This window comes from Opitutaceae bacterium, from assembly GCA_015075305.1.
GTDB lineage: Bacteria > Verrucomicrobiota > Verrucomicrobiia > Opitutales > Opitutaceae > UBA6669.
Genome location: JABTUS010000001.1, coordinates 1 through 461,373 on the forward strand (window position 1 = coordinate 1; position 461,373 = coordinate 461,373).

General features: G+C 60.4%; 363 protein-coding genes, 3 tRNA genes, 1 other RNA gene and 2 pseudogenes. 152 read left to right on the top strand and 217 right to left on the bottom strand.

The features are described from left to right. Window positions 1-845, bottom strand: an 845-nt coding sequence (aroC, locus tag HS122_00005; protein MBE7536778.1) for a chorismate synthase, incomplete at its 3' end; no start/stop codon positions are given. A 184-nt stretch (window positions 846-1,029) separates the two neighbouring features. Between aroC and HS122_00010 the strand changes: the two genes are divergently transcribed. From HS122_00010 to HS122_00020, 3 genes are all read left to right on the top strand, one after another. After that, window positions 1,030-3,147 carry a type II secretory pathway, component PulD gene (locus tag HS122_00010; GenBank protein ID MBE7536779.1) on the top strand — a complete coding sequence of 706 codons (2,118 nt, stop codon included), beginning with the start codon at window positions 1,030-1,032 and terminating at the stop codon, window positions 3,145-3,147. Window positions 3,148-3,208: 61 nt separating this feature from the next. Then, the gene (locus tag HS122_00015) at window positions 3,209-4,945 is read left to right on the top strand and encodes a type II/IV secretion system protein (protein ID MBE7536780.1); all 1,737 of its coding nucleotides are present in this window, start codon (window positions 3,209-3,211) and stop codon (window positions 4,943-4,945) included. Window positions 4,946-4,954: 9 nt separating this feature from the next. Then, window positions 4,955-6,241: a type II secretion system F family protein gene (locus HS122_00020; protein ID MBE7536781.1), complete on the top strand. Its 1,287-nt coding sequence runs from the start codon at window positions 4,955-4,957 to the stop codon at window positions 6,239-6,241. A 65-nt stretch (window positions 6,242-6,306) separates the two neighbouring features. Here the strand turns inward: HS122_00020 and HS122_00025 are convergent, their stop codons facing one another. Beyond that, on the bottom strand, window positions 6,307-7,653 hold the full coding sequence (locus tag HS122_00025; GenBank protein ID MBE7536782.1) for a peptidylprolyl isomerase: 1,347 nt from the start codon (window positions 7,651-7,653) through the stop codon (window positions 6,307-6,309). Between the two features lie 230 nt (window positions 7,654-7,883). Between HS122_00025 and HS122_00030 the strand changes: the two genes are divergently transcribed. The 3 genes from HS122_00030 to xylB all read left to right on the top strand — a co-directional run bounded on the left by HS122_00030 (window position 7,884) and on the right by xylB (window position 12,306). Next, complete coding sequence (locus HS122_00030) at window positions 7,884-8,990, top strand: DegT/DnrJ/EryC1/StrS family aminotransferase (GenBank protein ID MBE7536783.1); 1,107 nt, start codon at window positions 7,884-7,886, stop codon at window positions 8,988-8,990. Window positions 8,991-9,158: 168 nt separating this feature from the next. Further along, window positions 9,159-10,730 carry a citramalate synthase gene (locus HS122_00035; protein MBE7536784.1) on the top strand — a complete coding sequence of 524 codons (1,572 nt, stop codon included), beginning with the start codon at window positions 9,159-9,161 and terminating at the stop codon, window positions 10,728-10,730. A gap of 43 nt (window positions 10,731-10,773) precedes the next feature. Continuing rightward, window positions 10,774-12,306, top strand: coding sequence for a xylulokinase (xylB, locus tag HS122_00040; protein MBE7536785.1), 1,533 nt, complete (start codon window positions 10,774-10,776; stop codon window positions 12,304-12,306). A gap of 26 nt (window positions 12,307-12,332) precedes the next feature. Here the strand turns inward: xylB and priA are convergent, their stop codons facing one another. Then, window positions 12,333-14,570 carry a primosomal protein N' gene (priA, locus tag HS122_00045; protein ID MBE7536786.1) on the bottom strand — a complete coding sequence of 746 codons (2,238 nt, stop codon included), beginning with the start codon at window positions 14,568-14,570 and terminating at the stop codon, window positions 12,333-12,335. A gap of 140 nt (window positions 14,571-14,710) precedes the next feature. On the opposite strand from priA, the gene HS122_00050 reads away from it, so the two are divergent. The 3 genes from HS122_00050 to nadA all read left to right on the top strand — a co-directional run bounded on the left by HS122_00050 (window position 14,711) and on the right by nadA (window position 16,628). Next, entirely contained in the window at window positions 14,711-15,184 is a 474-nt protein-coding gene (locus HS122_00050; GenBank protein MBE7536787.1) for a transcriptional repressor, read from the top strand. Window positions 15,185-15,187: 3 nt separating this feature from the next. Continuing rightward, complete coding sequence (locus HS122_00055) at window positions 15,188-15,562, top strand: hypothetical protein (GenBank protein MBE7536788.1); 375 nt, start codon at window positions 15,188-15,190, stop codon at window positions 15,560-15,562. Between the two features lie 85 nt (window positions 15,563-15,647). Continuing rightward, on the top strand, window positions 15,648-16,628 hold the full coding sequence (nadA, locus tag HS122_00060; protein MBE7536789.1) for a quinolinate synthase NadA: 981 nt from the start codon (window positions 15,648-15,650) through the stop codon (window positions 16,626-16,628). A 27-nt stretch (window positions 16,629-16,655) separates the two neighbouring features. Here the strand turns inward: nadA and HS122_00065 are convergent, their stop codons facing one another. From HS122_00065 to HS122_00075, 3 genes are all read right to left on the bottom strand, one after another. Continuing rightward, window positions 16,656-17,345, bottom strand: coding sequence for a hypothetical protein (locus HS122_00065; protein MBE7536790.1), 690 nt, complete (start codon window positions 17,343-17,345; stop codon window positions 16,656-16,658). Window positions 17,346-17,351: 6 nt separating this feature from the next. Further along, window positions 17,352-18,182: a hypothetical protein gene (locus tag HS122_00070; GenBank protein ID MBE7536791.1), complete on the bottom strand. Its 831-nt coding sequence runs from the start codon at window positions 18,180-18,182 to the stop codon at window positions 17,352-17,354. Between the two features lie 103 nt (window positions 18,183-18,285). After that, window positions 18,286-19,176, bottom strand: coding sequence for an AAA family ATPase (locus tag HS122_00075; protein MBE7536792.1), 891 nt, complete (start codon window positions 19,174-19,176; stop codon window positions 18,286-18,288). A 277-nt stretch (window positions 19,177-19,453) separates the two neighbouring features. Between HS122_00075 and HS122_00080 the strand changes: the two genes are divergently transcribed. Continuing rightward, a complete protein-coding gene (locus HS122_00080) occupies window positions 19,454-19,936 on the top strand; it encodes a GreA/GreB family elongation factor (protein ID MBE7536793.1) in 483 nt (160 codons plus the stop codon). A gap of 159 nt (window positions 19,937-20,095) precedes the next feature. Then, complete coding sequence (locus HS122_00085) at window positions 20,096-21,658, top strand: creatininase family protein (GenBank protein ID MBE7536794.1); 1,563 nt, start codon at window positions 20,096-20,098, stop codon at window positions 21,656-21,658. Window positions 21,659-21,660: 2 nt separating this feature from the next. Here HS122_00085 and glgB read toward each other — a convergent pair whose 3' ends face one another. Beyond that, window positions 21,661-23,802 (bottom strand): 1,4-alpha-glucan branching protein GlgB, encoded by a 2,142-nt coding sequence (glgB, locus tag HS122_00090; protein ID MBE7536795.1) that lies wholly within the window; start codon window positions 23,800-23,802, stop codon window positions 21,661-21,663. A 323-nt stretch (window positions 23,803-24,125) separates the two neighbouring features. Here glgB and HS122_00095 point away from each other — a divergent pair, with 323 nt between their 5' ends. From HS122_00095 to trxA, 5 genes are all read left to right on the top strand, one after another. Next, on the top strand, window positions 24,126-26,204 hold the full coding sequence (locus HS122_00095; protein MBE7536796.1) for an LPS-assembly protein LptD: 2,079 nt from the start codon (window positions 24,126-24,128) through the stop codon (window positions 26,202-26,204). 11 nt (window positions 26,205-26,215) lie between these two features. Then, window positions 26,216-27,484 carry an RsmB/NOP family class I SAM-dependent RNA methyltransferase gene (locus tag HS122_00100; GenBank protein ID MBE7536797.1) on the top strand — a complete coding sequence of 423 codons (1,269 nt, stop codon included), beginning with the start codon at window positions 26,216-26,218 and terminating at the stop codon, window positions 27,482-27,484. Between the two features lie 55 nt (window positions 27,485-27,539). After that, complete coding sequence (locus HS122_00105; GenBank protein ID MBE7536798.1) at window positions 27,540-28,349, top strand: segregation/condensation protein A; 810 nt, start codon at window positions 27,540-27,542, stop codon at window positions 28,347-28,349. After that, the gene (locus tag HS122_00110; protein MBE7536799.1) at window positions 28,346-28,621 is read left to right on the top strand and encodes a hypothetical protein; all 276 of its coding nucleotides are present in this window, start codon (window positions 28,346-28,348) and stop codon (window positions 28,619-28,621) included. The genes HS122_00105 and HS122_00110 overlap by 4 nt, the downstream gene beginning before the upstream one ends. Window positions 28,622-28,685: 64 nt before the next feature. After that, complete coding sequence (gene trxA, locus HS122_00115; protein MBE7536800.1) at window positions 28,686-29,009, top strand: thioredoxin; 324 nt, start codon at window positions 28,686-28,688, stop codon at window positions 29,007-29,009. A gap of 39 nt (window positions 29,010-29,048) precedes the next feature. Here trxA and HS122_00120 read toward each other — a convergent pair whose 3' ends face one another. The 3 genes from HS122_00120 to HS122_00130 form a co-directional block, all read right to left on the bottom strand. After that, complete coding sequence (locus HS122_00120) at window positions 29,049-29,939, bottom strand: 1,4-dihydroxy-2-naphthoate polyprenyltransferase (GenBank protein ID MBE7536801.1); 891 nt, start codon at window positions 29,937-29,939, stop codon at window positions 29,049-29,051. A 61-nt stretch (window positions 29,940-30,000) separates the two neighbouring features. Next, window positions 30,001-31,188: a pyridoxal phosphate-dependent aminotransferase gene (locus tag HS122_00125; protein ID MBE7536802.1), complete on the bottom strand. Its 1,188-nt coding sequence runs from the start codon at window positions 31,186-31,188 to the stop codon at window positions 30,001-30,003. A 72-nt stretch (window positions 31,189-31,260) separates the two neighbouring features. Further along, complete coding sequence (locus HS122_00130; protein MBE7536803.1) at window positions 31,261-31,581, bottom strand: ribbon-helix-helix protein, CopG family; 321 nt, start codon at window positions 31,579-31,581, stop codon at window positions 31,261-31,263. A gap of 152 nt (window positions 31,582-31,733) precedes the next feature. On the opposite strand from HS122_00130, the gene ugpC reads away from it, so the two are divergent. Then, window positions 31,734-32,861: a sn-glycerol-3-phosphate ABC transporter ATP-binding protein UgpC gene (gene ugpC / locus HS122_00135; protein MBE7536804.1), complete on the top strand. Its 1,128-nt coding sequence runs from the start codon at window positions 31,734-31,736 to the stop codon at window positions 32,859-32,861. Between the two features lie 42 nt (window positions 32,862-32,903). Here the strand turns inward: ugpC and HS122_00140 are convergent, their stop codons facing one another. Beyond that, the gene (locus tag HS122_00140; protein ID MBE7536805.1) at window positions 32,904-33,809 is read right to left on the bottom strand and encodes an outer membrane lipoprotein-sorting protein; all 906 of its coding nucleotides are present in this window, start codon (window positions 33,807-33,809) and stop codon (window positions 32,904-32,906) included. A gap of 20 nt (window positions 33,810-33,829) precedes the next feature. Further along, window positions 33,830-34,246, bottom strand: coding sequence for a preprotein translocase subunit SecG (gene secG / locus HS122_00145; GenBank protein ID MBE7536806.1), 417 nt, complete (start codon window positions 34,244-34,246; stop codon window positions 33,830-33,832). 228 nt (window positions 34,247-34,474) lie between these two features. Here secG and HS122_00150 point away from each other — a divergent pair, with 228 nt between their 5' ends. After that, a complete protein-coding gene (locus HS122_00150; protein MBE7536807.1) occupies window positions 34,475-36,808 on the top strand; it encodes a hypothetical protein in 2,334 nt (777 codons plus the stop codon). 491 nt (window positions 36,809-37,299) lie between these two features. Here the strand turns inward: HS122_00150 and HS122_00155 are convergent, their stop codons facing one another. Then, window positions 37,300-37,446 (bottom strand): hypothetical protein, encoded by a 147-nt coding sequence (locus HS122_00155; GenBank protein ID MBE7536808.1) that lies wholly within the window; start codon window positions 37,444-37,446, stop codon window positions 37,300-37,302. A gap of 64 nt (window positions 37,447-37,510) precedes the next feature. On the opposite strand from HS122_00155, the gene HS122_00160 reads away from it, so the two are divergent. The 4 genes from HS122_00160 (at window position 37,511) to HS122_00175 (ending at window position 42,954) form a co-directional block, all read left to right on the top strand. Further along, a complete protein-coding gene (locus HS122_00160; GenBank protein MBE7536809.1) occupies window positions 37,511-38,455 on the top strand; it encodes an SAM-dependent methyltransferase in 945 nt (314 codons plus the stop codon). Next, window positions 38,452-39,444 carry a hypothetical protein gene (locus tag HS122_00165; protein ID MBE7536810.1) on the top strand — a complete coding sequence of 331 codons (993 nt, stop codon included), beginning with the start codon at window positions 38,452-38,454 and terminating at the stop codon, window positions 39,442-39,444. Before HS122_00160 ends, HS122_00165 begins: the two co-directional genes overlap by 4 nt. A 560-nt stretch (window positions 39,445-40,004) precedes the next feature. Further along, a complete protein-coding gene (locus HS122_00170) occupies window positions 40,005-41,816 on the top strand; it encodes a chloride channel protein (protein ID MBE7536811.1) in 1,812 nt (603 codons plus the stop codon). A gap of 214 nt (window positions 41,817-42,030) precedes the next feature. After that, the gene (locus tag HS122_00175) at window positions 42,031-42,954 is read left to right on the top strand and encodes an amidohydrolase family protein (protein ID MBE7536812.1); all 924 of its coding nucleotides are present in this window, start codon (window positions 42,031-42,033) and stop codon (window positions 42,952-42,954) included. A 73-nt stretch (window positions 42,955-43,027) separates the two neighbouring features. Here HS122_00175 and HS122_00180 read toward each other — a convergent pair whose 3' ends face one another. Further along, window positions 43,028-43,420, bottom strand: a complete 393-nt coding sequence (locus HS122_00180; protein ID MBE7536813.1) for a hypothetical protein — start codon at window positions 43,418-43,420, stop codon at window positions 43,028-43,030. Between the two features lie 617 nt (window positions 43,421-44,037). On the opposite strand from HS122_00180, the gene ltrA reads away from it, so the two are divergent. Beyond that, entirely contained in the window at window positions 44,038-45,357 is a 1,320-nt protein-coding gene (ltrA, locus tag HS122_00185) for a group II intron reverse transcriptase/maturase (protein ID MBE7536814.1), read from the top strand. 403 nt (window positions 45,358-45,760) lie between these two features. Here the strand turns inward: ltrA and HS122_00190 are convergent, their stop codons facing one another. Continuing rightward, window positions 45,761-49,228 (bottom strand): TonB-dependent receptor plug domain-containing protein, encoded by a 3,468-nt coding sequence (locus tag HS122_00190; protein ID MBE7536815.1) that lies wholly within the window; start codon window positions 49,226-49,228, stop codon window positions 45,761-45,763. Between the two features lie 459 nt (window positions 49,229-49,687). On the opposite strand from HS122_00190, the gene HS122_00195 reads away from it, so the two are divergent. After that, window positions 49,688-50,911: a transposase gene (locus HS122_00195; GenBank protein ID MBE7536816.1), complete on the top strand. Its 1,224-nt coding sequence runs from the start codon at window positions 49,688-49,690 to the stop codon at window positions 50,909-50,911. An 840-nt stretch (window positions 50,912-51,751) separates the two neighbouring features. Here HS122_00195 and HS122_00200 read toward each other — a convergent pair. The 6 genes from HS122_00200 to HS122_00225 all read right to left on the bottom strand — a co-directional run bounded on the left by HS122_00200 (window position 51,752) and on the right by HS122_00225 (window position 57,741). After that, complete coding sequence (locus HS122_00200; protein ID MBE7536817.1) at window positions 51,752-52,702, bottom strand: ParB/RepB/Spo0J family partition protein; 951 nt, start codon at window positions 52,700-52,702, stop codon at window positions 51,752-51,754. A 5-nt stretch (window positions 52,703-52,707) separates the two neighbouring features. Continuing rightward, on the bottom strand, window positions 52,708-53,265 hold the full coding sequence (locus HS122_00205) for a LysM peptidoglycan-binding domain-containing protein (GenBank protein MBE7536818.1): 558 nt from the start codon (window positions 53,263-53,265) through the stop codon (window positions 52,708-52,710). A 51-nt stretch (window positions 53,266-53,316) separates the two neighbouring features. Beyond that, the gene (locus HS122_00210) at window positions 53,317-54,324 is read right to left on the bottom strand and encodes a methionyl-tRNA formyltransferase (protein MBE7536819.1); all 1,008 of its coding nucleotides are present in this window, start codon (window positions 54,322-54,324) and stop codon (window positions 53,317-53,319) included. Between the two features lie 110 nt (window positions 54,325-54,434). After that, window positions 54,435-55,937 carry a ribosome biogenesis GTPase Der gene (der, locus tag HS122_00215; GenBank protein MBE7536820.1) on the bottom strand — a complete coding sequence of 501 codons (1,503 nt, stop codon included), beginning with the start codon at window positions 55,935-55,937 and terminating at the stop codon, window positions 54,435-54,437. Window positions 55,938-56,047: 110 nt separating this feature from the next. Further along, entirely contained in the window at window positions 56,048-57,238 is a 1,191-nt protein-coding gene (locus tag HS122_00220; protein MBE7536821.1) for an aminotransferase class I/II-fold pyridoxal phosphate-dependent enzyme, read from the bottom strand. Between the two features lie 14 nt (window positions 57,239-57,252). Continuing rightward, window positions 57,253-57,741, bottom strand: coding sequence for an Lrp/AsnC family transcriptional regulator (locus tag HS122_00225; protein MBE7536822.1), 489 nt, complete (start codon window positions 57,739-57,741; stop codon window positions 57,253-57,255). 164 nt (window positions 57,742-57,905) lie between these two features. On the opposite strand from HS122_00225, the gene argA reads away from it, so the two are divergent. Beyond that, a complete protein-coding gene (gene argA / locus HS122_00230) occupies window positions 57,906-59,258 on the top strand; it encodes an amino-acid N-acetyltransferase (GenBank protein MBE7536823.1) in 1,353 nt (450 codons plus the stop codon). A 33-nt stretch (window positions 59,259-59,291) separates the two neighbouring features. Here argA and HS122_00235 read toward each other — a convergent pair whose 3' ends face one another. Beyond that, entirely contained in the window at window positions 59,292-59,753 is a 462-nt protein-coding gene (locus HS122_00235) for a RidA family protein (GenBank protein MBE7536824.1), read from the bottom strand. A 98-nt stretch (window positions 59,754-59,851) separates the two neighbouring features. Here HS122_00235 and HS122_00240 point away from each other — a divergent pair, with 98 nt between their 5' ends. From HS122_00240 to HS122_00250, 3 genes are all read left to right on the top strand, one after another. Beyond that, window positions 59,852-61,114, top strand: a complete 1,263-nt coding sequence (locus HS122_00240) for an amidase (GenBank protein MBE7536825.1) — start codon at window positions 59,852-59,854, stop codon at window positions 61,112-61,114. 63 nt (window positions 61,115-61,177) lie between these two features. Further along, window positions 61,178-62,755, top strand: a complete 1,578-nt coding sequence (locus tag HS122_00245) for a GTP cyclohydrolase (GenBank protein ID MBE7536826.1) — start codon at window positions 61,178-61,180, stop codon at window positions 62,753-62,755. After that, complete coding sequence (locus HS122_00250) at window positions 62,728-63,834, top strand: creatininase (protein MBE7536827.1); 1,107 nt, start codon at window positions 62,728-62,730, stop codon at window positions 63,832-63,834. Before HS122_00245 ends, HS122_00250 begins: the two co-directional genes overlap by 28 nt. A 9-nt stretch (window positions 63,835-63,843) precedes the next feature. Here HS122_00250 and clpX read toward each other — a convergent pair whose 3' ends face one another. The 3 genes from clpX to tig all read right to left on the bottom strand — a co-directional run bounded on the left by clpX (window position 63,844) and on the right by tig (window position 67,263). Further along, entirely contained in the window at window positions 63,844-65,139 is a 1,296-nt protein-coding gene (clpX, locus tag HS122_00255) for an ATP-dependent Clp protease ATP-binding subunit ClpX (GenBank protein ID MBE7536828.1), read from the bottom strand. Between the two features lie 172 nt (window positions 65,140-65,311). Further along, a complete protein-coding gene (locus tag HS122_00260) occupies window positions 65,312-65,929 on the bottom strand; it encodes an ATP-dependent Clp protease proteolytic subunit (GenBank protein MBE7536829.1) in 618 nt (205 codons plus the stop codon). Window positions 65,930-65,949: 20 nt separating this feature from the next. After that, window positions 65,950-67,263, bottom strand: coding sequence for a trigger factor (gene tig, locus HS122_00265; protein ID MBE7536830.1), 1,314 nt, complete (start codon window positions 67,261-67,263; stop codon window positions 65,950-65,952). A gap of 129 nt (window positions 67,264-67,392) precedes the next feature. On the opposite strand from tig, the gene HS122_00270 reads away from it, so the two are divergent. Beyond that, entirely contained in the window at window positions 67,393-68,046 is a 654-nt protein-coding gene (locus tag HS122_00270) for a peptidase M22 (GenBank protein ID MBE7536831.1), read from the top strand. Next, window positions 68,043-69,197 (top strand): alanine racemase, encoded by a 1,155-nt coding sequence (alr, locus tag HS122_00275; GenBank protein ID MBE7536832.1) that lies wholly within the window; start codon window positions 68,043-68,045, stop codon window positions 69,195-69,197. Before HS122_00270 ends, alr begins: the two co-directional genes overlap by 4 nt. Before the next feature lie 49 nt (window positions 69,198-69,246). Here the strand turns inward: alr and HS122_00280 are convergent, their stop codons facing one another. The 5 genes from HS122_00280 to HS122_00300 form a co-directional block, all read right to left on the bottom strand. Further along, a complete protein-coding gene (locus HS122_00280; protein ID MBE7536833.1) occupies window positions 69,247-70,605 on the bottom strand; it encodes a UDP-glucose 6-dehydrogenase in 1,359 nt (452 codons plus the stop codon). A 116-nt stretch (window positions 70,606-70,721) separates the two neighbouring features. Beyond that, window positions 70,722-72,740, bottom strand: a complete 2,019-nt coding sequence (locus tag HS122_00285) for an ATP-dependent zinc metalloprotease FtsH (protein MBE7536834.1) — start codon at window positions 72,738-72,740, stop codon at window positions 70,722-70,724. Window positions 72,741-72,861: 121 nt separating this feature from the next. Next, window positions 72,862-73,920: a tRNA lysidine(34) synthetase TilS gene (gene tilS, locus HS122_00290; protein ID MBE7536835.1), complete on the bottom strand. Its 1,059-nt coding sequence runs from the start codon at window positions 73,918-73,920 to the stop codon at window positions 72,862-72,864. A gap of 18 nt (window positions 73,921-73,938) precedes the next feature. Continuing rightward, window positions 73,939-75,210 (bottom strand): serine--tRNA ligase, encoded by a 1,272-nt coding sequence (gene serS, locus HS122_00295; GenBank protein MBE7536836.1) that lies wholly within the window; start codon window positions 75,208-75,210, stop codon window positions 73,939-73,941. 117 nt (window positions 75,211-75,327) lie between these two features. Then, the gene (locus HS122_00300; protein ID MBE7536837.1) at window positions 75,328-76,371 is read right to left on the bottom strand and encodes a glycosyltransferase family 9 protein; all 1,044 of its coding nucleotides are present in this window, start codon (window positions 76,369-76,371) and stop codon (window positions 75,328-75,330) included. Window positions 76,372-76,460: 89 nt separating this feature from the next. Between HS122_00300 and HS122_00305 the strand changes: the two genes are divergently transcribed. Genes HS122_00305 through HS122_00315 form a run of 3 tightly spaced genes read left to right on the top strand, consistent with a single transcriptional unit; the run spans window position 76,461 to window position 80,411 of the window. After that, window positions 76,461-78,359: a hypothetical protein gene (locus HS122_00305; protein MBE7536838.1), complete on the top strand. Its 1,899-nt coding sequence runs from the start codon at window positions 76,461-76,463 to the stop codon at window positions 78,357-78,359. Window positions 78,360-78,417: 58 nt separating this feature from the next. Then, entirely contained in the window at window positions 78,418-79,392 is a 975-nt protein-coding gene (locus tag HS122_00310; GenBank protein MBE7536839.1) for an ABC transporter ATP-binding protein, read from the top strand. Window positions 79,393-79,430: 38 nt separating this feature from the next. Then, complete coding sequence (locus HS122_00315; GenBank protein ID MBE7536840.1) at window positions 79,431-80,411, top strand: ATP-binding cassette domain-containing protein; 981 nt, start codon at window positions 79,431-79,433, stop codon at window positions 80,409-80,411. On the opposite strand, the gene HS122_00320 is transcribed toward HS122_00315, so the two are convergent. The 5 genes from HS122_00320 to coaE form a co-directional block, all read right to left on the bottom strand. Beyond that, window positions 80,408-81,526 (bottom strand): type II/IV secretion system protein, encoded by a 1,119-nt coding sequence (locus HS122_00320; protein ID MBE7536841.1) that lies wholly within the window; start codon window positions 81,524-81,526, stop codon window positions 80,408-80,410. The genes HS122_00315 and HS122_00320 overlap by 4 nt on opposite strands. Window positions 81,527-81,654: 128 nt before the next feature. Beyond that, window positions 81,655-82,737 carry a type IV pilus twitching motility protein PilT gene (locus HS122_00325; GenBank protein ID MBE7536842.1) on the bottom strand — a complete coding sequence of 361 codons (1,083 nt, stop codon included), beginning with the start codon at window positions 82,735-82,737 and terminating at the stop codon, window positions 81,655-81,657. A 26-nt stretch (window positions 82,738-82,763) separates the two neighbouring features. After that, window positions 82,764-84,476, bottom strand: coding sequence for a type II/IV secretion system protein (locus HS122_00330; GenBank protein MBE7536843.1), 1,713 nt, complete (start codon window positions 84,474-84,476; stop codon window positions 82,764-82,766). A gap of 35 nt (window positions 84,477-84,511) precedes the next feature. Beyond that, window positions 84,512-86,470, bottom strand: coding sequence for a transcription termination factor Rho (rho, locus tag HS122_00335; GenBank protein ID MBE7536844.1), 1,959 nt, complete (start codon window positions 86,468-86,470; stop codon window positions 84,512-84,514). Window positions 86,471-86,520: 50 nt separating this feature from the next. Then, a complete protein-coding gene (coaE, locus tag HS122_00340) occupies window positions 86,521-87,105 on the bottom strand; it encodes a dephospho-CoA kinase (GenBank protein ID MBE7536845.1) in 585 nt (194 codons plus the stop codon). A gap of 109 nt (window positions 87,106-87,214) precedes the next feature. Here coaE and HS122_00345 point away from each other — a divergent pair, with 109 nt between their 5' ends. Then, the gene (locus HS122_00345) at window positions 87,215-88,759 is read left to right on the top strand and encodes a YifB family Mg chelatase-like AAA ATPase (GenBank protein MBE7536846.1); all 1,545 of its coding nucleotides are present in this window, start codon (window positions 87,215-87,217) and stop codon (window positions 88,757-88,759) included. 8 nt (window positions 88,760-88,767) lie between these two features. Here HS122_00345 and HS122_00350 read toward each other — a convergent pair whose 3' ends face one another. The 7 genes from HS122_00350 to HS122_00380 form a co-directional block, all read right to left on the bottom strand. Beyond that, window positions 88,768-89,781, bottom strand: a complete 1,014-nt coding sequence (locus HS122_00350; protein MBE7536847.1) for an adenosine deaminase — start codon at window positions 89,779-89,781, stop codon at window positions 88,768-88,770. Between the two features lie 38 nt (window positions 89,782-89,819). Further along, on the bottom strand, window positions 89,820-90,941 hold the full coding sequence (locus HS122_00355) for an aminopeptidase (GenBank protein ID MBE7536848.1): 1,122 nt from the start codon (window positions 90,939-90,941) through the stop codon (window positions 89,820-89,822). Window positions 90,942-91,067: 126 nt separating this feature from the next. After that, on the bottom strand, window positions 91,068-92,687 hold the full coding sequence (locus tag HS122_00360) for an MFS transporter (GenBank protein ID MBE7536849.1): 1,620 nt from the start codon (window positions 92,685-92,687) through the stop codon (window positions 91,068-91,070). Between the two features lie 228 nt (window positions 92,688-92,915). After that, window positions 92,916-93,572: a hypothetical protein gene (locus tag HS122_00365; GenBank protein MBE7536850.1), complete on the bottom strand. Its 657-nt coding sequence runs from the start codon at window positions 93,570-93,572 to the stop codon at window positions 92,916-92,918. 46 nt (window positions 93,573-93,618) lie between these two features. Next, a complete protein-coding gene (locus HS122_00370; protein MBE7536851.1) occupies window positions 93,619-95,025 on the bottom strand; it encodes a Gfo/Idh/MocA family oxidoreductase in 1,407 nt (468 codons plus the stop codon). 28 nt (window positions 95,026-95,053) lie between these two features. Further along, window positions 95,054-95,524: a DoxX family membrane protein gene (locus tag HS122_00375; GenBank protein ID MBE7536852.1), complete on the bottom strand. Its 471-nt coding sequence runs from the start codon at window positions 95,522-95,524 to the stop codon at window positions 95,054-95,056. A 111-nt stretch (window positions 95,525-95,635) separates the two neighbouring features. Further along, window positions 95,636-97,870, bottom strand: coding sequence for a hypothetical protein (locus HS122_00380; GenBank protein MBE7536853.1), 2,235 nt, complete (start codon window positions 97,868-97,870; stop codon window positions 95,636-95,638). Between the two features lie 75 nt (window positions 97,871-97,945). Between HS122_00380 and HS122_00385 the strand changes: the two genes are divergently transcribed. Beyond that, entirely contained in the window at window positions 97,946-100,645 is a 2,700-nt protein-coding gene (locus HS122_00385; protein MBE7536854.1) for a hypothetical protein, read from the top strand. 25 nt (window positions 100,646-100,670) lie between these two features. Here HS122_00385 and HS122_00390 read toward each other — a convergent pair. Further along, a tRNA-Leu gene (locus tag HS122_00390) sits at window positions 100,671-100,755 on the bottom strand. Between the two features lie 118 nt (window positions 100,756-100,873). Here HS122_00390 and HS122_00395 point away from each other — a divergent pair. Then, entirely contained in the window at window positions 100,874-101,794 is a 921-nt protein-coding gene (locus HS122_00395) for a serine acetyltransferase (protein MBE7536855.1), read from the top strand. 21 nt (window positions 101,795-101,815) lie between these two features. Here HS122_00395 and HS122_00400 read toward each other — a convergent pair whose 3' ends face one another. After that, window positions 101,816-102,871, bottom strand: a complete 1,056-nt coding sequence (locus HS122_00400; GenBank protein ID MBE7536856.1) for a quinone-dependent dihydroorotate dehydrogenase — start codon at window positions 102,869-102,871, stop codon at window positions 101,816-101,818. A gap of 147 nt (window positions 102,872-103,018) precedes the next feature. On the opposite strand from HS122_00400, the gene HS122_00405 reads away from it, so the two are divergent. Then, the gene (locus tag HS122_00405; protein ID MBE7536857.1) at window positions 103,019-103,816 is read left to right on the top strand and encodes a hypothetical protein; all 798 of its coding nucleotides are present in this window, start codon (window positions 103,019-103,021) and stop codon (window positions 103,814-103,816) included. A gap of 65 nt (window positions 103,817-103,881) precedes the next feature. On the opposite strand, the gene hemB is transcribed toward HS122_00405, so the two are convergent. Further along, window positions 103,882-104,898, bottom strand: coding sequence for a porphobilinogen synthase (hemB, locus tag HS122_00410; protein MBE7536858.1), 1,017 nt, complete (start codon window positions 104,896-104,898; stop codon window positions 103,882-103,884). 234 nt (window positions 104,899-105,132) lie between these two features. Here hemB and HS122_00415 point away from each other — a divergent pair, with 234 nt between their 5' ends. The 3 genes from HS122_00415 to HS122_00425 are packed head-to-tail and all read left to right on the top strand — an operon-like array spanning window position 105,133 to window position 109,054. Next, a complete protein-coding gene (locus HS122_00415) occupies window positions 105,133-106,563 on the top strand; it encodes a cysteine--tRNA ligase (GenBank protein MBE7536859.1) in 1,431 nt (476 codons plus the stop codon). 45 nt (window positions 106,564-106,608) lie between these two features. Beyond that, complete coding sequence (locus HS122_00420; GenBank protein MBE7536860.1) at window positions 106,609-108,516, top strand: threonine--tRNA ligase; 1,908 nt, start codon at window positions 106,609-106,611, stop codon at window positions 108,514-108,516. A gap of 25 nt (window positions 108,517-108,541) precedes the next feature. Further along, a complete protein-coding gene (locus tag HS122_00425) occupies window positions 108,542-109,054 on the top strand; it encodes a tetratricopeptide repeat protein (GenBank protein MBE7536861.1) in 513 nt (170 codons plus the stop codon). A 32-nt stretch (window positions 109,055-109,086) separates the two neighbouring features. On the opposite strand, the gene HS122_00430 is transcribed toward HS122_00425, so the two are convergent. From HS122_00430 to HS122_00440, 3 genes are all read right to left on the bottom strand, one after another. Continuing rightward, the gene (locus HS122_00430; protein ID MBE7536862.1) at window positions 109,087-109,425 is read right to left on the bottom strand and encodes a P-II family nitrogen regulator; all 339 of its coding nucleotides are present in this window, start codon (window positions 109,423-109,425) and stop codon (window positions 109,087-109,089) included. Between the two features lie 65 nt (window positions 109,426-109,490). Further along, window positions 109,491-111,278, bottom strand: coding sequence for an aspartate--tRNA ligase (gene aspS, locus HS122_00435; protein ID MBE7536863.1), 1,788 nt, complete (start codon window positions 111,276-111,278; stop codon window positions 109,491-109,493). 48 nt (window positions 111,279-111,326) lie between these two features. Further along, a complete protein-coding gene (locus HS122_00440) occupies window positions 111,327-112,757 on the bottom strand; it encodes a hypothetical protein (protein MBE7536864.1) in 1,431 nt (476 codons plus the stop codon). Window positions 112,758-112,936: 179 nt separating this feature from the next. On the opposite strand from HS122_00440, the gene HS122_00445 reads away from it, so the two are divergent. Continuing rightward, window positions 112,937-114,559 carry a serine hydrolase gene (locus HS122_00445; protein MBE7536865.1) on the top strand — a complete coding sequence of 541 codons (1,623 nt, stop codon included), beginning with the start codon at window positions 112,937-112,939 and terminating at the stop codon, window positions 114,557-114,559. Window positions 114,560-114,594: 35 nt separating this feature from the next. Here HS122_00445 and HS122_00450 read toward each other — a convergent pair whose 3' ends face one another. After that, complete coding sequence (locus HS122_00450) at window positions 114,595-116,475, bottom strand: TonB-dependent receptor (protein ID MBE7536866.1); 1,881 nt, start codon at window positions 116,473-116,475, stop codon at window positions 114,595-114,597. Between the two features lie 368 nt (window positions 116,476-116,843). Between HS122_00450 and typA the strand changes: the two genes are divergently transcribed. Continuing rightward, window positions 116,844-118,661 carry a translational GTPase TypA gene (gene typA / locus HS122_00455; protein ID MBE7536867.1) on the top strand — a complete coding sequence of 606 codons (1,818 nt, stop codon included), beginning with the start codon at window positions 116,844-116,846 and terminating at the stop codon, window positions 118,659-118,661. A gap of 17 nt (window positions 118,662-118,678) precedes the next feature. Here the strand turns inward: typA and HS122_00460 are convergent, their stop codons facing one another. From HS122_00460 to gcvT, 4 genes are all read right to left on the bottom strand, one after another. Then, window positions 118,679-121,828 (bottom strand): efflux RND transporter permease subunit, encoded by a 3,150-nt coding sequence (locus HS122_00460; protein ID MBE7536868.1) that lies wholly within the window; start codon window positions 121,826-121,828, stop codon window positions 118,679-118,681. A gap of 76 nt (window positions 121,829-121,904) precedes the next feature. After that, the gene (locus HS122_00465) at window positions 121,905-123,008 is read right to left on the bottom strand and encodes an efflux RND transporter periplasmic adaptor subunit (protein MBE7536869.1); all 1,104 of its coding nucleotides are present in this window, start codon (window positions 123,006-123,008) and stop codon (window positions 121,905-121,907) included. 36 nt (window positions 123,009-123,044) lie between these two features. Continuing rightward, window positions 123,045-123,428, bottom strand: a complete 384-nt coding sequence (gene gcvH, locus HS122_00470) for a glycine cleavage system protein GcvH (protein MBE7536870.1) — start codon at window positions 123,426-123,428, stop codon at window positions 123,045-123,047. 87 nt (window positions 123,429-123,515) lie between these two features. Then, a complete protein-coding gene (gene gcvT / locus HS122_00475; GenBank protein ID MBE7536871.1) occupies window positions 123,516-124,619 on the bottom strand; it encodes a glycine cleavage system aminomethyltransferase GcvT in 1,104 nt (367 codons plus the stop codon). Between the two features lie 343 nt (window positions 124,620-124,962). On the opposite strand from gcvT, the gene HS122_00480 reads away from it, so the two are divergent. From HS122_00480 to HS122_00490, 3 genes are all read left to right on the top strand, one after another. Continuing rightward, window positions 124,963-125,322: a hypothetical protein gene (locus tag HS122_00480; GenBank protein ID MBE7536872.1), complete on the top strand. Its 360-nt coding sequence runs from the start codon at window positions 124,963-124,965 to the stop codon at window positions 125,320-125,322. 94 nt (window positions 125,323-125,416) lie between these two features. Beyond that, entirely contained in the window at window positions 125,417-127,588 is a 2,172-nt protein-coding gene (locus HS122_00485; GenBank protein MBE7536873.1) for a TonB-dependent receptor, read from the top strand. Between the two features lie 434 nt (window positions 127,589-128,022). Further along, on the top strand, window positions 128,023-130,449 hold the full coding sequence (locus HS122_00490; protein ID MBE7536874.1) for an alpha-L-rhamnosidase N-terminal domain-containing protein: 2,427 nt from the start codon (window positions 128,023-128,025) through the stop codon (window positions 130,447-130,449). 45 nt (window positions 130,450-130,494) lie between these two features. Here HS122_00490 and HS122_00495 read toward each other — a convergent pair whose 3' ends face one another. Then, window positions 130,495-131,778, bottom strand: coding sequence for a 3-deoxy-D-manno-octulosonic acid transferase (locus HS122_00495; protein ID MBE7536875.1), 1,284 nt, complete (start codon window positions 131,776-131,778; stop codon window positions 130,495-130,497). 172 nt (window positions 131,779-131,950) lie between these two features. On the opposite strand from HS122_00495, the gene HS122_00500 reads away from it, so the two are divergent. From HS122_00500 to HS122_00515, 4 genes are read left to right on the top strand one after another with little or no spacing between them, the layout of a single operon-like run. After that, complete coding sequence (locus HS122_00500) at window positions 131,951-132,823, top strand: sugar nucleotide-binding protein (GenBank protein MBE7536876.1); 873 nt, start codon at window positions 131,951-131,953, stop codon at window positions 132,821-132,823. Window positions 132,824-132,854: 31 nt separating this feature from the next. Beyond that, entirely contained in the window at window positions 132,855-133,922 is a 1,068-nt protein-coding gene (gene rfbB / locus HS122_00505) for a dTDP-glucose 4,6-dehydratase (protein MBE7536877.1), read from the top strand. A 9-nt stretch (window positions 133,923-133,931) separates the two neighbouring features. After that, window positions 133,932-134,837, top strand: coding sequence for a glucose-1-phosphate thymidylyltransferase RfbA (rfbA, locus tag HS122_00510; GenBank protein MBE7536878.1), 906 nt, complete (start codon window positions 133,932-133,934; stop codon window positions 134,835-134,837). Between the two features lie 19 nt (window positions 134,838-134,856). Next, window positions 134,857-135,828 carry a glycosyltransferase gene (locus tag HS122_00515; GenBank protein ID MBE7536879.1) on the top strand — a complete coding sequence of 324 codons (972 nt, stop codon included), beginning with the start codon at window positions 134,857-134,859 and terminating at the stop codon, window positions 135,826-135,828. Between the two features lie 8 nt (window positions 135,829-135,836). On the opposite strand, the gene HS122_00520 is transcribed toward HS122_00515, so the two are convergent. Next, a complete protein-coding gene (locus HS122_00520; GenBank protein MBE7536880.1) occupies window positions 135,837-137,273 on the bottom strand; it encodes an ankyrin repeat domain-containing protein in 1,437 nt (478 codons plus the stop codon). Window positions 137,274-137,304: 31 nt separating this feature from the next. Continuing rightward, window positions 137,305-138,429, bottom strand: a complete 1,125-nt coding sequence (locus HS122_00525) for a Gfo/Idh/MocA family oxidoreductase (protein ID MBE7536881.1) — start codon at window positions 138,427-138,429, stop codon at window positions 137,305-137,307. 246 nt (window positions 138,430-138,675) lie between these two features. Here HS122_00525 and HS122_00530 point away from each other — a divergent pair, with 246 nt between their 5' ends. Beyond that, complete coding sequence (locus HS122_00530; protein MBE7536882.1) at window positions 138,676-140,904, top strand: xanthine dehydrogenase family protein molybdopterin-binding subunit; 2,229 nt, start codon at window positions 138,676-138,678, stop codon at window positions 140,902-140,904. Window positions 140,905-140,949: 45 nt separating this feature from the next. Here HS122_00530 and HS122_00535 read toward each other — a convergent pair whose 3' ends face one another. From HS122_00535 to HS122_00560, 6 genes are all read right to left on the bottom strand, one after another. Next, complete coding sequence (locus HS122_00535; GenBank protein MBE7536883.1) at window positions 140,950-143,139, bottom strand: DNA polymerase; 2,190 nt, start codon at window positions 143,137-143,139, stop codon at window positions 140,950-140,952. A gap of 129 nt (window positions 143,140-143,268) precedes the next feature. Beyond that, complete coding sequence (locus HS122_00540) at window positions 143,269-143,616, bottom strand: hypothetical protein (protein ID MBE7536884.1); 348 nt, start codon at window positions 143,614-143,616, stop codon at window positions 143,269-143,271. An 11-nt stretch (window positions 143,617-143,627) separates the two neighbouring features. Further along, window positions 143,628-143,809: non-coding RNA, 6S RNA (gene ssrS / locus HS122_00545), on the bottom strand. Between the two features lie 79 nt (window positions 143,810-143,888). Continuing rightward, window positions 143,889-144,350, bottom strand: a complete 462-nt coding sequence (locus tag HS122_00550) for a hypothetical protein (GenBank protein ID MBE7536885.1) — start codon at window positions 144,348-144,350, stop codon at window positions 143,889-143,891. Beyond that, window positions 144,337-144,639, bottom strand: coding sequence for an ATP-dependent Clp protease adaptor ClpS (locus HS122_00555; protein ID MBE7536886.1), 303 nt, complete (start codon window positions 144,637-144,639; stop codon window positions 144,337-144,339). The genes HS122_00550 and HS122_00555 overlap by 14 nt, the downstream gene beginning before the upstream one ends. A gap of 30 nt (window positions 144,640-144,669) precedes the next feature. After that, a complete protein-coding gene (locus HS122_00560; GenBank protein MBE7536887.1) occupies window positions 144,670-146,442 on the bottom strand; it encodes a proline--tRNA ligase in 1,773 nt (590 codons plus the stop codon). Between the two features lie 122 nt (window positions 146,443-146,564). Here HS122_00560 and HS122_00565 point away from each other — a divergent pair, with 122 nt between their 5' ends. From HS122_00565 to HS122_00575, 3 genes are all read left to right on the top strand, one after another. Continuing rightward, complete coding sequence (locus HS122_00565; protein MBE7536888.1) at window positions 146,565-147,182, top strand: hypothetical protein; 618 nt, start codon at window positions 146,565-146,567, stop codon at window positions 147,180-147,182. A gap of 266 nt (window positions 147,183-147,448) precedes the next feature. After that, window positions 147,449-149,587, top strand: coding sequence for a PAS domain-containing protein (locus HS122_00570; GenBank protein ID MBE7536889.1), 2,139 nt, complete (start codon window positions 147,449-147,451; stop codon window positions 149,585-149,587). A 154-nt stretch (window positions 149,588-149,741) separates the two neighbouring features. Beyond that, window positions 149,742-149,816 (top strand) — tRNA-Cys (locus HS122_00575). A 28-nt stretch (window positions 149,817-149,844) separates the two neighbouring features. On the opposite strand, the gene HS122_00580 is transcribed toward HS122_00575, so the two are convergent. The 3 genes from HS122_00580 to HS122_00590 all read right to left on the bottom strand — a co-directional run bounded on the left by HS122_00580 (window position 149,845) and on the right by HS122_00590 (window position 151,740). Beyond that, window positions 149,845-150,078, bottom strand: coding sequence for a type II toxin-antitoxin system RelE/ParE family toxin (locus HS122_00580; GenBank protein ID MBE7536890.1), 234 nt, complete (start codon window positions 150,076-150,078; stop codon window positions 149,845-149,847). Between the two features lie 105 nt (window positions 150,079-150,183). Next, window positions 150,184-150,486 carry a prevent-host-death protein gene (locus tag HS122_00585; GenBank protein ID MBE7536891.1) on the bottom strand — a complete coding sequence of 101 codons (303 nt, stop codon included), beginning with the start codon at window positions 150,484-150,486 and terminating at the stop codon, window positions 150,184-150,186. 321 nt (window positions 150,487-150,807) lie between these two features. Further along, entirely contained in the window at window positions 150,808-151,740 is a 933-nt protein-coding gene (locus HS122_00590; protein ID MBE7536892.1) for an AraC family transcriptional regulator, read from the bottom strand. Window positions 151,741-151,905: 165 nt separating this feature from the next. Between HS122_00590 and HS122_00595 the strand changes: the two genes are divergently transcribed. The 7 genes from HS122_00595 (at window position 151,906) to HS122_00625 (ending at window position 169,121) form a co-directional block, all read left to right on the top strand. Continuing rightward, window positions 151,906-152,781, top strand: coding sequence for a phosphoenolpyruvate hydrolase family protein (locus HS122_00595; GenBank protein ID MBE7536893.1), 876 nt, complete (start codon window positions 151,906-151,908; stop codon window positions 152,779-152,781). 17 nt (window positions 152,782-152,798) lie between these two features. Beyond that, entirely contained in the window at window positions 152,799-153,254 is a 456-nt protein-coding gene (locus tag HS122_00600) for a cupin domain-containing protein (protein ID MBE7536894.1), read from the top strand. 34 nt (window positions 153,255-153,288) lie between these two features. Beyond that, complete coding sequence (locus tag HS122_00605; GenBank protein ID MBE7536895.1) at window positions 153,289-158,310, top strand: ThuA domain-containing protein; 5,022 nt, start codon at window positions 153,289-153,291, stop codon at window positions 158,308-158,310. Window positions 158,311-158,326: 16 nt separating this feature from the next. Next, a complete protein-coding gene (locus HS122_00610) occupies window positions 158,327-159,583 on the top strand; it encodes a Tm-1-like ATP-binding domain-containing protein (protein ID MBE7536896.1) in 1,257 nt (418 codons plus the stop codon). A gap of 177 nt (window positions 159,584-159,760) precedes the next feature. Continuing rightward, window positions 159,761-160,204, top strand: coding sequence for a hypothetical protein (locus HS122_00615; GenBank protein MBE7536897.1), 444 nt, complete (start codon window positions 159,761-159,763; stop codon window positions 160,202-160,204). Window positions 160,205-160,743: 539 nt separating this feature from the next. Further along, complete coding sequence (locus HS122_00620) at window positions 160,744-166,395, top strand: hypothetical protein (protein MBE7536898.1); 5,652 nt, start codon at window positions 160,744-160,746, stop codon at window positions 166,393-166,395. Further along, window positions 166,392-169,121, top strand: coding sequence for a DEAD/DEAH box helicase family protein (locus HS122_00625; protein MBE7536899.1), 2,730 nt, complete (start codon window positions 166,392-166,394; stop codon window positions 169,119-169,121). The genes HS122_00620 and HS122_00625 overlap by 4 nt, the downstream gene beginning before the upstream one ends. Window positions 169,122-169,507: 386 nt before the next feature. On the opposite strand, the gene HS122_00630 is transcribed toward HS122_00625, so the two are convergent. Beyond that, window positions 169,508-170,026, bottom strand: a complete 519-nt coding sequence (locus HS122_00630; GenBank protein ID MBE7536900.1) for a type II toxin-antitoxin system VapC family toxin — start codon at window positions 170,024-170,026, stop codon at window positions 169,508-169,510. 529 nt (window positions 170,027-170,555) lie between these two features. Here HS122_00630 and HS122_00635 point away from each other — a divergent pair. The 7 genes from HS122_00635 (at window position 170,556) to HS122_00665 (ending at window position 176,917) form a co-directional block, all read left to right on the top strand. Beyond that, window positions 170,556-170,801 (top strand): DUF4160 domain-containing protein, encoded by a 246-nt coding sequence (locus HS122_00635; protein ID MBE7536901.1) that lies wholly within the window; start codon window positions 170,556-170,558, stop codon window positions 170,799-170,801. Beyond that, complete coding sequence (locus HS122_00640; protein ID MBE7536902.1) at window positions 170,773-171,042, top strand: DUF2442 domain-containing protein; 270 nt, start codon at window positions 170,773-170,775, stop codon at window positions 171,040-171,042. The genes HS122_00635 and HS122_00640 overlap by 29 nt, the downstream gene beginning before the upstream one ends. 478 nt (window positions 171,043-171,520) lie before the next feature. Beyond that, window positions 171,521-171,910: a type II toxin-antitoxin system VapC family toxin gene (locus HS122_00645; GenBank protein MBE7536903.1), complete on the top strand. Its 390-nt coding sequence runs from the start codon at window positions 171,521-171,523 to the stop codon at window positions 171,908-171,910. 541 nt (window positions 171,911-172,451) lie between these two features. Further along, complete coding sequence (locus HS122_00650; protein ID MBE7536904.1) at window positions 172,452-173,465, top strand: rod shape-determining protein; 1,014 nt, start codon at window positions 172,452-172,454, stop codon at window positions 173,463-173,465. 199 nt (window positions 173,466-173,664) lie between these two features. Then, window positions 173,665-174,405: a rod shape-determining protein MreC gene (locus tag HS122_00655; GenBank protein ID MBE7536905.1), complete on the top strand. Its 741-nt coding sequence runs from the start codon at window positions 173,665-173,667 to the stop codon at window positions 174,403-174,405. A gap of 14 nt (window positions 174,406-174,419) precedes the next feature. Beyond that, window positions 174,420-174,938, top strand: coding sequence for a rod shape-determining protein MreD (gene mreD, locus HS122_00660; protein ID MBE7536906.1), 519 nt, complete (start codon window positions 174,420-174,422; stop codon window positions 174,936-174,938). 14 nt (window positions 174,939-174,952) lie between these two features. Next, a complete protein-coding gene (locus HS122_00665; protein MBE7536907.1) occupies window positions 174,953-176,917 on the top strand; it encodes a peptidoglycan glycosyltransferase in 1,965 nt (654 codons plus the stop codon). Window positions 176,918-176,970: 53 nt separating this feature from the next. Here HS122_00665 and polX read toward each other — a convergent pair whose 3' ends face one another. Further along, entirely contained in the window at window positions 176,971-178,749 is a 1,779-nt protein-coding gene (gene polX, locus HS122_00670) for a DNA polymerase/3'-5' exonuclease PolX (GenBank protein MBE7536908.1), read from the bottom strand. A 76-nt stretch (window positions 178,750-178,825) separates the two neighbouring features. Between polX and HS122_00675 the strand changes: the two genes are divergently transcribed. From HS122_00675 to HS122_00690, 4 genes are all read left to right on the top strand, one after another. Continuing rightward, window positions 178,826-179,236 carry an acyl-CoA thioesterase gene (locus HS122_00675; protein MBE7536909.1) on the top strand — a complete coding sequence of 137 codons (411 nt, stop codon included), beginning with the start codon at window positions 178,826-178,828 and terminating at the stop codon, window positions 179,234-179,236. Window positions 179,237-179,396: 160 nt separating this feature from the next. Further along, window positions 179,397-179,699, top strand: coding sequence for a type II toxin-antitoxin system prevent-host-death family antitoxin (locus tag HS122_00680; protein MBE7536910.1), 303 nt, complete (start codon window positions 179,397-179,399; stop codon window positions 179,697-179,699). Further along, a complete protein-coding gene (locus HS122_00685; GenBank protein ID MBE7536911.1) occupies window positions 179,696-180,118 on the top strand; it encodes a PIN domain-containing protein in 423 nt (140 codons plus the stop codon). The genes HS122_00680 and HS122_00685 overlap by 4 nt, the downstream gene beginning before the upstream one ends. A 105-nt stretch (window positions 180,119-180,223) precedes the next feature. Beyond that, complete coding sequence (locus tag HS122_00690; GenBank protein MBE7536912.1) at window positions 180,224-180,445, top strand: hypothetical protein; 222 nt, start codon at window positions 180,224-180,226, stop codon at window positions 180,443-180,445. Window positions 180,446-180,498: 53 nt separating this feature from the next. Here HS122_00690 and HS122_00695 read toward each other — a convergent pair whose 3' ends face one another. The 5 genes from HS122_00695 to HS122_00715 form a co-directional block, all read right to left on the bottom strand. Continuing rightward, window positions 180,499-181,725 carry an AMP-binding protein gene (locus HS122_00695; protein ID MBE7536913.1) on the bottom strand — a complete coding sequence of 409 codons (1,227 nt, stop codon included), beginning with the start codon at window positions 181,723-181,725 and terminating at the stop codon, window positions 180,499-180,501. After that, a complete protein-coding gene (gene menC / locus HS122_00700) occupies window positions 181,707-182,744 on the bottom strand; it encodes an o-succinylbenzoate synthase (protein MBE7536914.1) in 1,038 nt (345 codons plus the stop codon). Before menC ends, HS122_00695 begins: the two co-directional genes overlap by 19 nt. A 31-nt stretch (window positions 182,745-182,775) precedes the next feature. After that, complete coding sequence (locus HS122_00705) at window positions 182,776-184,737, bottom strand: phospho-sugar mutase (GenBank protein ID MBE7536915.1); 1,962 nt, start codon at window positions 184,735-184,737, stop codon at window positions 182,776-182,778. A 91-nt stretch (window positions 184,738-184,828) separates the two neighbouring features. Beyond that, entirely contained in the window at window positions 184,829-186,250 is a 1,422-nt protein-coding gene (locus HS122_00710) for a UDPGP type 1 family protein (protein ID MBE7536916.1), read from the bottom strand. 47 nt (window positions 186,251-186,297) lie between these two features. Continuing rightward, the gene (locus HS122_00715) at window positions 186,298-186,585 is read right to left on the bottom strand and encodes a septum formation initiator family protein (protein MBE7536917.1); all 288 of its coding nucleotides are present in this window, start codon (window positions 186,583-186,585) and stop codon (window positions 186,298-186,300) included. A gap of 109 nt (window positions 186,586-186,694) precedes the next feature. Here HS122_00715 and HS122_00720 point away from each other — a divergent pair, with 109 nt between their 5' ends. The 3 genes from HS122_00720 (at window position 186,695) to HS122_00730 (ending at window position 189,703) form a co-directional block, all read left to right on the top strand. Continuing rightward, a complete protein-coding gene (locus HS122_00720) occupies window positions 186,695-187,510 on the top strand; it encodes an AAA family ATPase (GenBank protein ID MBE7536918.1) in 816 nt (271 codons plus the stop codon). A 192-nt stretch (window positions 187,511-187,702) separates the two neighbouring features. After that, complete coding sequence (locus HS122_00725) at window positions 187,703-188,392, top strand: hypothetical protein (protein MBE7536919.1); 690 nt, start codon at window positions 187,703-187,705, stop codon at window positions 188,390-188,392. 210 nt (window positions 188,393-188,602) lie between these two features. Beyond that, on the top strand, window positions 188,603-189,703 hold the full coding sequence (locus tag HS122_00730) for an SGNH/GDSL hydrolase family protein (GenBank protein MBE7536920.1): 1,101 nt from the start codon (window positions 188,603-188,605) through the stop codon (window positions 189,701-189,703). 11 nt (window positions 189,704-189,714) lie between these two features. Here HS122_00730 and HS122_00735 read toward each other — a convergent pair. From HS122_00735 to yajC, 4 genes are all read right to left on the bottom strand, one after another. Next, a tRNA-Arg gene (locus HS122_00735) sits at window positions 189,715-189,791 on the bottom strand. Between the two features lie 159 nt (window positions 189,792-189,950). Then, the gene (recJ, locus tag HS122_00740) at window positions 189,951-191,672 is read right to left on the bottom strand and encodes a single-stranded-DNA-specific exonuclease RecJ (GenBank protein MBE7536921.1); all 1,722 of its coding nucleotides are present in this window, start codon (window positions 191,670-191,672) and stop codon (window positions 189,951-189,953) included. 87 nt (window positions 191,673-191,759) lie between these two features. Continuing rightward, on the bottom strand, window positions 191,760-194,321 hold the full coding sequence (secD, locus tag HS122_00745) for a protein translocase subunit SecD (GenBank protein ID MBE7536922.1): 2,562 nt from the start codon (window positions 194,319-194,321) through the stop codon (window positions 191,760-191,762). A gap of 86 nt (window positions 194,322-194,407) precedes the next feature. Continuing rightward, entirely contained in the window at window positions 194,408-194,752 is a 345-nt protein-coding gene (gene yajC, locus HS122_00750; protein MBE7536923.1) for a preprotein translocase subunit YajC, read from the bottom strand. A 99-nt stretch (window positions 194,753-194,851) separates the two neighbouring features. On the opposite strand from yajC, the gene speA reads away from it, so the two are divergent. Then, window positions 194,852-196,801, top strand: a complete 1,950-nt coding sequence (gene speA, locus HS122_00755; GenBank protein ID MBE7536924.1) for a biosynthetic arginine decarboxylase — start codon at window positions 194,852-194,854, stop codon at window positions 196,799-196,801. A gap of 29 nt (window positions 196,802-196,830) precedes the next feature. Here speA and lpxK read toward each other — a convergent pair whose 3' ends face one another. After that, window positions 196,831-198,045: a tetraacyldisaccharide 4'-kinase gene (gene lpxK, locus HS122_00760; GenBank protein ID MBE7536925.1), complete on the bottom strand. Its 1,215-nt coding sequence runs from the start codon at window positions 198,043-198,045 to the stop codon at window positions 196,831-196,833. Window positions 198,046-198,207: 162 nt separating this feature from the next. Between lpxK and HS122_00765 the strand changes: the two genes are divergently transcribed. From HS122_00765 to HS122_00775, 3 genes are all read left to right on the top strand, one after another. Beyond that, complete coding sequence (locus tag HS122_00765) at window positions 198,208-199,299, top strand: alanine--glyoxylate aminotransferase family protein (protein MBE7536926.1); 1,092 nt, start codon at window positions 198,208-198,210, stop codon at window positions 199,297-199,299. Window positions 199,300-199,479: 180 nt separating this feature from the next. Beyond that, window positions 199,480-202,287, top strand: a complete 2,808-nt coding sequence (locus HS122_00770) for a DNA topoisomerase 3 (protein MBE7536927.1) — start codon at window positions 199,480-199,482, stop codon at window positions 202,285-202,287. Window positions 202,288-202,379: 92 nt separating this feature from the next. Continuing rightward, window positions 202,380-203,330 (top strand): ketose-bisphosphate aldolase, encoded by a 951-nt coding sequence (locus HS122_00775; protein MBE7536928.1) that lies wholly within the window; start codon window positions 202,380-202,382, stop codon window positions 203,328-203,330. 114 nt (window positions 203,331-203,444) lie between these two features. Here HS122_00775 and recN read toward each other — a convergent pair whose 3' ends face one another. The 5 genes from recN to HS122_00800 all read right to left on the bottom strand — a co-directional run bounded on the left by recN (window position 203,445) and on the right by HS122_00800 (window position 207,504). After that, complete coding sequence (recN, locus tag HS122_00780) at window positions 203,445-205,115, bottom strand: DNA repair protein RecN (protein MBE7536929.1); 1,671 nt, start codon at window positions 205,113-205,115, stop codon at window positions 203,445-203,447. Between the two features lie 282 nt (window positions 205,116-205,397). Then, window positions 205,398-205,652: a hypothetical protein gene (locus HS122_00785; GenBank protein MBE7536930.1), complete on the bottom strand. Its 255-nt coding sequence runs from the start codon at window positions 205,650-205,652 to the stop codon at window positions 205,398-205,400. After that, window positions 205,649-206,080 (bottom strand): PIN domain-containing protein, encoded by a 432-nt coding sequence (locus tag HS122_00790; GenBank protein ID MBE7536931.1) that lies wholly within the window; start codon window positions 206,078-206,080, stop codon window positions 205,649-205,651. The genes HS122_00785 and HS122_00790 overlap by 4 nt, the downstream gene beginning before the upstream one ends. Window positions 206,081-206,267: 187 nt before the next feature. Further along, entirely contained in the window at window positions 206,268-206,855 is a 588-nt protein-coding gene (locus tag HS122_00795) for a metallophosphoesterase (protein MBE7536932.1), read from the bottom strand. Between the two features lie 64 nt (window positions 206,856-206,919). Further along, window positions 206,920-207,504, bottom strand: a complete 585-nt coding sequence (locus HS122_00800; protein MBE7536933.1) for a methyltransferase domain-containing protein — start codon at window positions 207,502-207,504, stop codon at window positions 206,920-206,922. Between the two features lie 144 nt (window positions 207,505-207,648). Between HS122_00800 and HS122_00805 the strand changes: the two genes are divergently transcribed. Beyond that, window positions 207,649-208,776, top strand: coding sequence for an alkaline phosphatase family protein (locus HS122_00805; GenBank protein ID MBE7536934.1), 1,128 nt, complete (start codon window positions 207,649-207,651; stop codon window positions 208,774-208,776). 46 nt (window positions 208,777-208,822) lie between these two features. On the opposite strand, the gene HS122_00810 is transcribed toward HS122_00805, so the two are convergent. The 5 genes from HS122_00810 to HS122_00830 all read right to left on the bottom strand — a co-directional run bounded on the left by HS122_00810 (window position 208,823) and on the right by HS122_00830 (window position 216,107). Continuing rightward, a complete protein-coding gene (locus tag HS122_00810; GenBank protein ID MBE7536935.1) occupies window positions 208,823-209,836 on the bottom strand; it encodes a carbohydrate kinase family protein in 1,014 nt (337 codons plus the stop codon). A 2-nt stretch (window positions 209,837-209,838) separates the two neighbouring features. Further along, window positions 209,839-210,975, bottom strand: a complete 1,137-nt coding sequence (locus HS122_00815) for a Gfo/Idh/MocA family oxidoreductase (protein MBE7536936.1) — start codon at window positions 210,973-210,975, stop codon at window positions 209,839-209,841. A gap of 76 nt (window positions 210,976-211,051) precedes the next feature. Continuing rightward, window positions 211,052-211,819, bottom strand: a complete 768-nt coding sequence (locus HS122_00820; protein MBE7536937.1) for a DeoR/GlpR transcriptional regulator — start codon at window positions 211,817-211,819, stop codon at window positions 211,052-211,054. Window positions 211,820-211,902: 83 nt separating this feature from the next. Continuing rightward, window positions 211,903-213,036 carry a GntR family transcriptional regulator gene (locus HS122_00825; GenBank protein MBE7536938.1) on the bottom strand — a complete coding sequence of 378 codons (1,134 nt, stop codon included), beginning with the start codon at window positions 213,034-213,036 and terminating at the stop codon, window positions 211,903-211,905. A 131-nt stretch (window positions 213,037-213,167) separates the two neighbouring features. Further along, window positions 213,168-216,107: a c-type cytochrome gene (locus HS122_00830; protein ID MBE7536939.1), complete on the bottom strand. Its 2,940-nt coding sequence runs from the start codon at window positions 216,105-216,107 to the stop codon at window positions 213,168-213,170. A 152-nt stretch (window positions 216,108-216,259) separates the two neighbouring features. Between HS122_00830 and HS122_00835 the strand changes: the two genes are divergently transcribed. Beyond that, window positions 216,260-217,180: a DUF1080 domain-containing protein gene (locus tag HS122_00835; protein MBE7536940.1), complete on the top strand. Its 921-nt coding sequence runs from the start codon at window positions 216,260-216,262 to the stop codon at window positions 217,178-217,180. After that, window positions 217,177-218,658 (top strand): neutral/alkaline non-lysosomal ceramidase N-terminal domain-containing protein, encoded by a 1,482-nt coding sequence (locus HS122_00840; GenBank protein ID MBE7536941.1) that lies wholly within the window; start codon window positions 217,177-217,179, stop codon window positions 218,656-218,658. The genes HS122_00835 and HS122_00840 overlap by 4 nt, the downstream gene beginning before the upstream one ends. A gap of 44 nt (window positions 218,659-218,702) precedes the next feature. Here the strand turns inward: HS122_00840 and HS122_00845 are convergent, their stop codons facing one another. The 13 genes from HS122_00845 to zwf form a co-directional block, all read right to left on the bottom strand. After that, window positions 218,703-219,938 (bottom strand): MFS transporter, encoded by a 1,236-nt coding sequence (locus HS122_00845; protein ID MBE7536942.1) that lies wholly within the window; start codon window positions 219,936-219,938, stop codon window positions 218,703-218,705. Window positions 219,939-219,996: 58 nt separating this feature from the next. After that, window positions 219,997-220,923, bottom strand: a complete 927-nt coding sequence (locus HS122_00850; protein ID MBE7536943.1) for a glucosamine-6-phosphate isomerase — start codon at window positions 220,921-220,923, stop codon at window positions 219,997-219,999. 47 nt (window positions 220,924-220,970) lie between these two features. Further along, window positions 220,971-221,780 (bottom strand): PIG-L family deacetylase, encoded by an 810-nt coding sequence (locus tag HS122_00855; protein MBE7536944.1) that lies wholly within the window; start codon window positions 221,778-221,780, stop codon window positions 220,971-220,973. Beyond that, on the bottom strand, window positions 221,777-222,814 hold the full coding sequence (locus HS122_00860) for a Gfo/Idh/MocA family oxidoreductase (protein MBE7536945.1): 1,038 nt from the start codon (window positions 222,812-222,814) through the stop codon (window positions 221,777-221,779). Before HS122_00860 ends, HS122_00855 begins: the two co-directional genes overlap by 4 nt. 70 nt (window positions 222,815-222,884) lie before the next feature. Then, window positions 222,885-223,733: a dienelactone hydrolase family protein gene (locus HS122_00865; protein MBE7536946.1), complete on the bottom strand. Its 849-nt coding sequence runs from the start codon at window positions 223,731-223,733 to the stop codon at window positions 222,885-222,887. A 32-nt stretch (window positions 223,734-223,765) separates the two neighbouring features. After that, a complete protein-coding gene (locus HS122_00870) occupies window positions 223,766-225,250 on the bottom strand; it encodes a sulfatase (GenBank protein MBE7536947.1) in 1,485 nt (494 codons plus the stop codon). Between the two features lie 43 nt (window positions 225,251-225,293). Beyond that, on the bottom strand, window positions 225,294-226,751 hold the full coding sequence (locus HS122_00875; GenBank protein ID MBE7536948.1) for a hypothetical protein: 1,458 nt from the start codon (window positions 226,749-226,751) through the stop codon (window positions 225,294-225,296). Between the two features lie 18 nt (window positions 226,752-226,769). Further along, entirely contained in the window at window positions 226,770-228,545 is a 1,776-nt protein-coding gene (locus HS122_00880) for a DUF1080 domain-containing protein (protein MBE7536949.1), read from the bottom strand. Window positions 228,546-228,595: 50 nt separating this feature from the next. Then, window positions 228,596-231,766, bottom strand: a complete 3,171-nt coding sequence (locus tag HS122_00885) for a TonB-dependent receptor (GenBank protein ID MBE7536950.1) — start codon at window positions 231,764-231,766, stop codon at window positions 228,596-228,598. A gap of 288 nt (window positions 231,767-232,054) precedes the next feature. After that, the gene (locus HS122_00890; protein MBE7536951.1) at window positions 232,055-234,178 is read right to left on the bottom strand and encodes an SUMF1/EgtB/PvdO family nonheme iron enzyme; all 2,124 of its coding nucleotides are present in this window, start codon (window positions 234,176-234,178) and stop codon (window positions 232,055-232,057) included. Between the two features lie 158 nt (window positions 234,179-234,336). Continuing rightward, on the bottom strand, window positions 234,337-235,068 hold the full coding sequence (pgl, locus tag HS122_00895) for a 6-phosphogluconolactonase (GenBank protein ID MBE7536952.1): 732 nt from the start codon (window positions 235,066-235,068) through the stop codon (window positions 234,337-234,339). A gap of 35 nt (window positions 235,069-235,103) precedes the next feature. Continuing rightward, window positions 235,104-236,093, bottom strand: a complete 990-nt coding sequence (locus HS122_00900) for a glucose-6-phosphate dehydrogenase assembly protein OpcA (protein ID MBE7536953.1) — start codon at window positions 236,091-236,093, stop codon at window positions 235,104-235,106. Between the two features lie 4 nt (window positions 236,094-236,097). Then, entirely contained in the window at window positions 236,098-237,639 is a 1,542-nt protein-coding gene (gene zwf / locus HS122_00905) for a glucose-6-phosphate dehydrogenase (GenBank protein MBE7536954.1), read from the bottom strand. Window positions 237,640-237,808: 169 nt separating this feature from the next. Here zwf and HS122_00910 point away from each other — a divergent pair, with 169 nt between their 5' ends. The 5 genes from HS122_00910 to HS122_00930 all read left to right on the top strand — a co-directional run bounded on the left by HS122_00910 (window position 237,809) and on the right by HS122_00930 (window position 250,335). Continuing rightward, window positions 237,809-238,930 (top strand): Gfo/Idh/MocA family oxidoreductase, encoded by a 1,122-nt coding sequence (locus HS122_00910; GenBank protein MBE7536955.1) that lies wholly within the window; start codon window positions 237,809-237,811, stop codon window positions 238,928-238,930. Between the two features lie 1,590 nt (window positions 238,931-240,520). Continuing rightward, complete coding sequence (locus HS122_00915; protein ID MBE7536956.1) at window positions 240,521-243,295, top strand: putative Ig domain-containing protein; 2,775 nt, start codon at window positions 240,521-240,523, stop codon at window positions 243,293-243,295. Beyond that, window positions 243,292-243,873, top strand: coding sequence for a hypothetical protein (locus tag HS122_00920; GenBank protein ID MBE7536957.1), 582 nt, complete (start codon window positions 243,292-243,294; stop codon window positions 243,871-243,873). Before HS122_00915 ends, HS122_00920 begins: the two co-directional genes overlap by 4 nt. A 4-nt stretch (window positions 243,874-243,877) precedes the next feature. After that, a complete protein-coding gene (locus HS122_00925; protein MBE7536958.1) occupies window positions 243,878-249,973 on the top strand; it encodes an RHS repeat-associated core domain-containing protein in 6,096 nt (2,031 codons plus the stop codon). Between the two features lie 8 nt (window positions 249,974-249,981). Further along, complete coding sequence (locus tag HS122_00930; GenBank protein ID MBE7536959.1) at window positions 249,982-250,335, top strand: hypothetical protein; 354 nt, start codon at window positions 249,982-249,984, stop codon at window positions 250,333-250,335. 60 nt (window positions 250,336-250,395) lie between these two features. Here HS122_00930 and HS122_00935 read toward each other — a convergent pair whose 3' ends face one another. Next, on the bottom strand, window positions 250,396-250,728 hold the full coding sequence (locus HS122_00935) for a hypothetical protein (GenBank protein ID MBE7536960.1): 333 nt from the start codon (window positions 250,726-250,728) through the stop codon (window positions 250,396-250,398). A 61-nt stretch (window positions 250,729-250,789) separates the two neighbouring features. Between HS122_00935 and HS122_00940 the strand changes: the two genes are divergently transcribed. The 4 genes from HS122_00940 to HS122_00955 all read left to right on the top strand — a co-directional run bounded on the left by HS122_00940 (window position 250,790) and on the right by HS122_00955 (window position 254,625). Beyond that, window positions 250,790-251,473: a hypothetical protein gene (locus HS122_00940; GenBank protein ID MBE7536961.1), complete on the top strand. Its 684-nt coding sequence runs from the start codon at window positions 250,790-250,792 to the stop codon at window positions 251,471-251,473. Between the two features lie 12 nt (window positions 251,474-251,485). Further along, window positions 251,486-252,175, top strand: coding sequence for a transposase (locus HS122_00945; protein ID MBE7536962.1), 690 nt, complete (start codon window positions 251,486-251,488; stop codon window positions 252,173-252,175). A gap of 933 nt (window positions 252,176-253,108) precedes the next feature. Beyond that, entirely contained in the window at window positions 253,109-254,212 is a 1,104-nt protein-coding gene (locus HS122_00950; GenBank protein ID MBE7536963.1) for an RHS repeat-associated core domain-containing protein, read from the top strand. After that, window positions 254,209-254,625, top strand: coding sequence for a hypothetical protein (locus HS122_00955; GenBank protein ID MBE7536964.1), 417 nt, complete (start codon window positions 254,209-254,211; stop codon window positions 254,623-254,625). The genes HS122_00950 and HS122_00955 overlap by 4 nt, the downstream gene beginning before the upstream one ends. Window positions 254,626-255,423: 798 nt before the next feature. Here the strand turns inward: HS122_00955 and HS122_00960 are convergent. After that, window positions 255,424-256,494 carry an IS110 family transposase gene (locus HS122_00960; GenBank protein ID MBE7536965.1) on the bottom strand — a complete coding sequence of 357 codons (1,071 nt, stop codon included), beginning with the start codon at window positions 256,492-256,494 and terminating at the stop codon, window positions 255,424-255,426. 400 nt (window positions 256,495-256,894) lie between these two features. On the opposite strand from HS122_00960, the gene HS122_00965 reads away from it, so the two are divergent. Continuing rightward, window positions 256,895-257,140: a type II toxin-antitoxin system prevent-host-death family antitoxin gene (locus tag HS122_00965; protein MBE7536966.1), complete on the top strand. Its 246-nt coding sequence runs from the start codon at window positions 256,895-256,897 to the stop codon at window positions 257,138-257,140. 27 nt (window positions 257,141-257,167) lie between these two features. After that, the gene (locus HS122_00970) at window positions 257,168-257,575 is read left to right on the top strand and encodes a PIN domain-containing protein (GenBank protein ID MBE7536967.1); all 408 of its coding nucleotides are present in this window, start codon (window positions 257,168-257,170) and stop codon (window positions 257,573-257,575) included. Between the two features lie 257 nt (window positions 257,576-257,832). Here HS122_00970 and HS122_00975 read toward each other — a convergent pair whose 3' ends face one another. The 7 genes from HS122_00975 to HS122_01005 all read right to left on the bottom strand — a co-directional run bounded on the left by HS122_00975 (window position 257,833) and on the right by HS122_01005 (window position 265,737). Continuing rightward, entirely contained in the window at window positions 257,833-260,094 is a 2,262-nt protein-coding gene (locus tag HS122_00975) for a DUF3488 domain-containing protein (protein MBE7536968.1), read from the bottom strand. After that, window positions 260,069-261,145 carry a DUF58 domain-containing protein gene (locus HS122_00980; GenBank protein ID MBE7536969.1) on the bottom strand — a complete coding sequence of 359 codons (1,077 nt, stop codon included), beginning with the start codon at window positions 261,143-261,145 and terminating at the stop codon, window positions 260,069-260,071. The genes HS122_00975 and HS122_00980 overlap by 26 nt, the downstream gene beginning before the upstream one ends. Window positions 261,146-261,354: 209 nt before the next feature. Continuing rightward, the gene (locus tag HS122_00985) at window positions 261,355-262,326 is read right to left on the bottom strand and encodes a MoxR family ATPase (protein ID MBE7536970.1); all 972 of its coding nucleotides are present in this window, start codon (window positions 262,324-262,326) and stop codon (window positions 261,355-261,357) included. A 131-nt stretch (window positions 262,327-262,457) separates the two neighbouring features. Beyond that, window positions 262,458-263,156, bottom strand: coding sequence for an MTAP family purine nucleoside phosphorylase (locus HS122_00990; protein ID MBE7536971.1), 699 nt, complete (start codon window positions 263,154-263,156; stop codon window positions 262,458-262,460). Between the two features lie 137 nt (window positions 263,157-263,293). Further along, on the bottom strand, window positions 263,294-264,178 hold the full coding sequence (locus HS122_00995) for a DMT family transporter (GenBank protein ID MBE7536972.1): 885 nt from the start codon (window positions 264,176-264,178) through the stop codon (window positions 263,294-263,296). Between the two features lie 57 nt (window positions 264,179-264,235). Next, window positions 264,236-264,769, bottom strand: coding sequence for a TlpA family protein disulfide reductase (locus tag HS122_01000; GenBank protein ID MBE7536973.1), 534 nt, complete (start codon window positions 264,767-264,769; stop codon window positions 264,236-264,238). A 65-nt stretch (window positions 264,770-264,834) separates the two neighbouring features. Then, window positions 264,835-265,737: a LysR family transcriptional regulator gene (locus HS122_01005; protein ID MBE7536974.1), complete on the bottom strand. Its 903-nt coding sequence runs from the start codon at window positions 265,735-265,737 to the stop codon at window positions 264,835-264,837. A 70-nt stretch (window positions 265,738-265,807) separates the two neighbouring features. Here HS122_01005 and HS122_01010 point away from each other — a divergent pair, with 70 nt between their 5' ends. The 4 genes from HS122_01010 to HS122_01025 all read left to right on the top strand — a co-directional run bounded on the left by HS122_01010 (window position 265,808) and on the right by HS122_01025 (window position 269,429). Then, on the top strand, window positions 265,808-266,509 hold the full coding sequence (locus tag HS122_01010; GenBank protein ID MBE7536975.1) for a YggS family pyridoxal phosphate-dependent enzyme: 702 nt from the start codon (window positions 265,808-265,810) through the stop codon (window positions 266,507-266,509). Between the two features lie 70 nt (window positions 266,510-266,579). Next, a complete protein-coding gene (locus HS122_01015) occupies window positions 266,580-267,446 on the top strand; it encodes a hypothetical protein (GenBank protein MBE7536976.1) in 867 nt (288 codons plus the stop codon). 99 nt (window positions 267,447-267,545) lie between these two features. Further along, window positions 267,546-268,454: a shikimate dehydrogenase gene (aroE, locus tag HS122_01020; protein ID MBE7536977.1), complete on the top strand. Its 909-nt coding sequence runs from the start codon at window positions 267,546-267,548 to the stop codon at window positions 268,452-268,454. A 45-nt stretch (window positions 268,455-268,499) separates the two neighbouring features. Next, window positions 268,500-269,429 (top strand): prepilin peptidase, encoded by a 930-nt coding sequence (locus tag HS122_01025; protein ID MBE7536978.1) that lies wholly within the window; start codon window positions 268,500-268,502, stop codon window positions 269,427-269,429. A 27-nt stretch (window positions 269,430-269,456) separates the two neighbouring features. On the opposite strand, the gene HS122_01030 is transcribed toward HS122_01025, so the two are convergent. From HS122_01030 to HS122_01040, 3 genes are all read right to left on the bottom strand, one after another. Next, window positions 269,457-270,230 (bottom strand): response regulator transcription factor, encoded by a 774-nt coding sequence (locus HS122_01030; protein MBE7536979.1) that lies wholly within the window; start codon window positions 270,228-270,230, stop codon window positions 269,457-269,459. Window positions 270,231-270,638: 408 nt separating this feature from the next. Further along, window positions 270,639-270,821 carry a hypothetical protein gene (locus tag HS122_01035; GenBank protein ID MBE7536980.1) on the bottom strand — a complete coding sequence of 61 codons (183 nt, stop codon included), beginning with the start codon at window positions 270,819-270,821 and terminating at the stop codon, window positions 270,639-270,641. Window positions 270,822-270,834: 13 nt separating this feature from the next. After that, on the bottom strand, window positions 270,835-271,008 hold the full coding sequence (locus HS122_01040) for a hypothetical protein (GenBank protein ID MBE7536981.1): 174 nt from the start codon (window positions 271,006-271,008) through the stop codon (window positions 270,835-270,837). Between the two features lie 230 nt (window positions 271,009-271,238). Between HS122_01040 and HS122_01045 the strand changes: the two genes are divergently transcribed. Continuing rightward, entirely contained in the window at window positions 271,239-272,747 is a 1,509-nt protein-coding gene (locus tag HS122_01045) for a peptide MFS transporter (protein ID MBE7536982.1), read from the top strand. A gap of 1 nt (window position 272,748) precedes the next feature. Further along, a complete protein-coding gene (locus tag HS122_01050; protein ID MBE7536983.1) occupies window positions 272,749-273,366 on the top strand; it encodes a hypothetical protein in 618 nt (205 codons plus the stop codon). Window positions 273,367-273,374: 8 nt separating this feature from the next. Here the strand turns inward: HS122_01050 and HS122_01055 are convergent, their stop codons facing one another. The 8 genes from HS122_01055 to HS122_01090 all read right to left on the bottom strand — a co-directional run bounded on the left by HS122_01055 (window position 273,375) and on the right by HS122_01090 (window position 282,445). Beyond that, complete coding sequence (locus tag HS122_01055; protein MBE7536984.1) at window positions 273,375-274,286, bottom strand: AEC family transporter; 912 nt, start codon at window positions 274,284-274,286, stop codon at window positions 273,375-273,377. A gap of 26 nt (window positions 274,287-274,312) precedes the next feature. Further along, on the bottom strand, window positions 274,313-275,173 hold the full coding sequence (locus HS122_01060) for a glycosyltransferase (GenBank protein ID MBE7536985.1): 861 nt from the start codon (window positions 275,171-275,173) through the stop codon (window positions 274,313-274,315). A 104-nt stretch (window positions 275,174-275,277) separates the two neighbouring features. Beyond that, entirely contained in the window at window positions 275,278-276,864 is a 1,587-nt protein-coding gene (locus HS122_01065) for a methyltransferase regulatory domain-containing protein (GenBank protein MBE7536986.1), read from the bottom strand. 172 nt (window positions 276,865-277,036) lie between these two features. Continuing rightward, window positions 277,037-277,525, bottom strand: a complete 489-nt coding sequence (gene purE / locus HS122_01070; protein MBE7536987.1) for a 5-(carboxyamino)imidazole ribonucleotide mutase — start codon at window positions 277,523-277,525, stop codon at window positions 277,037-277,039. 73 nt (window positions 277,526-277,598) lie between these two features. Continuing rightward, on the bottom strand, window positions 277,599-279,341 hold the full coding sequence (locus HS122_01075; protein MBE7536988.1) for an RDD family protein: 1,743 nt from the start codon (window positions 279,339-279,341) through the stop codon (window positions 277,599-277,601). Window positions 279,342-279,383: 42 nt separating this feature from the next. Then, window positions 279,384-279,851, bottom strand: a complete 468-nt coding sequence (locus tag HS122_01080; protein MBE7536989.1) for a hypothetical protein — start codon at window positions 279,849-279,851, stop codon at window positions 279,384-279,386. Next, window positions 279,848-280,438: a sigma-70 family RNA polymerase sigma factor gene (locus tag HS122_01085; protein ID MBE7536990.1), complete on the bottom strand. Its 591-nt coding sequence runs from the start codon at window positions 280,436-280,438 to the stop codon at window positions 279,848-279,850. Before HS122_01085 ends, HS122_01080 begins: the two co-directional genes overlap by 4 nt. A 189-nt stretch (window positions 280,439-280,627) precedes the next feature. Beyond that, on the bottom strand, window positions 280,628-282,445 hold the full coding sequence (locus HS122_01090) for a phosphoenolpyruvate carboxykinase (GTP) (protein MBE7536991.1): 1,818 nt from the start codon (window positions 282,443-282,445) through the stop codon (window positions 280,628-280,630). 185 nt (window positions 282,446-282,630) lie between these two features. Between HS122_01090 and HS122_01095 the strand changes: the two genes are divergently transcribed. Beyond that, window positions 282,631-283,083: an acetolactate synthase gene (locus tag HS122_01095; protein MBE7536992.1), complete on the top strand. Its 453-nt coding sequence runs from the start codon at window positions 282,631-282,633 to the stop codon at window positions 283,081-283,083. A gap of 75 nt (window positions 283,084-283,158) precedes the next feature. Here HS122_01095 and HS122_01100 read toward each other — a convergent pair whose 3' ends face one another. Both HS122_01100 and HS122_01105 read right to left on the bottom strand, forming a co-directional pair. Continuing rightward, complete coding sequence (locus HS122_01100) at window positions 283,159-283,836, bottom strand: DUF3299 domain-containing protein (protein MBE7536993.1); 678 nt, start codon at window positions 283,834-283,836, stop codon at window positions 283,159-283,161. 85 nt (window positions 283,837-283,921) lie between these two features. Beyond that, complete coding sequence (locus HS122_01105; protein MBE7536994.1) at window positions 283,922-285,022, bottom strand: hypothetical protein; 1,101 nt, start codon at window positions 285,020-285,022, stop codon at window positions 283,922-283,924. A 195-nt stretch (window positions 285,023-285,217) separates the two neighbouring features. Here HS122_01105 and HS122_01110 point away from each other — a divergent pair, with 195 nt between their 5' ends. Together HS122_01110 and HS122_01115 are read left to right on the top strand one after the other, a co-directional pair. Continuing rightward, the gene (locus HS122_01110; GenBank protein MBE7536995.1) at window positions 285,218-286,714 is read left to right on the top strand and encodes a PLP-dependent transferase; all 1,497 of its coding nucleotides are present in this window, start codon (window positions 285,218-285,220) and stop codon (window positions 286,712-286,714) included. Window positions 286,715-286,727: 13 nt separating this feature from the next. After that, window positions 286,728-287,003, top strand: coding sequence for a DUF167 domain-containing protein (locus tag HS122_01115; protein ID MBE7536996.1), 276 nt, complete (start codon window positions 286,728-286,730; stop codon window positions 287,001-287,003). 23 nt (window positions 287,004-287,026) lie between these two features. On the opposite strand, the gene HS122_01120 is transcribed toward HS122_01115, so the two are convergent. The 3 genes from HS122_01120 to HS122_01130 form a co-directional block, all read right to left on the bottom strand. After that, window positions 287,027-288,046: a peptidyl-prolyl cis-trans isomerase gene (locus HS122_01120; GenBank protein ID MBE7536997.1), complete on the bottom strand. Its 1,020-nt coding sequence runs from the start codon at window positions 288,044-288,046 to the stop codon at window positions 287,027-287,029. Beyond that, window positions 288,043-291,498, bottom strand: coding sequence for a transcription-repair coupling factor (mfd, locus tag HS122_01125; GenBank protein ID MBE7536998.1), 3,456 nt, complete (start codon window positions 291,496-291,498; stop codon window positions 288,043-288,045). The genes HS122_01120 and mfd overlap by 4 nt, the downstream gene beginning before the upstream one ends. A gap of 188 nt (window positions 291,499-291,686) precedes the next feature. Continuing rightward, window positions 291,687-291,929, bottom strand: a complete 243-nt coding sequence (locus HS122_01130; GenBank protein MBE7536999.1) for a hypothetical protein — start codon at window positions 291,927-291,929, stop codon at window positions 291,687-291,689. 313 nt (window positions 291,930-292,242) lie between these two features. Between HS122_01130 and HS122_01135 the strand changes: the two genes are divergently transcribed. Further along, window positions 292,243-293,040, top strand: a complete 798-nt coding sequence (locus tag HS122_01135) for a 16S rRNA (uracil(1498)-N(3))-methyltransferase (protein MBE7537000.1) — start codon at window positions 292,243-292,245, stop codon at window positions 293,038-293,040. A gap of 25 nt (window positions 293,041-293,065) precedes the next feature. On the opposite strand, the gene HS122_01140 is transcribed toward HS122_01135, so the two are convergent. The 5 genes from HS122_01140 to HS122_01160 all read right to left on the bottom strand — a co-directional run bounded on the left by HS122_01140 (window position 293,066) and on the right by HS122_01160 (window position 298,564). Next, entirely contained in the window at window positions 293,066-293,800 is a 735-nt protein-coding gene (locus tag HS122_01140) for a VPDSG-CTERM sorting domain-containing protein (protein ID MBE7537001.1), read from the bottom strand. A gap of 362 nt (window positions 293,801-294,162) precedes the next feature. Then, complete coding sequence (locus HS122_01145; protein ID MBE7537002.1) at window positions 294,163-295,782, bottom strand: beta-ketoacyl-ACP synthase 3; 1,620 nt, start codon at window positions 295,780-295,782, stop codon at window positions 294,163-294,165. A gap of 79 nt (window positions 295,783-295,861) precedes the next feature. Then, the gene (gene kdsA / locus HS122_01150) at window positions 295,862-296,656 is read right to left on the bottom strand and encodes a 3-deoxy-8-phosphooctulonate synthase (protein MBE7537003.1); all 795 of its coding nucleotides are present in this window, start codon (window positions 296,654-296,656) and stop codon (window positions 295,862-295,864) included. Window positions 296,657-296,662: 6 nt separating this feature from the next. Further along, window positions 296,663-298,285, bottom strand: a complete 1,623-nt coding sequence (locus HS122_01155; GenBank protein MBE7537004.1) for a CTP synthase — start codon at window positions 298,283-298,285, stop codon at window positions 296,663-296,665. Window positions 298,286-298,372: 87 nt separating this feature from the next. Continuing rightward, on the bottom strand, window positions 298,373-298,564 hold the full coding sequence (locus HS122_01160; protein ID MBE7537005.1) for a hypothetical protein: 192 nt from the start codon (window positions 298,562-298,564) through the stop codon (window positions 298,373-298,375). Window positions 298,565-298,661: 97 nt separating this feature from the next. Between HS122_01160 and HS122_01165 the strand changes: the two genes are divergently transcribed. Further along, complete coding sequence (locus HS122_01165; GenBank protein ID MBE7537006.1) at window positions 298,662-299,720, top strand: adenosine kinase; 1,059 nt, start codon at window positions 298,662-298,664, stop codon at window positions 299,718-299,720. A gap of 313 nt (window positions 299,721-300,033) precedes the next feature. Here HS122_01165 and HS122_01170 read toward each other — a convergent pair whose 3' ends face one another. The 3 genes from HS122_01170 to HS122_01180 all read right to left on the bottom strand — a co-directional run bounded on the left by HS122_01170 (window position 300,034) and on the right by HS122_01180 (window position 306,234). Further along, the gene (locus HS122_01170) at window positions 300,034-303,255 is read right to left on the bottom strand and encodes a tetratricopeptide repeat protein (GenBank protein MBE7537007.1); all 3,222 of its coding nucleotides are present in this window, start codon (window positions 303,253-303,255) and stop codon (window positions 300,034-300,036) included. Between the two features lie 21 nt (window positions 303,256-303,276). Then, window positions 303,277-304,173 (bottom strand): archaeosortase/exosortase family protein, encoded by an 897-nt coding sequence (locus HS122_01175; GenBank protein MBE7537008.1) that lies wholly within the window; start codon window positions 304,171-304,173, stop codon window positions 303,277-303,279. A 789-nt stretch (window positions 304,174-304,962) separates the two neighbouring features. Further along, entirely contained in the window at window positions 304,963-306,234 is a 1,272-nt protein-coding gene (locus HS122_01180; GenBank protein ID MBE7537009.1) for a hypothetical protein, read from the bottom strand. Window positions 306,235-306,751: 517 nt separating this feature from the next. On the opposite strand from HS122_01180, the gene glmS reads away from it, so the two are divergent. Continuing rightward, window positions 306,752-308,611, top strand: coding sequence for a glutamine--fructose-6-phosphate transaminase (isomerizing) (gene glmS / locus HS122_01185; GenBank protein MBE7537010.1), 1,860 nt, complete (start codon window positions 306,752-306,754; stop codon window positions 308,609-308,611). Window positions 308,612-309,278: 667 nt separating this feature from the next. Here the strand turns inward: glmS and HS122_01190 are convergent. The 4 genes from HS122_01190 to HS122_01205 form a co-directional block, all read right to left on the bottom strand. Continuing rightward, complete coding sequence (locus HS122_01190; protein MBE7537011.1) at window positions 309,279-310,097, bottom strand: ABC transporter permease; 819 nt, start codon at window positions 310,095-310,097, stop codon at window positions 309,279-309,281. A gap of 354 nt (window positions 310,098-310,451) precedes the next feature. Then, window positions 310,452-311,645, bottom strand: a complete 1,194-nt coding sequence (locus tag HS122_01195; protein ID MBE7537012.1) for a glycosyltransferase family 4 protein — start codon at window positions 311,643-311,645, stop codon at window positions 310,452-310,454. Between the two features lie 241 nt (window positions 311,646-311,886). Beyond that, the gene (locus tag HS122_01200; GenBank protein ID MBE7537013.1) at window positions 311,887-313,173 is read right to left on the bottom strand and encodes a nucleotide sugar dehydrogenase; all 1,287 of its coding nucleotides are present in this window, start codon (window positions 313,171-313,173) and stop codon (window positions 311,887-311,889) included. A 707-nt stretch (window positions 313,174-313,880) separates the two neighbouring features. Continuing rightward, window positions 313,881-314,867 carry an Rpn family recombination-promoting nuclease/putative transposase gene (locus HS122_01205; GenBank protein MBE7537014.1) on the bottom strand — a complete coding sequence of 329 codons (987 nt, stop codon included), beginning with the start codon at window positions 314,865-314,867 and terminating at the stop codon, window positions 313,881-313,883. A 440-nt stretch (window positions 314,868-315,307) separates the two neighbouring features. Here HS122_01205 and HS122_01210 point away from each other — a divergent pair, with 440 nt between their 5' ends. Further along, window positions 315,308-316,243 carry an IS110 family transposase gene (locus tag HS122_01210; GenBank protein MBE7537015.1) on the top strand — a complete coding sequence of 312 codons (936 nt, stop codon included), beginning with the start codon at window positions 315,308-315,310 and terminating at the stop codon, window positions 316,241-316,243. Window positions 316,244-316,405: 162 nt separating this feature from the next. Here HS122_01210 and HS122_01215 read toward each other — a convergent pair whose 3' ends face one another. The 12 genes from HS122_01215 to HS122_01270 all read right to left on the bottom strand — a co-directional run bounded on the left by HS122_01215 (window position 316,406) and on the right by HS122_01270 (window position 328,836). Continuing rightward, window positions 316,406-316,717, bottom strand: coding sequence for a type II toxin-antitoxin system RelE/ParE family toxin (locus HS122_01215; protein ID MBE7537016.1), 312 nt, complete (start codon window positions 316,715-316,717; stop codon window positions 316,406-316,408). Beyond that, window positions 316,714-316,914 (bottom strand): addiction module protein, encoded by a 201-nt coding sequence (locus tag HS122_01220; GenBank protein ID MBE7537017.1) that lies wholly within the window; start codon window positions 316,912-316,914, stop codon window positions 316,714-316,716. The genes HS122_01215 and HS122_01220 overlap by 4 nt, the downstream gene beginning before the upstream one ends. A gap of 561 nt (window positions 316,915-317,475) precedes the next feature. Continuing rightward, window positions 317,476-317,886, bottom strand: a complete 411-nt coding sequence (locus HS122_01225; protein ID MBE7537018.1) for a PIN domain-containing protein — start codon at window positions 317,884-317,886, stop codon at window positions 317,476-317,478. Next, entirely contained in the window at window positions 317,879-318,115 is a 237-nt protein-coding gene (locus tag HS122_01230) for a hypothetical protein (GenBank protein ID MBE7537019.1), read from the bottom strand. Before HS122_01230 ends, HS122_01225 begins: the two co-directional genes overlap by 8 nt. A 459-nt stretch (window positions 318,116-318,574) precedes the next feature. Beyond that, window positions 318,575-319,201 carry a YdcF family protein gene (locus tag HS122_01235; GenBank protein ID MBE7537020.1) on the bottom strand — a complete coding sequence of 209 codons (627 nt, stop codon included), beginning with the start codon at window positions 319,199-319,201 and terminating at the stop codon, window positions 318,575-318,577. Between the two features lie 198 nt (window positions 319,202-319,399). Next, a complete protein-coding gene (locus HS122_01240; GenBank protein MBE7537021.1) occupies window positions 319,400-320,422 on the bottom strand; it encodes a glycosyltransferase family 2 protein in 1,023 nt (340 codons plus the stop codon). A 62-nt stretch (window positions 320,423-320,484) separates the two neighbouring features. Further along, the gene (locus HS122_01245; GenBank protein ID MBE7537022.1) at window positions 320,485-321,267 is read right to left on the bottom strand and encodes an FkbM family methyltransferase; all 783 of its coding nucleotides are present in this window, start codon (window positions 321,265-321,267) and stop codon (window positions 320,485-320,487) included. A gap of 59 nt (window positions 321,268-321,326) precedes the next feature. Then, entirely contained in the window at window positions 321,327-322,442 is a 1,116-nt protein-coding gene (locus tag HS122_01250) for a glycosyltransferase (protein MBE7537023.1), read from the bottom strand. 3 nt (window positions 322,443-322,445) lie between these two features. Beyond that, complete coding sequence (locus tag HS122_01255; protein ID MBE7537024.1) at window positions 322,446-323,435, bottom strand: glycosyltransferase family 2 protein; 990 nt, start codon at window positions 323,433-323,435, stop codon at window positions 322,446-322,448. 386 nt (window positions 323,436-323,821) lie between these two features. Then, window positions 323,822-324,919: a glycosyltransferase family 4 protein gene (locus HS122_01260; GenBank protein MBE7537025.1), complete on the bottom strand. Its 1,098-nt coding sequence runs from the start codon at window positions 324,917-324,919 to the stop codon at window positions 323,822-323,824. A 53-nt stretch (window positions 324,920-324,972) separates the two neighbouring features. Beyond that, window positions 324,973-326,487 (bottom strand): lipopolysaccharide biosynthesis protein, encoded by a 1,515-nt coding sequence (locus HS122_01265; protein ID MBE7537026.1) that lies wholly within the window; start codon window positions 326,485-326,487, stop codon window positions 324,973-324,975. A gap of 570 nt (window positions 326,488-327,057) precedes the next feature. Continuing rightward, window positions 327,058-328,836: a right-handed parallel beta-helix repeat-containing protein gene (locus HS122_01270; protein ID MBE7537027.1), complete on the bottom strand. Its 1,779-nt coding sequence runs from the start codon at window positions 328,834-328,836 to the stop codon at window positions 327,058-327,060. 384 nt (window positions 328,837-329,220) lie between these two features. On the opposite strand from HS122_01270, the gene HS122_01275 reads away from it, so the two are divergent. Beyond that, window positions 329,221-330,411, top strand: coding sequence for a transposase (locus tag HS122_01275; protein ID MBE7537028.1), 1,191 nt, complete (start codon window positions 329,221-329,223; stop codon window positions 330,409-330,411). A 247-nt stretch (window positions 330,412-330,658) separates the two neighbouring features. Here HS122_01275 and HS122_01280 read toward each other — a convergent pair whose 3' ends face one another. The 22 genes from HS122_01280 to HS122_01385 form a co-directional block, all read right to left on the bottom strand. Next, complete coding sequence (locus tag HS122_01280) at window positions 330,659-331,705, bottom strand: hypothetical protein (GenBank protein ID MBE7537029.1); 1,047 nt, start codon at window positions 331,703-331,705, stop codon at window positions 330,659-330,661. Between the two features lie 4 nt (window positions 331,706-331,709). Beyond that, entirely contained in the window at window positions 331,710-333,143 is a 1,434-nt protein-coding gene (locus tag HS122_01285; protein ID MBE7537030.1) for an MBOAT family protein, read from the bottom strand. Between the two features lie 19 nt (window positions 333,144-333,162). Continuing rightward, window positions 333,163-333,537 carry a hypothetical protein gene (locus tag HS122_01290; GenBank protein MBE7537031.1) on the bottom strand — a complete coding sequence of 125 codons (375 nt, stop codon included), beginning with the start codon at window positions 333,535-333,537 and terminating at the stop codon, window positions 333,163-333,165. Beyond that, window positions 333,506-334,168 carry a hypothetical protein gene (locus HS122_01295; protein ID MBE7537032.1) on the bottom strand — a complete coding sequence of 221 codons (663 nt, stop codon included), beginning with the start codon at window positions 334,166-334,168 and terminating at the stop codon, window positions 333,506-333,508. Before HS122_01295 ends, HS122_01290 begins: the two co-directional genes overlap by 32 nt. 849 nt (window positions 334,169-335,017) lie before the next feature. After that, window positions 335,018-335,725, bottom strand: a complete 708-nt coding sequence (locus HS122_01300; GenBank protein ID MBE7537033.1) for a polysaccharide deacetylase family protein — start codon at window positions 335,723-335,725, stop codon at window positions 335,018-335,020. A gap of 870 nt (window positions 335,726-336,595) precedes the next feature. Further along, entirely contained in the window at window positions 336,596-337,012 is a 417-nt protein-coding gene (locus HS122_01305) for a GxxExxY protein (protein ID MBE7537034.1), read from the bottom strand. Window positions 337,013-337,657: 645 nt separating this feature from the next. Next, the gene (locus HS122_01310) at window positions 337,658-338,464 is read right to left on the bottom strand and encodes a hypothetical protein (protein MBE7537035.1); all 807 of its coding nucleotides are present in this window, start codon (window positions 338,462-338,464) and stop codon (window positions 337,658-337,660) included. Then, a complete protein-coding gene (locus tag HS122_01315; GenBank protein ID MBE7537036.1) occupies window positions 338,464-339,858 on the bottom strand; it encodes an O-antigen ligase family protein in 1,395 nt (464 codons plus the stop codon). The genes HS122_01310 and HS122_01315 overlap by 1 nt, the downstream gene beginning before the upstream one ends. Next, window positions 339,855-340,451, bottom strand: a complete 597-nt coding sequence (locus HS122_01320; GenBank protein MBE7537037.1) for a hypothetical protein — start codon at window positions 340,449-340,451, stop codon at window positions 339,855-339,857. Before HS122_01320 ends, HS122_01315 begins: the two co-directional genes overlap by 4 nt. Then, complete coding sequence (locus HS122_01325; GenBank protein MBE7537038.1) at window positions 340,448-341,629, bottom strand: hypothetical protein; 1,182 nt, start codon at window positions 341,627-341,629, stop codon at window positions 340,448-340,450. Before HS122_01325 ends, HS122_01320 begins: the two co-directional genes overlap by 4 nt. Window positions 341,630-342,691: 1,062 nt before the next feature. Further along, the gene (locus tag HS122_01330) at window positions 342,692-343,582 is read right to left on the bottom strand and encodes a glycosyltransferase family 2 protein (GenBank protein MBE7537039.1); all 891 of its coding nucleotides are present in this window, start codon (window positions 343,580-343,582) and stop codon (window positions 342,692-342,694) included. Window positions 343,583-344,446: 864 nt separating this feature from the next. Further along, on the bottom strand, window positions 344,447-345,370 hold the full coding sequence (locus HS122_01335; protein MBE7537040.1) for a glycosyltransferase family 2 protein: 924 nt from the start codon (window positions 345,368-345,370) through the stop codon (window positions 344,447-344,449). A gap of 1,209 nt (window positions 345,371-346,579) precedes the next feature. Continuing rightward, the gene (locus HS122_01340) at window positions 346,580-347,749 is read right to left on the bottom strand and encodes a hypothetical protein (protein MBE7537041.1); all 1,170 of its coding nucleotides are present in this window, start codon (window positions 347,747-347,749) and stop codon (window positions 346,580-346,582) included. A 2-nt stretch (window positions 347,750-347,751) separates the two neighbouring features. Further along, window positions 347,752-348,684: a glycosyltransferase family 2 protein gene (locus tag HS122_01345; GenBank protein ID MBE7537042.1), complete on the bottom strand. Its 933-nt coding sequence runs from the start codon at window positions 348,682-348,684 to the stop codon at window positions 347,752-347,754. Between the two features lie 12 nt (window positions 348,685-348,696). Next, a complete protein-coding gene (locus HS122_01350; protein MBE7537043.1) occupies window positions 348,697-350,907 on the bottom strand; it encodes a glycosyltransferase in 2,211 nt (736 codons plus the stop codon). Window positions 350,908-352,101: 1,194 nt separating this feature from the next. Then, on the bottom strand, window positions 352,102-354,384 hold the full coding sequence (locus HS122_01355) for a hypothetical protein (protein ID MBE7537044.1): 2,283 nt from the start codon (window positions 354,382-354,384) through the stop codon (window positions 352,102-352,104). Window positions 354,385-354,396: 12 nt separating this feature from the next. Next, window positions 354,397-355,437 carry a GNAT family N-acetyltransferase gene (locus tag HS122_01360; protein MBE7537045.1) on the bottom strand — a complete coding sequence of 347 codons (1,041 nt, stop codon included), beginning with the start codon at window positions 355,435-355,437 and terminating at the stop codon, window positions 354,397-354,399. A 6-nt stretch (window positions 355,438-355,443) separates the two neighbouring features. Further along, complete coding sequence (locus tag HS122_01365; protein ID MBE7537046.1) at window positions 355,444-356,589, bottom strand: DegT/DnrJ/EryC1/StrS family aminotransferase; 1,146 nt, start codon at window positions 356,587-356,589, stop codon at window positions 355,444-355,446. Window positions 356,590-356,752: 163 nt separating this feature from the next. Then, complete coding sequence (locus tag HS122_01370; GenBank protein MBE7537047.1) at window positions 356,753-357,256, bottom strand: N-acetyltransferase; 504 nt, start codon at window positions 357,254-357,256, stop codon at window positions 356,753-356,755. A gap of 38 nt (window positions 357,257-357,294) precedes the next feature. Continuing rightward, window positions 357,295-358,380, bottom strand: a complete 1,086-nt coding sequence (locus tag HS122_01375) for a Gfo/Idh/MocA family oxidoreductase (protein MBE7537048.1) — start codon at window positions 358,378-358,380, stop codon at window positions 357,295-357,297. 389 nt (window positions 358,381-358,769) lie between these two features. Further along, a complete protein-coding gene (locus HS122_01380) occupies window positions 358,770-359,537 on the bottom strand; it encodes a sugar transferase (GenBank protein ID MBE7537049.1) in 768 nt (255 codons plus the stop codon). Between the two features lie 47 nt (window positions 359,538-359,584). Then, window positions 359,585-360,085 (bottom strand): hypothetical protein, encoded by a 501-nt coding sequence (locus HS122_01385; GenBank protein MBE7537050.1) that lies wholly within the window; start codon window positions 360,083-360,085, stop codon window positions 359,585-359,587. A 1,069-nt stretch (window positions 360,086-361,154) separates the two neighbouring features. On the opposite strand from HS122_01385, the gene HS122_01390 reads away from it, so the two are divergent. Further along, a complete protein-coding gene (locus HS122_01390) occupies window positions 361,155-361,355 on the top strand; it encodes a hypothetical protein (GenBank protein ID MBE7537051.1) in 201 nt (66 codons plus the stop codon). Between the two features lie 66 nt (window positions 361,356-361,421). On the opposite strand, the gene HS122_01395 is transcribed toward HS122_01390, so the two are convergent. The 3 genes from HS122_01395 to hrpA all read right to left on the bottom strand — a co-directional run bounded on the left by HS122_01395 (window position 361,422) and on the right by hrpA (window position 373,389). Beyond that, window positions 361,422-361,679 (bottom strand): hypothetical protein, encoded by a 258-nt coding sequence (locus HS122_01395; protein ID MBE7537052.1) that lies wholly within the window; start codon window positions 361,677-361,679, stop codon window positions 361,422-361,424. A 243-nt stretch (window positions 361,680-361,922) separates the two neighbouring features. Next, the gene (locus HS122_01400; protein MBE7537053.1) at window positions 361,923-368,786 is read right to left on the bottom strand and encodes a hypothetical protein; all 6,864 of its coding nucleotides are present in this window, start codon (window positions 368,784-368,786) and stop codon (window positions 361,923-361,925) included. A 493-nt stretch (window positions 368,787-369,279) separates the two neighbouring features. Continuing rightward, window positions 369,280-373,389, bottom strand: coding sequence for an ATP-dependent RNA helicase HrpA (gene hrpA / locus HS122_01405; GenBank protein ID MBE7537054.1), 4,110 nt, complete (start codon window positions 373,387-373,389; stop codon window positions 369,280-369,282). Window positions 373,390-373,421: 32 nt separating this feature from the next. On the opposite strand from hrpA, the gene HS122_01410 reads away from it, so the two are divergent. Together HS122_01410 and HS122_01415 are read left to right on the top strand one after the other, a co-directional pair. After that, a complete protein-coding gene (locus HS122_01410; protein MBE7537055.1) occupies window positions 373,422-373,949 on the top strand; it encodes a hypothetical protein in 528 nt (175 codons plus the stop codon). Window positions 373,950-374,042: 93 nt separating this feature from the next. Further along, window positions 374,043-374,684, top strand: a complete 642-nt coding sequence (locus HS122_01415; protein MBE7537056.1) for a sulfite oxidase-like oxidoreductase — start codon at window positions 374,043-374,045, stop codon at window positions 374,682-374,684. A gap of 132 nt (window positions 374,685-374,816) precedes the next feature. Here the strand turns inward: HS122_01415 and HS122_01420 are convergent, their stop codons facing one another. From HS122_01420 to HS122_01430, 3 genes are read right to left on the bottom strand one after another with little or no spacing between them, the layout of a single operon-like run. After that, complete coding sequence (locus HS122_01420) at window positions 374,817-375,422, bottom strand: molybdenum cofactor guanylyltransferase (protein MBE7537057.1); 606 nt, start codon at window positions 375,420-375,422, stop codon at window positions 374,817-374,819. 4 nt (window positions 375,423-375,426) lie between these two features. Beyond that, the gene (locus tag HS122_01425) at window positions 375,427-376,380 is read right to left on the bottom strand and encodes a GNAT family N-acetyltransferase (protein MBE7537058.1); all 954 of its coding nucleotides are present in this window, start codon (window positions 376,378-376,380) and stop codon (window positions 375,427-375,429) included. A 16-nt stretch (window positions 376,381-376,396) separates the two neighbouring features. Beyond that, window positions 376,397-376,642, bottom strand: coding sequence for a hypothetical protein (locus HS122_01430; protein ID MBE7537059.1), 246 nt, complete (start codon window positions 376,640-376,642; stop codon window positions 376,397-376,399). Between the two features lie 122 nt (window positions 376,643-376,764). On the opposite strand from HS122_01430, the gene HS122_01435 reads away from it, so the two are divergent. Next, window positions 376,765-377,055, top strand: a complete 291-nt coding sequence (locus tag HS122_01435) for an N-acetyltransferase (protein MBE7537060.1) — start codon at window positions 376,765-376,767, stop codon at window positions 377,053-377,055. Window positions 377,056-377,127: 72 nt separating this feature from the next. Then, the gene (locus HS122_01440; GenBank protein ID MBE7537061.1) at window positions 377,128-378,096 is read left to right on the top strand and encodes a J domain-containing protein; all 969 of its coding nucleotides are present in this window, start codon (window positions 377,128-377,130) and stop codon (window positions 378,094-378,096) included. Window positions 378,097-378,142: 46 nt separating this feature from the next. Here HS122_01440 and HS122_01445 read toward each other — a convergent pair whose 3' ends face one another. After that, complete coding sequence (locus HS122_01445) at window positions 378,143-379,450, bottom strand: Gfo/Idh/MocA family oxidoreductase (protein ID MBE7537062.1); 1,308 nt, start codon at window positions 379,448-379,450, stop codon at window positions 378,143-378,145. A gap of 320 nt (window positions 379,451-379,770) precedes the next feature. Between HS122_01445 and HS122_01450 the strand changes: the two genes are divergently transcribed. The 8 genes from HS122_01450 to HS122_01485 all read left to right on the top strand — a co-directional run bounded on the left by HS122_01450 (window position 379,771) and on the right by HS122_01485 (window position 385,989). Continuing rightward, the gene (locus tag HS122_01450; GenBank protein ID MBE7537063.1) at window positions 379,771-380,148 is read left to right on the top strand and encodes a hypothetical protein; all 378 of its coding nucleotides are present in this window, start codon (window positions 379,771-379,773) and stop codon (window positions 380,146-380,148) included. Window positions 380,149-380,357: 209 nt separating this feature from the next. Next, window positions 380,358-381,380, top strand: coding sequence for a cobalamin-independent methionine synthase II family protein (locus HS122_01455; GenBank protein ID MBE7537064.1), 1,023 nt, complete (start codon window positions 380,358-380,360; stop codon window positions 381,378-381,380). A 23-nt stretch (window positions 381,381-381,403) separates the two neighbouring features. Beyond that, window positions 381,404-382,096, top strand: coding sequence for a lipoyl(octanoyl) transferase LipB (lipB, locus tag HS122_01460; protein MBE7537065.1), 693 nt, complete (start codon window positions 381,404-381,406; stop codon window positions 382,094-382,096). A gap of 157 nt (window positions 382,097-382,253) precedes the next feature. Continuing rightward, window positions 382,254-382,496: a hypothetical protein gene (locus HS122_01465; protein MBE7537066.1), complete on the top strand. Its 243-nt coding sequence runs from the start codon at window positions 382,254-382,256 to the stop codon at window positions 382,494-382,496. 55 nt (window positions 382,497-382,551) lie between these two features. After that, window positions 382,552-383,667 (top strand): IS630 family transposase, encoded by a 1,116-nt coding sequence (locus tag HS122_01470; protein MBE7537067.1) that lies wholly within the window; start codon window positions 382,552-382,554, stop codon window positions 383,665-383,667. A gap of 34 nt (window positions 383,668-383,701) precedes the next feature. After that, window positions 383,702-384,097, top strand: coding sequence for a type II toxin-antitoxin system VapC family toxin (locus HS122_01475; GenBank protein ID MBE7537068.1), 396 nt, complete (start codon window positions 383,702-383,704; stop codon window positions 384,095-384,097). 96 nt (window positions 384,098-384,193) lie between these two features. Continuing rightward, the gene (lipA, locus tag HS122_01480; protein MBE7537069.1) at window positions 384,194-385,090 is read left to right on the top strand and encodes a lipoyl synthase; all 897 of its coding nucleotides are present in this window, start codon (window positions 384,194-384,196) and stop codon (window positions 385,088-385,090) included. A 128-nt stretch (window positions 385,091-385,218) separates the two neighbouring features. Then, window positions 385,219-385,989 carry an AMP nucleosidase gene (locus tag HS122_01485; GenBank protein MBE7537070.1) on the top strand — a complete coding sequence of 257 codons (771 nt, stop codon included), beginning with the start codon at window positions 385,219-385,221 and terminating at the stop codon, window positions 385,987-385,989. A 2-nt stretch (window positions 385,990-385,991) separates the two neighbouring features. On the opposite strand, the gene HS122_01490 is transcribed toward HS122_01485, so the two are convergent. Both HS122_01490 and HS122_01495 read right to left on the bottom strand, forming a co-directional pair. Then, window positions 385,992-386,909, bottom strand: coding sequence for a hypothetical protein (locus tag HS122_01490; GenBank protein MBE7537071.1), 918 nt, complete (start codon window positions 386,907-386,909; stop codon window positions 385,992-385,994). After that, window positions 386,906-387,805: an SCO family protein gene (locus HS122_01495; GenBank protein MBE7537072.1), complete on the bottom strand. Its 900-nt coding sequence runs from the start codon at window positions 387,803-387,805 to the stop codon at window positions 386,906-386,908. The genes HS122_01490 and HS122_01495 overlap by 4 nt, the downstream gene beginning before the upstream one ends. A 149-nt stretch (window positions 387,806-387,954) precedes the next feature. Here HS122_01495 and HS122_01500 point away from each other — a divergent pair, with 149 nt between their 5' ends. From HS122_01500 to HS122_01510, 3 genes are read left to right on the top strand one after another with little or no spacing between them, the layout of a single operon-like run. Next, the gene (locus HS122_01500; GenBank protein ID MBE7537073.1) at window positions 387,955-388,989 is read left to right on the top strand and encodes a COX15/CtaA family protein; all 1,035 of its coding nucleotides are present in this window, start codon (window positions 387,955-387,957) and stop codon (window positions 388,987-388,989) included. 5 nt (window positions 388,990-388,994) lie between these two features. After that, on the top strand, window positions 388,995-389,897 hold the full coding sequence (gene cyoE / locus HS122_01505; protein MBE7537074.1) for a protoheme IX farnesyltransferase: 903 nt from the start codon (window positions 388,995-388,997) through the stop codon (window positions 389,895-389,897). A gap of 4 nt (window positions 389,898-389,901) precedes the next feature. After that, window positions 389,902-390,348 carry a DUF420 domain-containing protein gene (locus HS122_01510; protein ID MBE7537075.1) on the top strand — a complete coding sequence of 149 codons (447 nt, stop codon included), beginning with the start codon at window positions 389,902-389,904 and terminating at the stop codon, window positions 390,346-390,348. Window positions 390,349-390,525: 177 nt separating this feature from the next. Here HS122_01510 and HS122_01515 read toward each other — a convergent pair whose 3' ends face one another. The 3 genes from HS122_01515 to HS122_01525 all read right to left on the bottom strand — a co-directional run bounded on the left by HS122_01515 (window position 390,526) and on the right by HS122_01525 (window position 393,161). Beyond that, window positions 390,526-391,038, bottom strand: coding sequence for an azurin (locus tag HS122_01515; GenBank protein MBE7537076.1), 513 nt, complete (start codon window positions 391,036-391,038; stop codon window positions 390,526-390,528). Window positions 391,039-391,223: 185 nt separating this feature from the next. Beyond that, complete coding sequence (locus HS122_01520; GenBank protein MBE7537077.1) at window positions 391,224-392,039, bottom strand: flagellin; 816 nt, start codon at window positions 392,037-392,039, stop codon at window positions 391,224-391,226. 303 nt (window positions 392,040-392,342) lie between these two features. Next, complete coding sequence (locus HS122_01525; protein ID MBE7537078.1) at window positions 392,343-393,161, bottom strand: flagellin; 819 nt, start codon at window positions 393,159-393,161, stop codon at window positions 392,343-392,345. A gap of 238 nt (window positions 393,162-393,399) precedes the next feature. Between HS122_01525 and fliD the strand changes: the two genes are divergently transcribed. From fliD to HS122_01550, 5 genes are all read left to right on the top strand, one after another. Beyond that, the gene (gene fliD / locus HS122_01530) at window positions 393,400-395,133 is read left to right on the top strand and encodes a flagellar filament capping protein FliD (GenBank protein MBE7537079.1); all 1,734 of its coding nucleotides are present in this window, start codon (window positions 393,400-393,402) and stop codon (window positions 395,131-395,133) included. Beyond that, the gene (locus HS122_01535) at window positions 395,130-395,798 is read left to right on the top strand and encodes a hypothetical protein (GenBank protein ID MBE7537080.1); all 669 of its coding nucleotides are present in this window, start codon (window positions 395,130-395,132) and stop codon (window positions 395,796-395,798) included. Before fliD ends, HS122_01535 begins: the two co-directional genes overlap by 4 nt. 126 nt (window positions 395,799-395,924) lie before the next feature. Then, window positions 395,925-396,215: a hypothetical protein gene (locus HS122_01540; GenBank protein MBE7537081.1), complete on the top strand. Its 291-nt coding sequence runs from the start codon at window positions 395,925-395,927 to the stop codon at window positions 396,213-396,215. A gap of 11 nt (window positions 396,216-396,226) precedes the next feature. Beyond that, a complete protein-coding gene (gene fliS / locus HS122_01545) occupies window positions 396,227-396,655 on the top strand; it encodes a flagellar export chaperone FliS (protein ID MBE7537082.1) in 429 nt (142 codons plus the stop codon). A gap of 5 nt (window positions 396,656-396,660) precedes the next feature. Then, window positions 396,661-397,044 carry a hypothetical protein gene (locus tag HS122_01550; GenBank protein ID MBE7537083.1) on the top strand — a complete coding sequence of 128 codons (384 nt, stop codon included), beginning with the start codon at window positions 396,661-396,663 and terminating at the stop codon, window positions 397,042-397,044. Window positions 397,045-397,081: 37 nt separating this feature from the next. Here the strand turns inward: HS122_01550 and HS122_01555 are convergent, their stop codons facing one another. After that, complete coding sequence (locus HS122_01555; protein MBE7537084.1) at window positions 397,082-397,471, bottom strand: hypothetical protein; 390 nt, start codon at window positions 397,469-397,471, stop codon at window positions 397,082-397,084. 195 nt (window positions 397,472-397,666) lie between these two features. On the opposite strand from HS122_01555, the gene HS122_01560 reads away from it, so the two are divergent. Together HS122_01560 and HS122_01565 are read left to right on the top strand one after the other, a co-directional pair. Further along, entirely contained in the window at window positions 397,667-399,883 is a 2,217-nt protein-coding gene (locus HS122_01560) for a PAS domain S-box protein (GenBank protein MBE7537085.1), read from the top strand. An 88-nt stretch (window positions 399,884-399,971) separates the two neighbouring features. After that, window positions 399,972-401,546: a sigma-54-dependent Fis family transcriptional regulator gene (locus HS122_01565; protein MBE7537086.1), complete on the top strand. Its 1,575-nt coding sequence runs from the start codon at window positions 399,972-399,974 to the stop codon at window positions 401,544-401,546. A 31-nt stretch (window positions 401,547-401,577) separates the two neighbouring features. On the opposite strand, the gene HS122_01570 is transcribed toward HS122_01565, so the two are convergent. The 4 genes from HS122_01570 to HS122_01585 all read right to left on the bottom strand — a co-directional run bounded on the left by HS122_01570 (window position 401,578) and on the right by HS122_01585 (window position 404,394). Continuing rightward, window positions 401,578-402,450, bottom strand: a complete 873-nt coding sequence (locus tag HS122_01570; GenBank protein MBE7537087.1) for a YicC family protein — start codon at window positions 402,448-402,450, stop codon at window positions 401,578-401,580. A gap of 31 nt (window positions 402,451-402,481) precedes the next feature. Then, on the bottom strand, window positions 402,482-403,699 hold the full coding sequence (gene trpB / locus HS122_01575; protein MBE7537088.1) for a tryptophan synthase subunit beta: 1,218 nt from the start codon (window positions 403,697-403,699) through the stop codon (window positions 402,482-402,484). 105 nt (window positions 403,700-403,804) lie between these two features. Further along, window positions 403,805-404,194, bottom strand: a complete 390-nt coding sequence (locus HS122_01580) for a type II toxin-antitoxin system VapC family toxin (protein ID MBE7537089.1) — start codon at window positions 404,192-404,194, stop codon at window positions 403,805-403,807. Next, entirely contained in the window at window positions 404,182-404,394 is a 213-nt protein-coding gene (locus HS122_01585; GenBank protein MBE7537090.1) for an AbrB/MazE/SpoVT family DNA-binding domain-containing protein, read from the bottom strand. Before HS122_01585 ends, HS122_01580 begins: the two co-directional genes overlap by 13 nt. A 160-nt stretch (window positions 404,395-404,554) precedes the next feature. Here HS122_01585 and HS122_01590 point away from each other — a divergent pair, with 160 nt between their 5' ends. Both HS122_01590 and HS122_01595 read left to right on the top strand, forming a co-directional pair. After that, window positions 404,555-404,785 (top strand): AbrB/MazE/SpoVT family DNA-binding domain-containing protein, encoded by a 231-nt coding sequence (locus HS122_01590; protein MBE7537091.1) that lies wholly within the window; start codon window positions 404,555-404,557, stop codon window positions 404,783-404,785. Then, window positions 404,785-405,192, top strand: coding sequence for a type II toxin-antitoxin system VapC family toxin (locus HS122_01595; protein MBE7537092.1), 408 nt, complete (start codon window positions 404,785-404,787; stop codon window positions 405,190-405,192). Before HS122_01590 ends, HS122_01595 begins: the two co-directional genes overlap by 1 nt. A 60-nt stretch (window positions 405,193-405,252) precedes the next feature. On the opposite strand, the gene HS122_01600 is transcribed toward HS122_01595, so the two are convergent. The 3 genes from HS122_01600 to HS122_01610 all read right to left on the bottom strand — a co-directional run bounded on the left by HS122_01600 (window position 405,253) and on the right by HS122_01610 (window position 409,195). After that, entirely contained in the window at window positions 405,253-405,768 is a 516-nt protein-coding gene (locus HS122_01600; protein ID MBE7537093.1) for an STAS domain-containing protein, read from the bottom strand. 38 nt (window positions 405,769-405,806) lie between these two features. Next, entirely contained in the window at window positions 405,807-408,656 is a 2,850-nt protein-coding gene (locus HS122_01605) for an aconitate hydratase (protein MBE7537094.1), read from the bottom strand. A gap of 65 nt (window positions 408,657-408,721) precedes the next feature. Further along, on the bottom strand, window positions 408,722-409,195 hold the full coding sequence (locus HS122_01610; protein ID MBE7537095.1) for a redoxin domain-containing protein: 474 nt from the start codon (window positions 409,193-409,195) through the stop codon (window positions 408,722-408,724). A 198-nt stretch (window positions 409,196-409,393) separates the two neighbouring features. Here HS122_01610 and HS122_01615 point away from each other — a divergent pair, with 198 nt between their 5' ends. Then, window positions 409,394-410,671 carry a tyrosine--tRNA ligase gene (locus HS122_01615; protein ID MBE7537096.1) on the top strand — a complete coding sequence of 426 codons (1,278 nt, stop codon included), beginning with the start codon at window positions 409,394-409,396 and terminating at the stop codon, window positions 410,669-410,671. Between the two features lie 30 nt (window positions 410,672-410,701). Here HS122_01615 and HS122_01620 read toward each other — a convergent pair whose 3' ends face one another. Continuing rightward, window positions 410,702-411,388 carry a zinc metallopeptidase gene (locus HS122_01620; protein MBE7537097.1) on the bottom strand — a complete coding sequence of 229 codons (687 nt, stop codon included), beginning with the start codon at window positions 411,386-411,388 and terminating at the stop codon, window positions 410,702-410,704. Window positions 411,389-411,605: 217 nt separating this feature from the next. After that, entirely contained in the window at window positions 411,606-412,754 is a 1,149-nt protein-coding gene (locus HS122_01625) for a Gfo/Idh/MocA family oxidoreductase (GenBank protein MBE7537098.1), read from the bottom strand. A gap of 108 nt (window positions 412,755-412,862) precedes the next feature. On the opposite strand from HS122_01625, the gene HS122_01630 reads away from it, so the two are divergent. Beyond that, complete coding sequence (locus HS122_01630; protein MBE7537099.1) at window positions 412,863-413,666, top strand: helix-turn-helix transcriptional regulator; 804 nt, start codon at window positions 412,863-412,865, stop codon at window positions 413,664-413,666. A gap of 58 nt (window positions 413,667-413,724) precedes the next feature. Here HS122_01630 and HS122_01635 read toward each other — a convergent pair whose 3' ends face one another. Then, a complete protein-coding gene (locus HS122_01635) occupies window positions 413,725-415,932 on the bottom strand; it encodes an arylsulfatase (protein MBE7537100.1) in 2,208 nt (735 codons plus the stop codon). A 307-nt stretch (window positions 415,933-416,239) separates the two neighbouring features. Here HS122_01635 and HS122_01640 point away from each other — a divergent pair, with 307 nt between their 5' ends. The 3 genes from HS122_01640 to HS122_01650 all read left to right on the top strand — a co-directional run bounded on the left by HS122_01640 (window position 416,240) and on the right by HS122_01650 (window position 418,601). Further along, window positions 416,240-417,022 (top strand): SDR family oxidoreductase, encoded by a 783-nt coding sequence (locus HS122_01640; protein MBE7537101.1) that lies wholly within the window; start codon window positions 416,240-416,242, stop codon window positions 417,020-417,022. Window positions 417,023-417,057: 35 nt separating this feature from the next. Continuing rightward, a complete protein-coding gene (locus HS122_01645) occupies window positions 417,058-417,699 on the top strand; it encodes a cyclase family protein (protein MBE7537102.1) in 642 nt (213 codons plus the stop codon). Window positions 417,700-417,833: 134 nt separating this feature from the next. Continuing rightward, the gene (locus tag HS122_01650; protein MBE7537103.1) at window positions 417,834-418,601 is read left to right on the top strand and encodes an SDR family oxidoreductase; all 768 of its coding nucleotides are present in this window, start codon (window positions 417,834-417,836) and stop codon (window positions 418,599-418,601) included. Between the two features lie 15 nt (window positions 418,602-418,616). Here the strand turns inward: HS122_01650 and HS122_01655 are convergent, their stop codons facing one another. The 6 genes from HS122_01655 to hrpB form a co-directional block, all read right to left on the bottom strand. Next, window positions 418,617-419,294, bottom strand: a complete 678-nt coding sequence (locus tag HS122_01655; GenBank protein ID MBE7537104.1) for a GntR family transcriptional regulator — start codon at window positions 419,292-419,294, stop codon at window positions 418,617-418,619. A 63-nt stretch (window positions 419,295-419,357) separates the two neighbouring features. Further along, entirely contained in the window at window positions 419,358-419,810 is a 453-nt protein-coding gene (locus tag HS122_01660) for a cupin domain-containing protein (GenBank protein MBE7537105.1), read from the bottom strand. Between the two features lie 108 nt (window positions 419,811-419,918). Beyond that, window positions 419,919-421,136 (bottom strand): ISAzo13 family transposase, encoded by a 1,218-nt coding sequence (locus HS122_01665; GenBank protein MBE7537106.1) that lies wholly within the window; start codon window positions 421,134-421,136, stop codon window positions 419,919-419,921. A 635-nt stretch (window positions 421,137-421,771) separates the two neighbouring features. Then, a complete protein-coding gene (locus HS122_01670) occupies window positions 421,772-423,745 on the bottom strand; it encodes a hypothetical protein (GenBank protein MBE7537107.1) in 1,974 nt (657 codons plus the stop codon). Between the two features lie 147 nt (window positions 423,746-423,892). Continuing rightward, window positions 423,893-424,801, bottom strand: coding sequence for a hypothetical protein (locus tag HS122_01675; protein MBE7537108.1), 909 nt, complete (start codon window positions 424,799-424,801; stop codon window positions 423,893-423,895). 136 nt (window positions 424,802-424,937) lie between these two features. After that, entirely contained in the window at window positions 424,938-427,514 is a 2,577-nt protein-coding gene (hrpB, locus tag HS122_01680) for an ATP-dependent helicase HrpB (protein MBE7537109.1), read from the bottom strand. Window positions 427,515-427,585: 71 nt separating this feature from the next. Here hrpB and HS122_01685 point away from each other — a divergent pair, with 71 nt between their 5' ends. Beyond that, entirely contained in the window at window positions 427,586-428,380 is a 795-nt protein-coding gene (locus HS122_01685; GenBank protein ID MBE7537110.1) for a YdcF family protein, read from the top strand. 84 nt (window positions 428,381-428,464) lie between these two features. Continuing rightward, the gene (locus HS122_01690) at window positions 428,465-429,985 is read left to right on the top strand and encodes a sulfatase-like hydrolase/transferase (protein MBE7537111.1); all 1,521 of its coding nucleotides are present in this window, start codon (window positions 428,465-428,467) and stop codon (window positions 429,983-429,985) included. 37 nt (window positions 429,986-430,022) lie between these two features. Here HS122_01690 and rsfS read toward each other — a convergent pair whose 3' ends face one another. Together rsfS and nadD are read right to left on the bottom strand one after the other, a co-directional pair. Then, a complete protein-coding gene (rsfS, locus tag HS122_01695) occupies window positions 430,023-430,589 on the bottom strand; it encodes a ribosome silencing factor (protein MBE7537112.1) in 567 nt (188 codons plus the stop codon). A 2-nt stretch (window positions 430,590-430,591) separates the two neighbouring features. Further along, window positions 430,592-431,170 (bottom strand): nicotinate (nicotinamide) nucleotide adenylyltransferase, encoded by a 579-nt coding sequence (gene nadD, locus HS122_01700; GenBank protein MBE7537113.1) that lies wholly within the window; start codon window positions 431,168-431,170, stop codon window positions 430,592-430,594. Between the two features lie 343 nt (window positions 431,171-431,513). On the opposite strand from nadD, the gene HS122_01705 reads away from it, so the two are divergent. Genes HS122_01705 through HS122_01720 form a run of 4 tightly spaced genes read left to right on the top strand, consistent with a single transcriptional unit; the run spans window position 431,514 to window position 436,043 of the window. Continuing rightward, the gene (locus HS122_01705; protein MBE7537114.1) at window positions 431,514-432,251 is read left to right on the top strand and encodes a UMP kinase; all 738 of its coding nucleotides are present in this window, start codon (window positions 431,514-431,516) and stop codon (window positions 432,249-432,251) included. Between the two features lie 55 nt (window positions 432,252-432,306). After that, entirely contained in the window at window positions 432,307-432,852 is a 546-nt protein-coding gene (gene frr / locus HS122_01710) for a ribosome recycling factor (protein MBE7537115.1), read from the top strand. 48 nt (window positions 432,853-432,900) lie between these two features. Continuing rightward, window positions 432,901-434,010: a glutamate 5-kinase gene (proB, locus tag HS122_01715; GenBank protein MBE7537116.1), complete on the top strand. Its 1,110-nt coding sequence runs from the start codon at window positions 432,901-432,903 to the stop codon at window positions 434,008-434,010. Window positions 434,011-434,030: 20 nt separating this feature from the next. Further along, window positions 434,031-436,043: an ATP-dependent helicase gene (locus HS122_01720; GenBank protein MBE7537117.1), complete on the top strand. Its 2,013-nt coding sequence runs from the start codon at window positions 434,031-434,033 to the stop codon at window positions 436,041-436,043. 39 nt (window positions 436,044-436,082) lie between these two features. Here HS122_01720 and HS122_01725 read toward each other — a convergent pair whose 3' ends face one another. Together HS122_01725 and HS122_01730 are read right to left on the bottom strand one after the other, a co-directional pair. After that, on the bottom strand, window positions 436,083-438,290 hold the full coding sequence (locus tag HS122_01725; GenBank protein ID MBE7537118.1) for an alpha-galactosidase: 2,208 nt from the start codon (window positions 438,288-438,290) through the stop codon (window positions 436,083-436,085). A gap of 70 nt (window positions 438,291-438,360) precedes the next feature. Further along, window positions 438,361-440,997: a glycoside hydrolase gene (locus tag HS122_01730; protein MBE7537119.1), complete on the bottom strand. Its 2,637-nt coding sequence runs from the start codon at window positions 440,995-440,997 to the stop codon at window positions 438,361-438,363. Between the two features lie 261 nt (window positions 440,998-441,258). Here HS122_01730 and HS122_01735 point away from each other — a divergent pair, with 261 nt between their 5' ends. Then, a complete protein-coding gene (locus HS122_01735) occupies window positions 441,259-442,470 on the top strand; it encodes an exo-alpha-sialidase (GenBank protein ID MBE7537120.1) in 1,212 nt (403 codons plus the stop codon). Window positions 442,471-442,605: 135 nt separating this feature from the next. Here HS122_01735 and HS122_01740 read toward each other — a convergent pair whose 3' ends face one another. From HS122_01740 to HS122_01755, 4 genes are read right to left on the bottom strand one after another with little or no spacing between them, the layout of a single operon-like run. Further along, window positions 442,606-442,917: a metal-sulfur cluster assembly factor gene (locus tag HS122_01740; protein MBE7537121.1), complete on the bottom strand. Its 312-nt coding sequence runs from the start codon at window positions 442,915-442,917 to the stop codon at window positions 442,606-442,608. Window positions 442,918-442,941: 24 nt separating this feature from the next. After that, complete coding sequence (locus HS122_01745; protein ID MBE7537122.1) at window positions 442,942-444,342, bottom strand: hypothetical protein; 1,401 nt, start codon at window positions 444,340-444,342, stop codon at window positions 442,942-442,944. Between the two features lie 49 nt (window positions 444,343-444,391). Then, on the bottom strand, window positions 444,392-444,958 hold the full coding sequence (locus tag HS122_01750) for a DUF2249 domain-containing protein (protein MBE7537123.1): 567 nt from the start codon (window positions 444,956-444,958) through the stop codon (window positions 444,392-444,394). Window positions 444,959-445,011: 53 nt separating this feature from the next. Further along, on the bottom strand, window positions 445,012-445,884 hold the full coding sequence (locus tag HS122_01755; protein MBE7537124.1) for an SCO family protein: 873 nt from the start codon (window positions 445,882-445,884) through the stop codon (window positions 445,012-445,014). Between the two features lie 41 nt (window positions 445,885-445,925). Between HS122_01755 and HS122_01760 the strand changes: the two are divergent. The 4 genes and pseudogenes from HS122_01760 to HS122_01775 all read left to right on the top strand — a co-directional run bounded on the left by HS122_01760 (window position 445,926) and on the right by HS122_01775 (window position 450,726). Then, window positions 445,926-447,244 (top strand): annotated as a pseudogene (locus HS122_01760) (cupredoxin domain-containing protein). A gap of 299 nt (window positions 447,245-447,543) precedes the next feature. Then, on the top strand, window positions 447,544-449,172 hold the full coding sequence (locus tag HS122_01765) for a right-handed parallel beta-helix repeat-containing protein (protein MBE7537125.1): 1,629 nt from the start codon (window positions 447,544-447,546) through the stop codon (window positions 449,170-449,172). After that, complete coding sequence (locus HS122_01770) at window positions 449,169-449,879, top strand: ABC transporter ATP-binding protein (protein ID MBE7537126.1); 711 nt, start codon at window positions 449,169-449,171, stop codon at window positions 449,877-449,879. The genes HS122_01765 and HS122_01770 overlap by 4 nt, the downstream gene beginning before the upstream one ends. A gap of 34 nt (window positions 449,880-449,913) precedes the next feature. Beyond that, on the top strand, window positions 449,914-450,726 hold the full coding sequence (locus HS122_01775; protein MBE7537127.1) for a hypothetical protein: 813 nt from the start codon (window positions 449,914-449,916) through the stop codon (window positions 450,724-450,726). Window positions 450,727-450,729: 3 nt separating this feature from the next. Here the strand turns inward: HS122_01775 and HS122_01780 are convergent, their stop codons facing one another. Next, window positions 450,730-451,437, bottom strand: coding sequence for a Crp/Fnr family transcriptional regulator (locus tag HS122_01780; protein ID MBE7537128.1), 708 nt, complete (start codon window positions 451,435-451,437; stop codon window positions 450,730-450,732). Window positions 451,438-451,571: 134 nt separating this feature from the next. Between HS122_01780 and HS122_01785 the strand changes: the two genes are divergently transcribed. After that, window positions 451,572-451,751 (top strand): DUF2249 domain-containing protein, encoded by a 180-nt coding sequence (locus HS122_01785; protein ID MBE7537129.1) that lies wholly within the window; start codon window positions 451,572-451,574, stop codon window positions 451,749-451,751. A 598-nt stretch (window positions 451,752-452,349) separates the two neighbouring features. Here HS122_01785 and HS122_01790 read toward each other — a convergent pair. The 3 genes from HS122_01790 to HS122_01800 form a co-directional block, all read right to left on the bottom strand. After that, on the bottom strand, window positions 452,350-452,523 hold the full coding sequence (locus HS122_01790; protein MBE7537130.1) for a DUF4372 domain-containing protein: 174 nt from the start codon (window positions 452,521-452,523) through the stop codon (window positions 452,350-452,352). A 147-nt stretch (window positions 452,524-452,670) separates the two neighbouring features. Then, window positions 452,671-453,045 carry a hypothetical protein gene (locus HS122_01795; protein ID MBE7537131.1) on the bottom strand — a complete coding sequence of 125 codons (375 nt, stop codon included), beginning with the start codon at window positions 453,043-453,045 and terminating at the stop codon, window positions 452,671-452,673. A 95-nt stretch (window positions 453,046-453,140) separates the two neighbouring features. Then, window positions 453,141-454,055 carry a hypothetical protein gene (locus tag HS122_01800; GenBank protein MBE7537132.1) on the bottom strand — a complete coding sequence of 305 codons (915 nt, stop codon included), beginning with the start codon at window positions 454,053-454,055 and terminating at the stop codon, window positions 453,141-453,143. Window positions 454,056-454,300: 245 nt separating this feature from the next. Here HS122_01800 and HS122_01805 point away from each other — a divergent pair, with 245 nt between their 5' ends. Continuing rightward, window positions 454,301-454,477 (top strand): hypothetical protein, encoded by a 177-nt coding sequence (locus HS122_01805; GenBank protein ID MBE7537133.1) that lies wholly within the window; start codon window positions 454,301-454,303, stop codon window positions 454,475-454,477. Between the two features lie 319 nt (window positions 454,478-454,796). Beyond that, window positions 454,797-455,132: pseudogene (locus HS122_01810) on the top strand (transposase). 176 nt (window positions 455,133-455,308) lie between these two features. On the opposite strand, the gene HS122_01815 reads toward HS122_01810, so the two are convergent. The 5 genes from HS122_01815 to HS122_01835 form a co-directional block, all read right to left on the bottom strand. Then, the gene (locus tag HS122_01815) at window positions 455,309-455,641 is read right to left on the bottom strand and encodes an RHS repeat-associated core domain-containing protein (GenBank protein ID MBE7537134.1); all 333 of its coding nucleotides are present in this window, start codon (window positions 455,639-455,641) and stop codon (window positions 455,309-455,311) included. Window positions 455,642-455,743: 102 nt separating this feature from the next. Continuing rightward, window positions 455,744-456,436, bottom strand: coding sequence for a hypothetical protein (locus HS122_01820; GenBank protein MBE7537135.1), 693 nt, complete (start codon window positions 456,434-456,436; stop codon window positions 455,744-455,746). A gap of 726 nt (window positions 456,437-457,162) precedes the next feature. After that, complete coding sequence (locus tag HS122_01825; GenBank protein MBE7537136.1) at window positions 457,163-458,539, bottom strand: RHS repeat-associated core domain-containing protein; 1,377 nt, start codon at window positions 458,537-458,539, stop codon at window positions 457,163-457,165. Between the two features lie 32 nt (window positions 458,540-458,571). Continuing rightward, window positions 458,572-459,201: a hypothetical protein gene (locus tag HS122_01830; protein MBE7537137.1), complete on the bottom strand. Its 630-nt coding sequence runs from the start codon at window positions 459,199-459,201 to the stop codon at window positions 458,572-458,574. 213 nt (window positions 459,202-459,414) lie between these two features. Beyond that, the gene (locus HS122_01835) at window positions 459,415-459,747 is read right to left on the bottom strand and encodes a hypothetical protein (GenBank protein MBE7537138.1); all 333 of its coding nucleotides are present in this window, start codon (window positions 459,745-459,747) and stop codon (window positions 459,415-459,417) included. 323 nt (window positions 459,748-460,070) lie between these two features. On the opposite strand from HS122_01835, the gene HS122_01840 reads away from it, so the two are divergent. Next, on the top strand, window positions 460,071-460,427 hold the full coding sequence (locus HS122_01840; GenBank protein MBE7537139.1) for a hypothetical protein: 357 nt from the start codon (window positions 460,071-460,073) through the stop codon (window positions 460,425-460,427). 71 nt (window positions 460,428-460,498) lie between these two features. Continuing rightward, window positions 460,499-461,230 (top strand): transposase, encoded by a 732-nt coding sequence (locus HS122_01845; protein MBE7537140.1) that lies wholly within the window; start codon window positions 460,499-460,501, stop codon window positions 461,228-461,230. Window positions 461,231-461,373: the final 143 nt, after the last annotated feature.

A 461,373-nucleotide genomic window follows, 5' to 3' on the forward strand; every position in this document is an offset into this window, starting at 1 on the left:
GTGCGGATCCGACCGTCGCGCGATTCAAACAAATCGTTGTGTTCGGATCCTCGGAGACGGGTGCCCGCAAATCCACTGCCGACCTCAAACCCCTTTGTCGCCGGCAGTGAAAGCATCGCCTTGGCAAGGTCGGCCTCAAGCCGGTCAAACACCGGTTCTCCGAGCCCAGCCGGTACGCCCCGCACACGGCACTCGATCACACCCCCAACGGAGTCCCCCTCGCTTCGAACGGCCTTGATCCGTTCAATCATTGCGGCCGCTGTCACCGCATGCGGGCACCGCACTGGCGATGCCTCGACTTCCGCAAGACTGGGAAAATTCAGAATACCATCCGTCGGAACGGAAATATCGTGAATTTGCGTTATGAATGCGCGGATCTCAACCCCATCGGCATTCGCCCCCCGGGGGATCGCCAACAGCTTCTTTGCAATAGCCCCAGCGGCCACCCGGGCAATTGTTTCGCGCGCCGAGCTTCGGCCGCCTCCATTGGGATCACGGATTCCAAACTTTGTCTGATAGGTGAAGTCCGCATGCGAGGGGCGAAACTTGTCGGCCATCTCGGAGTAGGCGCTCGGGCGGTGGTCCGTGTTTCGCACCCAAAGCGCCAATGGTGCCCCGGTGGTTTTTCCCTCAAACACGCCCGACAGGATCTCCACCGTGTCAGCCTCCTTCCGAGGTGTCACTATGTCGCTCTGCCCCGGGCGCCGCCTGTCGAGGTCACGCTGAATTTCCTGCGGAGTGATTGGAAGGCGCGGTGGACAGCCGTCGATGACCACGCCAATCCCCGGACCATGGCTTTCCCCCCAGGTCGAGATAGTGAATAGCTTTCCGAAACTATTGGGCATTTCAGCGCAAAACCGTGGATTCCGAAATTCCTGCTCGCAAGGGCTAACTCGTGGAAACCATTTTCCTTTCCGCGGTCTCAAACGGGTTACCCGACAACGGCGTTTACATTCCATGGAGTTTTCTTCAATCCCTTTACCTTTACTTTCCCATCGCTCGACCGATGGCTGACCAATCCCAGTTTGCATGACCTTCCGCCTGCTGCCCATAGCTGCCTTCACCTTCGCCGTGGTCGGGTTTGCCCAGGAAACCACGACGAATGCTCCCGCCCAGCACGGAAGTCTGAGTTCATTGGTCATCAACGATGAGTTGTTTGAATCGCTGAAGGTGCCAGACCTGACAATCGAGTCGGCCCTGCAACTCATTGAGCAATGGACGGGCCGGACGGTGATCCGCCCCGCCGCGCTGCCGACAACACAGATGTCGTTCTCCTTTTCGCGCCCAATGATGAAATCCGAGGCCTTTCTGGCGCTCGAATCCATCCTCAGCATGAATCAGATCGGCCTGGCTCCGATGGGGGATCGGTTCATCAAGGTTGTTCCCCTGCCCAATGTGCGGACCGAAGCGCCACGCATGATCGAAGGCCGCGCACTCGATCTGCCCTCGAGCGGCATCATCATGACCAAGCTGTTCCACCTGGATTTTCTGCGGGCATCGGAGTTCGGTCCCCAACTGACCCAGTTTCTGAACCCACAGCTCGGCGGTCCGGTCATTTTCGACAAGACCAACGCAGTCATGATCACGGATTCGGTGGCGACGCTTCAGCGGATCGAAACCCTGCTCGACAAGCTCGACAAACCCGTCACCGAGAACCTCACCCCGAAATTCTACCAACTCCAGTACGCAAAGGCATCGCTGCTCGTGAACCAGCTCCGCACCATGCTGCAAGGCGTGCTTCAGAATCAGCTTGGAACAGCAACGAGCTATTCCGCGGATGACCGCACCAACCAGGTTATTGTGATCTCCGATCCGAGGCAGCACGCCTTCTTCGACAGCCTGATCAGGAAACTCGACGTGAAGGCGGATCCGACGACTCGCAACGAGGTCATCCATCTGAAGCACGCGAACGCCAAGGAGGTTGCCTCGCTGCTCAGCCAGCTCGTCAGCGGACAAAATCAGGCGGCTTCCAAGGCCGGCCAGCAGTCCGTGCGACCCAACCAGACCGGCCCCGGTGCCGCGATCGTCGGACCACCCGTCCCCGCCGCCCCGTCCCCGGCAATGCCGACAAACATCACGCTTCCGTCAAACCTTCTCGAGGGCTCCACCGAGTTCAGCACGCTGGTCACGATTCTCCCGGATGAGCGGTCCAATTCCGTGATCATCTCCGGCACGCTCGGCGACATCCAGCTCATCTCCGATCTGGTCGCCAAGATTGACATTCTCCTCGCCCAAGTGCGAATCGAGGTCGTCATCGCAGAGGTCTCCAGCGAAAATTCCGACGCCACCGGCATCAATGCGCTTGGACTCAAGTTTGAAGGCAACAAGCTCACGGGCTTCGTGACCAACGGCCCCGGCTTCGGCATTGGCGGGGAGGCGGGCACCGACGGCAGCCCCGCCGGTTTCGCCAGCATCACCCGCGGTGACGGCGGATACAGTCTCGCAGGCATCCTGGCGCTGACCGCCAACAGCGTGAAGTCGAAGGTCACCATCCTCGCCAACACAACGCTGGCCACCACGCACAACAAGAAGGCGGAGATTTTTGTGGGGGAATCCCGCCCGGTCTTTGGTCAAATCCAGGCGCTCGACACCATCGGCACCGGCACTTCGGCAAACTCGGCCGCGCTTCGCTCGAGCATCACCCAGCAGGAGGCTGGTATCAAGATGGCCATTACACCGCTCATCGGAGCGGACGGCACCGTGCAGCTCGAAATCGAACAGACCTTCAACGCATTCGGACTCGACGTTCCCCTCGGGGACGGGCTCCAGCAGCCGTCCATCAACAAACGCGAGGCAAAATCCTTCCTCAATGTGGGCGACAGGGAGATCGTGGCGCTCGGCGGCTACCAGAACAGCACCATCAGCAAGTCGCGCAGCCGGCTGGGTCCGATCCCGATCCTCGGCGACCTGCTTGGCCCGCGCTCCGCATCGGTGAAGCGCACCGAATTGATGGTGTTCATTCGTCCGCATGTCATCCGCACAGTCGAGGAGACCACCGAGGACGCCATGGCCAAGATTCAGACCTCGAGTGATCCCGTTGCCGTCAAGCGTTCCCTCGACCTGCCCACTACCTTGCCCTCAAGTGATTCGAAGACAGGATCCGGGTCGACTCCGTCTTCGGGCGATTCGAATCTGCGTCGTCCCTAGTCGGTCGGTTGCGTCGCTCGATGGTGGAAACCCAGCGCCTCGTCACCCGGATGCGTTTGTCATGATCACGCCCACGCCCATTTCCGATTCAGTTCCGCAATCCCTGCTCGATGCGCTTTCCCCCGCGGATATTCAGACCGTCAATGAAGCTCCGCGCGGACAGCGTCTGGCAGCTCTGGCCGCGGCTCTCAAGCAGAGCGACGCTGATGCGCTGGCGAGCTTGTCGGTCGCGAGCGGCCTCTCCATTGCCTCCAATCTGGAAACGGATCCAGGTGCGCGGGGTCTGCTTCCTGCACGTCTGGTTCACGACTACCAGATCATCCCGATTCTCTTTGCCACGCCATCCGCCCCGGAAGAATTCGGGGCAAATGCGTCGAACGCTCCGCTCCATCTCGCCGCCGCCTGGCCCCCGGATGAGGCAATGGTCGACTGGATGCGCACGTTCACCTCGCGCCCGCTTGTCTGGCACCTGGCTGTGCCGGAACGCGTGCAGCAGCTCATCATAGAAAACTTCGGCGTGGGGTCGGGCTCTCTCGACGATGGCGACGAGGGCTACCTTGCGCCGGAGGCGATCGCCCAGGCACAGGCCGAGGAGGCTGTCGACGAGGACGCAGCCGTGGTTCGTTTTGTCACGGACGTCATCACGCAGGCTGTCGCGGACAGCGCGACTGACATTCATTTCGAGCCGCAGGAAGGCCAGCTTCGCATTCGTTATCGTGTCGACGGTCTGCTCGTGCCCGTGCCCGTGCCGGAGAATCTGCTTCGTTTTCAGGACGCCATCATCTCCCGCCTCAAGATCATGGCTCGGCTCAACATCTCCGAGAAGCGACTGCCCCAGGATGGCCGCATCAACTTCAAGGCCGCCGGCTCGACGCTGGACATCCGTGTCTCCACGATTCCGACAATCTACGCCGAATCGATTTCGCTGCGCCTTCTGAATCAGAAGAAGGAGGCCTACACGATGGAGCGGCTCGGGATGAGCGCGGACGAGCAGCGCCAGATTTCGCACGTCCTCGACTACCCGCACGGCATCATTCTTGTCACGGGCCCCACAGGCTCGGGCAAGTCGACCTCGCTCAATGCATTTCTGCGCAAGATCAATTCAACGGATCTGCGCATTGTGACCATCGAGGATCCGATAGAGTACGAGGTCCCCGGGGTGAACCAGATGCAGGTTCGTCCAGAAATCGGCCTGACGTTCGCGGGCGCGCTGCGTCACGTTCTGCGCCAGGATCCCGACGTCATCATGGTCGGCGAAATCCGCGATCGCGAAACCGCCGACATCGCCATCCGCGCCTCGCTGACGGGCCACCTGGTTTTTTCCACACTGCACACCAATGACGCGCCGGGCGCCATCACGCGACTGGTCGACATGGGCATCGAACCTTTTCTCGTGGCGTCGGCCATCGAGCTCGTCATCGCCCAGCGCCTGGTCCGGCGGCTGTGCGGCGACTGCTGCAAGCCGGCGCCCGTGGCAGGTGCCAAGCTGCGCGACAGTCTTGCGGTCCTCGGACTTGACCCGGCCGAGGCCGACTTGATCGAGACACTGAAGTCTCCGGTGGGCTGCGATCGCTGCCGCGGCACAGGCTACCGCGGGCGAATCGGCATTTTTGAAATCCTGAAACCCACCGAGGAGCTGCACGATCTGATCCTCAAGCGCGAGAGCACCCGCGCACTCACCCAGTGCGCACGAAAACAGGGCATGCGCACGCTGGAGCAAAGCGGATGGGAAAAAGTCCGCGCCGGCTACACGACGCTGGACGAGGTTCTGCGTGTCGTGACCGTAACCGAGAAGTAGCGACCGCGCATGCCCCGTTTCTCCTACATCGCCCGCGACAGAGCCGGCAAATCGACCGCGTCAACCATCGATGCGCCGTCTCGCAAGGATGCGCTGCGTCTGCTGACGGCACGCGGCCTGTCACCACTCCGGGTTGAAGAGGATGGCGCCTCCGCCTCCAATGCGTCGACCGCCGTCAGGACAGGGACACGTGCGAAGGCCACGGTCACCGCGTCCGGCGAGCAAGTCGTGGCCAAGCGCCGTTTCGGTGGCGCAAAGGGTCCAACACGTCGCGAACGCCTCCCATTCCTCACCGCATTGGAGGATCTGACCTCCTCGGGCCTTTCCGCCGGCGAGGCTGTCCGTCTCCTGTCGGTCCGCATAAAGGAGCCGCAGCTTCGCGCCCTGAGCAGCGGCCTCTGGGAACGAATTGGCGAGGGCGCATCATTGTCGACCGCCATGCTTTCGTTTCCCGATGTCTTCGACACCGCCACAATCAATCTCATTCAGGCTGGCGAGGCGACCGGCTCACTCAACGATGTCCTGAAGCGCATCATCAACCACCTGACCGAGCAGCGCGAATTGCGCCGGCAACTGGTGTCTGCCCTCGCCTATCCGGTATTCATGATGTTCGTGGCAATCGGCGTCATTTTCTTTTTTCTGTTCTACCTGCTGCCGAAACTACAGACGCTGCTCTCCGCGCTCGGAGGCGAGCTCCCCACGTCGACCAAGATCCTGGTCGCCACCTCCGATTTCCTGATCAAGTACGGGGTGTTTCTCATCGTGGGAGCGGTCTTTGCAGTCATCGCATTCTGGCGCTGGTACAAGACTCGCGCCGGACGCGAGGCCATTGACGCCGCCACGCTCCGTCTCCCCCTGCTGGGACCGTTTGCCGTTTCACGGACGGTTCTTGCCATCTCCCAGACCCTGAGCGTGCTGCTTGAGAACGGGATCACGACAGTCGAGGCGCTTCGCATGACCGCAAAGCAGATTTCCAACACGGTTCACCACCGCGCATTTGAGGACGCATCCCACCGTGTGCTCGAGGGCGAGGCACTTTCCCAGGCTCTCGGACGCACTGATTGCTTTCCGGATCTCGTGCTGGACCAGTTGTCCGTGGGAGAAAACACCGGCAACATCGTGCCCGCGTTGAAAAAGGTGTCTGCCTCCTACCAGCAGAGGATATCCCAGCAGTTGAACTTGTTCACGAAGATCATCGCGAGCGGTGTGCTCATGAGCGTGTTCGTGTTCGTGGGATTCATCGCCTACGCGATTGTGAGCGCGGTCTTCCAACTCAGCGCCTCGTTCAAAATGTAGGAGCCTGTTGCGTCGCGATTCACCGCGACGGTGTCACTTTCCGCCTCCGCGTCCCCCTAAATCTCTCAGGGCAGCGCGTAGACCTCCAGCAGGACAATGCCAGCCGAACCATCGGCCGTCCGCACCTGAGCCGTGTAGCTGCCTGGATCGAGCGCGAGCACGAGGGCGGCATCCTTGCTGTTGGTGTCACCGATCTTGAAGGCGCCGACCTTCTCGCAGGCGGCATCTATCGCGGGTGCGCCCCCCCAATTGTCATTGCCGGCAACTCGCTCGGATCCCCTGAAGATCTCCAGCACCGGATCCTTTGCCACACCCTCCACGCCAAAGGCGGAAAGTCCCGGCCCAGTGGCACGGATCAGAAGCGTGCGGGCTGATGCTCCACTCAGATTGAAGCCGGCGATCAAGGTCTGTTGCCCAGAGCCTGCGATCGAACGAACCGAGAGATTCCTGAGACGTCCCCGATCCCCGGCATCAATCGACTGCTCAGCCGCCGTTGCGCCGGTCATGGCGTCCGCGGAGACGGTGAAATTAAAGGAACTCGACACCTCGTTCCCCGCCACGCGCGCCTTCACCTGGATCGTTGTCGCGCCAAGGCGTGTGCCTGGATTGATGCTCAGGGTGGATCCGGAAATTGCCACGGAGGCGATTGCCGGATCGGAGCTCGACGCCGAAAATTCAAGCAGCCCAGGCCCGCTGTTCGGATAGAGGCCGATGCGGTTCACGCTCGAGACAACAATCGTGTTTGTCGCGTCCATGGGACGGTCGAAATGGTAGTCGCGGTACGGGAAATCTTGGAAAATGCCGCCGATGTTCATGCGAGGCAGGTTGGCCAGCGCGTCCACGACATCCATGCCGGCAATCACCCGCCCAAAAACAGTGTAAGCCGGAGTGACGCTGACTTCATTGCCCGCATCGTCAGTGACGACCGTTCCCAGTGCCCTCGTATTGTCGGACACGTTAAAATACCATCCCGAGGTCGCGGAATTCACGTCTCCACCCAAGCGGGCTGCTGCCAGCGTGCCTCGCGTGTTCGGCAGCACAGCCTCGAGGGCAACAGGCGTCAGTTGGTCGACGGGAAGCATTACGGGTGCCGGGAGCTTGAAGCCGCCACCCTGAACAATACCCGCTGTCGTGGACGTGCGATCAAGTGCGGCGGCCCGGTGAATCACCGTATTTGAATAGGAGCCGCTGTCGACGTAGGAAAGAAAGTTGGCGACATTGAGCGGGGCGGCGTCCGCAAGCATCTCGACAATGACCACGCCGCTTGTCGTTGCAAACCGGACAAGCTGCTGCGCAGGCACTTCAGAAACGCTGAAATGATCCTTGAGATCAACGGTGACAGCGGCCCCCGACGGCCGCGCCGCCTTCGGACTGATTGCATTGGTCGTCGTTGGCGCCGGTTGCGCGCTCAAGGAAGCGACGAATAAACAGAGGAAGGCAATGCGGGCGGCGATTCGGCAATTCGGTATCATGCAGGGGATCAAGGTGGCTCCCAAAGACGCATCCGCCAAGCCGCAAGTTCCAAGGATTTGATGGTACTCGGTCCAATTGTGAAGTCGGACTGCGGGATCGAACGCCTTCCTGTTGAATACTTGCCGTGATTGTTTCGCTCCGGCATGCATTGTTTTCCCCGCTCAATTCAATGAAAGTCCCGTTCCTCGAACTCAAGGCCACCTATGACGAGCTAAAGCCTGAGATGGACGCGGCTTATCATCGTGTCATGGATTCCGGGTGGTACATCTTTGGACGGGAGATCGAGGCGTTCGAGTCCGAATACGCGCAGAGCGTTGGCGTGCGCCATTGCATCGGAGTCGCAAATGGCCTGGAGGCATTGCAACTTTCCCTTCAGGCCGCCGGAATCGGCCCCGGAGATGAGGTGATCGTACCATCGCATTCCTACATAGCGAGCTGGCTGGCGGTCTCCCAGGTGGGAGCGACGCTCGTGCCGTCAGAGCCAGTCGACGGCGAGTACGCGCTGAATCCTGCCAATGTTGAATCCTGTGTGACAGCTCGAAGCCGGGCGATCCTGCCGGTTCACCTGTACGGACACGTCGGCGACATGGACGCTCTGCGCGCCGTCGCGAAAAGGCACAATCTCTTGCTGCTCGAAGACGGCGCCCAGTCCCACGGAGCGCTCTGCCGCGGCCGAAAGGCGGGATCGCTGTCCGACATTGCGGGCATCAGCTTTTATCCCTCCAAGAACTTGGGTGCATTTGGGGATGCAGGAGCAGTGCTGACATCGGATGACGCGCTCGCCGAAAAGATCCGCCACCTGCGAAATTACGGCTCAAAGGTTCGCTACCACAATGAATACAAGGGCATGAATTCCCGGTTGAGCGAGCTTCAGGCTGCCTTTCTGCGCGCCAAGCTGCCGAAACTTGCGGAATGGAACCAGCGCCGCATTGGACTCGCCACCCGCTACAACAAGGGCCTCATGGGGGTTGGCGATCTCGCCCTGCATCCCGTGCCATCGTGGTCAGCCCCCGTCTGGCATCTGTACGTGGTGCGCACCAGGCAACGCGATGCCCTGCAGGCCTTCCTGGCCAGACGCGAAATCGCCACGCAAATTCACTACCCGATTCCCCCTCATCTTTCGGGCGCCTATCACGATCTCGGCTGGAAACGTGGCACATTCCCAATCGCGGAACGATACGCCGATGAACTGCTCAGCCTGCCCATCGGTCCCCATCACACCACAGCCCAGATCGAGCATGTGATCGAAGCAGTTCGGTCATTTTTTGCCAGATAGGCCCTCGCCGACTCGATTTCACCGTAACTTGTTGCGAGCGTCAAAGTGACAGAACCGCCGCAGACCGCGGAAACACCAACATTGGACAAACAACGTGCAGCTACCCCTACGCTTGCAGAAAAGGCCCCTTGCCTACCACCCCCGACGAATCCTAGTTTTTGCGGTTTCATGAACAAAGCCGTCAAGATCTATGACACCACCCTGCGCGATGGCACGCAGGGCGAAGGCATCAGCTTCTCCGTCACCGACAAACTTCTCATCGCGGAAAAGCTCGATCAGTTTGGTGTCGATTACATTGAGGGCGGCTTTCCAGGCTCGAATCCTCGGGACATCACGTTCTTTCAGGAAGCCGGAAAGCTGCGGCTGAAGCACGCCCGGTTGGCGGCATTCGGTTCGACACGGCGGGCGAATACGAGGCCGACGGAAGACGCCCAGTTGAAGACGCTTATCGAAAGCGGCATGCCGGTCTGCACCATCGTCGGGAAAACCTGGCTCCTGCACGTCACTGAGATCCTCCGCACCACAGCAGAGGAAAACCTGGCGATGATCGAGGACTCGGTCCGCCACCTTGTCGCTCACGGTCGAGAGGTCATTTACGACGCCGAACATTTCTTCGACGGATTCAGATCCAATGCGGATTATTCCCTTCGTACGCTTGCCGCCGCGCTCAAGGGTGGCGCGGCCAATCTCACACTGTGCGACACCAACGGCGGCACCCTGGTGACCGACTTTGAAACGATTGTGCGCAGAGTGGTGTCCGAATTCGGAGGCGAAAAGGTTGGCGTACACTGCCACAATGACTCCGGCATTGGTGTCGCCCTCTCCCTCGCAGGCGTGGCCGCGGGGGCGCAACTTGTTCAGGGAACCGTCAATGGCTACGGCGAACGCACCGGCAACGCGAACCTCATCACGATCCTCCCCAACCTTTTTCTCAAAATGGGTGCCACCGCCCATTGCGCGCGCAACATCGGTCAGTTGCGCGAACTGTCGCTCTTCCTCGACGAGCTGGCCAATCTGCGACCGGACACCAAGGCACCCTACGTCGGTGCGTCCGCATTCGCGCACAAGGGTGGTCTGCACGCGAATGCCGCTCAAAAGGTCAAGAGCAGCTACGAGCACATCGACCCTGCAACCGTCGGCAACCGGACGCGTGTCCTGGTTTCCGATATGGCTGGACGCAGCAGCGTCGCCCTCAAGGCAAAGGAACTTGGTTTTGATCTCGATGAGAAGTCTCCCGAGATCAAGACCCTGATCGACGAGTTGAAGGACCTCGAGTTCCGCGGCTACGAGTTCGAGGCCGCGGATGCATCCCTTCAATTGCTCATCTCCCGATCCCTCGGTCGCGACACCTCATTTTTCGACGTTGAGGGCTACCGCGTGATCATGGAGCGGCATGGTGGCGAACTTTGGGCTGAGGCGACCGTCAAAATCAAGATTGGGGAGAAGGTCTACCACACGGTTGCCGAGTCCACCGGCCCCGTCGGAGCCCTCGACCTGGCGCTCAGGCTCGCCCTCAAGAACGATTTCCCCCAACTGAGCGAGATGGTGCTGCGCGACTTCAAGGTCCGCATCCTCGAAAGCAACCAGGCAGCCAACAGCCGGACCCGGGTACTTATCGAAAGCGGCGACGACACCGGGATCTGGGGAACAGTCGGTGTCAGCGAAAACATTGTCGACGCCAGTTGGGAAGCCCTTCGCGGAGCCGTCGAATACAAGCTGCTCAAGTCGGCAAAGGCCTGATCGTCCCTCACCCGCATCAACCCGCAGTCCACTGCCCATCGCCATGTCACTCTTCATCGGAATCGACTCCGGCACGCAAAGCACAAAGGCCATCGTGCTGGACCTCGAGTCTCGCGCTGTCATCGCCGAGGCGCGCGCCGCCCATCACCTGATCGAGGGATTGCCAGTCGGCCACATGGAGCAGAACCCCGCCGACTGGTCGACGGCGCTGGACACGGTGATCCATGAAGTCGTCGCGAAAATAGGATCAGAAAACGCGAAGCGGGTCCAAGGAATCGGAGTCTCGGGCCAGCAGCACGGCTTCGTTCCTCTCGACGAGAAACGGGAGGTCATCCGCCCGGCGAAGCTCTGGTGCGACACAAGCACCGCCGACGAGTGCGCGATCATCACCCGAAAGCTGGGAGGTCCAAAGGCCGCCATTCGCAAGACGGGCAACTTGATCCTGCCCGGGTTCACAGCCCCAAAGATTCTCTGGCTGAAACGAAAGGAGCCCGCAAATTTCCGCCGCCTCCGACACATTTTGCTGCCGCACGACTACCTCAATTTTCACCTCACCGGAAATCTCTTCATGGAATTCGGTGATGCCTCCGGCACGGCATTGATGGATGTGAGGCGGCGGCGCTGGAGCACCGACGCGATCAACGCCATCGACCGCAGGATAGCGGGCTGTCTGCCTCCGCTGTCTCAGTCTCATGAAGCAGCCGGCACACTCCTTGCGGAGAAGGCGGACGCCTACGGACTTCCTCGTGACGTGGTTGTTTCCGCCGGCGGAGGCGACAACATGATGGGCGCGATCGGCACTGGGAATGTCGAGCCCGGTGTCGTCACCGCTAGCTTTGGAACCAGTGGCACCATCTACGCCCACTCCCGCCGCCCGGTCATCGATCCTCAGGGCGAGATCGCCGCATTCTGCTCCTCGACCGGAGCCTGGCTGCCGCTGCTCTGCACCATGAACGTCACAACCGTCACGGAGCAGGTGTGCGCACTCTTCGGCCAGGACCACGGCGCCATGGCCGATTCAGTCTCAAGCGTTGCTCCGGGCGCGGATGGACTGCTCCTCCTTCCCTACCTCGCGGGCGAGCGCACACCCAACGTTCCATCCGGTTCCGGGGTGCTGTTTGGCCTCACTCCAACCTCCTTCACACGGGCCCACATCGCCCGTGCTGCCATGGAGGGTGTAACGCTTGGCATGAACTACGGCCTGCGCCGGCTCGCCAGGCTGAGTGTCAAGGCCAGGGAAATTCGCGTGACCGGTGGCGGCGCGCGCTCGCCGGTCTGGCGGCAGATCATGGCGGACGTTTTCGGTGTTCCCGTGGTTGCCATGATGGAGGACGAAGGAGCGGCCCTTGGCGGCGCGCTTCAGGCCGCCTGGTGCGTGGCGTTGAAGGACGGAAAGAAGCACGTGTCTCTCGCCAGCCTGGCCAAAGGCGTCGTTGCCGTGGATTCAGCTTCCCGCTGCACACCCATCGCGGCAAATGCCGCCCGCTACCGTCACCTGCAGTCCATCCAGGATTCCCTGAGCGAGAACCTGCGTGAACTGTTCGTCGTCCAGCGAAAATTTGCGCTTGGCGGTTGAACCCACGTCTGCCCTGCATTTCGCGTTCAGGTCAGATTCGCAGGGTCAACATCGAGGACCTGAGTGATGTCCTCGGGCCAGGGGAAGTCGATTCGCAGGCGGTTCAATTCTCCGATAACTTTTGAAACACTCGGGGTGAAATACCATAGCTGCCAGCGGTAGAGATCCTTGATCTTTTCAATGGGAGACGCGGCGGGTCCGCGCAGCTCCAGCCGCCCGCCAAAAACCGACTCCACCTTGCGCGCCCATTGCTCGCTGAAGAATTTCAGCTTCTCTTCACTGGGGCCACGGAAAAGATGGTGAATCAGGTGTCGATACGGCGGATACTTGAACTGTTCCCGCATGCGCAGCTCCGCTTCGGCAAATCCCTCGAAATCGGCACGACGTGAAAACTGGATCGTTTCGGCATGCGGTGTGAAGGTCTGCACGACAACCTCCCCCGCCCGATCCCCGCGGCCCGCGCGTCCCGCTACCTGGACCAGCAGTTGAAACGTGCGCTCATTCGCCCGGAAATCCGGCACATGCATCGAAATGTCCGCATCGATGAGCCCGACCAGCGTGACGTTCGGAAAATCGAGCCCCTTGCCGATCATCTGTGTGCCGATCAGGATGTCGATCTTCCCGGTCCGGAACTCGCCCAGGATCTGGCGAAACCGGTTCTTCTTCGACATCGTATCCGCGTCCATTCGTTCGACGCGGGCCTTCGGCAGCACCCGTCTCACCGCTTCCTCCACACGCTGTGTTCCCAGTCCGCGCCAGCGTATGTCAGGCGCCCCGCACTGCGGGCACCGAACCGGCGACGGACGAACGTCACCGCACAGGTGACATCGCAGCGTCTCATCCACCCGGTGATAGGTCATCGCCACGCTGCAGTGTGCGCAGTTCTCAACATGGCCGCATTTCGTGCAGAGCATCGACGACGAGTAGCCGCGTCTGTTGATGAAGAGTATCGTCTGCTCCCGCTTTTCAAACCGTCCGTACATGGCGTCGACCAGTCGCCGGGACAGCGCAGCGAGCCCGCGCTGTCGGGCGACCTCCACCCGCATGTCGACCACATCGATGAACGGCAGTTTGCGCGAATCGACTCGCTCGGTCAAACGGAGCAGCCGGTATCGACCCGCGCGAGCATTGGCGAAACTCTCCAGCGAGGGAGTCGCCGATCCAAGCAGGCATGCGGCGCCGGCAATCCTCGCGCGCATCACCGCAACATCGCGTCCATGATAGCGGGGCGTCTCATCCTGCTTGTACGCCGGCTCGTGCTCCTCGTCGACAACGACCAGCCGAAGATCACGAACCGGTGCGAACACCGCGGATCGTGCACCAACCACCACACGGGCCTCGCCTGAAACGAGTGCAAGCCAGCCATCCAGACGCTCGCCCTCGCTCAAGTGGCTGTGCCAGACCACACAGCGGTGGTTGGGGGCAATCGCTTCAAGGCGCGACCGGAGCCGGGCCACCGTCTGAGGCGTCAGTGCAACCTCGGGCACGAGGAAGATGACCCCGCCATCTGACTTCAATGCCGCCTCGATGGCATGGAGATACACCTCCGTTTTTCCGGACCCCGTGACGCCATGCAGAAGGGAGACTTGGAACCTCCGCTCCGCAATGCATGAAACCATTGCCGCCGTCGCGTCGAGCTGCTCCCTGTTCAAACGCGGCGGAATCGAGGCGACCCTTTCGCCTTCGGCAAACTCGTCGGAGTAGGCGACGCGTTCAACGCGCCTCACTTCCTCCTTGATCAATCCGCGCTTTATCAGCGCACCGGCCACCGCGGGGGTCACTTGCAGGCGCTGCAGGACGAGCCGCTTCTTCAACGGAAACACCTGCGAGAGCAGAAAACGGTACAGCCGCGCCTGCTGCGGCGCCCGTCGCTCCAGCACGGCCAGTTCCTCCACGGGCAGGTGCTCGCCCGCAGACAGCCATCGCTCCTCCTTCAACGACGCCCCCGAGCGCACTGGCGCCGGCACCATCGCCTCGATGACGTCCTCCATCGGCGACGCGTAATAGGTTGCCATCCAGCGGGCCAATTCGAGAAGGTCCGGCGGCATGACCGAAAACGGGTAGACCGACTGAACGACGTTCTTGAGCTTTTCCGCCGGGTAGTCGGTCGGCGCACCAAAACTCCCGACAATTCCAAGCACCAGCCGTTTGCCCAGTGGAATTCGCACCATCGACCCAAGGCTGACCATTGCACGCAGACCTTCCGGCACAGTGTAGTGCAGAATCCTGTCGAAACCGGCCAGAGGGTGGACTCCCACGATCATCCTATGTTGAAAGGATAAAGCGACGGGAGCTTGCAACCACACAAATCACCGATTCCCGGCTCCCGGAGCAGAGTAGAGCCATCCCCAGTCCCTGCCACGGGTTGTTTCATGCGATTGACAGCTTGCGAAGAGCGAAGAACATGACGTCAGTGAGCAACGACGCGACGAAGGAACAGTTCAAATCGTACCTGGTGAGGAAGGGGCTGCGCGTCACCAACCAGCGCCTGGCGATTTTCGATGCAGCCTTTGCCCAGTCCAAGCACTTCACCGCGGAGGACCTTCTCGATCAGGCCAGGCGGATCGACGATTCCGTTTCCCGCGCAACCGTCTACCGCACCCTTCCCATAATGACGGAAAGCGCGTTGCTTCGCGAGGTCGACATTGGCAAGGGTGAGAAGTTCTATCTGCGCAACCCGAACGAGAACACGCAAATGGCCCAGGTCATCTGCCTGGACTGTGATCGTATTTTCGAAATCAGCGCTCCCTTCATGGAGTGGTACGGAAACACCGTGTCATCCAAGCTCGGCCTGACCCCGGTGACCCAGCGCCTTCAGGTCAGCGCGCGCTGCAATGCCCTGCGGGAAACCGGAGCCTGCAAGAACAAGATTTCCTGATCGATGTCGAAGACCAAGTCGTCCGACCCCGCATTCGAAACCTCCTTTTTTGAATCCGTCCTCCGACGCGATCCCGACTTCAGCGAGGTCGTTGAGCTGCTGGGAGGGCTCTATACCAAGCAGGGGCGCATTGCTGATGGCCTGAGGATGGACCGCCGACTCGTAAAGCTTCAGCCGGCGAATCCCACGGCCCACTACAATCTCGCTTGCAGCCTCGCGCTGTCGAAACGCAAGGGCGACGCACTGCGTGCGCTGAAGCAGGCGGTGGAACTCGGCTACAAGGATTCGGAGTGGCTGTCCCAGGACCCCGACCTCGAGGTTCTCCAGAACCACCCGGAGTTCAAGAAACTCGTCGATCACCTTCAGACTCAGTCCTGACCTCACAAAGTTCCGTTGGGATGGGGCGCGCGAGCCGATTGGTGGTCAGGGTTGCCTTTCCAGAAGCCACTTTTAGCTTTCGGGCATGTCTGCAGTCCTGAATTATGAACCCATTGTTGCGTCGCCACGGCGCGGCCCGGTGCGCCTGACTCCGATTCAGGAGGAGGTGCTTGCGCTCAAGAGGGAGCGAAACGCCGTGATTCTCGCCCACAACTACCAGGTTGAGGCCATTCAGGATGTCGCCGATTTCGTGGGCGACTCACTTGGTCTGTCGTTCAAGGCCCAGGCGGTGAAAAGTGACGTGATCCTCTTCTGCGGTGTTCACTTCATGGCAGAGACCGCCAAGATAGTGAACCCGCAAAGAACAGTCCTGCTGCCTGATCCCAACGCCGGCTGTTCGCTTTCCGATTCCTGCCCCGCGGAACGGCTGGCCGCGTACAAACGCGACAATCCGAACCTCTACGTGGTCGCCTACATCAACTGCTCGGCGGCCGTCAAGGCACTCAGCGACGTGATCTGCACCAGTGGAAATGCCGCGCGGATCGTGAGTCGCGTGCCACAGGACCGCGAAATCCTCTTTGTTCCCGACCAGAATCTGGGGCAATGGGTTGCTCAGCAGACCAATCGAAGCATGCGCCTCTGGCCAGGCAACTGCTATGCGCACGTCCAGTTTACCGTCGACTCGATCGAAAAGGTGCGCGCACGTTTTCCCGGCACCCCCGTGGTCGCCCATCCGGAGTGCGTGCAGACGGTGCGTGATCTGGCCGACGAGGTGTGCAGCACGGAAATGATGGTGAAGTTCTCGAGGGAGCACCCCGCCAGTCACATCATCGTGGTGACGGAAAGCGGCATGCTCAACCGCCTCCGCAGGGAGGTTCCTGAAAAGACCTTTGTGGCGGGTCCAACCGAGTCCTGCGCCTGCAATGACTGCCGCTTCATGAAATTGAACACGATTGAAAAGGTGCGCGATGCGCTCGTGAACATGTCGCCGGAAATCCTTGTTCCCGAGCCGACCCGTTCAGCCGCCCTCGTTCCGATTCAACGGATGCTCGACTGGAGCCGATGAGCATCCGGATGCTCGTGCCAGGCGCCGCTATTCGTTGAGTTTCTGCAGTCGCCGGGCTTCCTCCGCGCGAAGCTGTTCAAGCATCACCGGATCACCGGAAGCGATCGCCTCGCGCAACCGCCGTTCCCTGGCAAGCAATTCGTCCTCCCACTGCTCCAGACGGATCTCCCGCTCCTGCTGGTCCTGCACCTTCTCGAAGAGTCGAATTTCACTTTCATCGAGAAACTTCTCCCTTTCCAGCATCACCGCCTTGGTTTCCCGCAGCGAAGCTTCGCGACGGTCGAGCTCCAGACGAACACGGTCGATGGCCACCTGTTCCTCCGGCGATGCCACGCGGCGGGACAGCGTCTGACTCTTCTTGTTTTCGGCAAGATACGCCTCGCGCGCGGCAACCAAGGCTTCATTCTCAGCCAGCTCGCGAAGTCGCTCGGCGACCAGGGACTCTTGCTCGGCTATTTCCGTTTCCCGTTCAGCCAGCTTTGCCTCCAGCGCGCGCAGCCTGTTCTCGAGTTCGGCCGCCGAGCGGGTCACCGACTCGGGAACTTCAATTCCACCCAGCAGACTCTGCGGGGAAGGCGCAGTCTCCTGTCCATGACCGGAATCGGATGCAGCCAGCGCACGCACCAGCTTTCCCCGCGGGAGCTTCAACGGTGCGTCTCCGATGCGCCGGGCCGGGAACCGCACCTTTACGGATGAGGTCGGAACGGCCTCGTTCATCGGCGTCTACCTCGCAAAAAGCCGATTGAACCAGCTTCTCTTCTTTGGCGCGATCTCGACGGGAGCGTCGGACTTTACGTGGGGAAGGATGAGCGCCGCAACCAGCGACTCTATCGCGGGGTCATTGATGACCACCAGCGATCGGGAGAGCGCCGATCCTGACGCGATCTGCGTGCGTATCGCCATGCGATCCGTCGAGAAATAGGTGGCCAGGCGCGATGCCGCTTCACGGATCGAAGGATTGACGAAGGCCGGTTTCGTGAGAAGCAGCGTGCGTTGGTCCGCCGGTATTGTCCTCGCCTGCTGTGCCAATGCCTCGATCAGGTGCAGCCCCTTGTGGCCCTGGCGAAAAGGCAGGTATTTCGCCAGCGCTGTTTCATCGACATGGGACAATGCGTTGAGCAGACCGCGAAAATCTCCGCCGACGATCACCGCCTGGGAGAGTCCTTGGGCAAAGATCGCAAACTGCCCGAGAGTCGAGATCTTTTCGAGCCGGCAAAAATCCAGCGTGGAGGGCTGCAGGGCCGTGAATTCGATCGGGAAGCCTTCGGAAATTTCCAGCCGCGCCATGTTCTTCAGGAGCGGATTGTCGCGCTCAGAGGTTGCAGCCGCCTGCTCCACCATGTCGCCAAACGGATTGTCGAATGCCAGCGTCTCCTTGAGGATGTCGACCAACTGGTCAAAACGCTCCATGGGCTGCCCCTTCGATGCAAGCAGCTCCTGGGCTTCGCTGAACGTCAGATCAATGTATCCCGCAGGAGTCTCGCGCTTGTCCTTGATCGGCCAGTCGGGGCCCTCGAGATTCTGGGCCAGGCTGTGGATCGGGGTGTCGACCATGATGGAAGTCGAGAACGAGCCACGGATCTCGTCCCATTGTTTTGAAGTATACCTCATAGCAAGTTGGTGAAATGCGCTCGTACGCGAGCGCATCAGTAATCGGTCAAGCGGGAGCCTGATTAAGGAGCTCCTGCGTAAGCTTCCGGTAATCGCCGATCACATTGTCCTGTCCACTGTCCGCCGCATCCTGCCCCACAAGAAGAACCGGAAGTCCAAGTGTCACCGCACGCCTCACAACCATCGCATCGCGAATCTGGGTATCGAGTATCTTCGCGTTCGGGGCCACGCGTTTGGCCGCACGAAATTGATTCAGGCGCAACTGCATGCGCATCTTGGGCACCTCAATGTCCACTCCGGTCTTGATGGCGTTGAAGACAATGCTCGTCACCTGCGCTGGCGGTCCCATTGCGGAACGCCGAAAGCTCGCAGAAAGCATGTGAAATTTCTGTAATTTTTCGACGAGCAGCGTGAATCCGATCAGGCTGAGCGCATCGGGATTGGCCGGCACACAGATTTCGTTTGCCGAGAATACGCCGCATTGGGACGCACGCAGGATGTTCGGCGGGCAGTCAAACAGGACAAAATCATAGTCCGCCTCAAGGCTTGCGAGCTGCTCCTGGAAAATCAGGTAAGGCGGACGCTTGGGGTCGCCCGTGTATTCGTTTTCCAGGTCCACGAGATTGAATGTGGTCGGCACGAGATCCAGGCCGGGAAGCAGCTTTTCGCCGCCTTTCCCCTCGACCACGTTGCGTATGATCAGATCACGCAGATGGGCCTTGTTTTCGAAAATCGAAAAGACGGAACCGCCATTGGCTGCGTTGATCGTGTTCCATCGATCAAGCTTGAGCAGCCAGATGCTGGCGTTCGACTGGGTGTCGAAATCACAAAGTAGCACACGCTTGCCAGCTTTCACCAGGGCCGCCGCCGTATTCACGATCAACGACGTCTTGCCGACGCCACCCTTGTAGTTAAGGAAAGCAATTTTTCGCGCCATTACGGGAGAGTTGTTCGGTTCGATTCGCCACAGACTTGAGCCACCTTACAAACGGTGCGAACCACCGGCGACGAGGCGCAAAAACAGGGATATCGGGGTTTGACGGATTTTTTGCGGCATCTCCTCCGCACGGCTCCGCAATCCATTCGGTGAGTGCAAGTGGAAGGAGAAAACGGAATCGGACATGCGCCAGCAGCATCGCCTTCCACCCGGAACAACGAAATTCACAGCGCACTTACACTCGCTCAATGACTTTGCGCTCTGCTACAATCGCCTCGTGGACAAATCCGCCATTCGCACCGCGATCCTTCGCCAGTTGGAGTCAGATCTGGCCATGCAGACTCAGGCAGCATTGACATCACGTGACGAGGCGACGCACGAGGAGAGCAAGGCCGACAACAAGTACGACACGCACGCCCAGGAAGCCGCCTATCTCGCGGAGGGTCAGGCAAGGATCGTCGCTGAACTCAGGGAGAGCATCAGCCAGTTTGCGATCCTGCCCATGACGCCGCATCACCCTTCGGATCACATTTCACTCGGAGCGATTGTCACGCTTCAGGATCCGAACGGCGGTCTTTCCAGCCTTTTGCTCGGCCCTCGCGCAGGAGGACTCGAGGTGGAGCACGAAGGTGTGCGCATCATGGTCGTGACACCCGCTTCGCCGCTCGGCCGCCAGCTTCTTGGACGAAAAGTTGGCGAGACGGTCGACGCCATGGAGAACAGGGTCAGTAGAACGCTCCGCATAGTCGCAGTCAATTGAAGCACCGGAGCCGAACCGGAGGAGTCCGTTGGCTGTTGGCGTGGTCTCCACCCTGAACAGCATGCAAACTCAACAAATGCCCGCTTGCGTCGGAAAATTGGTTGCTGCTCCTTTTGCTCGCACGGCCGGCCTTGCACGCTAGAAATCTGAGTCATGAGCATGACCTGGCTTGCCAACGGGGACAAGAGCGCCGCATGGGCTCACCACACCTGGGAGGAATTCGCCACGCTCCAGGACAAGCATTGCCACCTCGTGATTCTTCCACTGCACGGCCTGGCGGATCACGGCATGGCGCTGCCCCTGGACATCGAGGAAGTCGTTGGAAGCGAGCTGCTGCGGCGCGCAATCACAACGACCGCCCCATCGCTTCGGCTTCGTGTGCTCCCGCCACTGCGATTCGTGCTCGCCCCCACACCCGCCAGCTTTCTCGGCATTGATCCCGAAACTGCGCACGATCTTGTCCACGAGATCGCCTCGGGTGTCCAAGCGGCGGGTTTCCGCAAGCTTGTTTTCTGGAATACAAGTCCTTGGAACGAGGAGTTCATCGATGTCGCTTCGCGCGACGTTCGCATCGCTCTGGACCTTCAGACCTTCGTCATCAACCTGAACGGTCTCGGACTGGATTTCCACCCCTCCGGAACGGGGCGCACCGCACTTCAGGCAATCGGAGCCAGTCTGTGCGGCATTTCTCCGGCCAGTGAATCACGGCCAGCCGATGTCACGGATCCGGATTTTCGTCCCGGCCAATGGCGGCAGCCTCCTCCCGTCGATCCCGATCCCTCGCAGGATGCTCCCGCTTTGATCGGGAAGGCGGCTGGGCACCTTGCGCGACTGCTTGCCGAGATCGATTCAAAGTGTCCGCCCGGGCGGATCGTCTTTGGCCCGCAGCCTGTCAAGGCCCCGTCCGCGTCCTTGCATGCGGCTTCTGCAATGCGTTTCGATCAGCCCTGGCCAGCCCATCGCAGACACTATCTTCCCGCGCTGACGCGGGCGGGGCTTGAGGCATGGCCGGAGAAGGCGGCCACCCTGGTGATCCTTCCAACGGGCGCGATTGAGCAGCATGGCCTTCATCTACCAGTGGGCGTGGATGCGATCCTTGGCCAGGCCTGGCTCGACGCAGCGCTTCCCAAGCTGGATCCTGGCACGCGCGTTCTCGTTGCCCCGCCAATCACCTTTGGGAAGAGCAATGAACACATTGGTTTCCCCGGCACCGTCTCAGTCTCCGCCAGGACATTCCGGCGACTTCTCCTCGCCACGACCAGGAATCTGCATGCTCTCGGGTTCCGGTTTTTCGGCGTGCTGAATACGCACGGAGGCAACAGTGCGGTGATTGTCTACACCCTCCGGGAAATTCAATCGATGCCCGAGGTTCGCGCGGGGATGATCAGCAGCGGATACACTCCCGTGCAGTCGGAGGTCGAGCGCGAATTCGGATTCCATGCCGGGGAATGGGAGACCTCGCTCATGATGGCGGTGACCGAAGGTCTCGTGAAACCTGAACGGGCGGTCTGCGAATACCCGGCGCGACCCGAGGACCCAGGCGAACTGCGACCCGAGAACGCCCCCGCGATCTTCTCCTGGTTGACCAGCGACATTTCCCGAAGCGGAACGATGGGCGATGCCACGGCAGCGAATGAGGAGAAGGGACGCCGCTGGCTCGCTGAGTCATCGTCGGCCCTCGCCCGGCGAATTTCAGAACTGGCTCGTTCCGCGCAGGACTGAAGTCAATTGGCTGCCGTCCATTTCAGGATCGTCGTGCTCAGAGGTGGCAGCGTGAGACAGAGGCTCTGGCTCATTCCGTCCGAAGCGACATCCTCTGTCTGACGCCCGCCATCGTTGCCCAATCCGCTGCCACCATAGAAATTGCTGTTGCTGTTGATCACCTCCCGCCAGAAGCCGCGCCGCGGGACACCGATGCGGTAGTCTCGTCGAATCACGGGCGTAAAGTGGCCAACCACGGCAAACAAAGTCTGCTCAAACGGATCGCACCTGAGAAATGCCAGCACACTTGCCTCCGCATCCTGACAGGCCAGCCAGCGGAAACCATGGGCATTCAGATCATTGCAGCCCAACACGGGTTCTGAACGGTAAAGGTGATTGAGGTCCCGAACGAGCAGGCGGATGCCCTCGTGATCGAGATACTGCGTGAGATGCCAGTCGAGGGAGCCGGTGTAGGCCCATTCAGAACTCTGGCCAAATTCACTTCCCATGAAGAGAAGCTTCTTCCCCGGCCATCCCCACATGTGCGCGTAGAGCGCACGCAGGTTCGCCGCCTTTTCCGGAATGTGCCAGGCTCCCATCTTCATCAGCATCGAGCCTTTTCCGTGGACCACCTCATCATGCGAAAACACCGACACGAAGTTCTCCGCGTATTGATAGAGCATGCCGAATGTCAGGTCATTCTGATGCCACTTCCGATGAATCGAATCCTTGGAGAAGTACTTCAGCGTGTCGTGCATCCATCCCATGTTCCACTTGAAGTCGAAGCCGATGCCTCCGTCCTTCGTGGGTTTCGAGATTCCGGCAAATGAGGTGCTTTCCTCCGCGATGGTCAGTACGCCGGGATAGTGCTGATGAACCAGATCATTGGTGACGCGCAGGAAATCGATGGCCTCCAGATTCTCGCGTCCACCCTGACGATTGGGAACCCATTCGCCCGCCTTGCGCGAATAGTCGAGGTAGAGCATCGAGGCCACGGCATCCACTCGCAGTCCGTCAATGTGATAGCGATCCAGCCATGACAGCGCATTGGCGATCAGGAAGCAGCGCACCTCATTGCGGCTGTAATTGAAGATCAGCGTCCCCCAATCCATGTGCGCGCCCTGGCGCGGATCCGCGTGCTCGTACAGGTGCGTTCCGTCAAATTCCGCAAGTGCAAAGCTGTCCCGGGGAAAATGCGCAGGCACCCAGTCGAGAATCACTCCGATGCCCTGTTGATGCAGGTAGTCAACAAACCAGGCAAAGTCGTCAGGACTCCCAAAGCGTCGCGTCGGAGCGAAAAATCCCGTCACCTGATAGCCCCAGGAACCATCAAAGGGATGTTCAGCCAGGGGCATCACCTCGATGTGTGTGAAGCCCATCTGTTTCACGTAGTCCGCCAGTTCCGGAGCCAGTTCACGATAACTCAGCGGACGATTTGCATCCTCGGGCTTGCGCTTCCATGACCCCAGATGAACCTCATAGACGGAGATGGGGCGATCGAGCCGCGCCGCATCCGCCTCCCTCCGCTTGATCCATTCGGAGTCACCCCAGACATGCGTTCGCACGTCGTGCACAATGGCTGCGTTTCCCGGAGGAGCTTCAAAATAGGCGCCAAACGGGTCGGTCTTGATGCGGATGTGGCCGCGCACATCCCACAATTCGAACTTGTACAATTCCCCCCCCTCAATGCCAGGAATGAACAGCTCCCAGACGCCCGAGACACCCAGCGGGCGCATCGGATGATAGCGGCCATCCCATCCATTGAAATTGCCCACCACAGACACCCGCCTCGCATTGGGGGCCCAGACGGCAAAGGAAACGCCCACGATGCCGTTGATGGTGCGCCGATGCGCCCCCAGCTTTTCATACAGGCGCAGCTCATTCCCTTCGTTGAACAAGTACAGATCCTGATCTCCCAGTGTCGGCAGAAATGAATAGGGATCAAAAAACTGCCGCATCTCTCCATTCCCGCGGGTCGCCCGCAACTGGTAACGGAAAACTTCCGTGCGCTTTGGAATGAAAACCTCGAAGAAACCCGTCTCATCCAATCTGGTCATCGGCCAGGACTGACCGCCAGCGGCATCCATCACCGCACAGTCAATGGCGTCCCTCAGGAACGCCCGAACCACAACTCCCTGGCTGCGTCCCTTCCTGTGGGGATGCATGCCGAGAAAATCATGGGGATGGCTCGCGGTGGCGTGGAGGAAATGGTCCAGTGTCTCTTTTGGTATGATCACACGTGAGAGGGCTGACCCAGTCTCCGCGATGAAAAGCTCATTTACAAGCCCTTGGAAACGTCGCCATTGCCAGCACGGCCCCCGCCAGACGCGGAGCATTCTGGTCACGCAACGGCTGGGCAAAGCATTTTCACAGGCAAGGCCTTGATGCCCCGCTGCCTTCGAGGCATCAGCGGGAGCTCCTCGTGAGTCAGTCTTGCCTGCCCGACCGCGCCCGGGTTCGATGCGGCGTGCGTGTCTCTCTCCCTACGATGCTCTGGGTGCTGCTGATGGCCGTGCCGGCGCTGGCACCCGCCGCCGACGTTCCGTTGGAGGCGTTCAAGGCCGAGACAACCGAATTTGATCTCGACACCAGGGAATGGATTGGACGCGGAATGGCATCTCTTTCCTACAAGGATGTTTCGCTGACCGCATCCGAGATTCGTTTCCGCACGACCACCGGCGTGGCTGTTGCCCGCGGCAATGTGATCCTCCAGCAGGGCCCGCAGCGTCTCCTGGCGGATGAAGTCACCTTTGACACCGGCACACGCGGCATCGATGTGAGAAATCTTCGTGTCGGCTCGGATCCCATCTATGTTTCAGGCACCCATCTCCATGGCACCCGCGAGGAATTGATCGTTGAAAATGCACAGGCCACTTTCAGGGAACCGGGATTCTGGTCGCCAACAATCAAGGCGGACCGCTTGACGCTGCACGGCGGGGAGACTGTCAGCGTGGAGCGAGGCCGCGTTGGCATCGGACGGATCCTGCCGCTGCCCCTGCCTGGTTTTCCAATTCCCGTGGACCAGGCGTTCCTCCGCTATCTGACCGTTGGCGCGGGTTATCGCGCCTCTCTGGGCGCATTCTTCGAGCTGGGTGTGCACGTTCCGGTCGCCCGCGGAGTGGAGGCCGGCGTCGACACCGGCTTCTATTCCAGCCGTGGATTCCTCGCAGGCCCTTCCGGCAAATACGAGTTTTCCAAGGGTGACCACCGGCTCTCCGGTTCCCTGCGCACGGGATTCATCCACGACAGCGGCGACAAACTGCGCGACATCATTGGCAGGCCGATCCAGGAGGATCGCGGCTTTGCGCAATGGTCGCACCACCAGACTCTCGGCCGAAACCTTTCCCTCAATGCCGAGATGAATTTCTGGAGCGATTCCGACATTCTTCGTGATTTTCAACCCGACAGATATTTTCCCGTCCAGCAGCCGGACAACTTCATCGAGGCAACCTACGTCAACGATGCCGTGGTGATCGGCGCCTTTGTTCGACCAAACCTCAATCGCTATTTCCGGATCCAGGAGCGCCTGCCTGAAATTCGCGCCGAGCTCCTGCCGCGCCTCATTTCAGGTCCCGGCCTGCGCATCTATCAGCGCGGCCATGCCAGCCTCGTGCGACTGACCGAGGACGAGCCGCTGCAGGGACCGACACTCAAGAGCGATCGTCTGGACGCCTACTATGCGCTCTCCCGTCCGATCACTCCGCGGGACTGGCTGTCAATCAACCCCGTCGTCGGCGGCGAGGTCACACATTACGCGGATGTCAGTCCCTCTCCTGATCGCGGGAGCCATACGCGCGTTCTCGGCGAACTTGGCGTCGACGCGGAATTGCGCGCAAGCGGCACATACGCCTACCAGAACAAGGCATGGAAAATCGACGGCCTTCGCCACCTGATCACGCCGCGCCTCAGCTACCGCTTCATCGAGGGCGGAAAAAGCGCCAGGGACTACATTCCACAGATTGATCGGAGTTCCTTCTCAACATACCTGCAGCCGCTCGGCCTCGGGGAACGGCGCGATGTCGATGACCTTGGCGACAGCCATGCCCTCCGCCTTGAGGTCGACAACGCCCTCCAGACGCGCGACGCAACCTACGGTTCGCGGGACCTTCTCCGCCTCAATCTGGCCGCGGATCTGCGCTTCGACAAGGAGGCGGGCATGTCCACACTCTCAGACCTGCATGCCTCGTTCGCACTCACTCCCGCGCGCTGGCTGAATTTCAGCCTCTATCAGCGGTATTCGACGCGCGATCAAACCCTCGAGGAGCTCAACACCAGCGTCATGATCGCGAATTCCGAATGGTGGTCCCTTCGACTCGGCACGCACTACCTTCGGAATGACATCGAGGAGTATGTCATGGAAACCCGGATCCGGATGAACGAGGTCTTTGAGGCGTTCGGACGACTTCACTACGACGCACCCCGCTCCCGCTTTGTCCAGCAGACCTACGGCATTCGCCAGACCCTCGACAACCTCTGGGTGCTCCAGTACGGGATCAATTTCTACGAGGGCCGGCGGCGCGAAAGCTCGTTCGGCTTCGTGGTCGAGCTCGAGACGCTGCGCTTCTGAACGCCGTCACCATGTCCGGCGCACCGCCATCCATCGCCGACAACCAGACGCGCACGTTTCTCCGGCTCTGGGCAACCCTCGCGCCCGCCCTGTCGACGGATCGCGACATCCCGGAGCGCCTGAATCAGCTCCTGAAACGGAATCGCTCGTTCGGCTCGAGGGATCGCCGCCTGTATCGGGAACTTGCCTACACGGGCTTCCGCTATCACGCATGGCTGGCGGGAGGACTTGCCTCCGGAGGTGAAGATGCGATCCGCGCCCTCGCCTGGCTCGCCGCCGACATTCCGGCGGCCCGACAACTGAAATTGCGCTGGTGCCACGACTGGCCTGCACCGCCTGACAGTCTCGAGGCAAAGCGGGGCATTCTCAGAATCAGAGCGCGCGGGCTCAACCTCGACGCATCCGTCATGCCTGCATGGCTTGCCGATGAATGCCCGGAGGCGAACCATTCGCCCCTCCTTGACACCCTGAACACTCGAAGCCCGCTCTGGATTCGCCTTCAGTCGGACGACCTCCCGGCCATTCGTTCGGAATTTTACCATCGCGGCTGGCTCGCCACACCCTCTCCGGTGCTGGACCACGCCTGGCGCATCGACGCCCGGGACGCAGATGTCACGCAGTCGAGCGCCTTCCGCTCCGGCGGATTCGAGATCCAGGATCTTGGATCACAGATTGTCGCTGCAGCTCCGCCCATTCGGAAGGGGAGTCGCTGGCTCGATGCCTGCGCCGGAGCCGGCGGGAAAACGCTGGCGATCGCCCGGCGCGTGGGAACCGCCGGAAGCGTGACTGCATGGGATGTGCGCACCTCAGCCCTGGAGGAATTGCAAACTCGCGCAGAGCGGGCGCGTCTCAGGAACATAGAGGTCCGCAGACCGGGCTCCTCAGAGGCTTTCGACGGCGTCTTCATTGACACGCCCTGCACGGGATCGGGGACCTGGCGCCGAGCGCCCCATTTGAAACACTCAACCACCCTCGCGACAATCCGCGATGCCGCACGCAGGCAGCTGGAGCTGCTCAACACACTCTCATCACACGTTCGACCGGGCGGAACACTGGTGTACGCGACCTGCTCGTTGTGCCGCAGCGAAAATTCGGATGTCACAACCGCCTTTCTCTCAGCCAACCCCGAATTCAGACGCCTGGCGCTCCTGGAATCCTTTGGGTACCCCGCCACACCCGGCTCCGGGGAGCTTCACATAAGGCCTGATGTCCATGATACAGACGGATTCTATCTCGCATGCTTTGTCCGATCCCAGGACCCAGGCCTGTCGTGCACCTGACGTTCCTCCAGTTTTTCATTGCCGTCGCTACGGGTGATTGAAGCATGAACCGGTCGTGGTTCCCGGCACTGAATATCGCATCAAGCTCCCAGCCTTTGAAGGTCCCCTGGACCTCCTGCTGTTCCTCATACGCAAGAACGAGCTCGACATCTATGACATTCCGATCGTCGCAGTGACGAGGCAGTACATCGATGTGCTGCGCTCCATGCAGAGCCTGGACCTGGAAATCGCCGGAGAGTTTTTCGTCATGGCGGCCACGCTGATGGAGATCAAGAGCCGGATGCTTCTGCCAAAGGGACAGGCCGCGGTCGGACTGGATGATGACGAGGATGCCATGGACCCGCGCTGGGAACTCGTCCACCAACTGCTCCAGTACAAGAAATTCAAGGAGGCCGCGGCGGGGCTCAACACGCTCGCGCAGTTTGAGCAGGACAAGCTTCCCCGACGCGTCATTGAGGCCCGCCTGGCAGAAGGGGACCGCCCGCTCAGGAGCGTCGACCGCATCGAGCTCTGGAACGCCTTCAACATCGTGCTCCGGCGTCTGGCCGAAAAGCTCGTGGTCGGGGAGATCAGGGATGAGCAGGTCACAGTGGCCGACCAGATGGAAATGCTTCTGTCCCGCATCCAGTCGGAAAGATCATTCGTTTTCTCCGATCTCTTTCCGGACAAGGTCACGCTGCGTGTCCTCGTCGCCACCTTTCTCGCCGTTCTCGAACTGACCCGCCTGCGCAGGATCAAGATACGCCAGAACGAGGCATACAGCGACATCCTTTGCACCGCGGTCGAGAACTCCCCGCTGGATCCCGGCATTACCGCCGAAATGTCACTTGAAACCGGCTTCGAAGCCGGCAGCGTTACGGTGTGAGCAACAAGCCATCCAGACGTTCCAACTCGAACAAGAGCAAGCGACACTCCGTTCACGGCATTTTGGGAGTGGGCTTGGACAATCAGGACGGACATCGACGCATCACCACGGGTGAACAATTCACCCTCGTCGGCGGATCCGAAAAGACGCACGACCAGATGACGGAAACCATGATGAAGACGTTTGAGGAGTTGAAGCGCCGGGACCGTCGCCTTGAGAACGTCGACCCCAGGGAACTGGCGGAAATTCTCCACAAATCCACCCCTGAGTAGCTTTCAGGACAGGCGTTTTGACTTTTCCCCTGTCAGCAATAGGTTAACTTCACACCATCCAATCATGTCCGCCAACACCACCGAACTTAATTCGTCCAACTTCAAGAGCTCGATCGATTCCGCGACACCAACCCTGGTCGATTTCTGGGCGCCTTGGTGCGGCCCGTGCAAAGCGATATCTCCGATTCTCGAGGAGCTTGGCGCCGAGTTAAAAGGCAGGATCACCATCGGCAAGCTGAACGTCGACGACAACGGTGCGATATCGAGCGAGTACAATGTGCGCGCCATTCCCACCCTCATACTTTTCAAGGCCGGCAAGGTGGTGGACACCTATGTCGGCATGAAATCCAAGGCATTCCTCAAGGAACAGCTCATCGCAAAGGTCTGACAGGCCGTCGCAATCAGGCCGCGTCTGGCGATCAGCGACTCAGTTGAAAACGACGCCGACGCTCAGGGTGAGCGAATAGATGGCGAGGTATCGCCCGGTTTCGCCCAGCAGCACGATCAGGTCTCCGGGTGTTCGAGCCTTCCGAAGCCGCACGCCTTGGCGCACGGCCTCGGGCGTAAGTACGAGTGGCAGCAGCACCCAGCCGAACCGTCCTGAACGAGCTGCAAGGACCATCGGAACGAGCAGCGCAGCCAGGTGCGTGATTGCAAACTGCCAGCGTGCGAAACCGCGGCCAAGACGCACGATCAACGTGCGTTTCCCCGCCCTGGCATCGGTCTCAACATCGCGATAATTGTTCACGAGCAGAATGTTCACCGCAAGCAGGCCGACCGCCGCAGCGGCAAGCCACACTTCCAGAGACGGACATCCGGCCTGCACGAAGTAGGTCGCTCCCACCGCCACGAGCCCAAAGAAGATGAAGACAAAAAGGTCTCCCAGTCCATTGTACGCCAGCGGAAACGGTCCGCCGGTGTAGGCATAACCGCAGGCGATGCTGGTTACCCCGATGACCAGCATCGGCCAGCCGCCGTATCGGAGGAGCGTGAGGCCCGTCATGAACGCCACGGCAAAAACAATTCCGGCGGCGCGTTTCATCGCCTGAGGGCGAATCAAACCGCTGGCCACCGCACGTATCGGTCCGACCCGCTCCGCGGTGTCCGCCCCCTTGGCGTGATCGTAATAGTCATTCGCGAAATTTGTGCCGATTTGAACCAACACGGCAAAGGCGAGGCACGCCGCCGCGGCAGGCCAGACCGCCGTCCCCTTTTGAAGCGCAAACGCCGTGCCAACAATCACCGGCGCAACCGCGGCGGGAAGGGTGCGCGGCCGGGTGGCCGAAATCCAGACGGCTGGGCGGGAATCACTGGCCATGCGGCAGACCCATCAGGATGAACGGACTTCCCGATCGCGCGCCGCCTCACCCCAGCGTCCTTCAAAGTCCGGCGCAGAAACGGGCAAGTCGGGACAATCCCTTGGAGATGGTTTCGTCACTGGTCGCATAACTGAGCCGGAGGTAGCCCTCCGCACCGAATGCGCTGCCGGGCACCGCCGCCACCTTCTCCTTTTCCAGCAGGCGCGCGCAGAATTCCTGGTCGCTGAGTCCGAATTTCGAGATGTTCGGAAACAGATAGAACGCTCCGTGCGCCAGCAGGCAGTTGATCCCCTTGATTTCATTCAAGCCCCGGTGCAGCAGGCGACGCCGGCGATCGAACGCCGTCAGCATCTGGGAAAGCGCCGCCACAGTCTTCTCCCGCTGTTCGAGTGCCGCCAGCGCGCCATACTGGGCGAAAGTCGTCACATTTGAGGTCGTCTGACTCTGGAGCTCGGCAATGGCCTTGGCGATCGGAGCGGGCGCGACCGTTGTCCCAATGCGCCACCCCGTCATCGAGTATGTCTTTGAGAATCCCGCAACCGTGATCGTTCTTGCCTCCGCCTCCCTGCTGAGCGTCGCGACACAGGTCGGTCGCGCATCATCATACACCAGGTGCTCGTACATCTCATCCGACAGGATGTAGAGATTGTTCCGCACGGCGATTTCCACGAGCGCGGCGAGCTCCTCGCGGGAATACACGGCACCCGTCGGATTCGAAGGCGAATTCAGGACCAGCAGTTTCGTGCGCGGGCCGATCGCTGCAGTGAGCTGCGCGGGCGTGAGCTTGAATCCCGTGCGGTCATCCGCGAGGACGAGCTTGGGTGTGGCACCGGCGAGTTTCACCATCTCCGGATAACTCACCCAGAAGGGTGCCGGAATGATGACCTCATCACCAGGTGAGCATGTGGCCAGCACGCCCAGATAACAGGAAAACTTTCCGCCCGGCGAGACTATGACCTGCGACGGCAGAATCTTGAATCCATATTCAACGCCGTACTGGGCCGCTATCGCCTTTCGGAGCGGCTCGATGCCGGGCGTGGGCGCATATTTCGTTTTTCCCGCCTTCAGCGCCTCGATGCAGGCGTCCTTGATGTGCTGCGGCGTGTCAAAGTCGGGTTCGCCTGCGGCGAAACCACAGACATCTTCACCGGCGGCCTGCAGGGCCTTCGCCTTGGCGTCGATCGCAAGCGTCGGTGACGGCGATATGTTTCTGGCCCAGACGGAGAGTGGCGCGGTTGTTTGGCTCATGGACAGTCCAAGCCACCCAAACAAAGCACCCTCTCGAAGGCAAGGCCGCGCTTTTGCGCCGGATTTGTCCGCTCAAGCTTTCGCCGAACGCAGCCGGCTCACCGGCAGGGCGTCGACCGCCGCGCGAAGAATCTCCCCGGCGCTCACGCGCCGGAGCTTCGCCTGCCGCTGCAGGGTCTTCTTGATTCCCTGGGGAAGGCGCACGGATATCTGTCGATACTCGGCGCGGTCGGCCTGAAACTGGCTGTAGTCAAACTCTTCAAGCGCAACACGAATGACTTCGCTCACCGATCGGGCTCCATTGGAAGAGAGGGTTGCTTCAATTTTCTCAACGAGAGACAACGGAAGCTCAAAAGTAACGGGGTTGGCGACGGGGGGATTCTTTTTTGCCATGGGTGGACGTGCGGAAAATGACGCCAGCATCTCCTTGCCTGTGCAAGAGGTCCGCGGCAATGCAAATCTTCGAGTTTCCTTGTCCAGGATTGGTCCGCGCCCTTGACGCGTGATCTCCAGATTTCACGCTCCAGCCATCCCCGGAACAAGCAATGGCCAACGTCTCGATTGAAAACCTGGTCAAAATCTACCCGGAAAAGGGTGGGCCGGGCATGAGAGTGATCCATGGCATCAACCTCGAAGTCCGCGACGGCGAATTCACCGTGCTGGTCGGGCCCTCCGGTTGCGGAAAATCAACAATCCTGCGCATGATTGCGGGGCTTGAGGAAATCTCCGGAGGCACGATTTCCATTGACGGACGCGTCGTGAACAACCTGCCGCCCCGGGACCGGGATATCGCCATGGTGTTCCAAAATTACGCGCTCTATCCCCACATGACGGTCTATGACAACATGGCGTTCGGGCTCAAGCTGCGCAAACTTCCCAAGGCGGAGATTGACGCGCGCGTACGCGAGGCCGCGACCATGCTTGGACTGGAGCCCTACCTCGCACGCAGGCCCAAGGCGCTCTCCGGGGGGCAGCGCCAGCGCGTCGCGGTCGGACGGGCCATCGTGCGCAACCCGAAAGTCTTCCTGTTCGACGAACCCCTTTCGAATCTCGATGCGAGAATGCGCGTCTCGACGCGCACCGACATCTCAAAGCTGCACGCCCGCCTGGGTGCGACCATGATTTACGTCACTCACGATCAGGCGGAAGCCATGACAATGGGCGACCGCATCTGCGTGCTCAAGGATGGCCGCATCCAGCAGGTCGCCGCGCCGCTCGATCTCTATAATCGCCCTGACAATTTGTTCGTTGCGGGATTCATCGGCAGCCCACCCATGAATTTTTTCAATGGTGCCGTCCAGAAGGCAGGCGACAGCCTTTGCTTCGTGGCCGGCGGCGCAACGGGCGCATCCCTCCGCATTTCCTTGAACGCCGACATGGCAAGGCGCGTTTCTTCGCACATCGGCAAACCCATAGTACTTGGCATTCGCCCCGAGGACGTGAGCACGACCTCGGCCACACCCTTCCCGCCCCAATGGAACGCCGAAGCCCGTGTGGATGTTGCCGAGCACATGGGGTCTGAAACCCTGCTCTACCTGACGACGGGAGACACAGCGTTCATCGCACGCATGCGCCCGACGGAGCATTACTCTTCCGGTCAGAAGCTCACCGTGACATTCGATCCCGAAAAGATTCACTTCTTCGACGCGGTCACCGAACAGGTTTTCAGGTAGCGTGGCGATTGGAAGCACCGCGCCTCCGCAACATTATTCACGTCAGTTCTCCACCGCGACGAGCCCCTGGGTTGGTCGTTGCACCGGATGCGCGAGCTCCTCCGGCGCAAACAGAACGGGTGAAAAATCCTGATCCATTGCGGCTGCAGTGACAACAAAGCGCGTTTTGTTGCGCGTCGTCTCGTCCCTGAGATCGATGGACTTCACAATCCAGTGTTCACCGACCTTTTTCAAATCGAGCACCGACATGGATTTCAGCACACTGCCGTCTTCGCCAATCTGGTCGGCCTGCACCAGTGCATTGAACTGCGTGTCGAGAAAAACCCTCACTCCCGTCAAAGCCGGATGCCGCGAGACAAATGCCGGCGGCGGATAGAACAGGAATGAATTGGCGGGGCGACCTCTGACCTTGCGAATACCCTCGAAGAGGACGTCCTCCCACCAGAGGAATGGCATCTGAAGGTCGAACGGAGTGAGATTCGTTTCACCCAGCGGACTGAACAAGCTGTCCACCGCCAGCACGGCAACTTCTCCCGGCTTTGTTGCGTCCCATCTCCAGACCGCAGAATGGACCCCGCCCTTCAGAAGCAGTCTGAGGCTCGAGGAATGATTTTGATCGAGTGAATCATCGCCAATGAGTTCCACTCGGCTGATCGGACCATCCTCGCGCAGATCATTCCATAGTTTTCCCGCCCGCACCTTCTCTGGTCCGCGGCGGGGCATCACGCGAAGCTTGAACTCTAGGTACCCGCGAAATCCCCTTTGCCGAAAATCGGCGAGAAATGCGCGGCCCTCCTCCTGATTCGGCTTTGAAAGCTGGACGTAGTCGGGCGGTGGACGGTAACGCTTGTGCTGCGACCAGGCGGTGGACGCGGCAACGGCCAGGATGCAACTGATGCAGGCGGGGATCCTGCTTCGCACCCACCTGACCTGCCTGAGGGAGGTCATGGGCTGGGGATCCGCCGCCTCTACGGATTGGGTTTCGGCTGGTCCGCCCTGGGTGCCGCTGGCGTCGCCTCAACCGGAGCCGGAGTGGAGGCGGTCGTTTCCGGTGCCGGCGCAGGCACGGCAGTGGAAGCAGCAGCCGGAGCGACAGCGGGCGCGGCAATAGTGGGCAGAGCACCGCCGGCCGCCGCCGCATGCTTGCGCTGATAAATGTGCCCCAGATAGAGAATGAACGAGAGCACAAAAAATGCGATTGCCGCATTGATCGTCGCCTTTGAAAGCACGGTGTTCGTCTCGGCGCCAAACGCCGCCTCCGCAGCCCCTCCCCCCATGGCCGCCCCCACCCCGCCGTCCTTCGATTTCTGGGCCAGCACAACCAGCGACAGAAAAAGCGCGATCAGGATCAGGACAAATGTGAGAATACCGATGACGATGCTCATTTGAATCGGACACGAAAACCCCTCTGCCCGCTCATTGTCAATGTTTGTCTCCAACGCGGCGATTGACGACTTCAGTCGCCCCCGGAGCATCCCCGATTATACGTGGGTTGGCAGGCAAAGTACATTCATGTAGGTTCAAGCGAACCGCGATTCCTGTGCCCCCATCGGCCTCGCTCACATGCCGACCGAAGCCGGTTCGTTGGCGGATTGATTCCTTAACAACTGCACATGCCCCGCTCTCGCCAGTCCACCTCGGAAAATGCACTTCGCACGCCGGGCATCCTCCCATCGCACTTGATGACGCTTGGCCTGCTTGTGGTGGTCAGCCTCATACCCATGACTGCAGCCCGCGCGCAGTCCGACTATCTCCTTGTCCCAGGACACGGTCTCACCAACAGAACGGATGGCCGGGCTTCGAATGCCATCACCATCGACGATCTCATACGAGAATGTCAGGCCACCGGCCCGTGGATGCGCTTCATCGAGCGCGAGTATGACTGGGACGAACTGCAGGGGAGCGGACCGGGCAACACCCCGGGAGAATTCAAGCTGGGCAACCCGGGAATCGGCCGGATTGTCGCCGAGGCCATCGCCTGCAAGAATGCGGGTTTGAAGCTGCGTGTCATGCTCACGCACAAGTTTTCCGCCCTGCCCCAGTTCCTGACGCGCGGATGGAAGTACGCAACCGGCGACCAGACAACCGAGCCCAGGGAGACCTCAAACATCAAACTGGATATGCCCGAGGTTCTCCAGTTTTTGGAAAACCTGTACACGGCCGTCATTTCAGAACTGAAGAAATCCGCCGAAGCTCGCGACGCCTTCTACGGCTTCGTGATCCAGGAGCATGAAGTGGGGACAAGCAGCTACTGGACCACAGGCACGAGAGGGGCCTGGATCGAAAACCTGAAGGCCTTTCACCTCTGGCTGGCAGGCCGGGAATGGAATCCCGGCTCGAAGGAATGGACTTGGGCGGACGGGCGGCTGCGCAACTTCAACCCAGGCGCCAGCAGTCCGCACCGGCTCTTCTGGCAGATGGTCAACTCACCAACAACGGAGGTGAAGACAATCATCGCCCACCTGCTTGACACGAAGACGATCGGCATGGGCGGCGGTATTTGCGGACCGGATACATTTCCCCGCGAGCCCGGACCCACGCCATCCCACGGAGGCCCTCGCGGCGCCCTCTACCGGTGCTACGAGGAAATGAGATCCGTGCGGAACGTGCTGCCGATGTCGCTTCATGTCTATCACCTGAACTATTGGAACCCCTATGTTCACGCGGCGAAGAACGATGTGAACATGAACGCGCCCGAGAAGGACATGGATCCATTGATCGGGCCCCAGGCCATCTGGGGGCGCCAGCCCGAACTCCCTTCAATCAACGGCGGACCGAACGGCAACGCCGGGATCGGCATCGCCAACTTCCTCGGGTGCGTGCCAGAGGATCAGCAGGATCCCGACAATCTCCGCGTCAACAATGTCGTGTGGAGTTTCGTCAAGAGCATCCCTCCCGAGGCCAGGTATCAGAATCCCCAGGTTAAGGAATACGGCTGGCCGGATGTCAGGGCATGGATGACAAACACGGGCAGGTACGCCCAAGGACAGTCGGAGGACAGCACAAACCAGTTTGCCAGGGGGGCTGATGATCTCGGCAATTTCACAGGAGGATGCAATCGCATCACGCCCTCATCCATTCGCAGCGCTCCGCTGCCGCCATCCCGGCTGATCAACCTCTCCACGCGCGGCTCCGTGCTGACAGGGGACAATGTCATGATACTCGGCTTCGTCGTCCAGGGAAGCGCCGGCAAGCGGTTGCTCATCCGCGCCGTCGGACCCGGCCTCGGCAATCTCGGCGTTGCAAATTTTCTCCGCGACCCGGTCCTGACACTCAATCGCCAGGTTGGCAATGTCATGAGCGACATCGCCTCGAACGACAACTGGAGCGAAAGCGCGGACGCCGAAGCCATCAGGCTGACCGCAACCACCGTCGGCGCATTTCCACTGTCTGAACATGGTGCCGACGCCGCACTGCTGGCCACTCTCCAGCCGGGTCTCTACACCGCCGTTGTCAGGGGCCGCGGCTCGCTCACGGGAATCGGAATCGTTGAGCTTTACGACGCGGACGACACATCGGTCGATGCGAATCTCGTCAACATCTCCACGCGAGGATTCTGCGGTGTTGGCGAGGAAATCATCATTCCAGGGTTCATCATTTCACCCGGCGCTCCCAAGAAACTCCTGATCCGCGTGGTCGGGCCGACGCTCGCCGGTGCGCCCTACAATGTGGCCGGGACAATGCGCGATCCGCGACTCACCTTGATCCGAACGCTAAGTGACAGTTCAAACACTGTGATCCAAACGCAGGATGACTGGGGCGACACTGCCGATGCAGCAGCGGTCATGCAGGCGGCGCAGCTTGCCGGCGCATTCCCGCTCGCGCCCGGCAGCGGAGACGCAGCAATCGTTGCCACGCTCGATCCGGGGGTCTATACCGTTCACGGCTCTGCGGAGGACGGCGTGAGTACTGGAGTCGTGCTCGTGGAGGTCTACGCCGTGCCCTAGCAAGACGTGATTTGCCACCAGACTCCAGCAACATGAATCACCGCCGGTGCCAGGCCCTGTATTCTGGCTGCTGCGCTGCCCAATGCACCGCGCAGCCTTCGCGAAAATCCAAATCCGCGCCAAAACAATGGAGGGGCGCGCTCTGTCGTGCCCAGGCGACGCCGATTACAAGACGACGCCGGTTCAATTCCCCATCGGCATCGCACATTGTGACCTCAAGTTGTACTGACATGCCTCAGCCCCAACGGGGCGATACAACCCCTGCCCATGGCGAAGCGATGGATTCGAGGTGAGCGGCTGAGTCGGAACCGGGCGCCCCAACGGGGCGATACATCCCCAGCCCATGGCAACGCCATGGGTTCACGGGTGAACCAAAAACAGAGAGCCCTGAAGGGGCGGCACATTTCTCTCGAGTTTGCTTCGTCGCGCAGCCCACTGACTCCGGTGCTGTTGGACCACTGCCGGTTGCCGATCGAATCGTAGGCGCAATGTCAGCGACCCGGCAGCGACGCGGTCTGGCTCGTCGCATTCGAGCCCGGGTAGCCGATGCCCGCGGTCAATTCCCCGCGTCCATTGTAGGCAAACTGGCGGTTTGTGGCGTCGCCATAATCCGCATAGGCGGAGCCCTCCTGTAGCATTCATGGCTATCTCAAATACCACAAACGTTAGGGGCCGACCCCGTGGAAATGGCTCTTCACGCCACTGCAGTCGGCGCAGATTGAAATCGAGGCATCCGGCAAGGTTCGACTCCGGGAGAAGGTTGTCGCACAGGCACCCGCATCAAGCAGCGAAACCCACGACCGCGAAAAACGGCACCTAGTTCCCTTGAACGCGCGCTGGCTCCATGCGCTCGGAGTGACCAATGCGGCGGGGCGGCCGCGCGAAGGCATGTCCGCAAAACTGCGCCAGATCCAGAAATTTACGGAAGTGCTGTGCAGTCTCCTCATCGAGGCCGGACTGATCGCCCCTTCGATGGAAGATATGGAGGCCGACTCTCCCCCACCATTCACCATTGCGGACATGGGATGCGGCAAGGGATATCTGACCTTTGCCACGGCCAGCGTCCTGGGACCGCGAGCACGGGTCGTGGGTGTGGAAACCAGAGCGGACTTGGTGAAACTCTGTTCAGAAGTCGCCCGGCAGGCTGGGATGGAATCGTTGAGTTTTGTGCAGGGAGACATCGCCTCGACGGAATTGCCTCGAAACAACGGATGCGAAGTTCTGATCGCGCTGCATGCCTGCGACACCGCGACCGACGATGCGCTCGCGCGCGGCGTAGCTGCCGGCGCGCGGCTCCTGGTTGTCTCTCCGTGCTGCCAGAAGGAACTGCGCCCGCAGATGCAGCCTCCCGCCATTCTTGCGGATGCCCTGAGACACGGAATCTTTCTCGAACGCCAGGCCGAGTTTGTCACCGACGCCCTGCGCGCCCAGCTTCTCGAATGGGCCGGCTACCGTACCAAGGTGTTTGAATTCGTCAGCACAGAGCACACCGCGCGAAACATCATGATTGCGGCGATCAAGGATCACCCTCCAGGACAGCAGGGGCGATTGCATCGCTTGCGAAACTTCGCACGATTCTACGGCGTGCGGTCTCAAGCGTTGGCAAGGCATCTTGGCGTAGACCTGGCGGCGGAGGAAGAGTCGTGACCTGGGATTCACTCGACTGGAGCATTCTGGATCGCCTGCGGACACAGTTCCTGGACCGCACCATTTCGTCAGGAGCCTACTGGCGGACTTCCGACGATCTTGCAGCCTACGACCTGACCTATGGTGAACGCATAGGATGGAAATGGGATGCGGTTCTCGCTGAATTGCGCCTGCGCCAATGGAAACCAACGAGAAAGAGCGCATTGCGGGTGATGGACTGGGGATGCGGCTCCGGTATCGCTGGGAGGCGAGTCACCGAGTGGCTGGGAACAGCAGCCGTGGGTTCCCTCTCGGTGTGGGATCATTCTGAGATTGCCCGCCGTTTCGCCGCCGAAAGAGCACGGGAACAATTTCCTGGCCTCGATGTTCGCGAATCCGCGCAAGGCGAGGAAGCCAGTGATATCCTTGTTGTCAGCCATGTCCTGAACGAGTTGTCGCCTGACGCAGAAGCGTCTCTGTTCCGCTGCATGGCAAAGGCCTCTGCAATTCTCTGGGTGGAGCCGGGAACTCATGCCGTTGCGCGCGCCCTGCAACGACACCACGACAAGCTGCTGGGCGCTTTCCTGGTCGTGGCCCCCTGTACACATCAGGCCGGCTGCGGCCTCAACTCAACGGAGAACGAACAGCATTGGTGTCACCACTTCGCGCCTCCCCCTGCCGGAATCCATTCCGACGGCAACTGGGTGCGGTTCGGTCAGCGCGCGGGAATCGACCTCCGCAGTCTTCCCTACTCCCTCCTGGTCCTAGACAGAACTCCGCCGGCAGAATCATCCGCAACGCCCACCGCGCGCGTGATCGGTCGACCGGAGGCCTTCAAGCCCTATGTGCGACTGCTTGGATGCGAGCAGGATGGCGTGCGTGAACTCAGCGTGCACAAACGCGACTGCCCCGACCTGTTCAGGCAACTGCAGAAGAACAAGGGGCCGCTGCTCTACACCTGGCGCCGCCAGGAGGCCAGAATCGTTTCGGGCACGACCTTCATCCCGTAGCGTAGTTTCCTGGGAAGAATCATCGGGCGAACGAAAACCCGCTATTGTGTTTGCGCCGCAAATGCCCAAGCTCCACGCAAAAGTAGGCCATATTGAATACTGTGATGAGAATCCAGACGCCATCCCTTCGATCGCCTTCGCCAGGACGCATGAAGGTCATCGCCTGTCTGCTTGTAGCGATGACAGCGATGGCGGCCTTTGCGGCAGATGTCGGCGCAGCCAAGGACGCATCCGGCCGCACAGAACGAAAGCGCAGGGAAGAAGCCTCTGCGAAACGCGCCGCGAAGCCCGACAGCGGGGAGAACGCCTCGCGCGGACAGTCAAAAGATCGATCAGAAACGGACCCCTCATCCTCCCGCGCTCGCGTCTGGCTCACCTGAGCGGACAGTGCGGATGGACGATTTCCCAATCCCGTCTGTTTGAACCAGAGCGAAGGCTGCGCATTGTCGTGGCACGTTCGAAGGTTCGATTCCGAGATGTAAACCCTCAAAACACCGGGTTGTCTGCAGCCGGACATTCGGATTGAATTATATCGTCAACCGATATAAGCCTCGTCCCTTATGCCCGCGCCTTCGATCGCGTCAGAGTCTTCCGCGCATTCCGTTCCCGACCGTCTGTCGGACTTCAGCACGAACCGCCGCGTGCTGCTGCTCTGCGCACTCGCCGTCCCCATCGGAATCATCGGCGCCTTCGTGGCCAAGGTGCTGCTCTGGCTGATCGCGGTTTTCACCAATGCGGCTTTCTTCCTGCGTTTCTCCAGTGAACCGGTGACCCTGGATAGCCACCATTTCGGATGGTGGGGCGTTGCGGTGCCCGTCCTTGGGGGGCTCATCATCGGCCTGATGGCGCGCTATGGCTCGGAAAAGATTCGCGGGCACGGCATACCCGAGGCGCTGGAGGCAATTCTTCTCGGTCGCAGCCTCATCGATCCGAAAGTCGCCGTGCTCAAACCCGTTTCATCCGCAGTATCGATCGGAACCGGCGGGCCCTTTGGCGCGGAGGGGCCCATCATAATGACCGGTGGGGCATTCGGCTCCATGTTCGCCCAGCTCTTCAATCTGACCGCTGCGGAACGCAAGACATTGCTGGTTGCCGGCGCAGCTGCGGGCATGGCTGCGGTGTTCGCCACACCAATCGCGGCGGTCCTGCTCGCCGTGGAACTGCTCCTTTTTGAATGGAAACCGCGCAGCTTCATTCCCGTTGCCGTTGCCGCCGCGGTGGCCTCGGTCATGCGCGTGCCATTGCTCGGTGGCGGGCCGATATTTCCCGTTGCCCTTCACGATCCTCTCGGAGCGGAGGCGCTCGGTCTCTCACTGGTCGTGGGTGTCGGCGCCGGACTCCTCTCGGGCGGCCTCACCGCTCTGGTTTATTTCTGGGAAGACTTGTTTGAGCGCCTGCCCCTTCACTGGATGTGGTGGCCGGCACTCGGCGGACTGGCCATCGGGCTCGGCGGACTGATCGATCCCCGGGTGCTCGGCGTGGGCTATGAAACCATCCACGGCCTGATGCGCGGCAACGTGCTGATGGGGGCCCTCGTAAGCCTGCTCGTTGCCAAGAGCCTCGTGTGGGCCATAGCCCTGGGCTCCGGCACTTCTGGCGGAGTTCTGGCCCCGCTGCTCATGATGGGCGGCGCTCTCGGCGCGATGATCGGCCTGCTGACCGGCATCGGCGATCCCGGACTGTGGAGCATGGTCGGCATGGCCGCGATCATGGGCGGCACCATGCGTTCGCCGCTCACCGGCATGATTTTCATCCTCGAGCTGACACACGATCTCAACGCCCTGCCCGCCCTGATGATCGGCAGCGTGGCCGCACTCTGCGTAACCGTTCTTCTTCTCCGGCGTTCCATCCTCACGGAAAAACTTGCGCGTCGCGGCCAGCACATCGCCCGCGAGTACAGCGTGGATGTCTTTGAACTCATGCGCGTGAGCGACGTCATGGACCGCAAGCCGCCCATTGTATCCGCCGACACCACCGTCGCCACCCTCGCCGATCGCATTGCCCGCGGCGATCCCGCCGTCGCCACACGCCAGGGGACCCTCATCATCGACGCGGGTGGATCGCTCGCCGGCATCATTACGCGCAGCGATCTAATGAAAGTCATCCAGAAGGGCACCGCCAGCCGAACCACTGTGCTCGAAGCAAGCAGCAAGGACCTCGCCATCACGCACGCGGACGTCACCTTGCAGGATGCCATCGGTCTCATGCTCAAGCGGGGAATCGGCCGGCTGCCGGTTGTCGATCGCGATCACCCCTCGCGACTCGTTGGATATCTCGGTCGGGCGGACATCCTTGCAGCCAGACTTCGACGTCAGGAGGAGGAAGAGCGGCGCGAACGCGGGCCGATACTCGGCCGCGACCGACAGACCTAGCCTTTTGATTTCCAGTTCCGTCCAAACACCCACGATTGCGCCCGCACTTCTGTCAGCGTCATGCTGAAGATTCCTCCAACCATGGCCATCATGCGCGAAATTCCCCACGGATTGAAGCCACTTTGATACCCCATGTCCTCACCTGATAGTTTCAGAAAAGCGCTGACATCCTCTTTCCCGACAGATTCTCATTCACACCGACCCTCTCAGATTCATGTCCAGCCCCGACTTTACCCGTCGCGAATTCATGACGATGTCCGCCTCATGGCTCGGTGTCGCCGCAGTCGCGCGAGCCGCATCACCGGTCGCCGAGCCCATCATCGACATTCACCAGCACCTTCCCTACAGCGGCCGCACCGCGAAACAACTGCTCGCCCATCAAGCCGCAATGGGGATCTCGTTCACCATCCTGCTGCCCGCGGGATCCCGCTTCGGACTTGCCGCGGGTGTGAACCCCTTTCCGGAAACCAAAGCCCTGGCCGAACAGTACCCTGACCGCTTCCGTTGGTTCGCCAATGAGGTGAGCGACCAGCCCGACGCCATCGAGGTCATGCGCAGTCAACTGGAAGCGGGCGCCATCGGCATTGGCGAGCAGAAGTTTGACGTCGACTGCGACTCCGTAGCGATCGAGCGCGTAGCCGCTCTTGCCCGGGAGTTCGGTGTCCCCGTCCTCCTTCACTTCCAGCAGGGAACCTACAATCATCATCTCGAGCGTTTCCCGCGCATTCTGAAAAAGTTCCCGACCGTCGATTTCATCGGGCACGCGCAAACATTCTGGGGAAACATCTCGAAGGACTACGATGAATCGGTTCTTTATCCCAAGGGCCCCGTCAAGCCGGGCGGCCTCACCGATCGGCTGCTCTCGGAGCACCCCAACATGTATGCGGATCTCTCGGCCGGCTCCGGTTATCAGGCCATTATCCGCGATGAAGATCACGCGCGCGCTTTCTTTGCGCGGCATCAGGACAAGCTGCTGTATGGGAGTGACTGCTCCGACCCCGTCGGCCGCGGACCGGCATGCTCGGGTTCACGACAGATACTTTCGGTGAAGCGATTCGCACCGGACAAAGCGGCCGAGCGAAAGATCCTCTACGGCAATGCGCGCCGCGTGCTGAAGCTGACACACCTGCCAGCCTGAGCGCACCAGCCCGCGAAGGTCGCGCAGCGTGCGAAACCTGTCCAGCTTCCCCATTCCGCAATAGAGGTTCTCGCTAATCCACTTCAACTGGAATCCAGCAACCGGAATGCTGAATTGACGATTGATGTTGATGCATCAGCGCCTGAAAGCCCCAGCGGGGCGAAACAACCCCAGCCCATGGCAACGCCTTGGATGTTGAATGGAAAAACAAGCTCAAGCCCTGAAAGGGCGCAGTATCCCCAGCCCATGGCAACGCCGTGGGTTCATAGGTGAACCGAAAATAAAGAGCCCTGAAGGGGCGGCACAATTCTCTCAAATTTCCCTTGTTGCCCAGCCCGCTGACACCGGTGCTGTTGGACCACTGGCGGTTCCTGATGGAATCGTAGGCGTATTCATGGCGGCGACCCGGCAGCGGCGCAGCCTGGATCGCCACATTCGTACCGAGGTAGCCGATCCCCGCGGTCATTTCGCCACGTCCATTGTAGGCTTACTGGCGGTACGTGGCGTCGCCATAGTCGGCACAGGCCGTGCCCCTCTTGGAGTATTCGAGGTCATCTCGAATACCACAAAAGTTAGGGACTGAGTGCGTCCATGAAAACCAACAACCATGAGTGAAAGTCTCATCCGGCCAATTACGTCATTTAGCCGGCAACAACCGGAAACTGCGTTCCCGTGAGGGAAGGTGGAAAGCAACCGGACAATGAAAAGGACAGCCCGTAACGACAGTGAAGCTCATCCAATGAGCCCCGATAAACATAGTTACCCGCGCAGCCGAACCACTTCAGTCTTGGTGAAGGCTGACAGGGTTGGACGCTGGCAAACCCGATGAACAGTTGGAGAGGCCAAAATGACGATGGGTCCAATCAACCGCGCGGCGGGGTCGGCGAGCACGGGATGTCCGGAAGGTTGGGGGAAATAAGTGGAGAGAGCTCCGCGGGTGGATGTACATCCAACGCCCGGACCAACCTCGCGCCCGCGGGGAAGGCCGACGCGGCTCGTGGAGCAGTCAGATCGGTCCATAGTAGCGAAGAAGGTCGTAACGAGACCGGAGCGAAGGGACCGAACTTGAACGCAGGGAACAGCGTGGCAAGGGACGAGGCGATGGCTCCAATGCTGGGGATAAAAACGCCGATCAAAGTCCAAGCGCTACAACGAACCCTATATCGCAAAGCGAAGGAGAACAAACGGTGGCGGGCGTGGAGTCTCTATGGAGACTTGTGCCGCTGCGACGTGTTGGAAACCGCCATGAATGCAGTGGTGGCCAAGGCAGGAGCGGCAGGAATTGACGGGATAACGACCGGGCAGGTGAAGGCCAGCGCGGGAAAATTCCTTGAAGACCTGCAAGCGCAACTGAAGGACGGGGGCTATCGACCCGGTCCGGTTAAACGCGTCTGGATCGACAAGGCCGATGGAAAACAAAGGCCGCTGGGAATCCCCAACGTAATCGACCGGATCGTGCAGATGGCGCTGCTGATCGTGTTACAACCGATCGTTGAGGCTGACTTCGATGAAGGCAGCTTTGGGTATCGGCCGGGGCGCAAGGCCCATGAGGCGCTTGACGCCATCCGAAATCAACTGCGGCAGGGAAGAACGGAGGTCGTGGATGCAGATTTAAGCAGCTACTTCGATACGATCGACCATGCTGGATTGCTCCGGTTGGTGGCGCGGCGCGTGAGCGACGGCAGCATCCTGAGATTGGTGAAGCTGTTCCTTAAGGCCCCCATTGTGGAGGAAAAGAATGGCAGGAGTAGATATCACAAGAATGACCGGGGCACGCCGCAAGGCGGAGTCCTTTCACCGCTGCTGGCCAACCTGTATCTAAACAGTTTGGACCACGGAGTGAACGGCCATCCGGAGCTGGATGCGAAGCTTGTCCGCTACGCGGACGACTTCGTGTTGTTGTGTCGCCCCGGAAAGGGCGGCGCAATGTTGGAGCGACTGAAGCAGTATCTGCATGCCAAGCGACTGAGGCTAAACGAAGCGAAAACCCGGCTGGTCAACTTCCAGCAGGAGCCCTTCCGCTTCCTTGGCTTCAATTTCGCAAGGCGACGCAGTCCGCGCACGGGCAACTACTTCGTGCATGTGGAACCCAGCCCGAAAGCCAGGCAGCATCTGCGCGATGCCGTCCGTGATGAACTCAATCACTGGACGAAACATCGTAGCTGCGCCGAGGTGATCAGACGGGTGAATCGGATCACCCGAGGTTGGTCCAACTACTACCATTACGGACACTCCACCCATGTGTTTGGCAGCCAGCAACTCTGGCTGCGAAATCGCGTGCGACGGTGGCTATGGCGGAAGTATGACTGCAAGCATGGCCTGTTCAGTTTCTTCACCGACGCGCGGCTGGTCGGACAATATCAACTCTGGTCACTGCCGCTCACCTGTGCATGGCGCCGATAGCTTTGCGACGTATGTTCCCGGAAAGCCGGATGCGGCAAATCCGCACGTCCGGTTTGATGAGGGGCGGAAGCTGGCCGACTCTTTTCGGTCAGCTTCTGCCTACTCTACCCCCGTGGGTATGACTGCTGGAGGGGCATGCTTTTTCATGCCCACGGATCGCGCGTTGCGCCACGACGCCGGTGCATATTCTCATCGGCCCATTCCACTCTTCCCTTTCCGCGTGTCTCTGCGGTCAAGCGCTCCGATTCCATGCAATCCGTGGAATCCGCGCCATCCGTGGTCACAACGTTCGATTCCGAGCAACACGCGCCACCGGCGCACACGACGAGAGCCCAAGGCAACGCCTTGGGAACTCAAAACGTTCACAAGACCAAGCCTGGTGAGGAGCGAGGAATTCCTCGTGTCAGAACTTGAACGTGTTGGTGAGTATCACCTGCCGCTCGGGGGGAAGCCGGGCCGCCTGAATCTCACCGAGTGGATTCGCGGAAATCGGGATGAGCTGGTCAGGATCGCCGCCGATGAGATTGCGGACGTTCAACTGGATCGACCATTGATAGCGCTTGAAGATCCTCCGCTGGTAGGAGGCGAAGACATCCAGATTGAACTCCGTCGGCCCAAAGTAGGGATGCGCGATGTCGCTGACAATGTCGCCCGTCGCATTGTAGATGTACGGATAGCCGATGGCCACCTTGTCCTGCCAGCGAGCGGACGCACCGACCTTGACGCCCGACAGCGGACCCGTCCGGAAATCGTAGCGGGTCGTCACGTTCCAGCGCCATTTGCGCTGCTCCGCCGATACCACCCCCTCAAATCCGCGCTGATTGCGCAGCGGGGAGAGCACATTGTTTTCCCACCGCTCGCCGAAAGTGGTGGCGGCGCCACCGGAGACCGGGGCGTCCACGACATTGTAGAGGCCGGCCTCCCTGAGTCGCGCCTCCACTCCTTCGGCGAATTCGAGCACGCCGGGCTGGATGCGGGTTTGAACCGCCTCCTGCTTTGCGAGGTTGATCGCAATGTTCCAATTTGGGGTCAGCGATCCCGAGATCTCCAATTCCATGCCCTTGGTCACGACGTCGGCGGTGGAAGTGAGACCGGAAATGCCAGGGACCGAGACGAGCCCGGTCGTGCGGTTCAGCGAGGTGCCGGTGATGCCGGCGGCGCTGCGATAGGATTCGGGCGTGAGCGTGAGGACGGCATTGAAAATCTGATCGTAGGTTGTGATGCCGGCAGCCGCGGCGCCAGGGATGTCGGCAACAGCCAGGCCCGCGCGTTCGGCTTGCGACATGCGAGTGAGCCATTGCTCGTTTACCCAGCTTTCGAGGACGTTGAGCTGATTGCCCGCCCTGGCGTTGAGAGCACCAGTGTCAAAGAAGCTGCCCCGCAGCGCCAGCCGCTGATCGAGCAGTTCGAGAATGACACCATACTCCCTGGTCGATCCGGTGGGGCTGCTCAACTCGCTGCCATCCAGGCTCCGGCCGGTCGATACCGGCTGAAACGTGTCCGAATCGAAATAGGTGAATCGGAGATCCGCCCCCAAGGGGAGTTTCAAAAGTTTTTCGGGAAACCTCGCGACGAGGCTCTTGGTGTTGGTCCGGGCGCTGGTTTCTAGATTCGGCGTGGAATCCAACCGGCGATTGACCAAGTCGAACGTGCCGTCGGGATTGGCGATCAATCCGCCCGGTATGATCGAAAAGTTCGCCACCTTGTCCAGTCGGGTGGCCACGATCGTGACAATATGATCCTGCAGCCAGCGGCTCTGCAGAATAAACGCGTCAGAATCGATATTCTGGCGAACAGTCCCTATGCCCGAGTTCATCCACTCCGTCGTCGCGCTGATCGCCTTCATCTGCCTGGCGGTGCGATCGTAAATCGCATATTCTCCGGTCTGGCCCGCGTAGGGCACGACGGACTTCGCCAGCGGGAAGTTTAACCGCACTTGTTCAGGTCCAGTCGTGTTCTGCACCGAATCCCCGACATAGACGATGCTGCTGACCTGCATTGTCTGGGAGTTGAAGGTGCCGCCAAGGAGATTGGCGTCGCGCAAATTGACATCGTTGCTCTTCCAGTTGAGACGCTGGCTCAACCCTTGGCTGTCGGTCTTCGAACTCTGGAGCAAAGCGCTGAGCGTGTGCGCGCCCAGCAGCGCACCCCAGCGCGCTTTGGTGTCATTTCTGAAATCGTGCGTCGCATACATGGTGGCGCGCAGGGTTTCGGCGCGGACCTCGTTGAAAGACTGGTCAAAAGCGGCGATCGCCATCATCGGATGATAAAGATTGGGGTTGGCCAACACCGCCGCCTGGCCATTGCCCGCTTGCGACGGCAGCTGCGCCGTGACCGACAGTTCCTCCGAAATGTCGACGCCCAAGCGGCGTCCGCGCTGGCTGGAATAGGGCGTGTAACGATAGGCGTCGGTGTCCTGGAGATTGTAGCTTGCCTCGAAGCCGATGGTTCGGTTCAGGAAACTCTGCTCCAGCGTGAGTTCCTTGACGTTGAACCGATCCTTGATGGTGTCCGTGTCCCCGTAATAAAGATGGTTGGCGTAGTCGAAGACGTCACGATTGCTCAAGGTCGAGAGGGTGAATCCAGAAAGGTTATTCCAATTGCCACTGGTCATCTTGGGGTCCTGACTGTTGCGCGGTGCGGGCCAGCTGACGCGGCCAATCCCGCCGGCGAGGCCGCCGACCACTCCGCCGGGTCCCGCCGCCTGGGGGTTCACGTAGACTTGGGAGAGGCTGATGAACTGCGGGGTCAGTTGGATGGTATGATTGTAGGTGTTCCGATTCGTATTCTTGATCGTGGCTTTCGGAATCCAGACTCCGCCGTTCGCAACCGTCTTGTATGCCGCCGGTATGTCCTCCATGGAGTTGATCCCGGGATACTTTCCAATCAACTGGTAGAACCGATCCAGCGAATACCACCAATCCCAACCGGTTGAAGGAGGGATCGGATCGGGGTTGATGCGGTTGATGTGCCCTGCCTCGAAATAACCGCGCAAGAGCGTCTCCCCCAGAACCGCATCCCGCTTGTGCTTTCGGATCCGATAGTCGGCGGCGAGGTAAAACCGACGGTCCCGGCGAAAGGCCTCCTCCTGCCGATACCGGCGATCCTCGTCGAGCGCAGCCATACGCATCATCAGGCGATCCTTCACCAGGACCTGGTTGACATCGATGACCGCACGGAGACCGCCGTTGTCGCTGGTTCCAACCTGGGCCTGGTAGGCGTTCCTGCCCAGCGGGCGATTCAGCGAATTCTCGATCACGCCGCCGGCCGTGCCGAGGCCGAACAGCACGGAATTCGGTCCGCGGTTCACGGTGACACGCGAAGTGTTGTAAGCGTCGAACGGAACAGAGGTCGTGAAATAGTTGCGCGTGTTCGTCGCGGACACCAAGCCGCGCACGCGGGTGGAGCTCGTGGAGCCGGTGCGCGAACCCCTGGCATCAAACGTCCCGGAATCGGTGTTGGAACCCGCGGACGAAAAGTTTCCCTGCTCGCCCGCAACCTCGACGTTGGGTACGATGCTCAAGAGCGATCCTGCATCCGTAGCCCCGATGTCGGACATCATCTGGCTGGTGAGGATCGACATCGAGGCGCCCACATCTCGAACGTCCGTGCTGATGCGCGTGCCAGACAGCGTGGAGGTTGCCACCCATGTGTCGTCGGTGGCTGTGACCTCGAACGGACTCAATTGGACGACCGCTTCATCCGCCGCGTGTTTGGGTGCGACCGGACCCGATGGGGCTGGGGGCGGCGATTGCAGTTCCTTGGGGGGCGGTTCGGCGGCAACCCCGGAGAGAAGACAGGCGACGCCAAAAATCTGGCATTGCGCGAGCAGTCGGAAGGCTGCCGAGTAGGGGGCGAATCGAGGATTCATAGGGCGGGGGAGGAAAAATCACGTGCAGCGATTTGCGGGATGGAGGACCGACTCAAACATCAGCACGCAGTCGACGGAACTCTCTATGAGATCAGATATCGCGCGTGCCAAGCGCCACGGCGCTGACACCGTTCAGAAGAATCGGCCGTCAACCACTCCATTGAGCATTTCCACGAGGTAGAGTAGGCAGAAGCTGACCGAGAAGAGTCGGCAAGCCTCAGATTGCTCCACTCGATCAAAAATCTTGGTCTTGGAGTAGAAACTTCTCTGACTCTCTCATTGGCACTCTCCAACGTTGCTACTCCTCGCACGTCCGCGGTCACGACGGAGCGTGCTCCTCCATTTGACCGCTTCTGACGGATCTTCCCCGATTTCGGCGAATTAAACCTTAGATTTATAGGTATGATCCGGAGACATAGGTAACAAACTGTCCGGGGACATGGGTTACACTTTCAGGCTATGGCCTGGAACGAAGAAACCCTCATGGAACAGAAGCATCGGTTTGTCAGTCTCGCGGCCACGGGCCGCTTCACGTTTACCGAATTGTGCGCGGACTTTCACGTCAGTCGGAAGACCGGCCACAAGTGGTGGAAGCGTTACCGTCGGGAAGGCACCGCGGGATTGCGCGAGCGCAGCCGCCGTCCGCAAGGATGCTCGCACCAGACCGCTGGGCAGATCCAGGGGCTGATCGTGCGGTTGCGCCGCAGGCACCGGACGTGGGGGCCGAAGAAGCTGCGCAAACTGTTGCGCCGCGACCACGGCATCCGGCGGCCGCCGGCATGCAGCACCATAGCAGCGATCCTGCGGCGTCACGGCTTGAGTCAGCGTCCGCGACGCAAGCCGGGCCTCTACACGGTGCCGCGCCGTGCACTGACGACACCGACGCATCCGAACCATGTCTGGACGGTGGACTTCAAAGGCTGGTTCACTCTGGGCAACGGGCAGCGCTGCGATCCCCTGACGGTGTGTGATCTGTTCAGCCGCTACTATCTGGCCTGCCGAGCCCAACCCAATCAGCAGTTTGCCGGAACACTGCGGACCTTCCGCAAGATCATGCGCTTGCATGGGTTGCCCGAGATCATCCGGGTGGACAACGGCACGCCCTTCGCCTCTCTTGCCTTGGGCCGGCTCTCCGCCCTGAGCGTGTGGTGGATCAACCAGGGCATCGTCGTCGAGTTCATCCAACCGGCTTCACCGCAACAAAACGGTTCTCACGAACGCGCTCACCGCGATCTGAAGGCCGAGGCCACGCAACCGCCGTCCCCAACCTGGTCCGCCCAGCAGCGGCGATTTGATCGCTGGCAGCACCTGCGAAACCATGTCCGGCCACATGAAGCGCTGGGCATGCTCTGCCCGGCTCAAATCTACCGTCGCAGTCCCCGCCGCCTGCGCGAGAACGACACCGCGGTGCGCTACCCGAAGGACTGGCTGGTGCGGCGCGTTTCCGCAACAGGCAAGCTGTGGCATGACGGACACGACTACGCTCTTGGTGAAATCTTCGCTCATTGCCGGGTGGCGTTGCGCAAGGATTCCACCGGCCGCACCGAGCTGCACTTTGCCAACGTACATCTCGGCTACCTCGTCTTTGATCCGGCAGCGCGATTCCGGCCTGCGGCCTACATCGCGCTGCCGGATCAAAAACCTCTCGCCAAATCACACACAAAAACTAAACAAAAAGTGTAACCTATGTCCCCGGACAAAGTGTAACCCATGTCCGAATCAAACCATAAGGGTAAATCAGCTCAGCCGAAGGGGTCAAACCTCACTTTTCGCACTTTTCGCACTTTTGAAGACCAAACGACGATCAGCAATCTTACCGGCATGGAAGAATTGCGAGTGTCGATTCGCCGGCGTCATTAAAGCGGGAACTCGCTGAGGAAGCGCATCGGAAAAGATGATTCGAGGCAAACAGAGCCAGCCCGACGAATGACTGTCTGCGGTCGTCCAAAATTCAACGGGCATTTCCATGCGGTCGACCCCGAAACCTTTGTGGTGTTCGAGATGACCATGAGTACTCGAAGAGGGCGTCGCCAATGCGGACTATGGCTGCGCCACGTACCGGCAGTTTGCCTACAATGGACGCGGGGAATTCACCGTATTTGTGTGCATCGACAGATGTGATCAGATTGTGCGATGCATAGGGGAGATTGAGCTGGCGGCGTCTTGTAATCGGCGTCCTCTGGGCACGACAGAGCGCGCCCCTCCATTGGCTTGGGCAAGTGCGGGTATCGACTATCGCGAGCGGTGTACGGTGGCTAGGGTATTGGAGGAAATTCGAGAAAATTGTACCGCCCCTTCAGGGCTCTCTATTTTCGGTTCACCTCTGAACCCATGGCGTTGCCGTGGGCTGGGCTTGAATCGCCCCGTTGGGGCTGAGGCATCCTCCGGCGAGCGGCACAGCCTGTCCCTATCGGCCGTTCACGCCTGAACCCATTGCGTTGCGATGGGCTGAGGTTGGAACGCGCTGTTGGGGCTGGTGGAGATGACCCTCTGCCGAACGCACCCTTGCCGACTCCGGCGCGCTCAGGCCTCTATGCCGAGTTTTTCGAGAATTCGGTGAAGATCGTCGTTCCCTGCGTAGTTGATGACGATCCTTCCCTTCTTCGGCGAATGACGCAGGGAAACACGTGCGCCGAGTCTCGTGATCAGCTTCTTTTCAATCGCCGCAATCGCATCCGCCTCCAGCGGAGCGACTGAACGTCCCTTGTTCACGTGCGCAGGCGTCGTCGCAGCGGTCTTCCTTCCCTGCACCCATTGCTCGGTGGCTCGCACACTCATGCCTTCCTCAATGACGCGGCGCGCAAGGACGGCTCGCTGCGCTGCATCTTCAATTCCGAGGAGCACCTTCGCATGACCGACTGAAATCAGTCCTTTGGCCAGATAGCCCTGCAGCTCTCCATCGAGCGAAAGCAGTCGGAGTGAGTTGGCGACCGTCGCTCGTCCCTTCCCCACTCGTTCAGAAGCGGCCTCCTGTGTAAGGTCAAAATCCCGGATCAGGCTCGCGTACCCATAGGCCTCTTCAACCGGATTCAGGCCCTCACGCTGAAGATTCTCGATGAGCCCGAGCGCCGCCGAGGATGCGTTGCTGGCGTCGACCAGGCGCGCGGGGATCGTCTTGATCTTGAGCAGTTGAAAGGCGCGCCAGCGCCGCTCACCGGCTATCAACTGGTACTTCTCGCCCTTCTTTCTGACCACGATCGGTTGAAGCAGTCCCTCATTGCGGATGCTCTCGGCGAGTTCCTGCAACTGCGCGGGCGCAATCTCCCGTCGGAACTGATACGGACTCGGCTCAATGAGGGTGACATTGATTTCCTGAAATCCAGGCACCAAGGATGCAGTCGATGCCGCCGGGGAAGCGCCCTCGCCCACACTTGCCGAGTGGCCAGGCTGAGTTTTCGTTTCCGCGGATTTTGGAGCCGCGGAGGCGATAAGTCCTCCCAGGCCGCGACCCAGACGAGATTTTGATGGAGCCATGTTTCCTATTTTCCGCCGGGAACAAACAGAACCTGTCCCGGGATGATTGTCGACGATTCGGAGAGATTGTTTGCAGCGAGAATATCCTGAAGCCTCACGCCCGTCTTTCGGGCAATCTGTGAAAGTGTATCCCCTTTTTCCACGGTATAGCTGATGCCCTTGGTCGATGCATCGACAGTCCGCGGCGGCGGCGAGGTGCGCGTACCGGCTGACCTCGTCACCGCGGCTATGGCCCTGTCGGTCTGCTGTGCGAGCTGCTCGATTCGCCGGTTGATGAGCTCGGTGGATTCAGCCTTTGAGGCGGCCAGCATGGCCTTCACCGATCGGTTGATGTCCGCCAGCATCTCATTCACCTGCGCGACGGTGGCAAACCCTCGCGCAGCACCATCGGCCTGCTGCCGGAGCTCCGAATTCTCGCGCTCAAGCTGCTCAATCCGCAGGGACAACTCCCCGACCCGCTGGTTCAACAGCCGCACGTCCTCACGGAGATTGGCAAAGTCCACGTTTGATTGCCCCCACACCGGGATCAGCCCGAGAAACAGAATGAGCACGAGGGATCGCATGATGGGGAGACTGTGGAACGCGCGCTGAAAAACAAGGGAGCTTTTGCCGGATCAGGTGGAAGGAGACCGATGGGGAAATGGTCGCGAAGCCACGAGGGGCGGCATGGCCCTGCTGGGCATGATTGCCCCCTCCACGACAGGAAAGCCCCTGAGAAACTCCGCTGCCGGCAGCATCCGCCCGCCGGGGCGCTGCAGCCTGCGGAGCCGCACCATGCCATCACCGGTCGCAATCCGGAGACCGGCGGCATCCGCTCCGAGAACGGTGCCGGCCATTGCTCTGGAATCCGATGGGATCGCGTCGGCCAGGCCCACTTTGATCAGAACTCCGCCAACTTCGATGCTGCAGCCCGGCCAGGGAAACAGGCCGCGAATCCGGGCGGCGATCTCCCTCGCCGGGCGGGTGAAATCCAGCGCCCCGTCATCCTTGACCAGGCGGCGGCAGTACGTCGCGGCATCGTGCTCTTGCTCCACAAACTCCAACCGGCCGCCTGCCAGGCGTGGCAGCGTCGCCCCAAGCAGCGGGCCGCACACTGACGCAAGTTTGGATTCGATCTCCAATGCCGTGTCCAGTGGCTCGATGGCAATCGATGCTGTCTCCGCCACGGGACCGGCATCCAGCGCGCGCACGATCCGCATCAACGAGACACCCGTCGTGGCATCGCCCTCAGCGATCGCGGTCTGAATCGGGGACGCTCCGCGGTATTTCGGAAGCAGCGAGGCATGCAGATTGAGTGTCCCCAGCCGCGGAGCTGCAATGAAGTCGTCCTTGAGAATGTGCCCATAGGCCATGACAAGCGCCAGGTCAGCATCGAGCGACTGCAAGTGCGCAAGGGCTTCCGCTCCAATCCTGTCCGGCTGCAGGACGGGGAGCGACCTCGCCGATGCCCACAACTTGATGGCATTCGGCGCGGCTTTCTGACCACGTCCGGCCGCCCTGTCGGGCTGAGTGAAAACGCCGACCACCCGGGCGATGTCACGGCCGTTGGTTTCAATCCAATCCAACCCCGGCAGTGCAATCGGGTCGGACCCGAGGAAAACGATGCGAAGTGGCTCAGGCACGCGTTGCGCGGATTGCCGTCAACATTGGATTGTCGAGTTCCTCAGCCCTTCCATTGATGCGCCGAGCGGCTTCATCGATTCCTGCGCGTAGGTTTGCGCCAGCGCGCACTCTAGTCCTCGAGCGTTTCATTCTGCGGCAGTTTCTCCAGTGACTTCTGGCGGTTCCTCGGACTTCGCCGCTCCGCCCGGCCATCCTTCGGCGACACCTGTGCCGCAAAGTTTCGGGGTTCCCGCTCCTTGCCCACCAAATCGAAGAGAATCGGACATCCCTTAAGTTCAAACGCATCGACAATGCCCGCCTCAAGGTAACGCCGGTAGCTCTCAGTGAGTTTTTCCTCGCGGTTGCAGAAGAGCCGGATCCGAAACGGCCGATTGCCGGTCTGCGTGGCATAGTAGATGCGGAAGCGGCGTCCACCGATGGCGGGCGGGGGATTTCTCTCCGCGAGATAACCGAGCACTTCGTTGAGTTTCGCCGTCGGCAGCTTGCGATCGAGTTCACGGTGAAGGCGAACCGCCGAATTGAGCATGCGATCGACCTCGTAGCCGCTGACGGCCGACACGAACACCAGAGGCGATCCCGGAGTAAAGAACAGGCGTTCGAAAACCGCGTGTTCATATTTTTCCCGATAGTCGCGCTCGCTTTGAAAGCCCTGAATCCCCTGTTCCTCCCTGAAGGCCTTGTGCACGAGATCCCACTTGTTGACCACGACCACGATCGGTTTGTGCTCCTTGACCGCCTCACCCGCGATTGCCTTGTCCTGCTGAGTCACACCATCGACTGCATCGAGCACAATGAACACGACATCCGTGTCCTTGATCGCATCGAGCGAGCGAAGTCGGGAAAAGTATTCAACCGGCGAGGACAGCTTGGTCTGCGCGCGAATGCCGGCGGTGTCGATCAATCGAAACGGATGCAGCCTGCCGTCGCGTCCCTTGAATTGAAATGGAATCTCCACGGCATCCCGGGTCGTGCCGGGCACCGCGCTGACAATCAGCCGGTCACTCTGCAGGAGGCGATTGCTGAGCGAGGACTTGCCCACGTTGGGACGACCGATGAAACACACGCACAACGGATCCGCAGCAGTGCGTTCATGGGAGCCATCGGCATTTGTGTTCGGGCCAAGGTGCTGAAGAATCGCCTCGCGCAGGCTGTCCTCACCCCGGCCATGCTCGGCCGAAACGAACACGGGTTCCCCAAGACCCAGGCGATGCGCCTGGCCGACCTCGATCTTCTCCTCGCCGAAATCCGCCTTGTTGACGGCGAGCACGATTGGCTTGCGCGTCTTTCTCAGGCGTTGCGCGATTGTCTCATCCAGGGACGTGACGCCCTCGACTCCATCAAGCACAAACACGATGACGTCGGCGGCCTCAATGGCGAAATCCACCTGCTGCTCCGAGGCGGCCACAAGCTGACGCGGCGTTTCGCCCCCCTTCAGTCCGAGTCCTCCCGTGTCGAGCAGCATGTAGTCGCCGTCGGTTATCCTGGCACTGATGACATCGCGCGTCACGCCGGGCTGGTCATGCACAATCGAGATGCGCTTGCGGGCAAGGCGATTGAACAGCCGACTCTTGCCGACGTTGGGTCGGCCGACAATGGCAACGGTACGGGACATGCAGGCCTTCGAGTAGGGTCGATGCTTGGCGAAAACACCAGCCTTGACCACAAAACCCCGGCGTTGAGGGGCCCAGGCTTTGTGGGGACACCCAGCCTCGTGTGGCGTGGCTAGCTCGCCTTGCGGCTGGAGCCCTCCACGAAGCGACCGATCCGGTCGCAGGCCACGCCAATCTGCTCGTAACCGGTGGCAAAACAGGCGCGAACATGGCCCGAACCATTCTCCCCAAATGCCGTTCCAGGCACCACTGCGACCTTCTCCTGCTGGAGCAATCCGACGGCGAAGTCCTTTTCGGTCATTCCGGTTGAGCGAACATTCGGGAACGCATAGAAGGACCCTCTGGGGGAATGGCAGGTCAGGCCCAGTTCGTTGAAGCGACGGACGATCAGATCCCTGCGGCGGTGATACTGCTCGCGCATGCGAAGCACATTGTCCCAGCCGTGCGTGAGGGCCTCGAGCGCGCCTTCCTGTGCGATGATCGACGCACACATCATGGCGTATTGATGCACTTTCATCATGGCATCAATGAGGACCGCTGGTCCGCAGGCGTAACCGATGCGCCAGCCTGTCATCGCAAACGCCTTCGAGAAGCCATGCAGAAATATGGTCCGTTCAGCCATGCCGGGAAAGCTGGCGATGCTTGTGTGCTGTCCCTCGAAGGTGAGTTCCGAGTAAATCTCATCACTCAAAACGAGGAGATCCTTCTCCCGGCAGAAGTCGGCGATCTTCTGCAGCTGCTCGCGGCTGCAGGTGCCGCCTGTCGGATTGCACGGCAGGTTGAGCATCAGGATCTTTGCACCGGGCCGCCACGCGGCGCGCAGGGCCTCGGCTGTGAGTGCAAAATTGTCCTTCGCAAACGTGGGAACGGCAATGCCCACTCCATGCACCAGCGTGATGCTCGGGTGGTAGGACACGTAGCAGGGCTGATGAAACATGACCTTGTCGCCTGGATTGCAGAACGCCCGGAACGCAAGATCCAAGGCTTCACTCACCCCCACAGTCACCAGTATCTGGTCCTCGGGGCGATAGCCCACGGTGAAATGTTCGGCGACATACGTGGAAATCGCACGTCGCAGCTCGATCGTGCCAAGATTGGACGTGTAGTAGGTTTTCCCCCGTTCGAGCGCAAAAATGGCCGCTTCGCGCACGTGCCACGGAGTGACAAAATCAGGCTCGCCCACGCCCAGGGAAATAACGTCCTGTCCCTTCATCTTCGCCACCAGTTCAAAGAAGTCGCGAATGCCGCTTTTTGGCAGCGTCGCGATGTGGCTCGCCACCCACCGTTTGGAATCGTCGCTCATGGTAGGAAGTGGGATCAGGGAGTCACCGTCAGGCGCGATGCCTGCGCCTCGCCCGCATCGAGCAGGAATCCCTGCTCCTTGTAGCAGCGCAGCATGAAATGGGTGGATGTCGACAGCACGCCCTCGATGGTCGAGAGTTTCTCGGACACAAACGCTGCAACCTTCTGCAGTGAACCGCCCCGGACAAACACGAGCAGGTCGTATCCCCCGGACATCAGGTAGGCCGACTCGACCTCGTCGAAGCGGCTGATGCGTTCTGCGAGCCGGTTGAAGCCGCCCCCGCGCTCCGGGGTGATCTTCACCTCGATGACCGCCCGCACGGCTGCGGCTTCGGCGGCTTCATTGGAAAGATCGAGCACCGGACGCCAGCCAAGGAAGATCCTTTCCTTCCTCAACTGTTCCAATTGCCGATCAACCTCCTCCGCCGAGAGCCCCAGGATCTGCGCCATCTGCGCGGTCGTGAGACTGCCGCCTTCCGTCAAGAGCTTGAGAACCGGATTCATAAGTGGGCTTCCAGAATCGCAGACATCGAAAGGGAGAATCCACACAAATATTCAGTTGGAGCGCCGGTTTCAGGCGGAAACGGCATCGGCCACACCGGCGGGAGCGGTCAATCCATGCATTGACGCTAGCCAGTTCTCTGCATGAGGATGGCGCACCTTCATCGATGAGCTCTGGTTCCGCACCGGCCACTCCCTCAACAACCGCCGCCTCCGTTTCGCCCGCAACCGCGGCGGTGATCAAGCCGACCGACCTGAGGGGAATACTGAAGTATGTTCCCCGCTTTCAAGGGCAGATCTTCGTCCTCGCCTTGGATGGCTCGATTGTTGCCGACGACAATTTCGGCAATCTGCTGGTGGATGTCGCCGTGCTTCGTTCGCTCGGCATCCAGGTGGTGCTGGTTCATGGAATCGGCAAGCAGTTGCGCGACCTGGCCGAGCTCCGCGGCGTCGCCATTTCCAACAACGATGGCACGGGTGTGACGGATGCAGCCACGCTCGACCTGGCGATCCGCGCGTCCGCCCGGGTCTCGCACATCATCCTGGAGGGCCTGACGCAGAACTCGTTGAAGGCCGCCATCACGAACGCCGTCCGGGCGCTCCCCATCGGAATCATTCGCGGCCTGGACCATCAGTTCTCAGGCAAGGTGGAGCGCGTGGACCGGGACTTCATCTCTCATCTGCTCAAGGAGGACATCGTTCCCATCATGCCGCCCATCGGCTACGGGCCGGATGGAAAATCGATGCGAATAAACTCCGATCTTCTCGCCGCAGAGATTGCCGAGGCACTTCAGGCCACAAAGATCATCTACCTAGCGCCCGTGACCGGACTTGAGATAGACAATGAGATCCGGCGTGAAATCGCGATCGAGGCGCTGCGCGACATTCTAAAGACCAAGCCGGAGCGGATCGATGACCTCGTTCGAAGCAAGGCGACGCACGCGGTCAAGGCCATCGAGACGGGAACCCCCCGCGTTCACATCGTGGACGGGCGCGTCTTTGATGCACTGCTCAATGAGATCTTCTCGAGCGAGGGTGTTGGCTCGTTGATCTACGGCAACGACTACCAGCAGATCCGGCGAGCCACGCGACGCGACGTGCGGGCGTTGTATTCCCTGGTTCGCGGGGGCGTGAAGCGGGAGGAGCTTCTCCACCGCACGCAGCAGGCCATCGAGAGAAACATCGACCACTTCTTTGTCTTCGAGGTGGACGAAAACATCGTGGCCTGCGTCACGCTCATCTCCTATGCCGACAACCCGAAGCTCGCTGAGGTCGGATCGCTCTACGTCCTGCCTTTCTATCACAATCGAGGCATCGGCAAGAAGATGGTCGAATTTGCCTGCATGCGTGCAAAGGAAAAGGGAGCGGAGAGCGTCGTCGCGCTTTCAACCCAAAGCTTCAGCTTCTTCACCGGTGTGCTGGGCTTCGAGGAATCGGACAAGAGCATCCTTCCCGAGGCGCGTCTCAAGCTGTACGACGACAGCGGACGTTTCCCCCGCGTGCTGGTCAGGAAACTCTGATCTGCTGAAGTTGCACTTTTGAGAACGCCTGAACTACGCCTTCGCTTCAACTATGACCTGGATCTCCGTAGTTGCGTTCTTTGGCAGCCCGGCAACCGCCACGGCGGCGCGTGAGTGTCTTCCCGCGTCGCCGAACAGCGCGACAAATAGATCGCTGGCGCCATTGATGACGGCGGAACTATCCGCGAATCCGCTGATCGCATTGACGTAGCCGCCGACGTAGACGATGCGGGCAACCCTGTCGAGGGACCCCAGTGCCACCTTCACATTGGTCAGCGTGGCCAGGGCGCAGATCTTTGCCGACTCGTAGCCGGACTGCACCGTCTGCTCCCGCCCAACCTGTCCGGTGTGCGTCATCTCTCCGTTGAACGAACAAATCGTCCCTGCGCAAAAGAGCAGATTTCCCGTTTGCACTGTGGGAACATAGCTTCCCGCAGCAGCGGGGGGATTTGGCAGCGTGAGGCCCATTCCGGCCAGTTTGGCTTCAATACTCATGCCGGCGTTTATCGCCCGCCACGGCGATCAATGCCAGCCGTTTTCTCGCTCAACGAAGTCAATTGCCGCCGTTTCAGACATTTCCATACTGCACGATCATGTCGTTCACCGAATGGATTCAGCTTGCGCGATCCGGTCCCGATTCAGCCGCCAGGGAGGTCCGCCGCCGCCTCGAGTCGCTTTCCATCGAACAACAACGCGCGATCGTTTCGTGGATGCCCTCGATCGAGACTCTGGCCGGATCGATCGAGGTCGGACTGCGTTCCGGAGGTGGTCTCTCCGGGATCCCCTACCTGCTGAAGGATCTGTTCCCGGTGCGCGGTGTGCCGTTGCGGGCGGGCTCATCCTTTCTTCACGAAGTGCACCCCGCCGCCGGGGGCGATTGTTCGCTTGTCAAGGGGCTCTCGCGCGAGGGTGCCGCAATCGCCGGCACAACCCACCTTCACGAGTTTGCCTACGGATTGACCGGTGAAAACCCGCACTACGGCGATGTGGATCATCCACGGGTTCCCGGGCGCACCGCCGGTGGATCCAGCAGCGGTTCGGCCGCCGCGGTCGCAGCCGGAATCGTTCCGCTTGCCATTGGCACCGATACCGGCGGCTCGATCCGCGTGCCCGCTGCATTCTGCGGCATCTACGGCATGCGCCTCACGCCACGACATCCATGGATCGACGACGCGTTTCCGCTTTCACGCAGCTTCGACACCGCCGGCTGGTTCACCGCGACACCGGAGGACATGCTGACGACAATCTCGTCGCTTGTCGGAATCGCGAGGAGCCACCGCGCATTGAATGGGGTCTATCTCGGATTCGACGGATGGATCGAGGCGGACCGCGACGTTGCGCAGTCACTTGACGCAGCGGCGTCGGCTCATGCGGCAAGGGCGGACCGCGCGACTCGGGATGAACTGCTCGCCGGCTTTCACGGATCCTCCCAAGCCTATGCCGTCCTGCAAAGTGTGGATGCCTTTGAGGTTCATCGCGAATGGCTCGATTCCTGGAAGCAACGATACGGCCCGGATGTGTGGCATCGCATCGACCGCGGCCGTCACTGGCGACAGGATGAAATTGAGGCGGCGCGGATCAAGCTGACGGCATTGCGGCTCATGTGGAGCAGTTTCTTCCTGACCTTTGACTATCTTGTCATGCCGGCGACTCCATTTCCGGCACTTCGCAAGGTCGATTGTACGCTGGAGCACCGAAAACGTCTGCTCGAGCTCACCACGCCGGCAAGTCTTGGCGGCCTGCCGGTGCTGACCATACCTGTCCCCCTTGCATCCGGACTTTCAAGCGGCCTCCAAATCGTGGTCAGCTCTGCTTTAAGTCCCGTGATATCAAGCATCCTTTCACTGGGAAGCTGAGGCTATTTTTAAGAGGGAATCCTTTTACTTTATCAAAATCAGCGGAGAGATTCAAACGACGCCATGGCCACGATTCTTACATTCCCCCAGACACCAGAAAAGGCGAAGGCACCGGATTTCAGCGACCTTGTGCGCCAGCTCCAGCATCAGGCCGGGTCGGCATTGTCACTGGCTGGCAGCGAAGATCGTCCCCTGTACGGACGAACGCTCTACATCGCAAACTGCCCGCTGGACACGCGGTATGGTCCGTTTCGCGCGTATATTTTCCAGGATATCATCGACAAGCATTACATCGTCGCCCTGGCCCATGGTGACATCGTTGGCGCCAAGACGCTCTACACGCGGCTGCATTCGTCCTGCGTGACCAGCGAGACGCTTCGCGGCTGCGACTGTGACTGCGTGCAGCAACTTGAAGGCGCATTCCAAGTCATCGCCAGAAAGGGCAACGGCATCCTTTTCTATCTCCTGCAGGAAGGCCGGGGTGTGGGTTATGTAGGCAAGGCAAGGGATCGCATGCTCGTCCAGGCATCGCTGGACCAACTGTCCACTTTCGCCGCCTATCATGCCATGGGCCTCGAGAAGGATCATCGCAATTACGACAACATCTCGCAGATCTGTCACCTTCTCGGAATCACCGCATCGTGGATCGTCCTCACCAACAATCCGGACAAGGTGAAGGCGTTGAAATCGCAGGGCCTCGTGGTGACGGGAACCGAGTCTCTGGAGTTCGAGCCATCCCCGTTCAACCTGGCGTATCTGACCTCCAAGGCCGCTGGAGGGCACATCCTGAAAAGACCCGCGGCTACATTGGTGAAAAGTGCGCTTCCCCCGGAGCCGGTGATTCCCTTTCGGCCGCACGCGCTTCCCGATGCGCGGCGATTCATCTATTCGGCAAGCTACTATCTCCCCATGAAGCCGGTGGACAACAACGTGCTTCTGACCGAGGCCCAGTTCACCTCGCTTTTCCAGAAAAAGACCATCGACCGCTACATGTCGGGCGCACAACCCCTGGTTCGCGGTTATCAACTGATTCGCGGCAACCGTTTCTTCGTCAGGATTGACTCCGACAATCTGACCGCATTTCGACGTGAAAACGCCGCGGATCCCATCGTCGCGCTTCTGACGACCCCCTACTGGTTTCGAGTGCATGTCTACTATGACATCGTGACCAGTCAGGACATTGTCGTCCTGACCCACGGGCAGGCGCAGCCCACTGACATCCCCGTCGTGCGCCTTCACTCGGAGTCACTCTTCAACCGATTCCCCCTTCGCTCGGTGGACAACCGCGACAAGTTCAAGGCCTCGGTCAAGCACATCGTCACCTACGGCGTCGGAGCCATTCAACTCATCCACAACGACGGACGCGGAGCCGGGTTTGGCGCACATGCGACAGATCTCATGATGACTGAGACCGCTGAGGTGGCTTCCAGCGATGAGGCGTACCGCAAGAGTGGAGTCGACTACGACAGCCGCGACTATGATGCCGCGCTTCGCCTGCTGCGGCACCATATTCCGAACGAGAAGATCCAGATGGTCATGAATTCGCCTGGCAGTCTTGTGAAGAAACCCGAGTATGCCATGGCTCTCAATGCCCACAGGATCGACGTTGAGAAATGGATATTCCTCGACGATCAGGCCTGACCGCCTCCGGACCAGCCATGACTGACGAGCTGGGGCACGAACTCCTGCGGGAGCGCCTGGAGCGGATACCTGCAATTCTGGGGGCAATGCTCTCCAGCAGCCCGGCCTCATTGAAACCGGCGACGCTCTCCACCAGACGATTCGTGATAACCGGCACGGGCAGCTCCGAAGCTCATGCGCGCTACCTCTCGATGCTTCTCAATCTCCACTGCGATCGGGCGGCGATGTATCTCCCGCTTTCCGGATTCACCACGGCGAACGGCAGCTCATTCAAGGGGAAAACACTCGTGGTATTCTCCCAGGGCATTTCGCCCAACGCGCAGATAGCGATCAACCGGAGAAGGGACTTCTCCCATGTCATTATTTTCACGGCAACCACGCCGGAGACGGCCGCGCTGGCCGGAAAGCGGGATCGGGCCCTCCTGCTGCAACGGGTGATCGACGACGGCGGCGAACTCATCGAGTTCCCCCTCGCCGAGGAATACACGACGCTCATCCGTTTTGTCGGACCCATGGCCGGCTTTCTCGCGGCACTTCAGTTTGCCGCCCGCTTTCCGTGCTGCCGGTACGCGATGCCCACGCACGACGGCATACTGCCACTGCTCAATGCGAAACCCCCGGACGAACTTCTTGAGGCCATGCTGTCCCGCCCGGAGGAGTTTTCACAGGGCTTCAACCTGATCACGGCGGCTCCGATCTCCGACTTTGCACAGAACCTTGCGTGCAAGTTCATGGAGGGGCTGTACTGGCCCTGCCCTCCCATTTCCGACTTCCTTCAGTTCGCCCACGGCCCGTTCCAGCAGATGAACGCGCATCCGAAGCCCGTCGTGATTCTGCAGGGCGACAACCTCATGGAGGCGGAGATGGTGCAGCGAAGCGTCGCCATGCTTCGCGAAGTCGGACTCGGCGCCTACGTCATTCAGGTGAACGCGGGTGCTCTGAATTCGATTTTTGGATTCGAGGCTGCGTTGAATCGCCTGGTGTTTCCGGTCATGAAGCGCCTGCGGATCAACCAGGTGAGATGGCCGGGAAAGGGCCGCGATGATCTGCTGTACGGCTTCTGCCCCGACCCCGCCTGAAGAAACCCGTTAGGCGGCGTCCTGCTTGGCTTCCGCCTTCGACGCACGCCGGAGTATCGGGCGGCGTCTTCCCGCGACGACGGACGCATCAATGGAAACCTCGGCAATGTCGTCCCTCTGCGGGAGATCAAACATCACTTCAAGCATCAGCGCCTCGATGATCGAACGCAGCGCGCGCGCACCGGTCTTGAGCGCGATGGCCTTGCGGGCGATCGCCCTGACCGCGTCCGAGGTGAATCGCAGACGGACACCGTCCATGGCAAAGAGCTTCGAGTACTGCTTGACGATCGCGTTTTTGGTCTTGAGCAGAATGCGGACGAGATCCTCTTCACTCAACTGATCGAGCACGGAAACGATTGGCAGGCGACCGATGAATTCGGGAATCATTCCGAACCGGATGAGGTCCTCGGGCGCCAGTTCGCGCATCAGGACCTCCGGTCTGAGCGTCGCGTCCAGCTGCTTGCTGATGGAATTGAAGCCGAGGCCGCGCTGGCCGCTTCGACGCTGGACTATTGCGTCGAGGCCGACAAACGCACCACCGCAGATAAACAGGATGTTCTGCGTGTTGATCTGCACATACTCCTGGTTCGGATGCTTCCGCCCACCCTGGGGGGGGACGTTGCACACGGTGCCTTCGAGAATCTTGAGCAGCGCCTGCTGGACTCCTTCGCCGGACACGTCGCGTGTGATCGACACATTCTCGGTCTTGCGGCCGATCTTGTCGATTTCATCGATGTAAACAATTCCGCACTCGGCGCGCTTCACGTCGTAATTCGCCGATTGAAGCAGGCGCAGGACGACGTTTTCCACATCCTCACCCACATAACCCGCCTCGGTCAGAGTCGTTGCGTCGGAAATGGCAAACGGCACATCCAGAATTTTTGCGAGCGAACGAGCGAGCAGCGTCTTGCCCGAACCCGTTGGCCCCACGAGCAGAATGTTGCTCTTCTCGACCTCCACACCATCAAACTCCGGCGAAAGCGCCGTCGAGTCCTTCGGCGACTGACCGGAATCGAACATCAGGCGCTTGTAATGGTTGTAGACCGCAACCGACAGGACCTTCTTGGCGTGATCCTGACCGATGACGTAATCATCCAGTGTTCGCTTGATGTCAGATGGCTTGACCAGACGAAAGGAAGGCTTCGGCTCCGATGGAGGCTGCTTCACTTCACGGTCTATGATCGTCTTGCAGACGCTGACACAGGAATCGCAGATATACACCCCGGGGCCGGCGATGATTTTTTTGACCTCCGCCTGCGATTTTCCGCAAAAGGAACAAAGCGTCATGCGGGATGATTTTGCCATGGAGTTGCGTGGTTTGACTGCTCGTTTAAGAATGCTATGAGCCGAATCGCCTGTTCATCGACACAGCTAGCCATCAGTTGATCCGCTTGCAAACCCGAAGGCGCTGAAATCTCGGGCCGGACAATACCAGACTCAAATCCCGCTGATGACTACGGGATTGTGATGCCATTCGTCAGACCGCTGCCGCGATCTTGCTGGCATCGCGCATGGTAGCCTCCACGTGATCGACCAGACCGTAGGCCTTCGCTTCTTCAGCGGTCATGTAATAGTCGCGATCTGAATCCTTCTCAACCTGCTCGGCAGTCTTTCCCGTGTGCCTGGCCAGCGTTTCATTGAGCGTCTTCTTCCAGCGGAGAATTTCCCGTGCGGCAATTGCGATATCAGCGGTCTGCCCGCCTGCTCCACCACTGGGTTGATGGATCATCACCCTGCTGTTCGGCAGGGCGAACCGCTTTCCCTTGGTTCCGGCTGCAAGCAGCACGGTGCTCATGCTGGCGGCCATCCCGATGCAATAGGTGACGATGTCACATTGCAGAAAATTCATCGTGTCGTAGATCGCCATCCCACCCGTCACGATGCCACCCGGGGAATTGATGTAAATGTGGATGTCCTTCTTGGAATCCTCCATCTGCAGGAAAAGCAACTGGGCGATGACGCTGTTGGCGACACCATCGTCGATCGGAGTGCCAATGAAGATGATGCGATCCTTCAACAGGCGGCTGTAGATGTCCATCGACCGCTCGCCGCGGCCGGTGTTTTCAATGACGTAAGGGATGTAGTAGGAGCTCACAAGGAGTCGTGCAATGGACGTTAGGTCTTCGTCACCACCCTAGCCTTGGATACAAGGAATTCAACCGCCTTGTCGAAAATGATGTCCTGATGGATGGAGCGCAGTTGATCGCGATTGCCGTATAGCTGCTTCAGGAGCTTGTCAGGGGCGATATGGGATCGCTGCGACTCCTGAATGATGTATTGATTGATGTCGTTCTCCGAGACCTTGATCTCCTCCTTTTCAGCAATCTTGGAAAGGATCAACTGGCTCCTGACGCGCGAGGTCGCTGAACGCCGCGCACTCTCGTAGAGCTCCTTCTTGTCCTTTTCGAACTGCTCCTGAGCGACTCCACGGCGCATGTTCTCCTCGATGAAACGGCGCAGGACATTCTGCGTTTCGGCGTCAACCAAGGAGGAAGGAACCTCAAAGTCGGTCTTTTGAAGCAACGCGTCGATCACCTGGCGCCTTTGCTCCGTCTTGTTCTGAAATTCCTTCTGCATCGTGAGGTTTCCACGGATGCCCGACTTCAATGCATCCAGATTCTCAGCCTGATGCGTCTTGAGAAATTCATCATCGATCTCGGGAAGCACCCGTTCGCGCACCTCCAGGATCTCCACTGCATAAACCGCTGCCTTGCCGGCAAGGGCGGGAGCTGCGGAGAACTCCGGAGTGAATTGGATCGAGAGATCCTTCTTGTCGCCCGCGCGCATTCCGGCCAGTTGTCTGCCAAGTCCTGGAATCAATCCCTCCTGTTCGCCTTCGACTTCCTCCCAGGTTTGCGGGACCTTTCCGTAAATCTGCTTCTCCGGCACAAGTTCAAGGATGGCCTTGCCGTCGACAGTTCCATCATAGGCAAGTTTCACGTAATCTCCCTTCCGGGATGGGCGGTCCGCCACCTTGAAATCGGCGCGTTCGCTGCGAAGATGTTCAATGACCTGGTCGACCTCCGCATCCGACACCTCGGTGCCGCCCACTTCTGTGGTCAGCTCGGAATAGTCGGGCAGCGAAAACTCCGGGCGCACGTCAACCGAGAAGGTCACCTCTGCCGGCTTGCCGTTTTCGATGTCACCCGGCTTCGCGTTGACCAGATTCAGGATGTCAAGTTTGCTCTGGGCCAGCCCCTCCCGATACGCGTCCGCGAGGACCTTTTGCTTGAATTCCCCCTCGATGTCCTTCTCAAAACGCTTGGCAATCACGGCGATGGGCGCCTTGCCAGGGCGAAAGCCAGGGATCTTCGCAGCACGAGAAAATTCGGCGACAACGGCCGCGTATTTGGACGAGACCTCGCCGGCATCAAGCGTTACAACAAGGTTCTTGCGAGTAATTGACTGATCTTGGACTGCGGTGTTCACAGGGAAGAGCGTGCGTGAAAGGTTTGTTTGAAGAATCGTTGACGCTGCAAAGCCAATGAAGGGCGGTCAATGCCGTATTCTGAACGCTTGCACGGGATGCAGGCCGGCGGTTTGGTCGCGTTCTGTCGAATGCATACGCTGAAAAACCTCCGGCTTCTCCACGGTGCCATCCTTGTGCTGGATGCTGCGTCGATGGAGGTTCAAGTCGGACTTCTGCGCGCGAATGGACGGGACTCATGGTCTCGGATGCAGGCAGACGCCGGCCAGGGGATTTTTGCCTGCATGGAGCAACTGGGAAACCCATTGAAGGTGGTTGATGCGTTCATCTATTGCGAAGGTCCCGGATCAATCCTGGGAATCCGAACGGCTGCCGCGGCCATTCGCACCTGGCAGGCGATCCGACAGCGGCCCGCCTACCACTATCGAAGCCTCGATCTCGTCGCGCATGCGCTGGCGCCAAATCGAAGGAGCGTGCGGGTGATCGCCGATGCTCGTCGGGAATCCTGGCACGTTGTCGAAATCGGCGCCGCTGGCACCGTCATGCCGATCGCCCGCATTCCCCATTCCCATCAATCGACGGGAGACTCCGTCACACCGGAGCACTTCAGGACATGGGCAAAGCTTCCGCCTGGCACGCAAGTCGTCGACTATGATCTTCCACGGCTGCTGGCCGCCACGATGACAGTCCCGCTTCTCATGGAATCATCGGCACCAGACGCATTCTCTCATGAGCAGCCGCGGTATGCAACCTGGTCGCCGGCGATTCACCGCGCACCGTCATGAATCAGCCTGGTGCATCCCGCCTGCCGCTGCGCTGCTGGGCCGAGATCGATCTCGCGGCACTTGAGGGAAACCTCCACGCGATCCGGGCATCGCTCCCGGCGCACATGCGCTATGTCGCCGTGGTGAAGGCCGACGCCTACGGCCATGGCCTGCACCATGCCGCAGCCCGGCTCATGCACGCCGGTACCGATCTTTTCGCTGTTGCCACATTGACCGAGGCGATGTCACTGCGCGAACTGGGCTCGGGCTGGCCGATCCTGCTGCTGAGCCCGTTGATTTCCGAGGAGGATCGTTATGTGGCCGAGTTCGGGCTCACCGCCACGGTGTCAAGTTCCGACGAAGTCAGAAGACTGGCCGCGGCGGGCAGAAGAACCGGGCGTCCGGTCGAAGTGCATCTCAAGATTGACACAGGCACCGGACGCCTCGGCGTCTGGCATCCGGACGCTCCCGCCCTCTACGACGAAATCATGGCAACTCCGGATGTGCGGCTGGCCGGTGTGTTCACTCACTTCGCCGCTTCGGACGACGACCCGGTCTTCACCTCCGAACAACGCCGGCGTCTGGTGGCGGCGCTCGGGCGCTGCAAGGGGCTCAATCCCGCCTCGCTCTTCATCCATGCAGACAATAGTGCCGGACTCGAAAGCATCGAGACGGCAGGACCTTTCAACGCCGTGCGCATCGGCTTGCTCCAATTTGGCATTCTCCCCTGTGCAGGTTCACTGCTTTCCTCCGTCCGCGCGGAACCAGTCTTCAGTTTCAAGACAAAAGTCGGCCTGGTAAAGCGACTTCCCGCTGGCACAAGCATCAGCTACGGCCGCACCTGCACGCTGGAGCGCGATTCCAAGGTTGCGATAGTCTGTGCGGGATATGCCGACGGTCTTTCACGCTCCGCAAGCAACCGTGGCCGCGTCCTGATCCGCGGCATGCGCTGCCGCATCCTGGGACGCGTCACGATGGATCAAACCGTGGTGGACGTGACGGATGTTTCCGGGGTCATTGCCGGTGATGAGGCTGTTCTCGTCGGCCGGCAGCTGAACGAGGAGATCACGCTCGGGGAGTTCAGCAAGTGGGCAGACACAATTCCCTGGGAAACGCTGACCTCGATCACCAAGCGGGTTCCGCGGGTGTACTTGACTCCACTCGGGCTGTGAATCGAGCAGGCAGGCCGTGGCGCGGTTGCGTTGCAGGATGAATCCCTGATCACTTGCCGATGGCGAACACGCGGAATCCGAGAGCCCTCAGTTCCGAGTGGGGCAGAATATTCCGTCCGTCAAAGACAAAGGCGGGTTTCTGCATCGATTCGAAAATCCGGCGGAAATCCAGCGCCTTGAATTCATCCCACTCCGTCACCACCACAAGCGCATGCGCCTTGTCGGCGGCATCATGCGCCGAGTTCGCGACATGAAGCCTTTCACTGCCTCCGTTGGATCCCAGTGACTCCCTGCGAATTTCCTCCGGAGTCACCTTCGGGTCATAGACCGCCACGAAAGCCTGCTCTGCAAGAAGGTCCTTCACAACGCTGATCGCCGCGGATTCACGGGTGTCGTTCGTGTCCTTCTTAAAGGCGAAGCCCAGAACGGCGATTTTCTTGTCGGCCACGGAATTGAACAGTGTGCGGACAATCTTCAATGCAAAGCGGCGTTTCTGCCAGTCGTTCATGCGCACGACATGCTCCCAGTATGAGGCAACTTCCGGCAGTCCGAAGTGCTCGGACAAATAAACCAGATTCAGGATGTCCTTCTGGAAGCAGGAGCCGCCAAATCCAACGCTCGCCTTCAGAAACTTCGGGCCAATGCGCGAATCCCTGCCTATCGCGTTCGCGACCTCATCGACATCCGCCCCCGTCGCCTCGCAAAGCGCCGAGATGGAGTTGATCGACGAAATGCGCTGGGCAAGAAACGCATTGGCCACGAGCTTCGAAAGTTCCGACGACCAAAGATTGGTCGTGATGATTCGCTCCCGCGGCACCCACCTTGCGTAGACATCCACGAGCGCCTGTACCGCACGACTCCCTTCGGTTGTCTTTTCCCCTCCAATCAGAACCCGGTCCGGTGACATCAGATCCGCAATGGCGGTGCCTTCCGCAAGAAACTCGGGGTTCGACAGGACCTGATGGACCAGCCCGCGACCGCTTGCAGCCAGGATGTCCTTGATCGTTTCAGCCGTCTTGACGGGTATCGTTGACTTTTCGACGATGATCTTCGGTGAATCCGCCGCCTCGGCAATTGTCCGCGCAACCGACTCGATGTAACGAAGATCCGCCGCCCGTCCGGCTCCCGCTCCATAGGTCTTGGTTGGCGTATTGACCGCCACAAAGATCAAATCGGCTGCCTTGATGCTCCCGATGACATCCGTCGAAAAGAACAGATTGCGCCCCCGGCACTGGCGGACGACATCATCCAGCCCCGGCTCATAGACGGGCAGAACGTCAGACTTCCACGCGGCGATGCGCGCGGCGTTCATGTCGACCACGGTGACAGAAATGTCCGGGGCCTTCATTGCAATCATCGCCATCGTTGGCCCACCAACGTAGCCGGCACCTATGCAGCAGATTTTCATCGGTTCTTGTCAGTCGTTTGAGCGCAATACGTCACCGCAAGTCAATCGGCACATCCGGCGGCTCAATAAAAAGGGCGGACTTCAAGGAAGTCCGCCTTCGGGCCGCCAACGCATGTCTAGGCGGGATGCGGAGCCGGAGCCGCACCGCCCAATGGCTCCGGCAAGACTTTCTCCTGTGTCTTCTTGGCACCGCGATCATCAGGCTTTGCCACCGGCGGGTTGATCGCCTCTTGAACCACTGGCGACCGGATTTCGCCGAACTCCACGATTTCCTTGACGTGGCGACCTTCGATCGTCTCGTGCGTCAGGAGCGCTTCAGCAATCTTGTCGAGCGCCACGCGATGATCCAGAATGATCTTCGTCGCACGGGCATAGGTCTCATCCACGATCTTCTTGACCTCGGTGTCGATCAAACGCGCGGTCTCCTCCGAGACGGTGTGCGAGCGGGTAATTTCCCTCCCCAGGAAAACGGTGTCCTGGTTCTCGCCGTAGGAAATCGGTCCCAATGGACTCATTCCCCAGTTGCAGACCATGTGACGCGCCAGCTTTGTCGCCTGCTCTATGTCGCCGGACGCGCCGCTGGTGATATCCTGAAGCGCAACTTCCTCTGCGATTCGTCCACCAAACAGTGTTGCGAGCCGGTTGAGCATTTTCCTCTTGGCATAATTGTAGGTGTCCTTGGTTGGGATGTACATCGTGCTTCCCAGTGAACGTCCACGCGGAATGATGGTCACCTTGTGAACAGGCATGGAGTCGTCATCAATGACAACGCTCACCAAGGCGTGGCCCGCCTCATGATAAGCGACGACCTTCTTGTCGTCAGCATCCATCACCTTGCGGCGCTCACGTCCAAACAAGACCTTGTTTCTGGCATCGTCCACGTCCTGCATTTCCACCTTCTTCTTGTTGCGGCGGGCGGCAAGCAGCGCGGACTCATTGAGAAGATTGGCCAGTTCGGCACCGGAAAGGCCCGGAGTGCCGCGGGCGATCACACTCAGATCGACATCCTCGGCCAGGGTGATCTTGCGCGCATGAACGCGGAGCACCTGTTCACGACCGATGAGGTCGGGAAGATCCACATAAATCTGCCGGTCAAACCGGCCCGGCCGCAGCAGCGCCGAGTCCAGCACATCGGGGCGATTGGTCGCGGCAATGATGATGACCCCTTCGGTGGTGTCGAAGCCGTCCATTTCAACGAGCATCGAGTTCAGCGTCTGTTCACGCTCGTCATTGCCACCGCCAAGACCGGCTCCGCGCTGGCGACCCACCGCATCGATTTCGTCGATAAAGATCAGACACGGGGCGTTCTTCCGCCCTTGTTCGAACATGTCGCGAACACGGCTGGCACCGACACCGACGAACATTTCGACAAAGTCCGAACCGGAAATGCTAAAGAACGGCACGTCGGCCTCGCCAGCCACCGCTTTGGCCAGCAGGGTCTTGCCCGTGCCAGGCGGACCCACCATGAGAATGCCCTTCGGGATCTTGCCGCCCATGCGCGTGAACTTTTTCGGGTCCTTGAGGAATTCAACAACCTCAGAAACCTCCTCCTTTGCCTCATCGCAGCCCGCGACGTCGGCAAATGTGACCTTCTCCCGATCCCGCGTCAGCAGCTTCGCCCTGCTCTTGCCGAAATTGAGGGCGCCGCGACCGGCATTTCTCAACTGCCGCACGAAAAGAAAATAAAGCAGGCCAATGATGATGACGAACGGAATGATGTTCGTGGCCAGTGTGGCCAGGAGGGTCGTCGACGGCGGTTCGGTGAATTTTCCGGACTTCTGCAGGCGCTCCAGATTCGCATCGGTCAGTCGACCATACGCCCGGAAGTGCTGCGTCTTGCCCGTCTCCGTTGTCAGTATGGGTTCGACAGTTTCACCCCGTATGACGACATAGTCCCCCCCTCCGGAACCGTCGCGCTGAATCAATCCTTCGCGGACTTGCCCGGACTCTGCAAGCTCCACCACCTTCTGGATGTTGATGGAGGCAAACGATCTGCCGTTGCTGGGATTGAGGAAAAAGAGTGCGAGAACCGCCGCGACAATCGAGAGCCAGATCACCATGACTTTCGGTTGAAAGCGTTCGGGTGGCAGGTTCTTGAGCGGACGCCGCTTGTTTTTGTTTTCGGAATCGGACATTTACAGCTTTTGGGACTATGCAGGGAAGCTAGAGGTTCCCGAGCCGCAAGTCAATTGGTGCGAGTCGGTTTCGTTTGTGGAAATCGGCAGCATCAATTCCATTGCCGGCGAAAACGCACGGTCAGTGCGCTTTCGTCACTTTTTCACGATAGCTGAGGCGAAAATCGCGAATCTCAGCAAAGCCCTTTCGCCCCATGCTCATCCGTGTCGGCAGCCCCTTCTCCACCGCGAGCAGCAGCGCCTCGAAACCCTGGCGGGAAAGGTCCCCTGCCCTGTCCGCGAGCGCCTGTCGCCACCGCTGCAATACCCTGCGCACCACGGCCCGGGGCGCGCCTGTCAAGGCGCGCAGATCAACGGTCAAGCCGCGCCGGGCCTTGAGCCGGTCCGCCCACAGCTCGAGCGCATCGTCATCCTCTTGGAGAAGTGTGCGTGTCAATGCAGCGCCGGACATCGCATCGCGGCCACCGGCCGCCTCGCTCCATGCTGGCATGACACGTTTGCGAACGCGATTTCGAAAATGCTCGCTCTTGGCGTTCGTTGAGTCCTCGCGCCAGGGCGCGGAAATCGATGCGAGGGCCTGCTCGATTTCGGTCTTGGAAAGTGTCAGCAACGGGCGGACATGAGTCCGGAGCCGGCCCATGGTCTGCACCGGCCGCGGTGCCGCCAGCCCGGCGGATCCGCTCCCTCGGGCAAGGCGCATGAACATGGATTCGGCGATGTCATCCTTCTGGTGGCCGAGCCAAAGCGCCCTTGCGCCCAAGCGCATCTGCTGCTTCCGGAAGAATTGAAAACGGGCTTCACGCGCGCCGGCCTCGCTGGCACGCAGACCGTCGGAATCTGGTCGCCGCCAGGAGTCGGTAAAAAAGTTGACACCCAAGCCGGCACACACCGATCGACAGAAACGCGCATCACCCCCTGATTCGGCCCCGCGAAGGCGGTGGTTGAAATGCAGGGCGGCCAGACGCGACCGCTGCAGCGGCCAGTGCGCCCATACAAGCAGCATCAGGGCAAGGGAATCAGCCCCGCCGGAAAACGCCACGCACCAAGGCCCTCGAGCGGCACGACTTCGTCCTTCGGCCCATTCAAGTACCTCGGGGTGCAGCCGATGCAAAGGCACGACAGCCGCAAGGCGTTCAGCGGCCTCCCTCCAATTTCGTCGGAACGAGCGTCTTGCTGGCATTCCGAAAGACCTGCGGTCTCAGTCGAATCTGACAAACTCTTCGCGGAAATAAGGAACCAGAACCGCCGGCAGCCTTACCCGGCCATCCGCCTGCAGGTTGTTTTCAAGCAGGGCGGCAAGCACCCGAGGCACGGCAAGTCCCGAGCCATTGAGGGTGTGAACCAGCTCCGGACGCCCCGACTCTTTCGAGCGATAGCGAATTTGCGCCCGCCGCGCCTGAAAGCTCTCAAAATTGGAGCAGCTGGAAACCTCCAGCCACCGCTTCTGGCCACCACCCCAGACCTCAAGATCGTACTTTTTCGCCTGCGCAAACCCGAGGTCGCCCCCGCACATCAGCAGCACGCGGTAGGGCAGCTCAAGTTTGCGGAGCAGGCTCTCCGCATCGTCCCGCAGCCTGTCGAGTTCGTCATAGCTGGTGTCCGGATGCACCCATTTGAGCAGTTCCACCTTGTCGAACTGGTGGAGTCGATTCAATCCGCGAACATCCTTGCCATAGCTCCCCGCTTCCCGGCGAAAGCACGGGGTGTACGCGCAGCGATAGACCGGCAGGTCATCAGCCGAAAGGATCTCATCCCGGAAAAAATTCGTGAGGGGAACCTCCGCCGTCGGGACCGCATAAAGATGATCGTGCACGGTCTCGTACATCTGCCCCTCCTTGTCGGGGAGCTGGCCCGTCGCCGTGGCGCTCGCCGCATTCACGAAGATGGGTGGAGCAACCTCCAAATACCCCGCCCTGCCAGCCTCCTCGAGAAAGAACTGAAGCAGTGCACGCACCAGACGCGCCCCCTGGCCCACATAAAACGGAAAACCCGCCCCGGTCACTTTGGACCCGCGCCCGAAATCGAAAAGACGGTCGAATCCGGCAATCTCCCAGTGAGGCCGTGCGGATGGTGAAACGGATGCGACGTCACCATGAGTTGAATACACCTGATTGTCCTCAGGCAGGCGGCCCTCGGGCACGCTCGCATGCGGAATGTTCGGCAGCGTCAGCATCGCCTGGCGCACCGCCGCCTCCGCCAGCGCAAGCTCCGACTCCTTCTCCTTTGTCCGGGCTGACACGGACTTCATTTCGGCCACTTTTGCGATGAACTCGGGTGAACCCTTTTTCAGCGCCGCCATTTCGGTGTTGGCCGACTTCTGGCGTGAGCGCAACAACTCGACCTCCTGAACCAGCGCACGCCACGAGGCGTCAAGCTCGAGAACGGCATCGACGTCAACATCGAGATGCTTCCGGGCGATGGCGGCACGGACGCGATCGGGCGATTCACGCAATAGTTTGGGATCGAGCATGGGAATTACGCCAAACCATGAAACGTCGGATTTGAACACACTATTCTTGTCATGAATGGCTAATGTCGATCGTTGGCGCAGGGTCCGCAAGGTTTCCGCCCTTGAGCGTGCACCTGGCTATATCGCGCCGAAAAACCGGGGGTCCGCCTGCTTGAGAGCACCCATGACCTCACGCACCGTGACCAGGCGCAGATTCCCATTTGGAGCGGAGACCGAGAAATTGGTGCCATTGTTCGGCGGGTATGGGCCGTACATGGCGACATCGGTCGGCCCATAGATCCCAAGCACCTTTCTGCCCTGGGCCGCCGCGAGGTGCAGGGGACCGCTGTCATTGCCAATGACCCACGCGGCCTGCTTCAGGATCTCGCTCAACGACTCCAGGGCCAATCTCCCGGTCAGATTGAGGAATCGCGCGCTGGTCGCATTCTCACCTGAAAATGTCAGGGCGCGATCACCGGCCCAGACTGCATGAAAATCACCGGATGCCGCAAGCAGGGCGTCGGTGAGCGCGGGGAATCCGGGCCAGCATTTCTCTTCACGCCGTGAATCAGGGAACAAGACGATCAGATTTTCCTTTGGGAATGAACGCCATTCGTCCGGCAGGCGCAGGCCATCCGAGTTGAATTCAACGGCTTTCGGCAGGCGCGCAGCGACGCCGGCGGAGCGGCAGAATTCGAGCAGGATCGCCAGCGCATGACTGCGTTTTCCCTGGGGAGGAAGCTCCACCCGCTCCGTGTAGAAAAATCCCGCCCCCTCCCTTCTGTCCTTCCGCCCGATCTTCCGCGGCGCCTTCGCCCGACCTGTGATGAAGCCCGTGTAATACCGACCCTGCATGTCCATCACCACATCGAAGCGAAGCCCGCGCAGATCCCGAAACACCTGACGCAATCCCGCGAGAAGCGGACGCCGCTTGAAGGAGATCGTCTTGTCCACCACCGTGCAGCTCCTCACAATCGCGGCAAAGGCATCGCGTGCAATCCAGGTGACGTGCAGACCGGGAATCTGCTCACGAAGGGACGCCACAACGCGCAGCCCCTGGATGATGTCGCCCAACGAGGAAGTCTTGATCACCAGCAAGCGCATGTTGTCCGCCTCGCAGGCTTGGATCCCACCCCGGGGCTTCGCAATGACAAATGCAGCCGCCCCATCCACCTGAGGCATCAAGACAAAAATTCCGCCTTTAACCCGCCGGCCGAATCCTTTGCTCTTGCTGCGCCTCGCGCCGCGCAACCGCCATATCCTCCCGTCTCGTGCTCCTCTTTTTGATCAAGACCCTGGGCTGGACCATTGCACATGTTCCCGAGGGCTGCCTGCACGTTTTTTCCAGCGGTCTGGGTGAGATGATCTTTTGGATGCTGCGGAAACGACGGCGCATAGTCCTGAGCAACCTGCACCACGCATTTCCGGAGAGACCGGAGGCCTGGCGTCGAGAAATCGGGCGCCGGTCGAGCCGGCGCATGATCGAGACCGGACTGCTCGCCTGCGCCATGCCCTTTCTCGATGACCGGCGCCTGCGCCGAATTGTGACCCTCAGTCCGGAAATCGACGAATTCCTTTCCGAACACGCCAGGAAACCGTTCCCTGCGCTCATCTGCACCGTGCACCTGGCCTACTGGGAAGCACTCACCGCCGTGTCGCTTGACCGGAAGCCTCCCGTGCCGGAGCTTGGCGTGATTTTCCGCCCGCTGGACAATCCCGCGCTAAACGCATGGGTAACCCGCTCACGCGAGCGTTTTGGCGCCCGCCTTCTCTCAAGGCGCGACGGCATGTCCGAGGCCATGAGAATCCTCAGGAGGGGAAACATTGTCGCTTTGCTCTTCGATCAAAATGCCGGCGACAAGGGCGCCTTGACCACCTTTCTTGGCCGCATCTGCTCCACCAGCGAACTTCCCGGTCTCTGGACTGAGAAATTCTCCGCCAGGGTGGTGGCCGTGTTCCCCCGGCGCCTCGGATTCTGGCGAGCCGAGATCCACGCCGATCTCCTGCCCCGGCGCGACAATTCCACTGCGGTCACACTCGGCCTCAACCAGTGGCTCGAGGAAAGGTTGAAAACCGAGGATGATCTTTGCGCGTCCTGGCTCTGGATGCACAATCGCTGGCGGACGCAGGACCGGCCGGAAAATCGACTGAGGCTCGAAGCGCGGAGAAACCTGCTCGACGCCGAGATCGAGTTCCGGCAGTGGCGCAGGCTTCCGCGGAAGACACGGATTCTGGTGCGCCTTCCAAACTGGCTCGGCGATGTGGTGATGCTGATTCCGCTGCTGCGCTCCCTCAGGGTTTCCCGTCCGGATGCCGAGCTCACGCTCGTTGGAAAGGCGGCGTTTCTCCCTTTGATGGAGGCGGCCGGTGTCGTTGATCACTACGAACCCCTCCCTCCGCGCGGCATCGGCTACTGGCTGCATTTCCGCGCACTTCGCCAGCGGTACATTGACGTCTGCATACTCTTCACAAATTCGTTCCGGGGTGACCTCGAAGCCTGGCTTACAAAGGCACCCCAGCGGTTTGGCATTGAGCGGCCCGGAAGACCCCGATTCCGGCTCACGCACCGATTTCAGCTGGATGGCGGACACGATGAGGCGCGGATGCATCAGCTCGCGCTCTGGGAGAATTTTCTTCGACACTTTGGATTGCGCGCCGCACCAGATCGCCGGCCGGTTGTCGCGCGCTCCGAGCCAGGACACGGACCCATCGGCCTCATCGCGGGTTCGGAGAATCTCCCGGCGAAGCGCTGGCCGGTGCGGCACTGGCGCGCATTGATTGAAGCGCTGCCCGGGCAGTCTTTCATCCTTTTCGGCACCATCGCGGATCGCGTCATCACTGAGTCGGTTGCGTCAGGACTTCCAGTCGATCGCGTCGAAGATCTCGCCGGCCGGACTGACCTCAGGCAGTTCATCGAACGACTCCAGACCTGCCGTCTGCTCATAGCGAACGACACCGGAGGAATGCATCTGGCGAACGCCTTCGGCGTGCCGGTCATCGGTCTCTTTGGTCCAACGAATCCATTGCGCACGGGTCCGGTATTCAGTTCTCCAGTACGCATTTTGCAGCCTCCCGAATGCCCGCCCACAGGGGGCGGCTCGCTTGAGCTGCTTCAAGTGGATGCTGTGGTGGCAGAGGTGCGCACCCTGCTCGGCCTCCCCCGGCAGTGAGAATTTCGTTGCTGATGCGCCAATCGAGCACCGTGCTGGTCTGAATTAACCCATCTCCGTGCCTCTCCTGTCGGTAAACGAGCTTCGCACCTACTTTCACACTCGCAGCGGCGTCTATCGCGCGGTTGATGGTGTGAGCTTTGCCCTGGAGGCGGGCGAGACGCTTGGCATCGTTGGGGAATCAGGCTCGGGAAAGTCCGTGACCTGCTACTCGCTCATGGGGCTCATTCCGCAGCCTCCCGGTCGCATCGAGGGCGGGACAGCGTTTTTCGACGGCGTGGACCTGCTGCGGTGCTCTCCACGGGAAGCCAGGGGAATCCGTGGGAAGCGCATCGCGATGATTTTCCAGGACCCGATGACCTCGTTGAATCCCTACCTTCGGATCTCCGATCAGTTGATCGAACCACTCCTGATTCACCAGGACATCTCGCGCAGTCAGGCGCTTGACCGCGCCCTGCGGATGCTGGATGCGGTTGGAATCAACGATGCGGCGAGCCGGATTCACTACTACCCGCATGAGTTCTCGGGAGGAATGCGCCAGCGAGTCATGATCGCCATGGCGCTTGTCACCCAGCCGGAGATTCTGATCGCGGACGAGCCCACCACAGCCCTGGACGTCACTGTGCAGGCGCAGATACTCGAGCTGATCAAGCGGCTTCAGAAGGAATTCAACATGGCGGTGATCTTCATCACCCACGATCTCGGCGTGGTTTCGGGACTCTGCGACCGGGTGCAGGTCATGTACGCGGGTCGGATCGTGGAGACCTCGGACACACGAACGCTTTTTCATCAGCCACGCCATCCGTACACGCGGGCGCTCCAGAAGTCCATTCCCTCCCTGCAGCCCAGGGGTTCGGAGCTTTTCACCATCCCTGGCATGCCACCGGATCTCTCGAAACCGATTCCCGGCTGCTCCTTCGCTCCGCGTTGCGCCTTCGCGCGCCCAAAGTGTCTCGAGCGCGAACCGCGCCTCGTTGAATGCGCACCTGGTCACCAGCAGGCCTGCATTCGCGTGCAGGATGGGGAGATTTGATTTCCGTGACACTCAATCCACGTCGATCACCACACATCATGGCCGAAACGATTCTGGAGCTCAACGACGTCAAGACCCACTTTCCCATACACAAGGGCTTTCTCCTCCGCAGGCGGGTGGGCGCCGTGAGGGCAGTGGACGGCGTTTCCCTCAAAATTGCACGCGGTGAGGTGGTCGGGCTTGTGGGTGAATCCGGCTGCGGAAAGTCGACACTCGCAAGAACCATACTTCAGCTGCTTCCGACAACGGCGGGCACCGTCGTGCTCGGAGGCAGGAATCTTTCAGCACTTTCGCCGAGGCAGCTCGCCGCGGAGAGAAAGGGGCTGCAGATGGTTTTCCAGGATCCCTATGCATCGCTGAATCCCAGGATGACGGTTTTTGACATGCTGGCCGAACCGCTTCTGGTCCACCGAATCTGCAGTTCATCCGAGGCTCCGAAGCGTGTTGCCGAACTCATGGAGCGCGTCGGGCTCGCGTCGCGTTTCATGCAGAAGTACCCGCATGAGTTCTCCGGCGGGCAGCGGCAGCGAATCGCCATCGCACGCGCGCTTGCGCTGAACCCCAGTGTGATCATTGCGGACGAACCGGTGTCGGCCCTCGACGTCTCGATCCAGGCGCAGATCTTGAACCTGCTCGCGCAGCTCGTGCGCAACATGGGACTCACGCTGATTTTTATCGCGCACGACCTGTCCGTCGTAAAGCACATCTCCGATCGCGTGGCCGTCATGTACCTGGGAAAGATCGTCGAACTCGGCGATGCCGCCACCGTGATCGAGCGCCCGCAGCATCCCTACACCCGGGCCCTCGTGAGCGCCATCCCGATTCCTGATCCTGACGTCGAACGCGCAAGGCGTCGCATTGTTCTGCCCGGCGACCCTCCCTCCCCGATTCACCCACCCCGCGGCTGCGCCTTTCATCCCCGCTGCCCATACGTCCAGGAGCGCTGCAAGGCCGCATTCCCACCGCTCAGGGACTACGACGGCCGTGAAGTCGCCTGCATCCGCGCGGGGGAAATCTAGTCGGCGGTCACCGCAAGCACATCCTCAAGGGATGCAATCCCCGTCTTCGCGGCTTCGAGGCCCGCTTCTCGAAGCGTGCGCATGCCATTCCGCAGTGCGGCTTCGCGCAGGCGTGCCGCAGACGCCCCCGTCACGATCAACTCTCGGATGCCGTCGTCAACACAGAGAAATTCATGTACGCCCAGGCGGCCGTTGAATCCGGTATGCAGGCATTGGGCGCAACCGCCTTGATCCGGTGCGCATGATGAACACCGACGCCGCACAAGGCGTTGCGCAAGGACGCCGACAAGCGCCGAAGCAATGAGAAAGGGCTCGATGCCCAGATCCACCATTCTTGCCACTACACTGGCAGAGTCCGGCGTGTGGAGCGTCGTGATGACAAGATGCCCCGTCAGCGCCGCCTGGACCGCCACTCGAGCGGTTTCAGGATCGCGCATTTCGCCGACCATGATGACGTCTGGATCATGGCGAAGAAAGGACCTCAGCAGCGATGCGAAATCAACACCCGCAACCGCGCTGACCGAAGCCTGCATGACACCTTCAAGATCGTATTCCACAGGGTCCTCGGCGGAAAGCATCTTGAGTCGAGCGGAACCAAGCTCAGCCAGCGCTCCGTACACCGTCGTCGTCTTGCCAGAACCGGTGGGGCCCGTCACGACAACCAGACCATGGGACGATTTCAGGCACTGTCGGAATCCCGCGAGAGCGTCTGACGACATTCCCAGTGATTCCAGTCCACGCAGCGAATTTCGCTGGTCGAGGATGCGCGCCACGATCGACTCACCGGAAATCGTGGCAATTGTCGAAACCCGCAGGGCCACCGGACGGCCATCGACTGAGAATGCTATGCGCCCATCCTGTGGCAGGCGGCACTCGGCGATGTCGAGGTCTGCCATCACCTTGATTCTCGAGGCGATCAGGGCCATCCAGGAGATGGGTTTCCTGGCAATCGGCCGAAGGACGCCGTCCACGCGCATTCTCACCGAGACGAGGGATTCGAAAGGCTCGAAATGGATGTCCGATGCACCATCGCGAACCGCCTGTTCCAGCGTCTGCCGCAGCCAGATCGTTACATCCGATCCGCCTTCCGCCACAGCGGAAACCTGAGCTCGCAACGTGGATGCGGCCCGCTCCGTTTGTGCATTCCCGAAGTCGACGGACCTTGTCGACAGAATGCCGTCATGCGCAGGGGCGGTGGACCCTGATTGCCTTTTCGCCATCGGATGAGTGCGCGGCCCGGGCGCTAGAGAGCCCGAAGCTTGAAGCCGAGCTGGGTCAGCTTTTCCCTCATCGTTATCGGATCCTGCGCCTTTTCCATCGCCTCGTCTGGCGAGACCATCTCGCGGTTCACCAGACTCATGAGGTGCGTGTCCATGGTGATCATTCCAAGATTCGCGCCGGTCTGAATGTCGGAGGTGATCCGAAAGGTCTTGTTTTCGCGGATCAGCGAGGCGATCGACGTGGTGTTGATCATGATCTCGTATCCCGCGATGCGCCCGCCTCCCGTCTTCTTGCACAGCACCTGGGAAATGACCGCGACGATTGAGGAAGCGAGCTGTGTGCGAATCATCTCCTTCATGTTGGCGGGAAACGCGTCGACGATGCGGTCGATCGTCTTTGCAGCGCTGTTCGTGTGCAGCGTGCCGAAGACGAGGTGACCGGTCTCTGCGGCGCTGATCGCCGCTTCGATCGTCTCCAGGTCGCGCATTTCACCCACGAGAATGATGTCCGGGTCCTGGCGCAGCGCGCGCCGGATCGCCTCCGAGAACGACGGCACATCGACACCGATCTCACGCTGCGTCACGATGCACTGCTTGTGGGGATGATAGTATTCGATCGGATCCTCGATCGTGATGATGTGCCCGTCGCGATGCTCATTGATGTAGTTGATCATCGACGCCAGTGTCGTGGATTTGCCCGATCCGGTCGGCCCGGTGACCAGGATCAGGCCGCGCGGCCGATAGAGGAGTTCCTTGATCCGATCGGGCAGACCGATGTCACGCAGTCCGAACATGCGGTTCGGAATCTGGCGGAGGACCAGGCCGTAGCTTCCCTTGGCCTTGAGTATCGAGACGCGAAAACGCGCCCGATCCATATAGGCGAAACCAAAGTCTGAACCGCCGTTGAGCTTCAGGTTCTGAACGTGGTTGTCCGGGGCGATGGAAAGGACCAGTTTTTCCGTGTCGTCCGGTCCGAGATTGGGTCCCTCGATCGGCACCATGCTTCCACTGATGCGCAGGGTTGGAGGCTGGCCGACCTGGCAGTGGAGGTCAGAGGCATTCTGATCCACGACCAGTTCGAGAAGATCGTTCATTTCATAGCTCATAATTCCTTCACGTCATTTTTTCGTCATCAGGTGTTCGACAACACCTCCTCCAGCGTTGTCAGTCCCTCGTTGACCTTTGCAAAGCCATCCTCCCTGAGAGTCCGTCCTCCGCGGTTCCTCCAGCGTGCGCGCAATTGCGCTTCGGTTGATCCATCGTGAATGGATTCATGAATCCCAGGATCGATTTCCAGCAGCTCGAACAAGCCGATTCGCCCTGAATAGCCCGAACCAGAGCATTTGTCGCATCCGGCGCCCTTGAACGCGCGGATGCTGACCCGCCCATGGTCCAGCCCCTCGGTGACGCGAGGGTTTGTTGGCGAAAGTGCATGCGGAATCCGGCAGTGGGGGCAAATCCGGCGCACCAGCCGCTGGGCCAGCACACCCTTCAGGCCTGCGGAAATCATGAAGGGTTTCACTCCAAGATCGCGCAGTCGCGTGATCGCTCCGCAGGCATCGTTGGTGTGAAGTGTGGAAAGGACAAGATGCCCCGACATCCCCGCATTGGCCGCGAGGTCTGCAGTCTCCCGATCCCGGATCTCTCCGACCATGAGAATATTTGGCGCCTGACGAAGAAGCGCCCGCATGGCGCGGGCAAATGTCATGCCGATTTCCGGACGAACCGGCACCTGATTGATCCCCTGCATCTGATATTCGACGGGGTCCTCCACCGTGACGATTTTTCGTCCGGGCACATTGAGTGAGTTCAGCACGCCGTAGAGCGTGGTGGACTTTCCGGATCCCGTGGGTCCAGTGACCAGAAGCAATCCGTCCCCTCTTGAAGTCAGGCGACTCCACGCATCCAAACTGGTTCGATCAAAACCAAGATCGGAAAGGCCCAGATTCGAACCGGTGTCATTGTGCATCCGCATGACGACACTTTCTCCGTGCGTCGTGGGAATGACCGAGACTCTTAAATCGACGGGAATTCCCTTGTACTCCTGGCGCAGACGTCCGTCCTGCGGACGCCGCCGTTCTGCAATCGACAGACGCGAAAGGATTTTGATGCGCGCCACGATGGACGAATACTGGGTCGCTGAGGTCCTGCCCACTTCATGCAGCACACCATCCACTCGATTTCTGATGCGCACGAACGAACCCAACGGTTCCAAATGGATATCCGAGGCGCGACGGTCCAGGGCGTCGGTGAATAGTTTGCGCACCAGCTCACTTATCGGCTCATCCTCAAGGTTGCTTAGTCCTCCTTCCGACAGCCCCTCTGACTTGGGAACGTCCCCCAAACCCATTTCAACATATTCAGCAGGCCCCGGTCCGGCCTCCTCTCCAACCGATTTGCATTCAATATCATAGAACTCGGCTATGGCCCGCTCGATTTCCGCGGCTGGTGCCAGGACGGGCTCGATTTCGACTCCTACCAACTCGCGAACAGCGTCGATCCGTTTCTGGTCAAAAGGATTGCTTATCGCAAATCTGAAGAAGCTGCGGCCGGCTTCGATAGGAACCACCTGGTTGCGCCGCGCGAAATCGGCGGGCATTCGATCCAAGGCGTCGATGGCCACAGAACCACGCGAAAGACTGAGGGCGACAGGAAGTCCGAAGGCATGGGCAAGTGACTCGGCCTGCGACCAAGCGATGGCCGGCGGGCCATCTTCGCATCTTGATTCTGGTGACGCAGAGGGTTCCCCAACGCCTACTCGATCTGAAAATGCATCCTTCTTCCCCAGCAACTCTCCCGACCCGATTGGGGCTGCCCGAACGAGAAACTCGCCGTCACCTTTCATGAGGAGAAGGTGACGGCGGGTTTCATGGTTCCCAGTTATCTGGCCAAGCTCATGAGGAACTCAGCGTTTGATTTCGTTTTCTTCAACCGCTGTATCAGCATTTCCATCGATTCAACGGGACCGATGCCCTGCATGGTGCGCCGCAGACCATAAACGCGCTGCAATTCGTCCGGATGGTATATGAGCTCCTCTTTGCGGGTGCCGGATCGGAGCATGTTGATCGCCGGGAAAATCCGCTTGTCGGATAGTCCGCGGTCGAGATGAAGCTCCATGTTTCCCGTTCCCTTGAATTCCTCGAAAATGACTTCGTCCATCCGGCTGCCGGTATCGATCAGCGCACTGGCCAGAATCGTCAGGCTCCCTCCGCCCTCAATGTTGCGGGCGGCGCCGAAAAAGCGCTTGGGGCGCTGGAGAGCTGTCGCCTCCATGCCTCCCGACATGATCTTGCCCGAATTTGACGCGAGAGCGTTGTAGGCCCTCGCAAGACGGGTGATCGAATCCAGCAAAATCACAACATGCTGGCCGCGTTCCACAAGGCGTCGCGACATCTCCCCAACCATTTCCGCGCAGTGCACGTGACTCTCCGGCGTTTCATCAAACGTCGAGGAAACCACTTCTCCCTTCGTGTGCCGCTTGAAGTCCGTCACCTCCTCGGGTCGTTCATCGATCAAGAGCAGGATGAGTTTGACCTCGGGAAAATTCTCCGAAACCGAATTGGCGATGTTCTGAAGCAGCACGGTCTTTCCGGTTCGCGGAGGGGCCACAATCAACCCGCGCTGTCCGAATCCGACCGGAGTCAGCAGGTCCACCGTGCGCATTGAAATGTCCTTCTGCACTTCCGGCGCCTCGAGCAGGATCCGTTGAAGCGGATAGTAGGGAACCAGCTCTTCAAAGGGCGTGACGCTGTTGGCCTCCTCCGGAGCGCCGCCCATCACGCGTTCGATCCTTACCGCTGCCGGACACCGTTCCTCACCAATGGGCGCCTGGACCAGGACTTCGAGCGCATGCCCGCGTTTCAGGCCGTAGCGCTTGACGAGGGCCTCGGGCACATAGGAGCTTTCCGGATACAAACGATAGCTGACGTGCGAGTGCACGACAAAGCCATGGCCACGGTCCGAGAGATCGAGCCAGCCGCGATCGCGGATCGCACGCTTCTGTTCCGCAGCAGTCTTGAAGATCTCGCTTAGAAGCGTCCGCCGCGGCTGCTGCCCCTCTACCGTCGCACCGAGCTTTCGAGCAAACGCGGTCAAGTCCGCGAGTGTCAACGCGTACAGGGCATCCAGTTGTATCGGTTCACCTTCGCCTAGCGAAAGCTCCGTCGCCCGTTGCTCGAGCGCCGCAAGATCCGCAAATCGGCTCGGGTCCGGAAGATCACCCAGCTTGGGCGCAAGATTGGGTGGAGGTGGTTGCGATGGGTGCTGGGGCCCCCGCTCATTGGAGTTCTGCTGCCAGGGCTTGCCGTGCTTGTTTCGCTTTTCCTTCTTGAGCTGCTTCCAATAGTCGCGACCACGAAATTCCCGGCTTGGAAAACTCGCGGGCTGGCGCTGCCCATTGTCTGGCAGATTCTCGCCGTCAGCGGCTGGTGCGGCGGACGGTGGCGTCGGTGCATCCAACTCACTGCGGGCGCTTTGGGAAGCAGCCATCTCCGATCCCGCATCGTCCGGCGCGGCTGTCTTGTCTTCGCCAGCCGCGTCCTGGTCGCGCGAGCGGGGACTGCTCCCCGGAGGAGGAGAGTTCGGAATAAAAACCTCCCGTTCAGTCGGACGCTCCTCGCGTTTGTCAGGTGCCTGCTGGCGAACAACGGATTCAATGACCGGCTCGGGAGGACTGGATTGTCCAGCAGCAGGCTCAAGCGGCAGCTCGGCCGTGGCAGCCACCGATTTCGCGCGCTTGCGCGGTGCTTTTACGGATGCGGCCCGGGTTGTTTTCGCACGGGGGCGTTTGGGCTTTTGCACCGCAGAATCTGATGATCGAGCCTTGGAAGATTTTTCCATGGTATGTCTAGAAATTAGGATGAATTCGAACCGGACAGCTACTCCGCCCGTCAGACGCGAATCCCGAGCTGACCTACGAGCGCATCGACTTGAAGTCGCAGGAAGTCAGATGTGCCGTCATTGCCGATTACAAAGTCGGCGAGTTCCACTTTACGGGCCAAGGGCAATTGCTTGGAAATGCGAAGTTCGGCATGCGCCCGGGTCATTCCGCGCTTCTCCAGCCGAATCAACTGGTTCTCGGGAGTACTGGAGACGCACAGGGTGAAATCAAACCAATTTTCGAGTTGTTTCTCAAACAGGAGTGGAACTTCGAACACCCAGTCCCGAGTACGGTCTTCTCGAAGCATTTTTCGCCATATCGAAAACAACTTCGGAAGCAGAAGTTCTTCAAGCCATTGTCTGTCAGCATCATTTTCAAAGATTCGGAGTGCGAGATAACTGCGGCGGACAGCTCGATCTTCCGACAAGACCATCGAGCCAAAATAGCACACCAATGAGTCCAGAATCTGTTCATTTACAAGCAACTGACTGCGAATCACTTCATCAGAATCCAAACGTGCAAGACCACGGCCTTCCATAAGCCGCGCAACCGTCGACTTCCCGCACCCCATTCCTCCCGTGACGCCAATAACCATATAACCACTATTTAATGCCAGTTAAATGCATATTTGGCTTGATAAGGCAATACTGCAATTCTTCTTAGATTGTGATGCTCACACGGGAAATTCCATTCAGATACGCTCCATGCTCGCCACCCTAAAATCCGCGGCTCTTCAAGGGATCGATGCTGAGCTCGTTCATGTTGAGGTCAACACTGGGGAAGCTGGAACGCCCGACCTGATTCTCGTCGGGCTTCCGGACACCAGCGTGAAGGAGTCGCGCGACCGCGTTTCCTCGGCGGTTGTCAACAGCGGATTCGAGATGCCTTGGTCGCGCACGACCATCAATCTTGCTCCGGGAAGCATTCGCAAGGAAGGCCCATGCTACGATCTCCCCATCGCCATCGGACTGCTGATCGCCACCGGACAGCTTGTCGGTGCGTCACTTCAGAATTTTCTGATTGCTGGTGAGATGAGCCTGTCAGGCGCAACCCGGCCCGTGCGCGGTTCCCTTGCGATGGGCCGTATGGCGCGACAACTGGGAATGAAAGGTCTCCTCCTGCCGGCAACCTCAGCCATGGAGGCGGCGTTGGTTGACGGCATTGAGGTCTACGCGATCGCTTCTCTCGACCAGGCATTTCGCTTTCTGAACGGAGAGATCCACCTGGAGCCTGTGAACCCCGGCAATGCGAGGCAGATTCTTTCCAGCGGATGCAATGACAGCCCCGGCGATTTTTCGGAGGTCAAAGGTCAGCATGTGCTGCGGCGCGCAGTGGAGGTCGCCGTTGCCGGCAATCACAACCTGCTCGTCCTCGGTCCACCGGGCTCGGGGAAATCAATGGTCGCCAAACGCATTCCTTCAATCATGCCCTCGCCCACGCAGGATGAATCTCTCGAAGTCCTGAGCATTCACTCTGCCGCCGGTCAAACACTTGCCGGAGGAGGAGTCGGTTTTGGGCGGCGACCTGTTCGCTCCCCTCATCACACCGTTTCTGACGTTGCACTGCTTGGCGGAGGCTCGATTCCCGGTCCCGGGGAAATCTCCCTCGCTCACCACGGTGTGCTCTTTCTTGACGAGCTGCCTGAATTCAAACGCTCGGCGCTGGAGGTGTTGCGACAGCCGCTCGAGGATGGACAGGTGACCATTTCGCGAAGTGCGGGAAAGGTCACCCTGCCCTGCGCCTTCATGCTCGTTGCGGCCATGAATCCCTGCCCCTGTGGCTACCTCGGCGATCCACGCCACCAATGCCGCTGCACTCCCACTCAAGTGCAGCGATACCGGGCACGCATCAGTGGTCCCTTGCTCGACCGCATCGATCTGCACATCGAGGCGCCTGCACTGACGCTTTCAGAACTGCGTACGGACACTCAAGGTGAGCCTTCATCGGCGATCCGATTGCGCACTGAGGCCGCCCGAAGGCGTCAGCATGACCGTTTCCAGGGTTCCCGCACGACATCAAACGCCCGGATGAATCATGCACAGATCCGTCAGCACTGTCGCCTGACTTCCAGCCAGGGAGATCTGCTTCAGGGCGCCATGGAAGAGCTCCGCCTCTCCGCGCGCGCCTACGACCGCATTCTCAAGGTCTCCCGCACGATCGCCGATCTTGCCGCCAGCGAAGCGATCGAAGACCAGCACTTGCTCGAGGCGATCCAATACCGCGGACTGGACCGTTCCCTTTTCCAGTGAGCGTCAATTCAAGGCCGTCCCGATTCCGCGGACAGGAGGACATGTTCGATCTCCGCGATCTCGGTCCTTCGCCGATCCTCTGGCAAGTCCGCCACCTCCCAGCCTGCCCTGGCCAGCGCGGCCAGTTCATTGCGGGAAAAGCCTCCCTGAGACGCGAGGGCCAGATATTCGTCTGCAATGGAATTCCCGAAAATCAGGGGATCATCCGTGCTTATCGTGCAACGAATTCCCTGATTCATGAACCTGCGCAGCGGATGCTCGCGTATCGATGGCACCACCTTCAGGTGGACGTTGCTGATTGGACACATGTCAAAGGTCGTTCCCGTGTCGCGCGCCAGCGCCAGCACCGCCGGATCCTCAATCGCTCGCACACCGTGTTGAACCCGTCGAACGCCAAGGTCCTCAATGGCCTCGCGCACGCGTGCCGCGCCATCAAACTCGCCTGCATGACACTTTGTGACCTTCCCGGCGGCCCTCACTCGTTCCCAAATCCTCGCGGTCCAGGCCTGCGTCGGAACCTGCTCGAATCCGTGAAGGTCAACTCCGGCGAGTCCCTCCCAATTCTCGAGGTCATCGATCGTCGCCCGAAGGGGACCATCGTAGTCCGAACGAAGCATGCCGGCAAAAATCCGCACCTCCATCCCCGCAGGAACCGCAGCCCGGATCGCCGCCACAATCTCCGGGCCGGGCACCCCGATATAGTGCGTCACTGGAAGATGGAACGACGTTTCCACATACCGCACGTTGCCCGCGACGTGCTTCCGAAAGATCGCTCGCATGGCCTCATGGTAGCGTTCGGCTGAGGTGAACCACGGCAGCGCATGGTTCAGCAGTGTTTCCTCAAATTCGGGAAAGGAGGCGAATCGATGGCTGCGTGAATGAAATGCCGGCGCCTCGGGATAAGCCTCGGGCTTCCACGCGCGAAGCAGCTCGTAGGGCAATGCTCCCTCCACATGAAGATGCGTTTCCGTCTTCGGCAGTGACTGGACAAACGCGCGAAGTGCAGGATCGGCGGTCGTCATCGAATGGCGCCCCACTCCACAGTGGGTTTCGTTCACAACTACCCCTTCCGTTCGAGCAGGTAATCCGGATTCAGCTTGTGCAGGGATTTTGGAACGAAAAGGCCGTCCTTGCGGATCAACCTGCCGTCAAACCAGATCTCTCCCCCGCCGTAATCCGGACGCTGGATGCAGACCATGTCCCAATGAACCTGCGAACGATTGCCGTTGCCCACACCCTCGTAGGCCTGTCCTGGAGTGAAATGGAAGGATCCCGCAATCTTCTCATCAAAGAGAATGTCACGCATCGGATGCAGGATGTGGGGATTGAATCCCAGGGCAAATTCACCGATGAAGCGGGCACCGTCATCGCTGTCCAGGATTTCGTTCAGCCGCCTGGTGTTGTTTGATGTTGCCTCGACAATCCGGCCCTTCCTGAAAACCAGTCGGATTCCATCGAATGAGGTTCCAAGATAGACCGTGGGGGCATTGTACTGGATCACGCCTTCCACCGAGTCCTTCACCGGGCAGGAAAACACCTCGCCATCCGGAATATTCCGAAGCCCACCGCACTCGCGGGATCCGATTCCCTTGATCGAGAACTGCAGATCCGTGCCCGGCCCCTTGATGTGCACTCGATCCGTCCGATCCATCAAGGTCTTCAGAACCTTCATGCCGGGGGACATCCTCGAGTAGTCGAGCGTGCACACCCTGAAATAGAAATCCTCGAACGCCTCGGTGCTCATGCCCGCCTGCTGAGCCATGGCGGAGGTCGGCCAGCGCAGCACCACCCACTTGGTGTCATTGACCCGATGATCCAGAACCGGCTTCATGATGCGGCTCACGAGTTGAACCTTGGACGGGGGCACGTCGGATGATTCAAAGATGTTCTCCGATCCGCGGACGGCGATGTAGGCATCCATTCTCTCCATGCGCTTCAGTTCGACCTCAGCATGAGGCTGGAACTGCGCCTCCTCGGCACCGAGCATCAGTTCGCGTGAGACGCGCGCTCGATGAATCTGCACGTAAGGATGCGCTCCGCGGGCACGCGCCGCGCGGATCAGCGCAATCACCATCGCATCAGGAATGTCAAAGGCGTCGATCAGGACCCGCTCGCCTCTGGAAAGGTGGGTGGAAAATCCGGTCAATCCCTCCGCCAGTTTTTCGTAGCGCGTGTCGATGATCATGATGCAAAGGAAGCAGCTAAGGTCACGGCCCTCATCCTCCGCAAGGTGAAACGAACAAGAAAGGCCGCACCGGAAAGTGCGGCCTCTCGAAATCCATCACAAATGGGAGGACTGCCTCTGTCTTCAGGATGCCGCCGGCTCAGCCAGGGTCAAAGGCTTGTAGCCTCCCTTGGACTTGAAGTACAACAGCAGGCAAAGATAGATCACCGCCATCGTGCCCGGAAGAAATGAATCCGCCACCAGTGTGCGACGATCGCCCTTGGTATCCGCATGGTGAACCGCCTTCTGGGCATCCGTTGCAGAATTGGCCGCGATGGCTGCCTTCGCTTCACCCAGCTTCTTGCCATCAAGACCGTGAGACTCCGCGAAGAACAGGAATTTGCTGGGCGTCGCTGCCTTGTACTCGGAATAGACGGCCGGATTGTCCTTCACGAGCTCCTCACCCGCAAAACGATCCTTTGCATAGCCCAGACCGGTTGAGCCAACAAGCCCGGCGGACATCATGCCAAGCCCTCCCATGATGGATATGGCAACCGCACCGGTGCGAGGAAAGCGGTCGGATGCCACAGCGAGCATTGTCGGCCACAGGAAGGTCTTTCCAACGCCGTAGACTGACAGGGCCAGAATAGCTCCGCCAAATGTTGCGATGCCCGAGGTCAGATTCAGACCCAGGCAGCCCATGGCCGCGCACACCAGCAGAATTCCAACCGGCGAAAGTCCGATCTTGCGCTCAATGAAGTCCGCGCAGAAGCGCAGAACGAACATCGTCATCGACGTGAAAACGAACAGGATCTTGCCCTGCTCCGAGTTCAGAATGTTGCCCGTGATGTTCTGGATCCAACCGTCGGTTCCAAGTTCGACGGCACCCAGAAGAATGTGCGCGATGAAGAGAACGAACAGGAGTCCCGACCCCAGTGCCCAGCCACTGGCTCCGCCAAAGGCGAAGAAAACGACGACGCCAATGGCGATGGCGACCCAACCCCAGCTGGGCCCCGTGAAAAACGCCGCCCCCGTCAGTCCTCCAAGCATGGGTCCGAGAGCATCCTTCGAAAACAGCCAGATGAAGAGCGCGATCACTGCCGACCCCAGGACTCCGACGTCCTTGAGCATCTCACCGAGCTTCAGGCCCTTCGCGGATGCCTCGGATTTCGGCATGTGCTGACCGAGGAACATGAGGCCGTATATCACCGTTGGCACCAGATAAATTGAGAGCTGCCACTTCCAAGGAAGCTGAAACCGGTCATCGAGGACCCACCCGCAGATTCCGCCGAGCACCAGGCCGGCCGGCCAGCTGGCGTGAAGGATGTTGAGATAGTGGGTGCGATTCGCCGGAAACAGCGTGGCCACCAAGGGATTTGCAACGGCCTCCAGCGTACCATTCGCGTAGGCGAAGATGAACATGCCCCAATACAGGCTGTTGTAGGCGCCGGCGCCGTTCGCGGCGAAAGTTACGATCGCCGACAGCACATGCAGGATGAACGCGAGACCGACCAGTTTGCCGTATCCGATTCGATCGCAGATCAAACCGCCGATGATGATTCCAAAACAGAAACCGGAGAAACCGGCGCCACCGATCGCACCGATCTGCGCGGCGGTGAAACCGTATTCGGTTCCCCAGTTGTCGAAGATGCCGCCACGGATTGCAAAACCCACGCCAGCCGCAAGGATTGCCATGAAGCCGGCCCATAGGAGGCGTTTGGCGTTCGGAGCGATGGCTCCGCCGCTTTGATCATTTGAGCTCATTCTATATTTTTGACGTGTTTCGAGGCTAATGAAAACCCACACACGCCGGCGGCGTCGAAACCGACACCGGCGACGTGATGCATGCGGCATTGCAGGTTCCGCAGACAGCTGGAGGCATGGGAACGAGGGACAATCAGAAAACGCCGAGACGATGAGCAGTCCCGGGAAAAGCAGCAAGGCGCATTTTCATGCGCCTTGCTTCGCAATCGGAAATTCCAGTATTCGGACCTATTGCTTGCCGAAAACTTCGACTTCGACGTAGTGGTTCAGCTCATCAGTCGTGTTGCCGGCGGAGCTCAGGCGAACATAGCGGCCCTTGGTCCCTTTTCCGTCAATCAGCCGGCCTTCGTTCGTTTCGATGTAGGCCGGATCGGTGCCCTTGCCAAGTTTGGAGGAATCGTCGTCATCGTTGTTGAAGAGCGTCGTCACCCCACTTTTGAACTCCGGATCGTCCGAAACCTGGACCACGACATCGTGATAGACACGAGCTTGCGAGTGATAATGCCAGACCAGGATCGCGGCTATGGTCGATTGGCTTCCGAGGTCGATCTGCACCCACTGCACGCCCGGTCCGAGTTCGACGAACGTGCCGTCTGCGCCACTCTTTTCGCCATCGGTGACATAATTGAGTTCGCCAATAACTGGAAACGTGTCTGACGAAGTGACCGGCTTCCCCTTGGAAATAAGCTTGGTTCCAGCCGGAACCATCAACGCAGGGCGCGGTCCGGTTCGCGGCTTTTCAAGATTCGGCAGCGTGATCGGCCGGGGCGTGCCCACGAACAGCGGCTTCGGCAGATCGAGAGCAAGGGGAACCTTGTCCTCAGCATGAACGGCGGCGCTGAACGCGCCGACTGTCAACGTGGTGAGTAAGAGTCGAGTGAGCATACGAAATGATTTTTTTGGAACTCCCGAATATGTGAAGAATCCCCGACTAAACGACAAAATCATCATGGCTCATGGTGAGCATCTTCCTGGCTTCAACAGCCTCATTGACCTTCAGGACTGTGACAGCGGATGCGAAGCCTTGTTCACCCGGACATGTGAGTGGTGTGCCCTTGCGAATGGCATCGAAAAAATTCTCGAGGTGCGGTTGATGAATGGGCTTGTCGAGAACAACAGGAATATTCCATGCCGAGAGGGCGGCGGTTTCACGCACGTCGACCACAGAAGCGCGTGGCGGCGCCAGTGTGAACTTGGGCTTGATCTCCTTTTCCCATGGCAGGCTGGGCGGGGCGGCCCCCTCTTCACCCGCTCCGGGTTTCGTGAGCAGGCCATTCTTGACGTACTGATCCCACTCCGGTGCACGAGCTTCCCTGTAGACCTTCGTATAGTTGGGATTCTCCGACATCTTGAGCGTCCCCTCGTCTCCCATGAAGCTCTCATGATACCCACCACCAGCACTTGTCGTCGTGAGCACTTCATAAAACGCACGTACATTCCCGGCTGGTGTCGAGAAATCATAGATGGCCATGACATTGTCATACCACTCGTGGTTCTTGTAGTAATCGACACCTCCACCCGCCATCACCGATACTGGATTTGCTCCCAGCATCCAGTTGAAGACATCGATCTGATGCGCTCCGAGATCTGAGATTGGCCCTCCCGAATACTTCTTGAACCAACGCCAGTTGCGGAACTGGTGCATATCCTCGTATCCATACTTCTCCAGGATGGCCTTGGGGATTTCATTCCTCGCGGTCCACCCCAGGTCATCGCTTACGGCGCGGTTCCAAAGCGCATTGATGTTCGTCACCCTGCCGAGGATCTTGTTCTTCCGGACGAGTTGATCGCGGGCAAAAAGGTACCTCGGATTGCTTCTTCGCTGATGTCCAATCTGCAGGAGCTTTCCCGTTTCCCGCGCGGTCTTCACCATCGAACGCGCCCCTTCGATCGTGTTCGACATCAGCTTCTCACAATAGACATGTTTTCCCGCCTTTAACGCCGCGTTTGTATGCTCCGCATGATACCAGTCGGGGGTCGCAACGATGACGGCGTCCAGATCCGGAACCGCTGACAGCATTTCGCGGTAATCCTCGAACGGCTTCACATCGTGCCCGAACTTTTTCAAAAGCCGCTCACCGTACGTGCGGTTCTCATTCCAGATGTCGCAAACCGCCCTGAAGCGAATATCCGGTATCTTCAACGCCGCATTCAGGAGAACACGCCCCTGTGCACCGGTTCCAATTACTCCGACATTCAGCGCCTGCGTCCCCCCCGACCCCGCCGGAGCCTGGGCGTTGGCAAGATAGGGGGACACAAGCACGACCGCACCCAAGCGGGTGCCCGAGGAAAGAAATGTCCGGCGAGTGAAGGACGATGATGTTGTGGACTCACTCATGCTGAAATCTCGGTGGGAGGAATTGGACTCATGAGCGATCGGGTACGATCGCAAAGCGATTGTGCCGGACGAGCAGCATGGCTCCAACCGTCAGGCCCACGTAGGTGCCAATCCAGATCGCCCCTTCGTCAGATTGCACCGCCATCAGACCGAAACCGAGTCCCACCCAGACAAGAGCCAGAAGGATGAGCGCAAGTCGCGTCTTGATGCCGAGAAGCAGCATGATGCCCAGGGCCAGGAAAATATATCCCAAGGGAAGCGCAAATGCCTTGGTCGCCCAGGAAGGGAGGAAGGAGGCGCCTGTGATTCCGCTGGCGATGCGCCCCATCGTCTTTCCATAGTTCTCGAAGGAATAGGTGCCGCCTGACTCGAACTTCTCCAAACCGGACAAGAATGCCCTCAATCCAAGAAAGAGGCGCAGAATCAGGAAGGCTGCGGTGTAGTTGCTCTTGTCGGCACAGCAGGTGCCTGATGCGGAGGAGTCGGTCGGATTGGGCATGGGACTTGAAGATTCGAAACCTGTCGGAAATGAAAATTCAACTGCGGCGATCTGCAAGTGATATTGCAGCGAAGGGGTCGGCTATTGGCAGTCGGAAAAGCAAGCCGGTCATTACGGCTCCTTCGGCAATGGAAGTGCAAGCTTGGATTTCCCCTGGCTCAGCGTGGCGGCAAAGGATATTTTTGCCTTCGGCGCCAACCATTCAATCGCTTCGCCATCCTCCAGAACTCGTGCACCGGGATCGTCGATTGACTCAACTTTGCGTCCCCCAGGCAGGCGCACGTGCACCCTGAGGACCCCAGGCTGCCGGCCCTCCGTCAACAGAACGTCCCCCATGACACGCCCGTTCTCCCCCATCTTCAGGGAATAGTTGATTCGCCCAAAATGAGAGTGAAACTCCGAGCCACCCACCGGCCCCCGGCCGAGCCAGGATCGATCGGCACCTCGCCCGAGATGAAGAGTCGCACCGTCCTCGAACACCAGCATGTCCCGAATCATGCGCACAACCGCGACCGGTGTCCAAAGGTGCTGACGATCGCCAAGGGTCTTCGCCGATCCCGGTTCCGGCCCCCGCTCCTCGCACCAGCTGTACAGCGGTGTCCCATGATTCAACGTCGCGTAGAGATAGCGGGCTGCAGCGTCGCCGTTGCCACGCATGAGGTGCGTCTCTCCCAGATTATCCAGGCTGATGGCCACCCACAGTCCATCCTCCATCCATCCCATGTGGATCGGAATGCCCCCAGGGCTCATCCTCGTCTCCATTTTTCGAATGGTACCGATGATGAGTGGATCGTCGGGCGCGAGCAGGCGGGTTGGAAAGGCGGCGTTGAGCGCACCCCATCGGCTGCCGCTTGTCTTGCCCGCAACCCCAGGTATCCATTCATCCCCGTCCTCCTTTATGGCCCCCTCGCGGATTGTAGCTATGAGGTCGCGGCGGGCGGTCTCGAGGTTGACCCGCAGCTCCTCCGCCTCCGCTTCCCGCCCGAGAACCCCGGCCGCCTCCAGCGCCATCGCGTCGGCGTGGACGGCCCAGATGTTGTGTGGAATGAATACTCCATAAAAGCTTCCATCATTCTTCAGCCCCGCGTCCCCCATGCCTCGCGGCAGCAATCCATAATTGACCGGCTTCCGTCCATCCACGAGCTGCCGTGTGCGCTGACGCGCGCGCTCCTGCCACCGGGAACTCGCGAGCATGCGTGGATACACATTCTCAAGAAACGCACGGTCCCGCGTCATCCGAAAATGCTCCATGACGAACCAGCTCTTGAAACCGGCGACCATCCATCCCGTGCGGGTCCAGCCGTTGGACTCGGCCCAGCACCCGTCGAAGTTCTGCATGTCGAGCGCTATCCGGTACCCGTCGATCGCCTCCATCGAAAGACCAGCCTGATCAAGACAAATTCCCGCCAGCGCTGGTTCAACTGGATTCGTCGAGCGATAGAGTTCCGTGCCCGCCAGCGTGCCAATGTAATCGCCGGGAAGCGGCTCACGCATGATGAAGATGTCCGCAAGGCCGGCATAGTAGGCCCGCCGAACACCCTCGTCTGGAATTTCAACGCGGGATGCGCGGCCGATCAGCTTTCCCCACACCGACTTCGCCTCTTCAAACTCGGCTGCCCAGTCACGGCTCCTCAGTTCGGGCAGCATCGACTCGTAGATTCGGTAGGGTCGTACGAACCATATCACCCGCGATTCGCCGGGACGCAGATTGACTGTCGGTGAAAGCACGTTCGCCGCCAGCGGATATTCATCCCCTCCCACCGCGCCAACAAGCACGCGATCCGCTCGCGCCATCCATCCGGCTATGAGCGCATCACGAGCGTTCTCCGCGAGTCCGGAGTCGACGAATGCAGGCATCACCCCGCGCCAGTTTCCAGGCACGCCGCACTCAACTGAGGCGCGATGCGAAACCGATGCATCGAGATTGGCGAAAGTCACGCGAACGAGCGTGCCTCGCTGCCCTCCGATCACTTCAAAGGTGGTCTGGACGGAGGCATCCGCGAACTCCGCCTTCACGCCCGGCATCCATCCGCCCAGTCTGCTCCAAGTCGAATGTTCGGCCTTTCGTCCGTCGATCACGGGCTGGAAAACAAGCTTCCACTGGGTCTGGGGGCCGAGGAAGTTTGCGACGGGAAAATTCATCAGTGTGTCGTAACTCCACGAGAGCGTCACCTTGCCCGGTTCGCAGTCGACAAGCGTCTTGTCCCCACTGTCAGGCGGGGCCACCGTCAATCGGTGGGGAGTCCCAAACGCATAGCCAAAATCCACATGGGGCGCGCTTGCAAGCACCGACGCCCATGAAGGGATGCCCATTGCAAAGACCGGGATTAGATATCGAAGTAGCATGCGGAAGTCAGGGTTTGAACGCCACAGCGTATGACAACCGAAAATCACCCACCCGATGCACGACACGATTTCTTCATGAGAAAATTCCAGCAATTCTTCACGAAAGTTCTGAACTGCAGGCTGGCGTGCATCGCCTTCGGCCTGTGCGCCGTCCCAGCCTTCGCTTCGGTGTCCGCCGTTTCCATACTCTGGAAGGAACGCTGCGCGGGTGGGCGTATTCAAGTCGACCGCGGCCGCATCCTGCAGGAAAATCCCGCCGTGGGGGCTGATGGCGGCTTTGTGCCCTCCTCGCAATCTGCCGGTCGTCGACTCGATCTCTCCATCGAAAGCAGTCCGATGCCGGGATCCCTGCCGACACTCGTGAGCATCTTCGCAGCACCGCGGGGCTTTACGTTTCGCCTCGGCGACGTCTCAAGCGCGTATCCCATCTTTCTGCCTGGCGACGGCGTTGTCATCACTTCTGGCGACGACACTCGCGACTACGATGAAATTGTGGCGAAGATCCGCTCGACTTCCCGCAGGACATCCTTGCAGCGCATCGAATCCCAGCCCGAGGCGAGCTTTTCTTCAGCCGCTGCAGCATCCCAGAACCGCGCAGCTGCAACCTGGCTGGGACTCAGCCGCGACATGCGACTTTTTCGCATCGATCCCCGTCTGGAAATCATTCAGCAAAAGTTCGCCGGATACGACGTGCGATTACCAGAAGTGCCGGCTCAGCCCTCCACCCTTGCCATTGAATGCGGACGCGGATGGGGAGCGCAGGATGTGATTCGCCGTCACCTTGACGAGGGGGGGCTGCCCATCCTCAGAGGGGAAATCGACGACGGCCCCATTCGCTATGGGTTGACTCTCTTCACAACGCTGGAGCGATCGCCGCTGACCGCAAAGGGGCTGCTGGGGACGGACTATCTTGTCGCCGACGCGCATGGACACGGCCACATGTTCACCCCGGAACAAGCGGAGGAGGAGAAGCGCCGGGCCGCTGTTGAAATGAACCGCACGGAGGAAGTGGTGCTCTACGGCCGCGTCGTGGCGGTCAATCGGGACGATACCCCACGCTATGCTTTCTTTCGCACCGCAATCCCGACATTGGCGACACCGGTGTCACCCAGGCTGCCGGACTGGACATTCGATGCCGCCACCGGTTTTGGTGGATATGCGTCCTCCGGCCGTGTTTTCGCGGTGAGCCGGCTGAATGGATCCCCACTTCCCGCCGAAGAGAACTCCCTGCTCCTTTTTCCGGGTCAAACAGCAGTGTTTGAATTCCTGGTTCCGCACAGGCCGGTGACGCGCGAGCGCGCTCAAGCGCTGGCAGTGGAATCGTTCGATGCCCGTCTGCGAGAGTGTCGCGACTTTTGGAGGTCAAAGCTGGCATCGGCCGCGCAGGTACGGCTGCCGGAGCTGCGAATTCAAGAGATGCTTCGTGCGGGCCTTCTCCACCTCGATCTCATCACCTATGGACGAGACCCGAAGGATCCGCTGCTTCCGGCAATTGGCATCTATACGGCAATCGGTTCGGAGAGCGCCCCGATCATACAGTTCATGGACAGCATGGGCTGGCACGAAACCGCCGCACGTGCGATCGATTTTTTCCTGAGCAAGCAGCGCGAAAACGGATTCATTCAAAATTTCAACGGCTACATGCTCGAGACCGGCGCGGTTCTTTGGACGATGGGAGAACACCACCGCTACACACGCGACGAAAGTTGGCTGAAGCGCGTCCATCCGAACATCACGCGCGCCTGGCGATTCCTGCGGGACTGGCGTCGTCGAAACCTGCAGCCCGAGCTTGCGCGTGATGGTTACGGCATGCTCGACGGCAAGACCGCCGATCCGGACGATCCGTACCGCTCTTTCATGCTCAACGGTTATGCCTATCTCGGCCTTGCCCGGACCGCTGAAATGCTCCGCGACATCGCGCCGTCGGAATCGGCGGAATGCCGGATGGAAGCGGATGCTCTGCGAGGGGATATCCGCGCGTCCTATGTCGCCGGCCTGGAACGTTCGCCGGTGGTGCCGCTCGGTGACGGCACGTGGATGCGGGCCTCGGCGCCATGGACCCGTTATCGGGGTCCCGTGATGCTGCACGCTGACGGCGGCAGGTGGTTTACCCATGGTACAATTACAGCACGCGACGCATTGCTCGGGCCGCTGTATCTGGTGTTTCAGGAGGTCATGGATCCAAACGACACCATGGCAACGGAGCTATTAACGACCCAAAGCGAGCTGATGCTGCTCAATCAAGTCGCATTCAGTCAGCCCTACTACAGCCGGCACCCATGGGTGCACCTCCAGCGCGGCGAAACCAAGGCCTTCCTGCAATCATGGTATGGTGCCCTGGCTGCGCTGGCAGACCGGGAAACCTATACTTTCAATGAACACTTCTTTCCGGTGAGCGAACACAAGACACACGAGGAGGCGTGGTTCCTGATGCAGACAAGGTGGATGCTTTACCTGGAAAGCGGCGAAACGCTCCGCCTCCTGGCGGGCATTCCCAGTGGCTACCTGATGCCCGGCTCGATTGTTGCGATTGACAATGCCTCATCCTATTTTGGCCCACTCACTTTCCGAGTTGAAGTGTCTGAAGACGGGCGGAGCGTCCACACCACCATTGATTGCCACGGCGATCGACGACCGCGCTCCATCGAGCTGCGCATTCCCCATCCGACTCACCGTCATGCCATTGCCGTCAAAGGCGGCGAGTACAATGGCACGAAGGAAGTGGTGACGATAGGGTCCTTCGACGGCCACGCGGACGTCACGGTAACGTATTGATGATCCGGCGGATAGCCTTGTAAAGTGGTGCTCAGGAAGGGACTCGAACCCTTACGCCTTTCGGCACACGCCCCTCAAACGTGTGTGTCTACCAATTCCACCACCTGAGCGGTACTTCTAGAAGGAAGGCGGACTAAGATAAAACCCAGCCACTCTGTAAAGCCCCAATTTTGATCTGCAAATCGGCTTTGACGTTCACCTCGCACCTCAGAAATTGAACCATTGGCCATGAATCTTGAGGAGATAACCCGCGCGCTGCTCGCGTCCTACGAAACCGATGGCGGAATCAATCACTTGGAAGGCACCAACCTGCCGTCCCAGGAATCGCTCAACAAGCTCTGCGTAGAGCTGATGTACCTCCTCTTTCCGGGATTCTTCGAGGCCACGCCACTGACCACACAATCGGTTGCCGCCGTCACCTCGCGGCGCATCCAGTTGATCCACAGCCAGCTCGTGACGGAAATCGAAAAGAGTCTCCGCTTTGAAAAGCACCCCAGTCCCGCCGCACAAGCCGAGCAGCACGCAATAAACTTTTTGAAGGCGCTTCCGGACCTGAGGCAGCGAGTGAAGACTGATGTCAGCGCCGCCTACGATGGCGATCCTGCCGCACGAAGCATTGAGGAGATCATACTGTCCTACCCGTGTGTCCTGGTCATCTCGCTCCAACGCATTGCTCATGTCCTCTACAAGATGGGCATCGCACTGCTTCCCCGCATGATCACGGAGTTCGCGCATGAGCGCACAGGCACGGATATTCATCCCGGAGCGGAAATCGGAACGCATTTTTTCATCGATCATTGCACCGGGGTGGTCATCGGCGAGACCGCCCGCATCGGCAATCACGTCAAGATCTACCAGGGTGTTACATTGGGAGCGAAGTCGTTCGTCACCGACGAACGGGGCCTCCCTGTCAAGGGAGTCCGGCGGCATCCCAAGCTGGAGGATCACGTCATTGTCTATCCAGGCGCCACAATCCTCGGGGGTGACACAATCATCGGTCAGCATTCCATCGTCGGCTCAAATGTCTGGCTCATGCAATCCATGCCACCCCACAGCATTGCCTACTACCAGGGCGACCAAGCCTCGATCATCCGACCCCGCAGATCGCGTGAAGCACTCCTCGAGGACGTTGGCGATTGGGTTATCTGACCCTCTTCGAGACCCGGAAGGTCAGAATCTGCGGTCTCGCTCCGACAAGGCTCGCGCTATGCGCTGAGGCAGGCCCGGACCTTCAAAAATCATCCCGGAATAGATCTGAACAAGGGACGCCCCCGCGTCCATTTTTTCGCCCGCAGCAGCCTCATCATCGATTCCACCAACCCCAACAATCGGAAGTCGGCCATTCGTTCGGAGCGACACATATCGAATCACATCGGTCGAACGGCTCCGCAACGGCCTGCCGCTCAATCCACCGCTTTCATTCACGCGTTCAAAGAATCCCGGTCGGGCAAGCGTCGTGTTGGTTGCAATGATCCCATTCAACCGGAAGTCATCGACTGCGGTCAAAACCGCGTCTATCTGCGGCCAGGAGAGATCCGGTGCGATTTTCAGCAGCACAGGCACCCTTCTGCCCGCCGCTGAGGCGTTCTCTCCTGCAATCTCTCCGAGCAACTCCCTGAGGCGCGTCTCATCCTGCAGTTTGCGCAGGCCCGGAGTGTTCGGACTCGATACATTCAACACCACGTAGTCCGCAAGGGGGGCAAGGCGACGAAAACTTGCAAGATAGTCACCCGTGGCGGCATCTAGCTCGGCAGCCCTGGATTTCCCAAGATTGATTCCCAGCGGTATCCTGCGCTGCCCAGGAGGAGCATGACCTTTCAATCGTTCGGCGACACTCGCAGCTCCGTCATTGTTGAATCCCATCCTGTTGATGACAGCCCCTTCCGACGGATACCGAAACAGCCGCGGCCGCGGATTCCCGGGCTGCGCCAATGCCGTGACCGTGCCAATTTCCACATGTCCAAAGCCCAGCGCCGCCGCCGCGGGCCAGGCTCTCGCATTCTTGTCAAATCCCGCAGCCAGACCGACCCGATTGGGAAATGTGAGCCCAAACAGCGAAACAGGCCGATACAGTGAAGGTGAAAGGCGATTCCTCAACTCCATCACTTTGCAGAGCGGAACGATGCGCCCCAGCCAGGCCATCGAATCGACGGCAAATTCATGGGCACGTTCCGCATCCATACGGAATAGAGCGGAGCGGAGCAGCGAATGATAAAGAAAATCCATGGGATACCGACTCTTGAGACAAATCCAGCTACCACAAGCCTGGCACAGAATCGAACCATCCTGAAAAAAAACAACTTCCCTGTTTGACTCGCAGCGAAACCCGCGTTTTTGCTGCCCAAAATTCTTCACGCTTCATTCTCACATCCTATGGCCAAATCCTCCGGCATTCTCGATTGGTGCACCGTCCGCCTTGGCGAAGATCACAATTGGTGGGTTCGCGAAGTCAGCGATCCGGTGCGTTGGGATACCGACGGCCTGAGCATCATCGATCCCCGCCAGGTCACCCATCTGCTCGAACTCGTCGAGCCTCTGCGCGACTACGGCTTCGATCAGGACCTCATGGACGCCGCCTTCATATCATTCCGCATCGACAAGGATCTTGGCGATGGACGTGTTCGCCTTAAACGTGTGAAGGAATCCATTTTCGAGTCGGAGGAAAAGCTCTTCGCACTGCCCGACATTCTCGACGAGGAAAACGGCCCCTACGCTGACCTCCTCGATCACCTGACCCGCTGTCGCGTCAAAATGCTCAATGACCTCTTTGACTTCGAGCAGAAGCTCACTGTCGACGAAGTGGAGGACGAGATTCGGGAGGACCAGAACGCGGAATTCATGGAGGGCAAGGCCATTCACTCCTTCGAGGAGCTCTGCACCATACTGGATTTCGCACCGGCCGGCTGGGACAACGAGGAGGAAGGTGAGGAAAAACCCAGCGTCGAAGAGGGCGACGACGAAGATCTGCCCGAGATCGACGAAGAGGATGAAAAGGCGCTCGAAGGAGATGCCTCCCTCAAATGGGACGAGGATGAGGAATCCGATGAGGAAGAGGAGTCCGACGGCGAAGATGACGAGGATTCCGATGAGGACGACGAAGATTCGGACGATGCCGACGATGACGAGGACGAAAAACCCCGCAAATCGAGCGGCGCCAGAAAAAAGCGCTGATCCGGCCGCCCTTCGATGACGGAAACAGCCCGCTGCCGACAGCGGGCTCCTTTCGTCGATTTCGCCTACTTCGCCGCCAGCAGGCTCGCCATTTGCTTTGCAAAATAGGTCAAAATCATGTCCGCACCCGCGCGCTTGATCGCCAGCAGCGACTCGTGCCGGACTTTCTCCAAATCCAACCAGCCCCGCTCCGCAGCGGCGTGAATCTGGGCATACTCGCCAGAGACCTGATAGGCCGCAACCGGTCGTAAAGTCGCATTCCGCACCTCCCGGATGATGTCAAGGTACGCGCCGGCCGGCTTCACCATGAGAACGTCAGCCCCCTCCGACTCATCGAGCGAAACCTCCATCAGCGCTTCGCGCCGATTGGAGGGATTGATCTGGTAGGTGCGTTTGTCGAGTAGACGCGTCCCGGCTGCACTAGCGCTTCCCACGGCGTCGCGAAAGGGCCCATAATAGGCCGACGCAAATTTGGCTGAATACGCCATGATTGCCGTTTGAGTGTGCCCGGCCAAATCAAGCGCCTTTCGTATCGCCCCAATTCGCCCGTCCATCATGTCGGATGGCGCAACAAAATCCACACCCGCGGCCGCATGCAAAACCGCCATTCGCGAAAGAATCTCAACCGTTGCGTCGTTCTCCACGTCGCTACCAGAAGCATTGAGAACCCCATCGTGCCCATGACTCGTGTAAGGATCCAATGCGATGTCGGTCATCACCGTCATCTCCGGCAGGGTGCTCTTGACCTCCCTGACTGCCCGCAACACCAGCCCGTCCTCATCGAGGGCCGCCTTGCCCCTGGCGTCCTTCAAATCCAACGCCAGTTTTGGAAACAGGGCAACCATGCTCACGCCCGCATCCCGCAAGGCCCTGCATTCCTTGACAAGATCGCGGCAACCATACCTGAACACTCCCGGCATTGACGCAATGGGATCCGGCGGCGCGCTTCCCTCGACAACAAAAAGCGGCGCGATGAAGTCCGCCGGTCTCAGCACGGTTTCCTCCACAATCCCCCGAATTGACGACGTGCGACGCAGGCGTCGCGGGCGATGAACCAGATCCAGCTTGAAATCGGAGCGCATAAAAACCTTGTACCAGCACAAAATTGAAGCACGCAAGATTCGGCCTCGCCACTCGTTTCCGCTTCCTGGAGCAGTCAATCAATGCCGCCGCAGACCGATTCCGCAGATCACGAATGCAAATGAGACGGCCCGGCGGGGCCGAACGTGCGCAAGACGGTTGCGTGGGTTCCAAAGTCGAAAAAGACGTTCCGCTTTTCAGGATTACCTGTTAGCCTGCCCGCTTATCTCCACTTCATGGCCTTACGACTTTTCGACTCGATGCAGCGTGAGCTTCGCGAACTCCGCAAGCCGGACCCCGCGAAGCCAACGGACCTGTTCACATTCTACAACTGCGGCCCCACCGTCTACGCTCCCGCCCACATCGGAAACTTTCGGACTTTTCTCATCAACGATGTGCTCCGCCGGATGCTGGAACTCGAATACGGTCCGGAAAAGACAAGGCACGTGCGCAACCTGACCGATGTCGATGATCGCACCATCGGACAGGCCCGCAGGGAGGGCCGCCCCCTCGGTGAGATCACGCGCAAGTGGACCGAGGTCTTTCATCGCGACTGCGCCGCGCTCAACTGCCTGCGGCCACACTTCGAACCCACCGCCACCGGACACATTCCCGAGCAGGTGAACATGATCGAGGTCCTGATGGAAAAGGGCAACGCCTACCGAGCCGCCGATGGATCCGTCTATTTCAAGGTCAGCTCGTTCGCGGATTACGGCAGACTCTCGCGCATCAAGGAGCGTGAACTCAGGGTCACCAACACGACCTCCGACGCCGACCACAAGGATGACTTGAGCGATTTTGCGCTTTGGAAGGCCCACAAGCCCTCGGAGGACGGCGAAGTGCAATGGCCCGGCCCGAAGGGAGCGGCCGCGGGGCGTCCGGGATGGCACATCGAGTGCAGCGCGATGAGCAAGAAGCTCCTTGGCGACACCATCGATCTGCACACGGGTGGAATCGACCTGCTCTTTCCCCACCACGAAAACGAAATTGCCCAGAGCCGGTGCTGCAACGGAGCGGCACTCGCCCGGCACTGGTACCACAGCGAGCACCTCCTCGTGAACGGGACAACCATGAGCAAGAGCAAGGGCAATTTCTACACGCTCACCGATCTCACCGACAAGGGCTTCGCCCCCATGGCGGTTCGCTACGCGCTCCTGGCGGGCCACCCGCGCAAGCAGCTCAACTTCACCCTCGACTCCGTCCACGCCGCGGAAAGCGCGCTCAGGAAGCTGCGGGCGCTCGCTGACAGAACCATCGCCGCCGCGGGCAGGACCGTGGCCGATTTCTACAATGTATCGGAGATCCTGTTACACCGTGCGTCTCCCGATCTCGAGTCGTGCGGTTTTGCAAGCCTGCAGGACGACCTGAATACACCGGGCGCGCTGGGCGAGCTCTTTTCCGAGCGCGATGCCCTGCGTGGGTCAACGCCGATCAATCAGTTTCGCAGTCTCGCCCGCACCGTCTATGCCTTGGGCTTCGACCTTCATCCGGTCGCGGCTCCGGCCGTTGAGATCCCCGACAAGATTCAGCAGCTCGCGAATCAACGCTGGACGGCGAAGATCGCGCGTGACTTCAAGGCAGCAGACGCACTTCGAGCCGAAATTGCCGCCGCTGGCTGGACGATGCTCGACCGGAAGGACGGCTATTCGCTCGAGCCCGGAAAATAGGGCGACTCCGCCCCCGCTCACTCACATTCACGACCCTCTCCTCTCATGGCAATGTCACCACTCGAAGAACTGCGTCATTCCGCCTCGCATGTCCTTGCAACGGCGGTCCTCCGCCTGTTTCCGGATGCAAAGCTCGACATCGGACCACCCACCGACAGCGGCTTCTACTATGACATCGACCTGGATCACAAGCTGACCAGCGACGACCTCGGGAGGCTCGAGGTCGAAATGAAGAAGATCGCCGATGAAAACCAGCCCTTCATCAGAAAGGAAGTCAGCCGCTCCGAAGCGGTCGAAATCATCACCCAGCGCCATCAGGAGCGCTACAAGCTGGGACGCCTCGCGGACATTCCCGAGGGAGAGGCGATTTCCTTTTACCAAAACGGCGAATTCATGGATCTGTGCGCGGGAACCCACGTCCGCTACACGTCGAAGCTGAAGGCCTTCAAACTGCTCTCGATCGCCGGCGCCTATCACCGCGGTGACGAGAAGAACAGGCAGTTGCAGCGCATCTACGGCACCGCATTCCAAACGAAGGAGGAACTCGCCCAGCATTTGGAGCGGCTCGAGCAGGCAAAGGCCCGCGACCATCGCAAGCTGGGCAGGGATCTCAAGCTCTTCGTCATCGATGAGGATGTCGGCCAGGGGCTGATCCTGTGGACGCCCAATGGATCCATACTCCGGCAGGAACTGCAGAACTTCATCGGCGAGGAGCTGCGCAAGCAGGGATACAACCAGGTTTTCACGCCTCACATCGGCAAGCTGGAACTCTACAAGACTTCCGGACACTTCCCCTACTACAAGGACTCGCAGTTCAGCCCCGTGGTGGAAAACGAATCGCTGGCCGCAATCGTCAGGGAAGGCTGCAGTTGCGCCGACATGGTCGCCCGGCTCGACGCCGTTTCCTCAAAGCTGCGCGAAACGGTCAACGCCCGATCAGGGCGCGAGGTCATCCCCGTCGATCGCGTGCTCGATGCCGACAAGCTGCTGGACGGCTTCATGCTGAAGCCGATGAACTGTCCTCATCACATCAAGATCTTCGCCTCCCAGCCTCACAGCTATCGGGATCTTCCCGTCCGCCTTGCGGAATTCGGCACGGTCTACCGCTGGGAGCAGAGCGGCGAGCTCAACGGCATGACCCGCGTGCGAGGATTCACCCAGGACGACGCCCACCTTTTCTGCACCGAAGCCCAGGTCGGACAGGAGGTCCTTGGCTGTCTTTCCCTCGTGAAGGTGGTCCTGACCACTCTGGGGATGAGCGACTATCGCGTCCGGGTGGGCCTGCGTGATCCCGATTCAAACAAGTACACCGGTTCGGCTGCAAACTGGGATAAGGCGGAGGCTGCCTGCCGGGAAGCCGCAAGAACGCTCGGAGTGCCCTTCACGGAGGAGCCTGGCGAAGCCGCCTTCTACGGCCCGAAAATTGATTTCGTGGTGAAGGACGTCATCGGTCGCGAGTGGCAGCTCGGAACCGTCCAGGTTGACTACAACCTCCCGGTTCGCTTCGGACTGTCCTACATCGGAGCCGACAACCAGGCGCACACGCCGGTCATGATTCACCGCGCTCCCTTCGGATCGATGGAGCGCTTCTGCGGCGTGCTGATCGAGCATTTCGGGGGAGACTTTCCGGCCTGGCTCGCTCCCGAACAGGTTCGCCTCGTGCCGATCAGCGACAAGGTTCTCGATTACGGCCAGTCCCTGCTGCACCAGCTGCGCGAGGCCGGGGTTCGCGCATCGCTCGATGAGCACAGCGACAAGCTCGGCGCAAAGATCCGACGCGCCGAGCTGGAAAAAATCCCCTACACCCTCGTGCTTGGAGCCAAGGAGGCGGAGGCGAATTCAGTCAGCGTGCGTTCGCGCGCACGCGGCGACGAAGGCGTCACTCCCTTCATCCAATTCCTGGAAGGTCTCACCCTGGAAATCAGGAATCGTTCACTCCCGGGGAAAAGGTAGCGCATCGTGTTTCTCTCCTTTTGGCATGGGCTGGAAACCTGAACTCGACGCCATAGTCGGCGCCCGCCACGGCGGACGCGTGGCTGGCATTCTCGAGCAGCTTCAACGGCTCGACTCCAGGCACCCAAACATCGCGGAGATCCAATACCAGGTGGCCTGGACCCTCGACAGCCTTGGTCGCAGCGACGAAGCTGCCGTCTGCTACGAAAAAGCCATTGCGCTCGGACTGGCGCCCAACGACCTCTCAGGCGCATTGATCGGGCTGGGCAGCACGCTGCGCCAAACAGGCAGACTCGAACGGGCCGTCGAGGTCCTGCGCAATGCGAGGAGGCAGTTTCCGGAAAATCGCGAGATTGATGCCTTCCTCGCCCTCGCCCTGCATGCGGCGGGCCGGCATGATGAAGCCATTGTCACGGCCTTGACCGTATTGATGGAGACCTCGGAGGATCCCGGGATCACCGCCTGCCAGCGTACACTGAGACACCAGTTGCCTCCATTTTCTCCGGCAAGCCCGGGCCCCGCCGACGAAATGCGTTGACTGCCTGGGCGCCCCATTTGGCGCATCCGGCTTCAGACCGCCGCGTCGCCGCGCTCGTCGGTGCGAATGCGCACCGCTTCCTCCAGCGCGACCACAAACACCTTGCCATCGCCGATCTTGCCCGTCTTGGCCGCTTTCACGATCGTGGTGACCGTCTTGTCGGCGATGTCGTCCGTTACGACTATCTCGATTTTGACCTTGGGAAGAAAATCGACGGTGTATTCACTGCCACGGTAAATTTCGGTGTGGCCTTTCTGGCGACCGAAGCCCTTCACCTCGCTGACAGTCATGCCTTCGATGCCGATCTCGGCCAACGCGGTCTTAACCTCCTCCAGCTTGAACGGCTTGATAATGGCGATGATGAGCTTCATGCGAATGGGAAAATGCCTTGGGTTGTGAAGACGGTAAGTCCGAATGCGGGAAGCGCAAGCGTTCCTTACTCGGGAAGCACCGTTTGAATGTGCAGGTCCTGGAGCTGTTTCGGAGTGACGGCTGTCGGACTCTGCGCCATCAGGTCCTGGCCCTTCTGAGTCTTCGGAAATGCAATGACATCACGGATGCTGGTCGTTCCGCACAGCAGTGCGACCATGCGATCAAGGCCGAAGGCAATCCCTCCGTGCGGAGGCGCACCATAGGTGAAGGCCTTGAGCATGTAACCGAACCGACTCTCGACGACATCCGCGGGTATCTTCAGCACATCCTCGAAAACCTTCTTCTGCAGGGCGGGTTGGTGAATGCGGATCGATCCTCCACCGAGTTCCATCCCATTCAGCACAACGTCGTAATGCTGCCCGCGCACGCGCTTCGGGTCGCTGTCAAGCAGGATGGCATCCTCGACAACCGGAGCGGTGAAAGGATGGTGCGTGGCAAGGTATCGTTTCTGTTCCTCGTCGTAGCTCATCAGAGGAAAATCAACGACCCACAGGAAGCGCCAGTCGTCCGCGCGCAAGGCAAGTTTTCCCCGCTTCTGAAGGAGTCCCGCGGCATCCAGGCGGATCCTTCCGAGAATCGCGCAGGCCTTCTCCCATTCAGCCGCCGCAAAAAACACGATGTCCCCGTCCTCGATCGCCAGGCGACGCGTCAGCTCGGCGCGCTCCGCCTCGGTGAAGAATTTGACGATGGGCGATTTCCATTCGCCTCCTTCCACCTTGATGAAGGCAAGGCCCTTGGCTCCAAGCGACTTTGCCACATCCTCAAGTGTCTTGAGCTCGCCCTGTGTGACATCGGCCAGACCTTTTGCGTTGAGAGCCTTGATCACGCCGCCTCCCGCAACGGTCGCCTGAAACACCTTGAACGCGGAGTTCCGGAATGTCTCGGTGAAGTCGACGAGCTCGAGCGCGAAACGCACATCGGGCTTGTCCACGCCATAGCGGTTCATCGCGTCGACAAATGCCATCCGTGGGAAAGGTGTCGGAAGATCATGGTCAAGCACGTCCTTCCAGACCTTCTTCAGCATGCCTTCAAACAGCGCGTACACGTCCTCGCGTGTGATGAACGAGGCCTCGACGTCCACCTGGGTGAACTCCATCTGGCGATCCGCGCGCAAGTCCTCATCCCGAAAGCAGCGGGCAATCTGAAAGTACCTCTCGACACCCGCCACCATCAGGATCTGTTTGAACTGCTGGGGCGACTGCGACAGCGCGTAGAACTGCCCCGGATGAATGCGTGACGGCACCAGGTACTCACGCGCGCCCTCGGGTGTGCTCTTGAAGAGCGCGGGTGTTTCAACCTCGATGAATTCCAGGCTGTCGAAATAGTCGCGGATCGCCTTCGTGGCTCGGTGGCGCACCTGCAGGTTCTTCCGCATCTTCGGCCGCCTCAGGTCGAGGTAGCGATAGGTCAGCCTCAGATCCTCATTCACCTTGTCGCCTCCCGCGTCATCCAGCGGGAACGGAGGCGTGTCGGAAACATTGTGAATCGTGAGTTCCGAACCGACGACTTCAATCTGCCCCGTGGGCAGCCCCGCGTTCACAGTCCCTTCCGGACGCGCGGCCACAATGCCCGTGATGCCGATCACCGACTCCGGCTTCAAATGGGCGGCCTGCGCTCCAAGCGAGGGGTTTTCGTGCGGATCAAACCTGACCTGGGTGACACCCTTGCGGTCCCTCAGGTCGATGAACAGGATCCCGCCGTGGTCGCGGACGGAATCCACCCAGCCGAGCAGGGAAACGGTCGATCCAAGATCGGCGGAGGAGAGCTGGGCACAGTGATGGGTGCGCTTCATGGACGTAGGAAGGGACGATCTAAGCGGGCGCGTTGGCGACCCGGCAACCTAAATTCCTGTGGGCAGCAGCGCCGCATCCTGCATGCCATGGATGATTTTCTTGTCCGGTGGACAAAAGGTCGCGAGTGCTCCGCTCAGTCGTGGCTCCCCGTCGACGACAAAATAATACGGACAGAGACGGAGCCTCCCCGATGAATTCAGCACCGCATGACCCGGCTCATTCGAGTAGATGGGATGCTGCACGCGTCGCGGCTTCATGTAATCCTGCAGGATGTGCAGGTGCGCGGGTGCATCGGCCATGGCGATTTCCAATCCCGCCTGCCACTCCTCCCGCGAGCAGTCGCTGCCGAGTATCACGCTCCTTGCTCCCCAGGCGGTTTCGTGAAATCCCGAAATCTTGATTATCAGATCGCGCTCCTTTTGCGAAGCACCTGCAAGCTGGCGCCAGTCTGTCAACGCCCTGCCGCCAACCATGGGACCCTCCAATACAGCGCCCGGTGGCAACGCCACGTCGTCCATGACCCACGTGCGGGGTATCATTTTTCTCAGAAGGATGAGTGAGGCTCGTCCAAGATTTTCAGACCAGAAATCCTGCAGCCTGTGATGGTGAAAAAGCGCAAACGACAGCTTTTCCTCCTGAAACGCCCGCATCGGCGGCACAATGGCAACCTCTCCCGCAGCCCATGCTTCGAGCATGTACTTCGCCGTGGGGATGTTTTCCAAGTCGAACAACTCGAAGAAGCGATAGATCACGTCGATCTTCTCGGGGTTGCCTTCCACATCAAAGCAGAGGGTTGTTCCAAGCGGAAAAACCTCATCCGGCTCCAGACAGAACACCCGCTTGCCCTGGAGTTGAAGCTGGTGGGCGAGCCATTCCATTTCAGGTCGATAGGTTCCCGCTTCATCCGAAACCACGATTGCGATCAGTGGATTGCGAATTTCGGGCCGGCTGGATGCCATTGCAACGTGGAAATTCCGAACCATTGCGTCATCAGCACCAATGATGCCTGTACTCGCCGAACCTGAAAGCGGAGCACCACCGGCGCCACCGCCGGAATAGAGCCGGTTCAAGAACCCGGTGAGACCGATTCCCCCAGGAACCGAATCGAGTTCGCTCATGACGAATCCTTCGTCCGTCAGCAGCAGATCGGGACGAAGCACCGCCGGAAACACGCCCCGATTCGCGGGATCTCGTCCATACGCCACGATGCTGGCGGGTTTTCCCCGGTCCAGATACTCAGCCACCCATGGGGCGAGCAGCGACTTGTTGCGGAGCAGGTTCTTTCCCGTGGCCGAGCGGAGATAGAGCGTCTCGAGCGCCTGATGAAATTCCAGGCAGACGGTTCCAATTTCCTTGAGCTGCTCGAACTGCTCCGCGGTGATTTTCCATGCCGAGGGTGACAACTGCCAGGTCTTGGCCTCAAACAAGGGTTGGTTCGCAAGGGCCTGCCTTATCGTCTCGTAGGAAAATTCGGACATTGTGAGTTGTTGGCTTTGGCACGAATGCCGCAAAATGGTACAAGCCAGCGAAACCAGCACGTAACAGCAAATCGTTCAATCGAAACCCGGTCGACCCGACTTGATATCCATAACCACGCGGTGCTTTCGTAGTCGATCGCCCAGGGGGGCCCCGCATTCGAAATCCACGCGTCAGCTCAATGAAACAACATTTATCCATCCTGCTGATGGCACTTGGCCTTCTCAACGCCTCCGCCCAACCGCCTCCAGACGCTCAACTACAGTTGGATGCATGGGCGGGAGGTCAGTCTGGCGGCGTTTCCGTCGCATGGATCGATCGCGACGGGGAGTCACTCTTGAGCACGGGTCACCTCGACACCGCCGCATCGCCGTCGATGACACCGGACACGTTCTTCGAGATCGGCTCGATCACCAAGGTTTTCACCGCGCTCCTGCTCGCGACGACCGAGCGCCAGGGCAAGGTCGGGTTGCAGGATCCCGCCTCAAAATTTCTCATCCCCTCCTCGGACCCGTCCCAGGAATACCTGCGCAGGATCACACTGCTCTCCCTCGCGACCCAAAGATCCGGTCTGCCCCGCCTGCCATCCAATCTCGCCGGAGGCGTTGGCTCCAGCCTGGACCCCTACGCGGACTACACGCGGGGCGACCTGATTGCAGGCCTTCGTTTTCACGGCAGGAACGCAGAGCCGGAAAAGGGGATTCTGTATTCAAATTTTGGATTCGCAGTGCTTGGCGAGGCGCTCGCCTCGGCGTGGGGTGTTTCCTATGACGAATCCCTCAGGGATCAGGTTCTGACGCCGCTCGGGATGAAGCAGTCCTGGCTTGGTCTGGTTGGGAAGGCCTCCATCAGGAAGCTCGCTCCCGGTCTGAGCGGCGGGCCTGCACCGGAGTGGAAATTCCTGGCCTTTGCGCCCGCGGGCGCCCTTCGCAGCTCAGCGCGCGAAATGGCCCTTTTTGTGAAGGCGGCGCTCGGCCTCGAGGAGTCGCCTCTCCACGCCGACTTTGAGCTCTCCTTCAAGCCTCAGGCACCCCATCCGGACATGGGGGGCAGCATTGGACTGGCGTGGATGCTTTTCGAGAACGGATCCGACTCATATGCATGGCACAACGGCGCGACTGCCGGTCACCGCTGTGCGGTTGTCCTCAATCTCACCCAGAAGCGCGGCGTAGTGGTGTTGACCAATCTGTCAAAGCCTCCCGAGTCGCTAGCATTCTCCCTGCTCGGAACACCTGCCCCGGCTCCGAGAACGCGGATCGCCAATGCGATCGACTACGTCGCAGTGTATTCATTGTCGCCTGCCTTCTCCATCACGATCACCGAGCAGGGCGAATCCCTGCTCGCGCAGGGAAGTGGACAGGGAAAACTCCTACTTCGTCCTGTCGCCGAAGATCGCTTCGCGACCATTGGCGTGGCCGCAGAGATCGTTTTTGAACGAGATGCGAACAAGCGGGTGACAGGACTGACTCTGCACCAGAATGGCACCGAAACCCGGGGATCCCGTCGGGATCTGCCAGCCCCTCCGAAAGAGACGACGCTCTCCGCCGCGATTCTCGCGGAGTATCCGGGCGAGTATCCCGCAAGCCTTGCCTACGTCTTTCGCATCACCCTCGAGAATGGCACACTCTTCATTCAGGCTGCGGGGCAGCCGAGGCTTCCGCTGACCGCTTCGGCCAAGGACGAGTTCTTCAGCAGGAACATCGATGTCCGAATCTCCTTCTCTCGCAATGAAGCCGGCAGGATAAATGGTTTCATCCTGCGTCAGGGGACTGTTGAAGTGAAGGCCAACCGGACTGCGAACTAGACGATGCTCAGTCGCCCTCCGCGCGTCGGCCTGAACTACCAGCGAAAATTCACTCCCGTTGAAACCTGCCTCCGACCTGCCGGCACGGCGGGCACTTCCTCGAAATTCTCATTCCACAGGTTGTCAACCTGCACGCCAAGGGTCAGCCCTCGCATCACAGGCGGCGAGTAGTAGGCGCCAATCAAGCCGATTATCGCTTCATCGCCTCCCTCCCGACGCAGCGCGTTGTCCTCCTGAATCCGGAACTCATGATCCGCGCGAAGCTCCCATCCACGACCGAGCCGCAATGTGGCGGAAGCCGTCAACCGGTGTTTCGGAAAATTCAGCGCGTAGAAACTGGCGTCAACCGTCGCCGAACCGTAGTCTGATTCCCGGTGGAAAAAGGTGTAGCCCAGTGCGAGGTCCAGCCTCTGAACCTGCCGGCGCAGCACAAGTTCGACGCCCGACGTTTTCAGGTCCACAGGACTGGCGGTTCGCGCCGTCACTCCCCGGCGATAGGTCCAGTCAACCAATCCATCATCCCAGCGATGGAAGACGGCCGCCGACGCCGCCCAACCCGCCCATATGGCGCTGCCGCCGACCTCGAGATTCCGAGCTGCTTCGCGCCCGAGATCGGGGTTCCCCCGAAAGAGTCCCGCTCCGCTCGCTGAATTCAGCGCCGTGTATGTCGGGGTCTGGGTTGTCCTTGAGAAACTGGCGTACAGGCGATTCCACCCATCCGTCGCCAATGGTCTCCGGATCGAAATTTCAGCAAGCGGAGAAAGCGACGATGCATCGCGATTCGTGTCGTCGTAGGACAACCCCGCCTTCGCTGTGAATTTTCGGTCCGCATTGAGCTGCCAGGAGCGTTCGGGGGCCGCCACGAGTTTCAGGTGATCCCGCTGGCGAAATCGACCGGCGGTGAGCGAGGTGGACTTCAGGGCATCTCGGATGACCGTTCCTGTTCCATTCCAGACGATGTCGCCGACAGTCCTGCGCAGTTCCGCGCTGGCTCCATACACCCAGGTCGTATGCTGAAACGGATGGACCGTTCCCAACGGCAGCAGCCGGTTGAAGGCATAGTCATCCTTGTTGCGACGATAGTAGCCCCCCGCTTCGAAAAAATCCCCGTTCTGCCCGCTGATGCGATGGTTCAGCATGAGAAGCACCGTCTGAAGCCTGTCGGTTTCCAGGGAATTGAATGGTGTGTAGAGGTTTCGCCAGCCGAAAAACTTCGCCTGGTATCCTGCATAGAGGTCCGTCTGGCTTCGCGGCCCGGACAGCTGAATCCGCGTTCCGACACGCGAAAAGTCATGATCCCCGTACGGTCGCGTGCCCTGCGAACTCGATGCCCCCCACTGCGCGTCAGCTCCGACGCTGTAACGCCCATCCCCAATTTCGCGACGACTGCCTTGATAGAACTCGGCCCGCCAAAGTGAAAACTCTCCGGCACCCACCGAAATGTATCCGTGATCCGAAATCGGGCGCCATGAATACGCCACAGTTCCAGCACCCGCATTCCATCCACGCAAGGCGTTGTCGTACCCGGTCAATATCTCCGGGGCTCCAAGCATTGCAGGTGCAATGGGAATCTCGGCAAAATAGTGTCCGGTCTGTGGATCATGGATCGATGAAGCGCCCACCTTGAAACCGGTCTGCTCAAAAATGCCACCGCGAATCGCCACGTCGGATTGCCCCTCGGCCATGTTCCGAGCCAGCACATCGACGAGCGGCTCAAACCTGAGCGCAGTGACCGGAGTGGGAAATGTTGAACCCGGTTCCCAATTGGCCACATGAAGAGTGCCAACGGCGACCGCCGGCAACTCGAACACGGGATTCGATGCCTCGCCCGCGTGGGCGTGCATGATGCCGAATGCAAGAATCAGGCCGAATTCAAAAAGCACCCCTGCGCGCCGCGCAAACTTCACTCCGTTCATTTCTTGAATCTGCTCAAACGCATTATGGAAAGCCAAGCCTATTGTTAATCATAATTACAATCTGATTAACAATATGTTCGACATGATGTTGAGCCGAAGCATCCTGAGGCAGCTGCAGGTTTGCTGCAGGCCGCCACCTCGGATTGCGGACGAATCTGCAGTCGAACGCCCACGGAATCGGAAACTGATCGGGTGTCCGGCCCCATGGACGAAGCGCAACGGTCTACGAATCAACCGTTAATCAATCCATGCATCATCTGGAAGTGTTCGAAGCACGAAGAGAAACCGGGCTTCCGCCTTGCCATAAAAATCCCGCACAGGCACGCTGTCGGGTTTTTCAACCCGCAGCCCCGGCTGCGAATCGATCCATGAACCAGGAAATCAGAAACATCGCAATCATCGCACACGTCGACCACGGGAAGACAACCCTGGTGGACAAGCTTCTCAAGGAAGGCGGTGTCTACCGGGCAAACCAGCACGTCGAGGAACGCGTCATGGATTCGATGGACCTGGAGCGGGAAAAGGGAATCACGATCAAGGCCAAGAACACTTCGGTCCACTGGAAGGACAAGACCATCAACATCGTCGACACCCCCGGCCACGCCGATTTCGGCGGCGAAGTGGAACGCGCCCTGCGCATGGTCGACGGTGTTCTCCTCGTGGTCGACGCCTATGACGGCCCTCAGGCCCAGACCCGTTTCGTGCTTCGCAAGGCGCTGACTCACGGACTCAAGGTCGTGATCGTCATCAACAAGATTGATCGCGACAACGCCGATCCCAAGAAGATGTACGAAAAGGTGCTCGAGCTGCTGCTCGAGCTCAATGCCACCGAGGAACAGTTCGACGCCCCCGTCGTTTACGGCTCCGGACGAGACGGCTACATGATGTACCATCTTGGCGACGAGCGGAAGGACATGACGCCGCTGTTTGAAACAGTGCTGGACCACATCCCTCCCCCCTTCGCCAAGCCGAACGAGCCGTTCCACATGCTTGTCTCCAACATCGACTGGAGCGACTACGTCGGCCGAATCGCCGTTGGAAAAATTCTAGGCGGCCGGGTGAATGTCGGCGATCCGGTATTCGTCATTCGCCACGCGGATGGCCAGCGGATGCGTGGCAAGATCACCAAGGTGTTTGAATTCACAGGTCTCGGGACGCGTGAGAATGATTCAGCCTCCGCGGGAAACATCGTCGGACTCTCCGGCTTCGAGGACATCGACATCGGCGACACGCTGACCGCTGACGAAAATGGCCACGCGATGCCATTCACCCAGATCGATCCACCGACGCTGGAAATGCAGTTTTGCGTCAACGATGGACCGCTGGTCGGCAGGGAGGGCAAACTTGTCACTTCACGCCAGCTTCGCGACAGGTTGTTCCGCGAGCTCAAGACCAATGTCTCGATCAGCGTCGAGGACAGCGACAAGGCCGGCGTCTTCAACGTCAAGGCGCGCGGTGCCATGCAGATCGCCGTGCTCGTCGAAACGATGCGACGGGAGGGATTCGAGCTCCTGGTCTCGCGGCCGACTGTCATTGAAAAACATGTGAACGGTCAGCGGCTCGAACCCTTCGAAACCGTCTGGATAGAGGTTCCGGACGAATGTGTCGGTGCGATCATGCAGAACCTCGCCAATCGCAAGGGACAGCTTACCAACATGGAAAAGCTCCCTTACTCGACCATGATCGAGGCAACCATCACCACCCGGGGGCTGATCGGCCTTGAGATTGATGTCATCAACGCGACAAGTGGCCGAGGCGTGACCAATCACTTGTTCAAGGAGTACGGTCCCTATGCGGGAGAAGTTCTCACCCGCCTCACCGGCACCCTCATTGCAACGGAGGCCGGGGAGACCACTTCCTACGCGCTGGTGATGTGCCAGGAACGAGGCAAACTCTTCGTGGCCCCAGGCGAACAGGTTTACGAGGGCATGATAGTCGGCGAAAACCCGCGCAACGAGGACATTCCGATCAATGCTGTCAGGGAAAAGAAGCTGACCAACTTCCGCTCACAGGGTGAAGGTGTGGCGACAGGACTGACCCCGGCCACCAAGCTCTCCCTTGAACGCGCCATCGAATACATCGCCGCGGACGAATTTGTCGAGGTCACGCCAAAGAGCCTGCGTCTTCGCAAACGCATCCTCAGCGCGACCGAGCGCCGCAAGTACGAGCGTTCTGGAAAAGTGTGATCGAACGCTCGACCCGGCTACCCCGCGTTCACTGAACGCTCGGCTGCGGCCGAGGTTTCACGCTCGATCTCCAGGGCCTTGGTGAGCCCCTGCGCGCTTCCGTGTCCGGTCACCTTGAAGACAATCCTGTCGACAACAATGTAGGCGATCGGAACGACGAAGAGGGAGATGGCCGTGGCGAGCGTCAGGCCGCCAACGATCACAAGGCCCATCGGATTGCGCGATTCCGCACCCGCACCGGTCGCAAACGCGATCGGCACCGCTCCAAGCACCGTGGAGATCGTGGTCATCATGATCGGACGGAAGCGAAGCGATGCCGCCTCATAGGCGGCGTCAAATGCGCTCTTGCCATGGAGTTGGAGTTCATTGGCGAACTCGACTATCAGGATGCCGTTCTTGGCCACCAATCCGATCAGCATGATCAGGCCGAAACGCGAAAAAAGATTGTCCGTCATCGCGGGTCCCCAGAATCGCGTGCAATACAACACCATCAGCCCGCCCGAAATCGCCAGGATGATCGCCGTGAAAATCGTGATGGGATGTATCCAGGATTCAAATTGCGCGGCCAGAATCAGGAACGTGAAAACCAGCGCCAGACCGAAAAGCATGAATGTGTCACTCGAGCTGTCGAGAAAGTCGCGGGTCTCTCCATCCCAGGCGTAGCGGTACCCGGCAGGCAGGATGCTCTTCGCCTTTTCCTGCATGAATGCAATGCCGTCTCCCATGACCTTCCCCGTCGCCAGCTGGCCTGAGACGGTGACCGAACGCAGTCGGTTGAGATGGGGATAGCTTTCCGGCACCACATCCTCAATCGTGGTTACGAGACTCGCCAGCTGTATGAGCTGCCCGTCGCGGGAACGCACATAGAGCTTGCCGAGATCGGAGGGCGTCACGCGTCTGTCGTCCTCAACCCGAACCACAACGTCGTACTGCTGATTGCCACGCTGAAACTGGGTGACGCGTTTGCCGCCGAGCAGCGATTCAAGCGTGCCCGCAATCTCGCTGATGGGGACCTTCAGGTCCGCGGCAAGCGCCCGATCGATGCGAACCGCAAGCTGGGGCTTTGTCGGCTGCGGATCGATCCTCGGCTGAAGAAAGATGCCGCTGCGCCGCATCTCATCCAGAAATTTTGCCGCCGTCACCTGCAGCGTGCGAAAATCGGCCCCCTGCAGGACCATCTGAAGGCCGGAGGCATCCCGGCGGCTGCCAATGGGGCGCACGGGGGATGGAAAGGCAATGCCCCCGGTGATGTTCGCACTGAACTTCCTCCGCAGCTCCGCGATCAAGTCCTGCGTCTTCCTCGTCCGCTCCTCCCACGGCTTCAGCGTCGCGAATATGAACGCCCGGTCCGGCGCCGTGCGGTGAAACGTGCGATCCACCTCCGGGATGTTGAGGATCATGCGCTCCATTTCCTTGGAGTAAACCTGGACATAGGCCGGCGTTGAACCAACCGGCGGAATGAACTGCGCCGTGAAAATTCCGCGGTCCTCGACCGGTATCAGCTCCCTTTGGAGCCTGGTGTACAGCCACAGCCCCAGGCACGAAAACAACAGTGCGAAAATCAGCACAAGCGTCTTCGCCTTCAACGCTCCTCGAAGCATCGCCGAATACCCGCCGTTGACCCATGCAAAGAAGGGTTCAGTCCGGCGATAGATCCAGCCATGATCAGCCAGGCCATCCTTCGTTCGCCTGGCCTTCAGCATGCGCGAACAAAGCATCGGAGTGAGGGTCAGCGCCACAAACGCGGACACCAGCACCGCAATGGCAAGCGTGAAACCGAACTCGTAGAACAGGCGGCCGGTCTGACCGGACTGGAAGGCGACCGGCACAAACACCGCCACCAGCGTCAGCGTCGTCGCGATCACTGCAAACGCAACCTGCCGCGCTCCATGGACCGCCGCGGATATCGGCTTCTCTCCTTCCTCGATCCGCCGATAGATGTTCTCGAGCATCACGATCGCGTCATCCACCACAAGCCCGACGGCCAGCACAAGCGCCAGCAGAGTGAGCACGTTCAGCGTGAAATTGAGCCAGGACATCACCGCGAAGGCCCCCACGATGGAAACCGGAATGGCAAGGAGGGGAATGAATGTCGCACGCCAGTCGCGCAGGAAGAAGAACAGCACAAAGATCACCAACAGCGTCGCCTCACCAAGCGTCTTGTAGACCTCCTTGACCGAACGATCGACGAACACGCTGGTGTCATAACTCACCGTCAGCGTCACCCCTTCCGGCATTTCGCGCTGAATCGAGGGAACCAGCGCCTTGATCGCATTGGCCACGTCCAGCAGATTCGCCTGCGACTGCCGGATGATCAGCACGCTGACCGACGACTGTCCCCTGAAGAAAGTCTCACTGCGAAGATCATTGATTCCCGCCCCAAGCTCCACACGGCCCACGTCCGAGAACTTGATCTGGTAGCCGCCTCGTGTCGCCAGGACCAGATTCTCGAAGTCAGCGGTCTCCGACATGTTGCCCTGCACCCGAACAGTGAATTCGCGGGAGACCGACTCGATGCGCCCGCCCGGTATTTCCACGTTCTGCTGTCGAAGTGCGCTCTCAATGTCGGCAACTGTCAGCCCGTGGGCCGCGAGCCGATCACTGTCCACCCACAGTCGCATCGTGTACCGGGGTCCTCGAATCACAACCGAACCCACGCCGGGCACGGTTTGGAATCGTTGCACGGCAAATCGATCCGCGAAATCGTAGAGTTCCAGCCTGGAAAAGGTGTCGGATTTGAATGAAACGGAGAGTATGGGACTGGCGTCCGCCTCGACCTTGGAGACCTGGGATTCCCGCGCCTCCTGCGGAAGATTGTTGCGGGCGCGCGATACGCGGTCACGCACGTCGTTGGCCGCCTCATCCAGGTTTCGATTGAGATTGAACTCGAGCGTGATGCGCGACTCACCCTCCACCGAACTCGACCGAAGAAACCGGATGCCGTCTATCGCCGAAAGATCCTTTTCGAGCGGCTCCGTGATTTTCGACTCCACCACCTCGGCCGAGGCGCCCGGATAGCTCGTTTCGACCGAAATGACCGGTGGATCCGTCACCGGATATTCACGCACCGGCAGATTGCGAAACGAGAGCCCTCCCACAAGGAGGATGAGTATTGACGCAACCAGACAGATCACCGGCCGCTTGATCGATAGGTCGGAAAGTGTCATGGGTCTGGCGAGGGTCGGGCCGGGGTGGAACTCGGGAGGGAGGTCGGGGATGCGCCGCGGTCCCAGCCTGCGTGATTCAAAGCCGAAACTCCTCCTTGAGAGGACGCATTTCAAGTTTTGCCCCGGGAAATAGTATCAAACTGCCAACCCCTGATGCCACAATGTGCGAGCCTTCAGTCAGTTCTCCCTTGAGAGGGGAGACCTCCACAAGGCTGCGGGAGCGAAGTCCAAGGCGCACGGGCACGAATTCCGCAATCGTTTCTCCATTCACCTCCTTCGCCACGATGAGCGTGGTGCCATTGGTCGTTGTCAGTATCGAACCCTCCGGAACAGCAAGAACCTTTTGACGGACCTCGAGCACCACCTCGATGTTTGCGAACATGCCCGGCTTCAGGCTGGAAGGTGGTTCGATGAGCAGCCCCTTGACCGAGCTGGCGCGAGTCGATCGATCGATGACTGAGCTCACAAAATAGACCTCGCCGTGCACCTGTCTGCCTCGCTCCAGTGAACTCGAGGATACGGAAAAAACCGTGCCGGGATGCACCTTCGCAAGGAACCGTTCCGGCACCTGAAACTCGATTTTCAGCCTGCTGAGATCATCAATGCTCGTGATCGATGTCTGACTCGTAACGTAGTCTCCGGGAGACAATGCACGGGCTCCGACGATGCCATCGAACGGAGCCTTGATCTCCATCTTCTCAAGTCGAAGGTTCAACACGGCAAGGTCGGCCTTGGCGGAGGCAAACTCCGATTTTGCCCGGTCAAATTCAGCCAGCGTGGTTGACTGCGTCTGCCTCAGGTTTTCCGCACGCTGGAGACTCAACTCCGTGAGCTGGTACCGCGCTTCCGCCTGCGCCAGTTGGGCCCTCAGTTCCGAATCGTCGATCTTAAGCAGGACGGCACCCTTCTTGACCGGCTGACCTTCCTCAAAGAAGATTCCGCGTACGATGCCGGAAATTTCGGCTCGCAGTTCCGCGGATTCGTTGGGCGCAACCGAACCAACCACGTTCAGCGTTTCCGACAAGTCCATGCGCCTGACCTGGGTTACTTCCACGGGCTGTCTTTCCTCCCGTGGAGTCCCCCCACGGGTGCCCCCCTTCCCCGCCTGCGTTTCACGCCTGGCGCATGCGCCCAGCAGCAGCGCGATTGATGCGGATAGGCATGCAAGGAACAGCTTCACAGGCGATGATGGGACTGGAATGCCTCCGCCCGCTGCCTACTCCGTCAATTTGCCATAGGCCAGCGCGTCAAACAGGGAGCCAAGATCGCTCCCAGCGTCCGGCCGCAACCGCATTATCCAGCCCGCTGTATAGGGATCCTGATTCACCGTCTCCGGTGCCTGCTCCAACTTGAGATTGGCCGCAACCACTTCACCCGCAATCGGAGCATAAAGATCGGAGGCAGCCTTCACACTCTCCACGACTCCGAAGACCTCACCCGTCTTGAATCTGCTTCCCACCTTGGGAATCTGGACGTAGGTGATGTCGCCCAGCGAATTCTGTGCATAATCGGTGATTCCAACAAGAACCGTTCCGTCGCTTTCCTGTTTCACCCACTCATGCGATTTTGCGTAATGGAGATCGGCCGGGATTTTGCTCATAGTGCGTAAAGGGGCTTGTTGAAACCACCATTGGATCCGAGGAGACATCCTCAGATCAAGTTGGATTTGGATGCAATTCGATGCCTGTCAGGTCGATTTTCGGAGTTCAACAAAGGGAGGTTTTACGCGGATCAATGGCAGCCGCGCCCCTCGAATCTCCGCAACCAGCGGAGTGCCCGCGGCAGCGGCATCCACGAGCGCTGATCCAATCGCTTCATTGAGGATCGGGGACAGAGTACCGGAAAGAACACGCCCAACCGGCTCCCCTTCCTGGGACAGCACGGCAGCCTCGGCTCGCACAATGCGCCGGTCGCCCGTCCTGAAATAAACAACCCTTTTTCCCGGGCCGTTCTTCTTTTCCTCGAGCAGGGTCGAGCGCCCGATAAAATCCGCTGATTTGTCGAATTTGACGGTCCATCCAAGCCCGGCGGCGATGGGAGAGATCTGATCGGACAATTCATGGCCATGGAGCGGGTACCCCGCTTCAAGTCGGAGCGAATCGCGCGCGCCCAGGCCCGCCAGCTCAAGCCCATGCGGCAGGCCCGCGGCGACCACCGCCTCGGTCAGCATCACCGAATCCGAGGCAGCGTGATACAGCTCAAATCCATCCTCCCCCGTGTAACCGGTGCGGCTGATGATGCATTGCACACCCGCCACCGTGCCCTCGACAAAATGGTAGGTTTTCACGCAATCCAGCCGGGCACCCGTCAGGCCCTGGACAATGAGCGATGCCAGAGGTCCTTGGATTGCAATCAAACCGTAGTCACAAGAGCGATCATTCACTGTCACTGCAAAACGCCCGGCTTCAGCCTCCAGCCAGGCGAGATCGCGCGCGATATTGCCTGCATTTATGCAGAGAAAGTAGTCCTCGGGAGCCCGCTGATAGACGAGGAGGTCATCAACCACTCCCCCGGTCGGATGACACATCGGCGAGTAGAGGACCCGCCCCGGGAAAAGTGATCCGACGTCGTTCGTGATGACGTGGTTCAGGAAATCGGCTGCCCCTGGTCCCTTGACGTCGACCTCGCCCATGTGGGAAACGTCAAAGAGCCCGGCGGCCTTTCGGACAGCCTTGTGTTCCTCAAGAATGCTCCTGTACTGCACGGGCATTTCCCAACCGGCGAAATCCACCATGCGACCGCCATGGGCAACGTGAAATTCATGCAGGCTTGTCCGTTTCAAACTACTCATTGCGCGCATCACGCCTGACGCACGTCCCATGCGCAAGCGCGCAGTGAGCAAAGGTACAACTGACAGAAATCGACCTACCCGCCTGCTTGGTCGGGTCCATAGCCATTTTTTCTGCTTGGGTAAATTACTGGCATCCATGGGCTCCGCTTTTCCAACATTCCGAGAGATGCCGATTGCATTCCTACAGCTGACTGCTCTGCAGTCGCCATAACGGGAGTCATCGAAAACGCAAAAGGCACCGACCAGCCCCAGTTTCTGCCAGGCTACGGCCGCGGCCTCTACGCGGGCCTTTCATATGCCTATTGAAGCCGGCCCTTGACGACTGTGCAATAATGCCACCGACATGACGGCTGTGAGAAATCCGGCATTGAGCACACTTGGTCGAATCCTCTCGACCAGCTGTGCGCTGCTGGTTGTTGCGCTGGCCCTCATGTCGGCGAGCCCGGCGCTTCACGACTGGGCGCACAACATCTCCGGCGACCATGCCACGCACGATCACGCAGCCGGGCAAGACAGTTCCGATCACGGCTGCGTGGTGGTTTGGTTTGGAGCCGGGCTCACCGTGGCGAATCCCACGGTCGCGCCGGATCGGCCTCCGACGTGCAACCTCGCGGAGCCAGTCCACCGAAGCGCACTTGCGCACCCTCGCCGAGTGTCCGGATTCCTGCCACAGGGCCGCGCGCCGCCCAAGAGTCTGAGTTGAATGGTGGTCCGAGACGCCGCAATGGCGTCCCGGTTTGGACATCAATGCCTGCAATGCGCGCACTGAAAGCGCGCGTGCATCAACCGGATTCAGCATGAATGTTGTACGATTTTCGTTTTCCGCCTGCATCGCAACCACGACCCTTTCCGCGCAAACCGCACACTCCCGGCAACACTCCGACGAGGAGCCCCTGCACCTCGACCGATTTGTCATCTCGACCTCGCCCTACGCACGATCCCAGGACGAAATCGCCCAGTCTGTTTCAGTCCTCGATGGCAACAGACTGGCGCAGCGCCAGGCCACATCGCTGGGCGAACTGCTGGCGGGTGAAACCGGCGTGGCATCCTCCTATTTCGGCCCGGGAGCGAGCCGGCCGATCGTGCGGGGCATTGGAGGCGATCGCCTGAAGGTTCTGGAAAACGGCGTCGGCACGATTGACGCATCCATCACAAGTCCGGACCACGCGGTCTCCCTCGATCCGCTCCTGATTGAGAAGGTCGAGGTCGTTCGCGGCCCCGCCGCACTGCTCTATGGGGGCAATGCGATAGCCGGTGTCGTGAACACCATCACGCACCGCATCCATGAAACCAGACCGGACAAACCCCTCGAAGGTCGCCTCGAGGTCCGCTCGCAATCCGTCAACGATGAGAAGAGCGCCGGACTGCTGCTTGAAGGCGCCGCCGGCGCATTCGCCTGGCACATCGATGGATTCCGCAGGTCAACCGCTGATCTGAAGATTCCGGGGTTCGCCGAGAGCGCACGCCTCCGCGCGATCGAACAGGACGAAGGCGAAAACGGCAGCGACCCGGAGCGCGAGGCCCACGGCCGTATTCCCAACACCGCCATCCATTCGGATGGAGGCGCGACCGGTTTGTCCTGGATCGGGCGCGACGCTTTTGTCGGCTTTGCCTGGAGCGGCTACAACACCCTCTATGGCATCCCATCGGGCGCGCACGATCATGAGCAGGAGCAAGGCGACGGGCATCAGGCAACCGACGGCCATGGGATGTCTGCCGGCGGCGCCGATGCTGAAGAAGGAGTGAAGATCGACCTCGTTCAAAGGCGCTTCGACGCACAAGGTGCGCTCACCCGCTCGATTGGAGTTCTCCGCGGCGTCCGTTTCAAGGCGGGCTCTTCAAACTATCGCCATCAGGAAATCGAAGACGGCACAATCGGAACGGTATTTCGCAACCGAGGCTACGATGCCCGCGTTGAGATTCTTCACCAGCCCATCTCCGGATTCTCGGGTGAGATGGGCTGGCAGGGCTCCCACAGCGACTTTTCCGCATTGGGTGACGAGGCATTTGTTCCTCCATCACGCACCGACGCCCAGGCCATGTTCCTGCTTGAGGAAGTGTCGACTGGAAATGCCACGCTTCAATTCGGTGCGCGACTGGAGACCCAGGGGATTGCCCTGCGTGACGGCTCAGGTTTCACCCATCGGGAAACGCTGCCCAGCCTTTCGGGTAACTCAGTCTGGAGACTGCCGGGAAACTGGATCCTCAGCGTTTCGCTTGCCCGCAGCACGCGTTCTCCGAACGCGCAGGAGCGGTACGCCAATGGGCCGCACCCTGGAACCAACGCCTATGAAATCGGCAGCCCGGATCTCGACGTCGAAACCTCGTACTCCATCGACACTGCGCTCCGCCACCGGATCGGCAGGATTACCGGAGCAATCACGCTCTTCGCCAATCGATTTGACGGCTTTGCCTACGCAAAGCCCACGGGACAATTCGCAGTTTCCCAGGACGACAAGATGGTGCTCCTGGTGGAGGCATCCAATCCGGCCTCAGACCAAGGTCTGGCCGTTTATCGATATGCCCAGACGGATGCCACATTCATGGGAGTCGAAGGCGAGATGTTCCTCCACCTGCACGAAAGGGGAGTCAACACGCTGGATGTTCGCCTCTCAACGGACTATGTTCGCGCCCGGGATGATGACTCCGGAGACCCTCTGCCTCGGATCACTCCCCGGCGGACCAAGGTCGGATTGGACTGGGCGCATGGTCCAGCCAGCCTCTCGGCCGAAGCGCAGTTCGTATCCGCCCAGCACCGCGTGGCCAGCCATGAACTTCCGACCGACGGCTACACACTCCTGAACGCCGATGCCAGCTACCGCTTCGCCACCGGTCAGGTGGACTACACAATGTTCATTCGTGGATCAAACCTCGGAAACGAAGAGGCCCGCGCCCACACATCCTTCCTCAAGGAAATTGCTCCGCTTCCCGGCCGCAGTGTGAATCTCGGAGTCAGGATGAGTTTTTGACGACACTTTCGCCCGGACGGCACCCTTCGGTCCACCAAAGCACCTGGCATCGTCCATCGTGATCCCACACTCACGTGATCTCGATCGAACGGGTTCTCATCGAGTCGTCCGAAGGCGTTTCCGTTTTCCATTCGCGCTTGCTCAACGATGTAAACAAAGCCGCTGTGCAAGTTGCTTTGCGGACCGCGACACAATTGCTAGAAAGGGCGGCCAATCGAAAGGCAACAGGCCCCTTCACGGCATCGCGCGTTTAATTTTACCCAATGGTTTTCCGAAGGCACATCATCCATTTCTGCGGCATCACTCTCCTGTCGACCTGCCTCTCATGCGTGGCCGCAGGCAGATTCGCGAATCCGCCTCCTTCGATCGACGGACCCAGGCAATGGACGGCTTGTTGGATTGGCTCCGGCGAAGCGCCCCGCGGAAAAAATCTGATGTTTATTGCGCGCCGGTCCTTCGAACTTCCTGCGGTGCCGGCGAAGGCCGTGCTGTTCATCACCGCGGACACCCGGTACCAGCTTTTCACCAACGGGCAATTCGTCGCCCGCGGGCCGGCCCGCTCCGCCGCGCACCACCAGTCCTATGACGCTCTCGATCTCACCCCGTTCTTGAAGGCAGGCCGAAACGTGATGGCCGTGCGCTTCCACCATGCGGGGCTCGCCGTTTCCTACCATTCGGCGCCTCGGCCCGGCCTGCTGGCGCAACTCGAAACGTCCGAGGGACTCGTGCTTGGCACGGACACACGCTGGAAACTTGAGCTGGATCCCGCGTGGGATCGTGAGAGCCCGCGCGTCAACCGCTGGCACGACGCCTTCAACGATCGCGTGGACCTGCGCCGGCAGCCCGCCGATTGGATCGGAATCGATTTCAATGACAGCCGATGGCCCGCAGCGGTTTCCCTTCTTCCAGACGGCTTCATCACCGCTGACGGCAGTCACCAAGTGCTGCCTGGGATGCAATGGTGGCCCGCCTCTCAACCCGATTCCGTGCCGCGCGCGATCACCCCGCCATGGGTGAAACTCGTGCCGCGCGACATTCCTCTTCTCGAGCAGGCAACGGTTCCGGCCGTCCGGCTCATCGCCAGCGGACTGCTTGCCACCAGCACCGAGGACAAGATTGGGCCATTGTCCCTGGACAAGCTGGAGCCGACACGCGTCGCGCCCAGCGCAACGGACCCGGAGACCATCGTCTATCCTCTCAAGCTTGCGCCCACACCCCAGCGGGCATCCTGTCTCGTTTTTGATCTCGGGCGCGTGCACAACGCCTACCCCAGCCTGGAGCTTGAAGGACCTGCAGGCACTGTCGTCGATGTTCTCACGACACCCTACATGCTCAAGCGCGTCCTCGACCCGACGATCCTCAATTCGCTCGCGGCGGACCGGGTGATTCTCTCCGGGCGACGCGATCGCTGGGAGTCCTGGGACTTCAAACCTTCCCGCTACCTTGCCATCATCGTCCACAATACGGATTCGCCCGTCACGCTTTTCAAAGCCGGGGTGAATGCCCTGACCTATCCCTGGCCCCATCGCGGAAGCCTTTCCTCGCCGCAGGATGCCTGGGTCGAAAGGCTCTGGGACGCGGGTGCGCGCACGATCGAGACGATCACAACCGACGCCTACACGGACAACTACCGCGAGCGCCGGCAGTATCCACAAACCTCCTACTACGCGGCGCGCGGCAACTACGCCGCCTTTGGCGACACCTGGCTGCAGCGCCGCTACCTGCTTCAAAACGCCCAGGAGCAGGAGCCTGACGGCACGCTCGGCGCCTATGCCCCGATGACCGACGGCCAGTACATGCCGTACCTGGACGTCCAATTCTTCTGGCTCATGAGCTGGCGGGACTACCTGCTTTTCAGCGGCGACACAGCCACCACGCGCCAGCTCCTCCCTGCAGCCCGCAGGGTGATGGCACGGCTGGCGGAACTCGCGGACGTCGATGGGTTGCTCGTGGATCCTCCGTATCCCTATTGGATCGATCATGCGAACATCGATCGCCGCGGCGCAAACTTCTGCGTGAATGCGCTCAACGTGCTGACGCTTGATTCGGTTGCGCAGACACTCGACTGGCTCGGCGAACCGGGTGCCGCGGTTTTGCGGGAAAGAGCAGCGGCACTCCGCCAAACGCTGCACGACAGGTTTTGGAATGCACAATCCCGGCTCTTCGCCGATGCGCTCGTCGATGGCCGTCTCTCGTCTCGCCTTTCCGAACACGCCAACGCGCTCGCTGTCGCCGCGCACATTGCCGACGCCAATCAGACAGCGGCCATACTTCCGCGCCTGCTCGGCCCGGATCCCGCGGTCGTGCCCGCCACGCCGCTCTTCCTCTATTGGACTATGGCGGCATTCTGCGAAAAGAGCCGTGTGGATGACGCTCTCGCGATCCTGAAAGCCCGCTTTGCGCATCAGCTCACGGCACCCGGGAACAACGGCACGTTCTGGGAGGAATGGCATCTGGATCGGACTTGGCGCCGTGGCATTGAGGAGCGCGCGTCCCGTGCGGATGCCCAGGGCGAGTGCGGCATCTTTCCGCAGGCTCTCACGCGGTGGCTGGCCGGCCTCGATCCCGTTGCCCCTGGTCAGGCCGAGTTCTCCCTGCGCCGCCCGCCCGGAGCACTCAAGGACATTTCGGCGGTCTGGCCGACGCCACGCGGCGATCTCCACGTCGATTGGTCGTCAGAGGCGCTGACGGTCAACGTTCCCGCGGGCACAGCGGTGCTTCTGGATACGGTCAGCCTCAATGCCAGCTCCGGCTCGCTAACGGTGGACGGCACAAGGACAAATGCCGAGGCGGGCGTACTCCAATTGTCCCCGGGCCTTCACCACCTGCAATATACGTCCGTCACGGGCACCAGTCCGTAAACACCAGGCGCACCAGCGGATATACGGTCGGCGCCATCCTGCAATTCAGCCGAGCTGCTTCATCAGCAAGTCCAGGGTTCGATCCAGCGCACCCAGGTTTGCCCGGTGCCAGCGCCTTGCCGCCTCCGCCATTTCCGCCCGCCGGCTGACATCGCGGGCGAGTTTCTCAACGACCGTCAGCAGCTCCCGCCCATCCGCGACGACGCAAGCGGCCCCGGCTTCAACCAACTCGCGCGCAATGATCCGAAAATTGCTCATGACCGGACCGAAAACCAGCGGCTTTCCCATCGCCGCAGCCTCTATCGGAGTCTGCCCCTCGCCATGCGGTGGAAGGCTCTTTCCCACAAACACGAGATCGGCCACCGGGGTCAGGCGCCTGAGCTCCCCCGTTGTATCCGCCAAATGGATATCAACCTCGCCGCTGCAGGCTCCCATGGATCTCACGTGAAATGTGAAACCCGAGCGCTCCAGCTCAGGAATGATTTCGCCCCTGCGCTCCGCGTGACGCGGAACAAGCAGCAGCCGGCTCGCCACCCCGTTGTTGCGAAGGTGCCTCAAAGTTTCAATGAGCGCCTGCTCCTCACCCGGCCAGGTCGATGATCCAAGGAGAACAAAATCGCCATCTAAAAACCCCAGCGAGGAGCGAAGGTGTTCGAGCTGGTTCGAATCGACCTCGGGCACCGCCATGTCCAGCTTGAGGTTTCCAGTCGTTGTCACCTGGTCCGCCCGGAAACCCACGTCGATGAATCGCTTCCGGTCCTGATCCGAACTCGCAAGGATCCGGGCGACATCGCCAAAGAGCGCCCGCAACAGACCTTTCAACCGTCGCATCCGGCGGAAACTGCGGTCACTCAGTCGCGCATTGATCGAAACGATGGGCACATGCCTGCGCCGGGCCTGGGCAAAGTGCTCCGGCCACCATTCTCCCTCAGCCAGCACCGCAAGATCCGGATTCAGATTCCTCCACGCGCGCGCAGAAAACCACCAGGCGTCGATGGGAAAATATCCGATCAGCGCCGCAAACCTGTGATACCTTTCCTCCGCCAGTCGAAATCCCGTGCTCGTCGTGGTCGTGAGAACCACCTCGACGGATTGCTCGCCAGCCAGCCGTTCCAGGAGCGGCCCGATGGCGAGCAATTCCCCGACACTCACCGCCTGGATCCAAATGCGCCTGACGCCGGTCCGCCTAGGGGGACATCGTTCCAGTCTTCCGAATCGATCGCCAAAGTGCCGGCCATACCCGCCCCGCCTTCGCATGCGCCACAAGTAATATGGGGAGGCCAGCAGCAGCGCAGGCAGAAAGATAAGGCGGTAAAGCCAAAGCGTCATCGATTTTTCCCTGAAATGAGGACGCTACCTTTGCGCCCGGCTATCAGCCACGCCAGCCTTATCCCGCCCATCCAAACGTCTGCGCGACCAAGACCTGGTTGCGCACATGGGTTTTTTCCCACCGTATTTCGACTTGAGGCAGACCCGGATCAAATCAACCCTAGTCGCGTCTATGATCTACCTGCTCGGCGGCTCGGGATATGTCGGCAATGCCTATCAGCAACTGCTTTCGCGCAAGGGCATTCCCTTCCGAAACCTGCGTCGAAAGGACCTCGACTACGCAAACCCCTCCGCGCTGGCAGCCGCGCTGAAGACCGATCGCCCCGAGTTCGTGATCAATGCGGCAGGCTACACCGGAAAGCCGAATGTGGATGCGTGCGAATTGCACAAGGCCGACTGTCTTCAGGGCAATGCCGTCCTCCCGGGTGCGATCGCAGCCGCCTGCGCGGCTGCAGGGGTTCCGTGGGGTCACGTTTCCAGCGGATGCATTTACACGGGGTCCCGCGACGACGGCTCTCCTTTCACGGAAATCGATCCACCCAATTTCACGTTTCGGCAAAACAACTGCTCCTTCTACAGTGGAACCAAAGCCCTTGGTGAAGAAGTGCTCAACGGGCATCCCAATGTCTATGTATGGCGTCTGCGCATTCCGTTCGACCATATCGACAGCCCGCGCAACTACCTCACAAAACTGATCCGCTACAACCGGCTTCTCGAAGCAACCAACTCAATTTCGCAACTCCACGAATTCGTCGCCGCCACGTTCGCCTGTTGGGAAAAGCACGTTCCTTTCGGCACCTACAATGTCACCAATCCCGGCGAGGTCACCACGCGCGAGGTTGTCGACCTCATCCGCGGCAGCGGTGTCTGCACGAAAGACTTTCAGTTCTTCAAGGACGAGTCCGAGTTCATGCGAACGGCGGCAAAGACTCCCCGAAGCAACTGCACCATGTCCTCAGCCAAACTCGCCTCTGTCGGCATTCGCCTGACGGACGTTCGCGAGGCGATCTCGCGCGACCTGCGCAACTGGAAAGCGGCCGCCTGAATCGCTGCGATCCATCGACTTCCTTCATCTCATGAACATCCTTGTCACCGGAGGCTGCGGATTCATCGGCAGCAATTTCATCCGCCAGCGACTGATCGAGAAGGACGCAGGCCTCGCGCGTCTGGTTAATCTCGACGCACTGACCTATGCCGGAAATCCCGCCAACCTCGCCGACCTCGCCGGCGATCCGCGCTACGTCTTTGTCAAGGGTGACATCGGGGACGAAGCCCTGACCGCCAGGCTTCTCAAGGAGCATGCCATTGACGCGGTGCTGAACTTCGCGGCCGAAAGCCATGTCGACCGATCGATCGACTCACCGGAACCGTTCATCCAGACGAACGTGCTCGGAACGCTTCGCCTGTTGAACGCGACGCGCCGGTACTGGAGCGCACTGCCCGCTGCAAAGAAGCAGGCGTTTCGTTTTCTCCATGTATCCACCGACGAAGTCTACGGCACGCTCAAGGCCGGAGATGCTCCGTGGAATGAGCAATGTCCCTACGAACCCAACTCACCGTACGCGGCATCCAAGGCGGCCAGCGACCACCTGGTGAGGTCCTTTCAGCACACTTACCAACTGCCCACGCTCACGACAAACTGCTCGAACAATTACGGCCCCTATCATTTTCCCGAAAAGCTTATCCCCCTCATGATTCTCAACGCACTCGAGGGCAAGCAGCTCCCCGTGTACGGCGACGGACAGCAGATCCGCGACTGGCTGTATGTTGGGGACCACGCCTCCGCAATCTGGCTTGTTCTCAACAAGGGACGTGTCGGAGAAACCTACAATGTCGGCGGACTCAACGAGCGACCCAACCTGGAGATCGTGAAACGCATCTGCGCACTGCTCGACAAGCGGAGTCCGCTTCCGGATGGCAGGTCATATGCCGCGCAGATCGCCTTCGTTGCCGACCGACCGGGCCACGACAGGCGCTACGCCATCGACAGCACGAAAATCCGCACCGAACTGGGCTGGAAGCCCGCGGAGAATTTCGACACTGGCATCGAAAAAACCGTCGATTGGTACCTCGCGCATCGCGAATGGGCCGCGGACATCACACGCCGAAGCTACCAGCGCCAGCGTCTCGGCGTCGCTTCCTGAAATTTTCCCGTGAGCACCTTTTCCCCCTCCCCCTCCACCCGGCGGCGCGGCATCGTTCTCGCCGGCGGCTCCGGCACGCGGCTTTTTCCGCTGACCATCGCTGTATCCAAGCAGTTGATGCCGGTGTACGACAAGCCGATGGTCTACTATCCGATCTCCGTCCTGATGCTCGCCGGCATTCGGGAGATCCTGATCATCTCAACCCCGCAGGATCTTCCCTTGTTCAAGCGCCTTCTCGGGGACGGATCCCAGTTCGGCATCTCGCTCAGCTACGCCGAGCAGCCGAGTCCCGACGGCCTGGCCCAGGCCTTCATCATCGCGGCGGACGCAGGCTTTCTCGACGAGAAATCGCCCTCGGCTCTGGTGCTTGGTGACAATCTTTTCTACGGACACGATTTTCAGCGATCGGTGCAGGCGGCAACCGCGCGGGAGGATGGAGCCACCGTCTTCGGTTACCATGTCTCCAATCCGACGGCTTACGGCGTCGTTGAATTCGCTCCGGACGGCCGCGTCCTTTCGCTCGAGGAGAAGCCGGCTCACCCGAAATCCAATTTTGCGGTTCCGGGTCTGTATTTCTACGATCGCTCGGTGGTCGGACTCGCACGCTCGCTGAAGCCCTCCGCACGCGGTGAACTGGAGATCACCGACCTCAACCGCCGCTACCTCGAACAAAGCCGCCTCAAGGTCGAAATCATCGGGCGGGGCACCGCCTGGCTCGACACGGGCACGCATGACTCCCTTCTCGACGCCGCACAGTTTGTGCACGTCATCGAGAATCGCCAGGGGCTGAAGATTGCCTGTCTGGAGGAGATCGGCTGGCGTCAGGGGTGGCTGGACCGCACGGCCTTCGAGGCGCAGATCAAGCGCCTGGGAAAATCCAGTTACGGCGAGTACCTCCGCCGCCTGCTGGCCTGACGGCATGGCGCCACAGCCGATGCCCGCGATTCCATCGCAGTCGGCGACCCCGCAGGTTTCGTTCGTCGTCCCGCTGTACAACTGCCTGGCGTTGACACAGGCGATGCTTGCCAGCCTGCGCGCCACGATGCCTCTCGGACTGGCATGGGAGCTCATCTTCGTCGATGACAACAGCAGCGATGGCACGCCTCGCTGGCTCGAGTCGCTGCCCGATACGAATATCCGAGCTCTTCGAAAGAGCTGCAACCAGGGTTTCGCCAGTGCAGTAAACAACGGGGTCGCCATCGCTAGAGGAGCGATCGTCGTCATCCTGAACAATGATCTCGTTCTGACCGGCCATTGGCTCGAGCCGATGCTCGCCGTGCACAGCCGGCTGGGGCACCGTGCTGGCGTGATCGGCAACTGCCAGACTGCCGCCAGGGATGGCTCGCTGGATCACCTCGGCATTCGATTCAACCACAAGGGAAAGCCCGAGCACATTCGGGATCGGGCCGATGTTGCCTTGCTTTCCCGGCTGCGCGGATTTCAGCCCGTGCATGCCCTCACCGGCGCATGCTTCCTGTTGTCACGGGAACTCTGGGATGAACTGGGGGGATTCGACACGCGCTTCGTCAACGGATGCGAGGATGTCGACCTCTGCCTGCGCGCAGGTTCGGCCGGCAGAATCAACGCGGTCGCGCTCCGGAGCATCGTCAGGCATCACATAAGCAGCTCTCCGGGACGCAAACTCATGGATGAGCGAAACACCTTTCTTCTCACCCTCAAGTGGCGGGACACCCTGGCGATCCTGGCATCGCGCCACTGGTGCAGAGCCTACCTCTCTCGTGAATGGACACATCCGGGTGAACCGCACCATGCATGCGAGGCTGCAGCGGCTCTCGCCTATTCCCTGCACCTGATCCCGAACCCGCCCAGCGTCGCGCTGCGCGGAATGCTTCGCGCCATTGAGCTCGAACTGGACCGATGGCGCCAGCTGGACCTTCAGGAATAGATCGCGCCTCAGTGGGAAATCTTTTCGAGGTATTCAGCAACCTCGGTGTTCTTGTACTCGCGCGCAATGTCCAGCGCCGTCACGCCTGGCTTCGAGCGGATTGATGGATTCGTCCCGTGCTCAAGGAGCAGCTTCACGAGAGCGACACTCCCGCTCGCAGCCGCTTCATGCAGCGGAGTTCCGCCGAGCTCACTGAGGATGTTGGGATCCGTTGGTGCATCCAGAAGCAGGCGAGCTATCTCGATCTGGTTCTTTGCCGCCGCATGATGCAAGGGCGTCCATCCGCGCCGGTCGCGCACCGTTGGATCCGCTCCCGCCTTCAAGAGCAGAGAGACTATTCCGGCATCGCCGCGCTCAACCGCCAGATGCAGCGGGGAACGTCCCGACGAGTCCGGCTTACGCGGATCGGCGCCGGCCGCCAGCAGAATGGCAGCCACATCCGGCTTCCGGCGAAGGATCGCCTGATGAATCGGATTCAAGCGCGCTCCCGCCGCCCCCAATGCGCGTTTGGGGTCCGCTGCAATGTGACGCCTGACGTCGTCAACATCGCCATGGGCGATGGCCTCGTCGATCGTTGAAAAAATCGGCTCACGGGGTGCTGGTGAAGCGACTCCTCCGCCGGGCACCTCAATGCCGCAGCACCAGACGAGCCCGTTCAGCACGAGGCGTCTGAAATCATCCTTGTACCAGTTTGCATGAAAATGCCCGCCTGTGAAACCGAAGCCCCGGGTGCCCTGCCCGGACAGAAAAGTCCACGCCAGCAGTTGCGGTACTTGCCGTTCCAAGTCCAGCCTCACGGCTGCGTTTCCCGAACGCGGACCATCCTGCCCAAGCGAGTCCATCGGCGGCACAGCACTCAGGAGCGCCCGCGGCCGAGTGGCCCCCTCTCCCAGACGGAGATGGAAATACCATTCGTCCTCGACATTCAATTTTCCCACGCCCCGCGCGGCAGGATGCGTTGCATCCGGAGACTCGTGCAGGGTCCAGATAGGATTCACCGACCAGCCGACATCGAAGCGAGCCCCGATGGCATCGAGTAGCAACGCGCGCAAATCCGGATCATCCTCCGAAGGCTCCAGCGCAAAATGAAGCACGGCGAGCGCCCTGCCCTGCTCCATCCGTGTGCGAAGCCATGCGCCGTGGCCGCTCGCCACGTGCTTCTCCAGTCCGTCCGAATAGAGGACGATCAGATCCGCCTGCTCGAGCGCGGCCTGGTCAGCGGGCCAGCCCAGTGAAACCGCAGCAGACACAGGAAGGCCGCTCGCGTTCAGCGCATCGGCGAGCAGCCGGGAGCCTGCGGGAAACTCGTGCGCCCCGGGCGCATGACTCTTCGCGCCTGCGATGAACAAGACATGCTTCGGGGGTTCCGCAGCCTCCAGAGTTGGCGCGGTCACACAGGCCAGGCCAGCGACGAGCCCAATGGCGAAAAATCCGAATACGCGCATTGGCGGTTGGCCCCAATCTCTGCGTTCGCGCTCAGGACAGCGTGAAGGCTGGCAGTTTCACGATCTTTCCCCCTGCAAGGGCCGACTCGTGGGCGCAGAGTCCCACACAGGTCCAGTTTGCGGACTTGACGGCGTTGGGATACGGATCCCGGCCTTCGACAAGAGCCGTCAGGAATTCGTGTGCCAGGTGCGGATGCGAACCGCCGTGTCCGGCTCCCTGCGTAAAGCTCAGATGGGTTTTCTTTCCGAGATCATAGACTCCCTTCGTCGTGAATTTCCGGATGCCTGCAGGCAGACGCTTCGCATAGTCCGGAACCTTGATCTTCTTCGGTATCTTGTGTTCCGGCCGCTTTGCCGTGTGCAGGACATGCGGCTCGTGCTCAATCAGCGTCCATTCGAAGGACTGCTTTGAACCGTAGACATCGATGCTCTCACGATACTGGCGGGCTGTGTCGAAAAGCGAACGGATGATCCGGGCGGTGAGATCGGAATCCTTGAATTTCACGTGAGCCGTCTCGACAGCGAACGGGGAGTTGTAGTGCTTGATCAATTCCGGGCGTATCGTGCCAGAACCAAAACACGACACATACTCCGCCTGCGCATCCGTAAGCGCCAGCATCGGTCCGACGCAGTGCGTCGCATACCACATCGGCGGCAGCCCAGGCCAGTAGTTGGGCCACCCGTCCATGTCCTGCTGGTGACTCGCCTGCAGGAACTGGATCCTGCCCAGGTCCCCGCGCTCATACTTTTCCTTGATGAACAGAAATTCCCGGGCGTACACCACCGTCTCCATCATCATGTAGCGCAGTCCGGTCTTCCGGCAAAGATCCACGATCTTCCGGCAGTCGGCGATGGAGGTCGCCATGGGCACCGTGCAGGCCACGTGTTTGCCCGCCTTCAGCGCCTTCAGGGTCTGCGCCGCATGGTCAGGGATCGGGGTGTTGATGTGCACGGCCTCAATCTCCGGATCCTTCAGCATCTCGTCGTAGTCCGAGTACCCCTTGCCGATGCCGAAGGCGGCTTGAATCGAGCCGAGCTTGTTCGGGTCGCGCTGGCACACCGCAACGAGGTTTGCATGGGGATGCGCCTGATAAATGGGTATGAACTCGGCTCCAAACCCGAGGCCGACAATGGCAATGTTGATTTTCTTGGACATGAGGAATTCAGGATGATTGCGCGGGCGTTCTTTCGGCGGACCGATAAACCCGCGATGAGCCCAAAATCGATAGTATTTACTGCCCGTTGGCAAGTTGCCCGATCGCGTGAGTCCTGCCTGTGTCGCGCTCCTTGGATTGACGGCCCTGTGAAAATGAACAACCTGCCTGCTATCCGCGTCCGAGCCCTGCATTCCCCGGCACCGACCTGCCAGCCCGTCAACGAAATCGAGAATCGGAAAATCACCATGACTACGCTCGCCTCTCCCCTCAATCGACGTGAGTTCCTCAAGATTTCGAGCCTGACCGGAGGCGGTCTCTTGCTCGGCACGTATCTGCAGTTCACAGACGAGGCAGCCGGCGACCCCAGCGCTGCAGTCGTGAAAGGTTCATCCGGAGACGGCGCGGCCCTCAACGCCTTCGTGCGCATCGCAACCGACGGCTCGATCTTCATCGCCGCGCATTCACCGGAGGGCGGTCAGGGCGTGCGCACCTCCCTTCCCATGCTCGTGGCCGAGGAACTGGAGGCCGATTGGAAGAACATCACGGTCGAGCTTGTTCCCCTGGATCCCATCTACGGCACACAGGTTGCGGGAGGAAGCATGGTGACTCCACGCAACTACACGCCGCTCCGGCAGGTCGGCGCGTCCGCACGGATCATGCTGATCCAGGCAGCGGCCAACCGCTGGTCCGTGCCAGCCAGTGAGTGTCACGCCTCTTCAGCGCGTGTTCACCATGCCTCCACCGGCAGGTCCCTGGGCTACGGCGAACTCGCGGATGCCGCATCCCGGCTGGCTGTGCCGGACGCAAAGTCCATCCGCCTGAAGGACCCGAAGGATTTCAAGATCATCGGCCAGAGAATCAGTGGCGTCGACAATCCCGCCATCGTTACCGGCAAACCTCTTTTCGGCATCGATCAGGTGCTGCCGGGAATGCTGTTCGCCACTTACGAAAAATGTCCGGTGTTTGGCGGAAAAGTCATCGACGCCAACCTTGCCGAAATCAAGGCGTTGCCGGGCGTCAAGGATGCCTTTGTCATCGAGGGCACCCAGAACCTGAATGGACTTCTCCCGGGAGTGGCAATCCTCGCCAACTCGACTTGGGCGGCCATGAGCGCACGGCGCCACCTCCGAGTGAAATGGAACGAGGGCCCGCATGCCAACGACAGTTGGGATTCGTACCTTGCGACTGCGGAGGGACTCGCGGCAAAGAAGGGTGAAAACCTGCTTCGTGACGACGGGGACGTTTCCGCCGCCCTACGGAAATCCACGCGGACTGTCGAAGCCCGGTATGTCTATCCCTTTGTCTACCACGCCAACTTCGAACCGCAGAATTGCACCGCTCACTTCAAGGACGGCGTGATGGAACTCTGGGCACCGACACAGCGCCCGGCCGGAGGGCAGGACTTGATCAGCTCGGTTCTCAATATCCCCAAGGACCGCATCAAGGTGAACATCACCCGCATTGGCGGCGGATTCGGTCGCCGCCTGAGCAGCGACTTCATGGTCGAGGCGGCTGCCATCGCCCAGCGTGTCGATGCGCCGGTCAAGCTCACGTGGTCGCGTGAGGACGACATTCACCATGACCATTTCCGGCCGGGCGGCATGCACTACCTCAAGGGCGGCGTGGATGCCGCAGGCAACATCATCGCATGGCAGGATCACTTTATCACCTTCGGCAACAGGAAGGGCGGAAATCCGGGTGCAGGCGGCAGCCTGTCTCCCGATGAATTTCCCGCCCGTTTTCTCCCGAACTACAGGACCGAGCAGTCCATGATCGTGACCCACATCCCGATGGGCCCCTGGCGCGCACCGGGAAGCTGCGTGTTTTCTTGGGTCATCCAAAGCTTCATCGATGAACTCGCCGCAGCCGCCGGACGCGACCCCTTGGAGGTTCGTCTCTCCTTGTTGAAGGACCGCGGCATGGTCACCACGCCCGGAGAGCGCCCCAACGGATTCGACGCCGCCCGCATGCAAGGCGTCGTGAAACTGGCGGCGGAAAAGGCCGGCTGGGGCCGAAAGCTGCCTCGTGGCCAGGGACAGGGCATCGCTTTCCATTTCAGCCACCGCGGCTACTTCGCCAACGTTGCCGAGGTGAACGTGTCCCGGGACGGCGTCCTCAAGGTCGAGCGTGTTGTCGTGGCCGGCGATGTCGGATCACAGATTGTCAATCCCAGCGGTGCCGAGAATCAGGTCGCGGGGGCAATTGTCGACGGCCTGAGCGCGGCCGCACTCCAGGAAATCAACATCGCCCAGGGTCGGGTCGTGAACGGAAACTTCAATGACTACCACCTGCTGCGCATTGCCGATGCCCCGCACGTCGAAGTCCATTTCAATCTGACTGACAATTCCCCCACGGGCCTCGGAGAACCAGCGCTTCCTCCCCTCGCACCGGCGGTTGCGAACGCCATCTTTGCCGCGACGGGCAAACGGATTCGCACGCTGCCATTCTCCAAAACCGATCTCAGTTGGAGCTGAAAAGCCAAGCGGCCTTTCTCGCGCCCTTTCGGAGCCGCTCCCGCGTTACTCGAGCGCAAACTCCGTCTGGTCCGTGATTCTCCGCATTCCCAGAAACCGTCCGTACCGATCGATCCAATCGTCCAACTTCTCCAGATAGTAGTCGGGGTCGTAGGGGTGTTCATTCGCATCGTACAATGACACCGGACGCGCACGCTGCCAGTCGCTGCTGATGCCTTTTCGCTTCATCGTGATGTAGTACGTGACGCGGTCGCCGAGCTTCGGGCGGGACGGCAGGAGAAGCGCAGCCTCGGCGCTCGCCCTCCTTGGCTTGCCACCTCCCGCAACGAATTTTTCATACGCATCGACGCCCATGCCGAGGTTTTCCGTCCTCGCAAGCTGCTCGACCCGCAGGCTTCGATTCGCAATCTGCAGCCGCAGCCGCCCGATGGTTTCCGCGGGAGTCGGAACATCCAGTCCAAGCACGTTTTGAATCATCTGTTCGGTGAGGGACCTCAGGTAGGGCTCGATGCCACGCGACCGCAAGGCGCTGCCGCGGAACGTGACATCGCCGCCATCGCGCAAGGCGTAGTTCTTTGCCTTGTAGCAGAACATCGCGTCATAACGCCCGTCAAACTCCAGTTCGATGCCGTCCGGCAGGATCCTGGCCACAGCTGCGAGCAGATTCTCGGGCGCATCATGGAAACGCTTCGAGGAAAGATAAATTCCGTCGGTATCCGCCTCGAGTATGACGCAATCGTGCTTTCGAAACTCTTCGATCAATTGTTGAAGCAGTTCGCGTCCGCGCCTCGTCACCTCGGCCGCGAGCTCCCCGTCGCCAAAACGCGCGCCTGAAAATCCGAGATACCCATAGAACGAATTGATCAGCACCTTGAAGTTCGCCTGCCTGGCGTGCGCCTCCGCCCGTTCCTCCGACGTCGGTGCGCTCCTGGCCAGTTGCTTGTAGCGCAGCCGATAGGCCCGGAGGCTTGTGAGCAGCGGAATGAACACGCCAAGCGTGTCGGATTTCGGGTTTCGACCGATGCTCAGAAGCAGGCTCGGATAAAGGGAGGCGACATCGAAATGAAGCACATGGTGAAACACTCCCTCCTGGAAACTCCGGGTGAATCCGCCTTCAAACGGCTTTATTTCGGGAGGCGCAGGACAGGATTCGCGCGCCTTGAGATATTCTTCGAGAAACAGCAGGTCGATCTTTGTCGTCGTTCCCCGCAGCATCGTTTCCTGAAACAAAATTGGAAACGTCCTTGCCTGCTCGAAATAGGTCGGCAGCAGTCGATCGACAATTCCGCGCGTCTCCCGCAGATCATCCGCCAGGTAGGCCAGGAAACGCTCACGGTCGTTAAGGTAGGCACCTTGAATTGCACCAGCATCGAGATAGGTCCGCTTCCCCGTCGCCTCTGCGTCCGCAGGCGTTATGCCGAACGCCACGGCCACGTCCTTGAGTCCAAAGGACGTCAGCTCACGCGCGCCAATGTCAAAAAGCTGAACCAGCAGGTAGGAATCCACCACGGTCCGACCGGGAATGTCGCAGCGCGGAAAATCAATCCAGCGTTCAGCCACTTTCAAGCGACCGCCGCGCCAGCCGGCCTTTTGTCCAAAGCGTCCCCAGTCGCAGGGCACCTTCAGTTTCCGACATCGAACCCGCAGATAATCGAGGTCGAATCTGAAAATATTGTGTCCCTCGATGGTGTCGGGATCCTCCTCCGCCAGGACTCGGTTGAACTGCTCAAGAAGCTCCTTCTCGGCGGCGTTGCTCATCTCGGCGAGCACGAGGGTGCGGTCAACCGAACCGAACTTCAGGCCGATCGCAAGCACGCGATCCCCGGCCCGCGACGCGTTGCTGAAGGAGCCATCCACGGAACCGGTCTCAATGTCGAGCTGACACCGTCGCAGACGCGAAAACGGCATCTCCGCAAACAGGCGTTGCTGCGTCTGCAGCAGGTATTGCGACTCCATCGGCCGGATCGCGTCGACCACGAGATTCGACGCATTCGCGCGCATCATCCATTCCTCGTACGCCCCGGTCGTCTCCGCCTGCACGAGAACAGGAAAGGCGGCGTCACCGCCCAATCGCGTTTGCGCGACCCCTGACGGAAGATCCCCTGTCACCAGTCCGCTTGCCCAGGCAAATGGCCGGACCCGCTCCACGCGTTCGACACGGCCTCCGACGTCCGTCGCCAGCGAAAGATGCACGGCGCCGTCGTCCGCGACCCAGAGACCACACAGCGTATCCATGGTTCACACACTGCCGCGACGCCGGCTCGACGCAATCGCTGCGGACATCCGCAACGCCTTGCACCCCATCCTCATCACATGGCGCCCTTTGAAATCCCCCTCTCCCCCACGATGAGGGGGGAACGCGGATCAGAACGGCTTCGCGTAGACCATGACGATGGCAATGGTCGCAAGCGCAAGTGCCGCCCACATCAGCCCACCGCACTTTTCCCGCTTGCGAAAGGCGATGCCTGCGATCGCCGCCAATCCGAGCCAGGCGACGAGCTTGACGATCACCCATCCACCCGAAAACCCATACATTCCCTGCCACATGCGAACTCCCGTGGCCAGAATCAGCAGGTTGGCAATGCCGGTCCAGATCATCACCTTTTTCCGCGAGGAGTCGGGGGCCGCGAACGCAAGAAACGTGAAGGCGATCAGGATGATCGCGCTGAGCACGTGGATGATATGGAGCGCGATGGATTCGTTTGGATTCATGGAAAAGAAAGAGACACCCCGCTTGTGCCGTATGCCCAAAGGCTCAGGACCTTTTTAAGCTAAGGTGGGCGCCTCACGCCGGTTTATTGCTGTCCGGTTTACGGCCTAGCAGCCACCGGCGTTTTGGTGGCTCCCGATATGATTCAAAGGCAAAGAGCGTGTATTGAAAGCACCTCGAACACAGCAGGGTGTCGTCCTTCATGCTGCAGCCGAATTCGCGCTCGTCAAATGCGAAGGCGTGCCAAAGGAATGTTTCGCGCTACATTCACCGCTCAACTTTCCAGTATGGAGGAATCGAGGTGCTGAATGATGAGCTCCTGGATGGTCGCCAGAAAGAGGTAGCACATGAATGCCTTGCGCGAGGGCTCAAGCAGCGCCTCCACCTCCACATCGCCGCTCTCCAGCAGATCCTCCTCGAGTCCGGTCAGGTGACGCGTGCGAAGCCACAGGCGCACCGCGGCACAGGCCCGGCCGATCGGCTCCGCATTCTCGCGATCGAAGGCGATCACCCCGCTCGAAAAGAACTCGCTGTCAAAAAGGGCGAGCAGCCGCTCCACCTCGGCATTCTGCGCCGCCAGCAGATCCCTCCTCCACTCCGCCCTGAAGTCCGGCTCGATGTCCGAAAAGATGTTGGGCGCGGCAAGATGGTCAACGAGCGAGACGCTCGCCGCCTTGATCACATCCAGCAGGGGTGCCACAACCTCAAGGCTCAGCCTGACCTCAATGCGTTTCATCCGATTCCAGAACAGCCGTAAGATGCCACCCGTGCAAGATGAACGCGTAATGCTCGGCGCGTTCGCGTTCGCCGCTCCACACGACCGACCGCCCCTTCTCGTGAACCTCCATCATGTGTTTGCGCGCAGTCGTCTCGTCGAAACCAAACACCTTCTTGAACACGAGCACCACGTACGACATGAGGTTTACGGGATCATTCAGCACAACCACATTCCAGCGTCCCTCCAGCTCGGTTTCCACCTGCGGGCGGGACTCGGTCAGCGTGCGGGTCTTGAAGACAGGCCTCATGCGATACAACGGCGGATCACGGCATGAGAATCATCCGCGTGACCCGGCGGAAAGCTCTCGAATCATCGCGGCAAGCCGTTCGGGGGCCTCCGCCAGGGGAACCTTGAGCGATTCCTTGGACGATCGCGGCTTCATTTCAACAACCCCTTCCTTGAGTCCCTTCCCGCCGATAGTCACGCGAAGCGGAATTCCAATCAGATCCGCGTCCTTGAACTTCACTCCCGGCCGTTCATTGCGATCGTCGATCAACACCTCCGCGCCATGGCGCTCCGCCTCCCCGGCAAGCGTGCGGGCGAGGTCCATCGCCTCGGTCACCTGTGGATCCAGCACGCACACAAGCACGTGGAACGGCGCCACCTGCCAGGGCCAGACTATGCCGTCGGCGTCGTGGCTCTGCTCGATGACCGCCTGAAGCGTGCGGCTGATGCCGATCCCATAGCAGCCCATCACCATGGGGTGAGTCTGCTTCTGGTCATCCATGTAGGTCGCTCCGTATTTCTCCGAATACTTCGTGCCCAGCTTGAAGATGTGCCCCACCTCGATTCCGCGGCGGCTCTTCAGCGGCAGTCCGGACTTTGGACAGGGCTCGCCGGCGCTAACCTTTCGGAAATCCCCAAAGCGTCCGATCGCAAGATCGCGCTTCACGTTCACATTGCGAAGATGCACGCCGTCCCTGTTGGCTCCGGTCACTCCATTGCCAATCAGCCTGACCGCGTGGTCCGCAAAGACGCCTGCGAGAGCGTCGGGATTGGCAATCGTGCCGCGCACCGCGCCGAGGCTTCCCGGACTGGCTCCCATCACAGGCAGGATTTCGTCGGGCGTTGCGGGGCGGAACAATCCAAAGCCAAGCTGTCCGAGCTTGGCTTCCTCCAGTTCATCGTTGCCGCGCAGGATCACGACAAACGGCTTCCCGTCTCCAATGTAGACAAGCGTCTTGAACTGCCGGTCGGCGGAAACTGAATACGGTGCTTCGGCAAGAGCCGCGATTGTCACGACCCCGGGGGTGTCGAACGGCTCGATTCCGCCGGCCGGCGGTGCATCCGCAAAGTCGGCGGGAATCAACGCGCTTGTCGCCTTCTCCCGGTTCGCCGCATAGCCGCTTTCCTCGCAATAGATGATGTCGTCGTCGCCCACCTCCGCGGGAACCATGAACTCATGGGAGAAACTTCCGCCCATCACGCCGGTGTCGGCTTCGACCGCAATGGCGAGGATGCCCAGACGCCGGAAGTACGCCTCATAGGCCGCCTTCATTCCGAAATAGCTCTTCACGGCCGCATCGTCATTCACGTCGAAGGAGTACGCGTCCATCATCACAAACTCACGCGCGCGCATCAATCCATAGCGCGGACGGATCTCGTTTCGGAACTTCGTCGCAATCTGATAAAAATTCTTCGGCAGGTCCCGATAACTCGTGATCTCGGCCTTCACCAGCGGAGTGATCACCTCCTCATGCGTGGGACCAAGGACAAACTCCGGCTCGCGCGGGCCGCGCTTCCCGTCGCCCGCGCTGTCCACCCGGAACATGATTTCCCGCGCCGCCGCCCAGCGCGGCCCCTCCTGCCAGTTCTCCACGGGATGCACGTGAGGCATCCACAGCTCAATCGCCGACGCCGCGTTCATCTCCTCGCGACAGATCTGCGTCAGCTTCTGCATGACGCGGAGACCCAGGGGCATGAAGGTGTAAAGCCCTCCACTCAGCTTGCGCACCAAACCGGCGCGAACCAGCAGCTTGTGCGACGCGATTTCCGCGTCGGCGGGGCTTTCCTTGAGCGTGGGAATGAAAAAGCGGGACCAGAATGTCATGAAACGAAGCAACGAAACGGCTGCCCCTTCCGGGAGCAAATGTTAAGTGGCGCCCCTTTGCCCGACCCCGCCCGCGCAAAGAGGATTGCGGCATGCCGTCGCAACTGCGTGGATCCTCGCCCATGTCCGCCCGTCCAGCCCCCAAGCCCTGGCCAATGCGCTGGATCGTCCTCGCGATCCTGCTGACGCTCGTTCCCTACACTTGGATCTCCCTCCACTATCGAAAGCAGGCAAAGCCGTTCGAACCCTACAACGACCTGAAGCAGCGTGCCAACGTTCATCGACTGCTGGCAGCCGGCTTCAATCGTATTCCTCTCTCCGCCGACCGGCCGGCCGATGCCCCGCTGGCATCCCCTGCAGCCCAGGCCAGCCCAATGCCCGCTCCAGCGGGAATTCCCACAGTGCTGAAGGATGCACTCGTGGACGTGCCCAATCTTCCCGATGCAATCCTCTCCGCCAAGGCCGCGGCATCAGCGAGCACTCTCCTGCCCTATGTCATGGAACTGGAGTGCAGCCTTTCCGACCTGAACCTCGGACTCGCCTCATCCTACCTCTATCTCAAGGGCAACGACCTCTGCATTCTGACCGATTTCGAAACGTTTGCCGGCGACCTCCGTTCGCGTTCGCGAAATCTCGCGCTCCGTCTCACGGCTCCTGCCGGCTCAATTCCTGTCGGTGACTACCGCGTAATCGCTTCCGGCGCCCGAGAGTCCGTTCAATGGCGTTTGACTGTTAAGTAGCTGCTTCCAAGGGAGAAACCGACCTCAATCATTGCGGGAAAAATCCCTGGTGTTTTCAGGCATACTCACCTGCGAGACGTTTTCTTTCAGCCCCGGGCTCGGGTGACGATTTCACCCTCTGCATGGCGCAGCTATGGGGACTTCCTTTCGACACACGCGATTTATGTGCGCGCAGCGTGTACCAAGGATCGACCCTTCTGATCATCTGGCAAACGGCAATGGTTCCGCTGTGTGCAAGCGAGGCTTCCGGCGAACGGATTGAACCGATGCCGCCGGCCGGCCCGGCTTTCTTCCTGTTCCATTTCGACCTGCATTCCCTCCCGCTTTGGATCGCCCTGCTGGCCGCGATCGCCGCCTGGATCTGGGAGCGCCGGATGGTCGCGCGCCTGCGTCAGAAATCCAGCGAACTGTTCGAAAGCCGGCAGGACATGACACTCGTGCTCGAGGCAAGCCAGGACGGATTCTGGGACTACACGATCGCCACGGGCCGCATGGAGCGCAGCGAGCGATGGCACGAGATGCTCGGCTACTCCGAAGCGGACAACATCACCACCGAGGACGCGTTTCTCGCCCTCGTGCACCCGGACGATCTTGTCCGGATCAGGGAGCGCTTCGATGCGATGCGCCAGCCGGGGTGCACCATGTATTGGAAATTTGAATACCGCTTGCGCGACAAGCTGGGCATGTGGCGCTGGATGTTGGACCGCGCAAAGATCGTCAGCCGCGACAGTCAGGGGTTCGCGCTGCGCATCGTGGGAACCGGAAGCGACATCACCGAGAGAAAGCGGACGGAAAGCGACCTGAAGCGGAGCCAGACGCTCTTTCGGCAAAGCCAGGAAGTGTCCGGAGTCGGCGGGTGGGAGCTCGATGTCATCCACCAGACGCTGTTCTGGACGCATGAAGCCTTCCGCATCCATGACCTTGATCCAACCGGACCGTATCCGACGGTCGAGGAGGCCCTGGGCTTCTTCACCACCAAGAGTCAGTCTGCGCTTCGCACCGCGATGGCACGCGCGATTGAATCCGGTTCGTCATTTGACCTCGAACTCCAGCTGCAGACGGCAAGGGGACGCACCCGCTGGGTGAGGTCGATCGGCCGAACCGAACCGGATGCCAGTGGAAGGATCATCCGCGTTTACGGTTCATTTCAGGACATCACCGCGCGCAAGGAGGAGGAACAGTCTCAGTCCGAGTTTCAAGGCAAGCTGCTGGAGACGCAGAAACTCGAAAGCCTCGGTGTGCTGGCCGGCGGTGTCGCCCATGACTTCAACAACATCCTGACCGCGATACTTGCAAACGCCCAGTTGTGCCGGCACATGACGAGCGAGGGCTCCGAAATGGACAAGCATCTGGCGGCGATCGAAAAAGCATCATTTCGCGCGTCCGACCTCTGTCACCAACTGCTGGCATACGCCGGGCGAAGCCCCGTCACCCGACAGCAGAGCGATCTGGGAAGGCTGGTCCAGGAAACCACTCAGCTGCTCGAACTCTCGATCGGCAAACTCGCGCAGCTTGAATTGGACCTCTCTCCGCATCCTTCCATCGTCGAGGTGGATCACACGCAGTTGAGCCAGATCATGATGAATCTCGTGATCAACGCGTCGGAGTCCCTGCCGGCCCACGGTGGCATCATACGCGTCAGAACCGGCTGCACATGGCTGACCACCGACATGCTTTCCCGCGCATGCATCGGTCAGAACCTGCCCGCCGGTCAGTTCGCCTTTCTTGAAGTCTCTGACACCGGCTGCGGCATGAGCGAGGAGACGCTCGCAAAGATTTTCGATCCCTTCTTCACGACGAAATTCACAGGCCGGGGACTTGGACTCGCAGCCGTCCTTGGAATCGTTCGCTCTCACGGTGGATGCTTCTTTGTGGAAAGCGTGTTGAACGAGGGATCCACGTTCCGGATGTGTCTGCCCCTGAAGGCATCGACCCAAGGGCCGGACTTCACCAACGCCGTCGCCGCGCCAAGCCTGTCCGCCCCGCGCCGGCAATCACTGCGGATCCTGCTCGTCGACGACGAACCCGACGTGCGCTCCGTCACAAGTCAGGTTCTCGAACTCGACGGATTCACCGTTCAAACAGCCTCCGATGGCATCGAGGCCGTCGAGGTGTTTCACCGCAACCCGGACGCATTCGACATTGTCATTCTTGATCTCACAATGCCTGGTCTCGATGGTGTCGGCGCCCTGCGACAGATTCGCCGGTTGAGGGCGGACATCCGCGTCATTCTGATGAGCGGCTATTCCGACCGCGAATCCAGCCTGGACGATTGCCTGAACGAGACGACCCTCTTCCTGCGCAAGCCATTCGCGCGGGAACATTTGCTGGAACGAATCAATCTCGTTTTCAGTGCGGGCGTCGATTCCAACTTTCGATTGACGCCAATGCCGGGAGCCACGTAGGTAAGCACCCTTAGTCCAGTTCCATTTCCTTGAAAGTTCTGTTCTTGCATGAAGCCAGCCCCCGATGGATTCGCCTGTTTTTGCAATCGCGAGTTGCCAACGGACATTTATCTCACACTGAATGAGGGCTGCAACTGACGCGAGTCAGTCAATAGGCGCGGTAGCCAAGTGGTAAGGCCGAGCTCTGCAAAAGCTCTATGCGACGGTTCGATTCCGTCCCGCGCCTCCAGACTCTCAACGCGAAAGGTCCGCCTGCACTAGGAGTGTGGTGGCAGCAGTTCGTCGAGTTCGGCGCGAGTCATGGACGGCAAGGCTCCATGACGGACATGCAGGACGTGGACGATGTCGCGCTGAATAGTGAAGATGATCCGGTAACGCCCCCGACGCTTGCCGTAGACCAGTTGGTATAGCTCGTGGCGGAAACGGCCATTTTCACGCGCAGGAGGGCAGCGACTGGGAAAGTGGGCCAAGGATAAGATCGCTGACTCGATTTGATCGAACCAGTTCTCAGCCCCCCTCGTGTGAGTGCGAGGCGATCCACCCGGTCGCTTCGTCGATGTCTCGAATGGCGCGCGTCTCGATGACGACGCGGTAGGTCATTTGGTCTTGAGGGCGTGCTTTTGGCGGAGATGTGAAAGCACCTTCTCGGCGGGCTGGCCTTCGCCCCGGTGCATGGAGGCGATGCCTTCGGCGGTTCCGATGCGGGCTTCCATGGCATCGAATTCCTCGAGCAGGGCCTGGTATGAGGCGGCGTCCTGGACCACGACCTCAGCCTTGCCGTTCAAGGTGAAAACAGCGGGATGGCGGTTTCGCTTCAGGCGTTGAATGTGCCGCTTGTGGTTGCGAAGGAAGTCAGTGAGGGGATGGATGTTTTCGGGGAGAAGAGTCCTGGCAGTCATCGGATTAAAGTATGCTTTATATTGAATCAAACTAGGCCATAGTCAAGGGCCAGCGGGAATTCTTTGAGATTGGCGCCTTTCATGCCGTCAGCTCGCTCACCAGGATCTTGAGTCCCGTTGAAGTGCGATGGGCTTGGATTGTCATCAGCGGAATCCACGATCCAGGCTTTGCCGCGACTCCCTCGGGATCATGGGTGACCGCACACTTGGCCTTTGCAAAGACCAAAAACCGGTCGTGAGCTCACGCGCAGGGAACCCTGCATGTCGTGTTTCATCAATGATTGCTTGATCCGCCAGCAGCGTAATGCATGGCCAGGGTTTTCAATGCCCGACTTGAGGAGGCGGATCTGAAGAAATTTGCCCGCAAGGCGAAACGTAAGGGCCTTTCCTAAACCGCATTCGCGGCCCTGCGGATGCCGACGCCCTGCCTCTTTCCCGATACTGCGCCGGGCTCATGCCCACGCAGCGGATGAATGCCCGGATGAACACGTCCGCCGTATGGTAGCCGACCTGCGGTGCAATCGCGTCCAGCTTGTCGTCCGTTTCATGAAGCAGGGACTGGGCACGCTGGATTCGCATGTACGTCACGTGCTCCATCGGCGTCCGACCCAGCTCGCGTCGGCAGATGCGGCGGAGATGCTCCCCGCTCATGCCGGCCTCTCCCGCCAGCGACGTTAGTTTCCAATCCTCCGCGATTCTGGCGGACACTTTCTCCCAGAGCGCCGAGGTGCGTGACTCCGCCCGCGCAGGCCGCGCCACACGGCGGTTCAATCCGTGAATCAGGCCGATCCAGTGATGGATCATCGCGGGATCCCGCTGGCCCTCCCACTCCGCTTTCAACCCCTCGACCGCCCTTCCGATTTCCCATGCCCCCTGCTCCAGCCGGAGCGGCGACCTCGCATTCACGAGCGGCTGGACGGAAACGGGCTCCTCATACCGCACCCATGCAAATGTCCATCGATGCCGCGTCACCGCATGAAACGCATTGAGCACGCGCGGCGGCGCCAGACAGAGCTGTCCCGGCCCCACCACCTGCCACCGTCCCTCAAGATGGATCCGCCCTTCCCCCACTAGGCAGGCCAGCAGGAAACTGCCGGACGGTGACAACCGCACGCGGCTGTACGGAGCGGCAACGGTGTCGAGCCCAAGCCATTCGATGCGATGCGTCGCGAGCTCCCCACACTGCCGGCGATCCAGGCTCCAGCGGCGGGTTCGCGGGCCGTCCACGGTCGTTTCCTTCCAGTCAGCGGTCATTTTTCAAGGTCAGGTGCAAAATCGTCGGTTGAATGTGTGACGCCCGGTCTTTTCCTTTCTCTCAAGGCGGCGCACCCTCAGGTGCTCATCGCTGCCCCGGCGCGTCAAGTCGACTCGCGACACGGCGGCAATTTCCATCGTCCCATCCCTCCACTCCTCCCACACATGCCCAATCCCTGGACCGGCAAAGGCAATCCCTACACGCGCGAAGAGGTTCGCGCCCGTCTCGACGCCGTGCTCGCGCGCAAGGAGGCGATCATCGCCGCCGGCGCTGGAACCGGCATCAGCGCCAAGTTCATCGAAAAGGGCGGCGCCGACCTGATCATCATCTACAACAGCGGGCGCTTCCGCATGATGGGGCACGGCTCCACCTGCGGCCTGATGGCCTACGGCGACGCCAATGCCATCGCCATGGAAATCGGCGAACACGAGGTCCTTCCCGTGGTCGAGGAAGTCCCGGTCATCTGCGGCGTGCACGCATCGGACCCGCGGCGGCGCATGTGGCACTGGCTGGGGCGGATCAAGGAAATGGGGTTCTCCGGCGTGAACAATTTTCCGACGCACACGATCGTCGATGGACACTTCCGCCAGGTGCTCGAGGAAACCGGCATGAGCGTGCGCAAGGAATACGAAATGGTCTCCCTCGCGCGCCGCATGGACCTCTTTTCCATCGTCTATGTCGCCACCCCGGAGGAGGCCGTTGAAATGGCGCGCGCAGGTGCGGACGCCATCATCGCGCACGTCGGCACGACCGTCGGCGGCAGCATCGGGGTCACAAACGCGGTTGCGAGCTGGGAGCACACGATCTCCATCACGCGGGACATCATCCGGGCCGCGCGCCAGGTGCGAAACGACATCTATTTCCTCTGCCACGGCGGCCCCATCAACACCCCGGCTGACGCCACCCGCGTGCTGGCGGGAACCGACTGCGTGGGTTTCGTGGGCGCCAGCAGTCTCGAACGCATGGGCGTCGAGGCCTCGCTCACCGAGCTGACGCGCACCTTCAAGGCCATCCCCGCCCCGGCGGTCGGGCGGCGCTGAACCACCCGCTCCGTCAAATGTCCCCCGCTGATCGCCATTTTATCCAGAAACTGGATACACCCCGTGAACCAAACGCCTGGACGGTGAACGAATGGCTGTGCCGCCCGGATCTGGTCGCCGCCGAAAAGCTGCTCCTGGTGCGCGCCAACATGGAGGGAATGTACTGCCACCCGTTCCACGTCCATCCCCACCGCGAGGAGATCATCTATGTCGTCAGCGGAAGGGCCGAGCAGTGGGTTGGACGGGAGCACCGCATCCTCGGTCCGGGTGAAATCGCGCACATTCCCCCGGGCACGGTGCATGCGACCTACAATCCCCACGCCGAACCGCTCGTTTTTCTCGCGATCCTGTCACCCGCGCACCTGCCCGACGAGCTGAACACCGCGCCCGACCCTTGCGACGTCTCCTCGGAAGAACCCTGGCTCTCGCTGCGAAAAGGCCTGGGGCTGCCCGCCTGCAAGCTGCGCACCTGACCATCCTCCATCGATCTCCCGCACTCCCACACCCATGGCCCGTTTCGTCTCCCTTCTTCTCGCATCCGTCCTCGCCTGCTCCGCCGTCATCGGATCCGCCGCAGAGTCACCCCTTCGCATCTTCATTCGTTCAGGACCCAAGACCCACGGGCCTGGCGCGCACGACTACCCGCGCTTCCTCAGGGAGTGGGTGCCGCTTCTGAACGATCGTGGCGCGCGCGCAACGGGCGGCGACGCCTTTCCCACCGCCTCGCAGCTTGCGGAAACCGATGTGCTGATCCTTCACGCCCAGGAGGCGGGCACAATAGCCGCCGCCGAGGACCGCGCCAATCTCGATCGATTCCTTGAACGCGGCGGCGGTCTTGTGGTGATCCATGCCGGCGTCGTCTCCAACGACCCCGACTGGTTCAAGTCCATCGTTGGAGGCTCCTGGCGCAACGGCACCACCCGCTGGCTCGAAGGGCCGATGAACCTCTACTTCGTCGACCGCCACGGGCCGATCACGCGCGACGTCTCCAACTGGGAGATGGACGACGAGATCTACTACGACCTCGAACTTTCTCCGGATGCGCATGTGCTCGCGACAGCCTACACCCCGAAGCCGGGAGCGAGCGACAACCCGAGGGTTCAACAGCGCGTCAGCGAGCTCACCGCGGGGGGCAAGAGGGTCAGCATCTACGACATCCAGCCGCAGATGTGGACCTACGAACGCAAACTCGAAGGCGGCGCAAAACCGTATCGGGCGTTCGTCTCCATTCCCGGACACTACTACGAGAATTTCAACCGCCCCAACTATCGCGCCATCCTCCTGCGCGGGATCGCCTGGGCCGGACAGCGCGCCAACGCTGACGAACTCTGCCATGCCGACGAACTCGGCGACGCCTTGCGCTACGTTGAAGGCGGTCCCACGCGTCCCGAAAAGGCGGCTTCAAAAATCGAGCTTCATCCCGATTTCAACCTGTCCCTGGTGGCCTCCGAACCACTCATCGACAAGGTGATGAATCTCGAATGGGACGAGAAGGGCCGGCTCTGGGTGTGTGAAACGCCCGAGTACCCCAATGGCCGCCGCACCGTCAACACCGCCGTCTGGAAGGACAGCGGTTCCCTCCATCCCGGAAAAACCCAGCGGGACCCCGAGGACCGCATTTCCATCCTCACGGACACCGATGGCGACGGTGTCATGGACAAGCGCCGGGTTTTCGCCGACAAACTGGAGCTCGTCACCAGCTTTGTCCTCCATCGCGACGGCGTCATCGCGTCCGCCGCGCCTGACATCTGGTTTCTCGAGGACACCGACTACGATGGCGTGGCCGACCGCCGCACGCGCCTCTACACGGGCCTTGGCACCTTCGATGCGCACGCCGTGCTCAACAATCTGCGCTGGGGGCTCGACGGATGGATCTACGCCACGCACGGCTACAGCCGGGGCGAGGTGAAGACCGGCGACGGCAGCCGTTCATTCGGCTTTATCGGAAGCGGCGTCGTCAGATTCAAGCCCGATGGCACGGCGTTCGAGCAGGTCAGCAGTCGCAGCGGAAACTGCTGGGGACTCGCCGCCACCTGGGACGGCCAGATATTCTGGACCCAGCCCACGTCGGGCACGGTCCTCTTCCACACCGTCCTCCCGGAAAGGATCCTCGCCATGGGACGAGTGCCCGGAACGCAGTCCGCCAAGGGCATGATCATCGGACAGAAAACCTACCCGGCCATGGCCTGGCCCGAGCAGGCCTACGTGCAGATCGATCTCGTGGGCCAGTTCACCGCCGCCGCCGGGTGCGCGATCTACGAGGGCGGCGCCTGGCCCGACAAGTGGAACTACAGCTACTTCACCACGGAGCCGACGCTCAACATCGTTCACCACGAGTTCCTCACCCCCGACGGTGTCAGCTACTCCAGCGCCAAGGAGAAGGGTCGCGAGGAGACCGAGTTCATTCGCAGCACGGACCTCTGGTTCAGGCCGATCGACACGCGCATCGGTCCCGATGGCGCGCTGTACGTGATCGATTTCTACAATCAAGCGGTCATCCACAACGACACGCGCGGCCCCACCCACGGCCCCACCAACGCCGCCGTCCGCCCCGATCGCGACCACTATTTCTCGCGCATCTGGCGCATCCAGCACAAGCAGGCGCGGACCCTCTCCCGGCCCGTCCTCGATCGCAATGACGTCGCGGGCCTGATGAGCGTCATCCGGAACCACCCCAATTCACAGGTGAAGAAAACCGCGTGGCGCCTCGCGCAGGAAACCCCCGCGGGAAGCTCCGCCATCGCCGCGCTGAACAAGCCCGTCGGCAGCCAGGCCGAAGCCGTTTATTCGAGCGCGCTCTCCGCCAGCACAAGTTCCGCCCGCAGGGAAATCCTTGCGGATTTTGTCCGCGCTTCGGACGCGTGGACTCAATCCGCGATCATCGCCGCGGCCACGCAGCACGCCGCGCCCTTCATCATCGATTGCTTCGCCGTCGCCAATCGCACTGGCCTGGACGTGCTGATCGCCGCCGTGGCACCCTCGCTGCGCGCTGATGAGATTGCGTCCGTCCTGAAGGCGGCCGCCGGCGCGGGCTCCTCCGATGCGCAGCCGCTGAGACTCGCGCTTCTGTCCGCCCTGGGGCAGTCTCCCAAACTCTCTCCCGAATCTAACCCAGCACTGCTCGCGAGCCTGCGGCATTTTCTCGAGGACGCCACCACCGCCGCCGCCGCGCTCCCGCTCGCCGCGCGTTGGGACACCAGGGGCGCGCTGGCAAAATCGCGCGACCGGGTGAGCGCCGCCTTGTTGAAGGCGCTCACAAACGCCGGCCAGTCGGACAAACAACGCTCCCAGGCTGCGGCAAGCCTGCTCTCAACGCCGCAGACCCAGCCCGGCGCGCTCTCGCGAATCCGCACGCTGCTCGAATCGGAGGCCGTTTCCGCACCGCTTCGCACGGGGCTCATTGATGCGTTGGGTTCCGTCCCCGGCGACTCCGCAGCCGCAACGCTCGTTGACGTCTATGCGAAGTCCCGTGCTCCCGAGGCCTTCGAGCAAATCCTGAAGCGTCCGGAATTTGCGATGGCTCTGCTCGCAGCAATGAAGTCGGGATCGGTTGATGCCAGCCTTCTTGGGCCCGGCAGCGTCGCGCGCCTGCGCCGGCATCCGAACTCCGAGGTCTCAAGGGATGCCACCCGTCTGCTCGCCACGCTGAGCCCTGAAATCAAGGAAAAGAACACCCTCATCGCCCGCCTCATTCCCGAGGTCGAGAAACCCGGTGATGCCGCCAAAGGTCGAGCGATTTTCACCGCCGCCTGCGCCGTCTGTCATGCTCACGGCGACATCGCCGGACGTTCCGTCGGCCCATCGCTCACCGGCATGGGCTCGCACGGTCCTGCCGAACTGCTCACCCACATCATAGACCCCAACCGAGAGGTTGATCCCAGTTACGCCCAGTGGGACATCACCACAAAGACGGGTGAGACCTACGTCGGCGTGATCGTTTCGGAAAACTCCCGCTCCATCACGCTTCGCAATCAGGCAAGCGACCACGAAATCAACCGGGGCGACATCAGCCATCGCGAGAACACCCACCGGTCCCTGATGCCCGAGGGATTCGAGGGCATCGGCGCCGAGGGGCTGCGCGATCTCCTCGCCTACATCTGCGGCACCGACCAGGCCTTTCGCGTGCTCGACTTGCGCGGCGTGTACACCGCCGACACCCGGCGGGGCATGTTCAAGAGCGAGGATCAGGTGGACGACGGCGTCACGCTGTCGCGCTTCGGCAATGTATCCATCGAAGGCATACCGTTTGCCGTGATCGACCCCGGAAAATCACCCAGCGGACGCAACCTCATAGCGCTCAAGGGTGGCACGAGACGCGACGACTTCTCGCAGCAGTATCCCCGTCGCGTGGAAATCCCCGTGGATGTCACGGCAGCGAGTCTCCACTTTCTCGGAGGAGTGGGTGGCAACGCATGGCCCGCCGGAGGCAGCGCCGCCCTCGGCATGCCGGTGCTGAAGGTCACGGTGAAATTCGCGGACGGCGGCGCGGAGGAGCACGTCCTCAGGAACGGTATCCATTTTTCGGATGCAGTTTCCAACGTCGACGTTCCCGGCAGCACGGACGCCGGCCCATTCACCCGCAGGGGACGGCTCCGCACCTTCGGCATCGGCCTCTCTAAACCGACTCGGCTCAAGGCGATCGTGCTGGAGAGTTATGACAACAACGTCGTCCCCTGCACAGTCGCCATCACCGCCGGCGCAGAACCCATCAAGCCGGCGCCTCAACAGTCCGCCGCATCGCTCCGACCTGAGCTCGCGGCAGTGGAGGTATTGATTCCCTCCACCGCGACGTGGACCGCTGGTCCCAAGGAAGGATGGAAAGGGGACGCGCCACTGCCGCCACTGACGCCCGTGAATTGGGAGCCAGGCAAGACACGCGTCCTGCTGATTGGCGGAGGAAGCTCGCATGACTTCACACGTTTCTTTGACAAGGCCGACGGCGCCACGCTGCGCTCCGCCGGCTTCACCACCCATTACACGGAGGATCGCGATCAGGCTGCGGAAACGCTCGCCAACGCCGACGTCGCGGTGATCAGCGTCAACCGGCGTTTCTTCGATTCTCCGGCCTACCGGCAGGCGCTCTGGCAGTTTGCCGATGCGGGAAAGGGGATCGTCATGCTTCACCCCGGAACCTGGTACGGGTATCCGCAATGGCCCGAATTGAATGCACGAATAGTCGGCGGCGGAGCGCGCGGGCACGACAAGATCGCGGCCTTTGCCGTCAACTCAATCCTGCCTGCGCATCCCGTGCTGGATGCCGTGCCCGCCTCATTTTCAGTGGTGGACGAACTCTACTATTTCAACGCGGAGGCGGACAAGATCCCCGCCGACACCGCGGCCATCACCGTCCTGGCGGAAACTTCGCCATCGGTGAAGTATGGACGCCCGCATCCCGCGGTCTGGATCACCACACACGATCATGCGCGTATTGTCGGCATCACCCTCGGGCACGATCAGCGCACCCACGACCACCCGGCCTTCAAACAGCTTCTCATCAACGCCGTGCGCTGGGCCTCGCAGAAGCCCTGACCCGTCCTCCTCCCCCATGCCGACCATCGCCGTCCTAGGCACGTTCGACACAAAGGGCGCGGAACTCCGATTCCTTGCCGGCGAGATTCAGCGCCACGGCCACACGGTCCTGACGATCGACGTGGCGACACTTCAACATGACGGCCCGCCAACGGACTTCGGATGCGAAGCAGTCGCACCGAGATCAGGGGTCGCGGACTGGCGGACGGTGCTGGCGCGCAAGGATCGCGGCGTCTCCATCGCGCTCATGGCCGAAGGAGCCGCGCGCCTGCTCGCTGAACTCGCCGCCTCGGGAAGCATTCAGGGAGCCATCTCCATGGGGGGAGGCGGAGGCACCGCGATCGGAAGCGCCGCGATGCGGCCCCTGCCGTTTGGGTTTCCCAGAATCATGGTGACCACGCTGGCGAGTGGAAACACCGCTCCCTATGTTGGCACCTCGGATCTCGTGCTCTTTCCGGCGATTGTCGACGTCGCCGGATTGAATCGCATCTCGCGCCTCACCTTTGAAAACGCCGCGGCAGCCATCTGCGGCATGGTCAGTGCGGCGGAGATCCGCCGCGGGGTGCCGCCCGAAGGGAAACCCCTTGTGGTCGCCAGCATGTTCGGCAACACCACCGCGTGCATCAACGAGGCGAAGAGCCTGATCGAGGCGGCCGGCTACGAGGTACTTGTCTTTCATGCAACAGGTACCGGCGGCAGAAACATGGAGACGCTGATTGCATCGGGACTCGTGTCCGGTGTGCTGGATCTCACCACAACGGAATGGGCGGACGAGCTTGTCGGCGGCATCCTGTCCGCAGGCCCGACCCGCCTGGATGCCGCGGCGAAACTCGGCGTGCCGACCATCCTCGCCCCCGGCTGCCTCGACATGGTGAACTTCGGCGAACGCCAGACGGTTCCCCCGCGCTTTGCAGGCCGCCTGTTCTACCAGCACAACCCTCAGGTTACCCTGATGCGCACATCCGTCACCGAATCTGCGGAACTCGGCCGAATCCTGGCGACCAAGGCGAATGCTCACGGCGGACCGGTCACCCTCTTTTTTCCCAAACGAGGACTCAGCGCCATCGGCGAAGCCGGACAATCCTTCCACGCCCCAGAAGCCGACGCCGCCCTTCTCGCAGCCATCCGCGAGCACCTCAACCCCGGCATTCCCCTCATCGAAATCGACGCCCCCATCAATGCCCCCACCTTCGCCCAAGCCTGCGCCCAATCGCTCCTCGATTCGATGACCAGAACCCAGCCCCACAAGTCTGCCCCCTCAACTTCAAAGTAGCTCATCCAACCAACCACCATCGCCGGAAAAAAAGCCCCAGCCCGGCGCAACTCCCCCCACCGTGGCACCGCCATGGGTTCACGAGTCAACCCACATCCCGAGCCCTGAAAGGAAGTGCCCCCGCATCTCCCGATCAACCCGCCCGGACTCCCACGTGGCACGGGCGTCCCGCCCGCGATGTTTTCGACACCATCAAAACTCCCCTACCGCCAAATCACACCGATCACGCGTCCATCGGACTCCGCACGCACGCTTGATCTGCTGCTGAAACGCGCTGTCGGAGAGGCAGTGCCGCCGACCAATTCTGGCGACGTAGGAGTAGATCGTGCGCTCAACACGCCCACGAGCCGCGCGTTCACCGACAAATTTGATTCGCAGCAAAGTCACTACCCCGCCAGATTGACCCTGCTGATGCCCCCGACCTTAGCTCAACTCCCCAGCCCCTCCCGCCGCTCCGCGGCTTCGTTCAACGATCGAAGGAAGAGGAATCTCGAACAACATGGTCATCCCATCACGCCGCAATTGATGCCTCTCGGCGCTGCAGTCTATGCTTTGTTGTTTTGCTTGCTGACTTCATTCTACGCTGGCCGAATTGCTGATAAAGGAGGCAGTCCTTACTGATTGTATGAACGAGCAAGAGACGGGAAGAAGGGGGATGGCAAGAAAGACGAGGATGGCGTTAGGGGGGGCGTGTTATCATGTGGTTAGCTGGGTCAACTCCCGTGGATGGATATTCAAGGAGGACGAAGCGAAGCAGTCGTTTGATGAGTGTCTGGCGGAGGCGGCGACCAGGTTCCTCTTCTCCCATCGCACGTTGTGGTTTCCAGTCCCTTTGGTATTGACCTATGGACTGACCCTTTTGCCTTGCCCCCAGGACTCCGACGTTGCACGGGCGTCCCTCCCCGAGTTGAGCTCGGAGATCGACCGGAGCCAAAGCCCTCTTCACTGCCTATCGGTCCTGCTGCCTTGCGATGCGCAAAATGCACTTCCGACTCTCTTGCGCCGTCCACTGCCTGTAACCAGTTCCGCGCAGTGGGCCCGCATCCTGGAAGCTTGGTTTGTCGCGCGGACGTCCGCAGCCGCCTGATTACTCATGTTCCGCAATCAGCAAGGACTAGGATGCGGCGCGGTTCTATTTCGTTCGCAGCGCCCGGTTTAAAATGCCCTCGATATTCTTTCGCGAAGCCTATGAAGCGGTCTGTAGCGACCCGCGCATCCTCCGGAAGCTCCGTGATGAACATTTTCAGGAGTTCAAACTTCTAGAAGAAGCCCTGAGTTGGCTGAAACCGGAAGCAAGATGCGATGCAATCCACGCCAACTGGCTCCTGGTGCTCGATACTCCGTTAAGCAACATGCTGCTCCAGGCAAGGAACCGGCTCATAAAACAGGGCGGTCTGGCGGCTAATTATCTCGCTGAGTTTGCGCAAAATGCCGACGACGCATTGGAGCGAACTCAAGGAGGAGAAGTGCGCATCTGGACCCGCTCGGATTGGCTTCTTGTCGCCAACAATGGACGCCGGTTTACGGGACTCGATCTGTTCGGTCTGTGTAGCTTCTTCTCCAATGGCGCGAAGCAGATCGAACCAGACAGCATCGGGAAATTCGGAGTGGGATTCAAGTCCTGCTACCGAATCGGTAGTGAGGTTTGGGTCAAAACTTGGGGCGACGGAGAAAGCTTCGGTTTCCGACTGCCTCTGTGTCGAAATGGGCTGCCCGAGTCCTACTATGATGTCGCCCGTTTTGAAAAACTGATCAGACTCCTCAAGCTGGCGGCACCACGAATGTCGCAGGATGAGCTAGGCTATTGCACGCCAGAGTTCTCACTGACGCCGCCCCCGGAGATTGCCGACCAGTTCCGTGAAGTAGAGCAGGCGTTTGAATCCAGTGGTTCGATTTTTGCCATCCGGCTGCATGCGGAGGGTCGGGCTTCATTGGCCGAGCGGCTGAAAGATCAAGCAAGCCAAGTGTATGAATTGTGTCCGCTGTTCCTCCGGAAACTGAGGATCACCAGGCTGGAGCTAACGTCCCTCAGGCTGATCCAGCATGAGGCCAAAACCACAGACTCGATTGTCGACTTTGTGACGGCTGAGCCGGTGACACTCGAGGCCCAGACTGCCGATGGTAGGAAATCCAACGCGAGGTTCTGGCGGTTGACTGAGGCCGCCACCAGCAATCCCTGGAAAATCGCGCTGCACGCCGACAGCAACTTTCTCCTGAGCGTCTCCACGCAGGCAGGGGAATTTCTCTCGCTCCGCGAAGGAGCGGCCTATGCGTTCTTTCCCCTCAGCACTGTAACGGCCAACTGGCCCTTTCGGCTGCACCTCCATCTCGATTGCCCGACGGACTTGAGTCGTAACAATTGGAGCCCTGAGAACCCGGAGGAAATCAGATCTAGAATCCGGGCAGCAGCGGCCGGTCTCTGTCAATGGCTGGAAGCAAATCCATCCAAGTGGCATGACGAGTGGGATCTTAGCGCGATCATCAAGGAGATCCCGCCGCGTCCGCTCCCGGGCGCCTTTGACCAGCAACCGGCTTGGTGGTTTTTCGATGAGCTGCAGTCGCAGGTGCAGAAGAGAGACCTGCTCCGATCATTAACGGGCCACTTTACTTCAGGAGGAAAAGCACGGGGTGTTCCGCTCTATCAAGACGCGGTTTACCTGGAAGGATGGAGGGAGCTGGGTCAACAGGCCCCGGAGCACTTTGCCTCTCGTCTTTGGTGCAACGAGAATTGTGTCAAGGTGTGGAACGTCCCTCAAGTGCAGTCGGATGACATCATCGAGCTCATCAAGGAGCTGATGTCTATCCAGGAAGGTGATATCCTGACGCGCGATCAAATGGCAATGTCACTCCTTAAGTGCGTTCTCGGGATCAATTTGGGGAGGCGCTCTTCCCTGGAGGAATGGCTCCGGCATATCCGAATCCCTTCCGCAGACTGCACCGTCATGGAGCTATTCGAACGCCCCGGCGGGGCCACTCTTTCGTCCGAGTGGCATCGTCTTTTCCAAACTCTGCACGCCGCGCTGAAGGATGCGGAGTCTGGCGAACGCGCCGTAGCAAAAAGTCAGCTAATCGATCGGCTCAAGCGGTTCTCACGGGCAGCGTTTAATCCTCCCTGGTCGGACGTCCCAACTCTTCTCCGCGACTACCTTTGGCCGGATAAGGGTGACGAATTCTGGGGCGGATCACGGGAAGCCTGTCCGGCCAACTTGGTTCGTCCTGTCGTGGCAATTTTGGAGGTCCGGAATGCAGCGCAGGACTTCCGACCAATTGCCGAAGTGTGGCTGGCCTCTTCTACGGCCCCAACGGCTTTTGAAGGCGCAGTTGCTAACGCTCACAGCAAGATGCGGCTAGAATACAAGACCGCCCTGACCAATTGGGGTTTGTTCGAAGAGTATGACCGCGTCCTGCAAGAGAGGCTTGCCCAAGATCTGCCAGCTGCTCTCGGCGCTTCGCTGAAGCAAGCTGTTGCCCACAACAGAGTGGGGGAGTGGATCGAGAAGCGCCTCGGTGAAAAGCAGCAAGCGGACAAAGATGGCCTTCAATGGGGGGCCTTGTTCGGTCAGGCGCTTAGCGCGTCTATTGTTGCATCGCTTGTCCCGGCATTGCGCGACCTCGGTCCGCGCCAAATTCTCAGCCGGAGCATTCCGGATGCCGTTCGTTCGGTGGTATTGATCCTGCGCGACTACGTGGAGGCCCCGACATGGTTGAACGATCGAGCATTCGAGAGCCTCGTCAAAGCGGACAATGGCGGCATCTTCTCGGGGCTCACCTTTCTGCCAGAGCGTTCGTTCACGACCAAGTTTCCGGATATCACTCGCCAGTTGCTGGTCACTTTTCACTCTTGGAAGAGTCGTCCGCTGTCGTCAGCTCAGTGCGAGGCCCTTGAGAAAATATTTGCGTCGCCTAGCAGGACAGATCGGAAAAATTTTCCTGTCGGTATTGGGCCGAGAACCGCACGACCTCTTAGTGATTTTATTGTCATCGAGGAATCAGAGTCCGACCCAAACAGCTATTGGCTCAAGGAGGCTCGCACCGTTGAAGCGACCACGTTGCCAGGTGAATTGGCGCGGTTTCCAGCGCTGGTTGAGGTATGCGCTCGGATCAAGGACCTGAAGCTGGTCATGGATGGGCTGCCGGAATCAGGACTCTCCTTTCTGGAGCATGAGGTTGCGGATGAAATTCTCGCCCTGCCACCCGTCCAGAAGCTCCTGCGCGACGGCGGTGTTACATCGATCCACCAACACGTGCCGCTGAAACTTGAGTGGCGCGACGGCGAACGCCGAGTGGCCTCGGTAGATCGGGCCGATTTCGTTGTTCGCGGGCAGCAGCTTTTCGTCAGTCGAATCAAGATTAGCACGGAGGATCAGCAGTTTGAGGACATCCTCAGCAATTACTTGAGCCACTCCGCCCAAGATCCGGAGGTCACCCAAGCCCGCACAGAGGCCAGGGAGAGCCGCACCCCCATTCGTGCGGTGTATGAGCGGTTCCGCCCCCGTATCTTCAAGCAACTCTGCCGCGCCTTTATCGAGGACGTTGGCTATTCTCCCGAGCATATCTGGCGGGAGCTACTCCAAAATGCCGAGAACGCCTATGCCAGTCTCCCCGATCCGCGACCAATAGATCAACCTTTCAGCGTCACAGTCTTGGAGACCACCGACAACCATTGCCTGATGACGGTGACGAACCATGGTCGCCGATTCAACCAAGCGGACCGCGACGGCAATCCTCGCGATGATATTGCCCGGATCATCAGTGTCGGCGGCCAGCGAGTGCAGACCCGCATGGAGATCGGGCGCTATAACCTGGGCTTCAAGTCCGTGTTCTCCATTACCGACACGGTGGAGATAACGAGCGGCACCTTGAACTTCTCAGTGAAGGACCTCCTACTGCGGTATCCAAGCAAACCAATTCAACGCCCCGAGAAAGCAGCCGAACCAACCTCATTTTCGTGGAAGTGTTCCAAGCGCGACGCAGCCGTCGCCGCCGGCGTGCCCGTCAACGCCACCCAAGGGGCGTCCCGCTTCCTCAGACCTCATCAGACAGTCTTCACCAGGTTCGTGAACAAGCTGGAGCTGGATTATCGCGGCCTTGCCCGATCAGTGCACATCACTCGAGACCCCGTCCCGGGAGGCACCATGGTTCGTTTCCACGATCTGAATCCCGCTCCCGTCCAATTTCTTGTCCTCAGAGATGAAATCGCGATCCGCAACACCTCGGAGGGGCGCCTAGAATTTGCGGTGGCCGCGCAGGTCGACGACCACGGCCTACCGCTGCCCATTCCGGATGAGCAGTGCTTCTTTCACGTGGTGTTCCCGACCGAACACAAATCGTTCGTGCCATTCCTGATCGACGCCGATTTTGAGATGCATGGCCAGAGCCGAGGCCAGATCCAGGATTGCACGCGTAATCTGACGCTGATCAACGCGGCTGCCCGGCTTCTATTTGAGCACGCACAGGAAATGTTCGCCCGGGATGTCAGCAAGAGCGCGTGGATTGCCTGGGCACGCATCCTCGCTCCCGACGAATTGCTGGCGGGAGCGAAGATCTTCTTTTCGGAAGGATTGTCCGCCACGCAGGCCTTGAGGGATGAAATTTGCGAGTTCCTGCTCGCCCACGTCCCTCACGGAGGGCGATCAGTTTGCCACGAATCCTTGACCATGCCCTCGGCTTTGCTGCGACGCTTCGCGTCTGAGCCGGGCAAGGGATACGACTTCAGCGACAGGAACTGGATCGAACCGGAGGTTGAGGTGGCGATGCGCAAACTCGGAGTTAACTCGAACTACACTTTGGGCGAATGGGTGAGCCACCTTGATGCCGATGATGACACGTTGCGCCAGCTCAGGGACGAGCTGGATTCCTTCCAGCTGAAGAGCATTGAAATTGAAGAGATGCGTCGGGCGCGTGACGTCGTTGCGCGCAGGGTCCAACAGCCGGTAGCCCCGCCTCCCAGCTGGGGAATCGACTCGGTCGCGACGTGGTGGGAGGAAAACTGCGACGAGACGCCGTTCACCCTCGATGGCGATCTCTTCACGTGGGTTGCTCCGGCGACCGCACAGACGCCTGGGGACCGACGTGCAGCATTGGTGGGCTGGCTGAGCGATCCCACTTCCGCGCCTGGACGAGAGGTTTGGTATCGGATGTTAAGTTACGCCTGTTTCGTTTCGGTCGGCAATCGCCACACCGAGGTCGTCAAATTCGAAACCCTGCTGGCCTCGAAGGGATTCTTTGCGCGCACGGCCACGGAAGGTTTTTCTTCCGTCGCTGAGGAATTGTTTCTCCAGCTGACCAAAACCCCGTTCACCGGTGGAAACGCGACCGGGGAGCTGGCTGATTTTTGGCGCCGGCTTTTCTACGACGTGAAGAAAGTGCATCATCTCATCTACGAGAACGATTTCGGGGAAGTTTTGCTCGGCCTTTGTCGGCGTGAAGACCGGGCGGACGCCATTATCCCTTTTCTGCGAAGCGGGCAGCTGCCCGGACAATCACACTGGCGCGGTGTGCTTGGGCAGAGCGCACTTTCGCCCCTATTTTTTGTGATCCGCGAACTGCGGCGCCTTGGCCTGATCGAGCATCCCGCCGCGGATGATACGGCCTTCTTTGTTTGTCGACCTGTGCGCCGCACTGCGCGGCGGCTGGGTTGGATATCGGAAGAAGAAGAACTACGCGGCGACCAGGACAGCCTGCTGGTCGTCGCCGCCAAGATACACGAGCGCTTCAAATCCAGCCCTCTTGCCAGACAGCATTTACTCCCATATTTCGACATACCCCTGCTCGCTCTCGACCAATCGGGCGAGCTGGAAAAATTCGCATGAATGCCGGGACCCGAGTGCTTCATAAGCAACACCCCGAATACGGCTTCGGGGTGGTCCGCTACGATGAGGACAATGTTTTGGGCGAGCGCCGTCTTCAGGTCAGCTTTGATCATGTAGACGCGTTGCTTGAGCTGGCTCCCGAGGCGGTGGTCGAGGTCGCCCACCCGGAACAGGCGGCCCAAGCCGGCGAATGGGGCAAAGTCGAGACGTTGAGGACGCAGTTGTTGGCTGCCCTCGTCATCGCCGAAAACAACGCGACCAGTGCCTTCATCAAGACGACCACCCGTCCGCTGCCGCACCAGGTGTCCGTTCTCGACAAAATCACGTCAGGTGAACGGTTCGGCCATCTGTGCGCAGACGATGTCGGTCTCGGAAAAACGATCGAGGCGGGATTGCTGATCACACACGCGCTGGCGTCACAGAAATCGAGTAAGGTCCTGATCGTCTGTCCGGCCGGCGTGGCCCTGCAATGGCAGGACGAGATGGAGGAGCATTTCTCCCTCTACTTTTCGGTGCTGGGCATCGACTTCAAGGGCACGCTCCCGGCCCAATGGCGAAACCACTTTCTGGTCATCGCGCCCATCGACCGCCTCAAGCAACCGCACTATGAGACCGTGTTGAGGGAAGCCGGCCCGTTTGACCTGATCGTTTGCGACGAAGCTCACCGGTTGAACGCATCGCGCAACCGCCTAACGGAGAGTCTTGAAAAAACGAAGAGCTATCGGCTGTTCGAGCGACTCATCGCAGAGAAGACGGTGAATTTCGTCACCCAAGCGGGCGCCCCTCGCTCGCCGCGGATGCTCTTTCTCTCCGCCACGCCTCACCAAGGGGACGACGTCCGGTTTCTTTATCTCCTGCACTTGCTGCGGCCAGATCTTTTTCCCATCGAGAACGAGGATCTGGCGCCACTCAGTTCGGAGCAACTACGGGAGGTGGTCACCCGGACACCCAAAGCGCTGGCGCGAGACTGGGAAGGGGTGCCCATCTTCAAGGGTCATTCCGCCCATACGATCGATGTCCCGTGGACCGTTCAGGAAACAGCTATCTCAAGGCTTCTCAGCGCATACATTCGGAAGTCCCTCTCCGCGTCGTCAGCATCCGGCAAGCCCAACGCGCTGGTAGTGGAGCTGGTCATGCACACGTTCCACAAAATTGCCGCGAGCAGCTGGCGAGCGCTTCAATCCACCCTCCGACACCGACTAGAGTTGCTGGCGAAGCGTCGAAGCGGTTTTGCCGCCCACTTGGATGCCGACGGCGAGGATACGGGGGATACCGTCAATTTTTCCGACGAGGAGATGGAAGGAGCATTTTTCGAGGAAGAGATTATTTCCCTTCAGGGAATTCTATCGTCGCTCGATCGCCTGGACACGGACAGCAAGTGGCAGCACTGTCGCGATCTTCTGCTCGGGTTGGATCAAGAACAGGCGAATTGTAAGGTCCTTTTCTTTACTCAATTCCGAGCCACCCAGGATTACCTGTATAAACAGCTCCTCGCCCTTTTTCCGGGGTCGGGGGTGGAAATCGTAAACGGTGACGTGCCCTTGCAGGATCGACGGCTGGCCCGGCGCCGCTTCGAGGCGGCATCGCGCTTCATGATATCCACGGAGGCCGGTGGCGAAGGCGTCAACCTCCAGCGAGCCTGCCATATCATGGTAAACTACGACTTGCCTTGGAATCCCATGCGCGTGCAGCAGCGGATTGGGCGCCTGGACCGGTACGGCCAGAAAAATCGCGTTTCGGTCTTCAACCTCCGGGTGCCGGACTCATGGGATGCGCGCATCTCCACCCGCATTGAGGAGCGCCTCGCCGTTATCCAACGTACGATGGGCCACGTCGTGTCCGCGGATGTAGAAAACTATCGGGACATGATTCTTGGGCACGTGGCCGACAAGATCGACCCACGCTCAGCCTTCAAGGATCACCTTCACGGCGGGGATATTCCGGTCGAGCAGGTGGATCGCTTCCTGAGGGAAGCCATCGACTCCATGGAACGCTGGAAAAAGCGTTTCGGAGAAGGCCTCACGCCCGACCTCGATTCCACGAAATTCGCGACCACCCTCACTCCGGAGGATTTCAAGCTCGGCTACTCGGCTGCGCTCCAAACCCTAGGTCTTCCCCTTCAGGAGTCGCGCAACAGCCGGAATCAGTTCATCTCGGACGTCTTTCACTTCACCCTGCCCGTTGAGTTTCGGGACCCCCAGATTCGGCCGCACCGCGAATTCTACGTCGTGTTCAGGCGTGACGTCTACCAGCGCGTGCGCGATGAGGATCTCGGCACCGTGAAAGGCCAGCCGATACGGGCCAACCTTGCAGGGTTCGGCGAAAGTTTCACCGACTGGCTATTCCAACAAGCAACCGCCGCGAGGCCGAACGCCTCGGCTTACCAGGTGCGGGCTCCGGCAAACTGGAAACACGGTTCAGGCTGGCTGGCGGTCTATACCCTACGCTTTCTCGGTGCCTCACGATGCCTCTTGGCACCCGACTCCGTCGTGCCGGTGTGGCTTCCGGACTCTGGCCCCCCTCACGTGCTGCCGACACCTGACGTCTTCGCGCTTTGCCAGGATGCCAGTGAATCCGTCCGTCGCAGCAACGAGGTCCCTCCCTTGTCCGGAGCCCTCACACTCGCCCGCGAGTGCCTCAAGGCACGCCTCGCAGCGCGGCCGAACCATTCGTCTTCCTCGATATCGCTGACCCTCTGGTCACTCACCGCAGTGCATACCCTCTGACCAGGGTAGTCCAAGAGGGTCAGTCCTTACTACTAAACCTAATTGATGCCGCACTCGTTTGCCTGGCGACGCTGGATTGGATTGCGCACTCCGCACGTCCACGAACGATCAGTTCAGGGATGGATTTGATTCCAGCGGAGTCGTCATCCCGCCAGCTTCACCCCATCGACATCCCGACCTCAGCCAACTCCCCTGCCGCCGCTCCGCGGCTTCGTTCAACACAGACAGATTGACCGTGTGACCCTCTGTCCATTTTTTCGAGGCAAGCCCAAAAACCACCTACCCCGGAATTGGCGCCAGTATCCCCAACGATCCCAAACTCAGATCACGTTCGCGTGATTCCGTTTTCTGACCGCATGAGATTCGTTCGGGAACGAACCATAGAACTATTTTTGGAAAAAATCCCGCGCGATTCTTCGCGGAGATACGATGAGGGGACAAGATACGTCATGCGAATCCAACAACAACTTGAGCGGTCCTGCCGGTACATCGAGCAAGTGATTATCCGACGAAAGAAGCAGCGTACAATTGAGGAGCGAGGCTTCGGCGAGAATTAACGAATCGTTGATTTCCTCGGCCGGCAGATAGCCTCGTTCCCGAATTTTCTCGGCAATCTGCTCCACGATGCCGTGACCGACCGGCACTAGATCCACCGGCTGAAACTTCCACTTTGTGCGGAGATTTACCACGGCGATTTCTGCCAGCCGTTGTTCGTCCGCATCACCTGCATGGTCGTGCGCCACGGCCAACTCATCAATGACTGTCGGAGGAACAATAATGATCGCTCCGGGCAAACGTCGTCGAATGATCTCAAGCGCCTCCCAAGACGCCGGCGCCTCCTCAGCTAGATCGAGGAGGTAGTTCGTAGCAACGGCGATGAGCGTGGACTTTGTCCCCACCGCCATTGCCGTAGATCAATTGCATGCCGCGTAGACGGGCTGCTTCTCGTTGCGCATCGGTGAGCTTGTTCGCACGGGAACGCAGCCGAGCACCGATTTCCGTTCCTTTGGTGGGCGGCTCAGGCTTGGACGTTTTAGGAATAGTGGCCATGTGACCAGATGTAAATCGAAGGTTGAGATCGGTCAACCGTTTCGCGTGCTTCGGTTCGGGGCAAGCCAAACGGGTCAGTCCTTACTCAACAACCGGATTGATGCCGCACTTGCTAGCCTGGCGGCGCAGGATTGGATTGTGCACTCCGCACACCCACGAGCAGTCCGCTAACGGATGGATTTGATTCGCAGCGGAGTCATCACCCCTCCAGCTTAACCTCATCGATGCCCCTGACGTCAGCCCCCCTTGCCGCCGCTCTGCGGCTTCGTTCAACCAGCCACCCGGGCCGGCTCCGCTGACGCGTCATGGCTCACCTCGAACCTTCGGCAGACGGAAAAGAGGGCGTGCTTGAGCATGACTGTCGCCTATGCGACACTTCGGGAGATGCCGACCGTCCTTCGCATCGGTTCGTACCGATTCCACTTTTACTCCGATGAGGGGGAGGAGCCGCCGCATATTCATGTCCGTGCCCCGGAAGGTGAATGCAAGTTCTGGCTTGAACCTGTGGCTTTGGCTCTTGTGAAGGGAGTCAAGCCCCGCGACGTCCGGGTGATGGAGCGACTTGTCTTCGAGCACAAAACCGTCTTGCTTTCCGCCTATCATGAATTCTGCCGCCGCCGTCGAACTTGAAAAAGAGGTCCTGGCGTTGCGCGTCTGGGTCGAAGGCCGGAACGTTTTCCTCGAGCTGCACGATGGCCGGATCTTCGGATTTCCGGCTGCTCGATTCCGCCGCCTTCGTGATGCCTCGGACCAACAGTTGAAGCAAGTGAAGCTGGAGCTCGATGGAACGGCACTGCGGTGGGAGGAGGTTGATGAAGATCTCACGGTGCGCGGTGTTGTCGCCGGGCGATTCGAGCTGCCGCTTGCCTGATCAGGGTTTGAAGAAGGAAGTGTCCAGGCTATCCAATCGGGCCAGTCCATACTCCGAGATGTGATTGCAGGCGCAGTCGCTGGCATAGTGAGGCAGGATTAGATCGTGCGCCTGGCAGTGCCACGAACGATCAGTTCGCCGATGAATTTGATTCGCAGCGGAGTCATAACTCCGCCAGCTTGACCCCACCGAAGCTCCCGACGTCAGCTCAGCTCCCCTGCTCCTGCCGCCGCTCCGCGGCTTCGTTCAACCAGCCGCCCGTGCCGCATTCTTATTTTCGGTTGCGTCGGCGGGTTTGACCGCCACGTTGCTGCCAACATGACTTCGACTCTCGCGGGATCGAAGCTGCGCCCCACCAAAGTTCGTGGACCGCAGCGACATGAAAAGTTTTGGGTAAGAAAGGCAAATCCGGAATTGGACCGTGCCGGCAAATGGCTTTTGGAGAATCTGGCTACGGTCCGCGCACAAGCCACATCCCGTGCCCATTCTCCTTGATACTGGTGCCGTTGAGTTGCTGCGGCGGCGCGATCGAAAGGCTGAGTCTCTCGTTCTGCGACATTATCCACCGGTCATCTGCACCCCTGTTGTGGGTGAGTTTCTTTTCGGACAAGCCCATGCCAAAGTTTCGGCTACGGCGTTTCAGGAGGCTCGTGAATTTCTCGATTCATTTGAGGTTCTCCTCCCCGATGCGAATATTGCAGCGATTTACGGTCGGCTCAGGGCGCAGCACTTGGCGTCCGGAGTACAGTTGCCGGATCCCGACTATTGGATCGCTGCGCACGCCTTGGAGAGTCGACTGCCACTTGTTTCGACCGATCGAGATTTCAGGCATATTGCGGAGCTTGTCGTCCACTGTGTCGCAAAGTGACGAGCCTACCGTTGACCAAGGCCTTGGGCGCAATCCAACGGGTTCGTCCTGACTAAAAAACCTGATCGAAGCCGCACTTGCTAAGTTGGCGATGCAGGAATGGCGTGCACTCGGCACGGCCACGACTGCTCAGTTCTCGGATGAATTTGATTCCCAGCGGAGTCATACCCCCGCCAGCTTCGCCCGATCGATACTCCCGACGTCAGTTCAACTCTCCAGCCCCTGCCGCCGCTCCGCGGCGTCGTTCAAAACTGACAGATTAACCGTGTGAGCAACTGTCCATTTTTTCGAGGCAAGCCCAGACTGACAGGATACTGGGAATCGCTTGTTTGTCACATCTCTGCGACTCCACTATTGCCAGCCTGTCTCAGGTGTCGACGGCAGCTCAACCCCCTGCATTTCGGTCGCTCGCCGTGCCGGTTCGTGATTCATCGCCACAACGCGAATACTTTACGACCCGCGTGCGTTCGCTCGTTGACACCCCTAGGGACCGCCTCTTGCCTCACAGTGGCCCCGCGGCCGCCGCTCCACGCATCGCCACATGTCCAACCTGCTCGGCTATTTTTCCAACGACATCGGAATCGATCTCGGAACCGCCAACACCCTCGTTTATGTCAAGGATAAGGGGATCATCCTGAGGGAGCCATCCGTTGTCGCCATCGACACGGTCACCCGCAAGGTCCGCGCGGTCGGCGACGAAGCCAAACGCATGCTGGGCAGGACACCCGGCAACATCACCGCCATCAGACCCATGAAGGACGGCGTCATAGCCGACTTCGACGTCACCGAGGCGATGCTCCGCTACTTCATACGCAAGGTCCACAGCACCGCTTTCCGTGTAGCCCCGCGCGTCGTGATCGCCATCCCGTCGGGCATCACCGAGGTCGAGAAGCGGGCGGTGAAGGACTCCGCCACCCGGGCCGGCGCGCGCGACGTGATCACCATCCCCGAACCGATGGCCGCCGCCATCGGCGTGGGTCTGCCCATCGACGAACCCGCCGCAAACATGATCGTTGATATCGGAGGCGGCACCACCGAAATTGCAATCATTTCCCTTTCCGGCATTGTCTTTTCCAAGTCCATCCGCGTTGCCGGCGATGAACTGGACAGCGCGATCATCAACTACATGAAGCGCGCCTACAATCTGCTGATCGGCGAACGCACGGCGGAGGAGATCAAGGTGCGGGTCGGATCCGCCTATCCTCTCGACGAGGAGCTCACCATGGAGGTCAAGGGCCGCGACTCCGTGGCCGGGCTTCCAAAAACCATTCACATCACGTCTCAGGAAATCCGCGAAGCCCTGAGTGACACGATCGCCGCCATCGTCGACGCGGTCCGCACCACGCTCGAGCGCTGTCCGCCGGAACTGTCGGCTGACCTTGTCGATCGTGGATTTGTCATGGCTGGCGGCGGCTCGCTCATACGAGGCATCGACCGCCTCCTGAGTGAAAAGACGGGACTTCCCATCACGGTGGCGGAGGATCCGCTGTCGGCTGTCGCGAATGGAACGGGCGCAGTGCTCAACGATCTCAATTGGGTCATATCCAACGTCTGACCGTGCTCCCCAACCGGCTTGCGCGGCGTCGTCATGGCGAAACCCGCCCTGCTTCGGCTGGCCGCCATCCGGTTCGATTCCGATCTGACGAGCCGCTTCTGACGTGTTTCCTCACCGCATCCTCCAACGCCGGCCCTTTCTGAGCCTCGCCGTCGCCTTTGCTGTCTGGCTGCTCCTGCCGGTTGTTGTGAAGCGCGCCATGCGCATCAGCTTCTTCGAGCTTCAGGCCCCGATCGATCTGACCGTGTCCTATGTGCGCGACCTTCAGGATTACTGGGCGCTGCGGACGCGCTCGACCAACGAACTCATCGCGGCCGGACGGGATCTTGCCCGTCTGAATGCGAGCTACGAAACGGCGCTGCAACAGAACGCCACCCTGCGCCGCGAAGTCGAACGCCTGGAATCGCTGCTCAAGCTTCCCGCGTTTCCGGAACACCGCAGCGAAGTGGCTCGAGTCGCCAGGCGCGATTTCACCGGCTGGTGGCAGCGTCTCACATTGAGAAAAGGACGCAATTTCGGCATCGCGGAAGGCGCGCCGGTCATCTTCACGGGTGGAGTCGTGGGACGTGTCACAAGGGTCGGTCTGTACACCTGCGAGGTGGAGATGGTGAGCAGCCCCGGTTTCCGGCTTGCCGCCACCATTGAGGGAGATGCGCGCCCGATAAGCTACCAAGGTGGCGAAAATCCGACCCTCGGCCCGGCCAGGGGTGTCGCGGAGTATGTTCCGCTCGACATCCTTGCATCCCCGACAGCTCCAAAACGCGTGGTCACCTCGGGCCTGGGCGGAGTGTTTCCCCCGGGGCTGGCCATCGGGGAATTGATCCGGCTCGAAGGCAGTGGCGACGGTTTGTTCAAGACCGGCGAGGTCAGGCTCGACTCGAGGCTGTCCGAGATAAGCGAGGCGACAATTCTTGTTCCCATGAAACCAGCCGGCTACTGAAGGCCCGCAATCCGATGCGCCGGTCGCTGAGTCTCTTCGCCACGCTGTTTCTGCTCTGGGTTGTTACCGGGCAGATCAACCACATCCTGTCTCCCTGGCGGATCTCGCTTTTTCTTGGCGGACTTCATGTGGTGTTTGCGGCGCTGAGATTGCGGCGCAACGAGGCGCTGCTCACCACCTTCGCCGCCGGCCTGCTGTTCGACGCCAATGCGCCCGTCTGGTTTGGCTGCCACGCCATGATTTTTTCAACCGCCTGCATGGTCGTTTTCCGCTTCCGCAGCCGCGTCCCGCGCGATGACGCGTTGTTTCCCGTCGTCATCGGCCTTCTCGCGAACCTTGGCATCCATCTTGGAGTCTCTTTCGCTGCCATCCAGCACATGCCTTCAGGAATCAACCCCTGGCCCCGCCTGTTGACCGATCTCCTCATTTCGCAGGTGGCGCTCGTCCTCGTCGCCCCGTGGTTCCTTCGCCTCCAGGAACGCGCGCTGGAAATCATCGGCGCGGATTTGCGCCCGGATCAACCCGGCGTCTGATGGTCGATGCACGCATGAAGGATCGAGATTCAGAACGCTCGGGAAGCCTGGTCGAATCCCACAAGGGCTACGACCCGCGGCTCATCCTGTTCTATTTCGGCATCACCGCAATGCTCCTCATCCTCGGTGGAGGCCTCGCCTATCAGCAGCTCTTCAGGACCGACGACTACCACGACCGGGAGCGGATCCAGAACCAGCGCAGGGTGCTCATGCCAGGCTCGCGCGGAAACATCTACGACCGCGAGGGCAGGCTTCTGGTCGGCAATCTTCCCAGGTTCGCCGTCACCCTCAACCTGGTGGAGCTGCGCGGCGAATTCCTCAAGGAATACCGCAGGATACGACGCGCCTACCGCGACAGCGATGATCGCGATCTGGTTTCCGCAAGCCAGATGGAGCAGATCGCACGCTACACCGTGGTCGAGCGCTACCTGAGGCAGGTGAATCGCACCCTGGGCACCGGCGCGACACTCGACGGCCGGGAACTCCAGCGTCATTTCAACCAGCGGCTGCTGCTGCCCTTTGTCCTCGTCGATGATCTCGCACCCGAAGACTACGCGAAACTCATCGAGCAACTGCCGGTTGCCTCCCCGCTCCAGATCTACACCTCGACCAAGCGCTACTATCCCCACGGATCCGCCGCCGCCCACAGCATCGGCTACGTCAGTTCGGTCGAAGTGGGCGATGTCGCGCTGGAAAACTTTCCGGGTGACGAACTGAAGACGTTTCCCATGAAGGAGAGCGTCGGCCGGACAGGCCTCGAGCGCCGCTTCGACGACAAGCTTCAGGGTCAGGCGGGCGGCGTCATCTATCGCGTCGATCCCGCCGGCTACCGCGTGAATCCGCCGCTGCGCAAGCTTCTCCCGCTCCAGGGATCAAATCTGGTCACAAGCCTCGACATCGACCTCCAGCTGGCCTCCGAGGAACAGCTGGCGATCAATGAACTCGCGGGCGCCGCGGTCGCAATCGACATCGGCACCGGCGAGGTGCTCGCGCTGGCGAGCAAGCCGGATTTCAATCTGACCGACACTTCACCGCGGATCAGCTCTGACAACTACAAGCGGATCGAGGAGGCCGGGGGCTGGCTCAATCGCGCGGTGCAAGGCGTCTACCCGCCCGGATCCACATTCAAGCTGATCACAGCACTGGCGGGCCTGCGCAGCGGAGCCATCACGCTGGACACCACCGTCGACTGCCAGGGCGCCCTGATGGTCGGTCGCCGGCCGTTCCCCTGTCACGACGGCCACCAGCACGGTCCGCTGCAACTCGTCGGTGCCATCGAAAAGTCCTGCAATGTCTTCTTCTTCGACCGCGGCATCGCCATGGGCGCCCAGGCGATCGCCGACGAGGCGCGGCGGTTCAACCTGGATTCGCCGACCGGCATAGAGCTGCCGTTCGAAACGACCGGCATGCTTGTGCCCGACCCCGCCTGGAAACTGCGCACCCGCGATGAAAAGTGGTTCGACGGCGACACCGCCAACTTCGCCATCGGACAGGGGTTTCTCGGAGTCACGCCCCTGCAGATGGCCTGTTTCGTCGCATCCCTGGCTCGGGGTGAAACCGAAACCAAACCCACGCTGATCCACCAGCCGGGACGCCCGCGCATCCACTCCACGCCCATCAATCTTCCGAGTGCGCAGTATCAGGCCGTCATTCGCGGCATGGAGCAATGCGTGAAGACAGGGACCGCAAAAATCCTCAGCGGGCTTCTCAAGATCGATGGCCTCGCCATCGCCGGCAAGACCGGCACCGCCCAGGTGAGCGCCCGCAAGGGGAAACTGAATCTCGCCTGGTTCGTCTGTTTCGCCCCGATCGAAAAGCCGGAAATCGCCATCGCGGTCGTTGTTGAAGGCGACACACCCAACGAGGAGTTCGCCGGCAGCCGCTATGCCGTGCCGGTGGCGCACGCTGTGCTCAAAGGCTGGTTTGCCAAGAAGAACCGCCGCGCCTCCTCCACGCTGGCTTCGATTTCGCCAAACTGACCTCACGCTCGATCAACGCCGCGTGATTGAGGGCCATCCTTTGCGCCATCCGATCACCTCCGAGCGCGGATTCGGTCAAAATGCGCGGTGACCTCGGCGAGGGAGCGCGTGTTGAGAATGCTCTCCCGCGTCAACCAGCCTTTTCGCGCCGTCAGTATCCCCGCGCGCACGTGCACGAGCGTGCCGGTCTCATGCGCGTCGGGATTGATCGCACAGAGCAGTCCCTTCTCCGACGCCCGCCTCCAATGGCGCCAGTCCATGTCCAGCCTGCTGGGATGCGCATTGATTTCGATGATGACGCCGTTGGCGATCGCGGCATCAATGACCTTCGGAACGTTCACACGATAGCCGTCCCGCTGGAGCAGCAGGCGTCCTGTCACATGCCCCACCATGGTCGTCGACGGATGCTCGATCGCACGCACGATGCGCGCGGTCATAGCCTCCTCGCTCTGTGCAAATGCGTTGTGCACGGAAACAACGACGTAGTCCAGCGCCGCAAGCAGATCGTCCGGGTAGTCGAGCCGCCCATCCGGCAGGATGTCCACTTCCGATCCGGCAAAAACATGCGTTCGAAAGCGGCCGGACGCATTGAGCGCGTGGATCTCCTTCACCTGATTGCCAAGCCGCTCCTCGCTCAGGCCATTCGCCTGAAAACTGCTCTTTGAATGATCGGCTATTCCGAGATATTCCCATCCAAGCGCCTGCGCCGCCGCCACCATCTCGGTGAGCGTGTTTCGCCCGTCGGAGGCTGTCGTATGGTTGTGGAACGCGCCCTTCAAATCCCGCTCCTCCACGAGCCTCGGGAGGTCCCTCGATTCGGCATGTTCAATCTCTCCCAGGCCCTCGCGCAGTTCGGGCGGGATGTATCGAAGGCCCAAAGCCGCGAACAGCTTCCATTCCGAGTCAATCACTCCGTACGCGGCCAGCGTCGCGCCATGCGCAGCCTTCACCTTGGCCGTCCCCTCGCCCTCAGCAGGAACCAGCCCCCACTCGCTGAGGCTCAGGCCTTGGGCAAGGGCGCGCTGACGCATCTGGACATTGTGATCCTTCGAACCCGTGAAATGATGCAGTGCAAAAGTGAACTGCCCCCCAGGCACGAGCCTCAGGTCAGCCTGCAGGCCCGTGGAAAATCGCACGCTCGCCTTCGTCTCGCCGCGGGCAGTCACCTCCTTGACATCCGGCATCGAGCAAAACCAGTCGACCACCGGCTTTGAACTCTTTGCAGCAACAAGAAAGTCAAGATCACCCACCGTTTCCAAGCCACGGCGCAGACTGCCGGCAGCCTCCGCGGAGATGACATCAGGAAGCGACCGAAGCTCCTGCAAAATCGGCTCGGCCACCGCATGTGCATCCCACCACAGGTGCCGGCGACCGTAGGCCTCGCGATTTGCGATGCCTTCAAGGATGTTCTGCTGCGTCTTTTCGCCAAATCCCTTCAGCTCCGCGACCTTTCCGCTGCGACAGGCGTCCGCCAGTGAGGCAATGCTGTTGACGCCCAGCTGGGCGTGAAGCGCCTTGATCTTCTTTGGGCCCAGCCCGGGAATCTGGAGCAGCTCAACCAGGCCGGGCTCAACCGAGGCCTTCAATCGATCAAAAAACTCCAGCGCTCCGGTGGTGTGCAGCTCCGTGATTTTCTGGACCAGCGCATCGCCGATTCCCTTGACCGTGCCAAGTTTTCCATCGGCGATCAGTTGACCGAGCTCCGACTCCTCGATCCCCTCCACAGCCCGCGCTCCGGCCTGGTACGCGCGCACCTTGAAGGGATTCTCATCCTTCAGCTCGAGCAGAATGGCAATTTCGTCGAGAACATCCGCGATCTCCTTCTTCGTCATGCCGCCAGCTAAACCATCCCGGGCGGCAATGTCACGGCGCGCTTGCCAAGGAACCGCCGGCTGGCCTGATGGAAATATGCCGTTCACCTACGCCCGGACGATTCGCCTGGCAGACACCGATGCCGCCGGTGTGGTCTTTTTCCCGCGCTATCTGGAGATCTGCCACGAAGCCTATGAAGCGGCGCTTCTCGCCGCAGGCATCGATCTGAAGTCCTATTTTGCCGCCGCGGACGGCCTTACAGTTCCGATTGTCCGGAGCGAGGCGGAATACCTGCGCCCATTGTACTCCGGAGACAGGATCGAAGTTGTCGTGACACCAATCCCGGCCAATGAGCACGAGTTTGCGCTAGCATTCGAACTCAGCAGAATAGGCCCCCCGCGCAAGACCGTGGCCCGCGTGCGCACCGAGCACGTCTGCATCTCGGCAAAGACCCGGGAGCGCAGCCCGCTTTCAGCCGCTCTCACCCGTTGGGTGGGTGGCGGATAGACCCGGGGAGCGCGGGTTTCCAGCCTTCATCGACTGAGCGATTGCCCGAGTCGGAAGCGGGCTGGAAGCCTGTGCTACTCTTTGACGCGGAGATCGGAGAACGGAAATCAGCGATCCGATTTCAACTTGCCTGAGAACAAGACATGGCTAACATAGCCACGTGAAAGTAGCCAATATTGCCAAGACTCGGAACCAACTTAGCCAGTTGCTCCGACGGGTCAAGCGCGGCGAAACCGTGATCATCACCGATCGCGATCGTCCGGTAGCTCGGCTGACGCCCATCGATATGGCAGCGGCACCCAGCGCCTCGGAGCTGGACACCCTGTTTGCGTCCGGAGCTCTTTTGCCATTTGTTGGAAGCCCGCTCGATGTCGATGCCTTTCTCGCCGCACCGCGCGCAGTGATGCGCGCCGATGCTTCGCTGACCGCCGCAGTGTTGTCCGAGCGTCAGGAAGGGCGATGAGATTCTGGGACAGTTCCGCGCTGGGCGCCCTTCTTGTCGATGAGGCCGACTCCCATCGCCGTGCGGAGCAATTGCGCAAGGATCCCGTCATCGCGGTGTGGTGGGCCACCCCCGTCGAATGTGAATCGGCCATCCAACGACACCAGCGGGACGGCACCCTCTTTGCGGCCGGAGCTCGTCAGGCCCGCGAACGCCTCGCTGAGCTGGCCTCCGCATGGCACGAGGCGCCGCCGCAACCCGGCCTGCGCACGCTCGCCGTGCGGCTCCTTCGCACCCATCCCCTGCGCGCGGCTGACGCACTGCAACTTGCGGCCGCGCTCACATTGTGCACAGCCTTGGGCCGACAGATTGAATTTGTCTGTGCCGATGATCGGCTCGCATCCGCCGCTGAAATTGAAAACCTACCCGTCGTGCGGTAGCGGGATACGGCATTGTTCCCGCCACAAGCCACTTTGCACGAGTGTTCGCAAGAACCTGAAACCAAGGCTTGCAAGCAAACAGAGTCTTTCTACGGTCCGCACATCGTGAATCACCCTATTGCCATTCGACTGCGCGAACTCATTCACGCTGCTCCTTTCATGCCCTTCAGCGTCAAGATGGTCGATGGCACCATTTACCACATCCCACACGAAGACTTCCTGGTGATCACGCGCAGTGGACGCGTTTTCTTCGATGACGGCGAAAAGGTTTCCAAGTCACTAAACGTCACGCTCATTGCTGAAATCGACGAACACGCTCACGCCTAAATAGGTCAGCGGTTTTGCTAAACCCACTGCCAGGCTCACCCATTGCTGCATCTTCAACCTGGCCCCAGCGCCTGCCTCAGGATTGCACGGTTCACTTTTCCCTGCTCGTTGCGGGGCCAGGGCTTGATGGGGAGATAGCGTTTGGGTCGGCCATAGGGGGCAAGCGCGCGCTCAATATCAGCCTGCACGCGGGTCCAATCAGGAGCTGTCCCAGTGTCCTCATAGCAAACCACCACGACCTGCCCCCAAGTCGAGTCGCTCTGCCCCAGGACCACCACATCGCTGAATTGCCCACTGGTTCGCAGGACGGCTTCAACCGCAAACGGATCCACCTTTTCCCCGCCGGTAATGATGACCTGATCCCGGCGGCCCACAATCCGAAGCCGCCCCTCGTCATCGATACTTCCGAAATCACCAGTCTCGAATCGGCCGTGAATTGACGCCGGCAAACCCGCGTATCCGCGAAACACCGAATCCCCGAGCAGCACCACCACACTCTCCGCATTGATTTCAATTCTGACATGCGGGAGCGCCCGACCGCAACTGCGGTCACCGGACAGAAACTCCCCCGGCAGTTGCGCCGCCACCATGGCGGCTGTCTCGGTCATGCCGTAACTGAGCGCAACAGGAATGCCTGCAGCCGCGGCCTTGTCCAGCAAGGCGTTCCATGAAGGACCGCCGCCCAGAAAGACCGCGCGAAAGGTCTTCAGCCAGTGGACTGCCGATTCACTCTCCAGCAGTCTTTGCAACTGCGTCGGCACCAGCGAAAGGCAACCCCGCGTACCACGCTCCTTCGGCAGCTCTCCGGCTTGCAGCGATGACCAGTCACCCGCCGTGTAAACGCCGCCCGTCAACGCACAGCGCAGCCAGGCCATCAGCCCGCTGACGTGATGCAGCGGCAGAACTCCAAACGCATCCACGACCTTCTCGCCGAAGTGCCGCTGGAAACCCCGCACGGCCGCCACGAGCGTGCCCTCATCATGACGCGCGAGCTTGAGACTCCCGCCGGTTCCTCCAGTCGGAATGTGGAGCCAGCCCAATCGGGTGGGATTTTCGGCAGCCCGCGCCGTCTGCACAGCCACATCGCAAAGCTGCTCAAATCTGGCTGTCTCCGGCACCGTCCATCTCGGATCCGCAAGAAACACGAGCCCGCCGGCAGCCACACCTTCAGCAAACTTTCGCTGAAACTGGCGCGGATCGGCTTCGCGGACGATGGTTCGGCTCCGCGACAAGCCGGCAAACCGCACTCCCAAACAATCAGCTAGTTCAGCGCGTTCCATGCCCGACAAGAATCGATGTGGGCCACGTCCGCCCATTGAATGAAGGGTGCCAGATAGGGGCCATTCAGACATGGCTCCGCAAAAAGCGGCCACACGCCAAACCCAAGCGCACGCCGCTCGCCCCTCCAGGAAAAAGCGAGCGTGAGCGCGTTGCGCGCGCCCACCGCGGTTTCCAGCGCCGACGAAAAAACCACCTTCGATTTCGCAAGCGCGAGGCGTTCGAGCATCAACGTCGGTTCCGCGAGCAGCGAGGGTTTCACGACAAAAACGCCCGGCCAGCCATTGCCCAGCCAGGTCGCGATGTCGCTCCCGCGCACAAGCGACTCATCCAATGCGACCGGCGTCGGATAATCACCCGCCAGACCCAGCAGCAGATCCTCCGCACCGCGGGCGTTCCAGGCGATGGGCTGCTCAACATGTTCAATCGGCCGCTCCGCACAGCAATCGAGCCAGCGCTCAGACTGTCTGCGATCCCACGCACCGTTCGCATCCAGTCGGAGCCTGGCGCCATCGGGCATTCTTGCAAGCAGGTCGTCCAGGAGCGCCAGCTCCTCACCGATCGGCTCGACGCCGACCTTCCATTTGAAAACACGAAAGCCGATTTCAGTTCGCGCATCGATCTCCTTCAGTGCCGCACGGCCCGCCGGAAGCAGGCAGGCCACCGGCCAGGCGGCGGGCGACGGTTGCTCATCAGCCCTCCCCTCCGCGGCGGCGGAATCGATCTCCATCATGCGTCGTGCCGCGTCAATTGCGGCATGCAGGCATTCCAAATCCGGGGAAATGCGAGTGATGTCCTCGCACGCGGGACGATCCCCAAGCGCCCTCAACGCAGCGTCTGCATCACTCCAGGTTTCCCGGTTGAACCCTGGCAGCGGACAAACCTCTCCAAGCCCAACCCTGCCGGCTTCGTCCGTCAGCCGCACAATGCCTCCTTCCCGTGATGTGTGCACGCCATGGGCCGTCCGCAGCGGACGCAGCAACGGAAGCGAATAGGAACGAAACTCCAGTTCCAGCGACACGGGCGATTCGGCTCCGGCGACGGGGCCCGCGTCAGCTCCCGGCCCGGGCCTTCGCGTCGGATTCTATGAGCGCACGAATGCGGTCGAGTTCGGCGCGAACGGCAGCCTTCACCTTCGGAAGATCGCCGGCTCCCTTGACGTCGGCCCGGCCAAAAACGTAGAACTTCATCTTCGGCTCGGTCCCGGATCCGCGCGCAGCGAAAGTGTAGCCATTCGCGAGCGTGACGAAATAGAGATCCTGCTTGGGAATCTCCTCGCCATCGGCATCAATGATCGTCTGGCGGCCGAAGTCCTCGAACTTGGCGACTGCGACATCGCCGAACGCCTTGGGCGGTGAATTCCGGTAGGTTTCGAGGATGCGCTTGATCTTCGCCGCGCCGGAGGCGCCTTCGTAGTAGAGGTTGACCACGCCCTCGAGAAAGAATCCATTTTTCAAATACAGCTCGTCGAGCTGCTCGGGGATGGTCAGCCCGCGCTCCTTCACCGCAGCCGCAAGCTCGCAGAACATCAGGCACGCGGCATTGGCGTCCTTGTCGCGCACGAGATCATTCGGAAGATAACCGTAGCTTTCCTCCGTTCCAAGCAGCATGAAGGTTGAATGCTCCAGAAGCAGCCGCGCACGCTGCTCGAAGGGCGTCGCGTCGTAGTCGATGGCGACGCCCTTGCGCGCGAGGAGCTCCCGCTTGAGCCGCTCCTCGTACGCGCGCATCCTGGCCGCGATCCACTTGAAGCCCGTCAGCGTGTTGATGACCTTGATTCCATGATTCCGGGCGATCGCGTCCTGCAGCGGCGTGGTCACGAAAGTCTTGATCAGCGCGGCGCGCTGGCTTCCGCCAGCAGGCAGCCAGCCCAGCTCCTTCAGCTTCGAAATGCGGTAATCCGCCAGCAGCGCCCCAATCTGGTTGCCGGTGAGCAGTTCAAGATCCCCGCGACGGTTGCGCACCGCCACGCCCATGCGGTCGCAGTCCGGATCGGTCGCCAGCACCACATCGATCTTCCGTTCGTTCGCCAGGGCAACGGCAAGGGTGAGCGCCTCGGCGTTCTCGGGATTGGGTGACTTCACCGTCGGGAACCGGGCGTCGAACTTCGCCTGTTGCGGAACCTCAACCACCTCGATGCCGGCGCCCCGCAGGAGAGGGGGTGAGGATACTCCGCCGACACCGTGAATGTTTGTGAAGACGACCTTGAGCGGTGTGCGCTTGAACGCACCGGGATCGATTGCAGCGTGCGCCGCCACCGCGAGGTAGGCCTGGTCGGCGCTCGCATCGAGCACGACCACGCCCTGCCTTTGAATGTCAAGAAACTCGCCCACCGCCGAGAGCGGCACGGCATTCACCTGGTCGACAATGGCCTTGTCGTGCGGCGGCACAACCTGCGCACCGTCCTCAAAGTACGCCTTGAATCCGTTGTCGTGCGGTGGATTGTGGCTCGCCGTGATCACGATGCCCGCGTGCGCCTTGAGGTGCCGCACGGTGAAGCTCAACTGGGGCGTCGATCGTGGCCCGTCAAAGATGAACGCGTTTCCCCCGAGGCGCGTCCAGGCGCTGGCCGCGAGTTCGCAGAAATGACGCGAGAAGTGGCGGACGTCATGCGCGATCACCAGTTTCGGCCGATCGAACCGGTGCGTGCTCGCGAGATGTCTGGCGACATGGCGGAAAAGCCCGATCGTGGCCCTCAGGAGCGTGAAGTCATTGAGCACATTGCTTCCCACCGCCGCGTGAGCCGGTGAGCCGGTCTCCGCATCCGGACCACGCTCGTCCGCGGTGCTGACAACGCCCATTGTCCGCCCGCGCATGCCGCCCGTGCCGAATTCCAGGTAGCGAAAAAAACGGTCATTCAGCTCCGCCCACGCCTGTCTTTCGATCAGCTCATCCATGCTGCGTCGCGCCCATTCAGGCAGGCTGACTGACTGCCAGGCACGGATATTTTCCGCTGCGGCGGGAAGCAGGTGACCGGACTTGACGGCATTTGTGAGGGATTCGGCAGTGCTCATGATTGGGCGATGAAGTCAGAAAAACCGGGGCGCGCTGGAAAGGCAACCGTCACGACGCGCGACGCAATCCAGTGATTGGCGCCAGGTGCGGTCATTCGAGGTAAAGACCGTCATGAAGGACGGGCTTTCGGGCAAGGCGAGCCCAGGACTCCGCGAACGAATCCTCGTCGTATCCAAACAACGGCGACACCTCCAAGGCCATCGCAGGCAGTCCCGTGCCGTCCGTTTCCACCGTCACGCCATTCGCCCGCAGCCAGCGCACAGCCTGCCGGATCTGATCGTCACGCGATGTCTTCGGGGAATCCACTCCCTCGGCATTCTTCACCGGGGAGAAGTCGTCGGCACGGCGGGTCTCAATGACAAGCGGTCGATGCGCGAAGGGAAGCGCGTCGAAGACGAACATCTCGAACTTGACGCCGTTCGCCTTCTCCGGCTTCAGCGGATTTCCGGAGCCATCCACAGTCGGAATCTTCTTGTCCGCACGATGGAAAGGCATCACCGCTCCGCCCTCCCCCCGCGCCATGCGCCGGATAAAATCGCGGTTCATGACGTGAATCGCAATCGAACCGGCGGCATAACGCAGCTCACCGGAAACCGGATCACGCTGCTCCTGGAGAGAGGCCGGCAGATCCGAATACTCGACAACGACCGTCTTGCCGCGCAGCACGCAGAAGTGGCCGAGCTTTTCACCGGGGTAGGCCTTGGGGATCATCTTGCTGCTCATTTCCGAACCCGAAAGCAGATGCCAGCCGATGAAAGCAGGGTCGATGCACCGCACCAGCGGATTGTCCACCTGGAAGTAACTCAGGACATCGATCCCCTCCTTCTCCATGAGGTCGAGTGCGCCGCTGCGATGCAGCGCCCTCAGCGCCCCCCCGTGTCCGTCAGGTGAAAGTGCAATCGAACCCGGGGTTTCCAGCATGATCTTTCCGTCAAACGATACCGCGGGCATTCGCCCCTGGCGGAAAAAGTGAACCCTCTCGCAATTCAATCCGAAGAAATTCGACCGAACGAAAAAACCCCTCGTTGCCTCATGATTCTGATGGCTGGTCATGATGAACCAATGCAGCGGCCGGCCGTACCGAATCTCCGCTGCGCGAAGTTTTTCGGCAAAAACCTGGAACAGCGTCTTCCTCCGCACCGGCGTCACCGGGAACGTGCCCTTGGGTCCATCATACCCCAGTCGGGTTCCCTGTCCGCCAGCCACGGTGAATGCCGCGATTCGTCCCGCGCGAAGCGCCCGCCCGCCCTCCTCCTTGGCGCGCGACCACACCTCGCAAGCGCCACCCTTCTCCGGCAGCTTCTCGTAGGGGGCCGGTGAAAGCCCTGAGAGATCCAGGGACGCTGACGCAGCCTGAACGACCAGCGTTCGGTTCAGGCGCTCAACTTCCCCCAGATCAATCTCCGCCGCCTCCGCCAGGAGCCTCTCCCGCTCGGACGCAGACAACTGATCGTAAAACGCAAAAACCTGGCCCTGACCGGCACGATGAAAGGAATCAACAAGAGGATGCATGAAGGAAAGCGGCAGTAGTCGCTTGCCGACAGAAAATCCCAAGGCGCTCAATCCTCAAAGCGAAAAACCATTTCGTCCGGCTTCGCGTAGAGAAGACGTCGCCGGATGACACGCTCCACGTAGGACGGGTCCTCGCGCAGGCGTTGAAGGACTTTCTCCTGCTCAGACAGGCGCACCTGCAGTTCAGCCAGGCGGTTGCGCGCGGCTGTCTCCTGAATGCGCAACTGCCCAAGCTCGCGCCGCGTCTGCCAGAAAAAACCAGCGGACATCACGCCCACCACGACGAACAGCGAGAGGTAGACGACGATGATCAGTTTTCGAACGTTTACGGCCACGGCAGGATTGGAGGGGATTTACACAAAACTGTAAATTCTGTCCTCAACGTTTTTTTCACGGGAGATTTGTAAGCAAGTTGCCGATGTTCAAACCGCAACCACACACGCCATGTACCAGAGTTTTTATGGGTTCACGGAGATGCCGTTCAACATCACCCCTGACCCCAAATTCCTCTATCTGAGCCCGACCCATCTTGACGCGCTGCAACATCTGAAGTTCGGCGTTGAACAGAAGAAGGGATTCATCGTGCTCGTCGGGGAGGTCGGCTGCGGGAAAACCACCCTCTGCCGCCGATTCCTGAACGAACTCGATTCCAAGCACTGGGACTCCGCCCTGATCTTGAATCCGCGGGTCAACGAAACCCAGATGCTGAAAGCGATCCTCACTGAACTCGGCGAAACCAAACTCGCCCGCAATCAACATGACCTTGTCGCCCAGATAAATCGCGTCCTCATGAGCCGTATCGAGGCTGGGCGCGACATCGTGTTGATCATCGACGAAGCGCAAAATCTGTCGTTCGAGGTTCTGGAACAGGTCCGCCTCCTGTCGAATCTTGAGACTGACAAGCAGAAGCTGCTGCAAATCGTCCTTATGGGGCAGCCAGAGTTGAAAACCATGCTCGCCCGGGAGGAACTCCGCCAGCTCCGGCAGCGCATCCTGATTCACTACGAACTCTTTCCCCTGAATATCGGTGATCTCACGCACTATGTTCATCACCGGCTTACCCTGGCTGGCGGACAGGGCCGCCCCCATTTTACCAACTGGGCGATTCGTGCGGTGCAGCGGGCATCGCGCGGAGTGCCAAGGATTGCAAATAATCTCTGCGATAAGGCCCTTCTGGCCGCATTCTTGCGCGAGTCCGATGAAGTTACTTGGAAGGACGTCCGGCGTGCCGTTAAGGACGTTGCAACCCTTACCAACTAAGCGCTCCGGCATGGCCCATCCGACGTTAACTGCCAACTCCCGATTCTTGACAGCCAACCATACCCGCGCATGAGCCTGATCAACGAAGCCCTCAAGAAAGCGCAGAAGCAACGCGCGCATGAACCCCTGAGCTCAATCCCGGTGTCCGCTAATGCGCAAGCATCACCACGGGTGATCAAGCGTAAAGAGCCGATGCCCGCGAAGACGCTTGTCGTTGTCGGCGCGCTTTGCGTCATCCTGGTCGTCGCCCTCGGTGCCGGGGGATGGTACGTCTTCAAGGAGAGTTCGACTCAGATCGCCGCCAGCAGCACCAATCAGGCTGCATCGTCGCACAGCACCGATACGCATCCGGCAAAAGCCGGCAATCCCTCGCCCGCCGATCCAGCCATCGCGACCGTTTCGCTGCAGCAAACGGCAGCTCCCGGGACAAGCGCGGCGACCCCAGCCGGGGTGACCACTGTGGCCAATGCTGCCACAACCACCACATTGGTGATTTCACCGGCAAATTCGAACGGAGCCGGTCCCTCAACTCTCGTCGCGTCAAGTACGCCTGCCGGTGTGCCACCCTCAGAGCAACACCAGCCCCAGGCCGCCTCCGCCACACCCACGCCAGCTCCGGCGCCAGTCGACGTGATTCAGATTACCGCGGCGGATTTGAAGCACAGCATCCCTCCCAATCCTCAGGCACTTGCGGTTGTTGACACATTCAAGGTCTCTGGCATCCGCGCTTCTGCCTCCGACCCCAAAGTTCTCCTGAACGATCGAGTCTTTCGCCTGAACGATATCGTCGAACGCACGTACGGTCTGAAACTCACCGAGGTCCACGCCGATCGCCTGCTCTTTGTCGACGACGCCGGAGCGACCTACACCAAGACATTTTAGCCGCCTGCCCCCGGCTTCCGAGACACTCCGGAAATGCCGCGAGAGCGGAAGTGCGGGGACTCTTATTGGAGTCTGTCCCTCAACGCCCATTGAAACAACCTGCCCCTAATTCGATCACACGTATCCCGGTGCAGATGCCCTATTCCGGGCGCAACCCTCAATGCTACCTTGATGGATGGCGACCCATCGGCACGCTGTCACCCCATCGAAATGGCCACGTCCAACTTTTGCCTTCGCATCGGATTCAGCCTTGCAACGATCGTTCTCGTTGCATCCGCCGACCAGATTTATCCCAACGACCCTCGCATCGAATGGACCGGCGCGGCATTCGCCAAGACCAGCACAGAACTCGTCGAATTTTGCCGATTCTCAGATGCCTGCCTGGTTAGCACCGAATCCTACTTCAAAGTCGCAAATGCAAAGACCACCACGGGCGTGGTCATTCGATTCACCACGACCAGCGCGAAAGTCACCGCCCGTTTCCGCGTTCTACCAGGAGAAAATCGCGGGTCAAGATTTGGCATCCGGCAGAATGGGAGGCTGATCACCGAAAAGAGTTTCTCCAAAACCGAATCCAACCCAGCCCTTGAAATCCTGTCGGAGGCTCCCGGGACTGCCGTGACCTACGAGATTCTCATGCCGATCTTCTCAAACTGCGGCCTGACTGGGCTGGATGTGTCCGACAGCACGCTCATCGCCAATCCGGTCCGGACGCGACCCGTCTACGCGGCAATAGGCGACTCCATCACGCATGGCACCGGGCAGACCGCGACAGCCGAAACCTATCCCTGGCTCCTGTCCAATCGGATGGGCTGGACATTGAACAATCTTGCCGTTGGGGGAGCGAGGGTTTCCCCGTCCGTCGGCAATGATCTCAAGGGGCGAAAAATCGATGTCATCACCATCATGCTGGGTTTCAACGACTGGAATATCGTCAACGATCCAGCCGTGTACCGGGCAAACTACAGCGCCCTCTTGGAACACATCCGCATGCACCAGGCCGATGCCACCATTTTCTGCATCACCCCACTGCCTTCAAGCCGGACCAAATCCCCTGGAGCAAATGTTGTCACGTCACTTGAGCCCTATCGCGAAGTGGTCCGCCGTCTTGTCGAGAGTCGCATCAGCACCGGCGACAGACGGCTCCATCTCATCGAAGGACCGTCTGTGGCAACGATCGCGGATCTAAGCAAGGACGGCACCCACCTCAGCGTGACAGGTGCAGCCCACGTGGCCGACTCCCTCGAAGCAGCGATCAAAAAGTTGCACAGCGCCGAGCTCCAGTTGAAACCCATCCGCCGTGGCCCATGATTTGCTGAGAGTGGCGCAGCCGTAGGGAGTCGAACCCCAAACCTTCTGATCCGTAGTCAGATGCTCTATCCAATTGAGCTACGGCTGCGTGGTGGAAGGGAGGAAGAAGCAAAGTCAGCCCACAGAGTGCAAGCGCTTTTTTTCACAAACCAGTCAATTGGACCATGGCCCATGGCTGCAATCAACGGTACATCCCAGCCTCCCCTGCCCCAGGCGAAAGGCAGGCAGGTGCATCGCCCTCGACGAGTTATTCCGACCCGCTGGTTCGCCAGTCTATCAGCTCGAGCTGGAGCAGCTTGCGATCATTGAAATGGTTCCAAATGAGTTCCACCGCCAGATCAAGCGGCACGCCCACAGGCGGAACGCGTTCCGCCATTTTCCAGGCGACGCCAAAGAGCCGGCGTCCGCGCGAATCCTCAATGGAGAATCGAAAATGCAGGCTCTTGAACACCTCCGGACGCTGACGCAGCACCACACCCCGGATGCCAAACACAGGCTCCGGGTTTCCCTGTCCGAACGGATGCAGTTCCTCCAATTCCTCCATGAGCTGCTCCCGAATCTGATCCAGCGTCAACCAGGCGGAAAGCGGCAGAAACGCCTCGAGCTGGCACCCATTCACATGAGCCTGAACTGCCTCGGCGAAACGCGTGCGGAATTCCCCGATGAGCGACGTGTGCACTGAAACACCCACGGCCATCGGATGTCCGCCCCATCCCTCGAGCAAATCGGCACAGGTGCCCAGAACCTCCACGAGATTCACGCCGTCAACGCTGCGCCCCGAGCCCTTGGCCATTTCTCCTTCATTGCCCAAAACCACGCAGGGGCGGTTGTATTTCCTGCTCACCCTCCCGGCAACGATTCCCACCACACCCGAGTGCCAGGTATCTCCATAAAGGACGATCCCGGGCAGATTCGCATAGCGCTCCTCCACAATGCGCTCGGCTTCCTCCGTGATGGATCGCTCGATTTCCTGGCGCTCCCGGTTGAACGCATCCAGTTGACGCGCCGTCTGCGCGCAGAATGCCTCGTCCTCGCTCAACAACAGCTCCACCGACAGCGCCGCATCCGCCAGCCTTCCCGATGCGTTGATGCGCGGACCAAGACGGAAGGAAATGTCCACAGGCATTATCCCGAGGTCGGGCTTCACGCCCGCAACCGCCATCAACGCGCGCAAGCCTGGACGCTCCGCACCCTGGAGAATGCGAAGTCCAAATCGGGCGAGTATGCGATTCTCCCCGTGGAGCGGCACCAAATCCGCAACCGTGCCCATGGCCACAAGGTCGAGATAGTCCCGAAGCCTGATCTCCCGCGCCACCGGATGATCCTCTGACCGCAGCAGCTTCAGCAGGCCATGGCACAGCTTGAAGACAAGCCCAACGGTGCAGAGATCCCGCCAGGCACCGTCCTCATCCCCGGCATGCACATGCGGGTTGATCAATAGCACCCCTTCCAGCGCCCTTTCCTTCGAACGGTGGTGGTCGATCACCATGACCTCGACACCGCGCGACTTCAAATATGCAGCCTCGTCATGCGAATTCGTTCCGCAGTCGAGGGCGATGAAGAGCTGGGGAAGACCCGGTTCAATCGCGCGTTCGATCGCGCTGCGCGAAAGGCCATAGCCGTCCTCCATCCGCCGGGGAACAACGAAGCGCGGATTCAATCCAAATTTCCGCAGAATGCTGACGAGGAGCGCGGTGCTGCTGACTCCATCGACATCGTAGTCGCCCAGAACTACGATCTCCTCCTCCCGCACGATCGCCTGCCGCAGGCGCGCAGCCGCCGCGTCAAGATTCCGAAGGAGAAAGGGATCCTGAAGCTCCGCAAGCGCCGGGCGGAGGAATTTCGCGGCCAGCACCGGCTCACGCACGCCGGCACGAAGCAGAAGCTCCGCAAGCACGTCGCTTACCCCTGCGGCGCGACAAAGTGCTGCGACGTCCTCAGCCGGAAATGGCTTGTAGATCCAACGCATGATGTATCCGACTTCGAACGCATGGAAACCGGCGAAACCTGCCGATCCAGGTCCGTCGCCATGTCAGGCGGCGGACCGTGCGCTCGCCTATCGGGATGCCTTGCTGGCACCCGTCCACTCGTAGGTCGGCTTGACGTCCTGATGCTTCTCCACGCGCTTCCGGTCGCCCCGGTGCCACCAGAAGAAAACCTGGGCGGCAATGAACACGGCGGAAAACGTGGCCGTCACGATGCCGACCAGAAATGTGAACGAGATGTCACGCAGCACGCCGCCCCCGAAGAGGAACAGTGAAAGCGCGGCAAGAAAGGTTGTCGTCGACGTCATGATCGTGCGCGCGAACACCTTGTTGATGGCGGAGTTCACCACCGTTCGAAGCGAACTGGTTGGATTGTCCCTCATCTCCTCCCGGATGCGGTCGAACACCACGACGGTTTCATTGATCGAATAGCCGGCGATGCAGAGAATCGCGGCAACCATCGGCGCCGAAAACTGGTGACCGAACAGCACGAAGATGCCAATGGTCATGAGGATGTCGTGCAGGGATGAGAACATCGCGCCGATGCCGAAGCCGAACTCGAACCGGAAGGCTATGTAGACCAGGATGGTCAGCATTGAAACGCCCACCGCGAGCATGGCGGTCCACTGAATCTCCTTGCCGATCGACGCACCGATGTGGCTTTCACCAACCTTTTCAATGCCGGCGGAAGGAAATGCCTTTTGCAGAGCTTCAAACACAACGCCCGACTTGCCCTCGGGCGTCTCCAGCTTGAGCGTCTCCCTGCCCGACGTCTGCTCGCCAATCGAACTGATCGTTGTCACGTTGATGTCGGTCACTCCCACGCTGCGCGCGGCCTCACGCACCTTTGCCACGTCCGGCTTTTGATTGAAGCGAAGTGTGACAAGATCGCCGCCGGCAAAGTCGATACCGTAGATCCGGTTCCCCTTGTAGGCGACCACGGAGATGCCGAGGATGACGATGATCCACGATCCGATGAACGCCGGTTTGCCGTACTTGACCCAGTCAACATGAATATCCTTCAGCATGCGGCGCATGGACATTTTCTTGAGAATGCCCGACTCCGTCAGCAGCTCCATGACGAGATGCCCGGTGATCAGAACTGAAAAAAGCGTGGATACCACGCCGATTGCCAGGGTGACTCCGAATCCCTTTATCGGTCCGGTTCCGAGCCAGATCATGATGGCGCAGATGATGAGCTGGACAAGATGGGCGTCCATGATCGTCGTAAGCGCCTTGACGAATCCAGCGTTGTTTGCGGTGACGAGATTCTTGCCGGCGGCGATCTCCTCCCGCATGCGCTCGAAAATCAGGATGTTCGCGTCGACCGCCATGCCGATCGTCAGAACAATGCCGGCGAGTCCGGGCAGCGTCATGGTGGCGCCAAAGCTCGCCATGATCCCCAGAATGATGACGACGTTGACCGCAAGGGAAAAGACCGCAACCAGGCCACCGGTCATGTAGAAGGTGATCATGAACGCCGCGACGGTCGCCGCTCCGATGATGGATGCGCGAATCCCGCTGGAGACGGCATCCTCGGCCAATGAAGGACCAACCTCGAGCTGCTCTTTGATCTGCAGGGGCAGATCGAGCGGGTTGTTGAGGACATTCGCGAGATCCTCGGCATCGCGCTGCGTGAAACTGCCGGAAATTTCCGCCGAATCATTGTCGATCTCCTCACGCACCGTGGGCGCCGACTGCAGCTTTCCATCGAGCACGATGGCCAGCTGGCCCGTCCGGCCGGTGCGCTGGTTGTTCTCGGCTATAAGGCGGGTGACGGCGGCGAAGCGCTTCCGTCCCTCCGCCGTGAATCGGAGGATGATCTTGAAGCGGCCATATTCATCCATGACCGCGTAGGCATTGGCCATGCTCTCCCCGGTCATCTCGGGGATCCGTTTCACAAACAGGTCCTGCGTGGTGATGTCGCCATTTCGCGTCTCGTTGCTCAGGGTCAGCACCTCATAACCCAGCGGGGTCTCAACACCGGGGCCCGGAATGGCCGTCGGATGCACAATGCGAAACTCGAGGCGCGCCGGCTTCTTCACACTGTCCACCACCTCGGGATTGTCCTTGGTGCTGACGCCGGGGAGCTGCACCTCGATGCGATTGTCTCCGATCGGGCGGATGATGGGCTCGGCCACACCGAGTCCGTCGATGCGCTGGTGAAGGATTTCAACCGCCTTCGCGAGCTTCTCCTTTCGCTCGTCCGGTCGAACCTCCGAAAGCGCCTTGTCGTCGACCTCGAGGGTGAACGCGATGCCCCCCGCGAGATCAAGCCCCGCCTGGAGCTTCGCCTTGGAACGCTTCAGGAGTTCGTCGAGAAGCAGCGAGTTGCGCCGGTCGATGTTCCTGACATCGCCAAGATTGATGTTTGGGAAATATTTGAGCGCGAGGTCGATCCTGCGCTCCTTGGCAATCTGCTTGAGCGCCACAAACGGCGTTTGAGGGGGCTGCGCTTTCGCGGCGCGAGCGATCGCCTCATCAACGAGGGAGGCGAACTCCTTTTCCTTGGCTGTGGCCGCCGATTTTGCGTAATCGACAAAGTCACGGCTCTTCAGCGGCAAAAGCGTGACAAGTGCCCAGGCCAGTATGGCTAGGCTCAGCACGATTTTCCAGATGTTGCGTTTGATCATGGGGAGCTTGGTTAAAGTCTGGCCGATCTCATGCCTCGGCAGGAGAATCAGTGCGCCATCCGGTCGGGCCGGGTGAACCCGGATGCCTATTTCGTGGCCGTGGTGCTGTCAGCCTTCTTCACGACCGCATGAACAAAGCTCTTGCCGAGCTCAATCTTCGTGGTGTCCGCCACCCTCACGATGAAACGATCATCCTTCACAGCCGTCACCGTGCCGTAGACTCCACCCGTCGTCACGATTTCATCTCCCGGCGCCAGGGACGCCAGCATCTTGGCGTGCTCCTTCTGCTTCTTGCGCTGGGGTGCAATCATGAAGAAATACATGGCACCGAAAATGAAGATGATGGGCAGAAACTGCAGGATTGGGTTGCCGCCCGGCGCGGCGGGAGCCTGCGCAAGGATCGGTTGAACAACGGCGGACACGAGAGGCATTGAGCGATTTGCGTGTTGAAGGTTTTGGAAAAAGAAACACGCATTAATCCCGGCTCCATTCCTCGAACGCAAGCCATAACCCGCCGCATCATTTCAGCATTGAAAAGCAAACCCTCCTCAACCTGGACCGTCGCCCAATCCGAAGAACTTTACGGCTTCAAACGCTGGGGCGCGGGCCATTTCGGCGTCGATTCGGATGGGTTCGTGAATATCGAGCCCTGCTCGGATGGCCGCTCCATCCGCATCATGGACGTGGTTGACGAGGCCGTCGGCATGGGCCTCAAGGCGCCGGTGGTGATCCGCTTCCAGGACCTCCTGCGGCACCGGGTCATCCAGTTGAACGAACTCTTCCGCAAGGCCATAAAGGAAGCCGGCTACAAGGGCGATTATCGCGGAGTCTTTCCCATCAAAGTCAATCAGTTGCGCGAGGTCGTCGACGAAATCATGGCCGCTGGCAAGGATTACAACTACGGTCTCGAAGCCGGTTCGAAACCCGAGCTGATGATCGTGCTGGCCCTCCACGACAACAACAACCGCCTCATCATCTGCAACGGCTACAAGGACCACGACTACATCCGACTTGCCCTTCTGGGGCGGAAGCTGGGCAAGAAGATCATCCTGGTCGTCGAGCAACTTTCCGAAATCGACGACATCATCCGGATATCCGCCGAGACCGGCGTGAAGCCGATGATCGGCTTTCGCGTCAAGCTGCAGACGCGCGGCGAGGGCAAGTGGGCGATGTCCAGCGGCGACAATGCCAAGTTCGGGCTCAACACCGCTGAAATCCTCTTCGCCAGCGAAAAGCTCAAGGCGGCCAAACTCACGCAGTCGCTCCGTCTCCTGCACTTTCACATCGGCTCCCAGGTGCCGAACATCATAACCGTCAAGAATGCGGTGATCGAGGCTTCGCGCTTCTACTGCCAGCTCATCAAGATGGGATTCCCCATGGGCTATCTCGATGTCGGCGGCGGCCTCGGCATCGACTACGACGGCTCACGGACCAACTTCGAAAGCTCGATGAACTATTCCGTCGAGGAGTACGCGCGCGACGTCGTCCACAACATCAAGGAGATCTGCCTCGAGGCCGGTGTCGCGGTGCCCGATATCGTCAGCGAGTCCGGCCGCGCCGTGGTGGCCCCTCACTCGCTCCTGGTTTTCGAGGTCTTCGAACGCATCAACAAGCGCGAATCCCTCGGCAAGCAACACCAGCCCAGGGAAAAGCACAAGGTCGTCACAGACCTCGAGGTCCTTCTCAAGAACAAGCAGAAGCAGGGCCGCCTCGAACGCTACCACAACGCCGTGCAAAAAAAGGAGGAGGCAATCTCCCTCTTCAATCTCGGCTACCTCGATCTCGGCAACCGCGCCGCAGCGGAGCAGCTTTTCTGGCGCATCTGCGAGCAGCTCGCAAAAGAGAGCCGCGACACCGGCTACCAGCCGGAGGAGCTGCGCGATCTGCACCAGCTTCTGGCTGATCAATACGTGTGCAATTTCTCGGTCTTCCAGTCGCTGCTCGACCACTGGGCGCTCGGTCAGCTCTTCCCGATCACCCCGCTCCATCGGCTCAATGAGAAACCGACGGTGAATGCCGTTCTCGTCGACATCACCTGCGATTCCGACGGCGAGATCAGCCGCTTCGTCGACCTCCAGGACACCAAGGACTACCTGAACCTTCACCCGCTGGACGGAAAACCCTACTATCTCGGCGTGTTTCTCACCGGTGCGTACCAGGACATCATGGGCGACCTCCACAACCTTTTCGGTCGCGTCAACGAGGTTCACGTTTTTCTGGAATCCGACGAGCCGAACGGCTACTACATAGAGGAGGCGCTCGCCGGCAGCCGGATCGCGGATGTCATCGAAGGCGTGCAGTACCAGCAGGAGGAGCTCTGCCGGCGAATGAAGGCGCAGATAGACGCCGCGACGCGCAAGGACATGGTGAAGCCCCGCGAAGGCGTGCGGCTGCTCGAACTCTACGAAAGCCAGATGCTGAACAAGACTTATCTCAACATAAGCCAGTCCGCATCATCAATGCGCAGGCCGAGGAAATGAGTGCGGGCGCTGTGTAAAGGCAGCCTGCTTCACATCCGGGGCTGACCGCCACCCGTGGTTTCAGAAAAACAGATTCGGCCAACCGCCTCATCGAAATCCGCCGCACCGCGGATGATCTCTATTTCAAGCCTCAGGTAATACAACGGCACGGGGCAGCGCAGATCCTCGGCGATGCGCACCGCGTCCTTTTCTGTCGTTACAAGCATCTCCACCCGCTTCTCGATCGCCTCGCTGAACAGCGACACGAAATCCTCGGGAACAAACCGGTAGTGATCCAGAAAGCGCCGGGCAAATCGAACCTCCCCTCCCAGGTCGCGCAGGAACTTCTCAAAACTTTCGGGAGCCGCGATCCCGCAGAACGCTCCAATCCGTCGCCCCTTCAACATTGCAAGCGGAGCACGGAAGTCCGGCGAGTCCGGGTTCGCTCCGAAACGCTGCAGGTACTGCGGCCGGTGCACGCATTCAATGATGTCCGCGCCGGGATTGTGCTCCTTGATGATCGATTCCATCTCGAGATCACGCCTTCCATCGGACTTCGTCAGAAAAACATAGCTGGCGCGCCGCAGGTGCTTGATCGGTTCACGAAGGATGCCCCGCGGAAGCAGGTGACCGTTGCCAAAGGGATTGGTCTTGTCGACAAGCAGGAGATTGAGACTGCCCTTCAGCGGCAGGTACTGAAACCCGTCGTCCAGCACGAGCGTGTCACATCCAAACCGCTTGATCGCATAGGTCCCCGCCTTGACGCGATCCTTGTCCACAAGAACCACCACGCCTGGCAGATTCCGCGCCAGCATGTACGGCTCGTCGCCCGCGTCCTCGCTGCCGAGCAGCACCTCACCCCCATCGCTCACAATTCGCGGAGGAGGCGCCGAGGCGTGCGTCAGCCAGTTCCATCCACGACGCCAGATGGGCGGCCGCCGGCTGCGGTATCCGCGCGAAAGTATGGCGACCTTCCGACCGCGGTCGCGCAATGCGCGCGCAAACTTCTCCACCACCGGGGTCTTTCCGGTCCCTCCCACCGTCAGGTTGCCCACCACCACCACCAGGCACCCCAGCGGCTGATCATGGAAAATCCGCTGGCGATACAGCCACAGCCTGGCCTGAACCACTCCATTGAACAATGCGGAAAGCCCTTGGAGAAATCCGGCGTAGACCATCGCCAGCGTATCCTCCCTGCGGCCGAAAATGACATCGATCGTATACGCTTCGAACGATGTGAGCTTCTTTTTCAGCCAGGACGACATGCAGTGTGACGGTCGGCAAACGAGGTTGACGGATGTTTCGCGCGGGAGATTGTCAGGCGGTTCTGCCGGTCAATATCCTCGCATGCAATCACATCTCCACGCCACCTGCCCACGATCCACGATTGCATCCGTTCGCCCGGTCCGGTGCACTTCCATTTTTCCATGAGCTACAAACTGTTCATTCCCGGTCCCATTGCCGTATCCGCCAGGACTCTTCAGGCGATGGCCCAGCCCATGATCGGCCATCGAAGCACTGACTTCGTCGCGCTCTACAACGCCATCCAGCCAAAGCTGCAGTCCCTTTTTGTCACGAAGGACCCGGTCTATCTCTCCACGAGCTCCGCCTGGGGGGTCATGGAAGGCGCCGTGCGCAACCTGACACGCTCAAAGGTGCTCAACTGCATGAACGGAGCGTTCTCCGACAAATGGAACGATGTTTCCACCCGTTGCGGAAAGAGCGCCGGTGCACTCAGGTTCGAATGGGGACAACCCGTCGATCCCGCCGCCCTGCGAAAGGAACTTTCCACCGGGGCATACGACACTGTCACGCTCATCCACAACGAAACCTCCACGGGGACGATGAGCGATCTCCCGGCCATCGCCGGCGTATTGCGTGAGTTTCCCGACGTCATCTCCATTGTCGACACGGTCAGCTCCTTCAGCGCCGTCAGCATCGAAAAGGACGCCCTCGGCCTCGACGTCATAGTCACGGGCTCTCAAAAGGCCCTCGCCCTGCCCCCGGGGCTTTCGCTGATTTCAGTCTCCAAGCGCGCCCTCGAACGCGCTGCCCAGGTAAAGGAGCGCGGCTACTATTTCGACCTGCTTGAGTTCCAGAAAAACCATGAGCAGGGCATGACTCCCAGCACGCCGGCGATTTCGCTCATCTACGCATTGAGGTCCAAACTCGAGGACATCGAGAGCGAGACCATTCCCGTCCGCCACGCACGCCACCTCCGTCTGAATGACAAGATGCGCGCCTGGGGCTTCGCCAAGGGCTTCCGGCTCTTCCCTGCCGAGGCCTTCGGCTCACGTACGCTCAATTGCTTCGCCAATACCTTGAACTACGATCTCCCCGCGCTCAACAAGGTGCTCAAGGCAAAACACGGGCTCGTTATCGACGGAGGCTACGGCAAGCTTAAAGGAAAGACGTTTCGCATTTCCAACATGGGTGACGAAACCGACGAAACCATCGATCAGCTCATTCGCGCACTCGACAGCGCATTGACAGAGACTCCACGACTGGTTTCAGCCTGATTTGCGGCCATTTGCGTGAAATCGCGCCCGGAGGCGCCCGTGACTTGCATTGAGCATTGGAGCCTCTGCGTTTCCGGACCTGAAAGTCGGGCATTTTTGACGCCCCGGGTCTGTTCCCTGGCATTTCAAGGAAACTAATCCTTGAAATTGGCGTCGACGCCGCCTAACGCCTGCCTCCACATGAAATCTCTTGTCATTGCCGAGAAGCCTTCCGTTGCGGCCGACCTCGCGCGTGCACTCGGCAAAATCCCCAAGAAAGGGGACGTGTATGAAAATGACCAATACGTGATCGCCGCCGCCGTCGGACATCTCGTGGAACTCGAGATGCCGGAGGATATCGACAAGAAGAAATACGGTTTCTGGCGCCTTGAGGCCCTGCCCATCATTCCCGAGAAATTCGGACTGAAGCCAATTGCAGATTCAAAGTCGCGCTTCGATCTCCTCAAGAAGCTCCTCGCGCGAAAGGATATTTTCCAGGTCATCAACGCCTGTGACGCCGGTCGGGAAGGCGAGCTGATATTTGTCTACATCTACCAATTGGCAAAATCCAAGCTACCGGTGAAGCGCGCGTGGATGCAAACCATGACATCCGGAGGCATCCAGGAAGCATTTCACAACCTTCGCGAAGGCGCCCAGATGGCAGGACTTGCCGACGCCGCCCGCTGTCGCTCGGAAAGCGACTGGCTGATCGGCATCAATGGCACTCGAGCCATCACCAAGCGCATGTTCGGATCGCGCGCGGGAAATGTCGCCTCGGTCGGTCGCGTCCAGACACCCACGCTTGCCATTGTTTTTGCTCGCGAACTCGAAATCCGCAATTTTCGCGCCCGCCCCTTCTGGCGGGTCACCGCCCAGTTTCAGGTGGAAAAAGGCACCTACGAGGGCGTTTACCAGCGGCCCGATTTCAAACGGACCGAAAGCGACGACCAGGACCGCATTGATCGCATCTGGGACCAGGCGGCAGCCGAGGCCGTGACGGCCGCCTGCAAGGGCCATCCCGCAGCAATTGTCACGGAGGAGAAAAAGTCCTCAAGCCAGGCCAGTCCCCGACTCTACGACCTTACCACCCTCCAGCGGGAGGCGAACAACCGTTTCGGCCTGCCCGCGCGGCGCACGCTCCAGATCGCCCAGGCGCTCTACGAACGCCACAAGGTCATCACCTATCCTCGTACTGATTCACGCGCACTGCCCGAGGACTATATCCCAACCTGCCGCGAAACGCTGACCGCCCTTGGCGGCGACCTCGCCCGCCACGCCAGAACCGTTCTCGATCAGGGCTGGCTGCGCCCGAACAAGCGCATCTTCAACAACGCGCAGATTTCAGACCACTTCGCCATCATTCCCACAAGCACCGAGCCAGCGTCCCTGGATGAAATGGAGGCGAAGGTCTACGATATGATCGCCAGGCGCTTTGTCGCGGTTTTCCACCCTGCGGCGGAATTCGATGTCACTACGCGCACCAGCACGGTTGCTCGGAAGCACGCATTCAAGACCGAGGGCAAGGTGCTCACTGCCCCCGGCTGGCTTGCCGTCTATGGAAAGACCACCGTCGACGAGGATTCGCCGGATTCCAAGGCGCTTCCCGCCCTTTCGCCGGGGGACAATTCCCAGGCGACGACGACCGAGGCCCGACTGCACGCCGAGACCACCAAGCCCCCCCCGCGCTATACCGAAGCTACACTCCTTTCGGCAATGGAGGGTGCGGGCAAACTGATCGACGACGAGGATTTCGCCGAGGCCATGAAGGAACGCGGACTCGGAACTCCGGCGACACGGGCCGATACAATCGACGGACTGATCAACCAGAAGTACCTTGAAAGAAACCAGCGAGAACTGGTCCCGACGACCAAGGCGGAATCATTGCTCGAATTTCTTTCCGCTGTGAAGGCGGACGCCCTCACCAAACCTGACATGACCGGCCAGTGGGAATACAAGCTGCGCGAGATGGAGCATGGACGGTTTCCGCGCGACACCTTCATGGCTGAGATTGTCGAGGTCACCAAAGGGCTCGTCGAGCGCACCAAGGCATTCGAGGAGGACGATTCCAACTCCCGGCTCACGGAGATCATTTCACCCACGGATTCAAAACCCATGTTCGAGACGCTCCGAGGGTACAAGTCGCAGGACGGAATGTTGATGGTCTACAAGGTCATGGGCGGACGAAAACTCGAGGAGTCTGAGGTTGCCCAGCTCGTTTCCGCGGGCGAGGTCGGCCCGCTCGATGGTTTCGTTTCAGCCAAGACGGGCAATCGGTTTCCATCAAAGATCAGAATCGTCGACGACGAGAAGAATCAGGGCAAAAAGAAGGCCGAACTGGATTTCGGCAACAAGGTCGATGTCAACACGCTCGCGCCTTTCTGGAGCGACCCCAAAACCGGTGCCGAACTCTGTGAGGCCCCAACAAGCTACATCCTGCGCGAACGCGACGGCGACGGCTGGGCGGAAAAGTTCAAGGTGGGTCGGCTGATGTGCCAGAAGCCCATCACTCGGGAACACGCCATTCAGCTCGTCGGAAATCAAAAGACCGAACTTATCCAGGGTTTCATTTCCAAGAAGGGGCGCCCATTTGATGCGTACCTGCTTCGCCAGGGAGCCAGGATCGCGTGGGAATTCCCCCCCAGAAAACCACGGGAAGGGGCAAAGAACGCCGACGGAACCCCGCGTGCGCCCCGAAAGAAGACCCCGCTCGATCTCTCCAAAGCCCGCAAGGTTGGAGAGAGCAAGACTCACGACGGTGACCTGTTCGAAACAGCGGACGCCTACGTTGTCGCCAAATCAAACGCTGATGGATCGCCCCGCACCGTCTTCGAAATGAAGAGGCAGATTTGCGGAAAGGAGATCCCGCTGGAAGAGGTTGAGCGTCTGCTCGAAACGGGGCGCACGGGCCTTATCGAGGGCCTGATTTCGAAGCGGGGAACCTCTTTCAGCGCCTACTTTGTCCTGTCCAAGGACAAAAAAAAGACGGAGTTCGAGTTTCCTCCGCGCTAGCTTGCATGACCAGCTTCAAATCCCAACGGATAATCCCCTTGTCCGCCATGGGGTTGTTTTGGTAGGGTGAACCCTCTGTCCCGCCAAGCTCTATGATCGTAACCACCGCTCAGCTCTTCAAACACGCCTACGGCAAATACGCCGTCGGTGCCTACAACATCAACAACGCCGAACAGGCCATGGGTCTGTTCAAGGGCGCTCTTCTCTCCAAGGCCCCTTTCATCATCCAGATCTCCAAAGGCGCCCGCAACTACACCGACAAGCGCATGCTTGAGGCGATCATACGCGCGGCCGGCGAGATTTTTCCGGAGGCGATCTTCGCCGTTCATCTCGACCACGGCGACGAGGCGACCTGCTATGACTGCATAAATTCCGGCTTCTTCAGCTCTGTGATGATCGACGCCTCACACGATCCGTTCGACAAGAACGTCGAGATCACAAAACGGGTCGTCGAGGCCGCCCACAAGAAAGGCATATCCGTCGAGGCCGAGCTGGGCATGCTCGGCGGAGTCGAGGAGGACATCAAGGTTGAGGACGGACATGCCACCCTCACCAACCCAGCCGAGGCGGAGGAGTTCGTCAAACGCACCCACTGCGACTCACTGGCCTGCGCCATCGGGACCTCGCACGGCGCATTCAAGTTCAAGGGGAAACAGTCGCTGCATTTTGACGTGCTGGAAAAAATCAAGGCTCGCCTGCCCGGCTTTCCACTCGTCATGCACGGGTCCTCCTCTGTCCCGCAGGACGAGGTTGCACGCATCAACGCCGCCGGCGGCACGATCAAGGACTCCACAGGCGTAGACACCGCCGAATACCTGCCCGCGGCCAAACTCGGCGTGACGAAGATCAACATCGACACCGATGGCCGTCTCGTCTGGACACGCGTGCACCGCGAATTCTTCCGCGACAAGCCCGCCGAGTTCGACTTCCGTCCGCCCGGCAAGATGTTCATGGAGGAATACGCGAAGTTCATCGCCAGCCGCAACCAACTCCTGGGTTCGGCAAACCAGCTCGATGACCTGCGTGCATCGCTGAAGAAGTAAGCGCGCAAATCCGCCTGCTCATTTCAAAGCGCGGCCCCTGCGGCCGCGCTTTTTGTCTGCTCGCACGCTGCTGTCTCATGCCGGCAGCAGGCCGGGATCAGGCCCTCGAAACCGTCACGATCGCCGCAAGCGCAGCAACTCGTCCGCATGGGCCAACGCGCTCTTCGCCGAGCGGTCGCCCAGCATTCGCGCGAGTTCGCTCACCCGCTCCTTCCGGTTCCCCTCGATGGGAGCGATGTTCACAACCGCGCGGTCCCTGTCCTGATCCTTGGTGACAACGAGGTGATGGTCACCCTGCGCTGCGACCTGCGGCAGGTGCGTCACGCACACAACCTGATGCGATCGGGCGATGGCTGCCATCTTTTCACCGACAATGCTCCCGATTTCCCCCCCGACATTTGCGTCCACCTCATCAAATACCAGGACCGGCACGGCATCCAGATCCGCAAGCACCGTTTTCAGCGCCAGCATCACCCGCGCCAGCTCACCGCTGGAGGCGATTCTGCTCAGGGGCAGCGGCGCCTCCCCCACATTTGGTGAAAACAGAAACTCCACCCGACAGTCGCCATCGGGGCCGAGCTCCTCCAGCGGCACCAGGCGGATTTGGAAATCCGCCTTCTTGAAGCCAAGCTGGGCGATGCCCTTCGCAGCGATCCTGGCCAGTTCGCGGGCGGCCTTTTCGCGGAGGCGACGAAGCTCAGCCGCGTCCTTGGCTGCAGCCTCATGACAAGCTTCGATTTCACCTTCGAGCCGGGCCATCACGCCATCAAAATCACCCTGGGCCTGCAACCGTTGACGCAACTCCTCGCGAGCCTCAATGACTGCTGCGATGTCTCCGCCATACTTGCGTCGAACCTCAAGCCAGGCGTTCATTCGTGAGGTCACGGCTTCAACCTGATCCGGCTCAAGGCTGAGTTCCTGGGCGAGTCGTTCAAATTCAACACTCAGTTCATTGAGTTCAAGAGAGGCCCCTGCAAGACGCGCAACAAGTGCTCCGCTCGAGGGATCGACTGCCTCAAGCGCCTTTCCTTCGCGAACCAGCGCCGCGATTCGTTGACCGGCTCCATCCTCACCCGCAAGGCCACCGGCAATGACAAGGGCCAGGTCTGCGATTTCCTTCCCCCGGCTGAGCCTCTGAAAATCCCGCTCGAGCGTCTCGATCGCACCATCTTCCAGATCGAGGGCGTCAAGCCGGACGAGCTGGTTCTCAAGATACTTGAGCTGGTCCGGCGACAGCCGCGACTCGGCAATCATGCCATCGCGCTCGGCGATCTTCGCACGCCACGTCCGATACTTCTCACGATAGGTTTCCAGCGCAGCCCCGCTCCTGCCGAACAGATCGAGCAACTCAAGCTGGCATCCGTCCTTCAACAGGCGTCGGGGTTCGCTCGGTCCGTGAAAATCAATCCAGCATTCGCCCAGCGCCTGAAGAGCGGACAGCGTCGCAAGGCTGCCGTTAACCGTGATCTTCGGCGCCTTGTCACGAGTCACGCTCCGTTTCAGGATCAGCACGCCTTCATCTGTCGCTGGAAGGCCAAGCGATTCCAGCAGCACATCAATCCGCCGCGAATCCTTGAAGTGCAGCGACGCCTCAACCTCGCAGGCCGCCGCCCCCTGTCGAATGATGCTCTTGTCGGCGCGTTCCCCCGCCAGGAGACTCATGGCTCCAAGAAGAATGCTCTTTCCCGCGCCCGTCTCACCGGTCACGACTGTGAAGCCCGGATCAAAATCGAGCGATACCTCCTCAAGCAGTGCCAGATTCCGGATATGGAGCGACTGAAGCATGTTCCTGTGGGCGGATTGGAGTGAGAGGAGTGAAGAGTGAAAGGCGAAGGTGTCGAACCGAATGGGGACACGGTATCCATGCGTGCGCGAAAAATGGAATGAAGCGCAATCGGAGGTTGGCAGACCTCTTCAGTGCCTCAGCAGACCCAAATTTCCGAATTCCGTGCCTTTCACGCAATATGTGGATCCTCGACAGCACATCCCGAGTCGGGTTCGACAAGTGCAAATGAGCCGCTGCCAAATGATTCGCGACCGCGATCGCAGGCCCAAACGCCAATGCGACTACCCGTGAGTTTCGCTCTTCAATTCGTCACCCGGAACCGGTGGTACATCCGGTACTCTGGACAGCACTTCGTCCACCTGTTGCCAGTCAACCCGGCTGGCGCGCAAGCCAATACGCTCGCGAGCAGACCATGCCGACACCTGCGCTGCGAGCGCGATGGCGACGATCTGATCCACCGGCACGAGTTCTTTCTTCGCGAGCTCATGTACCTGCTGGAGCAGCAAGTCGGGTACTTTGGCTTCAAGAGTGCTCATGATTCGGGCTGCAACTTTAACATGCTGAGGAATTCCGCCGGTTTCAAGGCCCGAACCCCAAGCGCTTCCGATGGCAGAAGATGCCGCGTATTGAAGCTGACGAGCAGCAGTGCTCCGGATTCATGTGCCAGTTGGACCAATGGTTCATCGTCCGCATCCGGAAGGACGGGCGTCCAACCCGGTGTAAGCGGCCACTCCTCGCCGCGCGCGCAAACAAAATTCAAGATACTGTCAACGTCCGCACTTGAAAGCCTCAACTCGTCGTCGCGCCTCAACAATTCCTCGTACTCGTACAGCAAATGATTGCTCAACATCGTTGTCCACTCTCCGCGCCGTAACCGCTGAAGCAGCTCGAAAGAAGCGCCCCGCCGAGAGCGGAAAGCCGCAACCAGCACATTCGTGTCCATAACCGCTCGAAGGCCATTCATCGATGGTAATTCAATCCCCAATGGCAATGGATGTACAAGTCATGCGCCTGACAAGACAGTTCGCAGGTTGCGCAATCTCCACAATCGCTGGGTCTCACCTTCCCACCCGACCCAAGACTCGGGGCACGCTTTGTCGTAACCATAGATCGCGCATTGCGAAACGCCGTCGGAAGAGTCTCGCCTAGAGCTACAGCGGCGACTCGTCGTACTTCTGCTGAAAGATCCGCAGGCTTGGCCAGTGAAGCGCGGTCAACTGGCCGCCATAGGCGGCACCAGTGTCGATGCAGGCATAGGAGTCGGTTACGACGGGCTCCAATTGCTGGGTATGCCCAAAAACCCGGAACCAGCCATCGTCCGGAAAACAGAAGTCCCGCGACCAGAGCGCTGAAAACCGATCCTTCTTCGCCACCAGTCCGTGTCCCGTGTGCGATACCAGGAGGCGTCCAAACGTCAGATAGAAGGGCAGCTCTTCAAACCAGGAGATGACCGTCTCCGGTATGGCGCCACCCCACGATCGCAGCGTCTCCTCACCTCCATTGCTCATCCAGTCGAAACGCGCCATTGCCGATTTCGTCTTTACGAACTCCAGCATGAGATCGTCGTGATTTCCGAGGACGGTCGGCACTCCTTCTTGCATGGCGAACTCAACCACCTCCCGGGAGGAAGGTCCGCGATCCATCAGGTCGCCAGCCAGGACGATGGGCTCGTCCGGGCATTTCCTGAGCAACCGCATCAGAGTGCGATGGCAGCCGTGAATGTCGGATATGATGAGCATGACGCCAACGCCAGGCTCGCACAGCGCCCCGTCGTTGGCAACCCGCTGCCAGTGGGTCCGCGCTCTAACGGCGAAGGGTCCACTCCTGCCAGCGTTCAAATCCGGCCTGAAGGGCAATGGACTCTTCGGGCGGGATTTCACGATCCACCCGGAGTTCGAACGCCGAAAAAAGGGAGGCTGCGCACTCCCTGGGCAAGGGGAAAGGCGGCCCGTCAGGATCGATTCCGTAGTAGAAAAAGCCCGCAAGCGTCCCGCCCGGACGCAGCAGTTTGGCCATCCGGGCTGCGTAGTCAGGCCAGCGTTCAGGTGACAATGCACACAGAAACGCCCGTTCATAGATGAGATCGAAAGACCCTCCAAGATCGTCAGCGAAGAAGTCGGCCTGACGAACCAACGCACCCAGTGCACCCAGCTTCGATCGCGCACCGGCGACGGCAGCGGGCGAAAAATCGATCGCCAGGGGCGTCCATCCGGCTTCATGGAATGCCCTGACCTCGTGCCCCATGCCACAGCCGGGCAGAAGAACCGTGCCCCTTTCCCCTCCCCGCTTCAGGAAGACTGTTAGACCGGGAGGCACTCCCTTCAGATCCCAAGGCGTCTGACCAGAAACATAGCGACTTTCCCAAAATTCCAGATCCGAGCTATCCATGCCTTCACGCTATCCTCAGCCTCCGATCACGCCAGAACTTCCTTCGGGCGAACGCCCAATGTGGTTGCGCACCGCGAAAGGGACAGACTACCTCTATCCCGCAGCCTCCCGCCGGCGACAATCCGATTCCCAGTCCGCAACATCATGAAACAATTTGCATATTCGCGCAGCCGATTCAGCCGGTTTCTATGGGTCCTTCCCACGTTTGTCCTGCTGTTTGGCGCACCTGCCGCTTCTGCTGTCTCCCACCTGAAAACCCGAAACGTCATCCTTATCAACAGCGACGGTCTGCGATGGCAGGAAGTGTTCTCCGGCGCAGATTCAGCTCTCATTCCGAAACCGCCAGTTGGCATCGCGACCAGCAGGCTTTACCTGCGCGATACACCTGAAGCCCGGCGCGAAATTCTGATGCCCTTTTTCTGGAATGTCATCGCTAAGCAGGGACAGCTCTACGGCAACCGAACCAAGGGAAGCACGGTCGAGGTGACCAACAACCAGTGGTTTTCCTATCCGGGTCGAAACGAATATCTAACCGGATTCGACGATCCACGAATCACCAGCAATTCAAAGATACCGAATTCGAATGTGACCGTGCTGGAGTGGCTGCACCACAAACCTGCCTTTCAAGGCTCCGTGGCCGCATTCAGCGCCTGGGACGTCGTGCCTTTCATCATCAATCGCGATCGTTGCGGCTTTCCGGTGATGGGCGGCTGGGAGGAGGTTCCCAAACAGATGCACGGTCCGCGCATGGAGTTGTTGAATCAATTGATTCGGGACACGACCCCCGCGAACGACGCCGAGCTTTACGATTCATTCCTCTACCAGGCCGCGCATGAATATCTTGTCACCAAGCATCCCCGCGTCATGTACATCGACTTTCTGGAAACCGACCATTGGGGACACGCCGGACGCTACGATCTCTTGCTTCGGGCCGCGCACGAATTTGATGACTACGTGCGACGGATCTGGGAGACGGTTCAGTCCTCGAGACAGTATCGAAACAAGACCACGCTGATCCTGGTCACCGACCATGGACGCGGAAATGCCCCCGATGAATGGAAAAGCCATGGGCGAAAGATCGAGGGCGCGCAGTACATTTGGATGGGTTTCCTCGGTCCCGACACCCCGCCACTCGGGGAGCGAAGCAACTGCCAGACCCTCACACAGAGCCAGGTGGCGGCGACACTGACGGCGTATCTGGGAGAGGACTACAATCAATCCGAACCCCGCGCGGCACTGCCCGTGGCGGAGGCACTGCCATCATCCAGATAGCGGCGAAGCGTGACGCATCCCGCGCATGGGAAGAGGCGTTGGCGCCTCAATTCGGAAGGCTCCTGAAACCCAGGCGTCTTCCCAGATCCAGGCATTCCGCGGCGGGCTTCACTCCAGTCGAACAAGTGGCGTGCGTGAGCGACGCTGCCGCGGCACAAACGCCGAGACGCAGGCATTCCTCCATCGGCCAGTCGTCATGCAGACCCAGGAGAACTCCGGCCGCAAGCGCATCGCCAGCTCCGGCAGCCCCTGCGATCGCCGCCGGCTCCATGAGCACGCTCGGCTGCCAGATCGCAGCCCCTCCCGCCTGCGATGCATGCACGGCCTCGGGAAAATGGATCACCACCCAGGATCGCACGCCCATCTCCAGGATCCTCCGCGCAGCAAGCGCAACCGCCGCCGCGTCGATCCGCCCCTCGCGCCGCAGGCTGATCCCGGTCAGCTTCTCAGTCTCGAAGTCGTTGGCAAACAGCACATCGACATGCGGAAGCGATGGCAGGACCACGGTTTGAAAACGATCGCTGTCCTCACTGACGCAGTCGACCGAAGTCCTGAGTCCCGCGGCCCTGGCCGCTTTCAGGAGCAGCCCGGCACGGGATTCACCGGCCATGACGAGATCCAGACGATCGAGCAGCAAGAGGTACCCAAGATGAAACAGCTTCGCGTTCGTCGCCGCCAGATCAACATGCTCAATGTCGAACAGCGCGTTGGCTCCGGATTGATGGAAAAAAGTGCGCCGCCCGGTATCACGAACCGTCATCACATCCGTGTAGCTGGTGGCCGCGGTCCGGGTCGGGCGCACCTGCTTCATGTCAATGCCCCGCGCCCGGCAATCCGCGATTATGGTGCGCCCATCCTCATCGTCTCCGACCAGCCCTGCACCATGCAGCGGAAACGAGGCTCCCAAAATCGCCAGATCGACCAGAATGTTGTAAGGCGATCCACCATTGCCCGCAGACTGTCCCGAGATCGTGGCCAGCGTGTCCTGCGCGGGCCAATGATCGATGATCTTGACGTGATCCAGGATCCAGTTTCCAGCCGCCAGAATGCCGTTGCGCATGGCTATCGAAGGGAGACAACCCGCTGTTCGCGATGCGAGACCAGGGCCGCGGCCCACCACTCGTGCGAAGCCACGGCCTCATCCGGCGTGGCGCAGGCAAAACGACCCTCAAGCACCCCCGCCCGCTCCGCCAGGAACGCGGCCCACATCTGCATGAGAACATCCGGAAAGCCAGGCTCGAATATGGAGCCCGTGATCGTCTTGAACGGTGTGCCGAAACCAAGGTCAGTCTTTTCCCACCACTGCTCCTTGTCGCGCCGATAGGTCCAGAGCGTCTTGGGCTCCTTGGTTGAATAGCGGACACCGCGATCGGTCCCCAGGATCTCCAGGTACCAGGTGTTGGTTTCAGTCGGCGCCATGCGCTTCATTTCCAGCGAAATCGGAACGGACTCACCGCCGATTCTGCAGTTTCCATGAAGCGTGGCGTTGTCCCACGTGTCGCAGGCAGCGATGCCGCCCCTGCCATCGGGACGCGTGGTGTAGATCTTCTGCAGCTGCGCGTAGAGTGACACGGGACTCCATCCGAGCCGCAGGAGCAGGTGCGCGACATGCATGCCGAGGTCGCCCATGACGCCGATCTCGCCGCAAAACTGTGTCTGCCGCTTCCAATTGATCGGCTTGGCGGGATCGAGGTCGCTCGAATGCAGGAAACCCGCCTTGACGGTGATGATCCGGCCCAGCGCACCTGAGCTGGCGAGCTGATACACCCGCTGCACGCCCGGCATGAAGGGGAACTCGCTCGACACACGCACAAAGCGGCCGAGCCGAGCCGCCTCGTCGCGCACGCGCCGCGCCGCCGCGAGGTCGATGCCAAAGGGCTTCTCCGCGAGCAGGTCCTTGCCCGCGCGCAGGACGTCGAGGTAGATCGATTCGTGCAGGTGGTGGGGGACGGCGACATAGACCACGTCGACCTCCTTGGACGCGAGCAGTTCGCGATGGTCGTGGGTCAGCAGCCGCACCGTCGGAACCTGCCGAAACCAGTCCAGCAGTTTTGGCTGAAGATCGCAGACGGCGCTCAGCTCGGCTCGCACGGGAACGCCATCGAGCACAAACCAGCGCGCAAACGCCGAAGCTGCTTCGCGGCCCATGAGGCCGCCGCCAATGATGCCAATGCGTACGGGAGGAGTTTCAGGATTCATGAATGAAAGAGGATTCTTGGATGACGGGAGCCCCCGCGGTTTTCATCCGCGGTTTGTTGAAAGCATGCCGGATGCCTCATCGAATGGTCGCGACCTGAACCTTCACGCCGGCCAGACGGAGTCGGGCCCTTTCCGTCCTTCCCAGGCGATCGTCGGTGACAAGGCGGTGGAATCGTTTCCACGGAGCAATGAGTACGGCGGCGGATTGATTCCATTTTTCCACATGAGCGACGAGAATGCGGAGTCTTGATCGAGCGCAGGCCATCTGCTTCACGGCCGCCTCCGAAAGCTCGGTGGTGAAGGCCCCGTCCTCAGGATCCAGCCCCGAGGCTCCGATCACGGCGGCGTCGAAGCGAAAGGCCTTCAGCCAGTCCAGCGCAAGTCCTCCAACCAGCGCGAGACTGACGGACCTTATCTCGCCACCGATCCCGATCACCCGCGCCTTTGCCTCCCCTCCAAGGGCCAGCAGGGGAATCGAGTTGGTCACGATGGTGAGTTCGCTCCGCTCGATGACGCGGCGCCCGACCTCCAGGCACGTTGTCCCCGAATCAATGAACACGTGGCCCCGGACCGGAAGATCCGCGGCGGCCAGGCGTGCGATCGCGGTTTTTGCCTCAACCGCGTCCACCGCCCTGTGGCCAAATTCAGTTTCGGGCTTCTGGAAGTCGACCCTGAGCGCCCCGCCGTGGGCGCGCACGATCTTTCCCGTCTCCTCCAGCAGGCGCAGGTCGCGGCGGATGGTAATCTCCGACGCGTCAAAATGCCGCGCGAGCTCACCGACGGTGAGCCGGTGTTTCTGCTGAAGCAGCGCTTCGATCGCACCCAGGCGTTCCTGCACGAACATGAGCCATTCGGAAACACCCCCCGCCCGACAGGCAAGCCAAAAAGATCACTTACGATCGTAATCGACCATATGTGATCACCCATTCAGGCGATCGCATGCCTCTGCCGGGCCAAAGATCGAATCGCGCGGACGCTGCTCCGGAAGGGGACAATGATCGGCGAGCAGGGCTCCCCCCCGAACTGTCGTTCGATCTGGGAGAAAAGGGCGGCGGCAATCTCCTCCGTGCTGCTGTACAGGTAGGAGACCTCCAGCGGGCAGAGAAAATTGATCTCCGCGTGCTTGTGCACCACGAGCTTCAGTTCACGGGGGACATCCACGCGCTCCTCGAGCACCGACAGGACCAGGCCGGTGACGCTCGTGTCCGGAAACACCACCAGACCTTCGGGTCGCTGCGGCTGCCTCCAGATTTCCCTGAATTTCCTGTATCCGAACTCCTCCTGTGACTCATCCCGAACAAACCCGTGCGCCGTCCGGATCCATTCACTTCGGACCTCGATGCCCTCGGCCCTGCAAAGCGCCGAGAACCGGTGGTAGAAGTCACTGCCGGCGGCCGCCTTCTTTCGTTCGGGCTCAACAATTGAGATGATGCCCGCGGATTTGCAGCCCTGCTTCCTGAGGAGGGTCACTGACGCGGCTGCAAACTGGTCAAAGTCGAGCTGAACGCGGTTCGCCACCGGAGCCCTGGTGAAATACGAGCACAGGGCTGGAAGCGGCTGCAGCCAGCTGACGACCTCGCCGGGCACGTCGGTCGCGATGATCGCCTGGATCTCCCGGCGCTCCGCCGCGGCGGCCAGCTCAGGCCAGACCTCGCCGCGCCGCTTGTCACCGCGAGGATCGAACCAGACCCGGACGCTTATGCCGCGCGACTCTAGCAGACTCGCCAGCTCGACGTGCACCGCACGCTTGAAGGCATTGGCCTGGTTCTGCCAGATGTTGGAATCGTAGTAGATTCCGACGGTCGAAAGGCGCGAGCTGCGCCGGCTCACAAACGTCCCTATCTTTGGCTGCCGGGTCAGCAGCCCCTCCTTCACCAGCGGAGCCAGTGCGGCGTGAATCGTCGCGGGATGAGTCCGCCATTTTTCCGCGAGTTCCATCGAGGAGGGCAGCTTTGTCCCCGGCTTGAGATCGCCATTGATGATGAGATCGCGTATCTGCTCGCCGATCTGCCGGTAGACAACCCGTGGACGGTCGATTTTCAGCTTCAAAGGATCAGCCATATGTACTTGAGCTGAATAAAATGATTTTATTCATGTCCGTCAATCAGGGGCATGGAGGCTCCGGTCCGGTCCGCCAGTCGCCGGTTCACACCACCGTCAGCATGCGCGGAGAGACTCTGGGGCTGCAGCGACTACCGTGAGTCTGGCGGAGGGCTCTTCAGGTAGGCGACAAGATCCGCTAGTTCATTTCTGCTCATGGACTGTTCCAGGCCATCCGGCATGAGCGAGAGGCTTGAGGCGTTCAGCGAGGCGATGGCGCTCCTCATCACCACTTCATCCGTTCCAAAAGCCGTGCGAAGCGTGAGGCTGCTCCCGGTTTCGGTCAGGATGCGTCCCGACAGGCTGCGCCCGTCGCGAGTGCTGATCGAAACCGCCTGGTAGCCGGGATAAACCTCGTAATTGGGAACAAGAATGTGCAGCAGCAATGCGTCGGCCGGTTGGTTTCTGTTGCCGGAAAGATCCGGTCCGACATGCCCGCCGGCTCCATCAAAGGTGTGGCAGGCGGAGCATGTGCGCGCGAAGACGGCGGCGCCCCGTTTTACATCCGTCGGGAGTTCGAGCACCCCGCGATACTGCTCGTATACCTTCATGCGGTCGCCTCCCTGCAGCTCACTGAAGGCGGCTTCGGCGGCCGAGCGAATTGATGCGTCCTGATGCTTCAGGAGACGGTTGCGCTGAAGCGGCGCTATTTCGGCGGGTTTCAGGATGCCGTGCTCCATGGCGGAAAAGAGAACCTTGATCAGCGAGGGACGGGAAACCAGCGAGGCTATCACCGCCTCGCGCATTTGCGGCGTGTAATGCTCCCAGCGGCTGGACTGGGTCAACAATTCGCCCGCGCACGGGTCTCCAAAGCGTTCAAGCGCACGCACGGCCTGCAGCTGGAGCTCGGGCGGATTTCTCGCGTCAAGGAGCCTTCCCAGCGCAGGGCCCGCCTGTTCAAAGCTGGTGTATCCAAGCAGCGCCGCGGCGTTCATCCGGTCGGAGACGGTCGCCCGCGCTGAGTCAATCAATGCGGTGGCGGCCGCAAAAAATGCATCAAGCGCACGCAGCGTCGGGCCGTCATCCTTCAGAAGCGCGGCGAAGGCTCCGCCAGGTCCCTTCGCCCGAAACTCAGCCCTGTTGCGCAGACCCTCGCCAAGTCCAAGCACCGAGGGAATGCGTTCGCCCAGGGAGCCGCTCTCCGTCAGCACGCCAGCGAGGAATGCGCGGCATGCGCCCGGCGGGGCTCCAACGCCAAACATCTGGCCAAGATCCTTCATGACCGCCGAATAGGCGGCCGGATCCGGGTGCGAGGCATCATTCAGCGCGTCAAGAAAGGCCTCCATGCGGTTCTCCAGTCCGCTCAGCACCGCCGCGCGGGTCCACCGATCGCCGCCGTCGCGCAGGGCGATGGCCGCAAGCGCATCCGTGGCACGGGGATCCGGCTGGTCACCAAGCACCAGCGCGCATAGAAATCGAACCCGCGGATCAGCATCACCAGCCTTCTCCAGCAGGGGATCCAGCAGCCAGGGAGCGGCTTTGGTCGCCTCGCCCCCAAGGATCACCGCCTGCTCCCTCACTCCACCGACCGGGTCCTTCAGCCGGCTGGCAATCACTGAAGGAGAAAGTGATTGCAGGTTGCGCAGAACCCAGAGTGCGCGAGCACGGGTGAACGGCAGTTTCGAGCCTGTTGCGAGGGCCTCCAACTGAGGCACGGCCTTCAAGTCCGCGCGTTCCAGAAGCAGTCGTGATGCCTCTTCACGCCACCAGGTGTTCGTGGACTCCAGGCGTTTGACAAGCTCCGGCATCGACTCCGACCCGGATCTGACGCCGTCCCCAGTCGCGGGATGAAAATCATCTCGTGCGATCCGGTAGATGCGCCCAGCCGTCTTGCCGCTGCGGAAATCGAATTTGGACCGCGACTCCTCGGGTACGTACGCCGGGTGATCGATCTCGCGGCGATACATGTCGGCCACATACAGCGCACCGTCGGGTCCGTTGCCAAGAAACACGGGCCGGAACCAGGTGTCGGTCGACGCCAGGAACTCCCGCTTCCCATTGACAGGTTCCGAGCGGAACGTGGCGCCCTCCGGGTGAAGCACCTGCCTTTGCACAAGATTCTGTGCAGGCTCGCAGATGAACGCATTGCCGCGATGGTCTGACCCGAGTGCATCACCATCGTAGATCAATACACCACAGGCCGAGGTGAATGTGCCACTGTGGGGTGTCGCCATGAGACTGGGAATGAAGTCGGCTGTAACGGCGGCGCGACTGATGGGGTGGACCTTTGCGTCCGACATCGATCGGGACACCTCCTGGTCCGTATCCGTGAACGCAAGATATCGATTCCGCTGCAGATCTTCCAATGTCAGCACCGTTTGCAGCACCGGGTGCCTGTTCGAACTCACGAACCGCCTGCCGTACGCATCGAACGTGAGCCCGAACTGCCCTCTTCCACCGATCACCTCGTAAACCAGAGTGTCCGGATCGAACCGACCATCCTTCGAGGAAAAACTCACCACAGGGCGCTCGGGATGCTCCGGTGACGTGATCTTTCCGCCAGCCAGGCCGCAGGCGACATAGATCTTCCCATCAAGCCCCAGCGTGGGGGAGCTGACCCGCAACTGGCCCGTGCGTATCGCGTCGAATCCGGTCAGCACGACGCGCCGTTCATCCGCCACCCCGTCGCCATCGGTGTCCTTGAGGTAGTAGATGTCCGGCGCACAGGTCACGAACGCACCACCCCGCCAGAGAACAATGCCGTTCGGGTAGCCCAGACCCGTCGCGAATTCAATCCGCCGGTCGAACCGGCCGTCGCCATCACTGTCCTCCAGCAGGGCCACGCGGCCTTCGTGCGTCGTTGGCTGACCCTCCATCGGGTCGGGATATCCGCGGTTCTCCACCACATAAAGCCTTGCGGGCCCGTCGAAGGCGAACGCCACGGGATCGACCACGAGCGGCTCGGCCGCGACAAGCTCGATCCGCAGGCCATCCTCCAGCTGGAATGTGGTGAGCGCCTCCTTCGGCGTGAGAAACGGCGCCGCCTTCCGAGGCGCGGCGCTCATGCAGATGGAGAATCCTACGGCGGCCATCGCGCAAAGCAGGTGGTTTCGCGTTGCGCAAGTACGGGGCATACGATCAAATACGATCATTAATAATCAGACTTGACCATCCTTGCCGGCTGCGCAACGTCAAATTGCTCCCGCGCGCGTCTTGCCGACGTTTTGCCGGCCGCCCCTTTCCCATGAACATCCCTCGCACTCCGACCGCCAGCCGTTCACCATCCCGCAGCCCGGCCGCTGCCGCGGGCGCGCGCCTGCGGCGCGTCCTTCTTTTCGGCCGCATCCTCCTGGCCTCCGTGTCCGGATTCTCCACCCTGTGCCACGCCGGCGACAGGGGGACGTCCGTGACGCCCGTTGAAGCAATTCCACTCTTCAACGGGAGGGATCTCTCGACCTTCGAAGTCTGGGTGCCCGCGACGGGCGGACACTCCGATCCGGATCACGTTTTCACCGTCGTTGACAACATCGATGGGGCGGCCGCCATCCGAAGCAGTGGACAGCACTTCGGCGGACTCCTCACCCGGGACAGCTACCGCGACTACAGGCTTGTGGTGGAGTACCGCTGGGGCCTGGTCACCTGGAAGCCCCGCTCGGATCGCGCGCGCGACAACGGCATCCTCCTGCACTGCCAGGGGGAGCCGGGAAATGCGGGCAAAAACTTCGATTCGCCCTGGATGCGCTCGGTGGAGTTTCAGATCATTGAGGGCGGCACCGGGGACATCATTCTTGTCGGGGGATTTGACCGCGAGTCCGGCAAACTCATTCCGGCCAGGCTCACCCTGACCGTGCAGCCCGGCCAGAAATACTGGGATCCGGCCGGAGTGCCCACCGAGTTCACCAAGGGACGAATCAACTGGCAGCACCGCGATCCCGCATGGACCGACACCCTCGGCGTTCGAGGGCCAAGGGACGTCGAAAAGCCCACGGGGGAATGGAATCGGCTCGAGGCGGTCTGCCGCGGCGGGGACGTCACCTACTTCGTCAACGGCACCAAGGTCATTGAGGGCCGAAATGGTTCGCTGACCCACGGCCGCATCCTCCTGCAATCCGAGGGTGCGGAGATCTTCTTCCGTCGTGTCGAGCTCCAGCCGCTGCACCCATGAACTCCGTGCTTCACTTCACGCTGTCCGCACTGAGACGGGCACCCATCCGCCGTCTCACTGCGGTCCTCGCGCTCACCTCATTCAATCTCACCGCGGCTCCGGATGCCGCGCCATCGCCGACAGCCCCGCGGATTTTTCAGGCCGGCGCAGCCACAAGCAACATCACCCCTTTGCTCGGAGTCCAACTTGACGGCGGCATCATGCAGATCGGACCCGCCACGGGCGTGCATGACGAGCTGCATGCAAGATGCCTCGTTCTCGACGATGGGTCCACCCGGCTCGCCTTCGTCGTCTGCGACAACACCATGATCGCCACCGAGGTCATCGAGGATGCCAAGCGGATGATCCAGGAAGCGACGGGCATGGATCCGGGCCATGTCATGATTTCCGCCACGCATTCGCACAGCACGCCCCGCGGACTCGACCTCAAGCTCGGACAGAAAAACCTCGAGTACAATCGGTTTCTGTCCGAACGGGTCGCCGACGGTGTCCGCCGCGCGATCAACAATCTCCACCCCGCAAGCATCGGCTGGGGAAGCGGCAGCAAGCCGGAGTTTGTGCAGAATCGCCGGTGGCTCGTCGAGCCGGACAAGGTGCCGCCGAATCCCTTTGGAGGAAAGGGGGAACGAGTGGTGATGGGCGCCTCGCCACCGCACAAGCTCGGGCCTTCAGGACCCGTTGACCCGGAATTGTATATTGTATCGATCAGACACCGGGACGGCCGGCCGATGGCCGTGCTTGCCAGCTACGGCCTGCACTACGTCGGTGGCATACCGAACGGCATCGTGAGCGCGGACTACTACGGCGTGTTCGCCGATGAAATGCAGCGACAGCTTGGCGCGGACCGGAGCACGCCGCCCTTTGTCGCGATGATGGCCAATGGAACCAGCGGTGACGTGCGAACACCGGCCGTGCCCGCAGCCGATTACGAACGGATGCATGCGGTGGCGGAGGAACTCGCACGCGAGGCGGTCCGCATCTGCGGCCGGATCGAGTACCGGGACTACGTCAGCCTCGACGCCGCGAAGGCGTCACTCACGCTGTCCATCCGCCGGCCGGACGCCGAACGTCTGGAATGGGCTAACAAGACCTTTCAAACCATTGCGCCCAAGGCAGCGCACCTTACTCGTTCCCAAGTGTATGCCCGGGAGGCGCGTTACCTCGCCGACTACCCGCCGACCGCGATCCTCACCTTGCAGACCTTCCGAATTGGCACGCTGGCGATCGCAACTGCTCCATGCGAAATATTCGCGGCGACAGGGCTGGCGATGAAGGCAGCCAGTCCCTTCAAGGAGACATTCATGATTGAGCTGGCCAACGGCTACTACGGCTACCTTCCCACTCCGGAGCAGCACGCTCTCGGCGGCTATGAGAGCTGGCCCGCACGCACGGCCTTCCTGGAAATCCAGGCAGAGCCCAAGATCAAGGCGTCGCTCCTTCAGCTTCTGTCCGACCTGAAGCATCGAGCCCGTCCGTAGCGCTGACAAGGTTCGCTCCGCGCCAGGTTCAGGATGATTGTTTGCTAGCCATTGCGACCGTCGATCGCCTTCCGGGCGGGCTCCCGGAAGAACAGGATGAAGACGATGAGCACCGCGATCGCGCCGATCGCAGGAGACATCCAGATGCTCTTCCAGTCATGCGTGACCGCCCCGCCTGGAGCGACGATTTGATTGGCCGCCAACACTCGTCCCGCCAGCAGCGTTCCCACAAATGCACCAACTCCCCAAAGAATGAACGCCATGAACCCCTGCACGGCCGAGCGAATGCGTTCATTGGCCTCACCATCCGCATAGAGCTGGCCGGCGATGAACAGGAAGTCATAACAAACCCCGTGCAGCAGGATCGCTGCAAAGATGAACGCCGTCTGCAGGTCCGCCATCCCGACGCTCCCGGCCAGCAGCAGATAGCGGCTCACCCAAGCAAGGATGCCGAGGAGAATTGTTTTCTTGTACCCGAGGTGCTTGAGAAACACCGGAAGCAGGAAGAGGAAAATGACATCGGACACCTGTGCCAGGCTCATCTTTCCGGCGAGTCCCGTCCATCCGATCTCCGAGAGGTAGATCGACATCATGACAAAGTAGAAGTAGAGTGGAACGCAGATCAGGAACATGCAGGCGATGAAAACCGCGAATGACGGCCGCTTCATCAGCGCAAGTGAATCCAGGCCCAGCACCTCCCCCAGGCCGACATCGCGCCCGGTCTTCCTCGGCGGGGTCGATGGCAGCCGGAATGCAAACAGCCCGAACAGGATGGATGCCCCGCCGCCAAGCATGAACTGAATCGGCGACTGCTCCCCTTGAAGCAGGCTCAGCACGACACCGGCAGCGATCCAGCCAACCGCGGACAGGATCTTGATTCTGGGAAAATCCTTCTTCGCATCCACAAGATGCGTCAAGGCCACCGAGTTCCCCAAGGCCAGCGTCGGCGCAAAGAGCGCACAGTACAGGATGAGCGTCGGATAGAATCCGCCAAAGGAATGCAGGCGCGCGAGCGCAAAGAGCACCAGCCCCCCCAGCAGGCCGAGCACTCCCAGAATCTTCTGCGATGCGAAATAGCGGTCCGCAATCAGGCCGACGAAGAATGGCGAGATCATGGATCCAATCGCAAACGCCCCGTACGCCGCACCAATCTGATCGCCGCCGAATTTCAGCACGTTCGCGAGATACGTGCCCATGCTGACATACCATGCCCCCCAGATGAAGTACTGGAGAAACATGAAAACGGAGAGTTTGAATTTGATGCCTGAATGCTGATCCATGGTTGTGGGGGGTTGATAAAATTTCGTCGCGGATCGCGCAGTCACATGCCTCACCGGCTCAATGCATTTCCGTGACGCATGAACCGATGCCCGGGCGGAAGAAGTTGAACTGCACGTTGGGGTGCGCGGCCAGCAGCGACATGGGCACCGCGCTGTCCATGTATCCACGGCTCACCATCAGCGCGGTCAGCCGCTGCCCAAACGGGCCGTCGTGGCAGCCCGCATGCCAGATCGACACTTTCTCCGCCAGCCAGGTTTCAACGGGACCCACGGTGATCGCCCTGGTCGGCACGAGCGATATGTTTCCGCCACCGGACGTTCTCGCGTTCTGCGCCAACGTCACCGGATGAAGATCCACCATGCGCGTTCCGAGTTTCCGATACTCCTCCGGCGACGGCGGTGCATCCGCATATTGACCGACGCGTTTGACCGGATCGTTGAAGGCCCAGTGTTTGATGTCGCCCTGTCCTCCCTGCATGACCTTGCAGCGCACCCCGGTCCAGCTCCTCCGAAACGTTTCAATCTCAACGGGGAAATGGAGGTTCTCCTCGGGCATCGCCAGCTCCGGGCGCATGCGGTTGAAGCAGAGTTCACGATCCGCCCTTTCGAAGGATAGCGGATGCGTGATCGGAACGCTCCGCCCGTCCTGATACCATTCATCCATGCCCCAGAAATGGGCATGCCTCAGCGACAGCCCCAGTTCATTGACGATCCGCGCCACCAGGGGCAGTTGTTCCGTCGGGCCTATCGGTCCGCAGATGCCAGCCGGATTGTCCGCCGTGGCGGACTTCCAAGCTGTGACATACTCGAGGGCTTCGGCAACGTAGAAGTCCTCAAGGGTGTCGTACATGACGATTCGAAAGCCGTCCCGCGACAGACCCTCGATGTCCCTCAAGGTCAGGCTGGCCGCCTCTTTGACGAGTTCCCTGTCAAGGGTGGTGTAATCCCACCAATCCGGTGCGATTGAGCTCAATAAGCGTGGCATGATAAATTGAGTTGCTTCAGCGTGATCGATATCCGCGCTGCACGGCCTCAGCCGGCATCGCGGGCGTCCAGTCCGCGTGGATACCCGCGGTTCAGAAGGTGTTTTCGTCCGAGCGCGTCGCGCATCGGATCGGCTCCTGCGGGACAGAATCCCAGCGGATTGTGCCTGCGCCAGCCCTCAGCCAGACGGAACCGTCCGGACATCCTTCCAACTTCACGGCTCATCGCCTCCATGCTGGCCAGGTACGAGGACATTCCCTGGGTTTCCGTCAGCCACTGCTGCTGGCTCTTGTGAGCGGCCAGCGCATCGAGTTTCAATGCATGAACCGCCTTCACGTCCACATAACTCTCCGGAATGACCAGCCGTCCCATGGCGTCGCGAAGCCCGTGCGGCAGCGCGTGATAAATCGTCACGTTTCCATCAATCGCCGTCCTTGGCGGCTGCGTGCGGTAGTTCGGCATCCCACGGACAAAGAGAGCGGTCGCGGCCAGCCGCGCCGTATTCGTGTGGTCCTCCATGTAGTCCTCGGGTGAATGCGTCAGCACGATCGACGGCGCCACCATCCTCACGACGGCTGCGATTCGTCGAAGAAGCCTCGGCTCGTAAAAGATCTCCACATCCCGTGCCAGGCTCGGATGATGCCGCGCCCCAAGGATCCTCGCTGCGGCCCGCGCCTCGCCGGCCCGCCGCTTGCGCGTCCGGACCGCGCTCTCAGCATGACTGCCACACGATCCGTCCGCCACATTGAGGTAGTGGGCCTCATAACCCGCCGCCTGCAGTTCGAGCAGCGTTCCGGCCATCATGAACTCAATGTCGTCCGGATGAGCGGCAATCGCCAGTACGCGCGGCGCGTTCATGCAAACTCATCCATCCGCACCTCGGAAGCGGTCTCCACGGATCGATCCGCAGCCAGCACCACGCGGTGCGAAACAAGGGCCTCCTGAAAGCTCGTCAGCGGCATCTCCTCACCTCGTTCAATGGCCGCAAAAAATGCCTCGAACTGTTTCTGGTAGGGATGATCGGAGACGTCACCGGAATCGAGCAGCTTCATCGACAGCGTGCTCCAGGCGTGACGATTGAGCCCCGCGATCCGCTCCGAATGGAAGCGGTTGTCGAGGAGCGATCCCTCGCTGCCGACAAGGTGCGTGTGAAAATAGTAGGGCTGCAGGCAGTCGATCACCGATGCGACCTTGCCCAGCCGTCCGTCGCGGAATTTCACGAGGGTCACCGAAGTTGTCCCATACTCGTACTTTCCGAAGATCGCATTGCCGGACTTCGTCGCATGGCTTGAAACCGAGGCGATATCCCCGCCCATGCAGAGCAGCAGTGCATCCAGCGCATGGCAGCCCGCGGAAAGCAGGCTGCTGCCGCCGTCACGCCGGGATGTGTTCCACCGAAACTGTCCATACCAGGGCCCCACACCGTGGTAGTAGTCGATTTCGCCGTAGTGGATCCTGCCCAGCAATCCATCATCTATCACCGCCTTGGTCGCGATGAACTGGCTTGAAAAGCGGCATTCATAACAGACGCAGGACCTGACACCCGCGGCGCGGATCGCCTCGGCCACCGCCAGTGCATCCGCAAGGTTGAGACTGATCGGCTTCTCGATGATGACATGTTTCCCCGCCCGGGCTGCCGCAATGACATGCGACGCATGCTGGTGGGGGAAGCTGCACACGGAAACCGCATGCAGATCCGTGCGACGAAGCATGGAATCCAGATCGGTGTATGTCTCGATCCGCCCCCCATGCCGCGCGCTCAATTCAGCGGCATCCTGGGGCCGCGATGAATAGACCGCCACCACCTGAGCCTGGCTGGTCGCATTGATGGCCTGGATGTGGGCCGTGCTCGCCCACCCATAGCCAATGATGCCTACGTTGTACTTCTTCATAGGATGGTATTGCATCGGGATTCGCGAATCGCGGCGGACAAGACCGCGCACTCAATCGGGGCATGCGCACTCACAATGATCTCAAGGATTTGACGAGCCGCTCCCAGGCTGCATTGCGCGCCGACTTGTTGGCGGCATATCGCTCAAGGGTCTGCAAGTCCGCATCGGATGCGGGTGCGGGTGCCTGGCCCGCCTTCATGAAACCATGCCCGGCGCCGGGATAAAAAACGGGGGAGTATGACTTGCCGAGCTGCTTCATCTGGCGGGTGGTGACCGACACAGTCGCATTGATCCTCGCGTCGTTCTCGGCATAAAATGCAATCACCGGACATGCGATCCGCATCAGGTCCGCATCAAGCGTCGGACCGTCTCCATAGAAGACATAGGCCGCCTTCACCCCGGATGTGTTCGTGGCGAACCGGAAGCATTCGCTTCCGCCCCAGCAGAAACCCACAATGGCCACCCGGCCATTGCAGGAGGGCAGGCCGGCGGCGTATTTGACCGCAGCGGCCAGATCCGCGGTGATCTGGGCCGGAGGAATCGCCCGCATTGCCAGGGGTATTTCATCCGTGGCGAATTCCGCCGTCCCGCCCTGCTTCGGACCGGCGCCCCACAGGAGATCCGGCGCCACGGCGATGAATCCAGCAGCGGCAAAATCATCAACCATGCCACGGGCCCAGGGAGACATTCCCCAAATGTCATGGATCATCACGACCGCGGTCGCCTTTTCGCTCACCTCCGGATACCCCACGTAGCAGGCCAGCTCGCGTCCGTCACGACGCAGGGTCGTCCACTCCAGGTGGCGGGGTGACTGTTCAGTTTTTGCCTTCGCCCAGTCCTGTGCGGAGACGCACGAACCGACGAGGAATGCAAGGAGGACCGCCAGCGTCCGGGTGTAAATCAGCGGCAATGGATTCATGGAAGCGGATTTAACTGCTCCAAGTTCGAGGTTCAATCCCTCCGGCTGGCTCCAGTTTCCGACAAAACCTGCGCAAGTTTCGCCTTCATGCGTTCGGCGAGTTTGGCATTGCCGATCAGGTTGCGCATTTCGTACGGATCCCGGTTCAAGTCGTAAAGTTCATCCGCCCCCTGGAGGTCGACGTAGTGAATGTACTTCCAGTCGTTTGTCCGGACCGCCTGGTAACCCATGTTGCGCACCCTCGGAAAAACCGTGTCGGTATAGTATTCGATGAGAAAGGCATCCCGGAGTTCCGGACCGTCCGCCTTCAGCAGCGGAATGAGAGAGTGACCCTGGTATGATTTCGGCGCCAAGGCTCCGGCGATCTCAAGAAACGTGGGAGCCAGATCGAGGGTCAGCACCATCTGGTCGCGCTTTTCCCCAGCCTTGATGAGGGACGGAAGGCGCATGAGCAGCGGGATCCGTATCGACTCCTCATAGGCGAGCCGCCGTTCCACGCTGAGACCATGCTCTCCATAAAAGTAGCCTTCATCGCCCGTTACCACGATTAGCGTGTTGTCGAGCTGACCGGTTTCTTCGAGCGCCTTTAGGATCGCACCCGTGCTTTCATCAACCCCCCTGAGCATGCGCAGCCTGCCGAGAATGGCCTCATCGCTCGATCCCGTGGCGGCGCTCAATGGCGGAAGCCCGGGTATCTCCTGTCTGAGTGCGGGTTTTCCTTCGAGCGTATCATCAATGTTGGGTCTCCGTGGAATCGGAATGCCGGAATAGAGATCCTTGTGACGTTCGGCCGGAATGAAATTGGATGCCTTCGGATCGGACAGTCTCCCGTCCGCCGCCTGCGCGGTTTCGGGATGCAATGCCTTGTGCGCAAAAAACAGCATGAACGGCTTTTCGTGCCGCCCCTTGATATAGTTCACCGCGCGGTCCGACAGCATGTCAGTCACATGGCCCTTTGTCTGAATGAATCTGCCATCAACATACAGCTTTGCGTCATAGGACGTCCCCTGCCCCAGGAGGCAGTTCCAATAGTCAAAGCCAGGGCGAGGCGTGCTGTCATTGCCCATGTGCCATTTGCCAAGAAAGGCTGTTTCGTACCCGGCCCGCTGCAGCTCCTGGGGAAAGGTCTTCAACTGGTGACTGGCCGCGCTGCGATCGGTGTTGTCGGTAATGCCGTGGGTGTGCGCGTAAAGACCCGTCAGGATGCTCGCACGACTGGGCGAGCAAAGGGGCGTCGTCGCGAACGCGCTGCGGAACATGGCGCCCTCGGATGCAATGCGATCTATCTGGGCTGTCTTGGAGACGGTGTTGCCCATGCAGGAAAGGTCGTCCCACCGAAGGTCGTCAATGAGGATGAAGACGATGTTGGGGTGCCTGGTGGCCGCCGCTTCCGCCGTCGCTCCCTGCAACAGGCTGAAAGCGGTGATCAGCAAGCAGGCGATGCGACTGATCCAGATGCCCGCCGCAGCACAAGGCTGCGATGTCGTGTGTCGAGTGGTTCCTTCGCGGTTGTGCATGGGGCTTAAGTCAGGGTTTGTTTGCAATCCTGGAGAAAAGAGGTCAGCGAAGCGTGGGTTCAATGGCGCGATTCGCGATCAGCTGACGGATCGCGGAGTCGGCGAGCGCCTCCCCATCGCCGGGCTCGTTGCGCGTGGTCGGTGGCGATGCTCCATAGGCACCCTCACTCATGGCCCGCCGGGTTGGAATGTACCCAATCGCTCCGTTCGCCAGCTCATTGAGAAACGTATACTTGTACGGGGAGTTCATTTTCACCTGCAGCCCGAGTTCCACAAAAAGTTCCCCGGGAATCCCGACAAAAGCCACTTCGTCCCCGAGCGTGATGACCATCACCTCCGCTTGAAACGTATAGTTGCCATCGATGAACGTCTCCATGACCTCTCCATCAAAAAAAGGTTTTCCCTGATGCTCCTTCACGAACTGGCGGCTCTTTGATTCCATCAGTTTCAAGCGCACGCTCTCCCGGGAAACCTTCAGGGGGGTGCTTGTGAGCGGCTCCATTCGCTGGTAGTTGCGAACCACTTCCGCTGCAAGCAGCGTCCCAATGCGCGCCGCTTCTCCATACCCCTTCACTCGATGAGGCTTTTTTGGATCCAGAAGATAGTAGTGGTTGATGTTTCCAGCCGCACCGATCGTGAATTGCGTCAGCATTTCCGGCCCCTTTACGTCACTCAGGATTTTCGCGAGCTCGTAGGCGAAATCAGCGGAGTACTTCATCCCGCCCGTTGTATCGAGATGCATGGCGAAATTCACCAGACTCGCCAGCGGCCGGCCGTCGGGCGCATCGAAATAAACGAGCGGTACCGAGGGATCAGTCGGCCCTGATTCACGCACCACGTCAACCAGTCCCTCGTCGTGGCCCTTGGCGGGATTCGCATAGACACGCCCATCCTTCATCAGGTAGCGCCGGTTGTGGGCAAGATCATCAACACGGCCGCAGGCGGCGTGGAGGCGCGCCGGCGTCAGACTTTTTTCCGCGATCCTGACACTTTCCGCAATCAGTCTCGGCAGCTCCGACAGGTAGCGATCGGCAATAGCCAGCTGTTCCCGCGTGGCCGTCTGTTGAAAAAAGCGGGGGCGCAGGTTCGGTCCCGTATGCGTGTGGGTCGAAGTGATCATCACGTTTTCCGGGGGAACACCGCAAATCTCCCCGACATGCTTTCTCGCGTCCTGGATCATCGCCAGAGGGAGACTCGTGAGATCGCACGCCACAATCGCCGCCTTTACGCCGTCATTCTCGAGGACGACAGCCTTCGCGTGAAGGGGATCATGCGTCCCTTCGGCGCCCGGTGCCGGATGCGGTGGCCGCTGGGGAACTTGAAAAGGCATTTTCTCCGGCGGGGTGATGTCAACGGCCGCGGTTCCCACCCGCAGCGTCCCGGCAAACGACAGCGGGGAAATCATCGCCGCTATGACGAGCCAGAGGGCAATGAATGCCCGGGGTGCCAGGAGTGCGTGGGACCGTTTCACCGGATGCCCCGTCTTGATAATCTCTTCCATGGACATGTTCCTTCTCATTTATGGGAGCTCCTTGATGCGGACATTCCTGAACTTCACGGCGTTGCCAGCCTTCCAAGTCGTCAATCCCTCGACGTCCGGATGAACCTGCAGCGCTATGCCACCCGTGGGCGGGAGCCCACGCGCAGTCTTTTCCGAATGCGTAAAGTCGGTGACGAGGCGACCATTGAGCCAGACACGTATCCGGGCGGGATCACCTTCAATGCGGATCGTCAGGTCGTTCCAGGTGTCCGGGCGCACCAATCGCGCGCCTTCCGTGTCCCGGGAAACATGGGTGTGACCCAGAAATGGAATGAAAATGCGCCCGACATAGCCGCGCGGACGGTAGTCAAAAGTGACCTGCTGACTCAGGCCGGTCTGACCTACGCGAAGGAAAACTCCCGTGTCCATCGGGTAGGTAACCTGAACCTGGAGTTTAAGGATGTAGTTGGTGAAGGGCCGATCGAGCCAGAGCAGCCCGCCTTTGCCCGGAGGATCCTGCGTTCCGTACAAGACTCCATCCTCCATCCACCACTTGCCCGCCCGATGAATCGGCGGCATGCCATCATGGCGCTTCCAGCCCGAAAGCGTTTTGCCATCGAACAACGGCACAAATCCATCATCTTGCGCGATTGGAGTGCCGGCGTCCGTCATGGCTTCACGCAGCACCGGCTCGATGCCATCCGCCATGCGCATGAAGCCCAGATCCGTGGGATGCAACCCGTCCACCGTATCCTCGCCATCACCGCCAAGAAGGTAAGCCGAGGATACATAGTGAAGATGTTTATCCCCGCCCTTCCTCCATTCGTCATACAACCGCCGCACATGGGCGTTCTTCTCCTCGTCCGCGGTCCGGTACGAGGCACCCATCCTGGAATGGGGCCCATAGAGGTGCTCAAGCAGCACGATCGGGGTTGCCGGATGCCGGCTACGAAATGCTTTCAAGAAGGGAGCAACCCTCTCCTTCGCCTGTTCTGCGGTCAGATTCCCAAGGCTGTCAAACACAAGGACCGAGGGATCCAACTGCGCCACCAACGCCGCCATTTCCGGTTCGGATTTGCCGTTGCCGCTGAATCCAAGGTTGATCGTCGGCCAGTCGAGTCTCCGACCAAGAATGGCCTCGTAGGACATCCCCGGGCGCGAGGCACACCCCCCCTGGGTGATGGATGTGCCATAGAACACAATCGGCTTCCGGCCATCATAACGCGGGGGTGCGGACTCAAACCTCGCACCAGGAGGCAGCCCGATCTCGACGGAGTCCACTCCATTGTACAAGGGAAGATAGAGCATGTACTCGCGCATCTCCCTGCTGAGACCGCTCACCAACACCTGCTCCTGGGATTTACCCGCGGCCCGCGGCCGCCCGATTCCGGCCCATTTCCAGCTTCCGGCGTCATTCACATACAGATCCAATCCGCTGACTCCCGTTGCCGGCATGTGGTACATGGCCGTCCTTTCCAACCGCAGTTTCCACCGCGCACGAATCGATTCCGCATCCGTTTTGAAGCGAAAACGAAGCCCGGCTGAATGTTCGGCAAGCTTCCACACTGGCTCCCGCACAACGCCTTCCGCGGACGCCGGCAGCCGGTCGAAGGGATGCTTCACCGCCTGCCAGCCCTGACCCTCAAGCCGGGCCTCCTTGATCATGTCATGCCAGACCAGCGCATCCTCCGGGCTCTTTGGCTGACCACGCAATGGACCGATCGACCAGGGTGAAATCGCAATCGCGGCTACCGCCAGTCCAATCCGCCATCTCCTGATCGGGCGCATGGCGCCAACAATATCCTTTGTAGTCATTTATTATTATATCCGTGCGAGGCTGCCGGGCGGTGCCGGTATCCGGCGAATCAGAAGGTTCCCCGGACACCCAGTTGATATTGGGCTCCAAACTGCTGGACCCTGAAGCGCTTTGCATAATCCGGCGTCTCGGCTCCGTACCGTTCAGCCGTCGGATCGTTGTTGAATATGTTGCTTCCACCGGCAAATATTGAAATGTATTTTCTTAGTATCCACGATATGGTCACATCGACTGCGGTACGATCGCCCTCGTATTCATACGCGTCTGTTCCCATCGCGGCAACCGCAGCGCCGCGCCGACCAGTTCGATAGTTCACCTTGGTGCTGAATGTGATGGGATCCAGCCGGATGGTGACACCCGCATTGATCGTCCGGCCATTCAATCCCGAGATATCCGTAAAGTAGGAGGCATTCGCAAAAACATCGAAAGGTTTGCCCCATGTGCCGAAAACGGCCAGCGGCTGACGGGCGCTGAACTCATATCCCTTCACGCTGCCCTTCCCGAGATTGTACTGCGTGCTCAACTGGTAGCCCGCATACATGGGATCCAGGCCAAGCGCGATCAGATCCTCCTCGTTGACCACCTTGACCACCGTCTGGAAGAACCCGTCAATCTGCTTGTTGAAAACGCCGGCTGTAAACGCTCCACCGCTGTTGGTGTAGTACTCCAAGGTATAGTCATAATTGTCAGCCACCCACGGACGAAGCGCGGTATTGCGCACGGAAATCGTGCCGAGCACGCCATCCGCCCCTCCGCCTCCCTCCAGATCAAACTCATTGATCGTCATGTTCGGTATAATCGAGGTCACGTTGGGGCGTCCATACGTGCGCGCATAGGCGAACCGGGCCATGAAGTTCTCGGTTATATTGTACGCCATGTTCGCACTCGGGTAGTAGCCGTCATAGGTGCGTTTCCTTTTCGAGCCTCGCTCGAACAGCGTGACATCAAGCTGCTGCAATGATCCCGCGGCACCCGCCTCGGGTTTGCGGATGCGGGCTCCCTTGCTGTCATGGGCAAACGAGCCGTCGGCATCACGCACCCACACTCCATTCGGGTCCGTGAGCAGCCCGGCACCCTCGCCGATCGTCTGCTCATAGCGAACGCCAGCGAGAACACGCAGGCGATTGCGGATAAAGCGGCCGTCAACCAGGAAGTAGCCCGCATTCACAGTCTCCTCGAAGAGCTCGGAGTTGGTCCGGCGAAACGTCTCGCCGGAAACCTGTTGGGCAAGCGTCTGGCTGAAAAGAGTGGGATTCGCCTGCCATGCGGCATAGGCGCTGACCGGTGAGAACCATGGGAGATCCGTGATGCCGGCAAATCCAAAGTCGCGATTCGTGCGCCCCGCACGACTCATGTCAGAAAGGTAGTCGCTCGAATGATCCCAAGTGGACGCATTGCCGTCCGGCCCATTGTAGGTATACGCCTCGCTCTTGCGACGCGTATCGAACTTTTGATACCTTTGCGCACCACCAATCTCCACTGCAAGGGGGAATGGCAGGCTATGGATGCGGCGGCGAACGCTTGCATCCACGGTATATACCTCGTTCGTGATCAATCTTGGCACTGAGGTGGCGGCGGTAAGCCGGTAGTTCTTGGCGTCAGTGATGTCGACGGACTTGCCCGCTGCATCCGTGAAGCGAATGGAGCCCGGAGCGTTCTGACTAATATCCAGGAAATCGACTGTATAGAGAGATCCAACGAATCCGGGTAGTCCGATGAGCTGATTGGTGGTCGAATAGAATTGCCCCGCCTCCGTGTCATTCATGGCGGTCTTGGATTTTGACCAGCTGCCGCCTGCCTTGATCTGCCAGTCTCCATTGTCGAAGCGATACCGCAGATTGCCGAATTTGGTTGCGCCATCGATGACATAGTTTTGCCCGTCGAGCGTCATGGATCCACGCCCCGTCGCACCATGGGTGTGGTCCGCCCCCCAGCTGAGCGCCTGGCCACCGGCGGTGGGAACGGCGTTTGTTCCCGTGTTGGCCACCATCTGGCTCATTGAGTACCGGGTCAGATAATCACCATATTGAAGCGTCGCCGACAAAACCGAATTGGGCGTCACCCGCCAGTCAGCCTTGACGTTGATTGAATCACGGTACGTGTAGCGTGGAGCATCCTGCAGCGTAAACGACTGCATGAACGGATTGCTCACCGAGGCTGCTGTGTTTGCCAGGCTCGTGTTGAACACTTTGGCCGCCACATGCCGCTCGTCATAGCGATTCAGGCTGCTTGACGATACCGTTATCCCGAACCGGTCATTGACGGGCATGATGTAGGAGAACTCGACGCTTGGCAGGATTCGGTGAGCGAGCTTGTCCTGCGGGCTTTTCATCCGCTTGAGGCTGATGTTGTCCTTCGCGCCCGTGAAAAACATGCGGTAATTGAACTGTGGCGTCTTGCGTTCGAATGCACTCTTGCTGATGAGATTGATGATGCCGCCCATGGAATCCGCCGGATCGCTTGGCGTGGGCACCTTTGTCAGCTCAATCCTTGAGAGATTGTTCATCGACACCTGATAGAACTGGAAAACGCGGCTGGCCCCCCCGGTGTGGGCGTTGGCCATCTGCGCACCGTCCGTGGACACCTGGGTAAGATTGCTGGCAAGCCCGCGGACCGTCACCGAGGCGATCTGCGGATCCGCAAAGTCAGCCTGGATGCTCGGCATGTATTTCAGGAATTCCCCGACATTGCCCTCAGAGATGTCGCCAAACGCATCCGCAGCCAGCACGCTCTTTATGTTGCCCGCAAAGCGCTGCTCGTTCACCGCCAGTGCATCCGCCGTCATTTCCGACTCCGCCGTCACCTTGAAGGCATCCAGCTTCACCACGCCCCGGTCATCCGGCCCCCGTGCAATGCTTGAAAGAAAGACCTCCTGGTTGACAATCGCCCCCGGCTTCACGCTCAGCCTGACCTTCTCGGTCGGAAGTCCCGTGTAAAAGACCTGCAGGTCAACCGGTCCGGCTGGCAGGTCGTTCAACCAGAAGATTCCCGTCTCATCCGTGAACGCCTGTCTGTTGGACCCAATGACTGAAACCCGCGCATTGACCAGAAACTGACCGGTGTCGGAGTTTTGAACACGCCCGGTGACTGTTCCAGTCGACTCGCCGGCGAACACCCCCGCGGATTGCGCCGCAGCCTTGCCGGGAGGAATGAGGAGCGGGAGACAGACCGCCAGAACGAGGCTGATCGTCCGCGAGATCACGTGGATTTGTCGATTCATGATTTTGTTTGAGTCAGGTTCGTTCACACCGGCTGCGGAACGGGAGGAGGGAACGTCGTTCGGAGCGCTCGTTCCGGCAGCCGGCAAAGGCGGGATTGGTTGGTAACGATTCGCGATCTGAACATAGTGAATAATAGAGTCAAGCTCCAAGCTTGGAAATCAGTGGAATTTTCCACGTCGTTCCCGGGAACGGTCTGCCGCACCGCCCTGCTCACCCCGAAGCCTGCCGCGCCCGGCGGGCCGGGGGCGGATGAAGGAGCCTTCCAGCCCTCCCCGGAAATCTCGCATTCATCGTGCGGCGCGTGCCGGGTCTATCCGTGTGAGCGCGAGCCTGAAGCCAAGCCGGTTTCCACGGTCGGCCGGGGAAAGCCAGCGGCGCAGCGCCGACCGGCAGTTCCCCTCCGGACAGTTCCAGCTTCCCCCTCGACTGACGCGATAGGTGCCGTCGCCCGGCACAACCATCGCCCCATGCGAATCCACTCGCAGGTTGTCGGTGTACCAGTCGATGCACCATTCCCAGACATTGCCGTGCATGTCGTAGAGCCCCCAGGCATTGGGTTCCTTCTTCCCTACGATATGGCTGGTCTCCTCGTGATCGTGAACATACCAGCCCATCGCATTCAAATCGCCGGCATAGGCGGTCGTCGTTCCCGCCCGGCAGGCATACTCCCACTGCGCCTCGGTGGGCAGGGTGTAATTGTACCCCGGGGGCAGCCGTTCGGCCGCCTTTTCCCGTTCATTCAGGCGCCGGCAGAACTCCATCGCATCGCGCCAGGAAACGCTCTCGACCGGTCCGTTGAGTCCGACGGCCTTGAAATGGCTTGGGTTGCTGGACATCAATGCGACCCATTCGCCCTGAGTGACCTCGCATCTGCCGAGCCAGAACCCGTCCGGCAGCGTCACTTTCACCTGCGGCCCTTCATCCGCCGCGCGATATGCCTCGGATTCCGGGCTGCCCATCATGAACGTACCGGGGGCAATCCAGACCAGGTCGAGTCCGAGACCGGGAATGGTGTATTTCTGCCCCGCGCGAGGAACCGGAATCTCCGGCAGCGTCACCTTGACGACTTGATCGTCCCCCAGCCCAACCGTCGCAATGATACTGGTCGGCGTGTGCCCTTTGCGAAATGCCGTCAGGCTGAGGCTTCCTCCGCGCATGAGCTCAAACTTCACCGGAGTCATGCCCATGTTGATGCCGTTCTCATCGACCAGCGTCGCGCCCGATGGATCCGTTTCCACGCGCACAACACCAACAAAACGCTGCTGCCAGCGGAGAAAATTCGAATCCGATGCTCCCGCGAGCGCGCGCAATGCAAGGAGTTTCTCCTTCCAGTCCGAATTCACCGCCTTGGCTCCGGGTTCGTCAAGGTACGCAAGCTCGGCCTTCAGGGAGGCGATTGTTCGTTCGACAGCGCCCGGCTCCTCGCCGCGAAGCGTTGTCAGCGCCGCTTCAGGCCAGTCATTTCCCTCCCGCGTCAGCCAGTCGACGAGGGGTTTGCCGACCATGGCGTACCGCCGGTTCTCCGGCTCGGTCCTGAGTTTTTCTCCCTGGGATGCCGCCACCTGGATTTCGGCCAGCGCACCGTCCGGATTGCCGGACTGGAAAAGTCGCTCCGCCGCCTGGAGATGCGCCCGCGCCGGGTGCTGAGCCGCAAATGCCTTCAGCCATTTCTCGTAGGCTTCGAGAAGCGCAAGCCTGCGGCGGGTCCACTCCTGGCGCCAGCCCGTGTCGGAACCGAGCGAATGCGCGGCGGCCCTTTGTTTCTTCACGCTCTCCGACACCTCATCCAGATAGGGCTGGACCTCCTGCAACCGCGCCTTTTCCGCCTCAAGTTGCTCGCGAGCCTTCTTCTCAAGGGCAACTTTCTGCTCCGCCAGTCGTGCCTGTTCATGCGCACGAGCCTGCGCCTCGCGCTCCTGGCTCGCGCGGGTGACGGCATTTTCACGCTCAACCCGCGCCGTCGCCTCGTTCGCAATGCGTTCCGCGTCCGAGCGTTTCTTCCAGGTCCAGCCAAAAGCGAGAGCCACAAAAAGCGCCGCTACAACCGCCCCGGGGATGAGAAACCGCCGGGAAAGCCGGACTTTTTCCATCGCCCAGGGTGAGAGTCCGGAAAGGCCGGGCACCCTCTTCTTATGGCCCCCCTCCGTCGCGGTACCGGCAGATGGTTCGCCCTCGAGCGACTCAAGATCCCACTCTGTCGCATCGAGCTCCAACGCCTCATAGGCACGGATGAGATCATTCAGCGCATCCTGATACCGCTCCTTCAAGCCCGGGGTGGCCGCCTGTTGTATCTTCTCTTCCAGCAATGCCCGCTTCTCGTCAAACATGCGGGTTCGTTCATCGCGTGAGGCCCCCACTTCCACCCCCAGGATTTCAAGAGCCCGTTTTTGTGTGAAGGGAACTCGAGACATCGGTTGGCGGACGGAAGCGGAGGTTCAGGAAGCGCGTAAGGCTCACGCAGGCGGCCTTGGAAGCGAATCCGTGCCGGCACCGCGCGCCAACTTGATCAAACGGATCTTCCCTCCTGCTTCCAGCCCAGAAATGCTCGGTTGGAAAAGAGTCCCGCGTCTCAGAGTTTCGCCGCAGCAAGGTCGTCCACCAGCCAGATCACCCGGTCCGACGCCGTCGCAAGGATCTTGGCGGGAACGGCATTCCACTCCTCATCGCCCAGCATGACGCGGCGCAGGGCACTCGCCTTTCCCGCTCCCATCACCATCACGATGATCAATCCGCAGGTGCGCAGTCCTGTCGGCGTGATGGTCAGCCGCCATCCCCGTTCGACGGTTTTCACCGCTGTGAAATCGACCCCTCCATCATCCTCGAGCAGCTGTTCCCCGGGAAAAAAGGAGGCGGTATGGGTGTCATCCCCCATGCCCAGCATGCACACGCCGTAGGACTGTTTCGGACCTGTGAGCGCCACCATCGTCGCCCCATACGCCTGCGCTGCCTGCGCGGGCCGAAGTTCAACCGGCCAGGCATGGCAGCGAGACGCCGGGATGCCCAAGGGTTCAAACAGCAGCCGTCGGGCATTGCCGAAATTGCTGTCGCGACTATCAACGGGAACCATGCGCTCGTCGCTCACTGTGAAATGCGCATCTGCCAGCACGTCCGGTGATAGCGCCCGGTTAGCCACGACCCAGCGAAACCAGTCTTTCGGCGTATTCCCTCCGCTCAGGGCGACTGTGTAAGCCCCCATCCTTTTCTTGGGCAGTTCGTCGGCGATGAGCAGGGCAGCCCGGGCGTAGAGTGCATCAACCGCGCCGACAACGACCCGGCCGTAAGGATTCGCAAATTCACGCATGAAAACTGTTCCGAAAAATCGACGGTGCACGCCGCCTAGAAAAACATCGCCTCACTCAGCGCGAGTTCAGGCGCAAGCAGTCGCACGGTCGAGGGCAGGTGGACCGGTTCACCGGAGAAATTCGTCTCGAAAGCACCTTGATGCGTCAGGAAATTTCCATGCCACACGAATCGGCGCGCATCGTTGTATGCCAGCTTCATCGACAGGGAATCCGAACCGGATGAGGGGGTCACCAGAAGTTGATGTGGTGTTTTCTTAGCATCCGCCTCACACGCAGCCAGTCGGTCAGCCAGCCAGCGGCTCAGACTGAAGGCCTCCGCCCGATAATCCGGAGCGTGGGTGAGCGAAATGGACTGCAGTCCTCTGACGAGGGTTTCCGGCTGCATTCCGGACAGGAACTGACCAACGATCTGTCGGACATGAAGGAGTCGCGCAAAAGCGAGATCACGCACCGCCTCCGGACGAGGCCACGGGTGGAAAAGCGCATCGACCGGCACCACTGCCGTGTCAAAAATAACGCGTTTCGAACGGCGCAGCAGGTACTGGTACTCCGCCAGCTTTGCAGCCCCCGAAAATCGGTGCACCCAGTAGTACAAGGGCAGATCCGTCGACAGGCAGACCGAGACCTGGTTCTCAAGGTACGGGCGCGCGGAAACCGGATAACTCAGGATCACAACCTCGACGCAGCGCGTGTCGCCCTTCGACTTTCCAAAAAAGCACTCTCCATAGACCTTCGCGCGTATTTCTTTGATTTCAGATCCCTCCGGCAGCGGACAGAGCACCACCACGCGGCAGGGATACCGCTGGGCGAATCTCAACGCGACCTGGAATTGCACGAGTGCATCATCCGGGCTCGTGGGCAGTCCAAGGTGAAGCACCAGATTGAGCTGGGTCGCCTTCACCTCATCGGGCGGTAGTGCCGTTTTCCCGGAGGCTGCGACATCCGCCCACATGTCGCGCAGGCTTTTCGAAACGGAACTGACCGATGCCTCGATCCCGGGGAGCGCGTCGAATACGTCGGACATGCGGTCAGGGCTGGCGCCAGACATGATTTCCGCGGGCAAGCAGTTCGTCCGCATTGGCGGGCCCCCATGATCCGGAGGCATAACTCTCCATCCCCTCCCGGCCGGCCGCCGCCCAGGATTGCAGCACCGGCGTATACAGCCTCCAGGATGTCTCGGCTTCATCCCCGCGAATGAAGAGCGTACCGTCGCCGATCATCGCGTCGAGCACGAGCCGTTCGTAGGCCTCCGGAGTGTTCGAGCCATATGTCGTGCTGTACTTGAAGTTCATCTTCACCGGCTGCATCCGGGTTTCGAGCCCGGGGACCTTGCCATTGAGGATCAGGCTGAGCCCCTCATCCGGCTGGATCTGGAACGCCAGCGTATTGGGCGCGAGGCTGAAGCGATCCCCCTCGGCGAACAGTGCGCCCGGGGGACGCTTGAACTGGATCGCGATCTCGCTCACCCGCCGCGCCATGCGTTTTCCGGAGCGAAGATAGAAGGGAACGCCCTGCCAGCGCCAGTTGTGAATCGAAAGCCGGATCGCCGCATAGGTTTCTGTGGCGGATTTCGCGGCGATTCCCTCCTCCTCCAGATACCCCTTCACGGGTTTTCCCGAAATCATGCCCGCCGCATACTGGGCGCGGGCGACGTCGCCGCCGGGTCCAAGTCGAAGCGGCTGGATCGCCCGGAGAACCTTGACCTTCTCATCGCGCACAGACTCGGCGTCGAGCGACACCGGAGGCTCCATCGCCGTCAGCGCGAGGAGCTGCATGGTGTGATTCTGGATCATGTCGCGCAGCGCGCCGCTTTGCTCGTAGTAGCCGCCCCGCGTGCCAACGCCCACCTCCTCCGCGACGGTTATCTGCACGCTGTCGATGTACGTGCGATTCCAGAGCGGCTCGAAAATCGAATTGGCGAAGCGCTGCACCAGCAGGTCCTGCACGGTCTCCTTCCCCAGATAGTGGTCGATGCGATAGACCTGATTCTCCTCGAAGACCGATCGAATCGTGCCATTCAGAGCCACCGCAGAGGACAGGTCCTTGCCGAAGGGTTTTTCGATGATGACTTTCGCGTGGTGCGGCGTGCCGCGATGACGCGCGGCCAGCCCGCTCGCGCCCAGGTTGAGCAGGATTGGCGCGAACACCGACGGCGGTGTCGAGATGTAGAAGAGTGGCTGCACATCCCTGCCTATGCGCTTTTCGATGGCGCCGATCGCCGCGGCGAGGCGGTCAAATGCCGCCTTGTCGTCGTATCCACCAGCCACATACGTCGTGTGCGCGGCCACGCGGCTCCAGACCTCGGGGTTGAGCTCCCGCCTCGAAAACTCCTTGATCGCATCGGACGCGAGGGTCCGAAACTCCTCGTCCGGAATTTCCTTCCGTCCGTAGCCAATCAGGTAAAAATCCGCCGGAAGCAGATTGTCGACCGCCAGATTGTAAACGGCCGGAATCAGCTTGCGGGCCGTGAGGTCACCGGAAGCGCCAAAAATCACGACAACGGTCGGCGGAGCGCCCCGGTGCTTGCTCAGCCCCTGAAGAAAAGGATGTCTTGAGGAATCATCGGCCATGGAAAATACGGAGTATGGTTGATCCCGATTTCGATGGGCAACCCCCATTTGCAGGCGCCCGTACCCGGCGTCTCATCGGTCTGAAGCGGCATGCGCTCAGCCGTCTGCGCATTGACCCGGTTTCCCACGTCTGCTCTTCTTGCGAACGGCGAACACCGCCTCCCTCCCCATGAAACTCTCCAATGCAAACGTCCCCCTCTCTCGCCGCACATTCCTCGGTCAGCTCGGCGCTGCCGGTGCTGTCGCCGTCTCACCCAACCTCCTGCGCGCCGCTGAACCGCAGCGGAAGCTCAACATCGCCCTCGCCGGACTGGGCAACTATTCCACGGGCCAGTTGGGCCCCGCCCTGCGCCTGACCAGGCATTGTCGCCTCGCGGGCGTCGTGACCGGCTCGCGCGACAAGGGGCTGAAATGGGCCGGTGACTTCGGATTTCCGAAGACGAGCGTCTACAACTACGACACCATGGCACAACTGGCCGACAATCCGGACATCGACGCGGTCTACGTGGTGACGCCCAACAGCCTGCACGCCGAACACACGATCGCCGCCGCAAGGGCGGGCAAGCATGTGATCTGCGAAAAGCCAATGGGAATCAGTGTGGCGGAGTGCGACGCCATGCTCGCCGCCTGCAGGAAGGCCGGCAAACGCCTCTCGATCGGCTACCGGCTCCACTATGATCCGTACCACCGCGAGATGGTCCGCCTCGCCCGCCCGGAGAATTTCGGTCCCTTCACCAGAATGCGCGGGCGTTTCTCATTCCGGATGCGGGGACGCCCCTGGCGTGCGATCCGAAAATTTTCCGGTGGCGGCCCGCTGATGGACGTGGGCATCTACGTCGTGCAGGCGGCGTGCATGGCGGCAGGAGGCATCGCTCCGCTCGCTGTGACCGCCCATGAGATCCTGCCGAAGAAATCGCCCGAAATCTTTCAGGACGTTGAGGAAACCATAGCCTGGACCCTGGAGTTTCCAGATGGTGTCACCTGCGACTCGCGCTGCAGCTACGCGGAGGCCGAAAACACCTTCCATGCGGAAAGCGAGAAAGGTTGGATCGATTTTACGAGAACCTTCGGCTATCGTGATCTCGCCGCAACCACGAGCCTGGGGCCGCTCAGTTTCCGAAATCCCGAGGCTAATCAGCAGGCGCTTCAGATGGATGCCTTCGCGCGCGATGTGATGGACGACACACCCAGCCTGGTGCCGGGAGAAATGGGCCGCCGCGACATGGTCATCATCGAGGCAATCTACGCCTCCGCCGCCGGCGGCGGAAAACGAATCACGATCAAAGTCTGACGCCACAACGGGGCGACTCAACCCCGGCCCATGGCAACGCCATGGACTCAGGAGTGCACGACCGATAGGGACAGGCCGCACCGCTCGCTCGGCCATGCCTCAGCCCCAACGGGGCGATTCAACCCCAGCCCATGGCAACGCCATGGGTTCACAGGCGAACCGAAAATAGAGAGCCCTGAAGGGGCGACACAATTCTCTCGAATCTATTTCCGCTGTCCATAGCACCGTTCAGCGCTCGCGATCGTCGATTTCCGCGCTTGCAAAAATGAAAGGAGGGGGCGCGCTTCGTCGTGCCCTGGGGACGTATGTCGCAAGACGCCGCCGGCTCAATTCCCCCTCGGCATCTCACAATGTGATCTCAATTGTCGATGTACCCGGTTACGGTTCGTTTTACCGAGCGAAATTCCCATCATAGGTGCGATGACGCTCCGGCAGCGGCGCGGCTTGGCTGGTGACATTCGTGCCGAGGCAACCAACACGCGCGGTCAATTAGTCGCGTCCGTTGTAGGTGAAGTGCCGGTACGTGGCGTCGCCATAGTCAGCACAGGTCGCGCCCTCCCGCAGTTTCTTGGTCATCTCGAACACCACAAACATTCGGGGCCGACTCCCTGGAAGTTCCCCGCGCAGTCGCGGAGCACGCGGAGGGAGAGAAGGGTGGCTCGGGCTTCCAGCCCGCAGTCATCTTGAGGATCAATCGGAAGGTGGAATGCAGAGGTCAGCGATCGGAATGGTTTCACGCGGAGCCGCGGAGCCGCGGAGCACGCGGAGACAGGAGAGAACAGCAGGGAAGTTTCAATTCCGATGGAGGGGCGCGCTCCGTCGTGACCAGGGAGCGTTCATCGCGCAACGGCGCCAGAAATTTTTCCCCAGAGAACGAGAAACGCGGAACAGAAGAACACAGCAAGACCGATCACCCACCGCATCGAGAACGCCTGGATCCTTCGGCCGGCCCCTCATTGTCATTCAAGCCTCTTCCGCAGTCTCCGAGCCCCAACGGGGCGAACCAACCCCAGCCCATGGCAACGCCATGGGTTCAGGGACCAACAAAAACCAAGAGCCCTGAAAGGGCGGCCCAAACACCCGTCGTCGGAACCAAAACTTTCACGATTCTTTGATCCATGCCACGTGAACTACGGCGTTGGGGACAGACTGATGTGCGGCTGGATAGGGACAGGTTGTTATTCCGCCTTGAGGCGTTTGGGATGGCGATTGTGGCACTCGGCTGGCGTCGCGCTTGCATCAAGTGAGAAAGGCCTTGCGCGAAAAATCTTTCGCCGAAGTTTCCGCAGCTCACGCAATTGGGGCGATGAGAGAAAAATTTCATTGCGGACCTTGAGGAGTGTCGGCTGATCTCGCAGCGCACCAAGGCTCTGATCTCTCCCCCGATCATCGCGTTCACAGAGGCTTCGTGCCGCACCCCATGTTCGCCCCCCCCCCCACACACACAAGCTGCGGAGTTGTAGTCTGTTACCGCGGCGATCGCACCGGCAGGTAACGAACAATTGGGAGAGTCTGCCTGAAGCGCAAAGTCAGCGCTTTCACGTCTCCGGCACAGCTTCGCGAACGGGGTTGTGTTCGATCGCGCAACTCTTGTTTCTCGCCTTCGGCTTCTGCTGCCACTCAGCCGTCGCTCAAAACGCGCTGATCGCGTTCGTTGATCCTCTCGTCAGCACCTATTCGCCACCGAGAGTGACGGTCATGGTCCGTCCGGATGGGACGGTTTGGAACTGGGGCACGTGGACTCTTGGGCAGCCGATTTTGCTGCCTGCCACCGTGAGCGGCTTGACAGGAGCAGTCGCCGTCTCATCCGGACTGGCGCATGTCCTCGTCCTGAAAAGCGACGGATCCGTGTGGAGCTGGGGGAACAACGCTTCCGGGCAGTTGGGCGACGGCACGACCACCAGTCGGACAAGCCCCGTGCAGGTGTCCGGGTTGACGAGTGTCGTCGCAATCGCCGCCGGCGGCGATCACAGTCTCGCGCTGCGCAGCGATGGTACGCTCTGGGCATGGGGACTCAATTCCAGCGGAGAGTTGGGCGATGGAACCACCACCAACCGGACCTCTCCGGTCCAGATTTCGAGTCTGTCTTCCGTCGCGGTGATCGCGGCGGGAGCGAATCATTCACTCGTCGCAAAGTCCGACGGGACCGCCTGGGCATGGGGCGCAAATACTAATGGAAAACTCGGGGATGGAACAGCCACGAACCGCACCTCACCGGTGCAGGTTAGCGGACTGACAGGAGTTGTGGCCGTCGCCGCGGGCGGGGAACACAGTCTGGCGGCCAAGACCGATGGAACTGCGCGGGCCTGGGGTGCAAACGCCTCCGGACAGTTGGGGGATGGCACAACGACGACGCGCTACACGTCGGTCCAAGTGTCGAGCCTGTCAGGCATCACGCTTGTTCGCGCCGGAAAGGAATCGAGCTTCGCAAGGAAGAGTGACGGCACGGCATGGGCTTGGGGCGGGAATGGTTACAACCAGCTTGGTCTCGGCGGTGGCGGAAACCGCACAACCGCCGTGTCTATTTCCGGGCTGACAGACGTCGTTAACCTTGCCGCGGGAAGATTCAATGGCGCGGCAATCCTCGGAAATGATTCTGCGCGAGTGTGGGGCGACAACTACAGCGGTCAGATTGGTGATGGCACAACCACCACACGCACGACGCCGGTGTGGCCGATCTTCTACAATGCGCCCGACCGTCTGCTGGAAAAATTTGTCTGCATCCAGGAGAACCTCAACTATGCCGCGGACACCGTGCACCCGCTGCCATCGGGCACCTACCGCATTGTCGTCAAGGGGTGGGGTGCCGGGGGTGGCGGCAGTCTTCCGCCCTACAGCCAGAATCTTGGCGGCGGCGGTGCGTTTGCGGAATTTTCCCTGGAGCGTCCGGGTGGCTCCTCCGTGACTCTCACTCCGGGCCGCGGGCTGCTTGCAGGCGGCGAGAAAACCAGGTTCTCCTACGCCAGCCCTCCCGTTGCGACGATCGCCGGCGGAGGCGGTGCAGGCACCGCTGCCAATGCCCACGGTGGCGGGGGAGGCGCAGCGTCCGGTGAAAACGGCGGGCCGGGCTTGGGTTCGTCAGGAGGAGGCGGTGCCACCTCGAGCGCCAATGGAAACAATGGACCGGGCGACTCCAGTTCGCCGGATGGCAATCCCAACTACCGATACGGTGGCGCAGGCGGCGAAGGCTACTATTCGGGAGGCTCCGGAGGCAGCGGAACGACCCAAGGTGGCGGCGGTGGTGGTGGCGGCAGTTCAAAAATCGACACCGCCTACTATCCGACGGTGGTCATCGCGAAACAGGAGGGAGCAACCGGATACATCCCCGGAGGAGTCGCCGATCCCGACTACCCCGGAAGCAATGTCGGTTACGGAGGATCCGATGGCAAAGGCGGCAACGGAGCCATCGTTCTGCTCAGCTACTCAAAGACAGCGCCGCCGCTCGTCACCATTCCCCTGTCGGCCACCTGGACAATTGGTCAGCCGCTCAGCTTTCAACTGACGGCGACAAACTCCCTCGCGCATTATGCGATGACGAACATCCCGCCGGGTCTCAGCCTCAACCGGGGCACCGGGCTGTTGACGGGCACTCCGACGGCGACGGGCGTCTACAATTCGACGATCACTGTCGAGGACGCTTATGGCACGGGGCAGGCAAACGCGGTGTGGACCATCGCCTTACCGGGATCCGACACGGTGTCGCCTTCGGTGCCGTCGGATTTTCAGTTCGAAACCCTGTCGGACACCTCGTTTCGCCTGATGTGGCAGGCCACCGACAATGTCGGTGTCACGGGTTACGAGGTGAGGCGCAACGGCACGCTGTACGAATCGGTATCCTCAGCGAGCAGCATTGTCTCCGGCGGCACCGCGGGTCTCACCTACACCATGACGGTGCGCGCCCGCGATGCGGCGGGCAACTGGTCCGCATGGAGTGCCGGCTACAATGTGCTTCAGGGCACGATCGGCGCACCCACCCCGCCAACCGCACTCAACTACGCCGATCGCACGGACACCTCGATCACGCTCATCTGGGCGGAATCGACCGGGTCCCCGCCGGTTGTCGCTTATGCCGTCTATCGCGGCGGACTCCAAATCGCAACCGTCGGCGACCGGGTGTACACCGACACCGGCCTCTCGGCGAACACGTCCTACACCTACACGGTGAAGGCGCTAAATTCAGCGGGCATCCTCTCGGCTGCGAGCGCTGCGCAAAACATCTCGACGACCAACGACACCTCGACCGACAGCGATCACGACGGGGTGCCGAACGCGTTTGAAGCCGTGCTCGGCACGAATGCGAACAGCGCGAATCCCAACGATTCCGGCAATCAGACCCAGTTGAAAATCAACCAGCCCCAAAAATGAAACTCCGCGCCGCTCTTTCCTCCGCCTGCCTCGTGCTCGCGGCCACGCTTTCTCTCTTCGCCGCACCGCCGGAAAAGTCCCCGGCCCTGCTCGACACCCCGGAAATCAACGCACGCGGGCGCGCGCTGCAGGAGGCCGACATGCCGCAGCTTCAAGCCGCGCGCAGCGCGCTCAGTTCGGGTGACATCACCGAAACGGAAATCGCCCTCGGAGGTTTGGTGAAATCCCTCCCGGGCTCCGCAGGCTGGCACCGGGGAATGGCCGGGGAGCTTGTCCAACTGGCCGAAACATCGGCAAAGCCCGATGGCAGAATCAGCCCGCGCACGCTTTTCCAGAAGGCGGAACTGCATCTTCTGGAAGCTTTCAAGAAAGCACAGACGCCCCTGCAGAAGGCCGGTGTCCAGATCGCCCTCGGCGCACTCTACGAGCGGCGACTCGCCGACCGGACAAAGGCGCGCGAAGCCTACGAGGCGGCAGCCCGGCTCGCTCCCGAGTTTCCGGCGGCGACCGAGAATGCCGACAGGCTCCGCAGGACTGAAGCGTACTACCAAAAGGTGAGGTCCGCCAAATCGCGCTGATCCGATGAAGTCGCCCCATTTCAATTGTCGTTTCGGCTTGCTCATAGCGGCCCTGCTCCTGCTTGGCGCAGGCTCCACCAGCTCCCTCCATGCGGAGGCGGAGGTGCCGCTGCATGTCCAAACCACAGCCTATGGGACCGTGCAGGGCAATGTGACCCTGTCCGGTACGTTCCTGCCAACGCTGCCCAACGGCAACGATGCCTACCGGACGGACAGCGCGACGGCGGATTCCAACAACTGGTCCCTGTATGTCGCGATCAACAATACGAAGGTCGAACTGGGCAAGAGCTACACGGTGAGCCTGTATGGCGACTACTTCGAGTATGCTCAGGTCAACATCGTCGTCCCGCAGGGCTTCCGCGCGGTGATCGACAATCAAGTGAGAACCTCGGCCGTCGTGCTGGGCGACTTTGTATTCAGAATCGAGCCGCTGCGCCAGCACCCCGGGCTCGCCGGATACGCCTCCGAGGTGTCGAGCGTGGGTGTGCTCTGGAGCCTGCCCTTGGGAAAACTGTCCAACGGTGGTTCGGCGGGGGAGTTGGTTTTCTCGGGAACAGGCCTCCAGAGCGACTGGAAGGATCTGCTCCTTGAGGGAATCAGCTACGAATCCACCTCGGATGAGGTGCAGGTTTTCAGGGATTCCCAAACCGGAAAAATCACCGATGTCCTGAGCCCGCAGTTGGGCGTGAAGATTGATCGCAACACTTACAACGGCACGACGGATATCACCTGCTATTCGTCCGTGAATCCGTACTATGTGCCCAATGGCACACCCCAGATTACGGGTCCCATTGTCGCCACCTATCGCATGGAAAAGGGAGCCACCGCGACCTCGCTGAAGATCACCAAAACGACCACGATCACCGAGGTGATGACGCTCTCCCGTTCGGGCACCTGGCCCAACTACCAGTGGGTGAAAACACCGTGGACCAAACTGAATACGACCCCGTTGAAGGAAATCACGACCCAGTCGACCGGCGTCAGCGGCGGGCGGACGGAATCGGTGGCTGTCCGAGTTCCGGGCGGCAGCAGCATCTACAATCTCTCGCGCACCTATGCAGACTCCAGTGCCGGCGAAATCCTGACCGCAGAAACCGTTGGTACCAGCAATGCGCTGACCGGCAGCTTTTCCTATTACACAACTCCGAGCGCGGCAACCTGGGGCAAACTCGATTCGGCCGCGCTTGGAACCGGCGGATGGGTGGCCAGCGACTACTACGGAACCTACCCCGGCTACGGCATGGTGAAACGAACGTACAAGCCCTATCTCGATTCACCGGCGACCGTCACTAAGAACCCGTCACTTGGCGAGGTGACGTATTACGAGTATGTCTACAATAGCTTCAACGGACCACCGCGGGTCTCGCTCGCGGAGCGAAGCATCAATGGGGTGGTTGTCTCAAGATCCACCAGCACCTTTGCCTACACCTTCGCCTATCTGGCAAGTTACGTCACGGAAACCCGCCAGACATCCGTCGCCTCCGGACAGACGCTGACGTCCGTCACCAGCACCTACGCGCCGGCATCGTCGTTCCTAGGCAACATGCCCCGATCGGCAAGCGGCCCCGATGGCGTCAAGAAGTCCTATCAGGACGCGATGGGCACCTTCGCGAACGGCACCTTCACGGGATCGAGTTCGGGCACGGACTCCTATTCGGCGGTGATCACGGGCTGCGCGACCGCAAGCTCCGAGACTGCGTCCTCGCCGTACAACGGCCCCGCCGGATACGGCATCCTGGGGAGCTTTGATCCAATTTACCTCGTGCCGAAGAAGTCGACCATGGAGGTGTCGATCCGCGACCGTCGCGCCCTGGTTCTGCGCACGGAACTGCACTGCTACACGGGAAGCGGCTGGCAGCGGGTGAGCCACGAGGACTTCACGTACAACGACAGCGCGCTCCTGACCTCCAGCGTCAAGAGCAACGGCGCCACGCAAAGCAGCGTTTACAGCGGTCAGCAGAAGACGAGCGACACCGATGAAACCGGTGTGACCAAAACCTATGAATACGACAACGCGGGCCGCCTGATCCGGGTGACGCGCACGGGCTTTGGCGGCATCAATGCGCTTTCGACCGCCTTCACCTATGACGCCATGGACCATGTGCTTTCGACAACGACCGCGGGTTGGGGCACAACAGAGACACTGGTCAAATCCGCGACGTATGACGATGCCGGTCGTGTGATTTCCGAGACGGAGCCGGGCCTGGGTGCCGTGACCCATGCCTACAACGTGCCTTCCCGCACGCACACGATAACGCGTCCCGATGGATCCACCGTCATCGACCAGACCTACCGCGACGGCCGCCTGGCCTCCCGCACGGGTACCGGCGTTGTTGCGGAATACTACGCCTTTGGTGTCGAAACCGACGGCCGCACCTGGTCGAGAAAGGATGTCGGCCTGTCCACCTCCACCCGCTGGACCAAGGCGTGGAGCGACTGGGCGGGCCGGGCGACCCGCTCGGAGCGGCCGGCGTTCACCGGCTTGCCGAACCTCGTTGAGGAGAATTTCTATGACGCAACCACCGGCCGGCTCTACAAGACAACGAAGAGCGGCTACGCGCCCACCCGGTTCGAGTACCATGCCCTGGGAGAGGTGAAACGCAGCGGACTCGATGTCGACGACAACGGCCTTGTGCCCGCGTCGAACGATCGCATCGAGGAGAGTGAGACGATGTTCGAGTCGTTCGAGGGCGCCTGGTGGTCCAAGGCGGAGAAACGCCGCTACCTGACCGCCGGAAGCGGCACGGTGACAACGGTCGAAATCGCACGCAAGCGCCTGACGGGCTTTCCCGCGAATCGGCAGAGCGAAACACAGTCGACCGATCCCAATGGCAACGTGACCATCGCGTTGGTCGATGTCGACCGCGCCGGACGCACTGTTGTGCGCACGACGAGCCGCGTCGGAATCGCCGGCAAACAGGTCGAAACCCTGGTCAATGGACTTCCCGTCCGTGCGCTCGACTTCAACGGACTGCTCATGTCGACCCAGTATGACGGGCTCATGCGCGTTTCCGCAGTGATCGATTCGCGCGGCAATGCAACCCGCACGGCCTACTACACCGGCTCCGCCCTGAAGCAGAGTGTCACCGACGCCGCGAATCACGCCATCGCCACCTACGGCTATGACACTTCCGGACGCGTCATCTGGCAGGCGGATGCGCTGGGTCACCTGACTCGCACGAGTTACTCCCTGCGTGCACAACCCCACCGCACCTGGGGCGGTGGCACTTATCCTGTCGAGTTTGGCTACGACGCCACGTTTGGCGATCGCACGAGCCAGAGCACTTTCCGGGGCGGCACGGGCTGGGATGGCGCCACCTGGCCCGGAAGCCCCGGCACAGCCGACACCACGACCTGGACATACGACGCGCCCTCCGGCCTCAACACGACCAAGACCGACCCCCTCGGCCGCGACGAGCGTTACACCTGGAATCTCCGCGGACAGCTCAACACCCGGGAGTGGTCCCGGCTGGTGACGATCGGTCCGGCCGCTGGTCAGCGTGTCAAAACGACCTACACCTACAGTGCCACCACGGGAGAACAGACGGCCATCGCCTACAACGACGGCCTCACGACGGATTTGACATACGCCTATTCGCGCACCGGCCTGCCGGACACGATCACCGACCGCACCGGCACGCGGACATTCACCTATCATCTGCCCTCGTCGACAGTGGTGGCTGAAGCATTGCCGACTGGCTACTTCGGCGGACGAAAGATCCTCTACAAACGCGAGTCGGTGCTCGCCGGTTTGATCGGACGGCCCATCGGCTACAAACTCGGCACCGTCGCCCTGCCTTCTCAGGACCAGGAGGTGACCTACGGCTACGAAAATCTCGACAGGCTCACATCCGTCAGTGTCGGCACGGCGAATGCGAGTGCTTGGAACACCTTCCGCTACACCTATCGCGAGGATTCGGATCTGATCGAAACCCTGACGGTGGACAACAGTCCCTTTGTCGTGATGCGGACCTATGAGGAGAACCGCGACCTGCTGACGAGCATCGAGTCGAAGTCGGGAAGCACGATCTACACGAAGTTCTCGTACACCTACGATGCGCGCCGTTTCCGCTCGACGGTATTGCAGGAGGGCACGGCGTATGCCGACTATGGCGACGCCACAAACCGCCAGTTTGCCTACAATGGACGCGGGGAGTTGACTGCGGGCATCGGCTACCTCGGGATCAATGTCACCAGCCAGGCTGCGCCCCTGCCAGGTCGCCGGCATGAATACGCCTACGATTCCATCGGCAACCGCCAGTGGTCGAACAGCACAGGCGTCAGCGCGCTGCGCGACGATTACACGGCCAATGCGCTGAACCAGTACGTGGCGCGTGAGAACAACACGCTATCACTCTCAGGTACGGCGACCACCGATGCGGTGGTCGCCGTCAAGGGCCGCACGGTGACGGCTGGGCGGCAAGGGCGGTTCTGGAGCGACGAGGTGACGGTTTCGAATGTGCTCGGTCCGTGGGCGGGTCCGCTTTCGGTCTACGCCACGAAGCCCTCGGGCGGGAGCAATGTCATGCGCATAGACTCGCGCGCGGCGCAGTTGCCCGCGGTGTCCCAGAGCTTCAGTTACGATCTCGATGGCAACACGCTCTCGGATGGGATCTGGGAGTACCAGTGGGATGCCGAGAACCGGCTTGTCCGCTTGGAAACAACGGTAGCTGCCAGAAGCGCCGGCTTCGCGCATCGCATCCTGAATTTCACGTACGACTACCTCGGACGCCGCGTCCAGAAGCAGGTGATGGACGGCGTCACCTCGACGGAGCTTTCGTCGCAACGCTTCATCTACAATGGCTGGGATGTGATCGCGGAATATTCCGTGTCGGCGGGCACGACCTTGGACAAGCTCCAGCGCACCTATGCGTGGGGCATTGACCTTGCGTCATCGCTGACAAAGGCTGGCGGCGTGGGCGCCCTGCTGCAATTTGCGAACACGCCGACCGGCCAGACCTACCTGCCGACCTACGACGGCAACGGCAACGTGGCGTCGCTCGTCAACCTCGGCACCGGAGCCCTCGCCGCGTCCTACGAATACACGCCTTTCGGCGAAATGCTCCGCGACGAAGTGCTGGACAACGCCGTCAGTACGTATGCCTTCAAGTTCTCGACCAAGTGGCGGGATGCGGAGACTGGTTGGTCGTATTATGGGCGACGGTACTATGACGCCAGAAATGGGCGGTTTATTGGGCGAGATCCCGCAGGGGAGAAGGGCGGATTGAATTTGTACGGGTTTGTTCAAAATGATGTAGTTAATAGAATCGACAAGAACGGATGTACACCTTTGATCAGTGCAGGGCTTAGCGCTTTGGTTGATTTCGGCGTCCAATTATACTTCAACGGTTGGGACCTCACAGAAGTCAACTATGCTCAAATTGGAGTTACTTTTGCAGTTGGACTGACTGGGTTTGGTGCGATTTCGGCGATGACTAGTGCTATAAAAGCTGCGAGACTGGCTAAGCTCGCAAAAACTGCTGAACGTATTTGGCAGAATCAAAATGGCACGCTTATTGGTCTTCCAATGACGACCATAGTTCGCCAAGAAGCCCTCGACGCAATTGTCGCAGAAGGGATGGCAGGAGTAGCGTTAGGTGCTGCAGCAGCAATAGTAGAGGAAGTCGGAAAAAAGTTGGTAGGCAGTGACAATGCGCCAAGTGATCAGGTCGATTCACAAGGCCCCGGCTCATCAAACCCGGCTCCTAGTGTGGAAAGGACTCTCTCCACAGGCTATAGAGTAGTGCAACCGTCGCCAGGGGACGACGGAGTTCGCGTATACTTCTTCAGCACTTCATTAAGATCAGCTAGCTCGTCGTCCGCGTCGGGTGAAATATTTGGACAAGGAATGGTCTCAGGGGCTCCCGCCATTGGGATGGCTCCAATGATAGTTACTCCAGATTCAAATCCTTCGAAGAGCGGTCAAGGTGGAACCAGTGGGTCTGGAAGCAAAGGGAATGACGGAAGAAAGAGTGACAATGATAGGAAAAGTGATGAAGAGGAAGAAGACGACGGAAATGCCATCTTTGTTTCCCCGTGGGAATTGAATATATCCGCGCACGATGATTTGGTAAAACTGAGGGAGCTTCATTTGAATTGATCATTGATATGCGTGAAGCGATAGATCAATTGCCTTGGCTTGGGAAATCCGTTTTGGCGAAAGCACTATTCTTAATCCTGGTAGTTGGATTGTATTTTGCTATTAATAGAGTCTTTGGTAAACAGAGAGAGCTGGGTAAGCGAGTGATTCTGTTTCTTGGAGGTGGAGCATTCACTATTATGGGTGTATTCTTGTTTTTATATGCATTTTCTATAATTTATACTAAAGGTCTTAAGGCGATGACGATTAGTCTTCTTGCCTCTGTTTTTGTTCTTTGTGGCCTGTGGCTCGTAATTGTGTCGCTATTTGCGTCCAATGGCTATGTTTCGAATGTACTTTATGATTTCCTGAGGGGATTGTAGAACACCCCCACAAGTCATTCCCGGTAGGGCTCAGCCAAAGGGGTCAAACTTGAATGGCGCTTAGATAAGGCGTAAAACTTTTTTGTTGAGAGGTTTGCGGCGGACTGGATCCGGGAAGCGAGCGCGCATGATTTGACGGGATAGCCTGTACATTTCCGCGAGGATTTTTTTGAGACGGCGGTGTTCGGCAATGGCTTGATCAAACCAGTCGGCCTGTTCCTCTGACAATGCGAGGCTGACTGTCTTTGCGTTCACTTTTGTTGACCAGTGAAAACGATTTCCAGGCCGGCCCGGGGGGCGTCGGTAAACTGAACCTTGGCTGAGGGGACCCAGGCTTGCGAGTTCGGCCCGAAGCTGGGCGTAGCGTTGTTCCAGTCTGTCAATCGAGGGCATCGAGGAATTGTTGGCGATCGAGGGGAACAAAGTCAACACAGGACTGTCGATATACGGCCACATGCAAACGACTCCCTATTTCCCCTCCATGCGGGCGCTCTGCGCCCCTTTGGGCTCCTGCCTCCGGCAGGCCGCCAGTTCAGCCGGTGACCTGGGCGGCCTGTCCGCTCTGTTCGGATCCTTTTTCCCAGGTCTGCTTGTTTCCTCTGAAAAAGGCCCGGGCAGCCGCAGGCGTCAGTTCGGAAGAGTGGACATCTTCTGGGCCTTTCTCGCCCAGGTGCTCAGGCGCGGTGATTCATGCCGGGCCGCCTTGATTCGCCTTCAGGCCGCCATGGTGGCGCGAGGCGCCGCCCGGCCTTCCGACAACACCAGCGCCTACTGCCAGGCTCGCCAGTCCCTTGATCTCTCTTGGCTTCAGTCGCTGTTCGCATCAGTCAACCGATGGTTCACTCCCCGCACTCCCGGCGACTGGCTCGGACGCACCGTGCGCATCATGGACGGGTCCTGTTTCTCGATGCCTGATTCAGCCGAAAACGCCCGCCAGTTTGACTATCCCGGATGCCAGAAGAAAGGCTGCGGCTTTCCTCTCGGAAAGTTTGTCGGGTTGTTCTGCCTTCACAGCGGTCACCTGATCACTTTCGCCTACGCAACATGGAAGACCCATGAGCTCACGCTGGCCAGAATGATCACCCACCATCTCAAGCCCGGAATGTCCTCTCGCCGACCGCCTCTACTGCGGCTATGAGTTTCTCCCGAGCTGCTGCGCAGAAGGGTCGACTTCGTCATCCGCCTTCATGGTTCTCGCAAGACCATTCGCAACGGCTGCGGCAGCTGGTGCGAAACCTTCAAGCGCGGACCGAAATCCAAGGGAGTTTCCCTCGAGCGCCTCCAGCGCATGCCCGGTCAGATCACCGTGCGCCTTGTCCGCTTCAAGGCACCCTGTCGCGGATACCGCACACAAACCATGACAATCGCCACCTCCCTGTTGGATCGCTCTGCGTTTCCCGATCACGCCATCGCGGCATTGTACATGCAGCGCTGGCACATCGAATTGCACTACCGCCAGATCAAGACCAATCTCGGACTGGATGTTCTTCGCGGGCTTTCCCCCGCCACAGTCGAGCGGGAGCTTTGGATGCACGCCATCGCCTACAATCTGATCCGCGCACTCATGCTCAAGGGCGCATTGACCGGCCAGATTCCCGTGGCGCGCCTCAGTTTCAAGGGCACCCTCGATCTTCTCATGAGCTGGGCGCCACTTGCGACACGCAAGCGACTCCTGCGTCATTTGAAGCAGGAACTGATTGATCGCATCATCTTCGATCTCGTCCCCTTCCGCCCCGGTCGCTCCGAACCACGGGCAAAAAAGCGCCGACCGAAAAACTACCAGTTCCTCACCAAACCTCGTCACATCTTCCGCGTATCTGCTTCTCGTGCCCTCAAATAATGCTTCCCTTCTCGCAACCATCACTGGATCGCTCCCCCTCGGGGCTTAACTTAGCGCCATTCGGGTCAAACTTCACCTTTGGCATTATTCAATCCCAAGTGGCCATGAATACGCCTACGACTCCATCGGCAACCGGCAGTAGTCCAACAGCACCGGAGTCAGCGGGCTACGCGACGACTACACGGCCAATGCGCTCAATCAGTACGTGGCGCGTGAGAACAACACGCTCTCCCTATCGGGCACTGCTACGACCGATTCGGTCGTGGCGGTCAAGGGCCGCACCGCGACGGCTGGGCGGCAGGGGCGGTTCTGGAGCGACGAGGTGACGGTCTCGAACGTGCTCGGTCCTTGGGCGGGTCCGCTTGCGGTTTACGCGACGAACCCTGCGGGCGGGAGCAATGTGATGCGCATAGACTCGCGCGCGGCGCAGTTGCCCGCGGTGTCCCAGAGCTTCAGTTACGATCTCGATGGCAACACGCTCTCGGATGGGATCTGGGAGTACCAATGGGATGCCGAGAACCGGCTCGTTCGTCTGGAAACAACAGTAGCCGCCAGAACCGCAGGCTTCGCGCATCGCATCCTTAATTTCACGTACGACTACCTCGGGCGCCGCGTCCAGAAGCAGGTGATGGACGGCGTCACCTCGACGGAAATTTCATCGCAGCGCTTCATCTACAATGGCTGGGATGTGATCGCGGAATATTCCGTGTCGGCGGGCACAACTTTGGACAAGCTCCAGCGCACCTACGCGTGGGGCATTGACCTTGCGTCATCGCTGACAAAGGCTGGCGGCGTGGGAGCCCTGCTGCAATTTGCGAACACGCCAACCGGCCAGAGCTACCTGCCGACCTACGACGGCAGGAACGTGGCGTCCCTCGTCAACCTCGGCACGGGAGCCCTCGCGGCCGCCTACGAATACACCCCTTCGGCGAAATGCTCCGCGACGAGGTGCTGGACAATGCCGTCAGTACGTATGCCTTCAAGTTCTCGTCCAAGTGGTGGGACGCCGAGACCGGCTGGTCGTATTATGGGCGAAGGTATTATGACGCGAGGATGGGGCGGTTCGTCGGAAGGGATCCAATTGGGGAGGAAGGTGGGATCAACCTGTATGCTTTCGTGAGAAACAATCCGGTTGATCGCTGGGATATGCTGGGCATGGAAGATCCGGTGACTTTTGATCCGTTTGAGTATTTGGCTAGTTTGCCGGAGAACTTGAGAAACGATCTACAACTGCGTTTGGCTACCAACACCGGCCTCGCGGACTGGTTTTTCGGCGGCCAAGGATCGTATTTTGACGATGAAGGCGATGAAATGAATCTCGGGAATCTGTTCGGCGACGGTTCGATGAACTTGATGTATGACGGTATAGCTTCCGGCACGATCGATTCTTTTGGTGTGAGCAATGCAATGATTGCCGGTCGCCAGTTGGATCTGCTCGCAGAGGCAGCAAGAAATCTGCAGGTCCCGAACAGTGGAGGCCTTGCGGCAATCGGAAAGGCATCGCAGTTTGGAACGGGCACCTTGTTGAAGCCAGGAGCGGTTCCCGAGGTCGATGCGATGCTCACAAACGACAATGTCGTAAACCAACTCGGCGTACTGTATGGGCTAAACCAGAACTACGGTATCCAGCAGAACGGTGGTAACGTTAGCGTGACTGAGTTCTTTGCCACCATTAACGGCACCTCTGCTACGTCGAATACATTGTACGGGAACACAATCACACTCTCATCGACTGACTTCGATGCTGGTGGCTGGACCGCCTCAGTCACACCCAGATTCACGATGGTCGATTTGACGGCTGTTGCACACACCCATCCAATCAACGGGGTGCCAAGCGATGGACATGACTTTGCTTTCCAGTTGCCTGTTCTCAGCTCAAGTGGTGTATGGTCGATTATTGTAACACCATCGAACGTCTACTTCACCGGTCCCCAACAAGGGCAGTATTATTACTTGCCAGCGTCGGACTTCATCAACGCGGGGAAAGCAAATAACACAACGGTCACGATTCCTGCGCAGCCTCTCCCCGGCCCATGAAAACGACCAACCGCCATGTTTTCCTCGTCGCATTGAACGTGCTGACGGCCTTGGTGCAGTTGGGAGCAGACGAGCCAAAAGCAAAGAAAGAGGAGCAAGTGCAATTAGAACCGTTTGCCCACGAATTTTACTGGGAGACCTTCGTCGTTACGAAGGACGCGCCCGTATCGCCGGATGGGCGTTATCGCCTGAAGAAAGTCACTCGCTGCGGTTTGGTCGAATTGATCTTTTCGTCCTCTCCGACTGAATCGGAAACCATTGTGGTGAAGCCGACACCGAAAAAACCGAAGAAAGGTGCGCGTCCTCCGACCATCGTGGTTGTCGAATCAGACGCCAAAGCTCAGACAGCGACGATCAAAGAGCTTCGGATGAATAGTCATTTCCACAGGGTCGGCCCCGAACGTTTGTGGTGATCAAGAAGGCCGAGAGCACTCGAGGCGGGTTCCGCCTACCTGAACTTTGGCGACGCCACCAACCGACAGTTTGCCTACAATGGGCACAGCCAAAGGGGTCAAACTTCACCTTTCGCACTTTTGAAGACCAAACGACCATCGGTAATTTTAACGGCATGAAGGAGTCATTCTCAATGGGTCGACCCTAACGTTTGTGGTGTTCGAGATGACCATGAATGCTGCAGTAGGGCTCCGCATATACGGGCTATGGCGACGCCACAAACCGCCAGTTTGCCTGCAATGGACGCGGGGAATTGACCGCGGGCATCGGCTACCTCGGCACGAATGTGACGAGCCAGGCCGCGCGGCTGCCGGAGTGTCATCGCGCCTGTGATGGGAATTTCACTCGGAAAAACGAGCCGTAATCGGGTACATCGGCAATTGAGATCACATTGTGCGATGCTGTGGGGGAATTGAGCCGGCGGCGTCTCGCGACGTACGTCCCCTGGTCACGACTGAGCGTGCCCCTGCTATGAAGCCGTAATGGGCAAGCGAAAAAAGCTACGCCCTTCGCACGCTATGGACGTGCGTTGAAAAAAGAGAATTGGGATTGTGGCGCCGGGGACGTTCTCCGCCGCTGACACGTCAGCGCAACTGACGGTCCAACCTGCTATCCAAAGCGCGTGATGTGCGCCGTTAAGATGACTTATGCGGAAAGAGTAGTGGCGGAAACAAAGCGGTTCGATCTCCAAGACGGGGTTCACCCAAGGGGCACGACGAACACACTCCGCCCCCGCCACCAAAGTCCCATTTAGGCGCTCAACCCACTTTCAGGCCCAGCTGTTCGGGCGTGCAGCGACCGGTGTGGATGCGCCATAAATCGATTGCGAGCCGTCGCGCGACTGCGACCACGGCTCGTTTGCGTCCACGGGCGCCGAGCGCCTGGCGCAGTTTTTTCAGCGGAGGGTAGTCGGGCTGCCAGCGCAGCAGACGCCAGGCGGCCTCGACGAGCAGGTGACGCATTCGAGGGTTTCCGTGCTTGGAGATGCTGCCCTGACGGCGACGTGTCCCCGTCGAGTACTCACTCGGGCACAATCCGCTGTACCCTCCCACCTTTCGACGACCGCCAAAGCGGGCCCAATCGCACACCTCCATTCCCAGGAGTGTGTTCGTGAGCAGACCCAGTCCTTTCACCAGAATCTGTTTCTCGCCCATACTCTCAACCCGCTTGGTCCACGCTTCTATCTCGGATTCAAAATGCAGCGCTTGACGCTGCCAGGTCTCTATCCGTGCGCGCAGCTCCGGCGGCAATGTCTTCGCCAGCTCACTCCAGGCCTTGGGATGCCACCAGTCTGGATCCGCCTGCACACCGGCGGTCAGCATCAAGCCGTGACCCCGCACCACACAGCGCTGGCGCTCCTTCACCAGCATTCCCCGCTGCCGACCCAACGCTCGAGTCTCTTCCTGTTCCTCCGTCGGAACGTACACCACCGAAAAGGCAGTGGTGCTGCCTCGCAGGTATCGGTCCAGCGCATCACAGATCTCCCGGGCATCCCTGCGATCAGTTTTCACACGCCTGCCTTCCGCGTCCCATTTCCGAGGCACGATCACCCGATTGCGCGCTCCCATCTGGATCAACTTGCGATGCAACCCGTATCCGCACGGTCCGGCCTCGTAGCAACTCTCCACACGGTGTCCTGCAGCGATCAGCCCCGCAACCAGATCCAGCAACTCTTTGTGCGTCATTCTGCACACTGGCTTCGGCTGCTGCCCGTCATTCTGACGGCAGACCACCACATCCCTAGCGTGCAGATCCAGCCCCAACTTAACCGTCATCGCCATCTCGACAGCGACACGCTCACCATCTATTTTATGTATGTTATTATTCATAACGCCGACAGGTTGGCTGCTTTTCAGCCGCCTGTCGGCTACATGTCATCTCCATTCCTTTTTTCAAGAGGAGCCATTTCTACAGGGTCAGCCCCGAATGGCGCTAAGACAAGCCGCGAGGGGTAGCGATCCGGTGATGATTGCGAGAAGGCGTGCACTATTTGAGCGCACGAGAGGAAGAGACGCGAAAGAGGGACTGTAAACGGGTCAGTCTTTGCATCGCGCAGAGCCAGACTAAATCGCCTGTTGTGTGAATCGATCTTGAGCGGATGATGCCGGGAGCGGCGGGATGGCGGGAGTGGAGGCTCTCGGTTTTCAGCATTCGGTGGGCCGGATGCCCGGGGAGAACGGAAGTTTGCAGTTGCACGAAAGCCTTATGTGCTACATCTTCTGTAGCACAATGAAGACGACGACCGTGCGCGAACTCCGCAACAACTATTCCAAGGTACTGAAATGGGTCTCGGCCGGACAGGAAGTCCAGGTGACGCGGCGGGGCAAGGTCGTGGCGAAGGTCGTGCTGCCAGACGAACCTTCCCTCAAGGTGGATTGGTCTCAGAGTGCGGCGCTGCGGATCACTGCTGAGGACAAGATCCTGACCGCCAGGCAGAGCGAACGTCTGCTCAAGGAAGCCCAGGGCAATTGCTGACCCGTGCTCTGCGCCGATACCAGTTTCTTGTTTTCCCTCTACCGGAAGGACGTCCATACGGCGGCTGCGGCGGCGTTCCTTGTCAAGGCTGCCGAGCCTCTGGCGTTGTCGGCCTTGAATGAATACGAGCTGTGCAATGCGCTCCGTTTTGCGGAATTCCGGGGGTTGCTGCCCCCCGGCGAGGCGGTCCGTCGCCTGCGGGCATTTGCGGAGGACCGTGCCACCGGTCGCTGGCACTACAGCGCGATTGCACTTGATGAAATCGTGGCGCAGGCAGGGGTCATATCGGAGCTGCATACCGTCAAGCGCGGGCATCGCGCATTCGACATCCTCCATGTCGCCCACGCGAAGCTGGCAAGACCGAAGGTGTTCCTCAGTTTCGACGTGAATCAGGTCTTGTTGGCGAAGCTGGTGGGGTTGCCTGTCAGGCCTTGATCCTGCCCACGGCCGCTGCTGGGTCGCCGCCTTCGCATCGGTGATGAGGAATTTCTCTCGGAAAAACAAGCCATTGCCGGGTGCGGCGACAATTGGGATCAAATCGTGCGATGCTGATTAGGAATTGAACTGGCGGCGTCTCGCGACGTACGTCCCCTGGGCACGACGGAGCGCGCCCCTCCATTCTTTTTGTAAGTGCGGAAATTGATCATCGCGGGCGCTCTATAATGGCCTGCGCACTGGACTCTCGGACTTCATCAAGTCCTGTTCCGCGTTTCGATCCGGTTTGAACGCCTGGCCGCGGCGAATGCGCGGCGGGCGGTGGCGAACACGGTGCCTGCATGCACGCGCGCCGAACGCGGCCCAAATCGAAGTCTCTCCAAATCCTCCCGCGCGCGCACCATCTGCGGGTGACTGCGAAATGCCACGGATTGCGTTCGAATTCGCTGCAGCCAGCGGGCCGCCTCCTTTCGCACCGGCTCGCGATCCCCACGCGGGTGCCAGACAAACAGGAGCCTCCATGCCCAGCTCCGCCGCGCGGCTGACACCAGCCAGAACGCAGTCACCGCCAGGAAAAGCAGCAGGCTGTGAATCACCAGGCGTCGCGTGCTCCAAGGTTCGAGAAGCCAGTTCCTCGCCTGTGCATACCCGCTTCGAGCAGCCTTGTCCATCCACGTCAGCATGCGGTCAATCCCCCTCAGGGTTTCATAGGTCATCTCTCCCTGCGCCTCCCCATCGAAACTGATCACCCGCCGGTACCAGATGACCCGCAATCCATCGAGTTTCGCACCCCACCCGCTTTCGACAGGCCGGTCGCGCATTTCGGCAGCCGCAATCTCCCGAGCAGGCTCCCCCACCGCGGCAGTTGTCCCGGGTGTGGGATCGACCCGGATCCATGCGTCCCGCCCATTCCAGATCTCACACCAGGCATGCGCCTGCGTGTGGCGGACGATCAGGCTGTTGCTGAAGGTGTTCCATGCCCCTCCCTTGAATCCGGTGACAACGCGAACCGGAAACCCGGCGGCGTTCGCCAGGAGCGCAAATGAGCCGGCAAAGTACTCACAATGCCCGGGTGTGCCCGACTGGAGCCACCGCACCAGCGGGTCATCGCCGCCCGCAGGCAGTGTCGACTGAAGCGAATAGGCGTGTCGCCCCCAGAGCCATTCGCACGCCTTTCGTGAGAATTCCTCCGCTCCGAGCGCGACGTCGCCTGAAAACTCGCGCACCATGCCGCTGAGGACACTCTCGGCGCCGGCATTCACGCGCATTCCGCGGAATCCCGGCACATGGCTGCCCGTGCTCCCGCGTGCGGTAAAACCAGGGTCAGGAAGGATCGCACTCATCCGGTGACCGTGAATCTGGTATCCAAGCAGCTCCGACGGTTCCGCCTTCAAGGCGACAAGGCGCAGCGCACGGTTGAATGAGAACGAGACTGGCCGGCTGAAATCGATGCGGCCGAATGAGCCTCCGAGCGGCAGATAGCGGCTCACCCCGGGTTCCAGAAAGATGCTCCATACGCCATTGTCCCCGGGTCCCGATCCCTGCCGCCCGCCGACAGACTGCACGAGTTCGTGTGTGGATTCCGAAAGGTAACGGCTGAGCTCGGCGGACATCCTGAATCCATCTTTTGAATACTCATCCAGCACAACCATCCGCCAGTAAGGCGTGCCGGGAATCAGCGAGGGGTCGCTGACGTCCACTGTCATCGCGATGCCGTCATCCTCCTGAATGTCGGTGACATCCCCGAAGCTGACGGTATCGGAAAATCCCGTCATCGTCGTCTTGCTGACCAGGCGATCGAGCAGAAAATCGTTTCCAATCTCGAATCGCGGGATTGCAAAAAACAAAAGTCCCGAGGACCCCAGCAGTCCTCCAAACAACAGGCTTCCAAGCAGCAGAATGCGCCAGTCCAGCACGGCACAAATTCGTTGGAGGAGCGTCCTCCATCTGACCTTGGCAGCCCAAGAAGGCACCGCTTGGGATGCGGCATCTGTCGATGGGGTAGAACCATCCGGACCGGTTCCCCTCCCCATTTCCGTCCCGCCGGATATCGTTGCCAGGAGGAGCAAGGCGAGTCCGCACACGGCGAACGCCAGTATCTGGGCGACAAAAAGCGGTGACGCGGAATAGACTCCCGACGCAACCACCAGCAGGAGCCCAAGGAGGATGAGCTGCAGGTCCTCGCGGGTGCGCCGATACGCAATCAGTCGAAGAACAATGAGCAGCAGTTCCGCCCGCACGAGGGACGGAAACGGCTGCCTGTTCATATGGAGGTCAAAGGCGAGATAGAGGCCAACAACCAGGAACGCGAGCCGGTGAACGGCCAACGGTATGCGGGCGGGAATCGATGGCCAGATCAGGACTGCGGCAGCCGCAATGAAAACGAGCGTGGTCGAAAATCGAAAATCAAGGCCGAGGTGGCAGACGCTCCACGCGGAAATCGACGCAAGAAGCGAACCCAGCGCCCATTTGAGCTGCTGCAGCTCCTCCCACTTAAGCTGCGGCCGCTTTTTGACCATGAACATATGCGGCCACCCCGCGCATCCCAAGTGGAGCGAAGGTCAGCACATTTCTGAGCGGCCGGCGACCAGCCATTGATTCTGAACCAGCAGAGCTTCCCGCAAGATCCGCCAGACGCACCTGCGACGGAGCCAACACCGCGAGCTCATCAAGAAAAACCTCGACATCGCTCAGGCGCCGCGCCCGCCGGACCGGGCCATATCCCACAGCCAGCGAGTCGAGGTGGCCCGCTCTGAAAAGATCCTCCGCCAGGGAACCCGCAAACCGCAGCAGAAGCTCGAACTGATCGGGTCGGTACCAGAGATCCGCAATGGGATTCAGCCAGATCGAGAACCCTTCCTCGCTCTCGGCGGAAAATTGCCTCACGAGCAGCTGGCCTGCCCTGGCGCTCGCCTTCCAGTGGATGAGGCGATAGGAGTCTCCGCGGACATAGGAGCGCAGGCCATGCAGGTCCCCCCCGTGTCCATGCCGGGCTAGGGCGCGGCCCTGCGGGGAGCGGGTTCGCGACAGGATCGGAAAACGAAGGTAGTTCAGCGGAGCGGGCCACACAATGACATCGCGCCGCAAACCGCCGCGAAAACGCTTCCTCAGAAATCCAAACGGAAACACTGAAACAACACTGGAAAGCTCGACAGGCACGGCGCCACGGTGGTCCGGCCGCCAAATCCACTCCAGCCGTATCCGGCCGCCGCCTGGTTCAAGTCTCTCAGTCAGTGGGAGCACGACAGGCGGGTTGCTCCGGGTGCCGGCGCGAAGCTCAAAGGACAATCCATAGGACGGCAGCATCCGCTTCCGGTTGCGCACTTCGAGGATCAGCAGCGTCTCCACGCCAGCGCGCAATGTCGGCTCGATTCGAAGCCGCCAAGCGACTTTCGCGAGATTCAGCCAGGATAGCACGCCGCTCAAGAGAATGCACGAGAGCAGGACCGAAAGTGCGATGAACAGGATGTTGCTCGCCGTATTGTACGCCGCAAAGCCGATGCCAAGCGAAAGCGCAATCAACACCACTCCCGAAAGCGTGGGCACGACACGATGATCCGGTGATGGCATGAGCATCCTCCACACGAACCTCCGCCACTTGAAGTGCGGCCTTCCAAATCCAGAGGAATCTGGACCGTGCCAGGCTCTGCCCTCCCGACGCGCGTTCGCCATCTCACGAATGCTCGGTGCATCCCGTGTCGAACGCGGATCTGCCGCCGGCCTGTGAACGTTTCGCATTGGAAGGAAAGCGCGAAGCCTCAATCGGCACCAGCGCCGGCTTAGGTGGGCAGCGGCACCGTCGCCAGAATCCGCTTGAGTATTGCCGTGACCGCGCGCCTTTCCTCAAGTGCATCGCTCGACTGGCGCCCCATCGCCAGACGATGAGCGAGCACTGGCAACACCAGCGCGACAACGTCGTCGGGCAGGACAAAGTCCCGTCCAAGAATCAAGGCCCTCGCCTGCGCCGCCGCCTTCAGGGCGAGCCCGCCCCGGACGCTGATGCCGGCCTTGAACTCGGTTTCGGTGCGGGTGGCCGCGACAAGCCTTAGCAGATACTCAAGGACAGTCTCTTCAACAAAGACCTGCCCCGCCACCACCTGAAGCTTAAGGATTTCGTCGAGCGACACGACGTGGTTCAGTTTGATGTCGTCATAGGAACCACGCGCCGCACGCAGAATTTCCATTTCGTCCGCCGGCTGTGGGTACCCCATGTGGACGCGCATCAGAAAGCGATCCATCTGGCTTTCGGGCAGGGGAAAGGTGCCTTCGTAGTCGACGGGGTTCTGCGTTGCAAAAACCATGAACGGCAAGCCCACCGCATGCGTTTCACCGTCGACGGTCACACGGGACCGGTCCATGACCTCCAGAAGCGCCGACTGCGTCTTCGGCGTTGCGCGATTGATTTCATCCGCCAGCACGATGTTCGCAAACACCGGGCCGGGCCTGAACACGAACTCCCTCACGGAGTCGTCATAAATCGCAACACCCGTCACATCCCCCGGCAGCAGGTCGCTCGTGAACTGCACGCGGGAAAACTCCCCGTCCATCGATCTTGCGAGGGAATAGGCGAGCGTCGTCTTGCCGAGTCCGGGAAGGTCCTCCATGAGAAGGTGGCCTCCCGCAACCAGGCATGTCAGCACATCCTGAATGACATCGTCCTTTCCCTTGATGGTCAGCCGCATGTTGGTGCGGATGCGATCAATGGCGGTCCTTGCCTCGGTGACCGCGCTGGTGGAAATGAAATCACTCATGTTGGAGACGCTGGAAGCCTGGACAACCTGGTCAACCTGCTCCGGGTTCTTCGGTCATATTTGCGGCAGGCTTTACGTTCTCTTCGCAATTGGACGGATTGGGAGGATAAAATCCAGCAGCGCGTGACGCTCTACCGGAGCACCGCGATGAGCCGCGTGAAAATGTCGTTAACCTTTCGCTGGTTTTCCTTCACGAGATTCCTGAAGACCTGAAAATCGATCGATGTCCCCTCGAGGCCGTTCGCATAGTTGTCGATGATCGCCAGGCTGTTGTACCGGATGCCGAGTTCCGAGCAGAGATCCGCCTCGTGAGCGGCGGTCATTCCAACGACATCCCCCCAGTGGCGCAGGATGGCAATCTCCGCCTTGGTCTCGAATCTTGGGCCGCGCATCTGGACATAGATCTTTCCAGTCTCAACGACAAACTCGGGGGCGAGCGCCGCAGTGATCTTGGGAATCAGCGTATTCGCGATTCCCGGCGCCCCACCCTTCAGCTCTTCATCGAAAAAAGTCTGCGGGGCTCCCTGCAGGTTCACGTAGTCGCTGCAGGACACCAGCGTTCCCGGTGGCAGTTCCGGCTTCAGGGATCCCACTGAGTTGAAGGAGACGACATCCTCGATACCGAGCTCCGCAATGGCCCGGATGTTTGCGCGATGGTTGATTGAATGCGGAGGCAGCGGCACCCCGAAGCCGTGACGGTTCAGCAGGACCTGGTTTGCCTGCGACTTGAAAGTGACGGGACCATGCGGCGTCAGGACCGTGCGCGTATCCCAGTCCTTGAAAAGCGTCGAATTGACTATGCTGGTTCCGCTAACAAGCGCAACTTTCACCTGACGATCCAAGCGATCCGGGCAACGCAGGTCAACGCCCGCCCGCTTCGTAGTATTCCGATCGTGCGTGCAACGGAGACTACGTAAAATGGTCCCGCGCTGCAGCACCAGCGGCACGCCTGACCGGTCCCGAAATGTCAGGGAACACCGATGAGTCCGATCGCGGCAAGCATCAGGATTGCGCCGACGAGGCGATTTCTCAGCAGGGCCGGAGGCAGCGACTTTTCCTCATTCTCAAACCAATGGCCGATCATCCAAACAGCCACGACACTCCAGAGCCCGCGGGAGGAGTACACGATGTTGACCGCTGTTGCGTCGCCGTACACCGCCAGCGCATACGCCACGCTGGCCGCCTGAACTGCCAGCAGGACCGCGCCCGGCCCAAGCCAGGGCCAGGCTGCACGTGGTACTGAAGTGAGCGGAGCGTGGAATCGGTGAATGATGCCAAAAGAGTAGATCGCAAGACTTCCGAACATGATGGGCAGATAGACTCCCGCCCCCCACGCAGGCGCCCATTTCTGCACAAGCACATCCGTCAGCGCAAACGCCGCGGCGGCGACAGAGCCCCACACAACGGTCGTCCCGACGCGACGATGCGGGATGCCCCTGGCTCCCAGGTTCAGCAGGACAATCGCCAGAGTGCTGAGCGCCGCCGCCAGCCACCACTTGAGAGGCACCGGATCGGCGAGCAGAATCGCGCTGAATAGCGCTACCAGCATGATTTTCAGGCCGAGAACAGGCGTCGCTATCGAAACATCACCCTCGATCGCGAGGAACGTGGCAATCTGCCCGACAAAGAACATCAGGCCGGTAAGCGCAGGCTGCCAAAGCATCGCATGGGGTTGTCCCGTGCCGCCGACAAGCAGGAGCGGTGAGAAGCACACGGCCATCGCCCAGTTGGAGACAAACGTGGTTCGCCACAATCCCACGCCGTACGCGGAGGCACGCTTCACCAGAAGCACGGCAATGACATAGCCGAAGCTGCTCGCCAGTGGAAACAGCAGATGAACGGGAAATCTCACGTCAGGAGACGACCATCACCGTCTGGATGCACAAAGCAATGACCGGTCCGCCGGCAATCAAAGATAGGACTCGATCAGCTTCTCAAATGCAGCCTCATCCGAGACCGCACCTATCTTTCGGTGCCGTATCCGCCCGTCGCGATCGATCACAAACGTGGTCGGCATGACCTCAACCTGGTAGGCGGAGGTAACCTCGTCATCACCCATCACGATCGGATAGTTGATGCCCATGGATGCGACAAACTTCCTGACAACACCGGGCCCCTGCGCGTCGAGGGAGATGCCGACAATCACAAGACCTCGTTCGGCCAGCTTCTTGTACAGATCGACGTAGAATGGCATCTCGGCACGGCACGGCGGACACCAGGTCGCCCAGAAATCCACGATCACGACCTTGCCTTTGAATTGGGAGAGCTTCACCTCCGCTCCAGCGAGATCCTTCAGGCGCCATTCGGCGGCCGCTGGCAACCCGGCATCCTTCCGCGCGGCCTCGTGCGGCTCCTGTCGCTCCTTGCATCCCCCGAGGGACGTGAAGCCGGCAAGAGCGATGACCATGCAAACGAGCGGGCGAACAACCGGAAATTGATTCATCGAGGAATGAGTCATTGTTGAAATCGCTGAACCGTCAAACGTCCTGCGTCGAAAAGCCACCCGACCTAGAGCTCCCTCGCCTCTGGCAGGTCCATGCCCAGTGTATCGACAAATTTCTTCATCGCCGGCGTCAGCACGCGCCCTTTGCGGTGGAGAATGGCGAGCGGCCGCGTGAACTCCCTCTCCTTGAATCTAAGAACAGCGAGCGTGCCCTGCCTGCTTTCCTGAATGACAGTCGCATGGGGAACGATCGCGATGCCGTGATCTATCTCCACCGCTCGTTTGACCGTCTCGATATTGTCGAATTCCATCACCGGTTCAATCTCGAGCCGGTTGTCGCGGAAAATCTGGTCGACCGCCTTGCGGGTGGGAATGTCCGGGTCGAAGCCAATGAACTTCTGGGCGGCCAGATCACTCAACTGGATCTCCGCGGACTGTTTTGCCAGTGGGTGGCTGGGATGCGTGATCACCACCAGCCGGTCATTCCGGAAGGGTATCGCTTCAATCTGCCGCTGCTTGACGGGAAAGGCCACAAGGCCGAAATCGACGGAATTGTGGAGAATGTCCTCATAGACCAGATTCGACCGCCGGTACTCCACGCGCACGTTGACGGACGGGAAATCATTCAGGAATCGCTTGATGTAGGGAGGGAGCTCGTGCAGGCCGATCGAATAAATTGTGGAAATCCGAATCACACCGCTGATGACCTTCTTCATTTCCTGAAGCTCGGAATTGAGCTTGTCATAGGTGTGCAGCAATTCCTTGGCGGACTCGTACACGCGCTGCCCCTCCCGGGTGAGTTGAAACTGCTTTTGGCTGCGGTCTATCAGCAAGGCCTTGAAATGGCGTTCCATCGCCCGGGCCTGCTGACTGACAGCGGACTGTGTGATACCGTTGATTTTGGCCGATTTCGAAAAACTCTTGGTTTCGACCAGATCCGAGAAAATCTTGAAATTATCTATCTGCATGATGAGACCGGAATCTCCCGAGTTATAATCTGACCTTATCAAAGGGCAATCCATTAAAACTTCTTTATTGATGCAAACATCGTATGAGGATTTTCACGCAGCCGCCTGTCGCGTCGTTGAAAAAATTTCCGAGGCCTGCGCTCGTTGCGGTCGCTCCGAGCGAGACGTGAGCCTCATGGCGGTGACAAAAACCCATCCGGTTGAAGCCGCCCACCACGCAGCCCGATTCGGACTCAAGAGCGTGGGGGAGAACCGGGTTCAGGAGGCTTGCGAAAAAATTCCTCTGGGGCCGCCCGGCCTCCGCTGGGAATTGATCGGACACCTGCAATCAAACAAGGCGCGGCTCGCGGTCAGATGGTTTGACCGGATTCAGAGCGTCGACAGTGAGAAACTCGTCCGGGCCCTGCAGCGGGAGGCGGCAGCGATCGGGAAGATTCTTCCCATTCTGCTGCAGGTAAACTCCGGCAATGATCCCGCCAAGTTCGGCATCGATCCCGAAGATGCACCAGGACTGATCGAAGGCGCGCTCCAGCAGCCGAACCTCCGGGTGGAAGGCCTCATGACAATTGCTCCGCTCAGCGAGGATTCCGAGGTCGCAAGGCGCACATTTTCAAGATTGCGGGAAATCCGGGATGAACTCTGCGCGCGCTTTTCTGTCGCCCTTCCGGAGCTGTCGATGGGAATGAGTTCGGATATGGAAATTGCAATTGCCGAAGGAAGCACGCAGGTGCGCGTAGGCTCCGCCCTGTTCGGTGCGCGGCCTCCCATTTAGAATCAATGGCTTCAGTCCGGAAACTCCCTTTGCTGTTGGCATCAGGAATGAAAGAACCTTTCCTTCAAACGTGCCCGCGCCCTCCTTCGATTCCAGGCAGAAAGCCGCGCTTCTGACGCTGCTCGACGATCAGTCAGCAGCAACGCGCAAGGCGCTGCTTGCCCACTTCACTGCGCAATCGATTGCGGCGGCACAACTGCTCAAGGAGATCGCCATCGGTTCAAACCGGATCCTGGCTTCGCATGCGCGCTGGTACCTGAACGAGCTCAAGATTCGCGATCCCATCGAGGAGTTTCGCGCCTTCGTGAGGTCGCTGAGCTACGAACTGGAGACCGGGGCATTGTTGATGGGGCGCACCATCTACCCCGACATCGAAGTCGCCGACGTCTGCCGGCAGCTCGATGAAATCGCCTCGCGCTGCCGCGAGCTCACAGCCGAACCGTCCAGTGCGAGGGAGAAGTGCCGGGTGATGAACCGCGTGCTCTTTCACGAGTTCGGATTCCACGCCAACCTTGAGCACTACTCGGATCCCGAAAACAGCTTCCTTCACAAGGTGCTGCTTCGCCGCAAGGGCATTCCCATTTCACTTTGCACGGTGTACCTCCTGGTGGCCCAGAGGCTCGGATTTTCCCTGGAGCCGGTCGGTCTGCCGAGCCATTTCGTGATCGGCTGTTTTCTCGATGAAAAGCCCTTCTTTGTCGACGCCTTCGACGGCGGCACCTTTCGCAATGCCGGCGAAATGGCGCTTCGATTCAAGCTCTACGGGCACCCTGCGAATCCCGGCCAGCTTGCACCCACGCCCGTTCGTGAGGTGCTCTGCCGGACCTGCCGCAACCTGATCAATCATTTCACCGCCGCGGGACTCCTCGAACAGGCGAAGCTCTTCGCCTCCTTTGTTGAGGAATTTGAGAATACGCACGCCCGTCATTCGGCTTGAGCAGCTGTCCCGGTCGCCGCGCTGACAGACACCGCCTCGCGGAGCCTCTGCGGAATTGAATTGCAGCGCATTCCCTGCAACACCTGCCTGCAACCGTTCATGGCTACAAGCGCGGTCCTCACCCTCAATGACCTGGATGCATGGCGTCCGGATGGCGTCCATCTGGCGGTGCTGGGTCATCCGATCAGGCACTCAATCAGTCCGGCGATGCACAACGCCGCGCTGGCCGAAATGGCCCTTCGGAATCCCGGATTCTCCAACTGGAGTTATGTTCGATTCGATGTCCCTCCCCAGGATTTGCCCACGGCTTTGCACCGCCTGCATGCCCGTGGTTTTCTCGGATTGAATCTGACGGTTCCACACAAGGTCCTGGCCTTCGCACAGGTGGCGTCCATCGACCCCGCCGCAGTGCCCATCGGAGCTGTCAATACCCTGAAGCGCGAATCCGGAGGTTGGAAGGGTTTCAACACGGACGGCTACGGCCTTACCATGGCGGTCAAGGAAACGCTTGGCATTCACCTGAGGGACAAGGAAATCATCCTCCTTGGCGCCGGAGGTGCCGCGCGCGGCGCAGCGGTGGAATGCCTGCGCCAGGAATGCCGGGCCCTGTGGATCGGCAACCGTACCCAGGAAAACCTTGTTCGCCTGCTCAGCGAGCTCCATGGGACCGCCGGCCGGATTCCCTTGCACGGCTTCAATCCATCGTCCCCTCCGGCAGACCTGCCGTTGCACGCGCTGGTCATCAACGCCACGAGTGCCGGCCTTCGTCCCGATGACGCGCCTCCCATCATTCTCGAATCAATCCCCCCGCCTTCCGGTGTCTATGACATGATCTACAATCCTGCGGAGACTCCTTTGCTGGCCAGTGCGAGTCGAATGGGAATTCCCACCGCCAACGGGCTGTCAATGCTTGTCCACCAGGGAGTGCGTGCGCTCGAAATCTGGTCGGAATCCGACGTGCCCGTCAGAGCCATGCGCACGGCGGCCGTGCAGGCGATGGGACGGTGACAGCTATTTGACATCGGTTCTCCGATCGTCGAAATGCACCCATCCATGTTTTCCGAGTACGCCGGCCTGGTTGAGGCATTTCCCGTGTTCTTTGCAGTTCTGTCCGGGATTCTGGGCGCTGTGGTCGGAAGTTTCCTAAACGTCGTCATTCACCGCGTACCCATGGGCAGATCGATTGTCCGCCCTCGCTCGCAATGCGCCTGCGGCACTCCCATCGCATTCCACGACAACATCCCCGTCCTGAGCTGGTTCATCCTCAGGGGCAGGGCGCGCTGCTGCGGCCGCCCCTATTCGTTTCGCTACCCGTTCGTAGAAATGCTCGTCGCCGGGCTGTTTCTGTGGAGCTGGCTCGTCTTTCCGCCAGCCAAGGCGATTGCGGGCTGGGTGTTTCTGAGCGGTTTGGTTTGCGCGACGTTCATAGATCTGGATCACCTGATCATTCCCGACGCTTTCACCGTCGGCGGCGCGGTGGCCGGCATGCTGATGTCGCTGGCCGTGCCAGCGCTGCACGGCCACCAGGGTGGCGATCACCTCGCCAATGTCATCCAGGCCGGAACAGATTCCATGCTGGGTATTCTGATCGGTTCCGGAATGGTCCTATGGATAGCCCTGCTCGCTGAAGCAGTCCTGAAAAAGGAGGCCATGGGCTTCGGCGACGTCAAATTCATGGGTGCGATTGGAGCGTTCTGCGGCTGGCAGGGCACGCTTTTCAGCCTATTTGGAGGAGCCATGGTCGGGACGGTCTGGTTCGTGCTCGCCCTCCTCTGGAAACAGATTGCCGGTCCGCGCGCCAACATCGCTCCTCCTGCCGAAACTCCCGACGGCAAACCGGCCGAACTGGCTCTGGGCATGCATGTCCCCTTTGGACCGATGCTCGCGATTGCGGCAGGCATCTACTTCCTGATCGCACATGGCCGGTTTGATCGCTACCTCTCGGATCTCGCGCTGATCCTGCACGCGATCACGTCGCGGTGAGCAAATTGCTTTGCGACGGCTGAAGCCTCAAAGACTCCCGCCCGAACTGGACGCGACAATCGAACGCGTCGCTTCGATCTCTGTCGCAGAAGCGCGTGTCGAGCGTGTTGTGCTGCCCCGCCGCGACGATGCGCAACGCGCACGAAGCAGATCCAAACCCGGCCGATCGACGCCCTCGGGCGTCGCCCGCACCAAGCCATACTGGAATGCGCGTGAAATCAACGCCCCCCTGTGCTGGATCCCAAGCTTGGTGTGGAGCCGCTTGCGGTAGGAGTGAACCGACTGCTCCGACAGGTTTACCATCGCGCCCGCCACATCGTCGCTGCATCCATCGCCAAGAATCGCGAACAGGTACAACTCCCGGGGTGTCAGGCGGCGAAGCGCCGCCGCCGCGGGTGCCGAGCCTTCGAGCATCGGCCGAAGGCTCCCGCTCCAATAGTTCTGCCCACTGTCGATTCGCCGAAGCGCATTTCGGAAACCACCGATGTCATCCGACGTCGTATCAACGGCCCCGCATGCGCGGAGCAGGCGCATCGACTGTACAATCTGATAGTTGCAGCGCGGAGTGAGGAATAAGAAACGATTGCAGGCGGACTCGGATCGCAGCGTGCTCAACACGGAGAAGAGGTCCCCACCCGGCAGGTCAACAGATGCGATCACCAGGTCAGGAGACGCGGCAAGCACGCTGTTCCGCAGTGAAGTGACCGACGACGATTCCCCTGTGCTCGCCCAGGGAAACTCCAGCGACAGGGACCGCCGCAGGATGCCGATGACCATGCGGTCGTCATGCGCGACCAACACGGATCTGACTCTGTGCCGACTCGGACTATTCGCGGATGCTTCATCCAACGAATCCCATTGAGTTGGGTGTGACGCACAGGAGTCGACCGTACTTTCGGGTTTGCAATCCGGACAGGAAGGAGTCGGGACGCATTGATGTAAGGATTCCTTGATCATGATGCAGGCAAACATCACGATGCAACTTCAGTGCATTAAAAGCTTATTCCACTCAATTTTCCGATTTGCCCATCAGAACAGGGAATGGAGGAAATCCTTAATCTGAATCCAGTATTTCGTCAGGATCATGGCTCCAATCCAGCCGATCACGACGCCAATGATGATTTCTTTGTATCTAAGTTTCATGGGGTGTGAGGAGGCGAACAAGCCGCAGACTCCCGCAATTCCTGTTCGCCCCTTGCTGATTAATTTCTAGTCTTCAAAGGCATACGCAAGCGAATCAAAGAAGGCATAGGTCCCGGCCAATGGTCCAAGGTACCAGTGCTGAACGATGGATTTCGCGTAGCCTCCCACAAACTGGCCTATGTCGACATAGACCGGCTCTCCTCCACCACCCGAGACCAAGGTAAGTTCATTTTGAGGAAGTGTTTTCATTTCAAGATCCTCCTCAAACGTTGTTCCAGCCGTCAGCGACGGCATCTTTGAACTCGCCCCAATGCTGGTAGATGTCTTTTCCAACATATGCCGCAGCACCAAATATCGCAATCGCGATCGCCGTACTCAACGAGAACGGCTCCCCTCCGGTTACGCGCGATGCTTCCTCCTGAGTCAGTGTTTTCATTGTATTGATCAACTGGTCACGCAGGGCTCGAGGCTTTTGATTTCAACGCGAAACCCTAAGCTTCCCCCCGCGCGCCGACCAACTTAATGAAACCCCATCCCGCCAAACGGAAGGCTGCAAATGACCCGGTTTAGGGCGCTCCGGACATGTCTCCGGAAAGCAAGCGACTCCTTCGCCGGAAGTTTCGGCTTTGCCCTCTGCGGAAGCCCGTCCAAACCTCGCACACGCCTATGAGTTCCTCGTTGGGGTCCCCCCTTCCCACGCATCCATCAAACGCACGCACTGAGATCTTGGGTCACCCTCGCGGCCTCGCTCCACTGTTTCTGACGGAAATGTGGGAGCGTTTCAGCTACTACGGCATGCGGGCCCTGCTCGTGCTTTACATGGTGGAATCCGTTTCCCGCGGTGGAATGGGGTACCAGACCCGCCAGGCCACATCGATCTATGGCACCTACACGATGAGCGTGTATCTGCTCTGCATTCTCGGCGGATTCATCGCCGACAATTTCATCGGTGCAAGGCGGGCGGTCCTTTGGGGAGGGGTGATCATAGCCTGCGGTCACTTCTCCATGGCGGTACCGTCGACACCCACGTTCTTCGCCGGACTCACCTTGATCGCCATCGGGACCGGCCTGCTGAAGCCCAACATATCCACCATGGTCGGCAGTCTCTACTCGGACGCCGATGAACGCCGCGATGCGGGCTTTTCGATCTTCTATATGGGGATCAATATCGGCGCCTTTGCCGCACCGCTCGTCACCGGCTACCTGGCGCAGAGCGCTGGATGGAAAAGCATCCTTGAGTCCTGGGGAATCACACCGCACTCATCCTGGCACTGGGGCTTTGCAGCCGCTGGAATCGGCATGACCCTTGGACTGTTCATCTATCTGAAAAGGCTGCACTGGCTGTCCCATGTCGGAAACGCCCCGGCGCACGCGGACGGACGGCGACGGCCCTGGGGAAAACTCGCCCTCGTCGCCCTGGGTTCGCTCGCCCTCATCATTGTCATGCGGCTGAGTGACGACCATGCCAGCCTGGTCTGGTTCATCTTTGCCGTGCAGGTGGGAGCCGTCATCTTCTTCGCCTTTCGCCCCAGCCCCGATAGCAAGCGCATCGCCGCAATACTGATCTTCTTCATCGCGGCTGAAATCTTCTGGGCGCTGTTTGAACAGACCGGCTCGTCGATCAGTCTTTTTGCGGATCGCCTCACGCAAAATGACCTGGGCGGCCATGCCTTCCCCTCGTCCTGGTGGCAGTCCGTGAATTCGATCTGGGTCATCATCCTCGCACCGATCTTCGCCTGGCTCTGGCTTCGGCTCGGTCCCCGGCAACCATCCAGCCCGCTGAAATTCACCCTCGGAATTTTCTTCGTCGGCCTGTCGTTCCTCTGGATGGTGCCCGCCGCCAGATTGACGGTCGAGGGCAAGGTCGCACCGTACTGGCTGCTCGTTCTTTTCTTTCTCCAGACCGTGGGGGAGATGCTGCTGAGCCCTGTCGGCCTGAGCACGATGACAAAGCTGGCGCCGCCAAGACTGATGGGGCTCGTGATGGGAATCTGGTTCCTTGCCGCAGCGCTGGGAAACAAGCTCGCGGGTGTTCTCGCCGGCAACTTCACATCCACAAACCCGGACCGCCTCGCCCAATTCTTCCTCAATCAGGCGCTCTTTGTCGGAGCGGCAACCCTGGCCATGCTGGTCCTCGTTCCCTGGACCCGGAGACTGATGGGTGGAGTCCGATGACATGAGCACACGCGCCTGGTTTTCCACGTTCATCTATTGCGAACCGCTTCAGGCCGCCGGCATCGAACGCCTGAATGCCGATCTTGCCGAGGAGTGCCGCAAGCTCCGGGCATTCGACCGCGCGGGCCGGAAATGGTCCGAGAGAAACTACCCGGATGGCTACACGAGCTACGCGTCGATGAACACCCTGCATCGCTTTTCGAGCTCCTTCGAACGGCTGGAAAAAAAGCTGACGCGGCATGTCCGGGCGTTCGCCCGCGAACTCGACATGGATCTCGCCGGCAGGACGATCACGATGTCGGACTGCTGGGTGAACATCATGCCACGGAACGCAGCCCACTCCATGCACCTGCATCCGCTTTCCTTCATCAGCGGGACCTACTACGTTGTCACCCCCCAGTCATGCCCCGGGCTCAAGTTCGAGGACCCGCGCCTCGCCCACCTGATGGCCGCGCCACCCAAGCGCGCGGACGCCCGCGACGTCAATCGCACCCATGTCACCTACCCCGCGACCGCGGGCAGTGTGATTCTCTTCGAGAGCTGGCTGCGGCATGAAGTCGCGCAAAATCGCTCCGGCGCCGAGCGGATAAGCATAAGCTTCAACTACACCTGGTCCTGACTATTCCGTCAGATCGCCGTCAGAATGACGGCCAGGGAGCCCATCGAGAGCAGCGTGCTCAGCACGATTGCACCCGCCGCGATGTTTTCATCACCGCCGAGCTCCCTCACCATCGTGTACGAGGCGGCGGCCGTGGGACACGCCATCAGCACAAGAACGACCCTCATCTCCCCTGCATCCAGTCCCGAGATCCGGCCCACCGCGTATCCAATAAGTGGAGACGCGATCGTCTTGAAGACCGCGGCAAGCAGCGCGATCCCGCGGCCCTCGCGAATCGGCGTCGCCACCAGCGATCCTCCAATGCACATGAGCGCAAGCGGCACCGCCATCCGCGAAACCAGCTCAAGGCTTCTGTCAGCCGGCAGCCAGAGGGAGAACTTCAGAAAATGCGCCACGCCGCCGGCCGCGCTGGCAATGATGATCGGATTGCGCACGATTCCGCCCAGCACCATGAGACCCATGCCTGCGGAGCCGCGATGCTGGCTGAAAAGCAGCAGCCCGATCGAGAATCCATTGTAAACGACCAGGAGGGGTGCGAGCGCGACAATCGCGGCGGCGACCGGCACGCCCGGCATGGTCAGGATCAGGGGCAATCCGACAAACACCAGATTGCCGCGGAACGCCGCCTGGGTCCAGGTTCCCATCCCCTCCGGCTTCACTCCAAGAGCGCGTGACGTCAGCGCGCCAAGCACGACACAAAGGAACGTGGCCAGCAGCAGCGTCACCATCAGCCGGCTCCCCGCAACCGTGCCATAGTCCGCCTTCGCGAGGTTGAGAAAAATGAGGGCGGGCAGCCCGACCCAATAGGTCAGCCGGTTGGCATCCCCAAGGAACGAGGAGCCAAAGAATTGGGCGCGCTGGAGGCCGGCCCCGAGCCCAATGAGCAGAAAAACCGGCCCGAGTATGACGAAGATTTCCACGATGATGAAGCGCGTGCGGCACCCACTCAGGCCCGCCAGTGCCCGGGGCGGTAAAACAGCGGCCCTCCCAGCCGCCTCCTGCAGAACACGTAGGGCCACCAGGCCAGGCCATAAAGGCGGTCACCCTGGGTGCCGGGCAGCAACCGGGCCAGCCACCCATCGCACTCGTCGCGCTGGTGGCGGAGCGACTGCTCCCACCAGTTGCGTCCGCAGTAGCCTAGGTGCCGCATTTGCATCATTCGGATCTCCCTGAAGATCGCTCCGCGCTGGCGCTGCGTTTTTGTCGCCGGATGCTCCCGCGACGCGGCAAGATCCGCCGAGAGATAATGGAAACGCGCCCCCTGGTTCGCCAGGCGCAGCCAGAATTCATAGTCGAAGGCGTTGTCATAGCCGGCGTCAAACCATCCCCACCGTTCATGCACCGAGCGCCGCCAGAACGCCGCTGGCTGACAGATGAAACAGTGCTGGACCAGCGTCTCCAAATCGAAAGGCACCGTCGGATACCGGCGCAGGCGCCTGCCTTCAGCATCGATGAACCAGGCGTCGCCATAGACGACATCCACCTCGGGGAACCTCTCAAAGACCTCCTCCACCGCTGCCAGGGTGCCAGGCTCAAGAACGTCGTCGCTGTTGAGGTAGGCGCAGATGTCACCGCTCGTTTCCCGAAGACCTGCATTGATCGCAGCGGCCTGACCACCATCGGGACCGCTGCACCAGCGGAGCTTCGACCCATAGCCAGAGAGAATCGCCAGCGATCCGTCTTTCGATCCGCCATCGCGCACGACGTGCTCGACCGAGACGCCGTCCTGCGCACGCACGCTCTCAATCGAGGCGCGAAGAAAGTCCGCCTGATCCAGCGAAGGCGTGACAATTGAAAATCGAGCCATACCTGCAGTCCTTCCAGAATGTCGCGCAAACGCCGGTTCGCCGACAAAAAAAGTCTCCGCCTCTTTTTCAGCAGGCGGAGACGAAGAGTCGGGTTGATCCGGACTTAGGCGGACTGCAGGAACGCCATGTGCGAAACCTGGACGATGACAGCGTTCACGCGCGGCAGGAGGAGCGCCTTCAACTGCTCGGTGTCCGTGACGTTCTTGCCGCCGTCCTGAACCGTGAAGAGGCCGGCCTTCACCTTCTCGGCCATTCCCTCCGCGATCTGATTCGCATCACGGGTGCCGTCAATCAACGAAAGCACGTGGCGGGAGAAGGCATCCATGCGGATCGACACATGGCGGAGGTTGGTGACATGCCGGGGCTCATTGAGCGCCTGATAGCGCGCAAAGGCCGTGGCTTTCAGGTGGCCTTCGTTCTTGATTGTCACACTGGGATGCGCCGTGAAGACAATCTCCACCAGTCCGCGGCTGTACAGGAGCAGCAGCTGCTGGGCGATGACGGCCTCCTCGCGGGCTTCGTGTCCCGCCTCGCGGATCGCCGAACCACCCTGATTCAGGCGTCCGCGCACCGCCGCCATGAGTTCGCCAAACGAGATGTGGTTCAGCCCGGCCTGATGGAGCGACAGAATGATCGCCTTCACCAAGGCGCTGTCCGACGTGAAGGTGACGCCGCTGGACAACCGGAATTCCTCCTTCTGGCCCGCCTGGAGGTTGACATCCTCCTTCGTGGGACGCGCCAGGGCGCCGAAGGCGAGCTCCTTCAGAATTGCCGCGTCAATCGTGCGGCTCAGCTTGGAATCCTTCTTCACAAGGAGAGTCATGCGGAACATGCGATTGCGCAGGAAATCCATGTACTGCTCCATCGCGATGATGTTGCGCCCGACCTTCTGCAGGGTCTCCTGCACCTGCTGCGAAAAATTCGACGCCAGCATCGCGCTGAGCTCGGGTTCACCGAGATACTGCAGGTTGTGCTTCGCCGCGGTCTCCACGAAATCGTGGAAATAGAACGCCTTGTTTTCCTCCTCGAGGAAGTCGTGCCGCAGATAGCCGTCAGCCCAGCCCTGCATCGACGTCAGCTCGTTCTTGAGGAACTGCCCGTAGGGATTGTTTTCCGTTGGAACCGAATCCGCCAGGAACTTGACCAGCGCACGGGACTGACCGATGCGCTGCTGAATGTCCGCAAACTGCTGCGTATGGAACAACATCATGTCGCGAATCATGCCGCGCATGTGCCATCCCGGCAGCGCATTGTAACTGATGTAGGCGACGCCGTTGTCGGTCAGCGTGTTTTCGCAAATGCTGAGGATCTTGTTGCGGACATCCTCCGGAACCCAGCTGAAGATTCCGTGCACAATGATGAAATCAAATTTCTTACCTTCCGGATCAAACTCCAGGATGTTCTTGTTCTGAAGGGTGACATTCGTCAGGCCCACTTCGGCGATGGCCTTCTGGCCGCTTTCCACCTGACGGGCCGAAAGATCGACACCCACAAATGAGCTGTTCGGATAGAGCTGCGCGAATGGAATAATATTTGCACCATCAGCGCAACCCAGCTCCAGCACATTGCAATTGTCAGGGCGTGCGGGGCTCATGCCAAACAGGCGGGCGATCGTGGCCAGCTTGATGGGATGGGTCTGAGGAAAGGATGAACTTGGGTAAGGGACTTCGTCGTAAGTGTTAATGGACATTCCCGCAAATCTCCCAGATGCGATCACGGAGCGCCAGCAAAAATCTCCCGACTTTCTGAAGTTTCCGCTCCACAAAAACTTCCGCTGCGCAAAGTCGCTCGGTCAGCGCGCGATTACTCATCCTTTCGGATGGCAAATTTTGGGCTGTCCGCCAGGTGCGGATGAACTCCGATCAAACGGTCGATGCCTTCACTTTCGCGGTTTGAGCCGCGCGGAATTCCTTCAAGGCGCCATCGATGCGTTGATCCGTTCCGGCGAGAATCGACGCAGCAAACAGACCCGCATTGATTGCACCAGCCTTGCCAATGGCAAACGTGGCCACAGGAACGCCACCGGGCATCTGAACAATCGAGTAGAGCGAATCCACCCCTTTGAGCGACGCACTCTCAACCGGCACTCCGAGGACCGGAAGCGTGGTCAGTGACGCCGTCATGCCAGGGAGGTGCGCGGCTCCACCCGCTCCGGCAATGATGACCCGGATCCCGCGCGACTCCGCAGACCTCGCGTAGTCAAACATGACCTCCGGGGTCCGGTGCGCGCTGACCACCCGCTTTTCAAACGGTATTTCGAGTTGCTCGAGAATCTGCGCGGCATGCTCCATCGTCGCCCAGTCCGACGTGCTGCCCATGATGATCCCAACGCGCGGTGTGGTGGTGGTCATGTACAAGGCTCATCCGACAAACGGCCCGTTGCCAACGCCTAAGTCATGCCATCCCGCGCGGACTGCACTCCCATCACACCAGGGAAACACCGGCAGGGACCCGCACAACCACAGTGCCGGCAATCTTGTCATGCCACGCCTGCTTCTCGTCATCAAAGGCCACCCAGATGAACCCCAGCCCGGCCACGAATGCGGAGAGAAAGCAGCCCAGGGCGCGCACGATCGAGACAGTCCAGTCCATGGGCCGGTCATCCGATCTCACAACCTTCAAGCCACACACGATCCCGCCGATCGTCGTTCCCTTGAGTTTCCACATGACGGCACCGTACGCGCCTGCGAGGAGGAAGAACATTGCTCCCATTGACATCATCACCGCCATCGAACCAACCAGCACAAGATCGATCGCGAGCGCGGCCATGCGAAGCCAGAAACCGGCGCGTTCATAACTTGATGCTCCAGGAACCGGAGGAACCGCGGCGGGTGCGCGCAATGGTTCGCCTGATGGCACCGCCGGCAGAGGCGGAGCCTCCTGCGCCTGCATGTTTTCCCCGATCGGACCAGATGAGGCGGCGAAGCCGGCTCGCGCACCCGCGCGTGACGATGCATCCAGCGCAGATTCAGCCTCCGCCCGGGTCGAAGCCTGGCGATGTTCCGCCTCCGCCGGAACGGCGGGTCCCGCAGCCCGCGGCCGGCGCAGGCTCAGCAGGAGCGTGTAGACCCCGATTCCGTGCGCGAGAATGAGCATGAGCATCCAGGCCATCATGCCTGCGACGGGAACAAGGTAGATGGCCGCCGCAAGCGCGCCGCCCAGCAGCACCGCAAGGGCCGTGGCCGCCTGCAGGCCGCTCAGGCCGAGCCCGCGCATCATTCGCCTGCCAAGCCATCCCAGCACCGCAGCCTTCCCAAAAATGATCGCGAAGGCGATCAATGCCACGGCGAGGAAAAATCCAACCACGGTGAGCGAGAGCACGACCGCAACGACCGGCACAAGGACCAGGCTGACGACCGCGGCAAAGAAACTGCGGCCCGGCCGTGTATCAAGCGTTTCAATACAGCGCTCGACCCCGCGCGGGAAAACAAGGGCGAACAGGACATAGATCCCGAGAAAGATGCCGGCCACGCTCCACGCCCAGCCCAGGTGGGTGCCGGTCGCCAGGGGACGGGCCAGGAACAAGCCCTTCCTCACCCAGGCGCGGAAGCCTGTGTAGTCCGGAAGTGCCGACACTATGCTCAGTTCGTTGAGCGTGCCAAGCACCTGGGATCCCGGCTGGCGGACGACCGGGCCTCCCACCGAGACAACCTGCCTCACCACAGCCTTTGGACCGAGTTCCACCCCGCCAAAAACCGCCACGGCAACATCGGTCCGGTTGTTGATGTAGGTGTTTCCAAACACGGCGACAACCGACTGGCCCACCTCACCGTCGACACGGGCGTCGCCGAGAACCGCCACGACCGCATCGCGGACGTTGCCTTCCACAAGGCATGACCCGCCCACGGCAACGACCGCCTCCGGGGTCTCTTCTCCAGCCGCGTGACGGGCATCGCGATTGAAGGCAAAAACGACATCGGAGTGGCGGCCGCGATGCGCACCCGAACGGACGCGTGCCGGTGCGGGCTTCGACGGCGCATCGTCAGGAGGCGGCGCCTCCGCATGCGCATCGGGGGCTGGAGCGGGGCCCGCGCGTTCAGGCACCGGCGGCGTTTCCGGCTGCACCGGCGCAACCGCCGGCTCCTGGGAATGCATCCCCAGTGGGATCAGAAGGACTGTGAGGCTGAAAATTCCGCCGGCGATGCGGCGGCGAAGAAAGGAGATCATGGTGAGGATCGGAGAGGGTTTCAATTGGATCGCGCCGGACGTTCACTGCGGGCGCACGAAAATGCGGTAGAGCGCTGCACCGGTGCCGATCAAGGTCGCGTAGCAGAGCGCAACAAGTCCAAGACCGGCGAAAATCCAGAGCTGCGCCGCGGGGGAAAGCGAATCGACCGCCATTCTGGCCGCGCCACCCATTGCCGAGCGCGCGTCGCTCCACCAGCGAAAGACGGAACCCACCGAGTCCTGGAGCGACATCATCGGAGCGCTGCCTGCGCCACGCACGAAAAACCATGCGGTGGCGACGATCACCGCGGCGCTGGCGACCAGGAAGGCGACGCGTGCAGCCGCCGGCCAGAAGGCAAACCCCTTCTGCCACCAGGGCTTCGCCTGATGAGCGGCTATCGCGGTGAGCACGCGATCCTCAAGCGACGCGGGAGCCTTGCGCGGTGGCAGATTCCTCAAGGCTGAATCAAGGGCGTCCTCCCAGGAATTTCTGAAATCAGGGGATTTCATGCGAGTGTCTCCTCCGAAGTTTCGTAGGCGGTTCGACTGCGAACCAGAATCTGCGCCAACGCCGCACGTGCGCGCAGAATGTCGGTCTTCACCTTGGCGAGCGAGATCCTCAGCCGCTTCGCGATCTCGTCGTAGGGAAGCTCTTCAAAATGGAAGAGCACGAGCGGCACGCGCTGGTGTTCAGGCAGCCTGGCAAGCGCGTCCTCGATCCATTGGCGGCGCTCCACCTGCGTGAGCGAGGCGAGCACATCTGAATCGACGGCGGGGAATTCCACGGGCGATGAATCCTCGCCGTCATCATCCGTCTTCGCGAACTCCGAGAAAAACTTCCAGCGGCGGCGATAGCGCTGGAGGTGATTGATGGAAAGATTTGTGGCCACCGTCTTGAGCCAGCCTCCGGCCGTGGAGCTTTCCTTCAACATGTCGAAATGCTGAAAGGCCTTGAGAAACACATCCTGGGAAATGTCCTCCGCCTGGGCGTCGTTGCCGGTAAGTCGCACCGCCGTGGAATAAACCATGTCCTGATAGGCGCGCATGAAGGTGGTGAAGTCGGACGGCGGCTTCAGCTCCGCGGAGGAAGGTTGCACTGTGGGTTCATCGTTCATGCGCAGAACACGGCACCGAACGGGGGAGTTGCAGAAAATCGAGCTCGAGCATGCGGCCGGCATTGCCCGCGTGCCAAGCCTCAACCGCCGTCCGTTTGCGATTCACCCCGCTCCGACATCAACCGTGGCCACCCGCGGTCGCACGAGCGCCCACTCAAGTCAGCGCATGATTCACATCCGGCAGATCAACAGCTCGCGCTCGTACACGAGCTCCTTGGGAAGATGATCGTGCAGGTCGATGAAAAGCTCTTCATGTCCAATAATTTCCGCGCGCCAGGCCCTGCGGTCGACCGCCTGAAGCTGCTCGAATTTCTCCTTGGAGAAATCCAGGTCCTTCCACTCGATGTCCTCGTAACGGGGCTGCCAGCCAATTGGCGTTTCCTTGCCCACCGTCCTGCCCCGGGCGCGGTCAACGATCCACTTCAACACGCGCATGTTCTCCCCAAAACCCGGCCAGATGTACTTCCCGTCCGCATCCTTGCGGAACCAGTTCACATGAAAAATGCGGGGCGTCTCCGTCAGCGAGCGCTGCATCTTGATCCAGTGCCGGAAATAGTCGCCCATGTGATAACCACAGAAGGGAAGCATCGCAAAGGGGTCGCGCCGGACCTTGCCGACCGTGCCCGCTGCCGCTGCCGTCATTTCCGAGCCCATCGTCGCGCCGGTGTAGACACCCGCGCTCCAGTTGAACGCCTGATAGACCAGAGGCATCGTCGTGGCCCGCCGCCCGCCAAAGATGAACGCCTTGATCGGCACTCCCGTGGGTTTCTCCCAGTCGGGATCGATCGTCGGACATTGCGAAGCCGGAGCCGTGAAGCGCGCATTGGGATGCGCGGCCTTCGCGCCGGTCGTGCGGGCGATCTCCGGCGTCCACCGCCTGCCCTGCCAGTCGAGACATTCCGCCGGCGGTGTTTCCGTCATGCCCTCCCACCAGACGCCGCCGTCCGGTGTCAGCGCGACATTCGTGAAAATCGTGTTCCTGGCCAGCGCCGCCATGGCGTTCGGATTTGTCTTCACCGACGTGCCCGGGGCGACGCCGAAGAAGCCGGCCTCGGGGTTGATGGCGTGCAGGTGGCCATGCTCATCCGGTTTGATCCATGCAATGTCGTCGCCCACGGTCCAGATTTTCCAGCCTTCAAACGCCGGTGGCGGGATCATCATCGCGAAATTCGTCTTGCCGCACGCGCTCGGAAACGCGGCCGCCACATAGGTTTTTTCGCCCTCGGGATTCTCCACGCCAAGGATCAGCATGTGCTCGGCCATCCATCCCTCGTCGCGCGCAAGGTTCGACGCAATGCGCAGGGCAAAGCACTTCTTCCCAAGCAGCGCATTGCCGCCGTATCCCGAGCCATACGACCAGATCTCGCGCGTCTCGGGGAAATGGACGATGTACTTCTCGGGATTGCAGGGCCAGGGAACATCCTTCTGCCCCGGATCCAGCGGCGCGCCGACCGAATGCAGGCAGGGCACCACGCGCTTCTCGGCCTTGTCGATCTCCTTGAAAACCGTCAGCCCGATCCGCGCCATGATGCGCATGTTGACGACCACGTAGGGCGAATCCGTAAGCTGCACGCCGATCTGCGCCATCGGCGAGCCCACGGGCCCCATGCTGAACGGAAGCACATACATCGTGCGACCCCGCATCGAGCCGGCAAAAAGGCGCTTGAGCTTCTTGCGCATCTCAAACGGATCCTCCCAGTTGTTTGTCGGCCCCGCCGCGTCCTTGGAAAGCGAGCAGATGAAGGTGCGGTCCTCCACGCGCGCCACATCGCCGGCGTCCGACCGCGCATAGTGGCACCCCGGCCAGAGTGATTCGTTCAGCTTGATGAACGTGCCGTTCGCCACCATCTGGCTGCAGATTGCCTCGTTCTCCTCCTGTGAGCCGTCCACCCAGTGGATTGATGCAGGCTGGGTCAGATCCGCCATCTTGGCCACCCATTTCAGGAGATTGGGATTCGAACTGATGGGAAGGGTGACATCGCGTTTCATGGAAAACATGGTAGGCAGCCCGGCTCACCGCGGCAAACCGTAAAGCCGCCCGCGCTTCAATTTAAAGGCATGAAATACCATGCAGAATCCTATTGAATGCCCGCCGCCTCCCCCCCAGGGCCTGCGCCTTGGATTGACCGCACCACCACCCTCCCACAGCATGGTTCGCCAATCTCGCCAATCTCATGGACGTCACGACCTCAACCACCAGCGATCCAGTAAAACAGTTTTCTGTTTTCGCCGAAAACCGGGTGGGACGCCTCCATGATCTCATCGCCCTCCTGAAGTCGAACGAGGTCCATGTCGTGGCACTCACCGTCCTCGACACCACTGACAGCGCCATTGTTCGCTTGATCGTTGACGATCCCGACAAGGCCCGCGAACTGATGATCAACAATGATTTTCCGTTTGGCGAAAGCGATGTGCTCGCGGTCGAAATCAACGACGAAGGCGACCTTGAGGCGGTGCTGAGGGCCCTTTTGATGACGGAGATCAACATCCATTACGTCTACTCCTTCATCAAGCGCCCCGGAGATCGCACGGCGCTCGCGCTGAATGTGGAGGATGCCGACGTCGCAGCGCAGTCGCTGGGTCAACAGGGATTCAAGGTCCTGACCCAGCGGGACATCTCGCGGTAGCCATCGCACCCTGCTTCACGCCGGGCACAGCAGCGGCTGGCGCGCAACTCCCGCCACAGTCGCGGGCACCCGCGACTACTCCTGAATCTCGCCCATCTTGTCGCAGTCGAGCGCGTAGATGCCCGTCATGTAGCCGTTCTCAAACATCGCGCCGACCTTCAGATCGCCAAAAAACGACACTGGCACATCCTGAATGGGTTTCACGCCACCCTTCTTCATCTTCACGACGATCCACTGGTTCATCTCGGGAACCGCACCGTAACAACACATCATGGGATCGCTGAGCAGGAGGAATTCGGTGACGAGGCTGTCCTCGAGTTTTGTCGGCAGCATGAAGCCCGTGACCTTTGCCTTGCGACCACTCAGCTCCTTCAGCCAGGCGGGAATCTGCTCTTCGCCAGTGGGAGGAGACACATTAGGGTTCGCCGCAGGATCAAACTCGGGCACCCTGAAGGCATAACTCGCGAGGCGGTCAAAGCCGATCTTGACGTATCCATTCTCCTGCTCGAGGTCCGGTCGCGACTCCCGCTTGTCCGAAGCGACCTCCGTCGCCGCGGAGGGGGCCGCGGCCGCCACAACGGCCAGGGCGGGCGAAAATCTTGAAGGCGGATCTCCCATAGCGTGAAGCGCAGTCTTCGCATCCGTACCGCAGCACAGGATGTGATCCATGATTGCCCCAGACGGGAACAATGCAGCCTGGACGGAAAGAGACGCCGCCCCGGCGGCAGCGGCGGAAATCGCGAAAATTCTCATGAAGCGGGCATTCATTTCAGACCAAAACTGCACAAGGGCGCTGCTTCGTCAAAATCTCAATTCACACCGGAACATGCCGGCACACTCACCTGCCCATGACAAAACCGAGATCAAGCGTTGCAACCGCACGCTTGCGGGAAGAGGAACGCAGTTCGACGCCGCCCTCAATCGCACGCACATCACTCACAACATCAAAGCCCGCCGGAACCGGCACCGCCGCGATGATCGTTGCGACCCGCAACGGAACGCGCGGCGAAAGCGTCACCGACGTCGGGATTCCCCGTCTTGAGAGCGGATTGGGCCGGGCCGATTCCGCAAGCCCGAGATGGAAATAGGCGGTGACTTCCTCCAACCCCAGAACATTGACATGCCGTCCATTCCACGGCGCATAGTGCCTCCCGCCATTGGAAATCCACAGAATCGTGTGCCGAAGCACCCGGGGATTCTTCAACTGAAGGAAGACATAGCGCTCATCGGCAAACGTCACCGCGCTCCACCCAAACGGCGCGCCGCCATCGCCCACCAGCATCACAAGATCCTCAAATCCACGCCTCGCTGGATAAGTCGACAGGTCGGTGTAACCGCCACGCGCAAGCGGCACCTTGGAAAGCGATTTGAAGACCGCTCCCTGCCTGAGGCTTGAATACCCCTTGGATGCGGGGCTCTCAAACTCCACGGGAAGCACCTGGCCCCAGTGCCAGTGACCGACCGAGATTCGCCCCGCTCCCTCCTTGTCCGGAAACTGCAGGCACGGATGCGTTCCAATGGCCATCCGTCCGGAATATCCCTGCATGACCTGTTCGCAGTACACTGCGGACTGGCCTTGTCGCAGGGTGACGCGCTTGTCGATGCGTCCTCGTCGCACCGCCGTCTTGAGATGCGCGTGAAGAGTGACCGCATCGCCGGCGTGGGTAGTCGCATCAAGCGTCCAGCGACTGTTTGCCGGCTCACCATGCGGCGGATGTTTCTCGCTCTTGAAAGGTGTCGCGTTGCCACCAAACGGGGCGCAGAAAAAATCCCCCCTGAGATTCTGCAGCAAGGGAGGCAGGTCGCCCGGCAGCTCCTCCCCTGACCAAGGTGCCACCGCCAGAGGAGAAACCACTCTTCCACCTGAAAGCCTGAACTTGACCGGCCCCAGCATGCCTCCGACCTCCGTCAGGGAGGCTTCGACCGCGTCATTTTGCAATGACCAGGTTGGAATCAATCGAGAGGGGGTCCGGAGCGCTTGTTTCTTCATATGGGCAGTGCTGCCACCTCACCCGATCTGCGCAAGAGGTCAACGTCACGTTGTGGAGGAAAGCCGGCGATCGTGGATCGCTTCAATGTATCAGGAGTTGCCATCAACCGACACCAGGCGCGAAGCTGGGGGTTCGCATCATCCATGGCCTTCTCCCATCTGCCGCTCGGACAACGTATTCCCGACAGCCTGCACGGCGTCTCCTGCAGCCTGCCCACAATGCGTGCCGTCATCGGCTACGAAGAGAAGGATCCGGCCATCACAAGCCGGATGACGTCCGGCTACCCTCGATTCGTCCAGCATCCACTACTCCGGCAGGTCGCAGGGCACCTTCTCAAGCTGCACGGACTCGACGGCCATCAGCTCTGGCTGACGTCCTCGATCAGGGCAGCCCGTCAATTGACCCAATGGCTTTCCCCCGCGGCCTGCACCGTAGTCTCCCGCCACGGCATGCAGGGCGTCGCATTCCCCGCTGATCCAGACACCTTCGCGCGGGCGAAGACCTGGCTTCAGCATGCCGGTGCCCTGCCTTCAAGTCGCGCGGCCGAGGACTACCTGATCCGCGTCGGCGAAAAGTCTGCCGCGGAGCCGGAACTCGCCCTGAGGGATGATGCGGAGGGACGAATCCGGCGCTACCTCCGCGGAGCGTTCGCTCCAGCCCAGGACTCCGACATCCTTCTTGCGAACAGCGGAATGAACGCGATCTGGGCGGGCTATCATGCCATCTCAAAATTGCAGGCGACCCGCGGGCGCAGACTGTGGGTTCAACTTGGCTGGCTCTACCTCGATACGATTGCGATTCTCAGGAAGTTCAGCGGAGGACCTGAAAACTATCACTTTCACGGAAACGTCTTTGACCTCGAAGGCCTGCGACGTGTCTTCGCGGAGCGCGGATCCGAAATCGCCGGCATGGTCACGGAGGTTCCCACCAACCCCCTCATTCAGACTCCCGATCTGCCAGCGGTGCATGAACTCTGTCGATCCGCCGGCGCCTTTCTTGTGGTCGATCCCACGGTGGTTTCGCCGCTCAACATCGATGTGCTCCCGCATGCCGACCTGGTGGTCAACTCATTGACCAAATATTCGGCCAATGAAGGCGACATCCTCTTCGGCGCCGTCATCGTGAATCCGTCGAATCCCGACGCCCGGTCCCTGCGCGAGGCGATCGCGACGGAACTGGAACCGATCTATCCACGGGACATGCATCGCCTCGCCGCCCAGATAGGCGACACTTCGACCGTCGTCAAAACAACGAACGCGAATGCCGCGGCGGTGGTACGGTTTCTTGAAAGCCATCCGCGCATTGAGTCAGTCCTGTGGACGCTCAGAGCGGAGTCACGGGCCAACTACCTCAATCTGGCCCGCTCCCCGGAATGCATCGGCAGTGTGCTCAGCTTTACCGTAAAGGGCGACTTCGCCGATTTCTACGATCGTCTGCGGCTGCCGAAGGGTCCGAGCTTCGGGATGAAGACGACGCTGATCTGTCCCTTCATCTACCTCGCCCACTACGATCTGGTCGTCTCGGAGGAGGGCCGGAAGGTTCTGCGGGCAAACAACCTTCCTCCCGACCTCATGCGGCTTTCCGTCGGATGCGAACCCGCCGATGAAATAATTGCCGCGCTTCGCGAGGCGCTGGAATAGGGTTTCGCCGATCATGGCCTCCCCCTGCTGCCGCCTTGCCATCAAAGTCGTGCCCAACGCGAGTCGCGATTCAATTGGCGAATGGCAGGGGGCGCTGCTCAAGGTCAAGCTGCGCGCACCGGCTCTCGAAGGCCGGGCCAACGAGGCGCTGCGTCAGTTTCTCTCTGCCGCGCTTGGCATTCCGCCGCGCCGGATCACGCTGCTCCAAGGCGAAAAATCCCGCCAGAAACTCGTTGGCATCGAAGGACTCTCCCTCGAGGAAACGAAGGCTCGACTGCGGACGGATTGATCCCGGTCAGTCGCCCGAACGACCTAGAAATGCTTCACGTAGCCGTTGCGGCGAAGGCGCTCCAGCCACCGCTCCTGTGACACGCGCGCGCTCTGCTGGATGAGAATGCGCTCGATCTGCTCGCGCACGTCGTCGATGGGCTGGATGCCGGCATACTTGCGATCATCCACGTGGAGTAGAAAGGCTCCCTCCGGCGTAAGGATGATGTCGCTCGTTTCACCCTTCTTGAGCTTGAACAGCGGATCGCTGAATTCCGGCTTCAGGTCCGATCGTCTCTGCCAGTCCCAGTCGCCTCCCTTGGCCCGTCGCGACTCCTGCGAGACTTCGCGGGCGACGTCCTCGAATTTCTCTCCGGCATGTATCCGGTCGAGCGCGGCCTGCGCAATCGTCCGGAGTTCCGCATCGGTCTGCCCGGCCCTGCGTGTGAATTGAATCAGGCGCATGTGGGCCTGGTCCTCCTGGAAAAACCGCTCCTTGTTCTCGTTGTAGAAGGTCTCGATCTTCACCGGACTCACGGTGCTTTGCGACTTGCGCTGCTGCTGGCGCATGTAGCCGAATATGATGTTCTCCTCCACTTCGCGGCGGTAGTCGCGCAGCGTCTGGCCGCGGCTGCGCAGGTACGCCAGAAACTTCGAGCGATCCCCGTCGAACTGGGTGATCTGCGTCTCCGCAACCTCGTTGTCCACGTAACTCTCCGGGATCCGCTTTTTCTCATCCTTGCGAAACTCCTTCACGATCAGCTCGCGATCGATGATTCCCTGGATGATTTCATCCTGCGCCGCCTCAAGCTTCTGGTTGAACTCCTGTTCGTTCTTGGCATCGCGCCGGATTTCCGGAACCAGCGGGGCAATGTCACGACGGATGTCCTCCACCGTGATGATCTTGCTCTCCACAATGGCGGCGATGCCATTTGCAAACTGAAAGTCATCCTTGCCGTCCGCCCCCGCAGCCTGGGCCCGGACAAGAATCAGGGACCCCGCAAGCACGGCCAGGGCCGCAATGCTGAGCCAGGATGCGCATGGTTTTCTTCGAGAGCCGGTCATTCGGATTTTGGCAGATTGTTCAAGAATGTGACTATTTCCCTCAAACGTAGAAGTGGTTTCGGGGCGGTCAATCGCGGAAACCGGGCACCCGGCATAACAAAGTCATCCCGGCGGCCGCTCGCCCTGAGACATTTCAATCGCGTGGATTCTGTTTCGACGGAAATGATGCCCTTTTGTTCCGCTCGGATTCGTATTTCCGTCACGAGGAGCAACGCCCTGATGCCATCGCCAAACTTGCCAAACCGGTCGCGCAGCTCGTTTTCAATGTGTTTCAGTTGATCCAAGCTCTCCGCCATCGCCAGTTTGCGATAGAAATCGATTCGCAGGCGGGTCTCCGATAGGTAGGTGCTGGGTATCCGGGCCTGGATGCTGTCGACGGGCACCGCTCCATCGGCGTCATGCTCGGCAGCCTTGACAGCCGTGTAGCTGACCCCATGTCCGCGGGTCCGGGCGCCGACACCCACGGCAGGATCGCCCTCTCCGACAAAGACGAAGTCAAGTTTGACAGCGGCCCGGATGGCCGCCGCCCGCTTCTCCCCGCGCAGGCGTGCAACCGACTGTCGCAGCAACTGGCAGTACAATTCAAATCCCACACCCACAATGTGGCCGCTCTGCTCGGAACCCAGCAGATTGCCCGCGCCGCGCAGCTCAAGATCGCGCATCGCAATGCGGAAGCCCGCTCCAAGCTGGTTGTGCGTGCGCAGGGCGTTCAGACGCTGGCGCGCAATCTCCAGCATGCGGGTGTGACGATGAAGCAGCAGGTAGGCGTACGCCTGGTGCTTGAACCGCCCCACGCGGCCCCGCAACTGATAGAGCTGCGACAGCCCGAATCTGTCCGCACCTTCGATGATGATCGTATTGCAGTTCGGAATATCGAGTCCGCTCTCAATGATCGTCGTGCAGACAAGGACTTGGTAGTTGCCGGCCACAAACTCAGTCATGAGTTTCTCAAGTTCATCGGACTCCATCTGGCCATGCCCGACTCCTATGCTGAGATCCGGCATGAGGCCGCGCAGCCGGGTCGCAACGAGATCTATGGTCTGCACCCGGTTGTGAAGATAAAACACCTGCCCTCCCCGCGCGATCTCGTGTCGCACCGCATCGACGACGAGCTTCTCATCGTAGGTCTTCACGATCGTCTGAATGGGATGCCGGTTGGTGGGGGCGGTCTCGATCACACTGATGTCCCTGGCCCCCGTCATCGCCATGTAGAGCGTGCGCGGAATCGGCGTCGCGCTCATCGACATCACATCGACCGTCGAGCGCATCGTTTTGAAACGTTCCTTGTGCCGCACGCCAAAGCGCTGCTCCTCGTCGATCACCACAAGCCCCAGATCCTTGAACACAACATCCCGCTGCAGGAGTCGATGCGTGCCCACCAAAATGTCCACCTGCCCGACGGCGGCCGCCGCGAGCACCCTGGCGATTTCGGTTCGCGTGCGGAAGCGGCTGACCATCTCCACGGCGATGGGATATCCCGCCATGCGCTCGCGGAAGGTGTTGAGGTGCTGCTGGGCCAGAACCGTCGTCGGAACAAGGATCGCCACCTGCCTCCCGCCCTGCACCGCCTTGAACGCCGCGCGCAGGGCCACCTCGGTCTTGCCGAAACCAACATCGCCGCAGATGAGCCTGTCCATCGGGCGGGTCCGCTCCATGTCGGATTTCGTTTCCTCTATCGCCTTCAATTGATCCCGCGTCTCCGTGTAGGGAAACGACGCCTCAAACTCCTTCTGCCACTCCCCATCCGGCGGAAAGGCATGCCCAGGCTGCGCCTCGCGCGAGGCCTGGATCCGCAAAAGTTCCGCAGCCAGATCCAGCGTGGCCCGCTCCGCCGCCTGACGTGTCTTTTCCCAGCGGCCCGAACCGACCCGCCCCAGTTGCGGTCGCGTCTTGGAAAGGCCGACATAACGGCTGATCAAGTGCGACTCCTGAAGGGGCACGTGCAGGGTCACGCCATCATCGAACTCCACCGAGATCACCTCGCGCACACCCTGGGCCGTGTCGATTTTCGCGAGTCCGCGAAAAATGGCTATGCCATGCTGCAGGTGGACCACGTGATCGCCCTCGACCAGCTCCGAGAAGTCGAGCAGTTGATCGACCTGCGCCCGCTGCACGATCGCGCGTTTTGCCCCGCCGGTGCGTCTTGCGCGCTGCCGGCCGAACAGCTCGGTCTCGGTCACCACGACAAGGCCGCGCTTTCGGGTCAGACTGCTCCAGCCCAATCGCGCGGTCCCCTCTCCTTCACCCTGCACATGGTCCAGATCCGCGATGCCGAAAGTCACCCGAAACCCCTCATTCAACCCGCCTCGCATCCACACGGGTTGAAGTTTTCCGGACATGCCCTCCTCCTCGAGAATTTCCCTGACCCGCTTCTCCTCGCCCTCCTTCGAGACGACAAATGCCAGCCCGTATCCCAGTCGCTGCCATCCGCCCAGCGTCGTGAGAAACGCCCGGCGCGCCTCGGCCTCGCCGTGCAGGCGCTCCTGCGCGACCAGCGCATCGCCGGGATAGGAGCGATGATGCTGCAGGCTTTCCGCAGCCCAGACCACCTCCTCCACATCGTCTCCCTCGAACAGCGCGGAGGTCTCGTCAAACTCACTCAACCCAAGAAGGCGCGCCGTGCGCCCCAGCAGCCCGCTGAACATGCCAGGCGTTTCGCGCTCCACCGAACTGATCGCCGGCTCGATGCCCGCGGGCTCGACCACGACCAGATGGATCCCGGATGGGAGATAATCCGCGATTCCAATGTTCGAGGTCGCCAGCTTCAGTCTTGGCGACGCCGACAGCATGATGCGATCCACTCCCGCGCCCGAGCGCTGTGTCACCGGATCAAACGCCCGGATGTCCTCGATCTCGTCCCCGAAAAAATCGAGCCGGTACGGTTCCGTGGCGGTGATGGGATAGACATCGATGATGCCTCCCCTGACGGCGTAGTGACCCGGCGACTCGCACACCGCCTCGCAGTCATAGTCGATGGCGCGCAGGGTTTCGAGGAGCCCCTGAAACGACTGCACCTGGCCGCGTGCGAGCGAAAACTCGCGTTTGGCGAACGCCTCCAGCGCAGGCACCGGCTGCGACAGGGCGGCGGGCGTTGTGACCACCATCAGGCCCGGCTCATTCGCCGACATCGCGCCCATCTCGTTCATCCGCCGCGCCCGCAGCCTTGAGAGCACGGTCTGGCGGTCGGCCGACGCCGAAAACGCCTCGCGCATTTCCATCACACCGGCCCGTGCCTCCGGAAACAGGAGCACATCAAGACCTCGAGTGTCTCCGCCTGCTCCATGAAAAAAGGCAATGTCCTCCGCGAGTTGTTCAGCCATCCTCAAGTCCTGGGCAAGCACCACCCAGACAGACCGCGGATGATCGCGGGTCAGTTGATCGATGACCGCACCGCGGGCCGCCTGACATATCCCAACATGCTTCTGGCGATGAATCCCACTGAGGACGGACATGAGAAACAAGCATCAATGAGAACTGTTGCCGTCAGACGCAACCCCCCGGCCTGTCCGCCAACCGCCTGACTTCATTTGTCCAATGGACTAATTCCATGTCCCACCTGCTAAAACTTCAGCAAAGCGGGATTTCGGCGATTGTCCCAGATTCGGATAATTTCTACCACACCGGTGGTCAGCTTCGTCGGTCAACGCGACTTGCCAGCCCATCGCCGAACTTTGTTTTCGAGTTCCTCGCGGGTCGTTGCCCGAGCGCCTTTTGACTCCAGCGAGTGCAAGCCTTGATCAATGGCCGCCAGGAGTTCGGGCGACTCCTCATCCTGTTCAGCAAGCCAGTCGCGAACCTTCGACAGTTCTTGCGGAGGCAGAATCTGAAGCTGATGAATCACGTCAGTTGCTGTCATAAATGCATTCTGGGCGTCTGCTGACATTCCGCAAGCCCTCCATCTTTGATGCTCTCATAGTCATGCGCAATGCCATGCGCAACAACGATGCGTCAGGGGAATTTTTCCCGGGCTTTGAACGGATTTTCATCCGCTGCGTCATTCCTTGTGGCGGTGTTTCCTGCGCTGCTCGTTCTTTTTGTATAGTTCATGTTGTTGTTTGTTTAGTCGGCGAAGGCGCCGGGCGTGCAAGCTCCCGGCGCCTTCACTGTTTCCGCGGCAGGCGACGGGGCGCAACCGTGCCCGGTGACTCTTTCTTGCGCACACGAAATCGCCCCCGCACGATCAACCCTGCGCGTTCATGTCCGACTACCGAGTCCATTGCCAGCCCGTGGCCGTCAGCGCTGCGGAAATTCATCTCTCGCCGCAGGAATCCCATCATCTCGTGGTGGTGAATCGCGCGTCGGCTGGCGCCCGCGTCGTCGCGTTCGACGGCCACGGACGGGAGTGGGAAACCCAGCTTGTCAAGGCCGACAAACGCGGCGCGCGCCTCCTGATCCGCGCAACACACACCGCCCCGCCGCTTCCCTGCACGATCGAGCTCGCCCAGGCACTGCCCAAGGGGACGCTCATGGACTCGATCGTTCAGAAGGCGACGGAACTCGGCGTGCGTCGAATCCATCCGATCCTGAGTGAACGCAGCCAGGTTCACCTCGACGGCGATCGCCGCGACCGCAAGCACGAGCGTTGGCAGACCAGTGCGCTCGAAGCAGCCAAGCAGTGCGGAAACCCCTGGCTTCCCGAGATCGCGCCCATTGCAGACATGACGGCTTTCCTCGGGCGTGCGTCGACCCACGATCTCGGCCTGATCGCCTCGTTGCAGCCGGAGGCCCGACCGCTTAAGGTCGTGCTCGAAAAACACCGCGAGCACCACGGTCGCATGCCCGAACGGACCATCATCCTCATTGGTCCGGAGGGCGATTTCAGTCCTGATGAACTCTCGGCGGCAAAGGCAGCTGGGTTTCAAGCCGTGACACTGGGTCCGCTCGTGCTCCGCTGTGAAACCGCCACCGTCGCGGCCATCGCGATTCTCCGCCACGAGCTTCTGTCCGCAAAAGAAAAGGAGGGCGACCTTGCAGGGTCGCCCTCCGGCATATGAAAAACAAATGGCTGGCTGAAAAAACTTACTCGCGACGCCTGCTCAGGCGCCGGATTCCGGCGATGGCTGCGAGTCCGAGGCCAAGAAGGCCCAGCGTTGACGCCGCATCGGGCACCGAAACGTAGAGCTGCGACTGTTTGTTGTGGCCGCTGTCGTCGGTGAGATTGAGGACCTTCACTCCGTAGGCGCCATTGGAATCAGCCTTGGCATTGGCGACCGAACCAAAATACGTCACGGCGGCATTTAGAAACACGTTTCCGCTTCCCGTGCCGTACGAGCCATAACTCGAAATGAGCGGGGTCTCATCTTCAAAGAACCAAAACGCGAGCTGCAGATCGTTGTTACTCGTCTTCCGACCGGACCCATAGTCGAATCCGCTCAGGGTGCCACTCGCGAACTGCGAATACAGCCAAGCCGTTCCCATGGATATTGGATCCTGCCCGCCCACGGCCCCACCGCTGCCGGCCGTGGCCGCACCCGAGATGGTATAATTGTAGGTCGAGCCGGGACTGAAATACTCCGTATACTCCAGGCAAAAGGACTCGAATGTGCCCGCTCCTCCAACAAGACTTACGGGAGCATAGGCTGAGGTGTCCAAAGACGAATTGCTGATCGTGTAGGAGCCCCCTCCCAAGCCATTGCCGTTTGAGTACGCGTTGGTTGAAATCTTTAGCGTTGCGCCGATGCCGGTTGATGCGAATGCCGCTGCCATGGCGAGCGCGGCGAAGGACCGTGAGATCTTGAAATGAGAAATGGTCATGATGGTGGGTGAAGTTGGAATTGCCAGTGACCTCCGAGTAAGCTGGACCGGTGCCAGCTTCAGAATTTCACACGCAGGTTTTGCAAATAGACTCGCATCTATTTGATGATAAAAGCTTTGAACAATTGCTAATCCACGGCTAGAATAAATACGTACCGGCGAAATGCCTCACTCCAAATCATGAATGTGTCACGCCACCCGACGCTTTCCTGGAAACGCGTAAATACTGTGTGAAGAAACAAGACACGTAGTTACACGTAGGGTCCGCTGGGAATTCCGCGCAGTTGCGCCGACCCTCAAATCGCCGCCCGACTCAGCCAGTCTTTCGTGGAATTCGTCCCCTGCCCGCCGCTTCGAGAGCGCTACCAAACCAGCAGGCCGCCCGCAAACGTCAGGCCCGCCCCCACGCTGCAGAAAATGATGCGGTCGCCGGGCTGGAAAATACCTTCCTGCGCCGCCCACCCGAGCGCCATGGAGACCGAAGCCCCGCTCGTGTTTCCATAGCGAGAAATCGTCATCACGACCCTTTCGAATGGAATGCCGATGCGCTTGCTGACGGCCCGAAGGATTCTCTCATTCGCCTGATGGGGCACCACCCACGCAATATCGTCCGGCGCAAGCCCGTGCCGCTTCAGCGTCGCCTCTATCTGATCCGCAAACCCCACCACGGCGCTCTTGAAAACCAGCGCACCGTTCATCTGAAGGTAGAAGTCCGCCTGGTCCGCTCCGCCCGGGGCAAGAAACGGCCGCTTCGCCCCCCCTCCGCGGCGCTGAATCGCGGCGAATTGCGTCGCGTCTCCCGAAAGGGCCATGCGGTGCAGCCGGTGTCCACCCGGAGCGTCGGTCAGAATGGCCGCCCCGGCACCATCTCCAAACAGGAACGCAGTCTCATGATCCTTGGGATTCGTGATCCGGGAAAGCAGCTCCGCCGTCACCACAATGATATGGCGCGCCGTACCACCGCGTATGAAGGACCGCCCAATCTCAAGCGCATACAGCCATCCCGAACACGCGGCATTGATGTCAAACGCCAGCGCCTTCGGGATGCCCAGGTGCATCGCAAGCGCCGAAGCCATGGACGGCACGGGCTGGTCCGGGATGATCGTCGCAAGAATGATTCCATCGATCTGCTCGACGGACATCCCCGCCTGCTCCAGCGCATGCTTCACCGCCGTCGCCGCAAGGCTCGTCGCCGTCTCATCGTCGCTCGCATACCGGCGTTCCTTGATCCCCGTCAGTCTGAGCATCTCCTCCTCCGTGCGATCGGGAAACGCCCGCAGGATCTCGCTCGTCGGCCGGATGTTCTGGGGAACCGCGTACCCCACCCCGGCAATGCACACGGTCTCAGCCGCACAGGAAGCATCCATCGCAGGCTCCACTGCCGGCTTCGCAACACCCCTGACCGGCACCTGCGCAAGGTACCGGGTGACATCGTCACCCGAAATTCTGCCACCAGGTCCGGTGGCCTGTATACCGGACACCGACGCCGGATCCAGCCCGGCTTCCTGCACAAGTTTCAACGCCCGGGGAGTCCATTGAGCCCCATTCACTTGCGGCGCGGGGATGGCTGTTGGAGCCCGGCGCACGGGCGCAGGCGACACCGAAACCGCAGCCACCGTTGGAGCATGCGTCACCGCGGTCTTGATCGTCTGCGATGGTGCGGCCGCCGTCCCATGGCCGGCCGGAACCACAGCCTCGATCGGATCCGTCGATTCAAGGTGCTTCATCGCAATGTCACCCGTCGAAATCTTCAGAAACGGACCGTTGGTCGGAACAATATCACCCGCACGGCAGCGCACGGCCACGATCTGGCCGTCGCACGGCGCCTCATACTCGAAAACCGACTTGTCGCTCTCCAGTTCGGCTATCTTTTCGCCCTTGGCGATCCTGGAGCCGGGAACCACCTTGACATCAATCACGGTGAGCTCGCTGACAGTAGCCCCCATGGAGGGCATCGGTACATCGATAAGAAACGTTTCCATGCTCGCTGGTATTCTTGGTAACGTGGCGCTCCCGGAGAGCCGGTCAATTCCGGTGACTGGGTCGCAAACGGTACCTGTATCAGCCGCGAACGCTGTGCCAAACTCCGAGGCACCGCGAGATCAATTCCGGCAAATGATTGATCTGAATCATGTTGGGACCATCACTAATGGCATGGTCAGGATCGGGGTGGGTTTCCACAAAAAGCCCGTCCGCCCCCGCGGCCAGCGCCGCCATTGCAAGCGGCGGTACAAATTCGCGCTGTCCGCCACTTTTCCCCCCAGCCGCACCCGGAAGCTGCACGGCATGCGTGGCATCGAAAATCGCAGGACACCCATTTGTCTTGAGAATGCCGAACGATCGCATGTCCACCACGAGATTCTGATAACCAAATGTGGTGCCACGCTCCGTCTGCCAAATTTCGCCCGCACCGCCCTCCCTCAGCTTGGCAACGACGTGGGTCATTTCCTGCGGCGACAGGAACTGCCCCTTCTTCACATTGACCACCCGCCCTGTGCCCGCCGCCGCCAGCAGTAGATCAGTCTGGCGACACAGGAAGGCGGGGATCTGCACGGCATCACAGACCGCCGCGACCGGCGCCACCTGATGGCTCTCGTGCACGTCGGTGATGATGGGAAACACATAGTCCTTCCGCATCAGGGCCAGCAGTCTCAGGCCCTCGTCCATCCCCGTGCCCCGCTCACCGGCGAGTGACGTGCGGTTGGCCTTGTCGAAGGATCCCTTGAAAACAATGTTCAGCTCGTGGTGTTTCTCCCGCAGGCGCACGAGCGTCTCGGCAACCGCGCGGCAGACGGACTCGTTCTCAAGCGAACAGGGGCCCGCGATCAGCAGCAGGCGTTTGGTGTCGAAAAGCATGGCGGATCACCTGCGGCGCACCGCGGTGCGGCGCTTCCTTCGCCCTTTCAATGCCGCTCCGATGAAGGCCGCGAACAGGGGGTGCGGAGCGCTCGGTTTCGACTGGAATTCGGGGTGGAACTGCACGCCGACAAACCAGGGGTGCTTCTCGATCTCCACAATCTCGACGAGGTTGCGCCGCGGATTGATGCCGCTGACAAGCATCCCGCCGCGCTGCAACTGCCCGACATAGGCATTGTTCACCTCGTAGCGATGCCGGTGGCGTTCGCGAACCGATGATTTTCCATACGCCTTGTGGGCCAGCGTTCCCGGCGTCAGCGCACACTCGTAGGAGCCGAGCCGCATCGTCGCCCCCTTGTCGATGATCTTCTTCTGCTCCTCCATCATGTTGATCACCGGATGCGGCGACTTCTCGTCAAACTCCGTCGAGTTCGCCTCAGTCAGCTTGAGTACATTGCGCGCATACTCGATCACCGCGATCTGAAGCCCCAGACAAAGCCCGTAGTACGGCACCTTGTTCACGCGCGCATACCGCGCCGCGGCGATTTTTCCCTCGGTCCCGCGATCACCGAAGCCTCCGGGCACAAGAATGCCGTCGAGCTCCTTGAGCTGCGCGAGCCCGCCCTTCTTCTCCAGATCCTCGGCATCGATCCGCACCACGTTGACGCGGCAGTTGTTCGCGATGCCTGCGTGGGCAAGCGACTCGTAGACCGACTTGTAGGCGTCCTGGAGCTCGATGTATTTCCCGACCACGCCAATCTGCACCTCGTGCGCGGGCTGCACCACCCTGCGCACGATCTCCTCCCAGACATTCTTCTTCGGCGGCGGAATCTTGAGCCCGAAAAGATCCAGCACTAGATCATCCATGCCCTCCTTCTGAAGCGCCAGCGGCAGCTCGTAGATCGAATGCGGCACATCGCGGCACTCGATGACCGCCTTGACCGGCACATTGCAGAACATCGAGAGCTTGTCGCGCAGCGAGCTGTCCAGCGGGTGATCGCAGCGGCACACGAGCACATCCGGCTGAATGCCGATCTCGCGCAGCTTCGCCACCGACTGCTGCGTGGGCTTGGTCTTCAATTCACCCGCCGCCTTCAGGTAGGGCACGAGCGTGACATGGATGAAAATCGTGTCATTGACCCCAACCTCGAGCGCAAACTGGCGCATCGCCTCAAGGAACGGCAGGCCTTCGATGTCACCGGTCGTGCCCCCGATCTCCGTGATCAGCACATCGACATCCTTGCCCCCGGCATAGATCCGCTCCTTGATCTCATTCGTGACGTGCGGGATGACCTGCACCGTTTTTCCGAGGTAGTCGCCGCGCCGTTCCTTCTGAATGACACTCTCGTAAACCTGCCCGGAGGTCAGGTTGTTCAGGCGCGAAAGCTTGCCGCTCGTGAAGCGTTCGTAGTGCCCCAGGTCGAGATCGGTCTCGGCACCGTCCTCGAGCACATAGACCTCACCGTGCTGAAACGGGCTCATCGTGCCGGGATCGACATTCAGGTAGGGGTCGAACTTCTGAATCCGCACCGTGAGCCCGCGCATCTCCAGCAGCGCCCCGAGCGCCGCTGCGGTCAGGCCCTTGCCCAAGGATGACACCACCCCGCCCGTCACGAAGACATACTTCATCGAAAAGGGTTAACCGGGCCGGTCCGACAGGGGCAAGAAAAAGCCCGGAATTCTGTCGCGGGCCCGGCCACGCCCCCGCCCGCAACCTCACCCGATCAGTGCGGCAGCCATCAGCGCCACCAACCCGATCACGGCGACAATCGCCAGAGTCCAGAGGCTCCACTTCAAAACCTTGGACAGAATCCACAAGATGCCAATGCCTGCCAGGATCAAACAGGGCACAACAAACCAGCGCGGGTAGGCCGAGAGTGCATCCAGCATCGCCGCAGAAAAGATCATCCTGGCGATTGAACGCCGCGCCTCTCATTTCGCCAGCCAAATGCCCCGCGGATTAGTCGCTTGCCCCTCACCCGCTCAACCGGGCACGCTGCGAATAATGCAATCATCTGGTTCCGCACGCTCGCACTTCGATCTCATCGGGGTCGGCTCGCCCATCATGGATCTTATGGCGCCCATTCCTGACGCTTTCCTCAGGCGGGTCGCCGGAGAAAAGGGCGGCATGGTGCTCGTCAATGACGCGGAAATGCAGTCGATCCTTCAAATGCTGCCGACAGCCCCGGCGCAGTCGACGGGCGGCTCGGCCGCGAACGTGACCTTCAATGCGAGCCGTCTCGGCCTGCGCACAACCTTTCTCGGAAAACTGGGAAACGATGCCGTTGCGCGGCGCTACCGTTCGGAATTCGAGGGCGCCGGCGTTGACGGATCCCGCTTCAAGCAGGGCGACCAGGCCAATGCCCGGTGTCTGGCCATGGTGACTCCGGACGCGCAGCGCACGCTGCGCACCGACTTGGGGGCCGCCCTGACGCTGGCCCCGGAGGAGATTCGCGTGTCAGACTTCGCAGGCTGCCGGCATGCGCACATCGAGGGCTACCTGGCTTTCAATCGAGCACTCGCGGAAAGCGCCCTGGCGGCGGCCCGCGGGGCCGGAAGCACCGTCAGTTTCGACCTCTCCTCCTTTGAAGTCGTGGGTGCCACGCGCGACTGGCTTTTTTCCCAGTTCAAGCACGGGATCGATGTCGTGTTCGCCAACGAGGACGAAATTCGCGCCCTGTTTCCCTCCCGCGCCACGGCAACCTACGACGACCTTGCCAGGGAACTCGGTTCACTCGGGGTCCTGGCCGCGGTCAAAGTCGGCGCCGACGGCGCATGGCTGGCGCAGAATGGTTCGATCGAACGCATCGAGCCGGTGCGCGTGCCCGATGTCGTCGACACCAACGGCGCGGGCGATGCCTGGGCCGCGGGTTTTCTCTACGGCTACCTGCACGGCTGGCCGCACCGCCGCAGCGGCGCCCTCGCATCCCACATGGGAGCCGAAACCGTCCGCCACATGGGCCCCATCATCCCCTCGACCCATTGGTCTGAAGTAAAGACCCGCGGACTTTCACCCGCCGCCGTCCGATCCCCGACCGAATTGGAGGGGCACGCTCCGTCGTGACCAGGGGACGCGCTTCGCGCTACAACGCCGGCTGATTCTTCATTCGATCCATCAATTCACGACGCCGCTCCAAATTCCGATTTTCGTACAATCATCGATCCGGTCACGACGAAGCGTGCCCCTCCAATCTACAAAAAAATTCCTTCTCCGCGTGCTCCGCGGCTCCGCGTGAAACTTTCCGTCTCCGTTATGCATCACCCGTCCCCTGGTCACGACAAAGCGTGCCCCTCCAGTTGGCAAAAGTCCCCCTCCCTCCGCGTCCCCGCGCCTCCGCGTTTAACCCCTCCGATCTCCGCCTCCCGACTCCCTGCACCTATTCCCCATCCTTGATCCGCAGACGTTCGATCCGCTTCCGCGCGTCCTCCGCAAGCTCGGACGACAGCCCGCCGAGTTGCACCGCGGTCTCCAGCGCGGTCCTTGCCGAATCCCGGCTTCCCACTCCTTGCCGGGTCACACCCAGGTAGTACCACAGCTTCGCGTCGCTCTTGTTCGCCTCGACCGCACGCTCCAGCAGCGGCAGCGCCACCTGGTAGCGGCCAAGGCGCGCCGTTGAAAGCGCGAGCACCTTCACCAGCGCGAGATCACCATGATAAACATCCAGCGCCTGCGAGGCGATTTTGACCACCCGGTCATCGTTCTTCTCCGACTGCCTCGCCAGAAAGAGCGCAAGCTCACGCTTCGCCGGCGCAAAATCCGGATAGAGCTTCAGCACGGTCTCAAGCGCCTGAGCCGTCTCCCCAGCCTCCCCCGCACCCGCCACCACCATCAGCGACGGCACATCCTCCGGATGGCTCCTCAATCGGACCCGCGCCAGAGCGACAACCGACGCCGCGTACGGCGCACCGCCGGCTTGGGCGCGAATCAGTTCCACCTGCTCCTCCAGGTCCTTCGTCGGTGAACGCGCCGCCACAACCGCAAAAACCCGAAGCGCATCCTCGATTCTTCCCTGGCTGTAGGCGGCCCGCGCGGCATCCAGCGCGATCGAGGGATCGGTGGCGCGCTGCCGAAAGGCGTCCTGCAGCAGCGTGCTGGCCCAGGTAAAATCGCCCGAGGCGAAGGCCAGCCTCCCCAGCAGGGCAAGGGCATCAACGCTCTCCGGCATCAGGGTCCGCGCGTCACGCGCATAATCCAGAGCACGGGACGTGTTGCCGCGCGCAAACTCCGCCCGCGCAAGCCCCATCTGGGCGAGCCCGTTCTGGGGACTCGACAGCGCCGCCTCATGGTAGCTCTCCATCGCCTGATCGGGCTGCCCGCGCGCGAGAGCAAAATCTCCGCGCGTGATCAGCGCAAGCGGATCCGACGGGTGTGCCGCGAGCCGCGCCCGCAGCACCGCGTCATCCGCCTTTTCCGCCCCGCCGGCCCTCAGCTCAAGTATTGAAATCCTGGATACCGCATCCTCCCTTCCGTCCGCCGCCAGGCCGAGCCGCACCGCCTGCGACAGCTCCGCCAGCGCCTCCTTCTCGCTGCCAAGGAGATACAGGACCATGCCCAGCCGGTGATGCGCCTCCGCCGCGGCCGGCGACTTCGCCGCGCTTTCGCGCAGCATCGCCAGCGCCAGTTTGTATTCACCTTTCCGATACAGGATCCAGCCCAGCGTGTCGGCGACCGACGCATCGCCCGGCAGCAGCTCGCGGGCGCGCCGCGCGAGTTCGTAGGCGCGCTCCAGCTCCTTCGTGTGCTTCTCCAGGAGGCACGCGAGGTTGTTCAGGGCGGGTGCCGCATTGGGCACCGCCTGGATCAGGTTCTCATACGCCTTCCTGGCGCTGCCGATGTCGCCGCGCTTTTCATAAAGTGACGCCAGCAGCATCGCCGCGCCTTCGTCGCGCGGATTCAACGCCACCACCTCGACCAGGCTCGCGATCGCCAGATCCTGCCTGTCCGTGTCCAGATACAGGCGGGCCAGCAGGACATGCGCCAGCGAAGACTTCGGATCCAGCATCACCGCCTGCTTCAACTGCTCCTCGGCCCGCGCCGGATCCCTTCGGATGAGATTCAGCTTTCCGAGCGTGGTGCGGAGCCCCGCCACATCCGGTCTTCGCCGGACCTCGGCCTGCACCCGCGCCACCGCCTGCTCGAGATGGCGGTCCTGCACGTCGAGGATGACGAGTTCGTCGAGCGCGCGCACCGAGTTCGGATCACGGATGAGCGCCTGCTCGAACGCCGCGCGGGCCTCGACCGGGCGGTTCAACTGCCGCAGCAGCTCGCCGCGCAGGTAGGCCACTGCTTCACGATTCGGATGGTAGCGCTCCAGCGTCTCGCAGGTCTCCAGCGCGGCGGACAGGTTCTTCTGCGCGCGCCAGGCGTCGACGAGCAGGAAGAGCGCGTCCCCGTTTGCCGGCTGTTTTTCCAGCAGACCGGTCAGGAGTTTGCCGGCCATCACAGCCTCACCCTGGTTCAGGTGCACGCGCGCCTTGAGCAGGATGGCGTCCCAGTACTCCGGGTTCGCTTCGATCGCGAGGTGCAGGCTGTCGAGGGCGCGCGCCGGATCACCCTTGGCAAGAAAAACCCGGGCCGCCTCAAAGTGCGCCTCGGGCGAATTCGGATACATGCGCGTCAGAAGATCCACATCGACGCCAGCCTTGTCCGGGCGCCCTTCCGCGAGATAGATCCGGCTCCTCACCAGCAGTGCTTCCGGATGGTTGGGCACACGGGTCAGAATCGGCTGGAGCACCTTCTCCGCCTCCGCGTACTGCCCCTCCTTCGCCATGACATCGGCCAGCCGCAGGACCGCCGGCACGTAGTCCGGTGCCTGCTTGATCACGTCCTCCAATATGCGGCGCGCACCAGGCACATCGCCCGAGCGCGCCTTGAACAGCGCATACTGCAGCGTTTTCGGAGACCTCGGTCCGGCGAGCTCAGACGCCCGGGCAAACTCGCGCTCCGCCTGCGCCGTTTGTTCCCTGGCAACATGCAGCGCCGCCAGTGCCGAGTGCGCGGGGGCGAAGGCGTCGTCGATTTCCACCGCCTTCGTCAGCGCCTGCAGCGCGTCCCCGGGTTTGCCCTCCTTCGCCAGAAGAATCCCGCGCGCCGCCCACGCCGCGGCACTCGACTCCCTGCCCTCACCCGCCCGGTCGAGGCGGTCCATGACCTTCCTGATCTCGTCCGGGGTCGACGCGCACTCCGCAAGCATCACGATGGCCTCCGGGTGGCCCGGATCCTGTTCCAGAATCTTCTCCGCTTCAGTGGCCGCCTGGGTGCGGTTGCCCACGGAGAGCAGCAGCGAGGCGAGTTTGGCACGGGAGGTCAGATCCTTTCCATTGATCTCAATGGCCCGCGCAAGATATGGCAGCGCGCGCCCGAGCTGTCCCTGTTCGAAATAAATCAGCCCCAGTTTTCCCAGTGGATCGCCCGCCTTGGGGTCGAGCCTGAGCACATTCAGATACTCGATCTCGGCGCGATCCAGCCTGCCCTCCGCGAGATACTCCTCCGCACGCCGCGTGTGGCTCGCCTTGCGCGACTCCACGGAACAGCCCGCGACAAGCAGCAGTGCCACGCACACCCCCAGAAACGAAATGCCTGTTTGTCGATTCAGCACGGATATCGGAGTTCAACAGCCTCAGACCCCGGAGGAGCTGGATTCGCTCGCGGGTTTTCCCGCAATTCCATCAGCCGCTCCCTTGCGTCGCTCCCATTTCATCAGGAGCCACACGAATCCGAAGAAGGGAATCAGCGACAGCAGGAAGAAAATCGGGCCGCCCTGATGATGGATGGCGCTGTCGATCATGTGCGGCCCGACATGCACGCAAAGCTCGCCCAGAACAAAGACCCGGAATCCATTGCGCACCAGCGCCAGCGGAATCACAAAAAGCGCCAGGGCCACACGATTCACCTTCGATCGGAGGAAGAGCTGCCCGCCGACGATGCTCGTGATGAGCAGCACGAGCGAGGAGCGGATGCCGCTGCATTCGGGTGCGACCTGCAGGCTGATGCCGGGAAGGTTGAAGACCAGCCCCTCCCGGTAGAGCGTCGTGTCCGCGAGGCTGAACATCCCGTACGCGCACTCGGCCGATCCATACTGGAGAAACCGCTCGATGCCCGCCTCCACCTGCGTTGGAAAGGGAATGATGAACAACAGGAACAGCAGGGGGAAAAGGAGCCGCTTGAGATTCGCGCGACCGAGCGTGAGCAGCGCCGCGGTCCAGATGCAGGCCACATAGGCAAACGCAACCGCAGCCATCGCATTTTCCGGCGACGCCGGCTGCCCGGCCAGGCGATAGTACAGACTCGCCCCGGCGCCCAGCAGTGTGACAACAGCGAGCCACTGAATGCCTCCCAAGTTCGCCTCGAATTTTTCCCTCCTCAGGTAGATGAAGTAGGCGCTGACGAACGGTATGAGTATGACGTGCGAATACAGCGTATTCTCGAGCGAGAACGAGAAGAACGGCACCAGCAACGGCAGCATCGCAAGCGTCACACCCGCGGATGCAATCAGGAATTTTTTCAGGTGAGGCACGGTGGGAAATATGGCGGAAGACAGAAGTTCACCCCAAAAACTGGAGGGGCACGCTCCGTCCTGACCCGGGGACGCGCATTGCGCAACGGCACCGGAGGTCCACTCCGCAAACTGGATGGGCACGCTCCGTCCTGACCAAGGGACGCGCTTCGCGCCACAACGCCGGAGGTCCCATCCGCAAATTGGAGGGGCACGCTTCGTCGTGACCAGGGGACGCGACTCGCGGAACAACGCCGGAGATTCTCACGCAAAGACGCGAAATTGAGAGGACAATTCCGACTGACCTCTGACCGCCTTCCGTCCTCCGCGATCTCCGCGCCTCCGCGTGAAACCCTCCGTCTCCGTTTCGCGACGCCCGTCCCCAGGTCACGACAAAGCGTGCCCCTCCAATAATCAAAAATCTGACATCCAACCTCCAAATCCATTCCTCGTCTTCTCCGCGCCCTCCGCGCCTCCGCGTGAAAAATTCCGTCTTCCGAGCTCCACCTTTCAAATTGACCCAATGCCGACTGCGGGCTGGAAGCCCGAGCCACCCTGCTCTCCATCCTCCGCGTGAAACCCTCCGTCTCCGTTTCGCGACGCCCGTCCCCCTGGTCACGACAAAGCGTGCCCCTCCATTTGAAAAAGATATTCCTTCCTCCCCTTCGCTCTTCCTCCGCGCCTCCGCGCCTTCACGTTTAACTCTCCGCTGCCGTCGCGCGACGCGAATCCCCTGGGCACGACGAAGCGTACCCCTCCAGTTGAAAAGGCCTCCCTGTCGCCAGGCTGCTCCGGAGCGACCCTTCACTTTCAATAGGACCATCCAACACTGAGACCCCAGATTGTGCTCGTCCGGCCAAAGCCAAACGTGTTGGACAGGTTTCTCGCGCGGGTCCAGTTGAGCCCGACGGAAATGCGCTGCCTGAGCACGGTCGACAACGACAGCGATGCCGACTGATACTCGTCCTTCCTTTGAGTTATGCCCGCCGAGGCGTCCTTCAGGACATACCTCGATTTGCTCCAGGAAAGCCCCGCGCCCAGATTCAGCCGCCCGAGCAGTCGCTGACTCAGCCCGAGCGTGTATCCCTCGGCCTGGTTCATCTGATTCGCGTAGTAGGAGGAATTCACCCCCCGGTTCGCACCGAGGCTGAGGGTCGTGACATCCGTCAATTTGTAGCTGATGTCCCCACTGTACACGGGACTGGTTCGATTGTCCCCGGACCCCTCGAACTTGCTGGAGTCCACGCCGACGTTGACGTCAACACTCAGCTTTGGCCCCGGTTGCCAAACCGCGCCAATCTTCGCCTGTCTGGACGTGATGTCTGCGCCTTGATCAACCATGTTCTTCGAGCCGCCCAGGCCTGCGGAGAGACTGAGAGTCGTTCCCACCTTCCGGCGCAGCCAGACGAAGGAGTTGACCGACTGCATGTTCGTAAACTCCTCGGTATTGCGACCTCCCCACCCGAGCGTCACGTCCAGATCGGTCCGCTCGCCCAGCGCAACCACCGCACCGCCATTGACCGACCAGGCCTCCTCGATCGTCTGGCGTCCCGTCTCAACCAGCGGCAAACTCGTGAGGCTGTACGACGCTCCCACACTCAAATCCGTATTGCCCACACCCGCTCCCGCATTCACGGACGCGGTGTGATCGGTGCGATCCTTCAGCGCCTTGCTGGAGTACCAGATGAAGGTCGGAGAATAGCGAAACGTCACACGGTCGGCGGCGCGCACCATGATCGCCGGCGACAACTGATGGATCGTGCTGTTCGCATCGCTGCCGGTGTATCCCGCCAGATTGTCGCCATAGGAAAGCGTGTACTGGAGGGAAGGGTTGAGCATGCGCGCAAACTTTCCCGCCGCCTCTTCGGGAGGCACGCCCGTGAACGGTCGGAAAATGCTCGTGCCGAGCAGGCCCTGCGGCGCGGATGAGGTGACACTGCGCCGCTCCGTCATCGATGGCGCACGTTGCGGACTCGATGAGGCACCCGTCGCCGTCTGTCCCGGCGCCGCCGCCACAAGACTCAAGACCATCGCCTGAAGGGAGATCCAGGAAAGAACCGCAGACGCTGATAATGTTTTCATGCAGAAATCATGGGCATCTTCTAGCCGGAGATTGGGCGGACACAATCCGGATATAAGCCGGAAACCGGAGACCGGTACATTGCCAAATGGAGGGGCACGCTCTGTCGTGACCTGGGAACGTGCGTCGCGCAACTGCGTCGGAATTTCCAACGCAAGGAAGCAAAGGCGCAAAGTGGATGGGTCTGAAACCGGAATGCCAATCTCCGACCCCTGACATCTGACTTCTGACATCTGACTTCCGCTCGTCATCCCGTTATCCATGCTTGCCTTCTCTTCGCCCCATCCGCGGTCGCACTCAAATGCCCGGCCCAGCTTCAAATCACTTTCCACAATCATCCCCAAATTCCGCGTTTCCCACGATTTTCCCGAACAAACCGCTTCATCCGCTTTCAATCGCACCGAAACTATTCATTTGAGGAATTCATCTCGAACCCCGGAATAAATCCAAGATATCATCCTTGAAAACCGTGGACAGGATCTCCCCGGGATCAATGGTTCACATCCAGACCAATACCTTATGTGCGGAATCGTCGGATATGTCGGAAAACAGAAGGCGGCCTCGATCCTGATCGACGGCCTCAAGCGGCTTGAGTACCGGGGTTATGACTCGGCGGGCCTCGCCGTGCACGATGGCAGCAGGCTCACCATCGTGAAGAAGGTCGGCCGCGTCGCCACGCTGGCCAAGGAGGCCGCGCGCCAGCCGCTCGGCAGCACCACCGGAATCAGTCACACCCGCTGGGCCACCCACGGCGGCGTCACCGACGCCAACGCGCACCCCCACCTCAGTTCCGACGGCAAAATTGCGATCGTGCACAATGGCGTGATCGAAAACTACAATTCGATCAAACGCTTCCTGCTCACCAAGGGACACACCTTCAGCTCCGAGACCGACACGGAGGTCCTCTGCAATCTCATCGCCTATCACTACGCCAAGGAACCCGTTGCGAACGGATCCAGCGAACACAGCCGGCTGGTTGAAAGCGTTCGCAAGGCGCTATTCCATGTCGAGGGAACCTACGGCATTGCCGTGCTCTGCATCGACTGCCCCTCCGAAATCGTGGCCGCGCGCAAGGGCTCGCCCCTCATTCTGGGCGTCGGCTCCGATGAACTCCTGCTCGCCAGCGATGTCTCGGCCATGATCAGCCGCACCCAGAATGTTGTTTACCTCAAGGACAGCGAGATCGTCCACCTCACGTCAAAGGGCTTCCACATCACCACGCTCGATCAGGCGGACGTCGCACCGGTCATCGACACGGTCAACTGGTCGGTCGCGGACGCGGAGCTGGGCGACTTCTCCCACTACATGGAGAAGGAGATCTTCGACCAGCCTGTCGCCCTGGAAAACACCATGCGCGGGCGCTTCTCCGAGGACGGCAGCACCGCCAAGTTCGGCGGACTCAACATCACCGCCAGCGACTTCCGCTCCTCTGACCGCTTCGTGTTCTGCGGCTGCGGCACGGCCTGGCACGCCTGCCTGGTCGCCGAGCACCTGATCGAGCGCTTCGCCCGCATCCCCGTCGAGGTCGACTACGCCTCCGAGTTCCGCTACCGCAACGTCCCGCTCTCGAACAATTCGCTCTTCTTCGTGATGAGCCAGTCGGGCGAGACCATCGACACCCTGGCCGCCCTGCGCGAAGCCAAACGCAAGGGCTTCCGCGTGATGGCGATCAACAATGTCGTCGGCTCGACCATCGCCCGCGAGGCGGATGGCGGCGTCTACCAGCACGTGGGACCCGAGATCGGCGTCGCCTCGACGAAGGCGTTCACGTCCCAGCTCATGGTGGCCGCCATGCTCGCGCTGCACGTCGCCCGCATGCGCGACATGTCGTTCAGCGACGGCGTCGAATACGTCAACGCGCTCAAGAGCGCGCCGGATTTGGTCCGCAAGGTCCTCACCCAGGCGGCGCACATCAAGGTCATCGCGGAGAAGTACGCCCGCGTGACCGACATGCTGTTTCTGGGCCGGCTCTCGCTATTCCCCATCGCGCTCGAAGGCGCGCTCAAGCTGAAGGAGATTTCCTACATTCACGCGGAGGGCTACCCCGCGGCGGAGATGAAGCACGGCCCCATCGCGCTCATCAGCGAGCACTGTCCGTCGGTCTTCTTCGCGCCCAAGGGGGAGCTCTTCAACAAGATCGTTTCCTCAATGCAGGAGATCAAGGCGCGCAAGGGGAGGATCATCGCGATCGTGACCGAGGGCGCCGAACTCCCGCCAAACCTCGCCGACGAGACTATTCCGATTCCCGACTGCCACGAGTCGATCCTGCCGATCATCGCCACCGTGCCCGTGCAGCTCCTCAGCTACTACATCGCCTGCGCCCGCGGCTGCGACGTCGACAAGCCCCGCAACCTGGCCAAGTCCGTGACGGTCGAGTAGAGTCGGAAGCCAGCGCTCGGAAGTCAGAGATCGGATGTAGGATATAGGGCCGCTGACCTCTGATCTCCGCCCTCTGCCCACAGAGCGCCAAAGGCGCGGACCATGCCAGCCCATGGCAACGCCATGGGTATTGGCGGTTACATCAATCGTGAGCCCTGAAGGGGCGACCCAAGGTACATCGCCGAGAAAACGGACGCGTCAAAAAAAATCCCTTGGAGGGGCACGCTTTGTCGTGACCAGGGGACGCACATCGCGCAACAGCGCCGGCTGATTCGCCATTCGATCCATCAATTCACGACGCCGTTCCAAATTCCGATTTTCGTACAATCATCGATCCGGTCACGACAAAGCGTGCCCCTCCAGTTGATAACCAATTCCTCCCTCCGCGATCTCCGCGCCTCCGCGTGAAACCCTCCGGCATCCCTATGCATCACCCGTCCCCAGGTCACGACAAAGCGTGCCCCTCCGGTTGAAAACCAATTCCTCCCTCCGCGATCTCCGCGGCTCCGCGTGAAACCCTCCGATTCCCGACCTCTGAAATCCACCCTCCAACTGACTAAAGACCACTGCAGGCTGGAAGCCCGAGCCACCCCTCCCCCCCCTTCGCTCTTCCTCCGCGCCTCCGCGCCTCCGCGTTTAACGCCTCGATCTCCGCCCTCATGCGGCATCAGAGAATGTCCGCAAAGGTGCGCTCGATGGCCCTGAAGTAGGCGACGCCAGCGCCCAGGAGCACGGCGACGACCACCGCTGAAATGACGACGCTTTCCACCGCAACCGGGTACGCGTCTCCGAGGATCGACCAGCGGAAGCCGTCGATGATCCCCACCATCGGGTTCAGCGAATAGAGAAGCCGAAATTGCTCGGGAACGATCCGCGTCTGCATGCCCACGGGCGAAAGGAACAAGCCCATCTGCACCGCGAACGGGAGGATGTATCGGATATCCCGATACCGCGCGATCAACGCCGAGAGGCCGATGCCCATCGCGAGCGAAGCCGCGAGCGCCAGGACAATGAAGAGCGGAAGAAACACGAGGTTGGGCGACGGCGCATACCCGTGGAAGAGCATCAACCCAGACAGCAACCCCAGGGATGCCAGGAAATCCATGCAAGCCGGGACCAGACTGCTGATGGGGACGATCAGGCGGGGAAAATAGACCTTGGCTATCAGGTACGAGCTGTTGACCAGGCTGTTGCCGCTTTCGGACATCGCGGCGGAAAAAAACTGCCACGGCAGTAGCCCGCAGAGCACCATGAGCGCGTACGGTGCGGGTCCGGACGGGAGCTTTCCAAAATAACTGAAGACGAGAGTCAGGATCAGCATCGACAAAAGCGGCCGCAGAAGCGCCCACAGAATGCCAAGGCTCGTCTGCTTGTAGCGCACCAGCAGATCCCTCCAGGCAAGCAAGCCGAGCAACTCGCGAAATTTCCACACCTCGGCCCAATAATGCACGCTCGAGCGCCGCGGACGAATGACAACGGGGTCCATACAATTATCGGGAGTCAGAGGTCAGTTTATCATGGAGGGGCACGCTTTGTCGTGACCAGGCAACGCGCTCCGCGCAACAGCACCGGCTGATTCACCATTCGATCCATCAATTCACGACGCCGTTCCAAATTCCAATTTCAAACAATCATCGATCCGGTCACGACAGAGCGTGCCCCTCCAGTTGATAACCAATTCCTCCCTCCGCGATCTCCGCGTCTCCGCGTGAAACTCTCCGTCTCCGTTATGCATCACCCGTCCCCCGGTCACGACGGAGCGTGCCCCTCCAGTTGAAAGAGAAATCTCTTCCTCCGCGTCCTCGCGCCTTCGCGTTTAATCCTCCGACTTCCGACCTCCTCACCTCCGGCGCAGGCAGTCCTGCGCCGCCTCGACGATCCGCGGTCGAATGGCCTGCCAGGTCCACTTATTCTGAAACGCCTTGAACGCCCGATCCGCCATCTCCGCGGCCTCTCTCGGATTGGCCAGGATGCCGTTGCAGGCTTCCGCAAACGCCGTGTCGCTGTCGGCCAGGCGCAGGTGCACGCGGTCGGTCACCTCGTAGCCGAACGCGCCGAGCGAGGTCGCCACCACAGGGCATTTCCTAGCAAAACCCTCCGCGATCTTGATGCGCGTCCCTCCGCCCTCGCGGACCGGCACGATCATGAGCGACCAGGTGGCGATCTCCGCCGCCGCATCCGCCACGAAACCGAGCCTGTCGACGTCCGGTGCATCCGGCACGTCCAGCAACTCGCTGCCGCGTCCAGCCAGCCGCAGCCGCGCCTGAGGGAAAGCCCTCTTGATCTGCGGCCACACCAGCCTCCAGAACCATTCCACCCCGCGGCGATTCGGTGCGTACGAATAGAGCCCGATGAAACCCACGCGAAAGAATTCATCGGCGTTCCGCGAAGGTTCGTGCGCCGGCGCATCGTAGCCATTGGGGATGACGTGCATGCGTTCGCCGCCGCCCAGGTAGGCCTTGTCCGCCTCGCTGCAGACTGAAAGCGTGCTGAAGCGCTCCGGGAACAGGACCTCGCGCCGCTTCAGGGACGCCTCCTCCAGGCGCAGTTTGCCCCTCGCCAGCCAACCCCGCACCGCCTGTCGCGCCGAACGCGCATAGGTGCTGGGCACGTCATCGATGTCGAGGTGCGTGCGCGGCCAGTTCCAGATGCCGAGGATGTTGGCGGTCCTTGAATTGAAAACCCAGACGAGATCGTAGGCGCCCAGCGAGGCCATGAACCGCTGCCGCTCAGCCGGATCCACGCTTAGCCCGTGCACGTTCATGAACCGCGGATCCAGCATGCGACGCAGCTTGGCGGCCACGGAGCGATTCGGGGTGGAAAGCCCGGGGACGACCTGTCCGACGGCAAACTCCTCCGCGGTCAGCCGCCGCGCCTCGGCATCGTCAGCCGCCGACCCGACAACGGAAACCGTTACCGGCCCCAGCGTGCCCAATGCGCGCGCCAGATTGAGCGACCGAATCTGCCCACCAAAGCTCCCTCCGTGAGGCCAGGATGAACCGACAAAAAGTATTCGCGGACCGCAGATGCTCATGGGCAAAAACGAGAAGAAGAGGTCAGTCCGTGGCTCGGGCTTCCAGCCCGCAGTCAGCTTTAGAGATTAAACAGAGGGCCTCACGCGGAGTCGCGGAGCACGCGGAGAAATCGGATGCGAAAAAACTCTTCTCCGCGTGCTCCGCGTCTCCGCGTGAAATTTCCGCGCCACGCGTCGCGCGTTCCCAGGTCACGACAAAGCGTGCCCCTCCAGTTGACAAGGCGAACCTCCGACCTCCGTCCTACGCCTTCCGCACCTGCCCTGGCGTCGTGCGCACGGGCGCCATCGCGTTGCGCGTATCGATGATGCACGGCGCCCAGTCGGCCAGTTCCTGATAGTTCACGGACGCGTGGTTCGTCGCCAGCAGCACCGCGTCGAAGGACGCGATCGTTGCGCGATCCCACGCGACCGACTTCGTGCCCGCCCACTGCGGGTGCTCCCGCGTGGGTTTGATCACAGGCACATAGGGGTCGTGATACGAAACCAGCGCCCCCCGCTGCTTGAGCATTTCCATCAGCACGTAGCTCGGCGATTCACGATCGTCGTCCACATTCGGCTTGTAGGCCAGTCCAAGCACCAGCACCCGGCTGCCGCGCACGGGCTTGCTGCGCTCGTTGAGTGCATCGGCAACCTGATGGATCACATGCTCCGGCATGGCGGTGTTGATCTCGCCCGCCAGTTCAATGAAGCGCGTGTGCTGACCATATTCGCGCGCCTTCCAGGTCAGATAAAAGGGATCGATCGGAATGCAATGCCCCCCCAGTCCCGGCCCCGGGTAAAACGCCATGAAGCCGAAAGGCTTGGTCTTCGCGGCATTGATAACCTCCCAGACATCGATGCCCATCGCCGCGTAAACCACCTTGAGCTCGTTCACCAAAGCGATGTTCACTCCGCGGAAGGTGTTCTCGAGCAGCTTGGTGGCCTCGGCGACGCGACACGAGGAGACCGGCACGAGTGTTTTGATCGCTATCGAGTAGAGCTCGGTCGCCCGCTTCAAACAGGCCGGCGTAAAGCCGCCCACCACCTTGGGGATCGTGGCTACCACGCTTTGCGGATTGCCCGGATCCTCGCGTTCCGGTGAGAACGCCAGATGAAAATCGGTCCCGGCCTTCAATCCCGAGCCCTTTTCGAGCACACCCCGCAGATCCTCATCGGTCGTGCCCGGATAGGTTGTCGATTCAAGCACGACAACCGTGCCCTTCTGCAGGTGCGGCGCGATGGCCTTGCCGGTTTCCGTGATGAAGGAGATGTCCGGCTCACGGTTCTTGTTGAGCGGGGTCGGCACGCAGATGATCACCGCGGAAACACCACGGATGCGGGCGAAATCCGTGCTCGCCTCGAAGCGCCCCGCCTTGCGTTCGGTGGCGATGGCATCACCGGTGATATGCTTGATGTAACTCCTCCCGCTGTTCAGTGCCTCCACCTTGGAAGGATCGATGTCCAGACCAAGAACCTTCGCGCCCGAGCGCGCAAACTGCAGGGAAAGCGGAAGCCCGACATAGCCGAGCCCGACGATGGAGATGTTCATGGGAATGAATGATGCTGAGAGGAAAAGTTGTCCTGATAAAGTGAATGTCCTGAGGGATAGCCCCCATCATCGGCACGATCCGCCCCCGGCTCAACCCCGATTGATGGCAGAGGTCGGAGCGGAACCAGCGGGTCAGCGATCAAAGTTTTTCCAATTGGAGGGGCACGCTCCGTCGTGACCAGGGGACGCGCGTCGCGCAACTACGTCAGATTTTCTCACGCAAAGACGCGAAGGCGCGAAGCAGAGAGGACAATTCCGACTGACCTTTGACCGCTGACCTCCGCCCACAGAGCGCCAAAGGCGCGGACCATGCCAGCCCATGGCAACGCCATGGGTATTGGTGGTTACATCAATCGTGAGCCCTGAAGGGGCGACTCAAGGTACATCGCCGAGAAAACGGACGCGTCAAAAAAATCCATTGGGGCACGCTCCGTCGTGACCAGGGGACGCGCATCGCGCAACAACGCCGGCTGATTCGTCATTCGATCCATCAATTCAAGACGCCGTTCCAAATTCCGATTTCAAACAATCATCGATCCGGTCACGACAAAGCGTGCCCCTCCAGGTGAAAACAAGTTCGTCTTCTCCGCGCCCTCCGCGTCTCCGCGTGAGACCCTTCCGACCTCTGACCTCAGTATTCCAACTTCCAATTGACCTCAAGATGACTGCGGGCTGGAAGCCCGAGCCGCGCGTGGAAATCCAGCCTCCTACGGCAGCGAGGCCCTGAGTGAGTCATGCATCGCCTGCAAATCGCTGATCGAGCGCGTGGCAAGGTTCTCAGCCGGAGTCGCGTCGCGACCCAAAAGGTCCTGCAAGAGCTGAATCCTCCCAATCAACTGACCGATTTGCTGGCCCTCCCTGCGCCCCTCCTGCTGACCTTCCTGTCGGCCTTCCTGTCTGTACTGTTCGGCAATGGTCATGGCGTTGTCCTTGATGGCTGCTGTTTTGAGTGTGTTCAGTTTCCGATTGATCGTCGTTTTGTCAAATTCACCCACGCCCACGATATAACGCAGTATCCGCTCCATGTGGCTGGGTGTAAGGTCAAGCAGGAGCGCTTCGTCCCAAACAAGGTCACTCATCAGATCTCCCGTTCGTTCAGCCTTGAGCACCCGCAGTGTGAGCGTGCCCAGCGACGTTCCGGTGATTTCCGTGAAGGGCAGCGCCGCCAATTGGATCAGCCCATACATGAAATCAGGCACGTACTGGGATAGGGGAGATTTTCCGAAATCAGCGGCTTCGCCTGAAGCATCGAGCAGGGCATGAAAACGAGGAACAATTGACCAAGCCTGATTGTTCTGCGCCAAGACCATCGGCAGGATTGGCGGCAATGCCAGTGACAACGGATGAGCCGCACGATACTTCTGCCAGATCCGGGTTTGGTAGGTCAGCAGGCGCAAAGCAATCCATCGGTCCTCGCGGCGCTGATGCTCAAAAAGCAGGTAGACAAATGCATCAGCTGTGGCTGATATCCGATGAGCGGCTTGCAGCCCTACCCGATAGAGCAGATCACTTTCCGAGGAACGAAGTTCATCGTCGATAAATGAACCTGATTCCAATCTCAGACTTTCCCAGTCAATGATCGCAACGATCGCCGGCGGAAAATGCGTCCGGAAAAATGCCCTGGCGGTGTTCCTGTCCCCAAAACTCGATTTGAAGAGCTTGTCATGGGGCTGGTGCAAACGTTCGTCCGGCATTCATCGATCAGCTCGACTGAACGTAGACGAAATACAAGGCATTAATGCAATTGTAATGCGACATTGCCAGCAACCTCCGATATCACCCATCTCAATCTCCCCACTTCTCAGTGTCCTCCAGCCTCTCCGCGATCTCCGCGTCTTGTATGTCCAATTTCGTGAACAAGAGGGGAGTGACAAAGGCCGCCGCCGAGAATGGGCCATTTGGCTCGTCGGAGGCGGCGGCCTTTGTCACAGTAGATTTGGCCTTGGATGAGCGAACCTCTTCCAAGGTCGCCAGGGCGCGTGTTCGGCCGGCCGCCGGACACGCGGCAGGGCAGGAAGATCGATTCGCGCCAAGAGGCTCGACCTCGCCGCGGAGCAATGATCCCTGTCCTGTGCCTGGTTTAACTCGAACCGCTGGAAGAGCCTTGAGCTCGCATCGCAAGAAGGAGCATACCATGCCCGCAAATGTGTCACCCAACTACGTTGGACTGGATATTTCCAAGGACCAACTCGATTACTGCTTGAGCGAAACTGCTGAAGGCCGCTGTGCCAACACCCCCGCAGGTCGCTCTGAACTCATCCAAAGAATCCGCTCCGTACCAAATCCCCGCGTTGTGTGCGAAGCCAGCGGCGGCTACGAAAAGCTAATCGTCGCAGAACTGCTGCAAGCGGGCATTGAGGTGTGTGTCGTGCAACCAGGACGATGTCGCGCGTTTGCCTATGCGGAGGGCTTGCTGGCTAAGACCGATCGTATCGATGCCCGCATGCTGCGTCGCTTCGGGGAGAAAATGAATCCGCGCCTGGCTGTGCCGGCCGATCCGGCTTCGGCTACCTTGCGCGAGATGCTTGAACATCGCCGGCAATTGACCACCCAACTCGTGGAGGTGAATGCCCGCCTCTCCTTGGCTGGACCGACCCTGCGACACCTGCTGACGACCCAACAGAAGTTTCTCGCTCAGCAGATTGCCAAGGTCGAAAAACTCATCGACCAACTCATCGATCAGGATCCCGATCTCAAGCACAAGTCTCAACGGCTCCAGCAGGTCAAGGGCATCGGACCTGTGCTCGCTGCCACGGTTCTGGCCTACGTCCCTGAATTGGGCCAGATCGAATCCGCGCAGCTCTCGGCCTTGCTGGGTGTCGCACCCCACGCGGCCGATTCCGGCCACACCTGCGCACCCCGTCACGTACGCGGCGGGCGCGCACCCGTCCGACATGTCCTGTACATGGCCGCCGTCTCGGCATCCCGCTCCAATCCAATTCTCGCCGCCTTCTACCAGCGACTTCGCGCCAACGGCAAACCAGCCAAGGTCTGTCTCGTCGCCGTCATGCGGAAGATGGCCTGCCTGATGAATCATCTCCTTCAAGACCCTGATTTTGTTCTTGCCTGAAAACACCGCTGCTCCGCGTGAAACTCTCCGATTCCCGACCTCTGATATCCACCTTGCAATTGGCCTAATGACGACTGCGGGCTGGAAGCCCGAGCCACCCCCTCCCCCCATCGCTCATCCTCCGCGTCCTCGCGCCTCCGCGTTTAGCCCTCCGGCATCTGGTCAGAATCCAGTCGATTGACCCTTCTTCAGCTCCGACTTGATCCATCGCGGATTTCGCCGGCAATCAAGCACGCGCCAGACACGGATTTCATCGCCAGAGATGTCATAGTAGACCCCGAACGGAAATCGCTTGGACAAAAGTCGATGATAGCCAAAGAGACGACGATGAATGCCGGCATAAAGGCGAAGCGCCTCAATATCGGAGTAGAGCGAATCGAGAAAATAGGATCCAACCCCAACCTGCTGTCGTTCATAGAAACGGAAGCCGTCCAACAAGTCGGCTTCCGCCAGGCTGAGTAGTCGAAGCGTCACGCTGGCCTGACGGCTTTGCGCCGTATCCGCTTCTTTGCTTCCTCCCAGTCCGTGAAGGTCGCCCCGCCGGTACTCACCGCGCGTTCCGCATCCCTTAGTGCATCTGCGTGCCAGGCAGGAGAGTCAAACTGATCCTCTTCGCGGCTCAAGTCCACCCAAAGCGCCTCCATTGCTTGAAGCTTTTCAAGGCGGGACATCTTCTTCAAAGGGAAAACGGTGGCCATAGAGGAAATCTAGACCGACAATACGACATGGCAAGCGGTCTCGTGCCTCCCGCCGGGACATGCCGGAGTTCAGAGTTCAGCAGTCAGAAGTCAGCACTTTGACTTCTGACCTTGCCCTCCGACATCTGACCACCGATCGCCTTCCTCCCTCCGCGATCTCCGCGCCTCCGCGTGAAACCCTCCGATTCCCGACCTTTGATATCCACCTTGCAATTGACCTCAAGGCGACTGCGGGCTGGAAGCCCGCAGTCACCTTCGGAGATCAAACGGAATTTCTCACGCGGAGCCGCGGAGATCGCGGAGAGAGGAAATCGGTCAAAGGTCTGTCGGAATTGTCCTCTCTGCTTCGCGTCTTTGCGTCTTCGCGTGAGAAAATCTGACGTAGTTGCGCGACGCGCGTCCCCAGGTCACGACGGAGCGTGCCCCTCCATTCTCAACTGACCTCAGACTTCCGACCTCCGACCTCTCATCCCCCGGCTCCCCTTCGCTCTTCCTCCGCGTCCTCGCGCCTTCGCGTTTAACCCCTCCGCCCCCTCAGCCGGGATGACGCAGCGCAAGCGGCCGGCTTCCGAATCGTCGATAAACCGTGAAATGAGCGGAATCGGTCGTGATCACCGTGGCGCGCGGAAACATTTCCGCCAAACGCACAACAGCAGCGTCACAGAAATCCATTTGCGCGTACTTCGCGCTGAGTGCGCGCAGGTGAGCCATGTGCTCCGGCAGGATGGGCACCACGCGCAAAGCCCCGGCGTCGACAAGACCGTAGAGGCGGTCCACCGCATTGCGCGAACGCCCCAACAGCCAGGCTGCTTCCGCGATCACTGACTCACAGGTGATCAGCGGCGGCGCAATGGCCGCCAGTGCCGCAACGCTCCAGTCATGCCACTGGTCCCGGGAATTGATCCAGCCCACCAGCGGTCCTGTGTCAGCGATGAAATCAGCCACCAAAGCCTTCCCGAGCAGAAAGATTCCGCGGGCCCCTGTAGGCACCCCTGGCGGGAGCCGCCAGTTCACCGAACGTCTGGGTCGGCTTGGCCGTCAGCAGAAAGCGTTCACCCGACTTGCCATCGACAATCTCGACCGCCTGCCCCTTGCGCGCGGCGGCCTTCGCCTTGGGAAACTCCCGCACCAGTGTTCGTGTCGACAAGGTCATGTCTGACACCCTGTCATACACCCCGATCGTGTCAAGATTGGCCAGAAGTCAGAGTTCAGCGCCCAGACAGAATTATTTCACACAGGCGCACGAGGGGCACGCTCCGTCGTGACCGGGTACGGGTGATGCATAACGGAGACGGAAAGTTTCACGCGGAGACGCGGAGATCGCGGAGAGGAATCGGTCAAAGGTCTGTCGGAATTGTCCTCTCTGCTTCGCGTCTTTGCGTCTTCGCGTGAGAAAATCTGACGTAGTTGCGCGACGCGCGTCCCTGTGGTCACGACGGAGCGTGCCCTCCATTTGAAAACAAATCCATTCCTCGTCTTCTCCGCGTTCTCCGCGTCTCCGCGTGATACCCTCCGTCTCCGTTTCGCGACACCCGTCCCCAGGTCACGACAAAGCGTGCCCCTCCAGTTGAAAGAGAAATCTCATCCTCCGCGTCCTCGCGCCTTCGCGTTTAACCCTTCCGACCCACTCCGCTCACGGCCAGAAAAACAGCTTCGCGTAAACATACGCGATGGTCTCCCCGACCACATCCCTGACGCCCTCGCTGTATTTCCACCAGTGGCCCGGATCATAGTCCGGGTTCGGAATGGCGATGATCCCCACCGAGTACCGACTCCCCAAGGCCAGCTGAAAAAGCAGTCGTGTGCGCCTAGCATGCACATCTGTGGTCATCACATTAACGCTCCGCGTATCCGGCAGATTCGCCGACAGCCACTCCCGCAAGGCCAGCGCCGATGCGTACGTGCGGTCGCGCTGCATGACCCGCGAGGGCACCATCTGCAGTTGATCCGAACCGAAACCCAGCGCCCGGAGCCGTGTCGCGCCAATGCTGGCGGCCGTGCTGTAATCATTGACATACCCACCCATCCCCTGAACCGGCCCCCCCGTTGTCAGAATCCTGGCGTAGCCGCCCCTTCCAAACTCATCCGCCGCCGCGCGAATCGCATAATCCGGCACCCACCCCTCGACGACCAGAATGTTGGTATCGACCCGCTGCGTTGTGGAGAAAAACGGATAGATCCCAAACAGTCCGCCTGCCACCAGCACCGCCACGGCAAGCAGGACCGCAACCTTTCCCCGCAGCGAAAGCCCCCAACGCATGCGCCGATGGAAAAGGCCAAGAGCAGCCCGTGAGCAATCTGTTGGAGATTCTGACACTAAGCTCCTTGAATCGATATTCCTGGATCGAAATGTGGAGCAGGCATTCTTGTCTGCCTCGTGCCTTCAGCCCAAAGGCAGGAAGGTCTGTGCCACACTTTCGCCAAACCAGAGCATCAAGATCATGAACGATGCTCCGGCCTACGAACGCACATCCTTCGCTATGGGATGAAACGTTCGCGATCCCAATCCATCATAGGTGGAAGGGAAGAGTTTCTCGGAGAGAACCAAGAGGTGGCGACCCAGACGGCTGCCATGCAGTCGCAGCAGATTGCTCCCGAGCCGGTGATGAAACCGACTGCATAGCCCCAGCGCCCGCGCCTCCCGCCAGACATCCAAGGCACCTGCCGTATCGCCGGTTTGCCGCCAGAGTTCAGCGAGCCACCAGTAAAGCGGGCGCATCTCCGCCCTCAGCGCGCGGACGGACGGATCGGCAGCGCCTGCCAGGATGTCAACGGTCCGTCGGAACATGCCTCGATGTGATTTCAGGTGTCGGAGCTCCCGCGTGGATTTCGAACTGAGCTGGTCGGTCTGCCAGTCGGGCCGACGATACAGGTGGTCAACCTTCGGAACCTTGCGGTATCTCAAACCAGCGATCAGCGCGCGAACATGAATGTCCCAATCCTGAAAGCTGGCCAGTGATTCATCGAATCCACCGATGCGAAGAAGCGCATCCCTGCGCCAGATGGGACCCGACGTATGCCACACGAGATCCATGCGCAGAAAGCGCCTTAAATCAGACTCTTCGGAAAACTCATTCCAGATGACCGCGGAGTCTCCGGGATTGCGTCCGAACAGCCGGGTCATGAAAACATGAAAATCCATGCCCGGTTCAGCCTCCGCCTGATGCACGCGATACTCGAAGGCACCCGGCAGCAGCAGATCATCCGAATCCAGAAACACAACCAGTGGAGCCGACGCAGCAAGGATCCCCTGATTGCGGCAGACATCCGCGCCACGCTTTTCCCCTTCACGCGGCAGACACCGAAAGCGCGGATCCCGCCTCGCATAGTCACTCGCCACCTCGAAGGTGTCGTCATTGGATCCATCGTCCACGACGATCGCCTCCCAGTCCTGGAAAGTCTGCCGCAGAAGACTGTCCAACGCCTCCGGGAGCAGTTTGCGACGATTGAAAGTGGGTATGACGACTGATACTCGTGGCATGACCACCGCATGGGCTTTCTTGATGATGGACGATCCCTGTCAGATGAATGGTTGAAGCATGCTCATCGACATGCCTCCGACCGCAAAGTTCCTTGCGACCAGCTCGAAACCCCCGCCATCCGCCGCGAAACAAACAAGACATTGGCGCGACGCAGCACCGGCTGCTTCAACTTCCATTCCTGTGTCTGCTCATAAAGCGCAAATACGAGGTAGCCCCTCCCCTCCATATGCCGTTTCACCTCCTCGAACGGCACATGAAACGCATTCGTGGGATTCATGCTCACCTCCGCCATCACAAGGGGAATGCGCTGCTCATCGATCCATGCACCCGCACCTTTCAACACCTGCAGATCAAAGCCTTCCGTATCGATCTTGAGATAGTCGATTCCGGTGATTCCGGACTCCTCACAAAAGGTCTCCAGCGTCCGGACCGCGACGCATTCCGCTTTCGTTGACGAGCCGCCTGCCGGCGCCGCCGGATTCCGGGCCGCAAGGGAATTCATCACCGAGTCCACGCCCGACAACGGCCCTGCCACTTCCGCCTCGCCATTCGCAGCGCCCAGCGCCAGCTGGTGAACCTTTATTCCCATGTCCCGCGTGTTCTCCCGCAGCCGGGAGAATGTGTCCGCAATCGGTTCAATCGCGTGGATCTCCGCCTGCGGAAAGTGCCGCCGAATCTGCCGCGCGGTCTGGCCGACGTTTGCCCCAACATCGACGAAACACGCGAAGGGGTGCCGGGGAAACGCAGCCTTGATGTCAACAAACTCGTCGATCCCAAGCGGCAGGCGCCTGAATATGCGCGTGCCGCTCAGACGTTCTGCCCACTGGCGCAACAGGCTTTTCATGACCCGCGTTACCTTGACCTCCTTCTCGCGCGAATTCGCTCCTCGTAGTGAGTATTCAACTACAATGACTGGAAGTAGGCATCCAAATCAGACGCGTAGCGATTGATATTGAAGAACTCCTCGCAGTGCTGGCGTCCGGTGACACCCATTTCCGCGGCCGTGGCCGGATCGTCGTGCAAGACGCGCATGGCATCCGCTAGCGCCTGCGCATCGCCGACGGGAATAGCGATGCCACACCTTCGTTTCACAAGATCCAGCACGCCCGGCATCGCGCCGGTGTGCGTCACTATGACCGGCCGGGCCATCGCCATGGCTTCAATCGCGGCCGTGAAGCCCACAGCTGTCTTTTCGCGCGGATCGGCATTCAGGGCTATGATCGACGCCGTGCAATGGGCATAGTAGTGGTGGACGAGTTCGGAAAACGGAACGGAATCCCCTGGCCCTCCGGTCCCAACTCGCTTGGCATTGGTCGGCCAGACGACCCCTGGTGCGTCCTTGGCCGAGACGATTGATGTGACATGACCCGACAGCCCAACTCCGCGCGCGAGCGTGCCGAAATCCCGCTCGGTACGACCGCAGGATAGGAAGAATTTTGGGTTGTACGGGAGCACCGGGTAGAACCCCAAATCCACCCCCCAGCCCAGCATCGCCACCTTCGCGTGGGGAGCCACGCGCCGGGCTTCGTCCGCAGCCGCCGGCGTGAGCGCGATCACGCCGCGGTGCGCGCGGGGAAAATCCAGTTGCTCCCGCGCATAGGTGAGCGACACAATCACCCGCCGCCTGTACCCGAGCTGATGCAGCAGGGGAATCCAGTACAGGAGGGTGTGCGCGCTGAACAGGATGTCGTCCCTGCGAAGCCAGTCGGCGAGATGCCGGTGATACTTCAAATCATGCGGCAGGATACGGCCTCGAATGCTGAAATGCTTGATGGGCTCGGACACCAGCACGGTGTAGCCGCGCGCAAGCAGTTCGATACATCCCCAAAGATGATGCGTCGGCGCGAGACCCTCCCTGATCTCCCGCCACAAGTTCGGGCCGCCGTAGGAGTTGACAAACAGCACACGGCGTCCGTTCGAGTGACCGCGACGCGACAGGATGATGCCGCCGGGAACCGGTTCGGCGTCAATGTTCTCACAGGCCTGAGGCATGTCTGCAAACTTCTCGATTGTTGTCATGGTTCACCAGCCCTGACGTCGCAGCAAGTGCTCCAGTCCGCGCGTGAACAGGCTGCCGCGGCGAGCCTGCGACCACTTGAGCAGCCGGTGAACCAGTCGCTCCCAGGAGTTCCTGGGATCCGAAAAATCGCCGGCTACTCCCGCGAGTGCGGCCATCCGGTTCCAATCCTGATCCCACAGATGAATCCGCCGAAAGGCCTGCGTACCCGCCTTGCTCATAAACTCCAGAACCTCGCGGTCCCACCAAGTCACATCCTCGCTCTTCAGTTTCCGGTACTCAATGCCGCGGGCATCGTACCCCGCCAGCCACTCGGGATCGACAGGGAAGATCTCCTCCTTGTTCCAGCTCCCATGCATGTGGTTATACTCCCTGAAAATGGCCAGCGGTCCCTTGACACCATGGCCATGGTGCTCCCAAGCCTGATACCAGCGCTGCTTGCTGGCCATGCGCTGCCAGGCCACGAACTGGAAGTGCAGAACAACAATCTCCCGGCAGTCGAGGGTCGGTGCGCCCGGAGGATGCGGCACCCGGGAACTATGGATGCGCCGACCCTGATGCTCGCTGCCGTCATCGACGAATCCGCAGGGAATGAGGTTCGGGGGGATCCATGCCGTCTTGAACCCCGGCAGAATATTCACCCACCGAAACCGCAGGACCGTACCCGGGGCGGCCTCCTGGATCATCTTCCATTCCCTGCTGCCTGTCGCATTGGCCGACAGGGCCTCATCGGCATCGAGTCCGAAAAGGATTCTTTTCCCAGGCACCTTCCTGGCTGCGGTCAGGAGCAGCTTTTGCCGGGCATTCTCGTCATAAGTGGGCGAGTCATTGCAGAGAAGTTCCGCTCGCGGCGTTGATCGAATGATTTCCCGCGATGCATCCGTGGATAACTGGTCCGCAACAAAAGTCCTCGCCGCCCAGGTCCCGGCAGCGCCCAGATGGTGTTGCAGAATCCATGCCTCATTCTTCGCCGGCGTGAGGCAAAGGTTGCTCACCGCGCTTTGTCCTCTTTCAACAATGTTTTCGAATTCTTCCATACAATGTCGCGTCTGCTTCTCCGAGTTGCTTAGCGGAGGCTCACCATCTCATCAGTTTCCTTCTTAAAAGGCTTTCGGATCGTCACGAACCCAGAAAATCCGGTGAGCCACCGAACACTTGCCCTAGCAAACGCCGATCGATGACTTGCTACATGTGACGAGGACACGCCGCAGCACCTGTATCGCTTCATAAATGTCGCAATGACGAGACCAGCGGAAAATCGTGATCAATAGTATACAATACCCTCTTCATTCAGTTCATGCCCCGCAGAAGCAATGTTTAAAGCACCGGATATCACCAATTACTAGGTTCAATCATATTCAACAAATTGACTGACACTTCTTTAACCAAACAGTTGTAAGTATATCGCGTCATGCTTTTCCGCAGCCAGATCCCACGATAGTGCGGAGGCTCTTGCTATCCCGCGTCTCAATATGGGTGAAAGATCCGCGGAACCCTTGGCCACTGTCACAATCCGATCCACCCATGCATCCGTGTCGAATGGATCTAGCAGCATTCCTGCATCCCCAACAACTTCCGGAAGACTGGTTCGAGAAGACGCAATTACAAGAGAACCACACGCCATGGCCTCCAACGCAGGAATTCCAAACCCTTCATGCACGGATGGGTACAATAGGGCAGTTGAGTCCAAATATAGCTTATGCAACTGAGCCTCACTAGGCTTGCAATGTACCTCAATGAATTCGTTTAAGCCACGCGCCTCAACCTGCCATCGTTCTTCCTTCGAAAGTGCGGCACCAGCAACCACGAGTTTCATCGGGATACCCGATTTTACAGATTTGTGGAATGCATCCAGAATAAAAAGAAAATTTTTATAGGTAGCTCGCCCTCCAACAAATAGAAACCGGGATACAGCCCGATTGGCAACCTTCTCCTGCAACCCCACTTCGGTAAGCGCTGGAAAAGACGATCCATGATACACTACTGAGGACTTTCCGCGAGTATTCGGGTACCGTTCATGGAGCTCTGATTCGGTATACTTGGAAACACAAATGAGGTGGTCCGCCGCCTGAATTGCTTCCGCTTGCTCTGCAATCATCACTGCACATTCCTCACGAAACTCAGAATATGCCAGCATAATAAAGTCATGCACAGTGACAACTAATCGACAGCGGAGGTCACCGTACTTGAGTCCGCATGATAGTCGATAGTTCGTCGGGTGAAAAACGCATCCGCGAGAGAGATACCTTCTTGCCCAGTATTCGGTTACAATTGCCTGGGAGATTCGTCGTGGCTTTATTCTACTCGGTGGGGAAAAGCCTACTCCTGTGCGTGTGATCCCAGCCACTGCTCCCACACCCAGAATCCGTCTGCCAACGGCAAGGCGCGATCTGGATATTATTTCGCAAAAATACCGGCTGACACCACCATAGGTCTGCCATCGGAATATGTGACCGTCATATACAATTCTCCGACTCATGTCGCACTTCACTTGGTTTTTGATTCACCTCTTGGAATCCGATCGCAAAATAATCAAGCAACTACTTTTCTCCGCGCTGACGCCTTGAAGACATCGAATAGTGATTTGATTTCTGCAAGACCTCCCGGCTGGATGATCCAAGCGGAGCCGGCGAAGAGGGCGGCACCGGTACCGGCAACAAGGACGTTCACTGTGTTGGATGCAGTTCCATCCTGAAGCAGAGTTCGAAGGATAACAAGTGCCGCACCCATCACACAGCTCGTGATGAAAGGACGCTTCAGCGTGGAAAAGTAATCACCCACTGTAAAGGGTGATCCGCGCAGTGCAAAATACACTCTTGGATAAAACATCAAATAGGTGACTGAAACATCGGCGATGGCGAGACCGATTGGCCCCCACCAGACTCCAGACAAGACGCCGACAAGACTTATCGTTTGGTTGAGGAGGTTTAGGTTTCGATACGCTCGGGTGCGGCCAGTGGAGAGCAAGACAAAGAAACTGCACCCTGCACACTGCTTTACGAAGGTACTGATACACAGGAGCCGAACAACGGGTGCCGAATCCACCCATCTTGCGCCGAGAAGAAACAGCGTAACTTCGGACGAGAAGACTGCAACAAACAGACTCAGTGGCATGGTGACCACGCCAACCATCATAAGGAGCTGGCCGAAATACCGCCGAAAACGTTGAGGTTCGGTTTGAAGTCGACTCAGCGTTGGGTATACTACTTGGTAGACTGGGCTCAATAGTTGATCATTGGGCGTTGTCACCACTTGATAGGCCTGCCGGTAGGTTGCGACAGGTGCCGCACCAAACAGGCGACCGAGCAAGAACCGATCCAGTCCTCCGCATAGATTGAGAATCACATGGGTAATGGTGAGGTTGCCGCCAAATTTGAGGAAAGGCATAACACTAACGTTGCGATTTGGCAGGCTAGGAATCCAAGGCAGGCACAGCCAGACCCCAGACACCACAATTAGGGTGCGTGAGATCTCACGCGCAACTAGAGCCCAGTACCCATGACCCAATGCTGCAAGCCAGATGCACAGACCCGTGCTGAGCACACTTGAAAGCAAACGTACCGCTGCCGTCGAACCCATTCTCAACTTTCGGGTAAGTAACGCCTGGTGCTGGATCAGCAGCCCACCGAGTAAGGTGTTTATCGATAAGCTTGCGCTGAGGCAAATCAAGCGGGGTTCGCGATAGTATAAGGCGATAAGGGGTGATGCTGAAAGCAGCAGCACGGCCAGTCCCAGTCCCATGCTAACGCTGATCCAGAAAAGATTGCTCGCCTCCGCGTGGCTCAGCGACTTTCGCTGAACAGTGGCTGAGGAGAGCCCGAGTTCGCGAATCTGATCAATGAGACCGGTCACAACAGTGACCATCATGAACAAACCAAAGTGCTCTGGAATGATCAGTCGCGCCGTCACCGCAATCGATCCCATACGTAGCGCGAAGTCGAAAAATGAGGACGCACTCGTCCAGAAAGCCGCCCGGATCGACCGTGTCCTAAGATCGCCGTGCGAATCCTCCCTCATGAGCATTTCAAATCTAGCTTCGTGGGTCATAAAGCAAAACAGGCTCAATTTTCGTCATCCCTTCCTGCGTTAACGCTCCGTCGTAAGCAGAGCCTGTTCCAAGACCGGTCGCAAGAAGTTAATGATCAACATAAAGCCCGCCTAGAAATATGGCTAAAGCGCCGCAAAATTGGCGATACTTCAAAAATTGGAGCCTTATAACCCGTGTATCCACCTATGGGTGAGCTTCGGAAGCCGGTTCGTACACAGTACACAATGTTAGAGGCGATACTTGATACTTTCATTTACGTCTATCCAAAATTCATTGATAATTCCCCAGCGACGCATAAGCATATCCGCATTATTCGACGATTCTTGAAATAGGAAAACTTGTGACAGACTCTAAGTACTTCCGCATCGCTAACCAAGCCGCACCAATACAGTGGCACTAGTGCCACCGCTGACGAAGTACTTTCGACTGCACTGATATGATTAAATCAGTTCACCGCGCAGCACTTACGGAAAGGCCGCTAGGAGCATTGGGCAATGCAGGCCCCTGCGACAATCCCGGCACGTCAGCACCCCTCACGTAACGGTATCCCGCCGGAATGCTATCAAATGTCACATTGGGATTGCGAGGATCAATCGCGGGCCAAGGGAGGTTGCCAAAATAGTCAGGTTTTGAGGAACGAAAAAGTGAATCAGGCAGGAGTCGGATCCAAGGCTCTCATTGACGGGAATTCCATTGTCCCCGCTGTTAAAATTCCCACGCAAGAGCGTTGTTGCCTCAACATCAAGATCCATTTCCTGATACCCGGCTGGGCCCATAAAGACCGATACCAACGTACCCTCTGCGGGCAGAACAGCTCCGATACCGCCAGAAAACGATACTCCGTTGGTGCCTATAGAAGAAACCGAAAACTGAATTCGCTTATTGTCCCACAAAAGATAGCCGAGTTGCCCAACAAAGAATGTACCCTTAGTCAGTTTCACAATCCCAGCATCGTCAGACACTCGTACGACTAGAGTACCCTGTGCCTTCCAATCCCGCCAAAATTGTCCCAAAATTGCACGTGCTGATCCGTCATACGCGCCATTTCCCATATTTGGGTTGCCAAAGCTGTATGGAATCCCACTAAAGCCGGGATCCCCAATGATATTTCCAACAATTGAATAATTGCGGGAAAATCGATTCAAGCAAAGCTTGAAAGCTCGAAATGTTCTCCTCAAGTCGGTCCCATGCAACCAATTTCGAAATACCGTATCTTCAGAGGCCCCTCCAAAATACCCATCACACTGCAGATTCGGAGATATATTACCCTCATACAAATTGTACGAATTATGTGGGCCATGATTGGTATTTATCGTTCCACCAATATTGCTCTCCAGGAGATTATACGCGAACACATTTCCTGCAGAGGAAGACGTAACCTCAATTGCCGGCGCAACATTCACCACAATATTGTCTTCTATCAAACTCGCCGACACCGCACCTATTAGTAATCCAGCGCCATTGGACCCTACGTACTTACGATCACGGATTACGCATTGACGAATTTCGCAGTTCAATGAATCGGTAATATAAATTCCATAATTATTTGTGTTGATAATCTTAACACCCTTAACCCAGCTGCCATAACACTGATCAAATAATATTGGAAAAATCGTGGAGCCATTCACACCATCGATCGTTAAATCTTCAATTCCGACAAAATCACACTGCTGCTGCACGATGTTTACTCTGGCACTCAACCCACTTGGGGGAACATAATAGAGCGGCGGATAGAAGGAAATCGACGTACTTGTCTTGCTAGTGACTCGAGTCTTCTGAGTCCTGAGGTAATTGTAGCCGCCAACTGAAATAGTTGGTACATACCCGGCCTTTACAAGTTCTTCTGAAGTGATATTGTCAAACGCAATTCGTATAATTTGCCCCACGGAAAATGGAGAGGTGGAATCGATGGAAACAGATTTGCTACCCCTTGCTAGTCCTTCGGTAACTATATTGTTTGAAGATGGCCAAAGCCATTGGTAATCACTCCCTGATCCCACATTGAATGCTCCGTTTGTTCGCACATCCATTACAGTCGCTTCCATACCGGCACCCCTTACAGTTATTGAATCCTTTTCCGGCCCAATGTAAATAGGTGAATCAATCCGGTATACACCCGCCGGAAGAAACACCACATCGCCGGCGCTTGCGGCCTTCACCGCAGCCTGAATTGCGGAACTCGCATTCTGCACTCCGGAACTGTCGGCATTGTATGGGGCCTCCGTGACATTGATAAGCCGCGTGCGCTGCTGGATACCTCCTGGCACGCCGACAGCCACGTTTGCGGTCCAATCTACCCGTCGTGGGGCAGGAATCAGTTCACCTCTTACCAAAGGCACCAGTCCCATGCTGACTAGGAGCACGGAGCCTACGAAGCGAACAGGAGAATATATGTGTTTCATATTCTAATAATTGGCCGAAGCGTGTGGTTTATCAAGTCCGCGTCCCTTTCTCCCCAGAGTACTGTTGCGGACATGAAGACAAGGGCGTCCAAACCACTTTATAAAACGATTGCGGAATAACGAAACTTGGGAGCGACAATGCGCAATTGGAACGGGCTTCAGGGTGGCCTGTATCGGGGATTGAGTGGTGGAGGGTAATCTCGTTGCAGAGGCAAGAAGACGCCCGGAAAATTGTTTAAACTTATGCTTGAAGATGCATTGAGGGTCAGGTTGGGGCCCCATATGGAGCACATTTCTGATCCTGTATTGAGGAAGACGTTTTTCGCGCCCTTGAGCAATGCCCTGGCTGCGTCGCTGCATCAGCGGGACTGCCGGGCGGTCACGGACGCCGAGTTTCTTGAACTCGGCGCGACCCGGGTGATTTGCGATCCACGCAGTGGTCGAGGATTCCTTCAGCAGATTGGCGTGCACATTGAATCGTGCCCGCAGCGGAGCAGCTTTTTCGAGCAACTCAAGAGCATGCGGCGCCTGCAGATGCTCTCCGACGTGACCGAGCGGGTTGCGGCAACGATGGCGCCACGGGCGGAGATGCCGGAAGAGCTCGCCAATCACGAACTGTACGCCGGCGATGGTCATTGGCACGGTGCCGCCACGCATGATGCGAAGATCGATGATCGGCGCTGGGCGGTCGGCCATGTTTACGCTCTGAACCTGCGCACCCGCGCCCTGCATCACCTTGATCTGACTCAGGGCAAAAAGGAGCACGACATGTCTGTGCTCAAACGGCTCGGCGCGGACATGCTTCGAATGGGTGCGAAGAAGCGTCAGCGCGTCATCTGGGTGTGGGACCGTGCTGGCATAGACTTCGAGCTCTGGCAAAACTGGAAAGCCACCCGCGGCATCTACTTCATCTCGAGAACCAAGGACAACATGACTTTCACCACGGTGTCTCAAGTAGCTCCTGATCCGGACCGCCCGATCGACCCGAATATCCTCTCGGACGAGCGCTGCTTGAGCGGCCAAGGCACCGAGGTCCGCCTGATTCGATATCGCGATCCGGTGGGCGCAACGGTGTACGAGTTCGTCACCACCGCATTCCACCTGCCCGCCGACATCATTGCCTGGCTGTATAAAGCGCGATGGAACATCGAGAAGGTCTTCGATCAGCTCAAAAACAAGTTCGACGAGTCCAAGGCTTGGGCAACCAGCGATACGGCGAAATCCATCCAAGCGAAGTTCCTTTGCCTGGCTCACAACTTGCTCGAGCTGTTTGAGGTGCACTTGGAAAACGACTATCGGATTCGCAACGAAGCCGGCCTGCAACGTCGTGAAAAAAGGCTCGCCGAACACACTGCCGTTGCCCGGAAAAAAGGGTACGCCGTCTCAGCCCTGCTAACCAAGCTATTCCAGCCTCTACAATGCAGTATAAAACTCATCCGATGGCTTCGCTCCTACTGGTTCTCCAGCGCCCCTCTATCGCAGATCCTGCCTGTCCTGGCCCGCTCATACGCACATTCCTAGCCTCCCACATTGGACACCCTTGCTTGAAGAAAATCATTGATCTCTGATCGAACCGTTTTCTCACGAGATAAGAATCCAATCTGCTCTAAAAGCAATTGGAAGAAGGAGGGAATCCTTGCAAACTCCTATACCTCCGTACCATGTGAATTCCGGGCTCTCAGCCCGCCAGCGTCTCCTCTCGCGTTTTTACTTGTATTTTACCACCGATCCAACGCTCACGCCGTCACGACGCGGGAGCCCGACTTGCCTACTTCGAGGTAGGCGTGCCTTTCCTAGTTTCAAGGAAGTTCCTAAGGTGCAGGGCTATTTCCTCACTAAATAACTCCGCGCCCCGTGCATTCAGGTGCTGGGAGTTGTAGAAATATGCGTGATCATGGCTGAGAGAGGAATCGCTGAAATCCCAGAATTCTGTGCCATACTTTGCAGCCAGTTCAGTGAAATGCTCGAAGATATCCAGTCGGTTCTTTTCCAGCTTTTGCATCTCTCGATACTCAGGTGCAAACACAAGAATCATAACGGCACCGTGCAACTGCGCAAGCTGCAGACAGCGCTCCAGCGCGGCCACTCCTTTGGGTTCAATGCGATAGGTGACGCCGGCAGACACGCTGTGACGAAAGCTTTCGAAGTCCTGCGTCCATTGCACATGCCGTGGATTGAAGCCGTCAAAGTAGTCCTGACGGCCCTCATACGAAAACCACCGAAGAACACCGAGTGCCCAGGTGAAACGCATATCTGGCACCGCATAGCCGTAGAGGGGCACATGCTTCCACTTCCAGACGTCCGGATCAATAGCGAGGAGTGTCTGATATAGCGGTTCACTTTTCGAAAGATAGGGCACATATACTCCCGGATCGTATATCTCACCCCGGCGGGTGGTTTCGAAACTGAAGGCTTCCAAATTCTGAAGGATGACAGCCGGCGCCTTGTTGCGTGACAGGTAGGCATCGAGGATGCCCGCCTGAACGTCGATCTGAATCCCGTTCATGCCCAGATTGTAGGCACTTAGTCCCGTTTCCCGGGCAATGACCCGTGGATCGTAATGCACAAGTGCGCGAGAGGAACCATTGATGATGATGTCGCTGTTAACCCGTTCCACCATCCAGGCATTGATGGCTCCAAACTTGGAAGTCGTTATGCGCCGCAGTCCTCCGGAAATCACCGCGTGAAGTCCTGCTGCCACTACCGCCAGGATGACAAAAAAGAGGACTATTCGACCAAACCCGCGCCACCGAGACGAGGCGCGCACTCGGGCTGCCGCTGAAGGCTTTAACATGGGTGTCTCCACAGATTGCATCCGACTAAAATTGGAAATAGATAAACTGAGCGGATTGATAGACCCCGAATAGAATGACGAAGTAAACCACGGATGCATAGGCGGGCCAGCGCACCAAAGTGGGAAGACGGACGAGCCTGCCTGAAACTTGCCAGCGGCCTTCTGCGTACTGGAGGAACTCCAGTAGTGCGATGCCAAATATCGCAACCGGAAAGTGCTTCAACTGAAAATTCTGTGTTTTGAGAGTCGCCAGATCCCATCCGGAGTAAAGGTGCGTCAAGATGTACCAGGCATCCGAAAATGTCTTCGCTCGGAAAAGTATCCAGGTGATGCCGATGAGCACGAATGTGGTCAGCCACATCAGGAATCGCCGGAGGAGCGTCGCTTCATGAAGGCCCATCGCCCCAAGGCAGCGATTCCGCAAACCATTCGTCATGCCTCCAAAGACGAGATAGACGCCATTCAGCAGGCCCCAGATCACATAGGTCCAGGCCGCCCCGTGCCAGAGTCCGCTAACTCCAAAGGTAACTAGAATGTTACGGACCCATTTCGGTCGGGACACCTTGCTGCCACCCATCGGGAAGTACACGTAATCCCGGAACCAGGTTGACAGCGAAATATGCCAGCGACGCCAGAACTCCGAAATGGAGGTCGACTGGTACGGGCGCTCGAAGTTCTCCATGAGCGTGAAGCCGAGCACTCGCGCGGATCCAATGGCGATGTCCGAGTAGCCTGAGAAATCACAGTAGATCTGATAGGCAAAGAATACAGTCGCAATCGTGAGCTGCAGACCGTTGTGCTGCTGGGGAGCTCCATAGACATCGTTGACAAACAGGGCCAGGCGGTCAGCGACGACCAGTTTCTTGAAGAACCCCCAAGCCATCCGACGGAGTCCGCTGACAACCCGCTCATGATCGAACCCCTGTGGCTCATGGAATTGGTGCAGCAGGTTCTGCGGTCGCTCGATAGGCCCCGCCACGAGCTGGGGAAAAAACATCACATAAGTGGCGTAGGTGACAAAATCGCGCTCGGCCTTCTGATGCCCTCGATAAACTTCTATGACATAACTGAGACTCTGGAACGTGTGAAAGGAAAGCCCGATGGGAAGTATGATCTTGAGCGCAGGCTCCAAACTGGCCGGTGCGCCGCCGTGAAATGGCGGCAGGGTGTCCGTGAAGAAAAAGTATTTGAAAACAAATAGTATCACACACGTGACGACGATGCTCACCCAGAGCAGGGTCCTGCGGCGGCGGCCCTCGCTGTTTTCGATCCAAATTCCAGCAAAATAGTCGACCAGAATGGTGGTGAAAAGAATCAGGATATAGGCGGGAATAAACGCCATATAGAACCCGCAGCTCGCAACCAGCAGCAGCGGTGTTTTCAACCCCCGCGGAACCAGAAAGTAGAGGGCGCAGACTACCGGAAAAGAGACCGCGAATTCGAGCGAATTGAAAAGCATACGGATTCGAGTGCTGTGCTCAGGCGAAAATGAATCGGTAAATCCGATCACTCGGCGGAGAGACCCGCCGAAGTGCCGCAAGCGCCTCAATCAGAAGCGTCATGACGACGGTGGTTACCAGCATCCAGAGGTAGAAGGCGGAAGACCAGGGATCCGGGCGGCCGACCAGGCGCAGGATCACCTGGAGGATCGCGATTTGCAGGACGTAGGCTGGCAGCGAATATTGCCCCAGCACGATCACGCGGCGGATCAGCCAGCCGTTTGGCGAGACCGCTTGACCCGCGGCGAGGGACGCAAATACCGCCAATGCCGCACCGGCGATCTGCACTTCGAAAACATGTCCCCAGTACCGCCCGACAAATCTACAGACGACAAACGCCACTCCCAGAAGCATGACTTTGCCGCGACGGCCCATGCGAGCCGCCTGAGGCCGACAAACGGCCCGTCGCCGCACCGATCATCCCCGCCATCAGAGATTGAGGTTCCCCGCTGAAAGGCCGTGATGATTCAGGACTGCAGTCACCCCAGCGGCCACCGCCGCAAAGGCGAGCAGGTGCCAGCGGCTCAGGCATGCAGAGCGAGCACGACCGGCGAAAGCACAAGAAATACCCAATCGGGAGGAGCACCTCGAAGATCGCGCTGCGGCCCGATCCGATGAGAAAGATGTCGGAGGCGTTCGCCCCCATGACTGCCAGCACGTCGAGCGGATTCATCCGCTTCGCGAGCGCCAGGCCGCCGAGGTTGAGGAGGGTGAAGATCAGAATGAGGCGCACGCCGCGGCTGATGAGGCGGATGTGCATGCGCGCCTTGTTCTCGCCATACCGGGCCGGGTAGAGGGCGATCACCAGATACCCCGTGATGAAGATGAATGACGGCGGCAGAAACGACATGTACCGAAACGCGAGGTGATACTGCGAGGAGTAGTTCAGGCTGTGGTAAAAAACCATCGTCAGCACGAGCACCCCCTTGCAAATATCCAGCGCCGCCAACCGCGGCGCGCTCTGTCTGGGTAACGCAGAGTTCACTGATTCAGTCCTATGGAGTACGGGTGGCTAGAATTGCCGAAGCAGAAGCCAAAGTTCGGAGAAGTTTCACGCGGAGAAGAGATTTTCCTAAATTGGAGGGGCACGCCTTGTCGTGACCAGAGGACGAGCGACGATATCGGAGAATTTCACGCGGAGGCGCGGAGCACGCGGAGAGGAGAAGTCTGCAAAATGGAGGGGCACGCTTTGTCGTGACCAAGGGACGGGTGTCGCAATACAACGCCGGCAATTTCACGCGGAGAGCAAAGGGCAGCTGGGGATCAGATCGGGGATCAGACAACGGAAGGTTCACGCGGAGACGCGGAGAACGCGGAGAAGAATTTTTTGTATTTTGGAGGGGCACGCTTTGTCGTGACCAAGGGGCGGGTGTCGCAATACAACGCCGGCAATTTCACGCGGAGAGCAAAGGGCAGCTGGGGATCAGATCGGGGATCAGACAACGGGGTTCACGCGGAGACGCGGAGCACGCGGAGAAGAATTTTGTATTTTGAGGGGCACGCTTTGTCGTGACCGGTTGCGCGCATCGCGTCAAAACGCCGGTTGTTTCACCATTCGATCTATCAAATCACGTCGCCATTCTGAATTCCGATTCCAAACATTCATCGATCCGGTCACGACAAGGCGTGCCCCTCCATTTGAAAATAAACTCGCTCCGCGTCCTCCGCGCCTCCGCGTGAAACCCTCTCCGTCTCCGTTTCGCATCTCCAGTCCCCTGGTCACGACAAAGCGTGCCCCTCCAGATGAAAGAGAAATCTCTTCCTCCCCTTCGCTCATCCTCCGCGTTCTCCGCGCCTCCGCGTGATACCCTCCGGCTTCATCCGCCGAGCTCCCCTATCCCGCCTTTTCCGTGCTCCCCAATCCACAAGCCCGGATCGCCTCTTTCACCGACAGAATCTGCGCCCCCGATTCAATCGCCCACTGAAACACCTGCTCGAAGAGCGCCGGCGTGCACCCGTATTCCGTTGGATTCTCCGTCACATCATGCGTCGAAAATATCAACCAAGCATGCTCAGCCTGGACCGTGCGATCAATCTCTTCCCGCATCGCCTCGGGCTTGTCTCTGGATCGCTCGATGAAGAAGGACCGCAGGTAGGCCAGGTCGGCCTCACCGGCATTGTGCGTCTGCCCGCCGGCTCGCCCGGAAACGAACCGCCGGCCAATGAAGCGTTTCGTGCGCAGCCGCGGAAAGCTGATCGGATACGAGTGGTTCTCGAAGGTCGCCAGAGGCTCAAGGGCGCGCAGTTCGCTCAGATTCCGCGACACCGAATCCCGGTACGCCGCGAACGACGTCTCAAAAGCGTCGAAATGATCGTACGTGTGACACGCCACCTCATGCGGTCCGGTTAGGACCTCCCGCAAGAGCTCCCGGCTGACAATCCGGCCCGTGGGGGTCTGGGTGCCCAGAAGGCCGAGGGAAGTGTAGAATGTCGCCCGCAGGCCACCGGCCTGGGCGAAGAGCGGCGCTGTCGCCGTATAGGCGGACGCCGGGAAATCGTCGAACGTGAAAGAAATGATCGGCCGCGCATTGCGAAGCACCACCCGGCGCCGCGAAAACCAAGCCGCCACCCGCCTCCCCAAGGCCCGTTGCAAACGCCCGCTCATACCTTGTATTCAACCACGGATCCCGATCGTACGACCACGGAATGCGCAGAAGGCACGGATGGAGAGGCGGAGGTCAGAGGTCGGAGGTCAGATCTCAGATGTCGGTTCATTATCACCTGGAGGGGCACGCTTTGTCGTGACCAGAGGACGGGCGACGAAATCGGAGAGTTTCACGCGGAGGCGCGAATAACGCGGAGAGAAGAAGTCTGCAAATTGGAGGGCACGCTTTGTCGTGACACGACGGCGTGTCGCAACACACGCCGGCAATTTCACGCGGAGAGCATAGGACAGCTGGGGATCAGATCGGGGATCAGACAACGGAAGGTTTCACGCGGAGACGCGGAGCACGCGGAGAGATCGGAGGTCAGAAGTCGGAGGTCAAGGGTCCGTTGTCAGAGGCCAGGAATCAAATCTCAATCCACAGATTGCCGGCATCTGAAATCATATTTCTAAACTCCGCGCCCTCCGCGCCTCCGCGTGAAAAATTCCGTCGCCCTTGCGCCCCACGCATCCCCGGTCACGACAAAGCGTGCCCCTCCAGTTGAAAACAAATCCATTCCTCGGTCTTCCCGCGACCTCCAGCGCCCCGCGTGAAAAATTCCGGTCTTCCTTGCGCCCCGCCCGTCCCCAGGTCACGACAAAGCGTGCCCCTCCAATAATCAAAAATCTGACATCCAACCTCCAAATCCATTCCTCGTCTTCTCCGCGCCCTCCGCGTCTCCGCGTGAGCCCTTCCGTCCTCCGGACCCGCGTGCTCCGCGCCTCCGCGTGAAACCCCGCCGGCATTCTTCTTCCGCGTGAGGCTTCTCATTGATTCACCTTGAGGCTCGGGGATGTCGTCGGAGTCAGATTGTTGACAATGCGGTGCAGGCCTTCCCTCAGCGTGGCTTCCCCAAAATTGATCAGCAATCCGACGGGTAGGTGCATCAGACGCAGGTAGGTTAGCAACTGCTTGCCGTGCACAGGCGCAAGCTTCTCCACGGATTTCAGTTCCACGATCACGCGGTCCTCCACAAGCAGGTCAGCACGGAATCCTTCCTCAAAGACCATGCCATCATATTCAAACCGGATCGCCTTCTGCCGCTCGACCTGAAACCCGCGACGCTCCAGATCACGCGCCAGCACAGCCTCGTATACCGATTCCAGAAGCCCCGGCCCAAGCCTCACGTGAATCTTCATCGCGGCATCCACAATGGCCCCAGTGACTTCATCCAGTTCTTTCATGATCGGAGAGTTTCACGCTGAGCGGAGAGGAGGTCGGCAAGCAGAGTTCAGAATTGGTTCACGCGGAGGCGCGGAGCACGCGGAGAGATCGGAGGTCAGAAGTAGGAGGTCAAGGGTCCGTTGTCAGAGGCCAGGAATCAAATCTCAATCCACAGATTGCCGGCATCTGAAATCATATTTCTAAACTCCGCGCTCCCCGCGTCTCCGCGTGAAAATTTCCGTCGCCCTTGCGCCCCACGCATCCCCTGGTCACGACAAAGCGTGCCCCTCCATTTGAAAACAAATCCATTCCTCGTCTTCTCCGCGCCCTCCGCGCCTCCGCGTGAAACCCTCCGTCTCCGTTTTGAATCATCCGCCCCCTGGTCACGACAAAGCGTGCCCCTACATTGTACAGACTTCTCCTCTCCGCGATCTCCGCGCCTCCGCGTGAAACCCTCCGTCTCCGTTTCGCATCGCCCGTCCCCTGGTCACGACGAAGCGTGCCCCTCCAATAGTCAAAATCTGACATCCAACCTCCAAATCCATTCCTCGTCTTCTCCGCGCCTCCGCGTGAAACCCTCCGTCTCCGTTTCGCGACGCCCGTCCCCTGGTCACGACAAAGCGTGCCCCTCCAATAGAGAAAGGCTCCCTGTCTCCGCGTTTCAATCAGCCGTGCCCCGGTATCCTACGGGTCGCTCCCAACGCCGCGCTCTCGGCCTCGCCCCGTCTCCGCAACCGCGCTTCCCACGCTCTCGCGAGCCTGCGGTATAGCACGCTGCGGCCCGGTCGCCAGGAGGCTGCCATCAGGTGGACACCGTACCTTCCGAATTGATGCCAGGTCTTCTCATCCCTCACATCCCCCGGAAAGAGCACCCGCATGCCAGCCGTGGTCGCCGGATGCTCGGCCATCGTTCGCGTGAGCAGGCCGGGGCCCGTGCTGACGAGCACCGACAACTCGTCCCGCAGCAGCCGCGGCGCCCAGTCCAGCATCGGGGCCACCCAGTCCGGTTCGCGCTGGCCGCGCACACAATTCTCGATCACCTGCCCAAGAAACGCATTCCCCGGCGCCGCACCGAAGGCATAGTTCCCGATCTCCCAGTCAATGCCATGGGCGCGCCTCAACCGCTGGTTCAACGTAATCTCCTCGAACGGAAACACGCAGGCATGCTCCAGCAAATCATCGAGCGACTCACTCAGGAAAACATCGAGATCGAAATAGAATCCTCCCAGGTGGTACACCGCGAGGTAACGAAAGAAATCGAAGCGCTGGATCTTGTGTGGAAAACCCTCGAAGACCGCGCGGTACTGCGGAAAATGGTCAGAGACGAAACGATTGACATCCGCATCATCGAAGAACGTGCACGTCCAGTCCGGATGCAGCAGTTGCAGCAAACGCGCCGCAGCACGGTCCGCCGGTTTGAGATCGCGGCTGCGTGCGGTCTGGATGATGCGACGAGGAATGGAGGCGGACATCAGGACGTGCGGTATCGGGGAGAGCGCATGCCCGAAGTCGCTGGCCGAATGCCCGCATGTCGGCCGGACGTCGGTCGCCGTGTCTCCGCAGGTCGGCTCACATTGTAGGCGCGTGCGTGTCCGATCCCGGCGAGCCAGAGCAGCAGGCCCATGGGGGTCATGCAGAGAAAATTCGATTCTGAAAAATTCATGATCAGCGCCATCATCAGGATGGCGAAACGAATCAGGCTGAAATTGTCGCCGCTGCGAAGAGATGCATTGATGCGGACGGCAGCCCATACCAGCACAAATGCGAGCAGGGATATGGCCACCCAGCCGCCCATAAGGTAGATCTCTATGTACCCATTATGCGCAGACCCTGCCACCCAGTAGGGCAGCTGGTTCCGATAGAAGGGATCATCCCACAAGCTCATGAACCCGGTTCCGAAAATCGGATTTGTGCCCACACTGAGCAACTCCCGCCAGACATCCGTGCGTCCAGTGAAGGACATGTCCCGCCCCATCGCTCCGACAAGTTCCTGCGAGATGCCAAACTCGGAATCGAGCACCCAGAATACTCCAGCTGCAAGCAATGCATAGATACCGAAAGCCCCAATGCGTTTGCGCAGGAAAGGAACTTTGCTCGAAAATACGATGAATGCACCCACCACCAAGCAAAGCATCGATGTCTGGCTATTGCACTGATAGAGGAGATAAATGCCAAGTGACAGCAGCCCGGGTGTAATCAGCCGATCCCGCCAGGAGCTGAACCGCTTGTCCCGGGCTTTCTCAATCCAATCCCAGAGCAGGAAAACTCCACAAATTGCCACCATGGCACCCAACGTATTCTTTTGGGTCGTCACGCCCGTAATTTCGAGGCCACCGGACCGGCTGTAGCGCCTCCCGAGACTCGGGAAGTAGCGGATGTAGATTACCGAAAGCGCAAAAAATTGAAACGCGCAGCGCGTGAAAATGGCCCGAAGTGCCTGGCGCGGATCGGGTTCAGTGAGGATAAGCAGGATAATCAGGATGTTTCCGCACTCCTTGAACCAACGTTTGAACGAAACATACGACGAGTTGGCCCAGAGCACGCTGACGAGAAAAAATCCGTAGAGAAGGAAGAGCGGCCAGTTCCGCCTCAAGGTATCCCCCCAATCGAGTCGCCGTTTTATGAGCACGACGAACGCAATGGCCATGAGCGTGAAGTAGAAGATGGCATCGACGGAACTCCCCTCCATCGACGTGCCACCGTCACCACCGATCGACAGCCAGGAGGTGAGCGGCTTGCTCATGATAATCCCAATCCAGATGGTCGGAATCCACAACCAGGGCGTGATGCCCGAACGCTTCCTGTTGTCCCGCCGGATGGCCCAGGAGGAGGGAATCGAATAGAGGAGCAGCGTGAGCAGGTTCACGACTGGGAGAGGAGGCGGCTGGCCGTGATCTGGCTGGCGATCAGGCGGTGGATCGGCAGCGTGTGGTTGGCACGGCCGCTGGTGTGTTCGTCAACGACCGTGCGAAGGATGTCGGGCCGGAAGGGCGGCGGGAGCGACGGGAATGCATTGGCCATGGAGCGGATCTGCTCCGCCAGCACACCACGATACCAGGTGCGAAAGTGATAGAACTTGTGCCGCCCGAGAAAAAGACGCTCGAGCTGCAGCGGGCGCAGCACGCGGTCGATCCTCGTGAGGGCCGGCGGCATGCCATAGTCATAGGCATACTCGGCCTTTGCCGTGAGTTCTCGATAGCGGCGCACGCCCTGGCCCACCCAGCCAAGGCGGTGCAATTGAAGCGAACGATCGGTCGGCACCCGCCGGAGGCGTTCGTCGCCCCGCGCAATCAGCTCGAGCAGAGGTTGCGGGCTTCCCTCGAGCGACGCCGGACACCGGTAGGCCAGAGCCGCGAGGTCATTGTCGAGAAAGGGCGAAATCGGTTGCAGCAGGCCGGCCTCGAGGGAGCGTCGCGAGTAGTGATGCCAGGGCACCTGCTTGAAGAGGATGAAGGTCATCCGCGAGCCCGCGCGCTCCTGCTCATAGGTTTTCGCCGCACGCTGAAGCTCCGAATGAAACTGCTCCTGAAAGAGATGTGAAAAGAGGCGCGTGGGGCGAAAGGCGACATTCGCCCGCAGCACCTCCGAGCCGTAATTGCCGGTGATGCGACGCGGTGAAATGCCGCGCGCCCGGGCATTGCAGAACACTTCGATCGAGCCCGACGCATCCATCGTGCCGTCGCTGAACAGCACCGATCGCTCAGCCAGCGCGGCGAACGAAGCAAAAAACAAAGCCCCACCCGGATGGTCTGGTGTTCCTGTCCCGTCGCTTGTGCGAGGCGTCGCGCGAGGGTCACGTCCGCACAATCGCGCAGGGGTCCCCCGAACGTGTAGCAGGGAAGTGAACTGGGTGCCGCGTGAGCCCACGCGAGCACCATGCGACTGTCCAGGCCGCCGGTCAGCGACATCGCGCTGCCATCCCCCGCCCTCAGGTAGCGCGGCAGAATTCTCGGAAAGAGATCGATCAACGCTTCCGTATAGGCGGCTGGCTCCAGCGGCGACTCGCTCTCCCACTCGGCGGGACTGAAATACTGCGCGCGCTCGATCCGCCCGTCGCGATGAAAGGTCCAGGCCGACGCCGGCGGGAGGAGTTCAATGCCCTGGAAGAGACTGCGATTCTGCAGCGTGCAGCCGACGGTGTACGTTTCCGCCAGTCCACGTTCGTCGATGCGCCGCGTCTCCGGAAGCACGGCGAGCAGCGCCTTGGCTTCGGAGGCGAAGTGCAGAACCCCGGATGCCCGGTGCCAGTAAATGCGACCCAGACCGAAGCGATCATTGAAAAGCACGACGCTTCCCTTGCGCCGGTCGAGAATCACGCCCGAGGCGTTGCCATTGAGCTCGCGCAGGGCAGCGATGCCTCGCTCGGCAAAGGCATTGGGAAGCGAGGCTAAGTTACCGGAAAAGTCCTCGCCGGAAACGAGGATCTCGATCTCGCCGCGGTTGTCGTATCGCAACACAGCGTTCTCCGGAAACGCGACATCCCACACCCACCCCAGTTGGGCATTGCAGCCCGGCTCGGCATGCGTGGCGTGCGAGTGAATGCTCGCGTCATGCACCAGACACGCCGTCATCCGCCGCACCCGGTCTACGGTGTCAGGCGGACTGCCAAGCTGAAGAATACCACAGATACCCGGCATGGGTTTTAGATAGAGACGTTAGAGTTCGTTTCATTCCCAAACTGGAGGGGCACGCTCCGTCGTGACCAGGGGACGAGGATCGCGAAGCGTGTGCGCGCAACGGATTTTTTCACGCGGAGGCGCGGAGCACGCGGAGACGCGGAGCACGCGGAGAAGAATTTTTTGTATTTTGGAGGGGCACGCCTTGTCGTGACCTGGGGATAAGCGACGCACAATGGAATCGGAATTTTTCACGCGGAGACGCGGAGCACGCGGAGAGGAATTTTTCTAGTTTGGAGGGGCACGCTTTGTCGTGACCAAGGGACGGGTGTCGCAATACAATGCCGGCAATTTCACGCGGAGGGCAAAGGGCAGCTGGGGATAAGATCGGGGATCAGACCGCCTTGGAGATGGAAGGTGTCACGCGGAGACGCGGAGAACGCGGAGAGGAGAACTCTGTACACGCTCTGGATGGGCACGCTTTGTCGTGAATGCTTGCGACGCGTCGCGTCAAAACGCCGGTTGTCTCGCCATTCGATCCATCAAATTTTCACATCGCCAGCGCGCGAAAATACGATCCCTATCATCGATGGGTCACGAATTTCACGCCCCTACAGGAAAAATTTTCTGGTTTGGAGGGGCGCGCCCTTGTCGTGACCGCGTGAACGCACATCGCGTCAAAACGCCGGTTGTTCTGTATTCGACCCATCAAACGCTGACGCCATGCGGGCTGGATCCCGAGCCACGCATCGAACCCGGTCACGACAAAGCGTGCCCCTCAGTTGAAAACAGGCTCATCTCCTCCGCCCTCCGCGACCTCCGCGCCTCCGCGTGAAACTTCCGACGCTGCGTTCCATTTTCCAATTGATCCCTTGGTCACGACAAAGCGTGCCCTCCAGTTGAAAAGCCCCTCGATCCTCCCCTTCGCCGCGCCCTCCGCGTGAAATTCCTGCGCTGTTAACGCATCGGTGCGTCCCCTGGCACGACGCGTGCCCCCGGAGTTGAATGCTCCATCTGCCGAAGACTATCTTCCTCCGCGGCTTCGTGCCTTCGCGTGAAACCCCTCCGACTTCCGATCTTTGCCTACCGTTCGCTGACCGGGTTCAAACCGACGACCGCAGTCAGCCTCCCGAAATGATCACAGAAACGGATCATGTACTTCATGAAGACATGCTGCCCACCCAGGAGCGTGAACGGCAGCACGAGGGTGTACAGCGGGACTGCTATGAGCGAGGTGGCGAGGTTGGCCGCGCGTCGCTCAGCCACCTTCAGGCTGTTCTTCCCGCGGAGCATCGCCCGCCGGAGCATGTACCGGCGGGTCCACCGGTCCGGCGGGACGCTTTCATGAACGGGCGCCTCATTGCACCAGACAAAGGTGTGGCCGCGCGCATTCATGCGGACAAAGAAATCGACATCCTCACCCCCATTCGGAAACGCCGGGTCAAACGGCTGGGGATTGTCCAGGATCAGTTCCCTTCGAAACAACACATTGCCCGTGCGGCACTTCAAGCCCGGGATCACACTCCCCGTCGGAGGTTCCGGCCTTTCGCAGAAGCGGCCACGGATGATCCACGACGGCGGCGGTGAATCGAAGTGGGGGCGAACCGGGCCGAGCACACCCGCGGCACCATGGCGCTCAAGCGCCGCCAGGTGCTGCATGAGCCAGTCGGCATCCGGGAATTCATCATCATCCAGGATGGCGATGTAGTCGCCCGCGGCAGTCGCCACCGATGCGTTCCGCGTCAGGGCGATGTTCTTCACCGGCTGGCTGACGTAGTGAATGGCGACCGGGCTGCTCCGGGCGAGTTCGCTGACAACCGGATCGGCGGATCTCGCGGGATCATTGTCAGCCACCACGACGCCATGCGTGAATGACCCGTCCGTCTTCTGCGTTATCAGCGCCTGCAACAACCGCCGTAGCATGTCAGGCCGCCGGTAGGTGCAAAGGCAGACATCTATGTGTTTGGGAACCACGGGGGAGAGGTCGGAAGTCAGAGGGCAGCGGTCGGGCGTCGGAGGTCGGAAGGTTTCACGCGGAGGCGCGGAGAACGCGGAGGAGAGTTTTTCTCAAATTGGAGGGGCACGCTTTGTCGTGACCAAGGGACGGGTGTCGCAATACAACGCCGGCAATTTCACGCGGAGAGCAAAGGGCAGCTGGGGATAAGATCGGGGATCAGACGACGGAAGGTGTCACGCGGAGAGGAGAACTCTGTACAATGGAGGGGCACGCTTTGTCGTGACCTGGTTGCGCACATCGCGTCAAAACGCCGGTTGTTTCGCCATTCGACCCGTCAAATCATGACGTCATTCCAAATTCCTATTTCAGACAATCATCGAACCGGTCACGACAAAGCGTGCCCCTCCAGTTGAAAATAGGCTCGTCTCCTCCGCGCCCTCCGCGCCTCCGCGTGAAACCTTTCCGTCTTCCGACCTCTGCATTCCATTTTCCAATTGATCCTCAAGAGGACTGCGGGCTGGAAGCCCCAGCAACGCTGCCCTCCTCTCCGCGTGCTCCGCGCCTCCGCGTGAAAAATTGTCCGGCGCTGTTGCGCGTCGTGCGAACCCTGGTCACGACAAAGCGTGCCCCTCCAAACTACACAAAATTCCTCTCCGCGTTCTCCGCGTCTCCGCGTGATACTCTCTGTTTCCGTTTCGCATTACCCGTCCCCTGGGCACGACAAAGCGTGCCCCTCCAGTTGAATGAATCTCCCCTTCCTTCTTCCTCCGCGTCCCTCCGCGCCCTTGCGCCTTCGCGTTTAACCCTCCGTTACCCTTGCGCGGCGCGCGAACCCTGGTCACGACGGAGCGTGCCCCTCCAATTGGGAAAGGTCGGACTGATCAGCGGTCCGCCTTCCAGATTTTCCTGAACCGCGTCATCTGCTCCTGCCGGTGAAACGCCATCAACTCGGGCGTCACCACCCGCGGCACGCGTTTGAGCCAGGAATGGACGTAGCCCCAGTAAAACAGCAGACCGCCAAGCACCCGGGGTTTCTGGCGCATCTGCGAAAAGGCGCGGATCACGATCCACAGGGGGTGGCCGCCGACAAAATACGCCTTCCGTCCATAGTGATAGAACACCATGGCCGGGCTGTTGTTTCCCGTCCCCAGTTTCCGGTGATGCAGCGTGTATTTCTCGGTAAACGTGCGTGTCTGCCAGCCCTTCATGCGCGCTGTCGTCACCGCGATCCAGTCGATGGCGCCTCCTTTGATGGGCACGTACCCGCCGACGTCCGCAAAGCACTCCCGACGGAAAAGCTGGCACGCACCCGACACGTGTTCGAGCTGCGCATGTCTGTGCGCGTAGGTGTGTCGCCTGATCTCGGATTCGTCCTCAATGAAGGGCGTGCCCGCCACCCCGAGCCTCGCATTCTCCTCGAAGCGCGAGAGGAGGAATTCGAGATAGCCGGAATCGAAGGTCAGGTCGGCATCCAGGTTGCCCACGACATCGTACGGCAGGTGCCTGACGCGCTCAAAGCCGGCATTGAAGGCATTGGCCTTCGCCGCGAACTGGCGATCCCGCCGCTCGGGCATGCGCAGAAGCTCGATCCACTCGTGCTCGCGCGCATACCGCTGGACGATGGCATCCGTGTTGTCAGTGGAGCCGTCGCTCACAATCACCCATCGCAGGGGACGATGCGTCTGCGCCACCACGGATTTGATGGTGCCCTCGATGAAATCCTGTTCATTCCGAGCCGGCGTGATCAGCACCAGACGAAGTGAAGGCACAGCATCAGCCGCAGCAGTGACAGCAGGCGCGGGCATGGTTTCAGTTGAATGCATTGAAATGGAGTTCGCAGAGCGAAGACAAGAGTCCGGATCTTCTCACGCGGAGGCGCGGAGCGCGGAGTTTTTGTAAACTGGAGGGGCACGCTTTGTCGTGACCTGGGGACGGGTGTCGCAATACAACGCCGGCAATTTCACGCAAAGATCAAAGGGCAGCTGGGGATAAGATCGGGAATCAGACGACGGAAGGTTTCACGCGGAGGCGCGGAGCACGCGGAGAAAGAAGCCCGCAAAATGGAGGGGCACGCTTTGTCGTGACCTGGGGACCGGTGTCGCAATACAACGCCAGCAATTTCACGCAAAGATCAGCGCAGCCGGGGATAAGATCAGGGAATCAGACGACGGAAGTTTCATCGCGAGACGCGGAGCACGCGGAGAGAGGTCGTTTAACTGGAGGGGCACGCTTTGTCGTGACACGACGACGGTGTCGCAACACAACGCCGGCAATTTCGCAAAGATCAAAGGGCAGTTGGGGATAAGATCAGAATCAGACGACGGAAGGTTTCACGCGGAGGCGCGGAGCACGCGGAGAGGAGAAGTCTGCAAAATGGAGGGGCACGCTTTGTCGTGACCTGGGGACGGGTGTGGCGTCAAAACGCCGGTTGGTTCGCCATCCGCACCATCAAACCACGCCGCCATTCTGAATTCCTATTTCAGACAATCATCGATCCGGGCACGACGAAGCGTGCCATCTCCAGTTGAAAACAATTCCATTCCTCGTCTTCTCCGCGCTCTCCGCGCCTCCGCGTGAAAATGTCCGGTGCCGTTGCGCGATGCTCGTCCCCGTGTCACGACAAAGCGTGCCTCCAATGAAATACAAACTCGTCTTCCGCGCCCCGCGTCTCCGCGTGAGACCCTTCCGACCCTCTGACCCTCAGTATTCCAACTTCCTATTGACCTAAAGACGACTGCGGGCTGGAAGCCCGCAGCCACGCTGCTCTCCATCCTCCGCGTGAAAAATCCCGGCGCCGTTGCGCATCACCCGTCGCCAGGTCACGACAAAGCGTGCCCCTCCATTTGAAAATAATGCCATTCCTCGTCTTCTCCGCGTGCTCCGCGCCTCCGCGTGAAAATGTCCGGCGCCGTTGCGCGATGCCCGTCCCCAGGGCACGACAAAGCGTGCCCCTCCAGTTGATTAAGATCTCCTCCCTCCGCGATCTCCGCGTCTTCGCGTTTAACCCTCCGACCTCATCCTTCCCCATTCCTCCTTCGCACAAGCAGCAGGTGCGCGAGCGCCTTGAACATCGTCGACTGGCCCCAGTGGAAATACGGCGTGCGCGCGGTCAGCAGCGGGTACTTCCGATAATAGAAGTGCCCGTCCGCCCCCTGCATGTGGGTTAAAGTCCACTCCGCCACGCGCCCCGCCATTTCCAGCGCGGCCGAATCCCAGTCGGCGAACAACGCGAAAGTGTCGATCGCCTGCGACGCGCACTGGATGTCGATCGGATAGGGACGGTCATGGTAGTACCGCGGGCGGCCGTTCGGTTCGAAGAAGACCCGTTTGAAATATTCATAACCCTTCTCAATCTGCGGACGAAACGACTCGTCCCCGCTCGATTCCTGGTAGCGCTTGAGACTGTCGAGATTGTACGCCGTGTGAAAATTGTCGATCCAGTGGTACTTCGGAGCCTCGCCATACCACCATGAGCCATCCTCCCGCTGGCGGCTGCAGGAGTAGAGCACCGCCTCGCGCGCCGTGTGCAGGTACTCCTGACGCCTGCGGTGCTTCCAGGTGCGGGCAAGCAGTCCGGCTCCCAGCAGGTTGGAGTTGTGAACGGAATTCTGGAAAACGGCCGTGTAACTCAGGCAGGTGCCCGTGGGCGTCTTCTCCTTTGGCAGCGACAATATCCACCGACAGATGCTTTCGGCCACGTCCAACAGCCAGGGTTCACCGAGGCGTTCATACGCCTCCAGGAAAGCCTGGCCAATGAGACCCGACCAGACGATCGTCGGGGTGTGCGCCACCATGCGACCGCTGCGCGTCGTGAAATCGAAGTGATTTCCCCAGCAGTGGCCCACCGGGTTTGGCACCCGTGCGGTGTCCAGCCAGCGCAGACACGCAAGCGCGCGTTCCCGGTCCGCCTCATTTCCCGTGCGGGCATGGGTCAGCACGTACCCCCAGGCCATGAAACCGCGCCCCTTGGTCGATTCCAGCGGCTTCACCCCGACGAGCGGCCGCACATTAACGGGTGCCTTCCAGATGGCCTGCTGGAGCACGCGCTCGGCGAAGATGTTTCCAAAGGTCAGCGGACGCAGGAAACTGGTGAGGCCATCACCGGGATCATAACCCTTGTAGTCACGCGACTCCACCCAGTGGCGGACGCGATCCAGACTCTCCAGCAGTTTCCGATCTTCCATGCTCAAATTGCAGCGGCGCTCTCGCGCGAATAGCGGCGGGGCTGCCGCATCACATCCCGCGCGGCGGAATCCTGATAAAGCGTGCTGAGTAGAAAGAGCTCCCATTCCGGTGCACCCTCGCGTTGATGCCATTCACTCCATCGCAGGAGACGCTTGGCCGCGAGTTCCAGGCGATAACGCGCCAGCCTCGCGGTGCCCAGTCGCTCCAGATCTCCGGACCAGTGCCAGGCGACATAAGTGGCGCTGCGGGCCTCCATGCGCGCATAGTTCAAAAACGCCTCCCGCAGCAGGCGGTCCTCGTCGAACCAGTGCTCAACCACACCATCCTGCGCCCGACAAAGCCTGAAACCCGCTTCGACGAGCTGCATGGAGAACAGGGTGTCCTCCCAAAGGCCGAGTTTTCCAGGACCCAGTTCGACATCGAATCCAGGCACCTTTTCGAGAACCCGTCGGTGAAACGCCATGTTTGCCCCAACCGCTGCAGCTGGATGAACGGGATCGAGCGATTCTGTGCAAGCCAGCCAGGCCTTGTGGGTTGACCTCATCCACGGCCGCTGGAGGTGGGGCGCCATGATGACCGTGCCGGCGGCTGCATCAGCCCTGCCCTGCGCAATCTCACCCGTGAGACCCTCGATCCAGTTTCCCTTCGGGCGAATGTCGTCATCCGTCAGGATCACAATCCCACCGTCCGACTGCGCCAGCCCGGTGTTCAGCGCGCTCGACTTGCCGCGTCTGTCCTCGCGGAGGTAGCGCCCGCCGGGCAGCGACTCGAGTGCTCGCGGGAGTTCCTCCGCCGTGGCATCGCTGGACCCGTTGTCGACGAAGAGAAATTCGGCATCCAATCCGTCGGGAATGCGCACCGACTTCAATGCCTGCAGGGTTGCGAGGACATTGGCGCAGCGGTCGCGCGTGCAGATGATGACGGATGCCTTCAAGCAGCGCGTTCCTCAGCAGACAGGCTCGCGATTGTCCGCATGCGCGGACCTGGCCTCCTCGGCCATTTCGCTGGCGGGCACGGTCACCCCGCTCACGAGTTGATCGACGATCGCAAAGTAGTCATGCTTCCGGATTTCCCAGCTGTTCCGACGGGAATACTCGAGCGCGTTCTCGATGAGCCGTTTCCGCTTCTCCTCATCCGTAAGGATCTCGATGATCGCAGCCGCCAAAGCCTCCACATTGCCCGACTCGAAGAAGCGCACGACGGAGTCGTCAAAATAGAACTTGTCGATCTTGGTGCTGGAGATGACGGCCGGCACTCCGACCGACATGAACTCCATGATCTTCGTGCTGTAGGCCTCGTTGCCAAAGGAGTCGGCGCGTTTTGGCACGACGCCGAGGTCGGCGTCGGCCATCACACGGGCCACCTGCTTGACGCTCACCGGTTCAAAGAATCGGACCTTCTCGCCAAGCCCCAGCTTTTGCGAGAGCTTGATCAGCGAAGGCTTCATGTTGCCGTCGCCGTAGATGTGGAACTCCGCATTCGGGATTGTCTGGATGACCCGGGCGAACGCCTCGATGGCGATGTCGAGACCCTGGTGCCACTGCAGGCCGCCGGGAAAAATGATGATGCGCCGGCCATCCGGCTCCCGCGTCGGCTGGGGTGTAAACACCCGCGTGTTCACATTGTTGATGAACACCGAGCAGCGGTTCATCGTGCCGGTGCGCTCGGCATACTTGTCTCTCCAGAGGTGATTCGAAATGATGACGTGGTCGGCAATTTTCGCCGATGCTTTTTCCGCCCTTTCCAGCACCGTGCGCGTCAGCGTGCGACGCGACGCTCCAAACTTGCTGGTGTAGAACTCCGGCACGATGTCATGGATGTCGAGAATAACCTTGGTGCCCTTCATCCGCGGATAGAGCGCGGCAAAGGCCAGGAAGTCCGGCATGTTGTGCACATGGACGAGGTCATAGGGGAGGCGCCGGTGCCGGCGGAACAGCCACCATCCCGAACGCGAAAGAAAACGCACCCAGGAGAGGAGGTATTCCAGCTTTGACCGCTCCTGCTTGCCCATGCGCTTCAGGATGCGGTGCACATGCACGCCCTCCGACTGCTGGTAGGCGGGCATCTCCAGCGATCGGCGGAGCGCCAGCACATCCACATGATCGCCGCGGGCCGCGAGCGCCTCGGCGTAGCGCATCACGCGATTGTCATTCTCATAGAAGGAGTGCGTGACCATGCACACGCGCTTGCGTCGGGAGGGTGGCGCCGGCCGGATGCGCGCCACGTAGTCCGCCAGTTCGCCCGGCAGCGGCTGCCAGAACGTGCCGCGATGGGCGGTGCCCGCATGCCGGAGCAGTTCGGCATAATGGCTGACGGGAAATTTCCGCGGGGAAGGTGCGTCTCCCTCAAACTGGAGATAGTCCGGATGAACGTTGACAAGCGCCATGCCGCCCCGCCTGGCCACCCAGTCGAGCTTCTCCTTCCAGATGCGCGGGGATTTTTCGCGCAACACCAGAAACAGCGTCGAATCCTGCGGGAGCGTGTAGGGCAGCTCCGCATAGCCTCCGAGATTGTTCGGCACCGGCACAATTTTTCGATAAGGGTGGTCGTCGCCGGCGGATATCCAGAATGGAAAAATCGTCGCCGTGCCATCCGACTGGACCTCGAAGGGATCGGTGTCGAATGTCGAGGCATCGTAGCGGACGTCAAGACGGTGCAGCCAGTCGAGGTTGCGAAGCATGAACCCCGAGCGGAATCCGCCCGCACCCCATTCGCGCAGGTGGGAGTTGATGCGCTGCGCCTTCGCCTCGAAGGCGGACTCCGAGGCGAACAGGCGGCCGTCGTGCTTGAGGTCGTGCACGCCGACCTCGAACCCGTTTTCAACAAGCCAGTCCCTCAGCGCCTTCGGCACCGCATAGGAACCCTCCGGGATGAAGTTGAATACCGAGCGGTAGCCGAGACTCATCTCCAGCTCCGCGAGTTTTCGCACATTGGCCAGACCCTCGGGTCCCTCGACATCATGGCTGAGGACAAACGCGAATTTCTCGCCATTCGGCCAGCCCGGCCAGTCCGCCGGGCGGCGGCCGGCCGCCTCATTGATCGGCCAGGTCGCGCGGTTCCTTTCGCGCTGGTAAAGGGCCAGCCGGCACCTCAGCCACATGCGCGCGCGCCAGGGCACGTAGGGCTTCAGGAGATAGTAGACGCGATGTCGCAGCATCTGGGATGGAAGGAGATTTTCTTCAATTGGAGGGGCACGCTTTGTCGTGACCTGGGGGATGGGTGATGGGCAACGGCGCCGGAATTTTCACGCGGAGCAGGGGAGCACGCGGAGAAGAATTTTTCTGGTTTGGAGGGGCACGCTTTGTCGTGACCTGGTTGCGCGCATCGCGTCAAAACGCCGGTTGTTTCGCCATTCAATCCATCAATTCAAGACGCCTTTCAAAATCTGATTCCAAACAATCATCGAACCGGTCACGACGAAGCGTGCCCCTCCAGTTGGAAAGACGGACTGATCGCTGACCTCTGACTTCTGGTTTCCCCGTGGTCCGAAGTCCCAACGGGGCGCGTGAACAACAGCCCAGGGCATCGCCCCGGTTTCATATTCGCAAATTCAACGCGAGCCCTGAAGGGGCGGCCAAACCCGTGACGACAACAGCTTGGATCGCCCCTTCAGGGCTCAAAATTTTCTTTCTTCACGAATGACCCATGGCGTTGCCATGGGCTGCCATGGTCCGCGCCGTTGGCGCAGTGAGACGGAGGGCGGAGATGAGTCCTTGCAAACTGAGGGGCACGCTTTGTCGTGACCTGGTTGCGCGCGGCGCGTCAAAACGCCGATTGTTTCGCCATTCGACCCATCAAGTCACGACGCTGTTCTCAAATCTGATTCCAAACAATCATCGAACCGGTCACGACAAAGCGTGCCCCTCCAGTTGGAAAAGACCGGACTGATCGCTGACCTCTGACTTCTGGTTTCCCCGTGGTCCGAAGTCCCAACGGGGCGCGTGAACAACAGGCCGGGGCATCGCCCCGGTTTCATATTCGCAAATTCAACGCGAGCCCTGAAGGGGCGGCCAAACCCGTGACGACAACAGCTTGGATCGCCCCTTCAGGGCTCAAAATTTTCTTTCTTCACAAATAACCCATGGCGTTGCCATGGGCTGCCATGGTCCGCGCCGTTGGCGCTGTGTAGACGGAGGGCGGAGATGAGTCCTTTGCAAACTGGAGGGGCACGCTTTGTCGTGACCTGGTTGCGCGCGGCGCGTCAAAACGCCGGTTGTTTCGCCATTCGACCCATCAAGTCACGACGCTGTTCTCAAATCTGATTCCAAACAATCATCGAACCGGTCACGACAAAGCGTGCCCCTCCAGTTGAACGAGACCGGGCTGATCTTTGAGCGCTGACTTCCGGTGGCTAGACCAGGTCCGTCGCGTCCTGATGCAGGGCCTTGGGGATGTAGGTGCGCGTGTTGTTCAGGACCGCACCCACGGGTGTCTTCGATTCGGCGAGCAGGTCGCGGGCACGCGTGACGGCATCGCGGTCCGCCTTCTCCGACTCGATCACAAGCAGCACCACGTCCATGAACGCAGCCAGTCGCGGCGTGACGCTGACCGAACTGACCGACGGCATGTTGAAGATGATGAAATCGAAGTCGCTCGCTTTCAGCTTGGGTATCAGGTGACTGAAGCGCATCGGCAGAGCGCGCGGCAGGCGGTCGCCCTTGCCAACCTCGCTGACGACAAAAAGATTCTGCTGCACTTGGGCGGTGTCCTTCGATTCAAGGGCGTCATCGATGCTGCCGACGGCGCGCCCCTTGAAGAACTGCTGCGCACTCCCCTGCCCCGTGGTCATGTCGACGTAGAGGACATTGCCGCCCTCGGTTTCCGAGAGCGAACTGGCCAGACCGGCCGCGACGCTCGCGTCGTTGGCATTGGTGCCCACGCCCGCAAGCGCAATGAGCTTCGGCTTGTGGGTAAGGTTCTCGCTCTCGAAGAAGCCGATGACGCGGTCGCGCAGGGTGTCGTAATACGGCTGGAGACGGCTGTCAGGTCCCGGGGCGGGATCCGGCCCCTTGCCCGGCTCCTTCCCCTGGGTTCCATCCGCCATCGCTCTCTGGGGAAGCGCCAGCTGAGGCTTCTTGCGCTTGGATATCTTGGGAATGGAGAGATAGAGATTGAGCCCCGCGTGGCGGGCGACGTCCACCGGACGCTTGATCGTGCGGTCCAGCACGAAGTCCTTGAGGAAGGCGAAGCCGATGCCGATCGCAAAACCGGCCACGGCGACAACCGCGGCCACCTTGATGGCCTTGCTGGTCACGCGTATCGGCGGCGACGGCGTCTGGATCTCGTTGATGTTCGTCTGGCGCCCCGTGCCGAGCGCGTCGTTGATTCGCGACTGTTCCAGGCTGGACCGCAGGTACTTGAAATTCGCCTCCTCCATGCTCTTCCGGAGTTCGAGGTCGCGGATGGAAACCTCGGACTTCTCCACCTCGGCGCTTTCCTGCCTCACCTTGTCCAACTGTGCATTCAAAACCTGGATACGCGTGGACAGGGCCTCAATCTCGACGCGCGCCGTCCTGGGATCGAAAACCTTGATGCGGTTCTCAGCATTCTTGTCCGTCAGGACCACGGTCGGCGTCGGTGTCGGAACCTTCACCAGAACGGGATACTTGGTCTCCATCTCCTTCTTCTGAACCTCGTAATCGGTGATCAGGCTCCTGAGCGTCTTCACCGGGTTCGCCGTGGGCAGCATGGTCTTCAGCATCTCGTCCACGCGGTGTTTGGCGGAGTCGAGGCGGCTGAGCAGGCTCTTGTACTCATCGACAGGAACGCCCGTCATGTCGACCGGAGCCTCGGGTGCGACCACTTCAATCTTGTCCGAACGCACGGGGGCGTCGGGAGACGACATGATCCGATTGTAGGTGGCGGTGCGTTCGGCAAGCGCGGCCTCGGCCTCGAAGATGAGTGATCGGAGCTGGCTGATCTTCTTGCCGAATTCCTCCTTGGCCTGGTCGAGCGAATAGATGCCGACGGCCTTGCGCGCGTTGACCAGTTCCTCCTCCGTCCGGCGCAGGCGCGCCTGCAGGGTGTCGGTCTGCTGGATGAGGGCGTCGTCGAAGGCTCCGACCGGCATGTGGACCTCGCGGTGACGCTTCAGGTACTGTTCGATGATCGTGGCTAGGACCGGCTGGACCACCTGCGGGTTGCTGTGACGAAAGTTGATCTCCAGCACGCTGCTGGACTTGGGCACGTCGACGTTCAACCCCGCAACGACCACCTGCGCCGCGGCATACTTGCCCTCCGGGCCGGCCGGTGCTCCCAGGAGTTTCTCATAGCCCACGGCGTCGGCGACCTTCTGCGCCAGATCCAGGCTGGTCAGGATCGCGATCTCGGCCACGATGAACGACGAGTCCCCGATTGAGCGCACGCCCATGCCGGATTCCGCCGCCGGGTTCCTGTCCTCAGTGATGTAACGGATGAACAGCCGCGCCTCGGAGCGATACTCCTTCGGCGCATTGTAGAAGACATATCCGGCCACGCCGAGACCGAGCAGGCCGCAGATCAGGATCGCCCACTTGTGGCGGAAAAGCGTGTAATAAATGTCTCCAATATCCAGGCCCTTCCGGATCGGCATGGGTCGGTAGGAAACGTCGCCGCCGTCATCGACGTAATTATCTGATGAATACGGATCGTTCATGTGAGGGTCTTCCTAGGCTGCGTGTCGATAGAGAATCGCGCCGACGACACGGGACAGCGGGATGGGGAGCATTCTGAAAAGGGGCGAGAGGCGGTTGCTGGAGCGGTCCGCGACCGTCGTCCATCGGGACGTGCGGCCATCCAGTCGAAAGTAGTTGATCGCACGCTCATCGGAACCCCAGCTCCGCTTGAACCGGCGGAGGCCTTCATTGGCGAGGGACGTGCGGCCGAAGTCGAAACTCTCGAATCCGCGTCGCGCATAGTGTCTGATCGCATTCCACATGACCAGATTGTTGCCGCGATGCTGCTGAAACTTCTGGTCGGAACCGCCGAACTTGTAGAGCGCCTTCCGCTTGTGCTCCAGAAACAGGCCCGCCGCAATCGCCCTGCCTTCGCGACGCGCTGTCACAATGCATCCTTTGCCAGGGCGAATCATGCCTTGGTGGATGTTCCTGAAGAATGCCGCGGGCTGCTGAGGCACGCCGTGCCGCCTGCGGGTTTGCGCGAGCAGGCCCTGCAAGCCGGCCATGGCGGCGTCGCTGTGCTCGATCTCGACCTCAACGCCGTCATCCCGGCCCTTTCGAAGCGCCCGGCGCACGGCCGGGTCCAGTCGTTCCTGAAGGACGGTTTCGTCATCAACGAGCGGGAGCGCATGACCGTGGAAAACCGTGGATGCCTGCGCGCCGGCGAGTCGCTCGAGTCCGCCCCGGATTTCCAGGTAGCGCCACGATTCCACCCGTGCCAGGTCGCGCGCCTTTGCGACGACGGCGTGCAAGGCTTCCTCATCGAGGCTGAGCGGTGCGCATGCATCAGAAAAGGGAAGCCCCACGCCGCGCCGGCCGGTCAGCCAGCTGTCGACCTGCATGAGCGGCAGCACTGCCCTCGGTGCACGCGTGGCGCCCAGAAGCAGGTAGCGGGGCGAAAACCCATAGGTGGCGCGGAGTATGGCGGCCCATTCCCGGGTATGGAAGAACGTGGAATCGGAGAAGGGTTCCAGGAGTTCATCCCACTCGGGAATCTCGTCGGGATCGACGATGGCAACCGAGGAGAACATTTTTCCTCATGCCGCCGTGACACGCGGCAGGTCCTGCTGGAGCAGCACCTGCCTGAGCTCGCGCACGACGCTTTCAATCTGCCAGGTGGTAAGCTCGGGGAACATGGGCAGCGACAGGATTTCCGTCGCGCAGCGTTCGGCCACCGGAGTCGTGCCGGGCCCCAGCCCGAGGTGGGCGTAGGCCTGCTGGAGGTGAATCGGCTTCGGATAGTGAATGCCGCAGCCGATGCCGCGTTCCCCGAGCCTGGCGAGGACGGAGTCGCGATGCTTCACACGAATGACGTACAGGTGAAAGACGGGCGAACCCTGGTCCGCGACGACCGGTGTGACGACACCGGGGACATCCGCCAGCAGGCGGGAATAGAGCGCCGCGTTGGCGCGGCGGGAGGCGTTTCCCTTGTCGAGGCTGCGCAGCTTGATTCGCAGCGCCGCGGCCTGGAGGCCGTCCATGCGCCCGTTCCAGCCGATCATCGAGTGGTGGTACCGTTTCTCCTGTCCGTGCTCGCGCAGCGTGCGAACCTTCGCCGCGAGCGCGGCGTCCTGCGTGGTTACGCCGCCGCCTTCGCCCAGCGCGCCAAGATTCTTGCCGGGATAGAAACTGAAGCAGCCGAGCTCGCCCATCGTGCCGGCGCGGCGGCCCTTGTACTCGGCGCCATGGGCCTGGCAGGCGTCCTCGACAACGGGGATGCCGTGGCGTTTCGCGACATCAAGGATGGGATCCATGTCGGCCACCTGACCGTAAAGGTGCACCGGAACGATCGCCTTGGTTTTCGGCGTGATCGCGCGCTCGAGCAGCGCGGGGTTCATCGTGTAGGTGGCTTCATCGATGTCGACGAACACGGGCGTTGCCCCGCAAAAACTGATTGCCTCGGCCGTGGCCATGAACGTGGCGGAAACGGTGATCACCTCGTCCCCCGGTCCAACGCCCAACGCGAGCAGCGAGAACCAGAGCGCGTCCGTGCCATTTCCCACGCCGATCGCGTGACCGGCGCGGCAATACGCGGCGAAGTCCTCCTCGAATTTCTGAACGAACGGACCGCCCGCAAAGGCATTCTGGTCGATCACCTCGTTGAAGGCGGCGAGCAGCTCCGCACGAATGGGATCGTGCTGCGCACGCAGATCAAGGAACGGAACGGTTGTTTTGGCACTCATGGAGGAAAGGTTTGAGAAGCCGGTGGTCGGTTCTCTATCAAATGGCGGGGCACGCTCCGTCGTGACCGGGGGATGCACGTCGCGCAACGGCACCGGAAGGTTTCACGCGAAGGCGCGGAGCACGCGGAGGAAGAAAGACACGGAGACATGGCTTGGCCGGAGATCAGAGATCGGAGCGCCCTGCCTTCTGACCGCCGCCCACCACCCGGGCGGGATTCCCCGCCACCACCGCGTCGTCGGGCACGTCCTTGGTCACGACGCTTCCCGCTCCAATCGTGGCGCGCGCGCCGATCGTGATGCCGCAGAGAATGGTGGCGTTTGACCCGATCGCCGCACCCTTCCTGACTAGCGTGGGCACGCAGGTCCAGTCGGCGTCGGTCTTGAGCGATCCATCGGCATTGGTCGCCCGCGGATAAAGGTCGTTGGTGAACATCACACCATGGCCGACAAACACCTCGTCCTCGAGCGTGACCCCCTCGCAGATGAAGGAGTGACTCGACACCTTGCAGCGCCTGCCGATCTTCGCGCCCTTCTGGATTTCCACGAAGGTCCCTATCTTCGACTCGTCGCCGATCTCACACCCATAGAGATTGGTGAATCCAAAGACGCGAACGCCCGCGCCCATCTTCACGGATGGTGCTATCTGCTGGTTGGGTCCGGATGTCATCGAATCGGAAAAATCAATTGGTGCGTGGAACTGCGGGACTATCGCTGCGCCAGAACCTCGCCGGCCGTCTGCGGCTGCGCTTTTGCCTGCTTCACCAGACGGTCGGTTGAGATTTCGACGGGCGCCCCCTTGTTCCGCAGGGAATGGCTTGACGCCTCAAGGATGCGAACGACATCCAGGCCGGACCGGCCGGATGTCAGTGCTTCCACGCCGGACTTGATCGAATCGAGGAAATGCTGGCACTCGGTCTTGAGCGGTTCGTCCTGCCTGATGTAGGGGCAGTAGATGTCGCCATAGTGGTAGGCGTAGTGAAACTCGGCGAATGTGTCGTAGTGCGGCGGCCGCTCCACGCGCGCGTCGAAGACCTTGATCTTCTCCTGCGGGGCGATGTCGTCGTACACGATCATGCGCTTGCTGCCGACGATGGTCATTTCCCGGATCTTGCGCGGATCATGCCAGCTGCTGTGGATGATCGCCGACCGCTCCTTGGAGAACTGCAGGCTCATCGACGTCACGTCCTCGATGCCCTTGGTGATATGTGCGCCGCCGCGGCAGTTCACGCTCTGCGGCAATTCGCGCATGATGTAGAGAATGATCGAAATGTCGTGGGGCGCGAGGTCCCAGGCGACATTGATGTCCTTCTGGAAGAGCCCGAGATTGAGGCGGCGGGCCGAAATGTAGCGCAGCTCGCCGACATCGCCGTTGTCGATGATCTCCTTGATCTTCCTGACCGGCGCGGAATAGAGGAACGTGTGCCCGACCATGAGCGTCAGCCCCTTCTGGCGGGCGATGTCGATGAGTTCCTCGCACTCGGCAACCGAGGCGGCCATCGGCTTTTCGATTAGCGTGTGTTTCCCCGCCATCAGCGCCGCCTTGGCCATCGGAAAATGGAAGCGCACGGCCGTCGCGATCACGACCGCATCGATATCGGGACGGGCTATGAGCTTCTCGAAGCTCTTTTCGCCCTCGACCTCCGGGTACAGTGACTTGAGGTGAGCGAGTCGCTCATCCTTGAGATCGCACATGACCTTCAGGCAACAGTCCGGAAGGGATCGGAAATTGCGGACCAGATTCGGGCCCCAATAGCCAAGTCCGACAACGCCGACATTGATGGGTTTGTTCATGAAATTGCGTGGAATGAAAGGGATGCCGATTTCGAGCGATTCATCCTATATCGACCATCCGTCCGCAGAATGGAATGGAGACGGGATTTTGGGGCGGAGGGCGGATGCCAGAGGTCGGAGATCAGAGGGCGGAATGGTTTCTCGGAGACAGCTGCAATCGCGGAGAAAGGAGTTTTTCATCAGTTGGAGGGGCACGCTTCGTCGTGACCTGGTTGCGCACATCGCGTCAAAACGCCGGTTGCCTCGCCATTCGCCCCATCAAATTCCGGCACCGTTCAGAATTCCGATGCCAGACAATCATCGATCCGGGCACGACAAAGCGTGCACCTCCAGTTGATAAAGAACCGACCTCTAACATCCGATCTCCGTCCTCCGGCCTACATCGTGGCCTAATTGTGGACGGATGAACTTGATGTGTGAGAAAACTCCGCAGGCGATGCCGTCGCGGCAAGCGTCTCCTTGCGCCCGCGGCGGGTGTCGCCGATCTGGGTAAGCAGGGCCGGCAGCGTCATAACGATGATCCTCAGATCGAGGAGCAGCGATCGCTCCTTGGTGTATTGGATATCGAAATGAATCATCTCATCAAAGGTGGTGCGGTTCTTGCCTGACACCTGCCAAAGTCCGGTCAGCCCGGGCGTGGCCTTGAAGCGTTCGCGCTGCCAGGGCAGGTACTGCTCGTATTCGTAAGGCAGGCACGGGCGCGGGCCGACGAAACTCATCTGACCCTGAAGAACATTAATGATTTGCGGCAGCTCATCGAGGCCTGACGCACGCAGGATCCATGCACCCGGAATGAGACGGGAATCACGCCTTGAATCCATCTTCGTCATGGGCGTGTTCGATTGCATCAACTGGGCGAGGTGGGCCTGATGGGCCGACGAGTCGGCCCTCGCCTTCATGGTGCGAAACTTGTAGCAGATGAACCGGCGACCCAGGTACCCGACCCGCTCTTGGCGAAAGAGCACCGGACCCGGCGAGGTCAGCTTTGTCAGCACCGTCATCAACAGCGTGAAAAGCGCGAGCACCGGCAGGGCCATCAGACTGAAGCCTATGTCGATTGCGCGCTTCCACACCGGAAGCGGCACCGGGACGCCACGAGGGTCCAACGCCCCGTGGCGTCGCTCGTCTGCCAACTCATTTTCCAGCCTGGTTGTCATGAAACGGTTCTTGCGGATCCCCGGTTTTCAGAAATTTGCGGCACGGCTTAGCTTACTTTCTGAAGCTGGGAACGACTGATATTGACTTGCGCTGCACATTGCAGCGTCGACAAAAGCACGGCGACCCGCTCGCGATCGTCGCAATCGCGCAGGACGAGCGCGTGAAGCCCCCTCATCGGGCCATCGATCACCTCAACCTGATCCCCAGGTGCCAGGGGCGGTTCGATCGTGATCAGGTCGACCGCTTCGCCTGCCCAAAGCCTGAGATCCTGAATGATTGTCTCATCAACGACAGCCGGCCCCTCACCGAAGCGCACCACATCGAGGACATCCGGAGCGTAGCGCGCAGCGCGAAACTGGAGCCCAGGATCAAACCGGCAAAAGAGATACCGTGGGAACAGCGGACTGACAACCGTGCGGCGGACCCTCCGGATGATTCGCTCCCGCTTCAAGCGAGGGAAATACGTTTCCAGCCCCAGGTTCTCGGTCAGGTAGGTGACCGTCCGCGCCTCCTTCAGCGGCTTGGTGTGCAGGCAGTACCAATTCATTTCATCAAAAACCAGTCACGCAGGCGATTCGGTGCTGCGAAGTGAGTTCCGCGCCCTTGTCCGGGCAGAAGTGACTCCTTGTACGGCATGCGCTTGTAATCGCCGAAACAGAGAGGAATGGCAAAGGCAATTTCATGGGTGGAATTGCATAGTCCTGTCACGGAAATTACCGAGCCCGTGCGCTTTCAAGCTGCCGCCATTCCGGTGCATGCGTGGCATCGGTTGTTGAACTTCGAACTTGGAATCTAGCCCTGTCAGACCCGAAAAACGCCTCTATCCGCAGCGTCACTTCCAATCGAGTTTCCTGATTCATGAGGCAGCAACAGCAGGTTTCTTGGCTCGTCGTACGCGGGGAGAATCATGGATTACAGAAACTCTCTAGGAACAAATGCTCACTCCATCGACGCGCCCACCCCATTCTTTACCGCTGGCCCCCCGCAAATTTTGAAAAAACTTGGAAGCAGTTGCCGCCGCTAGCTGTAAACATACCCGACATATTTCATGGACTGCGAACTCAAGCAAGTTTTTTTGCGGACATGAGAAATTTCACGCCGATTATAAGTCGATCCGCTTGCCAATTCCACCGAAATTTCTATTGGTAAGCGTCCAAATCAAGTTCATAACTAATTTAGTGACAGTAATTTATAAAATCTCTATCAGAGACATTCTTGTATATGGCTGCGATCAGTCATAATGAAAACGCAACAGCGTGTCACCCGGATACACCTCGCATTCTCTTCGATGCCGCTGACATATTACAGCAAGTTAATTGCCTTTAAATAAAAGTCTTTTATAGGTATTTCACCCTATCTGGGAAAATTGCGTATTTTCCCTCGATCCATACCTCACCGATCCGCGAAGATTTGATGCACAAATCTCCAAAACGCTAGCTCTACTCGAGACCCTGACCGGTAATTTCATGAAAGGATCCGGATTTGATTTCAGCGTCTAGGGTCAAATTCCTATGGCTTCTGAGCATTTCGCTCTATGGGCATCCGGATCGCAAGGCGCTACCTTCCGCGAATCCAAGGCGGAAACTCAGCGCGGCAGCCCCATCTCAACAGCCTCCATGGTGCCTCTCTATCTCATTACGATCATCGGAATGACCGTATTGGCACTGGCCAGCTCGTTGGCCCTCTATTTCGCGATTCGAAACGCCTCGATCGGCTATGAGGATGGTTCCGGGTTTCATGGCGATGTCATCCCTCGCAGCACCCCCGCAACCGCGGTCGAGAGGAGTCACTTCCCCCAGGCAGTCGGCGCCAAGTGAGATCTGGCTTGTGTGCGGTACGGATCGGCCTGCGGCTGTCCGTGAAAAAACTTCCCTGCGAAGGAATCAGCTATCGCCGGCGACTGCAAAATCGGCCCGGGACTTTATGGCTTCAGGTGTTTTCCTGGGTGCAACGTCAGCGATTCCGGCCTTCGAAGGCATCTCCAGCAAGGGAGCCTCAACCGGCTTCGGTTCAATCCCGAGATGAAAGCCCTCCGCGTCCTGATAACCGACCGCCGAATTCCGGAACGCGAAATAGAGCGGAGCGCCCAGGAGAACCAGCACGCCAGCCGCCGAAAGGGATAGGATCAGGACCGTATTCATGGGACTAACCGTGGTATCGGCCATTCCAGCGGAAAGTTGACTGCTCTTTCGCTGACACCGCGTGAATACCTCCGGCACCGTTGTCGAGGTGCGTCCCCAGGTCACGACGGAGCATGCCCCTCCAGTTGAAAAATCCCCCTCTCTCCGAATCTCCCTGTCACAAAGTCCCTCCGCTCCGACCTTCGCGTCTTCGCTGCTTCGCGTTTAACCCATCCGATTGCAGCCCTCATGGCGCCATCACCCTCATGGCGCCTCGTAAACCTCGACAATCACGACGCCCTCGGAGCCGTCCGCGCTGCGCGCGTGCGCCGTGTAGGTTCCTGGCGCGAGCCAGATCACGATCGCTGAACTCTTGGAACCCGCGGTCATCGGAAAGGCCCCCACTCTGCCGCTGACCTGGGTGACGACGTCCGCATTCGCCAACCAGTCATCGTTGCGTGCAACCTCGGTCGTTACGCCATCCTTCGTCTGATAGATCACAAGCTCCGGATTGGCCATCGAGCCGCCAACTCCGAACGCACCCAGTTCCGGCCCCACCGCCCTGACCAGCATGCGCCGCGGCGCATCGCCACTCACGATGAATCCCGTGACAATGACCTTGTCGCCGCTTCCTCCCAATCCACGAAGCGACAGATTCGTCAGTCTGGTATTCGAAGTTCCAACGGCGTCACCATCGTAAAGCTCGACCATCGTTGCACCGGTTGCACCATTCGCTCCGGTCACCTCCGCGGAATATCCTCCAGCCGGCAGATCCATGACCAGCGCGGCATCCTTGCTTCCCGATTTGAGCGGAAACGCGCCCACAGCCTGGGCCGTTGCCGCGGCATCGGGATACCAGTCGTTGTTCGAGGCAATCACGGTCGCCGCTCCCGTGCCTTGACGGTAAATCGTGAGCACCGGGTCGGCCAGGACTCCCGCCACGCCGAACGCCTCCAGCGCAGGGCCGGTGGCACGAAGCAGGATCTTCTTTGTTCCCGATCCCGAAATGGTGAAGCCTGCGGCGAGTGTCGCGGCGCCATTGCCCGCATGCGCTCTAGCCGACATGTTGTTGACCTTCGTGATCGACGCAGAGCTGTCGCGCACGCCGCCAGCCTCAAGGGTGCGGCTTCCGTCGGACACCGTTCCAGAAAGCAGACCTCCATCGAAATCGAATCCAACGTCCCTGCCATCCGGCAGCGTCAGCGCCAGGACTCCATCGGCGGCCACCGTTCCCTGGCGGCCATGAGCGACTCCCGCCCGGGTGACTGCGACAAAGGCCCTGCCCGAGGTACCTACCAAAGCGGCAACCTCGTCATCCGCGGAGAAAACCAGAGCGCCCTGGTACAGCCCGGCAATGGCTGATGCCGGACCATCCGTGGGCTCGATCGAACCGCTGAACGGCAGCAGGCCCGTGCCAATGGTTCCGGATACCGATGTTCCATTGACATACCCATTGACCGTTCCAACGCCCGGTGCGCTGAACGTGAACGCGCCATTGGCCGCAATCGCGAATCCGCGCGCAATGACACCGCGGGAAAGCGCGGGGGAATCAGCCAGGAAAACCGCCGTCTTGTCCGCATTTACGCGCAGTGCGAAGCTTCCGGCATTGGGACCGGGCAGGCCCGTGGTTCCAAAGTAGGAGTGGCGGCCCCCCGCCACCGTGACCACCGCCGTGCGGCTCATGGCCGACTGCGAGCCCTGGGAGATGCTCACCCAGTAGCTGGACGTGATCAGCAATTCCGGAGTCGTGAACACCGCCGACGTCGCGCCGCGAATCGGCATGCCGGTGTCACCCCGGGCTCCGGCGTACCACTGGTAGGCAACCGCACCCGCCGCAATTGCCGTCACCTCCAGCGCGGTTGATTTCCCCGCCTCGACAGTCGCATCCGCGGGCTGGCGGATGATCAGGATATCCGCCTGGCCCGGCTGCTGAATCACAGGTCCGCCAGTACCCGGGTCCGGCTGGTTGCCCGGTTCGGATGTGGGCGGCGGCTTTGTGCCGTCGGCATTCACGGTGAGGACAAAGGACTTGGATGTCGCGAGGTTTCCGTCGCTGGCGGTGATCGTCACCGTCGTCACGCCCACCTGCCCTGGATTCGGTGTGACCGTGAGGGTGCGGTTCATTCCCTCGCCCGAGAAACTGACGGAGGCGTTTGGCAGCAGCGCCTGATTCGAGGACGAGCCGGACACCACCAGGCTGTCCGCGGCCGAATCAGCATCGCTCAGCGTGAAGCCAATGACCTCCGGAACGCCATTCGCGATGATCGTGCGGTCACCAAGGCCGGAGAGCACGGGCGCGGCGTTGACCGCATAGACGGTCACAAAGAAGCTGGAGCTCGAACTGTTCTGGCCGTCGCTCGCGGTCAGCGTGATCATCGCATTTCCCGTCTGATTCGGTAGTGGTGTCACGGATACACTGCGGTTGTCGCCGGCGCCGCCGAGAACGATGCCGCCGCCCGCCACGAGCGCCGGATTCGACGACTTCGCGGTGACCGCCACGTTCGTGGTCGGTGTGTCGAAATCCGTGACGACGAACGAAATCGAGCCCGTGCCCGTGTTCGCATCGATGGTCCGGTTGTAGATGCGGCTGATCGTCGGCACGCTGCCGGGCGCCTTGACGGTCAGCATGAAGCTCGCCGTCGTCGAAAGCGCGCCGTCGCTGACGCGGAAGGTGATCACCGCCGAGCCCGTGCGGTCGGTCGCCGGAGTGATGATCGCGGTGCGGTTGGCGCCGCCTCCACCGAAGACGATGTTCGAAAGGGGAACCAGGACGGTGTTCTGCGAGGTGGCGGTGACCGTGAGGCTGCCGGGGGCGGTCTCGGCGTCGCTCACGGTGAACGTGACACCCACATTGCCATTCATCGCGGCGGTGATGTTGACGAGATCGGAGATGCGCGGGGCCGTGCTGAGCGCGGTGATGTTCAGGACAAAACTGCCCGACGTCACCAGGCTGCCGTCGCTGACCGTCAGCGTCACCGTGACGGAGCCCGTCTGCTTGGATGACGGCGTCAGCGTGATCGTGCGCCGTTCACCCGAACCGCCGAGCACGATGTTCTGATTCGGGAGCAGGGTCTGGTTTGAGGAAAGCGCCGTGACCGTCAGGCTCCCCGCGGGCGTTTCGGCGTCGCCAATCGTGAAGTCGATCGCACCCGATGTGCGTCCCACGACCGTCGACCGGTCTTCGAGTCCGTTCAGCGTCGGCGCCGTGTTGGGAACGTTGACCGCGAGCACAAAACTCGAGCTCGAGCTCAGTTGGCCGTCACTGACCGTGACCGTGATCGTCGTGGTGCCGGTTTGACCGGCGGCGGGCGTGGCCCTGAGCCAGCGATTCGCACCAGACCCTCCAAAAACTATGGCGGAATTGGGAACCAGGGAGGCATTTGAACTGGTGGCGGTCACGGAGAGATCGCCCGCTGGTGTCAGAGCGTCTCCAACGAAGAACTCAATGGCCGCCGTGGTCGTCGCCATCGTGACCGAACGGCTGCCGATCGAAGAGATGGTCGGTGCCTCGTTCTTCGGGCTGACGGTCACGACAAACTGCGTGCTTGTGGCAAGCGAGCCATCGCTGACCGTCAGGGTCACCGTCGCCGCACCCGTCTTTCCAGGCCGCGGCGTGATTGTCACCGAACGTCCTCCGCCCAAGCCGCTGAAGGAGAATCCCCCGGCGTCGATCAGCGACTGGTCCGAGCTCGAAGCGGTGACACTCAGGTTTTCCGCGGTGGTTTCACCGTCGGCCACGACAAAAGCGATGGCGCTCGAGGATGCATCCCTTTCAATCGCCTGATTTTCAACGCTCGAGATGGTCGGCGTCGTGTTGGGCGCCTGGACCGTCAGCGCAAAACTCGTGGACGTGACCTTGGTTCCGTTGCTGACGCTGATCGTGATGGTCGTCGATCCCGTGGCTCCGGCGGCCGGAGTCACCCTGAGCGAACGCTGCGCTCCCGACCCATCGAGCGCGATGCCCGACAGGGGAGCCAGGAACAGGTTCGAGGAGTTGACAAACACCGTAAGCAGTTCCGGGGACACCGTTGGATCCCCGATCACAAAGGCAATGGGGCCGGAGGCGGCCCCGGCAGGAATCGTCCGGTCCGCCACATTGCCTATTGTCGGCGCCTCCGACGATGGCACGACGGAGACCACAAAACTCGTGCTCGCTGATGCGGCGCCATCACTGACCGTCAGCGTTATTGCAGCCGTTCCCGTCAGGCCTGTGGCGGGGAAAATTCGAACGGACCGGGACGAGCCTTCTCCGCTGAGCTCGATGCCGACATTCGGGATCAGGCTGGCGTTCGAGGAACTGGCCGTGACCAGGAGCAGACCAGGCAGCGTTTCCACATCGCCAACCGAGAACGGAATGAGCCCGCTGGACTTTCCCGCGACGAGGGCAAGGTTGTCGATCGGCGTGATCGAAGGCGAAAGATTCTCGCCGGCCACCGTCAGCACGAAGCTGGTGCTGGCGCTGGACGAACCATCGCTCACGGTCAGCGTGACCGTTGATGTGCCCGTCATGCCGGGAGAAGGCGTGAGGGAAACGCTCCTTGCTCCACCGGATCCGCCAAGAACGACCGACGACTGGGGAAGCAGGGACAGGTTCGAAGAATTGGCCGTAAGGACCAGGCTGTCGACCGGCGTGTCCGAATCGTTCACGGCGACAGCGAGCGCCCCTGTGCTGCCGCCACGGCCGACGGTCTGGTTCGCAATGCTGCCGATGGTCGGAACCGCATTCGCTCCCTGAACCGTGACGTTGAAGGACGTGCTGGAAGTCAGCGAGCCGTCGCTGACAGTAACCGTCACGGTCGCCGCGCCCGACTTGTCCGCCGCGGGAGTCACGATGATCGTGCGGTTCGCCCCGGCTCCGCCGAAGCTGATGCCAGATGCGGGAAGAAGCGTCGCATTCGATGAGGCGGCTGTCACGAGCAGGCTGTCGGCCGCCGTCATGCTGTCGCCGACCGTAAACGCGATGGCACCGGTGGTGCGATTGACGCTGATGGCGCGATCGCCAATTGCGCTGATCGTCGGGGGAGTGTTGACCGCATTGACGGTGACGAGGAAGCTCTCGCTCGCGCTCAGCGTGCCGTCGCTGACCACGATGGTCACCGTGGCGCTTCCTGTCCTTTGCGCGGCCGGTGTCACCGTGACCGTGCGGCTTTCGCCCGCGCCGCCGAGCACAATCCCTCCCACGGGGAGAAGCGTTGGATCCGATGTGGATGCGGAAACCGTCAGGCTGGCCGCCGGTGTAGACGCATGGGAGATCGTGAACGGTATCGCAGCGGTGCTTCCATTCATGTCGACGGCGACATTCGCGATCTCGGTGATTGTCGGCGCTGTTGCAACGGCTGTCACGGTCACCGTGAACGTCATGGTCGATGTGAGGCTTCCGTCGCCCACCTCGACTGCGATCGTGCTGGAACCCACCTGATTGACCGTCGGCGTGACCGTGATCGAACGATTCGCGCCGGTGCCGCTCAAGAGAAGACTGCCGCTGGAGACAAGGGCCGTGTTGGAGGAGGAGGCGGCCACCGTGAGCGAAGTCGCGGCCGTCTGCGCATCGCCAATGACAAAGGACAGTGCGCCGGTGGAGGTGTTGGCCTCGATGGTCCGGCTGGCGATCGCGCTGATCGTCGGCGGCGTGTTGACCGCATTGACGGTTACAACAAACGAACGCGATGCCGAGAGCGCGCCGTCGCTCACAGTCACCGTGATGCCGGCGGAACCGAACTGGTTTGCAGCCGGCACAACCGACACCGTGCGACTGGCTCCACTTCCGCCAAAGGCAATGTTCGCCACGGGAACCAGCGCGAGGTTTGTGGAATACGCCGACACTACAAGATTGGAAGCCGGCGTCTGGGCGTCTCCGACGGTGAATGCGAGGGCCGGTGTCGCCGTATTGGCGTCAATCGTTGCATTCGCAATCGACGAGATCGTCGGCGCGGTGTTGGGCGCGGTGACCGTCAGCACGAAACTGTCGCTCGCCGTGGACTGCCCGTCGGACACCGTCACGGTGATCGTGGCCACACCCGAGAGTCCCGCGGGAGGCTGCACCACAAGCGTGCGGGACGAATCCCCCCCTCCCAGGATGAGCGCGGACGCGGGCACCAGCGTGGGATTGGTCGAAGATGCCGTTACGGTGAGCAGGCTCGCCGATGTCTGCGCATCCCCGATGGTGAACCTAATAACTCCCGTGTTCGAGCCCGAGGCTATCGTCAGGTTTGAAATGTCGCCAATGGTCGGAGGGGTGTTGGGCAGGTTCACCGTGAGGACGAAGCTCTCGTTCGCGACCAGCACTCCGTCGGAAACGCTGACCGTGATCGTCGCCACGCCCGATCGGTTCGCGGCGGGCTGCACGGAGATGGTCCGGTTCGCCCCTGATCCGCCGAGCACGATGTTCGCATCAGGCACAAGCATCTGATTCGACGAACTGGCGGTGACCACCAGGTTTCCCGCGACAGTCTGGGCATCGCCAACAATGAAGCTTATGGCGCCGGTATTGACACCCGAGTCGATCGTGCGGTTGGCGATATCGCTGATCGTCGGCGCCGTGTTCACGCTGTTAACCGTGACAGTGAACGCCCGGGTTGAAGTGTTCACTCCATCGCTGACGGCCAGCGTGATGGTGGCGGTGCCGGTCTGATTCGCCGAAGGGGAAACGGTGACGGTGCGATTTGCCCCGCTCCCGCCATGGACAATGCCCGAGTTCGGGACGAGGACCGTGTTGGACGACGTTGCGCTGACTGAGAGCGAACCCGCGGAAGTTTCGGCGTCCCCAATCGTGAAGGCTATCGGTGCGGAGGAGCTGTTCGCATTGATGGCAATGGAACTGATTGCACTGATCGTCGGCGCGGCATTGGACGCCGACGGCGTCGTCGCGGAAGCCGTCGCTGAATAGGCGGAGGCGCCAGCAGCGTTGTAGGCGCAGACGCGGTAGGTGTATGACTTGCCATCCTCAAGACTCGAATCGACGTAGGTCGTGACATCCGCGCCCGTCGCACCGATCATCATGAAACTGCCGCCGGCGGCCGAGCGCTCTATCCTGAATCCGAGCTCGTTGTCGGAATTGTCCTGCCAGGTGAGCGTCAACTGGGCCCCTCCAGCAGCAACGGCTCCAGCCATGAGACCGCTGACAGCCATGCGAAGGAGGCGCGAGGCGATGCGCTTCGGCAAATGTGGGACGCCACTCCTGATTGCAGAAAATAAACCGGTCATCGCAGGAATGTGGCTCGTGGCTGTTGAGTCGGGAGTCATTTAGAAGTCGTTGCATGCAGGTGTCTACCACGATCGGGCTGCCAACCTTCGAAAGGCTGCCGCCGCGACCGCAGGCAATGGCTGCATTTATCCGCTGAACTCATTCGTCCCCACCAGGCGATTGCCCCGGGTTTTACCAATTTTTATCAGCCGGAAACCTGACTCCAAATCCGCGGCATCCCTCGATCGGGATCCCAGCTAATTCCCTGAAACCAAACAACATCGTCCACACATGGGGGATTTCATCCCATGGCCCCGGGAATTCACGATCTCCGAGATGGTGGAAACTCGGCCCCCACCCGGGAATTCCCTCCATGCAAACGACGGAGAGGGGGTGACGGGGCCAATCCCTTGCACCCTGCTTTCCAGATCTTTGACGTTAGCGCCGAAACAGGCTGGCAAGTGAGCCGAGGTCCTTGAGCTGAGACTTCTTTGCCGGAGTTTGCGAAATGGGGGCCATCATCGGCGGGGGCTTGGGCTGTGGTGGCGAACTCACCTTTTCCTCGACTCCACCTTCGTCCTTCAACGCACGATCAAGCTTGACCGCGGAAACCGGCTCCGCCGTGCCAAGCTCCTGCGCAAACAGGCTGACACGGAACTCCTCCACCATCCAGCGCACCGGATCCTCAAAGCTGCGCCGGGTCGCCTCCGCGGCATAGGGCGCCAGCATTTCGCCTCGCTCCCGGTCCTTGGCCGGATTCTTTCGCCAGCGCTCATTTCGCACCTGCATGGCCTGCAGATACCGCGTCAGGTGGTGGAGTCGTTCGTAGGGAATCCTGCGCACGAAATCCGGAGGCAGCAGGGCCTGCACGTCCCTCGCCAAATTCGGATACGGATGCGGCGCCACGAGCAGCGCCTGACGCAAACCCAGGATTTCCTTAAGCAGGTCCGCCAGCTTCGGAACAATTCCGCGCAGGTCCGCTTTGGCGGACTCGACCGCCGACTCAAACGCAGGACGTGTCAGGGCTGCCACTCGCGCGGGATCACCCACCCAGCGTCTGATGGAGACATGCGCGTCCTCCTGCATCATCGCCGCAGGCGCGAGCGTTGAGGCGAGCGGGCCGAGCTGGCGGAGCGCGCGCAGCTCCTTCTCCAGCCAGGCCAGATCGTACCTCAGGCTCAACTCCAGCAGGCGGCGGAGCCCCCGGCGGGTCGTGCCACGGGCATCCTCCTCCGAGCGCACCAGCCGCAGCGCCACCCCGGTCTCGCCCGCAACCAGCGCCGGAAAGGCATGCACCACCACGCCCGCCTGCTCGGTGACAGGCACGCGCGGTGGAATCGCATCGAATTCCCAGGCCACAGACTCCGGGCGCTCCCATCGCCGGCGCGCCAGGCGCCAGGCATCCGGATCCTCGCGCGCGACCGACTCCGACGCCTCGCGCGCGCGCTTCGCGAGAACTGACTTCACTTCTTCAAGATCGCGACTCGCCACCAGCACATTGCCGTCATCGTCCTGCACGGACACGCGCACGCGAAGATGCCCGGGGATGGGGCGATCCGACCAGTACGCCGGATCCACCCGCAGTTGGTATCGGTCAAAGAGATGTTCCGCGAGAACCTCCTCAAACGTGCCGGCAGGATCGCGCAAACGCGCCAGCGACGCCACCCCTGCAGTGACAGTCTTCACGGATTCGGCCAGCGGGACAAACAATCGCCGGTGATCCTTTGGCAGCGCGCGCAACCGGTGCTCAACCCGGGCCGCCAGGTGGCCCGGCACAGCCCAGTCCAGCGCCGCGGGCGTCAGCCTGCGCGCATCATGAACGCTGACCTCGAGATTGACGCCATCATCATCCGCCCCCGGCTTGTAGGCGTACTGAAGCGGCAGCGCCCGGTTTTCCAGAGGCAGCGCCTCGGGAAACGCCGAGTGGTCATGTTCAAGCGCCTCTGGCTCGCGCAAATCCTCAGCGCGCACATGCATGAAATCAGGATCCGTCGCTCGGCGGTGGCGGACGAGATCCACGAGTTCCGCAACCGTCGAAACACCGCGCGGACGTGCATCCGGATCCGCTTCTGAAACACGCGTCTCCGAATCCAGGCTCGCCGCATAAAAATTGTAGAGCGCCTCATCCAGGTTCAAGTATCCCGCATTGCGCGTGCGCGTCAGTACGTCCTCCACCTGCTGGCGCACCTCGCGGTTGTGGATGAGAAAATCGAAGGGCCAGGTGATGGTGTCGGCGACGAGCCCTTCGCGGATGAAGATCTCCGTTGCATGCACCGGATCGATGCGCCCGTAGCCGACCGCCCGCGTGTCGAGTTCGAGTCCGTAAAGGCGCGTGCGCTCCTTGACCATCACGCGCCCTGTGTCCGCACTCCAGAAGGGTTCGCTGTGACTCGTCCTCACGACATGTCCGGCAAGATCCATCACCCACGCGGGATCGATGCGCGCACATGTCCGCGCATAGAGCCGCGAGGTCTCCACGATTTCCGAGGACATGATCCAAGGCGGCACACGCACCGCCTTCTTTTCAGGAGCGCCATCGCGTCCGCGTTTCCTTGAATCCTCCCGACGAAACAGCACCGAGCCGGGAAACAACGCCACCCGCCGGTCATGCGTCGCCTTGTAAGCGCGGTTTTCCTCATCCCATCGTGCGACATTGCCGAGCAGCCCCGTCAGCACGCTCCGATGAATCGCCCGATATCCGGAGCCGCCATAGGACATCAGCGTCTCGGCCGCGGCGGAGTCGATCGACGGCAGCCCGTCGAATACCGAGGTCGCTGCAAAATCGCTGCGCTGCTCGAGCACGTCCGTGAGCTGGCCATGGATGTCGCGCCACTCGCGGAGCCGAACATAGCTGAGAAAGTGCTCGTGGCAGAATTTCCGCAGCCGCGCCTGGGAGAGCCGCTCAAACTGCGCATGGTAGGCGTTCCAGATCGCAAGCAGCGTGAGAAAGTCCGACTCCGGATGCCTGAACCGTCGGTGCGCGGCGTCGGCCGCGGCCTGTTTGTCAAGCGGCCGCTCCCGCGGATCCTGCACCGACAGGCCCGCTGCAATGACCAGCACCTCCTTCAGGCACTTCTCCTTTCTGGCCTGAAGAATCATGCGGCCCACCGTCGGATCAACTGGAAGTCGGGCGAGTTCCTGTCCCAGCGGAGTCAACGTGCGGTTCCCCTCCGTCGAAACCGCGGCGCTGTCCGGGGCCGCATCATTTCCGGACTTCACATTCGGAGGTGTCAGCGCCCCCAGCTCCTCCAGAAGAGCGTAGCCGGATCGGATCGCCTTGCCCGCCGGCGGATTGATGAACGGGAAGCGTTCGACGTCCCCCAGCCCGAACGCCTTCAAGCGAAGGATGACATCCGCAAGATTCGCCCGCTGGATCTCAGGCTGCGTGAACCGCGGCCGCTCGTTGTATTCAGCTTCGGAATACAGGCGGATGCAGACCCCATCGGAAACGCGCCCCGCCCTCCCCGCCCGCTGGTCGGCGCTGGACTGCGAGACCGCCTCGATCGGCAGGCGCCGCGTGCGCGCCTGCGGAGCGTATCGGCTGAGCCGGGCGAGACCGGTGTCGACGACGTACCGGATGCCGGGAATCGTCAGCGAGGTTTCCGCAATGTTGGTCGCAAGCACCACCTTGCGGCGCTGGCTCGGGGAGAATACCTGCTGCTGCTCCGCATTGGACAGTCTTCCAAAGAGCGGAACCACTTCGATCCTGGAACCTGGGCCGGCGCCGCGTTCATCCAGCAGGTCACGCAGTTCGCGAATGTCCCGCTCGCTCGGCAGGAAGACCAGCAGGTCGCCCTCGTCCGTCTCCGTCAGCACCTTCTCGATCGCCTGCGCCGCGCCATCCACATAGTGCAGCGCCTCAACCCGCGCGGATTGCTCGGCTCCGCGATCCGGCTCCTCGGGGTCCTCGACATAATCGCTGCCGAGTCCGTCGAGGGGGGAATAGACCAGATCGACGGGATGTGTCCGTCCGGAAACCTGGATGATCGGTGCGCCATCGAAAGCCTGGCTGAAAGCCTCGGTGTCGATCGTGGCCGAGGTGATGATGATCTTCAGCTCGGGGCGCCTGAATCGAAGGGTGCGCAAATGACCCAGCAGGAAATCGATGTTGAGCGATCGTTCGTGTGCCTCGTCAATGATGATGGTGTCATAGGCCCGCAGCATCGGGTCGCTCTGGACCTCCGCGAGGAGCATGCCATCGGTCAGGAACTTGATGACGGTGCCGCGCGAGGTGCGGTCATCGAAGCGGATCTTGCAGCCAACCGGTCCGCCCCATTCGACACCCAGTTCCTCCGCGACACGGCGCGACACCGACAATGCGGCGACGCGGCGCGGTTGCGTGCAGGCGATCATGCCGCGGCTTCCCCGACCCGCAACGAGGCACATCTTTGGAATCTGCGTCGTCTTGCCCGAGCCCGTTTCCCCGGCAAGAATCACCACGGGATGTTCCTGAAGCGTGGCGATGATCTCCCCGGCCCGCGCCGAAATCGGCAGGTCCGGCGGGAAGTCAACGCGGAAGGCAAAAGGCTTTTGATCTGGCTTTGGCACGGTGTAATCGCGGGAATGTCCCTTCCCTAACGATGGCTGGCAAGTTCGACGCTCCTCCTCCTCTCCCGCACGAAGTCCTCGAACGGGTGCTCCGTGTCTCGCAGATTGACGGTCGGATGCTCTTGTTCATCGCAGGCGGTTTCGCGCTTGTCTCCGCCTACGCCGGCGACGCGCTCGGCGCGATCGTCGGCTGCTGCGCCGCGGGAGCAGGGGCCCTCGAGCTTCATGGTGCCGGTCGCTTGCGTTCCGGCAGCATCGCGGGCATCCGGGATCTTGTCAGGAGTCAATTGCTTCTGCTGGGCGTGATCTTCGGCTACGTCGGGTATCAACTGGGCAATTTTCAACCGGAGGCCATCCTGTCGGCGGTGACGCCGGCACTCAAGGAGCGGTTCACAGAAATGGGCATCAGCTCTGATCAATATCTGCCGATCCTCAGGCAATCCTACTATTTCGGCTACGTCGCGGTCGCGCTGGTCTCCCTCGTCTATCAAGGCAGTCTGGCACTCTACTACCGCCGGTCGCGCAGGGTGATTGCGCGCGCATTTGAAGATTCGGATTGATGGGACAGGTAGCCCGGTGCCGCAACTGGCAATGGCACCGCACCGTCCCGCCGGAGCTTGAGCGGGAAATGTTCCCATGCCAGAGTATCCGCCATGTCCAGGGAGCGCTACATACTCGCCAAACAGCGGTGGGCCGAAAAACAGGTCGCCGCTGGTTTTCGCCCACGCGTCGATCCGGCTCGGGAACGCCTCCCTCCAGGGCAGAAACTGACGCAGGGATTCCCTGTGCTCGACCTCGGCGTGCAGCCACGGATTCCGTTGAACGAATGGCGGCTGACCCTCGACGGATTGCTCGGAAATCCGACCTGTCTCACCTGGGATGATTTCAACGCCCTGCCGCAGGTCTCGGATGTCAGTGACTTCCACTGTGTGACCACCTGGAGCAGGTTCGACTGTCGCTGGAGCGGCGTGGCGTTCACGACATTGTACGAGCTGGCCCGCCCCGGCCCGGAGGCGCAGTGCGTCTACTTCACCGGGTACGACGGGTATTCCACCAATGTGTCGCTTGAGCAGTGCCTCGCCGAGGATGTGCTCATCGCGACGACCTTTGAGGAGAAGCCACTGACGCTCGAGCACGGCGGTCCGGCCCGCGTGATCATTCCAGGGCTCTATGCCTGGAAGGGGGCAAAGTTTGTGAAGGGAATCTCCTTCCTTGCCGGGGACAAGCTCGGCTTCTGGGAGGTCCGCGGCTACTCCAGCACCGGCGATCCGTGGAAGGAGGAGCGCTACGCCTGATCCCGCCCGGAGCCGGTGCGCTTCGCGGGTGCGACCGGGTGAACGGGACTGCCGAATGCGAAAAGTGAGGTTTGACCCTTGATTAAGGGGTCAAACCTCACTTTTCGCATTCGGGGATGCTCCAGCCACGATTCAGAGGGTGCGGTCATCAAGATCCCGGGGGCGGTTCAGGTTGTGAAACCAGGCTTCCTCACGGGGGGCAACCGGGCGCGTGAAGAGTTTTCCACGATCGCCGGCACTTGCAAGCAGCCGCTGCAGCGACCGCCCTCCCCCAAGCATGGCATCCCGCCACCCGGCCATCCATGAACGCGGGTAGACGGATGCCAGCGGCTCGAACGATCCATCCGCGAGCCGTCCGCAGGCGCCCGAATCCACCCGGCATTCTCGAGCCAGCTCCCGCAGCCAGTCGACCGGCAGCCACGGCAGGTCGACCGCCAGGACAAACAGGTGCGAGGCCGTGCTTCGCTCGAATGCGGCCAAAATCCCGGCGATCGGACCCGCGCCAGGGACAGTGTCGTGCACGCAATGGATTTCGCCAGCAGCCCAGTCCTGGTCCCTCCTGACCGATAGAAAGACCCTCCGCGCACCAGCCTCCACAAGCATCGAGTGCTGGCGCTGCCAGAGCAGGCGGCCGTCGCGCAGCGCGAGACAGGCCTTGTCCGTCCCCATGCGGCTCGACTTCCCCGCTGCGAGAAGCACCCCATCGAAGCTCAGCCCGTGGCTTGACGGCGCATTCACGACCTCAGCCGCTTTCCGGAAGAAATGTCGGGAAGGAAACCCCACGGCGTGGCGGACAGCAGCCGAGGCACTGCGCCATGTGCAGCTCCACATTGCGCGAGCCCCAGGCGTAGGCCGTGCGAACCAGCTTCTCCGCCGCGCACGGCGCCAGGATGAGCGGTGCCCTGCCACGCAGGCTGTCCAACGCGACCCAAAGCAAAGCCAGGGCAGCATCGTCGTCAACCGCCGCACCAGGGCCGATCTTGAGGTTGCGCTCATCGTGGCTCGCCACAAGAAACCCCTGCACTTCACCCGCCGGAGTCTCCTGCAGCCAGGTGCGCCATGACCCCGACTTCCCCGTGAGGAAATAGTGATAGTCTTTCTCGCGGGAAATTCCCTGGAGTTGCAGTTCAAGACCGGCCATGGCGGCGCAGTCGGCGGGTGTCGCGCTGCGCACACGCGAGATCCCCTCCGGCGGATCCGCCCGCAGGCCTCCCGCAGGGACATTCACCGTCAGATCCTGGTAGAGCGTATGTGGGACAAAACCGAGCCGCGTGTACAAGGAGAAGGAATCGAGATTCAGAGCGCTGGAGACAAGGCGCACGGGTTTGCCTTCCCGCTTCGCCCGAAGTATCACGGGTTCGATGAGCGCACGCGCCACGCCCCGCCCCTGCGCCTCCGTCGCCGTGGCCACAATGCCGATGGAGATGTGAGTGGGTCTGGGATGCACGAAACACACGCCGATGACGGCGCCGCTGGATCGGTCGCGCGCGACCAAGGCCTCGCCGGGATCCAGTTCGTCATAGACTTCGGGGATCACCAAAAAGGGCGTGTGGGTTTCGCCGAATCGTTCCCCCTGCCCCAGCCGTTGCTGGTACCAGTTGTAAAGGGAGGAATGCAGCAATCGGGCAACCGCATCGTGCTCCCCAGCCTGCAGTGGCTCAATGGTGAACGTTTGCCGGGTTGTTATGCTGCTCATGGTTTCGCGCGCGGATTCAGCGGGTAAGCCGGTAAACCAAAATTGCCGTGCGCTTGACGAGCTCGGGGGCGCTTGAAAGATCCGCCCACTCCGATGGCGCATGCGCCCCGCCTCCCCGCAGGCCAAGACCGTCGATCGCGGGAAGCGGGGGCGTCACAAAGGCCATATCCCCCGCCCCGCGGCCCTTTGGATCAAGCGCGGCAAAGCCATGTGAACAGGCTGCCACCACAATCAATGCACCCAGGACGCGGCGAATGCTCATGGAACCACCAGATCAGTGCGGAAGCCCCGAGTCGAGTCCCGGCGCAGCGAACCCTCCAGGACGCGAATTCGTTCTGCGTCGCGGGAGTTGCGCGCGATCGCAACGTCACTAGATTGACGGCAATGAACATCACGCATGATCCCGGGCGACACCTTTTCCAGCTATCGCTTCCCGAAGGTGATGCAGTCCTTGAGTACGCGCTGGTTCCACCGAATGCCGTCAATTTTGTCCACACCTTCGTGCCAGAGACCCTGCGTGGTCGCGGCTACGCGGAGGAACTCGTGAAGGCGGGTCTCGCCTGGGCGCAGTCGCAGTCGCTGCAGGTGACGGCATCATGCAGTTATGTGGCGCGGCACCTGAAGCGTCATCCGCTCGGGCGGCAGGAATCGCACAGCCGCGCAACGGCCGGCTGATGCGACAGCCTGACAACCCGACGATCGCGGCCACATTCGACGCCCGAACTCAAGCGCCATCCCTCTTTCATCGTGGAATTCAAAGACTACTACGCCACTCTCGGTGTTCCCAGAAGCGCATCCGCAGAGGATCTGAAAAAGGCCTTCCGCCAGCTTGCCAGAAAGTATCATCCGGATGTCGCCAAGGACAAGCGTGGCGCCGAGGAGAAGTTCAAGGAAATCAACGAGGCCTACGAGGTGCTCGGCGATCCGGAAAAGCGCAGGCGGTATGACACCCTGGGGGCTGACTGGCAGGAAGGTTTTCCACCGCCCCGACGCGGCAGCCGCCGGCCCGCCGGGCAGCCGGATGAGGAGCAGGCCTACGAGTTCAATTTCGGGGGCAGCACCGGCTTCAGCGATTTCTTCGAGCAGTTCTTTGGGCAGCGAAGCCGGGGCAGGCGCATGCCGACGATGGATGAGGACGATCCCTTTCGCGGGGGCGCGCGCGGATCCATGCGGGGGCGTGACATCGAGGGCGACATCATGGTCACGCTGCGCGAGGTGCTGAACGGGGCGGTGCGGGCCATCAGCCTGCAGCGCAGCGACCCCCATACGGGAGAGATCGAGACGCAGACCTTGAAGGTCAAGATTCCCGCGGGTGTTCGCGAGGGACAGATCATCAGGGCCCGTGGAAAGGGCAGTCCCGGGACCGGCCGTGGTGATCCGGGCGATCTGCTGCTGCATGTGCGCCTCGCCGCCGATCCTGATTTTCGGGTGCATGGCTCCGACCTCTATTACGACCTCTCCATTCCCTCATGGAATGCGGTCCTCGGTTCGACGGAGAAGGTTCCCACCCTCAGCGGGCGCATCGCCATCAAGATCCCCCCGGGAACGCCTGATGGACACTCCCTGCGAGTGAAGGGACACGGGCTCCCCACAACGGGCAGCACGGTTCGCGGGGATCTCTATGTCGTGATCTCGATCACAGTGCCCGCACAGGTGTCTCCCGAGGAACGTGCGCTTTGGGAAAAGCTGCGGACCCTCTCGGGCGCACGAACCTGACAAGCCCAATCCGGCCGGTTGCTTGACCGGAAGGGGCGCCCGCGGATCAGGCCATTTTCAGCGACCTGGACTTGCGATCATAAACAACCCTGCGGCCCGTCTCGTAGGATCGCACCGCCATCAGCACGGCGACGGCGTGCTGATAGCCCGCGTCGATTGAAGCGTGCGGCGTCCTGCCGTCGCGCATGCACTGGAGCCAGTTCAGAAAATGATCCGGCTGATCGATCGGCTTGACCTCGTTCTGTCCGCGAATCCTGCCATCGCGACGGCCGCCCCCTTCCGCGCTGTAGGTGGGCGCGTTCCAGTTGTCCATCTTGAGCACACCCTTGTCGCCAAAAAACTTCCGGGTGTTGCCGTAGCCATTGCCGAAATTGTTCGAACTGGTGAGCAGAAATCCCTCGGGATAAATCCAGCTCCCCTGCACGCAATCCGGAACGGTGAAGCGATTCTCGTCCTTCCAACTGAAAATGCCGCCGTTGCACATGCAGGAATCCGGGATGCTGCAGGCCGTCACATAGTGCGCGAGATCCAGAAAATGCGCACCCCACTGCGGAATCGGCCCCTGGCAGAATTCGTAATAGCCATACCACGCCGCAAACTGACGGGCATTGAACGGACGCTTCTCACGATCGCCAAGAAATTCGTTCCAGTCCAGATCCTCCTTCCTCACCTCCGGTTCCCGCGAGAGGTAGGGATACCAGTAGGGCTGCTCGCCATTGCGACACTCCTCGATGCGGGAAAGTTTCCCGAGCAGGCCGCTGGTGACCACTTCGCGGGCCCCCACAACCGACGGAAGGCTTCGAAGCTGCGTGCCAACCTGCACGACGGTGCCGGCTTGCTTCACCGCGTCACAGGCGCGCACCAGTTTGTCCATCTCGGTCGCGAGCGGCTTCTCGACGTAAATGTGTTTTCCCGCCTTCGCAGCCGCCTCCAGGTGGGTGGTGTGGTGAAAATCGGGGGACGCGATCATCACGGCATCCAGTCCGTTCATCGCGAGAAGATCCCGGTAGGTGGTGAAGGCCTTCGCCTCGCGCCCAAACCATTCCTTGACCATCGCATTCGCATTCTCGCGGGCCACCCGCCAGGGGTCACAGACGGCGACTATCTCAAAATTCGTCTCCTTGACGAATTTGTGGATCCCCACCATGTGCGCCTTTCGACCGCGCTCACCGCAGCCGATGATGCCAATGCGAATGCGGTCATTCGCGCCAATCGAACGCGTGCGCTCCGCTGCGGTCAGTCCCGCAAAACCACCGGAAAGCGCGGTTCCCGCGGCAAGCGCGGCGGAAGTCTTGATGAAATTTCGGCGGGGAACCTGGGTCGAAGATGCTGAAAACGGGATTGGGTTTTTCATGGGTGGAATTGCGAACGTGAATCTTAACAAACTGGTTCGCTCATCCGTAAATTCAAAGTGAAAAATGCTCACATCGTACACCCCAAAAGCGCGGAAACATCGCGGATCATGCCGATATTCCCAAACCGCTGCCAGGGATCGACAATCCGACGGTGCCAGAAGGGTTTGGTCTTGGGCATCTTGTCGACCGCGGCCACGGATGCCCGCAGGATATTCACACAGATTCAACAATTCATTCCCGCCACCTGCGTATTTCCCCGACTTGCGATGGGGAAAAACCCGGATGGAACCTCCACGTAGTTTCGCGTATCTTCACCGCCATGAAGATCCGTTCCCGCGAAGAAATCATCAGGACGCTGCCACCCGATGTGGAGATGTCGCCGGCCACCTACACAGCCTGCAACGGCCTGCTGCATTTCACCCTTCCTGAATCCTCGGAGCGACTGTTTCTCGACATCTCGCTCTCGCAATGGCTTTCAATCGACCGCACCGCACCAGCGGTGCAGGAAGTGGTCAGCCAGCTTTTTGGGGTCCTCAAGAGGCTCGGCGTGCAGATAAACGACCTTCGTGAGTGGCTGTTTGACCAGTCGGTGAATGCCATCGACCGCTGCATCAGCGGCGACACCTATGGCAATGTGATCGTCGCGTCTTCACGCAATGGCAACGGCGTGATTTCCTTCCACTGCAGATTTCTGTGAGGGGCTTCTGATAGAGCCGTGACCCCGCCGCTCCTCTGGACGGCGGGGTCTCTTGCTTGCGCGAACCGCTTCTGGCGTCGCGAAGCTGCATTTTCACGGCGATGCAGGGCGGCACGCAGCGGTCGTTGCCAAAACTTACGACTCGCGCTCGGCGAAGGGGCCATCGAAAGTAGGCGTTCGCTCATGTGCAACTGCTGCTTCGATTCTCCATGGCTACCATCCCTTCGAAACCTCGAATCCTCACCACAACCGTCGGTTCATACCCGATCCCGGACTGGCTCGCCGCGCTCCCCAGCGAGCAGGCGGTCATCGATGCGACACGCGTCGTCTTCGACATCCAGAGACAAGCCGGCATCGACCTCCCGACGGACGGGGAACTCTACCGCTTCGACGTCAACCACCCGGACACGAATGGCATGATCGAATACTTCATCCGTCCGATGGCCGGCGTTTCGTCGGTGGTCGGTCGCTCAGTGACGGATGAATTCTCACGCCACCACCCGATGGGTTTTCGTCGCAAGCCCGCGGGTGTGGCTGTGGGCCCTCTGGGAGAGGGTTCGCTCAATCTGCTCGCCGACTGCCAGCGCGCCGCATCCGTCTCCGGAGGGGCGTTCAAGTTCACAGTGACGAGCCCCTACATGCTCGCACGCACGCTGCTCGACCACCACTACGGCAGCTTCGAGGCTCTGACCATGGCCCTGGGCGAGGTGCTGGCCGCGCAGATGCCACGGCTGCCCGCCGCCTGCATCCAGGTCGACGAAGCCAACATCCCCGGCAATCCTTCGGATGCTCCGCTCGCCGCGAAATCGATGAATCTCGTGCTCGATGCGATCGACAAGGGGACCGAGCGCGCGGTCCATTTCTGTTTCGGCAACTACGGCGGACAGACCATCCAGAAGGGGAACTGGAGAAAGCTGGTCGCCTTTCTCAATGCGCTGCACACCGACCACCTGGTGCTCGAACTGGCGCACCGCCCCTCGGGCGATCTCGATGCTCTCAAGCACATCGACAAAAAAATCGCGATCGGTGTTGGCGTCGTCGACATCAAGGTGAATCACATTGAAACGCCGGACGAAATCGCCGCACGCATTGCGGCCGTTGAAAAGAAAGTTGGCTCCGGTCGTGTGCGCTGGGTGCATCCGGACTGCGGTTTCTGGATGCTCAAGCGTTCGATCGCCGACAGGAAAATGGAGGCGCTGGTCAGGGGTCGCGACCTCTACCTGGGACGCTAACCACGCCCAATCGCGACGCTCCCCTGTTGCCAACGCGTCAGATCCGCGCACCTTTTCCGGACGTGTATAGCACTTCCGGCAAGGTCATCGTGGAGGATTGGGGTCGGACCCACTATGATGACGCGCTCGCGCGCCAGCTGACATTGCTGGAGGATCGGCTTGCCGGCAGGCGCGGCGACACGCTCGTTTTTACGGAGCATGATCCTGTCTTCACTGTGGGTCTGCGCTCTGGCGCCGATACGCACCTCCTCTGGAACGAAACGGAACTGACGGCGGCCGGAGTCTCGGTGAGGCAGACCAACCGCGGAGGCGACATCACCTATCACGGTCCCGGTCAGTTGGTCGCCTACCCCATCGTCTCCCTGGAGCGCAGAAAGGATCTGCACGCCTACCTCCGTTTTCTCGAGGACGTGCTCGTCGACACCGTGGCGTCCTTTGGCCTGAACGCGGCGCGCCGCTCCGGCAGGACCGGCATTTGGATCGAACAGCGCAAGATCGCCGCGATCGGCGTGGCCGCGCGACGCTGGGTCGCGTATCACGGTGTGGCGCTCAACGTTTCTCCCGATCTTGGTCATTTCGCCGGCATCATCCCCTGCGGCATCAGCGCGTCGGACGGTTCCGTCACCTCACTGGTCCGGGAAGGCGTCGCCGACGCGACGCTCGACCAAGCGAGAGCAGCCTTCACTGCAGCCTTCGTCCGGCGCTGGGAGGGATGAGTTGCAACGGAGAGCCCCGTGCCCTGCTCCCAATTGATGTTTTTCGTCCCGCAGGCGGGCAGACTTTGAACTCGAAGCGACCCGGCCATGCGGTGGAACGCGGAGGATCGCGCAATGCTCTCTTGCGCGACAGTTCCCTCTGTGCATGATTCTGTGCATGCCATTCAAGACGATTTCACTCTCTGAGGACGCATACCGCAAATTGAAGAAGGCGAAACGCACTCCACGGGAGTCGTTCACTGAGGTCGTCCGTCGTGCATCCTGGGATGAACCGGCCGAAACCATGGGAGAGGCACTGGACCTGCTCAAAGCCGAGTTCGGCGGAGGCAACACCACCATCACGGCCGGGGAACTGGAGAATTCGAGGCGCTTGCATGCCCGCCGCAGTTCCCCGCGCTAGTGTTCTGTTGCTGAAATGACTAGACTTAAAAGTCGTTATCGTTCAACCTGCAAGCATGAGCAGGAAACCGACGATTCTGACGGTCACGGCAGACCAACGTGGCGTTTTGGAGCGCTGGGTGGGCGCGCACGGTACGCCCCAGCAGGTGGTGAAGCGCTGCCGGATCATTTTGCGCAAGGCCGAAGGGCTGGACGATGCCACGATTGCGGAGGAGCTGGAGGTGAACCGGCACACCTGCCGGCTGTGGCGCCAGCGCTTTGTGTCCGCAGGTCCGCAAGGATTGTGGGACGTGGCGAATGGCCGCGGGCGCAAGCCGCGCCGAGGGCTGGCGAAAAGGATCGTCGAAGCGACGCTGCACACGAAGCCGCCGGGGCGGACGCACTGGAGCGCGCGAACCCTGGCGAAGGCGCAGGGCGTGCATGCGAGCACAGTCGCGCGTATCTGGCAGGAGCATGGGTTGCAGCCGCACCGACAGGAGACGTTCAAACTCTCCCGCGATCCACAGTTTGTGCCCAAACTGCTCGATGTGGTGGGCGTTTACCTCAACCCACCGCAAAACGCGGTGGTGCTCTGCGTGGACGAGAAAAGCCAGATTCAGGCGCTGGATCGCACGCAACCAGGCCTGCCGCTGAAGCGCGGTCGCTGCGGCACCTGGACGCACGACTACGTGCGCCATGGCACGACCACGCTGTTTGCCGCATTGAACGTGGCCGCCGGCAAGATCAGCGGCCACTGCTTCCCGCGCCACCGGCACATCGAGTTCCTGAAGTTCCTGCGACAAATCGACGCGGAATATGCCGAGGCGGACGAGCTCCATCTTATCGTCGACAATTACGGCACCCACAAACACGAGCGGGTGCAGCGCTGGCTCGCCCGGCGTCCACGCTTCAAACTGCACTTCATTCCCACCAGTTCGAGCTGGCTCAATCTGGTGGAGCGCTGGTTTGCCGAACTCACCGGCAAGGCGGTGCGTCGCGGCAGCTTCTCCAGTGTTCCCGATCTGATCAACTCGATCACCCGCTTCATCGAGCAATGGAACCAGGAGCCCACGCCATTTGTTTGGACCGCCAAGGCGGAGGACATCCTTGCCAGGATCGAACGCTGTCGTCGCCGGCTCGAGGCCATCCAGCCCGGTTGCACCCGGCGAAAGCCGCGCAAGAAGGCCGCATGATATATGTATAGTCATTTCCGCGACAGAACACTAGATGTTTCTCCTGGATACCAATTTTCTGATAGACCTGCACGACGAGTTGCGCGGCGATCCTTCGAAAGGCGGCCCGGCGCAGCGATTCATGGAGGAGCATCGCTCGCACCCAATGGCGATCAGCGCGGTGACAGCCAATGAATATGCGGCGGGCATACACAACGAACGGGAGGCGCGCCGCTTTCTGCGCCGCTTTCGGCTGATTGCCCTTGGACGAGACATCGCCCTGCTGGCATCTGGAATAGACCGCAATCTGTCATCCAAGGGACTGCGCCTTGGCGAGAATGACACCTGGCAGGCCGCCGTGGCGCTTCGTTTTGACCTGATCCTCGTGACAGATGACTCCGATTTCGACCGGATCCCCAGTCTCAAGCATCGCAGCTATCGCAATGCCTGAAATGAAGAAGCCTCGCATCCGCAGCGATGCGCGCTCCCTGGAAAAAACTGTGTTCAACCCTGTCCAACTGTGGTTCAAGTGATACCTTTGCTGATCATGGACACCTCCCGCAAACCCGCCTGGCTGCGCGCCAAACTTCCCAGTGGCCCGGGCTACAGCGCCGTGCGGAAGCTCGTCGACGAAAACAAGCTGCACACCGTCTGCCAGAGCGCGCAATGTCCGAACCTGGGTGAATGCTGGTCGCGCGGCACGGCGACGGTTATGATCCTCGGCAACATCTGCACCCGTTCCTGCAACTTCTGCGCCATTCAGACCGGACGTCCCAGCGAGGTTGATTTCGGCGAACCCGCGCGGGTAGCCGACGCCGTTGCCAAAATGGGACTGAAGCACTGCGTGATCACCAGCGTTTCCCGGGACGAACTCACCGACGGAGGCGCGGGCATCTGGGCAGCCACGATTCGCGCGGTTCGCCACCGAAACCCGCAGACCGCCATCGAGGTGCTGGTTCCCGATTTCAAGGGACGCCTTGAACTGGTGGATCTCGTGCTCGACGCAAGGCCGGACATCTACAACCACAACCTGGAGACCGTGGAGCGGCTGCAGAAGCCGGTGCGCGTCCAGGCCCGTTATGACCGCTCACGCTCCGTGCTTCGACGCGCGAAAAGCAGGGGCTTCACCACAAAGACCGGCATCATGCTCGGACTGGGTGAAACGCTGGACGAAATCGAACGGACGATTCGCGACGTCGCGGCGGACGGGACGGACATTCTCACCATCGGGCAGTACCTGCAGCCGACGCCCCAGCACTGGAAGATAGACCGCTGGGTTCATCCCGACGAATTCATTCGCTGGAAGGAGTTCGGGCTGTCCATCGGCATCGGCGTGGTCGAGAGCGGCGCGATGGTCCGCTCCAGCTACCACGCCGACGAGCAGTCGCAGAAGTACACCGGTATCGAACATCTCAATACAGCCAATTCCCTGGCGGAAGCCTGAACGGGAGAACCCGATCCGCTCCAGTGGCGGCCTGAGCGCGGACCGGTTCGGGACGGATACTGGCTTGTGATTGAAATTGAATGCAGCAAGCTTGGGGTGCCATCAAATCCCGGCCTGCAAATCCCCCCATGCTGACTCGAAAGATGATCGTCCGAAACTGGCTTCCTCGCTACACAGGGGTGCCATTGAAGGACTTTGGTGATTATGTCCTGCTGACTAATTTCCAGCGCTACGTGGAGTTGTTCGCCAGGTTGCACAAGGTGCCAGTGCAAGGCCGTGAAAAACCGATGCCGAGCGCAACCGCAGGACGAATCACGATCATAAATTTCGGCATGGGAAGCGCCACTGCCGCGACCATTCTCGATCTGCTTTCGGCGATTTCTCCAAAGGCTGTTCTGTTTCTCGGGAAATGCGGGGGGATCAAACACCGTGCCGTTGTGGGAGATCTCATTCTGCCCATCGCCGCGATCCGAGGTGAAGGCACCAGCAACGACTACTATCCTCCCGAGGTTCCCGCCCTGCCAGCCTTTGCGCTGCAGAAGGCGATTTCCACGACGATTCGCGATCACAAGCGCGACTATTGGACCGGCACCGTTTACACGACGAACCGCCGCGTCTGGGAGCACGACACCCGGTTCAAGGCGTACCTCAAGCGCATTCGCGCCATGGCCATCGACATGGAGACAGCCACAATTTTCATGACGGGCTTCTTCAACGAAATCCCCACAGGCGCGCTGCTGCTGGTTAGCGATCAGCCCATGTTTCCCGAAGGAGTGAAGACCGCCGCGAGCGATGCCGCAGTCGATGAAAAGTATGTCGGCGACCACCTGCGCATCGGAATTGATTCCCTCAAGCAGCTCATCAATCAGGGGCTGACCGTGAAGCACCTCAAGTTCTGAGATCAAATCACCTCGATCCAGAACGGTACAAAGCGCTCCTTTCCCTGAACCGAAAGCTGCGACCAGATCACATATTGCCCGGCTTTTGGGATGGTCACCCTGAAACTCAGCCTGGGACGAACCCCCGTGAGCGGTTTGCTGATGTCGGTCTCGTTCGGATGGAGATGCGCGAAGCCACCGCGCTCCACGTCGAAGGCAACCAGATGGGCAAACGCATCCATCACCGTATCCAGGGTGATGGTCGCCTCCCCTGCGCGCGACACCGTCAGATTCAGTTCCGCTGCCGCACCCGCCCTCACCGGCCCATCCTTCGAAGCCAGTTCGAAGCGCCAGCCATCCTTGTCCACAACAACCGTCGGGAGCGTTTCGGATGCCGAATTTCGACTCAACACGGGCCCCGCCACCTGAAGGTTGGCATGGGCATACAGCCCACGCCCCGTGGCAACCGGAGTGAAGTCAGAAAAGATCCGGTAGTTGCCACCCGCACGAGGCTTAAATGAAAACGCCCATTCCCCCGGGGTCCCTGTGGGCTTGGGATGCACGTGCTGATAATCCGTGAGGGACGGATCCACGATGAGCAGATGCAGCTTCTCCGTGTGGGCGACAACGAGATCCTCGGGACCAAGCGACTTGCCCGTGGAGGTGGCCAGACGAACGGTCGCATTGACGGTCACTGCCGCTTCGGGCGGAGTGGCGGTCAGCACCGTCATCACCACCGGCGAGCGCACGGCAACGACCGGTATGAACTGGGGGTTGGAAGGATCGCAGAATTCGATCGAGTTTCCGCCTTTCACGGCGAAATCCATGTGGCTGAGATTTGTCCCCGTTGGGAGGAGTCGGAACGTCACATAGGCGGCCAGCGCCAGCGCCGTGATCCCGGCCACCTGGCGCTTCTGGGCTGCCGTCAGCGCATGCGTCATGACGCGCCCTTCCCGCCGTGGTTCATTTTCCCCACGAATTCCTCCACGCTCCAGGAGCTTCCATCCGCCCTCCAGACTATGGTGCCCTTCTCGTTGATCAGTATCGTCGCGAGCGTGTGATTGATCAAATCCCCCTTGAATTCGGCGATCACTCCAAACTGCGTGAGCAATGCGCGGATCGCCTCCTCCGGTCCGGTGAGGAACGAATAGTTCGAAGTATCGATTCCACGCGCGGACGCATACTGCTTCAGCACACCCGGCGTATCGAAGGTGGGATCGAGCGAGATCGAAATCAGTTCAAGGTTGGTGATTCCCTCCTTCTTCGCCCTGGCCTGCACCTGCTGGAATCTCGTGACGGCGGCCGGGCACATCGTGGCCACCGGACAGCGCGTGAAGATGAAGTTGACCAATACCTGCCGGCCTCGAAAACGATCGGATTGCACGACGGTTCCGGTCTGGTCATAGAGTGTGAACGATGGGGTGCTCTCCCCGACTTCGCGATAGGCGCTTCGCCCACGAATCGTCGTGTCTTGGAGAAGCGACGCGGTGCCTGCCGCAACCTTCGAGGTGGCGACTGCCTCCGCCGGCCAGATTTTTTCCAGGAGAAGATCGCCGCCCTCATTGGAAACCATCTCCGCGGTGATGTGCTGACCCTCCTTCGCATTCGCAAGATCTCCGGGCGACACAATGAATTCCATCGTCATCGCCGGCATGTAACCCGGAATCTCCTCGTGTTTCACGATGAGTCTCCCTCGATCGAGTTCTATGCCAATGATCTCGCCCTTCAGGGGATAACGGGCTCTGGTCTTGCCCGCCCCATCACCGTTCGGAGCAGTGTGCTCTCTTGGTTGGCTGCATCCCCAGGCGATTGCTATCGCAACCGCAATGAAAGTCATGCCTGCAACCTGCAGCAGATTTCGGACGGTGGAACGGCGCGACAAAAGGTGCTTCGACTCCATAGGGAACTACCGATCCGCGCAGAGGAATAAATTGTCAAAGCGATAGGCATGCTTACGATGGCCGGCTTCAACATTTGTCGTCCAGCATGTCACTGCTTCGCCCGCTCAACCGCACCCGCACCTATCAGCCCGGTCTGGCCTGGTGCGCCGCTGCGGGCACGGCCTGGGTTTTTGTCCTGGTCACGCTTGGCGCATTCACCACCAGCATTGGTGCGGGCATGGTGTTCCCGGACTGGCCGCTTTCCAACGGATCATTGAACCCTGACGGCTGGCTTCACGATCTTGCGATGTTCTCCGAACACTCGCACCGCCTCAGCGCGGGCCTGATCAGTGCTGTGACCATCGGCATCGCGGTCGCCGTCTGGTTCAAGGACTCGCGCCCGCGCATGCGAAAACTCGCCTGGCTCGCGGTCGGACTGGTCCTCGCCCAGGCCACTGTCGGTGGCCTTCGGGTGCTCATGGATCACCTGCACGTCGAAACCGTGGACACCAGCGTCGGACGCCTCTTTGCAATGGTACACGCGACGCTGGCGCAACTCTACATCTGTTCGCTCATTGCCATCTCACTCTCCCTCAGCCGGCCATGGCTGGAATCAACCAGCGGCCGCATGCGCGGACGCCCCTCCTGGCAGGGCACGGCAGTCATCTGCACCAGTCTGCTTGTCGTTCAACTTGCTGTTGCAGCGGTGATGCGGCACAGCTTCGCCGGCACTGCAATAACCACATTTCCATGGAGCACGCCGCAGGGAGATCTGCTTCCGGCGGCATGGAATTTCCGCGTGGCGATTCATTTCGCCCACCGCATGATCGCGGTGGTCATCACCCTGGCGCTCGTCCTGCTGGTTGTCCGCATCTCGCGCGATCCGGCGACATCGCTCCGGGTCAAGGCCCTCGCCTGGATGCTTCTGGTCTTTCTGGCGGTCCAGATAACCCTGGGTGCCGCCGCAGTCCTCACCTATCGGAATCCCTACTTCACCACCAGTCATGTCGTGGTCGGCGCGCAAACCCTCGCGCTGAGCTTCGGACTGACGTGGTGGTCGTTTCGCCCCGGCAGGGAAGCAAGCCGGGCCGCCACCGCACCTGCGCGCGGACTCCGCACGCAACCCACTTCAGTCGCATGAATGATCTGAGCGCCACTGCAGCCGCAACACACGGGCCCGCCGCCAAGGCGGCGCTTGCCGACTATTTTGAACTGACCAAGCCGCGGCTCAGCCTTCTTTCAATTCTGACCGCAGCAGTCGGTTACGCCGCGGCGCGCGGCGGGTGGGACACGTTGCTCTTTGCCTTTGCCATGCTCGGGACGTCTCTGTGCGCGGCCGGTGTCGCCGCGCTCAACCAGTGGATGGAGGCCGACACCGATGCGCGCATGACCCGCACCGCCAACCGACCGTTGCCGTCAGGAAGGGTGGCGACAGGATCGGCTTTTGTTCTCGGGTGGGGTCTGTGCGCAACAGGGCTGGCCGTGCTTTTCAAGCTGGTGAATGGCACCAGCGCACTGTTCGCACTGCTGACCATCGTCAGCTACCTCGCACTCTACACGCCCGCGAAACGCATCTCGCGCTGGAGCACCGAAATCGGCGCCGTGGCGGGCGCATTTCCCCCGTTGATCGGCTGGGCGGCCGCTGAACCGGCCTCTCCGGCCCTCGGATGGCTGCTTTTTTGCATACTGCTTTTCTGGCAAATCCCCCATTTCATGGCCATCGCGTGGATCCACCGCAGGGATTACGCGACTGTAAATTTTCCGATGCTTCCCGTGCGCGACGCCGGCGGGCGGGCCACCGCGATCTGGTCGCTTGTCAACACCCTCGCGGTTGTCATCTGCTCGGCAATGCCATGGATGCTCGGGCTGGCTTCAGTCTGGTATCTCGCCGGCACTCTGGTCCTCGGTGCCTGGTTCATTGTCAGGGCGCTTCGTTTCCTGTCGCCCGTGGACCGCGAATTTTCCGCGCGAAGCCTGTTCCTTGCATCGATCATCTGGCTCCCGCTGCAACTCGGCGCGCTGGTCGCAGACCGGCTGATCTTCTTTTAGTCGCGTGCTCACGGTACAGGACATTCCCGCACTCAACGCGGCGCTCAATGCAACCGCGGCCGTCTTGATGACGACAGGGTACATCTTCATCCGCAGGAAGCGGGTCGCCGCCCACCGGGCCTGCATGCTGTCAGCCGGATTTGTTTCAGCGGTCTTCCTCATCAGCTATGTCGCGCACAAGATCCTCGTGCGCGGCGTGCACACACCGTTTGGAGGTGAAGGATGGATACGGGGCGTGTATTACGTCATGCTGCTGACGCATGTCCTGCTTGCCATGGCGATTGCCTATCTTGTCCCGAGGACCTTCCTCCTCGCGTTGACCGGCCAGATCGACCGCCACCGCCGATGGGCGCGCTGGACCTTCCCGATCTGGCTCTACGTAAGCGTAACAGGCGTGCTGGTCTACTGCTTCCTGTATCGCTGGTGGCCTGCCGCGCCTCCGCCCGCATAACCAGTCCGCTGCCCGGATCGAACGCGAAGCGCCAGTAGCATCGGGCGCATCCGCCCAGCCCGCGCCTCAGCGGCGCGCACTCCCACGCACGAACCGTGAGCCATGTCAGGGCCAACAAAAAGGGCTCCGCTTGAAACGCGGAGCCCGGGTATTGGATGGGAATTGGTCTACGTCGCCTTACTTGACCACGAGAACACCCTTCATGCCCGACATGGCATGAGCCGGAAATGAACAGACAAAGGGATATTCACCCGGCTCGGTTGGGGCATTGAAGCTGACCTCGTCGACTTCCTTCGGGCCGAGCAGCTTCGTGTGAACGATCACCTTGCCGGCTTCGGACGCCGGAACGTAATCAGTCGCCTTTGCTGTGACTGCGACCGTGCAGAATGCGATGGGATCCGTGCCCGCCTTGAGCAGCACCCAGTTGTGCCCCATGGCTTCCTTGGGAAGAGTGCCCTTGTTGTGCAAGGCAACCTTGAGGCTTTCCCCCGGAGTGGCTTCAATCCGGGTGACGGAGAACTTCATTGTGTCAGAAGCGTCGATGTTGATCACGCGCGGGCCCGCGGCGGGAGCGGAGGCCGATGCAGCCGGCGCCGATGACGACGCAGCGGGAGCAGCGCTCTCATTCTTGGAACAGCCCACAACCAGGACCAGGGAAAACAGTGTACCGAGGAGGAATGTTGATTTCATGTGCCCAGACATCCTACCCAAACCGGATCCAAGTGCAACCTATAGATTTCTCCAAAAATTCCATTCGTTGGCGACTGCCTTCGCCTCCAGGTCACAAGCCCAAAATGCACAACCCCCGTCTGCACGAGGCAGACGGGGGTTGGCGGGTTGATGCCGTCGTTTGACGGTACGAACTACTTTCTCGATTAGCTCAGGAGACGGAGGGCTGTCTGGGCCGAACCGTTCGCCTGCGCGAGCATCGCGGTGCCGGCCTGCACAAGTGTGTTCCATCGCGCGAGCTGCGTGGACTCCTGTGCAACGTCGACATCGATGATGCGGCTGTTGGCTGCCTCAATGTTCGTCTTGTTGACCGTGATCAGTTCGGAGGCGAATCCAAGGCGGCTTTGTTCCGCACCGTTGGCGGCACGGAAGGTCGCCACGTTCTGCAGAGCCGACGTGATGTCGGTCAGCGTGACCGCGCCCAGATTCGTCACCGACGAGGCCGTCAAGGCGCCCACACCGGTGGACGTGCTGGTGAGATCGCGCCCTGCCAGGGTCACCGTCGTGCCACCATCCTCGGTCACCTGAACCGAGAACGACGCGCTGGTGCCAAACATCGCCCGTCCATTGAACTTCTCGCTTGAGATGGCCGTGAGCTGCGCCTGCAGAGCGGTGAACTCCGAGTCATAGTTGGCCAAATCGCTCGAGTTCTTGGTCGGATCGGCGTAGAGCGTCTTGAGTTCGCTGATGCGGTCGAGCACCTTGCCGGCAACCTTGAGTGCGCCGTCCTGGGTCTGGAGCAGCGACACTGAGTTGCCGATGTTGGTGGCCACCGCGCCCGCGCGCTTGGCGGTCGCCGCCAGCTTCATTGAGACGGCGAGACCGCCGGCGTCATCGGCCGGGGAGACGATTTTCGAGCCGCTCGAGAGCCGGTTGAGGCTCTTCTGCAGCATGCTGTTCGAGGCCGCGAGATTGTTGGAGGCAATCGTCGCGGAGTAGTTGGTATTGATAACAACTGACATGGTAGTATCTTTCCTTGATGAGTGCGACGTCCGTCGTCGCCACGGGCCTGAAAAAACGGCGCAGACCGCGCCGATCGGGGCAGTTGCCCCAAAATGTCACCCTGCGAGGGCAAACCGGCTGAAGTGGTCACCAATCGAAAGCCTGCTCGTGCAACCCCGCACGAGCGCTGTCAACACCCTGTCAAAGAACGAAAGAAGGACGCGGTGCCGGCGGCAGCCGGCGTCTTCGAAAGAACCGCGGTTCAGTTCCGACGCATTCCGGAACGACCGGCATGCGTCATTCTCCCCGCGTGTGAATGCGCGCTATTGCAGGAGTCGGAGGGCGGATTGCGTGCTCTGGTTGGCCTGCGCCAGCATCGCAGTGCCCGCCTGCACCAGCGTGCTCCAGCGCGCGAGTTGTGTGGATTCCTGGGCGACATCCACATCCATGATGCGGCTGTGGGCGGCCTCGAGATTGGCCTTGTTCACAACGAGCAGTTCCGTCGCAAAGGTCAGGCGACTCTGTTCCGCGCCATTTTGCGCACGGAATGTCGCGACGTTCTGCAGGGCCGCGGTAACATCGGAAAGATTGAGCTGGCCGAGATTGGCCACGCTCGAGGCGACGAGCGCCCCGATGCCGGTCGCCGTGCTGGAAAGGTCCCGCGCGGCAAGAGTCACTGACGACGTGGTGTTGCCATCCTCCGTGACCATGACCGTCAGGGTCGAGGTGCCGAAGAGGGAGCGGGCGTTGAAGGTCTCGGAGGACAACGCCGACAACTGCGCCTGGAGTGCATTGAACTCCGAGTCGTAGTTGGCCAGGTCCGTGGCGTTCTTGGTCGGATCGGCGTAGAGCGTTTTCAGTTCGCCCAGGCGATCGAGGACCTTGCCGGCCACCTTGAGAACACCGTCCTGCATCTGCAGGAACGAGATCGTGTTGTTTATGTTGATCGCAGCGGCACCCGATCGACGGGCGGCGGCGCTGAGTTTCATTGCGACAGCCAGACCACCGGCATCATCGGCCGGGCTGACGATCTTGGAGCCACTGGAAAGCCGGTTCAGGCTCTTCTGCAGGCTCGAGTTTGAGGACGCGAGGTTGTTCGCCGCAATGGTTGCGGCCGCGTTCGTATTGATGACGACTGACATGGTATCTTCCTTGATTCTGAATACCCATCCGTAGGGTGACGTAACCGAAGGGGGAGTCGGTTCGCTCCGGCTGCGCTCATCGCGTAGTTGCGGGTACTAACGGATCGACCGCTCAGTGACTTTAACAGGATCAGTCAATTTTTCCAATACACCTCATCACCTCAAGAATCCTTCCCGCCGTGACGAATGATTCCGCTGCAACCGCTCTCGGTCTGAATCAACGTCAATCTCGATCAAAATGGCCGGCCTACAGCTGACAGGACTCGCTTCCGGATTCGACTGGAAATCCCTTGTGGACAACCTGATGGAGCTCGAACGCACGCCAATCACGCGCCTGCAGGCTGAAAAAACAATCAATGACCGCAAAGTCACCGCGCTCTCGGGCCTCGGCACGAAGCTTGCGGAATTGAAGACCGCGTCGGCTGCGCTGAAAGCCTCCGGACTTTTCAGCGGTCGCTCGGCAGCATCAACCACAAACAACTCCAACTGGCTGGCCATCGCAGGCCCTGGCACCGCCACCGGCAACTACACTTTCAACATCCTCGAGCTGGCCACCAGCAGCCGCCGCGCCGGTGCGTCGGACGTGGGCTCAGGAATTGCAGCTACCGCCGACGTTTCCGGTGTCACCCTCGCCACACTTCCCACCGCAACGGCAGTCAGAGCCGGCACCTTTGCGGTCAATGGAAACGCCGTGACCATTGATCTCACTGACTCACTCGCCGATGTCTTCAACAAGATTTCGACGGCCACAGGCGGCGCCGTAACGGCCGCCTACAATCCGACGACCGACAGGATCGAGCTCAACAGTCCGTCGGAAATAGTCCTTGGCGCAGCCAACGACACCTCAAACTTTCTTTCCGCAACCCGGCTGGCAAACAATGGCACCGGTGCGATCAGCAGCACCACCGCACTGGGAACGACGCAGTTGACAAGACCGCTCGTGGACGCGCGCCTGAGGAATGCGATCACAGCGGTCGACGGCACCGGCGCCGGATCATTTTCGATCAACGGCGTCAGCATCAGCTACAACGTCAACACGGACTCCCTCTCGACCATCCTCGGAAAGATCAACGGATCGTCGGCAGGCGTGATCGCCAGCTTTGACTCGATGAACGATCGCCTGGTGCTGACCAACAAGACCACCGGGGACACCGGGCTGGCCGTGAGCGAAGCCTCGGGAGGTCTGCTCGATGCACTCGGACTCACGGGATCCTCCACCCTTGAGCGCGGAAGGAATGCGCGCTACACGGTCAACGGAGGCCCCGAGCTCACCAGTGCGAGCAACACGCTCGATGCAGACTCCCACGGCATCGAGGGCCTTGCAGTGACGGCGCGCAGCCAGACATCGGAAACGATTGCAGTGACTGCGAACACGGAGGCAATGCGCAAGGGGATTGATGACTTCATCACCAAGTTCAACGCCGTTCAAACCTACATCGACGAACAGACCAAGATCACGACCTCCAACGGCAAGGTCACCGCGGCGCTGCTAAGCTCGAACCGGGAGATCCAGGACTGGGCGCGAACCCTCCGGACATCCGCCTTTGGCTCGATTTCTGGACTCGACGGCACCATCAAGCGCCTCGAGGACCTCGGCATCGACTTCACTTCCGGAACTTCAAGTCTCGCCGTCAAGGACGGTGCCAAGCTCGACACCGCACTCCAGAAAAATGCGGGCGACATCGAACGTTTCTTCAATCTGGAAACAACAGGCTTCTCCGCAAAGTTCGCCACATTCATCGACAATACGATCGGGCTCACGGGAACCGGCGGTGCGCTTGGCTCGCAGACAACAGCGCTCAACAACAATTCGAAGGGCATCGATGACCAGATCGCCGCGATAGAACGCCAGCTCGCGCAAAGGAGATCCCTTCTCGAAGCAAGCTTCATTGCGATGGAGACGGCTCAGGCGAAACTGCAGCAGATGCAGGCTCAACTCGCGAGTGCGTTCAGCCAGCCCACGACGAAATGATTCGCCGAACCGTCATCGAAGCTCTCGCCATCGGGATTGTCAGTCTGGCTCTGGCCGGATGCGAGACGCCACCCAGAATTGATCATGCTCGCACGGGCCCTTATTTTGTTCCCGCGAACGTCCGTGGAGTCGACCGCCTTCCTGCGACTGTGAGGCGCATCGCCATCCTGCCGGTTGCAGGACTCCCGTCCATCCCCGAACAAAATCTGGCGCGGCTGGATGAATCATTCTCGGCCGAGCTCAATCGTTCCGCACGCGCCGAAACAGTCGCGATCCCACGCGACCTGTTGATGCGTCTCGCCGGCTCGCGACAGCTTTCAAGCACGGATGTCCTGCCGCACAATTTTTTCCCGAGACTGAAAGGTTCGACCTCCGCCGATGCCGTTCTATTTGTCGATCTGACCGCCTATTCTCCCTACCCTCCACTTAAACTTGGCATACGATCCAAGCTCGTGGACATCTCGACGGGGGAAATCCTCTGGGCATTCGACAATCTCTTCGATGCGAATGAGGCGTCAGTGGTCAATTCGGCACGCAGGCACTATCTTGACTCAAATCCCTCTTCCGTCGGAACGGGCGATTTAAGTTCAACCGTCTTGCAGAATCCGACCCGTTTCGGCAATTACGCGGCCCACGCAACCTTCGTAACATTACCACCCCGGTAAGATTTTGACGCAATTTTCTCAAGCACACCGCCAACAGGCCGATTTCAATCCCTAGCAAACAACCAGATCACGGCGTTCCCTGACACTACTTTCGAGGGCTGACCGTACCACCCACGGAATCCAACCATGATACATCCAACGTCCCAGAGCCTGGGCTCTCATCGCGCCGGCACCCTGCCGCAAATAAACGGGCACGCCGCTCCTCAGAACAAGGTCGAGTCGTCCCAACCGGACTCACTTTCGATCTCACATGCGGAGACGCTCCACAGAGCGCTCGAGGCCAATCCCGAAATCCGCCCTGAGATGGTGGAACTCGGCCGCAAGCTTGCAGCCGATCCGAGTTATCCGCCGCTTGAGATCATCGAGCAACTTTCAAAGCTGTTCCTCAATTCAGCCGATCCTTCGGAGTCAGTCTGAATCCACCTCCAATGGCGCCTCCTTTCGGTTACGCCCGCGCGTACCAAGCCCAGTCAATCCTGACGGCCAGCCCGGGCCAGCTCGTCCTGATGTTGTTTGACGGCTCCCTCCGGTTCTTGAATCAGGCCAGGGAGGCCTTCGCCCAGGATCAGGACAGCCCGCGCAGGATCGAAAACATCAACGCGTCGCTGGTCCGCGCGCAGAACATCATCGTTGAGCTCCGCGCCACCTTGAATCTCTCGGAAGGCGGAGACTACGCCGCCACCCTCGATCGACTGTACGAGTACTACCTGCGCCGCCTCATCGAGGCAAATATACGGAAGCAGGTCGAGCCGGTGATCGAGGTTTCAAATCTGATACAGCAGCTCCGCGACGGTTGGGCGGAGATGCTCCGAAAGGAATTCACCAACCATTTCGACGCCACCCGTGGTGTCGCCTGATGACAATGGAACGTCCAATTCAAACCGTCGAACGCCTTGTTGCGGCTCTGGAAATCCTCGCAGGACAGGAAGCGATCCAAATGGCGGAGGAGTCCTGGTCGGAGCTTTCCGCCACTCAGGAACGCGCCGCAGCCATCGTCGATCGCCTGTCGGTACTCATGTCCGACAACAAGGTGAGATTCGGACTCCACCCCGAAATCTATTCCCGCGCCCACGCCATCACGCGCGCGCAAGGAATAAAAATTTCCATGCTCACTGAATGGATGGAAAAGACTGAAGAGGAGCTCAGGGCGCTGACCGCCTCAGGTCAGAAAATCCGCTCGATCGGCCCCGCCTATCGAAACCGGATGGAAGACGGTGCCTCAGGTTCGTTTTACTGCCAGGGATAGCCGGGCCCCCTGCCCCATCCCTCCCTGTTCGAAGGAATCACCCAACCGCAACAAGCGGTTCCGCGGCGACAGCCGCTCGTTCAGCACCGTTGGGTTGCATCGGCAATGCAGCCACGGATCCCGCCACCCATGCCAGCGCGATGCTTTCCGCCGATTCGCGCCAATCGTGATCCGCCCGATGCGGGTAAATTGCATGAATCAACGCATCGGCCTGACCAGCCCGCATGAGCGCCGCTTTGACGCAAATCTGTCCATCCGCCATCGTAAAACTCTGCAGGGAAATGCTCCCGCCATCCTCAAATGACATGCGAGCCAAACCCTTGTGATAGCTCACCGAGCGTTGCACGGACTGCCTGTCGAGCGCAACCCCTTGTTCAATCAATGCACTCTGAACGAGCGAAAGCAGCGACAATAGACGAGGCGCCATACGAGAAGTGTGTTCCCGGGTCCTTCGGCCCGCATCGGCGATTTCTTTAGCGGAATACTTCCGCAGCACGCCAGTTCTGATCCAGTCGAGGCAGGACCCTTTTCCGAAATCACGAACATGAAGCTCGGTGAACAGCAGTGAAACCCGCAACCTTTCCTCGCCCCCGGAGAAAAGTTCACGCTTCATAGGGTGTCCATGATCCGTTCTCTGGAGAATTCAACCGACGCGGTGGCCATTTTGGGCGGCTCCAACGGTGATCTCATCGTGGATGTCAACACCGCCTTTGAACGCGTCACGGGCATCGCTCGCTCGACAGCCCTGGGAAGCTGCCTGTCTCAGGTGATTGGCAGCGGGTCGTGGCATGCAATCGACGAGTGCCTTCGGCTCTCACAGATGTTCCGTGGCACCGTTGGAATTTCGCGAGGGAATGGCTCGGTTCTTCACCTTGATGTCTCCACCTTTCCCGCCCCGGGTGCGGAGGAGGACAGCGTTCGCTGGGCGGTGGCTCTGCGCGACGTCTCAGAGCAGGTCGAACGGGATCGCGCCCTGCATCAGAGGGAGGAGCAGCTCCGACTTCTGGCCGAATCCATTCGCGATCTGGTTGCCGTCCACCGCCCAGGGGACGGTGGCTGTCTCTACGCTTCGCCGGCGGCGCGGACAATACTCGGCTACGAGCCAGAGGAGATGATCAACCGTTCACTTTACGAGTTGATTCACCCCGAAAACCTGGCGCAGGCGCGAGAGATCTTTGACGGCCATGTGAACGGACGCCCCGAGAGCACGTTCGTTCATCGCATGCGTCGCCGGGACGGAGGCCATGTCTGGGTTGAAACCACAAGCAAAACCAGGTCCAGCAAGGACTGTTCCCCGGAGATTGTGTCGACGATGCGCGATGTCAGCCGCCGGAAGGCTGCCGAGGCTTCTCTGACCGCGATGCATGGGCTCTTGAGCGCCGTCCATGAAGCCGTCCCTCTCGGGCTCTGCCTGCTCGACAGCGGAGGCAGGGTTCAGCTCTGCAACCGCTCATTCTCCGCTCTGTTTTCCGCAGAGCCCGCCGGGCTCGCAGGCAGGCCCATCACACCGAGAATCCCCATCCAGGACATTGAGGCTGCCGCCAGGCGCCCAGGCGCGCTTCACACCACCACGCTCAGCCGTCGCGAGGGCATGGACTTCCCCGCCGAACTATCCGTCACCCCGGTCCGCTTCACCAGCGAGACATGGCGCCTCGTCACCCTGACCGACCTGACCGAACGCCGCCGCATCGAGGCCCGATTGCGCGAAGCCGGCCAGCTTGAGAGCCTTGGAACCCTCGCGGGCGGAGTTGCCCACGACTTCAACAATCTCCTGACGATCATCCTCGGATACGCGGGATTGCTGGTCGATAGCGCCGGTGATCCCGTCGCATTGAATCGCGCGGCTCAGGCGATCATCGAGGCGGGCAGCCGGGGAGCGGAGGTCGTTCGCCAGCTTCAGCTTTTTGCGAACCAGCACGATCTTGAGTTCACGATGGTCGACCTGCGGGGTCTGATCGAGGACACCATCGAAAAAACCCGCGCGGACCGCCCTTCGCATGTCCTGGTGTCCTGCACTTTCAACCATGAGCACGCTCGCATCCCGATGGACCCCACCCAGGTGGCGATCGGACTGCAGCAGCTGCTGCGCAATGCCTGCGATGCGATGCCTCAGGGCGGCACAATACATGTCCTCACTGGAGATCATCCCCCGCCGGGCATCGCGGCCGGCGAGTTTCCCGCCTCGCTGTGGGTGACGATTGAGGACAATGGAAGCGGCATGGATGATTCGACCCGGGCTCGAATCTTTGAGCCTTTTTTCGCCAGAGACAGAGGCTCCGCAGTTCGCGGCCTTGGACTCGCCGTCGTATACGGCATCATGCGTGCACACCACGGAATGATTGAGGTTGAGAGCACTCCGGGACGGGGAACCCGCGTCCATCTTGCGTTTCCCCGAGCCTCGATCGACGACAGGCAGGATCCTCATCCGGGCACGGGTGACCGCAGCCCTGCGCCCGTTCCACGCTCCACGAAGCACGTGCTCGTTGTCGAAGACGAAACCGACATCGCTCATCTTTGGGAAGACATCTTCACGTCGGAGGGAATTCCCATGGTCTGGGTTCGAAGCGGAGAGGAGGCGCTGCGCCATCTCGCGGACCACCGCGACGAAATCGGCGTGCTCTTTTCCGATATCGGACTGCCGGGCATCAACGGCTGGCAGGTCGCCCAGCATTTTCGAGCCGAACTGCCAAACCTCCCGCTGATACTTGCAAGCGGCGCCTTCAGGCCGGGCGATCGCACCCAGGCCAATCTGGCTGAACCACTCGTCTGCCTTCCGAAGCCCTTTCCTCCCGCAGAAATCGTCTCACACATCCTCGCCATGCTCCCGGCAGCCAACTAGCCGTCGCGCCATCGATTTGACGCTTTCAGAAATCAAGCGAAGCGCATTGATTCCCACTCGCATCCGCCCTACCGAACTGAGCCAACCCATGTCTCTCGAACGAATCCTGGTCCTCGACGACGAGCCGATCATCCAGAAGGTGCTGGAGGAACTCTTTCGCCGCAAGAAATACACCGTCAGCATCGCCGGTTCGATCGCCCAGGCGGAATCGATGATTGCGCGCGAGAGTTTCGACCTGGTGATGCTTGATGTCCGCCTGCCAGATGGCGATGGCCAGCAGTTGCTTGAACGTCTGGCCACGCTGCCCGACAAGCCGCTTGTCGTCATGATGACCGGACATGGCACCATCGAGAGCGCGGTCGCGTGCATGCGGAGCGGCGCGTTCGACTACCTGATCAAGCCGTTTTCTCCATCCCAGATCGAAATCGTCCTCAAGAAGGCCGATGCATTCCGGCAACTGGTCAAGGTCAACCGCTACTTCAGTGAGCAGGATGGCGGCGATGGTGACCTGCTGGGCAGAACTCCACCGATTCTCCGCCTGCGCCAGCTCATCGAACGTGTCGCTCCAACGGATGCCACCGTGCTGATCACCGGAGAGAACGGCACCGGCAAGGAGATGGTGGCCCGGGAGCTTTGGAAGAACTCCCCCAGGCGCGCCGAGGCCTACATCAAGGTCAACTGCGCGGCACTCTCCGAACAATTGATCGAGAGTGAACTGTTCGGACACGAGAAGGGCTCGTTCACCGGCGCGACGGATCGGCGTGAGGGGCGCTTCGAGCTGGCAAACCGCGGCACGCTCCTGCTCGACGAGGTTTCGGAAATCCCCGCGAATCTCCAGGCAAAGCTGCTGCGCGTGCTGCAGGAGCGCGAATTCGAGCGCGTCGGAGGCACCAAGACCATCAAGGTCAATGTCCGCATCCTCGCGACCTCAAATCGCGATCTCATGCAGTTTGTGGAGCGCGGATCCTTCCGCTCCGACCTGTACTATCGCCTGAACGTTTTCCCCATTCAGGTGCCGGCGCTGCGCGAGCGTCCCGACGACATCCTGCTGCTCGCCGACTCATTCCTCCGTCGTTTCGCGCGCAAGCACGGTGTCAAGATTCCTGGCTTCACCGACAATGCATCCGCCGCCCTGATCAACTATCCCTGGCCTGGAAATGTCCGGGAACTCCAGAACACACTGGAACGCGCCGTGATCCTCTCGGAAGACGGACGACCTGTCACGACAGCCGCCCTTGGACTTCCCTCGCTCGCCCGCTCCGCCAGTCTCCTGGGCATGCAGCACCCCGCGTCATCCCCGCAGCCGGCGCCGCCCCCCGCTGCCGCCGGTTTCGCACCTGTCCAACCGACCGGGCCATCGGTCACCGACACCTGGACACCGCCGTCGGCCGCGGCGATGCATCCCGAGTCAACAGGGAGTCGGGAACCGCCTGAAGATTCAGTCGACGATTCCGGGATTGCCGCGTCGGATTCCGGGAAAATCGCGCACGAGGTCATACCGTTGAATGAACTCGAAAGGCGGGCGATTCTCGCCGCGCTTAGGAGCACGGGAGGCAATCGCACCCGCACCGCTGAACTTCTCAATATTTCGATTCGAACCCTGAGAAACAAGATTCATGAATACCGAGCCGAAGGATTGGAGATCGAGTCCGGGCGCGACTGATCGGTAAGCCGGCCGAATGGCCGGCGTTTTCCTACTCCACGTTGGCGATCTGCTCCCGAATCCGCTCCAGCTCGTTTTTCAGCTCAATCACCGCACGGGAAATGACCATGTCATTCGCCTTGCTTCCCATCGTGTTCACCTCGCGCCCCATCTCCTGCAGGATGAATTCGGCCTTTCGTCCGATCTCAGCGTCCGACTTCAAGAGGGACGTCAGTTGATCCAAATGGCTCCTGAACCTCGTGAGCTCCTCCGAAATGTCGCAGCGATCAGCAAACAGGGCGATTTCACGCAAAACACGCTCGTCGTTCAATTCAAGCTCGAGTCCTGCCTGTCGCAGCCTGGTCAACAACTGGTCCCGGTAGTTGGAGGAAACTCCGGGCGCGCGATCAGCAATCGCATCGGCATGCATCTCGAGCTTCCCAAGCCGCCCAAGGAGATCAGTGAGCAACGCTGTCCCTTCGCGGGCGCGCATCGACGCCAGACCCGCGAGCGCCTCGTCCAGCACCGAGATCACGGGATCGCGCACCATTTCAACAGGCGGCGGATCATCGATTCCGTGCTGCGAGCTGGCTATGCTCCAGAGCAGTTCCGGCGTCGGAGTGAATCTGACGCCGCGGCGCTCCGCGAGCGCCGCCAGCCGCTCAAGCGCGACCTCAATGGCCGTTTCATTCCACACCGGCGCATCCCTCTCTGCACATCCGCTCAGCTCGAAATCAACCTGCACTCTGCCTCGCGTCACCGCTCCTCGGACACGCTCCGTGACCATCGCCTCAAGGGCCGCCCACACATCGGGGAGCTTGATCGTGAGATCAAGGGTCTTCCTGTTGACCGAGCTCACCTGCACCGTGACCGTGCGATCTCCGATTCCTGCGCTCGCCCGGCCATACCCGGTCATGCTGCGCATGGGAATTCCTCCTCCGGTCTGCGAATCACAGTCATAGCTTCACATCCAGCATCCGGGCCACCTGGTTGACATCCTTGTCGCCGCGGCCGGAAAGGTTGATCACCACGATCTGATTGCTGCGCAAGGCGCGCGCGCGCTTCATGCCGTGGACGAGCGCATGCGTGGATTCCAGCGCTGGCAAAATTCCCTCCAACCTCGAGACAAGCTGGAAAGTCGATATCACTTCATCGTCGCAGGCGTACGCGTATTCGATGCGGCCCTGATCCCGATAGAAGGCGTGCTCCGGCCCGATCGCCGCGTAGTCGAGACCGGCGCTCACCGAGTGGGTCAGTTCAATCTGACCATCCTCGTTCTGCAGAATGTATGTCTTGCTCCCCTGGAGCACGCCAAGACGTCCGCCTTCGAAACGGGCCGCGTGCTCGCCGCGACGAATGCCGCGCCCGCCCGCCTCGACTCCGATGAGCTTCACACCGCCGTCGCCCAGAAAATCGAAGAAGAATCCAATCGCATTGGAGCCACCGCCGACGCACGCGATCATTTCATCCGGGAGGCGGCCTTCGCGGGCCAGCAGTTGCGCCTTCGCCTCCCTCCCGATCATCCGGTGAAAATCGCGCACCATCATCGGATACGGATGCGCGCCCAACGCCGATCCGAGAATATAGTGCGTGCCTCGCACGTTCGTGACCCAGTCGCGCATCGCCTCATTCACCGCATCCTTCAGGGTTCTCTGCCCCGCCTCCACACTGCGAACCTCGGCGCCCATCAGGCGCATGCGGAAAACATTGAGCGCCTGCCTCTCCATGTCGACAGCGCCCATGTAAACCACGCACTCGAGACCGAACTTGGCGCACACCGCCGCGGTGGCGACCCCGTGCTGCCCCGCACCCGTCTCGGCGATGATGCGCTGCTTGCCCATTCTCCTGGCGAGCAGCGCCTGGCCGAGGGCGTTGTTGATCTTGTGTGCTCCGGTGTGAAGCAGGTCCTCCCGCTTCAGGTAGATTTTTGCTCCGCCACAATACTCGGTGAGACGACGGGCGAAGTAGAGTTCCGTCGGACGCCCGGCAAATTCCTTGAGGTGTCCCGTCAACTCCTCCTCGAACGCTGGATCCCGTCGTGCCGATGCATAGGCATCCCCCAGCTCGGCAAGCGCGGTCATCAACGTCTCCGGAACAAAGACGCCTCCATATCGGCCAAAATGGCCGGATTGGTCCGGCAGAGTCTCGGGATTGATGATATCAGTCGCAGGCATTCGAACAGGCTAGGCGAATGTGGTTCCCGCGTGAAGGGAGAAAATGGACCGTTCGCCCTCGGCCACTCACGCAGACCCGCGAAGCATTGACCTCGTTTGAGAAGGTTAGCTCATGCGGCCAGGGTGTCTGAAGTACTTGACTCCCGGCAATCCATCCAAATCAGAGTCCTGGGTAAGCAGATTGGCTGACGCAATTCGTGCGGTTGCGTAAATTATTCCGTCAGCCAATGTCAGCTTGAAGCGATGACTTATTTCGGCCGCGATAACGGCCAGCCTATCATCAAGCGCGACGACCTGCCCCTGTTTCATGGTGGCTGCTGCAGCCAGGGCATGCGACAATGACGCTTCACGCAAAGTCCATCGATAAACCTCGGTAATTGAAATGGATGGAACCACCAATTTCCCTGTCGAACGTATCGCTGCAGCGAAATGCGAGCTGTTGGGGCCGCCGGTAAAATACTCGATCCACCCCGAAGAGTCCACTACCGTAGGCATCGATCGGCTTCGCGCTTGAAGGTATTGCGGACATTCTTCAGGAAGCCTTCCATCGCAGCAACAGGACGGATGGGAACAAGTTCGATCCTGTCCTCAAGCTGCACAATCTCCACCTTGTCGCCCGGCGCCAATGAGAGTCCCTCTCGAACTGCCTTCGGAATCACTATCTGAAATTTTGGAGAAACAGTTACAGTTGTCATATCGATCGAACATCGGTATTACGATGTGTATATCGATGCAAGTCTGAAGAGACCCATTCTCGCCCGAAATTGCCCGACCCGTGTCGGAAGGCCGCGGTTGCCCAGTCCGTCTCTCGCAACCACTTCTTGAAGTAATACAGGCATCGGTAATACTTCTGAAATGAACATTACCAGCAAGGGCCAGGTCACCATCCCCCAGCGGATCCGGAACCGGTTCGGACTCAAGCCTGGAACCCAGGTTGATTTCGTAGCCGAAGGCGGCAAGATCGTGCTCAAGCCACGAAAGCGCAAGGCCCGCATGGGTGAGGAGTGGCTGGCCGAAGCGAGGGGGTGCCTGCAAACGACCAAGACCACCGATGAACTGATGCGGCTCACCCGCGGGGGGATCTGATGCCCTGGCTCCTCGACACCAACGTCCTCCTTGACATCCTGACCAACGACCCGACGTGGGCAGAGTGGTCCTCGGACCAGTTCCGTCGCGCACAGACCAAGGGGATTGTTGTCAATCCGATCATCTTCGCCGAACTCGCGGCACATTTTCCGCGAAAGGAGGATCTCGATCACTTTCTGCGGCCGTCACTCTTCAAACGCCTGCCCCTTCCCTATGAAGCGGCATTCTCCGCCAGCCGCGCCTTTCTCGCCTACCGGCGATCCGGTGGGGGAAAGACCTCCCCGCTGCCCGACTTTTATATCGGAGCGCACGCGGAGCACGACGGCTTGACCCTGGTGACTCGAGACGCGGCAAGATACCGGACATATTTCCCGAACGTGCGGCTGGTCACCCCGAAGGACTCATAGGGCGCTCCAACCTCCGGCGACCGGAATGGTTCAGGCGGGGCGGAGCCCGAGCCCCGCCACCTACGGCTTCTCCTCGTCTATCCGCTTGCGGAGGAAATGCAGCACATCCTGGAACTTGCCTCGGTTCCCCTCCTCCGCCTCGACAAGATTTTCATGGGCCTGCAGCGCCACCTTCGCCTGCTCCAGCTCACTGCGATCCACACAGGGGATCGCCTGAGCCGCTGTTGCGGACTGGGTCGTCCCTTCGGCCTCCTCGATATTGAGGATTCGGTGCAGCCCGAGGTTGCGCACCAATTCAAGGTTTCTTCCCTCAATCCGCAGCAGGGTCAAACTGCCCGGAGGGGCGTGCTTCCGCACCTGCAGCGCCGCACCGGCCAGCACGCCCAGAAACGTGCTGTCCATGCCGGTGCACCCGCCAAAGTCGATCGTGAACCGATACCTTCCCTGGTCGATCAGCGCCTTGACGAAGTCCTGAAGACAGGCGCTGTTCTGAAACGAGGCGCGGCCCTCGATTCGTATGGCGACGGGATCAGCTGACACGTCAGCCAGGTAAACGGAATTGTGACTCTCCAACATGACAACCAAGCCTCTCCTGCCTGTCTGAACACCAATGCCTACGACCTCGCGATGATCTGCCGGAGGACGTAGGGAAGAATTCCGCCGTGCTGATAGTAATCGATCTCTATCGGCGTATCAATGCGGCAGCGCACGCCGACATCCTCGACGGAACCATCCTTCCGTGTGATCCGAAGCGTCAGATCCTGCTGCGGCTTGAGTGCCGTCTCGAGTCCGAGAACGTCATAGGTTTCGCTGCCATCGAGACGAAGACTCTTCGCCGTGACGCTCTCCTTGAATTGAAGCGGAAGCACGCCCATGCCAACCAGGTTGGATCGATGAATGCGCTCGAAACTCTGCGCCGCAACCACCCGCACGCCCAGCAATCTGGTTCCCTTGGCCGCCCAATCGCGCGAGGAACCCGTGCCATATTCCTGCCCCGCAATCACGATCAGCGGCACTCCCTTCTGCCCGTACTTGATGGCCGCATCATATATCGAAAGCTTTTCCCCCGAGGGTTGATGGATCGTGTTGCCACCCTCCTCCCCACCCAGCATCAGGTTCTTGATGCGGACATTGGCAAAGGTTCCACGGGTCATGATGCGGTCATTGCCGCGCCGCGATCCATAGCTGTTGAAGTCCTCAAACGCCACCCCGTGCTCGAGCAGATACCGGCCCGCCGGCGAGGATTTCTTGATCGCACCGGCCGGAGAAATGTGGTCCGTCGTGACCGAATCGCCAAAAATCCCGAGGGCACGCGCACCCTTGATCTCGCGCATGGCACCCGGTGTCATCGAAAAGTCCTCAAAGAACGGCGGCTCCTGAATGTAGGTAGAGCCTGCTTCGAAGTGATAGACATTCCCGGCTGTCGACGGGATTTCGTTCCACTTCGGATTCTGGGAGGCGAAATCCGCGTACAGCCTGCGGAACACCTCCGGCCTGAGGGCCGCCTTGAGGTGATCACGAACCTCCTGCAGGGTCGGCCAGAGATCCTTCAAAAACACCGGCCCGCCCTGCTTGTCGGTGCCAAGCGGCTCCTTCGAAAGGTCAATATCGACACGCCCGGCCAGGGCAAACGCAACCACCAGCGGCGGCGACATCAGAAAGTTTGCCTTGATATTCTGGTGAATGCGCGCCTCGAAGTTGCGGTTGCCCGAGAGCACCGATGCCGTGACGAAATCGTTCTTCACAACAACATCCTCAATGGCTGAGGAAAGTGGACCGGAATTGCCGATGCAGGTCGTGCAGCCGTAGCCGACAGTCTGGAATCCAAGCTTGTCAAGGTAGGGCTGCAGGCCCGTCTTCTCGAGATATTCGGTCACCACGCGCGAACCGGGAGCGAGCGAGGACTTGACAATCGGGTTGACCCGAAGGCCGCGTTCAACGGCACGCTTGGCAACGAGACCCGCTGCCAGCATGACGGACGGATTCGAGGTGTTGGTGCAGCTCGTGATCGCGGCGATGAGCACGCTGCCATGCCCCAGGTCACCCGCCTGCTTGTTCACAATCGGAAGCATGGGGTCGGGGGTCGGCGTGGGCCGGTTGTTGGCCATTTCGAGTTCCGTAAGCGGATTGGTGTTCAGTGCCAGCGACCTTGCGAGCTTCACCGGCTCCTGACTCCCTCCTCCGGCGGACTTGTGCACGAATCCGCCATCCACATGGGCGCGCCGGCCAATTTCCTCCGGCGGCTTTCCAAATCCATTCTCAGTCAGCGGCCGTGAGAATGCCGTGACAAACTCCTGCTTCAACCTGGGCAGCTCAATGCGATCCTGCGGACGCTTCGGGCCCGCCACGCTCGGCACCACCGATCCCAGATCAAATTCGAGTTCGCTCGAATAGTCGATGTCGCCCTTCCGGGGCATGCCCCAGAGTCCCTGAGCCCGATAGTACGCCTCGTAGAGCGCCACCGATTTCTCGTCGCGCCCCGTCGACCGAAGGTAGTTCGTGCATTCCTCGTCCATGGGGAAGAATCCCATCGTGGCGCCATATTCCGGAGCCATGTTTCCAATAGTGGCACGATCGACCACAGGCAACGCAGCGGCTCCGGGCCCGAAAAATTCCACGAATTTGCCGACCACCTTCGCCTTGCGCAGAAGCTGCGTGAGCGTGAGGGCCAGATCCGTGGCCGTGACTCCCTCCCTGAGCGCGCCGGAGAGATGAACGCCGACAACATCCGGCGTCAGGAAATACACCGGCTGGCCAAGCATGCCCGCCTCCGCCTCGATTCCGCCGACACCCCAGCCGACAATGCCGAGCCCGTTGATCATCGTCGTGTGCGAGTCCGTGCCCACAAGCGTGTCCGGATAATAGACGCCATTGGCGTCGCAGAGCACTCCCTTCGCAAGGTACTCGAGATTCACCTGGTGCACGATGCCGATGCCGGGAGGCACCACCTTGAAGGTGTCAAAGGCCTGCATGCCCCATTTCAGAAACTGATAGCGTTCGCGATTGCGCGAGAACTCCATCTCGAGGTTTCTCCCAAGCGCCTCCGCGGTGCCGGCAAAGTCCACCTGCACCGAATGGTCGATCACCAGATCCACGGGTACCAGGGGCTCGATGATCTTGGGGTCCTTGCCAAGCCTCGCCGCCGCCGCACGCATCGCCGCAAGGTCCACCAGGAGCGGCACACCCGTGAAATCCTGCAGGACGATCCGGGCAACCACGAAGGGTATCTCCTCCGTCCGGCTCGCAACCGGCTTCCATGCCGCCAGATCGCGAACGGCCTGCTCGGTGACACGTCTTCCGTCACAGTTGCGCAGAAGCGACTCCAGAACCAGCCGAATCGACACGGGAAGCCTTGTCAGCCGGGGGAATCCGGCCGCGGCCAGCGCCGGCAGCGAATAATACGAGTGTGTCGCGCCGCCAACGGAAAACCGTGCCAGCGCATTGAGCGGATTGGAAGAGGACATTGAGGGAAATTCAGAGGAGCATCAGGATGGGTTTCGCCCGGCTGCGAAAGCAGGCGGCAAACAACTCAATGAGCCAGCGCCGCCTTGACCGCATCGAAATTGGGCAGGTCGTGCGGCGTCGGTGTCTGCTCGGCATACTTGATCAAGCCATCCTTTCCGACAACGAACGCGGCGCGGGCCGACGTGTCACCGATTCCAAGCAGCCCAGGGAACAGGACCTTGTACGCCTTCACGGTCTCCTTGTTCAAGTCGCTGAGCAGCGTAATCCGGATGTTGTTCTTTGCCGCCCAGGCTTCCTGCGCAAACGGACTGTCAACGCTGATGCCAACAACCGCGGCACCCAGCTTTTCGTAGTCTGGAAGTCCCGACGTCACCGCGCACATCTCCGTCGTGCACGGCCCGCTGTACGCGAGCGGAAAGAAAAGGATCACAACGGGCTTCCGGCCCAGGAAGTCTGAAAGGGAGACGTCCTTGAGACCTTCAGCGGTCTTGGTTTTCAGGGTGAAGGAAGGGGCCTTGGAACCAACGGTAAGCGGCATGATAAACGAGTGACAGGGTTGACGATTGAGATCGGCGTTGGAAATCCGCCGAATTGGAATCCAAGCCTACCCAGCTCCCTCAAAGCCGCAACCTCGTTTTCCCGCGAGAAGACTGCTTTCTGTTTTCCGATTGCATGCCATAAGAAACGCTCTTGCCGATGATTAAGCCAGCGGCGTTACTCACCCCTTGGCTCTGACATGACTCTAATCGAAGATCTCCAATGGCGCGGCCTCGTCGCCGATTGCACCGACCTTGCCGCGCTGACCAGGCGCCTGAATGAGGGCCCGGTGACCCTGTACTGCGGTTTCGACCCGACGGGAGATTCACTCCATGTGGGCCACCTGGTTCCCCAGCTTCTGCTCCGGCGCTTTCAACTTGCAGGACACCACCCCCTGTCGCTCGCCGGAGGCGCCACCGGCATGATCGGCGATCCGGGCGGCCGTTCGAGCGAACGGAACCTGCTCAGCCGCGAGGAGCTGAATCACAATGTCCAGCGCATCAAGAGGCAGTTGGAGCGACTGCTCGATTTCTCATCGCCAACGAATCCCGCGCGGCTTGTCGACAACGCGGACTGGACCGCATCGGTCACCTTTCTCGATTTCCTGCGCGATGTCGGAAAACACTTCTCCCTCAGCTCAATGCTCGCCAAGGAGAGTGTCAGATCCCGACTGGAGAGTGAATCCGGGATCAGCTTTACGGAGTTCAGCTACCAGTTGCTCCAAGCCAACGACTTCACCCACCTGCGCCAGGCGATGTCCTGCGAACTGCAGATCGGCGGAGCCGACCAGTGGGGCAACATCACGGCAGGCACGGATCTGATCCGGAAAAAGCTGGGCATGCCGGCGTGGGGGCTGACATTCCCGCTGATCACGAAGGCGGACGGCACGAAGTTCGGCAAGTCCGAGGGAGGCGCCGTTTGGCTGGATCCGGAGAAAACCAGCCCGTACCGCTTCTACCAGTTTTTCATCAATACCGAGGACAGCATGGTTGCCGGCTACCTCAGGAAGTTCACCTTTCTCAGCCATGCGGAGATCAACGCACTGGAGGAAAAGCACGCCGCCAACCCCGGCGCTCGCGAAGCCCACAAGGCGCTCGCCAGGGAAATCACCTCGCTCGTTCACGGCCCGGAGGCATGCGCCGATGCGATTCGTGCGAGCGAGATCATGTTCGGGGGCGGACTCGACGGAGTGTCCGCCGAGGTTTTCCGTGACGTCGTCGGCGAACTCCCCGTCACTTCCATTCCCCGCGAAAGGATTTCCGCCACGCTTGCGCTCGCAGAGGCTCTCGTTGCCACAGGACTCTGCCCGTCCAAGGGTCAGGCACGAAAAGACATCGAGGGCGGCGGCATCTACATCAACAATGTCAAGTGCGCGGATGTCGTCAAAACCCTGGGCGCGACCGACATCGTTTTCGACCGGCACATCCTGCTGCGAAAGGGCAAACGCAACTACGCGGTGATGACGCTGGTCGGATGATCCGGGAGGATCATGCCGACCCGTTTTCAGCTAGTCGTCCCGGCGGCCTGAAAGGATCAGAAGAATTTGGAGCAGCGAGCCAAGCGACGCCACAAACGCGGCCACATAGGTTAGCGCTGCGGCGTCAAGCGTCTCATTGACGCCCGGCATCTCATCCCGTCCGAGAATCCCCAGACCAACAAGCTGCTGCTTTGCGCGGCGGCTGGCGTCGAATTCAACGGGCAGAGTCACAAGCTGGAAGAGACAGATGACCGCCAGTGCGAGCGCACCGATCACCAGAAGCTTTCCGCCAATTGCGCTGGAAATCAGGAGAATTCCGGCAATCAGGACAAAGTTGGCCACGCCCGCGGCGATCTTCGTGGCGGGAACAAGAGTCTGCCGAACCGTCATCATCGAATACCCCACCTTGTGCTGGATCGCATGACCGGCCTCATGAGCGGAAACGCCAAGCGCGGCCAGGCTGGTGCCATGAAAATTGTCGTGCGAAAGGGCCAGTCGCTTGTTGATCGGATCGTAATGGTCCGTGAGCTGGCCGGGAACCTCGACGATCTCAACCCCGGAAACCCCCGCCGCGCGCATGACCGCCTCCGCAGCCTCAGCTCCCGTGATGTGCCCGCGGGATGGCACGCGCACATTCTTGTTGTAGGCCTTCGACACCCGGAACTGCGCGTACATGCCGAACAGCATCGGTATAATAACGAGTATAATCCAGATCATCATAGTTTGAAGCGAGTTGGACCGAGGCTGCCCGCAACTCGCGTACACGCAAGTTGGGAGGCAGCCTGTCGGTTACCGCAGAAGCCATGCGGAACGCGCGCGTTTGCAAGGGCAAGCGACACCGAATGGAAACGGCGCAGGAAATTGGAACATCCTGCGCATGGATGCCCCGGGAACGACGGAAGGCCGGTGAAGCGTCAACGACGTCTGCGGTCAATCAGCCGATCGCTGGCACATCCACCCAGCGGCGCTCTGCCCAGGACTTGAGTCCAAGTTCCGCAAGCTGCACACCCTTGGCGCCCTGGAGCAGATTCCACGGGAACGGAGTGTCCTTCACAACGTGCCTGAGGAACAGCTCCCACTGAACCTTGAATGCATTGTCGTAGGTGTCGTTTGACGGCACTCGCGTCCAGCCGTCGAAAAACTTGACGGGGCTGTCGATGTCCGGGTTCCACACGCAGCGCGGCGTCGCCGACAGATGCTGCGCCGTGCAGTCGCGCAGGCCCGCAACCGCAGATCCCTGCGTGCCATCAACCTGGAGGGTCAGCAGGTCGTCGCGTCGGACACGCACCGCCCAGGACGAATTGAAGTGGCACACTATCCCGTTCACGAGTTCGAAGGTGGCATAGGCGGAGTCATCCGCCGTGCAGGCGTACGGTTTGCCCGCCTCATCCCAGCGGGTGGGAACGTGCGTTGCTCCGAGACAGGAAAGGGACTTCACCTCGCCGAAGAGATTCTGAATGACATACTGCCAGTGACAAAGCATGTCCACGATGATGCCGCCGTCCTCCTCCTTGCGGTAGTTCCAGGAAGGCCGCTGCAGCTTCTCATGTTCGCCCGTGAACACCCAGTAGCCGAACTCTCCGCGCACGGAAAGAATCTGACCGAAGAAGCCGGTGTCGATGAGGTACTTCAGCTTGAGCAGGCCCGGCAGCCAGAGCTTGTCCTGCACCACGCCGTTCTTGAGTCCCGCCGCCGTCACTTCGCGGTACAGCGCAAGCGCCTCGGCGGAGGTTGTCGCCGTCGGCTTCTCACAGTAGATGTGTTTCCTCGCGGCGATGGCCTTCCGCACTCCGACCGGTCGCTGTCCCGTGAGCGTTGCGTCGAAATAGACCTGGTTGCCCGCGTCCGCCAGCGCCGCATCGAGGTTGGTGGAGTACCGTTTGACGCCTGCGCGGGCGGCGAGCGCCGCGAGCTTGGCCTCGTTGCGTCCAATGAGGATCGGATCAGGCATGATCGTTTCCGAATCGGACAGCTTTATGCCGCCCTGGTCGATGATCGCCTTGATGGAGCGCAGCAGGTGCTGGTTGGTGCCCATGCGTCCGGTGACGCCGTTCATGATGATGCCGATTTTATGCGTGGTCATGGGATCGAGCCTTTGATTGGGGATGGGAGTGGATTGCGGGTCACAGCATAGCCCCAAATGCAGGCTTGAGGTTAGAACACAACCGGCCAATTCTAGCACACAACCGTCATGCTCGCCTGGAGCCCGATACTCATCCAGCAGATCGAGATCCACGCCCTGGGATTCGTGCTGCGCAAACTCCAGCTCAACCGGCATCGCGCTGCGGAAGTCGCCAGGCACACGCACCCTTATTCGCAACTCATCCTGTACCTCGCGGGAGAAGGTGTTCAGCACATTCGCGAGCAGCGCATCTCGGCGCGCGGGGGGGATCTCTTCATCATTCCGCCCCGGGTGCGCCACGGGTTTTCAACCATCGGCCAGAGCCGTCCGCTCTGTCTCGTGCTCGACTACCAGACGCCGAAAAAGCGCCTCCGCGCCGTGCACCGCAGGCTCCCTCAGCACACCTTGAGCGAGCTGCACAGCCTGCTCGCCCAGGTTCCGACCAAGGGCCGTCCGGCCCTGTCGGACTACCCCGCAATCATCGCAGTCATCGCCCGCCTGCTGGAACCCGCCAAAGCGGAACCCGCTCCGCAAATTGCCCCGCGCAGCTTGTTTGACCGGGTGAAGGCGCGGCTGCGTGAGTCCGTCCGGCTGTCCGATGTCGCAAGGGAATCGGGCTATGCGCGCGACGCTCTGAGTCGGCGACTCAAACGCGACCACGGACTGGGTCTTCGCGGAGTGCGCGACCTCGTCCGGCTGGAGGCGGCCCAAGCCGCCCTGCGGGCAAAAATCCCCGTGTCCGACGCCGCAAGCCAGGCAGGATTCGATGATCCGAACTACTTTGCGCGCTGGTTTCGGCGCAAGACCGGCATGACCCCGAGCCGATGGAAACGGCAGTCGCAGAAGCCTCTGGTCCGTTTCACCTCAGCCTGAGTCCATCGGCCTTTGAGGGTGCTCAACAAGGGACTCGATCAAAGCTCGAAACGACGCACTAGGGCAGCCGAATCGTCACCTCGTGCAGCGTGCCGCTGAACGCAAAGGGCAGGGCATACGCGTCACTCACCGGAGAGCCAAAGCCCCGCCCGACACCAAACGCCCCCCAAAACGCCGAGTTCAGGGAAAGCGCCACTGATCCAGATCCCACCCCCCGCCCGTCGACCAGCAGTGTGCCTCTGCCCGCGCTTCGAATGCCTGGGCTCCCAGGGGACCGCTCCTGCTCAACGAACTCGAATCCGACGGTGCATCGTCCCTTCGGCAGCAGTTCCTGCGAGGTGATGATCGTCCGGCCGCCTCCATACTCGTGGCTCTCATAGAACAGTCGGCCTTCCTGCGCATAAAGCACGAACCCGGACCACCGGCAGCCCCAGGACACCAGGATCCCGGACGTCAGTTGATCAGTGATCGTGACATCGGCAGTGATCCGATGCGTTCGAAGAAAATTTGGCGCGGCGATGCCCAGCAGGCGCGGCGATCCGGCCGGGAACCGGACAATTTCGGTGCCAGGCGTCGACGCATAACCGGTGCCAGTCAAATGGGTGTGCATGTCCAGCGCACGCAAAGGCAGGACGTTGTTCGCGGCAGCCTCCGCATCGAACAGCGCCCGCAGATCCGCCAGCTTCTCCGGATGCATGGCAGCCAAGTCCCGCGCCTGGCTGAAATCGGCCGCCACATGATACAGTTCCCATGGGTCGGCCTTGAATGGCTTGCCGCCTCGGTGTCGCGCGGCTGCCACCCATCCGTCATGGTAAATGGAACGATTGCCCCACATCTCAAAATACTGCGTTTTGCGGCGCGACGGCGCGTCCGCCTGAGTGAAGGTCGCGTCAAAACTCAGGCCGTCGAGGGGAATGGTTTTCTCCCCATTGTGGGTCGCCGGAAATTCGACGCCGGCCGCGGCATAGATTGTGGCGGCGACATCGGAGACATTGGTAAACTGACTTCTCAGGCCACCGACATCCTTGATGCGGGCAGGCCATGACACCACCAGGGGATTGCGCAATGCCCCAAAGTGCGAGGCAAAGGATTTGTACCATTGGAACGGGGCGCCCACAGCCCACGCCCATCCGGTGGGTATACCCGTCAGGAGCTGCGCTTCACCGAGTTCGTCCAGTCTCCGTAGAGTGGCCGCCGGCGTCCCGGCCAGCGGTGGACCGGGACTCCCTCCGTTGTCTCCGAATATGTAGAATATGAGCGTGTTCTCGCCGCCGGGACCAGCCCGCACCGCCTCAATCAGGCGATTCACCTCGTGATCCGTGTGGGAGACAAAGCCTGCGTAGGCCTCCATTTCAGATGCATTGATTTTCTTCTGCTCCGACGTGAGCGAATCCCATGCAGGAAGACCGGAGGGTCGAGGCGTCAGCCCGGCATCCGCAGGGATCACTCCCAGCTTCTTCTGGCGTTGAAAAACCTCCTCGCGATACCTGTCCCAGCCCTGATCGAATCGCCCGCGATAGCGCTCAATCCATTCCGCCGGAACGTGAATCGGGAAATGAACCGCGGCGGAGGCAAAATAGAGGAAAAACGGGCGGGCCGGGGCCGTCCTCCGCTGCGCCTTGACCCAGGCGATGGCCTCGTTGGTCAGGTCAGTCGTGAGATGGTAGCGCCGCCCCGTCGTGGATGTCGGTTCGACTGGCGTCGTATTGCGATACAGCGAATGGGGCTCCCACAGGGAGGTCGCCCCCGGCTGCATGAATCCATAGAAGTAATCAAACCCAAGCCGGGTCGGCCAGCGGTCGAACGGCCCGGAGGGCGACATTTCCTCCCAAGGCGTATTGTGCCACTTGCCGATGGCCGCGGTGGCATAGCCGTTCCGATGCAGCACGTCAGCGATCGAAGGGACATTGCTTTTCCACCGGCAGTCGTAGCCGGGTCCCTTCCCCGCCCTGTCGGTCAGCGTGCCAAAACCTGCATGATGGGGATTGAGGCCCGTCAGCAGCGCGGCCCGCGTCGCCGTGCAAATCGCCGCCACATGGAAATTGTTGTACCGGAGGCCCTCCGCCGCCAGCCTGTCGAATCCAGGCGTCCGTGCGGCGCCACCGAAGGCGCTCGGATCGGAGAATCCCGCGTCGTCGATCAAAATGACGACAATGCTGGGTTCCGCCACCGCCGGCGCCGGAGCGGAAAACAGCGCGGAGATCCCGCAACCCCAGAAGCTCAGGGCGCCTGCAAACCATCGCCGGAATGGAGGGATGCTTTTCATGGCAAACCGGCGGTCAGGACGAAGCGATGAGTGACATGGGCGGGAGAACTCGTCGCAGCGGGGAGCACTGTCCTCGCACGCCCGGCCAGTCATGCCGCCACGGCATCCGTGTGTCGACACTTTTCCGTCCCGGACCGCCGGTTTCCCGCGCCCCTCATTCTCGCCGACCCGGGGCGCCAGCCGCGCGCCGTTCCGCCGGAAATCCGGCTGAAATGAAGTTAAGTGTGGACACTTGTGACGGTTTCACGTTCGCTCCGGCGAGATCACCAAACCGCGCGGCGCAATCCGCCGCGCACGCCCGCCCCCCATGAGACTCGCCCGCAAGAAAACCCTCGTCACCGGAGCCGCCAGCGGCATCGGAAAAGCCATCGCCCTGCGCTTCGCCGCCGAAGGCGCCCAGGTCGCAATACTGGACATCAACGACCCCGCCGCCAGGGCGGTGGCCGACCAGATCAACGCGGCCGGCGGCAGAGCCTGCGCCTGCCATTGCGATGTCGGTCAGTCCGCCGAGGTCCAGGCCGCGTTCGACCAGGCCGTCGCCTTCCTCGGCGGCCTCGATATTCTGGTCAACAACACCGGCATCATCCGCCAGTCGGCCGTCGTGAACATGCCCGAGGCGGAGTGGGACCTGATCATCCGCACCAACCTGAAGAGCGTCTTCCTGTGCACCCAGCGGGGCCTGCGGGAGATGATCAAGTGCGGGAGCCGCGGGCGAATCATCGCCATTTCCAGCATCCATGCCGTCCTGAGCGAGCCCAACTGCGGGCACTATACCGCGGCAAAGGGCGGCATCGAGGCCTTCATCCGCACGGTTGCCACCGAGGCGGCCCCCCACGGCATCACCGCCAACTTCATCCGCCCGGGCGCAACCTTCACCGAACTGACGACGCCCATGTACACGGATTCCGTGAAGCGCGCGCTTTTCGAACGCGTGCCGATGCGGGAGATCGCCGAAGCCGGCTGGATCGCCAGCGGCGCGGTTTTTCTGGCGAGCGACGAATCGCGCTACATGACCGGCCAGCATCTGACAATCGACGGCGGGTATGTGATGGACGGCTCGCTCCCGGGCGCGAAGTACTGGGAGAAATAGACTCTGCCGCCGCTCCTCACCGCCTCCATCACGACATGCCAAACTACCTCGACATCAGCATCCCCACCTCCCCCGCCACCACGGTGTTCCCGGGCGACCCTGCGCCGGATTTCCACTGGCCGGGCTGGACCCACGAGAAGGGGAATCCCGCCAACGTGGGATTCTACCGCGGAGGCCTGCATCATGGAACGCATGTCGACGCTCCGTGGCACTTCATCAAGGGCGGCCGGCGACTCGACGAGATGCCGCTCAAACACTGGGTCGGCCCCTGCGAAGTGCTCGATCTCCGGCACCTCGATCGCTGCGTGGACGCGGCGGCGCTCGAACGTGCGGGCATCGCCCCGGATACCAAGCGCCTGCTTTTCCGCACCCGCAACGGTGAAATCAACTACTGGGAGCAGCCGTGGAATCCGAACTTCATCTATATTTCTGATTCCGCCGCCCGGTGGTGCACGAAGCGCGGCATCCTGCTCGTGGGACTCGACTACCTCACGATCGATCCCCCAACGGAGCCCACCTTTCCCGCTCACATGGAGCTGCTCGGCAAGGGGACGCTCATCCTCGAAAACATCTGTCTTCGCGAAATTCCGGCCGGCCGCTATGAACTGCTGGCCGCACCAGTGAAGCTGGTCGGGGTCGACGGAGGCTGGTGCCGGGCCTTGCTTCGCTCCCTCTAAACCGCGTCCGCGAATCCCACCGACCGTTCGGCGGTTGCAGCCGCAACGGCGGACTTTCTTGAACCGCGGGTTCCAGGCACCCTCCGGGTTTCAGGTCTATGACCCCATTCCTCTCCCTCATTTGCGACTCCTCCATGTTTTCACTGAACGAAAAAAACACTCTCATCACCGGCGCAGGCTCAGGTATCGGCACCGCCATCGCAGCGCTGTTCGCCAAAGCCGGCGCATTCGTTTACGCCGCCGACATCGACCACGCGGCTGCAGAAGCCCAGGCGAATGCCATCCGCGCCGCCGGTGGCCGGGCTGAAGCACTTGGACTCGATGTGACCCAGGAAACCTCCTGCGCCGAGGCTGCACGGCTGGTCTCCAAGCGGCACGAGGCACTGGATGTGTTGGTCAACAACGCGGGCATAGGCAGCGTGGGAACGCTGCTGGAAGCCACCGGCGCGGATCTCGACCGACTCTATGCCGTGAATGTGCGGGGCATGTTCAATGTCACCAAGGCTTTCCTCCCAGCCATGGTGGAGCGCCATTCGGGGAATATCATCAACATGGCATCCATAGGCGGTGTCGTCGGCATACGCGACCGTGTCGCCTATTGCACAACGAAGTTCGCTGTCGTCGGTTTCACAAAGTGCCTGGCGCTCGATCACGCTGCCGCCGGCATCCGAAGCAATTGCATCTGCCCCGGTCGCGTCGAAACTCCCTTTGTAAAGGCGCGCCTGCAGGAGTACGCCGACCCCGAGGCGGCCTGCCGTTCCATGGCATCCACCCAGCTTTTTGGCCGGATGATCCGGCCTGACGAAATCGCCGCCGCCGCCCTCTACCTGGCAGCTCCGGAATCCCACATGGTGACTGGCACCACATTTCTCATTGAATGCGGCTGGACCGCGGGAAAATGACCGCCAGCCGACGGCTTACGTCCCGGCGTCGCTGCCATGCAGGGCTGCCAGTCTCCGCCTCAGGTATTTGGCGGAGGACCGAATGTGATGCCGCAGCGCCTTCCGGGTCGTGGGAAGGTCCTTGCGACGAAGTGCGGCGAGGATGGCCTGGTGTTCCTCAATCGAATTCCGCAGGGCCGTCTCATCCCTGGCCACGATCTGCTGAAGGATTTCGATGAAAGTCCAAAGTTGGTCGATGGCCTGCTGCAACCACCGATTGCTGCAGTGGCCGATCCACAACTGGTGCAGTTCCGCATCCACGTTGTGCGCGGACCGCCGCCTGGTTTTCTTTTCCAGGCTGCGTTCGAGGCTCTCAACGCGCTTGCAGAGCACGTCCACCTTGTCTGCCGGTATTGCCTCGAACGCCTGCTCCAGGGCGATGACCTCAAGCACCTCGCGAAACGAGTATAGATTCATTGCGTCCCGCGCTGTCAGGAGCCTGACGAGCGGTGCCCGATTCGGTCGAAGTTCCACGAGTCCCAAGGCGGCCGCCTGACGGACCGCCTCGCGCACCGGCGTGCGGCTCACGCCCCACTCTTTCGCCAGTCGCGCTTCCCGAAGCGGGTGCCCCGGCTTGATTTTCCAGGTTACGATCGACCCGATAAGCCGGTCGGAAACCCCTTCAGACAATTCCGTCGTTCGTTTTGCTTTCACTGGCTCGTGGGCGGCATTCACCTGCTGGGGACGCAGCCATCTGTTTCGCAGCCGGATGCGGATTCACTCAGGCTTCTTCGTGCACTGCGCCGCCGCCCCATCCGGCAGCGGCGGAGTCGGTCCCACGCCAGCGGGTGGCAGCGTGCCGTCCAGTTCCTGGCGCCAGTGCGCGACGTCGCCACCGGGGCAGTAAATGTACATCATGTGGAGCGGTTCGTCGCCGGTATTGGTCAGTTGATGAAAAACTGTCGGCGGAAGGAACACCGCCTGTCCGGCTGAGATCTCCCGGCGCTCGCTCCCCACGCATATCTCGCCCGTGCCCTCGATGATCATGTAGACTTCCTCCTGCTCCTGATTGTGCCAGGGCACCTGGCCTCCTCGAGGTTCGAGCACCACATAACCCATGGCGAATCCCTTCGCCGCAATCGGCTGACCGGCCTGCCCAACCATTCCCCTGGTCCAACGACGAGCAGGAAACGTGCGACCCGGTATCTTGGCAATGTCTGCAATAATCATGGTCATGCGAGCCCGCCACACAAACGTTCATGTGGCACGCATAAAATGCAGCCGGCGCCTCCACGATTGGCGCCAATGCACTCCCAAGACTAAGGGCGTGTGCAAAATTTAATTCCCACTTTCGTTTGGCAGGAGAGTGTAGTTCCAATCGGGGAGCACAGGGTGTCGATGAAGACTGATTTTGTCGATTTGGTCCGGGGCGAGTTTGATGCCGGTCAGGTAACGCTTGGGATTCAGTTCGCAGGCGACGGTGAGCCCGGAATCGGTGCGGGTCTGGCGGATGAGACGCACGATCGTCGCATGGTCGCGCAGCGGCTGGCCGGCCCATTGTTTGCTGATTTCGGAGAACAGCCTGTGTTCGATGGGATTCCACTTGGAAGCGCCGGTGGGATAGTGGCAAACGGTGACGCACAGCGCGAAGGGGTCGACGAGCTTCGTTTGCAGGGCGTGTTTCCAGAGCCGGCAACTGGCGCCGTTGCTGCCGCCATTGTCTGCGAGGATGAGCAAGCGGGATGCGTTGGGATAGCGGCGACGGCCGTCGTGCAGCCACCAGTGCCGGATCGACTCGGCGGCGAAGTCAGGGGTGTTGCGGGAGGTGCCGATCGAGACGTAACCGCGATTGGCCGCGCCATCGTAGATGCCATAAGGGATGGCGATGCCCAAGCCGAGCGAAGGGAAGTCGTGGTCGTGCACCGGCAGTGGCGCGCGACTCCACACGCGGCCCGGATTCTTGAACTGGCCGACCAGTTCGCGTTTTTTGGTGTCGACGCTGATGATGGGAGCGTGCTCCGCGGTGAAGCGGCGGCGCTGCCGGGTGAGATAACGGAACTGCCGATCGCGCTCAGGACAGGACTGGCCGAGGCTCTTGCGGTTGGCGTGCAGTGCGTAACCAAGTTTTTCCAACAGGCGGCGCACCGTGTTTGGACAGACCCGCAGGTGCAGCCGGCGCAATTGCCGGCTGATCTGACGCAAACGCAGACCGGTCCACAATCCGCGCCGGCCCATCGGATCGCCGGCGGTGTCGGCGGTCAGCAGCGAGCGGAGGTTCGTCAGGATCTCCGCCGTTTTTTTTCCACCGGCTGGCGTCCGGCTCCGGCCCGGCGGACGCGCCCGTGCAATACCTGGCCGGTGAGCAGTTCGCGCCGGCCGCGTGCCACGGTCGCCGCATCCAGGCCCAGCAACCCGGCCATCCGTCGGTCCCCGCCATGACCGCGCTGCAGGCTTTCCAACCCGGCGTAGAGCCGGCGCTGCTGCTCGTCGAGCAGGCCGTAGAAAAGGGCGACTGCCGCCGGCAGTTCGTCGTCCCGGCCCTGCCTGGCCGCCCACTGCTCCTGCCAGCGGGCGCGCTCGGCGGCGCCGTGGAGGTAACGGTCCGGACAGGGCCGGCGCTGCAAGCGGTCGCGTTGCACCAGCTGGCGCAACGCATCCTTGCACGGCACGCCGACGACGGCATCCAACTCCTCGGTGAAGTACCCGGCCGGCGCCTGAGTGGTGAGCACGGCCACGGTGTCGAGCAAAGTGCCATGCCGGGAAAAACGAACGTCCTGATACGACCAAAGTCCCTGAGCATCATAACGAGCGATCGAGTGGAGAGTGTAATACGCTCCCCGATGCGAATAGCTGGTGGTGTAGTCCAGCGTGGCGAGTTTGCGGAAAACCGTGAGGTCAACCTCGGTCCCCAGCGCCGCTTTCAGTTCAGGCAAGGTGGCCACGGCCTGACGTTGGAAAACCTCGACGAGTCGCTCCGCAGAATAGTGAATCCGATTCATAATGTTAGCTTAACGCCAAAACCCGGCGAGTCGAGCGTTAATATAACATCCACTCCATCTCAATCACCACACGACCGGCCCTCGTGTTTCTCCTCTAACCGGATCCATAGATCTGCCCAGTCTTTCTTCCGAGCACGCCCGTCCAATTGTACTCTTTACGCTCCATTGAATGAAGTTATTTTTGCACACGCCCTAAGGGGCAGGTTCCGCCGGGCGGGGCGTGGTTTCGGGACCAACCCCGGAAGATGGTTCGACTGCGGTCTCGATCGCGGCGGGCACCGCCTCAGCCGTCACGCACTCCGAAACACTTTCGATCGATGGCACGGGAGCAGCCTCAGGTGGGGGCTGGGGTGTCGGTGCTGATTCAGCAATTGGATCCGAGCGCGGTTCGGGGGTGGAATCGCGGGATGGCTCCGGAGCAGGCGCTTCGGGAAAATTCTCGGGATCGTGCTCCGCGCTCTCGATCTCCTTTTTCCGCGCCTCCACCATCGCCGGCGCAGCAAACAGCCTGCCATCGAGGAACTCCGTCACATAGCCTTCCGTCACGAGCCACCGCAAGTCGCCCTGCATGCGCGTCAGCCGGTTCTGGTCCTCGGCGCTGAGCATGGTCTGATGCGGCTCCAGTCCTTCTGCTGGTTGCGCACCGGCCGCAGCCGCCGTGGGCGCCCCCGACAGCCCAAGCAGTTTGCCGGGAAGGTCACCGGCCCTCACCATGGGATTGGACTCGATGAACGCGATGAGACTTCCAATCGTCTCGGAGAACGTCTGACCCGGCACCCGGAACTTCCGTTTTACCGCGCAAACATAGCTGATCCCCTTCGAGCCCTTCTTGAAAATTGTGAATCCTTCACGGCGCAGACGACCGCGGAGCGCATTCGCAGTATCCAGCGGGAAGCGACGCTGCCGTTCGAGGGCGCCTTCAACGGAGCGGCGAATTTCTCCGGGCGGCATTGTTGCCGCAAGCGTTCCATGGAAGCGTGCATTGTCGACCGACTTGACAATTTTGTCGCGCGCCTGAGTCAAAAGGTGCAGCCGCGCCTCCTCGAACGAATCAAATGCCACGACGGGAGGGGGCTGACCTTCCACAGCCGGCGCATCCGCCTGTTTCCAAGTGTAGCGCGTGGCCTTCTTCATCTTTTCCAGCCATTGATTGACAACCTCGGCATCACGCACCGACTCGACCCGGGAGCGGTAAACCTCAAGTGACATTCCCCGGATTCTGGAGCTGAAATGCTGCTGGAGAATCTGATTGTAGCGGTGGTAGTTCGGCGGCCCAAGCAAATCGCCGGTCACTCCACAGCGGTTGACGATCAGGTAATTGCCCTTTGGCGGCTCAACCTCGACCTCCGCAATGTCAAAGAAAAGCCCAAGGTGTTTCTCAATGACATGCGCGATTGCGCTCTCTTCATTTTCAAAGGGAATTCCATCCGGGACGGACAGGTAGATCGGCGCCGGCTTGCCTCCGGCAGCCGCTGGCGCAGCCGCAGGTGCTTCGGCATGGGCCGCGTCCGCCGGTTTTCTCGCGAGCACGACTACAAAGCGCTCGGGTTTGCCAATGACAGTTTTCGCGATGTCAAATAGCTCAAAGGTGCGGCATGAGCTTCGGATTGTCTTGGACAGCGCGGCAAAGCTGGCGTCTTCCGGATAGAATGTGACCGTGAAGTAAGGGCTGATGTAGGGACCTCGATCTTCATGACGCACGCCTGCGTGCGCACCCTCGCGGACTCCAAAACGCGGACCACGCTCGCCATGACCTCCCCTCCTGTCTCCGCGTCCACCACCGTGCCCGTTTTCGCGTCGGGGCATGCCCCGTGCCTCACCCTGCCCACGGCCCCGAACATCCTCAAGGCGCTCCTGCTCACGCCGCCCTCCAGGCGCGCCTGCATTCGCATCGCGCGACTCGCCGGGTTGCGGCGCACCACCGCCCGGTCTGCGGAAGCCGCGCCGATCGCGGTTCAGCGCGCCCGTCCCCGGCGCGCCGTGCGCCTCGCGGTCGCGCCGGTCATGGCTGCGACGCGGCGCATCCTCACGACCGTCCGCTCGCGGGCGCGGCTCGTGTTTTTCCTGCGCCCATTGGGTTCCGAAGCTGAACCCTTGGAGCTGGCTCAGATCGAGTTTGTTGAAATCCTTTTTGGAAGGATTCTCGGTGGATGGCTTTTCGTCCATGACGGAGGTCGGGCGGGGATGTGCCCGCGTGGTTTGCGTGTAGGAGGCCCAGTCTCCACGGGCCCAAGGGTGTGGCAAGCGCTTTCCCTGCGGGGAAAATCAGCATCTGGCCGGATGCAACCCTCGATCAGACACCTCTCCCTTTCCTCAGGCAGGGGCGTCCAACGGCGGGCTGTCCGCGGAGGAATCCATCGGTGGAATCATAAGCGCCAGAAGATCCTTCTCCGCAGTCTCGCAGATGGTCTCGAGGGGCAGGTCGTTGCGGTCCCCGCCAAAAGGATTTTCGATCTCAACCCCGATTTCGTCGATTCCCATGAGAATGTAGGCGCTCAAAAGCGTGTAAAGGATGGTCATCCAACCAAAGGATCCCACCAGCGCGAAAGGCAGCGTCAGGAGGTAAAGGACAAGGGCCCTGCGGAGGTGAACCACATAGGCGAACGGCAGCGGCGTGTTCTTGATGCGCTCGCACTCTCCAATCTGCTCGAGCAGACTACGGACCATGCCATCAATGGCAATCACCGCGCGTTCCGCAAACGTTCCCGCGGGACGATTCTCAACCAGGGGCGCGGTGATTCGCATCGCCACGGCGGTGGGCACATGGGGGGCGGAAAGCACCCCCTCCACCTCCGCCGCCGGCAATCGCCGCACCATCGGCCCAAGTCCGCGGCCTCCGCGCAGCGAGTGCATGCACGCGTAGGGGAAGGCTGCGGTCCACAGGATGACCGCATTGCTGAGCGCCGGATGCCCCCCGAGCAGGGTGCGGGAGGAGCGCGCAATGTTGCGGCTTTCGTTCAGGATCCGAGCCCACGACTTCCGCCCCTCCCAATAGCGGTCATACGAGGAGTTCGTGCGAAACACCAGCAGCAGTCCGAGGGCGACACCGATCAATGCATGCACCGTTGGAGGAATCTCAATGTGCCGCACATACCGATGCAGCGCCACCACACAAACGCTCCAGGCAACAACCACTCCAACGCGCAGAAATACCTTCGGGGAAATCGTGCCGCGAATCGCGAAAATCTGCGAGGACCAGCGATTCGGATCGTAGCTAATCATGCCGTGAATCTTGGGGTGCCATCCATTTCAGATGCATTCCCGCCTCCACGTAAAGTTAGAAGTGAAACTTCCCATATGTTTCATTCTCATCATCAATAATTTACACTAGCAATAGCCGGACGGTCAGCGCGCGGGGTCAGCGCCACTCGTGGCGTGGATACCGGCGCGAGAGCTCCGCCTTCACCTGGGGATACATCTCCCTCCAGAAACGAGTGAGGTCATCCGTGATCTGGATCGGCCGGTGGTTCGGAGCCAGCACCTCGATCTTCACGGGAATCCGCCCATTGCCAACCGTGAAGGCGCCATCAACTCCATAGAGCTCCTGTATTCGTGCACTCAATACAGGCGGTCCCTCCGGCGGGTACGTCAGGCGCGACTTCCGCCCATTGGCCATCACCAGCCGCTCCGGCAGGTAGAGATCGAGGACTGCAAGCTGTTCAGCCGTGAGCCATTCCCGCAGCACGGGCATGACGGGTTTCTCCTTCACGGCTCGGGCCCCGCGCTCTCCATGGCAGATCTGCTCGATCAGTGTTACCCGGTCCTCCGGGCGTATCGGGTTGACCTCAAGTTCCGGAAACCATCCGGCCAGGCGGTTCACGCGCGTGATCCACTGCTCGACTGAATCATCCCACGCCTCGATCTTGATGCGTCCCTCAACAACCTCGCGGGCGAGCAGCACGGCCGCCTCGGTCAACGGTGCGTCGTCAGTGCTCGACTTTGCTTCCAATACAAGATCGCGAAACCGCTTCTCCCTCCGCGCGACTACACGCTTCATCTGGGAGTCGTAGACAACACCCTTCGTCTCCCGGAGGTCTCCGGGAAAGACCTCTGCAAGCCAGGACTCCTCCACGGCAGTGGCGAGCGACAGCAGCACATTCACCTCGCCCCCGCGGCCCTCGATCTCGCTCACATCCGCGGCAACCAGCAGTGGTGCCTTCTGCACCGCGCTCTCCCTCGCCAGCACGCCCCTGCGGGCGTGCACGAGTTCGCAGCGCAGCGTGCCGGCATCCAGGCGCCTCGCGACCTGATCCGAAAATCCAGCCAGCACGCACTTGCGCACGGCGACTCCATCGAGGCCATGCTCCGCAGTATCCAGCCCTTCCCTGGACGCGATTTCCAGAAACTGCTCAAAGTGCGGACCCACCTGTCGTGCAGCCTGCGCATGAATGCCGATGCGCCGGCAGGCATCCACGCTGAATCCCGCGCTCTCGGCGTGCCGCCAGGCGCGCATCAACAAAAAGAAATCGCTCTCAGCCTCCTCGCCCAGCGCATCCTCCCTTGCCTCCTCCACTTCCCTCGCGACTCCACGCAGAAGAAAGTTCCGCCCCTGCGTCAGAGCCGCCATGAGCGCCACCGATCGCACGCAACCGCGCCGGTCCGCCTCAAGCAGCATGCGCGCGTAGCGGGGATGAGCGGGAAAGCGCAGCATCTTTCTTCCGATCTCGGAAATGCCAGCGCGCGATGCTGAACCTCCGTCGTTCCCGTCCTCACACGGCATCAGCGCCCCAAGGTCCGCCAGAAGGCTCTCTGCTCTCGCCAGCGCCTTCGCGTCCGGTTTCTCAAGCCAGGGAAAATTCGCCACATCATCCACGCCGCCGGCCTTCAATGCCAGCACCACCTCCGCAAGATCCAGCCGCTTGACCTCCGGCAGCTCCTGCCGCGGCCGCAGCGCATGCTCCCGCTCGGTCCAGAGTCGCACGCACAATCCGGGCGCCAGGCGCCCCGCGCGCCCCGCACGCTGGTCCGCGCTTGCCGCCGAAATCTTCTCTATCAGCAGCGTGTTGATCCCTCGATTCGCATCAAACCGCGCCATGCGCGCGAGTCCGCTGTCGACCACCGCCGTGACACCCTCGATGGTCAGCGAGGTCTCCGCGACATTGGTGGAGACGATGATCTTCCGGGTCTGCGACGGCGCGACGGCGCGGTCCTGAGCCTCCGCCGACAACTCCCCATGAAGCGGAACAGCGATGAAATCACGCAGCAGGCGCGAGCCGCCTAGCGCCTGGATCGTGCGGTTGATCTCGTATGCCCCGGGCATGAACACAAGCAGGTCCCCCGGCGTCCTGTCCGCGATGCGCTCACACTGCTCCCGCGCCACCTCCCAGACCGGATGCTGGTCGAAATTGACCGACCGCTCCAGGTACTCGATCGAAACCGGGAAACTTCTTCCCTCCGAGGAAAGCACCTCGCAGGGGGCGAGGTGCGCGCGAAGCATGCCGGCGTCGAGCGTCGCCGACATGACGATGAGCTTCAGGTCGGGGCGTGCGTCCCTCTGGATCTGCAGTGCGCGCGCCAGTGAAATGTCGCCGTGGAGATGCCTCTCGTGAAACTCGTCGAACACGATGACATCGACTCCACGCAGGCCGGAGTCGAACGACATCTGCCGCAGCAGCACGCCTTCGGTCACAAACCGGATCCTCGTGCGCGCGCTGGTGCGAGCATCCAGGCGTATCTGATATCCCACGACACCGCCCAGGGAATCGCCCAGCTCGCGCGCTACGCGCGCCGCGAGCATGCGCGTGGCCAGGCGCCGCGGCTGAAGCACGACGATCTCGCCGCGCTCTCCCGCAAAGCCGTGCCTGAGGAGCATCTGCGGAATCTGCGTGGATTTTCCCGATCCGGTCGGCGCCTGCACGATCAGCCGCCCATTGGTCCGAAGCGCCGCCACCAGGGAGGACTCGAGTTCATAAACCGGGAGATCGCGCGCGGACATGAAGGTGCACAGCGAAGCGGATCGACTCGTTGTGGCAAGCGGGGGATTCTGCCGCCGGTCACCGCTGTCCCATGTTTCTCCTCAAAAAGCTCATCGCCTCACTCCTCATGCCGCTCTCCCTCGTCCTGCTCCTCCTCTGGACCGGGTGGTGGAAAACTCGCGGAGCGGCAAAGCGATCCATCGGAAGATGGCTTCTCCTTCTCGGCATCGCGGGACTGACACTCGCAGCGAACAAGGGCGTTGGGATTCTGCTGCTTCGCCCGCTCGAAGCACAGTTTCCCGCGCAGCCGACACTCAGCGCAGAAGGCACCATTCCGGCCTCCCTTGCGGCCTGCACCGCCATTGTCGTTCTCGGCGGTGGCCACTCTGACACGGCATCCCTGCCCGCCAGCAGCCGGCTCAGTTCGTCGGCGCTCTCACGCATCGTCGAGGGCTGCCGCCTCGCCCGGGCGCTTCCCCACGCACAACTGTGGACAAGCGGACCCGGCGTATCCAGGCGTGGCGCGACGCACGCCAGCCTGCTCGCCGAAGTGGCGGTGCAACTGGGGGTATCTGAGCACCGGATTCGACGGATCGAGTCCGGCTACGACACGCAAGGCGAAGCGCGTGCATTCGCCCAGGGTCTCGACCACGGCGCACGCATCGCTCTGGTCACTTCCGCCTGGCACATGCCGCGAGCCGTTGCTTTGTTCAGACGCGCCGGACTCAAGGTCGTTCCGTGTCCGACCGACTTCGCCGTGCGCATCAATTCCGAATTCAACGCATGGGACTATCTCGGCTGCGATCTCACGGGACTCGAACGTACCCAGAAGGCGGTCTACGAATACCTTGGACTCCTTTGGGCGAAGATCCGTGGCAGGCTGTGAGCCCTGCGAATAGACACTTGCCTGTCAGCGTGGTCCGGCTGAATTTTCAGATTCGATGATTCGATCCAACGCCTCTGGAATTTTATGAAATCCCTGCTCCGTTCCGCCCTGCTCGCCACGATCCTGCTTCCCGTTCTGCAACTGACGGCCGCCGGCACATCCCATCCAAACATCATTGTCATCCTCGCGGATGACCTCGGTTATGGAGACATATCGTGTTACGGCGCCACGCGCGTGAAGACCCCCAATATCGATCGCGTGGCCCGGGAGGGAATTCGCTTCACGGACGCCCATGCCACGTCAGCCACCTGCACACCCTCGCGCTTCTCGCTCCTCACCGGAGAGTATGCCTGGCGCTACCCAAACACCGGAATTGCTCCAGGCGATGCGACGGCCTTGATCAAACCGGGACGCACCACCCTGCCGGGTCTCCTCAAGGCCGCGGGCTATGCGACCGCAGCAGTTGGCAAATGGCACCTGGGGCTTGGCGAGGGAAAGCCGGACTGGAATGGTGAGCTGAAACCCGGTCCGCTCGAAATCGGTTTCGACTACTGTTTCCTTATGCCGGCGACCGCCGATCGCGTGCCCTGCGTTTTCGTCGAAAACCATCGTGTCGTCGGACTCGATCCCAAGGATCCGATCGAGGTCAGTTTCGCCGGTCCCATCGGCCATGAGCCAACGGGCAAGTCAAACCCCGAACTTCTCCGCGTACATCCAAGTCACGGGCACGACCAGACCATCGTGAATGGCATCAGCCGCATTGGATACATGTCGGGCGGACACTCCGCGCGCTGGGTTGATGAAGACCTTGCAAAGACATTTGTGGAGAAGAGCACCGACTTCATCACAAAGCACAGGGACCAGCCTTTCTTTCTCTACCTGGCGACCCACGACATCCACGTCCCGCGTCCGCCAAACGCAAAATTCGCGGGCAAGAGCCCCATGGGACCTCGCGGCGATGTGATCCTGCAGCTCGACTGGACCGTCGGCGAAATTCTCAAGACGCTCGAACGTTTGAAGCTTTCCGACAACACTCTCCTGATTTTCACAAGCGACAACGGACCCGTGGTGGACGACGGCTACAAGGAACAAGCCGTCGAGCTTTTGGGCAGCCACCGCCCGAGCGGTCCCTGGCGCGGAGGCAAATACAGCATATTTGAAGCCGGGACCCGCGTGCCGATGCTCGTGCGCTGGCCTGCGCGCGTTAAGCCAGCCGTGTCCGACGCCATTGTCAGCCAGGTCGATTTCGCCGCATCGTTTGCAGCCCTGGTCGGCCAGCCTCTCGCCAAGGGCGATGTTCCCGACAGCCAGAACGAACTGCGCGCCCTACTGGGTGAATCCAAGGCGGGGCGCTCTGAACTGGTCGAACATGCCGGCGTGCTTTCCCTAAGAGAAGGAAACTGGAAGTACATCTCGCCCGGCAAGGGACCCGCGATGAGCTTGAACACAAACATCGAACTGGGCAATCTCCCCAAGCCGCAACTCTACGATCTCTCGGTCGATCCAGGTGAGACCCACAACCTCGCCGACAAGCACCCCGAAATCGTGAGCAAACTCCGCGATCGCCTGGAGGCCATCCGCAGGGCCGGCACCTCGCGGACATAGACACGCCGGTGCGCAGGTCGAACAGGTCGCGAGTACGCTATCTCTGACGCCCCGTTTTTCGGGACATCGGCTTTGTCGGGACGGCTTTCTTCTTCGCCTTCGTCCCTGCGGCCGACTTCGCCGCTTTCGGCGGCTTCATTGCGGCTGGGCGTCTGGTAGACTTGATCGACGTCGTCTTCTTTTTCGTCCTTGGCTTCGCTCCTGCCCTTGCCGGCTTCGCGGATTCCGCATCCGGGTTCAACAACCGGCTGAGCGACAGCTCCTCCGCATCCTTCCACAGGTTTTCCAGCCGGTACTCGTCCCGCTTCTCCCGCGTGAACAGATGAATCATCACCTGGTAGGCATCAACCACCGTCCACCCACTGCCCGGTTCACCCGTATCCATTCCGGCAATACGCGCTTTGCGGGAATCGAGGACCTTCTCCAGTTCGATTCTCAACGCACGCAGATGCGGCTCGGAGGTCCCGGTCGCCAGCACAAGAAAGTCCGTTATCGTCGATTGTTCGGACACCCGCAGAACGCGCAGGTCGACAGCCTTCTTCTCATCGAGGACACGGATGATTTCCCGCACCAGGCTGATTTCGGAGGAAGAATCGGAAGACATATTCATCGATACAACTGCTTCTGACGAATGTGCACAATGGCCTTGTGGGGAATAAAATAATCCAGGGACAGGCCGTTTCGAGCCCGTTGACGCAATTCGGTTGAACTGATCTCAACCAGGTGTCCGTCACACCGGATCAATCGAAGGCCTGGAATGGCTGGCGCGACTTTTGCAGGATGGCCCGGGCGCTCAAGGAAGATGAACTTGATCAAGGTGGCCAGGATTTCGATGTCCTTCCAAAGATGCATCTTGGGGAGCTGATCTCCCCCAATGATCCAATAGAGATCATCTTTCGGAAACTGCTCCCGGTAATGCCGGACTGAATCGATGGTGTAACTAGTCCCCCCCTTTTTCAGTTCGAAATCAGATATTTCGAATCGATGATCCCATTCAATCGCCGCCCTGAGCATGGACAGGCGATCCTCCGCTGAAGACTGAGTTTCCTGCGGCTTCAGTGGTGCCTGTGCCGCCGGAACCAGAAACAGCCGGTCCATCCGATGCTGCTCATACACATCCTGAGCTGCAATAAGATGGCCAAAATGGACTGGATCGAAGCTGCCGCCAAGAAACCCGATTTTCACGCGAGTCCGACCGTGGCCGAGGCATTCAACGCGGGCAAGGCCACGTTTTTGCCAGATCTCTGAGGTCCGATGTAAGAAATCGCAAAGAACTGCCACTCTCATGAAAACGCATGGCGTTGCCATGCGCTGACATAGTCCGCACCTATGACGCTTTCATTTGAAGGGGCACGTTCCGTCGTGACCTGGGATCGGGCGTCGCGTGACGTCGAAAGGTGAATGCCAGAATTCACCGTCTCCCACTTGCCGCTTCCGACCTCTGACTTTCGTCCTCCGACCGTTGACCTCCCCGCATATCTCCATCTCAGGCATTGACGGAAAATTGCCTCAACCGTTCTCTAGGGGAATGAGTGAAATTCCGACGGCTTCACCTTCCGTTAAATACAAACGCATCGTGCTCAAACTCTCGGGGGAGGTTCTACGGGGCAAGTCGGTGGATCCCATTGACGCCAGCGTGCTGGAACGCATCTGCGAACAGATAAAGGACATTCACCAGCTCGGCGTGCAAATTTGTGTCGTCATTGGCGGCGGAAACATCTTCCGCGGGCTCGCCGGAGAAAAGCGCGGCGTTGATCGTACAACCGGCGATTACATGGGCATGCTCGCGACCGTCATCAACTCCCTGGCGCTGATGGACTGCCTCGAAAAAATGGGTGTCACCACTCGCGTGCAAAGCGCCATTCCAATGAATCAGGTCGCGGAGCCCTTCATCCTTCGCCGAGCGATCCGGCACCTGGAAAAGGGTCGCGTCGTCATCTTCGCCGCAGGCACAGGCAACCCCTATTTCTCCACCGACACCACCGCCGCCTTGCGGGCATCAGAAATGCACGCCGAGATCATCATGAAGGCCACCAAGGTGGACGGAATCTACGACAAGGATCCGAAGAAACATCCCAACGCCGTCAAATTCGACGAAATCACTTTCGTCGATGCACTCCGGCAGCGCCTCAACGTCATGGATTCGACCGCCTTTTCGCTCTGCCTCGACAACAACGTGCCCATTCTCGTGTTCGACCTGAACGAAAAACACGCCATTCGCAGGGCAGTCCTCGGTGAAAAAATCGGGACCCTCGTGCGCAGTTGACCCCACACGACGCGTTTGCAGTCCCGACCGTTTGTCATCATTCTCCCGTCCAACCATGTCTCATCCGATACTTTCCGAAACGCAGGGCCGCATGAAGAAGGCCATCGAGCATACGCTGCATGAATTCAGCACCATTCACACCGGCAAGGCCAGCCCGGGAATGGTGGAGTCCGTCATGGTCGAGGCTTACGGATCGACAATGCGACTCAAGGAATGCGCCGCCATCAGCACGCCCGATCCCCGCACGATCGTCATTCAGCCGTGGGACAAGGGCCTCGCGCAGGCAGTGATCAAGGGCATTCAAACCGCCAACCTGGGCTTCAACCCTACGATGGATGGCGGCATCGTCCGCATTCCTCTGCCCGAGATGAGCCGGGAACGGCGCCAGGAGTTCGTCAAGGTCGCCAACCGACTCGCCGAGGAGGGTCGCGTCCATGTGCGCAACATCCGCCGCGACGCCATCGAATCCACGAAGAAGGCCAGGCTTCCCGAGGACGAAAGCAAGCGCCTGGAGAAAGACATTCAGAACGCGACCGACAAGGCGATCGCCGACATCAACCAGCATCTTGTCAGCAAGGAAAAGGAGCTGACAACCGTCTGATATCAGCGCGTCTCCGCCATCACACGGAACGCATCGCCTGGTCTCTCCATGTCCACACCCATCGCCGGGCGCCCGCGCCGCATTGTCGTCAAACTGGGAACCGGTGTCCTGACCCACGGCATCGGGCAGCTCAACACAGCAATTGTCGATGGCATCGCCCGCGAAATCGCCGGCCTGAGACAGCGCGGCACCGAGGTGATCGTCGTCTCCTCAGGAGCAGTCGGACTCGGCATGGGTGCACTCGGGCTTCAAAAAAAACCAAAGGATGTCTCCAAAAAGCAGGCCTGCGCGGCAATCGGACAGTCCCTGCTCATGCAGACCTGGCAGAAAGCATTCTCCCAGCAGAATCTCACCGTCGCCCAGGTGCTTCTCACCCACGAGGACCTTCGCAGCCGCACGCGCTACCTGGGAGTCAAGGAATGCCTCCGGCAGCTGATCGACTACGGAACCATTCCCGTCATCAATGAGAACGACACCGTGAGCGCGGCCGAAATCAAGTTCGGCGACAACGACACCCTGTCGGCGATGGTCGCTTCGTTGATGCAAGCCAGCCATCTCGCCATTCTTTCGACCGCGCCCGGTCTCATCGACATGAAGGGCACGGGGCGGATCGTACCCGTGGTCGAACGCATCACCCCCGAAATCGAAGCCATGGCCGGCGGCACGCAAAGTGAAACCGCAACGGGCGGAATGATCAGCAAGATCTCCGCCGCCCGCCTCGCGGCACAGGCCGGCTGCGGCGTCTTCATCGCAAGCGGCGCCGAACCGGACATATTGAACAGGCTGCTGTCCGGTGGCGGACCCGGCACCTTTTTTGTCCCAAGCGGACTTCCCTTGGAAGCTCGGAAACGCTGGCTCGCCTACTTTCAGCGCCCCGAGGGATCAATCGCCGTCAATGCATGCGCCGTGCCCGTGCTGCGCGACCAGGGCCGCAGCCTGCTCGCCGTCGGCGTCACAGGCGCCGAGGGTCGGTTTCAAGCGGGCGACATCGTGAATATCGCCGCACCGGACGGCACCATCTTCGCGCGCGGCAGGACGTCCTTTGGAAGCGACGACATTCCCCGCCTCGCGGAGAAGCACGGCGAGGACATGCGCGCGCTTTTCCCCGACCGCAAGCGCCACGAGGTCGTCCACCGCAACGACCTGGTCCTCCTGTAGGAGAGAAACACACGCGGCGCATGCACGGCGACAACCTTCTCCCCGCCAATCCCGGCGAAGCCCTTCCCGCCATCGATTTCCGGGGGCTTCTCAACGACGAACAGTTCGCGGCCGTCACCGCGCCCCCCGGCCCCCTGCTGGTGCTCGCCGGAGCCGGTTCGGGGAAAACGCGCACGCTCACCTTCCGCGTCGCGTACCTGTTGTCTCAGGGCGTGCGTCCCGGCGAGATTCTCCTGCTCACATTCACCAACAAGGCCGCGAAGGAGATGCTGCATCGCGTCCAGGATCTCACCGGCATCGAGCCGCGCCAGTTCTGGGGCGGCACCTTCCATTCGCTCGGCCATCGCGCCCTGCGCATGTTCGGCGAATCGATCAGTCTCCCGAAAGCCTTCACGATACTCGACGCCGACGAATCCGAATCCATGCTCAAGCGGGTGGTTGAGGAGACGGACTCGCAGTTCTTCAAGGACAAGACCAATCCGCGCCCGGGTCCGCTCTTCAGCGTGCTTTCTCTCGCGCGCAACACACAGCGCACGCTGGCCGACACCGTGGACCGGCAGTTTCCCCAGTACAAGGATATCGCCATCGCCCTGCCCGCGTTCGCCGCCGCCTATCAGCGCCGCAAGCGGGAGCAGAACGTGTGCGACTACGACGACCTTCTCGAATTGTGGCTCGACCTGCTCACGAAGGACCCTTCGGTAGCCGACTATTTTTCCCAGCGGTTCCGGCACGTGCTGGTCGACGAATACCAGGACACCAACACGCTGCAGTCGCAGATCGTCGATCGCATCGCCTCGCACCACCGGCTGATGGCCGTCGGCGATGACGCCCAGTGCATCTACTCCTGGCGCGGCGCAAACTTCGAGAACATCATGACGTTCCCCGACCGCCACGCGGGAACCGTGATCCACCGCATCGAGGTCAACTACCGGTCGACTCCCGAAATCCTCCATCTGGCCAACGGCGTGCTGCTGGCCCAGCCGATCGGCCGGCACTTCGACAAGGAGCTCAAGGCCGCGCGCAAGCATTCGCACAAGCCGTTTCTCGTCCAGGCCATGGACGAGCGCGAGCAGGCCGACTTCATCGTGAAGCGGCTGCGCGCGCTGGTTGAGGACGAGGGCGTCGCCCTGCAGGACGTCGCCATCCTGTACCGCTCCCATTTTGTCGCGCTCGAAACCCAGCTCGCCCTGTCCCGCGCGGGCATTCCCTACCTCATCACCAGCGGAGTGAAATTTTTCGAGCGCCAGCACGTCCGCGACCTCGTCGCCCTCATCCAGTTCGTCTTCAATCCACGCAATGAGTCCGCATGGGCGCGCATCGCCGTCCTGCTCCCGAAGGTCGGCGAGAAGGGCGCGCAAAAAATCTATGCGGCCGCACTCGAGCACGCCCGACTGCTTCAGCAGGATTTCCTCGATGCGCTCGCCACCGATGACGTGAAGTCAAAGGTCCCGAAGGACGCACGCGCCGAATGGGGCCACTTCTGCGCCTCGCTCGCCCAGGTGTCGGAGGCCATGGAAACCGCCCGGCCGGCCGTCGCGATCGAGAAGGCCATCGAAGGCTGGTACGGCGACTACCTCAAGGGCGCGTTCGCCGACTACCTCGATCGACGCGACGAATTGACCGCCCTGGTGGGCTTCGCCCAGCGCTACGACGAAATGGACGAACTGCTCGCCCAGATCGTGCTTCTCAACGGCGAAGCGAGCGACCGCCATGCCGACCCCGATGCCGATGCCGTGAGACTGACAACCGTGCACCAGGCCAAGGGACTCGAATACGCGGTGGTCTTTGTCATCGGCCTCGCGGATGGAGTGTTCCCCGGACGCAGAAGCATCGAAGCCGGCGACGTCGAGGAGGAACGCCGCCTCTTCTCCGTCGCCGTCACCCGAGCCCGTGACGAGCTCTACCTCTGCTTCCCAAGAGTGAATCTGCGCGGTGGACCGGGCGGCATGATGAACTCACCCAGCCGCTTCCTTCAGGAACTTTCGAGCAACCTGTACGAGCCGCTCCACCTGAATCGGCAACGCGGCTGGTGACGCCCCGCAGCGCTTTGTTCCCCGGAGCTCAGCCAGGACTCACCTTCGTTCAATCCCGAATATCGTTCCATCCTGCGGGCTCTCCAGCTTCACCTCGAAGCCTGTCTCCGCAAGCTGCCGGCCAGTCATCTCGTGCAGGACCCTGCCCTCTGGCGCGACGCTGATCACATACACATTGTCCTGCTCAAGTCCGGGAACAAACACGCGGCGTGAATTCTCGAGCGCGTTGTCGCGGAACACACCGACAAGGCCTCCAGCCCGCGTATCCGTATTGATGCGCGAGAATCCATCCCATGCGCCGGCCGCGGGTTCGCCAAATCCCGGAAGGTCGCTGCGGTACATCGCGTAGTCGTATTTCGCCTGCATCCGCTTGAGCCAGTCGGCCCATTGGCGGACGCGTTGCTTGCGCTCCGGTGGAACCGCGCGCAGATCGCCAAGAAATATGGGAAAAGCGCCGACCAGCGATTTGAACGACAGCTCCCAGTTCGGATCGTCCAGGCGCTGGTTTCCAATCACGAGCGCCGTCGCAGGCATCGCGGGTGAGCGCCACCAGGCCATCTGGCGCACACGCCAGTTGTCGAGTACGGCCGGATTGTCGAAGTTGCTGAGCCAGTCGCCCTCGGCATGCTCGCAGAGCGCGTAGTCGACCAGGTTCAGCTTTCCGATCGCCTCATATGTGCAGTCGATGAAAAGCTGCGGTACGGCGGCGTGCAGTTCGTCGAACATGCGCCACAGGGCGGCATAGATCGCACCATGCGATTCCGCATGATCGCGATGGCCCGGATGATCGGTTGCACAACATCCGGAGATCCAGGGATCGTTGACATACGCGCTGGCGATCACCGCGAGATCGAGCTTGATGTACTCCAGTCCATTGTCGCGCACGAGTCCGAGCAGCATCTGCTTGAAATGCTCGGTCCACCCCGTCGCCAGACAGGCGGTAACCCGCGTCTTCGACGAAGTGTTGTGCAGATAGATCGGCTTCTGGTCCGGCCCGCGCGCCAGCCATTCCGGATGCTCGGCATACACCGCCGAGTCCGTCGAAACCGCGCCAAGGCTCAGCCACAGGCCGGGTTTCATGCCAAGGCTCTTGACGTAGTCGAACACCGGTTTGAGCCCGCGGGGAAAACGCTTCCGGTCCACCAGCCAGTCGCCAATCGGGCGCGGCCCGGGCTTGTCCGTGCGATTCGCCTGCCAGCCGTCATCGATCACAAACTCCTCGAAACCCATCTCGGACGCTTGTTTCGCAAGGTCCATGACCAGGCGTTCATCGATATCAACCATGAACGGCTGCCAGGTGTTGTAGACAAACGTGGGCTTTCGTGAGAGCTCCGCCAGACGGAGTCCGAGGTGGCGTCGCACGAAATCGTTGACTGGCCCGTTGAGAACCGCCGTCGGAAACTCGTTGGCATACGGAACGATGAAAGTGCGCTCGCTTGCCCACCGCTCGCCTGGACGGAGCCACCGGCGAAACGCATAGGGTTCATCGGCGCGCCTCACACCCACCGCGAGTTCGTTCTTGTCGCCGAGAAAGGCCGAAACCCGCTTGAGCACGCCGGACGCCTCGTTTCCCACCGCCAGTCCCCACGTCGCGGCCCGCGCATCGAACTTCCCGGTCGAGAACAGCAGCATTGTCAGCGCATCATGCCAGTCGCCGAGATACGGGCCCAAATGAGCGCGACGGGCATAGTCCACGTACACCTGGCAGTGCACATCGTCATCGACGAGCTGCAGGCGCTCCACATCCACATTCTCAACCGCCACATCGGCGGATCCCGTGTTCTCGATGACCAGTTGCTTTCGTACAACCGGAAGGTCGGGATAAAGCAGGTAGACCACCTTCACGCGCAGGCTTCCCGGCGCCTCGAGAACAATCGCTGCGCCACGGCCTCCATGCGTGTCGCTCGCAGCCTCGCACCGCGGACGCTCCCACCTCGACGCACCGCTGAAGGTCCCGCCCCCCTTCAGATCGAAACGAAACTCCGCGCCCTTGTCCCGCGCCACCATCGAGCTCCCGGGAAATCCCGCAAGCGTCAGTTGAGCGCACGAAATGCCGTCCGGCTTCAACGTCACCACGCGCCTCACCACACCATTGTCGAGAACCAGCCGATTTTCATCCCACGAGGCAAAAGCCGGCGGGGCGGAACCCGCGGCCCGGCCTGCCGCCGCATCGGCTGGAGCCGGGCACGCGATCCACAACATCAATTGGAGAAGAGTGAACGCAGCTGTGATTCGGGAATAAGTCATGGTGTGCATGTGATGTGGGATCGATCGCTGGGTTGAGGATGCGGGCGCAGGCAGTTGCGGGTGAACACTTTCAGCGCAAACTTCCCGGGCGCAATTGGACACGGAAGGTCTGAAGCTGCTGGCGCGCAAACGGTGCTGACGGTGCTTTCCCCGCCTCCAGGGAAACAGAGTCAAGATCGGTTTCCAGATGGGTCGTGCGGTTCATCGAAACGAGATTCCTTCCAAAATCAAAGGTGCTCGTCACGGGCACGTCGGCCAGATTCCAGAACCGAGCGACCATTCCACGACTGATGCCCTCTTCCGCCGGCTTGATAGCCCAGAGAAGCACTCGGGAATCGCTGACCGAAACGAGCGAAAAGGCGGTTTCGGGCATGGGAGCCGCCGGCGATCCTTTGACACGTCCGGCGATCAGGGGATTCTGATGCTCGAGCGCAAAGCGCATGGCAGCGACGCCATCGTAGGCTTGATGCGGACGCAGCGCAAAGCGTTGAAGAAAATGCGTCTCACCACCTTGATTGCGTATGCCAAGCTGGTCTCCATCGACCTGCCCGCCCGCCAGCACATTGAGTTGCGCGGTCTTCACATCCAGCGCATCGGGCGTGCTCCTGCCTGGTTTCATGAACGCACAGTCCCAGTTCGACAGCGTGACTCCGCGCCTGTTGTCGCCATCCGTCATGTCGGCAAAGTGATTCAGCGTGGCGTAGTCGCAGCGCGCATTGCGGTCCGCATAGTCGCCTCCCTCGGACTTCTTCCTGAGTCGGATCACCGCACCAAGCTCCTCCGTGCGAACATCCGGCGATGCAAGATTGAAGCTGAACGACCAGTGGCGCACATCACCGAAGTTTTCCGTGATCTCATTGGCAATCGCGATGCGATCGGAGTCCCGGATGAGCGTCACACGGGTGACATGGTTGCGCGCAGCATCGCTCGCCAGTCGCACAGTGACTGAAACCGGCCCCGCGTTCTCAACCACCAGGCCGTGTCCGCCGGATTGATTTGCCGCAAGGTCATTGACCTTCAATCCGTCGATGCTGGCGGCAAGCTCAACCGCAGGCTCGCGCTTGTCGATCAGGCTGGAGATCGCGCCATCGGCGTCGAGGACAAGCTTGACCCGGGAGTTCTCGAATACTCGTCCCTCAAGCGTTGCCGCCGAATCACGATCCGCGCGACCCGGGCTGGCCGGCCGCACTTCAAAGACCTTGTAGCCGACGGCCGGCAGATCGCGGGCGAGAATGCGAAGCTTCCTGCTTCCCGCGCTTTCGACATATTGATGAAGCACACTTTCGCCGGAAGCGACTTCGACCACCTCCACGTCAGGCGTTCCGTCATACGGAAGGTCCGCGATGTCCGTCCTCGCCCACCCCAGCGGATTGAAGACAAAGAACCGCTGGACGCCTGCCGGCGCGGCGATCAATTCCGCCAGCGCCGCGGTCGAATCGGCAGCCAGGCCGTCGACGTAGCCGGCGATGTCGGCGGCGAGTTTCCGCTGCCAATCCGCGCGAGCCTCCCGAGTCACGGGTCCATCCGCCGTCCAGTCGTGCTCCCAGAAAAGGCCGAGATTCTGAAAGGCCTGGTCGCGCGCTGCCTCACGGCCGTTCAGAAAGTCCGGACGCTGCAGGCTCACAAGCGTCGCCATCGCCTCCGCGGTGCGAAGGCCTTCGACCGCACGGCGCACCTGGGCCGAGGTTTCCGCGAGCGACGCACTGTAGAGGTCCCATTCGTTTCCATGGGTGACGGATTCGGTTGGAAGCAACCCGCCGTAGCGCGACTCAAAGTCCCTGAAAAAATCCTCCTCGTTCGAGACAATGACCTGTCGCTCAGCATTCGACATGGCCTTCGCGATGCGGTGGAAATGATCGACAAAGGGGTACTGCTTCGGATTCGGCGCATAGGGCTCCCCGGTTTTTCGATCGAGGGCATCCCAGCCAAACCCGAACGCAGCCCTCACGCGATAGGGCTCAGCCGCCCCCGGAGCGCGGTATCGCTTCAGAAAATCAGGATCCTTGTCGAGAAACTCCACGGCCTTCACCGGATCGAACGCCTCCGCGTAGCCGCCACTGCGCTTGCTGCCTCCCGGAAGGGCGAACGAGTGCCATTTCATCAGCACCCGCTGACCGTCGATTCCCGCGCTCCAGTAGATCTCGTGCTCGCGGTGCGCCAGCTCCCGGTTCCTCATCCGGCTCGCGCACCCGCATACGCCGCGCCAGCTGTAGTCCGCGCCAGCCCCCGCCCAGAGCGAAGCCAGGCCGAGGGGAAACGTCTGATTCTCCATCGCGACCGCGAGCTTGAATCGCAATCCGAAGCGACGCTCGAGTCGCCCGGAATAATACATGCCCCGCAGCACCGCCTCGGTCGGCTGGCCCCCATAGCAGGAAACCAATGCGTTGAGAGGCGCGCTGATCGTGCCGTCCTTAACGCGGGCCATCAGGTGTTCGAAGTCAGCGGCCGGCCGGCTTCGCTCATAGCTCCACAACCAATGGTTGCCATCGCAATTGAAGCGGTGGCGAAACGGCGGCTCATTTCCCGCAGTCTGCGCGGCAAGCGCGAGATGATGGTCGAGCATCTCGACAAACACGCGCTCGTACGTCTGGGCATCAGCGGTCCACATGAAGTCCGTGTGGTCGTCCTCACCGAGAAAAATGCGAACCGGTTCGGGAAATCCCGTGGAGACGAGCAGCAGCAGGAGCGCGATCAGGGGGAATTTCATGGCAGCGGCAGGCAGCTGGCAGCCTGAGAATCCTGGAGAAGATTGGGGCTCGTACAAGGACTTCACCTCATGCGTCGGGGTCATCGCCACAATCCTACGCCACCGCAACGCAAACGGAAATCCCCGGAATCACGGGGGGCGCACCTCCAAAGGGAGGGGGAATCGAACGGCAAACTACCGACGCACCGCAACGCCCGTGGAGCGCAAGAGGAACAATCCGAGGGTTGCAATGGCATCCGCATCGCAAAGCATGTTGACCCGATGACGCCTGCCCCGTTCAAAACAGCCGCTGCCCCCACCCAGGCAGCCAGAACCCGACGGCATTTCCGACTTCTGATTCTGGCTTCAGCCATCCTCCACCTGGCTACGACACCGTCCGGAGCCGGAAGCCTGCCCTCTCCCTACGACATCGATCCGTCGGCAGCCCATCCGCGCAACACCGAGGGCAGTTTCATCACGTTGAAATCCGGGCGCATTCTGCTCAACTACTCCCAATTCTCCGGCGGGGCCGAGGACTTCGACCGTGCGCAGATTGCGGAGATCCATTCCGACGACCAGGGCGAAACCTGGAGCCGGCCCCGGGTGGTGGTGGATACGGGCACGCACAGGAACGTCATGAGCGTCTCCCTGCTCCGCCTCGCCAGCGGCAGAATCGCCCGCTTTCATGCATTCAAGAATTCGCGCCTCAGCGACTGCCATGTTGTCATGTCGACCAGCGATGATGAGGGCGCGACATGGTCGCCTCCGCGCGCCATTCACGACGCGCCCGGCTATTTTGTGCTGAACAATGACCGCGTGATTCAAACCCACAGCGGCCGGCTCATCGTGCCCATGGCGTTTCACCGGCTGAAGGGCTCCGGCGACGACTGGGCGTCCTGGGACTCCCGAGGTCTTGCTCTCTGGTACTACTCCGATGACGAGGGCGCAACATGGAGGGAATCCGACAACTGGTGGGCGCTGCCAATCGCGAGCAGATCGGGCCTCCAGGAGCCCGGTGTGGTCGAGTTGAACAACGGAAACATCTACTCTTGGTCGCGAACGGACCGCGGCATGCAGTACCAGTATTGGTCAAAGGACGACGGAAAATCGTTCGGTCCACCGGAGCCATCCCCGTTCGTCTCGCCCAACTCTCCCCTGAGCATCAAGCGCATTCCCGGCACAAACACGCTGGTTGCGGTCTACAACGACCATTCCGGCCGGGTGCCAAAGCCTGCCTCAGAGCGCCAACGGGCGCCGCTCGTCATCAGCCTCTCCCGCGATGAAGCCCGCTCCTGGGACAGCCCGCGTGTAATCGAGGGCGATCTGAGCGGCTGGTACTGCTACACGGCGATCCATTTCACGAAAGACACCGTGCTGCTCGCCTACGTCGCCGGAAATGAGCGGATCGGACGCCTCTCACGCCTGCGCATTCGCCGCATCCCGATTGAATGGCTGGCGGCAGGCCAGAGCGAAGCGCTTGATCACGCCCGCTGAAAACCGCCGCTGCATCCCATTTCTCGACGTTTGATCGCCGCCATAGCACAGCGGCATGCGCCACGTATTCCAATGTTCATGCGTGGCAGGTGATCACGATCACAGCGGGCCGCGCCGATTCCACAATCCTCCGAATCACTCCGGCGGAAGCCCAAGCTGCTTTCTGGCATCGGCGCTCAGCATGGCGGTCGACCAGTGCGGCTCAAAAACAAGATTGACCTGCGAACTGGTCACGCCCGGCAGGCCGCTGACGACAGTCTTCGCACCTTCATGGATCCAACTGCCAGCGGGACAGGACTCCGTCGTCAGTGTCATGGTCACGATCACTTCTCCGGACGCGCACTTGACATCATAGATCAGCCCAAGGTCGACGATGTTGATTCCAAATTCGGGATCAGGAATCGTGCGAAGGGCCGCCATCACTGCGGCTTCGTCAGGTTCATTCATGAGTGGAGTCCAATCGGCTGATGGTTACGCTCCGTGTGCGGTATTCTCGATGACGGGCCGCCCCCCCCCGGCCTGACCAGCGGGAACCGCTGCCTTTGCAGGTTGGGACTTCATAAAGAGGTGCCGCAGAATGCAGAGTTGATTGAAGAGAAAGAGGCCGGTGCCAGCCGCCAGCACCGATGCGCCCGCAACGAGCCAGGACGCCTCCAATGTCCAGGTCCCGCACGCGAGCGGAACCACGGCAAGAAACTGCAGCAGAAGCCCGGCGCGCTCCGCCCAGCGCACTCCCAGCGCGCTGGCAAGAGGAACGCGCTCGCGTCCAACCCGCGGTCCATAGGCTCGCATCCAGGTGAGAAAGGGCACGATCTTGCCCATCATGCCTGAAAAGCATGGCAGCATTCCCCCGATGACGATGATCACTGCGTAAAACATCGCGCTCATGCCACCGCTCGCGGATCCCCCGGTTGACCCCGGCCAGACCAGCGCCAGCCCCACAATGCCTGCGACAAACAGCACCGCGATTCCCAGAAAGAAGGCCTGAACCCCGGGATCCAGCGCGCGCTTCTTCCGGGTCCCCAGAACGCGTCGCAGCGCATAAGCCGAGCACGCCAGACCGCTCAGGAGCAGAACTCCCATCGCCGTCTCGACCCAGGCCGCGCGCAGGAGCAGCGCCGGCAGCAGGCCGATCAGCGCGATCTGCGTCATCCAGAATCCCCGCGTCGGCAGTTTCCAGTCATGCACATCGCCAAGCGTGAACATGGGGACAAGCTGGAAGGTCACACCCTGCAGCAGGGTGACAAAAAAACCCGCAATCCCGGCATGCGCGTGCGCACGGAGCAGGACCACCGGATCGAGCGGGATGAAATACCAGAACCGATTGGCCGCCAGCGTGAGCCCGATGAGCAGCGTGATCACGAGCCAGATTGCGGAGACCCGGAGCGATGTCGAAATGAGCCCGGGCCGGCCGGCCTGGCGCACAGTCACCCAGATGTTGCGAACATAGACACCGGCGCCGATCGCCACGAGAAGTCCGAAATGGCCGACTTGCTCCAGATTCCAGAACCAGAAGCTTGCAACCATGCCCGGCACACCGATCGCATGCATGCCGAAATGCCACCAGCCCTTGCGTTCGCTCGACAGCGTGGTGCCCAAGGCCACGGGTGCCAGTTGATAGGCGGCTCCACACGCGACTGTCAGGAAAAATCCGAGCAGCCAGGCATGGGTGAGCGCAACCACATGCGGATGCGTGTGCGGCAGCGCAAGCAGTCCGGGACGGAGAAGCAGGAGGATCGCCCCGGCGGCAAGCCAGGCCAGGGCAAGCCCCATGAATGCGAGCGGCAGTTTGCCCTGTGCGGCAAGCCAGCTTCCGTGCTGGGCGGGAACTTGTGAGGGACGGGAGCTTGCTGCGGGCAAAGGCTGACTCATCGAATGGATCAATGCGATAGGCGGGCTCTGGATGAAGTTGGCCCGGAGATTATGCGCGCTTGAGCATCGTAATCCAGCTTCCATCCGCCTGGGCGCGGCAGTCATGACTGAAGCCACGCTGACGGGCCTCTCCAAAGAGATGGCAGGGCTCGCGGTCGGTCCAGGCGCGGAGCTGGTGACCCGCCGGCAGCGATTCCAGCGCCGCAAGGATCCTGACCAACGGCTCCGGGGGCTCGAGCCCGCGGGCATCGACCTGCAGCGTCAAGCCATCGCCGGCCGCCGTGTTGCCCTTGGATGCGACCGCCGGCACGGTGCCCGGCTGGCGCGGGGGCGGCGGGGTGACGGCGGCGGTCTTGGTGATGCGCACACGAAACTCCTCCGGTCCCTCCTGCAGGTAGGTCCATGAAAATGCCCCGGCACACTGGGCCTGGAATTGATAGTAGAGCGGCACCGGATCATGGTCGTTGAGCAGCACGAATGAGCCTCCGACCGGAAGGTCATACCAGCGCTGGAATATGCGAGCGTGCTTTTCACGCCCGGGAATGATGCGCACGTCAAAGACGTCCGCGCTTTCGGGTGAACCCGCGGTTGATTCAGGGGATGTATTCGTGTTCATGGCGTCAAAAAATGAGCTGGCTTGTGTCTTGAAACGCATGCCTGGAATTCCGATCAGCGGGCGTGACCCGGCGGCGCATTGAGCAGTGAAAAAACCTCGTCGACCTTCCAGCCGTTTCCCCGCCAGATTTCGAGAATGCGCCCGTCCGGTCCGATCAGCGCCGTGCAAAGCGTGTGGTCGAGCAGCACGCCCTTGCGTTCGGTGAAGACCGAGAATCGGCGGGCCAGCATGGCAATCTCGTCTGACGTGCCGGTCGCAAAGTTCCAGATCGCAGGGTTGGCGCCGACGCCTTTTCCATAGGCCGCGAGTTGTGCCGGACGATCGAACTCCGGATCGAGCGTGATGCTCAGCAATCGCAGCCCGGGTGCGCCGCTGCCGACCGATTCTTCATTCTCAATCCGGGACTGGATCGCGGCGAATTTCAACGCCATGGCCGGGCAAAACTCCGGCACCGGGCAGCGGGTGAAGATGAAGGTGGCCAGCGTGTATCGACCGCGAAGCGTTTCAAGGGTGAGGGATCGATCGCGTTCGTCACGGAGTGCGACCGGCGGCATTGCATCGCCCGCTCGAACTCGTGCGACCGCGGCCGCGGGTGCGGGTGTCGGCGGCGTCTCCCTGCCGAGCAGTTCGAAGCGATCCACCACCCAGTTTTCACCGTCGCGCTGCAGACGGAAGCGCACGCGATCGCCCGCCTTCAATTTCGCTCCCTCTTCAGGATAGGCCAGATCAAAGGCCATGGTCATCGGAGCCATGAAGCCGGGGATTTCATCGTGCGCTATCAACAGGCTTGTCGCGGACAGCTTTTCCCGAACAACGCCCGTCACCCGGTGGGATCCGTCAGCCGGCGCCTTCGAGCATGACACCTGCGCCGCGGCCGCCAGGCCGAGCAGAAGCATGACAGACAACCGGCTCCGCAGGACGTTCATCAGCCGATCCTAGCACTGATTCGCCCATCACGCCTTGATGCATGTCAAGCTGTGCGGATTTGATCCGGCGCGGCCTCAATCGCGTTTGCTTGATGCATGTCAAGGCTAAAAACGGCATGGTGTCCGGCGTGCGGGTCGACCCACAGACCGGAACCATGAGCGTCGGATGGCAGATCCTCACACCGCCGTTCGACTGGGACCTCGGTTCCACCGGCAAGGATCCCAGCGAGGGCTGGGCCTTCTGGACATCCTACAACACGGAGATGGGGCACGAAACGCTTGAAGCCACATCGACGCAGGCGGAGCGCGACTACGGCGCGGTTGTCAACTGGAAGGCCGCCGAAGCCGCAGTGGCCGCCGGCAAGGCTGACATGCTGGACGGAGTGCCGATGATTGATCCGGCAAAGGTTCCCGGAGTTCTCTATTTCCTGCCAATTCCGAAGTCACCCCACGGCATCGACACGGATCCGTCGGGCCGCTGGATCGCCGCGAGCGGCAAACTGCAGCCCATGGCTTCCGTCTTTGACTTCAACAAGATCAAGGCGGCGATTGACAACAAGGATTTCGAAACCGAATTCCGGGGCGTGCCCGTCATTCGATACGAGTCCGTGCTCGAGGGCTCCGTGCCGGTCGGCCTTGGCCCACTGCACACGCAGTTCGACGGTCGCGGAAACGCATACACATCCCTGTTCATCGAGTCCGTCGTCACCAAATGGAATCTGCCTCCGTGGAGCGCAGAGGAGAAGGCCGACCTCAACAAGGTCATCCTCGACAAGATGGACGTGCACTACAACATCGGGCACCTGGTGGTCGGCGGCAGCGACACGACCAAGCCCTTCGGAGACTACCTTGTCGCCATGAACAAGCTGTCGAAAGGGCGCCACATCTCAGTCGGCCCGGCGCAACCCGAATCGAGCCAGTTGATCGACATCACGGGTGACAAGATGGAGATGCTCTACGAAACCTTCACGGAACCCGAGCCGCATTTCGCGCAGATCATCCGCACGGATGCGGTCAAGGCGATCGAGGTCTATCCAAGGGCCGAGAACAGGCATCCGCATGCCGTCTGGGAGGCCAAGGACACCAGCGTCGTCCCCGCAAGGGAAACCAGGTCGAGGCGAAGATCATGGCGATCCGGAGCCGCTTCACTCCCGACCGCATCGACGCACGCGAGGGTGACGAGCTGATCATCCACGTCACCAATGTCGAGCAGACGACCGACATGATCCACGGCTTCGCGATTGTTGAACACGACATGAACGTGGTGCTGGATCCCGGTGAGACAAAGACGATCCGCGTCAAGCTGAACAAGGCCGGCGTGTTCCCGTTCTATTGCACGAACTTCTGCTCCGCGCTCCACCCTTCGAATTATGCCATGCGTGATTTTCTTCGTCGTGAAATCTTCTTTCTTCGCCGTCCGCTGAACCTGTTTTCGCGGATACTCCTGCTCGCCGCCGCGGGCCTGCTCGTGGCAGCCGCGTTTCTTCCGCTGTGGAAGATCCATCTCGTGGCGCCCCAGTACCGGGAGGGGCTGGCGCTCAACATCTACAGCTACCAGTTGATCGGTGGCAACGGCGGCCAGGACCTGCACGAGATCAACGCGCTCAACCACTACATCGGCATGAAGACGCTGTCCGAGGTGGACTTTGCCGAGATGAAATGGATGCCCTTTGCCCTGGGCGTCTTTGTGATCCTGGCCCTGCGCGCCGCCGTCATCGGTCGCATGGCCAGCGTCATAGACCTGGGTGTGCTCTTCCTGTACTTCACCCTGTTCTCACTCGGGAACTTCTACTACCGGCTGCACTCCTACGGGCACTCGCTCGATCCAACGGCTCCCATGACAATCTCGCCGTTCACTCCCGTTGTCATCGGCAGCCAGAAGATCGCCAACTTCATCCAGACCAGCCTGCCCCAGACGGGAGGCTACCTTCTCGCCGCCTTCCTGGTCCTGATCTTTGCCGCGGGCTGGAACTCGCGCCGGGAGGTGCCGTGAAAATCCTGGGGATTCTTGTGCTGGGTCTCGCCGCTTTGGCGAACGCGCAGGGATTCACCGCGGGCGAAGCCCTCCGCGCGCGCCTCGCCGCGGCGGTGCCGGGTGAGCGCATCGTCGTTCAGTCCGGTGTGTACGAGGGCCCCTTCACAATCGAAAAGCCGGTTCACCTGCTCGGAGAAGCGGGCGCGATTTTGCAGGGGGATCAGCAGACCCACATTGTGGCGGTTCGCTCGCCGGATGTCGAAATCGCGGGCTTCACCCTGCGCGGCTCAGGGAGGGCACTTGGGAGGGATGACGCGGCCATTCACATCACCGGCGCACGCGCAATCATCCGCAACAACCGCATTCTCGACAGCCTTCACGGCATCTACGTGCGGCGCGCCGACGACTGCCGCATCGAAAACAACACGATCATCGGCGACGGCGCCGTTGCGGAAAGCGTTGCCGATCCGGCGTTGTCCTCGCTGAAGCCCGGCGAGGCCGAACTGTGCGACGTCGAAAGCTCGCAGGACCGGCGCGGCAATGGCATCCATCTCTGGAATTCCCGCGGGCACGTGATCACGGGCAATGTCATTCAGGGAACGCGAGATGGCATCTACTTCTCCTTCGCCGACTCCACACTCGTGCGCCACAACACGATCGTCCGCGTCCGTTATGGCCTGCACTACATGTACTCCGACGACAATACGTTCGAGGAAAACACCTTCTCGGACAACGCCGCCGGCTCAGCGCTCATGTACTCCATGGGCATTGTCCTTCGCAGGAACTGCTTTCATGCGAACCGCAGCCATCGCGCCTACGGCATTCTTTTCCAGTCGGTCGACAATACGGTCGTCGAGGGAAACGACATCGATGGCGGCAACACCCTGGGATTCTACCTGGAGAATTCCAACGCGGTCGTTGTGCGCGACAATCGCATTTCACGCAATTACGTCGGCCTTCGTGTGAGCGACAGCACGTCAGGGAGCACGTTTGTGGAGAACCGGTTCAGCGGAAACGTGCACTCCGTGGAAACCACGGGGTCCAATCATGCGAACCAGTGGTCGGTCGCAGGACGCGGAAACTATTGGGAGAGTGCGATCGTACTGGACCTGAATCGCGATGGAGTCGGGGACATCCCCCACCGGGAGTCTGACCTCTTCGGCCCCTGGCGCCGCACATTCCCCGCAATCGGCCTCTTGTCAGCAGCGCCAGGCGAGCGGCTGCTTCGTTTCGTTCACAGCAGAATCGCGCTTCCAGGGATCCCGGGAACCACCGACCCGCATCCCTTGGTCAAGGCGAAGGCCACACCATGATCCTTGCATTCGATCTGAGAAAGTCGTTCGGCTCACGCCACGTGCTCTCCGGTTTGACACTGGAGATTCAGCCTGGCGCCGTCACCCTCCTTGTCGGTGCGAATGGCGCCGGCAAAACCACGGCGATGCGCTTGATCGCCGGGCTGTCCAAACCCGACGCTGGAACCATTTCCCTGTCAGGACGAGACCTCCTGCGGCGGCGAGGCGAGGCGCTTTCGCAGATTTCCTTTCTTCCGCAGGCCCCGCGTTTCCATCCACGCCTTACGGTGAGGCAGACGACTGAATTCTACGCGTGCCTCAGGGGGCGCACGATGGAAAACGTATCAACTGCTCTCGACGTCTGGGGTGTGAGGGAGTTCGCGGATGCACCCACCGGAAAGTTGTCTGGCGGCCTGCGGCAGCGTCTCGCCCTAGCAATCTTCGCACTCGCCGAGGCGCCGATCCTCCTGCTCGATGAGCCCGGGCTGAGTCTCGATCCCGGGTGGCGCGAGCGGCTTCAGCAGTTTCTTCACGCACAGGCGCGCCGCGGATGCACGGTCCTGGTTGCCACCCATCTGCTCGGCGAATGGGAGGGTCGCGTCGATCGCTGCCTGCTTGTGGATCAAGGACGGGTGGCCGGTGAACTTCCACCGGATCGCCTTCGCGAAGCCTTTCCCGAACTCCGTGGCATGGAGTCACCACAAGGTCTGGCGCGAACCTGTGCCTGAGGCGCCGTTCGCCAAATCCCATTTTCAACCAGTCATGAATTCTGCTGTCCACATTCCCGCCTTTTCCGGTGTCGCCGGCGCGGCGCTGCGCCGTGAGTGGGTGAGCCACCGGTTGAACCGGTTCCTGCATGCGCACTTGCTGCTGGTTGTCACCGCGGGGTTGCTTCCGCTGCTCACACCGGAAACCGGCCTCGCTCGCGGTGCGGCATGGTGGCTCCTGCACGCGGTGCTCTATGCAGTGTCGCTCTCCGCGCTGCTGCTCGGTCTCAGTTCGGCCCAGGCGGAGTCCGAGGAATTCGTGTGGCTGCTCGGCCAGCCGGCGGGCATCGGACCATGGCTGGCGGGAAAAGTGACTGGCTTGATGGCCATGGCGGGAGGCTCCGCCCTGCTCCGGGGTCTTCCGGTGACACTGCTTGGTGGCGGATCATACCCCTTGATGCTTGCGACTCTTGGCGCTGTCGGTGTGGCGGGTCTTTGCGCGATGATCGGGCTCGCGATCGGATTCTGGATACGGGACAGCGTGAGAGGCCTGATCGCCGCGATTGCGGCCTGGCTGCTGCTATTGTTCGGTGTCGATCTGATCCTGCTGGCCTCTGCGGGCGCACCATGGGTGCAGCAGCATCCGGATCTTTGGGTGGCAGCCCTGATGCTGAACCCCCTCGACGCGTACCGCGTCACCATCCTGTTTGCCGTCGAAAACGCTGCGTTTGGCGGACTCCAGGCCGGCCGGCTGACCGCCTGGTGGATCCGGCACGCGGAACTCTGGCTGTCCGTTTCCGTCGTGGCGGGATCAGCCCTCGCATGGCTCGCAAGCTGGTGCGGCGCACGCCGCCGCGTCGACGGCTAGAGATCAGGTTTCGCTGTCCTTGTAGCGATGGAGTCCCGCCGGATTGATGACATCGATCCGCCGTCCGGCAACCTCGATGATGCCCTCTGATCGGAACCGGGCAAAAGTGCGCGAAAGCGTTTCACTTGTGACCCCGAGCTGGCCCGCCAGAACCTTCTTGCTCACCGGCAGCTCAAAACTGCTTTGTTCGCCGGCGTGGTGCAGGATCCAGTCTGCGAGACGGACTTCTATCTGCTTGCCCTTGAGATCGTGCAGGCTCTGCACGAGGTGCTTCAGGTGCAGGCTCATGGAGGCTAGCATGTGCAGTGCGAGTTCGGGCTTGCGGCAGACCAGCTCGCGAAAATGGGCGCGGCGGACCATCACGACCTGGGACGTTTCCAGCGCAACGGCATTGGCGGGATAGGCCTCGAGGGTCGCCAGTGTGACTTCGGCAAAACTCTCCGATTCCTGGAACACGCAGATGATCTGTTCCCGTCCATCGGAAGTCAGCCGGTAGACGCAGATGCGGCCGGTCTGAACGACATAGAAGCCCTCGGACTTGTCGCCCTGCCTGAAAAGAAGTTCATCCTTCTGCAGGGAGCGAAGGGTGCAGCCAGCCGCGATCGCGGCGATGTCCTCCTGCTTCAGAACCGCAAACATGCGGCTCTTTCGTAGTGTCGCGACAATGGCTGCGGTGCGCAGTCCTTGAATATCAGAAGTTGGCACGGCCATGACGGAGAACTTCGGCGCTTTCCTTGAGATGAATCAAGGTGATAAGGCTGTCCATCGGGCAATCTGAATCCATGCAGCCCCAAAAGCCACTTCCGCTCGACGTCCGGCCCATCTGCGCCCGCCGCCAGCCTCCCATGTCAGCGATCCTCAACGCGCTCGCCCGCTTGGAGCCCGGGCAATCCTTGGAGCTAACGGCGCCCTTTGAACCCGTGCCCTTGTACGATTTCCTCGGTGCCCGCGGCTTCACCCATGAAACGCGCGAGGCGGAGCCCGGTGTCTGGGTGATCCTTTTCACCCCAAAATCTGCCGATTGAAGTTGAAATCGGCCGAAGGTGTACGCCATCGCCGAAAATCGCTGAAGCGGCTTGACCTCATTCCATGGTTTTCCTTCGACCCACGACGGTGGGAGGCATAAGCATATTCGCATCGCATGGTCATTCGTCGAATGGACGCTCTCTGCTCCGAAAGCCACCGCCAATCCTCCGATTTCGCCAACCACCGCTTTCGCGCGCTTGATTACGCAGTGCCAATTTGGGCTTCATTCTCCCAGCTTCCCGAGACACCCTGTACCGCTCTGCCCTGCTCTTAGACCCCGGGCGGACCTCAACGCCAGACCATATCGGCGCTTCGGTGCTGCCCACGATGTCCCAACACCGCAGGCTCCCCCTATTTTGAGCATTTCGGGGCTCGTTAACACGGCTTTGCAGTTCGCTGCCTACGCTTGAAGACGCCGTTTCCGGTCGCCAGCCAAGGCTCGCTTCCGGCTGCCGGTCAGGCTTTGCCGGGCGGGTCGGTTCCCGCAGGGTCTCCTTTGAGACTTTCCTTCGCTCCTTCCTTTTCATTTTCCTTTCTTTGTTCAGTTTGGGCGCTTTCCCGTCTCATCGGGCTTTCGCTGGCGCCATGGGACAGGCTCTAGTTGGCGAAGTCGGGATAGGTGAGCTGTGCGAAGACCATCGTGGCAAAGTGATCGTAAGCGGAAAGCGCCGGAGTGTCGCGACGCATTGGATATCGCGAGGAGCAACGCGAAAACTCTTTCCCGCTGATGCCTGCGAGCACTTGGGCCAGAGCAGTTTTGCCGGTATTCATCCGCGAAATAGCGGACCACTTGGCCCAAGAAATCAAATCGATGACACATCAAAATCATCGTTAATCGCTATTATTAAATGCGTTAGGAATGCCAGAATCACCCCAAGTCAGACAGCCGTGGCACCGACCCCGTGGAAATCACACGTGTTACGGAATGATTTCTCCAACCGCGCCAAGTATCGTGGCTTTCATCTGCCGCTCTAAAGCACGTGAATGAGACTTATAATTCTCCTTGTCGATATAGAAAACAAATGGGGGCTCTAGCCATGGATAATAGGCGACGCAAAACTCTCCTCCTTCTTCCGCAATTACGACATATGCGATGCCCCTTGGTATTGGATCGCCAGGTTTCCACCTCTCCAACGCTCTCCTCCAGCTCCGCAACTCTTGCTCAAGTTGAGCATTCCCATTGTCTGATTCTGAAATATAATTTTCTATAGATTTAATCTTTGTCTCGATTAGCGCCCGGTTTGCCGCATCTATTAGTTTCCCAAGTCGAAGTGTAGAGTCGGAAAGTATCAACAGGAGAATCTCAGGAGTGTTGCTCGATTGCTGAGGTTTCGATCGAACTGAGAGAGTCAAAGCGCATGTAACAATCACGATCAACAATATAACTTTTACTTGCATCCAAGCACCTTTCTCGTTTCTCGAAATGACATGTCGTATTTCTTCCCACCAATTGCTCCATAAAAGCGTTTTGTTTGCCCATCGAATGCTCCTCCGAAAACGGGATATCCACCTGCAGGCCCACCGGAAACGAAATTCTTTTTATTTCCTAGGTTGCGAAAATCAGCATCTGATAGACCAATATTCCCACCGGGGTCGTTTGGATGCGTGTGAAATTGGTAGTAGAAAGTCAGAAGATTGCCATCAATCATCTGCGATGGTGAGGGAACCGGCACATAGTAACGTGTCGTCGGTCGCTCGTTTGGTATTTCCACTGGCTGCGGTGGCCCAGTAAAGGGTGTAAAGTCTCTCAAGTACGCATTCTCCCCGTTCCAAGCGATCAATGGTCCCTCTTTCCCACCCATGACACTTGGCTGCCCATTAGCATAATCTGCGCTCGTCAGCGAAAATTCTCTGTAGAAATTGAATCCGCCTTCTGTGTCTTGAATACCGTAGTAGTGATCGAATTTGTTTGGATCAAGGAATGACTCGCAGAGTGATTTCTTGAGGGTCGCAGACATATTTTCCAATATGTTCTTGGCCTGTTCCTTGGGGTTTCGAGAATTCTTTGGAGGATCGTCTGGCGGTGGTGTTTCGGGATCAGTAGGGTAAAAGTTTGGCCCCTGCGATTGTTGGGATAGTCCATCGCTATAGAATCTTCTCCCGCCACCGATAGACTCATTTACTTCAAATGGATCCATTTTGTTTTCCTTTTCCGTTGGCGGTATTGGATGAGGCGCATCCGGATCGTCCACACAGTTCCCTTTACCATCATAGCGAGAATTGAACGGGCAAGCGTGCTCTCCATCACCTACATCATAAAAGCCGACGGGAATTGCGGGATTCTCCTTGTGGGTATCACCCACGGCTGTCTGAATTAGGTTGATTCTGGCGTTTCTAAGACATTTGAGAATAGCGATTAACGATGATTTTGATGTGTCATCGATTTGATTTCTGGTATGATCGGATCCGCTATTTCGCGGATGAATACCGGCAAAACCGCTGGCCCGGCGCTCGCAGGCATCAGCGGGAAAGAGTTTCTCGCGTTGTCCTCGCGATATCCAATGCGTCGCGACACTCCGGCGCTTCCGCTTATTGATCACTTGCCACGATGGTCTTCGCACAGCTCACCTATCGCGAGAGCCTGCGCGACATCGAGGTCTGGTTTGAATGCGCGTCGAGGGTTGCTTTATCATGCCGGAATTCGCGGCACGGTGAAACGCTGCAACTGCTTACGCGAACGAGCATCGCGACTGGCGCCTGTTCGCCGAAGTGGCGGAAGGGTTGATGCGCTGGCGCGACGGATGTATGCGGGCGATCCAACGCCGCTCGACTTGACGCCGATCTGTTCGCGTTGGATGCGACGTTGATCGAGCTGGAGCTTTGCGCTGTTTCCTTGGGCCCGCTGGCAGGGCACGCAGGCGGCGGTGAAGCTCAACGTGTTGCTGGATTTCGAGGCCGATCCGCCCGCCTTTGCCAGCTTTGTACGAGGGCGACCGGCACGAAGTCGCCCGCTCGACGAGATCCCGGTCTGTCCTGCGCCTATTACGTGATGGATCGTGGATATCTGATTTTGCGCGCCTGCACCGGCTGCACGCGATGGGTGCCTCGTCACCCGCCTCAAGACCAACACCTGCTTACGTGGCCTCGTCGCGACCGGTCGCACCGACCACCGGCTTTGCGTTGGCGATCAAACCATCCGACTCAACTCCTCGAAGGGCCGACGCTGCTATCCAGAAGCGTTGAGGCGCATCAGCTATATCGATCCCGAAACCAAATTGCGGCTCATCTTCCTGACTAATCAGTTTGCGCTCGATCCGCTCACCGTGGCGCTCATCTACAAACATCGCTGGAAAATCGAGCTGTTCTTTCGCTGGATCAAACAGCACTTGCGGCTGCGCGGCTCTTCAGCACCGATCCAAACGGCGTGCGCGCAAATCTGACGGCCCTGTGCGCCCACCTGCTGGTGGCCATCGCCAAACGCGAAAACGCCCCTGCCTGGCACCTACATCAAGTTTTGCAAATTATCTCGATTGCCGCCTTGAGAAAGTCTCTGCCAGAGCTATTTGCAAAATTCGATACAACGAACCATACTATCGATACAAGTATCCAGTTGAAATCAACGGTTCTGATCAGACAGCCGGGTATCACCATATGCTTGTCCCAATGTATCCCAACGACTGACTCCATTGTTTCCAGTAAACCCATACAGATTGATCCCTCCCTTCTCCCCAATTGGATCCCTTCCAATAAACCGCCCATTTCTGGCGTCATAGTGCCTTCGCCCATAATACGACCAACCCGTCTCCGCGTCCCGCCACTTGGTCGAGAACTTGAACGCATACGTGCTGACCGCGTTGTCCAGCACCTCATCGCGGAGCATTTCGCCGAATGGGGTGTATTCGTAGGACGCGGCGAGGGCTCCGGTGCCGAGGCTGACGAGCGACGCCACGTTGCCGTTGCCGTCGTAGGTCGGGTAGGTCTCGCCGGTCGGCGTGTTCGCAATTGCAGCAGGGCACCCACGCCGCCAGCCTTTGTCAGCGATGACGCAAGGTCAATGCCCCACGCATACGTGCGCTGGAGCTTGTCCAGCGTCGCCCGCCGCCACGGAATATTCCGCGATCACATCCCAGCCGTTGTAGATGAAGCGTTGGGAGGACAGTTCCGTCGAGGTGACGCCGTCCATCACCTGTTTCTGGACGCGGCGTCCGAGGTAGTCGTACGTGAAATTGAGGATGCGATGCGCAAAACCGGCGCTTCTGGCGGCGACGGCTGTTTCCAAACGGACAAGGCGGTTCTCGGCGTCCCACTGGTAGTCCCAGATACCATCCGAGAGCGTGTTGCCATCGAGGTCGTAACTGAAGCTCTGCGCCACCGCGGGCAACTGCGCCGCCCGCGAGTCGATGCGCATCACATTGCTCCCGCCCGCGGACTTCGTGGCGTAGACCGACAGCGGCCCCGCCCACGGACCGAGCACGTTCGAAACCGTCACCTCGTCGCTCCAGAACCGCCCCTGCCGCCCGGCCGTCACCGTGCGGCCCTTGACCGCCACCACGGCATCGGTGGTCGCCGTGCCTGAGAGGGAGAGCGTGTTGTTCTCGCGTGCCACGTACTGGTTGAGCGCATTGGCCGTGTAGTCGTCGCGCAGTCCGCTCACGCCGGTGCTGTTGGACCACTGCCGGTTGCCGATGGAATCGTAGGCGTATTCATGGCGGCGACCCGGCAGCGGCGCGACCTGGCTGGTCACATTCGTGCCAAGGTAGCCGATGCCCGCGGTCAGTTCGCCGCGGCCATTGTAGGCAAATTGGCGGTTTGAGGCTTCACCAAAGTGCGCGTGGCCGGAGCCCCCCGTCTTGGAGCATTCATGGCTATCTCAAATACCAGAATCGTTAGGAGTGACCACATGAGAATGACTACTTGGGATTAAATAATGCGAAAAGTGAGGTTTGACCCCTTTGGCTGAACGGAAAATCAATGGGTTCTAACCAGACAGCCGTGGGGTCGATCCCGCGGAAATTCTCGCATTCATCTCGCATTCATTGACTATATATTTTACAATATTTTTATAATCAAATCTACGCCCCTTAGGACAAAATATCTCTATGACATGGTTCCCATTGTAATCTCGAAAGATTGTTGATTCAATCGGGACGCATCCAATAAGAACATACCAGATAGAAGATATTAGTCCCACAATCGGCGCAACTGCAATACTCTTGGCTATTGCATTTTGCTGAAAGGCCAAGTATGTCAAAAAACACATTATTGCAGTGAAAACGATGGGCACAATCAGTAGATTCGCACGCGGACGTCGTATTTGTTCACAATTTGGATTAAGTGTAGCTATGTTTATAGTCCTGACTGACTGAAGCCCCAAGGCTTCCATTGAAATAGTCAGGCGTCTGCCTTCTAGAATCAATGTAGCTCTACTTAACCTGCGATCCTGTTCAAATCGAATCATTTTACAATTCAATTAGGGCCATCTGCCCCCACTCGATGCGGTGCCAATCTTAGCTGCCCAAGCGGCAACTTCAGCCGCTTTAGCTGCCAGCGCGGCTTCTTCAATAGTAAGACCTTCTACTATAAGTGTACCCTCGCTCAGGGCGCCAGATGATACTTGGGCAAGTTGTATGCCCAATCTAAATTGCACTAGACTCGCCGCGGTTCGTCCAACTGCGATTCCCTGAACTCCAATTTCAATCCCAACACCAATGGCGCCTGGCCCGAACGCAGCTGCTGGAGCTCCGATTCCAACTGCCTCGCCTATTACGGCGCCAAGCTTCAACTCATCGCTGATTTCGGCGAATCCAGCAACGATGGCAGCCCAATTGTCGGGGCGTTGTTTATGTAGGCTGTCCCACACGGCACCGTAGGCAGCCGCAATCTCCTCTGACGTCTTGTTTTCCCAGAAATCCAACATGCCTGCGCTGTCTGAAGCATCAATCGGAACTGGTATATAAAACGCGCCTTCGTTCGGTCCTGAATAGGATTGGAGTGTACCTATAATCACACTGATTCTTGGGAACCGTGTGTCGGCTGGGCTATTTGATAAATTCGCGAAAACCATATCCTTTTGATGATTGGCTAGCTGAATGCTAGTTGCAGTAAATGAATCAACCGCGGCTAGGATTTTTCCATTCTGAATTACATATGATTGAGGTGCGTATGGGTTAGAAGCCAAGCCTGATTCTCTGAAATCATTAACGTAACCTTCGTCATTCTCAATGGTTTCTATATAATTGAGAGTTCTCCCACTTCCATCGCTATACGTATATCTCGTACTATACAATGAAACAGAAGATGCTCTTATTTGCCTCCAAGCTACGCCATTCTCGTCAAAAAAGCCGGGATCTCCCTCTGACCAATGAGAGGCGATTTCGTCAACAAGAGAACCATTTTCGTCCCAGTAGTCCATCCCTAGATAGTCGAATAGGTTGACGCTATTATTTCCAACAAATCCGTACAGGTTGGTCCCTCCTTGTTCCCCAACCGGATCCCTCCCAATAAACCGCCCCATCCTGGCATCATAGTACCGTCGCCGATAGTACGACCAGCCGGTCTCCGCATCCCGCCACTTGGTCGAGAACTTAAACCCACAGGTGCTGACGGCATTGTCCAGCACCTCGTCGCGCAGCATTTCACCGAAGGGGGTGTATTCGTAGCCGGCCGCGAGGGCTCCGGTGCCGAGGTTGACGAGGGACGCCACGTTGCCGTTGCCGTCGTAGGTCGGCAGGTAGGTCTGGCCGGTTGGCGTGTTCGCAAATTGCAGCAGGGCGCCCACGCCGCCAGCCTTTGTCAGCGATGACGCAAGGTCAATGCCCCACGCGTAGGTGCGCTGGAGCTTGTCCAAAGTTGTGCCCGCCGACACGGGATATTCCGCGATCACATCCCAGCCGTTGTAGATGAAGCGTTGGGAGGACAGGACAGTTCCGTCGAGGTGACGCCGTCCATCACCTGCTTCTGGACGCGGCGTCCGAGATAGTCGTACGTGAAATTGAGGATGCGATGCGCAATCCCGGCGCTTCTGGCGGCTACCGTTGTTTCCAGGCGGACAAGGCGGTTCTCGGCGTCCCACTGGTAGTCCCAGATACCATCCGAGAGCGTGTTGCCATCGAGGTCGTAACTGAAGCTCTGCGCCACCGCGGGCAACTGCGCCGCCCGCGAGTCGATGCGCATCACATTGCTCCCGGCCACAGGCTTCGTGGCGTACACCGAAAGCGGACCCGCCCACGGACCGAGGACGTTTGAGACGGTCACCTCGTCGCTCCAGAACCGCCCCTGCCTCCCCGCCGTCACGGTGCGTCCCTTGACTGCCACCACTGCATCGCTCGTCGCGGTGCCGGAGAGCGAGAGCGTGTTGTTCTCGCGTGCCACGTACTGGTTGAGCGCATTGGCAGTATAGTCGTCACGCAGCCCGCTGACGCCGGTGCTGTTGGACCACTGCCGGTTGCCGATGGAATCGTAGGCGTATTCATTGCGGCGACCCGGCAGCGACGCGACCTGGCTGGTCACATTCGTGCCAAGGTAGCCGATGCCCGCGGTCAGTTCGCCGCGGCCATTGTAGGCAAATTGGCGGTTTGAGGCTTCACCAAAGTGCGCGTGGCCGGAGCCCCCCGTCTTGGAGCATTCATGGCTATCTCAAATACCAGAATCGTTAGGAGTGACCATGAGAATGACTACTTGGGATTAAATAATGCGAAAAGTGAGGTTTGACCCGAATGGCGCTTAGATAAGGCGTAAAACTTTTTTGTTGAGAGGTTTGCGGCGGACTGGATCCGGGAAGCGAGCGCGCATGATTTGACGGGATAGCCTGTACATTTCCACGAGGATTTTTTTGAGACGGCGGTGTTCGGCAATGGCTTGATCAAACCAGTCGGCCTGTTCCTCTGACAATGCGAGGCTGACTGTCTTTGCGTTCACTTTTGTTGACCAGGTGAAACGATTTCCAGGCCGGCCCGGGGGGCGTCGGTAAACTGAACCTTGGCTGAGCGGACCCAGGCTTGCGAGTTCGGCCCGAAGCTGGGCGTAGCGTTGTTCCAGTCTGTCAATCGAGGGCATCGAGGAATTGTTGGCGATCGAGGGGAACAAAGTCAACACAGGACTGTCTATATACGGCCATATGCAAACGACTCCCTATTTCCCCTCCCTGCGGGCGCTCTGCGCCCCTTGGGCTCCCTGTTCCGGCAGGCCGCCAGTTCAGCCGGTGACCGGCGGCCTGTCCGCTCTGTTCGGATCCTTTTCCCAGGTCTGCTTGTTTCCTCTGAAAAAGGCCCGGCAGCCGCAGGCGTCAGTCTGGAAGTGGACATCTTCTGGGCCTTCTCGCCCGTGTGCTCAGGCGCGGTGATTCATGCCGGCCCGCTTTGATTCGCCTTCAGGCCGCCATGGTGGCGCGAGGCGCCGCCCGGCCTTCGGACAACACCAGCGCCTACTGCCAGGCTCGCCAGTCCCTTGATCTCTCATGGCTTCAGTCGCTGTTCGCATCAGTCAACCGATGGTTCACTCCCCGCACTCCCGGCGACTGGCTCGGACGCACCGTGCGCATCATGGACGGGTCCTGTTTCTCGATGCCTGATTCAGCCGAAAACGCCCGCCAGTTTGACTATCCCGGATGCCAGAAGAAAGGCTGCGGCTTTCCTCTCGGAAAGTTTGTCGGGTTGTTCTGCCTTCACAGCGGTCACCTGATCACTTTCGCCTACGCAACATGGAAGACCCGGCGGAGCTCACGCTGGCCAGAATGATCACCCACCATCTCAAGCCCGGGAATGTCCTCCGCCGACCGCCTCTACTGCGGCTATGAGTTTCTTCCGAGCTGCGCAGAAGGGTCGACTTCGTCATCCGCCTTCATGGTTCTCGCAAGACCATTCGCAACGGCTGCGGCAGCTGGTGCGAAACCTTCAAGCGCGGACCGAAATCCAAGGAGTTTCCTCGAGCGCCTCCAGCGCATGCCCGGTCAGATCACCGTGCGCCTTGTCCGCTTCAGCACCTCTGTCGCGGATACCGCACACAAACCATGACAATCGCCACCTCTCTGTTGGATCGCTCTGCGCGTTTCGATCACGCCATCGCGGCATTGTACATGCAGCGCTGGCACATCGAATTGCACTACCGCCAGATCAAGACCAATCTCGGACTGGATGTTCTTCGCGGGCTTTCCCCCGCCACAGTCGAGCGGGAGCTTTGGATGCACGCCATCGCCTACAATCTGATCCGCGCACTCATGCTCAAGGGCGCATTGACCGGCCAGATTCCCGTGGCGCGCCTCAGTTTCAAGGGCACCCTCGATCTTCTCATGAGCTGGGCACCACTTGCGACACGCAGGCGACTCCTGCGTCATTTGAAGCAGGAACTGATTGATCGCATCATCTCCGATCTCGTCCCCTTCCGCCCCGGTCGCTCCGAACCACGGGCAAAAAAGCGCCGACCGAAAAACTACCAGTTCCTCACCAAACCTCGTCACATCTTCCGCGTATCTGCTCTCGTGCCCTCAAATAATGCTTCCCTTCTCGCAACCATCACTGGATCGCTCCCCCTCGGGGCTTAACTTAGCGCCATTCAGGTTTGACCCCTTTGGCTGAACGTCCGGCTACGCAGGGTTTGATCCGGTGATAGGTGACAAACAGTCCAGGGTGATGGGTTACACTTTTATGATGCCTGAAATTGGACCTTTGTGTAGCGCGCAACACC

Bases quoted from the DNA above. Each gene is read 5' to 3' on its own strand.
- HS122_01765 (MBE7537125.1), top strand. From the start codon at position 447,544: ATGGATGCCCTTTGCCCTGGGCGTCTTTGTGATCCTGGCCCTGCGCGC.
- HS122_01610 (MBE7537095.1), bottom strand. From the start codon at position 409,195: ATGCCGCTTACCGTTGGTTCCAAGGCCCCTTCCTTCACCCTGAAAACC.
- HS122_01805 (MBE7537133.1), top strand. From the start codon at position 454,301: ATGGTCTTCGCACAGCTCACCTATCGCGAGAGCCTGCGCGACATCGAG.
- HS122_01010 (MBE7536975.1), top strand. From the start codon at position 265,808: ATGCAAACATCGTATGAGGATTTTCACGCAGCCGCCTGTCGCGTCGTT.
- HS122_00605 (MBE7536895.1), top strand. From the start codon at position 153,289: ATGGCCCGTTTCGTCTCCCTTCTTCTCGCATCCGTCCTCGCCTGCTCC.
- HS122_00615 (MBE7536897.1), top strand. From the start codon at position 159,761: ATGTTTTCGACACCATCAAAACTCCCCTACCGCCAAATCACACCGATC.
- mreD (MBE7536906.1), top strand. From the start codon at position 174,420: ATGCGCCGGTCGCTGAGTCTCTTCGCCACGCTGTTTCTGCTCTGGGTT.
- HS122_01435 (MBE7537060.1), top strand. From the start codon at position 376,765: ATGAACATCACGCATGATCCCGGGCGACACCTTTTCCAGCTATCGCTT.
- HS122_01280 (MBE7537029.1), bottom strand. From the start codon at position 331,705: ATGCAATCTGTGGAGACACCCATGTTAAAGCCTTCAGCGGCAGCCCGA.
- HS122_00640 (MBE7536902.1), top strand. From the start codon at position 170,773: ATGAATTCTGCCGCCGCCGTCGAACTTGAAAAAGAGGTCCTGGCGTTG.
- secD (MBE7536922.1), bottom strand. From the start codon at position 194,321: ATGATCAAACGCAACATCTGGAAAATCGTGCTGAGCCTAGCCATACTG.
- HS122_00650 (MBE7536904.1), top strand. From the start codon at position 172,452: ATGTCCAACCTGCTCGGCTATTTTTCCAACGACATCGGAATCGATCTC.
- HS122_01130 (MBE7536999.1), bottom strand. From the start codon at position 291,929: ATGTCAGCAGACGCCCAGAATGCATTTATGACAGCAACTGACGTGATT.
- HS122_00345 (MBE7536846.1), top strand. From the start codon at position 87,215: ATGCTCGCCACCCTAAAATCCGCGGCTCTTCAAGGGATCGATGCTGAG.
- HS122_01645 (MBE7537102.1), top strand. From the start codon at position 417,058: ATGCCAAACTACCTCGACATCAGCATCCCCACCTCCCCCGCCACCACG.
- HS122_00070 (MBE7536791.1), bottom strand. From the start codon at position 18,182: ATGGTCGACACCCCGATCCACAGCCTGGCCCAGAATCTCGAGGGCCCC.
- HS122_01690 (MBE7537111.1), top strand. From the start codon at position 428,465: ATGAAATCCCTGCTCCGTTCCGCCCTGCTCGCCACGATCCTGCTTCCC.
- HS122_00155 (MBE7536808.1), bottom strand. From the start codon at position 37,446: ATGCTACAGGAGGGCTCCGCCTATGCGGATTATGGCGACGCCACAAAC.
- HS122_00705 (MBE7536915.1), bottom strand. From the start codon at position 184,737: ATGAGCACTGCCGAATCCCTCACAAATGCCGTCAAGTCCGGTCACCTG.
- HS122_01195 (MBE7537012.1), bottom strand. From the start codon at position 311,645: ATGAGCATCTGCGGTCCGCGAATACTTTTTGTCGGTTCATCCTGGCCT.
- HS122_01595 (MBE7537092.1), top strand. From the start codon at position 404,785: ATGCCCTGGCTCCTCGACACCAACGTCCTCCTTGACATCCTGACCAAC.
- HS122_01340 (MBE7537041.1), bottom strand. From the start codon at position 347,749: ATGGAAGATCGGAAACTGCTGGAGAGTCTGGATCGCGTCCGCCACTGG.
- HS122_01570 (MBE7537087.1), bottom strand. From the start codon at position 402,450: ATGCGCAGCATGACCGGGTATGGCCGGGCGAGCGCAGGAATCGGAGAT.
- HS122_01535 (MBE7537080.1), top strand. From the start codon at position 395,130: ATGATTCGCCGAACCGTCATCGAAGCTCTCGCCATCGGGATTGTCAGT.
- hrpB (MBE7537109.1), bottom strand. From the start codon at position 427,514: ATGTCCGCGCGCGATCTCCCGGTTTATGAACTCGAGTCCTCCCTGGTG.
- HS122_00620 (MBE7536898.1), top strand. From the start codon at position 160,744: ATGCCCTCGATATTCTTTCGCGAAGCCTATGAAGCGGTCTGTAGCGAC.
- HS122_00880 (MBE7536949.1), bottom strand. From the start codon at position 228,545: ATGACTACAAAGGATATTGTTGGCGCCATGCGCCCGATCAGGAGATGG.
- HS122_01735 (MBE7537120.1), top strand. From the start codon at position 441,259: ATGACGCCTGCCCCGTTCAAAACAGCCGCTGCCCCCACCCAGGCAGCC.
- HS122_01190 (MBE7537011.1), bottom strand. From the start codon at position 310,097: ATGGACCCCGTTGTCATTCGTCCGCGGCGCTCGAGCGTGCATTATTGG.
- HS122_01370 (MBE7537047.1), bottom strand. From the start codon at position 357,256: ATGACATCCGGACCCAACCAGCAGATAGCACCATCCGTGAAGATGGGC.
- HS122_01495 (MBE7537072.1), bottom strand. From the start codon at position 387,805: ATGACTTTCATTGCGGTTGCGATAGCAATCGCCTGGGGATGCAGCCAA.
- HS122_01785 (MBE7537129.1), top strand. From the start codon at position 451,572: ATGTCAGCGATCCTCAACGCGCTCGCCCGCTTGGAGCCCGGGCAATCC.
- HS122_01515 (MBE7537076.1), bottom strand. From the start codon at position 391,038: ATGAAATCAACATTCCTCCTCGGTACACTGTTTTCCCTGGTCCTGGTT.
- HS122_00175 (MBE7536812.1), top strand. From the start codon at position 42,031: ATGTCCAGCCCCGACTTTACCCGTCGCGAATTCATGACGATGTCCGCC.
- HS122_01320 (MBE7537037.1), bottom strand. From the start codon at position 340,451: ATGACCTTCATCCTCTTCAAGCAGGTGCCCTGGCATCACTACTCGCGA.
- HS122_00395 (MBE7536855.1), top strand. From the start codon at position 100,874: ATGAATCTTGAGGAGATAACCCGCGCGCTGCTCGCGTCCTACGAAACC.
- HS122_00925 (MBE7536958.1), top strand. From the start codon at position 243,878: ATGAAGTCGCCCCATTTCAATTGTCGTTTCGGCTTGCTCATAGCGGCC.
- HS122_01335 (MBE7537040.1), bottom strand. From the start codon at position 345,370: ATGCCCGCGCCTGCTGTCACTGCTGCGGCTGATGCTGTGCCTTCACTT.
- HS122_00050 (MBE7536787.1), top strand. From the start codon at position 14,711: ATGACGTCAGTGAGCAACGACGCGACGAAGGAACAGTTCAAATCGTAC.
- frr (MBE7537115.1), top strand. From the start codon at position 432,307: ATGTCTCATCCGATACTTTCCGAAACGCAGGGCCGCATGAAGAAGGCC.
- HS122_00300 (MBE7536837.1), bottom strand. From the start codon at position 76,371: ATGCCTCAGGTGGATGGGGCGGCTGCATTTGTCATTGCGAAGCCCCGG.
- HS122_00520 (MBE7536880.1), bottom strand. From the start codon at position 137,273: ATGCGCGTATTCGGATTTTTCGCCATTGGGCTCGTCGCTGGCCTGGCC.
- HS122_00910 (MBE7536955.1), top strand. From the start codon at position 237,809: ATGAAACTCTCCAATGCAAACGTCCCCCTCTCTCGCCGCACATTCCTC.
- HS122_01285 (MBE7537030.1), bottom strand. From the start codon at position 333,143: ATGCTTTTCAATTCGCTCGAATTCGCGGTCTCTTTTCCGGTAGTCTGC.
- HS122_01265 (MBE7537026.1), bottom strand. From the start codon at position 326,487: ATGACCCACGAAGCTAGATTTGAAATGCTCATGAGGGAGGATTCGCAC.
- HS122_01400 (MBE7537053.1), bottom strand. From the start codon at position 368,786: ATGGCTGTCAGCGGTCTCATGGCTGGAGCCGTTGCTGCTGGAGGGGCC.
- HS122_01755 (MBE7537124.1), bottom strand. From the start codon at position 445,884: ATGAACGTCCTGCGGAGCCGGTTGTCTGTCATGCTTCTGCTCGGCCTG.
- HS122_01445 (MBE7537062.1), bottom strand. From the start codon at position 379,450: ATGAAAAACCCAATCCCGTTTTCAGCATCTTCGACCCAGGTTCCCCGC.
- HS122_00150 (MBE7536807.1), top strand. From the start codon at position 34,475: ATGCCCCGCTCTCGCCAGTCCACCTCGGAAAATGCACTTCGCACGCCG.
- lipA (MBE7537069.1), top strand. From the start codon at position 384,194: ATGGACACCTCCCGCAAACCCGCCTGGCTGCGCGCCAAACTTCCCAGT.
- gcvH (MBE7536870.1), bottom strand. From the start codon at position 123,428: ATGAGCAAAATCCCGGCCGATCTCCATTACGCAAAATCGCATGAGTGG.
- HS122_00365 (MBE7536850.1), bottom strand. From the start codon at position 93,572: ATGCTCACTCGACTCTTACTCACCACGTTGACAGTCGGCGCGTTCAGC.
- HS122_01045 (MBE7536982.1), top strand. From the start codon at position 271,239: ATGAGTTCCTCGTTGGGGTCCCCCCTTCCCACGCATCCATCAAACGCA.
- HS122_01000 (MBE7536973.1), bottom strand. From the start codon at position 264,769: ATGAATCAATTTCCGGTTGTTCGCCCGCTCGTTTGCATGGTCATCGCT.
- HS122_01500 (MBE7537073.1), top strand. From the start codon at position 387,955: ATGTCACTGCTTCGCCCGCTCAACCGCACCCGCACCTATCAGCCCGGT.
- HS122_00795 (MBE7536932.1), bottom strand. From the start codon at position 206,855: ATGCTCATCATATCCGACATTCACGGCTGCCATCGCACTCTGATGCGG.
- HS122_01630 (MBE7537099.1), top strand. From the start codon at position 412,863: ATGCTCGCCTGGAGCCCGATACTCATCCAGCAGATCGAGATCCACGCC.
- HS122_00675 (MBE7536909.1), top strand. From the start codon at position 178,826: ATGCCGTTCACCTACGCCCGGACGATTCGCCTGGCAGACACCGATGCC.
- HS122_00325 (MBE7536842.1), bottom strand. From the start codon at position 82,737: ATGAGCTATGAAATGAACGATCTTCTCGAACTGGTCGTGGATCAGAAT.
- HS122_00525 (MBE7536881.1), bottom strand. From the start codon at position 138,429: ATGTCCAAGAAAATCAACATTGCCATTGTCGGCCTCGGGTTTGGAGCC.
- rfbB (MBE7536877.1), top strand. From the start codon at position 132,855: ATGAACATCCTTGTCACCGGAGGCTGCGGATTCATCGGCAGCAATTTC.
- HS122_00550 (MBE7536885.1), bottom strand. From the start codon at position 144,350: ATGAAACGCATTGAGGTCAGGCTGAGCCTTGAGGTTGTGGCACCCCTG.
- HS122_00950 (MBE7536963.1), top strand. From the start codon at position 253,109: ATGCTCCGCGACGAGGTGCTGGACAATGCCGTCAGTACGTATGCCTTC.
- HS122_00270 (MBE7536831.1), top strand. From the start codon at position 67,393: ATGCATACGCTGAAAAACCTCCGGCTTCTCCACGGTGCCATCCTTGTG.
- typA (MBE7536867.1), top strand. From the start codon at position 116,844: ATGAACCAGGAAATCAGAAACATCGCAATCATCGCACACGTCGACCAC.
- HS122_00815 (MBE7536936.1), bottom strand. From the start codon at position 210,975: ATGAATCCTGAAACTCCTCCCGTACGCATTGGCATCATTGGCGGCGGC.
- HS122_01790 (MBE7537130.1), bottom strand. From the start codon at position 452,523: ATGAATACCGGCAAAACTGCTCTGGCCCAAGTGCTCGCAGGCATCAGC.
- HS122_00885 (MBE7536950.1), bottom strand. From the start codon at position 231,766: ATGAATCGACAAATCCACGTGATCTCGCGGACGATCAGCCTCGTTCTG.
- HS122_00965 (MBE7536966.1), top strand. From the start codon at position 256,895: ATGAAGACGACGACCGTGCGCGAACTCCGCAACAACTATTCCAAGGTA.
- aroE (MBE7536977.1), top strand. From the start codon at position 267,546: ATGGCTACAAGCGCGGTCCTCACCCTCAATGACCTGGATGCATGGCGT.
- HS122_00035 (MBE7536784.1), top strand. From the start codon at position 9,159: ATGAACAAAGCCGTCAAGATCTATGACACCACCCTGCGCGATGGCACG.
- HS122_01450 (MBE7537063.1), top strand. From the start codon at position 379,771: ATGAAGATCCGTTCCCGCGAAGAAATCATCAGGACGCTGCCACCCGAT.
- trpB (MBE7537088.1), bottom strand. From the start codon at position 403,699: ATGCCTGCGACTGATATCATCAATCCCGAGACTCTGCCGGACCAATCC.
- HS122_01235 (MBE7537020.1), bottom strand. From the start codon at position 319,201: ATGCGTTGGGGGCTTTCGCTGCGGGGAAAGGTTGCGGTCCTGCTTGCC.
- HS122_00535 (MBE7536883.1), bottom strand. From the start codon at position 143,139: ATGGATACGCTGTGTGGTCTCTGGGTCGCGGACGACGGCGCCGTGCAT.
- HS122_00065 (MBE7536790.1), bottom strand. From the start codon at position 17,345: ATGAACGAGGCCGTTCCGACCTCATCCGTAAAGGTGCGGTTCCCGGCC.
- HS122_01075 (MBE7536988.1), bottom strand. From the start codon at position 279,341: ATGATCTCCTTTCTTCGCCGCCGCATCGCCGGCGGAATTTTCAGCCTC.
- HS122_01430 (MBE7537059.1), bottom strand. From the start codon at position 376,642: ATGAGCATTCGCCGCGTCCTGGGTGCATTGATTGTGGTGGCAGCCTGT.
- HS122_00500 (MBE7536876.1), top strand. From the start codon at position 131,951: ATGATCTACCTGCTCGGCGGCTCGGGATATGTCGGCAATGCCTATCAG.
- fliS (MBE7537082.1), top strand. From the start codon at position 396,227: ATGGCGCCTCCTTTCGGTTACGCCCGCGCGTACCAAGCCCAGTCAATC.
- HS122_01090 (MBE7536991.1), bottom strand. From the start codon at position 282,445: ATGAAACGCGATGTCACCCTTCCCATCAGTTCGAATCCCAATCTCCTG.
- HS122_01035 (MBE7536980.1), bottom strand. From the start codon at position 270,821: ATGAAAACACTTCCTCAAAATGAACTTACCTTGGTCTCGGGTGGTGGA.
- HS122_00975 (MBE7536968.1), bottom strand. From the start codon at position 260,094: ATGGTCAAAAAGCGGCCGCAGCTTAAGTGGGAGGAGCTGCAGCAGCTC.
- proB (MBE7537116.1), top strand. From the start codon at position 432,901: ATGTCCACACCCATCGCCGGGCGCCCGCGCCGCATTGTCGTCAAACTG.
- HS122_01005 (MBE7536974.1), bottom strand. From the start codon at position 265,737: ATGCAGATAGATAATTTCAAGATTTTCTCGGATCTGGTCGAAACCAAG.
- HS122_00800 (MBE7536933.1), bottom strand. From the start codon at position 207,504: ATGGATAGCTCGGATCTGGAATTTTGGGAAAGTCGCTATGTTTCTGGT.
- HS122_01115 (MBE7536996.1), top strand. From the start codon at position 286,728: ATGGCCTCCCCCTGCTGCCGCCTTGCCATCAAAGTCGTGCCCAACGCG.
- argA (MBE7536823.1), top strand. From the start codon at position 57,906: ATGAGCTCTGGTTCCGCACCGGCCACTCCCTCAACAACCGCCGCCTCC.
- HS122_00480 (MBE7536872.1), top strand. From the start codon at position 124,963: ATGACGGCTGTGAGAAATCCGGCATTGAGCACACTTGGTCGAATCCTC.
- HS122_01740 (MBE7537121.1), bottom strand. From the start codon at position 442,917: ATGAATGAACCTGACGAAGCCGCAGTGATGGCGGCCCTTCGCACGATT.
- HS122_01410 (MBE7537055.1), top strand. From the start codon at position 373,422: ATGGCTGGCAAGTTCGACGCTCCTCCTCCTCTCCCGCACGAAGTCCTC.
- HS122_01560 (MBE7537085.1), top strand. From the start codon at position 397,667: ATGATCCGTTCTCTGGAGAATTCAACCGACGCGGTGGCCATTTTGGGC.
- rho (MBE7536844.1), bottom strand. From the start codon at position 86,470: ATGGAAAAATCTTCCAAGGCTCGATCATCAGATTCTGCGGTGCAAAAG.
- HS122_00075 (MBE7536792.1), bottom strand. From the start codon at position 19,176: ATGGCGCGAAAAATTGCTTTCCTTAACTACAAGGGTGGCGTCGGCAAG.
- clpX (MBE7536828.1), bottom strand. From the start codon at position 65,139: ATGGCAAAATCATCCCGCATGACGCTTTGTTCCTTTTGCGGAAAATCG.
- HS122_00730 (MBE7536920.1), top strand. From the start codon at position 188,603: ATGGCCACGTCCAACTTTTGCCTTCGCATCGGATTCAGCCTTGCAACG.
- HS122_00590 (MBE7536892.1), bottom strand. From the start codon at position 151,740: ATGACCGCTGACTGGAAGGAAACGACCGTGGACGGCCCGCGAACCCGC.
- HS122_00350 (MBE7536847.1), bottom strand. From the start codon at position 89,781: ATGACGACCGCCGATCCTGCACTTCGCGCGTTTGTCCAGTCACTGCCG.
- alr (MBE7536832.1), top strand. From the start codon at position 68,043: ATGAATCAGCCTGGTGCATCCCGCCTGCCGCTGCGCTGCTGGGCCGAG.
- HS122_00180 (MBE7536813.1), bottom strand. From the start codon at position 43,420: ATGACCGCGGGGATCGGCTACCTCGGTACGAATGTGGCGATCCAGGCT.
- lpxK (MBE7536925.1), bottom strand. From the start codon at position 198,045: ATGTCGTCCTGGCTGAAAAAGAAGCTCACATCGTTCGAAGCGTATACG.
- HS122_01100 (MBE7536993.1), bottom strand. From the start codon at position 283,836: ATGAGAATTTTCGCGATTTCCGCCGCTGCCGCCGGGGCGGCGTCTCTT.
- der (MBE7536820.1), bottom strand. From the start codon at position 55,937: ATGTCCCGTACCGTTGCCATTGTCGGCCGACCCAACGTCGGCAAGAGT.
- HS122_00140 (MBE7536805.1), bottom strand. From the start codon at position 33,809: ATGACCTCCCTCAGGCAGGTCAGGTGGGTGCGAAGCAGGATCCCCGCC.
- HS122_00935 (MBE7536960.1), bottom strand. From the start codon at position 250,728: ATGCCCTCGATTGACAGACTGGAACAACGCTACGCCCAGCTTCGGGCC.
- HS122_01520 (MBE7537077.1), bottom strand. From the start codon at position 392,039: ATGTCAGTTGTTATCAATACCAACTACTCCGCGACGATTGCCTCCAAC.
- HS122_00765 (MBE7536926.1), top strand. From the start codon at position 198,208: ATGAGCTACAAACTGTTCATTCCCGGTCCCATTGCCGTATCCGCCAGG.
- HS122_00020 (MBE7536781.1), top strand. From the start codon at position 4,955: ATGCCCCGTTTCTCCTACATCGCCCGCGACAGAGCCGGCAAATCGACC.
- HS122_00245 (MBE7536826.1), top strand. From the start codon at position 61,178: ATGGCCACGATTCTTACATTCCCCCAGACACCAGAAAAGGCGAAGGCA.
- mfd (MBE7536998.1), bottom strand. From the start codon at position 291,498: ATGTCCGTCCTCAGTGGGATTCATCGCCAGAAGCATGTTGGGATATGT.
- HS122_01565 (MBE7537086.1), top strand. From the start codon at position 399,972: ATGTCTCTCGAACGAATCCTGGTCCTCGACGACGAGCCGATCATCCAG.
- HS122_01120 (MBE7536997.1), bottom strand. From the start codon at position 288,046: ATGACCGGCTCTCGAAGAAAACCATGCGCATCCTGGCTCAGCATTGCG.
- HS122_01675 (MBE7537108.1), bottom strand. From the start codon at position 424,801: ATGATTAGCTACGATCCGAATCGCTGGTCCTCGCAGATTTTCGCGATT.
- HS122_01620 (MBE7537097.1), bottom strand. From the start codon at position 411,388: ATGATCTGGATTATACTCGTTATTATACCGATGCTGTTCGGCATGTAC.
- HS122_00655 (MBE7536905.1), top strand. From the start codon at position 173,665: ATGCGCATCAGCTTCTTCGAGCTTCAGGCCCCGATCGATCTGACCGTG.
- HS122_00530 (MBE7536882.1), top strand. From the start codon at position 138,676: ATGACTACGCTCGCCTCTCCCCTCAATCGACGTGAGTTCCTCAAGATT.
- kdsA (MBE7537003.1), bottom strand. From the start codon at position 296,656: ATGCTTTTCGACACCAAACGCCTGCTGCTGATCGCGGGCCCCTGTTCG.
- fliD (MBE7537079.1), top strand. From the start codon at position 393,400: ATGGCCGGCCTACAGCTGACAGGACTCGCTTCCGGATTCGACTGGAAA.
- HS122_00985 (MBE7536970.1), bottom strand. From the start codon at position 262,326: ATGAGTGATTTCATTTCCACCAGCGCGGTCACCGAGGCAAGGACCGCC.
- HS122_01730 (MBE7537119.1), bottom strand. From the start codon at position 440,997: ATGAAATTCCCCCTGATCGCGCTCCTGCTGCTGCTCGTCTCCACGGGA.
- HS122_01485 (MBE7537070.1), top strand. From the start codon at position 385,219: ATGCTGACTCGAAAGATGATCGTCCGAAACTGGCTTCCTCGCTACACA.
- HS122_00450 (MBE7536866.1), bottom strand. From the start codon at position 116,475: ATGAACGGAGTGAAGTTTGCGCGGCGCGCAGGGGTGCTTTTTGAATTC.
- aspS (MBE7536863.1), bottom strand. From the start codon at position 111,278: ATGAAGCGCACCCATCACTGTGCCCAGCTCTCCTCCGCCGATCTTGGA.
- HS122_00820 (MBE7536937.1), bottom strand. From the start codon at position 211,819: ATGTTCGTGCAGGAACGCCTGGGTGCGATCGAAGCGCTGCTTCAGCAG.
- HS122_00635 (MBE7536901.1), top strand. From the start codon at position 170,556: ATGCCGACCGTCCTTCGCATCGGTTCGTACCGATTCCACTTTTACTCC.
- HS122_00315 (MBE7536840.1), top strand. From the start codon at position 79,431: ATGGCCGAAACGATTCTGGAGCTCAACGACGTCAAGACCCACTTTCCC.
- HS122_00490 (MBE7536874.1), top strand. From the start codon at position 128,023: ATGTTTATTGCGCGCCGGTCCTTCGAACTTCCTGCGGTGCCGGCGAAG.
- HS122_01050 (MBE7536983.1), top strand. From the start codon at position 272,749: ATGAGCACACGCGCCTGGTTTTCCACGTTCATCTATTGCGAACCGCTT.
- HS122_01775 (MBE7537127.1), top strand. From the start codon at position 449,914: ATGAATTCTGCTGTCCACATTCCCGCCTTTTCCGGTGTCGCCGGCGCG.
- glgB (MBE7536795.1), bottom strand. From the start codon at position 23,802: ATGCATCCCCACAGGAAGGGACGCAGCCAGGGAGTTGTGGTTCGGGCG.
- HS122_00940 (MBE7536961.1), top strand. From the start codon at position 250,790: ATGCAAACGACTCCCTATTTCCCCTCCATGCGGGCGCTCTGCGCCCCT.
- HS122_00785 (MBE7536930.1), bottom strand. From the start codon at position 205,652: ATGAGCACTCTTGAAGCCAAAGTACCCGACTTGCTGCTCCAGCAGGTA.
- HS122_00495 (MBE7536875.1), bottom strand. From the start codon at position 131,778: ATGACGCTTTGGCTTTACCGCCTTATCTTTCTGCCTGCGCTGCTGCTG.
- HS122_00420 (MBE7536860.1), top strand. From the start codon at position 106,609: ATGGCAATGTCACCACTCGAAGAACTGCGTCATTCCGCCTCGCATGTC.
- HS122_00460 (MBE7536868.1), bottom strand. From the start codon at position 121,828: ATGACACTTTCCGACCTATCGATCAAGCGGCCGGTGATCTGTCTGGTT.
- polX (MBE7536908.1), bottom strand. From the start codon at position 178,749: ATGACGAAGAAGGAGATCGCGGATGTTCTCGACGAAATTGCCATTCTG.
- HS122_00370 (MBE7536851.1), bottom strand. From the start codon at position 95,025: ATGAGTGAGTCCACAACATCATCGTCCTTCACTCGCCGGACATTTCTT.
- HS122_00405 (MBE7536857.1), top strand. From the start codon at position 103,019: ATGGCCAAATCCTCCGGCATTCTCGATTGGTGCACCGTCCGCCTTGGC.
- HS122_01490 (MBE7537071.1), bottom strand. From the start codon at position 386,909: ATGACGCATGCGCTGACGGCAGCCCAGAAGCGCCAGGTGGCCGGGATC.
- HS122_01305 (MBE7537034.1), bottom strand. From the start codon at position 337,012: ATGAAAGAACTGGATGAAGTCACTGGGGCCATTGTGGATGCCGCGATG.
- HS122_01200 (MBE7537013.1), bottom strand. From the start codon at position 313,173: ATGAACATCTCCATCGTCGGGCTCGGCTATGTCGGGCTTCCGCTTTCC.
- HS122_01040 (MBE7536981.1), bottom strand. From the start codon at position 271,008: ATGAAAACACTGACTCAGGAGGAAGCATCGCGCGTAACCGGAGGGGAG.
- HS122_00380 (MBE7536853.1), bottom strand. From the start codon at position 97,870: ATGCTACTTCGATATCTAATCCCGGTCTTTGCAATGGGCATCCCTTCA.
- HS122_00170 (MBE7536811.1), top strand. From the start codon at position 40,005: ATGCCCGCGCCTTCGATCGCGTCAGAGTCTTCCGCGCATTCCGTTCCC.
- HS122_01165 (MBE7537006.1), top strand. From the start codon at position 298,662: ATGCAATCATCTGGTTCCGCACGCTCGCACTTCGATCTCATCGGGGTC.
- HS122_00930 (MBE7536959.1), top strand. From the start codon at position 249,982: ATGCGTGAAGCGATAGATCAATTGCCTTGGCTTGGGAAATCCGTTTTG.
- HS122_00425 (MBE7536861.1), top strand. From the start codon at position 108,542: ATGGGCTGGAAACCTGAACTCGACGCCATAGTCGGCGCCCGCCACGGC.
- HS122_01600 (MBE7537093.1), bottom strand. From the start codon at position 405,768: ATGTTGGAGAGTCACAATTCCGTTTACCTGGCTGACGTGTCAGCTGAT.
- HS122_00220 (MBE7536821.1), bottom strand. From the start codon at position 57,238: ATGAGCGACGATTCCAAACGGTGGGTGGCGAGCCACATCGCGACGCTG.
- HS122_00240 (MBE7536825.1), top strand. From the start codon at position 59,852: ATGTCGTTCACCGAATGGATTCAGCTTGCGCGATCCGGTCCCGATTCA.
- hemB (MBE7536858.1), bottom strand. From the start codon at position 104,898: ATGCGCTCCGATTTCAAGCTGGATCTGGTTCATCGCCCGCGACGCCTG.
- HS122_01310 (MBE7537035.1), bottom strand. From the start codon at position 338,464: ATGTCCGCCTCCATTCCTCGTCGCATCATCCAGACCGCACGCAGCCGC.
- HS122_01465 (MBE7537066.1), top strand. From the start codon at position 382,254: ATGCCATTCAAGACGATTTCACTCTCTGAGGACGCATACCGCAAATTG.
- HS122_01720 (MBE7537117.1), top strand. From the start codon at position 434,031: ATGCACGGCGACAACCTTCTCCCCGCCAATCCCGGCGAAGCCCTTCCC.
- HS122_01455 (MBE7537064.1), top strand. From the start codon at position 380,358: ATGGCTACCATCCCTTCGAAACCTCGAATCCTCACCACAACCGTCGGT.
- HS122_00360 (MBE7536849.1), bottom strand. From the start codon at position 92,687: ATGAGCTCAAATGATCAAAGCGGCGGAGCCATCGCTCCGAACGCCAAA.
- HS122_00595 (MBE7536893.1), top strand. From the start codon at position 151,906: ATGCCCAATCCCTGGACCGGCAAAGGCAATCCCTACACGCGCGAAGAG.
- HS122_01705 (MBE7537114.1), top strand. From the start codon at position 431,514: ATGAGTGAAATTCCGACGGCTTCACCTTCCGTTAAATACAAACGCATC.
- HS122_00330 (MBE7536843.1), bottom strand. From the start codon at position 84,476: ATGAAAGGTGACGGCGAGTTTCTCGTTCGGGCAGCCCCAATCGGGTCG.
- HS122_00810 (MBE7536935.1), bottom strand. From the start codon at position 209,836: ATGCGCAACGGCATTCTGGCGGCTGGAAACTGGATCCTGGATCACGTC.
- HS122_00865 (MBE7536946.1), bottom strand. From the start codon at position 223,733: ATGAATCCATTGCCGCTGATTTACACCCGGACGCTGGCGGTCCTCCTT.
- recN (MBE7536929.1), bottom strand. From the start codon at position 205,115: ATGCTTCAGTCGCTCCATATCCGGAATCTGGCACTGCTTGAGGAGGTA.
- pgl (MBE7536952.1), bottom strand. From the start codon at position 235,068: ATGCGTGAATTTGCGAATCCTTACGGCCGGGTCGTTGTCGGCGCGGTT.
- HS122_01660 (MBE7537105.1), bottom strand. From the start codon at position 419,810: ATGATTATTGCAGACATTGCCAAGATACCGGGTCGCACGTTTCCTGCT.
- HS122_01375 (MBE7537048.1), bottom strand. From the start codon at position 358,380: ATGAACAAACCCATCAATGTCGGCGTTGTCGGACTTGGCTATTGGGGC.
- HS122_01365 (MBE7537046.1), bottom strand. From the start codon at position 356,589: ATGAGTGCCAAAACAACCGTTCCGTTCCTTGATCTGCGTGCGCAGCAC.
- HS122_01540 (MBE7537081.1), top strand. From the start codon at position 395,925: ATGATACATCCAACGTCCCAGAGCCTGGGCTCTCATCGCGCCGGCACC.
- HS122_01425 (MBE7537058.1), bottom strand. From the start codon at position 376,380: ATGAGCAGCATAACAACCCGGCAAACGTTCACCATTGAGCCACTGCAG.
- HS122_01325 (MBE7537038.1), bottom strand. From the start codon at position 341,629: ATGCCGGGTATCTGTGGTATTCTTCAGCTTGGCAGTCCGCCTGACACC.
- HS122_01270 (MBE7537027.1), bottom strand. From the start codon at position 328,836: ATGGGACTGGTGCCTTTGGTAAGAGGTGAACTGATTCCTGCCCCACGA.
- HS122_00225 (MBE7536822.1), bottom strand. From the start codon at position 57,741: ATGAATCCGGTTCTCAAGCTCTTGACGGAAGGCGGCAGTCTCACGACC.
- HS122_00720 (MBE7536918.1), top strand. From the start codon at position 186,695: ATGTACCAGAGTTTTTATGGGTTCACGGAGATGCCGTTCAACATCACC.
- HS122_01770 (MBE7537126.1), top strand. From the start codon at position 449,169: ATGATCCTTGCATTCGATCTGAGAAAGTCGTTCGGCTCACGCCACGTG.
- ugpC (MBE7536804.1), top strand. From the start codon at position 31,734: ATGGCCAACGTCTCGATTGAAAACCTGGTCAAAATCTACCCGGAAAAG.
- HS122_00010 (MBE7536779.1), top strand. From the start codon at position 1,030: ATGACCTTCCGCCTGCTGCCCATAGCTGCCTTCACCTTCGCCGTGGTC.
- rsfS (MBE7537112.1), bottom strand. From the start codon at position 430,589: ATGTCTTCCGATTCTTCCTCCGAAATCAGCCTGGTGCGGGAAATCATC.
- HS122_00095 (MBE7536796.1), top strand. From the start codon at position 24,126: ATGCTCTGGGTGCTGCTGATGGCCGTGCCGGCGCTGGCACCCGCCGCC.
- HS122_00055 (MBE7536788.1), top strand. From the start codon at position 15,188: ATGTCGAAGACCAAGTCGTCCGACCCCGCATTCGAAACCTCCTTTTTT.
- HS122_00415 (MBE7536859.1), top strand. From the start codon at position 105,133: ATGGCCTTACGACTTTTCGACTCGATGCAGCGTGAGCTTCGCGAACTC.
- trxA (MBE7536800.1), top strand. From the start codon at position 28,686: ATGTCCGCCAACACCACCGAACTTAATTCGTCCAACTTCAAGAGCTCG.
- HS122_00850 (MBE7536943.1), bottom strand. From the start codon at position 220,923: ATGCCACGCTTATTGAGCTCAATCGCACCGGATTGGTGGGATTACACC.
- HS122_00030 (MBE7536783.1), top strand. From the start codon at position 7,884: ATGAAAGTCCCGTTCCTCGAACTCAAGGCCACCTATGACGAGCTAAAG.
- HS122_01550 (MBE7537083.1), top strand. From the start codon at position 396,661: ATGGAACGTCCAATTCAAACCGTCGAACGCCTTGTTGCGGCTCTGGAA.
- HS122_01475 (MBE7537068.1), top strand. From the start codon at position 383,702: ATGTTTCTCCTGGATACCAATTTTCTGATAGACCTGCACGACGAGTTG.
- HS122_00725 (MBE7536919.1), top strand. From the start codon at position 187,703: ATGCCCGCGAAGACGCTTGTCGTTGTCGGCGCGCTTTGCGTCATCCTG.
- HS122_00190 (MBE7536815.1), bottom strand. From the start codon at position 49,228: ATGAATCCTCGATTCGCCCCCTACTCGGCAGCCTTCCGACTGCTCGCG.
- tilS (MBE7536835.1), bottom strand. From the start codon at position 73,920: ATGCCAGCAAGACGCTCGTTCCGACGAAATTGGAGGGAGGCCGCTGAA.
- HS122_00955 (MBE7536964.1), top strand. From the start codon at position 254,209: ATGAAAACGACCAACCGCCATGTTTTCCTCGTCGCATTGAACGTGCTG.
- HS122_00445 (MBE7536865.1), top strand. From the start codon at position 112,937: ATGAAACAACATTTATCCATCCTGCTGATGGCACTTGGCCTTCTCAAC.
- HS122_01210 (MBE7537015.1), top strand. From the start codon at position 315,308: ATGCCCGCAAATGTGTCACCCAACTACGTTGGACTGGATATTTCCAAG.
- HS122_01155 (MBE7537004.1), bottom strand. From the start codon at position 298,285: ATGAAGTATGTCTTCGTGACGGGCGGGGTGGTGTCATCCTTGGGCAAG.
- HS122_00235 (MBE7536824.1), bottom strand. From the start codon at position 59,753: ATGAGTATTGAAGCCAAACTGGCCGGAATGGGCCTCACGCTGCCAAAT.
- HS122_01260 (MBE7537025.1), bottom strand. From the start codon at position 324,919: ATGAGTCGGAGAATTGTATATGACGGTCACATATTCCGATGGCAGACC.
- HS122_01290 (MBE7537031.1), bottom strand. From the start codon at position 333,537: ATGCTTCTGGGAGTGGCGTTTGTCGTCTGTAGATTTGTCGGGCGGTAC.
- secG (MBE7536806.1), bottom strand. From the start codon at position 34,246: ATGAGCATCGTCATCGGTATTCTCACATTTGTCCTGATCCTGATCGCG.
- HS122_01145 (MBE7537002.1), bottom strand. From the start codon at position 295,782: ATGGAAACGTTTCTTATCGATGTACCGATGCCCTCCATGGGGGCTACT.
- HS122_01745 (MBE7537122.1), bottom strand. From the start codon at position 444,342: ATGAGTCAGCCTTTGCCCGCAGCAAGCTCCCGTCCCTCACAAGTTCCC.
- HS122_01395 (MBE7537052.1), bottom strand. From the start codon at position 361,679: ATGAATACGGTCCTGATCCTATCCCTTTCGGCGGCTGGCGTGCTGGTT.
- HS122_01355 (MBE7537044.1), bottom strand. From the start codon at position 354,384: ATGAACGATCCGTATTCATCAGATAATTACGTCGATGACGGCGGCGAC.
- HS122_01605 (MBE7537094.1), bottom strand. From the start codon at position 408,656: ATGTCCTCTTCCAATCCGCTCAATGCGCTGGCACGGTTTTCCGTTGGC.
- HS122_00375 (MBE7536852.1), bottom strand. From the start codon at position 95,524: ATGCCCAATCCGACCGACTCCTCCGCATCAGGCACCTGCTGTGCCGAC.
- HS122_00280 (MBE7536833.1), bottom strand. From the start codon at position 70,605: ATGAAAATCTGCTGCATAGGTGCCGGCTACGTTGGTGGGCCAACGATG.
- HS122_01835 (MBE7537138.1), bottom strand. From the start codon at position 459,747: ATGCCCTCGATTGACAGACTGGAACAACGCTACGCCCAGCTTCGGGCC.
- HS122_00855 (MBE7536944.1), bottom strand. From the start codon at position 221,780: ATGAACGCGCCGCGCGTACTGGCGATTGCCGCTCATCCGGACGACATT.
- HS122_00845 (MBE7536942.1), bottom strand. From the start codon at position 219,938: ATGGATCAGCATTCAGGCATCAAATTCAAACTCTCCGTTTTCATGTTT.
- HS122_01670 (MBE7537107.1), bottom strand. From the start codon at position 423,745: ATGGACGAAAAGCCATCCACCGAGAATCCTTCCAAAAAGGATTTCAAC.
- HS122_01025 (MBE7536978.1), top strand. From the start codon at position 268,500: ATGTTTTCCGAGTACGCCGGCCTGGTTGAGGCATTTCCCGTGTTCTTT.
- HS122_01615 (MBE7537096.1), top strand. From the start codon at position 409,394: ATGACTCTAATCGAAGATCTCCAATGGCGCGGCCTCGTCGCCGATTGC.
- HS122_01555 (MBE7537084.1), bottom strand. From the start codon at position 397,471: ATGGCGCCTCGTCTATTGTCGCTGCTTTCGCTCGTTCAGAGTGCATTG.
- HS122_00835 (MBE7536940.1), top strand. From the start codon at position 216,260: ATGAACATCCCTCGCACTCCGACCGCCAGCCGTTCACCATCCCGCAGC.
- HS122_01240 (MBE7537021.1), bottom strand. From the start codon at position 320,422: ATGCCACGAGTATCAGTCGTCATACCCACTTTCAATCGTCGCAAACTG.
- HS122_01625 (MBE7537098.1), bottom strand. From the start codon at position 412,754: ATGACCACGCATAAAATCGGCATCATCATGAACGGCGTCACCGGACGC.
- HS122_00100 (MBE7536797.1), top strand. From the start codon at position 26,216: ATGTCCGGCGCACCGCCATCCATCGCCGACAACCAGACGCGCACGTTT.
- HS122_00120 (MBE7536801.1), bottom strand. From the start codon at position 29,939: ATGGCCAGTGATTCCCGCCCAGCCGTCTGGATTTCGGCCACCCGGCCG.
- HS122_00600 (MBE7536894.1), top strand. From the start codon at position 152,799: ATGTCCCCCGCTGATCGCCATTTTATCCAGAAACTGGATACACCCCGT.
- HS122_01840 (MBE7537139.1), top strand. From the start codon at position 460,071: ATGGTGGCGCGAGGCGCCGCCCGGCCTTCGGACAACACCAGCGCCTAC.
- HS122_00555 (MBE7536886.1), bottom strand. From the start codon at position 144,639: ATGAGGCCTGTCTTCAAGACCCGCACGCTGACCGAGTCCCGCCCGCAG.
- serS (MBE7536836.1), bottom strand. From the start codon at position 75,210: ATGCTCGATCCCAAACTATTGCGTGAATCGCCCGATCGCGTCCGTGCC.
- HS122_00485 (MBE7536873.1), top strand. From the start codon at position 125,417: ATGAATGTTGTACGATTTTCGTTTTCCGCCTGCATCGCAACCACGACC.
- HS122_00515 (MBE7536879.1), top strand. From the start codon at position 134,857: ATGCCCGCGATTCCATCGCAGTCGGCGACCCCGCAGGTTTCGTTCGTC.
- purE (MBE7536987.1), bottom strand. From the start codon at position 277,525: ATGACCACCACCACACCGCGCGTTGGGATCATCATGGGCAGCACGTCG.
- HS122_01350 (MBE7537043.1), bottom strand. From the start codon at position 350,907: ATGCTGCGACATCGCGTCTACTATCTCCTGAAGCCCTACGTGCCCTGG.
- HS122_01390 (MBE7537051.1), top strand. From the start codon at position 361,155: ATGGTGCCTCTCTATCTCATTACGATCATCGGAATGACCGTATTGGCA.
- HS122_00770 (MBE7536927.1), top strand. From the start codon at position 199,480: ATGAAATCTCTTGTCATTGCCGAGAAGCCTTCCGTTGCGGCCGACCTC.
- HS122_01160 (MBE7537005.1), bottom strand. From the start codon at position 298,564: ATGATCTTTTCTGCGGCGATGCTGGATGCACTCTCGGCCTACCCGCGC.
- HS122_00665 (MBE7536907.1), top strand. From the start codon at position 174,953: ATGAAGGATCGAGATTCAGAACGCTCGGGAAGCCTGGTCGAATCCCAC.
- HS122_00805 (MBE7536934.1), top strand. From the start codon at position 207,649: ATGAAACAATTTGCATATTCGCGCAGCCGATTCAGCCGGTTTCTATGG.
- zwf (MBE7536954.1), bottom strand. From the start codon at position 237,639: ATGGCCGATGATTCCTCAAGACATCCTTTTCTTCAGGGGCTGAGCAAG.
- HS122_00875 (MBE7536948.1), bottom strand. From the start codon at position 226,751: ATGGAAGAGATTATCAAGACGGGGCATCCGGTGAAACGGTCCCACGCA.
- HS122_00960 (MBE7536965.1), bottom strand. From the start codon at position 256,494: ATGAATAATAACATACATAAAATAGATGGTGAGCGTGTCGCTGTCGAG.
- HS122_00385 (MBE7536854.1), top strand. From the start codon at position 97,946: ATGAGAAAATTCCAGCAATTCTTCACGAAAGTTCTGAACTGCAGGCTG.
- HS122_01385 (MBE7537050.1), bottom strand. From the start codon at position 360,085: ATGAATTGGTACTGCCTGCACACCAAGCCGCTGAAGGAGGCGCGGACG.
- HS122_01470 (MBE7537067.1), top strand. From the start codon at position 382,552: ATGAGCAGGAAACCGACGATTCTGACGGTCACGGCAGACCAACGTGGC.
- glmS (MBE7537010.1), top strand. From the start codon at position 306,752: ATGTGCGGAATCGTCGGATATGTCGGAAAACAGAAGGCGGCCTCGATC.
- nadA (MBE7536789.1), top strand. From the start codon at position 15,648: ATGTCTGCAGTCCTGAATTATGAACCCATTGTTGCGTCGCCACGGCGC.
- HS122_01590 (MBE7537091.1), top strand. From the start codon at position 404,555: ATGAACATTACCAGCAAGGGCCAGGTCACCATCCCCCAGCGGATCCGG.
- HS122_01585 (MBE7537090.1), bottom strand. From the start codon at position 404,394: ATGACAACTGTAACTGTTTCTCCAAAATTTCAGATAGTGATTCCGAAG.
- HS122_00015 (MBE7536780.1), top strand. From the start codon at position 3,209: ATGATCACGCCCACGCCCATTTCCGATTCAGTTCCGCAATCCCTGCTC.
- HS122_00830 (MBE7536939.1), bottom strand. From the start codon at position 216,107: ATGGCCGCCGTAGGATTCTCCATCTGCATGAGCGCCGCGCCTCGGAAG.
- HS122_00775 (MBE7536928.1), top strand. From the start codon at position 202,380: ATGATCGTAACCACCGCTCAGCTCTTCAAACACGCCTACGGCAAATAC.
- HS122_01205 (MBE7537014.1), bottom strand. From the start codon at position 314,867: ATGCCGGACGAACGTTTGCACCAGCCCCATGACAAGCTCTTCAAATCG.
- HS122_01140 (MBE7537001.1), bottom strand. From the start codon at position 293,800: ATGACCATTTCTCATTTCAAGATCTCACGGTCCTTCGCCGCGCTCGCC.
- recJ (MBE7536921.1), bottom strand. From the start codon at position 191,672: ATGCGTTGGATCTACAAGCCATTTCCGGCTGAGGACGTCGCAGCACTT.
- HS122_01220 (MBE7537017.1), bottom strand. From the start codon at position 316,914: ATGTCCCGCCTTGAAAAGCTTCAAGCAATGGAGGCGCTTTGGGTGGAC.
- yajC (MBE7536923.1), bottom strand. From the start codon at position 194,752: ATGCCTCTCGTGTCCGCCGTTGTTCAACCGATCCTTGCGCAGGCTCCC.
- HS122_00285 (MBE7536834.1), bottom strand. From the start codon at position 72,740: ATGTCCGATTCCGAAAACAAAAACAAGCGGCGTCCGCTCAAGAACCTG.
- HS122_01095 (MBE7536992.1), top strand. From the start codon at position 282,631: ATGGACGTCACGACCTCAACCACCAGCGATCCAGTAAAACAGTTTTCT.
- HS122_00790 (MBE7536931.1), bottom strand. From the start codon at position 206,080: ATGAATGGCCTTCGAGCGGTTATGGACACGAATGTGCTGGTTGCGGCT.
- priA (MBE7536786.1), bottom strand. From the start codon at position 14,570: ATGATCGTGGGAGTCCACCCTCTGGCCGGTTTCGACAGGATTCTGCAC.
- HS122_00860 (MBE7536945.1), bottom strand. From the start codon at position 222,814: ATGAAGAAGTACAACGTAGGCATCATTGGCTATGGGTGGGCGAGCACG.
- HS122_01250 (MBE7537023.1), bottom strand. From the start codon at position 322,442: ATGACAACAATCGAGAAGTTTGCAGACATGCCTCAGGCCTGTGAGAAC.
- HS122_00540 (MBE7536884.1), bottom strand. From the start codon at position 143,616: ATGAATCCAAACGAATCCATCGCGCTCCATATCATCCACGTGCTCAGC.
- gcvT (MBE7536871.1), bottom strand. From the start codon at position 124,619: ATGAGTAGTTTGAAACGGACAAGCCTGCATGAATTTCACGTTGCCCAT.
- HS122_00840 (MBE7536941.1), top strand. From the start codon at position 217,177: ATGAACTCCGTGCTTCACTTCACGCTGTCCGCACTGAGACGGGCACCC.
- HS122_00205 (MBE7536818.1), bottom strand. From the start codon at position 53,265: ATGCGATCCCTCGTGCTCATTCTGTTTCTCGGGCTGATCCCGGTGTGG.
- HS122_00250 (MBE7536827.1), top strand. From the start codon at position 62,728: ATGGATATTCCTCGACGATCAGGCCTGACCGCCTCCGGACCAGCCATG.
- HS122_00695 (MBE7536913.1), bottom strand. From the start codon at position 181,725: ATGGAACGCGCTGAACTAGCTGATTGTTTGGGAGTGCGGTTTGCCGGC.
- HS122_01525 (MBE7537078.1), bottom strand. From the start codon at position 393,161: ATGTCAGTCGTCATCAATACGAACGCGGCCGCAACCATTGCGGCGAAC.
- HS122_00825 (MBE7536938.1), bottom strand. From the start codon at position 213,036: ATGGCTGATCCTTTGAAGCTGAAAATCGACCGTCCACGGGTTGTCTAC.
- HS122_00610 (MBE7536896.1), top strand. From the start codon at position 158,327: ATGCCGACCATCGCCGTCCTAGGCACGTTCGACACAAAGGGCGCGGAA.
- HS122_00710 (MBE7536916.1), bottom strand. From the start codon at position 186,250: ATGCATCCTCTTGTTGATTCCTTTCATCGTGCCGGTCAGGGCCAGGTT.
- HS122_00685 (MBE7536911.1), top strand. From the start codon at position 179,696: ATGAGATTCTGGGACAGTTCCGCGCTGGGCGCCCTTCTTGTCGATGAG.
- HS122_01780 (MBE7537128.1), bottom strand. From the start codon at position 451,437: ATGGCCGTGCCAACTTCTGATATTCAAGGACTGCGCACCGCAGCCATT.
- HS122_00585 (MBE7536891.1), bottom strand. From the start codon at position 150,486: ATGACTGCCAGGACTCTTCTCCCCGAAAACATCCATCCCCTCACTGAC.
- HS122_00870 (MBE7536947.1), bottom strand. From the start codon at position 225,250: ATGCACAACCGCGAAGGAACCACTCGACACACGACATCGCAGCCTTGT.
- HS122_01415 (MBE7537056.1), top strand. From the start codon at position 374,043: ATGTCCAGGGAGCGCTACATACTCGCCAAACAGCGGTGGGCCGAAAAA.
- HS122_00980 (MBE7536969.1), bottom strand. From the start codon at position 261,145: ATGCCATCACCGGATCATCGTGTCGTGCCCACGCTTTCGGGAGTGGTG.
- HS122_00430 (MBE7536862.1), bottom strand. From the start codon at position 109,425: ATGAAGCTCATCATCGCCATTATCAAGCCGTTCAAGCTGGAGGAGGTT.
- HS122_01110 (MBE7536995.1), top strand. From the start codon at position 285,218: ATGGCCTTCTCCCATCTGCCGCTCGGACAACGTATTCCCGACAGCCTG.
- HS122_01180 (MBE7537009.1), bottom strand. From the start codon at position 306,234: ATGAAAACATTATCAGCGTCTGCGGTTCTTTCCTGGATCTCCCTTCAG.
- HS122_01635 (MBE7537100.1), bottom strand. From the start codon at position 415,932: ATGAAAAGCATCCCTCCATTCCGGCGATGGTTTGCAGGCGCCCTGAGC.
- HS122_01135 (MBE7537000.1), top strand. From the start codon at position 292,243: ATGTCCGACTACCGAGTCCATTGCCAGCCCGTGGCCGTCAGCGCTGCG.
- HS122_00570 (MBE7536889.1), top strand. From the start codon at position 147,449: ATGCCGCCGGCCGGCCCGGCTTTCTTCCTGTTCCATTTCGACCTGCAT.
- HS122_01685 (MBE7537110.1), top strand. From the start codon at position 427,586: ATGTTTCTCCTCAAAAAGCTCATCGCCTCACTCCTCATGCCGCTCTCC.
- HS122_00625 (MBE7536899.1), top strand. From the start codon at position 166,392: ATGAATGCCGGGACCCGAGTGCTTCATAAGCAACACCCCGAATACGGC.
- HS122_01650 (MBE7537103.1), top strand. From the start codon at position 417,834: ATGTTTTCACTGAACGAAAAAAACACTCTCATCACCGGCGCAGGCTCA.
- HS122_00900 (MBE7536953.1), bottom strand. From the start codon at position 236,093: ATGTCCGACGTATTCGACGCGCTCCCCGGGATCGAGGCATCGGTCAGT.
- HS122_01750 (MBE7537123.1), bottom strand. From the start codon at position 444,958: ATGAACACGAATACATCCCCTGAATCAACCGCGGGTTCACCCGAAAGC.
- HS122_00560 (MBE7536887.1), bottom strand. From the start codon at position 146,442: ATGACATTCTGGTCCCGCTTTTTCATTCCCACGCTCAAGGAAAGCCCC.
- xylB (MBE7536785.1), top strand. From the start codon at position 10,774: ATGTCACTCTTCATCGGAATCGACTCCGGCACGCAAAGCACAAAGGCC.
- HS122_00130 (MBE7536803.1), bottom strand. From the start codon at position 31,581: ATGGCAAAAAAGAATCCCCCCGTCGCCAACCCCGTTACTTTTGAGCTT.
- HS122_01065 (MBE7536986.1), bottom strand. From the start codon at position 276,864: ATGTCCATTAACACTTACGACGAAGTCCCTTACCCAAGTTCATCCTTT.
- HS122_01360 (MBE7537045.1), bottom strand. From the start codon at position 355,437: ATGTTCTCCTCGGTTGCCATCGTCGATCCCGACGAGATTCCCGAGTGG.
- HS122_01725 (MBE7537118.1), bottom strand. From the start codon at position 438,290: ATGACTTATTCCCGAATCACAGCTGCGTTCACTCTTCTCCAATTGATG.
- HS122_01060 (MBE7536985.1), bottom strand. From the start codon at position 275,173: ATGGCTCGATTTTCAATTGTCACGCCTTCGCTGGATCAGGCGGACTTT.
- HS122_00565 (MBE7536888.1), top strand. From the start codon at position 146,565: ATGTCCGCCCGTCCAGCCCCCAAGCCCTGGCCAATGCGCTGGATCGTC.
- HS122_00920 (MBE7536957.1), top strand. From the start codon at position 243,292: ATGAAACTCCGCGCCGCTCTTTCCTCCGCCTGCCTCGTGCTCGCGGCC.
- HS122_01080 (MBE7536989.1), bottom strand. From the start codon at position 279,851: ATGAAATCCCCTGATTTCAGAAATTCCTGGGAGGACGCCCTTGATTCA.
- HS122_00440 (MBE7536864.1), bottom strand. From the start codon at position 112,757: ATGTCCGAATTTTCCTACGAGACGATAAGGCAGGCCCTTGCGAACCAA.
- HS122_00890 (MBE7536951.1), bottom strand. From the start codon at position 234,178: ATGTCTCGAGTTCCCTTCACACAAAAACGGGCTCTTGAAATCCTGGGG.
- HS122_01640 (MBE7537101.1), top strand. From the start codon at position 416,240: ATGAGACTCGCCCGCAAGAAAACCCTCGTCACCGGAGCCGCCAGCGGC.
- HS122_00195 (MBE7536816.1), top strand. From the start codon at position 49,688: ATGGCCTGGAACGAAGAAACCCTCATGGAACAGAAGCATCGGTTTGTC.
- HS122_01245 (MBE7537022.1), bottom strand. From the start codon at position 321,267: ATGAAAAGCCTGTTGCGCCAGTGGGCAGAACGTCTGAGCGGCACGCGC.
- HS122_00400 (MBE7536856.1), bottom strand. From the start codon at position 102,871: ATGGATTTTCTTTATCATTCGCTGCTCCGCTCCGCTCTATTCCGTATG.
- HS122_01580 (MBE7537089.1), bottom strand. From the start codon at position 404,194: ATGCCTACGGTAGTGGACTCTTCGGGGTGGATCGAGTATTTTACCGGC.
- HS122_00125 (MBE7536802.1), bottom strand. From the start codon at position 31,188: ATGAGCCAAACAACCGCGCCACTCTCCGTCTGGGCCAGAAACATATCG.
- HS122_00630 (MBE7536900.1), bottom strand. From the start codon at position 170,026: ATGGCGGTGGGGACAAAGTCCACGCTCATCGCCGTTGCTACGAACTAC.
- HS122_00085 (MBE7536794.1), top strand. From the start codon at position 20,096: ATGACCTGGCTTGCCAACGGGGACAAGAGCGCCGCATGGGCTCACCAC.
- HS122_00200 (MBE7536817.1), bottom strand. From the start codon at position 52,702: ATGGCTCCATCAAAATCTCGTCTGGGTCGCGGCCTGGGAGGACTTATC.
- coaE (MBE7536845.1), bottom strand. From the start codon at position 87,105: ATGGTTATTGGCGTCACGGGAGGAATGGGGTGCGGGAAGTCGACGGTT.
- HS122_01380 (MBE7537049.1), bottom strand. From the start codon at position 359,537: ATGACAACCAGGCTGGAAAATGAGTTGGCAGACGAGCGACGCCACGGG.